Origin of the sequence: Streptomyces sp. NPDC088745 (assembly GCF_044751045.1) — a bacterium.
Lineage (GTDB): Bacteria > Actinomycetota > Actinomycetes > Streptomycetales > Streptomycetaceae > Streptomyces > Streptomyces cremeus.
In genome coordinates this window covers 1-324422 of the sequence record NZ_JBIVLB010000010.1, presented here as the reverse complement: position 1 = coordinate 324422, position 324422 = coordinate 1, and the positions used below count along the sequence as shown (strand labels likewise).

The window sequence follows — 324422 nt, the reverse complement described above, 5'->3', positions numbered from 1 at the left end:
GTGGCCGCGTACACCTTCGAGCTGAACAAGTGCTTCGAGCAGGGCATCAAGGAACGGGCGCTGAGGGTCCTCGCCAACATCGATGCCGACCTGTGTGCCCAGGTCGCCACCGGTCTGGGCCTGCCCGCCCCCCAGGCGACCGTCCCGCACGCATCGGTCGACCCCAGCCCGGCGCTCTCCCAGGTCGGCGGGGAATGGCCGGCCGACGGGCGGATCATCGGGATCGTCGCAGGCCAGGACCTCACCGGTCTGCGCGAGGTGCGCCAGGCGGTGCTGGACGCGGGCATGGTGCCGCTGGTCGTCGCGGCCACCGGCGGCACCCTCGACGACGGCACGGGCGAGCCGGTCACGGTCCAGCGCACCTTCACCACCGCCCGCTCCATCGAGTTCGACGCGATCCTGCTGGCCGGAACCCCCGCGGCGGGCGCGGACGCCTATGCCGCCCGCGACGCCAAGGCCGACGAGTCCCGCGCCCACGTCACCGACCCCCGCGTCCTGCTCCTGGTCTCCGAGGCATACCGCCACGGCAAGGCCATCGGCGGCTGGTCCGGCGCCCTGCACGTCCTGGAGGCGGCCGGCGTCCCGGACCTGGCACCGGGTGTGGTGCTCGGCGACGAGGGTCCCGCGGTGCTGGGCGAGCTCACCGGACTGCTGGCCAAGCACCGCGTCTGGGAGCGCTTCCCGACGGAGGTCTGAGCGCGAAGCGGTTCTGAACACACGGGTGTGGGGCGCCCCCGCCCCCGCCCGGGGGGGCCCCCCCCCCCCCCCCGGACAGGGCCCCCCCCCCCGGGCCGGGGGGGGGGGCCGTGGGGCGTGCCACCCCCCCCGCCCCCACCCCACGCCCGCGGCTCGGGCGCCGCCCCCGCTGTGGCGGGGGGGGGCTCGGGGGCCCCCCCCCGGGGGGGGGGCCCCCCCCCCCGGGGGGGGGGCCCCCCCACACCCGTACGCGTGAACGGGCCCGGCCGGCCGGGCGGTGCGGGTGTCACTGTCGCGAGTCCGGCCCGGCCGCCCGGTGCGGGTGTCGTCGCCGCGAGCCCAGTCCGCCGTCCGTCGCGGACACCGCCGCCGCGAGCCGCGCCGCCGCCCCGGCGCACCCCCGGGTTGTGACCCGCCCCACACCCCACCTGCGATGACTTTCCCCGCCGCCGCCGGTCCACCCATCACCCACACGGCGATGGACAAGACCGCCGCAGCGACGGAGAAGGACCGGACATGACGCCTGCGCTCACCTCCCCCGCCACCCGCACGGCCACCCCCGCCCGCACCGCCGTCATCCCCTCCCGTCCCGGCGACCACCGGGCCCTTCGCTGCGCCGTCGCGGCGGGGCCGCTCTTTCTCGGAGCGGGTGCGGCGCAGGCGCTCACCCGGGACGGCTTCGACCTCACCCGCAACGCGCTGAGCCAGCTCGCGCTGGGCGGAGCGGGCTGGGTCCAGGCCCTCAACTTCCTCGTCGCCGGAGCCCTGTTGCTCGTCGGCGCGAGCGGACTGCGCCGGACGCGAGCGGCGGGCAGGGGCGGCCCGGTCCTGATCGCCGTCTTCGGGCTGTCCTTCTGGGCGGCCGCCGCCTTCCCCGCCGACGCGGGCGCGGGCTTCCCCGTGGGCGCGCCGGAGGCGACCGCGATAACCGGTACCGGTGCCGCGCACATGGCCGCGGGCATGATCGGTTACCTTGCGCTGTGCGCCGCGTTCTTCGTACTGGCCCGCCCTCTCGCCGAGCGGGGGCACCGCACCTGGGCCGCGGCGTCGCGGGTCGTCCCGGCCGTGGTGCTCGCGGGCTTCACGGCCTCGGCCGTCTCGGTCCTGGCCTTCACCGCGGGTGCGGCGCTCGGACTCCTGTGGCTCAGCGCCGTACTGCTCCGGCTCACCGCCACCCCCGTACCGCACTGACCGACCAACCGCACTCCACAGCAGAGGACTTGACATGACGGACGCAGTGAAGGGCCCGGCCAGCTACTTCCCCTCGATCGAGAAGAAGTACGGCCGCCCCGTCTCCGAGTGGCAGGACCTGATCCGGGCCTCCCCGCTCACCAAGCACATGGAACTCGTCTCCTGGCTCAAGGGCGAACACGGCCTGGGCCACGGTCACGCCAACGCCCTGGTCGCCCACACTCTGGCCGAGACGCCCAAGTAGCACCTGCTTCCCGAAGGGCGGCCGCAGGCGCGGAGGACCTGGAGCGGGCCGGCACCGGCCCGCCGGGTCCGGCTCAGTGAGCCGTCGGCCAGGTGCGCAGCAACGTGTCCAGGGCGCGGACGATCTCCGTCCAGCTCTCCTGCGCGTCGGGCGCGCTCCGGGCGAAGCCCCCGGCCGACTCCAGCGTGACGTATCCGCTGAAGACGGCCCCCAGCAGCCGTACCGCGTGCGTCTCGTGCGGTTCGGCCAGACCGTACCCGCGCAGCACCGCCCGCGACATCTGCGCGTGCCGCACACCCGCGCCGCCGGCGGCGGTCTCGTCGTCGAGCGGGTAGCGGGCGGCGGTGAAGCGGCCCGGGTGGGCCAGGGCGTAGTCGCGGTAGGCGTCGGCGAAGGCGGTCAGGGCGTCCTTGCCCGCCCGTCCGGCCACCGCGAGGGCCGCCCGGTCGGCGAGTTCCTCCAGGGCGAGCAGGGCGATGCGGGTCTTGAGGTCGTGGGCGTTCCGCACGTGCGAGTACAGGCTCGCCGTCTTCACCCCGAACCTGCGGGCCAGCTCCGCCGGGGTCGTCCGCTCGAAGCCGATCTCGTCCGCCAGCTCGGCGCCCGCCCGCACCAGGCGTTCCGTGGTCAGTCCTGCCCGGGCCATGCCCACCTCCGCCTCGTCGTCCACGCCGTGTCCCTGTGGAGGAGATTATTCATTTGCCTAATGCCATTAGGCAAATTAGCGTTGCCGTTATGAAGCAGTTGACCGAACGAGAGATCCGCACCGCCTTCGTGAACTGCACGAAGGGCGAGGCCAAGCGGATGCACGTACCCCACGACCTGGCGGACCGCCCCTGGGACAAGCTGGACTACTTCGGCTGGCGCGATCCCCAGGCCATGGACCGGGCCTACCTCGTCGCCGAACTCGACGGCCGCCTGGTCGGCGTCCAGCTCCGCACCCCCGGCGCGGGTTCCTGGCAGAACCGGCCCAGCATGTGCCACGTCTGCATGACCGGCCGCACCGGCGGCGTCTCGCTGATGGTCGCGCCGAAGGCGGGCAAGGCCGGGCAGCAGGGCAACTCCACCGGCATCTACCTCTGCAGCGACCTCGCGTGCTCCCTCTACCTGCGCGGCCTGAAGGACGCGGGCGTCGGCTCCCGGCTGCACGAGTCCCTCACCCTGGAGGAGAAGGTCCAGCGCACCATGGCCAACCTCGCGGCGTTCGTCGCCACGGTGACCTCCTGACGCGGTCCACCGCGGCCGGGGCGGGGAGGCCGTTCACGGCCGGGCGGGGCGGAGGGTGCGGGGGCACCCCGGAGCAGGTGCTACAGTCGCCCTGATCGATCTCGATCGCAGGATTGTTACTCCCCGAGGACGTGACCGTTCATCGCCCCGCGCGATGCGACGGTGGCTCACCGCTTGAGGGGAGGCAAGGCCTGGGACGCGCCGCGTGCGCGACCCGGGCCTTTTTTGTTGCCCTGTGGTGGCTTTTGTCCTCACGCGGCGCGTATCCGGCGGACGAGGTCGCGGACCGATCCAGCACGGCACGTGCCCACAGGTGCAAGGACGCATCATGAACACACACGCAACGGGACCCGAGGCACTCGCGGAGAAGATCCTCCGCGGTGTCGGCGGCGCCGCGAACGTCGAGAGCCTCACGCACTGCGCGACGCGGCTGCGCTTCCAGCTCCACGACGGAGAGAAGGTCGACAAGGCCGCCCTCGACGCCCTGGACGGCGTCATGGGGACGGTGGCCCAGTCCGGCGACCGCTTCCAGATCGTCATCGGCGGAGCCGTCGCCCGCGTCTACTCCGCGATCACGGGCCTGCCCTCGATGACCGGCGGCGGCACTCCCCGCCCGCAGTCCGACGCCGAGGTCAAGGCCGCCGCCAGGGCCAAGGGCCGGGGCCGCTACGGCTGGGTCGACAACTTCTTCGAGTACCTCTCGGACTCGTTCCGCCCGCTGATGGGCGTGCTGCTCGGCTCCTCGCTGATCATCGCGATCGCCTCCGTGCTCGACGCGTTCGGCGTGGTCGACTTCCGGGCCGCCGACAAGTCCGCCACCTGGGTCTTCGTCGACGCCATGTGGCGCTCGGTGCTGTACTTCCTGCCGATCTTCGTCGCGTACAACGCGGCCAAGAAGCTGAAGATCGACCCGTGGGTCGGCGCCGCCGTGATGGCCGCGGTGATGACCCCGAACTTCACCGGGATGCTCAACAAGGACTCCGGCATCCCCGGCATCACCTGCACCACCAACGGCACCCTGGGCACCCAGGAGTGCGTGGCGCACGTCTTCGGGCTGCCGATGCAGCTCAACGACTACGGCGGCCAGGTCTTCGTGCCGCTGCTGATGGTCGCCCTGCTCGCCCTCGTCTACAAGGGCCTCCAGAAGATCTTCCCGGAGAACGTGCACATGGTCTTCGTGCCGTTCTTCAGCATGCTGATCATGATCCCGGTGACCGCCTTCCTCATCGGCCCGATGGGCATCTGGGCGGGCAACGGCCTCGGCGAGGGCCTGTCCTGGCTGAACGGCAACGCCCCGATCGTCTTCGCGATCATCATTCCGCTGATCTACCCGTTCCTGGTCCCGCTGGGCCTGCACTGGCCGCTCAACGCGCTGATGCTGGTCAACATCAACACCCTCGGCTACGACTTCATCCAGGGCCCCATGGGCGCGTGGAACTTCGCCTGCTTCGGCGCCACCGCCGGTGTGCTGCTGCTCTCCGTGCGCCACCGCGAGAAGGAGATGCGCCAGACCGCCACCGGCGCGCTCGCCGCGGGCCTCTTCGGCGGCATCTCGGAGCCCTCGCTGTACGGCATCCACCTGCGCTTCAAGCGGATCTACCCGCGCATGCTGGTCGGCTGCCTCGTCGGCGGCGTGCTGGTCGGCGTCCTCGGCGGGGTCGACACCAAGGCGTTCGCCTTCACCTCGCTGCTGACCATCCCGGTCTTCTCCCCGATGGCCACCTACGGCATCGCGATCACCGCGGCCTTCTTCGTCTCGATGGCCCTCGTGTACTTCTCCGACTTCCGTACGCCGCAGGAGCGCGCCGAGACCAACGCCGAGCGGGACGCGGCGGAGGGCGCGGGTGCGGCGGGCGCCGCCGACGCCGACATCGCCGCTCCCGCTGCCGCTGCCGCTGCCGACGACCGTGAGCTCGCTGCCGTCGGCGCCTCCGCCGCCGGTGCGTCGGCCGCCGCCCCGTCCGTCGGCGGCACCGCCGCCGCTGCCGCGTCCGGCGTCCCCCGCGCCTGTGGCAAGGAGACCGTCCTCGTCGCCCCGGTTGCGGGCCGCGTCATCAGCCTCGACGAGGTCCCGGACCCCGTCTTCGCCTCCCGCGCGCTCGGCGAGGGCGTGGGCGTCGAGCCCGCCGACGGCCGGGTCGTCGCCCCGGTCGACGGCGAACTGGTCACCGTCACCGCCACCGGGCACGCCTTCGGCATCCGCACCGCCGACGGGGTCGAGGTGCTCGTGCACGTCGGCATCGACACGGTGCAGATGAAGGGAGAGGGCTTCGACGTACGGGTCGAGGCCGGCCGGCGGGTGAGCGCGGGCGACCTCCTCGCCGAGGTCGACCTGGCCGCCATTCGTGCCGCCGGGCACCCGGCCGTCACCCTCATGACCGTCCCCAACACCGCCGACCTCGCCTCGGTCGAGCCGCACACCGGGCAGGACGTGAGCGCCGGCGCGCCGGTGGTGACCGTGCGCCGCTGACCGCGACGGCACAGGTGCGCCACGGTGCCCGCACGCGTCCCGCAGGGGGTGCGTGCGGGCACCGACACGGTTCGGGGGAGGATGGACCGTAGAGCGGGCAATGCATGATCATTGGCCGGAAACCGGGCCACGGACGAAGCCCCGCGGACGAAACCCGCGGACGAAACCCGCGTACGAACCACCACGGACGAACCACCACGGACGAGCCAAGGAGAGCGGGCGTTGAAAACGCTGCGTGTCCTCAACAACAACGTGGTCCTCGCGCGCGACGACAAGGGCCAGGAGGTCATCCTCACCGGGCGCGGCATCGGCTTCAACGCCCGCCAGGGCAAGCCCGTGGACCCCGCGCTGATCGTGCGGGTCTTCGTCCCCGCCGACGGCCGCGACCCCGACCACCTGGCCGAAGCGCTCGCCCTGGTCGGCGAGGAAGTGCTGCGGGCCGTCGTGATCGCGCTGGGCGAGGTCGGCATCGAGGGCCGCGAGTCCACCCGCCCCACCCTCGCCATCGCGGTCGCCGACCACGTCGCCGGGGCACTGGACCGGGCCAGGCGGGGCGTCGTCGTGGAGTACCCGCTGCGCGCCGAGGCCCAGGCCCTGTACGCCGACGAGTACGCCCAGGCGCAGCGCCTCCTCGCGGCGATCAACGAACGCGTCGACCCGAAGCTGGACCCCGCCGAGGCGACCGCCCTCACCCTGCACCTGGTCAACGCGGGCTTCGCCTCCGGCGACCTGTCCTTCACGTACACGATGACCGGGGTCATCCAGCAGATGCTGGCCGTCGTGCAGCGGCAGTACGGGCTGGACGCCTCCCGCGAGTCGATGAGCGCGGCGCGCTTCATCACCCACGTGCGCTACCTCTTCGTACGGATCCAGCAGCACCGGCAGCTCACGGGCCACGAGTCCACGATCGGCACGGGCATCCGCCGCCACTACCCGGAGGCGACCCGCACCGCGCAGCGCCTGGCGACGATCGTGGAGATGCGCCTGGGCGAGAGCCTGAGCGAGGACGAGGTCTCCTACCTGGCGCTGCACGTGGCCCGGATGACGATGGACGCGGACGCGGAGACGGGCCCCGACGCCGGGGCCTGAGCCGAACGGGGCGTTTCGGGGACTCCGGTCAGGCCGTGTGGGCGCACGGCTGGGCGTCGCCCGGCGGGATGCACATCCGGCGCACCAGGTCCCGGGTGCTGCGGCCGGTGAGCGTGTTGCGCCAGGTGACGCCCGGGTGGCGGGCGCGCAGATGGGACAGGGCACGGGTGCCCAGGCCCGTCTTGTGGAAGTGTTCGTCGATGCTGATGTCCGTGATGACGCCCCGGGCGCAGCGCTCGCACATCCGGTAGTGGACCTGGCCGACGACCCGCCGTACGTGGACGAGCAGCAGGCATTCCTCGGAGGCCCGGCCGGACGGGGCCTGCGGGATGTGGGTGTCGCGGAAGTCGACCGCCCGGTACGCCAGGAGGCGCCGTCGGAGACGGCCGGTGGTGCGGCCCCGACGGCGCGAGTGCTTGGCGCCGGGCCCACCGGCCGACGCAGACGCGTACGGCGGAGTGCTGGGTGCGTGGCGTGCGTGTCGTCCGTGCATGGAGTGGCGAGTGCCCCGGCACGGCGGACCTACGCACCGGCCCTGCCGGGAAAGTCAGGTCCCGGTAGTGCGCCGGCGCTCGTTGTAGGCGCGCGCCGCCCGGTCGTTCAGGGTGGCGGCCAGCGACCGGAGCCGCTCGCGCGCCGAGCGCGGCGTCGCCGCCTCCACGTCGGCGCCCTCCCGCAGCTCCGGCTCGCCGTCGGCCGAGGGCAGGAAACGCGCCGCGCCGTGGCTCAGCCGGGCCGTCAGCACGGGCGCGAGACCGTGCGCCTTGTCCGCGGCCTTGGCCAGCGGGGTCAGCACCACGCGCACCTTCCGCTTCTCGACGGCCGTCACGATGCGGTCGGCGGCGCGCCGGGCGTCCATCGACACCAGCGGCGTGCTCGCCAGCGCCGAGAACCAGGCGTACTCCCGCTCCCGGTCCCCGCCGAACACGGCGTGCAGATGCGACCCGGTGCGCATCAGCCCCGGGTGCACGGCGGTCACCGACACCCCGCCGCGCGCCGCCTCCGTGTACAGCCCCTCGGCCAGCGCCGCCACGGCCGACTTCGCGCACGAGTACGGCAGCAGGTGCGGTACGGCGAGCAGCCCGCCGACCGAGCCGATGAGCGCGAGGCGTCCGCCCGCCCGGCTCTCGCGCAGATGGGGGAGCGCCTCCAGCGCGGTGTGCAGCGCGCCGTGGAAGATGGTGTCCATCGCGTCCTCGTACCCGGCCGTCCCGACCGCCTCGGCGGGGGCGACCTGGATGATCCCGGCGTTGCCGATGACGAGGTCGACGCTGCCGCGGGCCTCCCTCGCCCCCCGGAACAGCTCGGCGACGGCCCCGCGGTCCCGTACGTCACAGACGGCGGTACGGACCGCGGCCCCCGGCCGGCGGGCCCGGAGCAGGGCCGCCGCGCGTTCCAGTTCGGCCTTGTCGCGGGCGGCGACGGTCACCGCGCAGCCCCGCCGCAGCAGTTCGTCGGCGAGCAGCAGACCGAGGCCCCGGGAGCCACCGGTGACGACGGCGGAGAGCCCGTCGAGGTCCCGGGCGGCGCCGGTGGCGGGTGTGTACGACATGAGATCTCCTTGGAGGGCGGGCCGTCGGACGTGAGCTGACGCGAGCCGTCGAACCCGCTCCGCGTACCCCACGGCGGCGTCCCCTCACGTCCGACGTGTGACGGACGCCGACAGGGGAAACCGGGCACAGGACCCAGCCGGGTCGAATCGACCGAGAACAGGGCAGGAACGGCGGACACCCCGTGGCCGCCGCCACCGCCCGCAGGAGGCAGAGATGCGAGCACTGACCTGGCACGGCAAGCGCGACGTACGGGTCGAGACCGTCCCCGATCCGCAGATCCAGGACCCGACGGACATCATCGTACGGATCACCTCCTCCGGCATCTGCGGCTCCGACCTGCACCTGTACGAGGTCCTGGGCCCCTTCCTGGACCCCGGCGACATCCTCGGCCACGAGCCGATGGGCATCGTCGAGGAGGTCGGCGCCGAGGTCACGGCGCTGGCGCCCGGCGACCGGGTCGTCGTCCCCTTCAACGTCTCCTGCGGCCGCTGCTACATGTGCGACCGGGGCCTGCACTCCCAGTGCGAGACCACCCAGGTGCGCGAGCGGGGCATGGGCGCGTCCCTCTTCGGCTACACCAAGCTGTACGGCCAGGTGCCGGGCGGCCAGGCGGAGCTGCTGCGCGTGCCGTTCGGCAACACCCTCCCGGTGAAGGTGCCGCACGGCCCGTCCGACGAGCGCTTCGTGTACCTCTCCGACGTGCTGCCCACCGCCTGGCAGGCCGTCGAGTACGCCGATGTGCCTCCCGGCGGGACCGTGGCCGTGCTGGGCCTGGGCCCGATCGGCGAGATGGCGGCCCGGATCGCCCAGCACCGGGGCGCCGGCCTGGTCATCGGCGTGGACCTGGTGCCCGCCCGGCTCTCCCGCGCGCACAGCCGGGGCATCAAGGCCATCGACCTGCGCCGCCACGGCAAGCAGATCGGCGAGGCGATCCGCGAGCTGACCGACGGGCGGGGCCCCGACGCGGTGATCGACGCGGTCGGCATGGAGGCGCACGGCGCGCCGGTGGCGAAGGCCGCGCAGTGGGCGGTGGGGCTGCTGCCGGACGCGCTCGCGGAGAAGCTGATGGAGACCGCGGGCCTGGACCGGCTGAGCGCGCTGTACGCGGCCGTCGACATCGTCCGCCGCGGCGGCACGATCTCGCTGGCCGGGGTGTACGGCGGGGCGGCGGACCCGCTGCCGCTCCTGACCATGTTCGACAAGCAGATCCAGCTCCGGATGGGCCAGGCGAACGTCCGCCGCTGGGTCGACGACCTGCTCCCGCTCCTCACCGACGAGGACCCGCTGGGCGTCGAGGGCTTCGCGACGCACTCGATGCCGCTGGAGGAGGGCCCCAAGGCGTACGAGATGTTCCAGGCGAAGGAGGACGGCATGATCAAGACCCTGCTCAAGCCGTAGCCGACGCCATGGTCAAGACCCTGCTCAAGCCGCAGCCGACGCCATGGTCAAGACCCTGCTCAAGCCGTAGCCGACGCCATGGTCAAGACCCTGCTCAAGCCGTAGCCGACGCCATGGTCAAGACCCTGCTCAAGCCGTAGCCGACGCCGTGACACCGGGGCGAACCGGGGACACCATGGAGGGGTGAACCCGAAACCGCGCACCACCGCCCCCCGCCGCAGGCTGCGCTTCGACGGCTGGATCGCCGGAATGGGCACCACCGCAGGCACCCGGATCGTGCTCGGGCACTGGCCGCGTTCCCCCTTCGGCCCGCTCAGCGACGTCATGGTCGAACGGGCCGACGGGGAGCGGCTGTTGCTGGCCCCCACCCCCGGGACCGCCGAGTTCATCCGGCGTACGTACACCTATGACGCCGTCCGCGTCACGCCGGTCCGGGTGAGCGTCGCGGACGGGACCTGGGCGGTCTCGGCGGGCCCGCTCGACCTGCGGTTCCGGGTCGGCGGGCGCGGGCCGCTCGGGCGGCTGCTCCGGGCGGTGCCCGGCCCGCTGGCCGCCCAGCCTGCGTGGTGCGCGGTGACGGACCTGTCCGTACGGTTCGTGCTGCCCGGAGTCCGTACCCGCGGCAGCGCCGGGGGCGGGCGCCGCGAGTGGTACGGCGCGCGGGACCTGCACCCGGTCACCTGGCTCTCCGGCACCTTCGAGGGCGTCGACCTGGGCGGTCTCGCCCCGGTGCAGCCGCCGGTCCGCTTCGGGTTCGGCTCGGTGCCCCGCGACCCCGCCCTCACGCGGATCACCACGACGATCGAACTCGGGGCGGGCGAAGCGGACGTGGAGTGACGCCGGCGAGCGGGCGGGCGACGCGAAACAGCCGTGGTGCGGGCCGAGGGGCGCGTGTTAATTTGCGCGCGTGGCTCAAGCGGACTGGGAAACGCGGCCGATCACCTTCGACACCACCGGGTTCGAACCCCTCGACGGCACCCGGTGGTTCGACCCGCACACCCGGGACGTCGTGGTGCTCGGCGTGCACGAGGCCCTGCCGCGCAGCACCCACTGGCTGTATGAGATCGAGGTGCTGCGGCGGGAGTTGGCGCACACCCACGCCGCCCGCCCGGTGCCGGGGCCGGCGACCGGCCTCGACCCGCGTCCCACCGCACGGCTCCTGGAGGCGGACGCCGTCGTGCTCGACGGGTGCCTGGCGCTGTACACGCTGGTGGCGGAGAAGCTGCCCAGATCGGCGACGGGGCGGCTGTTCCGGGCCTCCTTCGTGCTCGCCAAGAAGGACCGCACCGCCGTGCTGACGGGGCAGTTCGAGGAGTGGGAGATCAGCGGCGTGCGCGAGTCGCTGGTCAGCATGAAGACGGGCGGCCCGGACCGGCGGCGGGGCGGCCACCCGTACGACCCCGGGCTGCCGTACGAGCCGAGCGACGATCCCGCGTGGGACGAGCAGTTCCCCCGCCACCCGCTCACCAAGGCGCGGGCGTGGGCGCGCACCGTGCGCGAAAGCGCCGCCGTGGCCCGGGAGTTCAAGGCGCTGCCCGCCTTCCGGACCCGCTGAGGTGCCGCCCGCGGGGGAGCTGTGGGAGCTCGGCGACGTCGTCGCCGGCCAGTACGAGGTGACCGGCGTGCACACCGCCGGCGGCATGGGCCTCGTCTACCGGGTACGGCACCGCGAATGGGGCTCGGACCTGGCCGTGAAGTGCCCGCGCCCCGAGCTGTTCCGCACGGCCGAACAGCGGCGGGACTTCGTGCGCGAGGCCGAGACCTGGGTGTCCCTCGGGCTGCACCCGCACGTCTGCGGCTGCCACTACGTACGCGTCCTCGGCGGTGTTCCCAGGGTCTTCGCCGAGTACGTCCCCGGGGGCAGCCTGCGTGACCTGATCCGGGACGGCCGCCTGTACGAGGGCGGCCCCGCCCGGGCCCTGGCCCGCGTCCTGGACCTCGCCGTGCAGACCGCCTGGGGGCTCCAGCACGCCCACGACGCGGGCCTCGTCCACCAGGACGTGAAACCCGCCAACGTCCTCCTCGACGCGGACGGCACCGCCAAGGTCACCGACTTCGGCATCGCCCGCGCCCGCGAGGCGACCGGCGGCGAGGCGGCCGCCGCGGGCATGACCATGGCGTACGCCTCGCCCGAACAGGCCCTGCGCAGGCCGCTGGGCGTGCGCACCGACGTCTACAGCTTCGCCGTCTCCCTGCTGGAGATGTTCACCGGCGAGGTGACCTGGCTGATCGGCCCCGTCGCGGGCGAGTCGCTCGCGGCACGGCGGGCCGAGCACGAGGGGCCGCTCCCGCTGCCGCCGGAGGTCGCCGCCCTGCTGGCGCGCTGCCTGCGCGAGGACCCGGCCGAACGGCCGCCGTCCATGCTCGCGGTCGCCGACGAACTCAGCGCGCTGTACGCCCGGTTGACCGGGACTCCCTACCCGCGGACGCGGCCCCGCGCCGCCGGGCTGCGCGCCGACGAGCTCAACAACCGGGCCCTCTCCCTCCTCGACCTCGGCCGCACCGACGAGGCCGACGCCGCCTTCGCCGCCGCCCTCGCCTGCGACCCCCGCCACCCCGAAGCCACCTACAACGCGGGCCTGGCCCGCTGGCGGCGCGGCGCGGTCACCGACGAGGACCTGGTCACCGCCCTCGAAGCCGCCCGCGCCGACGCCCAGGACGCCGACCGGGTGCGCCCCCTCCTCGCCGAGGTGCAGCGCGAGCGCGGCGCGACCGGCCCCCGGGACGACGTGCGCGAGCTGCCCTGGCTGTCGCACCCCACGAACGGCACCGAGATGCGGCTCACCCGCGACGGCCGCCGCGCCCTGACCGTCGTCCGGGGCACGGTCCGCCTCTGGGACCTCGCCACCGGCCGCTGCCTGCGCCGGCTCGACGGCAGCCACGGCCCGGTGGACCTCGGCGAGGACGGGCGGCGGGTCGCCGCCGTGGGCTCCGACGGCCTGGTCCGGCTGTGGGACGTGGAGCGCGGCCACTGCCTCCGGACCTTCACCCCCGCCTACCGCTCCGGCGACACCGCCGTACGGCCGCCCCGCTACCTCCCCGGCCCCGGCCTGGTCGTCGCGGGCACCAGCGACGGCACGCTCCTGGGCTGGGACGTCACCACGGGCCGGGTGCGCTACACCCTGGAGGGCTTCCACCACGGGCCGACGCAGGCGACCGCCGACGGCCGCCGCCTGGTGTTCCACGGGCCCGGCGGAGCGGTGTCCGTGCGCGACCCGGAGGGCGCGCGCGCCTGCACGCACGCGCCGGTGCGGAGCCTCTTCCCCTCGCCCCTGTGCCTCTCCGCCGACGGACGCACCGCGGCCTGCGCCACCCACGACGGCACCCACGTGTGGTCCCCGCCCACCGGCGAGCTGCTGCGCACCCTCCCCGGCTCCGCCGCCTGCGTCGACCTGAGCCCCGACGGCCGCCTCCTGGTGAGCGGCAGCCGGGACGGCGGGGTCCGGCTGTGGGACGTGGCCACCGGCCGCGTCCTGCGCACCTACCGGGGGCACGACGGCCCGGTCGAGGCCGTGGTGTTCCTCGACGACGGGCTGCACCTGCTCTCCGCCGGGCAGGACCGCACCGTGCGCCGCCGCCGGCTGCCCGGGACGTACACGGCGGCCGCCCGGCTCAGCCGCCCGCGCCGCCACGACGAACTGAGCACCTTGCAGAGCAGGGTCGCGGCCCTGGTCGACGCCGCCGAACAGGACCGGCGGGGCGGCCGTCCGGCCGCCGCCCTCGACCGGCTCACCCGGGCCCGCGCCGTCCCCGGCCACGAACGCGACCCCCACGCCCTCGCCGCCTGGCGCGCCCTGGGCCGGGAACCGTACGTCAACAGGACCGGCCTGCTCGCCAGTTGGCCCTCGCGCACGCTGGGCAGGTTCGAGGGCCGCACCAACCTCGCGCTGTCCCCGGACGGCCGCACGGCGGCCGTCCGCCTCCCACACGACCTCCACCTCCTCGACGTGGCCACCGGCGAGCGCGGCACGGTCATCGGCGGGCTGCCGGAGACGTACGGCATGAACGTCCTGCGCACCGTCCGCTTCACCGCCGACGGCCGCACCGTGCTGACCGCGAACGCCGACGGCACCCTGGACGCCTGGTCGGTGGCCGACGGCGCCCGGCGGGCCTCCCTGCGCCTCACCCTCGGCGCGGCGGCCGCCGCCTTCACCGGGGACGGGACGCGCGCCCTGGTGTGGAGCGCCGACCGGCGCGTACGGCTGTGGGACCTGGCGGACGGCACGTGCCTGCGCACCCTGGACGGCGACCACGGCCACGACCCCGGGCTGTGGCTCGCCCCCGACGGCCGGACCGCCGCGAGCGCCGGCCCCGGCGACACCGTGCGGATCTGGGACCTGACCACCGGCCGCCGCCTGCGCGAGCTGCGCGGCCACACCGCACCCGTGGCGGCGATCGCCGTCGACGAGCGGCGCGGCCTGCTGGTGTCCTGCGGCGGCCGGGGCGACGGCCGCATCCGCCTCTGGGACATCCGGACCGGCCGGTGCGTCAGGGAGTTCGACGCCCAGCCCGACTGCTCCCGGGCCATCCGGCTCACCCCCGACGGCCGCTTCGCGCTCTCGCGCGACGGCCGCGGCGCGCTGCGGGTGTGGTCGCTGGACACCGGCCGCTGCCTGCGCGCACTCGACGGCGCGTGCCAGGACGCCGTGCTCGGTCCGGACGCCGGCTGGGCGCTGGTCGCGGACGCCGAAGGAGACCTGAAGACTTGGGAGTTCGACTGGGAACTGGCGGTCGACCCGGCGGCGTCCGAGAGGACAGAGCCGAGCGGGACCGCCGGGACAGTGGGGACAGCGGGGCCGGAGGAGGGAACTGCCGTGTCGTACGGCCGAGTTGAGCACGGGCGCGCCGCGGGGCGCCGCAGGACCGAACTGGAGCCGCTGCTCCGGGCGTTGGTGCGCCTGACCGCCGACCCCGGTCTCGACACCTGGGAGGCCCGCCACGCCCGCGAGGCGCGGACCGGCGACCCGGACGCGATGATCCGCCTGGGCGTCGCCCTGCTCGACAGGGGCGACACCGAGGGAGCGCTGCGGGAGTTCCGCCGGGCGGCCGACCTCGGCAGCCCGCTGGGGATGAACAACCTCGCCGTCGTCCTCAAGCGGACGGGCCGGCCGGCCGAGGCCGCGGCGTGGGAGCGCCGCGCCGCCGAGGGGGGACACCCGGCGGCGATGGTGCAGGAAGGATTCCGCGCCTACCGGGAAGGGCGGATGCCGGAGGCGGAGCGGTGGCTGCGCGGCGCGTCCGAGAAGGGCGACGAGGAGGCGATGCTGGTGCTCGGCATGATGCTCAACGAGAGCGACCGGCTCCCGGAGGCCGAGAAGTGGCTGCGCGCCGCGGCCGACAAGGGGCACTCGCCCGCCATGTTCAGCCTGGCCCTGCTGATGCAGCGGCTGGAGCGGCACGCGGAGGCCGAGCAGTGGTACCGCAGGGCCGCCGACAAGGGCGAGGCCCAGGCCATGAACAACCTGGGCAACATCCTGCGGCACAGCGACCGCGGGGCCGAGGCCGAGCAGTGGTACCGGCGTTCGGCCGAGGCGGGGGAGCCGATGGGCATGCTCAACCTGGGCGAGGTGCTCGAAGCCAGGAGCCCGGCGGAGGCCGCCCAGTGGTACCGCCAGGCCGTCGCCAAGGGCTCGGAACGAGCCGCCTCCCACCTCCGCCGCCTCCAGCAACGCGGCCTCGCCTGACGCCCCGGCTCCACCGCGCCCCACCCGGGTGCGCCCGGCCCACCGCCCCGCACTCCGGCCCGCCCCGCACCCCGGCCCGCCCCGCACCCCGGCCCGACCCGCACCCCGGCCCGACCCGCCCGCCCGCCCGGCCCGACGGAAGAGGCCCGCCCGCCCGGCCCCACGCACGAGGAAGAGGGGGACACGATGCTGCTCACGCGCGTCTTCACGATGCCCGACGTACGCCGGCGGCTGCTCGTCACGCTGCTGGCCGTCCTGCTGTTCCGCCTCGGCCAGCACCTGCCGCTGCCCGGCGTCGACGTCACCGCCGTCGCGGCGGCCGACCGGCCCGACGGGCGACTCCCCGGCCTCCTCGACCTGCTCACCGGCGGCGGCCTCGCGAACCTCTCGGTCTTCGCGTTCGGCGTCCTGCCGATGATCGCCGCGCACTGGGTGCTGGTGCTCGGCGGGATCCTCCTCCCGCGCCTGCGCGCGGCGGCGGAGGCGGGCCGGGCGGGGGAGGCGCTGCTGGCGCGTCACGCCCGGTACGTGGCCGTGCTGCTCGGCGCGGGGTCCGCCGTCCTGGTCGTGCGCATGGCCGTCGACGGCCGGCCCCCGCTCGCCGGGGCGGGCACGGACGTCCTGCGCGACACCGGCGCGCTCACGCAGATCACCCTGGTGGCCTGCCTGACGGCCGGGACCGCCGTCGTGCTGTGGCTGAGCGCGACGATCACCCACCGCGGCTTCGGCGAGGGCCTGTCCCTCCTGCTCCTCGCCCAGGTCGCGGCGGTCTTCCCCGGCCAGGTCCGGGAGGTGGCCCGCGCCCACGGCGGCTGGGCCGGGGCGGTCGCCCCCCTGTCCCTCCTGCTCGCCCTGGCACTCGCCACGGCCCTGGTCGTCACCGTCCGCCACAGCGTGCGCCGCGTCCCGGTCCAGTACGCGAAACGCATGATCGGCCGCAGGGCGTACGGCGGCACCACGGCGTACGTCCCGATCCACGGCGGCAGGGGCGGCTTCGACGCGATGCTGCTGGGCTCGCTGCTCCTGCTGCTGCCCGCCCCGCCGGCCCCCTGGCTGGTGGCGGCGTACGCCCTGGTCGTCCTCGTGGGGGTGTTCCTGCGCGGGGCACTGGGGTTCGACGCCGTCGGGATCGCGGACCGGATGAAACGGCAGGGCGGTTTCGTCCCGGGCATCCGGTCGGGGCGGCCGACCGCCGAGTACCTCTCGTACGTCCACCTGCGCGTCACCCTGGCCGGGGCGGTCGCGACGACCCTGGCCGCGCTGCTCCTGGCGGGCGTGCTCGCCCTGCCGGGACTGCACGCCCCGGGCGCCGCCCTCGGCGTCACGACGCTGGTCGTCGTCGTGCGTCTGGGGGTCGACACGGTGCTCCCGACGGCCCGCCAAATAGGCTCCCGCATCCGCCGCCCCGACCTGCCGCCGTTAGGGGGACCGGGCGGGCGGGGGGAGAAGGCGGCGACCTGAGCGGCCGGGCCCCGGCACGACGCCGCCGCCCGGCGGGGGAGCGCCCGGCGGCGGCACTGCGCGCGGCGAGAGGTCAGACTCCCGCCACCGAGCGGATCCAGGACCGGTAGGCCGTGACGTTCGTGTACGCGGTCGTGGTCTGGCGGTCACTGGTGGAGGCGACGCCCACCTGGCTGCCGTTGGCCATCATCGGGCCGCCCGAGTCGCCGCCCGCGGTGATGCCGTTGCCCCGGCGGGCGCAGATCGCCGAGCCGCCGTAGGCGTCGCTGCAACCGCCCGTGACGGTCACGTTGGCGACCTTCAGCATCCGGGACTGGCAGTTGATCTCCGAGCCGCACTGCGAGGTGGCGCCCCAGCCGTAGACCTGCACGCTCTGCCCGACCGACACCGAACCCGGCTGCCCGAGCCGCGAGTACGTGCCGGACACCGAGCGGTCCAGCCGCACCAGGGCCAGGTCGGAGCTGTGCGTGTACGTCTGGGCGCCGTTGGCCGTGGTGCCGCCGCTGTGCTGGTCGAGGCTGCCGATGCGGAAGGAGAGGCCGCCGCCGGAGACGCAGTGCTTGGCGGTCAGGATCCAGGTGGGCGCGATGATCGTCGCGGAACAGGTCTCTCTGCCGTTGGAGAAGAGCCGCGCGGCCCACGGCGCGTTCGAGGCGTAACCGCCGCCGATGATCGGCTGGGTGCCCGTGGCGGACGGGGTCGGAGCTGCGGTGGCGGTGGGGGACAGCAGGGCGATGACGGAGACCGCTGCGGCCAAGGCGGTGGGCACCAGCCGGGCTATCTTCATGGTTCCTCGTTTCGTGGGGACACGCCGAGGGTGGCGTGCGCGTGGGGGTCGACGGCCCCAGGGTGCGCGACGGCAGGGGGCGTCGGGTACTAACGACTGGGCATAACGCGGGCTTGTGCCCCCGCCGGGACCCGGGCCCGGCCCGCCGTCCCACGCGGGGCGGATTTCGCGTACATACGTGTGAAACCGGCGGCAGGAGGAAGACGATCACGACACGCGACGCACGGCATCCGTGAGCGGGGGAGCGGGCGGACGAAGGCGTAGCGTCGAACTTGAGTCCACGCCCGGGTGACCGGCCTGGCGGGAGGCGAGCCGAGGACGGAGACCATGTGACCCTCACCGACGGGGTGTACGCCTGCGCGGGCGTGGGCGCGCTGCTCACCGGGGTGCTGCCCCGCGCGCTCGCCGGGCGGCCGGTGTCGCTGCCGCTGATCTTCCTGGCGGGCGGCTTCTGCGTGTACCTGCTGCCCCTTCAGCTTCCGGCGATCGACCCGGTCGCCGACCGGCAGATCACCGAGCACCTCACCGAGATCGGCGTGATCGTCGCGCTGATGGGCGCCGGTCTCGCCCTCAACAGGCCGGTGGGAAGCCGCAGTTGGTCCACCACCTGGCGGCTGCTCGGCATCACCATGCCGCTGACCGTGGCCGTCACCGCCCTCCTCGCGTGGGGGCTGCTGGACTGGCCCCCGGCGGCGGCCCTGCTGCTGGCCGCCGTCCTCGCCCCCACCGACCCCGTCCTCGCCGCGGAGGTGCGGGTGGGGGAGCCCACGTCGGACGAGGACGACGAGGACGAAGTGCGGTTCGCCCTCACCAGCGAGGCGGGCCTCAACGACGGTCTCGCCTTCCCCCTCGTCTACGCGGCGGTCGCCCTGGCCGCCGCCGCGGGCGGCGGCTGGTCGGCGGGCTGGATCGGCGGCTGGGCGCTCCAGGACGTCCTGGTCAAGTGCACGGTCGGCGTCCTCGGCGGCGTCCTCGTCGGCCGTCTGCTCGGCTGGCTGTTCTTCCGGCCCCGCTCCTCGGTGCTGCGCCTGTCGGCCCACCGCGAGGGCTTCGTCGCGCTGGGCGCCACCTTCCTCTCGTACGGCACGACCGAACTCGCCGGCGGCTACGGCTTCCTGGCCGTGTTCACCACCGCCTGCACCATCCGGGCGGCCGAACGCTCCCACGGCTACCACAACGTCCTGCACGACTTCGTGGAACAGGTCGAGCGCCTGCTCACCGCGGCGGTGCTGTTCCTGGTCGGCGCCTACATCGCCTCCGGCGGCCTCGCCGGACTCACCTGGCGCGGCGCGCTCGTCGCACTCGCGGTGCTGCTGGTGATCCGCCCCCTGACCGGCTGGATCGGCCTGCTGGGCGGCAGCCCGCGCGGTGTGGAACGCTGGGTCGTCGCGGGGTACGGCATCCGCGGCATCGGCTCCCTCTACTACCTCGCCTACGCGCTGGGCCAGACCGGTTTCCCGGTGCCCGAGAGCGAGTTGTGGGCCGTGGTGACCTTCACCGTGCTGGTCTCCGTCGTCCTGCACGGCGTCACGTCGGGGCCCGTGGTCTCCCGCCTGGACCGCAGGCGGGAGAAGGCGGCCTCATAGGGCCGCGGTCACAGCGCGGCGTGCAGCACGCAGGTGTCGTCGTGCCGGGACTCAGGACCGACCAGCGCGTCCAGGACGCGGTCGTTGCCCACCTGGTCGGCGGCGGCGCGCGCCAGCCGGGCGAGCCCCTCGTAGATGTCCCGGCCGGGCACCTCGACCAGGCCGTCCGTGTACAGCAGCAGGTGGTCGCCGGGCAGCAGTTGGAGCGTGGCCTCCTCGTAGCAGGGGGCCGCCATCGCCCCGAGCAGGATGCCGCGGGGGACCGGCAGGTAGCGGGGCTGGCCCGCGCGCAGCAGCAGCGGCGGCAGGTGCCCGGCCTGCACCCAGGTCAGCCGGGCGGTGGCGGGATCGTACCGGCCCATGATCATCGTGGCCGTGCCGTAGTTCCGCCCGGAGGTGTGCAGCAGCAAGGTGTTGAGGCGGGTGAGGATCTCCGGCAGGGGGGTCCCGGTGATGGCCATGCCCTTGGCGGTGAAGCGCAACTGCGCCATGGTGGCCACCGCGTCCAGCCCGTGCCCGGCGACGTCGCCGACCACCAGCAGGGCGCTGCCGTCGGGGAGTTCGATGGCGCTGTACCAGTCGCCGCCCACGTTGAGCCCCTCCTGCAAGGGGTGGTACGCCACGTCCACCGTCAGCCCGGCCAGGCGCAGGGACTGCTTCGGCAGCGGCAGCAGGGCGTGCTGGAGGCGGGCGGCGAGGTCCTTCTCGGCGGCCAGCAGACTGCGCTGGGCGGAGGCCGCCTGCTGGTGCTCCAGCACCTGCTGCGCGGCCCGGGACACCGCGGTGCGGTCCTGGAAGAACCCGTGCACCTCCACCGGCGCCCCCCGGGCGTCGAGCTCCGCCTCCGCGACGATCCGCACGTGCCGGGTCTCCCCGCCGGGCGTGGTGACGCGGAACGTGTGGTCGACGGCGGCGCCCCCGCCCAGCAGCCGCCGCACCGTCTCGGCCACCCCCGGCAGATCCTCCGGCACGGCGCACCCGGGGAGCTCCCGCAACGTCAGCGGACCCAGCGAGCGGTCCCGGCCGAAGACCGCGAAGACCTCGTCCGACCAGGTGATCTCGTTGAGCACCAGGTCCCAGTCCGCCCACCCCATCCCGGCCAGCCGCTGCATCACCGTCAGCCGCCGCTGCTCGCGCTCCCCGGTGTCCAGCCGCACCCAGGAGACCAGCAGACCGCCCCGGCAGGCCGCCGCGCGCACCGTGAAGCGCGACCGGTGCGGGATGCCGGCGAGCACCTCCTCGTACTCGAACGGTTTGCTCTCGTAACGCCCGCCGCCCTCCAATGCCGTGAGGTACCCCTGCCACAGCTCGCTCTGCGCCACCGTGGGATACGTCTCCAGCACGCTCAGGCCGACCATCTCCGGGCCCCGGCGGGACCCGATGTCGACCGCATCGGGTGAAGCGGCCGCGATCCGGAAGTCGACGACCGCGCCGTCGGACCCGCGCACGGGCAGCAGGAAGGTGGCCGAGCCGGGCAGCGCGTTCAGGATCTCCTGCACCGCGGACGCGGGCACGGCGAAGGCGCCGTCGTCCTCCGCCGTGCGGACCCGGGGCACGAGGCAGCGGCCGGCGGCGAACACCGGATCGCCGTCCACGGCGCTCCAGCCGTCCACACTCGACGGAGCCGCTCCCGGCTCATCGCGGTCAGTCATGCCCTGAGCATGGCACGCCGCGCCACCTGGATTCAGCCCTTGTGCCGTTGACTCCGCCCCGGGAGGGCATCCGGCGGGTTCCCGCGCGCGGCCGGCCCGCGCACCCGGCTCACCTGCCCGGTGGGTGTCCGTGGTTGGTTCGGGGCGCGAACGGGAACCGGTGACCCGTGAGCACCACCGAACCCGCCCCGCCGCCGCACACTCCCGACGGCCGCTACGTCCTCATCAAGGGCCGCCGCTGGCGGGCCACCGACCCCGAACTCCCGGCCGACGTCGCCGACCGGCTGCGCCACCACCTGATGGCGGCGCGCCGCGCCGTCGGCGCCGCCCTGCGCGCCGAGGACGCGGCGGCCGAACGCGCCGCCCGCGCCCGGGTGCAGAGCGCCAAGGTGGCCCTGGGCGAGCGCGGCACCCCCTGGTGGGAGCAGACCGACGAGGAACGCCGCCACCGCTGGGAGACCGGACTCGCGGAACTCGACGCCGGCACGGACCCCGCCTCCCGGTAGGCCCGGCACGGCGACTCTTCCGGACCTGCGTACGAACGACCCCCCGTACGAACGGGTCCCGCAGGCACGGCCCCCCGTACGAACGGGCCCCCGCACGAACGACCGACCACAGGGAAGACCCGCCATGCGTCTGCGCACCTCCGACACCCACGCCCCGGGCTGGCGCCGCGTGCGCCACGGCCGGGGCTTCCGCTACCTCGACGCCACCGGCGCCCCCCTCACCGACCCCGCGCACAAGGAGCGGATCCAGGCCCTGGCCATCCCGCCGGCCTGGCAGGACGTCTGGATCTGCCCCTGGCCCAACGGCCACGTCCAGGCGCTGGGCACCGACGCCGCGGGCCGCCGCCAGTACCTCTACCACCCGGAGTTCCGCGCCCGGCAGGAGCAGTCCAAGCACGAACACGTCCTCCAGGTCGCCGCCGCCCTCCCGCAGCTCCGCGAACGCGTCGCCGAGGACCTGGCGGGCCGCGGGCTGTCCCGCGAGCGGGTCCTGGCCTGCGCGGTACGGCTGCTGGACCTCGGCTTCTTCCGGATCGGCACCTCCGCCTACGCCCGGGCCAACGAGACGTACGGACTCACCACCATGCTCCCCGAGCACGTCGAGTGCCGCCGCGGCGAGATCGCGTTCTCCTACCCCGGCAAGGGCGCCAACTGGCAGGTGCGCGCCCTGGTGGACGCCCCCGCCCACGACGTCGTACGGGCCCTGCTGCGGCGGCGCTCCGACGGCTGCCAGCTCTTCCGGTACTGGCAGGGCGGCGCCTGGCACGACGTCACCAGCGCGGACCTGAACGCCTGCCTGCGCGAGCTCACCGGGACGGACATCACCGCCAAGGACTTCCGCACCTGGCACGCCACCGTCCTCGCCGCGGTGGGACTCGCGGTGTCGGTGCGGGCCGGACGCCTGTCCCCGGCGGCCCGCAAGCGCGCGGTGGCCCGGGTGGTGCGCGAGGTGAGCCACTACCTCGGCAACACCCCGGCCGTGTGCCGCGCCTCGTACATCAATCCCCGGGTGGTCGAGCTCTTCGAGCGGAACAGGACCATCGCCGACGACCTGGACCGCCTCGGCGAGGACGCCGCCGCCGGGCACCCGGCGACCAGGGGCCCGGTCGAGGACGCCGTGCGCGGGCTGCTGCTGGAATGACGCGCGGCCCGGCCCCGGGACTACGCTCAGCCCGAGCTGTCCAGGTTCTCCCGGACCTTCGCGATCGCGAATCCCCAGCCCTGCTGCACGGTCGGCTTGGCGGGCACCGCGACCTCCTCCGGGTTCGTCAGCACGTCCAGCACCACGGGCCCCGGCTCCTCGAACGCCCGCCGCACCCCCTCCGCGAGGTCCTCGGCCCGCTCCACCCGGATGCCGGTGATGCCCAGCGCCCGCGCCACGGCCGCGAAGTCCGGGTTGTCCAGGACCGTGCCGAACTCGGGCAGCCCGGCCTGCTCCTGTTCCAGCTTCACCATGCCCAGCCGCTGGTTGTCGAAGACGACGAGCTTGACCGGCAGCCGCTCGGTGCGGATCGTCATCAGGTCCCCCAGCAGCATGGACAGCCCGCCGTCCCCGCAGAACGCCACGACCTGCCGGTCCCGGTCCAGCAACTGCGCGCCGATCGACTGCGGCATGGCGTTCGCCATCGACCCGAGGTTGTACGAACCGAGCAGCCGGCGCGAGCCCCGCATCTCGACGAACCGCGACAGCCACACCGTCGCCATGCCGGTGTCCGAGGTGAACACGGCGTCGTCGGCCGCCACCCGGTCGATCGCGGCGGCCAGCGCCTCCGGGCGCACCAGGTGGTCCCGGTTGTCGAACGCCGAGCGCATCCTGCCCACCAGCCCCCGGTCGTGCCCGGGCTCGGCGAGCTTGGCCTGTCCCTCCTGCCACTTCAGGAACTTCTTGCGGGCCGACTCCAGATGCTCCCGTTCCTTGCGCGCCTCGACGCGCTCCAGCAGCCCCCGCACGGTCGGCCCCACGTCCGCCGCGAGCCCGACGTCGACCGGCACCCGCCGCCCGATGTGCTCCGCCACCCGGTCCACCTGGACGACCTTCTTGCCCTCCGGATACCAGTCCCGGTACGGGAAGTCGGTCCCCAGCAGCACCAGCGTCTCCGCGTGGTCCATCGCCCAGGCCGCCGCCGGATTGCCGATCAGCCCGGTCTGGCCGACCTGGTAGGGGTTGTCGCCCTCGAAGCCCTCCTTCGCCTTGAGCGTGAGGACCATCGGCGCGCCCAGCCGCTCGGCCAGGGCCAGCACGTCCGCGCGGGACTCCCGCGCGCCCCGTCCCACCAGCAGCGTCACGTCACCGCTCGCGTTGATCAGGCGCGCCGCCTCGTCGAGCGCGGGGTCGTCGGGCCGGTTGCCGGAACCGACGAGGGACAGCCGCAGCGGCCGGTCGGCGGGCAGCTCCTTGTCACCGATGTCGCCGGGCACGGTCAGCACGGCCACGCCCCGCCGGCCGATCGCGGTGCGCACGGCCACCTCCAGCAGCCCCGGCAACTGCTCGGGCGAGGTCACCGTGGCCCGGAACACCGCCACGTCCTTGAACAGCAGGTCGTTGTCGACCTCCTGGAAGTAGTCGGTGCCGACCTCGGCCAGCGGCACCTGCCCGGCGATCGCCAGCACCGGCGTGCCGCTCTTGGCCGCGTCGTACAGCCCGTTGAGCAGGTGCACGGCACCCGGCCCGACCGTGCCCATGCACACGCCGATCGTGTCCGAGAGCTGCGACTGCGCCCCGGCCGCGAAGGCGGCGGCCTCCTCGTGCCGGCATCCCACCCAGGACACGGACTCCGACGTCCGGATGGCGTCGGTGAGCGGGTTCAGCGCGTCACCGACCACTCCGAAGACGTGCCGGACACCGAGCTCCTCAAGGGTGTCCGCGAAGAGACGGCCAATGGTACGAGCCATGGTCGGGTTTCCTTTCGTCGCGTGTACGAACACGCCTGCCCGCGAATCGACGTCGTCCACACCCCTCCCGCCGCCCCGTGCCGCCGTCCGGGCGGCGGCCGCCGCGGTGTGCGTCCAACGCACCGCGTCGACCGGCGAATTCGGCCCTCCCGACGCAATAGAATCTCTGTTCTAGTGCAAGGGGGGACTCCGCCTTGCCCCATCAGCACCAACGGGGAAGTTCCATGCGGCGTTCAGCCCGTCTCATCAGCATCAGCGGCATCAGCGCCCTGGCCGTCCTCGGTACGGCCTGCTCTGCCGGTACGGACAGCACGGCGCCCGCGTCAGGAGGGCGGGCCGGGCAGACGTCCTCCGCCGGGACCCCGTCCCCCGCCCCCACCGCCGACCCGGCCGCCGCGGTGCGCGCCGCGGTCGAGGCCGCCGGGAAGACCACGGCCCGCATCGACGAAGCCATCAGACTGGTCGGCAGCGGCCAGGACTTCACCATCACGGTGAAGGGGGCCTTCGACATGAAGGCCGACAAGGGCACCCTGAAGGCCGCACTGTCGCAGACCGGCGCCCGGACCGGGAAGGCGGTGCCCCTGGACGAGATCTTCGACGGGGACACCGTCTACGTACGGATGCCGACCGAGCGGTCCGGCGACACCGCCTGGCGTTCGACCGCCCGGGACAAGGCCGAGGCGCACTACCTGATGCGCGCGCCCCTCAACGACCCCGAACACGTGCTGCGCCAGGTGGCCATGGCCCACCAGGTCACCGAGGTGGGCCCGCAGAAGATCGACGGCGTCGCGACCACGCACTACCGGGGCGGGCTGAACGCCGATGCCCTGCTGCTGCGGATGGCGCGGGAGCGGCGCGCGCTGATGGAGGGTCCGTTGAAGGCAGCCGGCGACAACCTGGCGGCGTTCGCCGACGTCTGGGTCACCGAGGACGGCCGGATCGCCCGCATCGGTCTGAGCTGCGACCTCGGCGCGGCGAAGGTGGAGACGACCATGAACCTGACCGCCCACGGCAGGACCGTGAAGCTGCCGCCCCTGCCCCGGCGCGCCCAGCCCGCCGCGCCCGGCTCCATCGGCGGCCCCCTGGGGGGCTGACGGGCCCCGCCGACTCCCGTGCACGGGGCCGGCCCGGCCCCGTGCTCACGTGCGCGACGGCTTCCCGGCGCCGGGACCACGGGCGGCGACCGTCTGCCGCACGCTGCCGGTGCCGACCGCGTGCACCGGCAACGACCGCTCCGCCCGCAGCAGGATCGCCGCCCCGCCGAGCACCAGCAGCGCGAGCACCGACCACAGGTGCCACGGCCGCGCGTCGAGCAGGAACCCCAGCAGCATCGGCGCGACGGTGCGGCAGAGCGACCAGGACAGTTGGTACACCGACAGGTACCGGCCCCGCAGGCGGTCGGGCGCGGCCTGCACGGACAGTCCCTGCGAGGGCGCGGAGTGGATGAGCTCGCCCGCGGTGTAGAGGACGGCGACCGCGAGCACGGCCACCAGGGCCCCGGAGCCGCCGGTGAGCCGGGGCAGGAGGGCGAACGCCCCGAAGGACAGCGCGAAGACGACCGCGCCCAGCGCCGCGGCGCGCGTGCGCCTGCCGCGCAGGGTCAGACGTGCGACGGGCACCCCGGCCGCGGCGACCAGCACGGTGTTGAGGGCGAAGACGGCCCCCGCCAGGGCGTCGGGGAGGCCGACGTCACGGGTGAGGAAGACCGGCAGGGCCATGGCCTGGGCGGTGTACCCGAAGGCGATCAGGAAGTTGGCGCCGGTGACGAGCAGGTAGGGCCGGTCGGCGAGCACCTGCCGGTACCCCTCGCGGGAGCGCGGAGCGGGCGCACCGGCCCGGGCGTCGGGAAGGCGGGACACCAGGAACGCGGCGACGGCGAACACCACGGCCAGCGCCTCGGCCGCCACGACGAAACCGGCGGTGCCCCGGAACGCGAGCATGCCCGCCGCCGCCAGGCTGCCGCACCCCATCCCGGCGTTGCGCAGACTCCGGTCCCACGCCAGCAGCCGGTCCCGCTCGGCCCCTTGGGCCAGGTCCCCGATCAGCGCGTGCTGGCTGGGCGAAGAGGCCCACATGCCGACCGCGACCACCAGGGCGATGCCCAGGAAGGCCGGGTAGGAGCCGGCGAGGGGGTAGGCGGCGAAGCCGAGCGCGCGCAGCGCGAGCACGCCGATGAGCACCCGGCGTCCGCCGAACCGGTCGATGAGGATGCCCGCGGTCGGCATGAACGCCAGCGCGCCGAGCCCGGCGATCGTCAGCCCGGTGCCGATGGAGGTCAGCGACAGTCCGGTGAGCGAATGGACGAACAGCATGGTCAGCGGAACGTAGATGCCGTCCCCGACCGAGCCGACCAGGCTCGCGGAGACGAGCCGTCGGCGGGTACCGGCACGGACGGACGCGGTGCCGTCGGCGGATTCGGCGGCTCTGGCGGGTTCGGCGGTCCCGGCGGTTCCGGGCACGGTTATATCTTCCATGGAAGATGTTTTATCATCCGTGGAAGATAGAGTGAAGGCATGCCGGAAGACCCGATCACCGCCATCGTCGAACAGTGGCACCGCGAGCGCCCCGACCTGGACGTGACGCCCATGCTCGTCACGTCCCGTCTCTTCCGCCTCGCCGACGACCTCGACCAGCGGCTGCGCCCGCCCTTCGCCGCCGCGGGCCTGGGCAACGGCGACTTCGACGTGCTCGCCGCACTCCGCCGCTCCGGTGAGCCCTACGCGCTGTCGGCGGGCGACCTCAGCCGGACGGTCCTGGTCACGACCGGCGCGATCACCAAGCGCGTCGACCGCCTGGAGTCCCGGGGCCTGGTCGTCCGGACGGTGTCCGAGGCCGACTCGCGCAGCCGCCTCATCACGCTCACCCCCGAGGGCGTCACGCTGACCGACGAACTCATCGCCGCCCACCTCGACAACCAGCGCCGGCTCCTCGCCGGACTCGGCGCCCGGGACCGGGACCACCTCGCCGCCCTGCTCGCCCGCCTCGCCGACAGCCTCTCCGGCGGTTCCCCCGCGAGCGACGCCTGAGGGCCGCCCGGCCGGGCGGCCCCGGGCCCCGGTGTCCGCGCCCTGCTCACGCCTCCGCGAGCAGCGGGTCGAACGGGGTGGTGCGCTGACGGCCGGACATGAACGCCAGGAACTCCTTCACGAAGGCACTGCGGGTGTACGTCGCCCCCGGCGCCCCCGCGGCGGGCGCGGTGTCGCGGCGGAACGCGGTGCGGAACAGCGCGCGGTACTCGGCGGCGTCGATGTGACCGCTGCCGTCCTTGTCCGTCACGTCGAAGAGGACCTCGGCGACCCTGATGAGCGCGGGACCCGCGAGGGAGGGCGCGGCGGCGGCGTACTCCTCGGCGCTGACGCTGCCGTCGCCGTCGGTGTCCAGGGCCGCCTGGAGCTCGCGCCACCAGTCGGCGAAGGCTTGGTACAGCCGGGTCTCCTCGGGTTCGTCCAGGTCCAGCCGGCTGGCCAGTTCGCGGGCCATCGCGGCGAGGTCCGGCCAGTCCAGCGAGCCGTTGCCGGTCTGGTCCAGCACCTGCCGGAAGAACTCCTCCGTCTCCTGCCGGTGCGCGTTCGCCCGCGCGGTCGGCGGCGTCGCGTACCCGGTGGGCTTCGGCGGGTCGGGCAGCGGGGAGACCAGCCGGACCAGGGCACCGGCCCGCTTGATCCGGGAGCGCACGGCCGCGAGGGTCCTGGCCCGCGGATCGTCGCTGTCCGGCGTCAGCGAGAGCAGGTCGATGACGTTCTCGGGCGCGATCCAGCGCGCGGGCAGGAACCGGGCGAGCCCGACCGCCAGATAGGCGCCCTGCATCAGGGTCTGCGCGCCCGGCAGTTCGGGCAGCCCCGCGCGACGCCGGAACGGTTCCGGCAGTGAGGCCACCGCGATCGCCCCCACCACCGGGGCGACGACGGCCCGGCCGGTCGCCCACAGCGTGGGCAGGCCGCTCAGCAGCGGGGGAGCGGGGAGGTGGTCGAAGAGCCGGTAGAGGATGACCCGCATCGCCTCCGTGTTCTCCAACTCCTCGGCCACCACCCGGTCGTAGTACGGCCAGAACGCGGCAAGGGTCTCCGGCAGATGCCCGGGCTCGTCGCCCATCAGGGTGAGCGTGCCCCGGAACTCGGCGTACAGCTCCTCCATGAACTCCTGCTCCAGCGGCTGCCCGCTCAGCCGGAACATCGTCACCGAGCTCTCGAAGAGGGTCGCCACCACCCAGGCGCGCGCGTCGGGGTCCATGGCGTCGTAGGGCCGCATCCGGGCGTCGGTCCCCTTGAGGCGGGCGTGCATGCGGTTGAGCCGCGCCGCCTCCCGCTCCCGCGTCGGCCCGTCGGCCCCGACCATGCGCTGCATGCTCAGGTAGGTGTTGCGCAGCCGCCGCCAGGGGTGCGCGACGAAGGTGGAGTTCTCGATGAGGGCGGCCCCGATCGCCGGGTGCGCGGCTTCCAGCACCGTCGCCCGGATCATGGCCAGGACCCACCGGGGGTCGTCGAAGAAGGAGCCGAACCGGGGGTCCGGGCTCGCCACGGGCCCGCTGCGGAAGGGGGCGCCGTCGGGGCGGGTGGGGTCCGTGTCGTCCTGGAGGGTCATGGTCGGGATGCTCCGATCTCGTCCGGCAGCACGCCGCCGAAGCGGCGGTCGCGCAACCGGTAGGCGTGCAGGCACTCGAGGAAGTGGGAAGCGCGGAAATCGGGCCACAGGACCGGCGGGAAGACCCACTCGGCGTACGCGACCTGCCACAGCATGAAGTTGGAGATGCGCTGCTCCCCGGAGGTGCGGATCACCAGGTCCACGTCGGGCGTGTCCGGGTAGGGGAGGTGGTCCGCGAAGGTCTGCTCGGTGACGGCCTCGGCCGGGGTCCCGCTGCGCAGGAGCGAGCGCGCCGCCGCGACGATGTCCGCGCGACCGCCGTGGTCGAAGGCCACGGTCAGCGTCATGCCCCGGTTGTCGCCGGTCAGGGTCATCAAGTCGGCGAAGTCCTGGGCCAGTTCGGCGGGGATGCGGGGATCGCTCACGCCCAGGAAGCGGCAGCGGATGCCGCGCGCGTGCAGGAAGAACGCGTGCTTGCGCACCACGCGCCGCACCAGCCGCATCAGGAAGTCGACCTCGGTGCTGGGCCGCCCCCAGTTCTCGGTGGAGAACGCGTACAGGCTCAGCCATCCCACGCCGGCCGACCGGGCCGCCTCGATGACGTCGATCACGGCCGCCTCGGCGGCGCTGTGCCCGAAGGTGCGCGGCTGGGCGCGCGACTGCGCCCACCGCCCGTTGCCGTCCATGACACAGGCCACGTGCCGCGGCACGCGCCGCCGCCCGTCGGCCTCTTTCCGCGGAGGGGCCACGGCGGCCGGGGCCCCGTCGCCGACTGTCTGCTGCATGCGCGCGCCCTCCCGGGGCATCTCCGCGCCTCCCCCTGCGGACCCCGCGAAGGGCCCGCCCCGGCATGCCGGTACCGGGGCGTGCGCGGCGATGCCGTCTGCTGATCCGATCAACGGGAACAGCATGTCACCGCGCTCTCACGCGGAGTGCGGGATGGCCGGGGGGTTCACTCTTGGTACGCCAGTCCGAGAAACACCTGCTCACACCCCGCGGACGACGTCCGGCGCGGTTTCCCGGCGCGCGTCCCCGTGACCCGGACCCGTCACCCACGGGCCCGGCTCACCGTGCCGTGGAACGGCCGAGCCCCTGGAGGAAGTGCCGCTGGCCGTCCAGGAACCCGTCGGCGAAGAGGGCCCGCGGGGCGAAGAGCGCCGTGAGCGTGGTCCTGAGCTCCGACCGCTCGACGGTCCGCCTGACCAGCGAGTGACCGGCGTCCGGGTGGTGCGCGACCCGCAACGCGCCCTGCGCGCCGAGCACCTGGCGGTAGACCCGCTCGGTGTCGGCCGTGTCCACGTTGACGTCCTGGCCGGCGAGGGCCAGCAGCACCGGCACGCCCCGCAGGGCCCGCAGGTCCCGCGTGGCGTCCGCGGTGTAGTTCCTGGCGACGAAGCCCCAGCGCGCGGCGGTCATGCCGCGCGTGTCACCGTCCATCGCGCGGACGTACTCCGCGAAGGAGGCGCCGCGCTCCAGCAGCCGCCGGGTGGCATCGCTCCTGGCGACCTCCTTCTTCACGACGGCCGGGGACGCGCCGTCGGCCCGCAGCTCCGCGAGCAGGTGGAAACGGCCCTGCCGGAGCCAGTTGACCGCCGGTGACACGGCGACGACGAAGCCGACCCGCGTCCTGGCGGCGACCTTCGGCACGACCCATCCCGCCTGGCTGGCACCCCACAGCCCGATCCGGTCGCCGTCGATGTCCGGGCGTCTCCGCGCCCAGGCGATCGCGGCGGCGGCCTCGTCGGCCCGGTCGTCCATGGACTGGCCGAGCCAGTCGCCGGGCGCGCCCGCGACACCGGGCTTGTGCCAGGAGAGGGAGGCGTACCCGGCCTTGGCGTTCGCCTCCCACAGGGGCCTGTACCCGTCGCCGTGGGTGGCGTCGACCGGCCCGTCCCCGTGGACGTACACGACCAGACCGTGCCGTCCGCGGCCGTCCCGGGGCAGCGTCAGGACGCCGTGCAGCGTGTGCCCGCCGTGACGGATCGAGACCCGCTGCTCGACCATGGCGTACGTGTGCTGCCACAGCACCACGCCACCGAGACCGGCGGCCATGACCAGGGCCGCGACGAGCGACCATGCGACGACACGGAACCCGCGCCGTCGGGACGGGACTTTCGGGCGCATGGGCGACCGCCTCTGCTCGGATGCTTCGATGGGCGTGGGATGCCCGAAGCTATCACTGTCGGAACGGTCGTCGCTAGAACGATAGTTTTTTGCGGGAGGAGCTTCGCGGCTAAATATTCGTGAAATGTCGTATATAGCCGTTTGTAGGGCGATAATAAGAAATACGATCGCCGCCGTGCGAGCAGCGCACAGACAGATGTCACGTCGGCGCATGAGGTGCCAGGAGGTGGGCACATGATCGTCGCACCGCAGAAATCGAGCGCCTGACCGGCGCGAAGCGGTTGCTGCCCCGCGGTCGGCGCAAGGCCGTACGCACCGAAGTCTTGAAGATCGGAATTCCCATGATTGTCCTCGGCGTCATCCTCCTCATCATCGGCATCCTCGCCCACGTGTCGCTCCTGACGACCGTCGGCGGCATCCTCGTCGTGGTCGGAGCCGTGCTGTGGATCCTCGGCGCGACCGGTCGCGCGATCGGCGGCCGCAAGCACTACTTCTAGCCGCGACAGCGGTGCCCGCCCCCCCTGCCGCGCCCGGGGACCCGGAACGTCACCGGGTCACCGGGCGCGGCAGGAACTCGAGGGCGTGACACCACCGCGTCCGCTCGTCCGCCCGACGGCTCAACCGCTCGGGTGCCCCGGTGCCTCAGTGCTCGCAGAGGGAGAACTCGCGCTCGTAGAGCTCGTTGTTGTGCGCGGAGACGAAGAACTTCCGCTCCTGCATGAGCTGTTCGCGGAAGTCCTTCGCCTGCTCCAGCGTCATCGTCGAGGTCTCGGCCCACGGCTGCTGCGGCGGGACGTCGGAGGTCGAGACGATCGACGCCGACGGGTCGACCAGGAAGAACGCGAGGATCTTGCGGTGCCCCGGCCGGGTCGGGTCCGCGAGGCGGAACGAGCCGACGCGGTGCTGAAGGGTGTTGGGGAAGGCCAGGAAGCGCCCCTCGGGGGTGGCCACCGCCCCCAGCTCCTGGTTGAGCGGGTCCTCGTCGTTCAGCCCGTAGACGTCGCTCATGCCGTTGCTGTCGTTCTGCTCGTATTCCGGGTCGTCGAGCGCCGCCCGGAAGCCCAGCCGGCTCTCGGTGATGTTCTCGTTGTCCCAGTAGTAGATGCCGGTGGAGACGATCCGCTCGTTCATCATCCCCTCCACGTGCCAGGAGCCGCCCGCGTACTCGGGCTTCTCCGGGGTGAGGTGGAGGGTGGCCAGCTTCACGATGACCTGGAGACGCCGGCCGCGCAGGTCCACCCGGGCGTCCGCCGGGACCGGCTCGGGAGCGACGAACTCCGGGGCGTCCGGTACGGCCGGAACCCGGTCGTACCACCAGTTGTCCTGCGCCGTCTCGTACGCCGCGTACGCCTCTTCGTAGCCCTCGTCCCCGTCCTCGCCCTCCGGCTCGACGGGCTCGGTGCCGTCGTACCACGAGTACGGGTCGGCCCGGATGCGCGGCGGGCGCGGGTGCCGCAGGTCCGTCAGCACGTTCTCCAGCAGGGGCCGCGCCCGGGCGAAGAGCTCCGGCAGGACGGCCGCCAGCTCGCGGTGGTCCACCGGGTGGACGTTGTTCACGTACGACCGGAAGGCGACCGTGCCGTCCTCGGCCACCTCCACGTCCGTGGGCAGCCACTGGAACCGCTTCGAGTACTCGAACTGGGCGCCCCGCACCTCCGGGTGCTGCCACGCCCGCTCGGGGCCCCCGCTCACCCCCTGCACGAGGCAGAACAACGAGGGATGTATGAGGTCCAGCACCTGGCCGTCCGAGCCCGGGTGCCAGTCCTTCTCCTCCTCGGGGACCTCCTCCAGGACCCGCACCGCCGCGCGCAGCCGCTCCCGCAGTCCGTCCTCGACCAGGGTGTCCGAGTGCCACACCCCGTCGACGGCCGCCGCCTCCGCGCCGGTCCGCTCGTCCCGCAGCCCCGCGTAGTACGCCAGCTCGTCGAGCACGTACCGGATCTGCGCTTCGGTCATGCCCTGGTCGAGGGCTTCGCGCGTCCACCGGGCGACGATCTCGGGGTCGTTCCTCTTCACGAACCACTGCGGCTTCGAGCGGATCAGGGCGCTGCACCGCATCATGTCCAGTTCCCGCAGCGTGCGGGGCTTCGCGTACGCCGTCGTCGGGGACGCGAGGAAGGGCAGCGGGAAGGCAGAAAGGTCAGTCACGGATCGGTCCTTACCGTCGGTGTGGGACGGCCGGAAGGATACGTCAGCGGTCCGACACGCCACCTGGCCCGGCGTCCGGCCGGGCGGCCGGGCGGGCGTGCACGCTCACGGCGTAACCGCCGCCGTCCTCGTAGGGGTCGGCGTCCCAGGTGGCGCAGCGCTGCCGCAGGACGAGCCCGGCGTCGGCGCACCAGCGGTCGAACTCCGCCAGGGTCACCGTCGGCTCCGGCAACGGCAGATGGGCCGCGTCCAGGCCCATGCCGGTGACCAGCAGCCCGCCGGGGCGCAGGGCGGAAGCCAGGTGGCGTACGACCGTGGGTTCGGTGCCGGGGGCCAGCAGCGGGACGACGTTCCCGGCGGCGAGCACCAGGTCGAAGTCCGGTTCCAGGCCCAGGGCGTCGAGCCGGGACAGGTCGCCGAGGAGCCACTCCTGGGCGGGGGCCTCGCGGCGGGCGACGGCGAGCATGGAGGAGTCGATGTCCACGCCGGTGCAGCGATGGCCCAGCTCGGCGAGCCGGACGGCGATCCGGCCGGTGCCGCAGCCGGCGTCGAGCACGCGGGCGGCGGGCGCCAGCAGGGCCGCGCAGAAGGCGGCCTCGCCGTGCACGTCGTGGCCCGACTCCGCGAGCCGCGCGAAACGCCGGGCGTAGTCCTCCCCGGCCTGCCCGTCGGTCAGTTGCGCCCAGCGGTCCCGCTGTTCGGACATGCTCGGCACCCCTTTCTCTCCGTCCCGCCGCGCCGCCGGCGGGCGGGGACGCCGTCCCGGTCCCTTGCATGATCACACGCGAGCCGGCTCAGGACCGCTCGCCGTCCTCGGGACCGAGGCGCCTCTCCACCTGGAACTGTCGGTGACCGGCGCTCAACGCACCGTCGAAGAACGTCCGCGTCGTTCCTCCTCGCCGGCCGATCCGGCATCCGCTCGAACGCATTGTCAGTGGTGACACCTACAGTCTGTTCCACTCGTCACGGTGCGTTGCCGCTGACGGGACGCAGCAACGTGCCGCCGGACCGGTGGCCGTTCGAAGCCAACACCGTTCGAGACAGCACCGTTCGAGACAGCACCGTTCGAGACAGCGGGGAGAACAGCGCATGGGGTGGGTTCCGGCGGGCGACTACGAAGTCGCCCTGGAGGCGGGCAAGGTGGTCTGCCGCAACGGGAAGGGCCGGCGGCTGAAGTCCGTCCCGGCAGGCTTGAAGGACGACCCGGCGGTCGTCGGGCTCCGGCAGCTCACGGAGTGGCTGGACCGGCACGAACGCCGGTGCAGGACCGACGTCGAGCAGTGGATGGTGCGTTCGCTGCCCGTGCCCACCGCCGTGCTCGCCCGGGTCTGGCCGGACCCGGCGTGGCAGGCGGCCCTGCGGGACGTCGTGGTCACCGGTGCGGACGGCGGGGTCGCCGGGTTCCTGCGCGACGTGGACCCCGAGCGCGGCCTCGGGCTCGTCGACCTGGACGGCGACACGGTCCGCATCACTCCGGACGTCGTCAGCGTGCCCCACCCCGTTCTCCTCGACGACCTCGAGGACCTGCGGGAGTTCGCGGTCGAACTGGAAGTGCGCCAGAACGTGGAGCAACTGTTCCGCGAGGTGTGGCGCCGCCCGGCCGGGCTCGCCCCCGACACCACCTCCGTGGACACCTACGCGGGCGGCGTCTTCAAGCAACTGCGCTTCCTGCACGGCCGCGTCACCCAGCTCGGTTACCGCTCGCGCGGCGGATACGCGGTCTGCCCGGTCGTCGAGGACGGCGCGACCGTCGAGGCCCGCATCTGGATCGGCGAGAACGACGGATACGGCGAGTACGACACGGAGACGGGCCCGCTGGGCTGGACCGACCCCTCGGGGCGCGCGCTGACGGCCGCCGAGGTCGGCCGCGTCGCGTGGTCCGAGGGCATGCGCATGGCGGCGGCGCTCTACGCGGGCCGCGACGTCGAGGACGAGGAGCGGGCGGCATGAGCACCACGACGACGAACAACGCGGCGACGAACAACGCGGCGACGAACGCCACGACGAACAACGCGGCGGCGAACGCCACGACGGCCAACGTCACGGCGGCGAACGCCGCGACGGCCGGCTCCCCGGCGGCGAACGCCACGACGGCCGGCGCCGCCTCTCCCGGCGCGACGCCCCTCCCCGCCCAGGCCTCGGGCGTGAACACCGCGACGCCCGCCGCCGGCGCCCGCGCGGCGGCCCTGCTGGACGCCGGGGCGATCCTCCCCGCCCGCACCACCGACCGGGACGACGCCGACGCGCTGACCGCCCGCACCTACACCCACCCCGCCCTGGGCGACCGCCCCGTGGTCCGGCTCGTGCCCGGCACCCTCGGCGAGGCCGAGGACCTGGCCCTGGAGTTCCTCGGCCTGGCCCGGACCGCCGAGGCCCCCGTCGTGGGCCAGGTGCGCCGCGAGACGCTCGGCTTCCCGGCCTGGGCCCTGGTCAACGACCCGGCCAACGGACACCACGCGCTGGCCCTGGTCAAGGACATCGAACGGCTCGGCCGACAGGCCAGAACCCGCGCCGGGGCCGCCAAGGAGGGCTTCGACGCCCTGGGCACCCGACTCGGCCGGGCCGTACCCCACTTCCTGCCCACCTACTACGAACAGGTGGCACGCCTCTTCCTCCAGGCCGAGAACACCAGCTACGCCGCCTCCTTCTTCGGCAAGGCCCGCGAGGCCGAGCGGGTGCACGGGCTGGTCGTGGACGAGGACCGGCAGCGGGCCGTCTTCCTGGAGTTCGCCTTCGCCGGCGCGCTGACCGTCAAGGCGCTGCGCCAGTACGTGCGCGACCTGGCGGCCCGCCTCGAACCCGCCTCCGCCTGGTCGCAGTTCCGCCGCCTGCTGGTCGAGCGCTGCGCCGCCGGCATGCCGCCGTACGCGGCGCTGCCGCAGGACGTGCGCGCCCTCGTCAAGGCCGCCGGACTGGAGCGCGCGAGCGCCGAACGCGACCTGGTGGCCGACCTGATCGGGTCCCCGGGAGTCGTCCGCGCCCCCGCCTCGTTCTGGACGGCCTACCGCTCGGCCCTCGTCGCCCTCGCCCGCGAGGACGCGGCCGTACGGGTCCGGCTCCTCGGCTTCTTCCCCGACAGCTTCAGCGAGAGCGACCAGGACACGGACGGCGAGTCCCAGTGGCTGGCGCTGCTGGCCGAGTGCGGTGCGGAAGACCTGCTGACGGCCCTCCCCGACACCTCCACCGCCTCCGGCCACGCCCCCTCCGCCACGGTCTCCCCGGCGGACTGGCTCGCCCGCTGGGAGGCGCACCGCCGACGCGACCGGGCCACCGCGGGCCGCAGCCCGCAGACCCTCGACCTGACCGCCCGGATGGCGCACCGGCTGCGCGCCGACGGCACTCCCGTCGAGCTGTTCCAGGGCCGCTGGCAGCGCAACGCCGACCTGGACCTCCTCGACCTCTGCCTGGCCTCGGGCATCCCCGTCGCCGAGCCGGACGAGGACGGCACGGGCCACGGTCAGCCGCCCGCCCTTCCGGTCGGCAACTGGCTCACCGACACCGCGCCCGGCGCGCGGGACCTCACCGCCGTCGCCCGGCATCCCCTGTTCCGCGCCCTGCTGGGCCGGGCCGTCGGCGGTCTCGGCGGGCAGCGCGGACAGCACTCGTTCGAGACCGGCCTGGCCGAGCTGGCGGCGCACCCCGTGCTCTCGGAGATCCTCCGGGAGTGGCTCACCGCACGCGCCGGGGAATACACGGCCGCGCGCGGACTCCCCGGGCTGCGCGCCGCACTCCAGCGGCTCTCGCCGTTCCGCTCCGTGGTCGCGGACGTCGCCCCGGAGGCCGTGCGCCTCCTCAAGCGCCACGACCTCCTGCCGCTGCTCGCGTCCACCCTGCGCACCGGCGTCTTCGACGAACTGGGCTGGCCCGCCCTGGACGAGACGTACGCCGAACTCGCCGCCGAGATCGAGCGGCCCGCGGGTACGCGCCGGCAGCACCGCAGATCGGAGAGCGTCGGGGTCACCGGCGCCTGGCCCGCGCTCGTCCTGAACACCCTGGAACGGGCCGTCGTCGTCGGCCCGGAAGGGGTGCTGCTGCGGCACACCCTGCGGGTGCCCGCCACCGACGACCCGTGGCGGACCTACGCCTTCCGTTACGTCGACGGGGAGCTGCTGGTCATGTGGTGGGAGGACGGCGCCATGCGCGGTTACTGGTCGCACCGCCCCGCCGAGGTGTTCACCGTCGGCGGCGAGCAGTCCCTCCGCTGGGGCGGCTCCGGCGCCCTCGACGACGTGTGCCTGCCGCTGCCCGGCGGCGGCCGCGCCACCGGCGGCAAGGCCCTGCACGCGGGAGACACCGCCCTCCCGCCCCAGCGCGCCGTCATCGGCGACGGCGCCGCCCTGTGGCGGGAGGGCCGCCAGGGCACCCGACGGGTGTGGCTGGAGTACGACCCGGCCACCGGCACGCACGGCCGCGCGTCCCTCCCCGCGTTCCTGCGCTCCGGAGTGCTCGACGGCACCCGGCTGCTCGCCGAGCACTGCCAGGTGCTGCCCCTGCAACCCGGCCTGGAGAGCACCCCGTTCGGCACGGACGGCGCGGTCCTGGGCCGCTGGGTCCGCCGTACGGTCACCGAGCCCGGCACCGCTGCCCCCGCCGACGGGCACCGGATCGTCACCGGCACCCCCGACGGCCGCACGGTCGCCCTGCCGGACCCGCTGCCCGACGGCGGCTCCCGGGTGCCGCTCGGCGCCCTCGGCCTGCCCGGCGGAACACGGCCCGTCGCGGTCCTGCACCACCGGTCCGTCGAAGCGCACCCGGCGGACACGGACGGCACCGGCGGCCCCCTGTGGTCCGTCACCGCCGACTCCCGCGGCGGAAACGACGCGGCGGGCACCCCCTACGTGCCTCCCGTCCCCTACTGGCACGCCCTGCGCCCCAGGGACGAACGCGGCTCCGCCGCGCTGCGGAAGCTGACGGACTCGCGGGTGCGGAAGCTGTTCCGGCAGGTCGCCGCCGCCGTCGCCCGCCACCACGAGGCATTCCGGGCCGCGGAGAAGTACACCGGGCCCTCCGTGCAGGAGATGAGCGAGGAGGCCGTCGCGCGGGTGCTGCCCAAGGTGACCGACGCCCGGCTCCGCGCGGGCGTCGCCGCGCTCGTCAGGAACGCGGTGGAGCGATCGGCCGCCGCCGCCCGCTACCTGGAGCCGCCGAAGCCCGACCGGCCGGCCGCACCCCGCGACACCGCACGCGTCAAGGGCATGTTCTTCGACCACGAGCCCGAACACGCCGACGACACCACGCTGCGCGACGCCACCGCCTGGAACTCCGAGCGCATCCACGGAGGCTGGTGGGGAGGCGACAGCCGCTGGACCACGATCCGGCAGATCCTCGCCGTCAACCACGTCCTCGGCGGCGAGCCCGCGTTCGGCCCGCCCGTCCCGGCCACGACGCCGTTCCCCGCCGTCGACGGCTGGCAGCGCGACGAGTGCACCGTGCCCGGCGACGCCCAGACCTGGACCTCCCTCCTCGACACGCTGCCCCGGCTGGCCCTCCGGGCCGCCTCGCAGACCACCTCCGCCGCACACCGCGCCGGCCTCCTCGTCCTGCTGGAAACCCTCGCCGCGGGCCCGCTGGCCGACCCTGCGGGCACGGTCCGGCGGGTGGAGCTCGTCGAGCCGCTCGCGGCCCGGGCAGCAGGCTGGCAGGAGTGCGTGCCCCGCCTCGGCCAGGTGCTGCGCCGAGGTCCCCGCACCGTCGTGATCATCGCCGACCGGGGTTACAACGACCGCCGCGACGCGGCACGCTGGACCGCCCTGGACCACGATCCGACCGGTGTGTTCGGCCCCGTCCCCGGCTTCACCGTCGGCGGCGAGCGCGTGTACGCCCAGGGCGTCGGCCGCGACCGGCTCACCCGGCTCGTCGCGCTGGTACGGGAGCACGGCCCGGCCCCCTGGCGCCCGGAAGCCGCCGAGGCGTTCCACACCGCCACCGGAATCGGCCCCCTCCAGTCCGCCGCCCTGCTGTCGGCGGCCGTCAGCGAGCCCGGCCCCGAGGCGCTCGCCCTCCTCGGGGTGAAGACCCGCGCCTTCGAGGCCGCGCAGAACAACCTGAACGCCCTGCCCCGCGCCGACCGGCACGCCCTGCTGCGGGCGCTGCTGCCCGAGGACCCGGCCGAGCTGTGGGCCACGGGCCCCGACGTGCGGGCCGCGGCCGAGGTCTGGCGGGAGCGGCTGGCCTCCCTCGTCCGCGTCCCCGAGGAACTGGAGCTCGACCTGACCGGCACCACCCCGGAGGCCGTCGACCTGATCCTCAACGCGGGCGCCCGGAGCTGGCTCGCGCACGGCACGGACGTGCCCGACGGCACCGGCGGCCCGAAGCTGCGCCGGGTGCCGGCGCAGGGTGTGCTCCGCAGCGCCCGGACCGCCCTGAGCACCCTCGCCTACGCACTGCCGTACGGGCACCCCCTGCGGGCACACCTGCCCACCGCTCTGGCGGTCCTGCGCGAGCGTCTGGCCGACCCGCTCCTGGTGCTGGAACTCGGCCTGGACTGGACGGAGTCGGGGACTTCGGTCGGCCTCGCGATCCGTGCCGCCCACGGACTCCCCGAGACCGGCGGGGCGGCCGCCGACGGCCTGGTCAGGGCCGGTACGGCGCTGCTCCTCGCCCCCGGCCACGGGGACAACGAACGGCTGCTGATCCGCCCGGCCGGGCTCACCGGCCCCGACGACCCGGCGTTCGGCCTCGTCGAGGGCACCGTCAGCCCCCACCGCACCGACGACCTGTTCGCCCTGCGCGCCCTGCTGAGCGAGGAGACCGACGCGCTGGTCGCGGCGGGCGCCCCCGACGGCTCCCCCCACCACCCGGCCCAGGACCCGGCCCGCACGGTGCCCGGCACGGTGAGCGAGGCCGCCGACGCCCTCGGCCTGAGCGCGGACGCCGCCGCCCTGTACCTGATGCTGCTCGCCCTGCCCGACCCGACGGACCGCAACTGCGTCCGCTGGACCGGGTGGAAACCCGCCCGCGTCAAGAAGGCCCGGGCGGAACTCGCCGCCACCGACCTCGTCGTGGAGGCCAAGCGCTCGCGCGCGGGCCGCAGCCTGTTCCTCCCCTGCGGCTGGCTCGAACGCGGCGCCCCCGGCCTGCCGTTGGAGACCTGGAAGGAAGGCCTGTACCCGGTGGCGGGCTCCGCCCGCACCATCCCCCACCTGTCCGTGCCCGCGCTGTACGCAGCCGCCTGGGCACGGGTGCGCGGCGGCGACGCCCCCGCCTTCGAAGAACTGGACACCCGCGCACCCCGGAAGGGCCGCCGCCGATGACGAACGACACCGCCACCGCTTCCACCCCCGCGCCCCCGGCCGGACCCGCCGGGGAGCACCGCCAGGTCACCCTGCCCGAGGACCGGTACGCCACCGAGCTGGCCTTCCTCGCCGCCCACGACACCGGGCCCCGGCCGCCCGGCTGGCTGCTGACCCCGCGCGCCGTCGTCACGTTCGTGACCGGCAGCGCGGGCGAGGCCCTGGCCCTGCCCAAGGGCGCACGGCCGGGCGCCGGGACACCGCGCCGCCTGGTCGTCGAGCAGAAGTTCGTCGGCGAACGCGCCCTGGTCGAACGGTGCGTGGTCACCCTCGCCGGCGAGCGCGGCCTGCTCCTCGTGGGCGAGCCGGGCACCGCCAAGTCCATGCTCTCCGAGCTCCTCTCGGCGGCGGTCTGCGGAACCAGCGCGCTCACCGTGCAGGGCACCGCCGGCACCACCGAGGACCAGCTCAAGTACGGCTGGAACTACGCCCTGCTGCTCGCCCAGGGCCCCTCCCGGCAGGCCCTGGTGCCCTCCCCGGTGCTGACCGCCATGACCCGGGGGGCCGTCGCCCGCGTCGAAGAGGTCACCCGCTGCCTCCCGGAGGTCCAGGACGCCCTGGTCTCCCTGCTCTCCGAGCGGCGCATCGCCGTCCCCGAACTCGCGGGCACCGAGGGCGCGCAGGTGCACGCGGCCCCCGGGTTCACCCTCATCGCCACCGCCAACCTGCGGGACAAGGGCGTCTCGGAGATGTCCGCCGCGCTCAAGCGGCGCTTCAACTTCGAGACCGTGGGCCCCATCGGCGACGTGGCGGCGGAGACCGCGCTCGTCCGCCGCCAGTCCCGGGCGGCCGTCGAACGCGTCGGCGCCGCCTACCAGGTGGACGACGCGATCCTCGAAGCACTCGTCACCGCCTTCCGGGACCTGCGCGAGGGCCGCTCCGTGGAGGGCTGGGAGGTCGAGCGCCCCTCCACCGTCATGAGCACCGCCGAGGCGGTCTCCGTCGGGGGCTCCCTGGGCCTGGCAGCGGCCTACTTCCCCGGCGACCGGGACGTGCTGTCCCTCCTGCCCGGCCACCTGCTCGGCGTCGTACGCAAGGACGACCCCGCCGACGCGGCCCGGCTGCTGGGGTACTGGGACGGCCCGGTGCGCAGGCGCGCGGAGCAGGGCTCGGCCACCTGGCGCGCCCTGTGGGACCTGCGCGCGGTGCTGGAGAACTGACCGATGAGCCACCCGACCACCCCCGCGCCGCACCCGGCCGCCGCGGCACGGCCCGCCACCCGGACACCGTCCCCCGCCCCGGAGGCCGCCGTGGCGGCCCTCGCGGCGGCCGGGCCCGGCGCGCCGTTCCTCGTCGGCGTGCGCCACCACGCCCCCTCGCTGGCGGCCGCCCTCCCGGCGCTGCTGGACGCGGCGGCCCCCGACGTCCTCCTCGTCGAACTGCCCGCCGAGTTCCAGCCCTGGCTGGGCTGGCTCGCCCACGAGGAGACCCGGGCCCCGGTGGCCCTGGCCGCCGTGCCCGCCGACGGACGCGGGCCGGCGGACGAACGGGGCCCGGCCTTCTACCCGTTCGCCGACTTCTCACCGGAACTGGTCGCCCTGCGCTGGGCCGCGCGCAACGGGGTCCCGGCCGTCGCCTGCGACCTCCCGCTGGCCGACCGGGCCTGGGCGCGGGGCGGACCGGAAGGACCGGCTCCCGCCGCCGGCCCGGGGGAGGGGGCCGGGCTGTCCGCCGCACTCCGGTCCCGGCTCACCGGCCGGGACGGCGACGACCTGTGGGACCGGCTGGTGGAGGCCCAGGCACCCGGTTCCACCCCCGAGGCGATCCGCCGCGCCGCCCTGCTCACCGGCTGGGCGCTGCGCCACGAGGCCGAGGCGCACGGCGGAGTGCCGGGCACGGACCTGGCACGCGAGGCGTGCATGCGCGGCCACCTCGCCAAGGCCCTGGCGGACGGACAGCGGCCCGCCGTGGTCGTGGGCGCGTTCCACACCCCGGCGCTGCTTCCGGCCGCCGAAGGGGTCTTCGTGCCGTACGCGACGGACGCACCCGGGACCCCGGACCCGTCGCACGGGCCGGGGCCGGACGGCGGCGCCCCCACCGCCTGCACGGTCTCCCTGGTCCCGTACGCGTACCCCCTGCTCGACTCCCGGTCCGGCTACCCGGCAGGCATCCGCGACCCGGAGTGGCAGCACACCGTCCTGGACGCCGCCGGGGACCCGGCCGCGCTGCACGAGGCACTGATCCGCACCACGGTCCGGCTCTGCGCCGCCCTGCGCGAACAGGGTCACCCCTACGGCCCGGCGGACGCGCGCGAGGTCGTCCGCGTGGCCGGTGACCTCGCCCGCCTGCGCGCGCTGCCCGCCCCCGGCCGCGGTGAACTCCTCGAAGCCGTGCAGACGGTGCTGGGACGCGGCGAGACCTACGGCACGGGACGCGCCGTCGCCCGCGCCCTCGAACAGGTACTGGTCGGCGGGCGTACGGGACGGCCCGCGCCCGCCGCGCCGCGCGGCGGACTGGGCCCCGCCGTCGAGGCGGAGACCGCGGCGCTCTCGCTCCCCGGCCCCGCGGACGCGTACGAGAGGACACCGCGCGACCTGCGGCTCGACCCGGCGCGCTCCGCCCTGGACCGGCGTCGCGAACTGCTGCTGCGCCGGCTGTCGGTGTGCGGCATCCCCTACGCGCAGGAGCAGACGGTCACCGGCGCGGCGGGCACCGAGGGACTCACCACGCGCTGGCAGGTGCGCTGGACCCCGGCGACGGCCGCGATGCTCACCGCGGCCGGAGCGCGCGGAGTCACCCCGGCCCAGGCGGCCGAGGGCCTGCTGCGGCAACGGCACGCCGCCGAGCGCGCGGAGGGCGGCCCGACGGCCGCACAGGTCGTCCGCGGCCTCACGGAGGCCGCCCAGTGCGAGCTCCCGGCCCTGGCCGACGCACGCCTGGCGGAACTCGCGGACGTACTCCCCGCCAGTGCCACCCTGCCCGAACTCCTCGCCGGACTCGACCTGTTGGACCGCATCGACGCCGGCCACCTGCCGGGCCTCGCCCCACCCGAGGGCCACCGCGCCTCCCCCGGCCGCCCTGCTCCCGCCGTGCCCTCCGGTTCGGGCGTCCCTCCCACCCCCGGCACCCCCGCAGCGGCCACCGACACCCCCACCGCCCCCGACACCCACCCCGGCACGACCTCCGCCCCTGCCCGTGCCGCCCGCACCGCGCACGCGGCGGAGCTGCTGACCGCGGCGGCCGTCCGCCAGGTCGACGGCCTGACCGGCTCCGAGGAGCCCGCCGACGCCCGCGCCCTGCTCGAACTCGCCCAGCGCGCCGACCGGCTGGGCGGCATCCGGCTCACCGGCGCCCTCGCCCGGCTGGCCGCCGACGGCACCCCGCTGATCGCCGCCGCCGCCGGGGCGGTCCGGGTGCTCACCGGCCACGAGGACGCCGACACCTTCGGCGGCCGCGTCGCCTCCTGGGTGGACGGAGCCGCCGACAGCTCCTCCCGGTCGGCGCTCACCGCCCGCCTCACCGGCCTCCTGACCGTGGCGGGCCCCCTCCTGACCGTCGGCACCGGCGCGCTGGACCCGTTGCTGCGCCGGGTCGTCGAACTGGACGACAGCGCGTTCCTGGCCCGGCTGCCCGCCCTGCGCGGCGGCTTCGACACGCTGAGCCCCGCCGCCCGCGACCGGCTCCTGGACACCGTCGAGGACCGGCTGGGCGAACGGGTGGACCTCCCCGGCGGCCACGACCCCGCCGAACTGGCCCGCCGGGCGGCCGCCGACCTCTCGGCCCGCGCCCTCCTGGCCGGCCTCGGCCTGCCCGTCCCGCCCCCCGCCCCCGACGACGGCCCCCTGCCGCCCCCCGGCGGCCCGCCCGCCCCCCGCACCGCCGCGCGGACCATCGCGCCCGCCGACCGCTGGCGGCTCGTCCTCGGCAGGCGTCCCGGCCGACTGCCCGCCGGGGCCGCCCGTCTGGCGACCGCGCTGGACGAGCTGTACGGCACGGGACACGGCGAGGGTTCCCGCGCGGGCATGCCCGACGCGGGCACCGGAGGGCGCGGCGGCCGCGAGCCCTCGTTCCCCGGGGTGCGCGAATGGTCGCAGGAGCTGGCCGCGCTGTTCGGCCCCGGCATCCGCGAGGAAGTCCTCGCCGCCGCGGCCACGACGGGCCGCCAGGACGTCCTCGCCGCACTCGACCCGGCGGCCGTCACCCCGTCCGTGGCGCTGCTCCGCACGGTCCTGCGGTACGCCGGCGGCCTCCCCGAAGCCCGTCTCGCGGCCCTGCGCCCGCTGGTCCGCCACCTCGTCGACGAACTCACCCGGCAGCTCGCCACCCGGCTGCGCCCCGCCCTCACCGGCACCATGACGGCCCGGCCCACCCACCGCCCCGGCGGCCGCCTCGACCTGCCCCGCACCCTGCGCGCCAACCTCGCCACCGCCCGCCGGACAGCCGACGGAACGGTCCGGGTGATCCCCGAGAAACCGGTGTTCCGCAGCCGCGCCCGGCGCTCGGCCGACTGGCGGCTGATCCTGGTCACCGACGTCTCCGGGTCCATGGAGGCGTCCACCATCTGGTCCGCGCTGACCGCGTCCGTGCTCGCCGGGGTGCCGACCCTGAGCACCCACTTCCTGGCCTTCTCCACCGAGGTCGTCGACCTCACCGGCCAGGTGCACGACCCCCTCTCCCTCCTGCTGGAGGTGAGCGTGGGCGGCGGCACGCACATCGCCGCCGGACTGCGGCACGCCCGCAGCCTGGTCGAGGTGCCCAGCCGCACCCTCGTCGTCGTCATCAGCGACTTCGAGGAGGGCGCCCCGCTCGGCGGACTGCTGGCCGAGGTGCGCGACCTGGTCGCCACCGGCTGCCACGTCCTGGGCTGCGCGAGCCTGGACGACGCCGGCCGGCCGCGCTACTCCACGGGCGTCGCCGGGCAGCTCGTGGCCGCCGGGATGCCGGTGGCGGCCCTCAGCCCACTCGAACTGGCCCGCTGGATAGGGGAGAAGACCGCATGACCACCACCCCGCTGCCGCCCGTCGCACCGGAGGTCACGGCCACGCTGGTCGAGGACCTCTCGCCCCGGTTGCGCAAGCGCCTGGACGCGGCGGTCGCCAAGCTCGCCGCCCGCCCGGCCCGCCGGGACGGGGACACGGTGACGATCGCGGTGGACGACGAGACCGAGCTGCGCCTGTACGCCCCGGGCGGGGCGGTGCGCACGGTGGACGCCCTCAGCTGCGGCTGCCTCCTCGCCCCGGCCTGCGTCCACCGTGCGGCCGCCGCCTGCGCGGCCCCGGTGGCGGACCCGCCGCCGGCCCCCGCCGAGGAGCCCGGCACCGACGCCCCGGCGACGGAAGCGGCATCGGCCGCCGCTGGTGCCAACCCGGTGCCGGGCCCCCCGTCGGTCCCCGCCGATGAGCCCGCCCGCGCCGCCGACGCAGCCGGTCCCACCCCGGCCCCCGGCCCCGCCTCCCCTCCCGAGACGGCGAGTCCCGCCGAGCGTGCCGCGGCCGACGCCCTCTGGTCGGCGGGGGCCGCCGTCCTGGAGTCCGGCGTCGACGGAGCCGGCGCGGTCACCCAGTCGGCACTCCTGCGCGCCGCGCACACCGCCCGCCTCCGGCAGCTCCCGCGCGCCGCCGGCGCCGCCCTGTCCGTCGTCACGCTGCTGCGCGCGGCCCGCACCGGCGACCCCTCCTACCGCACCGCCGACCTGGTCACCGCCCTGGCCCAGCTCCTGGGCACCGCGCACCGGGTGCGGACGGCGTCCGGGACGGACCTGGCCGCCGCACGGGGCCAGGCCCGCCGCCCGTACAGCGCCGACGGATCGCTCCGCCTCCACGGCCTGTTCACCGAACCCGTGATCACCGACACCGGGCACGGCGGCGCCCGCACCTGGGTCGCCGCGGCGGACGGCCGCCTGTTCACGGTCGGCGACGTGGCGCCCGGCGGCGCCGGACGCGCTCTGGGCGTCGCCGACCGGGCCGTGCGCCTGGGCGACACCGCGCTCACCCACCGCGAGCTGGGCCGGGCGGGCCTGGCGGTCTCGGGGGCGACGGTCTCACCGGACGGACGGCTGGGCGCGGGCAAGGGCGTCAAGGCGGTCGCCGCCCGGGGCACGGCCTGGACGCAACCACCGCTCGCCGCCCTGTGGGAGACGCCTCCCTCCCAACAGGCCGCCCGCGCCCTGCGGTTCTCCTCCCGCCACGACGCCCCGGCCACCGGCGGCAGCGACCTGCTCTTCCTGGAGGTCGAACTCCTCGGCGCCGCAGCGGAGCCGGGAGGCGCCTGCCTGCTCGCCCGGTGCCTCCCGGGAGGCCCGGCCGTCCACCTCGCCGCCGCCGACGACGAACCCGCCCTGGCCCACCGCGACAACCTGAACCTCCTGGCCGCGGCCCCGGGAACACGGCTGCGGATCATCGGCCGCCTGGTGCCCGCCCCCCACCCCCGGCTCACCCTCCTCGCCTGCTCGCACCCCACCGGCGAGGGCACGCTCGACCTCGGCTTCGACCGCCTGAGCCGCGCCGACCTCCCCGCCCCCGCGCCCTCCGTCCCGCTCCCGCCGTCCGCACCCGGCGCGACCTCGGCCCCGTACCTCCTGGAACGCCGGGTCGAACAGGCGGTCCTGGCGGGCCGCGCCGCCCTCGGCACGCTCGGCGACGTCTCCGCCGAGGCCGGCCGCGTCCGCCGCGCCGGCCTGCCCACGGCTGCCGGGCTGCTCACCGCGCTGTGCGCGGCGGCTGCCCCCCGCGAGCGCGACCACTTCGGCCGCCTGCTGCCCGCCGACACCGACGGGTTCGCCATCCAGTGGCTCGCCTCCGCGCGCTACACGGCCGCGGTCGCCGAGTCCCTGTGCGCGGCGGCCTGGCAGGAGGCGCAGCCGGCCCCGGCCCCCGGTTAGCACCGGTCCGGCAGCGCGCGTGCCGCGGCCCGCGCGCCCCGTGGGATGATCTGGAACGTCGGCAGCGCGCCGGCGGTGGGAAGGGGGCCGGCACATGGCCGCAGGATTTTCGGCGTGGAAAGTCAATCAGCAGTACGCGGTGAACGACCGCACCACCCTCAACGGCAAGCACTACCTCTGCCTGGTGGCGCACAAGTCCAACTCGGCGAACAACCCCAGGAGCGCCGTCACGTTCTGGCAGCGCTACACGATCTGACCGGACGGGCCCGCCCGGGCGCGCCGCCGCGGCGGAACGCGACGGAACGTGCTGTCGTACGGGTGAATCCCGCCGCCGGGCCGTGCTGCCCGGACCGTGTGCGCGCTACACAGTTCCGGTGATCAGAAACCTGACGCGGAGCGCGTGCACGCTCCTCCTCGCGTACGTGTCCCTCCTGCCCGGCACCGCGTTCGCGGCCCCCGCCCAGCCCCCGCGCCCGGCAGCCGCTCCCGACCCGGTCGTCTTCGTCCACGGGTGGAACTCGGACGGCTCCATCTGGCAGACCATGGCGAGCCGCTTCCGGGCCGACGGGGTGCCGTCGAACCGCCTGGACCAGTGGACCTACGACACCGCCCAGTCGAACACCGTGACCGCGGCCCGGCTCGCCGAGGAGATCCGGCGCGTCCTGGACCGTACCGGCGCACGCCGGGTCGATGTCGTCGCCCACTCCATGGGAAGCCTCTCCTCCCGCCACTACCTCAAGAAGTTCGCCGGCGCCGCGAAGGTGGACGCCTGGGTCTCCCTCGCCGGGCCCAACCACGGAACGACCCTCGCGAACTGGTGCCACCAGACCTCGTGCGTGGAGATGCGGCCGGGCTCGGAGTTCCTGAGCGCCCTCAACTCCGGTGACGAGACGCCGGGCACGCCCCGCTACGCGACCTGGGCCTCCCCCTGCGACAACACCATCAGCCCGCGCGACAGCGTCGCCCTGGCCGGAGCCCGCAACACCACCACCGACTGCCTGGACCACAGCGGCCTCCACGAGGACCGGAAGGTCTACGAACAGGTCAAGTCACACCTGGGGTGACGGGCCCGCCCGCCGGGGATAGGGGCACCGGCCACCCGCCCACCCCGCCGCCCGGGACAGAGGCACCGGCCACCCGCCCACCCGCCCACCCGGACCAGCGATCATGGATGGCATGGCGACGGAGACAGCACGGGCGGGGACGCGGCAGCGCGAGGACAGCGGGGCCGCCGGCTGGCCGCTGGCGGTGGGGGACACCGCGCTGACCATCAAGGTTCCCGAGGCCGACCACCTCGTGCGGGCCGGCTTCCCGGCCCATGTGACGGTCCTGTTCCCGTTCCTGCACGAGAGCCTCCTCACCGAGGAGGCCGAACGGGAACTCGCCGCGATCGTCGCCTCGTACGACTCCTTCGACCTGACCTTCGACACCTTCCGGCGCTGGCCGGGCGTGCTCTACCTGGCCCCCAGCCCGCACGCCCCGGTCACCGCCCTGCGCGCGGAACTGACCGCCCGCTGGCCGCGGGCCGTCCCCTACTGGGGCGTCTTCGGCGACGGGGGACTCGACCCCCACCTCACCGTCACCAAGGGCGAGGGCCCGGACGTCTGGCGCCGCGCGTACGACGCGCTGGAGGAGCAGCTCGCGCCGTCCCTCCCGGTACGCACGCGGGTGCGCCACGTGGACCTGATCACCTGGGACGGCCGGCGCTGGCACGACACCCGCGCCCACCCCCTGCGCCGGCGGCCGGGCCCCGCCCCCCGGGCGGAGACGGGGCCCGCCGCTCCTAGGAGCGGCAGTACTCCGCCTCCGTGACGGGGTCCTGAGCCTGCCGCTGCCAGTCCCCGTTGCGGTTGTACGCCAACTGGTGGCGGCCGTCCTCCGTGGTCAGGGCCCACGAGAGCGAGCCGACCATGCCGCCGCCGTGGCCCCAGAGCGTGGTGCCGCAGCTCGTCCGCATCTTCATGATGCCGAGCCCGTACGACATGCCGGGGAGGCCGGTGGACGGGCCCGTCGTCTTCATCGCCTTCAACTGCTCGGGCGGCAGCAGCCGGCCGCGCATCAGGGCGCGGTAGAACCGGTTGAGGTCGCCGCTGGTGGAGATGATGTCGCCGTCGGCCCAGCCCTGCGAGCCGTTCATCTCGGTGACGTCGTCGATCCGGTCGGGCTGTGCCGCGAACAGCTTCGAGTAGGCGCGGCTGCTGGGGCGCGGAACGTGGATGCCGTTGCCGGGATTGGTCGTGGCCGTCAGCCCGAGCGGCCTGATGATCCGGTCCCGGACCTGGGCCTCGTACGACCGCTTGCCCGCCTTCTCCAGGATCAGCCCGGCCAGGACGTAGTTGGTGTTGGAGTACGAGAACTTCTTGCCCGGTGCGAACAACGGCGGGTGGCGCAGCGCCACCTTCACGTGCTTCAGGGGCGACAGGGTGTCGTAGCGGTGCTTGAGGTAGCCGTCGCCGCGCATGTACGTGTTGAGGTACTCCTCGTCGGCCAGGTAGTCGAACAGACCGCTGGTGTGGTTGAGGAGCCGACGCACGGTGATCTTGTTGCCGTCGTTGCCGTTGCCCCGGACCAGGCCGGGGAGGTGGTGCTCGACGGTGTCGTCGAGGTCGAGCCTGCCCTCGGCCTCCAACTGGAGCAGGACCGTCGCCACGAACGTCTTGGTGATGCTGCCGATCCGGTACCGGTCGTTGACACCGCGCGGCGCGCCGGTGGTGAGGTCGCCGACGCCCGACGCCGCCTTCCAGACGCCGCGCGCGTCCCGCGCCTGCGCGGTGATGCCGGGGATGCCCGCCTTCACCGAGGCGTCCATCGCGCGCCGGGTCGCGTCGTGGCCCGCCGGGCCGCGGGACGCGTCCGTCGACGCCTGGGCGGGAACGGCGAGGGCGGTTGCCGCCAGCGCCGCCGCCGCGAGCGTCACCACGCCGGCCCGTGCGGTCTTCCGTACCGTCATGAACGTCATCCGTGCTCCTTGTTGCTCTGCGGGAGGTGCGGGAGGTGCAGATGGTGCGAGCGAGCGTACGGCCGTCAGACGTACGACCGGAACCCTCTGCTCCACAGGACCGCGTGGGGCCGGTGGGGGTTGAGCGCCGGACGTCGGCGGAGCGGCTGTGACCGGCGAGTGAGCGGGGTGAGAGCGGCGGCTGGAAGCGTGAAGGCCGTCAGAGAAGACCGCTCCCGCGCCGGGCGAGGTACGCCCGGCGCGCACCGAAACGGAGTTCCACCATGCGTGCCAAGAAGACGAAGTTCGCCCACGTGCTGGTCACCGCCCTGTTCACGGCCGCCGGGGTGCTCGCCGCCACCCCCGCCCCCGCCCAGGAACCGCCCGCGGACTGGCACTGCGTGCCGTGGGGCTTCTGCATCTACACGGGCGACCACGGCGACGGCCGGGTGATCACGATGGAGCGCGGGGTGTTCGACCTGGGAGGCGTGGCCGGCGGGGCCCTGGACAACAACGTCCGCTCCGTCAAGAACATCTCGGGCAAGACCTGGTGCCTGTACGACCGTCCCGGCTACGGCGGGGAACTGACCCGGATCCTCGACAGTTACGTCGGTCCCATTCAGTTCCACGGAATCGGCGACCGGGTGTCCTCCGTCCGCGCCTGCTGACGGAACCGGAGCGTCGGCCGAGGGGATTCCGCGTCCCCCCGGCCGACAGCGCCGGGGCACCCCGCCGCACTCCGTCGCGCGTCACCGCGTGTTCACCGCACCCCGCCGGGCCCGGCGGCGCCGTGCCGGCTCAGACCGGCGGACCGTCGGGCCCGGCGTGCGACAGCATCTCGTCGACGAGGGCGAGCACGAGGGCGATGCCGTCGGGAGCGGCCGCGCCCCGGCCCCACTCCTGCGCGTACACCGCCGGCCCCAGACCCTCCCGGGCCAGGGCGTCGGTACGCGTGTGCTCGCGGTGAAAGGGCCGGATGCCGGTGAGCGTGACGCCGGTGACGCGGCGCAGCCGGTCGGCGGCGCCCAGGATGCGGGCCGCGTGCCGCGGGTGCCCCAGCGCGCCGGCCGTCCAGGCGATCGTCTCCACGCCCCACACGGGGCCCCAACTGTCGTCGATGGCGCGCTGGCGGACGAGCGCGTCCCGCAGGAGGCCCAGGGCGCGCCCCGGTTCGCCGTGCAGCAGTTCGGTCAGGCCCGTGCACCACACGGCCCACGAGCACGCCCACGCGGCGCCGCTCTCCTCCGCCTCGGCCAGGTACGTACGACAGGCGAACCACGCCGTCTCCCGGGGGCTGAGGAAGGCGGCGGCCATGGCCCACATCATGGTCGCCATGTGGGCGTCGCCGGTGTGCCCGGCGGAGCGGAAGGCGTCCCGGGCGCGGGAGAACAGTTCCACGGAGCGGGGGCCGCCGTCCACGAGGAAGTCGTAGGCGCCCTCGATGTACAGCACGGGCGCGGACCGCGCGGTCCGCGCCCGCCGCCCGGCCGCCCGGCAGGCGTCGGTGAACTCCCGCGCCGCCGGCCGGTCGCCCTGGCAGAGCGCGATCCACGCCTTCATGGCGGTGGCCAGGGCGTGCAGCTCCTCGGGCACGTCCTCGCGGGGGCCGGACAGGCTCTCCAGCCAGTGCCGCCCCTCACTCGGCGTGCAGCCGAAGAACCAGAAGCGGGTGCGCGTGAGATGGACGGCGGTCTCCACGCCGACGGCGGCCCGGCCCGGGTGGGCGCGGCAGAACTCCAGGGCGACCCTGATGTTGGGCACCTCCGCGCGGAGCCGCAGCAGCCAGTCGACCTCGGCGGGCCCGCACCACTCGGCGGCGGCCCGCACCGTCATCCGGTGGTAGTGGGCGCTGTGCCGCAGCCGCAACTCCGTTGCCGCGCCCGCCTGTTCCTCCAGCCGGCACCTGCCGTACTGGCGGATGGTCTCCAGCAGGCGGTAGCGGGCCGCGCCGCCCGTCTCCTCGACGACGACCACGGACTTGTGGACCAGGGCGGTCAGCAGGTCCAGCACCTCGTGGGCGGCGATGCCGTCGCCCGCGCACACGGATTCGGCCGCCTCCAGGTCGCAGCCGCCCGTGAAGACCGCGAGCCGGTGCCACAGCAGGCGCTCGCCGGGGGAGCACAGCGAATGGCTCCAGTCGATGACGCCGCGCAGGGTGTGCCGGTACCGGTGCGGGGAGCCGGTGCGCGGGGACGCCAGCAGCCGGAAGCGGTCCTCCAGCCGGGCCAGGACCTGCTCGACGGTCAGCGAGGAGAGACGGACGGCGGCCAGCTCGATGGCCAGCGGGATGCCGTCGAGCCGCCGGCAGAGCTCGGCGGCGGGCGCGCTGTCGGCGTAGCCGCGCGCCGAGGCGGGGGCGCAGCCCGCCGCGCGCTCGCTGAGCAGCCGCAGCGCCTCCGAGGGCGCGGTGCTCTGCGGGTCCGGCAGGGTGAGGCCGGGAACGACCAGGACGTGTTCGTCCGGTACGCCGAACCGCTCGCGGCTCGTGGCCAGGATCCGGAGCCCGGGAGCCGCCCGCAGCAGCCGCAGCGCGAGCGCGGCGGCCTCGTCCACCAGGTGCTCGCAGTTGTCCAGGACGAGCAGGACGCTGCGGGTGCGCAGGTGTGCGGCGACCGCGTCGGCGGCGGGGCGGGCCGACTGGTCCCGCACGCCCAGGGCGTCGGCGACCGCCCGGTCCAGCAGGGCCGGTTCGGAGAGGGTGGCGAGGTCGGCGAGCCAGACTCCGTCGGCGAAGGCAGGGGCCGCCTGCCGGGCGACGCGCAGGGCCAGCCGGGTCTTGCCCACACCGCCCACGCCGGTGAGGGTGATGAGCCGCGACCGCTCCAACAGGTCGTGAAGAGCAGCGAGTTGGCTCTCGCGGCCGACGAAGGTGGTCGTCTCCGCGGGCAGGTTCCCCGGCTGCCCGAAACCGGAGCGGGCGTCACCGCCCGGGTCGCCGGCCGGTTCGGCCGCGTCGGCCCGACTCGGACGAGGGATCTGTTCCGGGGCGGCGGCCGGCTTCTCGGCGCCGGCCGGTCTCAGGACGGCGGCCGGCTCCGGAGCGGCCGTCAGGATGCGCTGGTGCGTCTCCCGCAGGCCGGCCCCCGGGTCCGCGCCCAGCTCCTCGGCCAGCAGCGCGCCCACCCTGCGGTAGCAGGCCAGCGCCTCGCCCTGCCGCCCGCACCGGTAGAGCGCCAGCATCCGCTGGGCCCAGAAGCGTTCGCGCAGCGGGTGCCGCTCAGTGAGCGTGCACAGTTCGGGCAGGACGTCCGCGGGACGCCCCCGGCCCAGGTCCGCGTCGATGCACAACTCCTGTGCGTGCAGCCGCTGTTCCAGCAGCCCGGGGACGACGTCCTGGAACAGTTCGCCCGGCAGGTCCGACAGCGGCTCCCCGCGCCACAGCCCCAGCCCCTCGCGCAGCAGTGCCGCCGCGCCCGCGGGGTCGCCCGACTCCAGCGCCCGCGCCCCCAGCCGTACGAGTCCGGCGAAGCGGTGCGTGTCCAGGGCCGTCGGATCGACGTCGATCGCGTATCCGCGGCCGTGGGTGCGGACGAGCTCGGGGCCCAGCGCGCGGCGCAGCCGCAGCACGTAGTTCTGCAGGGTGTTGCGGGCGCCCCGCGGGGGGTCGCAGCCCCACATCCGTGCCACGAGCGTGTCCACGGGGACGGCCCCGCCGGCGTCGAGGAGCAGGGCGGCGACCAGCACCCGCAGCCGGGTGGCGGCGAGCCCGACGGGCAGCCCGTCGCGCAGGATCTCAAGCGGTCCCAGAAGTCCGAACTCGTACTGTGCGCCCATTCGGACGAGCCTAGGACCTGACGTGACCGTACCGCTACTTTGGGTGACGTGTGCGCGTCCCGTCCCTCACACCGAGGGCGTGGGCGTCTCGATGATACGGCGCAGCGCGTGCAGGGCGCGGCGGATGTGGCTCTTCACGGTCCCCAGCGGAAGCCCCGTCTCCTCGGCGATCTGAGTCTGGGTCATGTCGCCCCAGACGGCCAGCCCCAGCAGGCGCCGCTGGACCGGACTCAACTGCCCCAGCGTCTCCAGCAGCACCACCCGGTTCAGGGCGTCCTCGCTCTCGCTGGGCCCCGGGTGCCGCAGGGCCTCCTCCTGCTGGGCGGTGGCCAGTCCCGCGAGCTTCGACTGCCGGGCGCGGGCGGCGAGGCAGTCGGCCACCGCGTGCCGGGTGATGCCCACCAGCCACCCGCCCAGCGAGCCCCGGGCGGGGTCGTACCCGGTGCGGCCCCGCCAGGCGGCCAGGAACACCTGCTGGGCGGTGTCCTCCGCGTCCTGCCGGTCCCGCAGCGCGCGCAGGGCCAGCGAGTACACCAGGGAACCCCACTGCCGGTACGCCGCGGCCAGGGCGGCTTCGTCCCCCCGGGCGAGCCCGGCGGCGATGGCCGCCTCGGCGGCCCGGTCCTGCGCGGACGGAACGGGCCGTGCGGTGGCGGGCGCCCGATGGGGAGCCGGCGGAGCTGGGGGCATGGTGCACTCCTCGCGGAACGTAGCCGGATCACGACGCCTCCCAACCTTCGGCAAAGCGCCGCACAACCCAAGTCGCATCGGTTAAGCATCGAAATGCGCGGGGAGCGGGAGCCGTGGTTCCGGAGGGAAGTTCCCAGCTCAGTGCCGCAGAGTCGGTCGTCCCTCCGTCCGCGTCCCTCACCGTGAACCGATGCGTCGCCCAAAACTGACACACCGTCGTGCATCCGGCGGCCCGCCACACCCGGTAGCCACGAGTACCGTCCGCCCGCCCCGAGCGGACCCGCCCGAGGAAACGGGTCCACGGCCCCCGCGGGCCACGCCGTCTCCCGTACCGACGCGCCCCCCGCCCCGCCCCCGTCCCCAGCTCGCGCGGAGGCCCCATGCCCGACCACCTGGACCCCGACGAGCTCGCCGCGCTCGCCCTCGGGCCGGCCGACCCCGGCGTCCCCGGCCCCTCCCCGGGCGACCACCTGCGGACCTGCGCCCGCTGCCGCACGGAACTCCGCCACCTGCGGGAGGTGGTCCGCACGGCGCGCGGGATCACCGTCGACGACCTGCTCGTCGAAGCCCCCGCCTCCCTCTGGGAGTCCGTCACCGCGCGCCTCGCCGAAGCGGACGCGCCCGCCCCCGCCGGGGCCCCGGCGGAAGTCCGGCGTCCGCTGGTGGGCCTCGCCCCGGCGCGCACGGCGGGCGGCACCGTCCACACGCGCGACGGGCCCGCAGGCGGACGGCAGGTCGTCCTCGCCACCACCGGCCTGCCCGACACCGGCGGCTACTACGCGGTGTGGCTGATGGACCGCGCGCACCGCGAACGCGTCGCGCTCGGCGCCCTGCGCCCCGACGGCACGGCCGCCCTGGCGACGCCGGCGGGCGTCGACCTCGCCGCCCACCCCCTCGTCGACGTGTCCGAACAGGACCACGACGGCGACCCCGCGCACTCCGGCAGGAGCGTGCTGCGGGGCGACCTGGGGCACTGAGGGCCACCTCGGTACGACACCCCGCCCGGCCTACGGCGTACGGTTCGGCCCGTGAACAGGACAGCGCCTGAGGCGGACACGGGGGACGAGGCGACCTACTCCACCGGCGAGGTCGCCCGGCGGCTCGGGGTGTCGCCGACCACCGTCCGGTCCTGGGACCGGCGGTACGGCATCGGGGCCCGGACGCGGACCAGCGGCAGCCACCGCCGGTGGAGCGCGCGGGACATGGCCCGCCTGGAGCGGATGTGCGCGCTGACCGCGACCGGGGTGCCGCCCGCCGAGGCGGCCCGCCTGGCGGCCGCCGTCCGCACCCCGCCCCCCGGGGAGGGGACGGGCCCCGCGCGCCCGGCCGCGTCCGGCCGGGCCGGCGCGGGCCTGCCGCTCGGCAGGGTGCGGGCGGAGTGCCGGGGCGTCGCCAGGGCGGCGCTGCGGCTCGACGGCACGGCGCTGGACGAACTGCTGGCCGTCGCCATACGGGACCTGGGACTGATCACCGCCTGGACCGAAGTGATCATGCCCGCGCTGCACGCGGCGGGCCGCAAGTGGGAGGGCGAGCCGGACCGGTACGTCGAGGTCGAGCACTTCCTGTCCTGGCACGTCTCCGGCGCGCTGCGCCGCGCCTGCCCGCCGCTCGCCCCCGGCCGCCCCCACGGCACCGCCACCCTGCTGGCCTGCATGCCCGACGAGAACCACACGCTGCCCCTGGAGGTCCTGGCGGCCGCCCTGACCGAACGCACCCTCCTGGTGCGGATGTTCGGCGCCGCGCTGCCGGCCGAGTGCCTGCTCGCCGCCGTGGAGCGCACCGGGCCCGTCGTCGTCGGCCTGTGGGCGCAGTCCCGCGGCACGGCCGACCGCGCCCTCGCGGACCGGGTGGCGCACACCGAATGGGGCCCGCGGGGGGCCCGCAGGAAACCCGCCGTCCTCGCGCTCGGCCCGGGCTGGGCCGGCGCCACCGGCCTGGCTCGCCCGCCGGGACTCGCGGAGGCCGTCGCGGCGGTGGAGTCGCGCGTGGCCCTCTTCACCGCGGGCCGCCGCCCCCCGCCCGGCCGTTCCCCCCGCTGATCCGCCTCCCCGGCGTGCCCCTCCCGCTCCCGCACGGTTCCGGTGCATCCGAACGGGCCCCCCGAACGGAAGGGCGGGTGCCCAGCACTTCGCCGCGAGAGGAAGGAACGGAGGCCCGCCTTGCCCCCCTCGCACCCGCGCACCCCCGGCCCCCGGGCGGCGTACGACACGGAGATCGCCGTCATCGGCGCCGGTGCGGCCGGTCTCTCCCTCGCCCACCGGCTCTGCGCGCCCGCCCCCGGCCGCCGCACCCCCGATGTGACGCTCCTCGACGCGCCGCCGGGCCCGCTGCGGCCGCCGGAGCGCACCTGGTGCTTCTGGGAGGGGCCCGGCGGCGCGTACGACGACGTGCTCACGGCGTCCTGGGACCGGCTGCGCCTGCGCGGACGCACCGGGGACGAGGTGTGCTGCCCGCTCGCGCCCTCCCGCTACAAGATGCTCCGCTCCACCGACTTCGAGCGGATGGTGTACGAGCGGATCGACGCGGCGCCGGGCGTGCGGCGGGTGGCGGCGACGGTCGACGGCGTCGACGACCTGCGCCCGGGAGCCGTCGTCCGGGGCCGCGACCCCGCGGGCGCACCGCTGCGGCTGCGCGCCCGGTGGGTGTTCGACTCCCGCCCGCCGCCGGTCCCGCCGCCCTCGCGCACGCTGCTGCTCCAGCACTTCCGGGGCTGGTTCGTCCGTACCGAGGCGGCGTGCTTCGACCCCGCCGTCGCCGACCTGATGGACTTCCGCACCCCGCAGCCGCCGCACGGCCTGTCCTTCGGGTACGTGCTGCCGCTGGGGACGCGCGAAGCACTGGTGGAGTACACGGAGTTCTCCGCGCGGCCGCTGGACGACGAGGGGTACGACCGGGCCCTGCGCCACTACACCGCGAAGGTCCTGGAGCTCGGCGCGTTCGAGGTGACGGACGTCGAGCAGGGGGTGATCCCCATGACGGACGCCCGCTTCCCGCGCCGCACGGGCTCCTCGGCCTTCCGCATCGGCACGGCGGGCGGGGCCACCCGGCCGTCCACCGGCTACACCTTCGCCGCCGTGCAGCGCCAGAGCCGGGCCGTCGCGGACGCCTGGGCGCGGGGCCGGCTGCCGCAGCCGCCGCCGGCCTACCCGGCGCGCTCCCGGGCCATGGACGGCGTCCTGCTGCGCGCCCTGGCCACCGGGCGGGTGGACGGGTCGCGGTTCTTCACCGGCCTCTTCCGCGAGGTCGGCCCGGAACGCATGCTCCGCTTCCTGGACGGCCGCACCTCGTGGCCCGAGGACTTCGCCGTCGGCCTGCGCACCCCCGTCCTGCCGATGCTGCGCACGGCCGTGGAACTGCCCTGGCTGCGCCGCCGCCCCGACCCCCGGCCGTGACCGGGCCCACGACCGCACCACCCCCTCCGCCCCCACCCACCACCCCCGGAAGGACCGCATGAGCCTGCTCCGCGACGAGGACCTGTCCACCGCGTTCGACCACGCCGCCCGCACCTACGACCGGCTGACGGCGGCCAACCCCGGCTACCACTCCCACCTGCGCCGCTCCGCCCGCCGGCTCGGGCTGCCCGACGGCGGCGCCGGGCTGCGCCTGCTCGACCTCGGCTGCGGCACCGGCGCCTCCACGGCCGCCCTGCTGCGGGTCGCGCCCCGGGCCGAGATCGTCGCCGCGGACGCCTCACGGGGCATGCTCGACCAGGCCAGGGCCAAGCCCTGGCCGTCGAACGTCACCTTCGTGCACGCCCCCGCCGAAGGGCTCCGGGAGGCGGGCGTGGACGGCCCGTTCGACGCCGTGCTCGCCGCGTACCTGCTGCGCAACGTGGCCGACCCGGACGCCGTGCTGGCCTCCGTACGCGACCTCCTCGCCCCCGGCGGACGGCTCGCGGTGCACGAGTACACCCTCAGCGGCAGGCCCCTGGACCGCCTGGTGTGGAGCGCGGTCTGCCACGGCATCGTGCTGCCCGCCGGCCGGGCCTTCGGCGACGGCGACCTCTACCGCCACCTGCTGCGCAGCGTCGTCGACTTCGACACCGCCGACGCGTGCGCGGAACGCCTCCGCCGGGCCGGCTTCACCTCCGTGCGCGCGCTGCCGATGCCCGGCTGGCAGACCGGCATCGTCCACACCGTGCTCGCCGCCGCCCCCCGGCCCGCCGCTCCCCGGTCCGCCGCCGTCCCCGCGGAGGCCGCCCGATGAGGACCCGCCCGCCCGCCCCCCGCAGGGGCCGCGACCGCCGCGCGGTGACCGTCCCCGGCCCCGCCGGACGCCCCCGCGCCCAGGGCCCGGGGCCCGAGGCCGCCGTCGTCGGCGGCGGCATCGCGGGCCTCGCCGCGGCCACCGCCCTCGCCGAACGCGGCGTCCGCGTCACCCTGTACGAACGCGAGAACACCCTCGGCGGACGCCTCGCCGGCTGGCCCGTCGAACTCGCCGACGGCTCCACCGCCACCATGAGCCGCGGCTTCCACGCCTTCTTCCGCCAGTACTACAACCTCCGCGGCCTGCTCCGCCGGGTCGACCCCCACCTCGACTCCCTCACCGGCCTGCCCGACTACCCCCTCCAGCACAGCGACGGCCTGCGCGACAGCTTCGCCCGGGTGCCGCGCACCCCGCCGTTCAGCGCGCTCGGCTTCGTCGCGCTCAGCCCCGCCTTCGGCTGGGGCGACCTCGCCCGGATGGACGCCCGCGCCGCCCTGCCGCTGCTCGACGTCCGCGTCCCCGAGGTGTACGACCGGCTCGACCACGTCAGCGCCCGCGACTTCCTGGACCGCATCCGCTTCCCCGAGGCCGCCGAACACCTCGCCTTCGAGGTGTTCTCCCGCAGCTTCTTCGCCGACCCGCGCGAACTGTCCGCCGCCGAACTGGTGCTGATGTTCCACATCTACTTCCTGGGCTCCAGCGAGGGCCTGCTCTTCGACGTGCCCCGCGAACCCTTCCCCGCCGCCCTGTGGAACCCCCTCGGCGACTACCTGGCCGGGCACGGCGTGCGGCTGCGCACCGGGACCCCCGTGCTCGCCGCCGCCCCGGCGCGCGGCGGCGGCGTCACCGTCAGCACCGCCACCGGCCAGGAGGCGTACGACGGACTGGTCCTGGCCCTGGACACCGGCGGCCTGCGCAAGGTGGTGGACGGCTCCCCGTCGCTCGGCGACGCCGCCTGGCGGCAGCGGATCGACCGGCTGCGCACCGCCCCGCCCTTCCTGGTCTCCCGGCTCTGGCTGGACCGTCCCGTCGCGGCGGACCGCCCCGGCTTCCTCGGCACCGGCGGCTTCGGTCCGCTGGACAACGTCAGCGTGCTGGACCGCTGGGAGGGCGAGGCCGCCCGCTGGGCCGCCCGCACCGGCGGCTCCGTCGTCGAACTCCACGCGTACGCCGTCGATCCGGCCGCCGACCGCAGGACCGTCCAGAACCGGGCGCTGGCCGAACTCCACCGGGTGTACCCCGAGACCCGGGACGCGAAAGTGGTCGACGCCCGGCACGAATGGCGGGCCGACTGCCCCCTGTTCGAGGTGGGCGGCCACCGTGCGCGGCCCGGCGTCCGCACCCCCGACCCGGCGGTGGTGCTCGCCGGTGACCTGGTGCGCACCTCGCTGCCGGTCGCGCTGATGGAGCGGGCCGCCACCACCGGGTTCCTCGCCGCCAACGCGCTCCTGCGGGAGTGGGGGCTGCGCGGCCAGACCCTGTGGACGGTCCCCGACCGGGGCCGGGTGCCCGTGCTGCGCGCCCTGGCCCGCCTCGCCGGCACCTGACACCGGCACGGGCACGGCCCGGCGCCGCACGCCGCCGACGGGCGTACGGCACCGGGCCGACGGGCTCAGCCCGGGAAGCGCCCGGTGCTGCGCAGCGCCCAGCGGCGCTCCGCGTAGGCGATGTCGTCGCGCCACAGCCGCCCCGCCGCCGCCCGCATCAGCGGACGCAGGACGGGCGCGGCGGCCCGCGCCACCGCGAAGCCCCGGCGGTCGGAGGCCGCGACGACCGCCTCCACGACGGCGGTGCGCGGCCGGCCGGAGGCGTCCGGGCCCAGCGGGGTGGCGTGCGTCTCCACGACGGACCCCTCGCCCTCGCCCCGGGTGATGTGCATGACGACGGTGCGCGGCTCGGGCGCGGTGAAGACCGCCCGCACCGGCACCACCGCGCGCCCCGCCACCTTGAAGGAGACGTCCACCACGAAGGAGTCGTCGCCCTCCTCCGCTTCCGGCGCGCCGACGACCGTCAGATCGACGAAGGAGTACGGGTGGAACCAGGCCCCGTGCCACGGATCGAGCCGGTTGGCGATCACGTCCTCGGGCTCGCACCGCCCCACCACCGTGCACACCGCGGGCACGGCGGCCGCCGGATCGGGCCGCGCGGGAACCACCGGCCGCTCCAGCGGCTCCTCACCGCCCACCCGGTCCAGCCGCACCCACAGCAGCACCCCGTCGTCGTGCACCGGGAAGGGCTCCCACCCGGCGAACGGGGCCCCGTCCAGGGCCAGTCCGTGCCAGTGGCAGACCAGCGTGCCGCACCGCACCCTGCTGTCCTTCAGCGGCGCCCCCAGGTGCGGACAGGCCCCCGCCCCGGCGCGCACGCCGCCGTCCGCACCGCGCCAGAGCACGATCTCGGCGCCGTCCACCACGCGCCCCAGCGGGCGGCCCGCCGGGACGTCGCCGGACGCCCCCACCACGTACCAGTTGCCCGAAGGGCGGGCCTGCGCCCGCTTCAGGGCGGCGGAGATCACCGCGGGGGAGGCGTCGCGCCAGGTGGGCCGCTGCCGCTCCCAGGGCACGGGGCTGCGGCGCAGCCGCAGGGGGAGGCGCTTGCCCCGGGGCGGCGGGCCGCTCCCCGGCCGGTTCGCGCGATGCGGGCCGTTCACGTCGTCCGGGTCGTTCACACCGTCTCCTTCCGTACCTGTCCCTCGCGCGCCGAGGGCTCACCGCCCGCTCCCACGGGGCCGGGCGGCCCGGCGGCGGCACCGTACCGCTGCCGGGGCCCGGCGGCCCGGGCCCTCGCCGCGGCGACGCGCACCAGCCCGTCCACGGCCACCACCGCCCGCCGCCGCCGCGGCACCACGGCCCGCCGGTGCAGCACCCGGTACCCGTCGTCGGCGACGGCGTCCAGGATCGCCCCGTACAGCACGAAGGCGGTGCGGATGCACGGCCGGGCCACCGGATCGAGCTGCGCGATCCCCGGCGCCGCCTCCCGGTACACGGCCCGGGTCAGCTCGGCGGCGTTCTGCAGCGCGGCGGTGATCCGCCGGTCGGGAAGACCCGTCAGACGGCTCCACGCCAGCAGGTCGCGGTCGACGCCGTGGGCGGCGAGCAGGTCCTCCGGCAGGTACACCCGCCCCCGGTCCAGGTCCTCGCCCACGTCGCGCAGGAAATTGGTCAGCTGGAAGGCCACGCCGAGGGCGGCGGCCCGCGGAGCCGCTTCCGCACGCGGTACGACGGTGCCCAGGACCGGCAGCATCTGGAGCCCGATCACCGCCGCCGAACCGTGCATGTACCTCCGCAGGTGGTCGTACGTCGGATAACCGGTGACGACCAGGTCGCTGCGCATGGACGCCATGAAGTCGGTGAAGTGGCCGTGCTCGATGTCGTACCGGGCGGCGGTGTCCACCAGCGCCCGCACGACCGGCTCCTCGCTCGGCCGTCCGGCCAGCCCGTCCCGCAGCCGTGCCGCCAGGCCGTCGAGGGCGGCCGCCCGGTCGGCCGGGGAGGCCGCGGAGTGCAGGTCGTCGACGATGTCGTCGGCCCAGCGGGCGAAGCCGTACAGCGCGTGGACGGCGGGGCGGCGTGCGACGGGCAGCAGCCTGGTCGCCAGGAAGTAGGTGCGGCCGTGCCGGGCGTTGAGCCGGCGGCACTGGCGGTACGCGGCGCGCAGCCCGGGATCGGAGATTCCGGCGGCGTCGAGTTCACGGTCGGTCATGCACGGGGGCCTTCCGAGCGTCGGGCGGGGAGCCGGCCGGGCCGGCGGGGTCGGTGGAACCGGCGGGGGAGGCGCGCCGGACGGGGGCCTGCCGGGAGACCTGTCCGGCGCCGACGACGCGGGCGGCCGCGAGCTTCCCCGAGATGAGGACGGTCGGCACGCCGACCCCCGGGGTGGTGCCGCAGCCGGCCAGGACCGCGTTCTCGGTGCCGCGCACCAGGTTGCGCGGCCGGAAGGGGCCGGTCTGCGGAAAGGTGTGGGCGGCGGAGAAGGGCGTGCCGGCGCCGTGCCCCTGCGCGGACCAGTCGGCCGGAGTCACCAGGCACTCCTCCTCGATCGCCGCCCCGAAGTCCGCCAGCCCCCGGGCGTCGAGGGTGCGCAGCAGGCTGTCGCGGTAACGGGGCCCGAGGTCCGCCCACTCCCGCACGCCGGGCCCGACGACCGTGTTGGGGCAGGGCGCCAGCACGTAGTGCAGATGCCGCCCCGGGGGCGCGAGCGACGGGTCGGTCGCGGTGGGCCGGGTGATCAGCAGGGAGGGGTCCGACATCAGGTCCCCGGTGCGGGTCAGCTCCCGGAAGGTCTCCTTCCAGGCGCCGCCGAAGGAGATCGTGTGATGGCCGAGCTCCGGCCAGGTCCGGTCGGTGCCCGCGTGCAGGATCACCGCCGACGGCGAGTGCCGCAGCGGCGGCACCCGGCGCGGACGCCTGCCGAGCAGCCGGTAGGCGACGGGGAGGTCCGGAGTGAGGACCACCGCGTCGCAGGGGACGCGCCCCTGGTCGGTGACGACGGCGGTGATCCGCTCACCGGTGCCCGAGCGCTCCAGCCGGGTCACCTCGTGCCCGTACCGGAAGTCGGCCCCCGCCTCGGCGGCCGACGCCGCCAGGGCGCGCGGCAGGGCGTGCATGCCGCCGCGCGGGAAGTAGACCCCGGCGACCGTGTCCATGTACGCGATCACCGCGTACGCGGCGAGGGCCCGGGCGGGCGGCACCCCCGCGTACAGCGCCTGGAAGGTGAACACGCGGCGCAGCCGCTCGTCGGAGAGGAAGCGGCCGATCCGGGCGTCCATCCTGCCGAACCCGCCGAGGGCGGCCAGCCGCGCCAGGTCGGGGTGCAGGAGCTGGAGCGGGGAGTCGAAGTTGGCGTCGATGAACCGCCGCATCTGCACCCGGTACAACTGCTCCAGCCAGACCCGCAGCCGCCGGTAGCCGAGCGCCTCGCGGGCCCCGGCGAACCGGGCGATCTCCTCCTCCATCGCCGCGCCCCCGGTGTGCACGTCCAGCGCGCTGCCGTCGGCGAAGCGGGCCCGGTAGGCGGGGTGCAGCGGCACCAGGTCCAGCCGCCCGGCCATAGAGTGGCCGACGGCGGCGAAGGCCTCCTCCACCAGGTCCGGCATGGTCAGCACGGTCGGCCCGGTGTCGATGCGGTAACCGCCCCGGTCCAGCAGCCCGGCCCGGCCGCCGGGCTCGTCGTCCCGTTCGATCACGGTGACCCGCCGGCCCGCGCCGAGCAGGTGCAGCGCGGCGGACAGCCCCGCCAGCCCGGCGCCGACCACCACGACGTGATCGGTGCGCCCCTTCAGGGCCTTCCCGGCCCCCGTCCCTGTCCCTGTCCCCGCCCTTGCCGCCGACGTCGGCGTCGGCGTCGGCCTGAGCCTGCTCATCGAGCCCACCGGACCCCCTCCTCGTCATGTTCGGCCGGTCGTGGACCACCACCGGCCGGCCTCGCGGCCCCCGCCGCCGGAACGGGCGGTGCCGCGACCGCCCCCGTCAACTCCCGCAGCCGCGCCTGCGCGTCGGGCAGCAGGGGCGCCGACGCCAGGTGCCGGTGCGCCACCGCCACGAGGCGCGAGATCTTCGCCTCCGTCACGTCCCGCGCGCCGGTCTCCACCAGCACTTCCCGCACCCGCTCCACGCCCTCGTCACCGAGCGAGGGATTCCCGAGGCAGCGGTCCAGGAGAGCGGCCGACGCCCGGTCGCCGGACGCCTCGGCGCGGGCCCTGGCGACCGCCGTCAGATACGTCAGCTTGCCGTCGCGCAGGTCGTCCCCGGCCGGCTTGCCCGTCTCGCGGGGATCGCCGAACGCCCCCAGCAGGTCGTCGCGCAACTGGAAGGCGATGCCCGCGCACCGGCCCGCGGAGCACAGCGCCCCGGTGGTGCGCTGGTCCGCCCCGGCGAGGGCCGCTCCCAGCGCCAACGGCCGCTCCACGGAGTACAGGGCGCTCTTGAGCGTCGCGGTACGGATCGCGGCGCCCACCGCCCGGGACCCCGAGACCTGGCCGTGCAGGTCCAGGTACTGCCCGGCCACCATCTCGGTCCGCATCGCCCGCCACAGGGCGCGCACCCGCGCACGCACCTCCCCGCTCACCGAGCTCGCGTCCCAGGCCTCGGCGACCACGTCGTCGGCCCAGCTCAGCGCCAGGTCCCCGGCGAGCACGGCCGCGGCCCTGCCGAACGGTTCGCCCGGGCCGGCCGCCCCGGCACCGTCGTGGCGGGCGCCCAGCACCACGTGCAGGGCGGGCCTGCCCCGGCGGACGGGGGAGCCGTCCATCAGGTCGTCGTGCACCAGGGCACAGGTCTGGATGAGTTCGAGCCCGGCGGCCAGTCGCAGCGCGGTGTCGGCGGCGCCCGGACGCAGCCCCCCGGCGCAGGAGCGCAGCCCCCACCACAGGAACTGTGCCCGCAGCCTCTTTCCACCGCTGAGCGTGAAGTCGGCGACCCGCTCGGCCACGTCCGCCGCGAAGGTGGCGTCGAGCGCGGCGCACTCCCGCACCCGCTCGCCCAACACCCCCCGCAGAACCTCCCGCACGGCCCCCGGCACGTCCGCGTCCACGAGGTGCACGGCGGCGGCCCGCCCCGGGGCGGCGGCCTCCGGCCCGTGCGACACCCGGCCCCGTGCCGGGGCGGCCCGCGGTTCGTGTGCCGCCCCGGGACGGAGCCGCCCGTTGCCCCAAGCGCTCTCGCTCGTCCGCGTACGGTGCATCGCACTGCCTTCCCTGGACGCCGGCCGGAATATGTCCTGCCTCTTCCGCCCGTCGGCCTCCTCCGGATGCAGCGGAATCCGAATATCCACTTCGGGCCGCCGCGGCCGGGCCGCCGGGGCACGGGTTCCGCGGGGCGCCTCATGGGCGGGCCCGGCGGGGGCAGACGGAAGTCCAGCGGCTCTGCCGGGGCCGCCGCGAAGCTCCTGAACCAGAGGAAGAACCCCATGCTCGCAGTCGAGAACATCCGTGACTGGCTCGGACGCGACGTCGTCGACGACGAGGGCGGCAAGATCGGTGTCCTGGAGTCCGTGTACGTCGACACGGCGACCGACCTGCCCGCCTTCGCGGCGGTGACGGTGGGCCTGCCCACCCGCAAACGCATCACCTTCGTGCCGTTGGAGGGCGCCTCGGTCTCCCCCGCGCACCTGCGGGTGGCCTGGCCGAAGCAGGTGGTGAAGGACGCCCCCTCCATCGACACGGACGGCGAGCTGACGGCCGACGAGGAGCTGCCGGTGTTCGCCCACTACAAGCTCGACTACGGGGTGGGCGGCACGCGCCGCCTGGCCCGCCGCTGACCCCGGGGGCGCACGCGGGGTCTTCCGGCACGGGACGGTCTCGGACGGCGCACGACCGGCCGGGCGCGCGCCGCCCCGCCCTCCTCCGGACGGCGCACGGCCCGCCGGGCGTGCGCCGCCCCCCTCCCTACCGGCCCCCGAGCGCCCTCACCTCGCGCGCCGTGTCCCGCGCCGCCGGGCGCCGAGCCGCACCTCGGCGCGCACCGGCGTCGGCGCGAGTGCCGCCCGTACGGCGGCCAGCGGCCCGGCCTCCACCTCCCGGAGCACTTCCCCCGGCGCGGCGCACGGCTCCAGGTCGACGGTCAGCCGGACGTGCACGACGTGCTTCGCCCGGCCCAGCGCGACCCGGGCCCCCCGCACCCCGGCCACGTCCGCCGTCCGCGACGCCAGCACGGCCCGCAGGGCGCTCGGCTGAAGCCACAGGCCCGGCCGCCCCAAGGGCAGGCGGGCCCGGGAGCGGGCCGACCGCACGACCGGCACGAGCAGCCGTACGACGCCCAGCAGCAGCGCCAGCGCCAGGGCCGCCAACACCGCCGGCGCCCACCAGGCGTACGCACCCGTCGCGCCCGCCTCGGCGCGCGGCAGCGGCCACCAGCCCGGCAGGCGGGCGCGCAGCCCGCTCGTCGGCCGTACGGCGACATGGCCCACGACCAGCCACAGCCCGGCCGCGAGGGACACCAGCCCCAGCAGCAGGAGCGCGGCCCGGGTCGTGAACGTCGTCGCGGGCGTGGTCGTCATGTCCCTGCCTCCTCGGTACGGCCGGACTCCCCGGCACAGCCCGGTGCGGCCCGCAGCCGTACGCGCGAACGCGGTGGCCGCGCCAGCCCCAGCGCGCCGAGCGCCCCCTCGACCGCCTCGGTCAGCCCGGTCTCGACAGCGGCGGGCTCGCCGTACCCGGCCAGCGCCCGGACCGTGACGCGACGACGGCCCGCCCGCACCCGGGCAGAGGTCACTCCCGGCACGGCCAGCGCCGTGTCCCGCACCAGCAGCGCGATCGCCGAACGGTCCAGCACGGCGCGGGTGCCGTTCGTCCGCACGGTCATCGGCAGCCGGTCGCGCCATCCCGGCAGCACGGCCGCGCCCAGCACCCACAGCCCGAGGACGAGCGCCGCGAGACCCGCCACGAGCGCCGCCGGGTCCGCGAGGGAGGTGGTCGCCACCCGGTGCAGCACATCGGGGCGGGGCGCACCGGGCAGCACGTGCCCGGTGCGACGGGCGACGCCCTCGGCGAGCAGGTAGCCGCAGGCGGCCGTTCCCACGCACAGGACGAGGAGCGCGACGCCCCGGCGCGGCGACCACGGGCGGCGCGGCACGGCCGGAAGGCGTTCCGCCCCGCCCGCCGCGGCTTCGACGCCACCCGCATCCCCCGGCCCCTCCCGCGTGCCCGGCCCGCCCCCGGTCAGGGCCGTCACCCGTACCTCCGGCGGCGGCACCGCCAGGCCCGTCAGCTCCGCCGTGGTGCGGGCCACGTGCCGCTGGACGTGTTCCGCCGTGCCGGCCAGGTCGGCCGCGTACGGCAGGGTCACGCCCAGCGCGACGGCGGCGGTGCGGCCGGTGCGTACGACCGACGCCGACGGCGGCCCGGCGCCGCCGGGGACGGCCTCCGCGCAGGACCGGGCAGCGATACGGCGTACCGCCCGGTCGCTGACGGTGGTGGACCCCCGCTCGGCGGGCGGAACGGCAGCCGCCCCGGCGGACGCGGGCGCGCTCACCGGGCCCTCCGGCGGCCCTCGCCCGGCCCGCCGGACCGGTCGAGCCGGTCCCACAGCCGCTGCCTCGCCTCCTCGTCCTCCAGGAGGTGCCCCACGGCCCACCCGGCGGCGCCGCAGAGCGCGACGACGAGGAAGGCGCCGAAGCCGCCGAACCAGCCGGCGAGGCCGAGTGCGAGGCCCGCGAGGGCGCCCAGGGACGACCTGTTCATGCGACCCGGGCCTCGGCGCCGGATGCGTCGTCCTGGTCGTCGTCCGGCAGGTGGACGTCGTTGACCGTCACGTTGACCTCCACGACCTCCAGGCCCGTGGTCCGCTCCACCGCCGAGACGACGTTCTCCCGCACGTCACGGGCGACGTCGGCGATCGACACCCCGTACTCCACGACCAGCTCCAGGTCGATGGCCGTCTGCACCTCGCCGACCTCGACCTTGACGCCCCGGCCCACGCTCGGCCGGCCGACCGGCACCCGGTCGCGGACCGCGCCGATGGTGCGCGACAGGCCGCCGCCCATGTCGTGCACGCCAGGGATCTCCCGGGCCGCGATTCCGGCGATCTTCACGACCACGAGGTCCGCGATGGCGGTCTTGCCCCGGGTGGCCGCGGGCTCGTCCGGGCCGGGCCTGCCGTGGCCCACCGAGGTCAGGTCCGAAGCGCCCCGGCGGGGGGCGGCGGCCGGGGAAGTGCCGGGGCCGGCGGTGCCGACGGGGCCGGCGGTCTGCTGCGAAGCCATGAGGAGTCTCCCGAAAGTAGCGCTGCTCTTGCTCGGTCACGTCGTTGGACTCCGTACCCGCCGATCCGTTACGCGCCGATTCCGGATTCGTTCTTCCGGCTGGTCCGCGTGACGGAACGCGGCGAGCGGTGTCGAACACGCGCAGGGCCGAGGAGAGGAGCCGGCAAGTGCCCGGAAACGGGGATGACCAGAGTGACGGCGGCAACGCCGGCGACATCGCGGACGGCACGGCGGAGGACGTGCCCGACCGCCTGCTCGCCGTACGCGCCGGCGAGGGCGACGAGGGGGCCTTCGAAGTCCTCGTACGGCGGCACGGCCCGGAACTGCTGCGGCTGGCCACCCGGATGCTCGCCAGCACCACCGAGGCGGAGGACGCCGTGCAGGAGGCCTTCGTGAGCGCGTGGCGCAGCCTGCCGGAATTCCGCGGCGACGCGGCGTTCCTGACCTGGATGTACCGCATCGTCACCAACCGGTGCCTGAACCAGCTCCGCTCGCGGCGGCCCGTCACCCACCTCGACGCCGTCCCGGAGCACGAGACGCCGGGGCACGAGGGCTCCCCGGTGCGCGACGCCGAGGCCGGAGCCGCCCTGCGGGAGCTCTCGCGGGCGCTGGAGGGCCTGTCGCCCGAACAGCGGGCCTGCTGGCTGCTGCGCGAGATGCACGGACTGTCGTACGAGGAGATCGCGGATACGGTCGGCATCAGTCCGCAAGCGGTACGCGGCCGGATGTTCCGCGCACGCCGAGCTCTGATGGAGGCGATGGCGGCATGGCGATGAACGGACACGGCGCCCCGCCGCACGACGGCGGACGCGAGCACGACGGCGGACGCGGATACGACAGCGGACGCGCATACGACGGCGGACGCGAGGACGACCAGTCGTGGGGCCCGGACGGCGAGGAGCTGCTGCCCTGCGGACGGCCGCTGTACGACGTGTGGACGCAGCACGAGGCAGCGCCCGGCGCGCAGGCGCCCCCGCGGGCCCCCGGCGGGCATCCCGCCGACTGCGTCCACTGCGCGGCCGCGCTGGAGGATCTCCGCACGCTCGACGACTTCGTCCAGCGGACGCGCACCGAGGACGCGAACACGCCGCAACCGGACGCGTCGGCGGTCACCGCCCGGGTGATGGACCTGGTACGCCTCGAACTGCGGCCCGGCCGGACCCTCCCCCTGGGCGAACCCGAGGAGGACCACTGGATCGTCGAGGCCGCCGCGGCGAAGACCCTGCGGAGCGCCGCGGAGACGGTCGCGGGCGTACGGGCGGGAAGCTGCCGCGTCGCACCGGCGGCCGGACCCGGGGCGGACGCACGGGCCCCGGCACGGGTCACCGTCGAGGTGGAGGCGGGGGCCCGGCGCGCCCTGCCCGAACTGGCGGACGCGGTGCGCCGGGCCGTGGCCCGGGCCGCCGACGACGCGCTCGGGATGCGGGTGGGCGCGGTGGACGTACTGGTGGTCGACCTCTTCGACGAGGACGGCCCCGCGGCCGGTGAGGAGCTGTGATGACGGACGACGTGGGCGCGACGGGGAACGCCGCCCCCCGCGAGACGGGCGAGCGGCTGGCGCGGGCGGTCGCCGGGGCCGCCGCCGAGGTCGCCGGCGTGGCGTTCCTGCGCCCCCGGCTGAGCGATCTGCTGCGGGGCTCGGCGGCGGCCGCCCGCCTGCGGCGCGGACCCGCGGCCGACCGGGGCCCGGCGGGCGTGCGGGTGCGCCGGGACCCGGACACCGCGCGGTGGCTCGTCGACGTGCAGTTCACGGTGCGCCGGGGCCACCGGGCGGTGGACGTCGCGCGGGCGGTCCGGGCGGCGGCCGAGCGGGCGGCGGGCGGGCTGCCGGTGGAGATCACGGTGACGGTCGCCGGGATCGGCTGACCTGCGCGGCCCGCCCCGCGCGGCCCCGTCAGTCCAGGGGGACGCCGGTGGCGAGCAGGTGGTGCAGCAGGGTGCACCACACCCCGGCGGCGACGAGGGCGTGGCGCATCCGCCGTCGGCGCGGCGGGGACACCGGATCGGGCCCGGGGCCCACCGGAAGCGGCCGTACCGCCGCCGTCGGCAGCCGGCCGGGCACGGGCCGCGCCGCCGCGGTCCGCCGAGCCGGTCCTGTGCGCGGGCGACCGGTCACGAGCCGGTGCGGCCCGGGCACCGGCCGCGCGAGCGGCTCCGGGGCGGGCGCCGGCCGCACCGGCAGGCGCACCGGCCGGAAGGACTCCGCCGCCTCGCGGCGTCCCGTCCCGCGGGCCGCCCCGGCCTCCGCGAGCCCCGTGAGGAAGCGTGCGTAGGCGACCCGGCGGCGGCCCACGGGGGAGGTGCGCCCGGTCTCCCAGGACCGCACGGTGGCCACGGTGACCCCGAAGGCCGCCGCCACTTGACGCCGCGTCAGCCCCCATTCCTCGCGCAGGAGCCAACGGGCTGCCGGTGCGGGCAGCGCGGGCGGTGCGGGGTCGGGGGACCGGCGGCGGCCGTGGTCGGCGGAATGCTGCTGAGGGAGCGTCAGAAGAGTCATGTCCGTACGACAATCACCACGCACCCCGGTCACGGTCCGTCCCGGAACATCACCCGTTCAGACCTGCCGGGCGCGCACCCCGCACCCGGCAGGCGCAGCACGCCCGCCCCCTCAGCCGTCCACGCCGGTGAACAGCCCTCCGAACCGCTTCCGCAGCTCCGCCTTCTGCACCTTCCCCATGACGTTGCGCGGCAGCTCCGCCACGACCCGCACCGCACGCGGGTGCTTGTACCGGGCCAGGTCGCCCGCGATGAACTCCAGCAGTTCCGCCGGATCGGGCCGCCTGCCCACCGCGGGCACGACGACGGCCACCACCGTCTCCCCGAAGTCCGGGTGCTCCACCCCCACCACGGCCGACTCCAGCACCGCGGGATGCGCGTCGAGCAGCGTCTCGATCTCCTTGGGGTAGACGTTGTACCCCCCGGAGATCACCAGGTCCTTGTCCCGCCCGACGATGCACAGGTAGCCGTCCTCGTCGACCCGGCCCAGGTCGCCGGTGATGAAGAAACCGTCCGCCCGGAACTCGGCGGCGGTCTTCTCCGGCATCTGCCAGTAACCGGTGAAGACGTTCGGGCCGCGCACCTCGATGCCGCCCGTCCCGCCGTCGGGCAGCGCCTTCCCGCTCTCGCGGTCCACCACGCGCACCTCGACGCCGGGCAGCGGCCTGCCGACGGTGCCGGGTTTGCGCGGGCCGCCTTCGTACGGGTTGGTGGTGTTCATGCCGGTCTCCGTCATCCCGTAGCGCTCCAGGACGGAGTGCCCGGTACGGGCCTCGAAGGCCTGGTGGTCGCTCGCCCGCAACGGGGCCGAGCCGGAGACGAACAGCCGCACCGAAGCGCAGACTTCGGGGGTCAGCCGTTCGCTCGCCAGCATCCGGGTGTAGAAGGTGGGCACGCCCATGAGCACCGTGGCCCGGGGCAGCAGGTCCAGAACCGCCTCCGTGTCGAACCCCGGCAGGTAGTGCATGGAGGCGCCGGCCGCCAGGACCATGTTCGCGGCGACGAACAGCCCGTGGACGTGGAAGACCGGCAGCGCGTGGATCAGCACGTCGTCGGACGTGAACTGCCAGGCGTCCAGCAGCGCACGGCAGTTGGAGGCGAGATTGCCGTGGGAGAGCATCGCCCCCTTGGAGCGCCCGGTGGTGCCGGAGGTGTAGAGGATCGCCGCCGGGTCGTCGGCCGAGGCGTCGAAGACCTCCTCGTGCTCCGGGGAGCCGTGGCCCTCCAGGAGCGTCCCGTCCCCCTCGGTGCCGAGGGTCTCGACGACCGGGCCGGCCCCCTCGCGGTGCGCGGAACCGGCCGTGCGCCGCGGTGAACGGACGAGCACCCCGGGCCGCGCGTCGTCGAGGAAGTACGCCATCTCGGCATCGGTGTAAGCGGTGTTGAGCGGCAGGTAGACCCCGCCGACCCGCAACGTCGCCAGATACAGGGCGATCGCCTCCGGGGACTTCTCCACCTGCGCGGCGACCCGGTCGCCGGGGCGGACGCCGTCGGCGACGAGCCGGGCCGCGATCCGCCGTACCGTGCGCGCCGTCTCGTCGTAACGGATCCGACGCCCGCCGGGCAGCTCGAAGAGCACCTTGTCCGGCCGCCGCTCCGCCTGCTCGACGAAGGACCGGTGGAGGGTCGTGAAGGGAGGCATGGGCCTGGGTTCCTCTCGTTCGTACGGTTTCGGGCGTTGCGGAGCCGCGGCGGCGTCCGGCAGCCGGTCCGCGCTCGCGGCCGCCGGGCGTGAAGTCCTCGGGCCGGCGCCCCGACCGCGCGGGCCGGTACCGGTGGTCGTCCTTCGCGTCGCAGGGCTGCCGCCAGTCTGCGCGGAGTCGTTCGCGGGCCGGCGGAGCTGCGGCCCCGGCACGGGAGCGGACCGGGCGCGCATCCGCCCGGCTCCTCCGCGCCGGGCTCCCCCGGAGCCTGTCGAAATCGGCGCCCTTCACCGGCCGTTCACGAGCGGGGCGTCCCGGGCGGAATCCGCTCCTGTTATCTTTGCGTGACTTCGCGAACGTGACCTTCCGTGATGCTTCGGCCTGGGGCAGCTAACAGCAGGACGGGAATGACCAAGCACGACAGCTTAGACAGGGCCACGCAGGCCGTACGTGCGGCACTGGCGCCGGGCCGGGGCCGGAGGAAGCGGACCGGGACGCGGTCGGCGAGGCTGCGGCTGAGGCTGCCCGGGCGGCCGGACTACCCCCGGCCCGGTAGGCACGGCTGGCAGCGGTGGGTGCCCTCGTGGCGTCATGTGCTGGGCACGGCCGTGGTGTTCGTCGGGCTGCTGACGGCGACCGTGGCCATCGCGTACGCCCGCACGGAGATACCCGACGACCTCAACGCCTTCGCCACCCAGCAGGACAACGTCTACTACTGGGCGGACGGCACGCCCATGGCGCGCACCGGCTGGGTGAGCCGGCAGGAGATGAGCCTGGAGAAGGTTCCCGAACACGTTCGCGGGGCGGTGCTGGCCGCCGAGAACCACAGCTTCTACTCGGACCCCGGCGTCTCCTTCCAGGGCGTCACCCGCGCGTTCTGGCGAACGGTCAGCGGCGGGGACACCCAGGGCGGCTCCACCATCACCCAGCAGTACGTGAAGAACGTCTACCTCTCGCAGGACCGCTCCTTCTCGCGCAAGTTCACCGAGATGCTCATGGCGATCAAGCTCGACCGGCAGCGGACCAAGGACCAGATCCTGGAGGACTACCTCAACACCAGTTGGTTCGGGCGGGGTTCCTACGGTCTGCAACGTGCCGCCCAGGCGTACTACGGCAAGGAAGTCACCCAGCTCAACGCCAGCGAGGGCGCGTTCCTCGCCGCCCTGCTCAAGGGCGCGGCGCTCTACGACCCCACCCTCGGCCCCGAGAACCGCGAACGCGCCGTCGAGCGGTGGAAGTGGACGCTGGACCGCATGGTGGAGGTCGGCGGGCTGAGCCGGTCCGAGCGGGCCCGGTACACCGCGTTCCCCGAGCCCCGGGCGGCCCCCAGGACGACCAGCGCGAGCGGGCAGGACGGCTATCTGGTGGCGCTCGCCGAGTCGTACGCGAAACGCACGGGCAAGATCCCCGACGCGGCCTTCGACCTCGGCGGCTACCAGATCTACACGACCTTCGACAAACGGAGGACGACCGCCCTCACCGCGGCGGTCAGGAAGTCGCGCGACTCCCTGGACCCCACGGCGCGCGCCGACGACCGGCACACCAAGTTCGGGGCCGCCACGATCGCCCCCGACGGGCGGATACTCGCGGTGCACGGCGGCCCCGACTTCCAGCGGCAGGCCTTCAACGAGTCCAACACGGCCACCGTCCCCGCGGGTTCGTCGTTCACCCCCTTCGTCTACGCGGCCGCGCTGGAGCACGGCGTCCGGCGCGGGCGCACCGGCCCCCGCACCCCCGTCACCCCGTGGACCCTGTACGACGGGAACGACGACGTGCCGCTGATGACCCCGGAGGGCCCCTACTGGGACCGGGGCGGCAAGATGGTCAAGGGCCGCAACGACGGCGGGCGCTCCTACGGCCGCATCCCCCTGCGGGACGCCCTGGCGCGGGGCGTGCACACCCCCCTGCTCCAGCTCGGCATGGACGTCGGGCTCGACCTGGTGCGCAGCACCGCCCAGAAGTCCGGGATGCTCGCCGCCAACTTCGGCCCGCCGGTGCCCGCCTTCTCGCTGGGCAACTCCACCCCGAGCGCCATCCGCACGGCCAGCGCCTACGGAGTGTTCGCGGGCGGCGGCCGGCACACGGACCCGTACTCGGTACGGAGGATCACCCGCAACGGCGAGCCGGTGCCGCTGCCCCGCCCGCGCTCGACGCGCGCCCTGAGCCCGGCCGTGGCGGACCGGGTCACCGAGGCCCTCACCCGCCCCGGCGACGACTTCGCCGGCCAGACGGGCACCACCCCCGACGACACCGCGCGCTGGTACGTCGGCTCCACCGAGGAGGCGTCCACGGCGGTCGTCGTCTACCGCATGGACCTCACCAAGAGCCTCGCCCCCCTGCCCCTCAAGGCGCTGGGCCGCAACCCCGCGGCGGCCCGGAGGATGCCCGCCGAGATCTGGGACCGCTACACGGCCGCCCTGCGACGCTGACCCGCACCGTCCTGCCGCCGCCCCGCCCCGCCCCTCCCCTCTGTCTGGAGCAGTCGCGATGATCTGGAAGAAGTCGGCCCCGCTGCGCGCTCGGATACGCACCCGGCCGGCCGTCAGCCTCGGTGTCGCCGCCGTGCTCGTCGCGTCGCTCTCCACCGCGGTCGCCGTGTCGGTGTCCGACGCCCCCTCGGACGGGACGCCGGGCACCGGTCCCGGATCGCGGGCGACCGCGGCCGCGCCGAAACCCACCGACGGCAAGCGGCAGCCGGGCACCGGCAAGGGCAAGGAGGAGAAGTGGGACGGGCAGGTGCGGGTGCTGGGGGACGGCTCCACGTCCTACACCGGCCCGCAGCCCGGCCAGTTGAAGGCGGAGCGGCTCAAGCCGGGGCAGAAGCCGCCCCAGTTCGTGGTGTTCTCCTGGGACGGCGCGCTGGAGGGCGACGACCGGCTGTTCTCCCGCTTCCGGCGCGTGGCCAAGGAGAGCAAGGCCCACATGACGTTCTTCCTCACCGGCATCTATCTGCTGCCGAAGGAGAAGAAGGACCTGTACCGGCCGCCGCAGCACAAGACCGGGGCGGCGGCGATCTCGTACCCGACGGACGCGCACATCCGCATGACGCTGAAGCAGCTCGCCGGGGCCTGGAAGGAGGGGAACGAGATCGGCTCGCACTTCAACGGCCACTTCTGCGGCAAGAAGGGCGGCGGCAAGTGGAGCACGGCGGAGTGGACGTCCGAGATCGACCAGTTCTACTCCTTCGTGCAGAACTGGAAGACCAACACGGGCATGAAGGACCTCGACCCGCTGCCCTTCGACCCCACCCGTGAGGTCGTGGGCGGCCGGGCGCCGTGCCTGGAGGGCCAGAAGACCCTCCTGCCGGCGACCAAGCCCTTCGGCTGGCGCTACGACGCCAGCTCAGCGGGGGACTTCCAGATCTGGCCCGCCAAGAAGGACGGCGTCTGGGACCTGCCGCTGCAACTGCTGCCCTTCCCCCGGAAGCAGTTCCAGGTGCTGTCCATGGACTTCAACTTCCTCTACAACCAGTCGAAGGGCAGCACCGAGGGGAACCCGGCCATGCACCAGACCTGGCGGAAGGAGGCCAGGGACGCCTACCTCGCGGGATTCCGGCGGGTGTTCCACGGCAGCCGGGCCCCGATGTTCATCGGGAACCACTTCGAGGACTGGAACGGCGGGATCTACATGGACGCCGTCGAGGACGTGATGCGGGACGTCTGCCCCCGCAAGGAGGTGCGCTGCGTCTCCTTCCGCGAACTGACCGACTGGCTCGACGCGCAGGACCCCAAGGTGCTGGCCCGCTGGCGGCTGCTCGACCCCGCCCAGCCGGTGGGCTGGGGCACGGCCGGGTGACCCCCCGGCCCGGCGACGGCCCCACGTCGGGGACGCCGGACCGCCGGGACGTGCTCCACCGGTCCGCCCGTACGCGGCAGGGCAGACGCGGGGAACGGGCGGGACGCCGGTCCGCCCGGAGAGTTCCCCCTTCCGCGGCGGACCGGGAACTCCGGGAGGCGCACCGCCGTTCAGGTCACTGACGGCCGGCGGGACGGAGCCGTCGGTTCACCGCGTGAACTGCAGATTCCGTACGACGATCCGGCCGGGGGCGAACAGGCGTGCAGCACCTCCGCGCACACTCCGCGCGCCCGGCCGCGGTCGTGCTCTCCGCCCTGTTCGCCCTTCTGACCCTCCTCTCGCCCGCGTCGGCCACCTCGGCCTCCCGCCCCACCTCGGCGGGCGCGGTGGCGGCGACCGCGCGGGCACAGGCGTGGGCGACCGCCGACGCGCAGCGGCCCCACACCGTGGTGCGCCCCGCACCCGGCCACGGCGACGCCGTGCCGTACCCGCCCCCGCCCTGCCCGGGCCCCGGCGCCGGGGCAGCGGCCCCGCACCGCGCTGTCGGCGGCCCCGCCGTGGCCGTGACGACCGCGGCCGTCACGGCGGGCCGGGACGTGTCCGCGCACCTCCCGCGCGGCCCGCCGTCCCGACGGAGCACTGAAGTCCTCATCGACGTCTGACCACTGGCCTCCGCGCCCGGGACAGACGTCGGCTCCGTCTGCCTGCCCCACGTGGAGACCCCATGTCACGCGCGCCCCTGTGGCGGGCGATCATCGCCCTCGGTGTGATCGCCGCCTCGCTCTTCTTCGCTCTCACCCAGTCCGCCCGCCTCGGCCTCGACCTGCGCGGCGGTACCCAGATCGTGCTGGAAACCAAGAACTCACCCGTGGTCGAGGCCAACGCCGAATCGACCCAGCGGGCCCTGGAAGTGCTCCGCCAGCGCGTCGACGCGCTCGGCGTGTCCGAACCGAGCCTCTACCGGTCCGGCGAGCGGCGGATCTTCGTCGAGCTGCCCGGCGTCCAGGACCCGCGCGAGGCCGCCGAGGTCATCGGCCGCACCGCCCAACTGACCGTCCACCCGGTGCTCGGCGCGACGGACAAGCCGGACGAACGCAAGGGCGAACCGGCCAAGGACGGCTCGCGCACCCTGGCCGACCCCGGCCGGCCGGGGGCGTTCCTCGAACTCGGGCCCACCGCCCTCACCGGCGAGGGCGTCCGGGACGCCGACGCCGTGCTCGACCAGCAGACGATGTCGGGCTGGACGGTCGGCCTCGCCTTCCGCGAGCAGGCGGGCAAGGACTGGGCGCGGGTCACCGGGGCCGCGGCCTGTGCCCCGCAGGACGCCCCCGAACGGCGCGTCGCCATCGTCCTGGACGGAAAGATCCTCTCGGCGCCCGGCGTCACCGCCGACGTGGCGTGCGAGGTCGGCATCATCGGCGGTTCCACGCAGATCACCGGCGGCTTCAGCCGGGCGGAGGCCCACGAGCTGGCCGCGCTCGTCAAGGGCGGCGCGCTGCCGGTGCCCATCGAGGTCGTGGAGCAGCGCACCGTAGGACCCACGCTCGGCGCCGACGCCATCGCCGCCAGCACCCAGGCCGCCGTCATCGGACTCGCCCTGACGGGGCTGTTCATCGTCGTCGTCTACCGGCTGCTCGGCGCCCTGGCCACCCTCGCGCTCGCCCTGTACGGGCTGATCTCCTACGCCGCACTCGTCGCCCTGGGCGCGACCCTGACCCTGCCCGGACTCGCCGGCTTCGTCCTGGCGATCGGCATGGCGGTGGACGCGAACGTGCTCGTCTTCGAGCGCGCCCGCGAGGAGTACCTGGGGGCGCGCGCCCCGAAGTCCTCCCCGGCGCCCCTGGACAAGCCGCTGAGCACCGGTTTCCGCAAGGCCTGGAGCGCGGTCGTCGACTCGAACGTGACCACGCTGCTCGCGGCCGGCCTGCTCTTCTTCTTCGCCACCGGGCCCGTCAAGGGCTTCGGCGTCACCCTCTCCATCGGCGTCCTCGTCTCGATGGTGTCGGCCCTGGTGATCACCCGCACCCTCGCCGACTTCGCGATCCGCCGCCGCTTCGTCCGCGACCGGCCCGGCCTGACCGGGATCACCTCCCGTGGCCGGGTCCGTTCCTGGCTCGCCCACCGCAGGCCCCGCCTGGTGCACCACCGGCGCCGCTGGCTCGGCGTCAGCGCGCTGCTGATCGTGGCCGCCGTCGCCGGGATCGGCCTGCGCGGCCTGGAGTTCGGGGTGGAGTTCACCGGCGGCCGTCTGGTGGAGTACAGCACCAGCACGCCCGTGGACGTGGACGCGGCGCGTACGGCGGTCACGGACGCCGGGTTCCCGCGTGCGGTCGTGCAGGAGTCGGGGGCCGGAGGCATCTCCGTACGCACCGGGGAGCTGAGCAACGACGAGCAGCACGCGATCAGGACGGCGCTGGCCGCCGAGGGCGGCGAAGTCACCGTCGAACGCGACGAGTTGATCGGACCGAGCCTCGGCGACGAACTGCGCCGGTACGCCCTCATCGCGCTCGGCATCGCCGTCGCCACCCAGATGGTCTATCTCAGCGTGCGGTTCCGGTGGACCTTCGCCGCCGCCGCGGTGTCGGCGATGGTGCACGACATCGTGCTGGTGGTGGGCCTGTTCGCCTGGCTCGGCAGGCCCGTCGACAGCGTCTTCCTGGCGGCCCTGCTCACGGTCGTCGGATACTCCGTCAACGACACCGTCGTCGTCTTCGACCGGGTGCGCGAGGCACGCCGCCGCGATCCGGCGGCGGACCTGGAAACCACCGCGAACCAGGCCGTCATCCAGACGCTGCCGCGCACGGTGAACACCGGGATGGGCGCGCTGTTCATCCTGGCGGCCCTGGCCGTGCTCGGCGGCGACTCGCTCGCCGACTTCTCCGTGGCGCTGATCGCGGGCGTGCTGATCGGCATGGCGTCGACGGTCTTCACCGCCGTGCCGATCGCCGTGCAGTTGGAGGGCAGCCGCCCGGTGCCGCCGACGCGCCCCCGGCGCGGCGGGACCGGCGGAACGGGCAGCCCGCTGCAACGGCGGGAGCGGGACACGGGCGCCGTGGTGTGAGCACGGTGAGGTGAGACCTCACCCGCTGCCGGCCGGGGCCCGGGAGCCACGGCCGGCAGCGGGGAGACCAGATGGACGGTGCCGGAGAAACGGGAGAAAGCGGAACCCGCGACCTCGTGCCGGCCGCGCGGAAGGCCGCGCCGTCGGGCTCAGTCCCCGTCGGTCTCGACCCGGGTCAGGGTTTCGGCGATCATGCGGACCGCGAAGCCGTGGTCGCCGGCGATGCGGTTGATGTGCTCGGCGACCAGGAACACCGTGGCTTCGAGGGCGTTCATCTCCTCGGGCGTCCAGTCCCCGTACTGGCTGCGCCAGCCGTTCGGGCTCACCTGGGTGCCGGCCGCGACGACCAGGGCGACCATGGTGGGGACGGTCTGCGGCCGGACGCTCCTGGGCATCATGCGCAGCGTGGCCACCAAGGGGGGCACGACGTATTCGATGACGTCCTTGTCGCCGTGTTCATGCGTGCGGCGCAGCCACTGCATGAACATGTAGAGCAGGGTGCAGGTGCCGTCGAGCAGTTCCTGCACCCCCTCGGCACCCGCCGACGCCACGAAGAGCCTGTTCAGCTCGCGGCGTTCGGCTTCGGCGCCGTCCTCGGACTCGTCCTCGGGCTCGTGGATCTCCTTGATCCGCGCGTCCACCATCAGGAGCGCGGCGCCCACGTCACCGACCGGAGCCTCCGCCGGGTCCCACACTGGGGGCACAGGTCATCTCCTCACCTCGACCGCGAGAGCACGGGTGTCCGTACCGTAGCGCGCGGAACGGGCGGCGGTACGGCGAATGCGACTCCCGGCGCCGGCCGGACGCGAGGAGGCCGAACGCGTACCGCGGCCCCCTGCTCGGGGGCGTCCCCGTGTCCGGTCAGCGCCAGCACTTCGGCGGTGGTCCGGACGTCGCCGAACGACCGGTGGACGGTGTGGAGGGCGGAGTCGCAGTTGTGGTCCAGGCCGCGGCGGGCCGCGTTCGCGTCGGCGATCCTCAGCACACGCAAGCCGCTGGTGGCCGCGTCCCGGGCCGAGGACTCGCCGCACACGTCGGTCGGCGTTCCGGTGACGAGGACGGGGTCGACGCCGCGCCCGGCCGGACGGCCGGGCAGCCGACGGGCGGTCCGCTGAGCGCTCCGGGCCCCCGCTCCCATCGGCGGCGGCCGCACGGCGGAACGTCACCGGCAGGCGCGTCACGCCGCCGGGGGGACGCGGAGGTGCCCCGCCGCCCCCTCCCCGGACGACGCCGACGTCACTTCCCGGCAGCGCCCCGCGCAGCCGACGGCAGCAGCCGTGCGGCAGCCACCTCCTCCAGGTGCACCACCACGTCGTACGAACGGGACAACGAGAACGGCAGCTCCGCCCCCGGGCCCGGATAGGCGGTGCCGATGGACTTGGTGTTGCGCGGCGTGGCCAGCCAACTCCGTCCCGGCTCCCGGACGTTGCGCAGATCCACGGCGAAGTCCCGGTGGCGGACCCGGTCCAGGGTGTTCTCGTTGCTGCTCGGCTTCGCGTGCCCCAGACGGAACTCGCGCACCTTCCCCTCCTCGCCGACCGCGTTGAACGAACCCCGGTCGAAGGTGGTGCCGATGCTCAGGTAGTTCTTGCCCAGCTTGTCGCGGAGGAAGGCGCCCTGGACCTTCGGGTACGCCTCCGGGAGCGGGGTGTGCAGGGAGACGTGCGCGTTGTGGGCGGCCAGCAGGACCTTGTCGCCGGTGTGACGCTGCCACCACAGCACGTTGTCCGCCATCGCCGAGTCCCGGTAGCGCCGCGACTCCGCACCCTGCGCGGGGTCCTCGAAGTCGAAGGCGTACCCGCGGGCGGTCTGGTCGACGGCGGTGGCATGCTGCACGGCCCACGCGTGCGCCTCGCGCGCCGACTCCGCCTTCGCACCGCCACCGCCCGCGGGCTTCTGCTGCTTGAGCAGTGCCAGCGCCTTCGCCGTCCGCTCCGCGATCGACTTCCGCTCGGCCAACGGCAGTTCCAGGTAGGACGCCAGGTGGGCCTCCATGGCGGCCGTCGGCCGCAGCCCCCGGTACAGCTCGGTGAAGCGGGGGAGCAGCGCGGGGTGGTGGGCGGCCACGTACGAGGTGATCCGGTCGTAGAGTTCGGGTCCGGCGAATCCGAAGTCGTTGCCGGTGAAGTGCACCGGGTCCTGCGGGTGCTGACGGTTGTAGGCGCGCATCCAGAGCAGCAGGTCGCGGTAGTCGGTGTTGTTCCACCAGGAGTAGGAGCCCTGGAACTCCTCGTCCATGATCTTCCGCAGGTCGCCCTTGCCGTGGACGACGTAGTCGTTGAGGCGCATCCCGCTGCCCCAGCTCGTCTCCAGGGAGAAGGCGCGGAAGCCCTTCTCGGTGACGAGGTAGCGGAAGACGCGGTGCTTCAGCGCGAGGAACTCGTGCGAGCTGTGGGTGGCTTCGCCCAGACCCACCACCTTGGCGTCCCGCACCATGCGCCCCAGCGGACGCAGGTCGTCCAGGGCGCCTCGGGGATCGGTGGTGCGCAGCGGGTGCGCGGCACGTTCGAGGGCGGTCACCGGCGACGGCTTCGCCGCAGCGGCAGACGTGGCCGCGCCGGCGGAGTCGGCGGAGGAGGCGGGCGCGAGAGCCACCGTACCGAGAGTGACGAGCAGGGCCAGAGCGGCTGTTGAGCTGTGCTTCTTCATGTCTCAAGAGTGTCGGGCGATACGGAAGCGAACCATCCGCTCAGCACCCGGCACGGGGTGTACCCCACACCACCCTCCGCCCGTGCTCTGCCCGCACCCCTCCCACCCCCCCTCTCCGCCGTCACCGCCGTCATCGGGACGGCTGCACCGAGGCCGAAAGCATGCAGGCCCTCTCCTCGCCCAAGCGCGAGGTTCTGCGCGTGATCGAGGCAGCCGACCGGAAGACCCGGACGCGGACCTGCCCGGGCGGCGGGACCCCGCGGGCTCCGTCGCCAAGGCCAACGGGGCCGCCTGCCCCGCGTGACCCCGCTGCCCGACGGCTGCTGTGGAGGCGGCGGACGCCGGACACCGACGCCGCCGTCAAGCTGCGGGACGCCGCCGAGACGGCCCGCAGCGCGTCAGCCGGGCATCACGTGCCGGTGAGGATCTGCCGGATGCCGTCCCGGAAGCCCGTGACCGGGAAGTCGGGGAACCGCGCGGCGAACTTCGAGGAGTCGAAGACGTTGTCCTGCCGGTAGCGCGGCAGCAGTTCCTCCGCCTCCTTGACGGCCGGGTTGATGAGCCCGCCGAGCCTGAAGGCCCAGCCGGGGACCGTGGAGTAGGGGATCTTCCTCCCGGTGATCTGCGAGGCCGCGCCGATCATGTCGTGGTAGGTCGGGCGGTCCGGGTCGACCGGCAGATGCCACGTCTGTCCGTACGCGTCGGGGGTGTTCCCGATGCGGGCCATGGCCCGGCTGGCGTCCGGGGTCCAGATCAGGGTGCGCCGGGTGTGCGCGTTGAGCGGCACCATCGGCCGCTTCTTCTCCTTGATGCGGTGGAAGACGGCCGAGTTGGTCAGGCTCTGGGTCTTGCCGGGGCCGTAGAACTCGGGGGCGCGGCACACCACCGCGTCGATCGTGCCCGCGTCCATCTCCGTCAGCAGCGTCGTCGCGATCCGGGCACGCACGGCTGCTTTGCGGCCGGCCGGTTCGAACGCCGTGTCCTCGGTCTGGGGCACGGAGGTCCGCGGGTACATGTAGGTGTTGTCGAAGAAGACGAGTTTGCTGCCGTGCTTGCGGCAGGCGGCGATCGTGTTGGCCATCATGGCCGGGAACCGCTGTTCCCACAGCGCGGAGTCCATGGGCAGGCCGACGGTGAGGTAGACGATGTCGCTTCCCGCCACCGCTGCTTCGGTGGCCTCGGCGTCCATCAGGTCCGCGGGCACGAGCTGGTCGCTTTCGTGCACCTTGCGGGGGCGCCTGCTGACCAGGCGGATGTCGTGGGTGTACGCGCGGTGCAGTTCGCGGGTGAGCTCTTCGGCGATCTGGCCGCCGGATCCGAGCACGGTCTGCATGGGGGGGCTGCCCTTCGGGACGGAACGGGGGTGTGGGGGGGTACGGGCTGTCAGAGCAGCGCGGCGACCTTGGCCGCGGTCTCCTTGGCCGATCCGGGGTTCTGGCCGGTGACGAGCCTGCCGTCGACGACGGTGTGGGAGACGAACGGCAGCAGCGCCTTCGAGTAGCGTGCGCCGCGCTCCTTCATCCGCTCTTCGATGTTGTACGGCACGAGCTTGTCGACGCGGGCGAGGACTTCCTCCCGCCAGGAGAACCCGGTGAGGTCGCGGCCGGCGACGAGGTGGCTTCCGTCGGAAAGGGTGGTGTCGAGCAGTCCGCAGTATCCGTGGCAGACCGCGCCGACGACGCCGCCGTGCTCGTAGATCTCCCGGGTGATCCGTTGCAGCCCCTCGCTGGCGGGGAAGTCGAACATCACCGCGTGGCCGCCGGTGAAGTAGATCGCGTCGTAGTCCGCCGGGTCGATCCGCTCGGGGCCCGCGGTGTCGTCGAGCAGTGCCATGCGGGCCGGGTCGGTGTGCCAGGCCTTGGCGGACCTGTCGTAGGCGGGGAACTTCAGGGAGCGCGGCTCCAGCGGCGACCTCCCGCCCGCGGGGCTCACGATCGTCTGCTCGAAACCGTGCTCCTCGAAGATGTCGTAGGCATGGGTCAGCTCCGACAGCCAGAGCCCGGTCGGGTGCGAGGGGTCGGTCTCGTAGTGGTCGACGTTGGTGACGACGAGCACGATGCGCTTGCTCATGGGACCTCGTTCACGGGCTGGACGACGGGGGGAAGACGGCGGCGACGGCCGAACGGACGCGTTCGTCGACGGCGGCGGGATCGGCGGAGGAGAGCTTGCCGTCGAGGTGCAGGAAGGCCAGCCCGTGAGCGAGCGACCACCCGGCGGTGGCCAGGACGACCGGATCGGACGCGGGGAAGACCTCGGCCATGATGCCTTCGAGGAGGTCGTGCAGCGCGGCGGACGCGCGCACCCTCTCGTCGTTCCGGTCGTCACACGCCTGCCCGAACATGAGCCGGAACAGCGCCGGCCTGCGCAGAGCGAAACGTACGTACCCGACGGCGAACTCACCGAGCTCGGCGGCGGACGCCGGTCTCGGCTCCCCAGGAGCGAGGTCGCTCATCAATTCGCGCAGCCCATGGACGGCCAGCGCCGATTCCAGCTCCTCGCGGTCGGCGAAGTGCCGGTACGGAGCGGCGGTGGACACACCGGCCCGACGGGCGAGCGCACGCAACGAGAAGGGCTCGCCCGCCTCCAGCATCTCCAGGGCGGCTGCCACGAGCGTCGCTCGCAGATCACCGTGGTGGTAGCCGGGCCTGGCCGGTTTCGCGTCCATCAGCACCTCTCAAAGTAAGCACTGCTCACATTACCACGCGGTGAGTACGGGAGGCCGCTCGGCGGGCCCTGGCGGGCACGGGTCGAGGAGTCGCTGAAGCGCTTCTCGCAGGACGCGCGGCCGCCGACGTCCGACCACGGTGCGGACGCACCGGCGGGCACCGGCGACGTGGCCGACCGCACGCGGCAAGGCGGGAGCACACGCCGTGCCCATGCGCCCGACGACGCCCCGCCACCCCGCAGGATCGCCCAGCGGGGGGCGTCGCATGCCCACCCCACCCGCTGGTGCCGCTGCGGATCTTCCGCAACCGGACCCGGGTCCCGGCCAACCTGGCCACCGCTCTGGTCAGCGCGGCACTGTCCACCTCGTTCCTGCTGTTCACGTACTACCTTCAGGACCGGTTGGACGCCGACCCGCTCCAGGCCGGTCTGACGATGCTGCCGCTGGCGGTGTCCCTGATCGCGGCCTCGGCATTGGTTTCCCGGGTGCTCGAACGCCGGGGTGCCCGGTTCTGCGTCCTGGCCGGAATCTGCTGCACCGCACCGGCCATGGCCGCCATCGCACTGGTCTCGCACCTCGGGGCCACCCACCCGCTGGGACGCCATCGCGGGCCGGGCCCCGGACAGGATCGTGTTCGACCAGCTCCTGGCCAGGTCGTAGGACGTCGCCGTGGACGGATGCGGTCTGAAGGCCCGCGCCTCCCGACTCGTCGTGGCCGGCCGGCCCTGCCCGGCAACCGGCCTCCTGCGGTTCCTCAAAACCCTCCTGTTCAGAGCTGCCTGCGCCAGAGCAGGACTGCGGCCAGGACCAGCAGTGTCAGGCCGGCGGTGTGAGGTCCGGCCACGGAGACTCCGTACGCCGTCGAAAGGCGGGCGGGTGCTGCCGCGACGAAGGCCGACAGGAGATTCACGGCTCCGACGACGACAAGGAGGGCGGTGAGGTTGGTGCTGAGACTGGGCTCCGTGCAACTGGCCTCATGGCGGGAGGAGTTGGAGGCTCACGCCCGCAACGGCAGCGCGGTGCGGCTGTGGCCGGACCGGTACGGAATCTCCGCCCCCGCTCCTCTCCCGACGAGGGAGGAGGGGCGGCACCCCTGCCGAGGAAGGGGCCGTTCTGGAGTTCGTGGTCGACGCGGGCGCCGAGGTTACTGGTGAGCGGAGCGGTTCTCCCGTCAGGGGACGACCAAGCGCTGTCTGCCGTCGATGAGTTCGCGTACGGCATCCAGATGCCCGACGTGAGCGGCGGTCTCGGTGATCACGTGCAGGATGACCTCGCGCACGTTGTCGTACCGCCAGTTCCCGAAGAAGTCCGGCCACCAGCCCGGCGCCGCTTCCAGGTCCGCGCCGGCGAGGAGGGCGTCCGCGAGTTCACTTTCCCGGCGGTAGAGAGCGAAGACTTCCTCGGCCGACTTCTCCGGGGCCGGCTGCCACGCATTCTCCTCCACCTCAAGGATCTCGGCGATCGCCGCCGGTTCCCCCGACACGACCGCGCGGAACCAGAACTTCTCGTCGTCCAGCGCCAGATGGTGCACCAGCCCGAGGCACGTCCAGCCGGACGGCAGCACCGGGCGTCGCAACGCCTCCTCGTCCAGGCCCTCCACGATGCTCAGGACGTGTGCGCGCTGGCTGTTCAGCACGCCGAGCAGCGTGGTCAGTTCGGTGTCGGCCATGGGCCGGAGCGTATCCGACCCCGTTGACGCCCGGCTCGTGGATCGTTCGACGATGCCGTTCGCAGGCGGCGAGGGTATGCACGGCTTTCGTGGGCGGCGGAAGCCCGGACACCGTGCGCTGTGGTGGCCCGCAAGGGGAGGAAGTGCCCGCCGCCAGGACAGGGAAAAGCCCCGGCTGGACGGGGGAGACCAGCCGGGGCGGCAGAGGTGTGGCAGCGGAGGGCGGTCGCCTCGCGGCGAAAGGCTCCATGGGGCTTCAGCCGAACGATCTTCCCCATGGGCTGGAGGTGAGGCCCGGGGACACTGTCCCCTCCGCAGCCACATCCATCAGAACAGCGCCCCCCTTGTGGATGTTCCGGACCCGCCCCGCATCCGGTTGTGAAACGGGACACACCGGACGACCGGGAGGGGGGTCCCCGCACAAGGCCGTGGCACCGCCCCCGCCCGCGGAAGGCCGGCGCGTTGCTACGGAGCGCGCAGGACCGCGGTGACCTTGCCGAGGGCGGCGGTCCGGCCGACGAGCGGCACGTACGCGGCGGCAGCCGTACGCGGTCTCTCACCGGCATGCTCCCGGCCGGTGTACCGGCCGTCGCGTCCGGCACGCTCCGGACCGGTACTCCGTCCGGCATGCCCCGGGCCGGTCCCCCCGTCCGGCGTGCCGGTCGTCGCGGACGAGGTAGGCCGGACCCGGCCCGGATGTGCGGGTGGCGAAGGCGCTGCCGGCCCGTTTCGGGCAGTGGAGCTTCCACGGCTGATGCCGGTGGAGGCTCTCCGGGCCCCGGGCCAGTAGGTTCGTACGGTCGATGGCGGGCCGAGCCGCAGGGGTGTACATGAGTGACAGCCAGGTCATGATCAAGCTCACGAGGGATGAGGCACTGGTGCTGTCGCACTGGCTGGAGCAGCTCCAGACGGCGGACCCCGGCCGCGTTGTCGACGATCCGGCGGTCTGGGCACCGCTCCACCGCATCGCCGGAACCCTCGACAAGGCTCTCCCCGAGCTGTTCGCGCCTGACTACGACCACCGGCTCGAGGCCGCTCGTCAACGGCTTCGGCCGGACGGCTGACCGCGCGGGACGGAACCTCCCGCGCGACCCTCGCGTCCTTTACGGTGACCTGACGGCACACCGCGACGGGTGTGCGCCGGCCGACGAGCGACCCGGGGAGAGACATGCGTATGCGCAGGAGGCTCGGAGCGGTGCTGGCAGCGGCGGCGCTGACCATGGGGATCGGTGCCGTCGTGGCGCCGGCCGCCCATGCGGCGCCCGGCTGCTGGACGAACGACGGCGGAATCAAGTGGTACTGCAACAACGTGTCGGGCGCGCCGGTGTACGGCACCATCGGCAACAACCACCTGTACCCGGACCCCACCAAGGTCGTCGGGCACATGTACTCCAACCCGAGCTGGTTCTACTGCAAGCTCGACGGCCAGGACTGGGTCGGCGGCCCGCACCCGACCCGCTGGCTGATGACCGTCGCGGACAACGGCAAGCTGGGCTTCATGAAGGACACCGCGATCTACAGCGAGACCGACCCGGTACGGAACTGCTGACCGCCGCCCGCACCGACGGGCACCGCGGCCGGGCAGGTGCCCGCGGCACCTGCCCGGGCTGCTGACACCGCACGACATCAGCCGGTTCGGTTCGCCGCGCCCGGGTCGTCGCCCTGTTCTCATTGCCCTGTTCGGAGAACGGAACGGGCCGTCCGCGGACACGACCCGGCGTGCGTCCCGGCGCCGGAACCCGGCTCGGGTCCTTCCTCGGCACTCTGCCCCGCATCGGCGACCCTGCCCAAGCAGCGGCGATACGGGGCCGGGAGCGCCCCGCCGACGGAGCGGCGGGGCGTGCGTGCCTGGATCAGCCGTGGCGCTTCATCGTCTTGTGGACCCAGGACGAGTAGGCGGTCGCATTGGTGTAGAGGCCCGGGCCGTCGCTGCAACGCACGCCAGGGGCGCCGGGGCCGGTCGTGACGCCGATCAGTTCCCAGCGGCCCTTGCGGTTCCGCTGGAGCTGCGGGCCGCCCGAGTCACCGTTGCAGGCCATGGCCTTGGGGGTCTGGCTGATGGTGCACAGGCGCTTGCTGTCGGCGTATCCCGGCGCGCACTCGGAGACGGCGCCCCTGCGGGTGTCGAGCTCCTGGAGGCGTTCGGGGAAGACCCACTTGTCCGGGTCGGGCGCGTCATCGATGGTGCCGAATCCCAGCAGCCGGGTCGGGGTGCCGGGCTTTCCGGCCTTGTCGGCGATCCGGATGGGGGTTTCGGAGACCGGGCGGTTCAGCTTGATCAGGGCGAGGTCGTCGCGGTTGGGGCCGGTGCCGTCACCGTTCTTGTAACCGGGGTGGGAGACCGTCTTCTTGATGGCCCGGACGGTGCCCCCGGACGTCTTGTGCTCACTGCCGACCCGGACGGTGCCGTCCAGGGTGACGAGCGTGGGGTCCACGCAGTGAGCGGCCGTGAGCACCCAGTTGGAAGCGACCAGCGTTCCTCCGCACACGCCCTTGAACGTCGGGTCGTCCACGCCCGACACCGGGATCGACACCATGGACTGGTAACGCTGCGTGGAGTCGGACCCGTTGACGATGGCCTGGGCACTGCCGGCCATCAGGGCGGCACATGCGGCTCCGGCGAGGACGACCGTGGCGGTGCGCGCCTTGGTGGGGCGAACGGACTTCAAGTTGAACACTGGTTCTCCGATACGACGAGCCTGTACGACGTGTTCAAGACTCCGCCATCAACAGGAACCGAACCATCCGGTTACCTGGCTTCCCCGATTTCGGGCCAGCAGGCCACTGCGAGGTGGGGATAACCCCCCGCCGCAAACGCGAGCAGCCGCTGCGGGACGGGAACGACGCCTCGGACACCGTCCCACTGGGCTACGGACGCGCGATGTGCAGTACGTGCTGGTCGTTGGTGACGGTGCAGCCGCCGCCGGAGTCGGCGAAATGGCGGCGTACGTGGTCCTCCGGGGTTTCGCGGGTGCGGGCCGGGAGAGCGCCGTGGCCGGACCGTGTGGAAGGGACGCCGAGACGGAAGTCCGCGACCGTGACCGCCTCCTGAAGACCCAGGGTGCGGTACCGGGCACGGACGCTTCCCCACCGGACGTCCTGGAGCGGACCGGGCGGGGACGGCGCTGGTTCCTGCCGAGACCCCTACGCCGGTGCTGGACGAACTGCGCGGAAAGTACGGGGGGAGGTAGCCGGCCAGGGCGAGGAGGAGCAGGGGCGGCAGCTTCTTGACGGGGAAGGGCGCCACGTTCCGCTGGACGGCCGGGCCGGCGGAGAGCCGGTCGTAGCGGACTCCCGCGACGGCCCGACCGGTGTCCGGGTCGCCGGGAACGGCGGTGCTGCCCACGGCGCCCTTGTACTGCGCCAGTTGAGTGGCGGTCCAGGTACTGCGCCAGTTGAGTGGCGGGCCGACCGGGCAGGCGCTCGGCCCGCACCTCGGTGTTGCTGCCGCTGCGCAGAGCGCTGGTCGGGCCGAGGGCGAGCACGGGGTCATCACGGAGCCGGACTTCCCGGCCCGGGCCCGCGTGTTCTCCGGAGCCGGGGAAGTGGGAGCTGGGCGCGGGAGATGCGGGGACCGGCGGGGCCGGGGCCGACGACGACGGCCTCGGCTGTCCCGCTCACGCCGTGGCCGCAGGCCCGACCGGGGCGATGTCGGCGATCAGGCCCTCGACGCGGGTCCTGATCTCGTCGCGGATGGGGCGTACGGCCTCGATGCCCTGGCCGGCCGGGTCCTCCAGCTCCCAGTCGAGGTAGCGCTTGCCGGGGAAGACGGGGCAGGTGTCGCCGCAGCCCATGGTGATGCAGACGTCCGACTCGCGGACCGCGTCGACGGTGAGGATCTTCGGTGTCTCCTGGGAGATGTCGATGCCGACCTCGGCCATGGCCGCCACGGCGGCCGGGTTGACCTGGTCGCCGGGGTCGGAGCCGGCGGAGCGGACCTCGACGCGGTCCCCGGCCAGGTGGGTCAGCCAGGCGGCGGCCATCTGGGAGCGGCCGGCGTTGTGGACGCAGACGAACAGGACGGACGGCTTGTCGGCCATGGTGATCGTTCTCTCTCGTCGCAGGGCGGAACCCGGCCGCCAATGACTTCAGCCCCCGCTGGTATCAGCGAGCGATGATGTGAGAATATCAGTGCATGCTGACTTCAGTCGATCCTGATGTGATCCGGGTGCTGGGCGATCCGCTCCGCCTCCGGATCGTGACCCTGCTGGCGCGCGAGACGCTCTGCACGACGCACTTGGTCGAGGAGACCGGAGCGAAGCAGACCAACCTGTCCAATCACCTGAAGGTGCTGCGCGAAGCCGGGATCGTGGAGACCGAGCCGTGCGGCCGGTTCACCTACTACCGGCTCAAGGCCGAGGTTCTGGACGGCCTGTCCGGGCAGTTCGCCGCACTCGCCGCTTCCGCCCGCACCGCCGCCGGGAACAAGAGGGCCTGCCCGTGACCCCCACCGGTCCCATCGCCGTCCCGGCTGCCGGTGGGGGCGACTCGATCGTCAAGAAGCTCTCCACGCTGGACCGTTACCTCGCGGTGTGGATCCTGCTCGCCATGGCCGTGGGTCTGGGCCTGGGCCGCCTGGTCCCGGGGATGAACGACGCGCTGGCGAGGATCGAGGTCGGCGGGATCTCCCTGCCGATCGCGCTCGGCCTGCTCGTGATGATGTACCCGGTCCTGGCCAAGGTCCGCTACGACCGGCTCGACCGCGTCACCGGCGACCGCAGGCTGATGGTCTCCTCGCTGGTCGTCAACTGGATCGTCGGCCCGGCGGTGATGTTCGCCCTCGCGTGGATCTTCCTGCCGGACCTGCCCGAGTACCGCACCGGCCTGATCGTCGTCGGCCTGGCCCGGTGCATCGCGATGGTGATCATCTGGAACGACCTCGCCTGCGGCGACCGCGAGGCCGCCGCCGTCCTGGTCGCGCTCAACTCCGTCTTCCAGGTGCTGGCGTTCGGCCTGCTGGGCTGGTTCTACCTCGACCTGCTGCCCCGCCGGCTGCACCTCGGCGACGGCCAGGGCCTGGACGTGTCCGTGTGGCACATCGCCCTGAACGTCGTCGTCTTCCTCGGCGTCCCGCTGCTGGCCGGGTTCCTCACCCGCCGCCTCGGCGAGAAGAAATTGGGCCGCGAGAACTACGAGGCCAAGTTCCTGCCGAAAATCGGCCCGTGGGCGCTCTACGGACTGCTGTTCACGATCGTCGTCCTCTTCGCCCTCCAGGGGAAGAGGATCACCTCCCAGCCCCTGGACGTCGTACGCATCGCACTTCCGCTGCTGGTGTACTTCGCGGTCATGTTCTTCGGCACCTTCCTCCTCGGCAAGGGCCTCGGGATGGCCTACGACCGCACCGCCACCCTGGCGTTCACCGCGGCGGGCAACAACTTCGAGCTCGCCATCGCGGTCGCCGTCGCCACCTTCGGCGTCACCAGCGGCCAGGCCCTCTCCGGGGTCGTCGGCCCGCTGATCGAGGTCCCGGTGCTGATCGGCCTGGTGTACGTCGCGCTGGCCTGGCGCCGGAAGTTCGCCCCCGACGCGGTGACGACGGTCCCGTGACGCAGCGCACGGACGTGGTGGTGGTCGGCGGCGGGCAGGCAGGGCTCGCCGCCGGCTACCACCTGCGCCGCCAGGGCCTGAACTTCGTGATCCTGGACGCCGACGCGGCGCCGGGCGGGTCCTGGCAGCACATGTGGACCTCCCTGCACTTGTTCTCCCCGGCCGAGCACTCCTCCCTGCCCGGCCGCCTCATGCCCGCCCAGCCCGGCGAGACGTACCCGGACGCCGGGCACGTGGTGGACTACCTCACCGACTACGAGAAGCGCTACGACCTGCCCGTCCAGCACGGCACCCGCGTGGACGCCGTACGCCGCGACGGCAGCCGTCTCCTCGTCGAAGCGGACTCCGGCACCTGGCAGGCCCGCGCGGTCATCAGCGCCACCGGCACTTGGACGCGGCCCTTCCTGCCCGCCGTCCCCGGCCGCGGCGCTTTCACCGGACGGCAGCTCCACACGGTGAACCACCGCCGTCCGGAAGACTTCCACGGGCAGCGCGTCATCGTGGTCGGCGGCGGGAACTCCGCCGCCCAGATCGCCGCCGACCTCGCCCTGGACGGCCGCGCCGAGGTGACCTGGGTGACCCGGCGACCGCCGCGCTTCCTCCCCGACGACATCGACGGCCGCGCCCTGTTCGACGTCGCCACCGCCCGCCGCCGCGCCCTGGACGCCGGCCGCGTCGACACCGGCGGGGTCGCTTCCCTCGGCGACATCGTGGCCGTGCCGCCCGTCCGCGCGGCCCGCGACGCCGGACTCCTCACCGCGAAGCCGATGTTCGCCCAGCTCACGGCAACCGGCGTCCGGTGGGCCGACGGCAGCCGCAGCGGCGCGGACGCGATCATCTGGTGCACCGGCTTCCGCCCGGCCCTGGCCCACCTCGCCCCGCTGAACCTGCGCGGCCCGCGCGGGCACGTTCCCACCGACGGCACGCGCGCCCTCGGTGAGCCGCGGCTGCACCTGCTCGGCTACGGCGACTGGACCGGCCCGGCCTCGGCCACCCTCATCGGCGTCGGCCGCCCGGCCCGCGACGCCGCCCGCGCGATCGCCGGCCTGTCGTGACCGGTCAGCTGAGGGCGGGGCTGCGGCGCTCGACGAGAACGACGTCGCGCCAGACCCCGTGATGGCGGCCGATCCGCTCCCGGACGCCGACGACCCGGAAACCGGCCCGCTGGTGCACAGCGAGGCTGGCGGCGTTCTCGGGGAAGATCCCGGACTGGATCGTCCAGATCCCCGCCCGCTCGGTGGAATCCACCAGGGCATTGAGCAGGGCGGAGGCGATGCCGCGGCCGCGGGCGGCGGGGTGGACGTAGATGGAGTGCTCGACCACGCCCGCGTACGCGCACCGGTCCGAGACCCCGCTCGCGGCCACCCAGCCCAGCACCGTTCCGTCCGCGTCGAGGGCAGCGAAGCGGTGCTCGGGCAGTTTCGCCGCGTCGAATGCTTCCCAGCCCGGCGCGACGGTCTCGAAGGTGGCGTTCCCCTCGTCGATCCCGGCCTGGTAGATGGCGAGCACCTGTCCCGCGTGCCGCGGTGTCAGCGGCACGACCCCCGCGCTCCGCGTCCCGCCCGCCGTTTCCCCCTGCGTCTGCCGGGTCATCAGGCCGCGGCCGGCAGGGCCAGCAGCTTGCCCATCGCCGCCAGTACGGACGGCTCGACCCGGTAATACACCCAGGTGCCGCGCCGCTCGGAGGTGAGCAGCCCGGCCTCCTTCAGCTTCTTCAGGTGGTGAGAGACGGTGGGCTGGGAGACCCCGACGTCGGAGATGTCGCACACGCACGCCTCCCCGCCCTCGTGCGAGGCCACCGCGGAGAACAGCCGCAGGCGGACCGGGTCACCCAGAGCCTTGAACATCCGCGCGGCGGTCTCGGCCTCCTCGGCGGTCATCGGGCGCTCGGCCAGCGGCGGGCAGCACGGCACCACGACCTGGCCGTCGGCTTCGAGCAGCGGCAGCACTTCGGCATTCGACATGTGTCTATGTTGACACATGTCGAACCAGTGGGGGAGGCCGTCACCGGCGCGTGAGGCGGGCGGCCGGGCGTCGGGCGACCCGCTCCGCGTCCCGGCCCGCGCCGCGCAGGGAGTTCGGCGACAGGCTGCGCTGCCGTTCCAGCCCGACGCACCCCAACCCCGGCACCCCGGTGGCGACGCCTTCGCGGTGCCGGGGGTTCCGGTCGGCGTCGAGAGCGCCGACGAGGCCGGTGGGGTACGGCAGGCCGGGGCGGCAGCCGGTGGTGAGCACGACCGCGTCGACCTCCTCCCGCTGCCCGTCCGACCGGATGAGCTCGGCCCCGTCCGACCGGACGAGTTCGGCCCCGTCAGCACCGGACGAGCTCGGCTCCGTCAGCACCGGTGAACAGCGACCGCCGGGCGGGTCGGCCTGCGGCCGGTGGCGACCCGGTGGCGGCCGTCGTCGACGACCGGCTGCGTCGGCGGGCGCGCGAAGAGTCGACCGAGGGGAGGTGGTGTCCAGGCCGGTACGGGTCGTCCGGAAACGCAGGTCGCGGCCGAGGACGCGCTGGGCTGCGAACTACACCGGCCCGCAGGTGGCGAGCGTGACCCGTGCCGTCTCGGCGAGCTCGGCGGCGGCCTGCACCGCGGAGTTCCCGGCTCCGACCACGACCACCCGGCGGCCGGAGAAGGGGGCCGGACCGCGGCGGTCGGCCGCGTGCAGCACCTGCCCGGCGAACTCCTCCAGCCCCGGCAGTGCGGGCCGGTGCGGGGGCCCGAACGTTCCGGATGCCGCCACGGCGGCCCGCCCGGACAGTTCGCGCCGCCCTTCAGCTCCACCGTGAAGCCGTCGCCGGTACGGCGGACCGCGCTGACACGGCAATCGGTGCGGATCTCCGCGTTCAGGCGGCCGGTGTAGGCGGCGAGGTAGGCGACGACCTCATCGCGGTGCGGGTAGCGGCCCTCGGCGCCGGGGAGCGGCGTCCCGGGCAGGGAGTTGTACCGGGCGGGTGAGGACAGCGCGAAGCCGTCGTAGTGGCGCGACCACGATCCAGCCGTACGGTCCAGCGCCTCCAGCTCCACCGGCCGCAGCCCGCGCCGCAGCAGCGCGTGTGCGGTGGCGAGTCCGGACTGCTCGCCACCCATCACAGCGACATCGATGTGCGCCATCAGCACCCTCCCCTGAATTCGACAAACGTCTATGTTGACGCTCATCAATACAGATGCCATGCTGAGCCGCGCAAGCCATCGACAAACGTCGAAACACGTGAGGAGTCGTCGTGAACGCGCCCACCACCGAGCTGCCCGTCGTCGTGATCGGAGCCGGACCCGCCGGACTGGCCGCCGCTGCCCATCTCGTCGACCAGGACATCGAGCCCCTGGTCCTGGAAACCGGCGCAAGGGCCGGTGCCGCAGTGCGTGAGTGGGCGCACGTGCGCCTGTTCTCCACCTGGGGCGAACTCGTCGACCCCGCCGCCGAGAAGCTCCTGACCCTCACCGGCTGGACACGCCCCGACCCGGCCGCCTACCCCTCCGGCGGCGACTGGGCCGACCTCTATCTCCAGCCCCTGGCCGACGCCCTCGGCGAACTCGTCCGCACCGGCGCCACCGTCACCGGCGTCTCCCGCGCAGGCCGCGACCGCATCGTCGACGCCGACCGCGAACAGCAGCCCTTCGTCGTGCACATCACCTGTGCCGACGGCCGCGAGGAGCGGCTTCTCGCGCGCGCCGTCATCGACGCCTCCGGCACCTGGGCCACGCCGTCCCCGGCGGGCGGCAGCGGCCTTCCCGCGCTCGGTGAGAAGGCCGCCTCCGACCGGATCACCTACCGCGTCCCCGACCTGAAGGAACCCGCCGTCCGCGCCCGGTACGCGGGCAGGCGCACCGCGGTGATCGGCTCCGGCGCCTCCGCCTTCACCGCTCTCGCCCACCTCGCGGACCTCGCCACCGCCGACGACGGCGCGGGCACCAAGGGCGTGTGGGTCCTGCGCCGGGGCATCTCCGGCTCCACCTTCGGCGGCGGCGAAGCCGACCAGCTCCCGGCCCGCGGCGCCCTGGGCCTGGCGGCCGAGGCCGCCGTCGAGGAGGGCCACGCGGACGCGGTCACCGGCTTCCGCACCGAGGCCGTCGAGCGGGCGGACGACGGCCGCCTGATCCTGGTCGGCGAGGACGGCCGCCGCCTGGACCCGGTCGACGAGGTCATCGTCCTGACCGGCTTCCGCCCCGACCTCACCTTCCTCGACGAACTGCGCCTGGGCCTCGACGAGCGCCTCCAGGCACCCGTCGGACTGGCCCCGCTGATCGACCCCAACCAGCACTCCTGCGGCACCGTTTACCCGCACGGCCACCGCGAACTCTCCCACCCCGAACCGGGCGTGTACCTGGTCGGCATGAAGTCCTACGGCCGCGCCCCGACGTTCCTGGCGATGACCGGCTACGAACAGGTCCGCTCCGTCGCCGCCGCCCTCGCCGGCGACCTCGACGCGGCCGACCGCGTGGAGCTCACCCTGCCCGAAACCGGAGTGTGCGGCGGCGCCAGCCTGTTCGACGCCCCCGACACCCAGGAGGGCGACGGCTGCTGCGCGCCCACCCCGCAGCTCGTCCAGCTCGGCGCCCCCGCCGCAGCCGGGGCGGTCACCGGGGAAGCCCCCGCGGGCGGCTGCTGCAGCTCGTGACCGACCGCAGCGCCCAGGCAACGGGACCGCGACCGGGACAGGACACCGGCCGCGACCGGTCGGCCGAACGGGGCGACCGCGGCGTTCTCCCTCGGCCCCGTCGTCTCCGCCCTCGCCGGAATCCAGGTGGGCCGGCCGCATCCTCGACCGACGCGGCCCACACACCGTCATGACCGCCGGCTGGGCACTCGGGGTCCTCAGTGTGCTGATCGTGGCCACGGCCCCCGACCTGCCGGTGTTCATCGCCGGTTGACGCCGGCGTCTCCCTCTGCGACATACGTCCCACCGGCTACCTCCACCGGCTCGACAGGCAACTCCCCGCCCCCGGAACCGACTTCCGCATCGCGGGTACGCGGTCCGCTCGACCGAAGTGATGCCCACCCGGCTCGGCACAGCGGAACCCGGGAACGCAGACACCCGGCACCACTGTGCCGTTGCCCAGGCCGGGCGGGTGCCGCAGCATGGGCGTGTTCGGTGAAGAACTGCGTACCGCCGCACGGGCGGGGACGCTTCAGGGAGGTGCGGCACGGTGCCCGACGGTGCTCAGCAGGATCATCCCGTCATGCATCCCGCGGTGCGGGAGACCTACGGTCCGGCGGACCTGAGCGGTGCCCCGATCTTCGCCGGGGGATTCGTCAACTTCGGGTACTGGGACGCCATCGACCTGGGCCTGCCGCTCAGCGAGACGGAACGCATCCGCAGCCAGGAAGACCTCTACCGTCATGTCCTGGACGCCACCGGCCCGCCACGGGCGGCGCACGTGCTGGAAGTGGGCTGCGGTCTCGGCATGGGCTGCGAGGTGACCTTGCGGGAGTACGCCCCGGCCGCGGTCACCGGCCTGGACATCCACCCCGACCAGCTACGACGGGCGCGCAACGCCCATGCCGACCTGCTCCGGCGGGAACCCGGACGGCTGCGGTTCGTCCAGGGCGCCGCGGAGACCATGCCCGCAGGCGACGGCGAGTTCGACACGGTCATCAGCGTGGAGGCCGCACAGCACTTCCCGGACCTCCGTGCCTTCGCAGCAGAGACGAGGAGGGTGCTGCGCCCGGGGGGCCGCGTGGCTGTCACCAGCTTCTTCACCGTGGACGACCTGCCCGGCAGACCCGGGGAGCTCGCGGAGCTGCTGGAGACGTACGCCAGCGGCCTGGACATCGCACGCCCGGTGAGCGCACTCGCTGACGCATTGCTGGAGGACGGGTTCACGCACGTGCGCGTCGAGTCGATCGGGGCGCACGTCTGGCCGGGCTGGGACCTCTGGCTCAGCCGGTGGTGGGCGCCGGGGACCTGGCCGCGGAACTTCCTGCGCGCCTACGAACACGGCATCCTCGACTACTACCTCCTCACGGCAGAGCGCGCTGGGTGAAACGCCGGTGCCGGGACGGCCACCACGATTCCGGAATCACAAGCGCGGTGCCCATGCTGCCCCGAAAGGCGGGCGGCACCTGCCTCTCCTGCTTCCGGGCCGACGCGCGAGCGGCGACACCGGGGCCGGGCAGGTTGTGCAGCCCTGCCGTGCGGGTGCCGGCCGCGATGGAGCCTGCGAGGACCGCCTTGGGGGAGGAGGGGTGGGACTTCCCGACGGTGATGAAGGTCAGCACGCCGGTGCCGAAGACGACGGTCATGAAGAGGATCAGCGCGGTGCGCTGTGACAAGAGCGCCGGGTTCACGGCGGGGGCGGGGCGGTGGGTCTCGGCGGTAGGGACGTGTCGGCAATGGCAGGCGAGCCGCCCGTGTCGTTCCCGTCGGACACTCGGCGAAACCACCGACGCTCTCGCGACTGACGGCACCCCAGCAGGCATCCCCCGCCGGAGCCCGGACCCCACGAGTCGCAGGGTGCACTGGAGCGGCGTACACAGAAGGTATGAGCGACGCACGGAGAACATGGCATCCCGGTGAGATCGTGCCCGAGAGCGGCATCTACGAGTGCGACTGCGGCGAGGGGCATCACTGGAGCACGGACGTGAAGGGCCACCGCTTCCCGCCCACGCCCGCGGGCTGCACCGGCAGCGCCTGGGCGATGAAGACGGACGCCCACCCGAAGCCCTGAATCCGTGCTGCACCCCCCCGCCCACCGTCATCGAGTTCTGGCCGTGCTCGACGGACCTGATGGCGTCGGTTGACCGTGGCGGAGCCCCCGCACACCCGCACATCACGCTTCGACATGACCCGCTCGGCAGTCCAGCGACGCATGCACCCCGAAGCTGCGCAGTCCTCGCGAATGATGATGGCGGACACCGGAGGCTGCCTCTGCCAGGCATCATCCAGCCCGCGCCAGGCATCTGCCGACGCGAAGGATGGGCCGCCGGGCCCTGCGCGGGCGGCGACGGGTCCGCAGCCGCGGTGAGCAGTCCGGGTCCGGCCTTGTGACGGCGGTCGGTGTCCTGGTGCGTCTGTGGACCGCCCAGGACATCCGCAGCCGGGGTGAGGCGCGGGCGCTGAACACCTTGTACGGGGTCACGGGTGTCTGCCGCCGCACCGGCGTCCACACCGACGGCGCCACCTCTACGACGGGTACACCGAGGGCGACGGCGGGCCGAGCGTGTGGGGGTCCAGCGCACCGGCGGCCACCGGCGGCCTCGGCAGCCCGAGTCCTCGCCGTCCCGACCAACCTGAATTCTGGCCGCTTCAACGCGGAGGGACGTGCGTCCCCGGCACTCCCGCGACGGGCCTGGAGAAACGCACGACGTGTCGCCGTTCCTCCCGTCCGGCGTTGGGCGATCTCCCTATGGCCAGCCGTTCTGACGCCTCGTTAGCGTGGGGCGCAGGTGAAGCCGGGAGACTCCGCACAGTGACCCACGCCCTGCGCGGACGCCCGGCCGACGCGTCGGAACCGGTGGACGGGGTGAGCGAACAGGTGAAGGACAGCAGCGGCGGTGTCGCCGACGCGCGGAACGCGGGCTACGCGGGAGTGGCGCCGGTGCTCGCCGCCGCCCTCCTGTGGGGCACGGTCGGACCCGCCCAGGTGTTGGCCGAATCGAGCGCGTCGCCGGTGGCGGTGGGGGCCTGCCGGATGCTCCTCGGGGGGCTGGTGCTCGGAGCGTTCACCGCACGCCTGCCGGGACTGCGCACGCTGTGGCGACCCGGGGTGCGGGGCCCCATGGCCGTCAGCATCCTGGTCACCGCCGCTTTCCAGGCCTGTTTCCTGGCGGCGGTGGCCAAGGCGGGCGCCGCGCTGGCCACCGCGGCCGCCTTCGGCACGGTGCCGGTGGTGGCCGGAATCTGCACCTACGCCCTGACGGGGGAGCGGCTCTCCCGGGCCTGGTGGGCGGGTACTCCGTGCGCGATCGTCGGCATCGCCCTGCTGCTGGTGCCGGGCTCATCGGGCCGGGCCGATCCGGCCGGAATCCTCCTCGCCGTGGTGGCCGGAACGAGTTTCGGCGTCTACATCACGATGACCAAGCGCATCGCCGACCGGGGAGCGGACACCAGGTCCGCGGCACCCGTCAGCGTGGTCTGCGCCGGACTCCTGGTCTCGCCGGTGCTGTTCGTGGCCCCCGAGGGGCTGACCGAGCCGCGCACCCTGCTCCTGGTCGGCTGGCTCGCCCTGGCGACCACGGCTCTGGGCTACCTGCTGTTCACCCGGGGCATCACCAGGATCAGCGCGGCCACGGCGGGCACCCTCAGCCTGGCCGAGCCCCTGGTGGCGACCGTGCTCGGCCTGGTCCTGCTGGGGGAGCGCTGGAGCCCGGTCGCCGGCGCGGGAGCCGTCCTGCTGCTCGCGGGCCTGGTCGTCGTCTCCGTACCGGCTCCCACGCGCCGCCCCCGGACCCCGGCGCCCGCGCCGAACGCGGTGCCGCCCACTCGGATCCGCCCCGCCGCCGGCCGCGTCCCCTCCGCGCCGGCACGCCGCGCCCCGGAGCCCCACGACCGGAACACGCCCGGCTGACACGGGCCGGCCGCAGCCCCGTACCGCCCGGCCCTCCGCTAGTACCAGCACTGAAGAGACTCCACGGGTGCCCACCGCGCCGGTGTGCGACCCGGCCCGGTGGGCGCCCGCGTCCTCAGCGGTCCTGGTAGGAGGCCATCGCCTCGTTCACCCGGGACGAGAAGAACATCGGCCCGATGGCGTCGGCCCTGGCCATCCCCTCCGGGGTCAGCCGCAGCAGTCCGCCGGGCTCCACGCGCACCCAGTCCTCGGCGGACAGTTTGGCGAACTCGGCGGGGAAGTCGTCCTCGAAGCGAGTGCCGAAGCGCTCCCGGTACGCGTCGCCGCGCATGCCCACCGACTCCAGGAGCTGCTGGAGCACGAACATCCGGCGCCGCTCGTCGTCGTCCATCCGAAACGCCCACTGCGCCCGCCGGAACGTCTCGTCAGGGGTCGCGATGTAGTCGTCGATGATGCGCCGCACCTCCGACACCGCGACCGCGTAGTCGGTGGTGTAGTGCAGGTCGGTGGTGAAGGACCGGGCCCCCACGCCGAGTCCGACCATGCCCGCCTGCTGGTTGTACTCGCTGATGCTGGTGTCCTCGGCGCTCTCCGCCGCCGCCGAGCCCAGCCGCCGGAAGACCCGCATCGACGTCTGCTCGTACCCCGACGCCAGCAGGTGGTCGCGCCCGTACCGGTACAGGCGCAGCCGCTGCTGGTCCCAGAGCTCCCCGCTCTTGTCGTGACGCGCCATCAGACCCGTCAACGGGCGTACGTAGAGCGGGTAGAGGTAGATCTCCTCGGGCTCCCAGCCCACGGCGGCGTCGAGCGAGACCTGGAAGGACTCCTCCGTCTGGCCGTCGATGCCGTAGATCAGGTCGATGTTCAGGACGGGGAACGCCGCCGCCTTGAGCCGCTCCAGCGCGGCGTCGACCTCGGACCTCTTCTGCGGGCGTACGGCGGCGCGCGCCTCCGCGTCGATGAAGCTCTGCACGCCGATGCTCAGCCGGGTCGCGCCGCGCTCGGCCAGAACCGCGAGGCGGTCCGCCGTCGCGGTGGCGGGCGAGGTCTCCACCGACCAGGGCACGGCGTCGAGGTCCACCCCCATTTCCGTTTCGCAGATGTCGCACAGCCGGGTCAGTTCGGCGGCCGTCAAATAGGTGGGAGTGCCGCCGCCGAATGCGGCGAGCGTGAAACGTATCTCTTCGCCCTTGGCCTCCAATGCTTCGCGGGTGACCCGCGCCTGGCTCTGCAGGGTGCCGAGAAAAGCTCCGGTGACCTCTTCGGGGGCCCCGGTGCGGGTGAAGAGGTTGCAGAAGCCGCAGCGCATCTCGCAGAACGGGATGTGCACGTAGAGCGACAGGGCGTCGAGCCGCTCCCGGGACCACAGCTCGCTCAGCAGGGGCCCGTCCGTCAGCAGCCGGTAGGACTTCTGGTGCGGATACGCGTACACGTACTGCTTGTACGGCGTCTCCGGGGCCTCGGGTGCGCGGGAGGTCAGGTGTAACGGTACGGAGTTGGCCACGGGGGCGGTTCCCTTCGTCGTGTCGGACCATGTCGCGCCGTGTGCAAGGTTAGTGACGGAACGTCATGGAGGGATATGGTCGGAAACCACAACATGGCGATCTCGACATCCGGTGAATTTGCATGATCCTGCCCTTGTGGAAAACGTGCGCACATGCGAAACGGACTGTTTCCCTTTCTTGTCCGCGGCGGCTGGTACGAGCAATGCGAGGTCGGAAAACAGCCATTCTTCTCCGCCCCCGGAAATGCGGGGTCCGGATGGGATAGAAGTCGTGCCCATGAGCCGAGGAAAAGCGGGACACGAGGGGGCGCGCATGACGCGGGAGACGGCGCGGGCGCCGAGGGACGCCGGGGGGCCGAGCACCGGCCGGCGGCTGCTCATCGCCGCGGGCGGCGGCGGGGACGCCATCGCCACGACCATGGTGCACAGCGCCCTGTACGGGCCCCGGACACCGGCGCTGGTCCTCACGTACGCCTGGGAACGCCTGGTGGTCGACCCGGTGCCGGGCCCCCGCCGCCCCGCCGACTTCACCGGCACCGTGCCCGTGACGCCGCACCTGGACCTCGTCGTCGCGGGGTCGGCGCCCCGCCCCCCGGCGGGCTCGCTGCTGCCCCGCCTCGCCCGCGACCTGGCTCCGGGCCTGGGGCTGCTCGACCCCTACGGCGGTGCGGAGTCGCTGGCCCGGCAGATCGCCGAAGCGGCCGTGTTCTGCGGGACGCGGGAGGTGGACGTCGTCGACGTCGGCGGGGACGTGGTGGCCGACGGACGCGAGCCCACCCTGCGCAGCCCGCTCGGCGACGCCCTCGTCCTGGCCGCCTGCGCCCGTACGGACCTGCGTGTGCGGGTGCTCGTCGCCGGGCCGGGGCTGGACGGCGAAGTGCCCGAACGCGATCTGCTGCCACGGCTCGGGCCCGCCGCCTTCGCCCTCACCGCGGGGGACACGGACGCGGTGGACGCGGTCTTCCAGTGGCACCCCTCCGAGGCGAGCGCCCTGCTGGTGGCGGCGGCGCGCGGGGTGCGCGGGGTGTGCGGCACCCGGGACTTCCCGCACCCGGTCCTCCTCGGCCCCGCGAGCGCCCACGTGCACGAACTGACCCTCGACCGCGCCCTCGCCCTGAACCCGCTGGCCCGCGCCCTCGCCCGGACGACCGATCTGGCCGGGGCGGAACAGGCGTCCCTGGCCGTCTGCGGATTCTCCGAGATCGCCCGGGAACGCGACCGCGCCGCCCGCCGACTCCCCACCGCCCCGCCCGCCCCCGCTCCCGGCCCCGATCCCGCGGACCTCCTGGCACGGCACGCCGCATGGGAACGGAACACCGTGCTGCGGGGCATCGCGTACGTGACCACGCGGCGCATCACCGAGGAACTCGCCCTGACACCGGCTCAGGCAGCCCTCCTCCTCCGCCACCTGGCCGCGTCGACCCCCGCCCGCCCGGCCGCCGCCCCCCTCTGGCCGCTGCGCCGGCCGACGGCCCCGGAAGGACGGCCGGACCGACGGGCGCCCGCGGAGGAGCGGTAGTAGACCCCCGTTCGGCAGAGCGGTGCCGGAAGAGGTCCGTTCCCTCCGTGCTCCGCCCGTCCACGGGTAGCCACCCGGGTGGCGGCGCGTGCCCTCGCACGGCAGTCGTCCCAGGTGGCGGCGCGTGCCCGCGCACGGCCCCCACCCGTCGCCGAGTGCCACAACCCGCCTCCGCGAACGGCCGGCACGGGCCCCCGGCCCGGCCCGTGCCGCTGTACGCCCCCGGGTCGCCGCTGGTACGTCTCACCCCGCCCGTCATTCGACTCACACCACCGCCTCACGGCCTCTGAAACAACCGACGTCCGGGCCACCACCACCCACGCCCAGCCCCTGGTCACCCGGCGTCCCGCCCCTCCCCGGACCGCCGAATCCGATGCTCCGGCCTGTCCTGCGCGACGACGCACACCCCTTGACGGCTGTCGAAGCGGCCTCACATACTGACGGCCAAATCGGTTTGGCCAAATCGATTTGGCCCTCCGTCCAGGGCCGTAGCGCTTCTGCTGTCCGAGCATGTCCCACGCCCGATCGGAGCTCGAACATGTCCAGTCACCGCACGCCCCCGCCCGGGACGGAACCCCCACGGACCAGCCCGGCCGACGACCCCGACGCCGCACAAGCCGACGCCGCACAAGCCGGCCCCGCACACGCCAGCCCCGTACGAGCAGCCCCCGCCCAGGCCGCCCCCACGCAAGCCGACTCCACGCCGCCCGAGCCCGCACCAACCGCCCCCACGTCCCCCGCCGGCACACCCCGCCCCGCCGTCCACCCCGTCGACGAGGCCCGGCCCCTCGGGCGGATCGTTCTGTTCGGCATCCAGCACGTCCTGGTCATGGCGGCCACCCCCATCTCGGCGATCTTCCTGATGAGCGCCACCCTGCGCCTCGGCCCCGAACTGACCGTCAACCTCCTCTCCGCCGCCTTCGTCCTCTCCGGCGTCGGATCGCTGATCCAGTCGCTCGGACCCTGGAAGTTCGGGCCCAAGCTGCCCTTCGTGATGCTGCCGGGCGGCGCGCCGCTCATCCTGTTCCTCGCGATCGCCGAGCAGCACGGGGTAAGGACCGCCACCGGCGCGGTCGTGCTCACCGCCGTGTTCTGCTTCGTCGTACTGCCGCTCTTCGCGCGGCTCCTGCGGTTCTTCCCGGCCCTGGTGATCGGCACGATGATCGTCATCGTCGGCGTCAACCTGGTGAAGGTCGGCGCCGTGCTCGTCACCGGCCGGCCCGGCGAGAGCGGCTTCGCCGATCCGACGAACCTGATGCTCGGCATGGCGACCATCGGATTCACCGTCGTCTTCTACCTCCTGTTCACGGGCCTGCTGCGGCAGTTGGCCGTCATGCTCGGCCTCCTCGCGGGAACCGTGCTCGCCGCCCTCCTCGGCCACGTCGACTTCGGCGCCGCCGCCGAGGGCGGCCTGGTGAGCCTGCCGGAGCTGATGCCCTTCGGCTCCCCGCAGTTCAGCCTGGTCGCCGCGCTGCCGCTGATGCTCTACAGCCTCGCCTCGATGGCGGAGGCCACCGGCCAGACGGTCATCAACGCCGAAGCCGTCGGCAAGGAGATCGACACCCGCGACGCGGTCCCCCGGACCGTCCGGGGGGACGCCCTGACCTCCGTGTTCGGGGGGTTCTTCGGCCTGCCGCTGATGGTGACCAGCGGCGAGAACATCGGCATCGTCCGCGTCACCGGCGTACGCAGCCGCTACGTCACCGCGGCCGCCGGAGTGGTCCTCGTCGTGATCGGCTTCTGCGCACCGGTCACCCGGGCGATCAGCGTCGTCCCCTCGGCGGTCGTCGGCGGGACCGCCATGATCGTCTTCGCGGTGATCACCGTGCTCGGCGTGCAGATGCTCGGCCGCTCCGACCTCGACCAGCACACCAACACCTTCATCTGCGCCGTCGCCCTCGCGTTCGGCCTGCTGCCGATCCTGCTCCCCGGCGTGTACGCCGGCTTCCCGCCGAACCTGCGCATCCTCCTCGAAAGCGGGGTCGCCGTCGGCGCGTTCGTCGCCGCCGTACTGAACATCCTCTTCCACCACGTCAGGCCGCGCATCGCCGCGCGGCCGACCCCCGCACGCACGGAAAGCGACCGATGAACCAGCTCTCCCCGCACCCGGCCCGCACCCCCGCCCTGCCCGCGATGGCAGACCTCCTGCACACCCCGCACCCCGTCCTCCTCGCCCCCGACGCCGTACTCCTGCCGGAGGGCCTCGCCGAAGGCCACGCGGTCGTCGTCGCCGACGGCGTCTTCCGCGCCGTCGGCCCCGTCGACGTCCTCCGGCGCGCGCATCCGGGACTCGACGCCGTCCGCCTGCCGGGCCACCTCCTGATGCCCGGCTTCGTCGACGCCCACCACCACCTGACCCAGAGCTTCGGCTCCGCACTCGCCTTCGGGGAGCCGTCGGAGATCTTCCGCCGGGTCTGGGTGCCCCTCGAAGGCGCGCTGGACGAGGAAGCGGCCTACGTCTCCGCCAAGCTGGCGGCCCTGGAAGCCCTGCGCGGCGGTTTCACCACCGTGACCGACGCCGGTACGCGCGCGGCCGTCGACGTCGGCGTCGTCGCCTCGGCCGCCCGGGACGCCGGAATCCGCTGTGTGCTGGGACTCGTCTGCAACGACGTCCCGGACGCCGGGCGCCCCGCCGCCCCGGCCGCGCCCGTCGCCGAAGCGGCCGAGAAGCACCTCGCCCGGTTCGCGGACGACCCCCTCATCCACCCGTCCCTCGCCGTCTCCATCCCCGAGGCGGCCACCCCGGACACCCTCCACCGCACCGCCCGTCTCGCCGCCGACGCCGGGGCGATCGTGCAGATCCACGTCAACGAGCACCTGGCGAGCGTCGAGCGCTCGCTCGTACGCCACGGACTGCGCCCCCTGGAACACCTCCACCGCATCGGCGCCCTCGGGCCCCAACTCCTCGCCGCCCACGTCACGTTGCTCACCCCGCACGAGCTGACCCTGCTCGCCGACACCGGAACCGCCGTCAGCTACAACCCCGTCGCCAGCGCCTGGAAGGGCAACGCCGTCGCCCCGGCCACCGCGATGGCCGAGCGCGGCATCCGTTTCGGCCTGGGCACCGACGGCACCCGGGGCGACGGCTTCCGGCTGGCGGACGCGGCCGAGTTCGCCCAGCGCATCGCGTACGGCCTGGCCACCGGCGACTCCTCCTGCGGCGCGGGCTGGACCTGGCTGGAGCACGCCACCGCGGGCGGCGCCGACGCGGCCGGCCTCGGCGCCCGTACCGGAACCGTCGCCCCGGGACTGGCCGCCGACTTCCTCCTCGTCGACGTCACCGGCCCCGAACTCGCCCTCTCCTGGGACGTGCCCTGGGAACTGGTCCGCCGGGGCAACCGCGACCAGATCACCGCCGTGTACGTCGCCGGACGCCTGCGCCTGTGGCGCGGCGACCCGGTCGACTGGGACGGCCCCGCCCTCGTGGAGCAGGCCGCCCGGCTGGCCCGCGCCACCGTCGCCAAGGCCCCCATCACCCGCGCGCACCCCACCTCCACCGCCGCCCGCGAGCGGAGCCGCGCGCTGTGAGCACCGAAGCACTCCTGATCCTCGCCGTCACCGTGGCGGTCGCCGCGTTCGTCCAGGGCAGCAGCGGCCTCGGCTTCGCCCTGATCGTCGCCCCGGTGGCGGGGATACTCGACCCCGGCCTGCTCCCGGTCTTCGTCCTCGCGGCCATGATCCCGCTCAACCTGTACGTCGCCTGGCGCGAACGCGCCTCGCTGGACCTGCGCGGCGCGGGATGGGTCACGGCGGCACGGCTCGCCGCCACACCGGGCGGGCTCGCGCTGCTCTGGCTGATCCCGGACCGCAGCATCGGCCTGTTCGTCGGCGTCGCCACCGTGCTCGCCGCTGTCGTTAGCCTCGCCGCGCCCGCGTTCACCCCCGGCCGGCTGGCGTACGTGGGGGCGGGCGCGGTCACCGGCCTGACGGAGACCGCCACCGGTGTCGGCGGCCCCCCGCTCGCCCTCGTCTACCAGCACCGGCCGCCCGCGGAACTGCGCTCGACCGTCGCCGCCTGCTTCCTGGTCGGCGAAGTCGCCTCGCTGCTCCTGCTGTTCGCGACGGGGGAGGGGCGGCCGGCCGACCTCGGCCTGGCGGCGGCGCTGATACCGGTGATCGCCGTGGGCGCCTGGCTGAGCCGCCTGGTCCACCACCGGCTCGACGCGCGCCGCATGCGCCTGTGCGTCCTCGTCTTCGCCCTGGTCTCCGGCGCGGTCCTCATCATCGGCCTGTGACCGCTCCCGGACGTACGGGGTGAGCCCGCGCGGGCGAGTTCCGCTGCCGCGAGCTCACCGCGTCGTCGACCGGCGTACGACCACCCGCGGCTCGGGCGCCGTCGCCACCGCGGCGGCGGCGTCCTCGCCGCGCAGCCGGCCGAGCAACAGGGCGACGGCGTCCGACGCGGCACGGTCCAGATGCAGGTCGACGGCGGTCAACGGCGGCTCGCAGGTGCGCGCGCGGAGCCCGTCGTAGCGGGTGGCGACCAGCACGTCGTCCGGTACGGACCGCCCGCTGTCCGTCACGGCCCGCACCGCGCCCACCGCGAACGCGTCCACCATGGCGCACACCGCGTCGAGCCCGGGGTGCGCGGCGAGCAGGGCCGCACAGCTCTCGTAACCTGCCTGCTCGCCGCCCTCCTCCGGAGCACTCGCCACGACGGGCTCCCAGCCGTACCGCCCGGCGACCCGCTCGTACGCGGCGAGGGCGTCGACCGAGGAGTGCCGCGCGCCGGCGCCGACGATGAGCGCGGGCCGCCGGGCCCCCTGCTCGTACAGGTGCCGCAGCAGGAGCTCGGCGACGAGCCCGCCCCGCAGGTCGACGTACGGCACCCGCTCGGCCTCCGACACCGGCCGGCCCAGCGCCACGTACGGGAGGTTCCGTTCCGCGAGCTGCGCCGCGGCGGCGTCGCCCACGTCCGGCTCGACCACGATGGCCCCGTCGATGTCCACGGAGTACAGCGCGGACGTCGACTGCACGGGCGGCACGAGCACCAGCGCGTAGTCGTGCAGCAGCGCGCTCTCCGCGGCGGCCGCGGCGACCTCCATGTAGAACCCGAGCCGTGACGGCCCGCCCGCCACGGCGAACGGCATCGACGAGGCGAGCGCGATGGTCTTCGCCTCGCCCCGCCGCAGCCGCTGGGCGCGGAGGTTGGGCCGGTACCCCAGCTCGGCGGCGGTCCGCTTGATGCGCTCACGGGTCCGGGGATCGACCTTTCCGATGCCGTTCAGCGCATGGGAGACCGTGGTCCGGGAGACCCCGGCTGCCTGAGCGACGTCGGAGATCGTCGGCGGCCTCGGGCGGGAACCGGAACCGGAGTGATGCATCTGCGCGGACGCTCCTTGCACATGACGGGTGAACAGTTCCCCTCATCTTCGCCGACCGCTCCGCCCGCCGAGCCGGACCGGGGCTTTCCACTGGTTACGCTTTCGCAGCCGGCCGGTGCGGCGGCCTTCAACCGGGCATGGCCCGCGACGAACCAGGGGAACCAGATGACCACCGAGATGCCACGCACAGCAGGACCCGGGCCCGCGGGCGCCCCCGGCAGACCTGTCGCCTACTTCAGCGACGAGGCCTCCGCCGTGATGAGACCCCTGCCCGGCCCGTCCCGGCGCCTGCGGTCGCCCTTGCAGACCCTGACGTGGCAGGAGCCCCCGGCCCCGGAGGCCGGGGACGACGAACTGCGATAGCCGAACCGGGCGGGAGGCGGACGCCGGTCGCCACGGGCACGCCGGACCGACGACTCGTCCGCCGCGCGCTTCTCCACGGCTGCGACCTCGTGCCGTGCGCCGCGAGGTGTCGAGACGGGGGAGCAGGGCGGTCCGCTTATGGAACGCGCCGGGGAATCCGGCGCACCCCGTGACGGGGCCCGAACGGATCGCTCGGACCCCGGCTTCCGCTGCCTGCTCAGCGCCGAGGGGTGTGCAACGTGTCGACACTGATCGTCAGCAGGACGCGTTCCTGCTGTGGGCCGCCGAACTGCGGGTAGGGGCGCCCCAGATACTTGTGCGCGAGCTTGTCGATGTGCTGCTCGGCGCCCTGCGTCGTGGACGAGGTGACGGCGCCACGGGCTGCCCAGTATCGGGCCGGCGCGGTCGGGTCGGCGATGGCGACGGCGACGCGTGGGTCGCGGGCGATGTTCTTCGTCTTCTGGTGCGTGGTCACCGTGTTGATGAGGATGTTGTCGCCGTCGGTGTCGACCCAGGTCTGGGTGATCTGCGGGGAGCCGTCGGGCATGAGGGTGGTCAGGAAGCAGAGGGCCGGGGTGTGCAGGACATCGACCAGGTCATTCGGCAGGTTCATGGGCGGCTTTCTTGTCTCGCGGTGCGGCGGGGACGCCGAAGAGGCGATCGATGAGGTTGTCGTCCGGCTGCCTGGCGGGCAGCTCGGCGTGCTGGAGCCCGGCGAGTGCCACAGTCAGGGCGCGCCGCCACAGGTCCGGGTCGACGTGTCGGGCGGCATCCATCACCGCACCGACCATGAGGTGGATGGTGACCAGGTCGGCGGGCAGGACCGCGGCCGGCAGCTGTCCGGCCCGGATCGCCCGCTTGAGCAGGTCCGCTGCGAGCGGCGTGATCCGAGCACGCCCGCGGATCACGAGTTCGGACGACTGGTGACCGCCGCGCAAGAGCTGGCCGAGGCCACGGTTGCCCGCCTCCAGTTCGAGCTGCTGCTCCATGAACCAGGTGAGTCCGGCCCATGGGTCGTCGTACTGACACGCCTGCCGGGCGAGCTCGACCACCGCGTCGATGTGCTCGGCGAACAGGATGTCCACGAGCTCCTGCCGATCGGGGAACCGGCGGTAGACGGTGCCCATGCCGGTACCGGCAGCGGTGGCGATCTCCTCGTACGTCACCTCCAGTCCGTCACGCGCCATCAGGGCGTGGGCCGTCTCCAGCAGGAGTCGGCGGTTGCGCTCCGCGTCGCGGCGCAGGGGGCGTTCTGCCATGCGCACAACGTAACAAGTGGAAAACCTCTTCTCAAGTTGAATTTATATTCCACTTCAGTTTCGCGCTGGTGTCGCGCCCCGTCCAGGGAGATGCCGCAGGCCACCCGGCCCATGAGTGTCGAGCCCTTCCGCCGACGAGGAAGGCGCGTCGGCCCCGGCGGCCGGCCGCGTCGCTGTAGCTGGCGCACCGGCACAGGGCCTCGGGCCGCTCGGACACCGGGCGGCCACCGCACAGCCGTGCCGACCGCACCCGGTCCGGAGACACGCGGCCGTCAGCCTCCGGGCGTACGTGGAAGGCCCGCTCGGCCATGCCGCGCGGGCCGGGCACGGCAGGACACCGGCCTTCTCGGAGAACCCGCGGGTCACCGCCCCGGCGATCAGTCGGTGCCTGATCCGACGGGCCGCTGCTTGTCGGTTCAGGCGGTCATGGCCACCCTGCTCGCGCTGTTGTTGCTCCTGGTCGCAGGTACTGCACGCGCCAGGCGACTCGGGCGAAACCGACGACGGCACCGTCGTCGCCGGGAACGACCGCGTCGGCACGAGTCCCGGCGGGAGGACAGGCAGTACGACGACGTCGGCCCGCCGACACCGGTGACGGCTGTGTTCTCGTCCCGAAGATCTGGCACGCGGACGGACGAGTTGAGAGCGCCCGCGCTTTCGGCAGGGCCGGAACGTCGACATCCCGGCGTTCCGACGTACGCGTAGTCGGCTATGCCGTTTCTTTCAGATCATCTGGTCATTGGTTGGTGTGTGTCGTTGACTGATGCGCAGTGGGCGCGGATCGAGCCGTTGCTGCCGGATCGGACGCCGAGACGGGGTGGGCGGTGACGGGATCACCGGCAGGTGATCGATGCGATTGTGTCCAAGTACGCACCGGCACGCCGTGGATGGATCTACCCGAGCGCCTCGGGTCGTAGAAGGGCGCCCCAAACCGGCTGCGGATGTGGGCGGTCGACGGCACATGGGAGAAGGTCTTCACCGCCCTGCTCGCCCAGGCCGATGCCGAAGGAGACCTCGACTGGGTCATCGCGGTCGACTCCACGGTCGTCCGCGCTCACCAGCACGCGGCCGGGGCCCGTCAAAAGGGGCTCCGCCCGGCGAGCCGCACGACCATGCCCTCGGACGGTCCCACGGCGGACTGGCCACGAAGATCCACCTCGCCGCCGACAGCCGCTGCCGGCCCCTCGCCTTCGTCCTCACGCCGGGCCAGGCAGGTGACGCACCGGCATTCGAGCAGGTCATGAACCAGATACGAGTGCCCAGACCGGTCGGCCGGCCCAGAATCACCCCCGACATAGTCCTGGCCGACAATGCCTACTCCTCGCGGGCAATCCGCCGCCACCTGCGACGGCGCGGAATCCGAGCAGTCATCCCTCAACCCGCGGACCAGGCCGCGAACCGCAAGCGGCGGGGCCGCCTCGGTGGGCGACCGCCAGCCTTCGACCGCGAGGCCTACAGGCAGCGCAACACCGTCGAACGCTGCGTCAACAAGCTCAAGCAATGGCGCGGTCTGGCCACCCGCTACGACAAAACCGCCACCACCTGCCTTGCCGCGTTCCACCTCGCCGCCATCTTCATTTGGTCAGCCAGGTGATCCCAATCAAACGGTTTGGGGGACTCAGGGCTCGAAACTCTCAGGCAGCGGGATCCCGAACTTCCGGCACAGCAAGGGGACATCGTGGCGATCGACATCACGAGCCGGGTATCCCGTATGGCAGCGCACCGCCCACTCGGCCGACTCGCAACGCACTGCGGTCCCGGCGATGAAACCGTGTCCGGCGAGTGCCTCAGCCGGAAAGGCATCGCCATCCACCACGGATCCGTAGTGCAGCGATCCATCGGCAAGAGACTCGTAGAGGTGCAAGTCGACCCGCAACCCTACGCCGTCGTGCAGAACGAAGTTCCACGGCCTGTCACCAGGCCACGGGAAGATTCGGTCGACGCCGGCCTCCCCGAACGCAACGAACAGCGCGTCAAGATGTACGGCCGGCACCCATAGATCGAGGTCGGAATGATCTCTCGTCTGCTTCCCGAGCAGTGCATCCACGCTCCACCCACCACCCACACACGCATCTACGCCGTGGGCGTGGAGCCGCTCCAGAAGCGCGAGTGCATCCTCGGCTGACATCGCATAGTGGCTCACCGTGCGAAGGTAGAGGTCGGACCGACGTCGCATCCAGCGATTATCACGACTTCATCGGACCGGGTCCCCTGCGACGGACTTCGGCGTAGCGCGCGGCCTCCGGTAATCCCGCCATCACCCGCCCCACCTCGGCATCCGATCCGACAGCAACGGCTCGATTCCCACCCACTGCGCATCAGCCAATGACACACACCAACCAGCGATCAGATGATCTGAAAGAAACGGCCTAGCCGGCGGCCTCGTCCCCCATCGGCACCGCACCGCGAACTCCAGCGAACGACAAAGGTGATCGGCTGAATCGGCCCCTCGTGAAAGCAGTCGAGGCGGTCGCCGTCCCAGGTGCGCACCGGGGGCTCGACGCTCACCCGGCGGCCGCGCTCACACGATGAACACCGGCCGCGCTCGCACGATGAACACGATGAAGTCGAGGGCCGGATCACCGCCGTACGGCAGGTGGATTCGCGGAACAGCGCATGCACCGCTTCTCCTTCGGGGTCTCCCACCCGAGCGGTCGGGCTCTCAGCAGCATCATGTGTGATCACTCAGCCGGCGTGCGCCGTCTCGACGGGCTCCGGGCGCGCGTGCGCCCCTTGTGCCCGGTCGGCGTCCCGGTGGATGCTGGAGAGGCCGGGGCTCCGCCCTCGCAGCGGACGGGGGGAGTGTGCTGTTCGACGGAAACATCCTGGCCGGTCGTCCCTTCTCACCTGGCACGGCCGACCGGGCGAGTGAGCACGCTGTCCCCAGCCGACGAAACGCGTCAGGAGAGACGAATGAAGCGTGCAGCTGTAGGGCTGGCCGGACTGGTCGTTGCGAGTGCCGCCGCTTTCACGGGGGCGCCCGACAGTTCGGCAGCGGTCTCGACAGTGCCGACGACCTTCTACTGCTATCCCGCTGTGACGGCGGGAACGGTGTGCGAACCGTATCCGCCGGCCTGGAAGACTTCGGGCCCGCGCAAAATCTCCATCACGGTGACCGACCACGCCGCACTGGGCGAAAGGTGCCGGCTCTACGTGGACGGCATCGGCTTGTTGTCCTGGGTCTACATCGATCCGGGAGACGATTCCAAGTTCTATCTCGGCACGGTGGAGGGGAACACCGGTTTCAACCTGCGCTGCCAGCGGCGTGCGGCCAGCGGTGACAAAGACGTCGGCGGGAGGGTGTGGCAGGACCGGGCGTGACCAGAACGAGTGCCGGTGACCCCACCGACAGGTGCTCTCGCCTGAAGGTCCTGGCGCACATCGTCCGGCAGGAACAAACAGGCCGACGTGAAAACCAGGGTGGTCACCGACGGTCAGGGACATGTACCGGGTGCGGCCCGGCCCGTGAGCTGACCGCGACAGCGCACGACCCCCGACAGAGCCTTGTGGCGTGCACGTCCACGAGCCCCTTCAGATGTGGTCAGATGTGGGAAGTGAGGCCGGTGACGGGGTCGTGGGAGATCAGCGTCGGCATCCCCGGGGCGTACCGAACGGTTTCGCCGGTCATCAGGGCCCGTCGTCGGCCGGCCGTCGCGACCTCGGCCAGGAACCGCAGCACGGAGGCCACCCCCGCCTCGTCGAGGACGCTCTCGGGCCGGACGGAGAACTCGATCTCCTCCTCGTCGTGGGGCAGGGCGAAGAACCAGACGGCGCCGAAGCGGGCCCGGAAGGCGAAACTCGTCCCCCGGCCCTCCGGCTCGTCTGCCCAGACGCGGAAGAGGTCGGCGAAGGCCGGACGCACGGGATCAAGCGCGGAGTAAGGGTGCTCCACCTCGGTCTCGTCGGCTGCGACACGCAGACGTTCGAGGACCGCGATCCACTCGACCCGGGTCGTGTCGAGGACCCGAATGTCCCTCAGACTGCCGTCGAGACGGAAGGCATCGCGCATCCAGGGCTGGGGCAGGCACCGCGCGCGCGTGCCGGGTTCACCGGCGTGCACGTCTTCGTGCGCCGGCTCGACCCGCCGCCTCGCGTTCGTCTCTTCCATGGCATCAAGGTAAAGGCCGTCTGCGACTGGCCGACACCGACGGGGGAGTCCAGCACATGGCGCAGGACCTCCAGGTCTGACGCCGACAGCGGAAGCAGCCCCGCTTCTCCGTTTCATCCGCTTCTCGCAGCCGCAGGACGCGGGCGGGGGTGTCTGAAGTCAACGTGCCTTGTCGTCCCTCTCTTTCCCCGGAGTGTCTGAGCCCTTCTCTGCCCACACCCAAGCCGGCCGGTCTGCGCCCCCGTCCCCGCCCGGCCGTCTGACCGCGGACCCTCGCGCCGCCGTCCTTCGTGATCCCACTGTCCACGGACATGTACCTTCCGGGTTTTCCGGCCACGGCCCGGGAGCTGCCCACGCACGCCTCCGGCCTCCAACTCACCGGCACCGCATTCCTCTTCGGGCAGGCCGTCGGCCAACTGGCACTCGGGCCCCTCTCCGAGAGGTACGAACGCCGGAAGCCGATCCTCTGAGGAGTGGCGTTCGTGGGCCTCGTACCCGACGCCGCAGACGTCGACCTGGAGTTGGCGCGCGGCACCCTTTCCGACGTGCGCCGGCCCGGAGTTCCCGTGACCAGGCAGTCACGGGAGCTCGAACTCGGGCAGACAGCGCTCGCCCTCCACCCCGTACAAGACCTGCACTTTCTCGGCGATGCCGCCGACCGTGACGTGCGGCCAGTCGGTCCGGACCCGCGTCTCGTCGACGAACCCGCAGGGCGGAGCGTCCCTACGGCGAGCGCGGAGTCGCGCAGCCAGGAGGAGCGGTAGCCCCCCGGCGGTGCCTCCGCCCCCCTGGACTGCGCCAGGCCACTGCCGGGCGCGGAGCACACCTTCACCAGCACGTCGATGAACGGGCCGCATGGACCCCTCGGCGATCTGCCGGCCGTTCTCGCCACGGCGAACGCCTGACGAACGTAGCGCCCGACGACCGGGTCGCCCGACGACCAGGTCGCCCGACGTGCGCGGATGCACTGCGGCGCGTGGCGCGTAGGACGCCCCCGCCGCCGTTTGTCCGGTTACGGTCCTGTCCGAATACGTTCGATGTGCCTGACGAAGGGAACAGCCTACGGATGCACAAGGTACGTAAGAAGGCCGCGACGGCTCTGCGGCGGATGAAGTGGCTCCGGGACCCCGCGGTCGTGCAGGCGCTGCGCTCGGCCGCCGCCGCGTCGATCGCCTACGTGATCGCGGTGCGCCTGTCCCCCGACAAGTCGGCGGCGCCGCTCACCGCGCCCCTCACCGCTCTGCTGGTCGTCCAGGTCACTCTGTACGCGACGCTCAAGATGAGCTTCCGCAGAGTGAACGCCGTGGTGGCCGGTGTCCTGGTCGCCATCGCCTTCAGCCAACTGGTCGGCCTGAGCTGGTGGAGCCTGGCGCTGGTGATCGTCGCGGCGCTGGGCGTCGGACACCTCGTGCGGGCGCACGAGTTCGTGGCCGAGGTGGCGATCAGCGCGATGCTGGTGCTCGGCGTGACCTCGCACGGGGCCCTGGCGTGGGCGCGGGTCGTGGAGACGCTGATCGGCGCGATCGTCGGTCTCGCCTTCAACTTCGTACTCGCGCCCCCGGTGTGGGTGGAGCAGGCGGGCGAGTCGATCGAGGGGCTGGCCCGGCGGGTGCGGCAACTGATGCTGCGGATGGGCGAGGAGGCAGCGGGCAGTACGGCGTTCCATGAGGCGGCGGCCCGGCTGCACGAGGCCCGCCGCCTCGACCACGAGATCGGCGAGGTGGACGAGGACCTCCGGCAGGCCGAAGACAGTCTGCGGCTCAACCCCCGCGTGCGCGAGGGGCTGCTGCACCGGGTGGTGCTGCGCTCCGGTCTGGACACGCTGGAGATCTGCACAGTGGTCATGCGGGTGCTCGCCCGCACCTTCACCGACCTCGCGAAGGAACGGGAACCCGAGCCGCTGTTCCCGCCCGAGACGGGTGCCAAGGTCGAGCAGCTCCTGTCCGAGATCGCCGACGCCGTAGTCAGCTTCGCGGTCCTGGTCACCACCAGCGTCAGCGACAACGCCGAGTCCGCCGAGGAACGGCTCTCCGCCGAACTGCGGCAGGCCGCGATCACCCGGGACAAGCTGGCCGCGCTGCTCCTCGACGACGTCCGGCGCGACCCGCGGCAGTGGCAACTGCAGGGCGCGGTGCTGAGCGAGGTCAACCGCATCATCGACGAAATGGACGTCGAGCACCGTTCACGCCGGCTCCTGGAGGAACTGGACCGGTACTCGCGTGAACAGCGCGAACGCATGCCGCGCCTGACCTCGCTGCGCGACCGTATACAGTCCCGGACCCGGTCGCGGAAGCGGAACCGCAGGGGTGCCGCGCGGCGTTCTCGTTGAGGACGCCGGACACAGGACGACGGACGTCGCACGCCGCACCGTGCGACTTCCACCTGCTCCATCGGCAGAGCCGCAATGACGTGAATGACCTGAAGCCGCGTCAACCCGCTCCGGTCGGCTGGTCAGTACCTTCCGTGCACCGGGGAACCGCTCTTGCCGGACCGGGCGGCCTGGGCGGGCCGTCTGGTCGCGGGTGTGCCGGGTGTGTCCGCCCGGGACCCGAGCGGGACGTCGATCCGCCGCCAGCACCCGCTCCAGCCAGGAACGACGGGTCTGCCACGCCGCCCGGCTGATCACCGCGCCCGGGACCACCAGGTCGAACGTGTGGCAGCCCCCGGGACCACGCATGCAGCTCGGCAGAGTCGCCGGCCCGTCAGATACCGGTCGGCATGGGCGACGGCCTCGTCGTGCAGCGTTTCCGCGGAGCCGACGCCGGTGAAGGCGGGCAGCAGCCCGGACAGATCCGTGGCGCGGGCGGGCGCGGCGCAGGGCGACCCGTCTGTGCCCCACACGTGGACCTGGGCAGGGCCTTCCGCCCGGAGCCGTTCCGGCCTCGGCCCAGACATCGACCTTTTCCATCCGATGAGCCGAAGCACTGTCGTCGCGGTCGCCGAGCACCGGGCACAACAGCGACTGCCCGACCAGCCGCGGACCGCCCCCGCCGCGCGCCGACGGACTCAGCGCGGCGGCCAGGCCACCGCCGGCACTCGTCCTCAGCCCGGCAGCGATCGCCTCCGGGCTCGCGACGGCCGCTCCCGCAATGGTGGGCGTCATCATCGTGATCACTTTCCGGGACTGACCGGCTGTCACCCGCCTGCGTGCGTACGGGCCCGCCGGGATGCGGCCGGACACAGGTGCCCGTACGGTCGTGCGTGCACGTTCCCGACAGGACGAAGCACCGGTGGTCCCGTGCCGTCGCACGTACACGGGGCCACCACTTCATCTCTCCGCGCACCGTCAGGCCCGCCGTCGCCGCACGGCCCCCGCACCGCACCGGTCCCGTGTTGTTCGACTGGGTGGAACTCGGCGGTGGGGACGTGCCGGTCATGCATCCGGCCCGTCCGTACCGGTCCCGTCTCGACATGCAACGGCACCACTGACGCTCACGCGGCAGACGGCACCCCAAGCATGTACCTCCTGTCCCGCCAGGGCCCGGACCTCACGAGTCGCAGGTGGCACCGAGGCGGCGTACACAGACGGTATGAGCGATGCGTGAGGTGGCGCGCGAACGCGGCGGCAACGGTCCCGACGGAGGCCGGCCATGGGCGCTGCCGCTCGCCGAGCGGGTGCTGCTGGTCACGGCGGCCGCCCGCCAGCGTTCGACACGATTGACCACCCCGAACGACACGCGGTCGAGTGCGGCAGCAACCGCCTCAGAAGGCACCGGCCAGCCGCCACCCGCTACGACAAACCCGCCGTCCGCTACGAAGCAACCGTTCTCGTCGCAGCCGTCGACGAGTGGCTGTGACCAGAACTTTGGCCGGTGATCCGGTAGCCCCTCACCGGTCCTCCGTCTCGAACGCCCGGGCGACGGCGAGGCTGTCCTCGTAGACATGGTGCCGGGTGACAAGGCCGTCTTCGACGGTGAGGTGAAGGGCGAACCGGGCCCGATACGCCCGGCCCGTGGGCCGTGCCGTCTGGCGGATCTCGCCCAGCACCACCGCATCGTCTCCGTCGACAAGAACGCGCTCGACCTCAGTAGCGACGTGCTCCGGCACATGGTGCTCAGCAAGCTCGCGATAGTGTGCGGCCGCGTCGGCCCGGGTGGACCGGTGACGGATCCACGGCGTGGCGGCGCGGCCGTGTTCGCCTTCCGGCCAGTTGAGCTTCCAATCGCCGTGTTCGGCATACAGTTCGGCGATGCGCTCCGGGTCGCCTTCGCCGATCCTGCGCAGCAACTCCTCAACGACGGTGCGCGTGTTCGTACCTGCGGCCGTGGACATGGCATGCCTCTCCGTCTTGGTCCGCATCCTCCGACGCGGAGTGATCGCCAACCCTGCCAGCACAGCCCGGCCGAGACGATTACCCCTGAAGCAAGGCGAGCGCATCAGCGAGATCCACTTCTTGTCCCCGGGCCGTCGACGTCCTCGGGTACGTGCTCCTCGTCGGCCGCGAGGTGCGCATCCACCTTCTCGTCGGTGTCCAGCCCGACAGGGATGTCCTCGGCGAGTGGCAGGAGAACATGCGCAGTCCCGTCCGATCGGCTGCGGCGAGCAGCCCCATGTCACGCAGGGACTCCAGCGCGCGGTTCGCGGCTCGCGCGGTCTGCCGATCTGCGGAGAACCGGTGCCCATCGGGGCGGGACCGACCCGAAGTTCACACGCGCATGCTGTCACGGCAAACCTTCAAGACCCCCCGAAGGAAGAGCTGCGCTCTTCGTCAATGACAGCCCTCCGGATCCGCTGGAGGAACCCCTCTGCGCAGGGCTCGTCGAGGAGGCCGACACCCTCGCCCTTGTGCGCACGGCGGCCTACGGAACCGTGACCGGCCACTCGTACGGTCACCTCAGCCCGAGGACGGGCTCGGCTCCTCCTGACACGCACCCTCACGGCCCGGTCGGTCCACAGCAGCGGCCGCCGGCCTGGTCCTCGGTCATCTGCCCTACTGCTGTGTGGCACGGGTGAGTTTTTTCGCGGGGCCGTGGAGGCCGGGGGATGCCCAGGTGAGGTGGAGGTCTTCTGGCCAGACCAGCGGGTATGCGGTGCCGGGTTTCGGGGTGCGGTGGGCCTGCCAGGTGAGGTGGCATCCGGTGAGCAGGGGGGTCTTGCCCGGGGTGTGCGGGAGGAGGATCTGATTCCTGAGGTCGGTCGAGCTGCGGTTTTTGCTGAGGGTTCCCTCGGCCAGCAGACGGCCGCGTGCGGCGGTGCGTAGCTGCCACCGCACGTGCACGTCTTCAGGGACCCGCCCCCGCAGGCGGAGGAAGCCGCCGAAGGCTGCGGTGAGGTACTGCGGCCGTACGTCGTCGGGGAGCGGATGTTTGCGGCCGGAGCCCCGCCACGGGACGTCCAGGCGCACCGAACCGCCGGTGGGTGCCGACGGACGTCCCTTCTGCGGCTTTCGTGAGTGCTGCGGCTTGATGCGGAGCTCTCGCGGGTTCTGGCGGTCGCCGACCGACGTGATGGTCCACCCCTGGACGCTCCCGCCGCCGACCACGAGGGGGGTGGGCAGGCCTCGGTGGTGTACCCACAGCGTTCCCAGTACGGCCGCGAGTGGCGAGATCATGAGCAGCAGGAGCCACCCGCCCGGGATCCTGTCCGCCCTGTCGAGACCGGCCTGCTGAAACGACGCGACCTGAAGGCCGCAGGCCAGCACGATCAGGACCACGCTCAGCACCGTGCGCCGGAAATCGGTGCGCGGGACAGCCGGCAGAACGCGGGAGGGAGCACGCCCGCCACCCGGTGACCGCGCAGAAGCAGGCCCGGGCGGTGCGAAGGAGACGGCCTCTCCGGGCTCCGTGTGCACCGCCCCGGCGGCCACGGGGGCGGTGACCTGCGTTGCCATACCGGGAACGGTCTCCCCGCCCACTGTCGGCGGAGCTTCGTCGCGGAGCCTCTCCACCTGGTGGCGCAGCACCGTAACCTCTCTGCGCAGCAGGTGCACTTCCGCCTGGTGCGCGGTCAACTCGCCCTCGATCTGCCGGGCATAACGCTGGGCGTGCGCCAACTGCTCCTGCTGGACGGCCAAAGCGGCCCGGTTGGCATCACGCTCTTCTTCCGCGGCCGCCCGCCCCGCGAGGGCCTGGTCGAGCTCGTTCTCCAGAGCGCCCAGCCGTACGGCGACTTCCTCCAGTTCCCCGGCGGTCGCCCGGTGCGCCTCCTCGCTGCGGGCACGCGCATCGGTGGCCCGCCTTGCTTCTTCCATCCAGTACAGCGCCCTGGTGTCCGGGCGCGGGCTGCTTCTCTGTGCCGCCCGACGCAGCACGTTCAGCTCCTCCACAACCTCCGGCGCGACCTCCTCGCCTCGGTCCGCCAGGAAGGCCACGGCGGCCTGGACGAACTCTGCTGGTGCGATCCGTTCCCCGGACAGGTACCGCGACACCGTCGAGGGGGCGACGTGCGTGGCCTTCGCGAGCGCGTTCTGCGAGGTGTTCGCCAGCCCCGGCTCCAGCATGTCGCCCAACGCCCGCGCGTACGCCGCGGCCCGCACCTCGGCCTCGCGCCGTACGGCCGCGGACTCCTCACGCCCACCAGCTTCGCTCATGCTGCTCCCACTCCTGCGGGCCCGCCCTCCACCTTCACGGGCGGGACGTACGGCAGTGCTGTGATTGTCACGCACGGTGCGGGGCCCGGGGGAGTGGTTGACGAGATCGCCGTCCGTTGCCATTCGTGCGGGAACACCTTCCAGGGCCCGTTCCCGCTTCTGCAGGATCGTCCGGCCCGCCACGCTCGGTTTCGTCCCCGCACATCCAGGTGCGGGGAGGGGAAGAAGCGGGGGCGGGCTGATGACGAACGGCCAGAACATGGCGCCGGGCATCGTGTCGGGAGTGAGCGGCCTCGCGCAGGCCCTGGTCGGCGCACCCCCGTGGTGCGTGGTCGCCTGCCTCGCCCTCAGCCTCGCGCTGGGTGCCCTGCAGGTGGTGTTCCCGCAGGACTCCACCGACCGCCTCGGCTGGTGGGCAGGCCGCCGGACCTACCTGTACCAGCGGCGCCTCCTGCGCACCGCACGCCGCCACGGTCAGCCTCCGGTCCGGTGAGGTTCCGGCGACCGGCCGGGCAGCCTGTCCGTTCACCGTGGATGCGGTGCCACAGGCTGCCCGACGGCCCCGACGGCCCCGACGGCGAGGACGTGCGCCACGCGGTCGTCGGTCAGCTCTCGCTCACCTGCCGGGTGAACCGCCCCCGCCCGCCGTCAGTTCTCCTCGGTGCCCATGGCTTCGAAGGTTCCGCGCATCAACTGGTCGATGGTGCCCGGCTTCTCGGCCAGGGTGTCGAAGAGATCAGCGAGCAGCCACAGCACGAAGCCGTGGACCGTCGCCTCCTTCGGCCCGATCGTCCCGAACCGGTCGCGCCAGGCCACGGTGTCCATGCCCATCGCGGCAGCCATGAGGACACCGGTGGCCATCGGCACCTGCTCCGGGTCAGCCGACTCGAAGGAGGGCAGCTTGCGGATCACGGCGGGGATGAGGTCGTTGAGCGGATCGAGCCGATCCCCGCCGGGCGGTTCCGCGATCAGGTACCCGGTCAGGACCCCCACCAGGAACACCGTGCCCCGCGAGACCTCCTCGCGCCCCACGGAGTCCATCGCCGCCCGCACCCGCTGCTGCGCCTTCCGGCGCTCCTGGGCGGGTGTCCGCTTCTCCAGGACCCGGTAGGCGTCCCACGCCGCACGGACCGCCTCGTCCACCACCACTCCGTCGCTGTTCATGAAGGCGACCGTATAGGCGGGGCGACGGGATCCGTGAAGGGCGTCCGGGAAACCGCGCTCCATGATCCATCGGCTCACCTGTCCGTCATGGACATCACCCGGATCGGCTCGTCGCGGCAGTGGGACTCGTGGAGTCGCCACAAGGGCACGACATCAGCCGTTGGCTCCGCGCCACGTGCTCCAGTCGGCTCCGGCGGCCCTCCGACCACGCTTGATCACTGGCGGCATGTCGTCCTTGCCCCGCACCTACCCGACGGATCCGTCGATGAGCGCTCGCACGATGTCCGCGTGGTCGGCATGCCGCTGAGTGTTCGGAGCTCACGCACACCAGGATGTGGCGCGGTGCCGCCTCGCGGCGCCACCCTGCCCCTGCCCAGCCGTGACCGACCACGCCCGGCGGGACGGCGGACGCCCACCCGCATTGTGTGGGCCGGTCTCCACCGGCAGGTCTGCTCAAACTGCTGTGCCACGCTTCCTTCCCCGGTGGTCGGGTGGGTTGTCTGACATGCTCCATACGTGGCAGATCCTGCGGAACGCCTTGACGACGTGCTGGCTGTGCGGCACCGCCCGTACGTGCTCCCGCCCGCTTACGTGCTGTCCGTCATAGGGTCGGTGGAGCCGTGGAACGCCAAAGCGCTGGCCGCTCAGTTCGGGCAGGCTTCAGCGGAGCGCACGGTGCTGGTGGTGGATCTGCACGAGCTGGTCTTCGGGGGCTGGGACCTGATCGGGGTCCTCCTGGACGCCCGCAGCCGGCATCCCGCCGTGGTCCTGGTGGGTCCGCTCCCGCCCTTGTTGTGCGCGCGGTTCGCGGTGACGGGGGCCGGTGCGCTGTTCCCCGTCGCTCCCACTCTCGCGGAGGCCCTCGTCGCTTCCGTTCCGTAGGAGCCGGTCAGGCGGACCGGGCCGGCCGTCCGGCCCGCGGGAGCGCGGTGTCCGTGGTCTGCGGGCGTACGGCGTACAGGGGAGAGCGGTCGGCGGCCAGGGCGCGGTGGAGGGTGTCGAGGGCGCTGCTGAGGGCGGTGTGCTCTTCCTCGGGCAGGCCGGCCAGGGCCTGCTGGAGGAAGAGCTCGCGGCCTGCGCGGACCTGGGCCAGGTGGGCGCGGCCGGCCGGGGTGAGGGCGAGAGTGATCTCGCGTCCGCTGGCGGGGTGCGGGTCGCGCTGGACGAACCCGGCGGCCTGGAGGCGGTCGACGAGGCGGCACACCGAGGGCGGCGACGCGCCGAGCCGGTGGGCGAGGGTGCGCATGGGGATGTGGTCTTGGCCGTCGATGACTCTCATGGCCCTCAGCTGCGGTGCGGGCAGCAGCGGGTTGGGGGCGTCGTGGCGGTTCTGCTCGAAGAGTAGGTCCAGCAGTTCGGCGAGGCGGACTGTCCGGTGGGCGGTGTGGCGAGCGTGATCGGTGCGCTCGGTCATGTCGTTACCCGTCCGAGGAAGGCAGGTTCCTCATCGTGGTGGCTGGGGCGGTCAGGCAGTGGTCTCCGGTTCGGCGGGCCGCGGCGGCGGCCCGGTGGGGAGGGAGGCGGATATGACCTCCTCCCATGGTTGACGATATGCCTTTTCCCGGGAGCGGCGCCCCCCGCCGGCGCCGGCCGCTTCGGGATCGAGGTGGGCGAGGCAGCCGGTGATCTCCAGGATCCGGTCCACGGCCGGCGGTCGGGCATCGAGGTGCAGCGTGATCCGGGCAGCGGTGGTGCGCCGGTGCAGCATCAGCAGGGCGGACAGTCCCACGGAGTCCATGCCGGTGAGTCCTGCGCAGTCCAGGCGCAGAACGGTGGTGCGCGGGCGGTCCTGGAGGTGTCCGCAGGTCTGGTCGAGGAAATCGTCGGCGCTGCCGTGGCCCAGGTGCCCCTTCAGGGCGAGTTTCAGCAGCCCGGCGTCGATGCCGGTGACCGCTTCCAGGCGCAGGGGCGGGTCGAAGGGGTACGGCGGCGTCATGCCTGCTCCTGGGCGAGGCGGCCGTTGTGCGGCGGGGCGAGAGGGCCGGCGGCATGGCGCAGCATGTCCGCGGCGCGGGGGAAGTCCTTGAGTTCCTCGCCGAGGATGTGCAGGGCCGGGACCAGGGAGCGGGCGGGCACGTTGCGGGCGGTGAGGATCCCCGCGGTCCAGGCGAGGAACGTGGTGAAGAGGTCGGCGTCGTCGGTGTAGAGGGCGGTGGCCAGGAAGTCGACGATGTGCGCGACGTCCTCGGCCGTGCGCCCCCGCTGGGCGGGGGTGTAGGCGCGCATCGCGGGGAAACGGTCCTCCAGCCCCGCCATCACCGTCCGCACGAGCTGGGTCTTGGTGCGGGTGACCATCGTGTACTCCTGGTCCCCCAGGTGGGGCAGGTCGTCGATGGGCTGATGGGCCGGGGCGGGACGTCGCAGCGGCCCCTGGTCGAGCCGGTCGGCTGCCGCTCCTGCGTCGGGTGCCCAGGCGTCCGCGCCCAGCAGGGCGGCGTACTGGCCGCGGGGTCCGAAGGCGGCGCCGCCGACGAGGACGGGGGTGCCGGTGGCCTGGACGGCGGTGATCGCGGCGTGCGCGACCGGGAGCCGGGTGGGGATGGAGCTGGAGAGGGCCACGAGGTCGGGGCCGACGTGGTGGACGTGCTGGATGAGGTGGTCGGTGGTGACCTGGGCGCCGAGGTAGTCCACCGCCCAGCCGCGCAGTTTGAGGACTTCGGCGAGCAGGCGGGCGGGCAGCCCGTGCCACTCCCCGTCCACGCACGCCACCACGACCCTCCCCTTCACCGGCGTGCCCGGGGCGGCGGCGGTGCGGTGGGAGAGGGCGGCGATCGCCCGGTCGTTGATCGCGGACGCGGCGTGCTCCTGGGCGACGGTGAGGCGGTTGGCCGCCCATTCCTCTCCGACGCGGCGCTGCACCGGGGCGATCAGACTCAGCAGCACCTCCTGCGCGGGCAGACCGTGCTCCAGGGCGTCGAAGACGACCAGGGTCGCGGCGTGTTCGTTGCCGGTGGACACCGCCTCCCACAGCAGGTCCTGCGGAGTCGGGGGGAGGGCGGTGCTCGTCACGCGGTGAACCTGCCTTTGGTGTGTCCGCCCACCATGCTCAGGTGGTGGGTCCTGGGGGCGGTGATGACCATGACCGCCATGTCGTCGTGCGGGCCGGTCCCGACCCACTGGGAGGCGAGCATCTGCACGTGTTCCACCACCGCTTCGCCGGGCATCCCCGCACACCGTGACAACGCCTCCTGGAAGCGTTCGTCACCGAACATCTCGCCGCCCATGGGGCCGCCCTTGGCCTCGGTGAACCCGTCGGTGAACAGCACACAGAAGTCGCCCGGCGCCAGGGTCTCGTGCACGGTGGTGGCGCGTGCCTCGGGGAACGCGCCGACCAGGGTGCCGCGGGAGGCGCCCTCCTCGACCGTGCCGTTGGCGCGGACGAGCAGCACCGGCGGGTGCCCGGCGCTGGTCACCCGCAGCTTCACCGTCCCTCCTTCCCGCACCGCCGAGACCAGGACGAGGGTGGCGAAGCGGGTGTGGTGGGAGCTGAGCAGGGCCCCGTTGAGGAGCTCCAGCATCCGCTGGTGATTGCCCGCCATCGGCAGCAGGGCGTGCAGGGTGTTGCGGATCTTGCCGGTGAGGACGGCCGCCTCCAGGCCCTTGCCGCTCACGTCGCCGAGAACGGCGAAGGAGGGTTCCCCCTCGACGCTGGCGGGGTGGACGTCGTAGAAGTCGCCGCCGATGCGCTCGCGGTCCTTCGACGGCCGGTAGCCGCCGGCGAACTCCACCCCGGAGATCTGGTGCAGCACCGGCGGCAGCAGCTCCCGCATCAACACCTGCGACACCGACGACTGCTCGGCGTACATGCGGGCCGCGGACATCGCCGCCCCCGACCGCGCGGCGAAGAGGCGGGCGAAGACCTCCTCCTCCTCGCTGAACGCCGCCTCTCCGCTGCGGCGCAGCAGAATGAGGGCGCCCGCGGGCACACCGTGGCCGGGCAGCGGGGTGACCACGATCGAGCCGACATGCCCGTCGAAACCTTCGGGGATCAGCCACTGGGGGGCGGTCACCGGGTCGATCCAGCGGGACGGCACCGGCGGGAAGCCCTGCAACGCCTCGGCGAGACCGGGGACTTCCTGCGGGTCGACCTCCCACTCGTCACGGACCGGCCGCCGGCCGCGCAGACAGCTGACCACCGGCAGCCGGTAACCGCTGCTCGGGGCGATGACCACGGCGGCGTCCGCCAGGTGTTCGGCGGCGAGCTGCGCGGTCACGTCCATGCACCGCTCCAAGTTCAGCGACGACAGCAGGGCGTTGGACGCCTCCGCCAGAAACGCGGTTCGCTCCTGCTCGATGTGCAGGGCCTCGCGGGCGAGCCGGTGGTCGGTGTCGTCCATCAGCCACCACACCACATCCCCGTCGTCCTGCACCGTCGGATGCGCCTCGTACGACCGGTGCGCGACGTCACCGGACACCACCGTGCCCGCACCGTGCGCGTTCGTGGCCACCTTGTGGGCGTGGGCGTCCGCGAGCCAGGGAACCGTGCAGTCCGCCAGGGCCAGTCCGGGGGCCGCGGTCGGGAACAGGGCGGTGGCATGATCATTGGCGTGCCGCACGGTGCCCGACCGGTTGGCGATCAGGACGGGGTAGGGCACAGACGTCCACGCCAAAGACGCCGGAGCGCGGGGGCCCACTGCGTGTTCTTGCCGTGTGGAAGTCACAAGCACAGGGCCCGCGGTGCGAACCCCTCACCTCAATCAGCCGGAAACCGTTGTCGTACGACAACAATCCACCACTGGACCACACACTGGCAAGCCGCCCCCTGTCCGGATGCCCCCAGACCGGTCGCCCACGCTCTCCGCCACGCCGGAGGGCACGGGAACATCACATCGAGCCGTCACCACATGAAACAGCAGTCGAGGAGAAGGCCAGGTCAAAGCCGGGTTGTGTTCTCGTGGTCACGGCGATCGAAGTCTGGGGCCCGGCATGGCCGCTCCTTGGTGAAAGAACTGAGGAGGAGTGTCGCGGGCGGTTCCCTGCCGCTGCTCGTATGCACGGGTGCAGCAAGAGTGTGTCTCTCCGACCCGGTCTGCAAACAGGCACGCGGCGTTTCGTGTCGAGCTGGATTCCGACGCCGGTACGGACGGTGCCGGGGGGCGGGCGCGGTGGTGGCCGGCGACCAGCGGTATCGGTCGTTCGCCACCGCTCTCGCCGCCGCTTGGGTTCTGCGTATCCGGGGGGCGGCTCGTCATCATCCGTACGTGCGTACGTGGTTGTTCGCGGTGCGCAGGCGTGTGCCGTGGCCATCGGTGAGTTTGAGGTGTGCGAGCGGTGGCCCCAGGGAGGGAGGAACATGCTGACCTCCGCCACTTCCTGCCAGCCGGAGGCGTCCATGGCGGATGCGGTGCGGCCTGGCCGCAGTGTGGCGGGAACGGTGCCGAATTCACTGCCGGTCAGCACCGTCGCGCACTGTTCGCTGGGGCCGACGACGACCAAGCCGTCGGCAAAGGCGTCGTTGACCGGGGGATCGACACTGGATGTGGCATCGGTAGCTCAGAGTGACCGGCCAAGGAGCCCGGTGAAACCTCTGCCTGGTGCGAGTGTTTCCGGGTTCGGCTGCGGGGAGGCGGTTGCGCGAAGGGCGCGTATCCGAACGGCAGTGCGGATTCGTCGCTGAATCCCTTCGTGTGCCGATGCCCCGTGTCCCGCCTGAGGTGTTTATTCAATGCCTTTTCATAAAGTCCCGCACGGTGCATGACTCACACCACCCGCGGAGGCGGTCATTCTCAGAACGGTGGAATTGCGAGGCGTTGCACCTTACTGGATGGCTGTCACGTAAATTCGGACAAGTGGGTCAGGTTGGGCGATGAACTCGCCAAGGTCGAGTCAAGCGCGCCTTCGGTTGGTCAACTCCTGGTCAAGCGAACCGACACTGTGAATCGTCGAGCCGAGTCCGGGCACTCGTATGAGTTCTTTTCGTGGGTGGCCGCAAAATTGGGGGTTGACATTCAAATTGGACTCTGTTGATCCTGTGTGTGCAGGGAAATCACTCGGAGCTCCGGTGCAGTGCGACCGGGGTGCCCGGACTTCGCTGGGTATTACTGGATGAGCAGGCTGGAAAGTGGCGTCGAATCCTTTATTCGAGTCGGCGAATACCAGGTTGGGGGAGCGGTGTGCTCGAGAGTCGATCAGTCCGTGATGTGCGTGCGAATCGTGCCTTCCATGTCCGATCGGCTGACCGGGCAGTGGGTCAGCCGGGCGGCCGGGCGGCCGGTCTCCTGAGCACCTACGGTCGCGGACAGGAGTTCAGCAGTGTGGTTCTGCATCCGTCCGGCGGAGGTCTCGGTCAGTACGTCGGCCTGATGGCGTCACTGGCCCGTCGGGGAACGGTGCACGGTATCCGTGCCTGCGGACTGCGAGCCCACGAGGTGCCGGACACAAGTGTCGCCGCCATGGTGGAGCGCTATCTTCCCCTGCTGCGCGAGCTTCCACACCCTCCTGACCTGCTGATCGGCTGGTCACTGGGAGGCGTATTGGCCTGGGAACTCGCGAGCGCGCTCGCGTCCCAGGGTCATTTCCCCGCGGTCGTCATGCTCGACAGCTTCGCCGAACCCTGGGGGGTGTGCGCCGACGACTCGGGGCGCCGGACGGTGCTGGAAAAGATCGTCGAAGGCGGTCTGCCGGGCGATGACGATCCGGCGGCGTACGCCAGGCTGATCGAGACGGCGACGGCCCATGTCATGGCTTCGGCCGCGCACCGGGTGCGGGAGCCGTATGCCGGCCCCGCCCTCCTCATGCCGTGTGACGGACCCGAGCAGCGCCGCCAGATCCATTCCTGGTCACGGTGGTCCTCCCGGCTCACGGTCGCACCTCTCGCCTGTGACCATTTCAGCCTGTTCGAGCGGGAAAACTTTCGTGTGATCCTGCGGAACGTCGGAGAATTCCTCAGTGAATGTCGAACAGGGCGGGAGTGCGGAATGAATTCATGATGCCCGAACATTCCGCCCGCGCCATCAGTGCTCTCTGCTCATGCTTAGAGTTCGCATCGCCCGGATGTCGTCGGGTGTGTGGCCATGCTGTCGGGTCGCGCCCCCGAAAAGGAAGGCGGGTCATGACCCGGAAGCGAACTCCTCTCCACCTGTTCGACTTCCTCCAGGTGAATCTGGCGCTCGTAGCCGACCGCCCGCACGGCCCGGCAACCTCGCTGCGCCTGGGCACCGTGCTGCGATTCAACCCGGCAGCGACCGCCGAGAGAATGCCCACGGACGCCAGAACCGTGCAGCGGCATCTCGCTGACGCGCAAGATTTCCTCGGCCTGCGATTTCCCTCGAAAGCACCGGAGCGGCTGCCATGCCCGGCCTTGAGGAGCGGCTCACGTCCGGCATCCACTGCATCGTCGCGGACGCCTGCGGCTCACCGTGGGTTCCCTCCTGTCAGCGGCAGCACATCTACCTGTTGAGGCCGGCTGCGAGCGCGGAACCAGATCCGGCCGTGGCACCTGTCCTCGCCGGTCGGATCGCCGTCGTGGAGGACGGCTGCCACCTCGAAACCCCATGGGGCAGCGCCCGACCCACGGTCCGTCGCGTTACGGGGGACGAACTGCGCGCCCCGGCCGCGCCGACGCCGGCTGTCCCGCTCACCGCGGCAGATCCTCCCGGCACTCTTCGGGACACCGCGCCCCGACTGGACCTCGGCGTCGCCCAAGACGCCGACCGGCAGGTCGATGCGTACGCACAGCATCCCGGTCGCGAGCAGGCCCTCGGCGCGTTCACCCTGGAAACCGGTACGCCTCGCCGCGAGGCACTCGCCCTGCCTGCCCCCGCGGGCGGATCAGGTGTCGTACGGGCCGGTCGGCGCGGCTCCGGAAGAGAGCATGGTGGCCTTGCGGCGGCGGTAGGCGGTGGCGTTGGCCCGGCTCCCGCACGACAGCTTGTCGCACCAGCGGCGGCTGCCCGCGCGCGAACGGTCCAGGAAGAGCCGGGTGCACTCCGCACCGGCGCACAGCCGTACGAGGTGGCGGTCGTCGCCGCCGAACAGTTCCCCGGCCCTGGTCGCGAGCGTGGCCAGCACCTCGTTGACGCCACCGTGCCGCTCGACCTCGCCCAGTGCCCTGAGCGCCACGGTCACCTGCGGGCCACCGGCGCACTCGCGGATCAGCCGTACGTCGGTCACGGCGGCATCCGCGCCCCGTTCCGCCGCGACAGCCGTTCGGTAGACGGCCTCGCGCAGCAGGCGGGCGCGGTCCAGCGCAGAGCGGGACACCCGGCCGGGGCGGTCGGTCAGTCCGGCCTGCACCGCCCACGCCGCGAGGTCCGCCGGCTCTGCCAGGAGGTCGATGGGACAAGTGGTGCGCCAGCTCAGGGTCGCGGCGAAATCGAGGGCCAGGTGATCGCTGACGAAGAGGAAGTCCACCACCCCAGTGTGGCGCGCGCCGGCATGGAACAGCAAGATCGTGGAATCATACCCTTGACCGATGATTCCGGGCGGAGCCGCCAGGCCGGTTCGACGCCCCGCCGCACCCGTACCGCGGCCGCCGCCCGGCAGGAGGGCACATGACCACCGATGCCGCATCCGCCACCGCCGCATTCCGGCTGACCCACTACCTGGGGGTGGCCGTCCCCGCCCGGCTCGCCGACGAAGGCGCCCGGATCGGCCTGGTCCTGCTCGCCCTGGAGCGCACGGACAGCGCAGGCCTGGGCGGCGCGCTGGTCGCGGCGCTGATGATTCCCCACGTCGTCGCGGCACCGGTCCTCGGTGCCGTGGCCGACCGCGTCCGCCGCCGTCGCCTCTTCCACGCGTCGTGCCTGTTCGCGTACGGCCTGGGGCTCGCCGCCACGGCGGTGGTGGTGGGCCGCGCACCGGCCGGACTCGCTCTTGCCCTCGTCGCGGCGGCCGGATGCTGCGCACCGCTCGTCACCGGAGGTCTGACCAGCCTCCTCGGCGAGCTGGTTCCGGCCGACCGTCTCAGCAGGGCCTTCAGCATCGACTCCACCTCGTACAACCTCGCGGGTATCTGCGGTCCGGCCCTGGCCGCGGCCCTGTCCGCGGCGGCGGGCCCGGACACCGCCCTGATCGCACTCGGCGCGGCCGGGGCGATCGCGGGCCTCGTCATGCTCACGCTGCCCCTGGCACCCAGGACCGGAGGGGCCGGGCACGATGCGCGCCTGCGCCCCGCCGACCTTGCCACCGGACTGCTGGAACTGCTCAGGAACCCGCCCCTGCGCGCGGTCACCTGGTCCAGCAGCGCCGGCCAGATCGGCGTCGGCGCACTGCCCGTCCTCACCGCCCTGCTCGCCCAGCAGTACGGGGCGGGCTGGGCGGCGGGCGGCCTGATGACCGCCTTCGCCGCCGGCGCCCTGGCGGGGTCGCTGATCTACGCGGTACGCCCGTGGACCGACACGCACCCCGAACGTGTGGTGCTGGGTTGCCTGGCGGCGACCGGCCTGCCGCTCGCCCTGGCTGCCACGAAACCGGCACTCAGCGCGACCACGGCGCTGTTCGTACTTGCCGGAGCCTGCACCGGTCCGCTCTTCAGCGCGCTGCTCGCCGCCCGGGAACGGTACGCACCGGCTGGAGTCCGCACCCAGGTCTTCACCCTGGGCGCCGGGTTGAAGAGCACCGCCGCCGCTGGAGGCGCGGCCGCCGCAGGAGTCGTCAGCGGTGCCGGCACCAGTGCCCTCCTGCTGGCGATCGCCGCGTGCCAGGTCCTCGCCACCCTGCTCGGAGCGGCCCTGCTCACCCACCGCGGCACCACCGGCGCGAAGCACCCCGGCCGACCGGGCGGGGCCGCCGCCCCGGAGGCGGCCACTCGGAAGAGCCGTACCTGAGATCTCCCCACCCGGGACAGCGACGACCGCCCTGCCCCTCCCGCGCCCTCCGTACCTCCCCCACCTCCCGTAAGGAACGCACATGAGGATTCTCTTCGAGCCCATCGGCGGAGCACTCGGCATCGGAGCCATCACCCGCTGCCTGGCCATGGCGCAGGCCGCCGCCATGCGCGGACACCGAGTCGCCTTCCTCGCCCCGGAGGGTTACCCGTTGATCGATGAACTGGACCTGGGCGAGCGGTACTTCGCGCCCTTCCCCGAGCGCACTCCCGAACTCGTGGGCAGCGGCGAGGCGGACGGTTTCACGGAAGCCGTCCTGATACGCGGCATGGGGGAGCCCGCCTACGTGCGCGCGGCACTCGACGCCGAGGTCAGTGCCTACCGTGCCTTTCGCCCGGACATGGTCGTCACTGAGATGCAGCCCACTGTCCCGATCGCCGCACACATCGCCCGCGTGCCGTTCGCCTGCACGGTACAGAGCCCGAACCTCGCCGCTTTCGCCGGACCGAGCGACCGTCCGGAATCGTGCGCCCGGGTGGAGGCCACGTTCGCCGCCCTCGCCCGCGAGCACGGACTGCCCGAACCCGCATCACTCGAAGACCTGCTGCACCAGCGTGCGGCCCTGAACATCGCGCCGACAGCCGAGGTTCTCGAACCGGCCCTGGGCGCGCTGCCCCGCACCCGCTATGTCGGGCCAGTGCTGCTGCCTTCCCTGGAACTCGCACCCGCACCCCGGTACGACGACGCCGAGGTCCGCGTCCTCGTCTACCTCAGCTTCGGCGCGCTCACCCTCGACGAATTCCTCCCGGTCATCGCGAAAGCATTCCCGGCCCCCCGGCACAGCGTGGTGGTCGCCGCCCGTGAGAAGGACATCGCCGGACGGGAGGTGCCTTTCCGGCAGGACAACGTCATCGTGGCCCGGACTCCTGGGATCACCCGCCTGCTCCAGGACACCGATCTCCTGGTCACCCGTGGCGGCCAGAACGCCCTGATGGCCTCGTTGCTTGCCGGGGTGCCGGTCATCGGAACCCCCGGACGCAGTCCCGAACCGATATTCAACCTCGGCGCGCTCCAGGCGCACGGGGCGGCCCTGACCCTGCTCGACGAGCCGGGCCCCGAAGCTCTGGCCGAAGCGGCACAGACGCTTCTCACCGGGCACGCCGCCCAGCACGCTGCCCGTCTGGGGGACCTGCTGCGTCGGCACCGGGGGGCCGTCGAAGCGGTGGAGGCACTCGAGTCGGCGGTGTCGAACCCTGCCTGTCGCCCACCATTGGACTGAGGTGCTCGACCGTGCGGCCCCCAGGACGCGCACCCGGCGCCCAAGGCGCAGCCCCGGCCCCCAGGACGCGCACCCGCCTCCCGATCGACAACCGTCCAGGACCGCCCCTCTCTCACCCACCGCACCAACGGAGCCCACATGTCAGGCGTCACGACCACCCCCCTCACGGCCGCAGCGGCGCTCTTCGACCTCGATGGCACCCTCATCGACTCGGAGCCCCGCAGCCAGGAGCTGTGGCGAAGGCTCTTCGCCGCCCATGACATCGCCCTCACGCCCGCACTGCTCGCCTCGTTCGGCGGGCGCCGTAGCGCGGACGTCATCGCCGAACACCTTCACCGTTTCGGCCCCGGCCCCACTCCGGACGACCTCCGCGCTGACCTGCGCAGGCTCGACGAGGAGACCGGCCTGCCCGAGGTGCGGCTCAAGCGCGGCGCCCGCACCCTGCTGACCCGGCTCCGGGACGCCGGAATCCCCACCGCCCTGGTCACCTCGGGCGGCCTGACGTACGCAACCCACCACCTGACGCGGCTGGAGATCGACCACTTCACGACTCTCGTCACGGCGGACGACGTCACCCGTGGCAAGCCCGACCCCGAGGGCTACCTGCTCGCTTGCCGCCGCCTGGGTGTTGACCCGCGCCAGGCCCTGGTCTTCGAGGACTCGACGGCAGGCATCCAGGCAGCGAGGGCGGGCGGAGCGGCCTGCATCGCGGTCGGCGACCCGGGGCCGGCTGCGGCGGCGGAGACGCTGGCCGTGGTGCACGACCTGGCCGACACCCCGGAGATCCGGCCAGCGGTGGGAACGGCGTACCAGGACGTGGCGAAGGCGGGTTCGCTCCCACGGGACACAACGGAGAACTGACCAAGGGCGGCAGTACGACTCTCCGCCCCTGACGGTGAGTCCCCGCCCGGCCAGTACACCCCCGTCGTGGCTTCCGTTCCCGTGAGCCGGTTGCCGACCGTGACCGCAGCGTCGTAGTGGACTGCCAGGAGCGGTCACAGCAACTACCGCCACACGGGACGCGGCGGTCCCAGTGATCGCTGTATGCACAGGAGATCGCGGTTCGCCGTGGTGATTCCCGCGGTCGCGGGTGGCCTGCTCGCGGGAACGACCCCCGCGCCGACGGGCCCCGGCGCGTTGGACACCACCGGCATCCCGGCGCGCTACGCCGAACAGGACCTGGGCCGACGCCGGTGCACCGCCGAGGAGGTGCCGGACAAACCCGGGACGGCGAAGATCCCCGAGTGCGTGACGTTCGCGACCCCGCGCGACCGGCCCGACGCGTACGACCCGAAGCTCGACGTCGACCCCACCCCGCCGCGCCAGCAGGACTCGACCACCGTCGGCCTCGGCCGAGCCGCGCGAGCCTCGTGCTTCAGGAGAGCCACACGCGTGATCGCGATGTCGCCGAGTTGGCCGCCGCCCACCGGGAGTATTCGCCAGCGGCCATGTCCACCCTGCTGTGCCGTGCCGCAGACCGCGTCCTGCCGAGTTTCACCGAGGCCGACCTCCAGGAGCAGGCCGCCGTCATCAGCTCGGGTGCGCCGTATGGCCTGCGGATCACCGTCAGCCGACAGCTCGCGGGCGCCGAAGGGCTCAGCGTCCCCCTGGTGCCTGTCGGCAGGGAAGGCCCACCGCATCCCCAGCGCGTCCAGCTCAGCCCGGCGTTTTTCACCGAACTCGTCGGCTCGCTGACGGATAGTACCCAGGACCATCCCCCGCTTCACTGCCGCCACATCAGCCTGTGGCTTGGGACCGCCGGCGCGTCGGCGGCGGCCGGACCAGGCACCGCACGGTGGGACCACGCCGTGGTCGCCGCAGACGAAGCTCCCGCACCGCCGCATCGTCCTGCGGGAACAGCCAAAACCCTGCGATGTCAGAATGCCGCGTGCCTCAGGCCAGCACCAGGGAAGCCGTGACGGTCTTCCCGCCGCCGGACACCCGGACAACGCTGACGGCGTGCGCGAGGTGGTGCACCATCCACCACCCCCACGTTCCCGGCGTCGCGCCCGCAGGGCGCTCGGGGCGCGCTGGTGGAGTCGAGTCGCTGGTGTCGCTCACGCTGATGACGATGCGGTTGTCCCGGAGGCTGACGGTGAAGTCCGTAAGGCGTCCCGCGTACTTGAGCGCGTTCGACACCAGTTCCGTGGCCACCATCAGGGCGTCCTGGAGGGAAGCACCGACTCCTGTGTGTTCCGGGCGGCCTCGGGCTTGCAGCGCCTTCTTCACTGTCGCGCGGGCCTCACTTGCGTTCTGGGGTACCACCGCACTCTGCTCCATGAACCACGCCTACCCCGCCAGACGCGTTTCTGACGAGGAACCGTCCCGGAATGAGGGAATTCCTGCCGACTGCGTCGGCTCCCTCGCCTTCCCGCGCGACGTCGCTGCGTACTGTCCGAACCGGACAGCGGCACCGTCGCCGAGCAGGCGGGAGAGGCGTCCGGGCTCGCGACGGCAGCCCGGGTCGGGTGTCGGGGGGCGTCCGGGAGGGTCGCCTTGCCACTGGCCGGACCGGCCCCGGCCGTACGGAGTTCTCGACGGGGAGGCCGCCCGGCCGGGGGAGGGGTTCCCGTACACCTGCGGTGCCCCGCAGACCACCCCCGACGATCGCCGTGCGTCCTCGACCGCACGTGGCATCACGTCATGGGCGTGCGCTCTCCCGCCGTGAGGTGTCCGTCCGTGAGGTGTCCGTCCGTGGGGCGTCCGTGCCAGTCGAGGCAGATGATCATGGCGTCGTCGCTGTCGGCCCCGGGAACGTGGTGGGCGGCGTGTGTTTCGAGGACGGCGTGCGGCACCTGGGTGGCGGGGAGGAGCCGAGTTTCGGAGAGTGCCCGGGTGAGGTGCCGGGCGCTGAAGAGTTCGCCGTGTTTCGAGGTGGAGGCGTAGACGCCGTCGCTGACGATCAGGAGCCGGTCGCCGGGCTCGATGGTGTGGTGCTGGGGGATGTACGGGGTGTCCTCGAACATGCCGAGCGGCAGTTGGGCTTCGAGCTCGATCGGTTCGACCGAGCCCTTGCGCAGACGCCAGATCTTCGGGGAGCCCGCGTCGATGACCTCGAAGGCGCCGGTGGCCAGATCGAACTCGAAGAGCAGGGCCGCGACGTGCTGGGCGCCCCGGTGCTCTGCGTAGAGGGCCTGGTCGGCGAGGGCGGCCTGGTCGGCCAGGGAGAGTCCGGCGCGGCGGGCGTTGCGCAGGGCGTTGACGGCGAGGTTGGTGAGGAGGGCCGCTTTGATGCCTTCGCCCATGCCGTTGGTGGCGGTGAGGGTGAGGGTGTCGGCGGTGGTGGCCCAGTCGAAGTTGTCGCCGTAGATGGCGTAGGCGGGCTCCAGCTGGGCGCCCAGGGTGTACTCGGGGCGGGTGCAGGAGCGTCCGGGCAGGAGCTGCCACTGCATCTCGGCGGCGAGGGTGAGGCGGGAGGCCCGACGGGCCTGCAGGTAGAGGTCGGTGTCGCGGTCGGCGACGACGAGCTCGTGCGCCAGGACATCGGCGAGCTGCACGAGCTCGGCGAGGACCTGCGGGGAGTCGCCCCCTTCGGGGACGGTGACGGACAGCACGCCGAGGCGGTCGCCGCGGACGCTGACGGGCAGGTGGGCCGTCACGGCTGGAACGGGTTCGGGCTGCTTGGCCAGCGGTTTCGTCGGACGGGACAGGTGTGTACGGGTCGGCTTCGGGTAGCGGGCCCTGCAGATGAAGGGTTCTTGGGCTCCCAGCGCGCGGCCGGGCTCGCTGGTGCGTATGGGGACGGGCTGCGCGGTGTACGGCGGGACGGTGACGGGCTGGAGCATGGTCATGGCGTAGTCCGCCATCCACAAATCGACCGCGATCGCCCCGTACTGGTCGGCGCAGACGGCACGGACCGTGTCGACAAGGGCGTGGGGCAGCGCGGTGCGCAGTGCCTGAGCGGCGGTGGCGAAACGGTCCATGGACGGCTGGGGGCCTTTCTCGGCGGGTCGAAGGGTTCGACCTTCGTACAGTTCGACTGGCAGACTGAGCGCCCGGTCGGTAGGGACGCCGACGGGCTGAATCGGAGATTCACGGTGCGGAGAATGGAACCGGCTGCTGCGGACCTCGCGGACGGCAAGGCCGCTGAGGTGGCACGGGCGGTGGTCGAGCAGTTGGAGATGCTGTGGGAACGGGGCCGGGACGCGGTGCCGACCGCGCCGGTGTCCACCTCGCAGCTGCGCGTCCTCTACACCCTCGACCAGCAGGACGGCATCAATCTTCGCGATCTCGGCAGGCAGATCGGGGCCGCCGCGTCATCGGCGAGCCGACTGTGCGATCGGCTCCAGGCCATCGGCTATCTGCACCGTTCTTTCAGCAGCACCGACCGCCGCGAGGTCACGCTGCGGATCACGTCCCTGGGCCGCGCCTATCTCTCCGATCTGCGCGCCCACCGCGAGGAGATGCTCGCCTCGACCCTCGCGGCGATGACGGCGCAGGAGCGGGACGCTCTCATGAGCGGGCTGGCTGCGTTCCGCAAGGCCCACGACGCCGCCACCCCACGAGCGGCCGCCCGGGCGGGTACGGCCCCGAGCCCGGAGCCGGGTGGCGAGGAAGACGAAAGACCCGCGGGCGCGGAGCATGCCACAGATCTGACGGATACTCAGCACGGGATGTCCTGGACCGCTTGACTTCGGGGGCGACGCCGCGGCGTGGCAGATGAATGGGTGCACCCCAGCCTCTCTCGTCCTGCGTCGGCGGACTGTGGTCCCGCTGGGTGGTAGCGGCGGTTTCCGGAACCAGACGCAAGAATGTTGCCAACGGTCATTGTTGTCAAACGGCAAATTCTGACGGGTGAGGAAACCGGCTCTCCGCTGCCGTCCGTCGGCGCGGGCCGCATGCCCGCCCGGAGGGACTACGGGCCGGCGTCACTGCGGTGGCGCGGCCTCGGGCTGAGGCGCAGGGCGAGAGCGAGGGTATCGTCGGCGTGCAGAACGACGGTGTGCATGTCCGCCGCGATCGCGGACGGGATCTCACCGAGAGGAAGGGCGGCGTGCTTACGGGCGGCAGCGATGAGCCGCACCTCGCCCTCGAGGGGGTCGCGCCGGCTCTCGGTGAGCCCGTCCGTGTAGAGGACGACGAGATCTCCCGGTGTCAGGACCTCGTGCCGCAGGGTTTCGCTGCCCGGCAGCGGATATCCCACCCCGCGCCCGCGGACGGACAGGAACTCGGTGGTGCCGTCGTGTGCGCGCAGCAGCAGGGCGGGCGGATGGCTGCCGCCGGCGAGCGTGAGCACACCTGTGGTCGGATCGAGCCGGGCGAGCAGAACCGTGGCCTGCAACCCCGGGACGACCGGGGAGAGCTGGCGGTCCACACGCGCCAGGATCGACTCCAACGGGTGGCCCTCTTGTGCCAGCGTGCGTACGGCGTGGGTCACCGACAGGGCGCTCTTGGTGCTGCCGACCCCGTGTCCGAGGGCATCGACGACGGTGATGTGCACCGTGCCGTCGGGCAGTTGGAACCAGTCGTACAGATCGCCGCCGGTCGGCGCCGCCGGGTCGGACGGCGCGTAGTGGACGGCCAGCTCCAGCCCCGCAACCGACAGGGCGGCGGGGCGCAGCGCGTCCTCCATCGCGAGCAGGGTCTGACCCTGGGCCCATCGCAACTGCTCTTCGCGTTCCTCGAGTTGCAGGTAGAGGGCGAGTACGCCGTCGTTCGTCTCCGACAGCTCGTCCTCCAGGAGCTGTTGCTGGCGCTCCAGGCCGTCCAGGCGCACCAGCGCCGCCCGCAGCTCCATCTCGTAGGCGTCGACGTCCGAGGCCGACGGCGATCCGGCCCGTGGCGAGGGAAGGAAGGGCCCCTGGTGATCCGGCAGCGGGAAGTGCCACGACACGGAGTGCGGCAGGGTGCGCGTCGGCGGAAGGGGGAGGCCCGTCGGATCCGGCTCGCCCGTGGTGTCCAGCCCTTCCAGGGTGAGGACGGCATGCCCCGCGGCAGGGGGCGGCGGCTCGCAGGTGCCCTCGCCGAGGGTGACGGAGCCCCCTTCGTCCAGGGTCCTCGCGGCCAGGCTGCTCACCGTCAGCACGAGCCGCGCGACGGTGTCGGGGCCGAGATGATAGATCTTGGCGATGCGTCGGACTTCCTGCCGAAGAGCGGGTGTCGCCCTCAGTGCTGGACCCGTGCGCACCGACGGCTTTCCCGCGGTCATCGCGAAGCCCCGTGGCGCGTGGTGGAGGTGAAGCCGGTTCCGGAGGCGGAGCCGGCGACGACGCGATGCTCCCCCAGGCCCGCCACAGCCCGTGGCGTCCTGTCGCTGAACTCCATCCCGCGCCCCCTCGCGCCTGGGACGACTGCGGATCGGTCGGAACCCCGGGGCCGTTGCCGTCTAAACTCTTGTCGTACGGCAAATAAAACCACACGGGGTGAGTCGCCGGTAAGGGACCCCCGGCACGGCGCGTGGCCTGGCGACATCTCGCTCGGGTGCCGCATGACGCCGGACGGTTCGGCCGCCGCGGCACCCGGGTGCGTCGGCCGGTTGTCGACAGCCCCGCCTCCTCATGTGCGGCGGCTTCGCAGGCCGGCGGTGCTCGGAGGCCGACGCCCGCGGCAAGGTCACCGCTTCCCTGCTGCTGCGCGTCCCGCACGACCCGTGGACCGTCGCCGACGTGCCGCTGCCGGAACGAGGCGGCGGCCCTGGCCGAGGGGCCCCGAGCGGTCATACGGACACATCGTCGTACACGAAGCGCGGGAACTCACCGTCATGCAGGGACGGATGATCGTCCGCCGTTGCCCGGACAGGGCGATGACGCTGGCCGGCGACTTCGCCCGGACGGGCCCGATCACGACCGCACGCGACGGGAAGGAGGCACTGGCCCCGCCCGTGGGGCCCGGCCCAAACCGCACGACCTGACCGTCAGCTACCCGCCCCGCGCAGGAAATCCCATGGAGCGTCAGCGACCTGCTCTCGCGGATCGCCCCGCACCAGGAGCCCACGCGGTCGCTGCGGAGCGGTGGGAGCCCCCGCACCGTGACCACACCGCCGGACGAGTCCGGCACGGCCGTCGTCGAGGAGCTGCGCACCCAGAGCGCCGCGCACCCGGGTGAACTCCCGGGCGCGGTCTGCGCCGACGCCCGAGCGGACGAACTGACGGCCCGGGGTGTGCCGAGCGCGCCCGTGTCGTACTGGCCCCCGAAGCGCGCGGACTCGACTTCGACGGCGGCGTCGTCCTGTGCCCGGAAGGGACCGTCACGGCACGCCTCGGCGGCGAAAGGGACCTGTACGCGGCCCTGGCCCGGACCACCCGCGCGGCTGTGCACCGTCACGGCGCAACCTGCCTGAGGCAGCGCCCCCGTGCGTGCCCGCGCCTGGTGCACACCGATTCACAGCAGCCGGTCGACCAGCCCGTCGACGTACTCCGCTGTGATCCCCATGCCGAACAGCACGCGGATGTACATCGGGGCCAGGACGTGGTCCAGCACGTCCAGTGCGTCCGGCGGCCGCTCGCCACGCTCGCGGGCCCGGTCGAGCATGGACTGCAACTGCCGGGTGCGTTCGGCGAGGAGCCCGTCACCGGCCCCCAGCCCCTGCGGACCGTCGCCCGACAGGGCGACGGCCAGGCGCACCACCGCCACACCGTCCGGGCCGGTGATCTCGCGGGCCACCTGGGCGGCGTACGTGCGCAGATCACCGGCCAGGCTCCCGGTGTCGGGCATCGGCGACCGCGCGTTGAGGCGCGTGAGCACCACATCGCTGAGGAGGCTTTCCAGACTGCCCCACCGCCGGTAGACGCTGCTGTCGGCCACGCCCGCACGGGCCGCGATCTCGCCGACGGAGAAGTTGCCGTAACCGCGCTCGTGGACGAGTTCGGTGACGGCCTGGTGAACCTGCGCCCCGACGCGGGCGCTGCGCCCGCCAGGACGCCGGGCCGGCTCTGTCTCACTCATGCCCTCACCCTAACGCAGTCGTTGGTTGCGTTTGTGGGCGACGGCCCTTACAGTCCTCTAACGCAGTCGAGGACTGCATTAGCGTGCTTGAGGGCCGACCGATCACATCGGCCGTGGAAGACACGCACGAACGGAAAGGAGTCCCATGGCGGTAACGCCTGCGACCGCGGACAGCCGGCCGAACCGGGGCGTGCTGCTGACAGTGACCTGCCTGGGCCAGTTCATGGTCCTGCTCGACAACACGATCGTCGGAGCGGCCCTGCCGGACATGCAGCACAGGCTGCAGACCGGGCTGACCGGCCTGCAATGGATCGTCGACGCATACGTCCTGCTGGTCGCCATGCTCCTGCTGTCCGGCGGCGTCTTCGCCGACCGGTTCGGCCGCAAACGCGTCTACCTCACCGGCGTGGTCGTCTTCACCGCCGCCTCCCTGGTGTGCGCCCTCGCACCCTCCCTCGGCTGGCTGGTCACCGGCCGCGTCCTCCAGGGCATCGGAGCCGCGGCCCTCAGCCCGGCCTCACTCGCCCTGCTCGCCGCCGCCCACCCCGTACCGCGGGAACGCATGAAGGCGATCGGACTGTGGGCCGGACTCAGCGGCATCGGCCTGGCCGCGGGTCCCGTGGCCGGCGGCATCCTGACGGACGCCTACGGCTGGCCCGCCATCTTCTACGTCAATGTGCCCATCGGCGTGGTCCTCCTCCTCATCGGCCTGCGCCACCTCGGCGAGTCCCGCAACCCCGACGCCCCCGCGATCGACGTCCCGGGCGCCGTCCTGTCCGTCCTATCGGTCGGCGCCATGACCTACGGCCTGATCGAAGGCGGCGCCCGCGGCTGGACCTCCCCGGTCATCCTGGGCAGCTTCGCCGCCGCGGCGACTCTCCTGGCCGCCTTCCTCACCGTGGAAGCACGCAGGCCCGCCCCCATGCTGCCGCTGCACCTCTTCCGCCAACGCCTGTTCACGGTGTCCAACACCGCCATGGTCGTCGTCGGATTCGCGCTCATGGGCTCGTCGTTCTTCTTCTCCCAGTTCTTCGTCCACGTCCAGGGCAGCTCGATCCTGCGCGCAGGCGTGCAGACCCTGCCCGTCTCCCTCGCCATGGTGGTCGTCAGCCCGTACGCGGGCCGGCTCGCCGCCCGCTGCGGTTTCCGCGCCGTCGTCACCCTCGGCCTCACCCTGGCGGGCCTGGGCCTGTTGGCGCTCGGCATGGTGCACGCCGACACCCCCTACGGAGACGTGTGGTGGCGGCTGGCAGTCGTCGGCACCGGCTTCGCCCTCACCATGTCCCCGCTGACAGGCGCCGCCATCCAAGCCGTCGACCCACAAGAAGGCGGCCTGGCCTCAGGCGTCAGCAGCACCACCCGGCAGATCGGCGCGGTGCTCGGCGTGGCCCTGCTCGGAGCTGTCGTCCGCGCCGGTCAGTCCGGTGGCGCCTCCTTCGAAACCGGCCTCAACAGCGCCTTCCTCGCCGCAGGCGCCGTCACCCTCGCCACCGCGGTCTTCACCGGCCTGTGGCTGGCGAAGACCAGACCCGTACAAACCCCCGTGACCCCACTTCGCACGACCGGACCGGAAGCGACCACCCCCGCCCCGGACGAAACTTCCGCGAACGGCCGTTGACGAAGTCCTGGACGGCTGTTCGTCGACCACGCACGCCTCCGTTCCTCGGTTGGTCCGCGGCTTCCCTCTCTCGAAGAAAACCGATGGCGCGCACTGCCGTTCGGCAGTGGTTCTCAAACCAACGACCAGCACGATCTCCGTCGGCACCTTGCCCCGTCCGTCAGATGTCTCTGTGGCGAGGGCACCGCCCCAGCAGCGAAACCCCAGCACCGGTGCCGCGGTCGCGCGCATGCACGGCCCCGCCCGGGGAACGGTGATCATGGCGTCCAGCCCCCGTGGCGGCCCCACGCTGGTTCCGAGTTCCGCCCCGCGAAGGAACGGAGTGGAGGCCGGCCAGAACAGGGCGTCACGGCTAGTGATGACGGACATACGTGAAGCGCCGGCGTGGACGGGAAGGTGCAGAGACCAATGGGTTACATGTACGAGAACGAGGACGGGGAAAAGTACGAGCTCGACGCCCCCCTCAGCTTCTCCGACGACATCCTCCAGCTCAAAGGGGGATGGGACGGAAGGAGCGGATACGTCGTGTACGAGCTGACGGCCGCGTACGGCGAGCCCGAGCAGAAGACGGTGGCCCTGGGCACGGCGAAGGGTAAGGCCGACGACGACGATCTGAAGGTCGAGTACCGGGACCGCGACGGCTACGCACAGGCACGGGTGAGGACGAACGATCTCGGCCATCTGGTGCTGGATTACGACTGCTCCTTCCTCGGCAAGTCCTCCCGCGGCGACGACGTCCGCATCGACGCCGACTGACCCGAGCCGGTGAACACCTGATCACCGGCTCGGCGAGAACCGCTGGGCCTGTGCCGGGATTCCCCGAGGCCCGTGTACCGCCCGCGCGCGGGCGGTACACGTCTGCACACCCACTGGCCGCCCGGCACCAGACCTGAGCCGAGGAGACCTCGACCCGGTGGTGGAACCGCATCTGGCGTCGGATCAGTGACGGATGCGGGCGACTTCCCCCTCGATCCGAATCAGGACCTCCGTGACCGGGGCTCCGTCCTGTCTGGCACAAGGACAAGGTCTTGGGCGTAGATCGTCTCGTCTGCGGCCAGGGCGGCATCCTCGTCACCACGGCGGCAGATAGCACGAGACGCAAAGAACAGGGGGGTGTCTCGGCCCGGAATGAACGGGAACGATTTTGCAGCAGCCGCCGGTCTGCTTGGATCTCGCGCGCGTAGCTCCTCCCCATGCGGAGACAATCCGGTCCGCGCTGCTGATCGTTCGGCTCGATGCCGTGGGCATGGCCGCAGGACGCTGAACCTCCAGGACGACTGCCGCCCCGATCCAGCACCGTCCACACCTCGTTGACGGCTGTCGCACCGGTGCCGGTCTCGCCCTTTGACGGCTGGCCGGCCGAGGTCGCCCTTGCGTCTCGGCGCGGATGGCGTCGGCATTGGTCACCCCCCGGTGGCGGCATCCTCCGGCGTCGGCGGATAAAGGTCGAGCACGACATCGAGCCCCAGAGCGCCGACCTCGGCGAGCAGGTGAGCCGGCAGCAGGCAGCCCCCCTGGCCGTTTTCACTGCCGAACCCGAGCACCACCTCCAGATCGCAGGAATCAGACAGCCGAATCAGCTCCTCGCGGCGTCCGTCGAGCAGCTTGACCAGTGCTGCCACGTGTTCCTCCGGCCAGCGGTCGCTGCCCAGGCCACTCCGGCGAATCCACACGTCGGCCTCACGCCGGACGCTGCTCGGATTCCGAGGGCTCGTCAGGCTTTCTCGCTCGAACTGATCATCCGGCGCGATCCCCAGGCGAGCCGAGATCTCGCTGGCGCCCACCGTTCGGCTCGTAATTCGCAACGACCCGGCGGACCACTTCGTATCCGGCATCGGCTGTCGCAACATCAGGTTCTCTGGCACGCCATCACGATCGCAGGCCGTCCCGTCCACAGCCACTGACTTCTTGGAGGACATCTCATTTGGTGAGTCTGCGGTAGCACAGATGAGGGTGCAGGCGATGCTGGTAAAGGCCAGGAAGTGGTCGGCCTTGCGCTCGTAGTGGCGGTGGAGGCGGCGGCAGCCGGTGAGCCATGCCATCGTGCGTTCCACGGTCCAGCGGTGGCGGCCCAGGCGTTGGGAGGACTCGTCTCCCTTACGGGCGATGCGGTGGGTGATGCCTCGTCCGCGTAACCATCGTCGCAGGTGGTCGTAGTCGGGAGACAGGCAGCCGAAGGCTCGCCCGCAAGCCGAAGGGCCGGGGGGCGGACCCCGGCCGTGACGCCGGACGTGGCCCGGGGCCCACCGGTGTGCCGGTGGGCCCCGGGTGTCGAGGCGGGTCAGCCCTGACTGCAGTAGTCGACCCAGCGGTGCGAGGAGATGTTGTCGTTGACCGACTGGCCGAAGCCGCCCTGGCCCGCGCCGTAGGTGAACCTCCACTTCCCCGACGGGAGGTTGTTCCAGGAGTCGCCCCGGCTGATGCAGGCGTGTGCCCCGGTGGCCTTAAGGCCGTAGTAGAGATCGACCGCGTCGAGGGTGGTGGCGTAGCCGTTGTTCCAGATGTCGGACGCCTTGTTCCGGCACGGGCCCCAGGTGTCGGCGTTCCCGCCCCAGAAGCAGGGGGTGCCGCCGCCGTAGGGGTCGGTCCAGGCGTGCAGCAGACCGTCGGCTGCGGCCGTGCTGCGGTTCGCGGGGGCGGCCCCGCGGTCGTCGGGACCGACGGGGGCGCCGGAGGCGATCGCCGGGAACAGCGCGAGCGCCAGTCCTGCCGCGACCGCTCCGGCGGCGGTGAGGTGCTTGCGGATCATGGAATTCTCCTTGTCCGGCGGCGGATGCCGCCCGTGTTCGGGTGGTGGCCGATGGGCCGGCCGTCCCGCGGCGGATGTCGCCGGGGAAGCTTGAGGGGGCGCGCGGCCGGCATCGGCCGATCGGTGTGCGGGCCCGGGGAATCACCGGGAGGGTGCGTTCGGCCTCCGGTGGCCGGTGCGCGGGCCCGGGGGAGCGTGGGGAGCGGAGGTCAGCCGCGGGCGACCACTGCGCTGGCCCGGGGGAGCGCCGCCCTGGTGAGCCGGGCCAGGTCGGCGTACACCCTCGGGTGGCGGCGTCGCGCCGACGTCCCGTAGGAAGTGTCGAGGTCGGCGGCGACCCGGGAGAAGCCCGTGGACACCGCGCACGTCGCCTCCGCCACCGCGGTCCGGGTCTCCCGGGCCCGGTCGGCGCCGCGTTCCGGGTCGGCCGCGGCGCGGCTTTCCTGGGGATCGGAGTACGGAAGTCCGTCGGCCCGCATGCACGCCGCCCAGCGGTCCCGGGCCGACCGGTAGCGCGCGTCCTGTTGGACGGCCGCGACGCGTTCGCCCTTGAGGAAGCGGACGGTCCGCGTCGCCCGGAACCAGGCCGGCAGGTCGCCGTACAGACGGCGCTCGGCCTCCGCCGTACAGCCCTCGTCGCTGTGGCTGATGCGCGCGCCGTTCGGCAGGTCGACGGCGAGCCCGGTCGGGCGGGGCCCGTTCAGGGCCGCCACCAGAGAGGTGCGGCGACGGGGGTCCAGCGACAGGAGGTAGCGCTTGTTCGGATCGGCGTCGGCGGCCCGCCGGAGTGCGGCGCGCTGGTCGGATCCGTAGCCGTGCTCCTTCGCCCACGCCACGTCGTCGACGACGTAGGGGAATTCGCGCCGGGTGCCGGGGGCGGCGGGCGGGGTGACCCAGAAGTCGAAGCCGCTGCGCCGCATGCAGTCGCGTTCCAGCAGGTTCTCGGCGACGTCCAGCGTCTGCTGCGAACCCACCGGGCGGATCACCGCCTCCGGCGGCCGCGATGCCGTGTCCTGCGACTGCGCCGCGCATCCGAGTACCAGTGACGCGACTGCTGCCGCTCCCACCGCCCGTGCCGCGTCCCGTGCCGTCGCTCGCATTCCCGGCCTCCTCCCGTGTCGTCCTCGCCGTCCTGCCCAGGGAGTTGTCTAGCCCGAAGGGATTGTTCGGCGTCGGGACACCTTTGCCGGACAAACAACTCCGTACAGAGCACGGCGCAGCGGTCCGCGTTCCCGCTGGTCACAGCCGTCGGCAAGGGCGGTGTCCGGTCGCACCGGGCACGTGAGCACCGGCAGAAAACAGCCGAATCGGCAAAGGAGCGGTCAGGCGAGCACAGGGCTGGGGAGCATTCCCGGCACGGAACGGGCACATGGGGCGGGGGTGGCGAAGGTGGCGCGCAAGGAACGGCCGCTGGACAGCGGGGACACTCCGGAGCTGGCGTTCGCGGCATCCCTGCGGCAGTTGCGGGAGAAGGCCGGCAGTCCCACCTACCGGGTGCTGTCGCAGCGTACGCACTACTCCGTCACCACGCTCTCCAGCGCCGCCGCGGGCCGCGTACTGCCCTCGTTGCCGGTGGCGCTCGCCTACGTGCGCGCCTGCGACGGCGACGTCGGTGAGTGGGAGCAGCTGTGGCACCGATCCGCTGCCCGGATCGCCGCGGGTGCGGCCTCGGCGGGGCCGGAGGCGTGCGGCGCCGAAGAGGGGCCGGCCGCGCCGTATCCGGGGCTCGCCGCGTTCCAGAGGGAGGACGGAGAGCGGTTCTTCGGGCGGGAGGACGTCACCGATGACCTGGTGCGCCGGTTGGCCGGGCACCGGTTCGTCGCGGTGTTCGGAGCTTCCGGGTCGGGCAAGTCCTCGCTGCTGCGGGCCGGTCTGCTGCCCCGGCTGGCGGCCGGTGCCGAGACCTCGACCGTGCTGCTCTTCACGCCCGGCCCGCACCCGCTGGAGGAGTGCGCGATCGGACTCGCCACCGAGGCGGGTACCACCGCCGGCCGGCTGTGCGCGGAACTCGCGGCCGATCCGGCCAACCTGCACCGCCTCGTCCGGCAGCTGCTCGCCGGACGGCCGCCGGCCGCCGAAGTCATCCTGGTGGTGGACCAGTTCGAAGAGGTCTTCACCCTGTGCCGGAGCGAGCAGGAACGGGCCGCCTTCATCTCCGCGCTGGTCACCGCGACGGGGGCGCCGAACAGCCGCTGCCGTGCCGTGCTGGGGGTGCGCGCCGATTTCTACGCGCACTGCACACATCACGCGGAACTGCTCACCGCGCTCGCCGCGTCGCAGGTCCCCCTCGGCCCCATGACCAGCGAGCAGCTGCGCCAGGCGATCGTCCAGCCGGCCGCCCGCGCGGGGCTGAGCGTCGAAGGCGCGCTGGTGGCGGCGCTGGTCGCCGAGTGCCACGGCAAGCACGGGACGCTGCCGCTGCTCTCGCACGCCCTGCTGGAGACGTGGCGCCGCCGCCGCGGCAACGCCCTCACCCTGGCCGGGTACCGGGCCGCGGGCGGAATGGAGGGTGCGCTGGCCCGGACCGCGGAGACCTTCTACACCTCGCTCACCCCTGCCCAGCAGCGGTCGGCCCGGCAGCTCTTCCTGCGGCTGACCAGCCTGGGGGAGGGGACCGAGGACACCAGACGCCGGCTGCCGCACCGGGAGCTCGACCGCGACGCCGACGTCACGACCGTGCTGGAACAGGCGGCGCGCGCCCGGCTGCTCATTCTCGACGACCACCACATCGAGGTGACGCACGAGGCGTTGATCCGCTGCTGGCCACGCCTGCACCGGTGGCTGACCGAGGACCGCGAACGGCTGCGCCGCCACCGCATGCTCACCGAAGCGGCCCAGCTCTGGGAGTCCCTGAACCGCGACCCGGACGTGCTGTACCGCGGTGCGCGACTGGCCATGGTCGGGGAGTTCGCCGATCCGTCGGCGCACCGCGGTGAGCTGACGGTGCGCGAGCGGGCGTTCCTGGACGCCAGCCGGGCGGCCGAGGACCTGCGCAACCGCGGGCTCCTCCACCGGGCCCGGCGCTTGCGGCGGCTCGTCGCCCTCCTCGCCGTCGCCACGCTGGCCGCCTCCGGTGCGGCCGCCTACGCATTGCACGCCCACCGGGAGATCACGCAGCAGCGCAACGAGATCCTCTCCCGGAACGTGGCCGGTGAGGCGAGCTCCCTGCGGGACAGCCAACCGGCCCTCCACGCCCAGCTGATGATGGCCGCCTATCAGCTCTCCCCCACCGCCGAGGCCCGTGACGGACTTCTCGGGGCCGTGAGCAAACCGCTCCCCGGCCGCGGGGAGATCGTCTCCTCCGTCGCCTTCACGCCGGACGGGCGCGGGCTGGCCGCGGGGGGCGACACCAATGTTCAGCTGTGGAACACGCCCGAGACCGGCCCGCCGGTCAGGGCGGGAGCGACGCGGCCCACCGGTCGGGTGGCGTCCGTGGCGTTCACGCCGGACGGGCGCACCCTGGCGGTGGGCGGCTTCGACCACACCGTGCGGCTCTGGGACGTGACCGACCGGGACCGCCCGACGCCCACGGCCGCGCTGACCGGCCATACCGACGTGGTCTACGCCGTCGCCTCCAGCCCCGACGGACGGACCCTGGCCACCGGGAGCTACGACCACACCGTCCGGCTCTGGGACCTCACCGCGCGCCCACCCGCTCTCCGCGCCGCGCTCACGGGCCACCGGCTGAACGTCAAGGCGGTGGCGTTCAGCCGTGACGGCCGTCTCCTGGCCACCGGCGGCGACGACCGCACCGTACAGCTGTGGAATGTCGCCCAACCGCACGAGCCGGTCAGGCTGTCCGTCCTCACCGGACACCGGAACTTCGTCACCTCGGTGACGTTCGGTCCCGGCGACCGCACGCTGGTGTCCAGCAGCGACGACCGCACCGTACGGATCTGGGACATCTCCCGTCCCACCCGCCCCGCCACTCTGTCCACCCTCACCGGGCACCGCGAAGTCGTCATCGCGGCGGCACTGAGCAGGGACGGGCGGCTGCTGGCGTCAGGGGGCTACGACGGTTTCGCACGCCTGTGGAACGTCGCCGACCCCCGGCGCCCGGCGACGGCGGGGGTACTGGGCAACGGCGGGGCGCTCAACGCGGTGGCGCTGTCCCCCGACGGACGGTTCCTGCTCACCGGGGGCACCGACCACACCGCCCGCCTCTGGCCGACCGACCCCCGGCACGCCATCGAGCTGGGATGCGCCGGAAACCCCGCCGCGCTCACCCGAGCACAGTGGGAGCACTACTTCCCCGACGTCTCCTTCCGGGAACCGTGCCGCGACCAGGGGGACACCCGCCGCTGACCGCTCTCGCGGGTGAGGGACCGGGTGAGGGATCCGGCGCCGGGCCTCGGTGGCCGTCGGCCCGGCGATGGCCGGTACCCTCCGCGTGCGAGCAGAACCTCCAGGCCGCGGCGACCCGGTGGCGGCGCGCACACCGGCACCGCGCGAACCGGGTTCCGTGGCTCCCCGCACCGGGGGCGGTTGGCCACTGCACGGAACTCGCTGTAGCTTCAAGGAGCGGCGAACGATCCGGCCGGTTTCCACGGCCCCTCCGGCAGCACGTCCCACTGCGTGCGCCCGATGACGAACTCGCCCTGTGTCAGCACGTGAGCGCGCCCGTGGCGGTGCGCCGCGCCGCCGCGCCCGGTCGCCGGGCCTTCCTGCCGGGTCGTGAGCTGCCCGGTCCGACCCGAGCGAGCACCGCGCTCGGCTCCGCCCCACCACAGCAGCGTCCGGCCACCGCCGGTGCTGCCGCCCGGCTGCGACCGCGTTCAACGGCCGCGCCACTTCGAAGGGATCATCGTGCAGCTGAGCGAGTTGTTGGCCGGACAGGAACACCAGGTGCTCCAGGGCGACCCGGGTACGACGTCGATCACCGCGGGCGTGACCTTCGACGTCGACCGGGTCACTCCCGGTTCCGTCTTCGTCGCCGTGCCCGGCCACCGGGAGGGCGGGACCGCCTCCATCCCGGCGGCTCTCGCCCGCGGAGCGGCGGCCGTCCTCGTCGAGGGGGCCGACCCCGCGCTCCCGGAGACGCTCTGGCCGGCGAACAGGTGCACCGTGCGGGTGCCGGACGCCCGGCGGGCCGCCGCCGTGGTGGCCTCCCGGTACTACGGCGAGCCGGGGCGGCAGATGGACATGGTGGCGGTCACCGGGACCAACGGCAAGACCTCGGTGTCGTACATGGTCGAGTCCGTGCTGCGGCTCTCGGCGGGGGCCGAGGTGGGAGTCATCGGGACGTCGGGCAGCCGGATCGGCGACGAGCTGATCCCGATGCCGCCCTCGGTGCTCACCACCCCCGAGTCGCCCGACCTCCAGTACCTCCTGGGGCACATGCGCGACCGCGCGGCCACCGGCGTGGTGCTCGAAGCCACCTCGATGGCACTGCTGACCCACCGGGTGGACCGTACGTTCATCGACGTCGGGGTGTTCACCAACCTGACCCAGGACCACCTGGACGACCACGGCACGATGGCCAACTACCGGGACGCCAAGCTCCGCCTCTTCCAGGGCCTGTGCCGGCACGCGGTGGTCAACGCCGACGACCCGGTCGGGGCGGGGATCCCCGCGATGATGCCGGGCGCCGTGACCACGTACGCCCTCGACCAGCCGGCGGACTACCGGGCCACCGACCTGGTGGTGAGCGCGTCCGGCACCCGCTTCACCCTCCACCACGGCGGGCGCGCCCGCCCGGCCGCCATCCCCTTCCCGGGCCGGTACTCCGTCGCCAACGCGCTCGCGGCCCTCGCCTCCTGCCACGTCCTGGGGCACGACCTGGACTCCCTGGTCGCCGCGCTGGCCCAGATGCCGCCGGTGCCCGGCCGGTTCGAGCGTTTCGAGACCCCGGACGGCACCTCGGTGATCGTGGACTACGCGCACTCGCCCGACTCCTTGGAGAAGGTGCTGACCACCATCGGCGGCTACTCGCGCGGCCGGGTGATCACCGTGTTCGGCTGCGGCGGCGACCGGGACACCACGAAGCGGGCCGACATGGGAAGGATCGCCGGGACCTACTCCGACCTGTGCGTCCTGACCTCGGACAACCCTCGCAACGAGGCCCCGGAGGCGATCCTGGACGAGATCACTCCCGGGCTCGCCTCGACGGGCACGCCGTTCGAGCGGCTGGCCGACCGGCGCGAGGCGATCGCCTTCGCGCTGTCGGCGGCGGGGCCGGACGACATCGTCCTCCTCGCGGGCAAGGGCAGCGAACCGCACCAGACCGTGCGGGAGGAACTGATCCCGTTCAGCGACATGGCCGTCGCGCGCGAGCTCGCCCTGCAGCAGACCGCCGCCCGGTTCCCCGCCGCCGGGAACGGCTCGGCGGCCACCGCGGAGCACGCCGCGTCCTCGTAGTCGTAATCGCAGTCGCAGTCGTTCGACGCCCGAGCCGGTGGGGCGAGGGCCGGGTCCGGAACCCACCGGGAGCGCCGGACCGGTACGGCCCGTGGGACACCTGCCCGGCCGCCATCTCCGCCGCCGTACCCCGCGGGCGACAGCGGGTGCGGCCGGCGGGGCGGACCCACGGCTGTCCGCCAGAACTAGGCCGCACGGGTACGTCTCCGCAAGTCGGGTGTGTCGATGGGTAACACGTTGGCATATTCGTCCCTGATCACCCCATTCGTTGCGTTGCACCCTTCAGGGAAGGCAGGAACATGGGCAGATTCAGGTACGGAAGAGCGAAAGCGGCTCTCGCGCTGGCCGCTTTGGGCTCTCTCGCAGCCGCGACGGGCACCGCTCACGCGGAAGCGGGCCAGGACAACATCACCATGCTGAAACAGGAGAAGACCCAGTGGTGCTGGGTCGCCTCCGGGCTGACCATCGCCAAGTTCCACGGACTCGGCTCCACCCAGGCCGACTTCTGCAGCCGGGCGCAGCCCTACTACGGCTGCAACAACCAGCCCGCCACCCTCGACGACATGGCCAAGGGCTGGCACAGCCTCGGCATGACCCGCACCGGGTCCGGCCTGAACACCGCGGCCACGTTCAACCAGGTGTACACCGACGTCAAGGCGGCCCGTCCGATCGGCGCCCGCATCGGGTGGACCTCCGGCGGCGGCCACATGAACGTGGTCTACGGCTTCGACACGGCGAAGACCACGATCGCCGTGGCCGACCCGTGGCCGGACACCACCACGTACACGTGGTGGAACTACAGCGACTACGTGAGCAACAGCTCCTCCAAGTGGACCCATTCCCGCATCGGTATCTCCCGCTAAGGCAGGCGACATGCCCGACACCCGCGGTACCAGAGCATTCAGCGAGCGGGCCACGTCCCGCTTCTCCCTCCTGTCCACCGCCCTCGTCCTGAGCGCGTCCGCGCTGCTGTCCGCCGCCGGCCCGGTGCACGCGGCTCCGGCCAAGGACCCGCTGCCGGTGGACATCCCGGACTACCGTGCCGCCCTCGACGCGGTGAAGTCCGCCGACGTCCGCGACACCGTCTGCCGCTTCCTGCGCACGCCGCTGCCGACCGGAGCCAACGGTGCGGCGCAGCCGATCCCCGATACGGCCGAGCCGTGCCAGGGCCTCCCGGTCTTCACGATCAAGGACCCCGTGGCCCTGAACGAGATCACTCCGGCCTTCGTCGCGGGTACCGCCGCGCCGCTGCCCGCGAACGCGGTCAAGCTGACCCAGCTGGTCTCCTCGCTGAGCACCACCGTCAACGGCCGCACCGCCACCGTCATGCTCGCCCCCACCCAGGGCGGCGGCTGGCACCTGGCGGCCGTGCGCGACGGCGACAGCGACGCCGCGTTCGCGGGCAGGGCCGCCGCCGGCACCGTGGTCTTCGCCGAACCGCAGATCCGCGGCTGGTACCAGCTCAGGCTCACCACCGTCACGCCGCTCAACGACCAGGCGCGGCAAGGCCTGGGCGGCCAGGCGTCGGTGTCGCTCAGCGACTACCAGAAGCTGCTCAAGAGCCGTTACGCCGACAAGCTGCCCGGCACGGAGTACGACACCAGGGGCTACTCCAGCGGCTACTCCCTGCCCACGGGGACGGACGACGCCCCGTCCTCCACCCTGCTCCTGGCCGGCGGTTCCAGCGCGGCACTCGCCGTCACGGGCGGCGCCGCCGTGCTCCTGCGACGCCGGCGCACCCACACGGCCTGAAATCCCCGTACGACCCCCGCTCCGCCCCCGCACCCGGCCGTGGCGGAGCGAGCACCGCACCGTCCCGCACCCCCGCGCCCTGAGCCCTGCCGTCGAGCTCGCATGACACATGCCCACACCAGGAGTGGTGCGGGCATGCGGTGTCCGTGTCCGGGGCGTCAGCCGGCGAACTTGCCGAACAAGTGGTTGGCGGGAGCGTCCGGGTCGTCGCCGTAGAAGAACTCCGCGACCGCCTGGTGGAATTCGGCGCGGTCCAGCGCACCGGAGCCGTCCCGGTCCAAGGCCGCGAAGACCGCGGCGCAGTCCTCGCCGGGAACGCCTGCGACCGAGTCGTACATCTGCTGGAACTCCGCCCGGTCGATCCTGCCGTCCCCGTTGAGGTCGGCCAGGTCGAAGAAGCAGTCGGTCACCGGCTCGATCTGCTCCGGGTACCGGGCGCGGTCGGTCAGCGCCCGCCTGAACCCTTCGGTCATCTCGCGCAGGTCGATCTTCCCGTCGCCGTCCTGATCCATCGGAGCGATCACGTTCGCCCAGAAGCCGTCCATCCTCTCGGTGAGCGTGCGGGCTGTCGCGGAGTCCGGCGCCGCGCCACGGGCCGCGATGTAGCGCTCACTCATCATCCGGACGTCCCGCTGGGTGATGAACCCGTCGCCGTCGACGTCCGCGCCGCGGAACCACTGGCCGTACTTGCGTTCTTGAAGTGCAGTCACGAACGCGGACAGTATTCATGCGATTACACATACGCAAATCGCGAGGGGAGCTTCTCGGCGTCCGGGGTCGGCCCGTGACGCGCTCGGCGGTGGCGTACGAGAAGGATCCGTTCGCCGGGGCGGGAGACCCTTCGTGTCACTGTTCGAGAGGGGGCGGGGTGAAGGCGAGTACGTCGGGCAGGGGGTCGTCGTACCGCTCGACGTCGACCAGCGTGCTGAGCGCACTGGGCCCTTGGGACAGGCGCGAGCACGGCCGGTCCGCCGTGAGGACGTTCGGATTGCCGTGGCGGTCCATGGTTCCGCTCAAGCCCGGCCGGACCGGATCCCACCACGCTCCCGTGGACAGCTGTACGACGCCCGGCATGACGTCCTCCGACAGGACCGCACCCGCGAGACAGGTCCCCCGGTCGTTGTAGAGGCGCACGACCATGCCGCTCTCGATGCCGCGCGACGCGGCGTCCCCCGGGTTCATCGTCACCGGCTCGCGGCCGCGGATCTTCGAACTCAGGCTGTGCCCGCCGTTGTCGTACTGGCTGTGCAGGCGGGAGGCGGGCTGGTTGGAGAGCAGATGCAGCGGGAATCGGCCGGCCAGATCGGCGCGGAGCCACTCGACCGGTGCGTACCACTTCGGATGTCCGGCGCAGTCGTCGTAGCCGAACGAGTCGATCACCTCGGAGAAGATCTCGATCCTGCCCGACGGCGTCGGCAGGGGGAAGCGCCGCGGGTCGGAGCGGAGCGCCCCGAAGTCGCCGGGGAACGGTCCGGTAGACGCCGGCAGTTCAACGGTGGAGCTTCGCCAGAAGTCGTCGAAGCCCGGCAAGGACGCCTCGACGCCGAGCTCGGCCCTCGTCTGCTCGTACAGGTGCCGCACCCACTCGATCTCGGAGCGCGACTCCGTGAACTCCTGCTCGTACCCGAGCCGCGCCGCCAGGCCCCGGAAGATGTCGTGGTCGGTGCGCGACTCGCCCGCCGGCTCACGGGCCTTCGGCATCGCGACGAGGTGGGGGTCCGAGAACCCGGCGGCGAAGTCGTCGCGCTCCAGACTGGTGGCGACGGGGAGGACGATGTCCGCGAACTTCGCCGTGGCGTTCCACCAGGCCTCGTGGACCACCACCGTGTCGGGGGCCTGCCAGGCCCGGGTCAACCGGTGCAGATCCTGGTGGTGGTGGAACGGATTCCCTCCGCACCAGTAGATCAGGCGAAGTTCGGGCAACGTGAGCCGCCGGCCGTCGTAGTCGATGGTCCGGCCAGGATGGAGCAGGGTGTCCGCGATCCTCGCGACCGGGATGAAATCCGGAACGGGGTTGGGGACCTTGGGCACCGCCGCCACGGAGGGGCGGCCCCTGGCGACGCCCGTCGCGTCCATCGTCGCGTAACCCGCGCCCCAGCCGCCGCCCGGCCGGCCCATCGAACCCGTCATGGCGGCCAGCACGACGGACATCCAGATGGGCTGTTCGCCGTGGTCCGCCCGTTGTACCGCGTAGTTGACCATGATGAGCGAACGCCGGGTGGTGAGGCGGCGGGCGAGGTCGCAGAGCACGTCGCGGCCGATGCCCGTGATCCCCGCTGCCCAGGCGGCGTCCTTGGGGACGCCGTCGAGCTCGCCGAGCAGGTAGGAGGCGAAGCGGTCGAACCCGACGCAGCAACGGCGGAGGAAGTCCTCGTCGTGCCATCCGTTGACCAGCATGGTGTGGGCGATGCCGAGCATCGCCGCGGTATCGGTGTGGGGGACGACGGGCAGCCATTCGGCGTCCAGGAAGCCGGCGGTGTCGCTGCGGAGAGGGCTGACGTTGACGAACCGCACCCCGGCCTCACGGCACTGCCGTTGCAGGTCCCGCGTCCGGTGCCTGGCCAGTCCGCCGGGGTTGATCTGGCTGTTCTTGAGGGCCAGCCCTCCGAACGCCACCACGAGCTCGCAGTTCTCGGCGATCTCGTCCCACATCGGCATCCGGGACTGGTAGCTCCACGGGTGTCCGCCGATCACATGGGGGAGAACGACCTCCAGAGCCGCGGTGCTGTACGTGTTGCGCGAGTCGGTGTATCCCCCGCCCAGCGCCAGGAAACGCTGGAGCTGCCCCTGCGCGTTGTGGAACCCGCCCGCGCTCGCCCAGCCGTAGGAGCCGCCGAACACCGCGCTGTCCGAGTGTTGGGAGCGCACGCGACGGAGTTCACCGCTGACCAGGGTGAGCGCGTCGTCCCAGCTCACCTCCACGAAGGCGTCCGCACCTCTGGCCGTGTCGTGGACGCGCGGCAGGCCGTCCAGCCAGCCCTTGCGGACCGCGGGGCGCAGCACGCGAGCACTGTCGTCGGCGGCCGTCACCATTCCGGGGCCGATGGGTGACGGCGCGGGGTCGTCGCCCCTCGGCTCCACGCGCACGAGCCGGCCGGAATCGACCACCGCGACATAACTGCCCCAGTGGGTCGCCACCGATATGCGTCGTTCCACCATCCACGGACTCCCTCGCCGAAGTTCCCCGTGCGCGCGGGCGACGGCTGCCTGCGTCACGGAGGGTCGTTGCCCCGCTGTCCTCTCCGCCGATGGTCTGCGGGACGGACACTTCCCCTGCGGCGTACGGCCCAACCCCGTTGTGCGCACGTCTGCGCAACGGCCGCACCAAGGCCCCGGCCGCCCCGACTCCGAACGACCGCCGTCACCCCTGTTTGCGTCCCTGCCGCGCGCTCGCCGCCCGGATCCCGGCGACCAGTACCCGGTACAGCGGCCGCACCACCCGGCCGGGCAGCCGGCGGTGCCGCTCCTCCTTCCACACCCGGGCCCGGGAGTGCGCCGCCAGGGGTGACCACCGGTCGGCGGGCGGGGGCGCGGTGACGTGGAACTCGATGCGGCAGAGGTGCTTGATGTTCACGTAGCCGTACTGCCAGGGACTGACGAGCCGTACCGGGGCGCCGTGCTCGCCGGTGAGCGGCTCCCCGTCGAGATGCTCGGCGAGGAGCACGTCCTCACCCAACGCGTCCTCCAGCAGCACCGACGCCCGTACCCCGTCAGCACCCACGAACACCAGGTGGCTCACCAACGCCCCGGGCCGCAGGGCCGGTTGCACCACCTCCCGGTAGAAGTCACGGAATCCGACTCCTTCCCACACCAGCCCGGTCGCCGACCACCCGGCCACACAGTGGAAGTCGGCCCGCACCTCGCGCCGGGGCAGCCCCGCCAGATCCTTCACCGGCAGCGTGAGGTCCTCCGCCAGAGCACCGACCAGCTTGATCACCGGGTCGGCGGGGACGGGCGGCGGCGGATTCTTCAGGTCCTTGCCGAACCTGGGAAATCCCCTGAGAGCACGTTGTCCTGGCGGAAGCGTCATGTCGGTCCTCCGGTCTGCGCCCAAGTCGGGCACCGCCCAACCTACTTGAGCAGTTTTTCGGCCCACCTCGGGCATGCCCATGATGCAGAACCGCCGGCCGGCCCCGCCGCGGCCGGCCGGCGGCCCCCGCTCGCGTCGGCTCAGGCGTACAGGCCCGGCTTCCGGGCCTCGGGATCCTCGCGGTCCTCGCGGTCTTCGCGGTCCACGCCCAGTCGGACGGGCCGTCCGTGCCTCCGCGCGCCAGTGAGAACTCCGGCCCCTTCCTCATCCAAGGCCCCCTTCACGTGGGAGGGTCGGGTGCCCTGACCGCGCGGGGGCAGGCGCGTCGACTCCGCTGCGGGGGAACGGAGTTCAGCCACGGGGGCCCGGCCTGCTTCAGGGCGGGCCCGCACCGGGTCCGGCCCGCCGCACCCGCCCTCACCGCGGCCTCTGTCAGAGCAGTCGCTGGATGTCTCCGCGCACCCGGTAGAAACCGCCGGCCGCCGTGTGCAGCGCGTCCACCACGTAACGGGCCCCGGGCTCCCGGATCGCCCGGGGGAACTGAACGTTCAGCGAAGGGTCGTAGCCCCCGGACACGACGTGCACCCGCACCCGGCCCGCCTCCTGCACGCACTCCACGACGATCGCCCCGCTGGGCGCCTGGGCCACGGTGGCCACCGCGCCCGCGTCCGTGGCCGGCGCGCTGGCGGGCATGGCCGCCGCCAGCTTGACGTCCCGCGCCACCGGCACCGTGCCCTGCTGCGCCGCCGCGACGGCCGCCTCGCTCGCGTCCACGCAGAGCAGCGAGCCGTCGGTGGTCACCAGATAGAGCCGCTCGTCGTGGTACTGCATGGACAGCGCGGAACCGTCGCCCGTGCCCAGCTTCCAGAGCCGGGTGCCGTCCTGGTCGAAGCAGTAGACGGACGAGGAGGCGTCACCGGCGAACACGAACCGCCCGCCGGGCGAGGTCGCGCACGAGTACACGGCGCTGTCGCAGGTGTACGTCGCCTCGATCGCACCGGTCGCCTTCGACAGCCGCTGGACGGCCTTGTGCGCGGTGCCCGCGTACACCACGTCGCCCTCCTGCCAGCCGAACAGCACCCCGCCCTTGGTGCGTGTGTGCCACAGTTCCCCGCTGCCGTCGGGGGCGTAGGCGGTGACGCCCTTGCTGTGGCCGTGGTAGACGGCCCGGTCGTCGGCGCGGACCATCCAGGCGTGCTCGCCCTGGCTGCGGCGGGCCCACTGGTGCTCGTCCTCGTGGTCGATGACGGTGAGACGCCCGTCGCGGTCGGAGACGTTCAACTCGCCCTCGTGGATGTCCAGCCAGAAGATGTCGACGTCCGCCGCGATGTCGTAGGCCGCGAACGGCAGCTTCGACGACAGGTCGTACACCTTGCCGTCGTCACAGCCCGCATAGATCCAGAAGTCGTCGGCCACCAGGCACTTCACCCCGTCCGGCAGGCGGAAGCGGGCCAGTACGCCGCCCTCGTGGTCCAGGGTGTACACGTCGCCGCGCTGGTTTCCGACCCAGCAGCGGTCGTCGTCGACGTGGATCCCGAACGCGGCCGAACCGGTGCGGAAACGCCACAGCACGGGTGCCGCCGAGCGCGCGGTGGAGGGCGCGGAGGAGACCTGCCGCCGGGTGACCGCGCGCGGTGCGCGCTGCCCGGGGACCGCCGGGGCGTATCCCTTGCGGACCTTCTCGCCGATCTTCTTCGCGGCGGCGGCGCGGGCCTTGTCCGCCGTGGCGAACGTCGTCGTCTGCGTCTGCCCCTCGGCGCCGATCCGGCCGTACCGCACGCTCACGGTCAGGCCGGCGACCGTCACCTCGTAGAACTTGTGCGCCGCGCCGTCCTCCTGGGACAGCTCCAGATACGTCGCCGACACCGTGGCGGAACCGTGGGACATGACAGACCCCTCCCCTGCGCATCCGCCGTCCGACCGGCGAATTCCAATGATCGAACCGTAGCCGGGGGCACTGACAACGCGGGTGCGGTGTCAGTGGGTGCTGTACGCGGGGCGGGAGCGGTACGGCGGCGGGGCCGGAGGGGGCGGCGGCACCCACGTGCGCGGCCAGGCCCCCGCCACCTGGACAACCACGGGGCGCAGGTGCACCGGAACCGGCAACGCCGGGGACCCGGCGGGCTTCACGGAGGAACTGAGCGGGCGGGTGAGCGGCGAGCCGGGCGGCGAGGACGCCGTGGGCCTCCGCTGGACGCCGACCTTCGCCGGGGCGACGGAAGCCACCCGGCGCGGCCCGTGGTTCGTGCGGACATCGGAGTGCCCGGGGGCGGCAGGACCGAAATGCGGTAGCCGCGTACGTGAACCGCGCCGTCGGCGCCGGTTCAGATCCTCCAGGGGAACAGAGGGCGCGGGAGGGTCTCCGCGGAGCAGCCCCTCTGGGGGTTCGCACACCTGGCTTTCCTGCGCCCTCAGGCCCCGACGCGCGAAGGGAGGGGCCTTCTTCGGCCGGTTGTCGTCTGTCCACGGGGACGAAGACGTCGGTAGCTTGTGCGACCTTCGTACTCCTGGGGGTCTCGTGAACCGTCTCCGAACGGTCGTCGTCTGCCTGGTGATCGCCTGTGCGGGAGCACTGTCGCCGACTGCCGCGGGCGCGGTGGCCGGAGCCGTGCCACCGCGCTGGTCCGCGTTGCCGGTGCCGGCGGCGGTTCCGCCGGTGCACGTGGCCGACCTCGCCGCCCGCGGACCGGGCGAGGCGTGGGCGACCGGGTCCGAGAACGTGTCGGAAGGACCGCGGCCTGTCCTGTACGGGTGGAACGGCTCGGCATGGCGCCGGGACAGCACCTTCCCCGGGGCCGGCGAGCCGGGCCGGCTCGGCAAGGTGCAGTTCGTCGGCGAGGAGGCGTGGATCTTCCACCTCCGCGACGGCGCGGGCGAGATCCTGCGCCGTTCGGCGGGAGGGTGGAGCACCGTCCCGCTGCCCCGGCCCCTGTGGGTCCACCAGGACTTCGCCGCGGTCCCGGGCGCGGCCTGGGTGGTCGGCGAGGACGACACGGGGCTGAAGGTGCTGCACTACGACGGTTCCCGCTGGACCGAACAGCCCACGCCCGAGGGCGTGACGTTCCTGATGGGGATCACCGCGCGCAGCGCCGACGACGCCTGGGCCTGGGCGGACACCGCCACCGGTCCCGCTGTCCTGCGCTGGGACGGCGCGACGTGGCGGGACGCGAAGGTGCCACTGCCGCCGAACAGCAACGTGCAGTCGGTCCTTCTCGAACCGTCCGGCCGGGTCACGATCGCCGGCAGCCAGTACGCCGACGGCGTGAACAGCACCTATCTGATGACGCGTACCGGGTCCGCCTGGCGCACCACTCACCCGCCGCTGGGCAACGCGTCCACCGAGGCCGTGGTGCGCGGCCCGGACGGCGCGCTGTGGCTGCCGATGCGCAGCGACCGCGCGTTCCAGTCGAAGTACGCGCGGGTGGACGGCGCGCGCACCACCTTCTCCTACGGCCCGCAGCGCACGAACGCGATCGAGGTCCAGGCACGAGTGCTGGCCAGGGCCGGATCCGCACTGCTGTCCTTCGGGACCGCCGAGATCTACGGCTCGAAACCCCATCCGATGAGTGAGCGGCTCGGAGGCTGACCATGGCACGCAGACTTCTCGTCGCGGCCCTCGCGGCTGCCATGACCCTGGCACCCGTGGCCGCCGCGGACACGCCGACCTGGCACCACGTGCCGGTCCCGGCGCAGGTGCGCCCGCAGGCCGGGCTGAACGAGGCCGCCGCGAGCGGACCCGACCGGGCCTGGGCCGTGGGCGCCGACGCCGTGGGCCGCACGGCCCCCGGTTATCCGCTGATGCTGCGCTGGAACGGCACCGCCTGGCAGCGCCAGAGCCTGCCGGGCGGCGACTGGCAGGGAGAGCTGCTGTCGGTGGCCGCCGCCTCGCCGACCGAGGCCTGGGCGGTCGGCCGTGACACGGCGGGCGCCGCCCGGCTGCTCCGCCTCACCGCCGCCGGCTGGTCGGAGAGCCGGGCGCCGCGCGGTGTCGTGCTGAACAAGGTCGTCGCGGGCGGCGGCGAGACCTGGCTGATCGGCTCGCGGGAGGGTGCGCAGGCGCTGCTGCGCTGGGACGGGCGCGGCTGGCGGGATCTGCCGGTGCCGCCGGGTTCCGTGTACGGCCTGCACCTCCTGGCGGCAGACGACGTGTGGGCCGCCGGCTCCTCCGGAGAGGGTGCGACCGTCTCGCACTGGGACGGCACCGCCTGGCAGCAGACGATCGTGAGCGGGTCCCCGCGGGCGGGGGTCGGCAGTGTGCTGGCGGTCTCGCCGACGGAGGTGTGGGCGGGCGGCTCGGCCGGCTTCATCGGCGGCCCGGCGGGCAAGCCGATCCCGCCGCTGCTGGTCCGCTGGGACGGGCAGACGTGGAGCCGGGTGACCGTTCCCACGGACTTCGGCGGGATCACCTCCCTGGCCCCCTCGGCCTCCGGTGCGCTCGGCTGGGTCGCGGTGGCCCGCTCGCTGAAGTGGGGGCCGCCGGGCAGTCACCCGCCGCTGGTCCCCGGGCCCGCCTTCCTCTCCTGGAACGGCCAGTCGTTCACCCCGTACGACGAACCGGCCGTGGCCGGGGAGGGGGCCTCCTCCGCACTGACGCTGGCCCCGGTGCCGGGAACGGCGACGGTGTGGTCGGTCGGCCGCGCGGGCGGCCCCGAGTCCACCTTCGCGCCCCGCATCCTCCGGTTCGGCTGAACCGGGGCGGGTCGGGACGGGCGGGCGGGGCCGGGGAGCGGGCGCGCCGTCCGCCGTACGACGCGGTTGCCCCGCCCGGCCGGTCTGCCCCGCGGGTCGACGAACCGGCCCGACGCCTGGTTCGAGCGGTCGGAGCACCCGACACCCGTGTGCCGGCGGGTCTCCGAGGGGGTGACACCCACCCGGAACGTCACGGGGTGTCGACACGGCCCAGCGCCAGGAGGCCGAGCAGCGTGGGGCCGCCGAGGTGGGGTGAAGGAGGAAGTCATGTCCGGATCTCGTGAGTTCGGACAAGCCTTTTCGGCGTCCACACGGCGGACCGCTTCGTTGACCGTCTGTGCGCGCGGGTCCTGCTCACCTTGTGCTGTGGTGAGGACGTGGGGGAGGGGGGCCTCAGACGGTGGTGTTCTCGTGGATCCCGCCGGGAGCGCGAGAACACCATGGCCTGCGGCTCATGACCAGTCGGCCCGCCCAGGAAGGGGAGCGGACCGGAGGGGAGTTGTGCACCCGCTCGTTCAGCGAGTCGTGTGCGAGGAGGACACGGAGCGGATCGATCGAGCCCGTGCCCGTCGCGCGGGCGGGCGTTGGTGCGGGGCTGCCTCTTGACGGCTATGCGTCCTTCACCTCGCAGGGATCCTCGGTGGCGTCATGCAGCCGGGTCGTGCTGTCCGGGGGCGGGTTTCTGTACGAACCGCCGAAGGCCGGCTCGTACAACCGCAGCGCCTCAACGCCGAACACCACCACGCTGCGGAGCCCGTGACGCCCGCGGACGCGCGGCTGCCTACGCCCCGGAGACAGGGGGAGGGCCCGCTGCTGCGGGGGATGCGCCGATGAGGCTTGCGCCGGTGTCGGCGTCGCGGCGGGACTGGTCGACTCCGTGCCAGTCCAGGCACATGACGGTGGCGTCGTCCTGGAGATGTCCGTGGTTGGCGGCGACGACGGCGCCGATGAGGGTGCGGGCGGCCTCGCGGGGGTGCAGGGTGCGGGTACTGGTGATCAGGGCGGAGAGGTCGAGGGCGTCGGCGTTCCGTTCGAGCATGCCGTCGGTCAGGATCACGAGGCGATCGCCGGGCCGCAGGTCCAGTGCCTGGACCTGGTAGGTGTGCGGGACGTGGAAGCCGAACGGCATGTCGACCTTAGGGGTGAGTTCCTGGACCCGGCCGTCGCGCATCAGCAGAGGCCAGGGATGTCCGGCGTTGATGAACTCGGTACTCCCGTCGACCAGGCTGATCCGCAGGAGCTGGCCGGTGACGTAACTTCCGCGGCCGTGCTCACGCACGGCCCGGTCGGCCTGACGGGCCTGCTCGGCGAGGCCGGCACCGGCCCGCCGGGCCCGCCGCAGGGCACCCACCAGGAGGGTCGCCAGAAGCGCGGCGTCGACATCGTGGCCCATGGCGTCGGTGACGGAGAGCTGGACGGTGTCCCGGTCCACGACATAGTCGAAGGTGTCGCCCCCGACGTGGTCGGCGGGCTCCAGCGAACCGGCGACGGCGAACTGTGCCGCCTCGCAGGCCAGCGACGCCGGGAGCAGCCGGTGCTGGATCTCCGCGGCCAGACTCAGCGGGGAGGTCCGCCGTCCCCACTGGTACACATCGGTGAAGGAACGGTTGGCGATCACGATGTAGGCGAGCGCGTGCGCGGCCTCGCCGATCTCACGCATCACCCCGGCCTCCGGTGCGGCGGGCAGGAACAGCTCCAGGAGCCCGATGGCGTCCCCGCGGTTGGTCACCGGAGCCACTACCCGCACCAACCCGCCCCCGTCGCCGTCCTTGTCCTCCACAGCCGGCCGCTGAGTACGGATCACGTCGTCGTAGACGGTGCCCGCCAGCGGAATGCGCCGAGCGATCTCCCGGGTCTCCACACTGCCGGCCGCGCCCAGGCGCACCACGGAACTCCCCGTGAAGTCACTGATCAGAAAGGACACCGTCACCGCCCCGAGATGCTTCCGGAGCATGGCGGCGACGACGTCGAGCGACTCCACCGGAGCCGCGCTCTCGGCCGCGGCCAGCGCGCCCGCCAACGTCAGCGCCATGCCCGTACCGCTTCCCGTTCCGGCACCGCGCACCGAAGTCTCACCGCTCTCGTCGGGCCGGCATCTGTTCACGGTCACCTCACAGCTCGCTCTTTGGTTCAGTGCTCCCCCGGACACGAGGAACACCAGAACCACCGGATACCCGACCGGCCGCGCGGCATGTCACGACGGCACCAGCCTCCGCACGCTCTAGTCGTCCGGACTGCCATCGCAGGGCGACCGCAGTCCGGGCGGGTGAAGCCGTTGATCGCTGCGAGAGGTGTCGAGCCGTGGTGTGCCGGCAGGGACCGACACCCGGCTGTCCTCGCCGACACCGCGCGGACGGGACGGCCCGACCAAGCCTGTCCCCTTCAGCCGGAGAAGACCAGTTCGCTCGGGTGGTGCTGCTGCCCGACGCCCGGCTAAGACGGGCGGTCTTCCGGTTCTGCGGCCGTGCAGGTCGCGCTCACCGCTGTATCCGGTGCCGGTGCTCCCCGAGACCGGCATGGTGCGGTCAGCGGGTGCTGGGAGTGGGGAGGCGGTCGTGCTCGCGGGTGGCGCGGAAGCTGCGATTCCTGCCGCTGACCTGCGGTTTCTGTCGGGATGTCAGTTCCTGCGCGCAGCCGGTTCGATCCTGGTTGAATGCTGCGTCGTGGCGCTCGGGGGGCTGACGCCGTGCGCCTGCCCCCTCTTCGTGATGTGACGCAGGCCACTTCGGTCCCATGTCACGAACGGGAAGGCAGCTTGCGTCTGGTGGTCGTCCGAACGGCGGGAACGACCACCGGAAAGAAGCGGCAGAGCGATGAACGCGACAGCAGCACAGCAGCACGAGGTCCTGGTCCTGGGCGCCGGTTACGCCGGGCTCTCGGCGGCGATCCAGCTCGCGGCCCGCACCAGGAAGCGCGGGGACCTGCGCGTGACGCTGGTCAACCCGTACGACACCTTCACCGAGCGGCTCCGGCTGCACATGACCGCCACCGGCCAGGAGACCGCCGAGATGAACATCCCGGACCTGCTGGACGGCACCGGGGCCGGCTTCGTCCGCGGCTGGGTCACCGCCGTGGACGCCGAGGAGAAGACCGTCCGGATCGACGACGACCGGGTCCTGCGCTACGACACCTTGGTCTACGGCCTGGGCAGCATCGCGGACACCGCCGCCGTTCCCGGCGTGGACGACCACGCCTACACCCTCAACAGCCCCCAGGACGCCGCCCTCCTCGCCGACCGGCTGACCCTGCTCGACGGCGGGACCGTCGTGGTCGGCGGCAACGGCCTCACCGGAGTCGAGGCCGCCGCGGAGATCGCCGAGCGGCACCCGGAGCTCCAGGTGGTGCTGCTGGGCCGCCAGGAGCCGGGGGCGGGCATGCACCCGAAGGCCAAGGCGCACCTGGACGCGGCGCTCGCCCGGCTCGGCGTGCAGGTGCGCAGCGGCGTCGAGGTGGTCAAGGTGCTGCCGGACAGCGTCGAGCTCGCCGACGGCACCGGCATCCCGGCGGCCGCGGTGCTGTGGACCAGCGGCACCCGTGTCTCGCCGCTGGCCGCCGCCGCCGGCCTGACGATCGACGAGCGCGGCCGGGTGGTCACCGACAGCGCGCTGCGCTCGGTCTCCCACCCGGACGTCTACGCCGTGGGCGACGCGGCGGCGGTCCGTCAGGACTACGGCGTCATGCACGGGACCTGCCAGGGCGGCATGCCCACCGGCGTGCACGCGGCTCTCTCGATCCTGCGGGTGATCGCCGGCAAGGAGCCCAAGCCCTTCCGCTTCGGCCACTACCACACACCCGTCAGCCTGGGCCGCCACGACGCCGTCGTACAGTTCACCCACCCCGACGACAGCCCACGCCGAATCGTGCTGACCGGCAAGCTGGCCGCGAAGTACAAGGAGACGGTCACCGCGGCGCCGTGGGCGACCTTCGCCCGCATGAAGAAGGTGCCCGCCTCGGGCGCCCTCTGGCCGCACGGCGGCCGCTACACCCGTACCAGGAGCGCCAAGTGACCCAGCCGCAGCAGGCCGGCCCCGACCAGCTCGCCTTCCAGCAGTACCGCACCCTGCTCTTCTCCGTCGCCTACCGCATCCTCGGCTCCGCCGCCGACGCCGAGGACGCGGTCCAGGACGCCTGGCTCAAGTGGTCGGCGGCCGACCGTTCCCAGGTCGCCGATCCCAAGGCCTATCTGGCCCGGATCGTCTCCAACCTGGCGATGGAGCGACTGCGTTCCACCCGCCACCAGCGCGAGACCTACGTAGGCCCCTGGCTGCCCGAGCCGATCCTCACCGGCCCGGACACCGCCGACGGCATTGCTGCGGCGGACTCGGTCTCCACGGCCCTGCTGGTCGTGCTGGAGACGCTGAGCCCCCTGGAACGCGCGGTCTTCGTACTGAAGGAGGCCTTCGCCTTCAGCTACGGGGAGATCGCGGAGGCGGTGGAACGCTCGGAGCCGGCGGTCCGGCAGGCCGCGCACCGTGCCCGCGAGCACGTCCAGGCGCGCCGGCCCCGTTTCACCGCGGACCGAGCCCGCCAACGCGACGTCACCGAACGCTTCTTCGCGGCGGCGACGGGCGGCGACATCAACACCCTCATGGAGCTGCTCTCCCCCGACGTGACGCTGTGGACCGACGGCGGCGGCAAGGTACGCCAGGCCCTCAAGCCGGTCATCGGCCTGGAGACCGTGGCCGGTTGGTTCGCCGCCCTCGGCACCGTGACCTACCAGGGCATCGAGCCCGGGCAGATGCGGGCGGAACTCACCTCGATCAACGGCGGCCCGGGCGTGGTCTTCCGCGGCCCGGACCGCGTGGTCGCCACGCTGACCTTCGACTTCGACCCGGCAGGCCGCATCTCGACCATCCACAACGTGGCCAACCCCGACAAGCTCCACGCCGTCGCAGACGGCACTCGGCACGAACTCCCCTGACCGCCTGGCCGACATCGAGCCCTGCGGAATCTCCGGGAACGCCTGCGCCCGCTGCCCTTCCACGGGCGGGCCGGGTCCAGAGAGAAGCGGACGCCGCAGGCTGTGGCCGTCGGCCAACGAGCACAAGACGTCGTCCACCATCCGCAGCCGAGTGCCCGCACACCACGAACGGCCGAATCTCAGACCAGTCAGTCATGCCCGCCAGGACATCTGCCCAGGATTCTGTCATCGAGCTCGTAAGGCCTTCACCGCACGCGGCGCTCCTCGCTCAAGCGCCCGTTGAGGGCCGTCCGGCGTCGCCCCCGGACCCCGACTTTCCACGAGAGGGCCGCCCGGGCGGCCCTCCGCACCGCCGCTGACCGGAGATATGACGTGGATCACATTCCATCGGCTTCGCATGCTCAGCGTATTCGTGGCCTGGCGCCTTCCACGGCGCACCTGTCCCCGTATCGCACTGTCGTTGCCAAGTACCCCATTTGGAATGCACTGCCACGTCACGCTCCGTGAGAGAAGAGGCCGGGGTTTTCCGGGTAAAACACTTGCACTGTCGGTCTGCTGACATAGGCTCAGCGCCGTCCAGCCGGAATCCCTGTCCGCCTGATACGAAGCATTCGAAGAAAAGAGGAAGTCATGGTCAAATCGCTCACACGCGCCGCCCTGGTGGCTGCGTCCGCCGCCGCTGTGTTCGTCGCCACGGCAACTCCCGCGACGGCAGCGGACATTCTCGTCTCCAACAAGACGATCAGGGTCGGCGACCGAGGCTCTATGACCTTCATCGACGACGGGGACATGTTCCAGGTCTGCGACACCAAGGCGGACGGCCACGGGGTCTCAGGTCGCCTGATCGACAACCAGTACAACGAAAAGCTCTACATCACCGACGGCGGCGACGCCGGCTGTGACAAGAAGGGCTACAACATTGGCCAGTTCGGGTCCTACCAGATGCAGCTTTCCTGGGACGGCGACGGCTACGACGTGAAGTCCGAGTGGTTCAACGAATAGGCACGACTGTTTCCCTCTCCCGTCGGGAGACATTCAGCGCGTTTGTCGTGTGTGACATCTCTGCCGTGAAGGTACGACCATGAAGCCTGAAGAATTCGTCGAGGCGCGGCAGCAACCTGCGCAGGGAACATGGACTCCCAGCGGCCCCCCGGTGCGAGCGCCCCGATCGCCGCGCCGCCGCAGTTTGCGCACGCTCGTGGTGGCGGGCGTCGTCGGGGCGGGCATCGCCGTGGGCGTGACGGTGGCGCTCAGCACGCACGGCGACAGCCCGGGGACCCGGCCCGCGCCCGACCTCGGTTCTCTGGACGTGGTGGCCCGTCCCGACCAGTCGCCGCCCCGGGAACGGATAGCCGCCGGGAAGGTCGCTGTCTCGGCGTACTCCACGTCGAAGGTCGTGAAACAGCCGGGCGGCAACGGAGTCCTCGCCCTCGAGTGGCACCTGCTCAATTCGTCGTCGAACAGGTACGAGAGGACCGACTGGGCGTATCTCGACGTCGCTCGCGGGCTGAAGACCGCCGCGGTGCTCGAACGCGGCCTGCCCGTCAACCGCGTCGGGCTGCTCGACCTGGCCTCCGGCAAGGTGCAACGCTGGATCAAGGTCGACCGGAGCGTCGGCGGTGTGCAGTTCTCACCGGACGGGAAGCGCCTGGTGGCCACGGCGTACAGCCTGAATCCGGACGGCCTCTTCAAGGACGCGCCACAGCAGGTGAACGGTGAAAAACTGCCCGGTCCGAAGCCGAGCCGCACCGGCTTCTACGTCATCGACGTGGCTACGGGCCGGGCGGAGTTCACGTCGTCGCCGTCGAAGAAGGACGAGCGCGGGTTCATCGACGGCGGCCGTCAGGATTTCCGCTGGAGCCGTGACGGCAAGCTGTTGTGGACTCCCTGGCGCAACGAGTCGGGAAAGCTCTACGTCGACACGGACGGACGAGAAACCCAGGCCCCGAAGCATGAGGCCCGCCCCGGCCAGGCCGAGGCAGGTCTTTCTCCGGACGGAAGACGTGTGGCAGGGACCATGCCGGACGACGAGGAGGGCATCGTCTCCGAAGTGCTGGACACGAAGACCGGCGAACGAGCCGCACTCGTGCCCGGCCAGCAGCTGCTCGCCTGGGCCGATGACCGCCACCTCGTTGCCTGGCGCTGCGATCCCGCCCAGTGCGCCCCGGGGAAGGGTGAGTTCCGCAACCAGTTGGTTCTGGTCGGCCTGGACAGCGACACGGTGACCCCGCTCTCCGGCTTCCGCGAACCGTCCCTGCGCTACGACGGCCGATGGACCCCGGTGTTGACTGAGCGCTGACCAAGGGGCAGTCGGCCTCGCCGTCCCGGCGAGGCCGGCTGCGGTGTGCCGTGGGGAGCTCGCGTGTGCCCGGCCGCGCCGTGGGCGGACGCCGCGGTACGGATCGTCCGCCTCGACCGGGGGGTCGGCGTGAAGGCGCCGAACCGCACGACCGCAGCCGAAAACGAGCCGAGGCACCGATCTCGCGAGATCAGTGCCTCAGGGTGTCCGGGCTGCTGCTACTCGTTGAACCGCTCGGACTTCACCGTGGCACCGCCGCCGTTCCACGAGAGCCACATCTCGTACAGCTCGTTGAACTGGTTGCCGATGTTGTAACCCTTCTTGTCACAACCCGAGTCACCGCCATCGGTGACGGTGAGGCGCACCTGGTTGCTGCCGCCCGGGTAGACCTGCACCAGTTCGCCGGTCATGCCGTGGCCGTCGGCCTTGGTGTCGCAGACCTGGAACATGTCCCCGTCGTCGATGAACGTCATCTTGCCGTGGCTGTTGCTGATGGTCTTGTTGGATTCGGCCATGGCCGGCGTGGCCGTGCCGACGACCAGCGCGGCGAGGGCCGCGCCTGTTGCAGCGATGCGGGAGAACGATTTCACGACTGCTTCCTCCTTCTCTTTTCCCCGCCGGTCTGCGGGGAAGTCCGATCGGGGCCGAGCCTAAGGGAAGCCGAATATTTGGCAAGCGCATTTCCAGTGGGACGCGGCTGCCACACGAATTACACAGGGTGACCAGGGAGAGTCGCCCATAGCGGGCATCGAATTGGCAAAGGCCTATTTCAGGCATGCGAAAAAGGAAAGAAGGGTGACCGTGGATACCGCGCGTTTCGACGGTACTTCGAAGGTGACCTGCGTCACATGCTTGCCGCAGCTCTGTCAGTGGCGCTTGGGTGCTACGGGAAATCCGTAACTTGTGCAGCCTTGGACTAATTGTGTCAGTCTGCCGACTCGAATTCAGTAAAGTGATGCACGTCACTTTCCCGTCACTTGTGTACATGCAGTGTTCATGCGGGCGATCTGGTGACGGGAACATGTCCCGAATCGCACCTCATGGAATTGCTGCCCCTTTTGCGTGGCCCATTCAAGTCACCCTATGTGAACAGTCCGAGAGGGAGTCCCGCTCGAAATTGGTTTGCCAAATATTCCCTCGGATCTAGGCTCGGCCCCGATCGGACTTCCCCGCAGACCGGCGGGGAAAAGAGAAAGAGGAAGCAATCGTGAAATCGTTCTCCCGCATCGCTGCAACAGGCGCCGCCCTCGCCGCGCTGGTCGTCGGCACGGCCACGCCCGCCATGGCCGACACCAACAGGACCATCAGCAACAGCCACGGCAAGATGACGTTCATCGACGACGGGGACATGTTCCAGGTCTGCGACACCAAGGCCGACGGCTACGGCATGACCGGAAGACTGTTGGAGTCCGGCTCTGAAGACTTCGTCCTCACCGTCACCGACGGCGGCGACTCGGGCTGCGACAAGAAGGGTTACAACATCGGCAACCTGCGGGAATACCAGATGTGGCTCTCGTGGAACGGCGGCGGTGCCACGGTGAAGTCCATTTGGTTCAACGAGTAGAAGCACCGGAGCACATGTCCTCGTGACACGTGGTCCGGCCGGACACACCGTCCGGCTAGTACTCATTGAGCTGTGCGGGACCGGACCGAGCCGCCGATTTCGGCCGGTCCGGCCCGTCGGCGATGGCGGCCCCGCCCCCAGACCCCGGCGGGCCATGGGTCTTCTGGGCCTCTCGGGCGGCGGGGCCCGCAGGGAGTAGGCGACGGGGGCAGGGGCCCCGGCCCCTGCGAACGCATGCGGACAACCGGCCTTGTCTCCCGGAGGCAGCGGCCGCGGGCTTTTTGACGTTCGCGCCGTCAGCCGCCAGAACGAAACCCAGAAGCCTGACGACTGGTGATCAAGAACGTGGACCGCCTGGAGGCCCACCGATCACTCCGGCCCGTCTGAGCTTGTTGTCTGTTCGGCTGGGCTGTGGGCCGGTATCCACCAGGGGGCGAGAGGCTCCGGCCGCAGGCCGTGAGGACCCGTCACGGAAGTTCGATGTCAGGTTCCAGGACGGGTCCTTGCGCCTTCCGGCCGAAGGGCTGGATCGAGCCGGCCAACTGGTCGGGGGCCGGTCAGGTCGCTGGCTCAACCGCCGACAGGCTGCCCGATGTCGTCCCGGTACCGGCCGATGAGGTTGCCTGCCGGGCCGTAGTTGCAGACGATGAACGGGTGCTCCCGGCGCCGCATGTGCTCGCACAACTCGGCGGCACGAGGGAACGCGACGCCGTTCGTCTCGGTGAGGGCCGGGAAGAAAGCCTGGGCGTCCTGCGACTGCGGCGGCGTGGTCCAGCGGTACTCGTCACGGCCGTGCAGGGCGAAGCGCACCATGCGGGAGCCGTACCCGTGGCGCTGCCACGGTCCGGTGATCCTGATTTTCAGGATCAACCCGGGGCGGCCTACCTCGCAGCCTTGCCAGACCAGGCGGGCGAAGTCGTACCCGTCCGGTGCGCACGCCTGGATCTCCTGCATCCCGGCGGCGCGCTGGGTGGATGGTGCCACCAGGTCGTCGTGTCGGGATCGACCTGCCACTCCAGGCTGTTGAACGGAACGGTCGGCGCAGCCCCCGCCGTGGCATCCCGTCACTGGGAGGCGTCGGCCAGACGGGTCCGCGGGGAGCCGGACACCACCGGATCGCGACCGAACGCCGGATCCGTGCGGTGGTCACCGGCCTGGGCGGAGCGCTGGCCCGCCCGTGGCAGCCGCGGCGATCACCGTCGCGGTGGAAGCGGGCGGAGCCCTCGCCGGGAGCGAGCTCGTCGGAGCCTCGCGAGCGGCTTTCCTGAGCGGTGCGTCGCCGCGCCGGTCCACCGGGGGCCGGGGCCGGGACCCCGGCGGGTCCTCACCAACGCACCTGGAGCGCTTCGGGTCCGCGGATGAGCACCTCTGTCTGCCAAGGCACCTCCTCGGGCGGCACGGCCAGTCGGAGCCCGGGCCAGCGGGCGAGCAGGGCGGCCAGCAGGATCTCGGCCTCCGTGCGGGCGAGGAGCGGGCCGATGCAGAAGTGCGGGCCGTGCCCGAAGGCCAGGTGCGGGGGGCCTTGGCGGTCGAAGTCGATACGGTCGGGTTCGGGGTAGACCTGGTCGTCCCGGTTGGCCGCCACGTACGACACGTAGACGAATTCGCCCTTGCGGACCAACGTGTCTCCGACACGCACGTCCTCGGTGGCGACGCGGGGCTGCCCGACGCCGTGCTTGTGCGGGATCCAGCGCAGCAGTTCCTCCACGGCGCGCGGTACGAGGGCGGGTTCGGCGCGCAGCCGGTCGGCGAGGCCGTCGCGGGTGAGGAGGGCGAAGACCATGTTGGAGGTGTTGTTGCAGACGGCGTGCCAGCCGTTGAGGCCCATCAAGGTGGCCAGGGCGAGCAGTTCCTCCTCGTCGATGCGTCCGGCGTCGACGGCGGCGACCATGGTGCTCATCAGGTCTTCGCGCGGCTGGTGGCGACGCTGGTCCGCCAGTCGCCGGAAGTACTCCCGGGCGTGCTCCTTCACCTCGCGGGCCCGTTCGGCCGCCGCCGCGTCGGAGGCTCGGGTGAGCAGGGTCTGCGCCCAGTCGCGTACCTGGGGCAGATCCGCGGTGGGCATGCCGAGCACCTCGCCGATGACGGCGAGCGGGAAGGGCGAGGTGACCGCGGCGACCAGGTCCAGGGGCGGTCCCGCGGCCTCGGCGGCGTCCAGCAGGCCGTCCACGAGCTCCTGGAGGCGGGGGCGCAGCCGGTCCATGGCGCGCTGGGTGAAGGCGGATGCGACCACGGCCCGGACCCGGGCGTGGTCGGGCGGATCGACGAAGCTGACGGCCCGGTCCAGCGGGATGAAGTGCTTGGTCATCTTGGGGATGGGCAGGCCGACGATGTCGCGGCTGAAGCGGGCGTCCGACGTCACGAAGCGGACGTCTTCGTAGCGGGTGACCAGCCAGCAGTCGCCCTCGCCGTGCGGCAGCCGGATGCGCGAGACGGGAGCGTCGGTCAGGGAGGCGCGGAGGAAGGGGTCGAAGTCGAGCGCCGGAAGGTCGTGGGCGTCGTACGTCCGTACCCCGGACGCGGGGCAGGCGTGCGCCGGTTCGTCCGGATGCCGCGTTCCGCTCATCAGGCCCTCGCTCACGCCACCACTCCTCGCCGTCATGCGTTCGTTCACCGCCGCCGTTCGGTGACGGCGGGACGGCCGTCGCGTACCGGACCGCCGCACGTCTGTCTCACCCAGAAAGGTGTAAATACTGTCTTACCCGATCAACTCGTGCTCTAATGCGAACAAATAGCAGAGACCACCCTTGTGCGGCCGGAGCACTCCGCCGCCCCACCCTCCGTCGTGCCGAGCGGACGCGAGCGGTGGACACACCCTTCTATATGCGCTTTTTGTGTGAATGCCAGCAGATGTTCCGAGGGTGGGGTGCCCTGCCCGTCCCCGGGCGCGGCGACAGCCGTGCGTACGCCCCCATCGCCCGAGGTGATCCCATGCCCACGTTGTGCCGTCCCGCCGTCGCCGTTCCGGAATTCGTCATCACCCAGGAGGAGACCCTCGCCCTGGCGCGCAGACTGCACCACGGTCATCCGCAGCTGCCCCTCGCGCTGCGTCTGATCGGCAACACCGGAGTGCGCGAGCGCCATCTGGTGCGCCCCATCGAGGAGACCCTCCAGCACCCCGGCTTCCGCGCCCGCAACGACATGTACGTCACGCAGGCCAGGGCCCGGATCCCCGCGGTGGTCGAAGAGGCACTCGGCCACGCGGGCCTCACGGCACGCGACATCGACCTCATCGTCTTCGTGTCCTGCACCGGTTTCACCATGCCCTCGCCGACCGCCTGGCTGATCAACACCATGGGCTTCCGGCCCGAGACCCGGCAGATCCCCATCGCCCAACTCGGCTGCGCGGCAGGCGGCGCCGCCATCAACCGCGCCCACGACTTCTGCACCGCCTACCCCGGCCGCAACGCCCTCGTGGTGGCCTGCGAGTTCTCCTCCCTCTGCTACCAGCCCACCGACCTCGGCGTGGGCAACCTGCTCTCCAACGGGCTGTTCGGCGACGCCGTCGCCGCGGCCGTGGTGCGCGGCGACGGCGGCACCGGCGTCGAGCTGCGCCACAACGGCAGCCACCTGGTGCCCGACACCGAGGACTGGATCGCCTACGACGTCCGCGAGACCGGCTTCCACTTCATGCTCGACAAACGGGTGCCCGGCACGATGGAGCAACTCGCTCCGGTACTGGCCTCGTTGGCCCGCCAACACGGCCAGTCCGCCTCCGCCATGGACTTCTACATCATCCACGCGGGCGGCCCGCGCATCCTCGACGACCTGTGCACCCATCTGAAGGTCCCGCCGGCGTCGTTCCGTTTCAGCCGCGCCACACTCACCGAGTACGGCAACATCGCCAGTGCCGTCGTGCTGGACGCCCTGCGCCGCCTCTTCGCCGAGGGCGGCCCCGGCGTCGGCGCCCACGGCATGATCGCGGGCTTCGGCCCCGGCATCACCGCCGAGGTCGCACTCGGCACCTGGACCACGGCCGAAGCCGCCGCCCGCACCCCGAACCGGCTCCGAGACGGGCTGGCGGACAGCGAGGACCTCGACGGACAGGGGGCCCTCGTATGACCGGCCCCGGCCTGAGCACGGGAAGCGGCCAGGGGCTCGTGGTACCGCCCGGCGCGGGCCGCGTCCTGGCCGCGAAGGCCCAGCACGTCACGTACAAGGTGACCGGCGAACACTCCGCCGCCGCCTCGACCTTCGAGGTGCTGGTACCGCCCGGCTTCGATGTCGGCGCACACGCCCACGCCCACAGCGAGGAACTCTTCTACGTGCTGGAGGGCGAACTGGACGTGCTCGCGTTCGAACCCCGGGTGCGCACCCCGGACAACTGGCGCTCCTGGGAGTCGCACGCGGGACAACGGAGAACGAGAGCCACCCCCGGCACCCTCATCCATGTACCGCAGGGCTGTCCGCACGCCTTCGCCAACACCAGCGGCGCGACGGCGAAGATGCTGTTCCAGTCCTCCCCGCCGCCCGCCCACGAACGCTACTTCGAGGAACTGCTCGACATCCTCACCTCTGGCGCGCAACCCGCCGAGCGCGACGCCGCGATCGACGCCCTCCGCATCCGGTACGACATCGAGCAGATCACCCCCCTGCGCTACGACCCGCCCGGCCCCCGATGAACCCCGGACCACCTCGCCGGCCCCCGGGAGGGGCGGCACCGCCCGTCGCTTGAGCGTCAGGATGCCTCCCAGAGCGTCATTCGAGCGTTGAAGAGGGGTACGTAGCGCACATGAGGATGTAACGCACATCATCAAAAACCGCAGGCCAGGGTGTGGGGCCGCTGCAGTTCGGTATGAACCTGGCGGCGGTGGCAAGGGCGATGAGCGGGGGCACCGCGGAGGCCGAGGATCACCTGCTACGACACGAGCTCGACGCGGCCGCGTACGCGGCCGCCGAAGGCCGGTATCGGACCAACAGTGGCCCGCCGCTCACCAACCGCCCGGCAAAGGACAGGGTCCGGTCGGCGTGCAGCAGGACCCCGTCCTTCCTACGGACGGTGTCTTCGTAGTGCCCCACTTGAGCCGGGGCCTGGGCGGCGCCAGCGCGACAACTGATACGCGAACGGCTGCGGCCGGCGGTGATCCGCCCTGTGCGACTCTCGGCTGACGTCTGGTCAGCCGCGCGGGCGATAAGGCGGCATCGATCTTGCGGCCTTGGGATGACGACCGGGCGGCTGTCAAAGTGAAGAATGGGTCGCGTTCCGCCAGTCAACTCCCCTTCGCAGAAAAGGAGATCGTCATGACTTCGCTGTCGCTGCCTGCTCGGCGCACCGCCACCGCTACCATCGCTGCCCTGGTGGCCGGGTTCACCCTGTGTACCTCGTCCATCGCCTCGTCCGCCGAGCAGCGCACGGACCACCGCCGGCCGGGCGCGGCGCGAATTGTCGGCAGTGGGGACTTCGTACTGCCGTACCTGAACGACAACGATGTGCGCTCCTTCAGCTTCGACGCGGTGGCCGCCCCGTACAGCATCCCGCGGCCCAAGATTCCCACGGGGCTGCCCGTCGACGCGCGGGGGACGGTACGCATCTCGCACCACTCGGCTGACCAGAACGTCACCTATACCTCCGAGGGCCAAGTGGAGTGCCTGGTCACCGGCCCGAACACGGCGACGGTCACGGCCCTCATCACGAAGGTCAGCCACGAGGAGACCGGCCTGCTCGGCAAGCGCGTCGGACTGAGCGTGCACGACGGCGGAAAGGGCGGCAAGGCCGATCGGGTGGGCTTCTCGTGGAACGGGGTGAACCTGCTGCCGAACAGTGAGGACGCCGAAGTCGGCACCTGTATGGCCCCGGCCCCGTACGCCCCCGTCGTCAAGGGCGGCTACACCGTCACCCACGCCGAACTGGCACCGCTCCCCCGCCCGTAAGAGGCGTGCGCCACGGCCCGCACCCGTTACGAGCGACGCGCCGACCTCCACCAGGGCCTGCTCGAACTGACCTGCAGCTTCATATGCCTCCGCCGCCTCCGAATCGCATTCTGAAACGATCAGTAAGTAGGCAGCCGGCCAGCAGCGGACTCAAGGTGGAAACCCGTCCTGCCTTCGGCTACAAGGCCGCCGGAGGATCGACCGACGAAGCGCGCATGCGCCGGGTGACGATCAAGCTCTCCGCAGCCCACGCGCGCCGCCTGTTCGACGCCCGCGAACAAGGGGCCAGCGACCAGCAGATGAAGGAAATCGTCACAGACGGAATCCGGGAAGAGTAATTCAGGACGGCGGACGCCGGGCACGAGACCTCCACGAAGTCGAACTGAAGAACATCGACTACCTGGATTTCGAGCTCTGAACGAGGAGCCTTTCATGGCCGGCATCAATTACCTGGGACCGAGCACGCTAGTTGGCCACTGAGCGCCGTAGTCGGCCACTCTCGTGCTCAGAATCCGAGTGCGGTCGTGTCCGATCAGGAGGAGGTTGTCGGTTCTTGTCCCTCGCCGCCAGATTGGCGGATGCGCACCGTGCCGACTTCCAGGTTCACTTGGGACAACGGGCCGTCTGCCAGCCTGATGTTCTTGCGCACGCGTTCCTGTTCCATGGCGCGCTTGCAGCCTGGGCCCCGGGGTCGCCCTCCTGGATGAGGTCGACACCGATGGGTGACAGGACCTCGGTCTTGTGCCGGAGATCCAGCCCCGAGCCTCCATGGCCAGCAGAACACGCTCCCCCAGGTATGCGAAGACGCCCGGAGCCACGCCTCCTCCCACAGCCGGCAACAGGGTGTCCATGATCAGCGACCAGACCTCAAACGATCGACCCAGCGGCCGAGGCCCCGTCGTGACCGGCGAGGACGCGGCTGAATCGGATAACGCCCTCCCGTTCCCGCCTGACCGGCTTCATGGGGGTTTCGTCCCCAGTGATCGTCGGGCGACAGGATCGGCGCCTTGCGTTCTGCTTGCGCCCGGATCTCAACATGAGATTCGTGAGCAGTGATGCGGAACGCCTCCTCGTAGGAGGCCAGGGCCCCACTCATGGCCCCGCCCGCGAGACCTCGGCGGCGAACACGTGACGCCAGCCAGGTAAAGAAACCCAGGACTGTGGCTAGGCCACCGATCAACATCAGGAACGGTATGAACGCATCCATGGACCTGAGCCTACTGAGCAATTTCCATCCTGACGTCGCAGCTCATCGGCCTTGTGTGATGGTCGACCGGCGCGCTCGGGCTGGTCGAGGGGGGGGGAGATCGCTAGCACGTGATCGTCCGTCACGGGCACGTTCCGGCGTTCCTGGGAGCGGTCCTGGCAATGGACCGCGTACGTTCTACGGCATGACGGATGCGGTATTGTCCATCGCGCTCGTCGCGCTGAGTGTCTTGACCAGCTCCACGGAGACACTCGCGCACATCGTGCGTCGGCAGATAGCGCACCCACGAAAACGTCGTCGGCAGCACGTCCAGGGCCAGCGCCCGCCCGCTCTCGGTTCGCATCATCTCCGAACATCCGGCTCGTGGCACCCATCACCTCAAGGTCCTGATCCGCCCGTGCCGCCGTGGTCAACACTAGGTCCTCCTTGGCACCGTGCCGCTTCAGCGATATCCGCCGGGCCCGACGACGTAACCGAAGGCGACTTCGAGTGCATCGAATCCACCGAGGTCGAAGTGGGTGTCGAGACGCTCGTCGAGGCCGTCACCGTGCCGCGGCAGCTCGGTCAATGGCGAGATCGGCGTGCCCGATGAGGCCCATCGTGTGCAGGGACGCGAGCGCGATCTCGATGATCCAGGCCGCAGTGTCCGGTGCCCATTGTGGGCAGCTTCCGGTGAGCGAGACAGGCTCCGTCCGGAGCGGGCCGAGAGTCAGGTCGAGCAGGTCCCAACTGTATTCCACGATGCGATCGAGCAGTTCGGACGCCATGCCGTCCGTAATGGGCCGGCCGTCGAGGGTGATCGTGAGCCGGATGCCTGCGCGAACCCCTGGGGGGGGCCAGGGCGAACCAGCGGGCCTCGCGTGCCCACTGGAATCCGTCGGCGAGGGCGAGGCCGAGCGGCGCATGGGTACGCAGCCCGGTGAAGTCCAGGTGCCCCACCCGGGCCAGTACATCGCAAAGGACCCGGGTCATGGGCAGAACCGGAAGCTGCTGTCCGGTCAGGCCGGTGGTCGGGTGGACCGTCAGCCGGGCGATCTGTCGCGGCCGCTCGTCCTGTGACCAGTCCTGCTCGGTGTCGACCAGGTCCCAGCGCGCTCCATCCAGCCGGGGCCGAGCGGTGGATTCGGGCAGGCTCCAGCCGTAGGCGGCGGCCCTCGTCACAGCGAGGCTGAAGACGTCCTTGTCGAGGTCGTGGTCGGCATATGCCTGGCCGAGCCACTCATGCAGCCTCAGCGTCCCGTGAACGGCGACGGCCATGGGCCAGGTCTCCCTCTCGTCGGCGATGCTGTCGCTCCCTCTCATGCTCTGCCTTCCCTGGGTGGTGTCAGCGTGCGCCGCAACGAAGGTTCTGGGGCGCGGTCACCAGCTTCTCCGCCGAGTCGATGACCCATTCGATATCGACGTCGACCCGACTGCGCCATGCCGTCAGCGTAGTTCCGACACAGGTGTAGCGGGCATGGGTCCGCCGGGCGCTGCCACCTCCTGGCTTGACCACCTTGGAGGGGCCGGTGACCACGGTGCGCCACCCGCCTCCCGTTCGAACTTGAAGCTCAACGGTAACTCGTGCCTTCTTTTGCTTGTGCTTAGACGGTGTCCTATGTGGGGGTGCTGGGTATCCCTGTTCAACATGGGCCAGGGAACGTGGAGTTGGATTGTTCCAGATGGGTTGTGGGAGATCGCGAAGCCCCTCGTCCCGCCGTCGAGGGTGCGGCCGCAGGGTGGCGGAACGCAGGACACGCCTGATGAGACGCTCTTTGCGGCGATCATCTACGTGCTGGTCAGCGGCTGTTCCTGGCGGGCCTTGCCACCGTGTTTCGGGGTTTCGAAGTCCACGGTGCACCGCCGCTTCATGATCTGGTCGAGAGCCGGCGTCTGGGGCCGACTTCACGAAGCGGTGCTGCACCGCCTCGACGACGCCAGCCTCATCGACGTCTCCCGTGTCGTGCTCGACTCCGCGCACGTGCGGGCAAAAAAGGGGGCGAACACACAGGTCCGAGCCCCGTGGACCGGGGCAAGCCGGGTTCCAAGATGCACGTCCTGTCGGACGCGAACGGACTGCCCCTGGTCGTCGGCATCTCCGCCGCGAACGTCCACGACAGCCTCGCCCTGAAGCCCATGATCGCCGGTCACCAAACGAGACACGACCCCTACCGAGGCCGCTACTTCAAGCCCCAGCGCCTGCACGCCGACAAAGCCTACGACGTACCCCACCTGCGGAAATGGTTATGGGGCAGGCACATCGGAGTCCGCATCGCCCGCAAGAGCATCGAGTCCAGCGAACGGTGAGGGCGCCGAAGGTGGGTGATCGAGCGGACCATGTCGTGGCTGACCGGCTACCGGCGGCTCAGCCCACGCTACGAACGCCAACCCGCCAACTACCTGGCCTTTCTCGGCCTCGCCGCAGCTCTCTGCTGCTACAAGCGGCTCCTCCGACTCACCACATAGGACACCGTCTTAGGGTTCTTCGTCTCCCACCAGCCATGGGCGGAAGCCGACGCGGGGGGCGTGCTGGAGAAATGCACCGGATCGCCGACCGTGTCGAAGTCCCTGGCGGCCGAGGCGAGCCTCTCGACGGGATCCGCCGACGGCCCAGGGGCCGCGTGTACGGGAACACCTACAACGCACGCAGCCGCAACGGTTACCGCTGTGAAGGGGATTCTGCCTCTCATGACGTCCTCAATGGGGAGGGGGCAGGCCCTTGCGCCGTCGCCGCCAGGGACTGAGATTCCCACGAGCAAGCCATCCCGCCATCCGGAGTCGGCCCGCACTAAGATCATTTCATCCGGATTTCCCGAGCTGCGTCCCTTGTGTGAGCCATGGTGTGATAGCGGCGAATTAGATCTCCCCGTTTGCGGCCAGTGGGTGGGGGACCAACTGGCCGCCAGTGGTCACACTGAGTTAGCGACATCGTGATTTTTACTGGTCAGTGGGGCTGGTGTGGTCTGTGAGCAGTGGACTCGTGCCGGTAAGAAGCTTGATCCTTGTGGGGAGATCGTCCGTCACCTGTGAACTTCGGTGGTGGCGAGGACGAGAAGAGCTCGCAGGGTGTACCGCAACTTCGGCAAGGATCTCCCGTCTGGAGGTGACTGGGCCTTCTTCGCGCGGAGTCTCCATGCCGCCACGGTGTACGAGCGAATGGTGCGCGCCCAGCAGCGGAAACGACGTGCCGTCAGTCGTCCGGTATGTTCCGTAGCCCGGTGTCCAGGGCTGGCTGGCGCATGTCGTGATCTTGCGTCAGCAGCACCGGCTGCCTGTCACCCGCAGGCGGGTGGGGGTGGTAGGCCCGCGCGTCCCCGCACCAGGCAATCGTGACCGGCTCCTCCGGCACGACGACGGCGAGGACCGCGACCACCCCGACCTCCGCGGCGTCCGGCCGCCGCGCCTCGACCGGCGCACACCGCGGACAACGCGCGCAGCGCCCCGTACGCCTCGCCGTGCCCGGTCCCGCCCTCCGTAAGGAAGCGGGCGTTCTCCCGCGTCCACTCCCGCACCAGCAGGGTGTCGCCGATCCCGTCCAGCAGGACAGCCTCTTCCTCCTCGTCCCGTCGGCCGCGCAGAGCGAACGGGTCGGTCTCCATCCTCTCCAGGAGAACCAGGGTCTCGTGCTGCCCGAGCCACGGTGTGCCGTGGCGAGCTGGAAGACACGGCATCACAGACCTGGCCCAGCTGTGGCCAATGCAGCCCCTGAGCATCCAGGCGCTCGATGGTCATTGCCACGGGACGTGCGACGTGCCCCAGCAGCGGTACGCACACCTGTGGCGGTCTTCACGTCTTTCCCGTGCCGTGCTGGCGGGCTACGGGTGCGCGGCCAGGTTGAGGGCGGCTTGGAGGTCGTCGGCGAGGGTGAAGTGGGGTGTGAGACCGGTGGTGTTGAGCCGGTTGCGGAGGGCGGAGTGGAGGGGGCCGGCCAGGATGAGGTGGGTGTCGGTGTATTGGTGGGTGCGGCGGGCGGTGAGGAGCCAGTGCAGGAAGGAGGCACCGGAGCACACCAGCGCGGACACGTCGATGATGACGGCGGGCAGCACCGTGCCGATCGTCGTCTTCAGGGCGGAGTTGAGGGCGTCTTCGTCGGCGTAGTGGGCGTGTCCCGCGATGCTGATCACCCAGCATCCGCTGCCCTGGCGTACGCGCGCGGTCACTGGAGGTTCCTCGAACATCGCAGCACTATGACTACTGCGACCGAGACCGCCCCTGCCCCTGACCGTTATCCGCAGGTGTGGACTGCGGCGGGTGAGCAGATTGCCGCATACCGGAGCGCTGGTGCACTGAGGGCAGGCCCGCGTGACAGCGGCGGCGTCGCGCAGTCGGGTGCTCAGTGGTCGGAGTAGCTGAAGTCGCCGACGGTCCAGGCACTGATGTCGTCGATTGCGACCCGGTACATTCCGCCGGTTTCCGGAATACCGGTCGTGCCCTGCAGGATGCGGGCGACGTGGAAGTGCAGATGGGCCGGCGGCCCGTCTTCCTTTACGGGGGTTTCGAAGACGGCGGCGAACGCGCCCAACTGGTCGGAGTCGGTGAGGACCTCCGCGACCCTGGCCCTCCAGACCGCTTCGGGGGCCAGGCGGCCGGTGATGACGGCACCTCCGGCAACCACGGTCAGGGACATCTGGTTGCTCTGCCCGGACTCCACCAGGGCCGCGATGTTCACGAGCAGCTCATCATGCTTCGGCATGAGGCAGATTGTATGCACGGGCCGGACCGTTGGTCACAGCACCGCCCCACCGGAGCAGCCCCCGTCCGGCCGCCAGCAGTTCTCACCACAGCCCCTTGATGACGGTGACTATCGCGTCGTCGTGGTGTTTGCCGACGCTGCGCAGCAGGTGCGCGGCGATGACGGTGGGGGAGTGGTCGAGCACTCCGGGAAGGGTGCGGGGGGCCACCGGGCGGAGAGGCCGTCTGAGTGCAGGACCAGCGCGCTGCCGGGCGGCAGCGGGTGGGTGAAGGTGCGCAGGAGGTACATCTCGCCTCCCGCGGTCCCGGGCATGGACACCAGGCCGGTCTTGGAGGTGCCCGTGATGATTGCGGCGCTGTTGTTGCCGACCCCGCAGAACGACACCTCCCCGACGGCGGGCTCGATGTGCGCCACGGCAACCGCTGCACCCCGCGTGCTGCCCAGTTCCCGATGGATCTCCTGGACGATGTCTTCGGGGGGTGCGGCCCGTGCCCGTGTGGAAGGCGTGGACGGCGGCCTGGGCCGCGGTGCGTGCCAAGGCGCCGTGGCCGAGGCCGTCGCACAGCATCACCAGCAACGCCCGGTCCCCACTTGCCGGGAGCCCGGTCGGCTGGGTACGGGGTGCGATGCCGTCCCAGCGGGCGGCCCACCCGTCTCCGCACTCGTGCTCTCCGCTGACGGGCCGGGTCATTCCGCCGGCCGTCTGCGTGGCCGTTCCGTCTGGCGGTGCGGGCCGGCCGGGGACGGTGCGGGGCCAGAACCGGGCCGGCAGCACCGTCCCCTGTCCCGGCAGGGAGTGGAGGTCGAAGGTGTCGGCGAGCCGGGCGATCATTCCCAGACCGATGCCCAGGGTTCCGGCGGTGGAGCGGCCGTCGCGCAGCGAGGCGGCGGTGTCCGTGACGCCCGACCCGCGGGCCACGGCGAGGAACTCGACACCGGCATGCTCGGCGGTCCGCACAACGCGTAGCAGGACTGCCCCGTCGACGGCGTGCTTCTTCAGGTTCGAGGTGGCTTCGGCAAGCGCCACGCGGACCTCACCGCTGCGGTGCTCACTCAGCCCGACCCGCCGGGAGGCCACCCCGTGGGCGGCCGTCAGGTCGTCACGGAACCACGCCACGTCCTCGTACGCCAGGAGTATCCCGCTCACCGTATGCCCCCGGCGGCGCATGGCCTGTCGACGGGTGTCTTCCGCTGGGCAGGGCAGGGTCCATGCCATTCTCCGGGAGGTGCGCACGGGCGGGAGAGCTCTCCGTACTGGTGGGGGACAGTGTGCCCCCGAACAGCGTCTTCACCGCCACGGGGTGCCCCGTGATGCGGTTGCCTGACACCGCATCACCCTCGGAGGAGAGCGCAGGTTGTCTCACTCTCGGAAAAACGAAAATCTCCACTGGCCGCGGTAGACATTGTGTGGTGAGTGTGGTTATGGTTTCTCTCGTAGCCCAGAGAGACAGCAGGGCCTGGCAGGAACGAACTGCCGGGCATCAGTACCGCAGTTGCAAGGCGGTGCGGTGGTGGAGTTCCGAAGCCGGTCAGTGGCAGATGGCGACGGAACTGACCATCGGACCGGGTGGCCCGCAGTGATCAGGGGCCACCACCAGCAGTACCTGAAGATGCAGTACGCAGTACCTCGCAGTGCAGGTAGGTCAGCAGTACCTCGGTGAAGGCGTCGGCTGCGGGCGCGCGCACCGGGAGGTCCGGCAGTGGGGTTCTAAGCCAGAGCAGGCGCACGAAGGGCGACGGGGCTGGCTGCCGGAAGCGTGGCGCTTTTGCAGGTCACCACGCGGTGCTCTGCCAGGCCGCGAGCAGTACGCAGTACCAGTAGTTCAGTTGTGTGATCCCAGAGGGATGAACGGAGGAACACCAGCGCCATCAGGATCGCCCGGACGGAAATGCAGAATCCGGGTACCGCAGGACATCGCGTAAGTGAGGTGGTCTGAGGTCAAGCAACCGCGATCCCCGCACCCCCGACAGCACGGACGTCGGACGGACGGAAACAGAAGGCCGGCGCAGTACCAGGGTCGGCAGATGGTGTAGCAGTTCCTTCGGGGCCCGGTGCCACATGGTGCCGGGCCCCTCCAGCATGACCCCGCCAAGCTGCATGGAGAGGCGCCAGTGACAGCAGAGACGTCCTACAACAGAATCGATGACGACGATTACCCCGCCTACACCATGGGACGGGCCGCCGACATGATCGGCACCACCCAGAGCTTCCTCCGCGCCCTGGGCGACGCCCGCCTCATCACCCCGCTGCGCTCCGAGGGCGGCCACCGCCGCTACTCCCGCTACCAGCTGCGCATCGCCGCCCGCGCCCGTGAGCTCGTCGACCAGGGCACCCCCATCGACGCCGCCTGCCGCATCATCATCCTCGAAGACCAGCTCGAAGAAGCCCAGCGCATCAACGCCGAACACCGCCATGTTGCGGGAGCCGTGAATTCCCCGCCCGCAGCCTGAGGAACCGCCGGCACCAGAGCGCGGAGGCAACGAACCCAGCAGGAAACCAGCAGCGGAGCCGTGGCGGTAGCGCCGTCACACTCGAAGAACCCGCGCGGCCCTTGCCGCGTCACAGACGTCCCAAAGCTCGCCGCGGGCAGGAGGCCCGGCCCCCAGCGGGGAACGCCGTGACGGACAGGGCGACCGCTATGGACGATCACTCGGGCCCACGGGGCGTGTCACCGGCACTGCTCGGCATCGGCGGCGACTGGCTGCCTGTCACCACCGGCGAGTCAGGGGCCCACGTCTTTCGCAGTGCGGACGCCCGTCGGTATGCGAAGTGCATGCCCGCTGTAGATGCGGCGAACCTGGCGGCAGAGCATGACCGGATCGAGTGGCTGAGCGCCCAGGAAGTACCGGGACCGGCCGCCCTCGACTGGTACGACACTGATGCGGGAGCCTGTCTGGTGACCAGTGCTGTCCCTGGCATTCCTGCTGGTCAAGTGTCGGCCGAGGATCTGCGGCGCTCTTGGGACAGTGTCGCGGATGCGATTCGTCGACTGCACGAGGTACCCGTGTCACAGTGCCCGTTCCACCGGAGCCTGGACACCATGGTCACCCTGGCACGCGACGTCGTCGTACGTGACGCCGTGAACCCGCAGTTCCTCCCCACCGACCAGCAGCACACACCTCCCAGCGACCTACTGGCCCGCCTGGACCAGCAGGTCCCCATACGGCGCGGTGGCCCACCTCGTGGCCGGTGGTGGTGTTGAGGGCCCAGCCGCCCAGCCGCCCAGCCGCCCAGCCGCCCAGCCGCGCGGCGTGCCGCTGCTCAAGGTCCCGCAGCTGACGCGTGATTTCCTTCTCACCACGCGAGGTGGACCCCTGGGCGCTCGCGGACACGGCCGTGGCCAGGACCACGCCGGTTCCGAGGGGGAGCATCCCGCGTCGGGACAGGGGGCTCGCGCGTTCTCCGAGATCACCGTCTTCTCCTCCGGCAGAACGGGCTGACAACGACCAGGGGTGCGGATCCGGATCATTTGGTTCCGCGCGATGCGCCCGCCCCCTCGGCCTATGCGGTGCGCCTGCCTCGCCGGGCCCACGAGCTCCGAGCCCGTGTCACACAACGCCGCCCGTAACCGATGACGTCGCACGTGTCGGATGCGGGCCTGCACCCGTCCGTCGGGCCGCGGCCTCAGGGTGACGGGGACGCCAGGGAAACGGAGACCACCGTCGGCACCGCCCCGCCCGCCGCACGCAGCCCCTCGGTGACGGCTTCCAGCAACCACACGGCGAGGTCGGGCGTCCACTCCCGCGTACGACAGTCCAGACGCATCACCTCGCGCATGCCCGTCGTGTGCAGTACCCCGTCGAGGTCCAGGGCAAGCCCGGCCCCGGGCCCCTCGGTCGCGGAGGCCGCCTTCGTCCCCGGCGTCGTGCAGGTCACCGCCCCCTGCGCCAGGTCCCCGAGTCCGGCGCAGACCGCGGCCGCCTCCTGCTCAACCGTCGCTCCCCGGCCGCCGTCCCCGCCGGGCACCCGAAACACGGTCACTGCCACGTCGTACGCGGAATCCGGATCCGCCAGACCGAACCACGGGGCCAACTCGCCCTGGAAGAAGGCCGTGTCGTACTGCGCCGCCTGCAACGGCAGCAGTGCGTGCAGCCCGGTGAACGACACCTCGCCCACTCGCTCCAGCACCTCGGTCAGTACCAGCGTCATCGGCCGGACAGGCAGCCGCACTGAGGAACCCGGGGTCTGCGCAGCGTCGAGGAACCCCGCCTGGAGCCAGGCCAGTTGGCGCACCGCTCCGTCCTCGGTCCAGTCGCCGCCGACCTCCTCGTGCGCCCAGGCAGTGGGCTCGTGCCGGGCGGTGGTCCGTCCGTCCTCGTGCAGCCATCGGCTCAGCGTCTGCCAGCCGTAGGCCCCGGCCCGGTCGATCACGAGGCCGAGGACGTCCTCCTCGAGGGAGGAATCGGGATCGGTCCCGTCCGAGATTCCTTCCAGTACCCGGTCGAACCACGGATGCCGTACGAGACGTCCGTGCAGGCCGACGATCACGGTGGGTGGGATCACAGGCGCTCCTGGAAAGCGGGCGGCGCCGGAGATTTCCCCTCTCCGGCGCCGCTGTCAGCTCGTGTTCACTCGTTCACAGTCCCGAATCAGACGCCACAGTACAGCGACTTGGTGTCGGTGATCTTCCTGTTCGCGTCGTCCGGGTAGCCGATGAGGTCGACATCGACGATGCTGCGGAAGGAGTGCTTCTGGATGAGGTTCGTGCACTTCCACTCGGCCTGGGAGCGCTTGGCGCTGCCGCCGCCGGAGTAGACGTTCTTGGACTTGACGTTCAGCGTCCGCCATCCGGTACCGGACTTGACCTGGAGCCACACCGTGACCTTGGCCTTGGTGGCCGGCCCGCTCAGCTTCTTCCACCAGCCGTGTGCGTTGATGGTCTTCTGCACGGTGTGGGAGAAGTGAACGTAGTCGCCGCCGGTGACGAACGCGCCCACTCCGGCGGCGGCACGCGCTTCCTCCTGGCCCAGGCTGTAGCTGTTCGCATCCTGCGGGATGTCGCGCTCGGCGGCCTGCGCCGGAACGGTCATGGCGACGGTCAGCAGGCCTGCCAGGGCGGCCGAGGCCACCCCTGTACGTATCCGCACGTGTATTTCTCCCCGATTGAGTTTCCTGGCGCCCGGACCGGGCGGAACCCGGCCCCGTGGCATCCGACTCCCTGACCCAACCATCATGACGATCTTCGGGCAACCCGGATTCCCTGTTGCTGCGTCCGGCAACTCGGTCCGTTCCGTGCCGCGTTCGGCATTTCTGGTGGGCCCGCCGCGGTGTGCTCACCGACGGAGACGACCTCGCCGATCCGGTCCGCCCCGCCCCGGCACCCGGCGGCGCGCGAACGGGGGGAGGCGTCCCGCGTGCTGCTTCTGGTGCCCTCCTGCACCCGCGTCGTGGGGCCCTCGCTGCGGGGAAGCGGTTACCGGGCGCTGGGCCTGGACACGTTCGACGTCATGAAACGGGCGGGCACCCGATCGGGCTGCTGCGCATCATCGCCAAAGCCCGCTGGCCGGATTCGACGTCCGTGTCGTCAACTCACCTTTCACCGTCACGCCCCTGCCAGGCGCGAGGATGTGGGAATTCCAGAAGGACCACGTGGTACGCCACTACGACAACGGCTGATCGCACGGGAAGGCGACCATGGCGACCAACAAGTGGGCCGCCGAGAACACCGAGCGCGTGCGCCCGGAGCTTCAGGTACGTGCCCACGGTGCCGGCAACGGGCATCCGGGTCCGGAGCGCCCTCAGGGCGGCCGGGTCCGGCTCACCCCCCGGCGGCACACGGAGCTCAGCATGTCCGCGGACGCGAGCACGGCGCCCCTGGCGATCAACGCACCGGCGGCGTCGACGGGCCGACTCGCCCCCGCCCGCCCGGTCACGACCAGCAGGGCGGTCGACAGCAGTGGCGCGACGTACGAGAGGGCCCCCAGCAGCCGGACGTCGCCTCGCTCGGTGCCGTGGTCCCGGACGCAGAGGACGCCACCGACCGGGCCGGGCCCCAGCGCGAGTACGGCCAGCCACTGCCGGCCGTCCTCCGGCGGCCACCCGGCGGCCCCGCCGTCCTCACGCTGCGCCGCACCCGCCCACTCTGCTGCCCGCCGTGTGTCCCTCGCCATGCCGCCCCTCGTGCTCGTGGACACGCCCGTGGACGCCGCGCTCGGGGCCTTCGCCACGGCCCTGGTCAGAGCCCGGACACCCCCGGGTGGTGGCTTGCGGGCTCTTTCGATCAAACGATCAAAAGAAATAAACCAGAACAGCACATTGACGCGCCGATCGACGGCATGAAACAAATCGCTGCACCACGCGCGGTTCCAGGTTTCACGACAGCTCCTTCCCCCGAGGTGTCCTCGCCCATGCTTCCTGCCGTCCCCGCTTCCCCCCTCTCCCGCCGCGGTCTGCTGCGCGCCGCAGCCGTCGGTGCCGCGGTCGCCGTTTCCGCGCCCGCCACGCATACGGCCGCCGCGGCCGGCGCCGACGACGCGATCGGCGCCCTGCTGCCCAAGTGGCGTGCCCTGATACTGGGTTCGGGTTTCGATCCGGCCGCCGAGCCCTTCGTCTCCCGGCTGGCCGCACTCGGCGACACCGCCCGTGCCCTGCGTGCCGCGATGGTCCGCCGGGACGGGTCCCTGTGGCCCGACCTGCCCTACGCCGACCCCGCCCCGGACACGGACCCGGAGTCGTACACCTACTCCGGAAACCTCCACCTCAGTTACGTCAGGCTGCGCACGCTGGCCGAGGCACACGCCCAGCCCGGCACCGGGCTCACCGGTGACGGCGTCCTGCGCGACGACATCCTGGCCGGTCTCGACCATCTGCACGCGCAGGCCTATCACGCGGGGCAGGCGCGGTACGGCAACTGGTACAGCTGGCAGATCGGCGCTCCGCAGGCGCTGCTCGACATCGACGTCCTGCTCCATGAGCACCTCGGTGCCGACCGCGTCGCACAGCACTGCGCCGCCGTCGACCACTTCGTGCCCGACAGCGCGGTCGCCCAGTACACCGGCACCTCCACCGGTGCCAACCGCGTGGACCTGTGCCGGGTGCTGGCCCTGCGGGGAGCCGTCGGCGCCTCGGCCGCGAAGCTCGCACTCGCGCGCGACGCGCTCTCCCCCGTCTTCCCGTACGTCACCAGTGGGGACGGGCTGTACGCCGACGGCAGTTTCATCCAGCACAGCCACATCCCGTACGCGGGCTCGTACGGGTCGGTGATGCTCGGCGGGCTCTCCCTGCTGTTCGCACTGCTCGAAGGGTCGGCATGGGAGGTGCGGGACGGCAACCGGCAGATCGTGTTCGACTCGGTGGAGAAGGCGTACGCGCCGTTCCTCTTCAACGGGCTGGCCATGGACGCCGTTTCGGGGCGGGCCGTGAGCCGTGGGGCGAAGGCGGCCGACAGCGGTGTCCGCCAGGACGACCAACTGCGGGGCCAGTCGATCCTCGCGGGCATCGCGCTGCTCGCGCAGAGCGCCTCCACCGCGGAGCGGGATCGCTGGTACGGCATGGTCAAGGGCTGGCTCGCCCGCCAGTACTACAGTCCCGCGCTCACGCGGCCCGGGCTGCCCGTAGCCGCGCTCGCGCGTCTTGCCGAAGTCGCCGGGAGCGACGCCGCGGCGACTGCGGAACCGGTCGGCCACCGGCTCTTCCCGGGCATGGACCGCGCCGTGCACCGGGGCGACGGATGGGCGGCCTGCCTCTCCATGGCCTCCCGCCGGATCTCGTACTACGAGAACGGCAACGGCGAGAACCTGCGTGGCTGGCACAGCGGTTCGGGAATGCTCTACTGGTGGGGGGACGACTTCGCCAACGGCCAGTACAGCGACGACTTCTGGGCGACCGTGGACCCCCATCGCCTGCCCGGCACCACCGCCTCCCGCAAGCCGCTCGCGGATGCGGAGGGAGGCGCCTGGGGGGCGGCCAGGCCGGACGTCCGCTGGGTCGGCGGGTCGACGGACGGCACGTACGCCTCCGTCGGGCAGTACCTCAAGGGGCTGTCCTCCACCCTGCTCGCCAAGAAGTCCTGGTTCCTGCTCGACGACACGGTCGTCTGCCTGGGGGCGGGCATCCACGCGCGTGACGGGCACGGCGTCGAGTCCGTCGTGGAGAACCGCAACCTGGGGGCCGGCGGGGTGCACGCGTTCACCGTCGACGGCCGGACGCAACCCGGCACGCTCGGCTGGAGCGCCTCTCTCGGCGGCGCACGGTGGGCGCACCTGGCCGGACACGCGGGATACGTCTTCCCGGGCGGCGCCCCCGTCTCGCTGAAGGCCCTGCGCCAGGCGCGCACGGGCGCGTGGTCGGACATCAACCGGGGCGCTTCCTCCGACCCCGTCACCCGCCGCTATCTCTCCCTCTGGTTCGACCACGGCCCGGACCCCACCTGGGACACGTACTCCTACCTGCTCATGCCCGGTGCCTCTGCGGCGCGGACAGCAGCTCGCTCGGCGGACCCCGACTGGCTCACCGTCCTCGCCAACACCGGCGACCAGCAGGGCGTGCGTGTGCCCTCGCGCGGCTTCACCGGGGTCAACTTCTGGAATCCGGGCAGCGTGGGAGACCTCACCGTCGGCACACCGGCCTCGGTGACGGTCCGCGAGGAGCCGCGGACGGCCACGGTGTGCGTCTCGGGCCCGCTGCGCGACGGCGCCGCCGTCGACCTCACATGGGACCGGCCGGTCTCCGCCGTCGTCTCCCTGGACCCGGCGGTGCAGGTGGTGTCGACGGGAGCCGCGCTCACGCTCCGGGTCTCCCCGGGCACGCGCGGCGCCGTGCACACCGCGGTGGTCCGGGTGGCCTGAGTGCGTACGGGGGCAGGAGCCCGCCCGGCAGGACGGGCCGGGTGAGGAGGTGTCCTGCGCAGGGCTGCCGGGCGTGGAGGAAGGGATGGGTTCGTTTGCGACTGCCCCGTCGGGTGATCCTTGGTCGGGCGCGCATGGTCGACGCGATCCGGTACCTCGCAGACAACGACGGGACTTTGGCCCCACCGACCGCTCGTCCATATCTTGGTCAGACAATCCATCATATGGACGCCTCGGCTGTGACGATCTTGATGCGGGCAGGATGCCTCGCATGACCAAGGAGATACGCAAGGCATACCTGCTGGGCGCCGAGCGGGCCGTGCACCTGCTGGCCACGGAAGAGGTGGCGCGCCGCTGGGACAAGGAGTCAGTGCTGCCGGGGATGACGGTTGGTGGACTGGCCGGTCACCTTGCGCGCAGCGTCCTGCAGGTCGAATGGTTTCTCGACGGCAAGACAGCGGGCACGGAGCCGGTATCGCCAGTGCGCTACTACGCGCGGCTCGTCGGCACGTCCATGCCGGGCTCCGCACTCAACGTCGGTGTGCGCGCGCGGAGCGAGGAGACGGCAGCCGTCGGCCCCGCCGCCGTGGCTGAGCAGGCGCGCGCTGCATGGCAAAGGCTGGCACAACGGCTGGACCAAGAGCCAGCCGATCGGCGAGTGGCCATCCTCCACCGGCCTGGAGAGGAAATGCTGCTCGATGGCTACCTCCAAACCCGATGCGTCGAATTGGCAGTGCACCTTGATGACCTGGTTCTCAGCGTGGGCGCTCACTGCCAGACGCCCGAAGCCACGCTCGCCGTCGCAGTCGATGTCCTTGTCGCAGCCGCCCGTGACCGGCACGGCGATCAGGCCGTACTGCATGCGCTCGCCAGGCGTGAACGTGACACCGACCAGGCTTTGCGCGTGCTGTGAGAAGCCGTATTCCTGTCGATCATGAGGGCGGTCCTGATCGAACAGGGCCCCTGGTCGGGTGATCTTGACGGGGTGGATGTATGAAGACGGGGCCCCTTGGCAGCTCGGGGTTGCGACGCCACTCGTGCACCATGGAGGCCCTGTGGTCCCAGTCTTGCGTGACGGTGCGGGTCCCGTCCAACTCCCGCGTGTCGGCGCGCGATTGCCTCGCGCATCGGTTCGGGAACGCTGCTGACCGTCCGGGCAGGGCGCGGTGGTATCCGTCGGACACGACGGATACCCAGTGGGCGGTGGTGCGGGACGCGCTGCCGGTTCCGGCGTGGGCCGCCGAACGGCGAGGCGTCCAGATCTACTGGGCCCGGCAGGTCCTGAGGTAGCTGAGGAATGATGCCTGGAGTCCGGTCACGTGCGTTTCGTGCATGAGCGCACTGGTGACGGATGCGTTGCGCGAGGTGAGGCGGTGCAGGAACGTGGCCGTGTTCGTCGCGAGATTCTGGTAGACCGCCATGTCCCCGAGGATCTCCCGTTCATTGAACGTCACGTGCAGCTTGGTGGCGGGCAGGTCGTCTCCCCTTGCCTCCAGACGAGCGAACACCTGGCTGTCCGGATGGACGATGCCCGGGCTGCCCGCGCCGATGCTGTCGAAGAAGGTGCTGCGGGTGAGCCAGGCGTAGAGACTGAAGAGTCCGCCATAGGAATAGCCGAAGAGGCCGTGACCGGACGGGGCGGTGCCGTAGTCGCGTTCGATCCGCGGGTGGAGTTCGTCGGTGAGGAAGTCCAGGAACACGTCCCCGCGGCTGTCGCGCAGTTCGGCGAGCTGGGAATCGGCTTGCTCGCGAGTCGTCGTGCCCCTCTCGACCCCCAGCTCCACCGCATCGACGTACTCCTTAGCGACGGGTTCGCCGGGGGGCACGAGGTCGCGGTTGCGCAGCCGGTCCCAGTGCTCCGCTTCTTCGCCCGCGTACCCCACGCTGACCTGGATGTAGGGCTGGATCGACTGCATCGGGTCCAGTTGCGTGACGATGAGCGGGGCGGTCATGCCCACGGCCCAGTTGCCGTCGAGCACGTACACGACGGGTGCCTTCGCCGTGGCCGGGTCGTAATGCGGTGGTGTGGTGACCCAGACGCCGTAGTCGTGCCCGCCGCCGGAGCGCATCTCGAAGTAGTCGGTGTGGGCGAGGCAGCCCTGCCACATGGTGCTCATCTGTGGTCCTTTGCGGTGTGGCCGGCCCGGGTGACGCGGACGGCATGGGTGACGAGGACGGCGTGGTTGACGCGGTGACGCGGACGGCTTGGGCGGGGGCGGAAACATCGTGCTGGAGACGCCAAGGGGGGCACGGACGCTTCGTGGAGGGGAGGGAGGTCGACGTCGCCGGCTCGGTGGGGACGTCGAGGCCGCGGGGACGACACCCCGCCCGCCGACGACCGCCGTGCCGACTGCCCGAACAGGCGCCGCGGTCGATCCTCCGGCGCTGCGAGCCGACTGCGACCATGTGCGCAGCGATACGGAACCACCCTTCCTTCTTTTCCAATGGATAAACTGTGGGGGTGATCCTGTCAACCTCGGAACGCAGGGGCAGCGCGCGCGAGCGACTCCTGGCACGGCTTCTCGACGCCTTCGGCGAGGCCCTGCCCCCGCCGGAGATGTCGCTCCGTGAGGTCGCCGCCCGGATCGAGAGCAGCCATGCCCTGTTGCGGTACCACTTCGGCTCGCTCTCGGGCGTCCTGGCCGCCCTGCTCAAGGCGCAGCGATCGCGCGACAACGAGGCACTTCTGGAGGCCGCCCGACAGGGCACTTTCGACGATGTGGTGCTGTCGATCTGGCGTACCTACACCCGGCCGGAGCAACTGTCGCGTGCCCGCGGCTTCTTCTACGTCGTCGGTCTTGCCGCGTACGGGCCCGAGGCATTCCGTGAGTTCGTGGAGTCGCTCGACGACCTGACCGCGGTGCTGTCCTCGCTCGCGGAACGCGAAGGGCTCGGCACGAAGGAAGCACGGGAGACGGCCGACGTCACCATTGCCGCGATTCGCGGCCTCCTCCTGCAGGAAGTGCTGACGCCCGGCACCTGCTCGCAGGACGCGGTCGCCTTGATCCTGCGCATGAGAAGGGGGCGATCCGATACGCGGTCACGTGGGGAGCGTTGAGCAGGTCCGTGGCCGCCCCGGGGCCGTGCGTGGCAGTGCGTGGCCGTGCGGCGGTCGATCACGGCTGCCGGCGACGGCAGATCGGTGTGCACCGAGCCGCTCACCGGCCTCCCCCGGAACGGCGGCCCGACCATCACCCCTCCGAATGTCGTGCCGCCGGTCATTGAACCGGGCTGCCCCGGGGCATGCTGGCGGGTGTGAGAGTGGTGATCATGACGGCTGGTTCGCGCGGGGACGTCGCTCCGTTCACCGGGCTGGGGGCCGGGCTGGTCCGTGCCGGGTACGAGGTGACGCTGGCGACCCACGGTCCGTTCGCGCCGCTCGTGGCGGGGTCCGGGGTGCGCTTCGCCGCCCTGCCCGGTGATCCCCGAGCGGTGATGCAGTCACTGGAGGGCCGTGGGCTGCACGAGAGCCGGTCCGGCGCCGGGAAGCTGCTGAAGGCGGCGGCTCTGGCCAGGGACGTGGCCACGGAGATGACGCCGCTGCTCGTGGACGCGGCACGCGACGCGGACGTCGTCCTGGCCGGTGGGGCGGTGGCGCCGCTGGGATACGCCATCGCGGAAGGGCTCTCCCGCCCCAGCATGGGGCTGTTCCTGCAACCCCTGCACGGGACACGGGAGTTCCCGCCGCCCATGCTCGCCGGCCACCGCTCCCTGGGGCCGGTGGGCAACCGGTGGAGCGGCAACGCCGTCGCCGCGGCCATCGACACCGTCTTCGCGCGGGCCGCGCGTACTCTCGCCCCCGAATTCGGCCTGCCGTCCACCCGCCTGGCAGCCGCCCGGCGGGCACGGGAGCGGCAGCGGTGGCCGGTGTGGCACGGCTTCAGCGAACGGGTGGTGCCCCGCCCCCGCGACTGGCGCCCCGGCCTGAACATCTGCGGCTACTGGTGGACCCACGACACCATCCGTCAACTTCCCCCGGAACTGGAGGACTTCCTCCAGGCCGGCCCGCCGCCCGCCTACGTGGGTCTGGGCAGTGCCACCGCGCCCGACCCGCGCAGGACCAGCGCCCACATCGTCGCCGCGCTCCGTGCCGCCGGGCTGCGGGGAGTCATCCAGCGCGGTTGGGCAGGGCTCGACGCCACCAAGGAAGATGTCGCCCAGGAGGACGCCACCAAGAAGGACGTCGCCCAGGAGGGCTTCGCCGGGGAGGACGTCGTCGCGGAGGACATGATCACTGTGGGGGACGTCCCGCACTCCGCCCTGTTCCCCCGCACCGCCGTTGTCGTCCACCACGCCGGCGCCGGCACCACCGGCTCCGCCCTGCGTGCGGGAGTGCCCTGCGTGCCCGTGCCCGTGCAGTTCGACGCGTTCTTCTGGGCCTCCCGCCTGGTCGGCCTCGGCACCGCCCCCGCGTCCGTTCCGCTGCGCCACCTGACCGCCGCGACCCTGGGCGACGCACTGCGCCGGGCCACCACCGACCCCGCATACCGTGCCCGCGCCCGGCACATCGCCGACCAGCTGGCACGCGAGGACGGCGTGGCCCCCGTTGCCTCCGCGCTGGAACGGATGAGGTGACCCCCGCCTCCCGGAACCGCCGGGGGCGCCGCTTCGTGCAGGCGGCAGGGGCGTTCCGGCCGTACGTCTGGACTGCTGGACCGGTCCGGCACGACGCCCCGCCCGGGGCGGCACCTCCGCTCACCCGGCGCGGTAGGGGTGCCGGTCGCGGAGAAGGTGCCCGCGGTGGTCGGATGCACCCGTGCCGCCGTCCGCGGACCGCTGCTGCCGGTGCGAATTCCGAAGCCTGGCCATCTCCGTCCGGATGAGAGGGAGTTGTGCGTAGAGCGCGTCGCCGGGGCAGTGCGTCTGATAGGTGTCGCGGTGGCCCGCCACGGTGGGGAGGGAGACGGCCTGACCGCGCGGGTACAGGCTGTCGTCGTTGGTCGAAACCATCCGTACCAGGCCCCGGGGGTCGACGGCCCTGTCGAGTTTCCACGCGCCCACCTTGGCGATCCCCTTGATCAGCGCATCGGACCCCGGCACGCCGGGGTGGAACGTGCCGAGGGCCGCGATCCCGACGCTGTGGGCGTTGAAACCGGTGGTGTGGGCGCCGAGCACGGAGCGGCCGATGCTGCCTGCTCTGCCCTCGTAGATGGTGCCGCAGCGGTCGACGACGAAGTTGTAGCCGATGTCGTCCCAGCCCTGGTCGCGGATGTGTGACTCCTCCATCGCCCGGAGCATCGCGGGGGTGTCGGCGCAGGAGTATCCGTTGGCGTGCCCGGTGTGATGGATGAAGACGGTCTGCACAGTCCCCGTCGTCGTCGCGACTTCCTTCACCAGGGCCTCGTCGGCATGCCATTCCGCGCGGCTGACGATCGCGGGCCGCTGAACTCCGGACAACGGCGCCGGCTGCGCAGCGAAGAGCCGTACCGGGGTGTCGCGGAACAACAGGAGAGCCAGCGGCACGGTGAGGGCGCACGCGGCTGTTCGACGAAGCCACATGGGACTCACTCTGCCGCCTGATCAGGAATTTCGTAGGCGCCCGCGATCAAACGGGTGACAGTGGTGGTGTGCGCGGAGCCCGCCGGGTGTACGTCACGGGCCGGGCGGGGCCCCTGGGTCGAGCGGGTGTGCGACAGCGAGGTGGAGCGCCGGGGCAGCGGTACCCGTACGCCTGGACCCCGTTTGCACGTCCGGTGGGGTGGTACGCGAGAGTCGATGCCGGCCGGGGCACGAGCTGAGAGAGGCTGCCACTGATGCGCGCGCTGACGGTAGAACCCGGCCTGCGGAACTCCCTGCGGGTGCGCGATCTGCCCGTGCCCTCCCCGACCGGGACCGACCTCCTCGTACGCGGACTGATGATGGGCGTGTGCGGGACGGACCACGAGCTCGCCGGCGGCCAGTACGGATGGGCGCCGGCCGGCCGGGACTGGATGGTCCTGGGGCACGAGTCCCTGGGCCGGGTCGAGCAGGCCCCACCGGGCAGCTCGTTCTCCGTCGGCGACCTGGTGGCCGGTGTGGTGCGCAGGCCCGACCCCGTGCCCTGCGGAGCGTGCGCCAGGGAAGAGTTCGACATGTGCCGCAACGGACGCTACACCGAACGCGGGATCAAGGAACTCGACGGATTCGGCGCCCAGTTCTGGTGCGTGGAACCCGATTACGCGGTGCGTCTGGAACCCCGCCTGGAACGGGCGGGTGTGCTCATGGAACCGACCTCGGTGGTGGCCAAGGCGTGGGAGCAGGTGGAACGTGTCGGGGGCCGCTCCTGGTTCGAGCCGCAGCGCGTCCTGGTCACAGGAGCGGGCCCCATCGGGTTGCTGGCCGCCCTGCTGGGAACCCAGCGAGGACTCGACGTACACCTCCTCGACCAGGTGAAGGACGGCCCCAAGCCCTCCCTTGCCCGCGATGTCGGCGCCACCTACCACACGGACGACGCCCGGCACGTGATGGCCAAGCTCTGCCCCGACGTCGTCATCGAAGCCACCGGAGCCAGCGACCTGGTCTTCGCGGCGCTGTCCGGCACCGCATCCTACGGAGTGGTGTGCCTGACCGGCGTCTCACCCGCCGGGCGCGGCATCACCGTGGACGCCGGCACCCTCAACCGGGACATCGTCCTGCAGAACGACGCGGTCGTCGGCTCCGTCAACGCCAACCTGCGCCACTTCCGGCAGGCCGCCGAGGCCCTGGCACAGGCCGACGGCGACTGGCTCGACCGGCTCATCACCCGGCGGGTCCCTCTGGACCGGGCCGCCCAGGCACTGGAGTCCCGGCCCGACGACGTCAAGGTCGTCGTCGACCTGACGCAGTGACGGATCACCGCACGAGTGCCCGGTCAGGGGCGGCGCCACTGCGTGTCCCAGCCGGTCCGGGTGCCTCCCGAGCACCGCGCGGTGGAGACCGTCCTGCGGGGGGCGTCGAAGGGGACCACCCAGGGGCCGTACGCCACCCCGTTGGTGCAGTGCACCACCGCGCGGTACTCCTGGTAGGGCACCCAGCCGTCCGGCCGGCAGCTGGTGGAGAAGTAGGTGCCCGGCTTCAGGTCCCACCCGGAGTCGCAGATGATGTTCGGCGGAGTCGGGTCCACGGCGGAAGCAGCCGAGCCGGTGCCGGAGGCCGCAGGCACTTCCGAGGGCGGAGCGGCAGCCGCCACGGGTGGGACGAGCACCGCTGACACGGCGAGGCCGAGCGCGGCGACGGAGACGGGGAGCGAGCGGACAAGGGCGCGACGAGGCATGGGACTCCTTGGGTGGGGGCGGTCCGGCCCGGCGGCGACACGCCCGGACCGATGACGGTGTCCCCCGGGACCATCCGATTACCTCGGCCGGGACCGTCCGATCGCCCCGGCCGGGGCACCGCGCGGCTCCGGACGAGCCGTCGCCCCGAGTGACGCCGCCGTACGGACTCACCCTCGCCCGGCCCGGTCGCACGCCGGTCACTTCCCGGTCACTCCCCGCGGGGTCCCTGCCCGCAGGCCCCTGTCCGCAGACGGCTCCCCGCAGGCGGGCCGTGCCGAGCGGCGGCACGGCCCGCCGAGAGCGCCACCGCACCTCCCGGCACACCTCGTCGCGCGGACCCGAGGCGCGCCGCGCGGCCTACTTGTCCGGCCCGGCCTCGGTCCACGCGGCGCGCAACGCCTTCTTGTCCACCTTGCCGACCTTGGTCGTGGGCAGGCGGTCCAGCAGGACCGTCCTGCGGGGTGTGTACAGCTCTCCCAGTTCGGCCCTCACCGCCTCACCGACCGCCCTGGGGTCGACGTCGGCGCCGTCCGCCGTGGCCAGGAAGACCTGCACCGCCTCCCCGTACTCCTCGTCGGGTACGCCCAGTGCCGCCGCGTTGCGCACGCCGGGCAGGGTGAGCAGGAAGTCCTCCAGCACCCGGGAGTAGACGTTGTCGCTGGTGCTGCCAGTGACGATGATGTCCTTGGCCCGGTCGACGAGGTAGAGATGGCCCTCGTCGTCGAGGTAACCCATGTCCCCGGTGCGCAGCCAGCCGTCGTGCAGCGCCTCGGCGGTGCGCTCCGGGTCCTCGTAGTAACCGAGCATCACCGACTTTCCCCGTACGCAGACCTCGCCGACCCGCTTGGCGGGCAGGGGCTCCGTGCCGTCCTCCCCGCGGATCTCGATCTCGGTGTCCGATATCGCCCGGCCGCAGCTGCGCCAGAGTTCGGGCCGCCGGGCCGCCTCGGAGGCGAGCTCCTCCGCGCCGAACGCGGTGATGCCCAGCGCCTCGGACTGTCCGTAGCCCTGGCTGAGCACGGGACCGAGGACGGCGACCGCCTGTTGCAGCCGGGCGGGCGAGGAGGCCGCGCCTCCGACGACGACGCGCCGGAGCGCGGGCAGGGCTCCCGGCGTGCACCGCGGGTGGTCGAGGAGGGCGTACAGCATGGGCGGTACGAACATCACGGCGGTGATCCGCTCCTCGCGCAGCACCTCCAGCGCGGACCCGGGCTCGAACTCGGGCAGCACGACGAGGACGGACCCCGTCACCAGCGCCTGGATCGCGGTGAGGTGCCCGCTCCCGTGCGTGAGGAGCGTGGCGGCGAGCACCCGGTGCCGGTCCGGGGCCGTGACCGGGCCGGGGGCGGGGACGGAACCCGGGGCACGGGCCGGGGCCGGAACCGGAGCGGGCCGCGCGGTCAGGAAGGCGCCCGGCCCCGAGTCCTCGGAAGTGCTGCGCGTCAGGTCCACCAGCGCGTCGTAGAGGCGGTGGCTGTGCGAGGCGAGCTTGGGGCGGCCCAGCGTGCCACCGGTGTAGAGGACGGTGACGGACTCGTCCGCACCCGCCGCGGGCACGCCCTCGGGACGTACCGGGGGGCACTCGGCTGCCAGGGCCAGCAGGTCGGCGCACTGCTCCTCGCAGGGCCCGAGGCTGAGCAGTACGGGTGCGTGGGCGCTGCGGCCGGCCGCGGCGGCGGCCCGCCGCGCGAAGAGCGGGTCGGTGACCACCGCGCGTGCCTTGGACTGCTCGACCAGCGCGGCGAGTTCGCCGGGTCCCGGCTCGGGCGGCAGGAAGACCACGCGGCAGCCGATGAGGTGGACCGCGAGCTGTACCAGGACGGAGTCCACCCGGTTGGCGAGGAAGAGCCCCACGCCGTCGCCCGGCACGAGCCCCTGCCTGCGCAGCGCGTGCCCCAGGCGGAACAGCCGTCGGCGTGCCTGCGCCCTGGTCAGCCGCTGGGCGCCCTGGACGAGCGCCTCCGCGTCCTGGTCCTCGTGCCAGTGCTCCAGGACGTGGTCCAGGTACGTCCGTCGCTCGTGGGTCTGCTGTGTGTCAACGATCATTGCTATATACAAACATGATCATTGCTATATACAAACATCCAGGCGGGTGCCGTTCTCCCGCAGGGAGGCTCCTTCGGGTGCGGGGCCGCGGAGCACCATGCCCCACCCCTCGGCGGGAACGGGAAGCGCAGGTCGTCCGCTGAGTTGACCGGGCGTCAGCGGTCAGGCGCTGTCGATCAGATGGTCGACGACGTCGGCGAGGCTGCCGCGGGTCCGGTGGGCGGCGCGTTGCCGCTCCGCGCCGTTGCCGTGGGCGCGCTGGAGCGACCAGAGGGTGTGGACGAGCTTGCTGTCGCCGTGACTCAGCAGAGCGGGCCGCAGCCGGGACAGGAGCCGGTCCAGCTGGCCGACGGCGGGGGACAGCCCGCCGGTGGTCAGGTCGATGACCTGCCCGGCCAGGCCGTGGCGGGCCGCACGCCAGCAGGCGGCCCGCAGCATCTCCGGCTCCGGCCGGAACGCCGGCTCGTCGGCGGCGATGGCGTGCAGCGCGTCCGCGGTCATCGCTCTGAGGATGCCCGCGAGCAGTACGGTCTCGCCCGGGGTGGTGGTCGCGTCGGCGAAGCGGAACTCCAGCGTGGGTACGTGGTGGGAGGGCCGGATGTCCCAGTACAGGCCGCCGCGGTCCATGACGGTGCCGGTGGCGATGAAGCCTGCGACGAGGTCCTCGAAGTGGGCGAGGGACTCGAAGTACGGCGGCGGCCCCGCCACCGGCCACCGGCCCCAGGTGGTGGTGCGCCAGCTGGCGTAGCCGGTGTCGCGGCCCGCCCAGAAGGGCGAGTTGCCGGTGAGGGCGATCAGGACCGGAATCCAGGGGCGCAGGTGGTTGCTGACCCGCACCGCGGTGGCGAGGTCGGGAACGCCGATGTGGATGTGGCAGGCGCAGGCGCTCTGTTCATCGTCCAGCGAACGGAACATCGCGGCACTTCTGGCGTAACGGGGGCTCCCGGTCAACGGCGGCGGAGTGGCCTGGCCGAGGACCGGGGTGCCGCTGGAGATGATCCGCAGGCCGTGCCGCGCCGCCGCCCGCGCGACGGTCGCACGTGTGGAGCGGACCTGCTCGGCGAACTCCGCCAGGCTGCTGTGGGCGTCGGTGCGCACCTCGACCTGATAACGCGTCAGCTCCGGGCCGACGCGGTCGCCGAGCTCACCCGCCGCTTCGGCCACCACCTCCGGGCCGGCCGCGCTCACCGCCCGGGACACCGGGTCGACCAGGAGGTACTCCTCCTCCGCGCCCATGGTCAGCGGGACGGGCACACCCGCGATGGTCCGGCCGCGGCCACGACCCGCGGAAGGCCCCCGGGGACCGGCAGGGGTACGCCCTGTAGTCGTCATGGTCACCATGCTGGCACCGAAGGCCCGCACGGGGCGGACCTTCGCGGCGGAATGGCGCGTACGGGGGCCGACCGGTGCCAACGGTCCGGACGGCGGCCCGTGTTCGGGTGGAGGTGCTCCCGTGGGCACGCGTGCCGGAGCTGAGCACCGTAACCGGCGGTAAGAGCGCCGGTGGCCGGCAGGCGGGGGAGTCCGGTCGCCGCTGCGGGGAGCGGACGGCGGGGCCGCTCGATTGTTGGCTCGATCAGGTTCTTCGGCGTCGGCGGGCGAGCGTCGCCGTGCGAGGCGCCGCCTCTCTTGTCGAGTGTCACTAAGTGACATATTGTCGTTGAGAGACAGAAGCGGAGAGGTGGCAGGGCGCCGTGGCGGAGACGAAGCGGAGCGCGGGCGGAATGAGTGACCAGCGGCGTGAGCGGCTGCGGCTGGAGATCTCGCGGGAAGCCGCGCGCCTGTTCTGGGAGCAGGGCGTGGCCGCCACCGGCGGTGACCAGATCGCCGAGGCGGTGGGCCTGTCCACGCGGACCATCTGGCGCCACTTCCGCAGCAAGGAGAGCTGCGCCGAGCCGATCGTCATGCAGGGCGTCGTCACCCTGCTGAGCGTGCTGCGCAGCTGGCCCCGGGAGAGTTCCCTCGAAGACCACCTCACCGCCGAACTGAACCGGCTCCGGCAGGAGGCGCCGCCCGTCAGCCACGCCGACGAGATGCTCGCCATGCAGATGATCCGGCTCGCCGACACCGAACCGGCGCTCCGTACGGCCTGGCTGATGGCCTGCGACCAGACGGAACGGCAGCTGCGGTCGATCATCGGGGGCCGCCTGGACCGCCCCGAAGACGACCTCGACGTACGGGTGCACGCCGCGGCAGCCGCGGCGGTCATCCGGGTGCTGGACGAGCACATCGGGGCGGCCGTCCTGTCCGGTGCCGACCTCACGGAGTTCTCCGACGTGCCGGAGCTCGCCGGACGGTTCGCCCAGGCCATCCGCACCGCCACCGGGGGAGTGGTGGGGAACCCCGTGGCGTGACACCGCGGGCCCGCCCGGCATTGCGGGTCCTGCCGCCGGGCACCGCGGGCCCGCCCGGCGGCTGCGGGCCCTGTCGCCCGACACCGCGAGTGCCGCCCTCCTTCGGGCGTCACGAGCCCCGCCGCCCGGCACCGCCGCCCCCGCAGAGCGCGCGCAAGGGCGGGGCCGACGCAGCCCTCCTCGGGGAGCGCACCTCGACCCACGGACCACGTATCCGACAAGGAGTGTCCTCATGCCGACCGTTCCGAACGACGCGCCGAACCATGCCCAGAACGACGCGCCGAACCATGCCCAGAACGACGCGCCGAACCATGCCCAGAACGACGTCCCGAACGACGTGCCGAACGACGTGCCGGACGACGTGCCGGACGACGTCCCGGACGCGGCCCCGAAAGCCGTCCCGCACCAGGACCCGAACCGCCTCCCGCACCACTCCCCGCCCCATGCCCCCCTCCTCGCCGTCGAGGACTTCTTCGCCCCGCCCGCCCGCGTCGCGGCCTCGATCTCGCCCGACGGCACCCGCATCGCCTACCTCGCCCCCTGGCGCGAGCGGCTCAACGTATGGGTGGAGAGCCTCGACGCGGGCGAGCCGGCGCGCTGCGTCACCGCGGACGACAACCGCAGCGTGCACACCTTCCGCTGGACCGACGACCCCCGGTGGCTGCTGTACGCCCAGGACGACGACGGCGACGAGAACTGGCACGTCTACCGCGTCGACCTGGACGATCCCGACGCCGAGGCGTTCGACCTCACCCCCTACCCCGGGGCCACCGCCGTGGCCTGGGAGACGTCGCCCGCCCGTCCGGGCAGGATGACCGTGCACCTGAACCACCGCAGTCCCGCCGAGTTCGACCTCTGCGAAGTCGACATCGCCACCGGCGAGCTGACGGTCGTCGCGCAGAACCCGGGCCGGTTCGCCGGACTCCTGCCGACTCCGGACGGGAAGCTGTACGCCCAGATCTGGACACCCGGCGGAGAGATCGACTTCGCCCAGTGGGACCCGGAGACGGGAGCCCTGCGCCCGGTGGCCACCTTCGACGGAGCCGAACACCCCGTGGGGATCAACCCGTTCCAGCCCACCCCGGACGGCACCGGCGTGTGGATCGCCTCCTACGGGGACACCGACCACCTCGGCATCGCCCGGCTCGACCTGGCCAGCGGTACGCAGACCCCGGTCGACAGCCACCCGGGACTCGACCTCGACACCCGCTCCAGTGTCTTCCCCACCATGCCGGAACCGCTGATCCTCGACCGCGGCACCGGAGAGCTCCTCGGCGTGCGCTACCTCGGCGAGCGCCAGGTCGTCCATGCGCTGGACCCCCACTTCGCCGCAGTCCTGGAGAACCTGGAGAAGCTCTCCGAAGGCGAACTGGCCTCCGTGTCCGGTGACACGAGCGGCCGGCGCTGGGTCGTCAGCTTCAGCCACCCCCTCGACCCGGGCGCCACCTACTTCTACGACCACTCCACCGGCGAAAGCCGCTTCCTGTTCCGCCCCCTGCCGGGACTGGATCCCGCGACCCTCGCCCCCGTGGCCCCGGTCACGATCACCGCGCGGGACGGGCTGGGCCTCCCCTCGTACCTGACGCTGCCCCGCGGGGCCGAGCCGCGCGGGCTGCCCCTGGTCCTGCTGGTGCACGGCGGCCCCTGGCACCGCGACAGCCTGCGGTTCGACCCCACGGCCCAACTGCTCGCCAACCGCGGCTGCGCCGTCCTCCAGGTGAACTTCCGCGGCTCCACCGGATTCGGCAAGTCCTTCCTCCAGGCCGGCGTCGGGGAACTGGCGGGCAGGATGCACGACGACCTGATCGACGCCGTCGACTGGGCCGTCGCCGAGGGGTACGCCGACCGCGACCGCGTGGGCATCTTCGGTGGCTCGTACGGCGGTTACGCCACGCTGGTCGGCGTCACCTTCACCCCCGACGTGTTCGCCGCCGCGATCGACTTCTGCGGCATCTCCAACCTCGTCACCTTCCTGCGGAACGTACCGGAGTTCGTGAAGCCGTCGCTGTACAACAACTGGTACCGCTACGCCGGGAACCCCGACGACCCCGCGCAGGAGGCGGAACTGCTCGCCCGCTCGCCGATCAGCCGGGTCGACGCGATCCGTACCCCGCTGATGGTGATCCAGGGCGGCAACGACGTCCGCGTCACCCGGGCCGAGTCCGACCAGATCGTCGAGGCGCTCCGCGCCCGGGGCGTCGACGTCGAGTACATGGTCAAGGACGACGAGGGCCACGGCTTCGTCAACCCGGAGAACAACATCGACATGTACCACGCGGCCGACCGCTTCCTCTCCCGCCACCTGGGCACTCGCGCCGGTACGGACCGGAATGCGGCAGGACGCGCCGGGAGGCGGCAGCCGCGGTAGCGCCGGTACGCGGCAGCAGACAGCACATGCCGGCAACACCCCCCTTACCCCGGTGAGTTGATCCGCCATGACTGAACAGATACGCCTCACCGCCCCGCGTCCCCGAAGGCCCGGCCCACCGCCCTGGAGCAGATGGGCGGTGCCACGGGCATGGTCTGCACGATGCTGCCGATTGTGGCCTTCGTGCTCGCCAACGCCTCCCTGGGCCTGACGCCCGCGATCTTCACCGCCGTCGGAGCCGGCGTCGCGCTCTCCGTCCTGCGCCTGGTCCGCAAGGAACCCGTACAGCCCGCCCTGTCCGGCCTGTTCGGTGTCGCGGTCGCCTCCTTCGTCGCCTGGAAGACCGGCTCGGCGAAGGGCTACTGCCTGCTGGGCATCTGGTCGAGCCTCGTGCTCGGAGCGGTCTTCCTCCTCTCCGTCCTGGTCCGCCGGCCCCTGGCGGGAATCATCTGGGGCGCGCTGAACAGCACCGGGACCGCCTGGCTGAAGGACAAGCCGTCGGTCCGCTCCTACGACATCGCCACCCTCGCGCTCACCGGTGTGTTCGCGGCCAGGTTCGTCGTCCAGCAGTGGCTGTACGAGGAGGACTCCACGGGCCGGCTCGCCTTCGCGCGGATCGCCATGGGCCACCCGCTGCTCGCGCCGGCCCTCCTGGCAGTCGTCTGGGCCGCCCGGCGGTCCGGCCGGCGGCTCAGGGCGCGGACCGGCCCCGGGGCCCGACGGGAGGCCGGCCGCCCGGCCGGACGGCAGCCCCGGCCCCCGCCCGCCGGCCGCAGGGTGGGGCGGGCAACCCGGGGCGCTGGGCACGCGTCCTTCCGCATGAGCGGGACGGCGCATCCGCCGCCCACACACCGACGGGGACATGTGATGAGTGACAAGGCCCGCAGGCTCTTTGAGGCCCTCGATCTGGACGGCGACGGGCTGCTGTCCCGGGAGGAGGTGATCGTCGCCCTGCGGGCGAAGGGCCCGTCGCTGGCCGCAGCGGGCGTGATCCCGTCCTGGGGCGTGCAGGACACCGACGCGTCCTCCGCCCTGTTCGACGCCGCCGACCAGAACGGCGACGCCGTACTGTCCTTCGAGGAGTTCACCGCGGTGGTGGACCGCCGGTTCGGCTGGAACTGACCGCGCTCCCTCAGCCGGTACGGGCTGCCCCGGGGCCGCGGGTCAGTGGGTGAGGCCGGCGTCGCGGGCCAGGAGAGCGGCCTGTACCCGGTTGGTGACGTGCAGGGCGGTCAGGATGCGGCTGACGTGTGCCTTGACGGTGCTCTCGCGCATTCCGAGCCCCTGGGCGATCTCGGCATTGGTGTCCCCCTCGGCGAGCAGGGCCAGCACGTCCTTCTCGCGGGGGGTCAGGCGGTCGACGCGCCGGCGGGCGGAGGCGGCCCGCGGGTGGTGGGTGTGGTGGTAGCGGTCGATGAGGCGTCGGGCGGCGCTGGGGTGGAGCATGGCCGAGCCCGCCGCGACGAGGTGGACGGCGCGCAGGATCTCGGCCGGGTCGGTGTCCTTGAGCAGGAAGCCGTCGGCTCCTGCGGCGAGCGCGTCGTACACGTAGGCGTCGAGGTCGAAGGTGGTCAGGGTGATGACCCTCGGCGGACGGGGCAGGGCGCACAGCCGTGAGGTGGTGGTGATGCCGTCCATGCGGGGCATGCGGACGTCGACCAGGGCGACATCGACGTGGTGGGCGGTGGCCTGCTCGACGGCGGCCAGTCCGTCGGCGGCCTGGGCGACGACTTCGATTCCCTCGTCGTTGCCGAGGAGGTCGGTCAGCCCGAGGCGTACGAGGGCGTCGTCGTCGACGACCATGACGTGGATCACGTGCGAGTGCCGTTCTGTTCGGTGAGGGGGTGCGGGATACGGGCGGCCAGCCGCCAGGCCCCGGCGCCGCCCGGGCCGGCGTGCAGGTGGCCGCCGAGCGCCTCGACGCGCTCGCGCAGACCCACGAGGCCGAACCCCGAGGGCACCACGGGTGCGCCGCCCGCCCCGGGTGCGCCGGGGGCGTTGATGACCTCGATGAGGGTGGCGGGCGGGCCGTAGTCGATCCGGATGCCGACGGGTGCGCCGGTGGCGTGCTTGCGGGCGTTGGTCAGTGCCTCCTGCACCAGCCGGAAGACGGCGAGCCGGTGCGCCGCGGGAGCCCGTTCCGGCGTGCCCTCGATGGTGGTGTCGACGAGCTGCCCGGCGGTGCGCGCCTGCTCGATCACCTCCTCCACGTCGCGCAGAACCGGCGCGGGCCGGCCGGCGGAGGGGGTGTGGTCGGGGGCGGGGTCGCTGCGCAGGGCGCCCAGGACGTCGCGCAGGTCGGTCAGGGCGTCGGTGGAGGCGCTGCGCAGCAGGGCGAGGCGTTCGGCGACCTGGGCGGGCAGGGGGTCCTTCCTGGTGGCCAGAACACCGGTGTGCAGGGCGATCAGGCTCAGGCGGTGGGCGAGTACGTCGTGCATCTCCGCGGCGATCGCGGACCGTTCGGCGGCGCGCGTGGCCTGCTCGCGCAGCTCCCGCTCGACGCGCAGCCGCTCGACCTGCCCGGCCAGGGCCTCCACCAGGCGGCGGCGGCTTCCCGCCCACAGCCCGAGGGCGACCGCCAGTGCCAGGAGGAGGGCGGGCCCGTACGAGCGGGTGGCCAGCAGGCTCAGCGCGGGATGCACCAGCACGTTGGTGAGCAGCGCGACACCCGCGCCGGTGACAGCCGGCCAGGCGCGTCCACGCGAGGCCAGATGGAACAGGGCGACCAGCAGCGGCAGCACCAGGCCCCACAGCCCTGCCGCGGCCACCGTCACCGCGGTCACCGCCAGGGGCCGGCGCCGCCGCACCGCCAGCGACAGGCCCGCGACCGCGCCGGCGACCACCGACGGCTCACCCAGACCCTGCCCGGAAGCGATGGCGGCGTCCCGCATCGACGACGCGGTCACCACAAGGACCATCACCACGTCGGCCCAGACCGGCCACCGCACCACGCTGCTCCTGCTCACTCCGTCACCCTAAGCAGCCCCCGTGCCGCCCGCCCTCCGCCGACCGGCCCGCGGCACCCCCTACTTTCGTAGGGGAATGGCGTCGCACAAGGGAGGATTCACAGGGGACCGGCGATTCGTAGCGTCGAAGCCATGAACAACTGGACCCCCTCACCCGATCGTGCCCTCGCGCAACGCAACGCCGAGGGCCGGCTGTTCCTCCGCGAAGCAGTCCGCGACCTGCGCACCACCGGCGCCATCGCCCCCAGCGGCAGAGCTCTGGCCCGCCTGCTCACCGACCCGGTCGCCGGGAGCGGCACGCGGCCCCTGAACGTCCTGGAGGCGGGGGCGGGCACCGGCTCGGTCACGCGCACCCTCATCCACCGGCTCTCCGCGGGCAGCCGGCTGGACATCGTCGAGGCCAACCGCCGCTTCGCCGACCGGCTGCGCCGCCTCGTCCACGACCACCCGCACCTGGCAGGAGAGCGGGAACGGATCCGGGTCCACCACACCCTCGTCGAGCACCTCGGCACCGACCGCCACTACGACGTGATCGTCTCCGGTCTGCCCTTCACCAACTTCACCCCCGCCGAGGTCGAGACGATCATGGACCGGTACCTGGATCTGCTGCACCCCGGCGGCACGCTCACCTACTTCGCCTACCGCGGCACCCGTTACGCACGCACCCTGACCACCTCGCGTGCCGGAGCCCGCCGCCACCGGGCCGTCGAAGACGTTCTGGCGGCCTACCAGCGCCGGTACGCCACGGGCTGCCGGAGCGTCTGGGGCAACCTGCCCCCGGCGAAGGTCTGGCAACTGCGCCGGCCGGCCGGCCCGGCCGCCTCCGCGGCCCCGGCGATGCCCCGGACCGTACCGGCCGGCGCGCGCCGATGACCACGCCGACCACGCTGCTCGGCCAGGTGCCCGCCCCGGCCGCCTACGCGGTCCTGGCCGCCGCGGTGCTCGTCGAGTCCGTGCTGCTGATCGGCGCGTTCGTTCCCACCCTGGCCCTGCTGCTGACCGCCGGGGCACTGGCCCGCACCGGCGAGCTGAACCTCCTCCTGGTCATCGCCACCGCCTCGTGCGCGGTCGTGGCCGGCGACGCTCTGGGCCACCGCACCGGGCACCTGCTGGGCAGCCGCCTGCGCACCGGCCGTGCCGGGCACCGCATCCCCGCCGCCGCATAACGGCGCGCCGATGTCCTCATGGCGCGACGCGGTGGCCGGGCCGTCCTCCTCACCCGTTTCGTACCTGTCGTACGCACCCTGGCCCCGCACCTGGCGGGCGCCACGGGGGTGCCCTACCGCCGCATCGCCCCCTCCAGCCTGCTCGCCGCACCCCTGTGGGCCGGCGCGGAAGCCGGCGCCGGATACGCGGCGGCCACCTCCCTCCAGCACGCCCTCGCAGTGGGCGGCCCGGTCCTCGCCCTCGCCGCCGGCGCGACCGCCGCTGCGATCCTGACCACGGCCGGAATCCGCCGACGCGCGGCAGCGGGACTCAGGCGTCCGGCTCCGCCAGCACCCTCTCCATCCGTGCGAGCCGGGCGCGGACCCGGGCGGCACCGCGGTACTGCCTGATCAAGGCAACCGCGAGGACCCCTGTTCCGACGGCCAGGACGACGTGGCCGGCGACCAGCATGAAGGCGGCCAGCAGTACGAAGACCGCCAGGCCCGTCACCGCGGCCCATCCCGTCACCGGCCGTTGCCGGCCGATCTGCATCCGGACCAGTTCGGCCATGACGCGACGGTCCCGGGGATCGTGGGGAATCCGTTCCTGCCGCAGGTGCCGCAGCAGCACCGCCGCGTGCCGCACGGAAACACCGGTCCTCCTCTGGAGGCTCACCATCATCCGGTCGTTGAGCCAGGCGCCGAGCACCGAGAGCACCAGGCCGAGCGCCATCACCCGGACCCAGCCCGTGTTCCCCGCCGCCCAGCACACCCCGGCGGCCACGGCGCACCCGACGACGGTCACCGCCACGAACGACGCGGGCCGCGTGTCGTGCCAGCGGCCCTCGGCCTCCCAGTCGATGCCAGGTGCCGCGGGAGCCCCCGGCCCCGCCTCCGGTCCTGGTCCGGATCCCGCATCGGGTATCGCGTCGTTCACCGCACCGCTCCGTCCTCCTGTTTCCAGGAACCCTGTCGCAGGCGGATGGTACGTATCCGGCGCGCCCGCGCCAACTCGCCGCCCGTTACGGCAGATTAACCCCACGGCCCGACGGCTCGAACGGTTCTCACCACGGGCTGTTCCCACCACTCGCGCGCACCACAGGGCCTGACGCGCCCGTCGCCCGCCGGCCGGGCCCGGCCCTCTCACTTCCTGACGCGGTCGAATTCCTCCTGCCCAAGTGCCCGGTGGGGGAGGGGAGTCGGCTTGTCCCGGTCGCGGCGCGGGCCACCGACGCGTGGGCCACCGACCGCTGCTCCGTCGACCACCTCTCTAAAAAAGTTCGCGGCAACTGTCACACCGACGAAGCATTCCGCACCTGTAGCAGGCGACAGCAGTACTGACCGAAGGAGAGCACAAGAATGAACACCGACCCTCGGCCACGCCGCAGCCGCCTGAGCGGTGCCGCAGTCGCCGCAACAACTGTCGCCGCCCTCTACGACAGGATCGTTCTGCTCGGGCCCACCGGGACTTCCGCCACAACCATCGGGCTCGCCAGCGCACAGCAACACTGCACACCCCGGCCCCCCCCACGTTCCTTCCGGGCCGGACGCTATGCCGGGAGACCAGACACAGTCGCCCCTTCCGGGAGCCCCGACCAGACGATCAAAGGCGAGTACGCCTCCTGGCAGCTCCTGCTGAGGCCCGCCGACGACGACCAGGACGACGTCCCGCCCTCGGCCACGGCACCTGCGGTGACCGTCTCGGCCGCCGCCGACGCCACCCGCATCGAGGTCGTCCAGCCGGTCGGCACCGGGGCGGACCTGTCCGACGACCGCGCAGCGGACGTCATCGTCGAGGGGAGCCCGTACGCGGTGCAGCCGCCCGCCGGAAGCGTCCGGACCCTCACCCGACTGATCTCCTGCGATGGCGGGATCTGCGGAGGCTGGCGAGGGTTGGGGGTGCGGTCCATGTCGGCCGAACCCCTCTTTCCCTCCCTGAAGGAGCTCCGTTATGTCTGAACGCAACACCACCATTCGCAGCCTGCACGATCTTGGTCTGGCGGCCTGGTTCGGCGGCTCACTGATGGGGGCGATCGGTCTCAACGGTGCGGCCGAGGACGAAGGCGGCACGCAGACGACCCGAGACCGGATCTCGTCGTCGGGATGGGCGAAGTGGACGCCGGTCAACGCCGCCGCGATCGGCGCGCACCTGTTCGGCGGTGGTGGACTGCTCGCCGTGAACGCGCACCGCGTCGCCACCCAGCAGGGCGTGGCCGCCTCCACCACGGCCAAGACCGTGGTCACCGCCGCGGCTCTGGCCGCCACGGCCTATGCCCGGGTTCTGGGCAAGAAAGTCGAGCTGGCCTCCTCCTCCGACCCTGCTGACACCGAGAAAGCAGCCAAGCACCCGATCGACCTGGACAAGGCGCGACGGCAGCTGCACCTGGCGCAGTGGGCGGTGCCGGCCCTGACCGGATGCCTGGTGGTGCTCAACGCCCTGCACGGCGAACAGCAGCGCCCGAGCGAGCAGATCCCCGGTATGTGGGAGCGGGCACGCTCCATGGCCCACCTGATGCCATGAAGCCGCGCGGTATGCAGCGGGGCCGGGCAGCCACCACGCCTGTTCCCCATGAGGGCACCGGGCGCGAGCCCTACGTCCTCACCTCCGTCGGCCTGGCCGCCAGGGAGGGCCTCAGCCTGAGCCGGTGGAAGGCTCTGTGACGCTGATCGTCGACTCGTAGTCCGTCAAGGCGGCTTCCACCGTCGGCCGGGACAACCGCGGCTATGACGCGGGCAAAAAGATCAACGGTCGCAAGAGACACCTCGTCGTCGACACCCTGGGCCGGCCCGTGATGAGTACGGTGACGGCGGGCGGCGTCCGCGACGAGGTCGTCGCCCGAGACCAGCTCTGGCGCCTGCGGCTCGCCCACCCACAGATCACCCAGGTCTGGGCGGGCTCCGCCTACGCCCGCGACCTGCTACCCGCCTGGGCCGCAGGTCACCTCTGGTGACCCTGCGGCCCGTGCTGCAACCCAAGGGCACGCGTGGCTTCGTCGTCCTGCCCCGGCGCTGGAAAGCCGAACGCTCCCTCGGCTGGACCATGAACGCCCGCCGCAACGCCAGGGACCATGAGCGACTGCCCCAACCTGCCGAAGCCCATCTGAACTGGGCATTCATCACACTCATGACCCGGCGCCTGACCCGCAACGGGTGCACCCCGAGCTGGACGAAGAAGCCGCGGCCCGCAGACAGCTGACATCCCTCGCCACCACCGCGCCCAGCTCCGCCACGGGGGTCGAAAGACGAGCTAAAGCGAGCACAGACCTGAGCACTTGCCCACTGCCTCAACGAAGCGAGCGACTCCCCCGGTGGCACCACCGGGATCGCGCATGCCCTCGCCGCCGGCTCCGCCGTTGCGGGGAAGGTCCAGGGGCAGTTGGTTGAGGTTGCTCAGCACTCCGCTGCCCTGCGTCGTAAGGGCCACGGCCGTGACCTGCTTGTTCATGTTGATCATCGTGTTGTCGAAGGCGGCGTTGCCGATCCCCACGATGTTCTCGCTCGCTGCGGCTGAGGCGGCCGGAAGGGCTGCACCGGCGGCGATCATCCCCGTGAGTGCGGCCAGACGGAACGTGATGCTGGTCGTGGCGGGCACAGCGCTCCCGAAGCAGGAAAGGCGATGGGCCGGCCACCAAACAACGAATTATCCAATCCCGGGTCACGACAACGGCTCCTGCGCCCTGGTTCACAGCAGTTCGCCGACGCCCCAGGTGGTGCTGATGTCGTTCAGCCACCGGTCCGGCAGCTCCCCGTTCCACCGTGCCGCCAGTGCGTACCGGGAGCGGACAGCCACCAGCTGCTCCAGGACGATCAGCGACACCGGGTGGGCGAGCAGTTCGCACCTCCCGTGCCTGGCCGTTGCGGACTGCGGCCCGTACTCCGCGAACAGCCGCACCAGCCGCTCGCGGTGGGTGTCCACGAACTCCTCCAGCCGGGCCGGGTACGCCGCCCGTTGCTCCTCGGGGACCACCGACCACAGCACGGGCAGGACCTCTCCTGTCATCCCGGCGTCGAAGCGTGCGTGCACGGCGAACTGCGCGTAGGAACAGACCGCGACGGCCAACGCCGCAACCGCCAAGCCCTCCCGCACCTCTTCCGCCGCCCGCTCCACCGGCCTGCTGGTGTATGCATCCGTGCTCATCGCGCCGCCGCCTTTTTCGCCGTCGTCCACCGCATCCCCAGCGCGTCCAGCTCGGCCCGGCGTTCGGCGGGGAGCTTGTCGGCACGCTTACGGATGTTGTCCAACACCATCCCCAACTTCACGTCCACTACTCCAAGGCCGCCAGAGCCGCTCTGAACGTCTCCCGCGCCGTGCGACTCCACGGACTCCACATGCTTCCTCGGCACCCGAAGGTGCCCCTCACGGGCATGAAACGCCTTCGCCGCCGCGAGGGTGAGCCTCCACTTGTCATCCCGCGTGCGCTTCACCGGCCGCTCCGACTCGTCAGCCGGTTCGAGCCCGAGGGCGTTCTCCAGGAGCCCCTACTGCGCCGGTTGCAGCGCATCCCACCCGAACCGGCATCCCTGCACCCATCGCCCGAGGTCCTCGCTCTGGAGACGATCTCACCGGCCTCCATCGGCATGCTCCCGCCGTTCTCCAGGTGCTGCTGCACCAGCCGCAGACACCGCTGCCAGCCCGCGTCCCACACCGGGCACCACCCGGGGTCGATCTCATCAAGGGCGTCCCGCCGCTCCCGCGACACCCCCCGGCCGCGGGGCCCTCCGGCAGCCCTGCCTCCATCTGCTCCGCACGCGCACCCGCCAGCTGGGCCGCCGTACGCAGGTTCTTCGCCCACACCCCGACGGGGTACCCGTCCCACACCGCAGTGGTCGGCGGCAAGAAGTGGCTGCTGGTGAGTCGAACGAATGCCCGCAAGGCATCCAGCGCCTTCGACCCGCACCAACCCGTGCCTTGCGCTGTATCACGTGACGCAGCGATCGCGTGGCAGGGGCCCGCCGGCTGCGTCACGCCCCGCCAGGTGAGGCTTCGGCGGCGAAGGTGACACGAGCCGTATGACCGGAAGCCGGCGAACCGTCTTCACGCGGACCGCTCCATTTCGGCCAGGCGTAGACGACTAGTGGGCAACATGTACGGGCCATCTATCGATGTCGCCCCTCGTGTACCAGTGTGCGGAGTGTCCCCGGCACTCCGTCGGGCCACATCCGGCGCACCCGAGCAGGCACCGACGGCCGGCGGCCCCGCGAACTTGCCGGTGATTGGCTCGGCCGAGGGCCTGACCCCTGACGTACGCCCGCTGTCTTTCGGAAGGGAACCGACACCCACATGAACATGGCCGCCGCTCCTTCTCCCGCGACCGCGGCCGGTACCGGAGGGCTGAGCCCTGCGAGAGCGCGGTTCACCAAGCGCTGGACGCCGCGTCTGGTCGCGTTCGGAGAATTCATCGACGGCTATGACCTGCTCGTCATGGGCTCGGCGCTGCTCTTCCTCAAACCGGCCTTCGACCTGACGCCCACCGAGGTGGGCTGGCTCGGCGCCATCGCGTTCATCGGCGCCGCTGTGGGCCTCGTCGTCTTCGGCGACCTGTCCGACCGGTTCGGCCGCAAGGTCATCTTCGTCATCAACCTGGGTTTCTTCGTCGTCGCCTCCCTGGCTGCCGCGTTCGTGACGGAGGTCTGGCAATTGATGCTGGCCCGGTTCTTCATCGGCGTCGCCGTCGGCATGGACATCCCCACCTCACACGCCTTCCTCACGGAGATAGCCCCGAGAGCGAGGCGCGGCCGGGTCGCCGGATCGCTGCCCAACATGATGTGGCTCGGCGGTGCGATCACCAGCGTGCTCATCGCCCTCGCGCTGCGCGGCGTGACGGGGGAGAACACCTGGCGCTGGCTGTTCGGATTCGCAGCGGTCCCCGCACTCGGTGTCCTGATCGCCCGTCAGTTCCTGCCGGAGTCGCCGCGCTGGCTGCGTGCGCAGGGGCGCCACGACGAGGCAAGGGAAGTGTTCACGATCCTGGGCGTCGAGGAACCCGCCACTCCTGCCGAGCACCTGAGGAAGAAGCGGAAGCTGCGTGAACTGTTCACCCTCGGCACGGGGCCGCGCCTCGCGGCGGTCACGGGGTTCTTCGCGCTCCAGGCATTTGGAGGCGCGGTCGCCACCATCGCGGGCCCGCTCGTCATGCAGGCCAGTGGAATCGGCGCACAGTACTCCCTGTGGTTCTCGCTGGCAGGTTTCGCGGCAGGTCTGTGCGCCGTCGTGGCCGGCGCCCAGCTGATCGACCGTATCAACCGCAGAACACTGGGCATCTGGTCCTGCGTCGGCGTCTTTCTGGCAGGGCTGGGCATCGCCTTCCTCGGCCCGAAGGCCTCGGGACTTCTGCTGGCCTTCTTCGTCCTCTACTCCCTGCTCACCTGGTTCGGACCCGGCGTACTGTCCTGGGTGTGGTCGTCCGAGGCGTTCCCGACACATCTGCGCGGCCTCGGCAGCGGCATCGCGCAGGCCGTCACCCGGCTCATGATCGCGCTGAACGTGATCCTCGCACCCCACCTCCTGGAGCGGTTCGGGCTACGCTCCATCGCCCTCTACGCGTCCGCCTACCTGCTCGCCGCAGCCGTCGTCGCCGCCTCGCCCTTCCTCGCCACCACGGGGAAGGAACTGGAAGACATCAACATCCACCGCGCATAGACGAGCAAGGCCGTACCCACCCCAACTCCCCGTCGCAACCAGCGACCGCCGGACACCACCTGCCTCAACCACCCACCCCGCACGAACAGAAGGTGACCTTGATGACCACCGCAGTCGTTCTCGGCGCCGCGGGCGGGATCGGCCGCGCCGTGGTGGCCCGGCTGCTCGCCGACGGCACCCCTGTCATCGCCGTCGACCAGGACCCGGCCGTGCACGACCTGCCCGGCGTGACCATCGCGTTCGACGGTGATGCCACCGGCCAGGCCCTGCTCGACCGTGCTCTGGACGCCGCTCCCGAGCCGCCCTCGATCCTCGTGCACGCGCTGTTGAGCGAACACCGCGCCCCGCTCCAGGACCTGGCGCCCGAACACTGGCACCGGGTCCTGGACGTCGGGCTCGTCTCGGCGTGGCAGGCGGCCACCGCACTCGTCCGCCGCCACCCCGCCGGCCGACCCGCCTCCCTCGTCCTGATCGGCTCGGTGCACGCCCACGCCGCCTCTCCCGGCTTCGCCCCGTACGCCGTGGCCAAAGCGGGCCTCGGAGCCCTGGCCCGCGCTGCCGCCACCGAATGGGGACACCTGGGAGTGCGTACCAACGTCGTCGAGCCGAGCTTCGTCGCAGTGGAGCGCAACGCCCACCGCTGGCGCGACCCCGCAGAACGGGACCGGATCCGCGCGGCCCACCCCCTGGAGCGCCTGTGCTCCCCCCAGGAGGTCGCCGAGGTGGTCGCATTCCTCTCCGGGCCCGCGTCCTCGTACGTCAACGGAGTCTGCCTGCCAGTGGACGGCGGAGCACTGTCGGTCCTGCCGGAAGTACACCTCAGCCGCAACGACCCCCCGCCGCCGACGACAGTCCACCTGCCTGAGGGACTGGAGCAGTGACAGCACAACGGGACCACGGCTCGACGCCACCGGCGACGGGAACCTGAAAGCTGCCCCTCCGGTGTCACCCGTAGCAACACCGTGCCGTGCGCGGGCACCGTCGCGCCGCATACGTCCACGCCTGCAACCCGGCACGTCCTTCCGCCCGGCGCCCCCGAGTACGAAAGCCTCTACCCCGCACCAGGAAACAGCGGAACTATGCACCCACCGCCTGCCCCCGCGATCGTTCGGATGACCTGCACCTCCACCCCTACCGGGGCCGACTCAGCCCGGGAGCGCACGTGAGTTCACCGACCGGCGCCAGCATGTGTCCGCCGTCGCCAGCGCACCACCACACGGCCGCACCATTTCGCTCCGCGCCGTGGACGCCGAGGTCATGCCGGGGACACACCGGCCAGACCTGCCGGGTCCATTCGTGCAGGCTTTCCTGAATCATGATCGTCAGATTGGTCAGTGCCACGGTCGGGTCGTCGCACATGCCCGCCAGGATGGGGCCGCCTCAGTTGAACCCGGGTCGAAACCCACGTCGTCCAGGATGCGCCGGGCCAGGGCCGTCATCTCCGCCGACGACACCTGAGCAGGATTCCGCTCGATGACCTCCAGGACGGCGTCGCTGTCATGGAACGAGCCGAGCAGTTCGCAGGCGAGGGCGACCACGTTCTGCGGGTCGAGGTTTCCCTCGCGCAGACCGAGGCAGACCGTTTGCTCCAACTGCTCAGTACCCACCCCGCCATCAACCATGGCGTTGCTCACCGGCACGGTACCCCGACGCGCGGGTCTGCATTTGATGTCCTCCGTTGCTGCTGCGCGTCGCGCTTCTTTCACTGTGCGGACGTCAGGTGGTTGCATCGCTGTCGGGCCCTGGTCGGCGGTACCGGTATGGGTGCGGATGTCGTCGGGTTGGTGAGGTGTGGTGTCGCTTTCCGGGGGCGTCCCACCCGAACCGGCATCCCTGCACTCACCGCCCGAGGTTCTCGCCCTGGACGACGACCTCACCAGCCTCCATCGGCATGCTGCCACCGTGCTCCAGGTGGTTCTGCACCAACCGCAGGTACCGCTGCCAGCCCGCGTCCCACACCGGCGCCCACCCAGGATCGATCTCATCCAGGACGTCCCGTCGCTCCTGCGACAGCCCGCCCGTGGCAGCCCCCTTCGGCAGCCCGGCCCCCGCCTGCTCCGCTTCCCAAGGCAGACACCGAAGAGGGATCGTCCCTTGACCCGTTTGGCGGCAATGCGTCACTCGTGCTGGTGATGCCTGAGGGCTGCAGGAGTGGCGGACCCTGTGGCTGCCGCATCTCTTCCCTGACCGGCCGGCACTTGTCCGGCTGCTACCTGAAAGGAACTCTCGTGCTGCGTACGACCTTGGGCGTTTTGGCCGCTGCTTCGGCCCTGGCACTGGGCTTCAGCGGATCCGTCTCCGCCGCCCCGGTCCCGGTGACCGGTCTCAACTGCGACGGTGACACTTACAAGTGCACCGCCGACCTCCGGTTCGGCGACGGCAACTGGAAGGCGGACTGGGACGCCCGCGTCTACCACCAGAACCGCTCGGCCGACCACCGTGCCGCCGCCCCGGTTCCGGTCACGGGCGCCACCTGCGACGGTGACACCGGAAAGTGCCTGGCCGCTCTCAAGTTCGGTGACGGAAACTGGAAGGCGGAGTGGTCGGTCCGTGTCTTCCACCAGAACCGCTCGGCCGTAAACCGCGTGGCCGCCCCTGTTCCGGTGACGGGCCTGGCATGCGACGGTGACACCTACAAGTGCACGGCCGACCTCCGGTTCGGCGACGGCAACTGGAAGGCGGACTGGAACGTCAGGGTCTTCCACCAGGGCTAACGAGCCCGTGCATGGTAAGTGGTGAGATATCGAGGCTGTTCGTGTCGCACCACGGGGGTGGTGGGGAACGTGGCTCGGGCAACGATCGCCAGCAACCGTCGGATTACCAGTCCGACAGCCGACGTGATCGGTGAACTCGTCGTTGGTATCGGTCCGTTGTGACATGCCCGCCATCAGGCCAGGGCGTGTCTCACGACGGCGGAGCGAGCCGTGGGGGCCGGTGCGAAGCACCAGTTGGTGTTCGTCGACCGGCTGCCGGCCACTCTGGTCCACCTGCGTCATGGTGCCACCCACCACGTGCTGGCCTGCTGGTTCGATGGGGACCGCTCCACTGTCACCCGCACCGTCAACGAGGTGTGGCCCTTGCTCGCCGGGCGGGGCTGCACCGTCGTCCCCGGCCCCCGCCCGCGCACCCTCGCAGAGGCCGTCAACCACCTCGGCACCAGCAGAAAGACCGGGATCACCGACGGCACGGAAATCCGTGTCCGACGCCCCGCGGCCAAGAGCAGGGGCCGGGAGAAATCCATTCCCGGCAAGAACAAGCAGAACGCCGTGAAATCAATGGCGGTCACGGACGGCGAAGGGCACGTGCTGTGGTGCAGCCCGGCCTTGCCCGCAAGCTGCCCGGACATCACCCACGCCCGCCCGTTGGGCTTGGTCCAACTCGGGCGTCGTACGAACGGGCTGCGTCGTCATGCCGGCCACCCTTTCACAGAGATGCGACAGTTGGAACTCACGTTCGATCCGCACTCGCGAACTTGCGACCGCGCGTCTGCCCGCCGGGCAGCAGGAGTGCCGGCACCAGCCCGAGGGCGGCCAGTCCGGGCAGCACCGACAGGGTGGGGGTCAGTACGAACGCGTCCCGGAAGGCGGCGGACCTTGACGGCATCAGGCTGGCGGCGACAGCGATACCGAAGACCGGGCCGATGTTCATGGCGGTTTGTTTGAGGCCGCCGACGACACCGGCGTACCCGGACGGAGCGTCACCGACCACGGTTTCGGTGGTGGTGACCATCACGGTGGCGAACCCCGCCCCCAGCAGACCGAAGGCCACCCATGCCCCGGCCGGTCCGGCAGGTCCCGCGCCGGTCAGCGTCAGGGCCAGTGCCGCGAGGGCCGCGGATACCAGGGCGACACCCACGACCGCGGTACGGCACGCCCCGTACCGGCGCAGCGCCCTGCTCGCCACGGGTGCGCCGAGCACCATGAGCGCGGTCATCGGCATCACCCGCATTCCGCTGGCGAGCGCGTCCAGGCCCAGAACGTCCTGGAGGTGGAACGTCGTCGCGAACAGCGCCCCGAACATGGCTCCACCGCTGACCAACAGCATCACCATCGACGCGGTCACCGGCACGGATCGTGCCACCGCCGCCGGCACGATCGGGTACGCGGCCCTGTGTTCGTGCACCCCGAACCCGGCCGAGGCCACCGCCGCGACGGCGAGCCCGAACAAGGTTCGGGCCGCACCCCAGCCATACGCCGGCACCCCGGACAGCGTGTGCACCAGCACCGCGAGCGCGCCCGCCAGCAGGACCGCGCCGGTGAGGTCGAGGCGTTGCGGTCCTGCGGCGCGCGAAGACGGGACCGGCACCCGCAGGGCAAGGGTGAAGGCCGCGAGCAGGAGCGCGACCGGGACGTTGATCCAGAAGACGGCCTGCCAGCCGAAGTGCGCGACCAGCACCCCGCCGAGCAGCGGCCCCGTCGCCGCCGACACCCCGATCGCACTGGTACGCAGGGCGACTGCCCCGCCGAACGCCGACGGAGTGCAGACGTCCAGTGCGCACGGGCCGAATTGGAGCATGGCCCTCTTGTCTGTCCTGCCGCTCGGCGTCCCTGACGACGACCGCACCGTCCGAAGGTTCGGCGACGTACTCCCGGGTGCACCGAGCGGGTTCGTCCGGACTCGGCCCCAGTCCGTGGGGCCTGCGGGCATAATCGCGGGTGCCGAGACCGCAGGTGAGAGGGGAGACCACCCGTGACATGCAGGACCGCCGCGACGCGCACGTCGTACCGGCCGTTGGCCGCCGCCGTCGCATCGGTGTTCGCGTTGCTCGCCCTCACCGCGTGCGGCGCCACCCACGTCGGCGCCGGCGGAACGGGTACGACAGCTACGGCCGCCGTCGCCTCTCCGACAGCGCCCGCTCCCGCTCCTGTGGACACCGCCGCCAAGGCTGCTCATGACAAGGCGTTCCCGGACGTGGCGGCCCGTTGCGACGAGGCCCGCCGCACCCCTCCGCCCGACGGGCCCGCCAAATCCGAGCCGCGGCCCAGCGACTCCGAGGCCGCCAAGTACGCCGAGAACCACGCCTTCAAGCGGCAGGTACGTCTGTCGTCGGAGGCGCGCTGCCGGGGTGAGGCCCACGCGCAGCGCATCAGGAAGGCACTCACCGGCTCGGGCGCCAAGTCCCCCGCGAACGAGGCCGACCTCGCCGCCGCCCTCGTCCGGCTCGGTTACGAAGTCGATTCCGGGAGTGTCCACCGCATCGGTGGCACCCTCGGCTTCTCCTCCTTCGTCCCCGGGATCGGCCCTTGCGTCACCGGACGGCTGGGCAGCCCGGCCACGTTCGAGACCCATGGGGTGTACCTGGAAGGCGGATGCACGAAGCCGCAAGGCGGTCACTGAGGCGGTGGGCCGCGCGCAAGGGGTCCTCTTCAGCAGCCGGGCGGAACGAACTTCCGCCCAGCGGCAACTGCTTTGTTCGTTCCCGGTATTGCCGTGGAATGCCTACCCTGCCCCCAGCCCCATCGGTCCAACATCAAGGGCAGAAACCTGGCGGTCGTCCACCTTCCCTGGCCATCACCGTTTGCCCAGCCGCACATCACCTCGGGTGGTCCGCCTGGCGACGACGCCATCAAGCCCGGGCCTGCCACTACGAACAGCAGGCCGCCCATCAACGACGAAGATCACGATCTACAGGGGACCGGGCGCCCTTGACGGGTCTCGCCGGCTCTCATCACGACCAAGCGAGCGGCCCTGGAACCCACGGAGTCCGCCAGTGGCCGCCGTCTGGCCGGGATGGCGGAGTCTCGGCTTCGGTCGTCCGAACCGGGGTGGGCACGTAGACATCCCCGTCGGCGGACAACTCATCGAGGACGGGTCGTACCGCGGCCCTGTGCTGATGGCACGCGTTCCCGCCGGGCGGCCGGACCCCGTGCCCGGCGCCGGCGGGCGGGGACGGCGGCCCCGTACGGCGCAGGTGGAGGGGGCTGTCGGGGGCGTCCATGCGGTCCGGAGCGGGGGGAAGTCTCGCAAATTCCTTAGCTCTTTTACTGCTTCGCTGGCCCCTCCGTGAAATCGAAGGGGTATGGGATGGCCAAGCGCGCACTGATTACTGGTGTCACCGGGCAGGACGGGTCGTATCTGGCGGAGCACCTGCTTTCCTTGGGGTATCGGGTCTGGGGACTGACCAGGGGGCAGGCGAACCCGCGAAAGGACCGAGTCAGCCGACTGGTCCCGGACCTCGAATTCGTGCACGGCGATCTGATGGACCAGGGCTCCCTGGTCACGGCGGTCAATGCCGTGCAGCCGGACGAGGTCTACAACTTGGGGGCGATTTCGTTCGTTCCGATGTCCTGGCAGCAGCCGGAACTGGTCACCGAAGTCAACGGGACCGGAGTTCTGCGGATGCTGGAGGCGATCCGGATCGTCAGCGGGCTGACCAAGCCGTCGGCGAACGGCGTCGTCGACGGACAGATCCGCTTCTACCAGGCATCGTCGTCCGAGATGTTCGGCATGGTGACGCAGTCGCCGCAGAGTGAGACGACCTCCTTCCACCCGCGTAGCCCGTACGGCGTGGTGAAGACGTACGGTCATTACATGACTCGCAATTACCGGGAGTCCTATGGCATGTACGCCGCGTCCGGAATTCTGTTCAACCACGAGTCGCCTCGACGTGGCGCGGAGTTCGTGACCAGGAAGATCTCGCTCGCCGTGGCGCAGATAAAGCTCGGCCTCCAGGAGAAGCTGAGCCTCGGAAATCTCGATGCGGTGCGCGACTGGGGATTCGCGGGGGACTACGTCCGCGCCATGCACCTCATGCTCCAGCAGGATCAGCCGGACGATTACGTGGTCGGTACGGGGCAGATGTACTCGGTGCGCGACGCGGCCAGGATCGCCTTCGAATGCGTGGGTCTGAACTGGGAGGACTACGTGTACGTGGACCCCGGCCTGGTGCGTCCCGCCGAGGTGGAGACCCTGTGCGCCGACTACTCCCACGCCCGTAAGCACCTGGGCTGGGAACCGCAGGTGGAATTCCCGGAACTCATGCGGATGATGGTGGAGTCGGATCTGAAGCAAGCCCGTCTGGTGAGCGAGCAGCGCGCGGAACTCTCGGGGGCGAGCTGGTAGCGGGCGGCCAGGACCTCGCACCGGGCCGACGGGCAGCCGGGGACTCCACCCCGTGCTCGTCGGCTCAGTGCGATCGAAGCGGAGGCGGTCGTCGGGAGCGGGAGTTCAGGGACGTCGCGAGAGCGTGAGCACCGCCATGGCTATCGCGGTGCCTTCGCGGCCGAGGTGGCGGGCGTAGCGCCTCAGCATCTCGTTCTCACGGGCCAGCGGCGTCATCGGCCGGCCCGAAGCCCGGCCGATCCGCTGAGCGTTGCGGGCCTGCCGTGATCGCTGCAGGATCAGAGCGATGAGCTGGTCGTCGAGCGCGTCGAGCGCGTTCAGCTCGGTGTGCTCGTTCGGCTCGTGCGGGTTGTCGCGTTCACGGGGCTCGTGCGGCTCAACGGCGTCGGTGGAACGTTCGGGCCTGGAGCAGCCCTCCACGGTTTCGGACATGCCACCGATCCTGTCTCCGGACCGTTCCGTAAACCCCTAGAGCGACAGCGGTGCCGTGAGGCGCGCAAACGCAGTGGTACCGCCGGGGACCGGTGCGCGACCGGGGCTCCGGCCCCCGCCGCCGCCCCGCGCTTCGGCTCTCCAATCAGGACTAGGGGTTTTCCTGGCGGCGCAGCCCCGAGACTTGCCGCTGGTCTGCAGGTATGTGCGCTTTGCAGCGCCTGATCCCCTGCTGTCCGCCGGTCTTCCAGATGGGTTGAGTTGATATGGGCAACGAGCAGAAACTCCGGGACTACCTCAAGCGGGCCAGCGCCGACCTCCAGCGCTCGCGGCAGCGGGTGAACGAACTGGAGACGGCCGCCGCAGAGCCGATCGCCATTGTCGGCATGAGCTGCCGCTACCCGGGCGGCGTCGCCTCCCCGGAGGACCTGTGGGCCATGCTCGTGGAGGAACGGGACGGCATCACGGGCATGCCCGCCGACCGCGGCTGGGAACTCGACACGGCGGACGGCCCCACCGAGGTCCGCGGCGGGTTCCTGCGGGGCGCCGCCGATTTCGACCCTGCCTTCTTCGGCATCTCGCCCCGTGAGGCGCTGTCCATGGACCCGCAGCAGCGGGTGCTGCTGGAGGCGTCCTGGGAGGCTTTCGAGGGCGCCGGCATCGATCCGCTCGCCGTACGGGCCACCCGTACCGGCATGTTCGTCGGGGCGATGCCGCAGGAGTACCGCACCGGGGCCGACGACGACGTGCAGGGTTTCGTCCTGACCGGCAACGCGACCAGCATCATCTCGGGCCGCCTGGCCTACGTCTTCGGCACGGTCGGCCCCGCCGTCACCGTGGACACCGCCTGCTCCTCCTCCCTCGTCGCGCTCCACCTGGCCGCACAGTCCCTGCGTTCCGGCGAATCCGAAATGGCGCTCGCCGCGGGTGTCACCGTCATGTCCAGCCCCACCACCTTCGTGGAGTTCGCCCGGCAGGGCGGCCTCGCGGCGGACGGCCGCTGCCGTTCCTTCGCCGACTCGGCGAACGGCACCGGCTGGGCCGAGGGCGTCGGCGTGCTCGTTCTGGAACGGCTCTCGGACGCCCGCCGCAAAGGGCACCGGGTGCTGGCCGTGGTTCGCGGCTCAGCCGTCAACCAGGACGGCGCGAGCAACGGCCTGACCGCCCCCAACGGGCCTTCTCAGCAGCGGGTCATCGAGCAGGCGCTGCGCGGTGCCCGGCTCTCCGCCGACCAGATCGACGTGGTCGAGGCCCACGGCACCGGAACCACCCTCGGCGACCCCATCGAGGCGCAGGCGCTGCTCGCCGCCTATGGCCAGGACCGCGACGCCGAACGGCCTTTGCTGCTCGGCTCGGTGAAGTCCAACATCAGCCACACCCAGGCCGCCGCCGGCGTCGCGGGCGTCATCAAGACGGTGCTCGCCCTGCGCCACGAGCTGCTGCCCAGGACCCTGCACGTGGACGAACCGTCCACGCACGTCGACTGGTCGGCAGGCACCGTCAAGCTGCTCACCGAGCCCACCCCGTGGCCCCGGCGCGAGGAGCCGCGCAGAGCCGGCGTCTCCTCCTTCGGCCTCAGCGGCACGAACGCCCACGTCATCATCGAGCAGGCTCCCGAGGACGCTGCCGTTCCCGAGCCGCAGACGCCCGGGACGGTCGAACCGGGAGCGCTGCCGTGGCTGGTGTCCGGTCGCACTCCGCAGGCCCTGCGTGGTCAGGCGGCCAGGCTGCGGGAGTTCCTGACCGCCGGGCCGTCGCCGTCCGACACCGACCTCGCGTACTCTCTAGCCACCACCCGGGCCGGGCTGGAGCACCGGGCCGTGATCACGGCCGCCGACCGGGCCGGAGCGCTGGCCGCGCTCTCCTCCCTGGCGGAAGGCGGCGACGGAATCGCCGTGCGGGGCACGGTCCGGGCCCGCACCAAGCTCGGTTTCCTCTTCGCCGGGCAGGGTTCTCAGCGGACGGGGGCCGGGCGTGAACTGTACGCCCGGTTCCCGGTGTTCGCGGCTGCCTTCGACGAGGTGCTGGGGCTCCTGGACCGTGAGTTCGAGGTGCCCTTGCGGGAGGTGCTGTTCGCTGCCGAGGGCAGTGCGGAGGCGGCGCTGCTCGACCGTACCGGTTACGCCCAGCCCGCCCTGTTCGCCCTCGAAGTCGCCCTCTTCCGGCTCGTCGAATCCCTCGGCGTCACGCCGGACTTCCTCACCGGGCACTCCGTCGGCGAGATCGCCGCCGCGCACTGCGCCGGGGTGTTCACCCTCGCCGACGCGTGCACCCTGGTGTCGGCCAGGGCCCGTCTGATGCAGGCACTGCCCGCAGGCGGTGCCATGGCCGCACTCCAGGCCACCGAGGAGGAGGTCCTCGCCCGGCTCACCGACGGGATCTCCGTCGCCGCCGTCAACGGACCGGACTCCGTCGTCGTCGCCGGAGACGCCGACGAGACCGCGGCGGTCGCCGCGCACTTCGCCGGACTCGGCCGGAAGACGAAGCCGCTGCGTGTCTCGCACGCCTTCCACTCGCCGTTGATGGAACCGATGCTGGAGGAGTTCCGCACCGTCGTCGCCGGACTCGACGCGCAGGCCCCGGCCGTCCCGGTGATCTCCACCCTCACCGGCGTCCCCGCCACCGCCGCGCAGTTCGCCTCGCCCGACTACTGGGCCGACCACGCCCGGCGCACCGTGCGCTTCGCCGACGCCCTCACCTGGCTGACCGGCCACGGTGCGGACGTCTTCCTCGAACTCGGCCCCGACGCCGTACTGTCCGCCCTCGCCCGGTCCGCCGCCGACGACACGGTGGCGAACCCGCTGCTGCGCCCCGGCCGTCCCGAGGCCGCCGCACTCACCGAGGCGCTCGCCGCGCTCCACGTGCACGGCGTCGGCGTCGACTGGGAGGGCTGGTTCGCCGGCACCGGGGCCCGCCCCGTCGATCTGCCGACGTACGCCTTCGAGCACCGCGCCTTCTGGCCCCGTACCGCACTCGGCCGCCACGCGGGAGACGTGCGCGGCGCCGGACTGGGCGCCGCCCACCACCCGCTGCTGGCCGCCGCCGTCTCCCTCGCCAACTCCGACGGGCTGCTGCTCACCGGGCGGCTCTCGGTCCGCTCGCACCCCTGGCTGGCCGAGCACGCCGTGCGGGGCACCGTTCTGCTGCCCGGCACCGGCTTCCTGGAGCTGGCCGTCCGAGCCGGCGACGAGGTCGGCTGCGACCGCGTCGAGGAACTCACCCTCGCCGCGCCCCTGGTCCTGTCCGAACACGGCGGAGTGCAGGTACAGGTGTGGGTCGGCAGCCCCGACCAGAGCGGACGCCGCACCCTGACCGTCCACTCCCGGCCCGACACCGGCCAGGACGGGCCCGCCGACGAGGAACAGCCCTGGACCCAGCACGCCCAGGGAGTCCTCGCCGCCACCGACCACCACCCGGCGGTCGGGGACGAGCCCACGGCCGGGGCGTGGCCGCCGGCCGACGCCTCCCCGCTGGACCTCGACGGCCTCTACCCCCGGATGGCGGAGGCCGGCTTCGGCTACGGGCCGCTGTTCCGCGGCGTACGGGCCGCCTGGCGCTCCGGCGACGACGTGTACGCCGAGGTGGCGCTGCCCGAGGGCACCACCGCCGCCGACGCGTTCGGCATCCACCCCGCCCTGCTCGACGCCGCTCTGCACCCCTGCGCCTTCCTCGACCTGGGCGAACACGGGCGCGGCGGGCTGCCCTTCGCCTGGCAGGACGTCACCCTGCACGCCACCGGCGCCACCGCCGTCCGGGTCAGGCTCTCCCCGGCAGGTGACGACGCGGTCGCGCTGAGCGTCACCGACACCGAGGGGCGGCCCGTCGTCACCGTCGGCTCGCTCGTCCTGCGCGCCCTGCCCGACACGGTGGCGGACCCCGCCGACGCGCTCGTCCGCGAGGCCCTGTTCGAGCTGCGCTGGACCCGGCCGCGCGGCACCACCGCGGCGGCCGCCCCGGCGTCCTTCGCCGTCCTCGGCGAGGACCCGTTCGGCCTCGGCGACCCCCTCGTGCGGACCGCGGGCGCCACCCTGCCCGCCGTCGTACTGGCACCCGTCCTCGCGGCTGCCGCCGACGACCCGGCCGCCGCCGCGCACGCCCTGACCGCGCGCGTCCTCCAGCAGCTCCAGGAGTGGCTCGACGACGACGCCACCGCCGACTCCCGGCTCGTCCTGGTGACCCGCGGTGCGGTCGCCGCGCACGAGGACGAGGGCGTCGCCGACCCCGCAGCGGCGGCTGTCTGGGGGCTCGTGCGCTCCGCCCAGGCCGAGCACCCCGGCCGGTTCGGCCTGCTCGACCTCGATCCCGGCGCGCCCGCCGCCGTACCCCCGCAGGCGCTGGCCGGCGCGGAGCCGCAACTGGCCGTCCGCGGCGGCTCGGTGCTCGTCGCCCGGCTCGCCCGGGCCCGCCGGGAACGCGCCGAGACGTCCCTCGACCCCGAGGGCACCGTCCTGATCACCGGCGGCCTCGGCGGCCTCGGCCGGGCGCTGGCCCGCCACCTCGTCACCGAACGCGGCGTGCGCCACCTGCTGCTGGCGGGCCGGCGCGGTGCCGCCACCGAGGGCGCGGCCGCGTTCACCGACGAGCTGACCGTGCTCGGCGCCCAGGTCGCCGTCGAGGCCTGCGACCTCGCCGACCGGGCCGCCGTCGACCGGCTGCTCGCCGCCGTGCCCGCCGCACACCCGCTGACCGCCCTGGTGCACGCCGCCGGAGCACTCGACGACGGTGTGGTCACCTCCCTGACCCCCGAGCGGATCAGCGCCGTCCTGCGGCCCAAGGCCGACGCCGTCTGGCACCTGCACCAAGCCACCCGGCAGCACTGCCCCGAGCTGGCCGCCTTCGTGGTGTTCTCCTCCCTCTCCGGCTCGGCGGGCGCGCCCGGGCAGGGCAACTACGCCGCCGCCAACGCCTTCGTCGACGCCGTCGCGCAGCTGCGGCGCGCGGCGGGACTGCCCGCCCGCTCGCTCGGCTGGGGCCCCTGGGCCCCCACCGCCGGAATGACCGGCGGTATGACCGACGCCGACCTGGAGCGCCTGGCCCGTCGAGGCACGCCCGCCCTCACCGAGCAGGACGGGCTCGCCCTCTTCGACGCCGCCCTCGCCGTGGACGCGCCCGTCCTGCTGCCCGCCCGCCTCGACCTGCCGGTGCTGCGCGCACTGGGCGACGTACCGCCGCTGCTGCGCGGACTCGTCCGCACCCCCGCCCGGCGCTCCGTCGTCGCCGGCTCCGAAGCCGCCGCGGGACTCGTCCAGCGGCTCGCCCTCCTCGACGGGACGGACCGCACCGCGGCCGTCGTCGACCTCGTTCGCACCCAGGTCGCCGCCGTGCTGCGGCACGGCGGACCCGAGGACGTCGACCCGGTACGACAGTTCCAGGACCTCGGCTTCGACTCGCTGACCGCCGTCGAACTCCGCAACCGGCTGCGCACCACCACCGGACTGCGCACCTCCGCCACCGTGATCTTCGACTACCCGACGGTCACCGCCCTCGCCGGGCACCTCCTCGACGAACTCATGGGGGACCGGGGCGCCGCCGCCGTGGCCGCCGCCCCGCGCACCGCCTCCGCCTCCGACGACCCGATCGTCATCGTCGGCATGAGCTGCCGCTACCCGGGCGGCGTCACCTCGCCCGACGACCTGTGGCGGCTGGTGCGCGAAGGCACCGACGCCGTCTCCGGCCTGCCCACCGACCGCGGCTGGGACCTCGACGCGCTCTACCACCCCGACCCGGACCACCCAGGCACCGCGTACACCCGCTCCGGCGGATTCCTGCACGAGGCCGCCGAGTTCGACCCGCACTTCTTCGGGATGAGCCCGCGCGAGGCACTGGCCACCGACGCCCAGCAGCGGTTGCTCCTGGAGGTGTCCTGGGAGGCGATCGAGCGCGCCGGCATCGACCCGCTCTCGCTGCGCGGCTCGCAGACGGGCGTGTTCGCCGGCGTCATGTACAACGACTACTCGGCCACCCTCACCGACAGCCGCTTCGAGGGCCACCAGGGCAGCGGCACCTCGCCGTCCATCGCCACCGGCCGGGTGTCCTACGCCCTCGGCCTCGAAGGCCCGGCCGTCACCGTGGACACCGCCTGCTCGTCGTCGCTGGTCTCCATGCACTGGGCCATGCAGGCGCTGCGCGCCGGTGAGTGCTCGCTCGCCCTCGCGGGCGGCGTCACCGTCATGTCCACCCCGACCTCTCTCATCGAGTTCTCCCGCCAGCGCGGCCTTTCCCCGGACGGACGCTGCAAGGCGTACTCCGACGCGGCCGACGGCGTCGGCTGGGCGGAGGGCGTCGGCGTGCTCGTCCTGGAGCGGCTCTCGGACGCCCGCCGCAACGGACACACCGTGCTGGCCGTGGTCCGCGGTTCCGCCATCAACCAGGACGGCGCCTCCAACGGCCTGACCGCCCCCAACGGCCCCTCCCAACAGCGCGTCATCCGCCAGGCCCTGGCCGGCGCCGGACTGGGCACCGGGGACGTCGACGTCGTCGAAGGACACGGCACCGGCACCACCCTGGGCGACCCCATCGAGGCCCAGGCCCTGCTCGCCACCTACGGCCAGGACCGCGACGCCGACCGGCCGCTGCTGCTCGGCTCGGTGAAGTCCAACATCGGCCACACCCAGGCCGCCGCCGGCGTCGCGGGCGTCATCAAGATGGTCATGGCGCTGCGCCACGGGAGCGTCCCGCGCAGCCTGTACGCGGCCGAGCCGTCCCGGCACGTCGAGTGGCAGACCGGAGCCGTCGAACTGCTCGCCGAGGAAACGCCGTGGCCCGAGACCGGCCGGCCGCGCCGGGCCGCCGTCTCCTCCTTCGGCATCAGCGGCACCAACGCCCACGTCATCATCGAGCAGGCCCCCGCCCTGCCCGCCCCGGCCCCGCGCGAGGAGTCCCCGGTCACCGCCTGGCCGCTCGCGGGCCGTACCCCCGCCGCCCTGCGCGACCAGGCCGTACGCCTGCGCGCGTACGCCGAGGCGCACCCCGCTCTCGCCGCCGACGACATCGCGCTCTCCCTCGCCGCCACCCGGCCCGCCTTCGAGCGGCGCGCCGTCGCCGTCGGCAGCCGCACCGACCTGCTGCGCGCCCTGCGCGCGCTGGGCCGGGGCGAGGCCGATCCGGCACTGTGCGAGGGGGAGAGCGGCAGCGGCGGCCTCGTGCTGCTCTTCGCCGGTCAGGGCTCCCACCGGGCGGGTGCGGGGCGTGAACTGTACGGCAGGTTCCCGGTGTTCGCGTCGGCGCTGGACGAGGTGCTGGGGCACCTGGACCACGGGTTCGACGTGCCGCTGCGCGAGGTGCTGTTCGCCGCCGAGGGCAGCGAGGAGGCGGCGCTGCTGGACCGTACCGGCTACGCGCAGCCCGCCCTGTTCGCCGTGGAGGTGGCGCTCTTCCGGCTGATCGCCTCCCTCGGAGTGCGCCCCGGCGCGCTGCTCGGGCACTCCGTCGGCGAGATCGCCGCCGCGCACTGCGCCGGGGTGTTCACCCTCGCCGACGCGTGCACCCTGGTGTCCGCACGGGCCCGGCTGATGCAGGCCCTGCCCGAGGGCGGCGCCATGATCGCGCTCCAGGCCACCGAGGACGAGGTCCGCGCCCGGCTTGCCGACGGCGTATCCGTCGCCGCCGTCAACGGACCGGACTCCGTCGTCGTCGCCGGAGAGGAGGACGAAGTCCTCTCGCTGGCAGCGCAGTTCGCCGCCGAGGGGCGCAAGACCAAGCGGTTGCCGGTCAGCCACGCCTTCCACTCGGCGCGCATGGAACCCATGCTCGGCGCGTTCCGTGCCGTCGCCGACCGGCTGACGTACACCGCGCCCGTCCTGGACGTGGTGTCCAACGTGACCGGCGAGGTGGCCGCGGCCGGAGAGCTGTGCACCCCCGGCTACTGGGTGGAGCACGTCCGCCACGCCGTCCGCTTCGCCGACGGCGTGCGCGCCGCCCGCGCGGCCGGCGCCACCACCTTCCTCGAACTCGGCGCGGACGGCGTCCTGTCCGCCCTCACCCAGGACGTCCTCGGCGACGAAGCCGTTGAATGCGTCCCGCTGCTGCGCGCCGGCCGTGACGAGGAGCGCAGCACCGCCGCCGCGCTCGGCCGGCTCCACGTGCGGGGGATCGCCGTGGACTGGGCCGCGTACCACGCCCCGACCGGCGCCCGCCGGGTCGAACTGCCCACGTACGCCTTCCAGCACGAGCGCTACTGGCCCGAACGCGCCGAAGCCGCAGCGGCCCCCGCGGCCGACGGCCCCGCCGACACCGCGCTGTGGGGCGCCGTCGAGCGCGGCGACGCCGACGGCGTGGCAGGCATCCTCGGGCTGCGCGACGAGCAGCACGCCGGTCTCGCCGCACTGCTGCCCGCCCTGTCGACGTACCGCCACCACCGCGCCGAGCAGACCCTGCTGGACTCCGCCCGCCACCGTGTCCAATGGCAGCAGGTCCGCGCGGCCGCCGCGCCCGTCCTGGACGGTACCTGGCTCGTCCTGACCACCGACACCGTCGAGGACACCGCGCTCCTCGACGCGCTGCGCGGTCACGGCGCCCGCTTCACCCGCCTCACCCTGGACGACACCTGCCCGGACCGCGCCGCACTCGCCGCCCTGCTGACCGCCGCCGGGGAGCACCACGGGCTGCTGTCGCTGCTGCCGCTCGCCGACGACGGCGAACCCCGGGGGGACGACCTGCCACGAGGACTGGCGCTCGCCGCGGTCCTCGCCCAGGCCCTGCACGACACCGACAGCACCGCGCCGCTGTGGACCATCACCCGCGGCGCCGTCTCCACCGGCTCCGCCGACCCCGTGGTCCGGCCCGTCCAGGCCGCCGCCTGGGGACTGGTCCGGGTGGCCGCCCTGGAACGGCCGCACGCCTTCCACGGGCTGGTCGACCTGCCCGAGACGCTGTCCGCGCCCGCCGTGCAGCGCCTGGTCAGCGCGCTGGCCACCGCCCCGGGCGAAGCCGCCGAGGACCAGCTCGCGCTGCGCGGCAGCGCCACGTACGCGCGCCGCCTGGTCCGGGGACCCGCCGCCGCCCTTCCCAAGGACGGCACGTTCACCGCCTCCGGCACCGTCCTCGTCACCGGAGGCACCGGCGCGCTGGGCGCCGAGGTGGCCCGCTGGCTCGCCCGGCACGGAGCCGGCCATCTGATCCTCACGGGACGGCGCGGCCCCGACGCACCCGGCGCCGAGGAACTCGCCGACGAAATCCGCCGGTCGGGTGCCGAGGTCACGTTCGCCGCCTGTGACGTGGCCGACCGGGACGCACTGGCCGCCCTGCTGGCCTCCGTACCGGCCGAGCACCCGCTGACCGGTGTGGTCCACGCGGCCGGACTCGGCCAGGCCGCACCGCTCGCCGCGACTCCGCTCGCCGACGTGCGCGCCTGCGCCGCCGCGAAGATGTTCGGCGCGGCCCACCTCGACGCCCTCCTCGAAGACCGGGACCTGGACTTCTTCGTCCTGTTCTCCTCCGTCGCCGGAGTCTGGGGCAGCGCCGGGCAGAGCGCGTACGCAGCCGCCAACGCCTACCTCGACGCGCTCGCCGAGCACCGCCGCGCCCGCGGCCTGCACGCCACCTCCCTGGCCTGGGGCCCCTGGTCGGGCGCCGGCATGGCCACCCACGAGGCCGTCTCCGACAGCCTCGCCCGCCAGGGCCTGCGCTTCCTGACGCCCGCCACCGCTCTGGCCGAACTGGGCCGCGCGATCCTCCAGCAGGACACCACGGTCACCGTCGCCGATGTCGACTGGGCCACCTACGTACCGGTGTTCACCGCCGCCCGCCCCAGCCGCCTCTTCGCCGAACTCCCCGAGGTCCGCGCGCTCACCGCCGCCGCCCCGCAGGGCGAAGCGGCCGCCTCCGCGTTCGTCCGCAAGGTCCGCGCGCTGCCGGAGACCGAGCGGGAGCGGACGCTCGTGGACCTGGTGCGCCGCGAGGCCGCCACCGTCCTCGGCCACGCCTCGGCCGAATCCGTCGCCCCCACCCGCGCCTTCCGCGACGCGGGCTTCGACTCGCTGACCGCCGTCGAACTGCGCAAACGGCTCGCGACCGTCACCGGCCTGGCGCTGCCCAGCACCATGGCCTTCGACCACCCCACGCCCGTCGCGCTCGCCGCCTTCCTGCGCGGCGAGATACTCGGCTCGGCCGACACCCACGCGGCACCGAGGGCCGTGCTCGCCGGCCGCCACGACGAACCCGTCGCCATCGTCGGCATGAGCTGCCGCTTCCCCGGCGGGGTCCGCTCCCCGCAACAGTTCTGGCAGCTGATCGCCGACGGCGTGGACGCCGTCTCGGAGTTCCCCGTCAACCGCGGCTGGCCCGAGGACCTGTACGACGCCGACCCCGACGCGGGCGGCAAGACGTACTCCGTACGCGGCGGATTCCTGCACGAGGCGGGGGAGTTCGACGCCGGATTCTTCGGCATCTCCCCGCGCGAGGCCCTCTCCATGGACCCGCAGCAGCGGCTGCTGCTGGAGAGCACCTGGGAGGCGTTCGAGTCGGCGGGCATCGACCCGGCCGCCGTGCACGGCAGCGCCACCGGCACCTTCATCGGCTCCACCTACCAGGAGTACGGCACCGGCATGGACGACGCGTCCGCCGGGCACGCCGTCACCGGCACCAGTCCCAGCGTCCTGTCCGGCCGCCTCGCCTACCTCTTCGGCCTCGAAGGCCCGGCCGTCACCGTGGACACCGCCTGCTCGTCCTCGCTGGTGGCCCTGCACCTGGCCTGTCAGTCCCTGCGCAACGGAGAGAGCTCCCTCGCGCTGGCCGGCGGCGCCACCGTGATGACCAACCCGGCCCCCTTCATCGCCTTCAGCCGACAGCGCGCCCTGGCCGTCGACGGCCGCTGCAAGCCGTTCTCGGAGGCCGCCGACGGCATGACCCTCGCCGAAGGCGTCGGCGTCGTCGTCCTGGAACGCCTCTCCGACGCCCAGGCCAACGGACACGACGTGCTGGCCGTGATCCGCGGTTCCGCCATCAACCAGGACGGCGCCTCCAACGGCCTGACCGCCCCCAACGGGCCCTCCCAGCAGCGTGTCATCCGCCAGGCCCTCAGCAACGCGGGCCTGGCCCCCGCCGACATCACCGCCGTCGAGGCCCACGGCACCGGCACCGCACTCGGCGACCCCATCGAGGCCCAGGCCCTGCAGGCCGTCTACGGCCAGGACCGCGACGCCGACCGGCCGCTGCTGCTCGGCTCGGTGAAGTCCAACATCGGCCACACCCAGTCCGCGGCGGGCGTCGCGGGCGTCATCAAGATGGTCATGGCGCTGCGGGGCGGCCTGCTCCCGCGGACCCTGCACGCCGACCAGCCGTCCTCGCACATCGACTGGAGCGACGGCACGGTCGCCCTGCTGAGCTCCCCGACCGCCTGGACGGCCGGTGAACGGGTCCGCCGCTGCGCGGTGTCCTCCTTCGGCATCAGCGGCACCAACGCGCACGTCGTCCTGGAGGAAGCCCCGGAAGGCGACGCCGCGCCCGACGGTCCGGCGACTCCCGGCTCGGCACGGCCCGCGGGCCCGGCCACCGCGGAGGCGTCCGACCCGGACGGCCGGGTGGTCCCCTGGGTGCTGTCCGCCAGGACACCCGGCGCCCTGCGGGCGCAGGCCGCGCAACTGGCCGAGCACCTCGACCGCGGGGGCGCGGGCGAGGACGTACGGCCGGCGGACATCGGCCACTCGCTCACCGGCACGCGCGCGCTGTTCGAGCACCGGGCCGTGGTCCTCGGCGACCGCGCCGGGCACCTGCGCACCGCGCTCGACGCCCTGGCCGCCGGGGACTCGTCCGCCGCCGTCGTCCACGGGACCGCCGACCTCGACGGCAGGACCGTCTTCGTCTTCCCCGGCCAGGGCTCCCAGTGGACGGGCATGGCCGCCGAACTCCTCGACGAGTCACCGGTCTTCGCCGAGCGCCTGCACGAGTGCGCCGCCGCCCTGTCGGCCCACACCGACTGGTCGCTGGTCGACGTCCTGCGCCGCGTCGACGGCGCGCCCTCCCTGGACCGGGTCGACGTCGTGCAGCCCGCCACCTTCGCCGTCATGGTCTCCCTCGCCCACCTGTGGGCCTCGTACGGCGTCATCCCCGACGCCGTGCTCGGCCACTCGCAGGGCGAGATCGCCGCGGCCGCCGTCGCCGGGGCGCTCACCCTGGAGGACGCCGCCCGCGTGGTGGCCCTGCGCAGCCAGGCCATCGCCCGCGGGCTCGCGGGCTCCGGCGGCATGGTCTCGGTACCGCTGTCCGCCGACGAGGTCGGGGAACGTCTCGCGGCGCGCGGCGCGAACGTCTCCGTCGCCGCGGTCAACGGGCCGCGGACCGTGGTCGTCGCCGGCGACCCCGGGGACCTGGACGCCCTCATCGAGGAACTCGCCGCGGAGGGCGTACGGGCCCGCCGCATCGCGGTCGACTACGCCTCCCACTCGGCCCAGGTCGAGCAGGTGCAGGACGAACTGCTCGCCGCCCTGGCCCCCGTGCGCCCGCGCACCGCCGACATCCCCTTCTTCTCGACCGTGACCGGCGACTGGCTGGACACCGCCGCGCTGGACGCCGCGTACTGGTACCGCAACCTGCGCGAGACCGTGCGCTTCGGCCCCGCCGTGGCCGCCCTGCTCGACCAGGGCCACCAGTTCTTCGTCGAGGCCAGTCCGCACACCGTGCTGACCATGGCCGTCCAGGCGGTGGCCGAGGACACCGGGCACCGGGCCGCCGCCCTGGGCACCCTGCGCCGCGACAAGGGCGGCACGCGGCGCTTCCTGACCTCCCTCGCCGAGGCGTTCGTCCGAGGCGCACGGGTGGACTGGACCCGTGACTTCGAGGGCATCGGCGCCCGCCGCGTCACCCTGCCCACGTACGCCTTCCAGCGCGAGCACCTGTGGGCGCTGCCCGGCAGGCCGCGCACGACCGGCGGGGCGGACCCGGCGGACGCCGCGTTCTGGACCGCCGTGGAGGAGTCGGACGTCGAGTCGCTGGCGGCCGGGCTGCGGATGGAACAGTCCGCGCTCACCCCGCTGCTGCCCGCGCTCGCCGGCTGGCGGCGCCGCAGCCGCGACCGCGCGGCGGTGGACGCCTGGCGCTACCGTGCCGCGTGGAAGCCGCTCGGCGGACTGCCCGCAGCCCGGCTCACCGGGACCTGGCTCGTCGTCGCCTCCGCGGACGCGCCGGCCGACGCCGACGTCACCGCGGCGCTGACCGCCGCCGGGGCCGACGTACGGCACCTGGTCCTGGACGACGCGTGCGCCGACCGGACGGTGCTCACCGAGCGGCTCACCGCGGAACTCGCCGCCCCGGCCGCCGAGGGCGTGCACGCCACGGCCCCGGCGGGGGACGGCACACGCCCGACCGCCCCGGCCGGGGACGGCACGCCCCTCTCCGGCATCGTCTCGCTCCTCGCCGCCGACGAGGCCCCGGGCCGGGCCGTGCCCGCGCTCACCCACGGGCTCGCCCTGACGCTCTCCCTCGTCCAGGCCCTCGGCGACGCGCACATCGACGCGCCCCTGTGGTGCGTCACCCGGGGCGCGGCCTCCACCGGCCGCGCGGACCGGCTCACCCGCCCCGTCCAGGCCCAGGTCCACGGCCTGGGCTGGACGGCCGCCCTGGAGCACCCCGACCGCTGGGGCGGCGTCGTCGACCTGCCCCCGAGCGCCCTGGACACGCGCGGCCGGGAACGGCTGGCCGCCGTGCTCTCCGGCACGACCGGCGAGGACCAGCTCGCGCTGCGCGCCTCCGGCGTCCTGGCCCGCCGCATCACCCGGGCCACCACGGGCGGCGACCTCGGCGCGGGGACCTGGCGTCCGCGCGGCACCACCCTGATCACCGGCGGCACCGGCACCCTCGCCCCGCACCTGGCCCGCTGGCTCGCCCAGCAGGGCGCCGAGCACCTCGTGCTCACCAGCAGGCGCGGCGCCGACGCCCCCGGCACCACGGAACTCGTCGCGGAACTCGCCGAGCTGGGCTGCACGGCGGAGTTCCGCAGCTGTGACCTCACCGACCGTACGGCCGTCGCCGCCCTCCTGTCGGGCCTGAGCGCCGAGGGGCGCACGGTGCGCAACGTCGTGCACACCGCCGCCGTCATCGAACTGGCCTCCCTCGCCGAGACCGGCCCCGAGGCGTTCGCCAAGGTCGTCGACGCCAAGGTCAGCGGCGCCCGGCACCTGGACGAACTCCTCGACGACGACCAGCTCGACGCGTTCGTGCTGTACTCCTCCACCGCCGGCATGTGGGGCAGCGGCCGGCACGCCGCGTACGTCGCCGCGAACGCCTACCTCAACGCGCTCGCCGAGCACCGCCGGGCCCGCGGCGCCCACGCCACCTCCCTCTCCTGGGGCATCTGGTCCGACGACCTGAAGCTCGGCCGCGTCGACCCCGGCCAGATCCGGCGCAGCGGCCTGAACTTCATGGACCCGCAACTGGCCCTCACCGGGCTGCGCCAGGCCCTCGCCGAGGACGCGCACGTCGTCACCGTCGCCGACATCGACTGGGACCGCTACTACCCGGTGTTCACCTCCGGGCGGCCCACCGCCCTGTTCGAGGACATCGGCGAGGTGGCGGACCTCGAACGGCGGGCCGTCGAACGGCCCTCGGGCGACAGCGAGTTCATCACCCGGCTGCGGCCGATGCCGGCCGCCGAGCAGGACCGGGCGCTGCTGGACCTCGTACGCGCCGAAGCGGCCATCGCGCTCGGGCACGCCTCCCCGGACGTGCTGTCCGAGCAGCGGGCGTTCCGCGACGTCGGCTTCGACTCGCTGACCGCCGTGGACCTGCGCAACCGGCTGTCCGCCGTCACCGGCCTCACCCTGCCCAGCACCATGGTCTTCGACTACCCCAACCCGCTGTCCCTGGTGGAGTTCCTGCGCACGCAGGTCGTCGGCGCGCAGACCGGACCGGCGGCTCCCGCCGCCGTGGCCGCGACCGCCTCCGGCGACGACGAACCCATCGCGGTGATCGGCATGAGCTGCCGCTACCCGGGCGGCGTCGCCTCCCCGGAGGACCTGTGGCGGCTCGTCACCGCCGCCGGCGACGCCACCGGTGACTTCCCCCTCGACCGGGGCTGGGACGCCGAAGGACTCTACGACCCCGACCCGGACCGGCCCGGCAAGACGTACTCGACGCGCGGCGGATTCCTGGACTCCGCCACCGAGTTCGACGCGGCCTTCTTCGGCATCTCGCCGCGCGAGGCACTGTCCATGGACCCGCAGCAGCGCCTGCTGCTGGAGACGTCCTGGGAGGCCCTGGAGCGCGCCGGGATCGACCCGGCCGCCCTGCGCGGCAGCCGCACCGGCACCTTCATCGGCGCCAGTTACCAGGACTACACCTCGGGCGGCTCCGCCCAGGACGGCGCCGAGGGCCACCTGGTCACCGGCACCGTGCCGTCCGTGCTGTCCGGGCGGATCTCCTACACCTTCGGCTTCGAGGGCCCCGCCGTCACCCTCGACACCGCCTGCTCCTCCTCGCTGGTGGCACTGCACCTGGCCTGCCAGTCGCTGCGCGGCGGCGAGTCCACCCTCGCGCTGGCGGGCGGCGTCAGCATCATGGCCACGCCCAACGCGTTCGTCGGCTTCAGCCGGCAGCGGGCCATGGCCGTGGACGGCCGCTGCAAGCCGTACGCGGAGGCCGCCGACGGCATGAGCCTCGCCGAGGGCGTCGGCCTGGTCCTGGTCGAACGGCTGTCGGACGCCCTGGCCAACGGCCACCGGGTGCTGGCGGTCATCCGCGGCTCCGCCGTGAACCAGGACGGCGCGTCCAACGGGCTCACCGCCCCCAACGGGCCCTCCCAGCAGCGCGTCATCCGTCAGGCGCTCGCCAACTCGGGAGTCGCCGCCGCCGAGATCGACGCCGTGGAGGGCCACGGCACCGGCACCCGCCTGGGCGACCCCATCGAGGCCCAGGCCCTGCTCGCCACCTACGGCCAGGACCGCGACGCCGACCGGCCGCTGCTGCTCGGCTCGGTGAAGTCCAACATCGGCCACACCCAGATGGCCTCCGGCGTCGCGAGCGTCATCAAGATGGTCATGGCGATGCGGCACGGCATCCTGCCCGCCAGCCTGCACATCGACCGGCCGTCCAGCCACGTGGACTGGACGGCCGGCGCGATCGAGCTGCTGACCGGCGAGCGGGACTGGCCGCACACCGGCCGCCCGCGCCGCGCCGCCGTCTCCTCCTTCGGCCTGAGCGGCACCAACGTCCACACGGTCCTGGAACAGGCCCCGGACGCCGGACCCGCCGAGCTCGCCGGGTCCGAGGATTCCGGGGTGCCCGCGACCGCGCAGCCGCCCGGCGTCGTCCCGCTCGTGCTGTCCGGCCGCACCGAGGCCGCACTGCGCGCCCAGGCCGGACGCCTGCTCGACACGATCGCCGACCGCCCGGCCGGACTGCCCGCCCTGGCACGGGCGCTGGCCACCGGTCGCGCCGCCCTGGAGCACCGCGCCGCCGTCGTCACCGACTCCCACGAGGAGTGCGTACGGGCCCTGGCCGCGCTGCGCGACGGACTGCCGGACGCCGCCCTGCTCACCGCCCGCGCTGCCGCGCGCTCCCGCACCGCGTTCCTCTTCGCGGGGCAGGGCGCGCAGCGTCCCGGCGCGGGCCGCGAACTGTACGGCCGGCACCCGGTGTTCGCCGAGGCGCTGGACGCCGTACTGGCCCGCTTCGACCTCGCCCTGGAACGGCCCCTGCGCGAGGTGATGTTCGCCGCGCCCGGCAGCGCGGAGGCCGCACTGCTCGATGACACGGCCTACACCCAGCCCGCCCTGTTCGCCCTGGCAGTCGCCCTCCACCGGCTCCTGGAGTCGTGGGGCGTCAGGCCGGGCCACCTGGCCGGGCACTCCGTCGGCGAGATCGCCGCCGCCCACGTGGCCGGGGTGTTCTCCCTGGAGGACGCCTGCACGCTGGTCGCCGCGCGCGGCCGCCTGATGTCGGCGCTGCCCGCCGGAGGCGCGATGGTCTCCGTGGAGGCCACCGAGGAGGAGACGCTGCCGCTGCTGGCCGGCCGCGAGGGCCGGGTGGCGCTCGCCGCCGTCAACGGCCCGCGCTCGCTGGTCCTGTCCGGCGACGAGGAACCCGTCCTGGAGCTCGCCGGGCGCTTCGCCGCGCAGGGCCGCCGGACCAAGCGGCTGCGGGTGAGCCACGCCTTCCACTCGCCGCACATGGACCCGATGCTCGACGCGTTCGCCCAGGTCGCGCAGGGCATCACTTACCACGCGCCGACGATCGCCCTGGTGTCGACCGTGACCGGCGACACCGCCGGCGCCGAGCGGCTGTGCACCCCGGCGTACTGGGTGGAACAGGTGCGCGCCACCGTGCGGTTCGCCGACGCCGCCCGCCGCCTCGCCGCCCTGGACGCGACCGCGCTGCTGGAGATCGGTCCGGACGCCGTACTGAGCGGCCCGGCCCAGGACGCCGTCGCCGACGAGCGGGTCACCGTCGTGCCCGCCCTGCGCCGGGAGCGCGCGGAGGCCGGGGCACTGACCGTCGCCCTGGCCCGCCTGCACACGAGCGGTGCGCGGGTCGACTGGGACGCGTTCCTGCCCGGCAGCGGACGCGGCGCCTTCGAGGACCTGCCGACATACGCCTTCCAGCGGCAGCGGTACTGGCCGGAGACCGGCCGGACCGCCGGGCCCGGCACCGCCGAGGACCCGGTGGACTCCGAGTTCTGGGCCGCCGTCGAGCGGGCGGACCTGCCCGCGCTCGGCGCCGACCTCGGCCTGGACGACGCCACCCTGACGGCCGTCGTGCCCGCCCTGACGTCCTGGCGGCGCAAGCGTCGCGCCGCCTCCACCGTCGACGGCTGGCGTTACGGCAGCACCTGGAAGCCGCTGCCCGCAGCCCCGGGCGCGCCCGCCGCGCTCACCGGAACCTGGCTCTGCCTGGTGCCGGCCGACGGACAGGACAACGCGGAACCGCTGCGCCTCCTCGGCGGCGACCGGCGCACGCTCACCGTGCCGCAGGACGGGACGCGTGGCGCACTCGCCGCGCGACTGCGGGAACTGGACGCCCCGGAGGGCGGGTTCACGGGAGTGCTGTCCCTGCTGGCGTTCCAGGAGGACGGCCTGCTGCCGACGGCCACCGCCGTCCAGGCTCTCGGCGACGCCGGGATCGAGGCCCCGCTGTGGTGCCTGACCCGGGGCGCCGTCAGCATCGGACGCTCCGACTTCCTGCACCGGCCCGAGCAGACCGCCGTATGGGGACTGGGCCGCAGCGCGGCCCTGGAGCACCCCGCGCGCTGGGGCGGCCTCGTCGACCTGCCGGAGGTCCTGGACGAGCACGCCGTCCGACGGCTGGCGGGACTGCTCGCCCAGGGCGACGCCACCGCCACCGGCCACGAGGACCAACTGGCCGTGCGCGCCGCAGGCGTCTACGCCCGGCGGCTGACCCGCCTCGCCGCCGCCGACCCCGCGGACGCACGCCCGTACGAGCCGACCGGGACCGTCCTCGTCACCGGCGGCACCGGCGGAATCGGCGCGCACGTCGCCCGCCGGCTCGCCGCCCGGGGCGCCGCCCATCTGCTGCTCGTCAGCCGCCGGGGCGCCGACGCGCCGGACGCCGCGGAACTGGCCGCGGAGCTGCGGCAGTCCGGTACCGAGGTCACCGTGGCCGCCTGCGACGTCGCCGACCGCGACGCGCTGGCCCGCGTCCTGGCCGACGTACCGGAGCACCTGCCGCTGACGGCGGTCTTCCACGCGGCGGGGGTGGTCGAGGACGGCGTCCTGGACACGCTCGCCCCGGAGGCGTTCGCCGCCGTGCTCGGCCCGAAGGCCACCGCCGCGCGGCACCTGCACGACCTGACCCGCGGCACGGACCTGGACGCCTTCGTGCTGTTCTCGTCCACCGCGGCGAGCCTCGGCGCGGCCGGGCAGGCGAACTACGCCGCCGCCAACGCCTTCCTGGACGCCCTCGCCGAGCACCGGCGCGGCCAGGGCCTGCCCGCGACCTCCCTCGCCTGGGGCCCGTGGGCCGGCACCGGCATGGCAGGCGACGGCACCGGCATCGAGGCCAGGGTCCGCCGGGGCGGTTACGCGCCGATGGTGCCGCAGCTCGCCCTCGACGCCCTGGCCCGGTCCCTGGACCACCCGGGCCCGGCGGCCCTGACCGTGGCGGACATCGACTGGGCCCGGTTCGCCCAGGTGTTCACCGCGACGCGCCCGCAGCCGCTGATCTCCGACCTCACCGGGACCCGGCCCGCCTCCGCGGCGCAGCCGGCGGCCGGGGACGGGAACGGCCTGCGGCAGCGGCTCAGCGTCCTCCCCGCGGCCGGACGCGCCAAGTTCGTGCTGGACTTCCTGCGCGCCCAGGTGGCCGCCGTGCTCGGCCACGCCGACGCCGCGGCCGTCGACGCCGACCAGGCGTTCAGCGACCTCGGCTTCGACTCGCTGACCATCGTCGAACTGCGCAACACCCTCGCCGCGACCACCGGCCTGCGGTTGCCCGCCACCCTCGTCTACGACCACCCCACCCCGCAGGACCTCGCCGCGCACCTGCTCACCGAGCTGCTGGGCGACGCGGAGCCGCAGGACCGGACCCCGGCCGCGCCCGGCGCAGCGCACGCCACCGACCAGGACCCGATCGTCATCGTCGGCATGGGCTGCCGGTTCCCGGGCGGCGTCACCTCGCCCGAGGACCTGTGGCGGCTCCTCGCGAACGGCGAGGACGCCATCTCCGCCTTCCCCGCCGACCGCGGCTGGGACCTCGACGCCCTCGGCCGGGGCGGCTCCGCCACCCTGGAAGGCGGCTTCCTCGACGGCGTCGGCCGGTTCGACGCCCGTTTCTTCGGCATCTCGCCGCGCGAGGCCCTCGCCATGGACCCGCAGCAGCGCCTGCTCCTGGAGACCTCCTGGGAAGCGCTGGAGCGGGCGGGCATCGCCCCCGACTCGCTGCGCACCAGCGCCACCGGCGTCTTCATCGGCACCAATGGCCAGGACTACACCACCGTCCTGCGCCGCGGCACCGCCGACGTCCAGGGCCACGTCGCCACCGGCAACACGGCCAGCGTGATGTCCGGCCGCCTCTCCTACACCCTGGGCCTGGAGGGCCCGGCCGTCACCGTCGACACCGCCTGCTCCTCCTCGCTGGTCGCCCTCCACCTCGGCGTCCGCGCGCTGCGCGGCGGCGAATGCTCCCTGGTCCTGGCCGGCGGGGTGTCGGTGATGTCGAGCCCCGACTCGTTCGTCGAGTTCTCCGCGCAGGGCGGCCTCGCCCCCGACGGCCGCTGCAAGGCCTTCGCGGACAGCGCCGACGGCACCTCCTGGTCGGAGGGGGCGGGCGTCCTCGTACTGGAACGCCTCTCCGACGCCCGCCGCCACGGGCACACCGTCCTCGCCGTGCTGCGCGGCGCCGCCGTCAACCAGGACGGTGCCAGCAACGGACTGACCGCACCCAGCGGGCGCGCCCAGCAGCGCGTCATCCGCCAGGCCCTCGCCGACGCGGGCCTCGCCCCCGCCGAGGTCGACGCCGTCGAGGCACACGGCACCGGCACCCCGCTCGGCGACCCGATCGAGGCCGGCGCGCTGATCGCCGCGTACGGCAAGGACCGCGAACGGCCGCTGCTCCTGGGCGCCGTCAAGTCCAACCTCGGCCACACCCAGGCCGCCGCGGGCATGGCGGGCGTCATCAAGATGGTCATGGCCATGCGCCACGGGGTGCTGCCGCGCACCCTGCACGTGGACACCCCGTCCACCCACGTGGAGTGGGCCGACGAAGCCGTCGCCCTGGTCCGCGAGGAGCAGGACTGGCCCGCCACTGGCCGCCCCCGCCGTTCGGGCGTCTCCGCGTTCGGCGTCAGCGGCACCAACGCGCACGTGATCGTCGAGCAGGCGCCGCCCGTTCCCGAACCGGACCCGGCCCCGCTCGTCCCTTCGGTCGCACCGTGGGTGGTCTCCGGCAAGTCCCCGGCCGCACTCGACGCGCAGCTCGCACAACTCGCACAGCTCGCCGGGCCGGGAGCGGAGCCGGTGACGGACGTCGGCTTCTCGCTCGCCGCCGGACGCCCCCACCTCGCCCACCGGGCCGTGCTCGTGGCCGGTGCGGAGGTCGCCAGGGGAACGGCCGCCGAACGCTCCCTCGCGGTGCTCTTCTCCGGCCAGGGCTCGCAGCGGCCCGGCATGGGCCGCGAACTGCACGCGCGCTTCCCGGTGTTCGCCGAGGCGTTCGACGCCGCGTGCGCCGGCCTCGACCGGGAACTGGACCGCCCGCTGCGCGAGGTCCTCTGGGGTGCCGACGCGGCCCTCACCGACCGTACGCAGTACGCCCAGGCCGGGCTGTTCGCGGTCGAGGTCGCCCTGTACCGGCTGGCCGAATCGCTGGGCGTGCGGCCCGACTTCGTCGCCGGACACTCGATCGGCGAGGTGACGGCCGCGCACGTCGCGGGCGTCCTCACCCTCGCCGACGCGTGCACCCTGGTGGCCGCGCGCGGCAGGCTGATGGAAGCCCTGCCCGACGGCGGCGCCATGGCGGCGCTCCAGGCGACGGAGGAGGAGGTCCAGCCGCTGCTGGGGGAGTCCGTCTCCCTGGCGGCCGTGAACGGACCGGCATCCGCGGTCGTCTCCGGGACGGCCGACGCGGTGGAGGCCGTACGCGCCGCGTTCGCGGCGAGGGGCCGCAGGACGACCCGGCTGCGGGTCTCGCACGCCTTCCACTCCCCGCTGATGGAACCGATGCTCGACGCCTTCCGGCAGGTCGTCTCCCGGCTGTCCTTCACCCCGCCGCTCCTGCCGCTCGTCTCGAACGTGACGGGCGGGCCCGCGACCGCGGAGCAACTGTGCGACCCGGAGTACTGGGTGCGGCACGTCCGCGAGACCGTACGGTTCGCCGACGGCGTCCGCGCCCTCGGCGGGGCGGGCGCGAACGCCTTCCTCGAACTGGGCCCGGACGGCGTCCTGAGCGCCCTCGCCGAGCAGAGCCTCGCGGACGGCGGCCACGTGTGCACGCCGACCCTGCGCGGGGACCGCCCCGAGGAGGCCGCGTTCGTCACCGGCCTCGCGCGGCTGCACGTCAGCGGCGTCCGGGTCGACTGGACCCGGCTGTACGAGGGAACCGGCGCCCGGCGCACCGACCTGCCCACCTACCCCTTCCAGCGGGAGCTGTACTGGCCCGAGCCGGCCCCTCGCCCCGTGCCGGAACGTGCCGGGCGGAACCAGAACGAGTACGACGCCGACTTCTGGGCGGCGGTGGAACGCGGCGACCTGCCCGAACTCTCCGCCACCCTGGGCCTGGCCGAGGACGAGGCGGCGCTGACGGCGCTCGTGCCGGCGCTGTCCGCCTGGCGCCGGGGCCTGGACGAGGGCACGGTGGTGGACGGCTGGCGCTACCGGACGGCCTGGAAGCCGCTCGGCACGGCCCCGGCCGACGCCCTCGACGGCACCTGGCTGGCACTCGTACCGGAGAACTGCCCGGACGACGCGTGGACGGACGGGATCGTGGACGCCCTCGGCCCCGACGCGGTACGCGTCGCGGTCGACCCGGCCGACGGCGAGCGCCTCGCGGCGCTGCTGGCGGGGCTCGACCTGCGGTTCGACGGCGTGCTGTCCCTGCTGTCCCCGTCCTCGCCCCTGCCCGGCGACCTGTTTGCCGCCCTCGCCGAGGCCGGAGTCGGGGCACCCCTGTGGTGGGTCACCCGGGGAGCGGTGGCCGTGGGCCGCGCCGACGCGCCCGCCGACCCGGTGCAGGCCGCCGGGTGGGGCCTCGGCCGGGTCCTCGCCCTCGAACACCCGGGCCGCTGGGGCGGGTTGATTGACGTCGCGGAGGTCGTGGACGCACGCGCGGCCGCCCGGCTGCGTGCCCTGCTCGCCGCCGGTTCCGGTGGTGAGGACCAACTGGCCCTGCGTCCGTCCGGCGTCTACGCCCGCCGTCTCGTACGGACGGTCCCCGACCCGGCGGCGGAGGTCTGGACGCCGTCCGGCACCGTGCTGGTCATCGGGGAGGCCGACGGGTTCGGCGGGCACACCGCCCGCTGGCTGGCCCGCGCGGGTGCGGCCCGCGTGCTGCTCGTCGGCGCCTGCGCATCCGGCCCGGCCGACGTCCTCGCGGCCGAACTCGCCGCCGAACTGGCCGAGTCCGGCACCGTGCTCACCTGCACCGCCCTCGTCCCCGACGACCGGACCGCGCTCGCCGCGGCCCTGTCCGCGATCCCGTCAGGCCAACCGCTCACCGCGGTGGTCCACACCGGGTACGGGACCGGGGCGAACGGCCCCGAGCAGGTGCGCACCGCGGTGGAGGCCCTGGAGGACGCCCTCGAAGACGCGCTCGGCGAAAGGGAGTTGGACGCCTTCGTCCTGTTCTCCTCGATCGCGGGCGTGTGGGGCGTGCGCGGCCAGGAGCAGGGAGCCGCGGCGAGTGCCTGGCTCGACGCCTTCGCCGAGCGCCGCCGCGCCGAGGGCCGCACCGCACTCGCCGTGGCCTGGGGAGCCTGGGCCGGCCTGACCGGCGGCTCCCTCGACCGGCACCTGCGGCTCAGCGGACTGCCCACGATGGACCCCGAACGGGCCCTGGCCGCCATGCGGCGGGCCATCGGGGACGGAACGGCGTCCGTGACCGTCGCGGACGTCGAGTGGGAACGCTTCGCGCCCGCGTTCGGGCAGGCCCGCCCGAGCAGTCTGTTCACCGAACTCCCCGAGGCACGCGCCGCGTTGGCGTCCGACGAAGGAGGGCCGTCCGCGACCGCCGCCGACCCGGCGCCGGGTACCGGCGCCGCCGCCGTGCTGCGCACCGAACTCCTGGCCAGGCCGGAGGGGGCCGAGCGCGACGAAGTGCTGCTGGCCCTCGTGCGCCGGGAGGTGGCCGCCGTGCTCGGCTACCAGGACGCCGAGGCCATCCCCGTGGACCAGGCGTTCAAGGACCTCGGCTTCGACTCGCTCACCGCCGTGGACCTGCGCAACCAGCTGGGCCGGGCCACCGGTCTGACCCTGCCCGCCACCCTCGCCTTCGACCACCCGACCCCGGCGGCGCTCGCCGCGCGACTGCGAGCCGAGCTGCTGGAGGAGGCGGAGGACGCCGCCCCTGCGGGCGCCCCCGCCGGGACGGCCGCAGACATTGCCGGCACCGGCGACGACCCGATCGTCGTCGTCGGCATGAGCTGCCGCTACCCCGGCGGCGTGCAGTCTCCCGAGGACCTGTGGGAGCTGCTGCGCGCCGAGGTCGACGCCATCGGCGACTTCCCCGCCGACCGGGGCTGGGACCTGGAACGGCTCGCCCACGGCGACGACGAGGGCCGCGGCCGCAGCGTCACCCAGAACGGCGGTTTCCTCTACGACGTCGCCGACTTCGACGCCGCCTTCTTCGGCATCTCGCCGCGCGAGGCGGTCATCGTCGACCCGCAGCAGCGCGTCGTCCTGGAGACGGCCTGGGAGGCACTGGAGCGTACCGGCGTGGACCCGCACACCCTGCGCGGCGGCGACACCGGCGTCTTCTTCGGCGGCGGCAGCGGCGACTACCGGCCCGCCATCGGGCAGGTCGGCCACGTCGAGACCGCCCAGTCCGCCAGCCTGCTGTCCGGCCGGCTGTCCTACACCCTCGGCCTGGAAGGGCCCTCGGTGACCGTGGACACCGCCTGCTCCTCCTCGCTGGTCGCCCTGCACCTGGCCGCGCAGGCCCTGCGGGCGGGGGAGTGCTCCATGGCGCTGGCGGGCGGCGTGACGGTCATGTCCAGCCCCGTCGGGTTCGTCGAGTTCGGCGAGATGGGCGCCCTGTCACCGGACGGCCGCTGCCGGGCCTTCGCGGACTCCGCGAACGGCACCGGCTGGTCGGAGGGCGTCGGCGTGCTCGTCGTGGAACGCCTCTCCGACGCCCGCCGGAACGGCCACGAGGTCCTCGCCGTGCTCCGCGGCTCCGCCGTCAACCAGGACGGCGCCAGCAACGGCCTCACCGCCCCCAACGGCCCGTCCCAGCGCCGCGTCATCCGGCGCGCGCTGGCCAACGCCCGGCTGACCGCCGCCGAGGTGGACGCCGTCGAGGCGCACGGCACCGGCACCAAGCTGGGCGACCCGATCGAGGCACAGGCCCTGCTGGCCACGTACGGACGCGACCGGGACGCGGCACAGCCCCTGCTCCTGGGCGCGGTCAAGTCCAACATCGGGCACACGCAGGCAGCCGCGGGCGTCGCCGGAGTGATCAAGATGATCATGGCGATGCGGCACGGCGTCCTGCCGAAGACCCTCCACCTGGACACGCCCTCCTCGCACGTCGACTGGACGGCCGGCGCGGTCGACCTCCTCACGGAGGCGACCGTGTGGCCGCACACCGGCCGCCCGCGCCGCGCGGGCGTCTCCTCCTTCGGCGCCAGCGGCACCAACGCCCACGTCATCCTGGAACAGGCAACGGACCCCATGCAGGACGAACCCCTCGCCGCGACCCGGCGACTGCCGGAACCGGCCACCACCGGCACGGCATCCGCGCCCGCCGTCACCGGCACGGCATCCGCGCCCGCCGTCACCGGCACGGCATCCGCGTCCGCCGTCACCGGCACGGCATCCGCTCCCGCCGCCGCCGGGGCGGCACCCGCGGACACCCGCGTGCCGGTGTCCGCCACCACCGGCACGGCACCTGCGGACAGTTCCGCACCCGCCGCCGGCACGGCTCCGGCGCCCGGGGCCGCCGACACGGCGCCCGCGCGTATCCCCGTGCCGGTGTCCGCCACCACCCCCGACGCCCTGCGGGCCCAGGCCGCCCGCCTGCACGCCCACGTCGCGGAGCGGCCCGCGCTCGCGGTCGCCGACCTCGGATACTCGCTGGCGACCACCCGGTCCTCCTTCGACCACCGGGCCACCGTCCTGGCCGGCGGCCGGGACGAACTCCTGGCCGGGCTCCAGGCGCTCGCCGAGGGCCGTACCGGGCCGCGCGTACTGCGCGGCGAGGCCACCGCCCGCAGCCGGAAGACCGCGTTCCTGTTCTCCGGCCAGGGGGCCCAGCGTCCCGGCGCCGGACGCGAACTGCACGCCGCGCAGCCCGTGTTCGCCCGCGCCCTGGACGAGGTGACCGCCCGCTTCGATCTGGAACTCGACCGGCCGCTGCGCGACATCCTGTTCGCGGACGAAGGCACCCCCGAGGCCGCCCTGCTCGACCGCACCGACTACACCCAGCCCGCCCTGTTCGCGATCGAGGTGGCCCTCTACCGGCTCGTCGAATCCTGGGGCCTGCGCCCCGACTTCGTCGCCGGGCACTCCATCGGCGAGATCGCCGCCGCCCACGTGGCGGGAGTGTTCTCCCTGGACGACGCCTGCGCCCTGGTGGCGGCACGCGCCCGGCTGATGGCCGCACTTCCCGGCGGCGGGGCGATGGCGGCCCTCCAGGCGACCGAGGACGAAGTGCGCGAACGCATCGCCGGGGTTTCCGCGGGGGCCGGGGGCGAAGCGGTGTCGGTGGCCGCGGTGAACGGCTCCCGGGCCGTCGTCGTCGCAGGTGACGAGGGCGCCGTGGACCGGATCGCACGGTCCTTCGCCGACGCCGGCCGCAAAACTAGGCGTTTGCGGGTCAGCCATGCATTTCACTCCGTGCACATGGACGCCATGCTCGACGACTTCGCACGGGTGGCCCGGGGCATCGCCTACACCGCCCCGAGCCTGCCTCTGGTGTCCAACGTGACCGGGGCGCCGGCCGACGCCGAGCTGGTGTGCACCCCCGACTACTGGGTGCGGCACGTGCGCGAGACCGTCAGGTTCGGCGACGGGCTGCGTGCCCTCGCCGACCGCGGCGTCACCCGCTTCCTCGAACTCGGCCCGGACGCCACCCTGTCGGCCCTGGCCCAGGACGCCGAAGACCCGGGACGAGCCGCCGCGGTGACCGCCGTACCGGTCCTGCGCAAGGGGCGCGGCGAGCAGGACACCCTGCTGTCCGCCGTCGCCCGGCTGCACGTCGAGGGCTGCGCTCCGCACTGGCCGTCCGTCTTCGCGGGCTCCGGAGCCCGCCGGGTGCCGCTGCCGACATACGCGTTCCAGCGCGAGCGGTACTGGGCCCACCGGAGCCCGGCCCCGGCCGCGGAGGCGGCCGCCACCTCCGTCGGAGCCGTCGGAACGGACGACGCCTTCTGGTCCGCCGTACGCTCCGAGACCTTCGACTCGCTCGCCGGAACCCTCGACGTCGACAGCGACGCGCTGTCCAAGGTGCTGCCCGCTCTCGACGAATGGCGTCGCCGCCGCACCGAGGAGACCGTCGTCGACGGCTGGCGCCAGCACATCACCTGGCAGCCGCTCCCGACCACCGTGAACCGCACCGCGGCCCCCGCGGGCACCGCGAACCGGGCCGCTGCGCCCGCAGGCAGCGGCAGCCGTACGGCCACGCCCCCGCTCGCCGGGACCTGGCTCGCCGTCCTGCCCGCCCCCCGCGCCGCCGACCCCTGGACCGAAGCGCTCCTGGACCGCCTCGGCCCGGACACCGTCCGTTTCGAGATCGACCCGGAAACCGACGCCGACCGGGAACGGATGGCCAAGCGCCTCAGCGAACCGGCCGCCAGGGGGCGCGAGTTCGCGGGCGTCGTCTCGCTCCTCGGCTTCGAGGGGACCGGCCTTGCCCTCGACGGGACCGGCGGGGCCCCGCCGGGCGTGGCGCTGACCGCCACCCTGCTTCAGGCCCTCGGCGACGCCGGGCTGACCGCACCCCTGTGGTGCGTCACCCGGGGCGCGGTCGCCGTGGTCCCCGGAGAGCCCGTACCGGGGCTCGCCCAGGCCGCCGTCTGGGGCCTGGGCCGGGTCGCCGCCCTGGAGTACCCGCAGCGCTGGGGCGGCCTGATCGACCTGCCGGCCGCTGTTGCCGGTGACACCGCCGACGCCGCCGACGCCGCCGCCCTGGACCGGCTGGCCGCGTTCCTCGCCGCACCGGACGGGGAGGACCAGGTCGCGATCAGGTCCGGCACGCTCCACGGCCGCAGGCTGAGCCCGCTGCCCGCCACCCGTACGACCGCGACCCCGGCACCCACCCGGGACACGACGGCCGCGGGCCCGGCCGGGCGCTCGGCCGCCCCGGCCCCCACCCGCACCTGGGACCCCGAGGGCACCGTCCTGATCACCGGCGGCACCGGCGCCCTCGGCGCGCACGTCGCCCGCCGCCTCACCGACGCCGGAGCCCGCCACCTGGTCCTGCTCAGCCGCAGCGGCCCGAACGCGCCCGGCGCCACCGCCCTGCACGCCGAACTGACCGAAGCGGGCGCCGAGGTCACCCTCGTCGCCTGCGACGCCGCCGACCGCGAGGCGCTGACCGGCGTCCTCGCGGCCATCCCCGACCGGGCGCCGCTGACCGCCGTGATCCATGCCGCGGGCGTGCTCGACGACGCGGTCATCGACCGCCTCACCCCGGACCGGTTCGCGGGCGTCTTCCGCGCCAAGGCCACTTCTGCGCTGCTCCTCGACGAACTCACCCGGGACCTGGACCTGGCGGTGTTCGCCCTCTTCGCCTCGGCGTCGGCGTCCGTCGGCAACCCCGGCCAGGGCAACTACGCGGCGGCCAACGCCGTGCTCGACGCCCTCGCCGAACAGCGCCGTTCCCGCGGCCTCGCCGCCACCTCCCTCGCCTGGGGCGCCTGGGGCGGTGCGGGCATGGCGGTCGGCGACCGGGCGGCCGGGGCCGCCCAGCGGGCCGGCATCCGGCCCCTGGACCCGGACCTGGCGGTCACGGCGCTGCGCCGCGCGGTGATGGAGCCCGAGCCGCTCACCGTCATCTCCGACGTCGATCCCGCCCGGTTCGTCCGCGCCTTCACGGCCGTACGGCCGAGCAGGCTGCTCGCGGGCTTCACCGTGCCGCAGGCACCGGACGCGCCGGCCGCGGCGGAGGTCCCGCGGCAGCGCGCCGAACTGGCCGCGCTCTCCGGGGCCAGGCGCGGGCCCGCCGTGCTCCAGCTCGTACGCACGCTGGCCGCCGAGGTCCTCGGGCTGGGCGGAACCGCGGCGGTCGGCGCGGAGAAGGCGTTCCGCGACCTCGGGTTCGACTCCCTGGGCGCCGTGGAACTCCGCAACCAGCTCACCGCCGCCACCGGCCTCGAACTGTCCGCCACCCTCGTCTTCGACCACCCCACCCCCGCCGAACTCGCCGAGCACATCGCCCGGCGGCTGGACCCGGCGGCCGACGAGGACGCGGCCGGGCCCCAGGACGTCGACCAGGCACGCCTCCAGGCCCTGCTGGCGTCGGTCTCCGTCGCCCAGCTGCGCCGCATCGGCGTACTGGAACCGCTGCTCGAGCTCGCCGCCGAGACCGCCCGGGACGAAGACCACCCCGGCGGCGGTGCGGGCGAGGAAGCCGCCTACGCCGACTCCATCGACGCGATGGACGTGGACGCACTGGTCCAGGCGGCCCTCGGCACGACCGCACCCCACCCGGATTCCGCCCCCACGACCCACCCCACGTCCCACCCCGCGTCCGGCCCCACGGCCGGACCGGCCCAGCACGCCGAACCGCAGGACTGACGGAGCAGACGGAGCAGAACATGGCCACGCCCACGCCCCACGACAAGGTCGTCGAAGCGCTCCGGTCCTCGATGAAGGAGACCGAGCGGCTGCGGCGCCAGAACCAGAACCTGGTCGCCGCCGCCACCGAGCCCATCGCCGTCGTGGCGATGAGCTGCCGCTACCCGGGCGGAGTCCACTCGCCCGAGGACCTGTGGGACCTGGTCGCCTCCGGCACCGACGCGATGTCGGACTTCCCGGCCGACCGGGGCTGGGACCTCGACGCCCTGCGCGGCGCCGGAGTCGACGCGCGCGGCCACTCCGTGAGCCGGGGCGGCGGGTTCCTCGACGACGTGGCCGGCTTCGACGCCGACTTCTTCGGCATCTCACCCCGCGAAGCCACTTCCATGGACCCCCAGCAGCGGTTGCTGCTGGAGACCTCGTGGGAGGCGTTCGAGCGGGCCGGGATCGACCCGTCCCGGCTGCGCGGCAGCCGTACCGGCGTCTTCATGGGCACCAACGGCCAGGACTACGCCTATCTGCTCGTCCGCTCCCTGGACGACGCCACCGGCGACATCGGCACCGGCATCGCCGCCAGCGCCGTCTCAGGGCGGCTCGCCTACCAACTGGGCCTGGAAGGGCCCGCCGTGACCGTGGACACGGCGTGCTCCTCCTCCCTGGTCGCCCTGCACTGGGCGGTCCAGTCCCTGCGGGCCGGCGAATGCTCCCTCGCCCTGGCCGGCGGCGTGAACATCATGTCCACACCCGGCTCCCTCATGGAGTTCAGCCGACAGGGCGGGCTCGCGGGCGACGGCCGTTGCAAGGCGTTCGCGGACGCCGCCGACGGCACCGGCTGGTCGGAGGGCGTGGGCGTACTGGCCCTGGAACGCCTCTCGGACGCGGTACGCAACGGGCGCCGCGTCCTCGGCGTCGTACGGGGCTCCGCCGTCAACCAGGACGGGGCCAGCAACGGCTTCACCGCGCCGAACGGTCCTTCCCAGCAGCGGGTGATCCGGCAGGCGTTGGCGGCTGCCGGGTTGTCGGCGGCGGATGTGGACGTGGTGGAGGGGCACGGTACGGGTACGCCGTTGGGTGATCCGATCGAGGCGCAGGCGTTGTTGGCCACGTACGGGCGGGAGCGTGGGCCGGAGGGCGTGCCGTTGTGGCTGGGGTCGGTGAAGTCGAACATCGGGCACACGCAGGCCGCCGCGGGTGTGGCCGGTGTGATCAAGATGGTGATGGCGATGCGGGCGGGTGTGCTGCCGCGCACCCTGCACGTCGACGCGCCCTCGCGTCACGTCGACTGGACGACGGACGGCGTGCGGCTGCTCACCGAGGCCACGGAGTGGCCGGCCGGTGAACGGCCGCGACGGGCAGGCGTGTCCTCGTTCGGCATCAGCGGGACGAACGCCCACGTCGTGCTGGAGGAAGGCCCGGCACAGCAGCCGCCCGCCGAGCCGTCCGCCGCGCCCTCGACCGCGCCGGCAGCCACGCCGTGGCCGGTCTCGGGGAAGTCCGCTGCCGCGCTGGACGCGCAGGTGGAGCGGTTCTCGGCGGTGACGGGGTCCGCGCTCGACGTGGGCTTCTCGCTGGCGGCTTCACGGGCGGACTTCGCGCACCGCACGGTACTGGTGGACGGCGTCGAGAGCGCGCGGGGAGAGGCCGAAGAGCGTTCGCTCGCGCTGCTCTTCTCCGGACAGGGTTCGCAACGTCTCGGCATGGGGCGCGAGTTGTATGCGCGTTTCCCGGTGTTCGCGGCGGCTTTCGACGCGGTGTGCGCGCAGTGGGACGTGCCGGTGCGGGAGGTGGTCTGGGGCGAGGACGCCGACGCGCTGAACCGGACGCAGTTCGCGCAGGCGGCCCTCTTCGCCGTGGAAGTGGCGCTGTTCCGGCTGGTCGAGTCGCTGGGTGTGCGGCCGGACTTCGTGACCGGGCACTCGGTGGGCGAGATCGCCGCCGCGCACGCGGCGGGGGTGCTGTCGCTGGCCGACGCCTGCGCGATGGTGGCCGCCCGCGGTCGCCTGATGGAGGCGCTCCCGGAGGGCGGCGCGATGCTCGCCGTTGAGGCCTCGGAGAGCGAAGTCCTGCCGCTCCTGGACGATTTCGTGTCGTTGGCGGCGGTCAACGGTCCGTCGGCCGTGGTCGTCTCGGGCGCGGAGGCCGGTGTGGAGGCGGTACGCGCCCACTTCGAGGGGGCGGGCCGGCGGACCACCGGGCTGCGTGTTTCGCACGCGTTCCATTCGCCGTTGATGGATCCGATGCTGGAGGAGTTCCGTGCGGTGGTGTCGGGGCTGTCGTTCTCGGCTCCGGAGATCCCGATGGCCGTGGATGGTGCGCTGGTGTGCGATCCGGAGTACTGGGTGCGGCACGTCCGGGAGACCGTGCGGTTCGCCGACGGTGTCGGCGCTCTGGTCGCGCAAGGTGTGGATGCTTTCCTGGAGTTGGGTCCGGACGGGACGTTGTGCGCGCTGGCGCGGTTGACGGTGGACGCGGTGGATGCCGGGGAGGTCGTGGCTGTTCCGGCGTTGCGCAAGGGCCGGGGTGAGGAGGGCGCGCTGGTCGACGGGCTGGCGAAGCTGTACTGCGCGGGTGTGGGGGTGGACTGGGCGCGCTGGTACGACGGGACGGACGCGCGGGTCGTGGACCTGCCCACGTACGCCTTCCAGCACGTACGCCACTGGCCCGCGCTCACTCCTGACACGGGAGATGTGACGGCGGCTGGTCTGATCGCCGAGGCACATCCCCTGCTCGGGGCGGCGCTGCCGCTCGCCCAGTCGGAGGGCGTGGTCTTCACCAGCCGTCTCTCGGCGCAGGCCCAGCCCTGGCTGGCCGGGCGGACGACACCCAGCACGACCCTGCTGGAACTGGCCCTCCGCGTCGGTGATCACGTCGGCTGCGACCAGGTCCAGAGCCTGGTGCACACCCTGCCCCTGACGGTGCCCGTGGACGGCAGCGTCGTGGCGCAGGTGCGAGTGGGGGAGCCCGACGCGTCCGGAGCCCGAACGGTCGCCTTCTTCTCCCGGGTGGACGGGCTTCGGGTGGACGGGCCGCCGGGCGACAGGCTGGACAACACGGTCTGGACCGAGCACGCGACCGGTGTACTCGTCCCCGCCGCCGACCGGCCACCGGTGGGCGTCACCGGGGACGAGGTGGAGTGCGTGCTGTCGGGTGAGGTGGCGCGGGAGGCGGATCGGTTTGGTCTGCATCCGGCGTTGCTGGCGGAGGTGGTGCGGGAGGTCGTGGGGGAGCGGGAGTGGGTGCCTGTTTCCTGGCGTGGTGTGACGCTGCACGCGGCGGGTGCGTCGGTGGTGCGGGCGCGGATCGGTCGTACGGCGGAGGACTGTGTGTCCCTGCTGCTGGTGGATGCCGCAGGTGAACCGGTGCTGTCGGTGGCCGAGTTGGTGCTCGGCACTCCGGTGGAGCCGGTGCTGCCGGCGGGAGCACCGGACAGCGACGGGTTGTTGCGTGTGCAGTGGGTGCCGGCGGACGTGTCGGGGGCGGTCGGGTCTGCTGGGGCTGTTGAGTCACTTGGTGCGGCCGGGCTCGATGACTCGTCGTTGGCGGTGTTCCCGGTCGAGGGCGGGGATTCACCCGAGGCGGTGCACGCGGCGTGTGGTCGCGTGCTGGCCGAGGTGCAGGAGTGGCTGACGAAGGAGCGGCCCGAGCACGCCCGCCTGGCCGTTGTGGTGCGGGGCGACCTCGCCGGTGCCGCTGTCACCGGTCTGGTGCGGGCTGCGGAGTCGGAGAATCCGGGCCGGTTCCTGCTGGTGGAGGCGGAAGGCGAGTGGCCGGCTCCGGCGGTGCTGGCGGCAGGCGAACCGCATGTGCGGGTCTGCGACGGAGTCGTGTACGTGCCCCGGCTGGCCGCACTGGGAGCGGACGCGCCCTCGCTGGAGCCCTTGGCTGGCTCGCACCCGTCTCCATGGGGGTCTGGGACGGTGTTGGTGACGGGTGGGACGGGTGGTCTGGGGCGTGAGGTGGCCCGGTATCTGGTGGCGGTGCATGGGGTGCGGAGTTTGTTGCTGGTGTCGCGTCGGGGGCTGGATGCTCCGGGTGCGGTGGAGTTGCGGGAGGAGTTGAGTGCTGGGGGTGCTGCTGTTTCGGTGGTGGCGTGTGATGTGGCGGACCGGGGGGCTCTTGCCGGGGTGTTGGCGGGGGTGGGGTTGTCGGCGGTGGTGCATACCGCTGGTGTGCTGGATGACGGTGTGGTGACGTCGCTGACGGCCGGGCGGGTGTCGGGGGTGTTGCGTCCGAAGGTGGATGCGGCGTGGCATCTGCACGAGCTGACGCGGGAGATGGATCTTTCGGCGTTCGTGTTGTTCTCGTCGGTCTCGGGTGTGATGGGTTCGGCGGGGCAGGGCAGTTACGCGGCGGGGAACGTGTTCCTGGACGCGTTGGCGGTACGGCGTCGTGCGGAGGGTCTGCCCGGGCAGTCCCTGGCGTGGGGGGCGTGGGCGCCGACCGGTGGTATGACCGCGACGCTCTCGGAGGCGGACCGCCAGCGGATCGCCGCTTCGGGTGTTCCTCCGCTCTCCGTCGAGCAGGGTCTGTCGCTCCTCGACGCCGCGACGGCCACCGACGCCGCCCACCTCGTCCCCCTCGGCCGCCTCGGAGGCGACCGCCGTCCGGGAGCCGACGTACCCCCGCTGTTCCGGGGGCTCTTCAAGGGCGCCCGCCGGACGGCCGTGTCGGCGACCGCCGGCGCTCTCGGGATGCGGCTCGGCGTCCTCACCGAGGAGGAACGTGCCCGGCAGGTGCTGGAGCTCGTACGGACCGAAGCCGCCGGAGTGCTCGGACACGGGTCGTCCGCGTCGGTCGGGGCCGACCGCGAGTTCAAGGACCTGGGCATCGACTCGCTGACCGCCCTTGAACTGCGCAACCAGCTGAACCGGGCCACCGGCCTGCGGCTGCCGGCCACCCTCGTCTTCGACTACCCCACCCCCACCGCCCTCGCCGGTCACCTCCTCGCCGAACTCCTCGACGAGCAGCAGGCCGTGGACACCGACGTACGGCGGACGCCCGTCGACGACGAGCCGATCGCCATCGTCGGCATGGCGTGCCGGATGCCGGGCGGCGTGGACACCCCCGAGGCCCTGTTCGAGATGCTCCTCGAAGGCCGGGAGGGGATGACGGACTTCCCTACCGACCGGGGCTGGGACCTCGCCGCGCTCTTCGGCGGGTCCGGGCCCGCGAACCGGGGAGCCAGCGCGACCCGCAGGGGCGGATTCCTCTCCGGGCTGAGCGAGTTCGACGCCGGGTTCTTCGGGATCTCGCCACGTGAGGCCCTCGCCATGGACCCGCAGCAGCGGCTGTTGCTGGAAACCTCCTGGGAGGCGTTCGAGCGCGCGGGCATCGACCCGTCCCGACTGCGCGGGAGCCGAACCGGCGTCTTCGTGGGCACCACGGGACAGGACTACGCGTCGCTCGTCATGAACTCGCGCGAGGACGTGGAGGGCCACGCCAGTACGGGTCTCGCGAACAGCGTGGTCTCGGGGCGGGTGTCGTACACCTTCGGGCTGGAGGGTCCGGCCGTGACCGTGGACACCGCCTGCTCGTCCTCCCTGGTGGCCATGCACCTGGCCGCCCAGTCGCTGCGCAGCGGCGAGTCCTCGCTCGCGCTGGCCGGTGGTGTGACCGTCCTGTCCACGCCAGTGAGCTTCCTCGGCTTCAGCCGGCAGGGCGGCCTCGCGGGGGACGGCCGTTGCAAGGCGTTCGCGGACGCCGCCGACGGGACAGGCTGGTCGGAGGGCGTGGGCGTGCTGGTCCTGGAACGGCTCTCGGACGCCCGTCGCAACGGGCACGAGGTGCTGGCCGTCGTGCGCGGTTCGGCGGTGAACCAGGACGGTGCGTCGAACGGTCTGACCGCGCCGAACGGTCCTTCCCAGCAGCGTGTGATCCGGCAGGCGTTGGCGGCTGCCGGGTTGTCGGCGGCGGATGTGGACGTGGTGGAGGGGCATGGTACGGGTACGCCGTTGGGTGATCCGATCGAGGCGCAGGCGTTGCTGGCCACGTACGGGCGGGAGCGCGGGCCGGAGGGCGTGCCGTTGTGGCTGGGGTCGGTGAAGTCGAACATCGGGCACACGCAGGCCGCCGCGGGTGTGGCCGGTGTGATCAAGATGGTGATGGCGATGCGGGCGGGTGTGCTGCCGCGCACCCTCCACGTCGACGCGCCCTCCAGCCACGTCGACTGGACGACGGGACACATCAACCTCCTCACACAGAACACGTGTTGGCCCGAGGTGGACCGCCCCTGGCGGGCCGGTGTCTCTTCCTTCGGGCTCAGCGGCACCAACGCACACGTCGTCCTCGAACAGGCTTGTGAAGCGCCCGCCGGACCGGGCGGACTGTCCGTAGCGCCGACCGAACCGCCCGGTGCGGAGATCGTCGCGCCGCAGGTGGTGTCGGCCAGGTCGCAGGCCGCACTGGACGCTCAGCTGGAACGGCTCTCCGGGGTGGCGGAGTCCGCGCTCGACGTGGGCTTCTCGCTGGCGGCCTCGCGGGCGGCCTTCGTGCACCGCGCGGTGCTCGTGGACGGGATGGAGAGTGCGCGCGGTGTGGCCCGTGAACGGCCCCTCGCGGTCCTGTTCACCGGCCAGGGCTCGCAACGTCTCGGCATGGGGCGCGAGTTGTATGCGCGTTTCCCGGTGTTCGCGGCGGCTTTCGACGCGGTGTGCGCGCAGTGGGACGTGCCGGTGCGGGAGGTGGTCTGGGGCGAGGACGCCGACGCGCTGAACCGGACCGCCTCCACGCAGACCGGCCTCTTCGCCCTGGAGGTGGCGCTGTTCCGGCTGGTCGAGTCGCTGGGTGTGCGGCCGGACTTCGTGACCGGGCACTCGGTGGGTGAGATCGCCGCCGCGCACGTGGCGGGGGTGCTGTCGCTGGCCGACGCATGTGCGCTGGTGGCCGCCCGCGGTCGCCTGATGGAGGCGCTGCCGGAGGGCGGCGCGATGCTCGCCGTACAGGCGACGGAAGAGCAGGTGCAGCCGCTGCTCGACGAGCACGTGACCCTCGCCGCCGTCAACGGCCCCGCCTCGCTGGTCGTCTCCGGTGCGGAACAAGCCGTCGAGAAGATCGACGCGCACTTCCGGGGGCTGGGGCTCAAGACGTCCCGTCTGCGTGTTTCGCACGCGTTCCATTCGCCGTTGATGGATCCGATGCTGGAGGAGTTCCGTGCGGTGGTGTCGGGGCTGTCGTTCTCGGCTCCGGAGATCCCGATGGCCGTGGACGGCACGCTGGTGTGCGATCCGGAGTACTGGGTGCGGCACGTCCGGGAGACCGTACGGTTCGCCGACGACGTACGCGCACTGCGCGCCGCCGGAGCAACGGCTTTCGCCGAGCTCGGCCCGGACGGAGTACTGACCGCCCTCACCCGGGAGATCCTGGACGCCGAGGACCCGGCGGACGTCGTGTGCGCGCCGGTGCTGCGCAAGGACCGGAGCGAGGAGAGCACGCTCGTCGACGGTCTGGCACGGCTCCACTGTGCGGGCGTGGACGTCGACTGGGCGCGACTGTACGACGGTACGGGCGCCCGCCGGGTGGCCCTGCCGACGTACGCCTTCCAGCGCGAGCGGTACTGGCCCGTGCCGGCCACCCGCACGGGCGACGTCGCGGGCGCGGGCCTCGCCCCGACCGGGCACGCCCTCCTGGGCGCGGCCGTCACCCCGGCCGACTCCGGCGGGAGCATGCTGCTCACCGGCAGGCTGACCCTCGCCGCGCTGCCCTGGCTCGCGGACGACTTCGGCGACGGGCCCGTGGCCTTCCCGAGCGAGGGCCTGCTGGAGATGGTCCTGTGCGCCGGCGAACAGGCCGAGTGCGAGCACATCGGTGAGCTCGCCCTTACCGACCAGTCCCTCGTCCTCCCCAGGACCGGTGCCGTGGTCGTCCAGGTGACGGTCGGCGCTCCGGACGAAAACGGCACCCGTACGGTCGGCTGCTATTCGCGTCCCGAGGAACTGTCCGACGGACCGTGGGCCTGCCACGCCACCGGACGGCTGACCCCGCAGCGCACTGTCCTGACCCTGTCCGGCGACGCGCCCACGGACGCGCCCGCGATCGAGGCGTCCCTGCCCGGCCGCAGCGAGGACGCGGGGCTCTACGGTCTGCATCCGGCGTTGCTGGCCGAGGTGGTGCGGGGGATCGTGGGAGAACGGGAGTTGGTGCCTGTCGCCTGGCGTGGTGTGACGCTGCATGCGGCGGGTGCGTCGGTGGTACGGGCCCGGATCCTGCCGAATGCCCAGGGCCTGCTCTCGGCCGAGCTGGTGGACGCTGCGGGTGAGCTGGTGCTGACGGTGGCGGAGTTGGTGCTGGGGGCTCCGGCGGTGCCGGTGGAGCCGACGGGGGCGCCGGGCCGGGACGGGCTGTTGTGTCTGGAGTGGGTGCCGGCGGATGTGTCCGGGGCTTCCGGGGCTTCCGGGGCTGCTGGGTCGAATGGTGCGACTGGGGTTGCTGGTTCGTCGTTGACGGTGTTTCCGGTGGAGGGTGGGGATTCGCCGGAGGCGGTGCATGCGGTGTGTGCGCGTGTGCTGGCTGTGGTGCAGGAGTGGCTGGGCGGGTCCGGTGGTTCGTCTTCCGGGGGTTCGCGGTTGGCTTTTGTGACGCGGGGTGCTGTGTCGGGGGCTGATCTGGCGGGTGCTGCGGTGTGGGGGTTGGTGCGGGCTGCGGAGTCGGAGAATCCGGGCCGGTTCCTGCTGGTGGATGTGGAGGGTGGCGGGGAGCTGCCGGTGGGGGAGGTGCTTGCGGCGGGTGAGTCGCAGGTGCTGGTGCGTGACGGTGTGGTGCATGTGGGCCGGCTGGCGCGGCTGGGTTCTTCGCTGGGTGTGGTGGAGGCCCCGTGGGGGTCTGGGACGGTGTTGGTGACGGGTGGGACGGGTGGTCTGGGGCGTGAGGTGGCCCGGTATCTGGTGGCGGTGCATGGGGTGCGGAGTTTGCTGTTGGTGTCGCGTCGGGGGCTGGATGCTCCGGGTGCGGTGGAGTTGCGGGAGGAGTTGAGTGCTGGGGGTGCTGCTGTTTCGGTGGTGGCGTGTGATGTGGCGGACCGGGGGGCTCTTGCCGGGGTGTTGGCGGGGGTGGGGTTGTCGGCGGTGGTGCATACCGCTGGTGTGCTGGACGACGGTGTGGTGACGTCGCTGACGGCCGGGCGGGTGTCGGGGGTGTTGCGTCCGAAGGTGGATGCGGCGTGGCATCTGCACGAGCTGACGCGGGAGATGGATCTTTCGGCGTTCGTGTTGTTCTCGTCGGTCTCGGGTGTGATGGGTTCGGCGGGGCAGGGCAGTTACGCGGCGGGGAACGTGTTCCTGGACGCGCTGGCGGTACGGCGTCGTGCGGAGGGTCTGCCCGGGCAGTCCCTGGCGTGGGGGGCGTGGGCGCCGACCGGTGGTATGACCGCGACGCTCTCGGAGGCGGACCGCCAGCGGATCGCCGCATCCGGTGTTCCCCCGCTCTCCGTCGAGCAGGGCTTGTCGCTCCTCGACGCCGCGACGGCCACCGACGCCGCCCACCTCGTCCCCCTCGGCCGGATGTCCGGCACGGGCGCGCCCCGGATGCGCGGAGAGGTGCCCCCACTGCTGCGCGGACTCGTCAAGAGTGCCAAACGGCAGGCGTCCGCCGGAGGCCCCGCGGCAGGGACGCAGGACGTGCTCACCGCCCGGCTCCGGGAACTGCGTGAGGCCGACCGGCTGCGACACGTACGGGAACTCGTACAGGCGGAGGCGGCGGCCGTCCTCAGGCACGGGTCGGCACAGGCCGTCGACGCCGAAAGGGAGTTCAAGGACCTCGGGGTCGACTCCCTCACCGCGCTGGAGCTGCGCAACGGGCTCACCTCCCTCACCGGTCTGCGGCTGCCCGCCACCCTCGTCTTCGACTACCCGACCCCGGCGGTCCTTGCCGAACACCTGCTGGCCACCCTGCTCAAGGACCAGCCGGCGGGACAGGACGCACAGTCCGCGCTCCTGACCGAACTCGACCGGATGGACGCCGCGCTGAGCGCCGCCGAACCCGACGCACACACTCGCGCGGCGGTCTCCCAGCGGCTGCGCCACCTCCTGGAGAAGTGGCGCGCCGCTGACGAGGACACCGAGTCCACCGAGGTCGCGGAACGGATCGAATCCGCCTCGGCCGACGAAGTCCTCGCATTCATCGACAACGAGCTCGGCCGCCTGAGCGACCGCTGAGCCGACTGTCCGCCGTCTTTCACTTCTTCTCTTTCGCTGTAGGAAGGCTCCACCTCCATGTCGAACGACAGCAAGCTCGTTGACTACCTCAAGTGGGTCACCGCTGATCTGCACCAGACTCGCCAACGGTTGCTGGAGGTCGAGTCCGAGAAGCAGGAGCCGATCGCGATCGTCGGCATGTCCTGCCGTCTGCCCGGTGGTGTGCGGTCGCCGGAGGACCTGTGGCGGATGGTGACGGAGGGCCGCGACGGCATCTCCGCGTTCCCCACCGACCGGGGCTGGGACCTGGCGGCGCTGACCGGTGAGGGCAACGGCAGCAGTGCCTCGGTGGAGGGCGGGTTCGTCGACGCGGCCTCCTTCGACGCGGACTTCTTCGGGATCTCACCGCGTGAGGCGATGGCGATGGACCCGCAGCAGCGGCTGTTGCTGGAGACCTCATGGGAGGCGTTCGAGCGGGCCGGGATCGACCCGGCGACCCTGCGCGGCAGCCGGACCGGCGTGTTCGTCGGCACGGCGGGCGTGGACTACGTGGGCGTGGTCATGAACTCCCTGGAGGACGTGGAGGGCCACGCGACGACCGGTCTGACCGCGAGCGTGCTGTCCGGCCGCATCTCGTACGCTTTCGGCCTGGAAGGCCCGGCGGTGACCCTGGACACCGCCTGCTCGTCCTCGCTCGTCGCGCTCCACGTCGCCGCGCAGGCCCTGCGTTCGGGCGAGTGCACCATGGCCCTCGCAGGCGGTGTGACCGTTCTGTCCACGCCGATGAGCTTCGCCGGCTTCAGCCGGCAGGGCGGGCTGGCGGGCGACGGCCGCTGCAAGGCGTTCGCGGACGCCGCCGACGGCACCGGCTGGTCCGAGGGCGCGGGCGTGCTGGTACTGGAGCGGCTGTCCGACGCCAAGCGCAACGGGCACGACATCCTGGCCGTCGTGCGCGGTTCGGCGGTGAACCAGGACGGCGCGTCGAACGGTCTGACCGCACCGAACGGACCCTCCCAGCAGCGCGTGATCCGCCAGGCGCTGGCGGCTGCCGGTCTGTCGGCGGCGGACGTGGACGCGGTGGAGGGGCACGGTACGGGCACGCCGTTGGGCGACCCCATCGAGGCGCAGGCGCTGCTGGCCACGTACGGGGAGAACCGCCCCGACGGCAGACCGCTGCTGCTCGGCTCGCTCAAGTCGAACATCGGCCACACCCAGGCCGCTGCCGGTGTCGCGGGCGTCATCAAGATGGTCATGTCGATGCGTGAGGGCGTGCTGCCGCGCACCCTGCACGTGGACAGGCCGACGACGCACGTGGACTGGTCGGCGGGCGAGGTCTCGCTGCTCACCGAACAGACGGACTGGCCGGAGACGGGACAGCCCCGCCGGGCCGCCGTGTCGGCCTTCGGCATCAGCGGCACCAACGCCCACACCATCATCGAGCAGGCCCCGCCGGCGGAGACCGAGCCGGAGCGGACCGAGCCTGTCGTAGCGCCCGCCGCCACGCCGTGGGTGGTGTCGGCGAAGTCGGAGGCCGCGCTGGACGCGCAGGTGGCACGGATCGCCGCGGTCTCCGGGCAGTCGGCGCTGGACGTGGGCTTCTCGCTGGCCGCGCGTCGTACGAGCCTGGGCCACCGGGCCGTCCTGGCGGACGGGGCCGAGATCGCCCGGGGCGAGGCAGCCGGACGTACCCTCGCCTTCCTGTTCTCGGGGCAGGGTTCGCAACGACTGGGGATGGGGCGCGAGTTGTATGCGCGTTTCCCGGTGTTCGCGGCGGCTTTCGACGCGGTGTGCGCGCAGTGGGACGTGCCGGTGCGGGAGGTGGTCTGGGGCGAGGACGCCGACGCGCTGAACGGGACCGCCCATGCACAGGCGGGCCTGTTCGCGGTCGAGGTGGCGTTGTTCCGGCTGGTCGAGTCGCTGGGTGTGCGGCCGGACTTCGTGACCGGTCACTCCCTCGGCGAGGTGGCCGCGGCGCACGTGGCCGGGGTGTTCTCGCTCGCTGACGCGTGCACGTTGGTGGCGGCGCGCGGGCGGCTGATGCAGGCACTGCCCGGCGGTGGGGCGATGCTCTCCGTGCAGGCGTCCGAGGACGAAGTCCGGCCGTACGTCAGTGAGGGGCTGTCGGTCGCGGCGGTCAACGGTCCGTCGGTCGTCGTGGTGTCGGGCGTCGAGGCCGAGGTGGAGGCCGTCCGCGTCCACTTCGAGGGGCTGGGTCGGAAGGCGACCCGTCTGCGTGTTTCGCACGCGTTCCATTCGCCGTTGATGGATCCGATGCTGGAGGAGTTCCGTGCGGTGGTGTCGGGGCTGTCGTTCTCGGCTCCGGAGATCCCGATGGCTGTGGACGGTGCGCTGGTGTGCGATCCGGAGTACTGGGTGCGGCACGTCCGGGAGACCGTGCGGTTCGCCGACGGTGTCGGCGCTCTGGTCGCGCAAGGTGTGGATGCTTTCCTGGAGTTGGGTCCGGACGGGACGTTGTGCGCGCTGGCGCGGTTGACGGTGGACGCGGTGGATGCCGGGGAGGTCGTGGCTGTTCCGGCGTTGCGCAAGGGCCGGGGTGAGGAGGGCGCGCTGGTCGACGGGCTGGCGAAGCTGTACTGCGCGGGTGTGGGGGTGGACTGGGCGCGCTGGTACGACGGGACGGACGCGCGGGTCGTGGACCTGCCCACGTACGCCTTCCAGCACGAACGCTACTGGCCGCGCCCGGCGCTGCCCGTGGGTGACGTCGCATCCGCCGGTCTGATGCCCGCCGAGCATCCGCTGCTGGGCGCCACCGTCTTCCTGGCCAGTTCGGAAGGGACGGTGCTCACGGGACGGCTGTCGTGTGCCGCACAGCCCTGGCTGGCGGAGCACGCGGTCGACGGCCAGGTGGTCTTCCCGGCGGCCGGCCTGCTGGAACTCGCCGTCCGGGCCGCCGACCAGGTCGGCTGCGGACGTGTCGAAGAACTGACGCACACCGAACCGCTGGTGCTTCCCGCCGACGGCGGGGTCGCCGTCCAGGTGTGGGTGGGCACCCCGGACGAGCACGGCGCCCGGCCGGTCAGGCTGCACTCGCGGCGCGAACAGGACTCGGACGACGAGTGGACCGAGCACGCCTCGGGCGTACTGGTCGCCGGCCCGGCTGCCGAGATCCTGTACGACGCGACCACCACCCGCGAGGTGGAGTGCGTGCTGTCGGGTGAGGTGGCGCGGGAGGCGGATCGGTTTGGTCTGCATCCGGCGTTGCTGGCGGAGGTGGTGCGGGAGGTCGTGGGGGAGCGGGAGTGGGTTCCTGTTTCCTGGCGTGGTGTGACGCTGCACGCGGCGGGTGCGTCGGTGGTGCGGGCGCGGATCGGTCGTACGGCGGAGGACTGTGTGTCCCTGCTGCTGGTGGATGCCGCAGGTGAACCGGTGCTGTCGGTAGCGGAGTTGCAGCTCGGCGCTCCGGTGGAGCTGGTGAGCGTGCCGGGCCGGGACGGGTTGTTGCGCGTGGAGTGGGTGCCGGCGGATGTGTCGGGAGCCGTTGGGGCGTCTGGAACTGTTGAGCTCGGTGAGTCGTCGTTGACGGTGTTTCCGGTGGAGGGTGGGGATTCGCCGGAGGCGGTGCATGCGGTGTGTGCGCGTGTGCTGGCTGAGGTGCAGGAGTGGCTGGGTGGGTCCGGTGGTTCGTCTTCCGGGGGTTCGCGGTTGGCTTTTGTGACGCGGGGTGCTGTGTCGGGGGCTGATCTGGCGGGTGCTGCGGTGTGGGGGTTGGTGCGGGCTGCGGAGTCGGAGAATCCGGGCCGGTTCCTGCTGGTGGATGTGGAGGGTGGCGGGGAGCTGCCGGTGGGGGAGGTGCTTGCGGCGGGTGAGTCGCAGGTGCTGGTGCGTGACGGTGTGGTGCATGTGGGCCGGCTGGCGCGGCTGGGTTCTTCGCTGGGTGTGGTGGAGGCCCCGTGGGGGTCTGGGACGGTGTTGGTGACGGGTGGGACGGGTGGTCTGGGGCGTGAGGTGGCCCGGCATCTGGTGGCGGTGCATGGGGTGCGGAGTTTGCTGTTGGTGTCGCGTCGGGGGCTGGATGCTCCGGGTGCGGTGGAGTTGCGGGATGAGTTGAGTGCTGGGGGTGCTGCTGTTTCGGTGGTGGCGTGTGATGTGGCGGACCGGGGGGCTCTTGCCGGGGTGTTGGCGGGGGTGGGGTTGTCGGCGGTGGTGCATACCGCTGGTGTGCTGGATGACGGTGTGGTGACGTCGTTGACGGCCGGGCGGGTGTCGGGGGTGTTGCGTCCGAAGGTGGATGCGGCGTGGCATCTGCACGAGCTGACGCGTGATCTCGATCTTTCGGCGTTCGTGTTGTTCTCGTCGGTCTCGGGTGTGATGGGTTCGGCGGGTCAGGGCAGTTATGCGGCGGGGAACGTGTTCCTGGATGCGTTGGCGGTACGGCGTCGTGCGGAGGGTCTGCCCGGGCAGTCCCTGGCGTGGGGGGCGTGGGCGCCGACCGGTGGTATGACCGCGACGCTCTCGGAGGCGGACCGCCAGCGGATCGCCGCATCGGGTGTTCCTCCGCTCTCCGTCGAGCAGGGTCTGTCGCTCCTCGACGCCGCGACGGCCATCGACCTTCCCTACCTCGTCCCCCTCGGCCGCCTCGGAGGCGGCCCCGGGGCGCGGTTGCGCGGCGAGGTGCCCACCATGTTCCGCGGGCTGGTCCGCGGGGGGCGGCGGATGGCCGCCACCACCGCAGCCGGGGCCGGGACGGCCGTCGCGCTCGCCGCCCGGCTGTGGGAGCTGCGGGAGGCGGACCGTGTCCGTACCGTCGTGGAGATGGTCCGTACCGAGGCCGCGTCCGTCCTCGGGCACGCCTCCGCGCAGACCGTCGGCGCGGACCGGGACTTCCACGACCTGGGGCTCGACTCCCTCACGGCCCTGGAGCTGCGCAACCGCCTGACCGAGGCCACCGGCCTCCGGCTGCCCGCCACTCTCGTCTTCGACCACCCCACCCCCACCGCCCTCGCCGAACACCTCCTCGCCGAACTGCTCGACGAGGACGGAGCTGTGCGCCTGCCCGCCGCCGTGGCCACCGCGGCGGCCGACGACCCGATCGCCATCGTCGGCATGGCCTGCCGGCTGCCCGGCGGCGTCGACTCCCCCGAGGACCTGTGGGACCTCGTCCGCGAAGGACGGGAGGGCATCGCCGACTTCCCCACCGACCGGGGCTGGGACCTGGACACGCTCCTCGGCGCCGGCCCGGGCGACCGCGGTCGCAGCGCCACCGCCAAGGGAGGTTTCCTGCACGGGGTCGCCGAGTTCGACGCGGACTTCTTCGGCATCTCGCCGCGCGAGGCCCTCGCCATGGACCCGCAGCAGCGGCTGCTCCTGGAAACCTCCTGGGAGGCCATCGAGCGCGCCGCCATCGACCCGGCCGCTCTGCGCTCCAGCGCGACCGGAGTGTTCGTCGGCACCGGCGGCCAGGACTACGTCACCCTCGTGATGAACTCCCCCGAGGACATCGAGGGACACGCCAGCACCGGTCTCGCGGCCAGCGTGGTCTCGGGGCGGGTGTCGTACACCTTCGGATTCGAGGGCCCGGCCGTCACCGTCGACACCGCCTGCTCGTCCTCCCTGGTGGCCATGCACCTGGCCGCCCAGTCGCTGCGCAGCGGCGAGTCCTCGCTCGCCCTCGCGGGCGGCGTCACCGTCATGTCCTCCTCACTGGGCTTCCCCGGCTTCACCCGGCAGGGCGGCCTCGCCACCGACGGGCGCTGCAAGGCGTACGCGGATGCCGCCGACGGCACCGGCTGGTCCGAAGGCGTCGGCGTGCTCGTCCTGGAACGGCTCTCGGACGCCCGCCGCAACGGACACCAGGTCCTGGCACTCGTACGCGGCTCCGCCATCAACCAGGACGGCGCCTCCAACGGCCTCACCGCGCCCAACGGCCCCGCCCAGCAGCGCGTCATCCGTCAGGCCCTCGCCAACGCGGGCCTGACGCCCGCCGACGTCGACGTGGTCGAAGGACACGGCACCGGCACCACCCTCGGCGACCCGATCGAGGCGCAGGCCCTGCTGGCCACGTACGGCCAGGAGCGCGGCGAGGCCGGACAGCCCCTGCTGCTCGGCTCGCTCAAGTCGAACATCGGCCACACCCAGGCCGCTGCCGGTGTCGCCGGTGTGATCAAGATGGTCATGGCCATGCGTCACGACGCCGTGCCGCGCACCCTGCACGTGGACGCGCCCTCGACGCACGTCGACTGGTCCGGCGGTGACGTACGCGTCCTCACGGAGGCCGTACCGTGGCCGGACGTCGACCGGCCGCGCCGGGCCGCCGTGTCGGCGTTCGGGATCAGCGGCACCAACGCGCACACCATCATCGAGCAGGCACCGCCCGCAGAGGAGGAGCAGGCCTCGCCCGCCGACGGGCCGGCCGGGGAGCACACCGCGGAGACGGCGGGGCAGCGCGTCGACAAGCCGGGCGCGCGGCCGGCCGGCGCCCCCGCCGTGCTGCCGTGGGTGGTGTCGGGCAAGTCCGAGGCCGCCCTCGACGCGCAGGCCCGGCGGCTGTCCCCGCTGTACGCCGAGCTGCCGGCGCTCGACGTCGCGTACTCGCTGGCGGCGGGACGCGGCACCTTCGAGCACCGGGCCGTACTGGCGGACGGTGTCGAGATCGCCCGCGGCACGGCCGCGGAGAGCCGGGTCACGGCCGCGCTGTTCACCGGGCAGGGCTCCCAACGGCTCGGCATGGGGCGTGAGTTGTACGACCGCTTCCCCGTGTACGCGGCGGCCTTCGACGACGTGTGCGCGGCCCTGGACGAGCACCTCGACCGCCCTGTCCGTACGGTCGTGTGGGGCGAGGACGCGGAGGCGCTGAACGGGACGGAGTACGCCCAGGCGGCCCTGTTCGCCGTCGAGGTGGCGCTGTTCCGGCTGGTCGAATCGCTGGGCGTGCGGCCCGAGTTCGTGGCAGGTCACTCGGTGGGCGAGATCGCCGCCGCGCACGTCGCCGGGGTGTTCGGCCTCGCCGACGCGTGCGCGCTCGTCGCGGCGCGCGGCCGGCTGATGCAGGCGCTGCCCGAGGGTGGCGCCATGCTGGCCGTACAGGCGACGGAGGAGGAGGTGCGGGCGCTGCTGGTCGACGGCGGTCCGGTGTCGATCGCGGCCGTCAACGGGCCTTCTTCCGTGGTGGTTTCCGGTGCGGCCGAAGCCGTCGCGCGGATCGGCGCGCACTTCGGGGCCGAGGGCCGCAAGGTGACCCGGCTGCGCGTGTCGCACGCCTTCCACTCGCCGCTGATGGACCCGATGCTGGCGGAGTTCCGGGCCGTGGCCGCGCGTATCGCCTTCGCCGAGCCGCAGTTGGCGCTCGTGTCGAACCTGACCGGTGCCGTCGCGGAACCCGGCCTGGTGTGCACCCCCGACTACTGGGTGCGGCACGTCCGCGAGACCGTCCGCTTCGCCGACGGCGTCGGCGCGCTGCGCGACGCCGGGGTGTCCGCCTTCCTGGAGCTGGGCCCCGACGGCATCCTCACCGCCGCCGTCCGCACCGCCCTCGGCACCCGGGACGACACCTGCGTCGCCGTGCCCGCACTGCGCGCCGGGCGGCCCGAGGAGCGGGCCCTGATCGACGGGCTCGCCCGGCTGCACGTCAGCGGCGTGCGCGTCGAGTGGGCGCGGCTCTTCGACGGCACCGGCGCCCGACTCGTCGACCTGCCCACGTACGCCTTCCAGCGCACTCGGCACTGGCCGCGCACCGGGCCCGTCGAGCGGCCCGCCCCCGCCGCCCCGGCCGATCCGGCCGACGCGGAGTTCTGGACGGCCGTCGAGGGCCAGGACCTGGCCGCCCTGGCCACCGACCTGGACGTGGACGGCGAGGCGCTCGGCGCCGTGCTGCCCGCGCTGTCGAACTGGCGCCGCCACCGGCGTGACCAGGCACTCCTCGACGCCCTGCGGTTCCACGAGGTGTGGCAGCCGACCGGTGCGACCGGGGACGGCGAACCGGCCGGTGCCTGGCTCGTGGTCGTGCCCGCCGGGACCGCGGACGACGGCTGGAGCACCGCGGTACGGGAAGCGGCCGGGCCCGAGGCCCTGCACCTGACCGTCGACCCGGCGGCCGAGCGGACCGTACTGGCCGCTCGGTTGGCTCAACTCCCCTGCCCCGGTGCCGGGTTCGCCGGTGTACTGGCCCTTCCCGCCTCCGACGGGACGGCTGTCGCGGCGACCGCCGTACTCTTCCAGGCCCTGGCGGACGCCGGGATCGCGGCACCCCTGTGGTGCGTCACCCGGGGCGCGGTCTCCGTGGCCAGGACCGAAGCCCTGCCCTCCCCGGAGCAGGCGGGCCTCTGGGGACTCGGCCGGGTGGCCGCCCTGGAACACCCGCAGAGCTGGGGCGGTCTCATCGACCTGCCGGAGGCGCTCGACGCACGGACCGCCGGCCGGCTGGCCGCCGTTCTGGCCGGTACCGACGGCGAGGACCAGATCGCGGTCCGCGACTCCGCCGTGTACGTACGACGGCTGGTGCCCGCGCCGGCCGGTTCGCCCGACGCTGGCTGGCAGCCCGCCGCCGCACACCCCGACGGCACGGTCCTGATCACCGGCGGCACCGGCGGCCGGGGGAGCAGCACCGCCCGCTGGCTCGCGGCCGAGGGCGTGCGCCGTCTGCTGCTCGTCAGCCGTCGCGGCCCCGCCGCGCCCGGCAGCGCCGAACTCGTCGCCGAGCTGCGCGACTTGGGCGCCGAAGCCACCGTCGTGGCCTGCGACACCGCCGACCGGGACGCGCTGGCCGCCGTCCTGGCGGACATTCCCGACGCGCACCCGCTCACGGCCGTCGTCCATGCGGCAGCCGCCGTCGACGACGGGGTCCTCGACGACCTGACGCCGGAACGGCTGACAGCCGTACACCGGGCCAAGGCGCTGACGGCACTCCACCTGGACGAGCTGACCCGGGAACGGGACCTGTCCGCGTTCGTGCTCTTCTCGTCCGTGGCAGGCGCCGTCGGCACCCCCGGACGGGCGGCCGTCGCCGCCGCCAACGCGGTCCTCGACGCGCTCGCCCAGCAGCGCCACGCCCGTGGCCTGCCCGCGACCTCGCTGGCCTGGGGCGCCTGGATGGACGCCGAGCCCACCGCCGAGCCGAGCGTCGCGCCCACCGCCGAGACCACCGCCGCACCGAGCGTCGCGCCGGAGGCGCAGCCCGATGGTGCGGTGCGGGGTACGGGTCTGCCCGCCGGTTCCGCGTCGCATGCCCGCGCCGCCGCCGACCAGCCGCCGGCCGACAGCGGCGCCCGGCGCACCGGAGTTCCCGCCGTGCACCCCGCGCTCGCGCTCGCCGCCCTGCGGCAGGCCGTCACCCGGCCCGCGCCCACCCTGATCGTCCTGGACCTGCACCAGCCGCAGGTCCTGGACACCCTCGTCGGCCTGCGCGGCAATCCGCTGCTGGCCGGGATCCCCGCCGCCCGGCAGGCCATCGCCGACGCGGAGACGGCACGCGAGGACATCACCTCGCAGGCACACGAACTCACCCTGAGGCTGCGGGCACTGCCCGAAGCCGAGCGCCTGACCCTCCTCACCGACCTGGTACGCACCCACGTCGCGACCGTCCTCGGCCACAGCGGGAAGGCGGCCGTTTCCGCCGACCGCAAGTTCCGCGACCTCGGGTTCGACTCGCTCACCGCCGTCGAACTCCCCGCCCGCCTCAACCTCGCCACCGGCCTGAAGCTGTCCGCCACGGCCGTCTACGACTACCCGACCGCCACCGGTCTCGCCGAGCACCTGCTCGCCGAACTCCTCGGCGGGCAGCAGCCGGACGGGGCGTCGGCCGACGCCCCCCGGGCCGCTCTGGACGACGACCCGATCGCCATCGTCGGCATGGCCTGCCGGCTGCCCGGCGGAATCCGTACGCCCGAGGAACTGTGGCAGCTGGTCTCCACCGGCGGCGACGGCATCGAACCGTTCCCCACCGACCGCGGCTGGGACCTCAAGACCCTCGGCGCGGGAGACCCCGACGGGCGGGGCCGCAGCGCCACCCTGGAGGCCGGATTCGTCTCCGGGGTCGCCGACTTCGACGCGGGCTTCTTCGGGATCTCCCCGCGTGAGGCACTGGCCATGGACCCGCAGCAGCGGCTGCTCCTGGAGACCTCCTGGGAGGCCGTCGAGCGGGCCGGCATCGCGCCGGACTCCCTGCACGGCAGCCGCACCGGAGTGTTCGTCGGGACCAGCGGCCTCGACTACGCGACGCTGATGATGAACTCCCGCGAGGACATCGGCGGCCACGCGGGCACCGGCCTCGCCTCCAGCGTGCTGTCCGGGCGCATCTCCTACACCCTCGGCCTCGAAGGCCCCGCGGTCACCGTCGACACCGCGTGCTCCTCCTCCCTGGTCGCCCTGCACTCCGCCGCCCAGGCACTGCGCGGCGGCGAGTGCTCGCTCGCCCTGGCCGGCGGTGTCACCGTGATGGCGACCCCCGTCGGTTTCGCCGGCATGACCATCCAGGGCGGCCTCGCCGCCGACGGCCGCTGCAAGGCGTACTCGGACGCCGCCGACGGCACCAACTGGTCGGAGGGCGTGGGCATGCTCGTCCTGGAACGGCTCTCCGACGCCCGTGCCCACGGGCACGAGGTACTGGCACTGGTACGCGGCTCCGCCGTCAACCAGGACGGCGCCTCCAACGGCATCACCGCCCCCAACGGCCCCGCCCAGCAGCGCGTCATCCGTCAGGCCCTCGCCGCCGCCGGACTGACCCCCGCCGACGTGGACGCCGTCGAGGGCCACGGCACCGGCACCGCACTCGGCGACCCCATCGAGGCACAGGCGCTCCTGGCCACCTACGGCCGGGGCCGCGACCCCGAGCGGCCGCTGCTGCTCGGTTCGCTGAAGTCCAACATCGGGCACGCCCAGGCCGCCGCCGGTGTGGCAGGCGTGATCAAGACCGTGCTTGCCCTGCGGCACGGCGTCCTGCCCAGGTCCCTGCACATCGACGAGCCTTCGACGCACGTCGACTGGACCGCCGGTGCGATCGACCTGCTCACCGAGGCCAGGCCGTGGCCGGCAGTGGACCGCCCCTGGCGGGCGGGCGTCTCCTCGTTCGGGATCAGCGGCACCAACGCCCACACGATCATCGAGCAGGCCCCGCCCGCCGAGACCGCAGCGCCCGCTCCCGACGCGCCTCCCGTACGGGCGGCCGCCGTGCCGTGGCCGGTGTCGGGGGCCACCTCCGCGGCCCTGGACGAGCAGCTCGCCCGCCTCACGGCCGACACCGTGGGCCGCGACCCGCTCGATGTGGGCCTCTCCCTCGCCACCACCCGTACCGCACTCGCGCATCGCGCGGTGCTGCTCGACGGAACGGAGGTCGCCCGCGGCGAGGCCTCCGGTCACACCACCGCCTTCCTGTTCTCCGGGCAGGGCGCCCAGCGACTCGGCATGGGCCGCGAACTCCACGCCCGCTTCCCCGTGTTCGCCGACGCCTTCGACGCCGTGTGCGCGGAACTCGACCCGCACCTGGAACGACCGCTGCGCGAGGTGATCTGGGGCACCGACACCGAGTCGGCCGACCGGACGGCGTACGCCCAGACCGGGCTGTTCGCCGTCGAGGTGGCCCTGTTCCGGCTGCTCGCCGCACTCGGCGTACGTCCGGAGTTCGTCGCGGGGCACTCCGTCGGCGAGATCGCCGCCGCCCACGCGGCCGGAGTGTTCTCACTGGCCGACGCGTGCACGCTGGTCGCGGCACGCGGGCGGCTGATGCAGGCGCTGCCCGAGGGCGGCGCGATGCTCGCCGTACAGGCCACGGAGGACGAAGTCGCACCGCTGATCGGCAAGTCGACCTCCGTCGCGGCGGTCAACGGTCCGTCGTCCGTGGTGGTGTCCGGTGCGGAGGACCAGGTGGAGGCCGTACGGGCCCACTTCGCGGCCCTGGACCGCAAGACGACCCGCCTCCGGGTCTCGCACGCCTTCCACTCACCGCTGATGGACCCGATGCTGGACGAGTACCGGGCCGTCGTCGCCACGCTCGCCGTCGCCGAGCCGCAGGTCCCGCTCGTGTCCACCCTCACCGGCGCGCCGGCCCCGGCCGCACAGCTCGGCGACCCCGAGTACTGGGTGCGGCACGTGCGGGAGACCGTCCGCTTCGCCGATGCCGTGCACGCCCTGCGCGAGGCGGGGGCATCCGCCTTCCTGGAGGTCGGCCCCGACGGCACTCTCTCCGCCCTGGCCCCGCAGAGCCTCACCGAGGACGCCGAGCAGTGCGTCTGCGTCCCCGTGCTCAGGGCCGGCAGGTCCGAGGAGAGTGCCCTGGTCACCGCCCTGGCCCGGTTGCACGTCAGCGGCGTGGCGGTCGACTGGCCGCGGCTCTTCGACGGCACCGGCGCCCGCCGCACCCCGCTGCCCACCTACGCCTTCCAGCACGACCGGTACTGGCCGCGTCCCGCGCCCCTGTCCGGGGACGTGACCTCGGCCGGGCTGGTGCCCGCCGAACACCCGTTGCTCGGCGCGGCCGTCCCGCTCGCCGGATCCGACGGCGTGCTGTTCACCAGCAGGCTCTCGCTCCGCGTCCACCCCTGGCTGCTCGACCACCGCGTCGACGGGGCGGCCCGCTTCCCGGACACCGCCTTCCTCGAACTCGCCGTCCGGGCGGGCGACCAGGTCGGCTGCGGACACCTCAGGGAGTTCGCCGTCACCGCACCGCTGCCGCTCGACCACGCCGAACCGGTGATCCAGGTGTGGGTCGGCGCCCCCGACGGGGACACCGGTGACCGTACGGTCGCCTGCTACGCCCGGCCGCACGACGCGGCCCCCGACGAGCCGTGGACCCGGCACGCCTCCGGCACCCTGACCGCGCAGCCCTTCAGTGCCCCGCCGGCCCCGTCGGTGTGGCCGCCGACCGGCGCCGCCGCCGTCGACCTCGACGGCTTCTACGGGGACGCCGGTCCCGGACCCGTCTTCCAGGGCCTCACCAGGGCCTGGCTGCACGGCGATGACGTGTTCGCCGAGGTGCGCCTGAGGGGCGAGGCCGCCGACGACGCCCGTTACTTCGGCCTGCACCCGGCACTGTCCGCGGCGGCCCTGCACGGAGCCGTCCTGCTCGGCATCGGCGGCGAGGACCGGTTGCCGAGGCCGCGGTCCTGGCAGGACCTCACCCTGCACGCGGGCGGCGCGTCGGTGCTGCGGGTCAGGCTGAGCCGGTCCGCCGAGGACACGGTGCTCATCGGTGCGTACGACGCCGAGGGCGCGCCCGTCCTGTCCGCGGCCTCGGTTGCCCTGGCCGCCGGCGAGGAGGCGACCGAGGAGGTCCGCTCGACCGCACGCGAACCGCTGTTCCACGTGGAGTGGATACCCGCCGACACCGAAGGCGGACCGGCCCGCGAGGCGCACGTCCTCGCGTTCGGCGACACCGACCCCTACGGGTTCGGTGCCCGTGCCGCCTCCCTCGCCGAACTCGCCGCCTCGGGAAGCCAGTTGCCCGACCTGGTCGTCGTACCGCTGCCCGAGTGCACCGGTGGCGACGTGCCGCAGGCGGTGCACGCGCTGACCGGCCGGGTACTCGCCCTGGTGCAGGAGTGGCTCGAAGGGGAGCGGTTCGCCGCCTCCCGGCTCGTCTTCGTCACCCGCCGGGCGATCCGCGCCGTGGACGGCGACACCGTCACCGACCTCTCGGGCGGGTCTGCCTGGGGCCTGGTGCGCTCGGCGAACTCCGAGCACCCCGACCGGTTCGCCCTCCTCGACACGGAGAAGGACACCGACGTCGCCGACGCCCTCCAGCTCCTCGCCGGGCCGCTGGTCGCCGGCGAGGCCCAGTTCGCCGTGCGCGGCGGCACCCTGCACGTCGGCCGGCTCGCCCGGCTGGCGACGGCCCCGAGCCTGCTGCCGCCCGCCGGAGCGGGCTGGCGGCTGGCGCTGCCGGACGGCGGCAGCGCCGAAGACCTGCGGCTGGTGCCGTGCCCGGACGCGGAACGGCCGCTGGCCGAGGGCGAGGTACGCGTCGCCGTCACGGCGGCCGGCCTCACCGGCGGGGCCGTCACCGAAACCGTCGTCCGGACCACCGGCGGACCGGTCGCCCGGATCGCGGGCACCGTCAGCGAAACCGGTCCCGGAGTGACGGGGCTGCGGGCCGGAGACCGTGTGATGAGCGTGGAGCCGACCGCGGTCGCCACCCTCGCCGTCCTGGACCGGAACGGGATCGCCCCCGTACCGGACGGCTGGACCTGGATACAGGCGGTCGCCACCGGGTCCGGTACGGCGGCCCCGGCCGGCCAGGGCGCCCCGACCGCCTCCGGCACCCCGGCCGTCGCGGTCGAACCGGCCACCGGGACCGCCTCAGGCACCCCGGCCCCTCCGGCCCTCTCCGGCACCCGACCCGTCCCGTACGGCACCCCGACTCACCTCCCGACGTACGACATCCGGCACGCCCGGACAGCCCTGCGCACCCTCACCTCCGACGCCGGGCCCCTGCACGGCGCGGTGCTCACCATGCCGCCCGCCTGGAACCCGGAGGGCACCGTCCTCGTCACCGGCGGCACCGGCGCCCTCGGCCGCCACCTCGCCCGCAGGCTGGCCGCCCGCGGCGTCCGGCACCTGCTGCTCACCAGCCGACGCGGTCCGGCCGCACCCGGCGCCGCCGACCTCACCGCCGAACTGGAGGCCCTGGGCGTACACGTCACGGTCACCGCCTGCGACACCGCCGACCGGCAGGCCGCGGCCGACCTGATCGCGGGCATCCCGGCCGCGCACCCGCTCACCGCCGTGATCCACACGGCCGGTGTGCTGGACGACGGCGTCATCACCGCCCTCACCCCCGAACGGCTCTCCGACGTCATGCGGCCGAAGGTCGACGCGGCCTGGAACCTGCACGAGGCCACCCAAGGTCTCGCCCTCGCCGCCTTCGTGACGTTCTCCTCCATCGCCGGCCTCATGGGCAGCCCCGGCCAGGGCAACTACGCCGCCGCCAACTCCTTCCTGGACACCCTCGCCGACCACCGCGCGGCCCTCGGACTGCCCGGCACCTCCCTGGCCTGGGGTCCCTGGGTCCAGGACGACGGCATGACGAGCGAACTCAGCGACACCGACATGCGGCGCATGCAGTCCGGCGGCATGCCCCCGCTCTCCATCGAGCAGGGCCTCACCCTGTTCGAGGCAGCTCTGGGCTCCGCCGAACCGCTCGTCATCCCGATCGGGCTGACCGGCGGGGGAATGCGCCCGCAGGGCGAGGTCCCGCCGCTGTTCCGGGGGCTGGTACGGACCGCCCGCCGGGCCGCCGCCAACACCGCGGGCGGTCAGGACGCCGCCGCCGACCTCACCCGCAGGCTCGTCGCGCTCAGCGAGAAGGACCGCCTGCGCCACCTCACCGACCTGGTGCGGACCGAGGCCGCGTCCGTGCTCGGGCACGCCTCGGCCGACGAGGTGGAGGCCGGCCGGGACTTCTACGAGCTCGGCTTCGACTCGCTGACCGCCGTCGAGCTGCGCAACAAGCTCGCCGCGGCCACCGGCATGAGGCTTTCCGCCACGGTCGTCTTCGACAACAGGACACCCGCCGAACTCGCCCGCTGGCTGCGCGGCGAACTCGCCCAGCAGACCCCGGCCGACGACGCGGCGGGCGGCGGAGCCTCCCTCGGCCTCGCCCCCGGGGAGTCCGAACCCGGCTCGCTGGAAAGGCTGTTCACCGACGCCCTCGCCTCCGGCAAGGTCCCCGAGGCCCAGCGCATGCTGGCCGCCGTGGCCGCGCTGCGCCCCACCTTCGAGGCATCGGCCGAACTGGAGGACCTGCCCCACGCCTCCGCCCTCTCCGAAGGACCCACCGCCCCGAAACTCGTCTGCGTCAGCGCGCCCACCGCCAACGCGGGCGTCCACCAGTACGCCCGTCTCGCCGCGCACTTCCGGGGGAAGCGGGCCGTGGCGGCACTGCCCCTGGTGGGCTTCGAGACCGGGGAACGGCTGCCCGCCACCCCGGAGGTCGCCACCCGGGTGATCGCCGAGAGCGCCCTGCGGGAGGCCGACGGCAAACCGTTCGTCCTCGTCGGCCACTCCTCCGGCGGGTCCTTCGCCTACGCGGCGGCCGGACTCCTCGAACACACCTGGGGCATCAAGCCCGCCGGTGTGGTGCTCCTGGACACCTACAGCTTCCAGCACAACGACGGCGAAGGCGTCGACTACCAGGGCATGATGCGCCTCAACTTCGCGGGCGGGGAAGCCTCGGCCGGCACGGCGGAGGGCTCGGTGGTCCGGCTGACCAGCGCCCGGCTGTCCGCCATGGGCCGCTGGATGGTCCTGCTCAGCAGGCTCCGGGTGCAGCACACCAGCGCACCCGTGCTCCTGGTGAAGTGCGCGAAGCAGTTGTACGGAGCCGACGGCCGGCCGATCGAACAGCAGCCGTCCGTACAGAGCGCGCCCCTGGTCGCCGGAGCGCAGGAGCGGCCCGTGGACGCCGACCACCTGTCGATGATCCGCGAGGACTCGGCGCGGACCGCGCAGATCATGGAGGAATGGCTCACCGAGCACGCGCGCACCGACCGGGGCTGACCCCGCCGAACCGGCGCACCGGGCCCCTTCCCCCGGGGTTCGGTGCGCCCTCCCCACGTCCCGCCGTCCGGCACGGGCTCCGCGGCGCGCCGGGACGATGCGGGCAGGGCCTCGGGCGGCCCCGGGAAGCCTCTAGGGAAATTCGGAGTCGGCCCTCGTGAGACTGGGCGGGAAACCCCGGCATCTCACCTCGAGAGGTTGACATCCTGATGTCGAACGAGCAGAAGCTTCGCGATTATCTGAAGCGAGCCATCGCCGATCTCGACGAGACGCGCGAGCGACTGCGTGAGGTGAACGACAAGAACCGGGAGCCCATCGCGATCGTCGGCATGGCCTGCCGCTACCCGGGCGGCGCCGACACTCCCGAGCGGCTGTGGGAGCTGGTGCGCGACGGCGTCGACGCCGTCTCCGCCTTCCCCACCGACCGCGGCTGGGACCTCAAGGGCCTCTACGCCGGCACCGGCACGTCCACCGCGGGCACGTCCGCCGACGCCCCGGCCCCCGGCGACCCGGGCGGCGAAGGCGCGGCGTACCCCCGCGAGAGCGGCTTCCTGCACGGCGCGGGCGAGTTCGACGCGGGCTTCTTCGGGATCTCACCGCGTGAGGCCCTCGCCATGGACCCGCAGCAGCGGCTGATGCTGGAGACGGCCTGGGAGGCGATCGAGCGGGCCGGCATGTCCCCGCACGCCCTGCGCTCCACCCGGACGGGTGTGTTCATCGGCGCCGGGCACGGCGGCTACGACACGGCGGCCACGGCTCCCGCCACCGGACAGGTGCGCGAAGACGTCGCGGGTCACCTGCTCACCGGCAACACCGTCAGTGTCGCCTCGGGCCGCATCTCGTACGTCCTGGGCCTGGAGGGCCCGGCCATCACCGTCGACACGGCCTGTTCCTCGTCGCTGGTGGCCCTGCACCTGGCGGTGCAGTCGCTGCGCCGGGGCGAGTGCACGCTCGCCCTCGCCGGCGGCGTCACGGTCATGGCCACCCCGCAGATGTTCGCGGAGTTCGGCCGCCAGCGCGGCCTGGCCGCAGACGGCCGCTGCAAGCCCTTCTCGGCCGCCGCCGACGGAACGGCGTGGAGCGAGGGCGCCGGTGTCCTCCTCGTCGAGCGGTTGTCCGACGCCCTGCGCAACGGCCATCCGGTACTGGCCGTCGTACGCGGCTCCGCCGTCAACCAGGACGGCGCCAGCAACGGCCTCACCGCACCGAACGGTCCCTCGCAGCAGCGCGTCATCCGGCGGGCACTGGCCGACGCGGGCCTGGCCGCCACCGACGTGGACACCGTCGAGGCGCACGGCACCGGCACCCGGCTGGGCGACCCCATCGAGGCCACCGCACTGCTGGCCGCCTACGGCCAGGGGCGCCCGGCGGACCGGCCACTGCTCCTGGGCTCGATGAAGTCCAACATCGGCCACACCCAGGCCGCCGCCGGTGTCGCGGGCGTCATCAAGACCGTGCTCGCCATGCGCCACGGCGTGCTGCCCGCGACCCTGCACCTGGACGAGCCGTCCCCGCACGTCGACTGGTCGGCGGGCAGCGTACGGCTGCTCACGGACGAGACCGCCTGGCCCGCGGCGGACGACCGGCCGCGACGGGCCGCCGTCTCCTCGTTCGGCGTCAGCGGCACCAACGCCCACGTCATCCTCGAACAGCCACCGACCGCGCCGACCGCTTCCGACGACAGCCCCGGCAGCTCCCCCGCCTTCGACAGCTCCGGGGCGCTGCCGTGGCTCCTCTCGGCGAAGACGGCCGACGCACTGCGCGACCAGGCTGTACGCCTTGCCGAACACGTGCGCGCCCGAACGGAGTTGGGCGTCACCGACATCGCCTTTTCGCTCGCCACCACGCGGGCCCCGCTGGAACACCGGGCCGCGATCGTGGCCGATGACCGGGCGGGCCTGCTGGCGGGCCTCGACGCTCTGGCGGAGGGCGGGGGAACGTCGTCGTCCGCGGACAAGGGCCCCCTGGCGATGCTCTTCACCGGTCAGGGGTCGCAACGCCTGGGCATGGGGCGTGAGTTGTATGCCCGTTTCCCGGTGTTCGCGTCGGCGTTCGACGCGGTGTGCGCGGAGCTGGACGTCCCGGTGCGGGAGGTGGTGTGGGGTGAGGACGCGGAGGCGCTGAACCAGACGGTGCACGCGCAGGCAGCGCTGTTCGCCGTGGAGGTCGCGCTGTACCGCCTCGTGGAGTCGTGGGGCGTGAAGCCGGACTTCGTGGCGGGTCACTCCATCGGTGAGGTGGCTGCGGCGCATGTGGCCGGGGTGTTCTCGCTGGCCGACGCGTGTGCGCTGGTGGCTGCGCGTGGGCGGTTGATGCAGGCGCTGCCCGAGGGTGGCGCGATGCTGGCCGTGCAGGCGACGGAGGAGGAAGTCCTGCCGCTGCTGGGCGAGTTGGTCTCGGTCGCGGCGGTCAACGGTCCGTCGTCGGTGGTGGTGTCCGGCGCGTCGGAGCAGGTGGAGGCCGTACGGGCCCACTTCGAAGCGCAGGGCCGCAAGACGACCCGCCTCCGGGTCTCGCACGCGTTCCATTCGCCGTTGATGGACCCGATGCTGGACGAGTTCCGTGCGGTGGTGTCGGGGCTGTCCCTCTCCGCCCCCGCGATTGCGATGGCGGCTGGTGCCGAGTCGGTGTGTGATCCGGAGTACTGGGTGCGCCACGTCCGTGAGGCGGTGCGCTTCGCGGACGAGGTGCGGTTCCTGTCCGGCCAGGGTGTGCGGCGGTTCCTGGAGCTGGGTCCCGACGGGGTCCTGTCCGCGATGGCTGCCGACTGCCTGCCCGTAGGCGGCGACGCTGTCCTCGTACCCGTACTGCGCAAGAACCGCGACGAGGAGGCGTCCGCCCTCCAGGCCGTGACCCGGCTCCACGTGGACGGGGTCGAAGTCGACTGGGCCGCGTTCTTCTCCGGCACCGGCGCGCGCGTCGTCGAGCTGCCCACCTACGCCTTCCAGCACCAGCGCTACTGGCTCCCGGCCGACGGCAGGGACCTGCTGCGCGACGCCGGTCCGGCCGTCGCCGCCGACCAGGTGGAGGCGGCCTTCTGGGAGGCCGCCGAACGCGGCGACCTGGCCGCGGCCTCCGCCGTACTCGGCATCGAGGGCGCGCCCGCCGAAGCGTCCCTCGACGAACTGCTCCCGGTCCTCGGCGCCTGGCGCGCCAAGCGGCGCGGCCTCGCCACGATCGAGTCGTGGGCCTACCAGGCCACCTGGACCGCCCTTGACGCCCCCGGTACCGGGCTGCCGTCCGGCTCCGGCTGGCTGGCCGTCGTACCCGACCACCTGGCCGAGGACGAGTCCCTGGCCGCGCTGCTCGCCGGCCTCACCGACCTCGGGGCAGACGTCGAACGGCTCCTCGTGCCCACCGTCGACGACGCCGAGTCCCTCGCCGCGAAGGTCCGTACGGCCCTGGCCGAGGTCTCCGCGGGGCCGGTGTCCGGCGTGCTGTCCTTCCTCGCCCTCGACGAGCGCCCGCACCCCGCCCACCCCGCGGTCCCGCGCGGCCTCCTCGCCACCGCGGACCTGCTGCGAGCCCTGGAGGCAGCGGAGGCGGAGGCGCCGTTGTGGTGCCTGACCCGCGGCGCGGTGTCCGTCGACGGCACGCAGCCGCCGACCGGTCCGCTCCAGGCCCAGACCTGGGGACTCGGCCGGGTCGCGGCGCTGGAGTTCCCGCAGCGCTGGGGCGGGCTCATCGACCTGCCCTCCGCCCCCGACGCGGGCGCGGGCGGCACCGCCGGCGCCCTCGACGGCTGTGACCTCGCGGCCCGGGTGGCCGACGTGCTCGGTGCGGACACCGGGGAGGACCAGGTCGCCGTACGGTCCTACGGAACGTACGGCCGACGCCTCACCCACGACGTCCCCGCACAGGACACGGACCAGTGGTCCGCCCCGCGCGGCACCGTCCTCGTGACCGGCGGTACGGGGGCCCTGGGCGGCCGTGTCGCCCGCTGGCTGGCCGGGGCGGGTGCCGAGCACCTGTTGCTGGCCGGCCGCCGGGGCCCGGCGGCGGAAGGCGTCGGCGAACTGGTCGCCGAACTGGAGGAGACGGGCGTACGGGTGACCGTCGCGGCCTGCGACACCGCGGACCGGGTCGCGCTCGCCGCCCTCCTCGACGCCGTACCCGCCGAGCTGCCGCTTCGCGGAGTCGTCCATGCCGCCGGTGTCCTCGACGACGGCGTCCTGGACGCGCTGACCGGCGAGCGGTTCGAGACCGTGCTGCGCGCCAAGGCGGAGTCCGCCCGGCTGCTCGACGAACTCACCCGCGCCACCCGTGTCTCCCGTACCGCAGAGGAGGGGTGCGAGGGCGGATCGCGGGACGGGCGGGGTGGCATTCCGCAGGATCCGCACGGCAGTGACCCGCACGGCGGCCACCCGCTGTCGATGTTTGTGCTGTTCTCCTCCGTCACCGGTGTCCTCGGCAACGCGGGACAGGCCAACTACGCCGCCGCCAACGCCTACCTGGACGCCCTCGCCGAGCAGCGCCGCGCCGCCGGGCTGCCCGCCACCTCGGTGGCCTGGGGCTCGTGGGCCGACGCCGGAATGGCAGCCGGCGACGACGCCCTCACCCACCGGATCCGCCGCGGCGGCATGACCCCGATGGCGCCCGAACTCGCCCTCGCCGCCCTCCAGCGGGCCCTCGCGAGCGATGCCGCCTGCGTGACGGTCGCCGACATCGACTGGAACACCCTCGGCCCGATCCTCTCGGCCACCCGGCCCAGCCCACTGATCGACGACCTGCCCGAGGTACGGCGACTCGCGGAGACCGCGCGGAACCGGACCGGGGCGGCGTTGCCGCTGCGCGCACGCCTGCTCGCCCTGGCGACCCCCGCCGAGCAGGAACGCGCCCTGAACGACCTGCTCCGCGAAGAGATCGCCCACGTCCTTGGGCACGCCTCCGCGGGCGCCGTCGACGTCAACCGCGCCTTCCGCGACCTGGGCTTCGACTCGCTGACCGCCGTGGAGCTGCGCAACCGGCTCACCGCCCGCACCGGCCTTCGGCTGCCCGCCACGCTCCTGTTCGACCACCCGACGGCCGCCGCGGTGGCCGCGCATCTGCGCGCCGAACTGCTGGACGGCCACACACCCGCCGGGGCCGCCCCGGCCGCCCGCGCCGGGGCGGACGACGAGCCGATCGCGATCGTCTCCATGGCCTGCCGCTTCCCCGGCGGCGTCGGCTCCCCGGAGGAGTTCTGGGAACTGCTCGCCCGGGGCGGCGACGGAGTGTCCGCGCTGCCCACCGACCGGGGCTGGGACACCGAGGGGATCTACCACCCCGACCCGGAGCACCAGGGCACCAGCTACGTCCGGGAGGGCGGCTTCCTCACCGGACTGGCCGGTTTCGACGCCGAGTTCTTCGGGATCTCGCCGCGCGAGGCCCTCGCCATGGACCCGCAGCAGCGGCTCCTCCTCGAAACGGCCTGGGAGACCGTCGAGCGCGCCGGCATCGTCCCCGACACCTTGCGCGGAAGCGCGACCGGCGTGTTCGTCGGCTCCAACTTCCAGGACTACCAGCAGGTTCTGGGCACCGCCGAGGACGACGTCACCGGACACCTGATGACCGGCAACGCGGCCAGCGTGGTCTCCGGCCGGGTGTCGTACGCCTTCGGCCTGGAGGGCCCGGCGGTCACCGTGGACACCGCCTGCTCCTCCTCGCTGGTCTCCCTGCACCTCGCCGCCCAGGCGCTGCGCCGCGGTGAGTGCACCCTCGCCCTGGCGGGCGGCGTCACCGTCATGTCGACCCCGCACATGTTCGTGGAGTTCTCCCGGCAGCGCGGTCTCGCGGCCGACGGGCGCTGCAAGCCGTTCGCGGGCGCCGCGGACGGCACGGGCTGGGCGGAGGGCATCGGCCTGCTGCTGGTGGAACGCCTCTGCGACGCCCGGCGCAACGGACACCCCGTCCTCGCCGTGCTCCGCGGCTCCGCCGTCAACCAGGACGGCGCCTCCAACGGCCTGACCGCCCCCAACGGCCCCTCCCAGCAGCGCGTCATCCGCCGCGCCCTGGCCGACGCGGGACTCGGGGCCGACGAGGTCGACGCGGTGGAGGCGCACGGCACCGGCACCCGGCTCGGCGACCCGATCGAGGCGCAGGCGCTGCTCTCCACGTACGGGCGGGAACGTCCGGCCGACCGGCCGCTGCTCCTGGGCTCGGTGAAGTCCAACATCGGCCACACCCAGGCCGCCGCCGGCGTCGCGGGCGTCATCAAGATGGTCCTGGCGATGCGCAACGGCGTACTCCCGCAGTCCCTGCACATCGACGAACCGTCCCCGCAGGTGGACTGGTCGGCGGGCGCGGTCGAACTCCTCTCCGCCCCCACCCCCTGGCCGTCGGTGGACCGCCCGTACCGCGCGGGCGTCTCCTCCTTCGGTATCAGCGGCACCAACGCCCACGTCATCCTGGAGGCGGCCGCCCCGCCGCAGCCCGCCCGCCCCGTGGGCGAGAGCGGCTCCGACCCCGGGAACAGCTCCACGCCGGACGGCGCGGCCGGTCTCGGGAACAGCTCCGTGCCCGGCGGCGCGGCCGGCTCGGTGAGCGACGCCGCGTCCGGCGGCGAGGCCGGGTCCGGCGCGGGCGAGGCGTCCGTCCTGCCGTACGTGCTGTCCGCCAAGTCCCCCGACGCGCTCGCCGCGCAGGCCGCACGCCTCGCCGTGCACCTGCGCGACGGCGCGGCCGGGACCGGTGACGGCCTGCCGCGCGTCGCACACGCGCTCGCCGCGACCCGTACCGCGATGACGCACCGCGCCACCGTCCTCGCGTCCGACCCCGCCACGCTGCTCGCCGGGCTGGACGCCCTCGCCGAGGGCCGGGGCCAGTCGTCGCCCGCCGTCCGCGAGGGCACGGCGGAGGGCGAAGGCGGCGGCACCGTCTTCGTCTTCCCCGGCCAGGGCTCCCAGTGGCCCGCGATGGCCCGCGGACTCCTCGACACCTCACCGGTGTTCGCCGCCCGGATCGCCGAGTGCGCCGCCGCCGTCGACGCGTACACCGACTGGTCCCTGATGGACGTGCTGCGCCAGGCCGAGGGCGCGCCCTCGCTGGAGCGCGTCGACGTGGTCCAGCCGGTGCTGTTCGCCGTCATGGTGTCCCTTGCGGAGCTGTGGCAGGCGCACGGCGTGCGCCCCGCAGCCGTCGTCGGCCACTCCCAGGGCGAGATCGCCGCCGCCTGCGTGGCCGGCGCCCTCACCCTGGACGACGCCGCCCGCGTCGTCGCGCTGCGCAGCCGGGCCCTGACCGCCCTGTCCGGGCAGGGCGGCATGGTCTCCGTCGCCCGTCCCGCCGACGAGGTGCGCGCCCTGCTGGCCCCCTGGGGCGAACGGCTGTCCCTCGCGGCCGTCAACGGCCCCTCCTCCGCGGTCGTCTCCGGAGAGCCCGAAGCCCTGGAGGCCCTGCTCGACGCCTGCGCCCGGGACGGCGTACGGGCCAAGCGCATCCCCGTCGACTACGCCTCGCACTCGGCCCAGGTGTCCCGTATCGAGAAGGAGTTGCACGCCGTACTGGCACCCGTCGCGCCGCGTGCCGCGCGCATCCCCTTCTGTTCCACGGTGACCGGCGCCCCGATCGACACCACCGTGCTCGACGGCGCCTACTGGTTCGCCAACCTGCGCGGCACCGTCGAGTTCGAGCAGGCCACCCGCGCGCTGCTCGACGCGGGACACCGCGTGTTCATCGAGGTCAGCCCGCACCCCGTGGTCACCACCGGAATGCAGGAGACCATCGAGGCCACCGGGGCCGCCGCGGCTGCCACCGGCACCCTGCGCCGCGACGAGGGCGGCCCCGACCGGTTCAGGCTCTCCCTGGCCGAGGCCCACAACCACGGCGCGCACGTCGACTGGGAGGTGTTCTTCGAGGCCGTCGGGGTCCCGCGCCCCACCGACCCCCCGACGTTGCCCACCTACGCCTTCCAGCACCGCCGCTACTGGCCGCGCCCGGCCACCGCCGGCTCGGGGGACGTCGCCTCCGCCGGACTCGGCGCCCTCGACCACCCGCTGCTCGGCGCGGCCCTGCCGCTCGCCCTCGGCGGCGAACTCGTCGCCACCGCCCGCTGGTCGCTGCGCAGCCACCCGTGGCTCGCCGACCACGCGGTGGCCGGCACCGTCGTGGTGCCCGGCGCCGCGCTCGTCGAGGTGGCCGTCCGGGCCGGCGACGAGCTGGGCTGCGGCCGGGTCGAGGAGCTGACCCTGCACGCACCCGTCCTGCTGCCCGAACGCGGCGGAATCCAGGTCCAGTTGGCGGTCACCGCCCCCGACGCCGCCGGACTGCGGAGCGTCACCCTGCACGCCAGGCCCGACGACGCACCGGAAGCGGAGTGGACCCTGCACGCCGACGGCACCCTCGCGGCCCCGGCCGCCGATTTCGCCGAAGGCACCCTCCCCGAGGGGGAGTTCACCGTGTGGCCGCCGCGCGGGGCGGAGCCCGTCGAAGAGGTGGACGGACACTACGCGTCGCTGCGCGCCCAGGGCTACGCGTACGGACCGGTCTTCCAGGGCCTGCGGGCAGCCTGGCGGCTCGGCGCCGACGTGTACGCCGAGGTGGTCCTGCCCGAAGCGGGCGCGGCGGACGCGGCCCGCTTCGGCATCCACCCCGCACTGCTCGACGCGGCGCTGCACGCGGCCGGACTCGGCCCGTTGAGCAACTCCGAAGGCAGCACCGGCCTGCCCTTCTCCTGGACGGGGGTCACCCTCCACGCCACGGGCGCCACCTCCCTGCGGGTCCGGCTGCGCCCCGCGGGAACGGACGCCGTGTCGGTCCTGATGGCCGACCCGCTCGGCCGCCCGGTCGCCGCCGTCGACGCCCTCGCGGTACGACCGGTCACGGCCGCCGCCCTCAGCGGTGCGGAAACCGTGCCCCGTACGGTCCGCGACGCCCTGTTCCACCTGGACTGGGCCCCGACGGCGGCGAAGAGCGCCCACCCTCCGACGGACCGGGCCGCCCGCCAGGCCCCCCGCTGGGCCGTCCTGGGTCACCACGGCCCCGCCCACCGGGCCGCCCTCGGCGAGGGCGGCGCCGTCCTCACCCGGTGGGACACCCTGGCCGACGCGGCCGCCGCACTGCCGGAGACCGGCACACCGGACGTCGTGCTGATCACCGGTACCGACGGGACCGCCGACGCGTCCACCGGCCCCGCAGCCGGGGCCGCCCACCTGCTGGAGCGCGTACTGGCCCTGCTCCAGGGCTGGTTGGCGGACGACAGGTTCGACGGATCACGACTGGTCGTCACCACCCGGGACGCCGTCACCCCCGACCCCGGCGGCGCCGTCGGCGACCTCCCCGGCTCGGCCCTGTGGGGGCTGCTGCGGTCGGCGCAGACCGAGCACCCCGGCCGGATCGTGCTCGCCGACCTGGACGACGACCCCGCGTCCTGGCGCGCCCTGCCCCAGGCGGTCGCCGCGGGCGGCGAACCCCAGCTGGCGCTGCGCCAGGGAACCGCGTACGCGCCCCGCCTGACCCGTACCCACGCCTCCGGCGCGCTCCCCGTGCCGCGCGAGGACGGGCCCTGGCGGCTGGACATCCCCGAGAAGGGCAGCCTGGACCACCTGGCCCTGCTGCCCGCCCCGCAGGCGGCCGCACCGCTCGCACCCGGGCAGGTCCGGATCGAGGTCCGGGCCGCCGGACTCAACTTCCGCGACGTGCTGAACGCCCTCGGGATGTACCCCGGCGGCGCCGAGTTCCTCGGCTCCGAGGCCGCGGGCGTCGTCGTCGAAACCGGGCCCGACGTCACCGGCCTGTGCGTCGGCGACCGCGTCTTCGGCATGGTCACCGGCGGCTTCGGCCCGCTGGCCGTCGCCGACCACCGCGTCGTCACCCGGATGCCGGCGGGCTGGACCTTCGCCCAGGCCGCCGCCGCACCCGTCGTGTTCCTCACCGCCTACTACGCGCTGCGCGACCTCGCGGGGCTCGCCGAGGGCGAGTCCGTCCTCGTGCACGCCGCCGCGGGCGGCGTCGGGATGGCCGCCACCCAGCTCGCCCGCCTGTGGGGCGCCGAGGTCTACGGCACCGCCAGCGAACCCAAGCAGCGCCTGCTGCGCGCCGCGAGCGACGGCCTGCCCGCGGATCGCCTCGCCTCCTCCCGGACCCTGGACTTCGAGGAGACCTTCCGCACGGCACGCGAAGGCCGGGGCGTGGACGTGGTCCTCAACTCGCTCGCCGGCGAGTACGTCGACGCGTCCCTGCGCCTGCTGGCCCCGGGCGGGCGGCTCATCGAAATGGGCAAGACCGACGTCCGGGACGCCGCCGACGTGGCACGCGACCACGACGGCGCCCGCTACCGCGCCTTCGACCTCGCCGAGGCGGGCCCCGAGCGGATCGGCGCGATGCTCGCCGATCTCGTCACCCTCTTCGAGGAAGGCGCGCTGCGCCCCCTGCCGGTCACCGCCTGGGACGTCACCCACGCCCAGGAGGCGTTCCGGTACGTCTCCCAGGCCCGCCACACCGGCAAGGTCGTCCTGACCGTGCCCCGCCCGTGGGACCCCGAGGGCACCGTCCTCATCACCGGCGGCACCGGAGAACTCGGCGGCACGCTCGCCCGCCACCTCGTCACCGAACACGGCGTACGGCACCTGCTGCTCGCCGGACGCCGCGGCCCCGACAGCGCCGGCGCGACCGGACTCCGTGCGGAACTCGAAGGATTGGGCGCCTCGGTGACCGTCGCCGCCTGCGACGCCGCCGACCGTACGGCGCTCGCCGCGCTGCTCGGCACCGTGAGCGACGCCCACCCGCTGACCGCCGTCGTGCACGCCGCCGGTGTGCTCGACGACGGCGTGGTCACCGCCCTCACCCCCGAGCGGCTGCACACCGTACTGCGCCCCAAGGCGGACGCCGCCTGGAACCTGCACGAGCTGACCCGGCACCTGGACCTCGCCGGCTTCGTGCTGTTCTCCTCCGCGGCGGGCACGTTCGGCAACGCCGGGCAGGGCAACTACGCCGCCGCCAACACCTTCCTGGACGGCCTCGCCCGCCACCGCCGGACCACCGGCCTGCCCGCCGCCTCGCTCGCCTGGGGCCTGTGGGCACGGGCCAGCGAGATGACCCGGCACCTGGACGACGGCGCGCGCGGCCGCGCCCGCTCCACCGGAGGGCTGCCGCTCGCCACCCGCGACGGGCTCGCGCTGTTCGATGCCGCCCTCGCCGCCCGTCGGCCGCTGCTCGTACCGGTACGCCTGGACCACACCGCCCTGCGCGGCCGTGCACCCGAGGCGCTGCCCCCGATCCTGCGCGGCCTGTTCCGGGGCACGGCCGCCCGGCGCACCGCCGACACCGGTGGCGGCGCCGCGGGCGGCGGTCTGCGGCAGCGGCTGGCCGCGCTGCCCGCAGCCGAACGGCCAAGCGTGCTCGTCGACCTGGTCACCACGTGCGCGGCGGCCGTACTCGGGCACGCCGACGCCGGCCAGGTCCACGCCGGAAAGGCGTTCCGCGACCTGGGCTTCGACTCGCTGACCGCCGTGGAACTGCGCAACCGGCTCGCCGCCGCCGCCGGGCTGCGGCTGCCCGCCACCCTGGTCTTCGACCATCCGACCCCCGTCGCGCTCGCCGCACACCTGGGCGGCCTGCTGACCGACACCGCGCCTGCTCCCGGGACGTCCGCCGCCCCGGCCCCGGCCGCCCCGGACGACGACCCCGTCGTCATCGTCGGCATGGCCTGCCGCTACCCCGGCGACGTCCGCTCGCCCGAGGACCTGTGGACCCTACTGGCCACCGGCACCGATGCCATCGGCGGCTTCCCCACGGACCGCGGCTGGGACCTGGAGCACCTCTACGGTTCCGTCCCCGACCACCCGGACGCCTCCCGCACCCTCGAAGGCGGCTTCCTGCACGGCGCCGCCGACTTCGACGCGGACTTCTTCGGCATCGGCCCGAACGAGGCCACCGCGATGGACCCGCAACAGCGCCTGCTGCTCGAAACGGCGTGGGAGGCGGCGGAACGGGCCGGCATCGACCCCAGGTCGCTGCGCGGCACCCGTACCGGCGTCTTCGCCGGGCTGTCCTCCAGCGACTACCTGAACCGCGGCGCCGAGATCCCCGAGGCACTCGCGGGATACGTCAACACCGGCAATGCCGTCAGCGTCGTCTCCGGCCGTGTCTCCTACGCGCTGGGCCTGGAGGGCCCGGCCGTCACCGTCGACACCGCCTGTTCCTCGTCCCTGGTCGCGTTGCACATGGCCGCCCAGGCGCTGCGGGCCGGCGAATGCTCGCTCGCGCTGGCGGGCGGGGTGACCGTCATGTCCTCCCCGGTGATCATCGTGGACTTCTCCCGGCAGCGCGGCCTGGCCGCCGACGGCCGCTGCAAGCCGTTCTCGGCGGCGGCCGACGGCACCGGCTTCTCGGAGGGCGCCGGGCTGGTCGTCCTCGAACGGCTCTCGGACGCCGTACGCAACGGCCACCGCGTGCTGGCCGTCGTGCGCGGCTCGGCCGTCAACCAGGACGGCGCCTCCAACGGCCTGACCGCCCCCAACGGACCCGCCCAGCAGCGGGTCATCCGCCAGGCCCTCGACGGCGCCGGCCTGTCCGGCGCCGACATCGACGCGGTCGAGGCGCACGGCACCGGCACCCGGCTCGGCGACCCGATCGAGGCGCAGGCCCTGCTCGCCGTGTACGGGCAGGACCGGCCGGTGGACCGGCCGCTGCTCCTGGGCTCCGTGAAGTCCAACCTCGGGCACACCCAGGCCGCGGCCGGGGTCGCCGGAGTGATGAAGATGGTGCTCGCCATGCGGCACGGTCTGCTTCCGAAGTCGCTGCACCTCGACGAGCGGACCCCGCACGTGGACTGGTCGTCGGGCGCCGTACGCGTCCTGGACGAGGCGGCCCCCTGGCCGACGGCCGACGGCCGCCCGCGCCGGGCCGGGGTCTCCTCCTTCGGCATCAGCGGCACCAACGCGCACGTGATCCTGGAGCAGGGTCCGGACGCCGCGCCCCCGGCGTTCGGCAAGGCCCCGGACGCGGCACGGGCCCCGGGGGCGGGTGCCACGGAGTCCTCGCCGACGCCGGAGGCCGCTGGCTCCGGGACGACGTCGGAGGCCGTCGGCTCCGGGACGGCGTCCGGCGATGAGACGGCGGTACTCGCCGGGTCCGGGGCGACGCCGGGCGATTCCGGCGCCGGGACGACGTCGGCGGGCGAATCGGCCGTGCCCACCGGGTCCGGGACGACTCCCGAGGACCCGCCGGGCGCGGTGCGGTCCCCGTCCGCCGGCCCGGTCCTGCCCTGGCTGCTCTCCGCGCGGAGCGCGCCCGCCCTGCGCGGACAGGCGCGGGCCCTGCTCACCCACCTGGACTCCCTCTCCCGCGCGGACACCCTTGCCCCGGGCGGCCCCGCCCTCCCCGGCTCCTCGGCGTCAGGCACCCCTGCCGGTGACCGGCCGACGCCCCTCGACCTCGCCGCCTCCCTCGCCACCCGGCGGGCCGTCCTCGAACACCGGGCGGTCGTCACCGCCGCCGACCCGCAGTCCCTGCGGGCCGCGCTCGCCGCGCTCGCCGAAGGCGTTCCGGCCCCCGGTCTCGTCCAGGGCCGGCACACCTCGGGCCGCGACCGCAAGCCCGTCCTCGTCTTCCCCGGCCAGGGTTCCCAGTGGGTCGGCATGGGCGCCGAACTCCTCGTGCACTCGCCGGAGTTCGCCGCCCGGATCGCGGACTGCGAGCGAGCGCTGGCCCCGTACACGGACTGGTCGCTGACCGCCGTGCTGCGCGGCGACACGACCGCCGCCTCCCTGGGCCGGGTGGACGTCGCCCAGCCCGCCCTCTGGGCGGTCATGATCGCGCTCGCCGACGTCTGGCAGGCCCACGGGCTGCGTCCGGCAGCGGTGGTCGGCCACTCCCAGGGCGAGATCGCCGCCGCCTGCGTGGCCGGTGCGCTCTCCCTCCAGGACGGCGCCCGGGTGATCGCCCTGCGCAGCCGCGCCATCGACGCCCAGCTGTCCGGCCACGGCGGCATGGTCTCCGTCGCCGCCTCCCACGCGGACGTCCTCGACCGCCTCACCGCCTGGGACGGGCGCATATCGGTCGCCGCCGTCAACGGGCCCGGCTCCGTCGTCGTCTCCGGCGAGCCGGACGCCCTCGACGCGCTGATCGACGCGTGCGCCCGGGACGGCGTCCGCGCCAAGCGCATCCCCGTCGACTACGCCTCCCACTCCGCCCAGGTCGAACGCATCCGCGACACCGTGCTCGCCGACCTCGCCGGACTGGAGACCCGCGCACCCCGCATCCCGTTCCTGTCCACCCTCACCGGCGCATGGATCGACGCCGACACCGCGCTGGACGCCACGTACTGGTACGAGAACCTGCGCCGCACCGTCCGGCTTGAGGACGCCCTGCGCACCCTCCTCGCCGAGGGACACGACGTGTTCATCGAGGCCGCACCGCACCCGGTGCTGGCCGCCGCGATCGAGGACACCGTCGCCGCCGCCGAGGCGGACGCACCGGCCCTCGGCTCGCTGCGCCGCCAGGACGGCGGCCCCCAGCGACTGCTGACCTCGCTCGCCGAGGCGCACGTGCACGGCGTACGGGTCGACTGGAGCGGCGCCCTGGACGGCGGCCGGGCGGCCGACCTGCCCACGTACGCCTTCCAGCGGAACCGGTACTGGCTCGACGCGCCCCGCGCCACCGCGGGCGGCGCCCCGGCGGACCCGGCCGGACTCGACACCGTGGTCCGCCTCGCCGACGGGGACGGTTCCCTCGTCCTCAGCGGCCGGATCGGCGCCGCCACCCACCCGTGGCTGGCCGACCACACCGTGCACGGCGACACCGTCGTGCCGGCCACCGCCCTGCTCGACTGGGCGGTCCGCGCAGCCGACGAAGCCGGCTGCGCGACGCTCGCGGAACTCACCGAACTGGTGCCGCTGACCGTCCCCGAAGAGGGCTCCACGGAGATCCAGTTGACGGTCGGCGCGGCCGAGGACGGCATCCGCGGCCTGACGGTCCACGCCCGCACCGCCGCCGACGCCGACTGGACCCGCCACGCCACCGGCACACTGACGGAGACGGCTGCGCCCGCAGGTGAACCCTCCGCCCCCCACGTGAACGACCCGCGCCCGAACGACCCGCCCCAGGACGACTGGCGGCCGCGCGACGCCCGGCCGGTCGACACCGAGGAGCTGTACGCCGTCCTCGCCGAGGGCGGTTACGACCCCGGACCGCTGCACCGCACGGTCAGCGCGCTGTGGACCGCGCCGGACGGCGCCATCCTCGCCGAAGTGGCCCTGTCCCGGGACCAGCACCCGGCCGCGGCCGGATTCCGCCTCCACCCGGCCCTGCTCCAGACCGTGCTGGCCATGACCGCCACCCGGAGCGGGACCGGCACCGGGTCCGGTACCGGTATTGGCGGAGCCGAACTGCCCGCGCACTGGCGGGACGTGACCCTCACCGCCGGTGGTGCGTCCGCGCTGCGCGTACGGATCGACCGTGCCCAGGACGGCACGCTGTCCCTGGCCGCCGCCGACCCCACGGGCGCGCCCGTACTCACGGCGACCGTCCTGACCGCCACGCCGCCGACGGCCGCCTCCTCGCACCTCCGGGCGCTGTTCGAGGCCGCCTGGACCGAGCCGGACTGGGCCCGCACCGTACTCGCCGACCCCGCCGGGCACAGTGGCCCCGCCGGCCTTTCCGGCCCCGGCGGCCACAGTGGCCCCGTGGACGCCGACATCCCCGGCGACCCCACCCAGACCTTCGTCGGCCTCCCCGCCCTCCGAACAGCTCTCGAAGACGGGGACTCGAAGCCCTTCGCGGAGACGGTGCTGCTCCGCCTGCCCGCCGCGGCCGACGACCTCGCGGACAGCGCCGACCACACCCCCGTACGGGAGATGCTGCACCTCGTGCAGACCTGGCTGGCCGACCCGCGCTGCGCGGACTCCCGGCTGGTGCTGGTCACCTCGGGCGACGGCGCCGCGCTCACCGACGCCGCCCTGCAGGGCCTGATCCGGTCCGCGCAGGCCGAACACCCCGGCCGGTTCCTCCTCGTCGACACCGACGGCTCCCCGGCCTCCGAGCACGCCCTGCCGCGGGCCGTGGTCGCCGCCGCGCGCGCCGACGAATCGCAACTCGCCCTGCACGCAGGGGCGGTGACGGTGCCCAGGCTCCGGCGCACCGCACCCCCGCAGGGCCCCCCGGCCCTCCCGGTCCAGGAGTGGGACCCCAACGGCGACGGCACCGTCCTGATCACCGGAGGCACCGGAACCCTCGGCGCCCTCGTCGCCCGCCACCTGGTCACCGAGCACGGCGTACGGCACCTCGTACTCACCGGACGCCGGGGCCCCGCGGCCCCCGGCGCAGAGCAACTGCACGCCGAACTCACCGGTCTCGGGGCGACCGTGACCCTCGCCGCCTGCGACGCGGCCGACCGCGAAGCCCTCGCCGGGGTGCTCGCCGCCGTACCCGCCGCGCACCCGCTCACCGCGGTGGTCCACGCGGCGGGCGTCCTGCACGACGGCCTGCTGGAGAACCTCACCGCCGAGGACCTGGAGCGGGTCTGGCACCCGAAGGCCACGGCCGCCATGCATCTGCACGAGCTGACGCGCGACCTGAAACTGTCCGCCTTCGTCCTCTTCTCCTCCTTCTCCGGAGTCGTCGGAGGCCCCGCCCAGGCCAACTACGCCGCCGCCAACTCCTTCCTCGACGCACTCGCCCGCCGGCGGCGCGACCAGGGCCTCGCCGCGGTCTCCCTGGCGTGGGGATACTGGGGAGATTCCAGTGGAATGACGTCCAGTCTTGACCCCGTGGACGTCGCCCGCTTCGCACGCTCAGGAATGCTGCCGCTCTCGGCAGGCCAAGGACTCGGCCTGCTCGACGCCGCCGCGACCGTCGACCGTGCCCTCCTGGTCCCCGTACGCATCGACCCGCGGGCCCTCGCGACGGCAGGCCGCATCCCGGCACTGCTGCGCGGGATCGCTCCGGTACGGGCGGTACCGCGGAGGTCCGCGGCCACCGTGCCGGACCCGGCCGCCCCCGAGCCGGGAGCCGCCGCGCCGGACGGCGGGTTCGCGGAACGGCTGGCCGGACTGAGCGGGGCCAAACGCGACGCGCTGCTGCTCCATCTGATCACCGGCCACGTGGCCGCCGTGCTCGGCCACGGCTCGGCCACCTCCATCGAGGCCGAACGCGGCTTCCTCGACCTGGGCATGAGCTCCCTCACCGCCGTGGAGCTGCGCAACCGCCTGAACGACGAGACCGGGCTGCGGCTGCCGACGACGGCGGTCTTCGACCACCCCACCCCGCTCGCCCTCGCCCGGCACCTGGGCGCCCGCCTGGCTCCCGCCGAAGGCACGGAACCCGATGACGCCCTCTTCGCGGAACTGGACCAACTCGAGAGGTCCCTCACGGCCCGCGCCGCCTCCGCACTGGACGCGGACGGCCGAGCCCGTCTGGCCGCCCGCCTCAGAGCACTGCAATGGAAGCTCGACGACCCCGCCGGGACCGCCCACGACGGGGAGGCGGACGACACCGAGAACGACGCCGACCTCGAAGCGGCCGCCACGGACGACGAGATGTTCGACCTGATCGACAAGGAACTCGGCCTCGCCTGACCGAGCCGGCCGCCCGGCCCGGCCGAGCCGCCCACCGGCTCGCCGGACCGGGCCGGTCGAACACCGCACCACGCGTAACACCCTTTCCCGACTGCGAGGTTTCCCGCTCATGGCACCCAAGGCCGCCCCCTCCTCCGAGGACAAGCTCCGCGACTACCTCAAGAAGGTCACCGCAGACCTGCGGCGCACCAAGCAGAGGCTGGAATCCGTCGAGGCCAGGGACAGCGAGCCGATCGCCATCGTGGGCATGGCCTGCCGGTTCCCCGGCGGTGTCCATTCCCCCGAGGACCTGTGGCGGATGGTCGCCGACGGCACCGACGCCGTCGGCCGCCTGCCGGAGGACCGCGGCTGGGACACCGAGGGCATCTACGACCCCAACCCGGGTACCCCGGGCAAGAGTTACGTGCGCCACGGCGGCTTCCTCGACGCCGCCGCCGACTTCGACGCCGACCTCTTCGGCATCGCCCCGCGCGAGGCCCTCGCCATGGACCCGCAGCAGCGGCTGCTGCTCGAAACCTCCTGGGAGGCCGTCGAGCACGCCCGCATCGACCCCGCCGCCCTGCGCGGCACCGAGACCGGTGTCTTCATCGGCGGCGCGGACACCGACTACGGCTCCCTCGCCAAGCAGACCGCCGAGACCGAGGGCCACCTGCTGACCGGCGGCGCGGTCAGCGTCCTGTCCGGCCGGATCTCCTACACCTTCGGTCTCGAAGGCCCCGCCGTCACCGTCGACACCGCCTGCTCCTCCTCGCTCGTCGCCCTGCACCTGGCCGTACGCGCCCTGCGGGCCGGCGAGTGCACCATGGCGCTGGCCGGCGGCGTCGCCGTCATGCCCACCCCCCGCCTGTTCACCGAGTTCTCCCGCCAGCGCGGCCTCGCCGCCGACGGCCGCTGCAAGCCCTTCGCCGAGGCCGCGGACGGCACCGGATGGGCCGAGGGCGTCGGCGTCCTGCTCGTCGAGCGGCTGTCCGACGCCCGCCGCAACGGCCACCACGTGCTCGCCGTCGTACGCGGCACGGCCGTCAACCAGGACGGCGCCAGCAGCCGCCTCACCGCCCCCAACGGGCCCTCCCAGCAGCGTGTCATCCAGGCGGCGCTGGCCAACGCCCAGCTCACCACCGACCAGGTCGATGCCGTCGAGGCCCACGGCACCGGCACCACGCTGGGCGACCCGATCGAGGCCCAGGCGCTGCTCGCGACCTACGGCCGCAACCGGCCCGCGGACCGCCCCCTGCTGCTCGGCGGCATCAAGTCCAACATCGGACACGCGCAGGCCGCGGCCGGCGTCGCCGGTGTGATCAAGATGGTCATGGCGATGCGGCACGGCGTCCTGCCCCCGACCCTGCACGTCGACCGGCCCACCTCGCACGTCGACTGGAGCGCGGGCGCCGTCGAGCTCCTCACCGAGCGGACCGACTGGCCCGCCACCGGACACCCCCGCCGCTCCGCGGTCTCCGCGTTCGGCATCAGCGGCACGAACGCCCACGTGGTGCTCGAAGAGGCCGTAGCGTCCCCGGCGGACCAGGAGAGCACCCCCGAGGCCGGAACGGGCGGCCCCACGGTGGTCCCGTGGGCCCTGTCCGGCCGTACGGAGCAGGCACTCCGGGACCAGATCGCGCGCCTGCACGCCCACCTGGAGCAGTCCGCGCCCCGCCCGGCGGACGTCGCCCTGACGCTCGCCTCGGCCCGGTCCGCGCTCGGTCACCGGGCGGTGCTGCTGGGCGGCACGCAGCCGGTCGCCGAGGGCGTGGCGCGCGCCGGGAAGACGGCGTTCCTGTTCACCGGCCAGGGGTCGCAACGCCTGGGCATGGGCCGTGAGCTGTATGCCCGTTTCCCGGTGTTCGCGTCGGCGTTCGATGCGGTGTGTGCGGAGCTGGACGTCCCGGTGCGGGAGGTGGTGTGGGGTGAGGACGCGGAGGCGCTGAACCAGACGATGTTCGCGCAGGCGGCGTTGTTCGCCGTGGAGGTGGCGCTGTATCGCCTGGTCGAGTCGTGGGGCGTGAAGCCGGACTTCGTGGCGGGTCACTCCATTGGTGAGGTGGCTGCGGCGCATGTGGCCGGGGTGTTCTCGCTGGCCGACGCGTGTGCGCTGGTGGCTGCGCGTGGGCGGTTGATGCAGGCGCTGCCGGAGGGCGGGGCGATGCTGGCCGTGCAGGCGACAGAGAAGGAAGTCCTGCCGCTGCTGGGCGAGTTGACGTCCGTTGCGGCGGTCAACGGTCCGTCGTCGGTGGTGGTGTCCGGTGTGTTGGAGCAGGTGGAGTCCGTGCGGGCCCACTTCGAAGCGCAGGGCCGCAAGACGACCCGCCTCCGGGTCTCGCACGCCTTCCACTCACCGCTGATGGACCCGATGCTGGACGACTTCCGTGCGGTGGTGTCCGGACTGTCCTTCAACGCTCCGGAGACACCTCTCGCCGCTGCGGACGCGTCGGTGTGCGACCCGGAGTACTGGGTGCGGCACGTCCGTGACGCGGTCCGCTTCGCGGACGACGTACGCGTGCTGTCCGGGCAGGGCGTGACGCGGTTCCTGGAACTGGGCCCCGACGGGGTCCTGTCCGCGATGGCTGCCGACTGCCTGCCCGAGGACGCCGACGCCGTCCTCGTACCCGTACTGCGCAAGGGAGTCGACGAAGAGACCGCCGCGCTCACGGCCGCCGCCAGGATGTTCGTCGACGGTGCGGCCATGGACTGGGCGGCGACCCTGCGGGGGACGGGCGCGCGCCTCGTCGACCTGCCGACGTACGCTTTCCAGCGCCGGCGCTACTGGCCGGTGCCCGACCTGGCAGCGGCCGGTGACGTGCAGGCCGCCGGATTCGATGCCGCAGGGCACCCGCTCCTCAACGCCTCCGTCGAGCTGTCCGACGCCGAAGGCATGCTGTTCACCTCCCGCCTCTCGGCCCAGTCGCACCCCTGGCTCACCGACCACGTGGTGCGCGGCTCGGCCCTCCTGCCGGGAACGGCGTTCCTGGAGCTCGCCGTCCGCGCGGGCGACGAGGTCGGGTGCGGGACGGTCGAGGAACTCACGCTCGCCGCACCGCTCGTTCTGCCCGAGGAAGGTGGCGTGCAGCTGCAACTGCGGGTGGCCGCCGACAGCGACGGCCGGCGCACGGTGAGCATCCGCTCCCGCCGCGAGGGCGCCGACGACCAGGCCTGGCTCCAGCACGCGACGGGTGTCCTCACGTCCGGCGAGCGCACCGTGGCCCTGGACGCCCCGAACGCCGTCTGGCCCCCGGCCGGTGCCGAGCCGGTGGACCTGACGGGTCTCTACGACCGCATGTCCGAGGCGGGGTTCGACTACGGCCCGGTCTTCCAGGGCCTGCGCGCCGCCTGGCAGCGGGGCGAGGACGTGTACGCCGAGGTCGCCCTCCCCGAGGGTGTCGACGGCAGCCGTTACGGGCTGCACCCCGCCCTGCTGGACGCCGCCCTGCACGTGACCGCGTTCAACGGGGTGCCTCGGGGCGTCGTGCCCTTCTCCTGGGAGGGCGTGTCGCTGCACGCCACCGGCGCCTCGTCGATTCGCGTACGGGTGACCCGTGTGCGCGAGGACGCGCTGACCGTGGCCGTGGCCGACCCGGCGGGGGAGCCGGTGGCGTCGGTGGAGTCGTTGGTGCTGCGGCCGGTCGAGGCCGCCCGGGTCACGGACCGCGACTCGGTGTTCGGCGTCGAGTGGGTACCGGTCCGGGTGGCGAAGCCGCTGCCGTCGGTGGACCCGGACGTGGTCGTCGCCAGGCTGTCGGGCGAGGAGAACGGCGCTGGCGGCACGGGCGGCGAGGATGCTGGCGAGGGCGGCGACGGCACGGTGGCGTCGGTGCACAAGCTCACCGCGCGGACGCTGAACCTGCTTCAGGAGTGGCTGGGCGAGGAGCGGTCCGCCGCCTCCCGGCTGGTGTTCGTCACCCGAGGCGCGACGTCCGGAGAGGACCTGGCCGCCGCCGCCGCGTGGGGCCTGGTGCGTTCGGCACAGTCGGAGCACCCCGGCCGGTTCGTCCTCGTGGACGTGGCGGGACAGGAGCCGGTGACCGGGCTTCTGGAGACCGTACTGGCAACGGACGAACCCCAGCTGCTCGTCCGCGACGGCGAGGTGCTTGCCGCACGGCTCACGCGGTCGGAAGCGGTGCGGGAGACCGCCCCGGACTGGGCCGGTGAGGGCGCCGTCCTCATCACCGGTGGTACCGGTGGCCTGGGCCGGGTGATCGCCCGGCACCTGGTCGTCGAGCACGGCGTACGCAGTCTGCTGCTGGTGAGCCGGAGCGGCGCGACCGCCGAGGGCGCCGCCGAGCTGGTCGCAGAGCTGTCCGGGCTGGGCGCCGAAACCGTCCTGGAGGCGTGCGACGTCGCGGACGCGGACGCCGTGTCCGAGCTGATTACCCGTCACCCGGTGCGCGCGGTCGTCCACACGGCGGGCGTGCTTGACGACGGAGTGGTGGAGGCGCTGACCCCCGAGCGGCTGTCGGCGGTCCTGCGCCCCAAGGCCGACGCCGCCTGGAACCTGCACACGGCCACGCGCGGCCTGGATCTGGCCGCGTTCGTTCTCTTCTCCTCCGTGTCCGGCCTCTTCGGCGGCCCCGGTCAGGCCAACTACGCGGCAGGCAACGTCTTCCTGGACGCCCTCGCCGCACACCGCCGGGCATCTGGGCTGCCGGGCACCTCGCTCGCGTGGGGTCCGTGGACCCAGGACGGAGGCATGACCGGCACCCTGTCCGACGCCGACCTCCAGCGCATCGCCCGCACCGGCATGCCCGAACTCACCCCGGCGGAGGGCGCCGCACTCTTCGACGCCTCCCTGCGCGCGGACGCGTCGCTGGTCGCCCCGGTACGGTTCGACTTCGCGTCCCTCAGGGCGCGGGGCGAGGTGCCCGCACTGTTGCGCGGACTGGTCAAGTCCCCCACCCGCAACCGGCGTTCGGCAGCCTCCCCGGCCGCCGGGACGCCCGCCACCGCGGGCCTGCGGCGCACCCTCGCCGCCCTCGCGCCCGACGAGCGGCGCGAGGTGCTCCTCGATCTCGTACGCGGGCACGTCGCGCTCGTCCTGGGGCACGTCGACGCGACCGTCGTCGAACCGGCGCGCGCCTTCCAGGACCTCGGCTTCGACTCCCTGATGGCGGTCGAGCTGCGCAACCGGCTGGGGGCCGCCGTGGGGCTGCGGCTGCCGGCCACCCTGGTCTTCGACCACCCCACAGCCGACGCGCTGGTGACCTTCGTACTCGACGAACTGCTCGGCAGCGACGCTCAGTCGGCGGCGGAACCGCTGCCCGACCGGACCGTGGCCGCAGAGGACGACCCCGTCGTGATCGTCGGCATGGCGTGCCGGTACCCGGGCGGGGTGGCCTCTCCGGAAGACCTCTGGCACCTGGTCGCCGACGGCGCCGACGCGGTCGGCGGGTTCCCCGCCGACCGAGGCTGGGACGTGCAGGGCGAGTCGTTCGAGCAGGTGGGCGGCTTCCTCTACGACGCCGCCGACTTCGACCCGGACTTCTTCGGGATGAGCCCGCGTGAGGCGGAGGCGACGGACTCCCAGCAGCGGTTGCTGCTGGAGACGACGTGGGAGGCGGTGGAGCGGGCGGGCATCGATCCGGTGTCGTTGCGCGGCTCGCATACCGGCGTCTTCGCGGGCGTCATGTACACGGATTACCGCGACCTCCTCGACAGCGCGCAGTACGACGGCTTCCGAGGCAACGGCAGCGCCCCGAGCATCGCTTCCGGCCGTGTCTCGTACACCTTCGGCTTCGAGGGTCCGGCGGTGACGGTGGACACGGCGTGTTCGTCGTCGCTGGTGGCGATGCATCTGGCGGCGCAGGCGTTGAGGTCGGGTGAGTGTTCGCTGGCGGTTGCCGGTGGTGTGACGGTGATGTCGACGCCGACGACGTTTGTGGAGTTCGCGCGGCAGGGTGGTCTGTCGTCGGACGGGCGGTGTCGTTCGTTCTCGGATTCGGCCGATGGTGTCGGTTGGGGTGAGGGCGTGGGGATGGTGGTGCTGGAGCGGTTGTCGGATGCGGTGCGTCGTGGTCATCGGGTGTGGGCGGTGGTGCGTGGTTCGGCGGTGAATCAGGATGGTGCGTCGAATGGTCTGACGGCGCCGAATGGTCCGTCGCAGCAGCGGGTGATCCGGCAGGCGTTGGCGAGTGGTGGGTTGTCGACGGCTGATGTGGATGTGGTGGAGGCGCACGGTACGGGGACGACGTTGGGTGACCCGATCGAGGCGCAGGCTCTCATCGCGACGTACGGGCAGGGCCGTTCGGCGGGCAGTCCGTTGTTGTTGGGGTCGGTGAAGTCGAACATCGGGCATGCGCAGGCTGCTGCCGGTGTGGCGGGCGTGATCAAGATGGTCATGGCGATGCAGCACGGCACCGTACCCAAGACGCTCAATGTCGACGTTCCGTCGACTCATGTGGACTGGGCCGCGGGTGCGGTGGAACTGGTGACGGACGGCACGGCGTGGCCGGAGTCGGGTCGGGTGCGCAGGGCGGGTGTGTCGTCGTTCGGCATCAGTGGGACGAACGCGCATGTGGTGCTGGAGCAGTTCGCGCCGGCCGAGGTGGAGCCGGAGCTGTCGGCGCTGCCGGTGGTTGAGGGCGCGGTTTCGGGTGTGGTGCCGTGGCTGGTGTCCGGCAAGACGGAGCAGGCGCTCAAGGACCAGGTCGTACGGCTGCGTGCGTACGCGGAGGAATTCGGGTTGCGTCCGCTGGATGTGGGCCTGTCTACGCTCGGCCGGTCGGTGTTCGCCCACCGGGCTGTGGTGCTCAACGGTGACCAGGTCATCGAGGGGCAGGCGCGCGCCGGGAAGACGGCGTTCCTGTTCACCGGCCAGGGGTCGCAACGCCTGGGCATTGGGCGTGAGTTGTACGCCCGTTTCCCGGTGTTCGCGTCCGCGTTCGATGCGGTGTGTGCGGAGCTGGACGTCCCGGTGCGGGAGGTGGTGTGGGGTGAGGACGCGGATGCGCTGAACCAGACGATGTTCGCGCAGGCGGCGTTGTTCGCCGTGGAGGTGGCGCTGTACCGCCTCGTGGAGTCGTGGGGCGTGAAGCCCGACTTCGTGGCGGGTCACTCCATCGGTGAGGTGGCCGCGGCCCATGTGGCCGGGGTGTTCTCGCTGGCCGACGCGTGCACGCTGGTGGCGGCGCGCGGGCGTCTGATGCAGGCGCTGCCCGAGGGCGGCGCGATGCTGGCCGTGCGGGCGGCGGAGGACGAAGTCCTGCCGCTGCTGGGCGAGTCGGTCTCGGTCGCGGCGGTCAACGGTCCGTCGTCCGTGGTCGTGTCTGGTGCGTCGGAGCAGGTGGAGTCCGTACGGGCCCACTTCGAAGCGCTCGGCCGCAGGACGACCCGCCTCCGGGTCTCGCACGCCTTCCACTCACCGCTGATGGACCCGATGCTGGACGACTTCCGTGCGGTGGTGTCGGGGCTGTCCCTCTCCGCCCCCGCAATTGCGATGGCGGCTGGTGCCGAGTCGGTGTGCGACCCGGAGTACTGGGTGCGCCACGTCCGCGACGCCGTCCGCTTCGCCGACGACATCCGCGCCCTCGCCGAAGCGGGCGTCACCCGCTACCTGGAACTGGGACCCGACGGGGTCCTGTCCGCGATGGCCGCCGACTGCCTGCCCGAAGGCGGCGACGCTGTCCTGGTACCCGTACTGCGCAAGAACCGCGACGAGGAGGCGTCGGCCCTCCGAGCCCTGGCCGAGCTGTACGTGAACGGTGCTCCCGCCGACTGGTCGGTCTTCTTCGCCGACACCGGTGCCCGCACCGTCGAGCTGCCCACCTACGCCTTCCAGCACCGGCCCTTCTGGCCCGTCGGCAGCGGCCTCGCCCGTGGCGGTGACGTACGCCTGGCCGGTCTGGAGTCGGCTGAGCACCCGCTGCTCGGAGCGGCCGTGGAACTCGCGGACGCGGACACCTTCCTCTTCACCGGACGGCTCTCGCTGCGGACACACCCCTGGCTGGCCGATCACACGGTCATGGGCGCGGCGCTGGTCCCCGGGACGGCCCTGGTCGAGATGGCCGTGCGCGCGGGCGACGAGGCCGGATGCCCGGCGCTGGAGGAACTGACCCTCGCCGCCCCGCTGGTACTACCTGCCGAGGGCGGCGTACGCGTGCAGTTGGCGGTGGGCGTCCTCGACGGGTCCGGCCGTCGCACGGTGACGGTGCACTCGCGTCCCGACAGCACGGACGAAACCCCTTGGGTCCAGCACGCCACCGGCCTGCTCGCCCCCGACACCACCACTCCGCACACGGCGTTCGACGCGGCGGTCTGGCCGCCCGCGGGTGCGGAGGCGCTGGACGTGTCCGGGGTGTACGAGCGGTTCGCGGAGGCCGGGTTCGAGTACGGGCCCGTGTTCCAGGGGCTGCGGGCGGCCTGGCGGCTCGACGATGCGGTGTACGCGGAGGTTGCGCCGCCCGAGGGAACGGACCTCACCGGGTTCGGACTGCACCCGGCCCTCTTCGACGCCGGCCTGCACGCGGCCGTACTGCTCGGCGACGGCGAACGCGGCGTTCCCTTCTCGTGGTCCGGGGTGTCGCTGCACGCCTCCGGCACGTCCGCCCTGAGGGTCCGGCTGTCCCGCACCTCCGAGGGTGCGCTGTCGGTGTCGCTGTCGGACGCGACGGGCCGACCTGTGGCGTCCGTAAGCTCTCTGACGGTGCGTCCGGTCAGCAGTGAGCAGCCGCACGACGGGCTGTTCGGCGTCGAGTGGACACCGGTCCAGGTGCCGGGGACGACCGTGTTGCCGCCGGACGTGGTGGTGCACCGGCTGTCCGGCTCGGACGGCACGGACGTTACGGACGAGAACGCGAGCGATGCGGAGGTGAGCGAAGCCGGCGTGCGCGATGCCGCGGCTTCGGCGCACGCCCTGACGTCGCAGGTGCTGCTCTTGGTGCAGGACCTGCCCGACACGGCACGGCTGGTACTGGTGACGCGGGGTGCGGTGTCGGGCGCGGATCCGGCCGCCGCCGCCGCTTGGGGTCTGGTGCGTTCGGCGCAGTCGGAGCAGCCGGGACGGTTCGTCCTGGTGGACGTGGAGGGCGAAGAGCCCGCCGGTCTGCTGGAGTCCGTAATGGCGCTTGACGAGCCGCAGTTGCTCGCACGGGACGGTGAATTCCTCGCCGCGCGGCTGGCCCGCGTCGAAACGGCGCAGGTCCCCACCCCGGAGTCCGCCGAGCAGGCGGGCCCGGTGTGGGCGGGTGACGGTGCGGTCCTGATCACCGGAGGCACGGGTGGCCTGGGCCGCGTGATCGCCCGGCACCTGGTGGCCGAGCACGGTGTGCGCAGCCTGCTCCTCGTCAGCCGCAGCGGCCGCGCCGCCGACGGCACCGACGACCTCGTCGCCGAGTTCGAGGAGCAGGACGTACGGGTCACGATCGAGGCCTGCGACGTCGCCGACCCCGCCGCCGTACGCTCCCTGGTCACCAGGCACGACGTGCGGGCGGTGATCCACGCCGCAGGAGTGATCGACGACGGCGTGGTCGGTTCGCTGACCGCCGAGCGGCTCTCGGCGGTGCTGCGGCCCAAGGTGGACGCGGCCTGGAACCTGCACGAGGCGACACTGCACCTGGACCTCGCGGCGTTCGTCGTGTTCTCGTCCGTCGCGGGGACCTTCGGCAGCGCGGGACAGGCCAACTACGCCGCCGCCAACGCCTTCCTCGACGCCCTCGCCGCGCACCGGCGGGCGGCGTCCCTGCCGGGGGTCTCCCTCGGCTGGGGGCCCTGGGAGCGGACCGGCGGAATGACCGGCTCGCTGACCGACGCCGACATGGAGCGCATCAGCCGACTCGGCATGCCCCCGCTGTCCGTGGACGACGGACTGGCCCTGTTCGATGCCGCGCTGTCGGCCGGTCGGTCGGCGCTGCTGCCGGTCCGCCTGGACCTGGCCGCGATCCGCGCGCTGGGCGACGTCCCGCCGCTGCTGCGCGGCCTGATCCGGACGCGAGCGCGCCGCAGCCTCCGTACAGGCACCGCCGACTCGGCCGGACTGCGCAGGAGCCTGTCCGGCCTCGCCGCAGCCGAACGGCACGAGGCCGTACTCGACCTGGTGCGCGCACAGATCGCGCTGGTCCTCGGCCACGCGGGTGCGGCAGCCATCGACCCCGCGCGGGCGTTCCAGGACCTGGGCTTCGACTCCCTGACGGCGGTCGAGCTGCGCAACCGGCTCGGCGCGGCAACCGGTCTGCGGCTGCCTGCCACCGTGGTCTTCGACTACCCGACGGCGGACGCGCTCGCGACGTTCGTGCGCGACGAGATCCTCGGGGAGGAGACCGAGGCCGCGCCGGTGCCCGTGCCCCGGACCGGAGCCGGCCTCGTGGACGATCCGATCGTGATCGTGGGCATGGCGTGCCGGTACCCCGGCGGGGTGGTGTCGCCCGAGGGCCTGTGGCGGTTGGTCGCCGACGGTGTGGACGCCGTGGGCGGGTTCCCCGTGGACCGTGGCTGGGAGGTGGAGGGCGAGTCGTTCGAGAGGGCGGGTGGCTTCCTCTACGATGCCGCTGACTTCGATCCGGACTTCTTCGGGATGAGTCCGCGTGAGGCGCTTGCCACGGACTCTCAGCAGCGGTTGTTGCTGGAGACGACGTGGGAGGCGGTGGAGCGGGCGGGCATCGATCCGGTGTCGTTGCGCGGCTCGCAGACCGGCGTTTTCGCGGGTGTGATGTACAGCGATTACGCGAGTCTGCTGGGTGGCCGGGAGTTCGAGGGCCAGCAGGGCAGCGGGAGCGCGGGCAGTATCGCCTCCGGCCGGGTGTCGTACACGCTGGGTCTGGAGGGTCCGGCGGTGACGGTGGACACGGCGTGTTCGTCGTCGCTGGTGGCGATGCATCTGGCGGCGCAGGCGCTGAGGTCGGGTGAGTGTTCGCTGGCGGTTGCCGGTGGCGTCACCGTGATGTCGACGCCGACGACGTTTGTGGAGTTCGCGCGGCAGGGTGGTCTGTCGTCGGACGGGCGGTGTCGTTCGTTCTCGGATTCGGCCGATGGTGTCGGTTGGGGCGAGGGCGTGGGGATGGTGGTGCTGGAGCGGTTGTCGGATGCGGTGCGTCGTGGTCATCGGGTGTGGGCGGTGGTGCGCGGTTCGGCGGTGAATCAGGATGGTGCGTCGAATGGTCTGACGGCGCCGAATGGTCCGTCGCAGCAGCGGGTGATCCGGCAGGCGTTGGCGAGTGGTGGGTTGTCGACGGCTGATGTGGATGTGGTGGAGGCGCACGGTACGGGGACGACGTTGGGTGACCCGATCGAGGCGCAGGCTCTCATCGCGACGTACGGGCAGGGCCGTTCGGCGGGCAGTCCGTTGTTGTTGGGGTCGGTGAAGTCGAACATCGGGCATGCGCAGGCTGCTGCCGGTGTGGCGGGCGTGATCAAGATGGTCATGGCGATGCAGCACGGCACCGTACCCAAGACTCTTCACGTGGACGCCCCTTCCTCGCACGTCGACTGGGACGCGGGTGCGGTGGAGTTGCTGTCCGAGCAGCGGTCCTGGCCGGAGTCGGGTCGGGTGCGCAGGGCGGGTGTGTCGTCGTTCGGTATCAGTGGGACGAATGCGCATGTGGTGCTGGAGCAGTTCGAGCCGGCCGAGGTGGAGCCGGCGGTTGAGGATGCGGTTCCGGGGGTGGTGCCGTGGCTGGTGTCCGGCAAGACGGAACAGGCGCTCAAGGACCAAGTCGCACGGCTGCGTGCATACGCGGAGGAATCCGGGCTGCGTCCGCTGGATGTGGGCCTGTCGACCCTTGGCCGGTCGGTGTTCGCCCACCGGGCCGTGGTGCTCAACGGCGACCGGGTCATTGCAGAGCAGGCGGTCATTGAGGGGCAGGTGCGTGCCGGAAAGACGGCGTTCTTGTTCACGGGCCAGGGCTCGCAACGTCTGGGCATGGGGCGTGAGTTGTATGCAGGTTTCCCCGCGTTCGCGTCGGCGTTCGACGCGGTGTGCGCGGAGCTGGACGTCCCCGTGCGGGACGTGGTGTGGGGTGACGACGCGGAGGCGCTGAACCAGACCATGCACGCGCAGGCAGCGCTGTTCGCCGTCGAGGTCGCGCTGTATCGCCTGGTCGAGTCGTGGGGCGTGAAGCCCGACTTCGTGGCCGGTCACTCCATCGGTGAGGTGGCTGCGGCGCATGTGGCCGGGGTGTTCTCGCTGGCCGACGCGTGCACGCTGGTGGCGGCGCGCGGGCGGCTGATGCAGGCACTGCCCGAGGGTGGCGCGATGCTGGCCGTGCAGGCGACGGAGGAGGAAGTCCTGCCGCTGCTGGGCGAGTCGGTCTCGGTCGCGGCGGTCAATGGTCCGTCGTCCGTGGTGGTGTCCGGTGTGTCGGAGCAGGTGGAGTCCGTGCGGGCCCACTTCGAAGCGCAGGGCCGCAAGACGACACGTCTCCGCGTCTCGCACGCCTTCCACTCGCCATTGATGGACCCGATGCTGGACGAGTTCCGTGCGGTGGTCTCGGAGCTGTCCTTCTCCGCTCCGACGATTTCGCTGGTGGCGGGCACCGAGACCGTGTGCGACCCGGAGTACTGGGTGCGCCACGTCCGTGACGCCGTCCGCTTCGCCGACGACATCCGCGCGCTCTCCGAAGCGGGCGTCACCCGCTACCTGGAGCTCGGACCCGACAGCGTGCTGTCGGCCATGGGCCAGGAGTCGGCCGAGTCCGACGCGTTGTTCGTCGCCGCTCTGCGCAAGGGACGCGTCGAGGAGGAGACGGCTGTACGCGCTGTCGCCGAGCTGTACGTCCAGGGCGTGAACGTGGGCTGGGGCGCCCTGTTCGCCGGGACCGGCGCCACCCGGGTCGAGCTGTCCACGTACGCCTTCCAGCGGCAGCGGTACTGGCCCGCCGGGGCGGTGCTGCGAACCGGAGACGTGCGGTTCGCGGGGCTCGGCGCGGCGGAGCACCCGATGCTGAGCGCGTTGGTCAGCCTGGCCGACGAGGACGGGACCGTGCTGACGGGCCGCCTCTCGCGGCAGACACACCCGTGGCTCGCCGACCACACCGTCAAGGGCGTCGTGCTGGTGCCCGGCACCGGTCTGCTCGAACTCGTTCTGCGGGCCGGGGCGGAGGTCGGCTGTGCGGCGGTGGAGGAGCTGACGCTCGCCGCGCCGCTGGTGCTGCCCGAGCAGGGCGGCGTACAGCTTCAGGTACGGGTGTCGGCACCCGAGGAGACCGGCCGGCGCACGGTGGGCGTGTACTCAAGCACCGAAGGAGCCGGTGACGGCGTCTGGGTGCGGCATGCCGCTGGTCTGCTGAGCGCGGATGCCGTGGCTGCGCATGCGGGAGATGCTCTTGGCGATTTCGACGCCAGGGTGTGGCCGCCGGCCGGTGCCGGGGAGGTGCCGGTCGAGGGAGCCTACGAGCGGTTCGCGGAGGCCGGGTTCGGTTACGGTCCGGTGTTCCGTGGGCTGCGTGCGGTGTGGCGGCGTGGTGAGGAGTTGTTCGCCGAGGTCGCGCTGCCCGAGGAGGAGCGGGACGCGGCGGGCCGCTTCGGCCTGCACCCCGCCCTGCTCGACGCCTCCCTGCATGCGGGCCTGTTGGAGGGCGCCGGTGACGACACGGTCGTCCCGTTCGTCTGGAACGACGTGGCATTGCACGCCGTCGGTGCGTCCGAGGTACGGGTACGGCTGACCCGCGTCGGCGACGAGGGGCTCTCGTTGCAGATGGCGGACGTGACGGGGCAGCCCGTGCTGTCCGTGGGCTCGATGCTCAGCCGGCTGGTCTCGGCGGAGCAGTTGGGTGCTTCGGGCAGTCCCTTGTTCGGGATCGGCTGGTCGGTTGTTCCGGCGATTCCGTCGGTTCCGGCCACCGGGGGCGTGCCGTGGGTGCGCTGGGAGGAGGTGCCTGCGGAGGGGCCGGTGCCGGGTGTGGTGGTGCTGGACTGTGGCGCTGTCGAGGGGTCGACGGGTGCGGGTGTTCCGTCCGGGGTGCGTGCGGTGTCGTACCGGGTGTTGGAGGCGGTGCGTGCGTGGCTGGCTGAGGAGCGGTTCGCGGCGTCGCGTCTGGTGGTGTTGACGCGTGGTGCGGTGGCGGTGTCGGAGGGTGTCGGGCTGGATGTGGTGCAGGCTCCGGTGTGGGGTCTGGTGCGTGCGGCGCAGGCGGAGAATCCGGGCCGGTTCGTGCTGGTGGACGTGGAGCCCGGGACAGCCGTGGACACGGTTGCGTCCGCGCTGGCGACCGGTGAGCCGGAGTCCGCGGTACGCGCCGGTCAGGTGTGGGCGCCGCGTCTTGTACGGCTGGAGAAGTCCGACGACCAGGCACCCGAATTCGATGTCGACGGTGCTGTGCTGGTGACGGGTGGTACCGGTGGTCTGGGTGCGGTGGTGGCCCGTCGGCTGGTGTCCGAGTACGGGGTGCGGCACCTGGTGCTGACGAGCCGGAGGGGTCTGGCCGCTCCGGGTGCCGAGGAGCTGGTGTCCGAATTGGCGGCGCTGGGTGCGCAGGTCCGTGTCGCCGCGTGTGACGTGTCGGACCGGGACGCGCTCGCGGGCCTGCTCGCCGAGACCGTCACCGAGCGTCCGCTGACCGGCGTCTTCCACGCCGCCGGCATCAGCAGCAACGCCCTCGTCGGGGCGCTGACCGAGGACGACTTCGACGTCGTCCTCGCGCCGAAGGCGGATGCCGCCTGGTACTTGCACGAGTTGACGCGGGGGCACGACCTCGCCGCGTTCGTGATGTTCTCCTCGGCGGGCGGTCTGGTGCTGACCGCCGGGCAGGGCAACTACGCGGCGGCGAACGTCTTCCTGGACGCCCTCGCCACGCAGCGTGCGGCCGAGGGGCTGCCCGCCACCTCCATGGCCTTCGGCCTGTGGGACGCGGGAGCGGGCATGGGCACGCTCCTCGCCGACGTGGACCGCAAGCGCATGGCCACCCAGGGACTGCCCGTCCTGTCGGCCGGAACCGGCCTCGCGCTCTTCGACGCCGCGCTGCGCTCCGCCCGGCCCGCCGTCGTTCCTCTCGTGGTCGACTCGGCCGCCCTGCGCACCCGTACCGACGAGATACCCGCCCTGCTGCGCGGACTCGCCCCGCGGCGCGCCCGACGCGCGGCCGGCGGCTCCGGAAGTACCGCAGCCGCCTCGTTGGCGCAGCGGCTGTCCGGCCAGTCGGCGGGTGAACGTCGGCGTACGGTGCTGGGGCTGGTCCGGGACGAGGTGGCGTCGGTGCTCGGGCACGCCTCGGCCGGGGCGGTCGGCGCGGACCGGGCCTTCCAGGAACTGGGCTTCGACTCGCTCGCCGCGACCGAACTGCGCAACCACCTGAACCGGGCCACCGGCCTGCGCCTGTCCGCCACCCTCGCCTTCGACCACCCCAACGCGGAAGCCGTCACCGACCACCTCCTCACCCTCCTCGGCGGAACCGGAACCGGAACCGGCGGGGCCGCTCCGGACGCTGCGGTACGGGACACCGGACAGCGGCGTCCGCTCGACGACGACCCGATCGCGATCGTCGGCATGGCCTGCCGCTACCCGGGCGGGGTGACCTCGCCCGAGGACCTGTGGCGGCTGCTGCTGGACGGCGGCGACACCGTCTCCGACCTCCCCGCCGACCGGGGGTGGAACACGGAGGACCTGTACGACCCGGAGCCCGGCAAGGAGGGCAAGAGCTACACGCGCCGCGGCAGCTTCCTGCACGAGGCCGCGGACTTCGATCCCGGTTTCTTCGGCATCTCCCCCCGCGAGGCCCTCTACATGGACCCGCAGCAGCGACTGCTGCTCGAAACCTCCTGGGAGGTCCTGGAGCGCGCCGGCATCGACCCCAGCACGCTCAAGGGCAGCCGCACGGGCGTCTTCGCCGGTGTGATGTACCACGACTACGCGCTCGGTGCGCACCCTTCCGGCACCAGCGGCGGCAGCGTGGTCTCCGGCCGGGTCTCGTACACGCTGGGTCTGGAGGGCCCGGCCGTCACGGTGGACACCGCGTGTTCCTCCTCCCTGGTGGCGCTGCACCTGGCGGTGCAGTCGCTGCGGGCGGGGGAGTGCACGCTGGCCCTGGCCGGCGGTGCGACCGTCATGTCCACGCCCGGCATGTTCATCGAGTTCAGCCGGCAGCGGGGTCTGTCCGTCGACGGCCGGTGCAAGGCGTTCGGAAGCGGCGCGGACGGGGTCGGCTGGTCCGAGGGCGTGGGCGTGCTGCTCGTCGAGCGGCTGTCCGACGCGCAGCGCAACGGGCACCAGGTCCTGGCCGTTATCCGCGGTTCCGCCGTCAACCAGGACGGTGCCAGCAACGGCTTCGCCGCCCCCAACGGTCCGTCGCAGCAGCGGGTCATCCGTCAGGCCCTGGCTTCCGCCGCTCTCACGGCCGCCGAGGTCGACGCCGTCGAGGCGCACGGTACGGGCACCACGCTCGGCGACCCGATCGAGGCCCAGGCGCTCATCGCGACGTACGGGCAGGACCGGCCGGAGAACCAACCCTTCCTGCTCGGCTCCATCAAGTCGAACATCGGGCACGCGCAGGCCGCCGCCGGTGTCGCAGGCGTGATCAAAATGGTCATGGCGATGCGGGAGGGCGTGCTCCCGCGCACCCTCCACGCGGACGACCCCTCGCCGCACGTGGACTGGACCGAAGGCTCGGTGGAACTGCTCGGCGAAGCGGTCGAGTGGCCGGAGACCGGCCGTCCCCGCCGCGCGGGCGTGTCGGCGTTCGGCATCAGCGGTACCAACGCGCACGTCATCCTGGAGCAGACGGCGGCGGAGACCCCGGCGCAGGCGCCCGGGGCCGCCATGGGACCCGAGCCCGAAGGCACAATGGAACCGGAGCCGGCGAACGGGCCGGATTCCGAGGCCAGTAACGGACCGGGGACCAGCGTCACGAGGGAACCGGAGTCCGACGTCACGAGCAGTCCGGTGGCCCGTACGCTGCCATGGCTGGTGTCCGCCGCGACCCCGGAAGCCCTCCAGGAGCAGGCCGCACGCCTGCTGTCGTACGTCGAATCCCGGCCGGACCTGGACCTGGTCGCGACGGCCGGCGCTCTGGCGACCACGCGGACGGCGCTGGAACACCGGGCCGCGGTCGTCGGCACCGGACGTGCGGAGCTGGTCGACGGACTGCGCGGACTGACGGCCGGAGAGGGCACACTTCCGAGTGGCGTCCTCATGGCATCCGCCCGAGGGGCCGGAACGAGCGCGTTCCTGTTCTCGGGTCAGGGGTCGCAACGTCTCGGGATGGGGCGTGAGTTGTATGCCCGTTTCCCGGTGTTCGCGTCCGCGTTCGATGCGGTGTGCGCGGAGCTGGACGTCCCGGTGCGGGAGGTGGTGTGGGGCGACGACGCCGATGCGCTGAATCAGACGATGTTCGCGCAGGCGGGGTTGTTCGCCCTGGAGGTGGCGCTGTACCGGCTCGTGGAGTCGTGGGGTGTGCGGCCGGACTTCGTGGCGGGTCACTCCATCGGTGAGGTGGCTGCGGCGCATGTGGCCGGGGTGTTCTCGCTGGCCGACGCGTGCACGTTGGTGGCGGCGCGCGGGCGGTTGATGCAGGCGCTGCCGGAGGGCGGCGCGATGCTGGCCGTGCGGGCGACGGAGGCCGAAGTCCTGCCGCTGCTGGGCGAGTTGACGTCCGTTGCGGCGGTCAACGGTCCGTCGTCCGTGGTCGTGTCCGGTGCGTCGGAGCAGGTGGAGTCCGTGCGGGCCCACTTCGAGGCGCTCGGCCGTAAGGCGACTCGTCTCCGGGTGTCGCACGGTTTCCACTCGCCGTTGATGGATCCGATGCTGGACGACTTCCGCGCGGTGCTGTCCGGGCTGTCCTTCTCGAAGCCCTCGATCCCCGTCGTGTCCAACCTGACCGGCGACGTCGCCGAGAGCGACCGGCTGTGCGCCCCGGAGTACTGGGTGCGCCACGTCCGCGAGGCGGTCCGCTTCGCCGACGGCATCCGGACCCTCGGCGCCCTCGGCGTGACCCGCTTCCTGGAGATCGGCCCCGACGCCGTGCTCGCCGGAATGGCCGGGGACTGCCTGGACGGCACGACCGCCTCCGCCCTCCCCCTGCTGCGCGCGGGCCGGGACGAGGCCGCCACCCTGGTCGCGGCGCTCGGTGCACTGCACTGCGCCGGGATCGCCGTGGACTGGCGGGAGTTCTTCGGCGCTGTCGCCGACGGCCCGCGGGGCGTCCGGATCGACCTGCCCACGTACGCCTTCCAGCGTCGGCGCTACTGGCTGGACGCCACCCAGGGCACTGCCGATCTGGACTCGGTCGGTGTCGCCTCCGCGGAGCACCCGCTGCTCGGGGCCGCCATGGAGCTGGTCTCGGCCGACGGCTACCTCTTCACGGGACGACTGTCCCTCCGCACGCACCCGTGGCTCGCGGACCACACGGTGATGGGCACGGTCCTGGTGCCCGGCACCGGTCTGCTCGAACTCGTTCTGCGGGCCGGGGCGGAGGTCGGCTGTGCGGCGGTGGAGGAGCTGACGCTCGCCGCGCCGCTGGTGCTGCCCGAGCAGGGCGGCGTACAGGTACAGGTCTGGGTCGGAGAGCCGGACGGCTCCGCCCGCCGTCAGGTCACCGTGCACTCACGGACGGACGAGGAGCAGGACGGGGGCTGGGTGCGGCATGCCGGTGGTGTGCTGAGCGCGGATGCCGTGGGTGCGCAGGCGGGGGATGTTCTCGCCGGTTTCGACGCGGGGATGTGGCCGCCGGCCGGTGCCGAGGAGGTGTCCGTCGAGGGCGCGTACGAGGGCTTCGCCGGGGCCGGGTTCGGTTACGGTCCGGTGTTCCGTGGGCTGCGTGCGGTGTGGCGGCGTGGTGAGGAGTTGTTCGCCGAGGTCGCGCTGCCCGAGGAGGAGCGGGACGCGGCGGGCCGGTTCGGCCTGCATCCCGCCCTGCTCGACGCGGCGATGCACGCGGCGATCCTGACGAGTACGGGAGAGGCCGCCATCCCGTTCGTCTGGAACGACGTGGCGTTGCACGCCGTCGGTGCGTCCGAGGTGCGGGTGCGGCTGACCCGCGTCGGCGAGGACGGCTGGACTCTCGCGCTCGCCGACGTCACCGGAGCGCCGGTGCTCTCGGTCGGCTCAATGGTCAGCCGACCGGTGTCGGCAGAGCAGTTGGGTGGTTCGGGGAGTCCGTTGTTCGGGGTCGGCTGGTCGGTTGTTCCGGCGGTTCCTGGTGCGGGCGAGGTGTCGTGGGTGAGTTGGGAGGAGGTGCCCGCGGCGGGTCCGGTGCCGGGTGTGGTGGTGCTGGACTGCGGTGCCTTCCCTACGGGCCTGGGTGTTCCGTCCGGGGTGCGTGCGATGTCGTACGGGGTGCTGGATGTGGTGCGGTCGTGGCTGGCTGAGGAGCGGTTCGCGGCGTCGCGTCTGGTGGTGTTGACGCGTGGTGCGGTGGCGGTGTCGGAGGGTGTCGGGCTGGATGTGGTGCAGGCTCCGGTGTGGGGTCTGGTGCGTGCGGCGGAGGCGGAGAATCCGGGCCGGTTCGCGCTGGTGGACGTGGAGCCCGGGGCGGAAGTGGGCACTGTCGTGTCCGCCTTGGCGGTTGGTGAGCCGGAGTCCGCAGTGCGCGGGGACGCGGTGTGGGTGCCGCGCCTCGTCCGGCTGGAGCAGACAACCGATCAAGCTCCTGAATTCGCTTCCGACGGTGCTGTGCTGGTGACGGGTGGTACCGGTGGCCTGGGAGCGGTGGTGGCCCGCCGTTTGGTGTCCGAGTACGGGGTGCGGCACCTGGTGCTGACGAGCCGGAGGGGTTTGGCTGCTCCGGGGGCCGAGGAGCTGGCGGCAGATTTGATCGCGTCGGGTGCGGAGGTCCGTGTCGTCGCGTGTGACGTGTCGGACCGGGACGCGCTCGCGGGCCTGCTCGCCGAGACCGTTTCCGAGCGTCCGCTGACCGGCGTCTTCCACGCCGCCGGCATCGGCGACAGCACCGTCATGGACGCGCTCACCCATGAGCAGGTGGACAGGGTGTACGCGCCCAAGGTCGACGCGGCCTGGCATCTGCACGAGTTGACGCGGGAGTACGACCTCGCCGCGTTCGTGATGTTCTCCTCGGCGGGCGGTCTGGTGCTGACCGCGGGGCAGGGCAACTACGCGGCGGCGAACGTCTTCCTGGACGCCCTCGCCGTACAGCGTGCGGCCGAGGGGCTGCCCGCCACCTCCATGGCCTTCGGCCTGTGGGAGGTCGGCGGCGGGCTCGGCGCGTACCTGCGCGACGTGGACCGCAAGCGGATGGCCACCCAGGGCGTACCGCCGCTGACCCACGAGGCGGGCCTGGCCCTCTTCGACGCGGCCCTGCGGTCCGATCGCGCCGCCGTCGTCCCCGTACGGATCGACACGGCCGCCCTGCGCTCCCGCACGGACGACGTGCCCGCGCTGCTCCGCGGCCTGGCGCCCGTCGTACGGCGGGCGGCGGCGGCCCGCAGCGGTTCGGCGCCGGCCGAGCCGACCCTGCACGACCGGCTGTCCGGCCTGTCGGCGGGAGAGCGCCGGCGTACGGTGCTGGGGCTGGTCCGGGACGAGGTGGCGTCGGTGCTCGGGCACGCCTCGGCCGAGGCGGTCGGCGCGGACCGGGCCTTCCAGGAACTGGGCTTCGACTCGCTCGCCGCGACCGAACTGCGCAACCACCTGAACCGGGTCACCGGCCTGCGCCTGTCCGCCACCCTCGCCTTCGACCACCCCAACGCCGAAGCCGTCACCGACCACCTCCTCACCCTCCTCGGCGGTGCCGTGACCGGCGGCACCCCGGGTGAGGAGGAGGTCCGCGAAGCGCTCCGCACCATTCCGACGAGCCGGCTGCGCGACGCCGGACTGATGCAGAGCCTCCTCGACCTCGCTGAGGTACGGGTCACCCCCGCCGACCTCGCGGAGGAGGAGCAGCCGGAACCGCACGACACGGGCGACGCGGCTGACGGGGACGCGCTGGCGGCGGCCCGCCGCGAGACCGCCCTGCTGCGCGCCGACAACCGCAGGCTCACCGCCGACCGGCACGAGCCCATCGCGATCGTCGGCATGGCCTGCCGGTACCCGGGCGGCGTGACCAGCCCCGAGGACCTGTGGCGGCTCGTCACCTCCGGCGGCGACGCGATCTCCGCGTTCCCCACCGACCGGGGGTGGGACCTGTCGTCCCTGCGCGACCCGCACGGAACGGGACCGGACGCCTACTACACCCGCACCGGCGGCTTCCTCGACGGAGCGGCCGACTTCGACCCGGCCTTCTTCGGCATCTCACCGCGCGAGGCCCTCGCCATGGACCCGCAGCAGCGGATCACCCTGGAACTGGCCTGGGAGGCGCTGGAGCGCGCGGGCATCGACCCGACGACGCTCCGGGGCAGCCGCACCGGCGTGTTCGCCGGCGTGATGTACCACGACTACCCGGGCAGTGACGGAAACGGCAGCGTGGTCTCGGGCCGGGTCTCCTACAAGCTCGGCCTCGAAGGCCCGGCGGTCGCCGTCGACACGGCCTGCTCGTCGTCGCTCGTCGCCCTGCACCTGGCGGTGCAGGCCCTGCGGCAGGGAGAGTGCTCGCTGGCGCTCACCGGTGGCGTCACCGTGATGGCCACGCCGGGCGTGTTCGCGGAGTTCGGCCGTCAGGGCGGGCTCGCCTCCGACGGGCGGTGCAAGTCGTTCGCCTCGGCGGCCGACGGCACCGGATTCGCCGAGGGCGCGGGCTTCCTCGCGGTCGAGCGGCTCTCCGACGCGGTCCGCAACGGGCACCAGGTGCTCGCCGTGATCCGCGGCTCCGCCGTCAACCAGGACGGCGCCTCCAACGGCCTGACCGCACCGAACGGCCCCTCGCAGCGCCGGGTGATCAAGCAGGCCCTCGCCAACGCCCGGCTCGCCGCCGACCAGATCGACGCCGTGGAGGCACACGGCACCGGCACGACGCTCGGCGACCCGATCGAGGCCCAGGCCCTGCTCGCCACGTACGGCCAGGGGCGTCCCGCCGACCGGCCGCTGTGGCTGGGCTCGGTCAAGTCCAACATCGGCCACTCGCAGGCCGCGGCCGGTGTTGCGGGCGTGATCAAGATGGTGATGGCCATGCGCCACCGGGAGCTGCCCGTGACGCTGCACGTGGACGAGCCGAGCCGCGAGGTCGACTGGAGCGCGGGAGGCGTACGGCTGCTCACCGAGGCCCGCGAGTGGTCCGGCGACGACCGGCACACCCGTCGGGCAGGCGTCTCGTCCTTCGGGATCAGCGGCACCAACGCACACGTGATCGTCGAGGAGGCCCCGACGGCCCCGGCCGCCGTCACCGAGCCGTCCTCCCCGGAACCCTCCTCCGAGCCCGCGTCCGCCGAGCCCGCATCCGGCGAGTCCCGCGTCGCGGCCCCCACGGCACTCGTGGTGTCCGCAGCGTCGCCCGAGGCCCTGCGCGCTCAGGCCGGACGCCTGCTGGCACTCGTGGCGGAGTCCGAGGAGACGAGCCCCGCCGACCTGGGCCACTCGCTCGCGACGACCCGGGCGGCACTCGGTCACCGCGCCGCGATCTCCGCGTCGGACCGGAACGAGCTGCTGGCGGGCCTGGAAGCCGTCGTGCGCGGCGAGGCGGCCACAGCCGTCGCGACCACCGCACCGCTGGCATTCCTGTTCTCGGGTCAGGGGTCGCAACGTCTCGGGATGGGGCGTGAGTTGTATGCCCGCTTCCCGGTGTTCGCGTCCGCGTTCGATGCGGTGTGCGCGGAGCTGGACGTCCCGGTGCGGGACGTGATGTGGGGCGACGACGCCGATGCGCTGAATCAGACGATGTTCGCGCAGGCGGGGTTGTTCGCCGTGGAGGTGGCGCTGTTCCGTCTTGTCGAGTCGTGGGGTGTGCGGCCGGACTTCGTGGCGGGTCATTCCATCGGTGAGGTGGCTGCGGCGCATGTGGCCGGGGTGTTCTCGCTGGCCGACGCGTGTGCGCTGGTGGCGGCGCGTGGGCGGTTGATGCAGGCGCTGCCGGAGGGCGGCGCGATGCTGGCCGTGCAGGCGACGGAGGAGGAAGTCCTTCCGTTCCTGGGCGAGTCGGTTTCGGTCGCGGCGGTCAACGGTCCGTCCTCCGTGGTCGTGTCCGGTGCGTCGGAGCAGGTGGAGTCCGTGCGGGCCCACTTCGAGGCGCTCGGCCGTAAGGCGACTCGTCTCCGGGTGTCGCACGGTTTTCACTCGCCGTTGATGGATCCGATGCTGGACGAGTTCCGTACGGTGCTGTCCGGGCTGTCCTTCTCGAAGCCCTCGATCCCCGTCGTGTCCAACCTGACCGGCGACGTCGCCGAGAGCGACCGGCTGTGCGCCCCGGAGTACTGGGTGCGCCACGTCCGCGAGGCGGTCCGCTTCGCGGACGGCATCCGGACCCTCGGCGCCCTCGGCGTGACCCGCTTCTTGGAGATCGGCCCCGACGGTGTTCTCACCGCCATGGCCCAGGACTCGGCCCCCGACGCCGCCGCCCTGGTTCCCGCACTGCGTGGAAACGTCCCGGAGGAGTCCGCCGTACGTCAGGCCACGGCCCGGCTGCACGCGCACGGCGTACCGGTCGACTGGCCGGCCTTCTACGCCGGTTCCGGGGCCCGACGCGTCGAACTGCCCACCTACCCCTTCCAGCACCGGCGCTTCTGGCCGACGGTCATGGCGTACGCGGGAAGCGCGGAGTCCGTCGGACTCAGGGCAGCTGACCACCCCCTGCTGGCGGGGTCGGTGGAACTGGCGGGCGGCGCGGGCCAGTTGTGCACCGGGCGGCTGTCGGTTCAGTCGCATCCGTGGCTCGCGGACCACGCGGTCATGGGCACGGTACTGGTACCTGGCACCGCACTGGTGGAACTCGCCGTCAGGGCGGGCGACGAGGTCGGCTGCGCGACCCTGGAAGAGCTGACGCTGGCCGCGCCGCTGGTGCTGCCCGCCGAGGGCGGCGTACAGGTGCAGGTCTGGGTGGGCGAGCCGGACGGCTCCGGCCGTCGGCCGGTGAGCGTGCACTCCCGGCCGGACACCGGTGCCGACACCGGATGGACGCGTCACGCCGAGGGCTTCCTCGCCGTGTCCCCCGACGGCGCGCCCGCGTTCGACGCGGCGGTCTGGCCGCCCGCGGGTGCGGAGGCGCTGGACGTGTCCGGGGTGTACGGGCGGTTCGCGGAGGCCGGGTTCGAGTACGGGCCCGCCTTCCAGGGGCTGCGGGCGGCCTGGCGGGTCGACGACGTGGTGTACGCGGAGGTCGCGCTGCCCGAGGACGTGGACGGCGGGGCGTTCGGCCTGCACCCGGCCCTGTTCGACGCGAGCCTGCACGCGGCAGCGGCGGGAGCGGGGGGCGGTGAGGGCGGCGGAGTGCCGTTCGCCTGGTCCGGAGTGTCGCTGTACGCGTCCGGTGCCTCTGCCCTGCGGGTCCGGCTGACTCCGGGGGCCGACGGGGCCCTGGCCGTGGCCCTCGCGGACGGTACGGGAGCGCCCGTCGCCTCCGTACGCTCGCTCACTGTGCGGCCGGTTTCCGCACAGCAGCTGGGTGACGGCGGCACGGCCGTGCATGACGCGCTGTTCACGGTCGAGTGGACGCCGGTCGAGGTTCCCGACACCGGGGCCGCCGTGCCGGATGTGGAACTGGTCCGGCTGGGCTCGGCGACCGACAGCGACACCGACGACGACAATGCCCGGGCCGACCTTGACAGTGCGGCGGACGGCTCGGACTCCGACAGTGCGGCGGACGGATCGGACGACGCCGCCGGGGTCGTCGGGTCGGTGCACGCCCAGGCCGCGCGGGCGCTGGAACTCGTACAGCTCGTGCAGGAGGAGCGCTCCGCGACCGACTCCCCACTGGTCCTCGTGACCCGAGGCGCGGTGTCCGGCGAGAACCTTGCCGCTGCCGCCGCCTGGGGTCTGCTGCGCTCGGCGCAGTCGGAGCAGCCGGGCCGGTTCGTCCTGGTGGACGTGGCGGGGGAGGAGCCCGAGGCGGAGCTGCTGAAGGCCCTGGTCTCCCTGGGCGAGCCCCAGTTGCTCGTCCGTGACGGCCAGGTACTGGCCGCCAGGCTGGCCCGGGTCGCGGTGCCCGCCACCGCGGCCGCCCCCGTCTGGAACGGCGAGGGCCCGGTCCTGGTCACCGGAGGCACCGGCGCTCTGGGCCGGGCCGTGGCCCGGCACCTGGTCGAGGAACACGGCGTACGCAGCCTGCTGCTCGTCAGCCGGCGCGGCGCGGAAGCGGAGGGTGCCCGGGAACTCCTCGCGGAACTCGCCGAAGCGGGCGCCGACGCGGCCGTGGAGGCGTGCGACCTCACCGACCGGAACGCCGTGAATGGACTGCTGGCCCGCCACCGGGTGCATGCCGTCGTCCACACCGCCGGTGTGCTCGACGACGCGCTGATCGGCTCGCTCACCCCGGAACGGCTGGCTGCTGTGTTGCGCCCCAAGGTGGACGCGGCCTGGAATCTCCACGAGGCGACCAGTGACCAGAACCTCGCCGCCTTCGTCCTGTTCTCCTCCGTGGCGGGCACCTTCGGCAACGCGGGGCAGGCCAACTACGCCGCCGGGAACTCCTTCCTGGACGCCCTCGCACGCCACCGGGACGCCCTCGGGCTCCCCGGAACCTCACTGGCCTGGGGGCCGTGGTCCGGTACGGGCGGCGGCATGACCGGCGCTCTCACCGCGGCCGGCACCGAGCGGATGACGCGTGCCGGGATGCCGCCGCTGGCACCGGAACAGGCGTTGCCCCTGTTCGACGCCGCGCTGTCGGCCGGGCGGCCGGCGCTGCTGCCGGTCCGCCTGGACCTGGCTGCGATCCGGGCCCAGGGCGAGGTCCCCTCACTGCTGCGCGGCCTGATCCGCAAGCCCGTCCGCCGCACGGCCACCACGGCCGGTGCCCCCACCGGGCTCACCGACCGGCTGGCGGGTCTCGACCCGCAGACACGTCGTGAAGCACTGCTCGACGTCGTACGGACGCAGATCGCGCTCGTGCTCGGACACGCGGGCGTGGCGGAGGTGGATCCCGCCCGGGCCTTCCAGGAACTCGGTTTCGACTCCTTGATGGCAGTCGAGCTGCGCAACCGGCTCGACGCCGCGACCGGCCTGCGGCTGCCCGCCACGCTGGTCTTCGACTACCCGACGGCGGACGCGCTGGTGGGCTTCCTGAACGACGAGCTGTTCGACGAGCCGGACGGCGGGGCGCTCGCCCACGCAACGGCGGCCGAGCAGTTGCTTGCCGCGCGGAGCGCGACGGACGCGGACGATCCGGTGGTGATCGTGGGCATGGCCTGCCGCTACCCGGGAGGCGTGACCTCGCCGGAGGGGCTGTGGCGGTTGGTCGCCGACGGCGTGGACGCCGTGGGCGGCTTCCCCACCGATCGCGGCTGGGACGTGGAGTCGCTCTACGACCCGGCGCCGGAGAACCTGGGCACCAGCTACACCCGCTCCGGCGGTTTCCTGTCCGACGCCGCCGACTTCGATCCGGATTTCTTCGGGATGAGTCCGCGTGAGGCGCTTGCCACGGACTCTCAGCAGCGGTTGTTGCTGGAGACGACGTGGGAGGCGGTGGAGCGGGCGGGCATTGATCCGGTGTCGTTGCGCGGCTCGCAGACCGGCGTTTTCGCGGGTGTGATGTACAGCGATTACGCGAGTCTGCTGGGTGGCCGGGAGTTCGAGGGCCAGCAGGGCAGCGGGAGCGCGGGAAGTATTGCCTCCGGTCGGGTGTCGTACGCGTTGGGTCTGGAGGGTCCGGCGGTGACGGTGGACACGGCGTGTTCGTCGTCGCTGGTGGCGATGCATCTGGCGGCGCAGGCGCTGAGGGCGGGTGAGTGTTCGCTGGCGGTTGCCGGTGGCGTCACCGTGATGTCGACGCCGACGACGTTCATCGAGTTCTCCCGCCAGCGTGGCCTCGCGCCCGACGGCCGCTGCAAGGCGTTCGCCGAAGCCGCTGATGGTGTCGGTTGGGGTGAGGGCGTGGGGATGGTGGTGCTGGAGCGGTTGTCGGATGCGGTGCGTCGTGGTCATCGGGTGTGGGCGGTGGTGCG

The 324422-nt window shown here is 73.0% G+C and carries 197 protein-coding genes and 12 pseudogenes; 114 read left to right on the top strand and 95 right to left on the bottom strand.

Going from position 1 to position 324422, the window contains the following annotated elements:
* The 3 genes from ACIP93_RS25700 to ACIP93_RS25690 form a co-directional block, all read left to right on the top strand.
* The coding region (locus ACIP93_RS25700) for a catalase-related domain-containing protein (RefSeq protein WP_401762035.1) at positions 1-696 on the top strand (696 nt) is incomplete at its 5' end.
* A 516-nt stretch (positions 697-1212) separates the two neighbouring features.
* Positions 1213-1887, top strand: a complete 675-nt coding sequence (locus ACIP93_RS25695) for a DUF998 domain-containing protein (protein WP_401762033.1) — start codon at positions 1213-1215, stop codon at positions 1885-1887.
* A 34-nt stretch (positions 1888-1921) separates the two neighbouring features.
* Positions 1922-2131, top strand: coding sequence for a DUF4287 domain-containing protein (locus ACIP93_RS25690; protein WP_401762031.1), 210 nt, complete (start codon positions 1922-1924; stop codon positions 2129-2131).
* Between the two features lie 73 nt (positions 2132-2204).
* Here the strand turns inward: ACIP93_RS25690 and ACIP93_RS25685 are convergent, their stop codons facing one another.
* On the bottom strand, positions 2205-2777 hold the full coding sequence (locus ACIP93_RS25685) for a WHG domain-containing protein (protein ID WP_345227977.1): 573 nt from the start codon (positions 2775-2777) through the stop codon (positions 2205-2207).
* An 89-nt stretch (positions 2778-2866) separates the two neighbouring features.
* On the opposite strand from ACIP93_RS25685, the gene ACIP93_RS25680 reads away from it, so the two are divergent.
* The 3 genes from ACIP93_RS25680 to ACIP93_RS25670 all read left to right on the top strand — a co-directional run bounded on the left by ACIP93_RS25680 (position 2867) and on the right by ACIP93_RS25670 (position 6917).
* Positions 2867-3358: an FBP domain-containing protein gene (locus ACIP93_RS25680; RefSeq protein WP_345227410.1), complete on the top strand. Its 492-nt coding sequence runs from the start codon at positions 2867-2869 to the stop codon at positions 3356-3358.
* A 328-nt stretch (positions 3359-3686) separates the two neighbouring features.
* A complete protein-coding gene (locus ACIP93_RS25675; RefSeq protein ID WP_401762029.1) occupies positions 3687-5828 on the top strand; it encodes a glucose PTS transporter subunit IIA in 2142 nt (713 codons plus the stop codon).
* 222 nt (positions 5829-6050) lie between these two features.
* A complete protein-coding gene (locus tag ACIP93_RS25670; protein WP_345227405.1) occupies positions 6051-6917 on the top strand; it encodes a PRD domain-containing protein in 867 nt (288 codons plus the stop codon).
* A 28-nt stretch (positions 6918-6945) separates the two neighbouring features.
* Here ACIP93_RS25670 and ACIP93_RS25665 read toward each other — a convergent pair whose 3' ends face one another.
* On the bottom strand, positions 6946-7410 hold the full coding sequence (locus tag ACIP93_RS25665) for a hypothetical protein (RefSeq protein WP_401762027.1): 465 nt from the start codon (positions 7408-7410) through the stop codon (positions 6946-6948).
* A gap of 54 nt (positions 7411-7464) precedes the next feature.
* Complete coding sequence (locus ACIP93_RS25660) at positions 7465-8469, bottom strand: SDR family NAD(P)-dependent oxidoreductase (protein ID WP_401762025.1); 1005 nt, start codon at positions 8467-8469, stop codon at positions 7465-7467.
* A gap of 214 nt (positions 8470-8683) precedes the next feature.
* Between ACIP93_RS25660 and ACIP93_RS25655 the strand changes: the two genes are divergently transcribed.
* The 5 genes from ACIP93_RS25655 (at position 8684) to ACIP93_RS25635 (ending at position 17013) form a co-directional block, all read left to right on the top strand.
* A complete protein-coding gene (locus tag ACIP93_RS25655; protein WP_401762023.1) occupies positions 8684-9868 on the top strand; it encodes a zinc-dependent alcohol dehydrogenase in 1185 nt (394 codons plus the stop codon).
* 249 nt (positions 9869-10117) lie between these two features.
* A complete protein-coding gene (locus ACIP93_RS25650; RefSeq protein ID WP_345227975.1) occupies positions 10118-10705 on the top strand; it encodes a hypothetical protein in 588 nt (195 codons plus the stop codon).
* 70 nt (positions 10706-10775) lie between these two features.
* Positions 10776-11423 (top strand): hypothetical protein, encoded by a 648-nt coding sequence (locus ACIP93_RS25645; RefSeq protein ID WP_345227396.1) that lies wholly within the window; start codon positions 10776-10778, stop codon positions 11421-11423.
* A gap of 1 nt (position 11424) precedes the next feature.
* Entirely contained in the window at positions 11425-15552 is a 4128-nt protein-coding gene (locus ACIP93_RS25640; protein ID WP_401762021.1) for a protein kinase, read from the top strand.
* A gap of 186 nt (positions 15553-15738) precedes the next feature.
* Positions 15739-17013 carry a hypothetical protein gene (locus ACIP93_RS25635; protein ID WP_401762019.1) on the top strand — a complete coding sequence of 425 codons (1275 nt, stop codon included), beginning with the start codon at positions 15739-15741 and terminating at the stop codon, positions 17011-17013.
* 73 nt (positions 17014-17086) lie between these two features.
* Here ACIP93_RS25635 and ACIP93_RS25630 read toward each other — a convergent pair whose 3' ends face one another.
* On the bottom strand, positions 17087-17800 hold the full coding sequence (locus ACIP93_RS25630; protein ID WP_345227388.1) for a trypsin-like serine protease: 714 nt from the start codon (positions 17798-17800) through the stop codon (positions 17087-17089).
* Positions 17801-18129: 329 nt separating this feature from the next.
* Between ACIP93_RS25630 and ACIP93_RS25625 the strand changes: the two genes are divergently transcribed.
* Positions 18130-19386: a cation:proton antiporter gene (locus tag ACIP93_RS25625; RefSeq protein ID WP_401762017.1), complete on the top strand. Its 1257-nt coding sequence runs from the start codon at positions 18130-18132 to the stop codon at positions 19384-19386.
* A gap of 8 nt (positions 19387-19394) precedes the next feature.
* On the opposite strand, the gene ACIP93_RS25620 is transcribed toward ACIP93_RS25625, so the two are convergent.
* Complete coding sequence (locus ACIP93_RS25620) at positions 19395-21038, bottom strand: PP2C family protein-serine/threonine phosphatase (RefSeq protein WP_401762016.1); 1644 nt, start codon at positions 21036-21038, stop codon at positions 19395-19397.
* A gap of 167 nt (positions 21039-21205) precedes the next feature.
* Here ACIP93_RS25620 and ACIP93_RS25615 point away from each other — a divergent pair, with 167 nt between their 5' ends.
* Together ACIP93_RS25615 and ACIP93_RS25610 are read left to right on the top strand one after the other, a co-directional pair.
* Entirely contained in the window at positions 21206-21544 is a 339-nt protein-coding gene (locus ACIP93_RS25615; RefSeq protein ID WP_401762014.1) for a hypothetical protein, read from the top strand.
* Positions 21545-21668: 124 nt separating this feature from the next.
* Positions 21669-22685, top strand: a complete 1017-nt coding sequence (locus ACIP93_RS25610; RefSeq protein WP_401762013.1) for a DNA topoisomerase IB — start codon at positions 21669-21671, stop codon at positions 22683-22685.
* A gap of 26 nt (positions 22686-22711) precedes the next feature.
* Here ACIP93_RS25610 and ACIP93_RS25605 read toward each other — a convergent pair whose 3' ends face one another.
* Positions 22712-24436: a thiamine pyrophosphate-dependent enzyme gene (locus ACIP93_RS25605; protein ID WP_401762011.1), complete on the bottom strand. Its 1725-nt coding sequence runs from the start codon at positions 24434-24436 to the stop codon at positions 22712-22714.
* A gap of 224 nt (positions 24437-24660) precedes the next feature.
* Here ACIP93_RS25605 and ACIP93_RS25600 point away from each other — a divergent pair, with 224 nt between their 5' ends.
* On the top strand, positions 24661-25530 hold the full coding sequence (locus ACIP93_RS25600; protein ID WP_401762009.1) for a hypothetical protein: 870 nt from the start codon (positions 24661-24663) through the stop codon (positions 25528-25530).
* A gap of 45 nt (positions 25531-25575) precedes the next feature.
* Here ACIP93_RS25600 and ACIP93_RS25595 read toward each other — a convergent pair whose 3' ends face one another.
* Complete coding sequence (locus tag ACIP93_RS25595; RefSeq protein WP_401762007.1) at positions 25576-26910, bottom strand: MFS transporter; 1335 nt, start codon at positions 26908-26910, stop codon at positions 25576-25578.
* A 39-nt stretch (positions 26911-26949) separates the two neighbouring features.
* Here ACIP93_RS25595 and ACIP93_RS25590 point away from each other — a divergent pair, with 39 nt between their 5' ends.
* Positions 26950-27462 carry a MarR family transcriptional regulator gene (locus ACIP93_RS25590; RefSeq protein WP_345227373.1) on the top strand — a complete coding sequence of 171 codons (513 nt, stop codon included), beginning with the start codon at positions 26950-26952 and terminating at the stop codon, positions 27460-27462.
* A 46-nt stretch (positions 27463-27508) separates the two neighbouring features.
* Here ACIP93_RS25590 and ACIP93_RS25585 read toward each other — a convergent pair whose 3' ends face one another.
* From ACIP93_RS25585 to ACIP93_RS25575, 3 genes are all read right to left on the bottom strand, one after another.
* Positions 27509-29017 (bottom strand): oxygenase MpaB family protein, encoded by a 1509-nt coding sequence (locus ACIP93_RS25585; RefSeq protein ID WP_401762005.1) that lies wholly within the window; start codon positions 29015-29017, stop codon positions 27509-27511.
* On the bottom strand, positions 29014-29703 hold the full coding sequence (gene uppS / locus ACIP93_RS25580; protein ID WP_380837151.1) for a polyprenyl diphosphate synthase: 690 nt from the start codon (positions 29701-29703) through the stop codon (positions 29014-29016). Before uppS ends, ACIP93_RS25585 begins: the two co-directional genes overlap by 4 nt.
* Positions 29704-30082: 379 nt before the next feature.
* Positions 30083-31141 carry a serine aminopeptidase domain-containing protein gene (locus tag ACIP93_RS25575; RefSeq protein WP_345227365.1) on the bottom strand — a complete coding sequence of 353 codons (1059 nt, stop codon included), beginning with the start codon at positions 31139-31141 and terminating at the stop codon, positions 30083-30085.
* 341 nt (positions 31142-31482) lie between these two features.
* Between ACIP93_RS25575 and ACIP93_RS25570 the strand changes: the two genes are divergently transcribed.
* Positions 31483-31638 carry a DUF6131 family protein gene (locus ACIP93_RS25570; RefSeq protein WP_345227363.1) on the top strand — a complete coding sequence of 52 codons (156 nt, stop codon included), beginning with the start codon at positions 31483-31485 and terminating at the stop codon, positions 31636-31638.
* Positions 31639-31783: 145 nt separating this feature from the next.
* Here the strand turns inward: ACIP93_RS25570 and ACIP93_RS25565 are convergent, their stop codons facing one another.
* Both ACIP93_RS25565 and ACIP93_RS25560 read right to left on the bottom strand, forming a co-directional pair.
* Entirely contained in the window at positions 31784-33289 is a 1506-nt protein-coding gene (locus ACIP93_RS25565) for a DUF4246 domain-containing protein (protein ID WP_401762003.1), read from the bottom strand.
* 43 nt (positions 33290-33332) lie between these two features.
* Positions 33333-33995, bottom strand: a complete 663-nt coding sequence (locus tag ACIP93_RS25560; RefSeq protein ID WP_401762001.1) for a class I SAM-dependent methyltransferase — start codon at positions 33993-33995, stop codon at positions 33333-33335.
* Between the two features lie 383 nt (positions 33996-34378).
* On the opposite strand from ACIP93_RS25560, the gene ACIP93_RS25555 reads away from it, so the two are divergent.
* The 8 genes from ACIP93_RS25555 (at position 34379) to ACIP93_RS25520 (ending at position 49213) form a co-directional block, all read left to right on the top strand.
* Positions 34379-35239, top strand: a complete 861-nt coding sequence (locus tag ACIP93_RS25555; protein ID WP_401761999.1) for a DUF4132 domain-containing protein — start codon at positions 34379-34381, stop codon at positions 35237-35239.
* Positions 35236-40542, top strand: coding sequence for a hypothetical protein (locus ACIP93_RS25550; protein WP_401761997.1), 5307 nt, complete (start codon positions 35236-35238; stop codon positions 40540-40542). Before ACIP93_RS25555 ends, ACIP93_RS25550 begins: the two co-directional genes overlap by 4 nt.
* Positions 40539-41741: an AAA family ATPase gene (locus ACIP93_RS25545; RefSeq protein ID WP_401761995.1), complete on the top strand. Its 1203-nt coding sequence runs from the start codon at positions 40539-40541 to the stop codon at positions 41739-41741. The genes ACIP93_RS25550 and ACIP93_RS25545 overlap by 4 nt, the downstream gene beginning before the upstream one ends.
* A gap of 3 nt (positions 41742-41744) precedes the next feature.
* A complete protein-coding gene (locus ACIP93_RS25540; protein WP_401761993.1) occupies positions 41745-45521 on the top strand; it encodes a DUF5682 family protein in 3777 nt (1258 codons plus the stop codon).
* On the top strand, positions 45518-47401 hold the full coding sequence (locus ACIP93_RS25535) for a hypothetical protein (protein ID WP_401761991.1): 1884 nt from the start codon (positions 45518-45520) through the stop codon (positions 47399-47401). The genes ACIP93_RS25540 and ACIP93_RS25535 overlap by 4 nt, the downstream gene beginning before the upstream one ends.
* Before the next feature lie 94 nt (positions 47402-47495).
* Positions 47496-47657 (top strand): carbohydrate-binding protein, encoded by a 162-nt coding sequence (locus ACIP93_RS25530; protein ID WP_345227347.1) that lies wholly within the window; start codon positions 47496-47498, stop codon positions 47655-47657.
* Between the two features lie 118 nt (positions 47658-47775).
* Complete coding sequence (locus ACIP93_RS25525; RefSeq protein ID WP_401761989.1) at positions 47776-48465, top strand: esterase/lipase family protein; 690 nt, start codon at positions 47776-47778, stop codon at positions 48463-48465.
* A 112-nt stretch (positions 48466-48577) separates the two neighbouring features.
* The gene (locus ACIP93_RS25520; RefSeq protein WP_401761987.1) at positions 48578-49213 is read left to right on the top strand and encodes a 2'-5' RNA ligase family protein; all 636 of its coding nucleotides are present in this window, start codon (positions 48578-48580) and stop codon (positions 49211-49213) included.
* Here the strand turns inward: ACIP93_RS25520 and ACIP93_RS25515 are convergent.
* Positions 49185-50360 carry a serine hydrolase domain-containing protein gene (locus ACIP93_RS25515; RefSeq protein ID WP_401761986.1) on the bottom strand — a complete coding sequence of 392 codons (1176 nt, stop codon included), beginning with the start codon at positions 50358-50360 and terminating at the stop codon, positions 49185-49187. The genes ACIP93_RS25520 and ACIP93_RS25515 overlap by 29 nt on opposite strands.
* Before the next feature lie 263 nt (positions 50361-50623).
* Here ACIP93_RS25515 and ACIP93_RS25510 point away from each other — a divergent pair, with 263 nt between their 5' ends.
* Positions 50624-51007: a peptidase inhibitor family I36 protein gene (locus tag ACIP93_RS25510; protein WP_345227340.1), complete on the top strand. Its 384-nt coding sequence runs from the start codon at positions 50624-50626 to the stop codon at positions 51005-51007.
* Positions 51008-51137: 130 nt separating this feature from the next.
* Here the strand turns inward: ACIP93_RS25510 and ACIP93_RS25505 are convergent, their stop codons facing one another.
* Positions 51138-54113, bottom strand: a complete 2976-nt coding sequence (locus tag ACIP93_RS25505; RefSeq protein ID WP_401761984.1) for an AfsR/SARP family transcriptional regulator — start codon at positions 54111-54113, stop codon at positions 51138-51140.
* Positions 54114-54179: 66 nt separating this feature from the next.
* Positions 54180-54803, bottom strand: coding sequence for a sigma-70 family RNA polymerase sigma factor (locus ACIP93_RS25500; RefSeq protein WP_345227336.1), 624 nt, complete (start codon positions 54801-54803; stop codon positions 54180-54182).
* A gap of 380 nt (positions 54804-55183) precedes the next feature.
* On the opposite strand from ACIP93_RS25500, the gene ACIP93_RS25495 reads away from it, so the two are divergent.
* From ACIP93_RS25495 to ACIP93_RS25475, 5 genes are all read left to right on the top strand, one after another.
* Positions 55184-55780, top strand: a complete 597-nt coding sequence (locus tag ACIP93_RS25495; RefSeq protein WP_401761982.1) for an anti-sigma factor domain-containing protein — start codon at positions 55184-55186, stop codon at positions 55778-55780.
* A gap of 51 nt (positions 55781-55831) precedes the next feature.
* Positions 55832-56842 (top strand): MerR family transcriptional regulator, encoded by a 1011-nt coding sequence (locus ACIP93_RS25490; protein WP_401761980.1) that lies wholly within the window; start codon positions 55832-55834, stop codon positions 56840-56842.
* Between the two features lie 120 nt (positions 56843-56962).
* Positions 56963-58195 (top strand): lycopene cyclase family protein, encoded by a 1233-nt coding sequence (locus ACIP93_RS25485; RefSeq protein WP_401761979.1) that lies wholly within the window; start codon positions 56963-56965, stop codon positions 58193-58195.
* Positions 58196-58253: 58 nt separating this feature from the next.
* Positions 58254-59009: a class I SAM-dependent methyltransferase gene (locus tag ACIP93_RS25480; protein WP_345227327.1), complete on the top strand. Its 756-nt coding sequence runs from the start codon at positions 58254-58256 to the stop codon at positions 59007-59009.
* Positions 59006-60556, top strand: coding sequence for an FAD-dependent oxidoreductase (locus ACIP93_RS25475; RefSeq protein ID WP_345227325.1), 1551 nt, complete (start codon positions 59006-59008; stop codon positions 60554-60556). The genes ACIP93_RS25480 and ACIP93_RS25475 overlap by 4 nt, the downstream gene beginning before the upstream one ends.
* Positions 60557-60621: 65 nt before the next feature.
* Here the strand turns inward: ACIP93_RS25475 and ACIP93_RS25470 are convergent, their stop codons facing one another.
* From ACIP93_RS25470 to ACIP93_RS25455, 4 genes are all read right to left on the bottom strand, one after another.
* Entirely contained in the window at positions 60622-61593 is a 972-nt protein-coding gene (locus ACIP93_RS25470) for a DUF5914 domain-containing protein (protein WP_345227970.1), read from the bottom strand.
* An 80-nt stretch (positions 61594-61673) separates the two neighbouring features.
* Positions 61674-62711, bottom strand: a complete 1038-nt coding sequence (locus ACIP93_RS25465) for a phytoene/squalene synthase family protein (RefSeq protein ID WP_345227322.1) — start codon at positions 62709-62711, stop codon at positions 61674-61676.
* Positions 62698-64371 (bottom strand): phytoene desaturase family protein, encoded by a 1674-nt coding sequence (crtI, locus tag ACIP93_RS25460; RefSeq protein ID WP_401761976.1) that lies wholly within the window; start codon positions 64369-64371, stop codon positions 62698-62700. The genes ACIP93_RS25465 and crtI overlap by 14 nt, the downstream gene beginning before the upstream one ends.
* The gene (locus tag ACIP93_RS25455; RefSeq protein WP_401761975.1) at positions 64368-65690 is read right to left on the bottom strand and encodes a polyprenyl synthetase family protein; all 1323 of its coding nucleotides are present in this window, start codon (positions 65688-65690) and stop codon (positions 64368-64370) included. The genes crtI and ACIP93_RS25455 overlap by 4 nt, the downstream gene beginning before the upstream one ends.
* A 225-nt stretch (positions 65691-65915) precedes the next feature.
* Between ACIP93_RS25455 and ACIP93_RS25450 the strand changes: the two genes are divergently transcribed.
* Positions 65916-66266, top strand: coding sequence for a PRC-barrel domain-containing protein (locus tag ACIP93_RS25450; protein WP_401761973.1), 351 nt, complete (start codon positions 65916-65918; stop codon positions 66264-66266).
* Positions 66267-66413: 147 nt separating this feature from the next.
* Here ACIP93_RS25450 and ACIP93_RS25445 read toward each other — a convergent pair whose 3' ends face one another.
* Genes ACIP93_RS25445 through ACIP93_RS25430 form a run of 4 tightly spaced genes read right to left on the bottom strand, consistent with a single transcriptional unit; the run spans position 66414 to position 68708 of the window.
* On the bottom strand, positions 66414-67004 hold the full coding sequence (locus tag ACIP93_RS25445; protein ID WP_401761971.1) for a hypothetical protein: 591 nt from the start codon (positions 67002-67004) through the stop codon (positions 66414-66416).
* The gene (locus ACIP93_RS25440) at positions 67001-67978 is read right to left on the bottom strand and encodes a DUF6286 domain-containing Asp23/Gls24 family envelope stress response protein (protein ID WP_401761969.1); all 978 of its coding nucleotides are present in this window, start codon (positions 67976-67978) and stop codon (positions 67001-67003) included. The genes ACIP93_RS25445 and ACIP93_RS25440 overlap by 4 nt, the downstream gene beginning before the upstream one ends.
* On the bottom strand, positions 67975-68187 hold the full coding sequence (locus tag ACIP93_RS25435; RefSeq protein WP_345227309.1) for a hypothetical protein: 213 nt from the start codon (positions 68185-68187) through the stop codon (positions 67975-67977). Before ACIP93_RS25435 ends, ACIP93_RS25440 begins: the two co-directional genes overlap by 4 nt.
* Positions 68184-68708, bottom strand: a complete 525-nt coding sequence (locus ACIP93_RS25430; RefSeq protein ID WP_401761968.1) for an Asp23/Gls24 family envelope stress response protein — start codon at positions 68706-68708, stop codon at positions 68184-68186. The genes ACIP93_RS25435 and ACIP93_RS25430 overlap by 4 nt, the downstream gene beginning before the upstream one ends.
* 167 nt (positions 68709-68875) lie before the next feature.
* Between ACIP93_RS25430 and ACIP93_RS25425 the strand changes: the two genes are divergently transcribed.
* The 3 genes from ACIP93_RS25425 to ACIP93_RS25415 are packed head-to-tail and all read left to right on the top strand — an operon-like array spanning position 68876 to position 70574.
* Positions 68876-69484 (top strand): RNA polymerase sigma factor, encoded by a 609-nt coding sequence (locus tag ACIP93_RS25425; RefSeq protein ID WP_380837143.1) that lies wholly within the window; start codon positions 68876-68878, stop codon positions 69482-69484.
* Entirely contained in the window at positions 69475-70206 is a 732-nt protein-coding gene (locus tag ACIP93_RS25420; RefSeq protein ID WP_401761966.1) for a hypothetical protein, read from the top strand. Before ACIP93_RS25425 ends, ACIP93_RS25420 begins: the two co-directional genes overlap by 10 nt.
* Positions 70206-70574, top strand: coding sequence for an Asp23/Gls24 family envelope stress response protein (locus ACIP93_RS25415; RefSeq protein ID WP_345227303.1), 369 nt, complete (start codon positions 70206-70208; stop codon positions 70572-70574). The genes ACIP93_RS25420 and ACIP93_RS25415 overlap by 1 nt, the downstream gene beginning before the upstream one ends.
* Positions 70575-70602: 28 nt before the next feature.
* Here the strand turns inward: ACIP93_RS25415 and ACIP93_RS25410 are convergent, their stop codons facing one another.
* Positions 70603-71205 (bottom strand): helix-turn-helix domain-containing protein, encoded by a 603-nt coding sequence (locus ACIP93_RS25410; RefSeq protein WP_401761964.1) that lies wholly within the window; start codon positions 71203-71205, stop codon positions 70603-70605.
* A gap of 111 nt (positions 71206-71316) precedes the next feature.
* On the bottom strand, positions 71317-72846 hold the full coding sequence (locus ACIP93_RS25405; RefSeq protein WP_401761962.1) for an AMP-binding protein: 1530 nt from the start codon (positions 72844-72846) through the stop codon (positions 71317-71319).
* A gap of 408 nt (positions 72847-73254) precedes the next feature.
* Here ACIP93_RS25405 and ACIP93_RS25400 point away from each other — a divergent pair, with 408 nt between their 5' ends.
* The 4 genes from ACIP93_RS25400 to secD all read left to right on the top strand — a co-directional run bounded on the left by ACIP93_RS25400 (position 73255) and on the right by secD (position 79703).
* Positions 73255-75276, top strand: coding sequence for a transglycosylase domain-containing protein (locus ACIP93_RS25400; protein WP_401761960.1), 2022 nt, complete (start codon positions 73255-73257; stop codon positions 75274-75276).
* A 58-nt stretch (positions 75277-75334) separates the two neighbouring features.
* The gene (locus tag ACIP93_RS25395) at positions 75335-76642 is read left to right on the top strand and encodes a hypothetical protein (protein ID WP_401761959.1); all 1308 of its coding nucleotides are present in this window, start codon (positions 75335-75337) and stop codon (positions 76640-76642) included.
* A gap of 260 nt (positions 76643-76902) precedes the next feature.
* A complete protein-coding gene (locus ACIP93_RS25390) occupies positions 76903-77304 on the top strand; it encodes a hypothetical protein (protein WP_401761957.1) in 402 nt (133 codons plus the stop codon).
* A gap of 62 nt (positions 77305-77366) precedes the next feature.
* Positions 77367-79703 (top strand): protein translocase subunit SecD, encoded by a 2337-nt coding sequence (gene secD, locus ACIP93_RS25385; RefSeq protein WP_401761955.1) that lies wholly within the window; start codon positions 77367-77369, stop codon positions 79701-79703.
* A gap of 149 nt (positions 79704-79852) precedes the next feature.
* Here the strand turns inward: secD and ACIP93_RS25380 are convergent, their stop codons facing one another.
* From ACIP93_RS25380 to ACIP93_RS25355, 6 genes are all read right to left on the bottom strand, one after another.
* Positions 79853-80407 carry a hypothetical protein gene (locus ACIP93_RS25380; protein WP_401761953.1) on the bottom strand — a complete coding sequence of 185 codons (555 nt, stop codon included), beginning with the start codon at positions 80405-80407 and terminating at the stop codon, positions 79853-79855.
* A gap of 11 nt (positions 80408-80418) precedes the next feature.
* Positions 80419-80856 (bottom strand): isochorismatase family protein, encoded by a 438-nt coding sequence (locus tag ACIP93_RS25375; protein WP_401761951.1) that lies wholly within the window; start codon positions 80854-80856, stop codon positions 80419-80421.
* Between the two features lie 83 nt (positions 80857-80939).
* Positions 80940-82352, bottom strand: coding sequence for an erythromycin esterase family protein (locus ACIP93_RS25370; protein ID WP_401761949.1), 1413 nt, complete (start codon positions 82350-82352; stop codon positions 80940-80942).
* Between the two features lie 409 nt (positions 82353-82761).
* Complete coding sequence (locus ACIP93_RS25365; protein WP_401761947.1) at positions 82762-83685, bottom strand: NAD-dependent epimerase/dehydratase family protein; 924 nt, start codon at positions 83683-83685, stop codon at positions 82762-82764.
* Positions 83686-83735: 50 nt separating this feature from the next.
* Complete coding sequence (locus ACIP93_RS25360) at positions 83736-84422, bottom strand: type 1 glutamine amidotransferase domain-containing protein (protein WP_345227281.1); 687 nt, start codon at positions 84420-84422, stop codon at positions 83736-83738.
* A gap of 10 nt (positions 84423-84432) precedes the next feature.
* Positions 84433-85017 carry a TetR/AcrR family transcriptional regulator gene (locus tag ACIP93_RS25355; RefSeq protein WP_345227279.1) on the bottom strand — a complete coding sequence of 195 codons (585 nt, stop codon included), beginning with the start codon at positions 85015-85017 and terminating at the stop codon, positions 84433-84435.
* A gap of 68 nt (positions 85018-85085) precedes the next feature.
* Between ACIP93_RS25355 and ACIP93_RS25350 the strand changes: the two are divergent.
* A pseudogene (locus ACIP93_RS25350) lies at positions 85086-85598 on the top strand (MFS transporter); the annotation flags it as partial.
* Between the two features lie 188 nt (positions 85599-85786).
* Here the strand turns inward: ACIP93_RS25350 and ACIP93_RS25345 are convergent.
* Entirely contained in the window at positions 85787-85927 is a 141-nt protein-coding gene (locus ACIP93_RS25345; protein ID WP_401761944.1) for a hypothetical protein, read from the bottom strand.
* Positions 85928-86188: 261 nt separating this feature from the next.
* On the bottom strand, positions 86189-86686 hold the full coding sequence (locus tag ACIP93_RS25340) for a DinB family protein (RefSeq protein WP_401761942.1): 498 nt from the start codon (positions 86684-86686) through the stop codon (positions 86189-86191).
* Between the two features lie 830 nt (positions 86687-87516).
* On the opposite strand from ACIP93_RS25340, the gene ACIP93_RS25335 reads away from it, so the two are divergent.
* Positions 87517-87750, top strand: a complete 234-nt coding sequence (locus tag ACIP93_RS25335) for a hypothetical protein (RefSeq protein ID WP_401761940.1) — start codon at positions 87517-87519, stop codon at positions 87748-87750.
* A 104-nt stretch (positions 87751-87854) separates the two neighbouring features.
* The gene (locus tag ACIP93_RS25330) at positions 87855-88235 is read left to right on the top strand and encodes a hypothetical protein (RefSeq protein WP_345227272.1); all 381 of its coding nucleotides are present in this window, start codon (positions 87855-87857) and stop codon (positions 88233-88235) included.
* A 304-nt stretch (positions 88236-88539) separates the two neighbouring features.
* On the opposite strand, the gene ACIP93_RS25325 is transcribed toward ACIP93_RS25330, so the two are convergent.
* Positions 88540-89364 (bottom strand): serine protease, encoded by an 825-nt coding sequence (locus tag ACIP93_RS25325; RefSeq protein WP_345227270.1) that lies wholly within the window; start codon positions 89362-89364, stop codon positions 88540-88542.
* 939 nt (positions 89365-90303) lie between these two features.
* Positions 90304-90726 (bottom strand): arsenate reductase ArsC, encoded by a 423-nt coding sequence (locus tag ACIP93_RS25320; RefSeq protein ID WP_401761937.1) that lies wholly within the window; start codon positions 90724-90726, stop codon positions 90304-90306.
* A gap of 95 nt (positions 90727-90821) precedes the next feature.
* On the opposite strand from ACIP93_RS25320, the gene ACIP93_RS25315 reads away from it, so the two are divergent.
* Genes ACIP93_RS25315 through ACIP93_RS25305 form a run of 3 tightly spaced genes read left to right on the top strand, consistent with a single transcriptional unit; the run spans position 90822 to position 93288 of the window.
* Complete coding sequence (locus ACIP93_RS25315) at positions 90822-91130, top strand: metalloregulator ArsR/SmtB family transcription factor (RefSeq protein ID WP_345227266.1); 309 nt, start codon at positions 90822-90824, stop codon at positions 91128-91130.
* Entirely contained in the window at positions 91127-92233 is a 1107-nt protein-coding gene (gene arsB, locus ACIP93_RS25310) for an ACR3 family arsenite efflux transporter (protein ID WP_401761935.1), read from the top strand. Before ACIP93_RS25315 ends, arsB begins: the two co-directional genes overlap by 4 nt.
* Complete coding sequence (locus tag ACIP93_RS25305) at positions 92230-93288, top strand: ArsO family NAD(P)H-dependent flavin-containing monooxygenase (RefSeq protein ID WP_401761933.1); 1059 nt, start codon at positions 92230-92232, stop codon at positions 93286-93288. Before arsB ends, ACIP93_RS25305 begins: the two co-directional genes overlap by 4 nt.
* Positions 93289-93292: 4 nt before the next feature.
* Here ACIP93_RS25305 and ACIP93_RS25300 read toward each other — a convergent pair whose 3' ends face one another.
* The 4 genes from ACIP93_RS25300 to ACIP93_RS25285 all read right to left on the bottom strand — a co-directional run bounded on the left by ACIP93_RS25300 (position 93293) and on the right by ACIP93_RS25285 (position 94975).
* Positions 93293-93826 (bottom strand): GNAT family N-acetyltransferase, encoded by a 534-nt coding sequence (locus tag ACIP93_RS25300; RefSeq protein WP_401761931.1) that lies wholly within the window; start codon positions 93824-93826, stop codon positions 93293-93295.
* Positions 93826-94197: a metalloregulator ArsR/SmtB family transcription factor gene (locus ACIP93_RS25295; RefSeq protein ID WP_345227260.1), complete on the bottom strand. Its 372-nt coding sequence runs from the start codon at positions 94195-94197 to the stop codon at positions 93826-93828. Before ACIP93_RS25295 ends, ACIP93_RS25300 begins: the two co-directional genes overlap by 1 nt.
* 40 nt (positions 94198-94237) lie before the next feature.
* The gene (locus ACIP93_RS25290; RefSeq protein ID WP_401761929.1) at positions 94238-94576 is read right to left on the bottom strand and encodes a hypothetical protein; all 339 of its coding nucleotides are present in this window, start codon (positions 94574-94576) and stop codon (positions 94238-94240) included.
* 180 nt (positions 94577-94756) lie between these two features.
* Entirely contained in the window at positions 94757-94975 is a 219-nt protein-coding gene (locus tag ACIP93_RS25285; protein ID WP_401761927.1) for an NAD(P)-binding domain-containing protein, read from the bottom strand.
* Positions 94976-95456: 481 nt separating this feature from the next.
* On the opposite strand from ACIP93_RS25285, the gene ACIP93_RS25280 reads away from it, so the two are divergent.
* Positions 95457-96851 carry an NAD(P)-binding domain-containing protein gene (locus tag ACIP93_RS25280; protein WP_401761925.1) on the top strand — a complete coding sequence of 465 codons (1395 nt, stop codon included), beginning with the start codon at positions 95457-95459 and terminating at the stop codon, positions 96849-96851.
* A 562-nt stretch (positions 96852-97413) separates the two neighbouring features.
* Positions 97414-98217, top strand: coding sequence for a methyltransferase domain-containing protein (locus ACIP93_RS25275; RefSeq protein ID WP_401761923.1), 804 nt, complete (start codon positions 97414-97416; stop codon positions 98215-98217).
* Here the strand turns inward: ACIP93_RS25275 and ACIP93_RS25270 are convergent.
* Positions 98195-98506, bottom strand: coding sequence for a hypothetical protein (locus tag ACIP93_RS25270; protein WP_401761922.1), 312 nt, complete (start codon positions 98504-98506; stop codon positions 98195-98197). The two genes, ACIP93_RS25275 and ACIP93_RS25270, sit on opposite strands and share 23 nt — an antisense overlap.
* A gap of 209 nt (positions 98507-98715) precedes the next feature.
* Here ACIP93_RS25270 and ACIP93_RS25265 point away from each other — a divergent pair, with 209 nt between their 5' ends.
* Positions 98716-98901 carry a hypothetical protein gene (locus ACIP93_RS25265; RefSeq protein WP_345227247.1) on the top strand — a complete coding sequence of 62 codons (186 nt, stop codon included), beginning with the start codon at positions 98716-98718 and terminating at the stop codon, positions 98899-98901.
* Between the two features lie 741 nt (positions 98902-99642).
* Positions 99643-100740, top strand: a complete 1098-nt coding sequence (locus ACIP93_RS25260) for a DMT family transporter (protein WP_401761919.1) — start codon at positions 99643-99645, stop codon at positions 100738-100740.
* Between the two features lie 115 nt (positions 100741-100855).
* Here ACIP93_RS25260 and ACIP93_RS25255 read toward each other — a convergent pair whose 3' ends face one another.
* A complete protein-coding gene (locus tag ACIP93_RS25255; protein WP_401761918.1) occupies positions 100856-102244 on the bottom strand; it encodes an STM4012 family radical SAM protein in 1389 nt (462 codons plus the stop codon).
* A gap of 313 nt (positions 102245-102557) precedes the next feature.
* On the opposite strand from ACIP93_RS25255, the gene ACIP93_RS25250 reads away from it, so the two are divergent.
* From ACIP93_RS25250 to ACIP93_RS25235, 4 genes are all read left to right on the top strand, one after another.
* Positions 102558-103763 (top strand): DUF1152 domain-containing protein, encoded by a 1206-nt coding sequence (locus ACIP93_RS25250; protein WP_401761916.1) that lies wholly within the window; start codon positions 102558-102560, stop codon positions 103761-103763.
* Positions 103764-104301: 538 nt separating this feature from the next.
* Positions 104302-105852 (top strand): uracil-xanthine permease family protein, encoded by a 1551-nt coding sequence (locus ACIP93_RS25245; protein ID WP_401761915.1) that lies wholly within the window; start codon positions 104302-104304, stop codon positions 105850-105852.
* Positions 105849-107291 (top strand): amidohydrolase family protein, encoded by a 1443-nt coding sequence (locus tag ACIP93_RS25240; protein ID WP_345227237.1) that lies wholly within the window; start codon positions 105849-105851, stop codon positions 107289-107291. The genes ACIP93_RS25245 and ACIP93_RS25240 overlap by 4 nt, the downstream gene beginning before the upstream one ends.
* Positions 107288-107998 carry a TSUP family transporter gene (locus ACIP93_RS25235; protein WP_401761912.1) on the top strand — a complete coding sequence of 237 codons (711 nt, stop codon included), beginning with the start codon at positions 107288-107290 and terminating at the stop codon, positions 107996-107998. Before ACIP93_RS25240 ends, ACIP93_RS25235 begins: the two co-directional genes overlap by 4 nt.
* 54 nt (positions 107999-108052) lie before the next feature.
* On the opposite strand, the gene ACIP93_RS25230 is transcribed toward ACIP93_RS25235, so the two are convergent.
* Complete coding sequence (locus ACIP93_RS25230; protein WP_401761911.1) at positions 108053-109087, bottom strand: LacI family DNA-binding transcriptional regulator; 1035 nt, start codon at positions 109085-109087, stop codon at positions 108053-108055.
* A gap of 165 nt (positions 109088-109252) precedes the next feature.
* Between ACIP93_RS25230 and ACIP93_RS25225 the strand changes: the two genes are divergently transcribed.
* Positions 109253-109450, top strand: a complete 198-nt coding sequence (locus ACIP93_RS25225; RefSeq protein ID WP_401761909.1) for a hypothetical protein — start codon at positions 109253-109255, stop codon at positions 109448-109450.
* A 217-nt stretch (positions 109451-109667) separates the two neighbouring features.
* On the opposite strand, the gene ACIP93_RS25220 is transcribed toward ACIP93_RS25225, so the two are convergent.
* Both ACIP93_RS25220 and ACIP93_RS25215 read right to left on the bottom strand, forming a co-directional pair.
* Positions 109668-110063: a PPOX class F420-dependent oxidoreductase gene (locus ACIP93_RS25220; RefSeq protein WP_345227230.1), complete on the bottom strand. Its 396-nt coding sequence runs from the start codon at positions 110061-110063 to the stop codon at positions 109668-109670.
* Positions 110047-110709 (bottom strand): TetR/AcrR family transcriptional regulator, encoded by a 663-nt coding sequence (locus tag ACIP93_RS25215; protein ID WP_401761907.1) that lies wholly within the window; start codon positions 110707-110709, stop codon positions 110047-110049. The genes ACIP93_RS25220 and ACIP93_RS25215 overlap by 17 nt, the downstream gene beginning before the upstream one ends.
* A gap of 711 nt (positions 110710-111420) precedes the next feature.
* Here ACIP93_RS25215 and ACIP93_RS25210 point away from each other — a divergent pair.
* Positions 111421-112303: pseudogene (locus ACIP93_RS25210) on the top strand (IS5 family transposase).
* 24 nt (positions 112304-112327) lie between these two features.
* Here the strand turns inward: ACIP93_RS25210 and ACIP93_RS25205 are convergent.
* Positions 112328-112852, bottom strand: a complete 525-nt coding sequence (locus ACIP93_RS25205) for a nucleotidyltransferase domain-containing protein (protein WP_401761905.1) — start codon at positions 112850-112852, stop codon at positions 112328-112330.
* A gap of 770 nt (positions 112853-113622) precedes the next feature.
* Here ACIP93_RS25205 and ACIP93_RS25200 point away from each other — a divergent pair.
* The gene (locus ACIP93_RS25200; RefSeq protein WP_345227225.1) at positions 113623-114030 is read left to right on the top strand and encodes a hypothetical protein; all 408 of its coding nucleotides are present in this window, start codon (positions 113623-113625) and stop codon (positions 114028-114030) included.
* Between the two features lie 220 nt (positions 114031-114250).
* Here the strand turns inward: ACIP93_RS25200 and ACIP93_RS25195 are convergent, their stop codons facing one another.
* Positions 114251-114817: a hypothetical protein gene (locus ACIP93_RS25195; RefSeq protein ID WP_401761902.1), complete on the bottom strand. Its 567-nt coding sequence runs from the start codon at positions 114815-114817 to the stop codon at positions 114251-114253.
* A gap of 311 nt (positions 114818-115128) precedes the next feature.
* Between ACIP93_RS25195 and ACIP93_RS25190 the strand changes: the two genes are divergently transcribed.
* The 4 genes and pseudogenes from ACIP93_RS25190 to ACIP93_RS25175 form a co-directional block, all read left to right on the top strand.
* A complete protein-coding gene (locus ACIP93_RS25190) occupies positions 115129-115287 on the top strand; it encodes a hypothetical protein (RefSeq protein ID WP_401761900.1) in 159 nt (52 codons plus the stop codon).
* Between the two features lie 12 nt (positions 115288-115299).
* The gene (locus ACIP93_RS25185; RefSeq protein ID WP_401761898.1) at positions 115300-115581 is read left to right on the top strand and encodes a hypothetical protein; all 282 of its coding nucleotides are present in this window, start codon (positions 115300-115302) and stop codon (positions 115579-115581) included.
* Positions 115582-115883: 302 nt separating this feature from the next.
* Complete coding sequence (locus ACIP93_RS25180) at positions 115884-117146, top strand: aromatic acid exporter family protein (RefSeq protein WP_401761896.1); 1263 nt, start codon at positions 115884-115886, stop codon at positions 117144-117146.
* Between the two features lie 1214 nt (positions 117147-118360).
* Positions 118361-118471: pseudogene (locus tag ACIP93_RS25175) on the top strand (IS5/IS1182 family transposase); the annotation flags it as partial.
* 174 nt (positions 118472-118645) lie between these two features.
* On the opposite strand, the gene ACIP93_RS25170 reads toward ACIP93_RS25175, so the two are convergent.
* Both ACIP93_RS25170 and ACIP93_RS25165 read right to left on the bottom strand, forming a co-directional pair.
* Positions 118646-119089, bottom strand: a complete 444-nt coding sequence (locus tag ACIP93_RS25170) for a nuclear transport factor 2 family protein (RefSeq protein WP_401761894.1) — start codon at positions 119087-119089, stop codon at positions 118646-118648.
* Between the two features lie 658 nt (positions 119090-119747).
* Positions 119748-121346 (bottom strand): helix-turn-helix domain-containing protein, encoded by a 1599-nt coding sequence (locus ACIP93_RS25165; protein ID WP_401761892.1) that lies wholly within the window; start codon positions 121344-121346, stop codon positions 119748-119750.
* 241 nt (positions 121347-121587) lie between these two features.
* Between ACIP93_RS25165 and ACIP93_RS25160 the strand changes: the two genes are divergently transcribed.
* Complete coding sequence (locus ACIP93_RS25160) at positions 121588-121839, top strand: hypothetical protein (protein ID WP_401761890.1); 252 nt, start codon at positions 121588-121590, stop codon at positions 121837-121839.
* 155 nt (positions 121840-121994) lie between these two features.
* Here ACIP93_RS25160 and ACIP93_RS25155 read toward each other — a convergent pair whose 3' ends face one another.
* Positions 121995-122510, bottom strand: coding sequence for a hypothetical protein (locus ACIP93_RS25155; protein ID WP_345227209.1), 516 nt, complete (start codon positions 122508-122510; stop codon positions 121995-121997).
* A gap of 516 nt (positions 122511-123026) precedes the next feature.
* Between ACIP93_RS25155 and ACIP93_RS25150 the strand changes: the two genes are divergently transcribed.
* Positions 123027-123392 carry an anti-sigma factor antagonist gene (locus ACIP93_RS25150; protein ID WP_401761888.1) on the top strand — a complete coding sequence of 122 codons (366 nt, stop codon included), beginning with the start codon at positions 123027-123029 and terminating at the stop codon, positions 123390-123392.
* A 7-nt stretch (positions 123393-123399) separates the two neighbouring features.
* Here the strand turns inward: ACIP93_RS25150 and ACIP93_RS25145 are convergent, their stop codons facing one another.
* Genes ACIP93_RS25145 through ACIP93_RS25130 form a run of 4 tightly spaced genes read right to left on the bottom strand, consistent with a single transcriptional unit; the run spans position 123400 to position 127105 of the window.
* Positions 123400-123924: a MarR family winged helix-turn-helix transcriptional regulator gene (locus ACIP93_RS25145; protein ID WP_401761886.1), complete on the bottom strand. Its 525-nt coding sequence runs from the start codon at positions 123922-123924 to the stop codon at positions 123400-123402.
* Between the two features lie 51 nt (positions 123925-123975).
* Complete coding sequence (locus ACIP93_RS25140; RefSeq protein WP_401761884.1) at positions 123976-124446, bottom strand: STAS domain-containing protein; 471 nt, start codon at positions 124444-124446, stop codon at positions 123976-123978.
* Positions 124443-125519: a B12-binding domain-containing protein gene (locus ACIP93_RS25135; RefSeq protein WP_401761882.1), complete on the bottom strand. Its 1077-nt coding sequence runs from the start codon at positions 125517-125519 to the stop codon at positions 124443-124445. The genes ACIP93_RS25140 and ACIP93_RS25135 overlap by 4 nt, the downstream gene beginning before the upstream one ends.
* The gene (locus ACIP93_RS25130; RefSeq protein WP_401761881.1) at positions 125516-127105 is read right to left on the bottom strand and encodes a PP2C family protein-serine/threonine phosphatase; all 1590 of its coding nucleotides are present in this window, start codon (positions 127103-127105) and stop codon (positions 125516-125518) included. Before ACIP93_RS25130 ends, ACIP93_RS25135 begins: the two co-directional genes overlap by 4 nt.
* 1659 nt (positions 127106-128764) lie before the next feature.
* Between ACIP93_RS25130 and ACIP93_RS25125 the strand changes: the two genes are divergently transcribed.
* The gene (locus ACIP93_RS25125; RefSeq protein ID WP_345227196.1) at positions 128765-129439 is read left to right on the top strand and encodes an alpha/beta fold hydrolase; all 675 of its coding nucleotides are present in this window, start codon (positions 128765-128767) and stop codon (positions 129437-129439) included.
* 841 nt (positions 129440-130280) lie between these two features.
* Here the strand turns inward: ACIP93_RS25125 and ACIP93_RS25120 are convergent.
* On the bottom strand, positions 130281-130862 hold the full coding sequence (locus ACIP93_RS25120) for a CGNR zinc finger domain-containing protein (protein ID WP_401761880.1): 582 nt from the start codon (positions 130860-130862) through the stop codon (positions 130281-130283).
* 140 nt (positions 130863-131002) lie between these two features.
* On the opposite strand from ACIP93_RS25120, the gene ACIP93_RS25115 reads away from it, so the two are divergent.
* The 3 genes from ACIP93_RS25115 to ACIP93_RS25105 all read left to right on the top strand — a co-directional run bounded on the left by ACIP93_RS25115 (position 131003) and on the right by ACIP93_RS25105 (position 134417).
* Positions 131003-132277, top strand: coding sequence for an MFS transporter (locus tag ACIP93_RS25115; RefSeq protein ID WP_401761878.1), 1275 nt, complete (start codon positions 131003-131005; stop codon positions 132275-132277).
* 82 nt (positions 132278-132359) lie between these two features.
* The gene (locus ACIP93_RS25110) at positions 132360-133556 is read left to right on the top strand and encodes a hypothetical protein (protein WP_401761877.1); all 1197 of its coding nucleotides are present in this window, start codon (positions 132360-132362) and stop codon (positions 133554-133556) included.
* A gap of 138 nt (positions 133557-133694) precedes the next feature.
* Positions 133695-134417: an HAD family hydrolase gene (locus ACIP93_RS25105; protein ID WP_401761875.1), complete on the top strand. Its 723-nt coding sequence runs from the start codon at positions 133695-133697 to the stop codon at positions 134415-134417.
* Between the two features lie 302 nt (positions 134418-134719).
* Here the strand turns inward: ACIP93_RS25105 and ACIP93_RS25100 are convergent, their stop codons facing one another.
* The 3 genes from ACIP93_RS25100 to ACIP93_RS25090 all read right to left on the bottom strand — a co-directional run bounded on the left by ACIP93_RS25100 (position 134720) and on the right by ACIP93_RS25090 (position 137479).
* A complete protein-coding gene (locus tag ACIP93_RS25100; RefSeq protein ID WP_401761873.1) occupies positions 134720-135271 on the bottom strand; it encodes a hypothetical protein in 552 nt (183 codons plus the stop codon).
* Positions 135272-135449: 178 nt separating this feature from the next.
* Entirely contained in the window at positions 135450-135836 is a 387-nt protein-coding gene (locus ACIP93_RS25095) for an ATP-binding protein (RefSeq protein WP_345227183.1), read from the bottom strand.
* 356 nt (positions 135837-136192) lie between these two features.
* Positions 136193-137479, bottom strand: coding sequence for a PP2C family protein-serine/threonine phosphatase (locus ACIP93_RS25090; protein ID WP_401761871.1), 1287 nt, complete (start codon positions 137477-137479; stop codon positions 136193-136195).
* 123 nt (positions 137480-137602) lie between these two features.
* On the opposite strand from ACIP93_RS25090, the gene ACIP93_RS25085 reads away from it, so the two are divergent.
* Entirely contained in the window at positions 137603-138187 is a 585-nt protein-coding gene (locus tag ACIP93_RS25085) for a MarR family winged helix-turn-helix transcriptional regulator (protein WP_401761869.1), read from the top strand.
* 224 nt (positions 138188-138411) lie between these two features.
* Here the strand turns inward: ACIP93_RS25085 and ACIP93_RS25080 are convergent, their stop codons facing one another.
* Positions 138412-139704, bottom strand: coding sequence for a PP2C family protein-serine/threonine phosphatase (locus ACIP93_RS25080; RefSeq protein WP_401761867.1), 1293 nt, complete (start codon positions 139702-139704; stop codon positions 138412-138414).
* Between the two features lie 1172 nt (positions 139705-140876).
* Positions 140877-141440, bottom strand: a complete 564-nt coding sequence (locus ACIP93_RS25075) for a TetR/AcrR family transcriptional regulator (RefSeq protein ID WP_401761865.1) — start codon at positions 141438-141440, stop codon at positions 140877-140879.
* 145 nt (positions 141441-141585) lie between these two features.
* On the opposite strand from ACIP93_RS25075, the gene ACIP93_RS25070 reads away from it, so the two are divergent.
* Positions 141586-143058, top strand: coding sequence for an MFS transporter (locus ACIP93_RS25070; RefSeq protein WP_401761863.1), 1473 nt, complete (start codon positions 141586-141588; stop codon positions 143056-143058).
* A gap of 408 nt (positions 143059-143466) precedes the next feature.
* Positions 143467-143814, top strand: a complete 348-nt coding sequence (locus tag ACIP93_RS25065; protein WP_345227169.1) for a hypothetical protein — start codon at positions 143467-143469, stop codon at positions 143812-143814.
* Between the two features lie 647 nt (positions 143815-144461).
* Here the strand turns inward: ACIP93_RS25065 and ACIP93_RS25060 are convergent.
* From ACIP93_RS25060 to ACIP93_RS25045, 4 genes and pseudogenes are all read right to left on the bottom strand, one after another.
* On the bottom strand, positions 144462-144977 hold the full coding sequence (locus ACIP93_RS25060; protein ID WP_401762046.1) for a DUF4279 domain-containing protein: 516 nt from the start codon (positions 144975-144977) through the stop codon (positions 144462-144464).
* Positions 144978-145001: 24 nt separating this feature from the next.
* A pseudogene (locus ACIP93_RS25055) lies at positions 145002-145217 on the bottom strand (transposase); the annotation flags it as partial.
* A gap of 122 nt (positions 145218-145339) precedes the next feature.
* A complete protein-coding gene (locus ACIP93_RS25050) occupies positions 145340-145807 on the bottom strand; it encodes a hypothetical protein (protein WP_401761862.1) in 468 nt (155 codons plus the stop codon).
* Positions 145808-146016: 209 nt separating this feature from the next.
* The gene (locus tag ACIP93_RS25045) at positions 146017-146907 is read right to left on the bottom strand and encodes a hypothetical protein (protein WP_401761860.1); all 891 of its coding nucleotides are present in this window, start codon (positions 146905-146907) and stop codon (positions 146017-146019) included.
* Between the two features lie 289 nt (positions 146908-147196).
* Here ACIP93_RS25045 and ACIP93_RS25040 point away from each other — a divergent pair, with 289 nt between their 5' ends.
* The 4 genes from ACIP93_RS25040 to ACIP93_RS25025 all read left to right on the top strand — a co-directional run bounded on the left by ACIP93_RS25040 (position 147197) and on the right by ACIP93_RS25025 (position 153916).
* On the top strand, positions 147197-150112 hold the full coding sequence (locus ACIP93_RS25040) for a hypothetical protein (RefSeq protein WP_401761858.1): 2916 nt from the start codon (positions 147197-147199) through the stop codon (positions 150110-150112).
* A 501-nt stretch (positions 150113-150613) separates the two neighbouring features.
* Positions 150614-152164, top strand: a complete 1551-nt coding sequence (locus ACIP93_RS25035) for a UDP-N-acetylmuramoyl-L-alanyl-D-glutamate--2,6-diaminopimelate ligase (RefSeq protein ID WP_401761856.1) — start codon at positions 150614-150616, stop codon at positions 152162-152164.
* A 413-nt stretch (positions 152165-152577) separates the two neighbouring features.
* Positions 152578-153027 carry a papain-like cysteine protease family protein gene (locus ACIP93_RS25030; protein ID WP_345227159.1) on the top strand — a complete coding sequence of 150 codons (450 nt, stop codon included), beginning with the start codon at positions 152578-152580 and terminating at the stop codon, positions 153025-153027.
* Between the two features lie 10 nt (positions 153028-153037).
* Positions 153038-153916 carry a hypothetical protein gene (locus ACIP93_RS25025; protein WP_401761854.1) on the top strand — a complete coding sequence of 293 codons (879 nt, stop codon included), beginning with the start codon at positions 153038-153040 and terminating at the stop codon, positions 153914-153916.
* Positions 153917-154074: 158 nt separating this feature from the next.
* Here ACIP93_RS25025 and ACIP93_RS25020 read toward each other — a convergent pair whose 3' ends face one another.
* From ACIP93_RS25020 to ACIP93_RS25005, 4 genes are all read right to left on the bottom strand, one after another.
* A complete protein-coding gene (locus ACIP93_RS25020) occupies positions 154075-154626 on the bottom strand; it encodes an EF-hand domain-containing protein (protein ID WP_401761853.1) in 552 nt (183 codons plus the stop codon).
* Between the two features lie 136 nt (positions 154627-154762).
* Complete coding sequence (locus ACIP93_RS25015) at positions 154763-157075, bottom strand: molybdopterin-dependent oxidoreductase (RefSeq protein ID WP_401761851.1); 2313 nt, start codon at positions 157073-157075, stop codon at positions 154763-154765.
* 202 nt (positions 157076-157277) lie between these two features.
* A complete protein-coding gene (locus tag ACIP93_RS25010; RefSeq protein WP_401761849.1) occupies positions 157278-157946 on the bottom strand; it encodes a molybdopterin-dependent oxidoreductase in 669 nt (222 codons plus the stop codon).
* A 432-nt stretch (positions 157947-158378) separates the two neighbouring features.
* Entirely contained in the window at positions 158379-159833 is a 1455-nt protein-coding gene (locus ACIP93_RS25005; RefSeq protein WP_401761847.1) for a WGR domain-containing protein, read from the bottom strand.
* Between the two features lie 631 nt (positions 159834-160464).
* Here ACIP93_RS25005 and ACIP93_RS25000 point away from each other — a divergent pair.
* Both ACIP93_RS25000 and ACIP93_RS24995 read left to right on the top strand, forming a co-directional pair.
* The gene (locus ACIP93_RS25000; protein WP_401761845.1) at positions 160465-161532 is read left to right on the top strand and encodes a WD40/YVTN/BNR-like repeat-containing protein; all 1068 of its coding nucleotides are present in this window, start codon (positions 160465-160467) and stop codon (positions 161530-161532) included.
* A 2-nt stretch (positions 161533-161534) separates the two neighbouring features.
* Positions 161535-162635, top strand: a complete 1101-nt coding sequence (locus tag ACIP93_RS24995; RefSeq protein ID WP_401761842.1) for a hypothetical protein — start codon at positions 161535-161537, stop codon at positions 162633-162635.
* A gap of 781 nt (positions 162636-163416) precedes the next feature.
* Here ACIP93_RS24995 and ACIP93_RS24990 read toward each other — a convergent pair.
* Positions 163417-164661 carry a PP2C family protein-serine/threonine phosphatase gene (locus ACIP93_RS24990; RefSeq protein WP_401762044.1) on the bottom strand — a complete coding sequence of 415 codons (1245 nt, stop codon included), beginning with the start codon at positions 164659-164661 and terminating at the stop codon, positions 163417-163419.
* Positions 164662-165448: 787 nt separating this feature from the next.
* Between ACIP93_RS24990 and ACIP93_RS24985 the strand changes: the two genes are divergently transcribed.
* The 4 genes from ACIP93_RS24985 (at position 165449) to ACIP93_RS24970 (ending at position 169855) form a co-directional block, all read left to right on the top strand.
* The gene (locus tag ACIP93_RS24985) at positions 165449-166642 is read left to right on the top strand and encodes an NAD(P)/FAD-dependent oxidoreductase (protein ID WP_401761840.1); all 1194 of its coding nucleotides are present in this window, start codon (positions 165449-165451) and stop codon (positions 166640-166642) included.
* Positions 166639-167556, top strand: a complete 918-nt coding sequence (locus ACIP93_RS24980; RefSeq protein ID WP_401761838.1) for an RNA polymerase sigma-70 factor — start codon at positions 166639-166641, stop codon at positions 167554-167556. The genes ACIP93_RS24985 and ACIP93_RS24980 overlap by 4 nt, the downstream gene beginning before the upstream one ends.
* Positions 167557-168186: 630 nt before the next feature.
* Entirely contained in the window at positions 168187-168558 is a 372-nt protein-coding gene (locus ACIP93_RS24975; protein WP_401761836.1) for a hypothetical protein, read from the top strand.
* A gap of 79 nt (positions 168559-168637) precedes the next feature.
* Complete coding sequence (locus tag ACIP93_RS24970) at positions 168638-169855, top strand: hypothetical protein (RefSeq protein WP_401761834.1); 1218 nt, start codon at positions 168638-168640, stop codon at positions 169853-169855.
* Positions 169856-170073: 218 nt separating this feature from the next.
* Here the strand turns inward: ACIP93_RS24970 and ACIP93_RS24965 are convergent, their stop codons facing one another.
* Complete coding sequence (locus ACIP93_RS24965) at positions 170074-170445, bottom strand: hypothetical protein (protein ID WP_401761833.1); 372 nt, start codon at positions 170443-170445, stop codon at positions 170074-170076.
* Between the two features lie 617 nt (positions 170446-171062).
* Here ACIP93_RS24965 and ACIP93_RS24960 point away from each other — a divergent pair.
* Positions 171063-171419 carry a hypothetical protein gene (locus tag ACIP93_RS24960; protein ID WP_401761831.1) on the top strand — a complete coding sequence of 119 codons (357 nt, stop codon included), beginning with the start codon at positions 171063-171065 and terminating at the stop codon, positions 171417-171419.
* A gap of 570 nt (positions 171420-171989) precedes the next feature.
* Here ACIP93_RS24960 and ACIP93_RS24955 read toward each other — a convergent pair.
* Entirely contained in the window at positions 171990-172403 is a 414-nt protein-coding gene (locus ACIP93_RS24955) for a hypothetical protein (RefSeq protein ID WP_401761829.1), read from the bottom strand.
* 340 nt (positions 172404-172743) lie between these two features.
* Positions 172744-174000, bottom strand: a complete 1257-nt coding sequence (locus ACIP93_RS24950; RefSeq protein ID WP_401761827.1) for a cytochrome P450 — start codon at positions 173998-174000, stop codon at positions 172744-172746.
* 350 nt (positions 174001-174350) lie between these two features.
* On the opposite strand from ACIP93_RS24950, the gene ACIP93_RS24945 reads away from it, so the two are divergent.
* The 5 genes and pseudogenes from ACIP93_RS24945 (at position 174351) to ACIP93_RS24925 (ending at position 177628) form a co-directional block, all read left to right on the top strand.
* Positions 174351-175481 carry a type III polyketide synthase gene (locus ACIP93_RS24945; protein ID WP_345227131.1) on the top strand — a complete coding sequence of 377 codons (1131 nt, stop codon included), beginning with the start codon at positions 174351-174353 and terminating at the stop codon, positions 175479-175481.
* Positions 175478-176041 (top strand): cupin domain-containing protein, encoded by a 564-nt coding sequence (locus ACIP93_RS24940; RefSeq protein WP_401761825.1) that lies wholly within the window; start codon positions 175478-175480, stop codon positions 176039-176041. The genes ACIP93_RS24945 and ACIP93_RS24940 overlap by 4 nt, the downstream gene beginning before the upstream one ends.
* 619 nt (positions 176042-176660) lie before the next feature.
* Positions 176661-177290, top strand: coding sequence for a hypothetical protein (locus ACIP93_RS24935; protein ID WP_401761823.1), 630 nt, complete (start codon positions 176661-176663; stop codon positions 177288-177290).
* Between the two features lie 18 nt (positions 177291-177308).
* A pseudogene (locus ACIP93_RS24930) lies at positions 177309-177404 on the top strand (IS5/IS1182 family transposase); the annotation flags it as partial.
* A gap of 41 nt (positions 177405-177445) precedes the next feature.
* Positions 177446-177628: a hypothetical protein gene (locus ACIP93_RS24925; protein ID WP_401761822.1), complete on the top strand. Its 183-nt coding sequence runs from the start codon at positions 177446-177448 to the stop codon at positions 177626-177628.
* A gap of 515 nt (positions 177629-178143) precedes the next feature.
* Here the strand turns inward: ACIP93_RS24925 and ACIP93_RS24920 are convergent.
* From ACIP93_RS24920 to ACIP93_RS24910, 3 genes are all read right to left on the bottom strand, one after another.
* Entirely contained in the window at positions 178144-178497 is a 354-nt protein-coding gene (locus ACIP93_RS24920; RefSeq protein ID WP_401761820.1) for a hypothetical protein, read from the bottom strand.
* 442 nt (positions 178498-178939) lie between these two features.
* Positions 178940-179065 (bottom strand): hypothetical protein, encoded by a 126-nt coding sequence (locus ACIP93_RS24915; protein WP_345227122.1) that lies wholly within the window; start codon positions 179063-179065, stop codon positions 178940-178942.
* Positions 179040-179264 (bottom strand): hypothetical protein, encoded by a 225-nt coding sequence (locus tag ACIP93_RS24910; RefSeq protein ID WP_401761818.1) that lies wholly within the window; start codon positions 179262-179264, stop codon positions 179040-179042. The genes ACIP93_RS24915 and ACIP93_RS24910 overlap by 26 nt, the downstream gene beginning before the upstream one ends.
* A gap of 860 nt (positions 179265-180124) precedes the next feature.
* On the opposite strand from ACIP93_RS24910, the pseudogene ACIP93_RS24905 reads away from it, so the two are divergent.
* Positions 180125-180942: pseudogene (locus ACIP93_RS24905) on the top strand (IS5 family transposase).
* A gap of 1349 nt (positions 180943-182291) precedes the next feature.
* Here the strand turns inward: ACIP93_RS24905 and ACIP93_RS24900 are convergent.
* The 4 genes and pseudogenes from ACIP93_RS24900 to ACIP93_RS24885 form a co-directional block, all read right to left on the bottom strand.
* Positions 182292-182636, bottom strand: a complete 345-nt coding sequence (locus ACIP93_RS24900; protein ID WP_401761816.1) for an STAS domain-containing protein — start codon at positions 182634-182636, stop codon at positions 182292-182294.
* Between the two features lie 173 nt (positions 182637-182809).
* Positions 182810-183169, bottom strand: a complete 360-nt coding sequence (locus ACIP93_RS24895) for a hypothetical protein (RefSeq protein ID WP_345227116.1) — start codon at positions 183167-183169, stop codon at positions 182810-182812.
* Between the two features lie 276 nt (positions 183170-183445).
* Positions 183446-183613, bottom strand: a pseudogene (locus ACIP93_RS24890) (serine/threonine protein kinase); the annotation flags it as partial.
* Between the two features lie 337 nt (positions 183614-183950).
* Positions 183951-184337 (bottom strand): annotated as a pseudogene (locus tag ACIP93_RS24885) (ATP-binding protein); the annotation flags it as partial.
* 944 nt (positions 184338-185281) lie between these two features.
* Between ACIP93_RS24885 and ACIP93_RS24880 the strand changes: the two are divergent.
* Together ACIP93_RS24880 and ACIP93_RS24875 are read left to right on the top strand one after the other, a co-directional pair.
* Positions 185282-185620: a MerR family transcriptional regulator gene (locus tag ACIP93_RS24880; RefSeq protein ID WP_345227113.1), complete on the top strand. Its 339-nt coding sequence runs from the start codon at positions 185282-185284 to the stop codon at positions 185618-185620.
* 188 nt (positions 185621-185808) lie between these two features.
* Positions 185809-186339 (top strand): annotated as a pseudogene (locus ACIP93_RS24875) (phosphotransferase); the annotation flags it as partial.
* A 455-nt stretch (positions 186340-186794) separates the two neighbouring features.
* Here ACIP93_RS24875 and ACIP93_RS24870 read toward each other — a convergent pair.
* The 3 genes from ACIP93_RS24870 to ACIP93_RS24860 form a co-directional block, all read right to left on the bottom strand.
* Positions 186795-187673: a hypothetical protein gene (locus ACIP93_RS24870; protein ID WP_401761813.1), complete on the bottom strand. Its 879-nt coding sequence runs from the start codon at positions 187671-187673 to the stop codon at positions 186795-186797.
* A gap of 86 nt (positions 187674-187759) precedes the next feature.
* Positions 187760-188257 carry a hypothetical protein gene (locus ACIP93_RS24865; RefSeq protein WP_345227106.1) on the bottom strand — a complete coding sequence of 166 codons (498 nt, stop codon included), beginning with the start codon at positions 188255-188257 and terminating at the stop codon, positions 187760-187762.
* Between the two features lie 651 nt (positions 188258-188908).
* Positions 188909-189280: a hypothetical protein gene (locus ACIP93_RS24860; protein WP_401761811.1), complete on the bottom strand. Its 372-nt coding sequence runs from the start codon at positions 189278-189280 to the stop codon at positions 188909-188911.
* 237 nt (positions 189281-189517) lie between these two features.
* Between ACIP93_RS24860 and ACIP93_RS24855 the strand changes: the two genes are divergently transcribed.
* Positions 189518-191956 (top strand): polysaccharide lyase 8 family protein, encoded by a 2439-nt coding sequence (locus ACIP93_RS24855; RefSeq protein ID WP_401761809.1) that lies wholly within the window; start codon positions 189518-189520, stop codon positions 191954-191956.
* Between the two features lie 271 nt (positions 191957-192227).
* Positions 192228-192869 carry a maleylpyruvate isomerase N-terminal domain-containing protein gene (locus ACIP93_RS24850; RefSeq protein ID WP_401761807.1) on the top strand — a complete coding sequence of 214 codons (642 nt, stop codon included), beginning with the start codon at positions 192228-192230 and terminating at the stop codon, positions 192867-192869.
* A 349-nt stretch (positions 192870-193218) separates the two neighbouring features.
* On the opposite strand, the gene ACIP93_RS24845 is transcribed toward ACIP93_RS24850, so the two are convergent.
* Complete coding sequence (locus ACIP93_RS24845) at positions 193219-194073, bottom strand: alpha/beta hydrolase (RefSeq protein ID WP_401761805.1); 855 nt, start codon at positions 194071-194073, stop codon at positions 193219-193221.
* Positions 194074-194417: 344 nt separating this feature from the next.
* Between ACIP93_RS24845 and ACIP93_RS24840 the strand changes: the two genes are divergently transcribed.
* Positions 194418-195014, top strand: coding sequence for a TetR/AcrR family transcriptional regulator (locus ACIP93_RS24840; RefSeq protein WP_401761803.1), 597 nt, complete (start codon positions 194418-194420; stop codon positions 195012-195014).
* Between the two features lie 212 nt (positions 195015-195226).
* A complete protein-coding gene (locus tag ACIP93_RS24835) occupies positions 195227-196531 on the top strand; it encodes a glycosyltransferase (RefSeq protein ID WP_401761802.1) in 1305 nt (434 codons plus the stop codon).
* Positions 196532-196651: 120 nt separating this feature from the next.
* Here the strand turns inward: ACIP93_RS24835 and ACIP93_RS24830 are convergent, their stop codons facing one another.
* On the bottom strand, positions 196652-197455 hold the full coding sequence (locus ACIP93_RS24830; RefSeq protein ID WP_401761800.1) for an N-acetylmuramoyl-L-alanine amidase: 804 nt from the start codon (positions 197453-197455) through the stop codon (positions 196652-196654).
* Positions 197456-197709: 254 nt separating this feature from the next.
* On the opposite strand from ACIP93_RS24830, the gene ACIP93_RS24825 reads away from it, so the two are divergent.
* The gene (locus ACIP93_RS24825) at positions 197710-198762 is read left to right on the top strand and encodes a glucose 1-dehydrogenase (protein WP_401761798.1); all 1053 of its coding nucleotides are present in this window, start codon (positions 197710-197712) and stop codon (positions 198760-198762) included.
* Positions 198763-198785: 23 nt separating this feature from the next.
* Here ACIP93_RS24825 and ACIP93_RS24820 read toward each other — a convergent pair whose 3' ends face one another.
* From ACIP93_RS24820 to ACIP93_RS24810, 3 genes are all read right to left on the bottom strand, one after another.
* Positions 198786-199187: a hypothetical protein gene (locus tag ACIP93_RS24820; RefSeq protein WP_401761797.1), complete on the bottom strand. Its 402-nt coding sequence runs from the start codon at positions 199185-199187 to the stop codon at positions 198786-198788.
* Positions 199188-199545: 358 nt separating this feature from the next.
* The gene (locus ACIP93_RS24815) at positions 199546-201234 is read right to left on the bottom strand and encodes a class I adenylate-forming enzyme family protein (RefSeq protein ID WP_401761795.1); all 1689 of its coding nucleotides are present in this window, start codon (positions 201232-201234) and stop codon (positions 199546-199548) included.
* 162 nt (positions 201235-201396) lie between these two features.
* Complete coding sequence (locus tag ACIP93_RS24810) at positions 201397-202488, bottom strand: glutamate--cysteine ligase (protein WP_401761793.1); 1092 nt, start codon at positions 202486-202488, stop codon at positions 201397-201399.
* 440 nt (positions 202489-202928) lie between these two features.
* On the opposite strand from ACIP93_RS24810, the gene ACIP93_RS24805 reads away from it, so the two are divergent.
* The 4 genes and pseudogenes from ACIP93_RS24805 to ACIP93_RS24790 all read left to right on the top strand — a co-directional run bounded on the left by ACIP93_RS24805 (position 202929) and on the right by ACIP93_RS24790 (position 207078).
* Entirely contained in the window at positions 202929-203588 is a 660-nt protein-coding gene (locus ACIP93_RS24805; protein WP_345227078.1) for a helix-turn-helix domain-containing protein, read from the top strand.
* A 232-nt stretch (positions 203589-203820) separates the two neighbouring features.
* The gene (locus ACIP93_RS24800) at positions 203821-205956 is read left to right on the top strand and encodes a prolyl oligopeptidase family serine peptidase (RefSeq protein ID WP_401761791.1); all 2136 of its coding nucleotides are present in this window, start codon (positions 203821-203823) and stop codon (positions 205954-205956) included.
* A 132-nt stretch (positions 205957-206088) separates the two neighbouring features.
* A pseudogene (locus ACIP93_RS24795) lies at positions 206089-206631 on the top strand (DUF3159 domain-containing protein); the annotation flags it as partial.
* A 192-nt stretch (positions 206632-206823) separates the two neighbouring features.
* Positions 206824-207078, top strand: coding sequence for an EF-hand domain-containing protein (locus tag ACIP93_RS24790; protein WP_401762042.1), 255 nt, complete (start codon positions 206824-206826; stop codon positions 207076-207078).
* A gap of 42 nt (positions 207079-207120) precedes the next feature.
* Here the strand turns inward: ACIP93_RS24790 and ACIP93_RS24785 are convergent, their stop codons facing one another.
* Both ACIP93_RS24785 and ACIP93_RS24780 read right to left on the bottom strand, forming a co-directional pair.
* On the bottom strand, positions 207121-207771 hold the full coding sequence (locus ACIP93_RS24785) for a response regulator (RefSeq protein WP_401761789.1): 651 nt from the start codon (positions 207769-207771) through the stop codon (positions 207121-207123).
* Entirely contained in the window at positions 207768-208874 is a 1107-nt protein-coding gene (locus ACIP93_RS24780) for a sensor histidine kinase (RefSeq protein ID WP_401762040.1), read from the bottom strand. Before ACIP93_RS24780 ends, ACIP93_RS24785 begins: the two co-directional genes overlap by 4 nt.
* Positions 208875-209054: 180 nt before the next feature.
* On the opposite strand from ACIP93_RS24780, the gene ACIP93_RS24775 reads away from it, so the two are divergent.
* The 3 genes from ACIP93_RS24775 to ACIP93_RS24765 are packed head-to-tail and all read left to right on the top strand — an operon-like array spanning position 209055 to position 210478.
* A complete protein-coding gene (locus tag ACIP93_RS24775) occupies positions 209055-209795 on the top strand; it encodes a class I SAM-dependent methyltransferase (protein WP_401761787.1) in 741 nt (246 codons plus the stop codon).
* On the top strand, positions 209792-210088 hold the full coding sequence (locus ACIP93_RS24770) for a hypothetical protein (protein ID WP_401761785.1): 297 nt from the start codon (positions 209792-209794) through the stop codon (positions 210086-210088). The genes ACIP93_RS24775 and ACIP93_RS24770 overlap by 4 nt, the downstream gene beginning before the upstream one ends.
* Positions 210089-210106: 18 nt before the next feature.
* Complete coding sequence (locus tag ACIP93_RS24765) at positions 210107-210478, top strand: DedA family protein (protein ID WP_401761783.1); 372 nt, start codon at positions 210107-210109, stop codon at positions 210476-210478.
* Here ACIP93_RS24765 and ACIP93_RS24760 read toward each other — a convergent pair.
* Complete coding sequence (locus ACIP93_RS24760) at positions 210399-211004, bottom strand: hypothetical protein (RefSeq protein ID WP_401761781.1); 606 nt, start codon at positions 211002-211004, stop codon at positions 210399-210401. The genes ACIP93_RS24765 and ACIP93_RS24760 overlap by 80 nt on opposite strands.
* 422 nt (positions 211005-211426) lie before the next feature.
* Between ACIP93_RS24760 and ACIP93_RS24755 the strand changes: the two genes are divergently transcribed.
* The 3 genes and pseudogenes from ACIP93_RS24755 to ACIP93_RS24745 form a co-directional block, all read left to right on the top strand.
* Positions 211427-212026 carry a hypothetical protein gene (locus ACIP93_RS24755; RefSeq protein ID WP_401761779.1) on the top strand — a complete coding sequence of 200 codons (600 nt, stop codon included), beginning with the start codon at positions 211427-211429 and terminating at the stop codon, positions 212024-212026.
* Entirely contained in the window at positions 212019-212588 is a 570-nt protein-coding gene (locus tag ACIP93_RS24750) for a hypothetical protein (RefSeq protein WP_401761777.1), read from the top strand. The genes ACIP93_RS24755 and ACIP93_RS24750 overlap by 8 nt, the downstream gene beginning before the upstream one ends.
* Positions 212589-212748: 160 nt before the next feature.
* Positions 212749-213260, top strand: a pseudogene (locus tag ACIP93_RS24745) (transposase); the annotation flags it as partial.
* 54 nt (positions 213261-213314) lie between these two features.
* Here the strand turns inward: ACIP93_RS24745 and ACIP93_RS24740 are convergent.
* The 3 genes from ACIP93_RS24740 to ACIP93_RS24730 form a co-directional block, all read right to left on the bottom strand.
* Positions 213315-213659 (bottom strand): hypothetical protein, encoded by a 345-nt coding sequence (locus ACIP93_RS24740; RefSeq protein WP_401761775.1) that lies wholly within the window; start codon positions 213657-213659, stop codon positions 213315-213317.
* Positions 213660-213749: 90 nt separating this feature from the next.
* Positions 213750-214205 carry a hypothetical protein gene (locus ACIP93_RS24735; protein ID WP_401761774.1) on the bottom strand — a complete coding sequence of 152 codons (456 nt, stop codon included), beginning with the start codon at positions 214203-214205 and terminating at the stop codon, positions 213750-213752.
* Positions 214202-214492 carry a helicase associated domain-containing protein gene (locus tag ACIP93_RS24730; protein WP_401761772.1) on the bottom strand — a complete coding sequence of 97 codons (291 nt, stop codon included), beginning with the start codon at positions 214490-214492 and terminating at the stop codon, positions 214202-214204. The genes ACIP93_RS24735 and ACIP93_RS24730 overlap by 4 nt, the downstream gene beginning before the upstream one ends.
* Before the next feature lie 856 nt (positions 214493-215348).
* Here ACIP93_RS24730 and ACIP93_RS24725 point away from each other — a divergent pair.
* A complete protein-coding gene (locus tag ACIP93_RS24725) occupies positions 215349-216707 on the top strand; it encodes an MFS transporter (RefSeq protein ID WP_401761770.1) in 1359 nt (452 codons plus the stop codon).
* Between the two features lie 101 nt (positions 216708-216808).
* A complete protein-coding gene (locus tag ACIP93_RS24720) occupies positions 216809-217588 on the top strand; it encodes an SDR family NAD(P)-dependent oxidoreductase (protein ID WP_401761769.1) in 780 nt (259 codons plus the stop codon).
* Between the two features lie 450 nt (positions 217589-218038).
* Here ACIP93_RS24720 and ACIP93_RS24715 read toward each other — a convergent pair whose 3' ends face one another.
* Positions 218039-218341, bottom strand: a complete 303-nt coding sequence (locus ACIP93_RS24715; RefSeq protein ID WP_401761767.1) for a hypothetical protein — start codon at positions 218339-218341, stop codon at positions 218039-218041.
* A gap of 594 nt (positions 218342-218935) precedes the next feature.
* On the opposite strand from ACIP93_RS24715, the gene ACIP93_RS24710 reads away from it, so the two are divergent.
* Both ACIP93_RS24710 and ACIP93_RS24705 read left to right on the top strand, forming a co-directional pair.
* Complete coding sequence (locus tag ACIP93_RS24710; protein ID WP_345227059.1) at positions 218936-219421, top strand: hypothetical protein; 486 nt, start codon at positions 218936-218938, stop codon at positions 219419-219421.
* Between the two features lie 210 nt (positions 219422-219631).
* A pseudogene (locus ACIP93_RS24705) lies at positions 219632-220072 on the top strand (transposase family protein); the annotation flags it as partial.
* Between the two features lie 82 nt (positions 220073-220154).
* On the opposite strand, the gene ACIP93_RS24700 reads toward ACIP93_RS24705, so the two are convergent.
* A complete protein-coding gene (locus ACIP93_RS24700; protein WP_401761765.1) occupies positions 220155-221222 on the bottom strand; it encodes an MFS transporter in 1068 nt (355 codons plus the stop codon).
* Between the two features lie 174 nt (positions 221223-221396).
* On the opposite strand from ACIP93_RS24700, the gene ACIP93_RS24695 reads away from it, so the two are divergent.
* Together ACIP93_RS24695 and ACIP93_RS24690 are read left to right on the top strand one after the other, a co-directional pair.
* A complete protein-coding gene (locus ACIP93_RS24695; RefSeq protein WP_401761763.1) occupies positions 221397-222044 on the top strand; it encodes a hypothetical protein in 648 nt (215 codons plus the stop codon).
* Between the two features lie 687 nt (positions 222045-222731).
* Entirely contained in the window at positions 222732-223769 is a 1038-nt protein-coding gene (locus ACIP93_RS24690) for a GDP-mannose 4,6-dehydratase (protein WP_401761761.1), read from the top strand.
* A 105-nt stretch (positions 223770-223874) separates the two neighbouring features.
* Here the strand turns inward: ACIP93_RS24690 and ACIP93_RS24685 are convergent, their stop codons facing one another.
* Positions 223875-224201 carry a chorismate mutase gene (locus ACIP93_RS24685; protein WP_345227051.1) on the bottom strand — a complete coding sequence of 109 codons (327 nt, stop codon included), beginning with the start codon at positions 224199-224201 and terminating at the stop codon, positions 223875-223877.
* 266 nt (positions 224202-224467) lie between these two features.
* Between ACIP93_RS24685 and ACIP93_RS24680 the strand changes: the two genes are divergently transcribed.
* The 5 genes from ACIP93_RS24680 to ACIP93_RS24660 all read left to right on the top strand — a co-directional run.
* Positions 224468-253534 carry a type I polyketide synthase gene (locus ACIP93_RS24680; protein ID WP_401761759.1) on the top strand — a complete coding sequence of 9689 codons (29067 nt, stop codon included), beginning with the start codon at positions 224468-224470 and terminating at the stop codon, positions 253532-253534.
* The gene (locus tag ACIP93_RS24675) at positions 253531-263682 is read left to right on the top strand and encodes an SDR family NAD(P)-dependent oxidoreductase (protein WP_401762039.1); all 10152 of its coding nucleotides are present in this window, start codon (positions 253531-253533) and stop codon (positions 263680-263682) included. The genes ACIP93_RS24680 and ACIP93_RS24675 overlap by 4 nt, the downstream gene beginning before the upstream one ends.
* A 57-nt stretch (positions 263683-263739) precedes the next feature.
* The gene (locus ACIP93_RS24670) at positions 263740-280104 is read left to right on the top strand and encodes a type I polyketide synthase (protein ID WP_401761757.1); all 16365 of its coding nucleotides are present in this window, start codon (positions 263740-263742) and stop codon (positions 280102-280104) included.
* A 206-nt stretch (positions 280105-280310) separates the two neighbouring features.
* A complete protein-coding gene (locus ACIP93_RS24665; RefSeq protein ID WP_401762037.1) occupies positions 280311-297596 on the top strand; it encodes a type I polyketide synthase in 17286 nt (5761 codons plus the stop codon).
* A gap of 109 nt (positions 297597-297705) precedes the next feature.
* On the top strand, positions 297706-324422 hold a 26717-nt coding region (locus tag ACIP93_RS24660; protein WP_401761756.1), incomplete at its 3' end, for an SDR family NAD(P)-dependent oxidoreductase.

Bases quoted from the DNA above. Each gene is read 5' to 3' on its own strand.
- ACIP93_RS24670 (WP_401761757.1), top strand. From the start codon at position 263,740: ATGTCGAACGACAGCAAGCTCGTTGACTACCTCAAGTGGGTCACCGCT.
- ACIP93_RS24820 (WP_401761797.1), bottom strand. From the start codon at position 199,187: ATGCCTCGTCGCGCCCTTGTCCGCTCGCTCCCCGTCTCCGTCGCCGCG.
- ACIP93_RS24945 (WP_345227131.1), top strand. From the start codon at position 174,351: ATGCCCACGTTGTGCCGTCCCGCCGTCGCCGTTCCGGAATTCGTCATC.
- ACIP93_RS25530 (WP_345227347.1), top strand. From the start codon at position 47,496: ATGGCCGCAGGATTTTCGGCGTGGAAAGTCAATCAGCAGTACGCGGTG.
- ACIP93_RS25245 (WP_401761915.1), top strand. From the start codon at position 104,302: ATGTCCAGTCACCGCACGCCCCCGCCCGGGACGGAACCCCCACGGACC.
- ACIP93_RS24780 (WP_401762040.1), bottom strand. From the start codon at position 208,874: ATGGTCCTTGTGGTGACCGCGTCGTCGATGCGGGACGCCGCCATCGCT.
- ACIP93_RS25570 (WP_345227363.1), top strand. From the start codon at position 31,483: ATGATTGTCCTCGGCGTCATCCTCCTCATCATCGGCATCCTCGCCCAC.
- ACIP93_RS25395 (WP_401761959.1), top strand. From the start codon at position 75,335: ATGATCTGGAAGAAGTCGGCCCCGCTGCGCGCTCGGATACGCACCCGG.
- ACIP93_RS25080 (WP_401761867.1), bottom strand. From the start codon at position 139,704: ATGACCGCGGGAAAGCCGTCGGTGCGCACGGGTCCAGCACTGAGGGCG.
- ACIP93_RS25340 (WP_401761942.1), bottom strand. From the start codon at position 86,686: ATGGCCGACACCGAACTGACCACGCTGCTCGGCGTGCTGAACAGCCAG.
- ACIP93_RS25455 (WP_401761975.1), bottom strand. From the start codon at position 65,690: ATGCACCGTACGCGGACGAGCGAGAGCGCTTGGGGCAACGGGCGGCTC.
- ACIP93_RS25065 (WP_345227169.1), top strand. From the start codon at position 143,467: ATGGGTTACATGTACGAGAACGAGGACGGGGAAAAGTACGAGCTCGAC.
- ACIP93_RS25675 (WP_401762029.1), top strand. From the start codon at position 3,687: ATGAACACACACGCAACGGGACCCGAGGCACTCGCGGAGAAGATCCTC.
- ACIP93_RS25475 (WP_345227325.1), top strand. From the start codon at position 59,006: ATGAGGACCCGCCCGCCCGCCCCCCGCAGGGGCCGCGACCGCCGCGCG.
- ACIP93_RS25100 (WP_401761873.1), bottom strand. From the start codon at position 135,271: ATGGTCCTGGGTACTATCCGTCAGCGAGCCGACGAGTTCGGTGAAAAA.
- ACIP93_RS25050 (WP_401761862.1), bottom strand. From the start codon at position 145,807: ATGATCCGCAAGCACCTCACCGCCGCCGGAGCGGTCGCGGCAGGACTG.
- ACIP93_RS24920 (WP_401761820.1), bottom strand. From the start codon at position 178,497: ATGGATGCGTTCATACCGTTCCTGATGTTGATCGGTGGCCTAGCCACA.
- ACIP93_RS24995 (WP_401761842.1), top strand. From the start codon at position 161,535: ATGGCACGCAGACTTCTCGTCGCGGCCCTCGCGGCTGCCATGACCCTG.
- ACIP93_RS25095 (WP_345227183.1), bottom strand. From the start codon at position 135,836: ATGGAGCAGAGTGCGGTGGTACCCCAGAACGCAAGTGAGGCCCGCGCG.
- secD (WP_401761955.1), top strand. From the start codon at position 77,367: ATGTCACGCGCGCCCCTGTGGCGGGCGATCATCGCCCTCGGTGTGATC.
- ACIP93_RS25575 (WP_345227365.1), bottom strand. From the start codon at position 31,141: ATGCGCCCGAAAGTCCCGTCCCGACGGCGCGGGTTCCGTGTCGTCGCA.
- ACIP93_RS24755 (WP_401761779.1), top strand. From the start codon at position 211,427: ATGAACACCGACCCTCGGCCACGCCGCAGCCGCCTGAGCGGTGCCGCA.
- ACIP93_RS25430 (WP_401761968.1), bottom strand. From the start codon at position 68,708: ATGGCTTCGCAGCAGACCGCCGGCCCCGTCGGCACCGCCGGCCCCGGC.
- ACIP93_RS24855 (WP_401761809.1), top strand. From the start codon at position 189,518: ATGCTTCCTGCCGTCCCCGCTTCCCCCCTCTCCCGCCGCGGTCTGCTG.
- ACIP93_RS25060 (WP_401762046.1), bottom strand. From the start codon at position 144,977: ATGTCCTCCAAGAAGTCAGTGGCTGTGGACGGGACGGCCTGCGATCGT.
- ACIP93_RS24815 (WP_401761795.1), bottom strand. From the start codon at position 201,234: ATGATCGTTGACACACAGCAGACCCACGAGCGACGGACGTACCTGGAC.
- ACIP93_RS25695 (WP_401762033.1), top strand. From the start codon at position 1,213: ATGACGCCTGCGCTCACCTCCCCCGCCACCCGCACGGCCACCCCCGCC.
- ACIP93_RS25180 (WP_401761896.1), top strand. From the start codon at position 115,884: ATGCACAAGGTACGTAAGAAGGCCGCGACGGCTCTGCGGCGGATGAAG.
- ACIP93_RS25250 (WP_401761916.1), top strand. From the start codon at position 102,558: ATGACGCGGGAGACGGCGCGGGCGCCGAGGGACGCCGGGGGGCCGAGC.
- ACIP93_RS24800 (WP_401761791.1), top strand. From the start codon at position 203,821: ATGCCGACCGTTCCGAACGACGCGCCGAACCATGCCCAGAACGACGCG.
- ACIP93_RS24850 (WP_401761807.1), top strand. From the start codon at position 192,228: ATGACCAAGGAGATACGCAAGGCATACCTGCTGGGCGCCGAGCGGGCC.
- ACIP93_RS25155 (WP_345227209.1), bottom strand. From the start codon at position 122,510: ATGAACAGCGACGGAGTGGTGGTGGACGAGGCGGTCCGTGCGGCGTGG.
- ACIP93_RS25545 (WP_401761995.1), top strand. From the start codon at position 40,539: ATGACGAACGACACCGCCACCGCTTCCACCCCCGCGCCCCCGGCCGGA.
- ACIP93_RS24825 (WP_401761798.1), top strand. From the start codon at position 197,710: ATGCGCGCGCTGACGGTAGAACCCGGCCTGCGGAACTCCCTGCGGGTG.
- ACIP93_RS25265 (WP_345227247.1), top strand. From the start codon at position 98,716: ATGAGCGACGCACGGAGAACATGGCATCCCGGTGAGATCGTGCCCGAG.
- ACIP93_RS25535 (WP_401761991.1), top strand. From the start codon at position 45,518: ATGACCACCACCCCGCTGCCGCCCGTCGCACCGGAGGTCACGGCCACG.
- ACIP93_RS24765 (WP_401761783.1), top strand. From the start codon at position 210,107: ATGGCGCGACGCGGTGGCCGGGCCGTCCTCCTCACCCGTTTCGTACCT.
- ACIP93_RS25520 (WP_401761987.1), top strand. From the start codon at position 48,578: ATGGCGACGGAGACAGCACGGGCGGGGACGCGGCAGCGCGAGGACAGC.
- ACIP93_RS25240 (WP_345227237.1), top strand. From the start codon at position 105,849: ATGAACCAGCTCTCCCCGCACCCGGCCCGCACCCCCGCCCTGCCCGCG.
- ACIP93_RS25200 (WP_345227225.1), top strand. From the start codon at position 113,623: ATGAAGCGTGCAGCTGTAGGGCTGGCCGGACTGGTCGTTGCGAGTGCC.
- ACIP93_RS25225 (WP_401761909.1), top strand. From the start codon at position 109,253: ATGACCACCGAGATGCCACGCACAGCAGGACCCGGGCCCGCGGGCGCC.
- ACIP93_RS24970 (WP_401761834.1), top strand. From the start codon at position 168,638: ATGAAGCCTGAAGAATTCGTCGAGGCGCGGCAGCAACCTGCGCAGGGA.
- ACIP93_RS25680 (WP_345227410.1), top strand. From the start codon at position 2,867: ATGAAGCAGTTGACCGAACGAGAGATCCGCACCGCCTTCGTGAACTGC.
- ACIP93_RS24690 (WP_401761761.1), top strand. From the start codon at position 222,732: ATGGCCAAGCGCGCACTGATTACTGGTGTCACCGGGCAGGACGGGTCG.
- ACIP93_RS24835 (WP_401761802.1), top strand. From the start codon at position 195,227: ATGACGGCTGGTTCGCGCGGGGACGTCGCTCCGTTCACCGGGCTGGGG.
- ACIP93_RS25655 (WP_401762023.1), top strand. From the start codon at position 8,684: ATGCGAGCACTGACCTGGCACGGCAAGCGCGACGTACGGGTCGAGACC.
- ACIP93_RS24790 (WP_401762042.1), top strand. From the start codon at position 206,824: ATGAGTGACAAGGCCCGCAGGCTCTTTGAGGCCCTCGATCTGGACGGC.
- ACIP93_RS25610 (WP_401762013.1), top strand. From the start codon at position 21,669: ATGCGTCTGCGCACCTCCGACACCCACGCCCCGGGCTGGCGCCGCGTG.
- ACIP93_RS24985 (WP_401761840.1), top strand. From the start codon at position 165,449: ATGAACGCGACAGCAGCACAGCAGCACGAGGTCCTGGTCCTGGGCGCC.
- ACIP93_RS25110 (WP_401761877.1), top strand. From the start codon at position 132,360: ATGAGGATTCTCTTCGAGCCCATCGGCGGAGCACTCGGCATCGGAGCC.
- ACIP93_RS25515 (WP_401761986.1), bottom strand. From the start codon at position 50,360: ATGACGTTCATGACGGTACGGAAGACCGCACGGGCCGGCGTGGTGACG.
- ACIP93_RS24975 (WP_401761836.1), top strand. From the start codon at position 168,187: ATGGTCAAATCGCTCACACGCGCCGCCCTGGTGGCTGCGTCCGCCGCC.
- ACIP93_RS25190 (WP_401761900.1), top strand. From the start codon at position 115,129: ATGTACCTTCCGGGTTTTCCGGCCACGGCCCGGGAGCTGCCCACGCAC.
- ACIP93_RS25650 (WP_345227975.1), top strand. From the start codon at position 10,118: ATGGGCACCACCGCAGGCACCCGGATCGTGCTCGGGCACTGGCCGCGT.
- ACIP93_RS25230 (WP_401761911.1), bottom strand. From the start codon at position 109,087: ATGCATCACTCCGGTTCCGGTTCCCGCCCGAGGCCGCCGACGATCTCC.
- ACIP93_RS24685 (WP_345227051.1), bottom strand. From the start codon at position 224,201: ATGTCCGAAACCGTGGAGGGCTGCTCCAGGCCCGAACGTTCCACCGAC.
- ACIP93_RS25510 (WP_345227340.1), top strand. From the start codon at position 50,624: ATGCGTGCCAAGAAGACGAAGTTCGCCCACGTGCTGGTCACCGCCCTG.
- ACIP93_RS25435 (WP_345227309.1), bottom strand. From the start codon at position 68,187: ATGAACAGGTCGTCCCTGGGCGCCCTCGCGGGCCTCGCACTCGGCCTC.
- ACIP93_RS25315 (WP_345227266.1), top strand. From the start codon at position 90,822: ATGCTGACTTCAGTCGATCCTGATGTGATCCGGGTGCTGGGCGATCCG.
- ACIP93_RS25275 (WP_401761923.1), top strand. From the start codon at position 97,414: ATGCATCCCGCGGTGCGGGAGACCTACGGTCCGGCGGACCTGAGCGGT.
- ACIP93_RS25085 (WP_401761869.1), top strand. From the start codon at position 137,603: ATGGAACCGGCTGCTGCGGACCTCGCGGACGGCAAGGCCGCTGAGGTG.
- ACIP93_RS25540 (WP_401761993.1), top strand. From the start codon at position 41,745: ATGAGCCACCCGACCACCCCCGCGCCGCACCCGGCCGCCGCGGCACGG.
- ACIP93_RS25165 (WP_401761892.1), bottom strand. From the start codon at position 121,346: ATGAGCGAAGCTGGTGGGCGTGAGGAGTCCGCGGCCGTACGGCGCGAG.
- ACIP93_RS25015 (WP_401761851.1), bottom strand. From the start codon at position 157,075: ATGGTGGAACGACGCATATCGGTGGCGACCCACTGGGGCAGTTATGTC.
- ACIP93_RS24720 (WP_401761769.1), top strand. From the start codon at position 216,809: ATGACCACCGCAGTCGTTCTCGGCGCCGCGGGCGGGATCGGCCGCGCC.
- ACIP93_RS25605 (WP_401762011.1), bottom strand. From the start codon at position 24,436: ATGGCTCGTACCATTGGCCGTCTCTTCGCGGACACCCTTGAGGAGCTC.
- ACIP93_RS25170 (WP_401761894.1), bottom strand. From the start codon at position 119,089: ATGTCCACGGCCGCAGGTACGAACACGCGCACCGTCGTTGAGGAGTTG.
- ACIP93_RS25045 (WP_401761860.1), bottom strand. From the start codon at position 146,907: ATGCGAGCGACGGCACGGGACGCGGCACGGGCGGTGGGAGCGGCAGCA.
- ACIP93_RS25370 (WP_401761949.1), bottom strand. From the start codon at position 82,352: ATGAAGAAGCACAGCTCAACAGCCGCTCTGGCCCTGCTCGTCACTCTC.
- ACIP93_RS25590 (WP_345227373.1), top strand. From the start codon at position 26,950: ATGCCGGAAGACCCGATCACCGCCATCGTCGAACAGTGGCACCGCGAG.
- ACIP93_RS25480 (WP_345227327.1), top strand. From the start codon at position 58,254: ATGAGCCTGCTCCGCGACGAGGACCTGTCCACCGCGTTCGACCACGCC.
- ACIP93_RS25025 (WP_401761854.1), top strand. From the start codon at position 153,038: ATGCCCGACACCCGCGGTACCAGAGCATTCAGCGAGCGGGCCACGTCC.
- ACIP93_RS25420 (WP_401761966.1), top strand. From the start codon at position 69,475: ATGGCGATGAACGGACACGGCGCCCCGCCGCACGACGGCGGACGCGAG.
- ACIP93_RS25005 (WP_401761847.1), bottom strand. From the start codon at position 159,833: ATGTCCCACGGTTCCGCCACGGTGTCGGCGACGTATCTGGAGCTGTCC.
- ACIP93_RS24935 (WP_401761823.1), top strand. From the start codon at position 176,661: ATGACTTCGCTGTCGCTGCCTGCTCGGCGCACCGCCACCGCTACCATC.
- ACIP93_RS25365 (WP_401761947.1), bottom strand. From the start codon at position 83,685: ATGCAGACCGTGCTCGGATCCGGCGGCCAGATCGCCGAAGAGCTCACC.
- ACIP93_RS24770 (WP_401761785.1), top strand. From the start codon at position 209,792: ATGACCACGCCGACCACGCTGCTCGGCCAGGTGCCCGCCCCGGCCGCC.
- ACIP93_RS24910 (WP_401761818.1), bottom strand. From the start codon at position 179,264: ATGGCGTCCGAACTGCTCGATCGCATCGTGGAATACAGTTGGGACCTG.
- ACIP93_RS25010 (WP_401761849.1), bottom strand. From the start codon at position 157,946: ATGACGCTTCCGCCAGGACAACGTGCTCTCAGGGGATTTCCCAGGTTC.
- ACIP93_RS25300 (WP_401761931.1), bottom strand. From the start codon at position 93,826: ATGACCCGGCAGACGCAGGGGGAAACGGCGGGCGGGACGCGGAGCGCG.
- ACIP93_RS25075 (WP_401761865.1), bottom strand. From the start codon at position 141,440: ATGAGTGAGACAGAGCCGGCCCGGCGTCCTGGCGGGCGCAGCGCCCGC.
- ACIP93_RS25295 (WP_345227260.1), bottom strand. From the start codon at position 94,197: ATGTCGAATGCCGAAGTGCTGCCGCTGCTCGAAGCCGACGGCCAGGTC.
- ACIP93_RS25465 (WP_345227322.1), bottom strand. From the start codon at position 62,711: ATGACCGACCGTGAACTCGACGCCGCCGGAATCTCCGATCCCGGGCTG.
- ACIP93_RS25105 (WP_401761875.1), top strand. From the start codon at position 133,695: ATGTCAGGCGTCACGACCACCCCCCTCACGGCCGCAGCGGCGCTCTTC.
- ACIP93_RS25405 (WP_401761962.1), bottom strand. From the start codon at position 72,846: ATGCCTCCCTTCACGACCCTCCACCGGTCCTTCGTCGAGCAGGCGGAG.
- ACIP93_RS25335 (WP_401761940.1), top strand. From the start codon at position 87,517: ATGAGTGACAGCCAGGTCATGATCAAGCTCACGAGGGATGAGGCACTG.
- ACIP93_RS24725 (WP_401761770.1), top strand. From the start codon at position 215,349: ATGAACATGGCCGCCGCTCCTTCTCCCGCGACCGCGGCCGGTACCGGA.
- ACIP93_RS25215 (WP_401761907.1), bottom strand. From the start codon at position 110,709: ATGGCAGAACGCCCCCTGCGCCGCGACGCGGAGCGCAACCGCCGACTC.
- ACIP93_RS24680 (WP_401761759.1), top strand. From the start codon at position 224,468: ATGGGCAACGAGCAGAAACTCCGGGACTACCTCAAGCGGGCCAGCGCC.
- ACIP93_RS25360 (WP_345227281.1), bottom strand. From the start codon at position 84,422: ATGAGCAAGCGCATCGTGCTCGTCGTCACCAACGTCGACCACTACGAG.
- ACIP93_RS25450 (WP_401761973.1), top strand. From the start codon at position 65,916: ATGCTCGCAGTCGAGAACATCCGTGACTGGCTCGGACGCGACGTCGTC.
- ACIP93_RS25160 (WP_401761890.1), top strand. From the start codon at position 121,588: ATGACGAACGGCCAGAACATGGCGCCGGGCATCGTGTCGGGAGTGAGC.
- ACIP93_RS24895 (WP_345227116.1), bottom strand. From the start codon at position 183,169: ATGCCGAAGCATGATGAGCTGCTCGTGAACATCGCGGCCCTGGTGGAG.
- ACIP93_RS25665 (WP_401762027.1), bottom strand. From the start codon at position 7,410: ATGCACGGACGACACGCACGCCACGCACCCAGCACTCCGCCGTACGCG.
- ACIP93_RS25445 (WP_401761971.1), bottom strand. From the start codon at position 67,004: ATGACGACCACGCCCGCGACGACGTTCACGACCCGGGCCGCGCTCCTG.
- ACIP93_RS25635 (WP_401762019.1), top strand. From the start codon at position 15,739: ATGCTGCTCACGCGCGTCTTCACGATGCCCGACGTACGCCGGCGGCTG.
- ACIP93_RS25400 (WP_401761960.1), top strand. From the start codon at position 73,255: ATGACCAAGCACGACAGCTTAGACAGGGCCACGCAGGCCGTACGTGCG.
- ACIP93_RS25555 (WP_401761999.1), top strand. From the start codon at position 34,379: ATGGGGTGGGTTCCGGCGGGCGACTACGAAGTCGCCCTGGAGGCGGGC.
- ACIP93_RS25630 (WP_345227388.1), bottom strand. From the start codon at position 17,800: ATGAAGATAGCCCGGCTGGTGCCCACCGCCTTGGCCGCAGCGGTCTCC.
- ACIP93_RS25620 (WP_401762016.1), bottom strand. From the start codon at position 21,038: ATGACTGACCGCGATGAGCCGGGAGCGGCTCCGTCGAGTGTGGACGGC.
- ACIP93_RS25550 (WP_401761997.1), top strand. From the start codon at position 35,236: ATGAGCACCACGACGACGAACAACGCGGCGACGAACAACGCGGCGACG.
- ACIP93_RS25140 (WP_401761884.1), bottom strand. From the start codon at position 124,446: ATGACGCCGCCGTACCCCTTCGACCCGCCCCTGCGCCTGGAAGCGGTC.
- ACIP93_RS24775 (WP_401761787.1), top strand. From the start codon at position 209,055: ATGAACAACTGGACCCCCTCACCCGATCGTGCCCTCGCGCAACGCAAC.
- ACIP93_RS24750 (WP_401761777.1), top strand. From the start codon at position 212,019: ATGTCTGAACGCAACACCACCATTCGCAGCCTGCACGATCTTGGTCTG.
- ACIP93_RS25320 (WP_401761937.1), bottom strand. From the start codon at position 90,726: ATGGCCGACAAGCCGTCCGTCCTGTTCGTCTGCGTCCACAACGCCGGC.
- ACIP93_RS25660 (WP_401762025.1), bottom strand. From the start codon at position 8,469: ATGTCGTACACACCCGCCACCGGCGCCGCCCGGGACCTCGACGGGCTC.
- ACIP93_RS25030 (WP_345227159.1), top strand. From the start codon at position 152,578: ATGCTGAAACAGGAGAAGACCCAGTGGTGCTGGGTCGCCTCCGGGCTG.
- ACIP93_RS25585 (WP_401762005.1), bottom strand. From the start codon at position 29,017: ATGACCCTCCAGGACGACACGGACCCCACCCGCCCCGACGGCGCCCCC.
- ACIP93_RS25500 (WP_345227336.1), bottom strand. From the start codon at position 54,803: ATGCCCCCAGCTCCGCCGGCTCCCCATCGGGCGCCCGCCACCGCACGG.
- ACIP93_RS25415 (WP_345227303.1), top strand. From the start codon at position 70,206: ATGACGGACGACGTGGGCGCGACGGGGAACGCCGCCCCCCGCGAGACG.
- ACIP93_RS24735 (WP_401761774.1), bottom strand. From the start codon at position 214,205: ATGAGCACGGATGCATACACCAGCAGGCCGGTGGAGCGGGCGGCGGAA.
- ACIP93_RS25330 (WP_345227272.1), top strand. From the start codon at position 87,855: ATGCGTATGCGCAGGAGGCTCGGAGCGGTGCTGGCAGCGGCGGCGCTG.
- ACIP93_RS25145 (WP_401761886.1), bottom strand. From the start codon at position 123,924: ATGACCGAGCGCACCGATCACGCTCGCCACACCGCCCACCGGACAGTC.
- ACIP93_RS24940 (WP_401761825.1), top strand. From the start codon at position 175,478: ATGACCGGCCCCGGCCTGAGCACGGGAAGCGGCCAGGGGCTCGTGGTA.
- ACIP93_RS25690 (WP_401762031.1), top strand. From the start codon at position 1,922: ATGACGGACGCAGTGAAGGGCCCGGCCAGCTACTTCCCCTCGATCGAG.
- ACIP93_RS25685 (WP_345227977.1), bottom strand. From the start codon at position 2,777: ATGGCCCGGGCAGGACTGACCACGGAACGCCTGGTGCGGGCGGGCGCC.
- ACIP93_RS25090 (WP_401761871.1), bottom strand. From the start codon at position 137,479: ATGGACCGTTTCGCCACCGCCGCTCAGGCACTGCGCACCGCGCTGCCC.
- ACIP93_RS25220 (WP_345227230.1), bottom strand. From the start codon at position 110,063: ATGAACCTGCCGAATGACCTGGTCGATGTCCTGCACACCCCGGCCCTC.
- ACIP93_RS25070 (WP_401761863.1), top strand. From the start codon at position 141,586: ATGGCGGTAACGCCTGCGACCGCGGACAGCCGGCCGAACCGGGGCGTG.
- ACIP93_RS25495 (WP_401761982.1), top strand. From the start codon at position 55,184: ATGCCCGACCACCTGGACCCCGACGAGCTCGCCGCGCTCGCCCTCGGG.
- ACIP93_RS25355 (WP_345227279.1), bottom strand. From the start codon at position 85,017: ATGGACGCGAAACCGGCCAGGCCCGGCTACCACCACGGTGATCTGCGA.
- ACIP93_RS25595 (WP_401762007.1), bottom strand. From the start codon at position 26,910: ATGGAAGATATAACCGTGCCCGGAACCGCCGGGACCGCCGAACCCGCC.
- ACIP93_RS25600 (WP_401762009.1), top strand. From the start codon at position 24,661: ATGCGGCGTTCAGCCCGTCTCATCAGCATCAGCGGCATCAGCGCCCTG.
- crtI (WP_401761976.1), bottom strand. From the start codon at position 64,371: ATGAGCAGGCTCAGGCCGACGCCGACGCCGACGTCGGCGGCAAGGGCG.
- uppS (WP_380837151.1), bottom strand. From the start codon at position 29,703: ATGGACGGCAACGGGCGGTGGGCGCAGTCGCGCGCCCAGCCGCGCACC.
- ACIP93_RS24830 (WP_401761800.1), bottom strand. From the start codon at position 197,455: ATGTGGCTTCGTCGAACAGCCGCGTGCGCCCTCACCGTGCCGCTGGCT.
- ACIP93_RS25560 (WP_401762001.1), bottom strand. From the start codon at position 33,995: ATGTCCGAACAGCGGGACCGCTGGGCGCAACTGACCGACGGGCAGGCC.
- ACIP93_RS25410 (WP_401761964.1), bottom strand. From the start codon at position 71,205: ATGACTCTTCTGACGCTCCCTCAGCAGCATTCCGCCGACCACGGCCGC.
- ACIP93_RS25195 (WP_401761902.1), bottom strand. From the start codon at position 114,817: ATGGAAGAGACGAACGCGAGGCGGCGGGTCGAGCCGGCGCACGAAGAC.
- ACIP93_RS25505 (WP_401761984.1), bottom strand. From the start codon at position 54,113: ATGGGCGCACAGTACGAGTTCGGACTTCTGGGACCGCTTGAGATCCTG.
- ACIP93_RS24845 (WP_401761805.1), bottom strand. From the start codon at position 194,073: ATGAGCACCATGTGGCAGGGCTGCCTCGCCCACACCGACTACTTCGAG.
- ACIP93_RS25115 (WP_401761878.1), top strand. From the start codon at position 131,003: ATGACCACCGATGCCGCATCCGCCACCGCCGCATTCCGGCTGACCCAC.
- ACIP93_RS24860 (WP_401761811.1), bottom strand. From the start codon at position 189,280: ATGGCGAGGGACACACGGCGGGCAGCAGAGTGGGCGGGTGCGGCGCAG.
- ACIP93_RS24700 (WP_401761765.1), bottom strand. From the start codon at position 221,222: ATGCTCCAATTCGGCCCGTGCGCACTGGACGTCTGCACTCCGTCGGCG.